The 461,373-nt window shown below is 51.9% G+C and carries 440 protein-coding genes, 9 tRNA genes, 3 other RNA genes, 22 pseudogenes, 3 riboswitches and 1 other annotated feature (2 of these 478 only partly in view); of the genes and pseudogenes, 203 read left to right on the forward strand and 271 right to left on the reverse strand.

Annotation, left to right across the window (positions count from 1 at the left end):
• From J4614_RS03965 to J4614_RS03985, 5 genes are all read left to right on the forward strand, one after another.
• Window positions 1-71, forward strand: a non-coding RNA gene (locus J4614_RS03965) — RtT sRNA; it begins 161 nt to the left of the window's first position.
• A 34-nt stretch (window positions 72-105) separates the two neighbouring features.
• Window positions 106-190 (forward strand) — tRNA-Tyr (locus J4614_RS03970).
• Window positions 191-233: 43 nt separating this feature from the next.
• Window positions 234-365, forward strand: a non-coding RNA gene (locus J4614_RS03975) — RtT sRNA.
• 44 nt (window positions 366-409) lie between these two features.
• A non-coding RNA gene (locus J4614_RS03980) (RtT sRNA) lies at window positions 410-540 on the forward strand.
• Between the two features lie 116 nt (window positions 541-656).
• Window positions 657-1,211, forward strand: coding sequence for an AAA family ATPase (locus J4614_RS03985; RefSeq protein WP_001088482.1), 555 nt, complete (start codon window positions 657-659; stop codon window positions 1,209-1,211).
• A gap of 166 nt (window positions 1,212-1,377) precedes the next feature.
• Here the strand turns inward: J4614_RS03985 and narI are convergent, their stop codons facing one another.
• The 5 genes from narI to narK all read right to left on the reverse strand — a co-directional run bounded on the left by narI (window position 1,378) and on the right by narK (window position 9,825).
• Window positions 1,378-2,055, reverse strand: coding sequence for a respiratory nitrate reductase subunit gamma (gene narI / locus J4614_RS03990; RefSeq protein WP_000545592.1), 678 nt, complete (start codon window positions 2,053-2,055; stop codon window positions 1,378-1,380).
• Window positions 2,055-2,765 carry a nitrate reductase molybdenum cofactor assembly chaperone gene (narJ, locus tag J4614_RS03995; RefSeq protein WP_031568297.1) on the reverse strand — a complete coding sequence of 237 codons (711 nt, stop codon included), beginning with the start codon at window positions 2,763-2,765 and terminating at the stop codon, window positions 2,055-2,057. The genes narI and narJ overlap by 1 nt, the downstream gene beginning before the upstream one ends.
• Window positions 2,762-4,300 (reverse strand): nitrate reductase subunit beta, encoded by a 1,539-nt coding sequence (narH, locus tag J4614_RS04000; protein ID WP_000702614.1) that lies wholly within the window; start codon window positions 4,298-4,300, stop codon window positions 2,762-2,764. The genes narJ and narH overlap by 4 nt, the downstream gene beginning before the upstream one ends.
• Window positions 4,297-8,040 (reverse strand): nitrate reductase subunit alpha, encoded by a 3,744-nt coding sequence (locus J4614_RS04005; protein ID WP_024155190.1) that lies wholly within the window; start codon window positions 8,038-8,040, stop codon window positions 4,297-4,299. Before J4614_RS04005 ends, narH begins: the two co-directional genes overlap by 4 nt.
• 387 nt (window positions 8,041-8,427) lie before the next feature.
• Window positions 8,428-9,825: a nitrate transporter NarK gene (narK, locus tag J4614_RS04010; RefSeq protein WP_000019848.1), complete on the reverse strand. Its 1,398-nt coding sequence runs from the start codon at window positions 9,823-9,825 to the stop codon at window positions 8,428-8,430.
• Between the two features lie 339 nt (window positions 9,826-10,164).
• Between narK and narX the strand changes: the two genes are divergently transcribed.
• Window positions 10,165-11,961 (forward strand): nitrate/nitrite two-component system sensor histidine kinase NarX, encoded by a 1,797-nt coding sequence (gene narX / locus J4614_RS04015; protein WP_023212654.1) that lies wholly within the window; start codon window positions 10,165-10,167, stop codon window positions 11,959-11,961.
• Window positions 11,954-12,604, forward strand: coding sequence for a two-component system response regulator NarL (gene narL, locus J4614_RS04020; RefSeq protein ID WP_001064598.1), 651 nt, complete (start codon window positions 11,954-11,956; stop codon window positions 12,602-12,604). Before narX ends, narL begins: the two co-directional genes overlap by 8 nt.
• Here the strand turns inward: narL and J4614_RS04025 are convergent, their stop codons facing one another.
• Complete coding sequence (locus tag J4614_RS04025; RefSeq protein ID WP_208293072.1) at window positions 12,605-14,029, reverse strand: YchO/YchP family invasin; 1,425 nt, start codon at window positions 14,027-14,029, stop codon at window positions 12,605-12,607.
• A 176-nt stretch (window positions 14,030-14,205) separates the two neighbouring features.
• Here J4614_RS04025 and J4614_RS04030 point away from each other — a divergent pair, with 176 nt between their 5' ends.
• Window positions 14,206-14,559, forward strand: coding sequence for a DsrE/DsrF/TusD sulfur relay family protein (locus J4614_RS04030; RefSeq protein ID WP_001179795.1), 354 nt, complete (start codon window positions 14,206-14,208; stop codon window positions 14,557-14,559).
• A gap of 79 nt (window positions 14,560-14,638) precedes the next feature.
• Here the strand turns inward: J4614_RS04030 and chaB are convergent, their stop codons facing one another.
• Window positions 14,639-14,869, reverse strand: a complete 231-nt coding sequence (gene chaB, locus J4614_RS04035) for a putative cation transport regulator ChaB (RefSeq protein ID WP_001146392.1) — start codon at window positions 14,867-14,869, stop codon at window positions 14,639-14,641.
• Window positions 14,870-15,135: 266 nt separating this feature from the next.
• Between chaB and chaA the strand changes: the two genes are divergently transcribed.
• The gene (gene chaA / locus J4614_RS04040; RefSeq protein ID WP_000148418.1) at window positions 15,136-16,236 is read left to right on the forward strand and encodes a sodium-potassium/proton antiporter ChaA; all 1,101 of its coding nucleotides are present in this window, start codon (window positions 15,136-15,138) and stop codon (window positions 16,234-16,236) included.
• 53 nt (window positions 16,237-16,289) lie between these two features.
• On the opposite strand, the gene kdsA is transcribed toward chaA, so the two are convergent.
• From kdsA to hemA, 6 genes are read right to left on the reverse strand one after another with little or no spacing between them, the layout of a single operon-like run.
• Entirely contained in the window at window positions 16,290-17,144 is an 855-nt protein-coding gene (gene kdsA / locus J4614_RS04045; protein ID WP_000811046.1) for a 3-deoxy-8-phosphooctulonate synthase, read from the reverse strand.
• Window positions 17,145-17,181: 37 nt separating this feature from the next.
• Window positions 17,182-17,991, reverse strand: a complete 810-nt coding sequence (gene sirB1 / locus J4614_RS04050; RefSeq protein ID WP_001257065.1) for an invasion regulator SirB1 — start codon at window positions 17,989-17,991, stop codon at window positions 17,182-17,184.
• Window positions 17,992-17,994: 3 nt separating this feature from the next.
• Window positions 17,995-18,384: an invasion regulator SirB2 gene (sirB2, locus tag J4614_RS04055; RefSeq protein WP_000158022.1), complete on the reverse strand. Its 390-nt coding sequence runs from the start codon at window positions 18,382-18,384 to the stop codon at window positions 17,995-17,997.
• Entirely contained in the window at window positions 18,381-19,214 is an 834-nt protein-coding gene (prmC, locus tag J4614_RS04060) for a peptide chain release factor N(5)-glutamine methyltransferase (protein WP_000347310.1), read from the reverse strand. The genes sirB2 and prmC overlap by 4 nt, the downstream gene beginning before the upstream one ends.
• Window positions 19,214-20,296, reverse strand: coding sequence for a peptide chain release factor 1 (prfA, locus tag J4614_RS04065; RefSeq protein WP_000804703.1), 1,083 nt, complete (start codon window positions 20,294-20,296; stop codon window positions 19,214-19,216). Before prfA ends, prmC begins: the two co-directional genes overlap by 1 nt.
• Window positions 20,297-20,336: 40 nt before the next feature.
• The gene (gene hemA, locus J4614_RS04070; protein ID WP_000173208.1) at window positions 20,337-21,593 is read right to left on the reverse strand and encodes a glutamyl-tRNA reductase; all 1,257 of its coding nucleotides are present in this window, start codon (window positions 21,591-21,593) and stop codon (window positions 20,337-20,339) included.
• Window positions 21,594-21,906: 313 nt separating this feature from the next.
• Here hemA and lolB point away from each other — a divergent pair, with 313 nt between their 5' ends.
• The 4 genes from lolB (at window position 21,907) to dauA (ending at window position 26,401) form a co-directional block, all read left to right on the forward strand.
• Entirely contained in the window at window positions 21,907-22,530 is a 624-nt protein-coding gene (lolB, locus tag J4614_RS04075; RefSeq protein ID WP_138020000.1) for a lipoprotein insertase outer membrane protein LolB, read from the forward strand.
• Window positions 22,527-23,378, forward strand: a complete 852-nt coding sequence (gene ispE, locus J4614_RS04080) for a 4-(cytidine 5'-diphospho)-2-C-methyl-D-erythritol kinase (protein ID WP_138020001.1) — start codon at window positions 22,527-22,529, stop codon at window positions 23,376-23,378. The genes lolB and ispE overlap by 4 nt, the downstream gene beginning before the upstream one ends.
• Window positions 23,379-23,643: 265 nt before the next feature.
• On the forward strand, window positions 23,644-24,591 hold the full coding sequence (gene prs / locus J4614_RS04085) for a ribose-phosphate diphosphokinase (RefSeq protein WP_001518537.1): 948 nt from the start codon (window positions 23,644-23,646) through the stop codon (window positions 24,589-24,591).
• Window positions 24,592-24,715: 124 nt separating this feature from the next.
• Window positions 24,716-26,401: a C4-dicarboxylic acid transporter DauA gene (gene dauA / locus J4614_RS04090; protein ID WP_001037181.1), complete on the forward strand. Its 1,686-nt coding sequence runs from the start codon at window positions 24,716-24,718 to the stop codon at window positions 26,399-26,401.
• Between the two features lie 44 nt (window positions 26,402-26,445).
• Here dauA and ychH read toward each other — a convergent pair whose 3' ends face one another.
• Window positions 26,446-26,724: a stress-induced protein YchH gene (gene ychH, locus J4614_RS04095; protein WP_000823878.1), complete on the reverse strand. Its 279-nt coding sequence runs from the start codon at window positions 26,722-26,724 to the stop codon at window positions 26,446-26,448.
• A 275-nt stretch (window positions 26,725-26,999) separates the two neighbouring features.
• Here ychH and pth point away from each other — a divergent pair, with 275 nt between their 5' ends.
• Window positions 27,000-27,584, forward strand: a complete 585-nt coding sequence (gene pth, locus J4614_RS04100) for an aminoacyl-tRNA hydrolase (RefSeq protein ID WP_001538256.1) — start codon at window positions 27,000-27,002, stop codon at window positions 27,582-27,584.
• Window positions 27,585-27,700: 116 nt separating this feature from the next.
• Window positions 27,701-28,792, forward strand: coding sequence for a redox-regulated ATPase YchF (gene ychF / locus J4614_RS04105; protein ID WP_000505850.1), 1,092 nt, complete (start codon window positions 27,701-27,703; stop codon window positions 28,790-28,792).
• A 158-nt stretch (window positions 28,793-28,950) separates the two neighbouring features.
• On the opposite strand, the gene J4614_RS04110 is transcribed toward ychF, so the two are convergent.
• A complete protein-coding gene (locus J4614_RS04110) occupies window positions 28,951-30,216 on the reverse strand; it encodes a DUF4427 domain-containing protein (RefSeq protein ID WP_138020002.1) in 1,266 nt (421 codons plus the stop codon).
• 493 nt (window positions 30,217-30,709) lie between these two features.
• On the opposite strand from J4614_RS04110, the gene hyaA reads away from it, so the two are divergent.
• From hyaA to J4614_RS04165, 11 genes are all read left to right on the forward strand, one after another.
• On the forward strand, window positions 30,710-31,828 hold the full coding sequence (gene hyaA / locus J4614_RS04115) for a hydrogenase 1 small subunit (protein WP_001058316.1): 1,119 nt from the start codon (window positions 30,710-30,712) through the stop codon (window positions 31,826-31,828).
• Window positions 31,825-33,618: a Ni/Fe-hydrogenase large subunit gene (gene hyaB, locus J4614_RS04120; protein WP_000070982.1), complete on the forward strand. Its 1,794-nt coding sequence runs from the start codon at window positions 31,825-31,827 to the stop codon at window positions 33,616-33,618. Before hyaA ends, hyaB begins: the two co-directional genes overlap by 4 nt.
• Window positions 33,619-33,636: 18 nt before the next feature.
• The gene (gene hyaC, locus J4614_RS04125) at window positions 33,637-34,368 is read left to right on the forward strand and encodes a Ni/Fe-hydrogenase b-type cytochrome subunit (protein WP_000147031.1); all 732 of its coding nucleotides are present in this window, start codon (window positions 33,637-33,639) and stop codon (window positions 34,366-34,368) included.
• Window positions 34,365-34,961, forward strand: coding sequence for a hydrogenase 1 maturation protease (gene hyaD, locus J4614_RS04130; protein WP_000993804.1), 597 nt, complete (start codon window positions 34,365-34,367; stop codon window positions 34,959-34,961). The genes hyaC and hyaD overlap by 4 nt, the downstream gene beginning before the upstream one ends.
• A complete protein-coding gene (gene hyaE, locus J4614_RS04135; protein ID WP_001262570.1) occupies window positions 34,951-35,355 on the forward strand; it encodes a hydrogenase-1 operon protein HyaE in 405 nt (134 codons plus the stop codon). The genes hyaD and hyaE overlap by 11 nt, the downstream gene beginning before the upstream one ends.
• Window positions 35,352-36,200, forward strand: coding sequence for a hydrogenase expression/formation protein (locus J4614_RS04140; RefSeq protein ID WP_000063367.1), 849 nt, complete (start codon window positions 35,352-35,354; stop codon window positions 36,198-36,200). Before hyaE ends, J4614_RS04140 begins: the two co-directional genes overlap by 4 nt.
• Before the next feature lie 74 nt (window positions 36,201-36,274).
• Window positions 36,275-37,819, forward strand: a complete 1,545-nt coding sequence (appC, locus tag J4614_RS04145) for a cytochrome bd-II oxidase subunit 1 (protein WP_000263615.1) — start codon at window positions 36,275-36,277, stop codon at window positions 37,817-37,819.
• 11 nt (window positions 37,820-37,830) lie between these two features.
• Window positions 37,831-38,967 carry a cytochrome d ubiquinol oxidase subunit II gene (gene appB, locus J4614_RS04150; RefSeq protein ID WP_000888110.1) on the forward strand — a complete coding sequence of 379 codons (1,137 nt, stop codon included), beginning with the start codon at window positions 37,831-37,833 and terminating at the stop codon, window positions 38,965-38,967.
• A gap of 12 nt (window positions 38,968-38,979) precedes the next feature.
• Entirely contained in the window at window positions 38,980-39,069 is a 90-nt protein-coding gene (gene cbdX / locus J4614_RS04155) for a cytochrome bd-II oxidase subunit CbdX (protein ID WP_000270306.1), read from the forward strand.
• Between the two features lie 394 nt (window positions 39,070-39,463).
• On the forward strand, window positions 39,464-40,738 hold the full coding sequence (locus J4614_RS04160; RefSeq protein WP_001519734.1) for a Glu/Leu/Phe/Val dehydrogenase: 1,275 nt from the start codon (window positions 39,464-39,466) through the stop codon (window positions 40,736-40,738).
• A 213-nt stretch (window positions 40,739-40,951) separates the two neighbouring features.
• The gene (locus J4614_RS04165) at window positions 40,952-42,664 is read left to right on the forward strand and encodes an alpha,alpha-trehalase (protein ID WP_000612835.1); all 1,713 of its coding nucleotides are present in this window, start codon (window positions 40,952-40,954) and stop codon (window positions 42,662-42,664) included.
• A 62-nt stretch (window positions 42,665-42,726) separates the two neighbouring features.
• Here J4614_RS04165 and J4614_RS04170 read toward each other — a convergent pair whose 3' ends face one another.
• Window positions 42,727-42,981 carry a GlsB/YeaQ/YmgE family stress response membrane protein gene (locus J4614_RS04170; RefSeq protein ID WP_000511320.1) on the reverse strand — a complete coding sequence of 85 codons (255 nt, stop codon included), beginning with the start codon at window positions 42,979-42,981 and terminating at the stop codon, window positions 42,727-42,729.
• A gap of 168 nt (window positions 42,982-43,149) precedes the next feature.
• Here J4614_RS04170 and ycgR point away from each other — a divergent pair, with 168 nt between their 5' ends.
• Window positions 43,150-43,884, forward strand: coding sequence for a flagellar brake protein YcgR (gene ycgR / locus J4614_RS04175; protein ID WP_000017423.1), 735 nt, complete (start codon window positions 43,150-43,152; stop codon window positions 43,882-43,884).
• Window positions 43,885-43,897: 13 nt separating this feature from the next.
• Here the strand turns inward: ycgR and emtA are convergent, their stop codons facing one another.
• Window positions 43,898-44,509 carry a membrane-bound lytic murein transglycosylase EmtA gene (gene emtA / locus J4614_RS04180; protein ID WP_000776972.1) on the reverse strand — a complete coding sequence of 204 codons (612 nt, stop codon included), beginning with the start codon at window positions 44,507-44,509 and terminating at the stop codon, window positions 43,898-43,900.
• A 170-nt stretch (window positions 44,510-44,679) separates the two neighbouring features.
• Here emtA and ldcA point away from each other — a divergent pair, with 170 nt between their 5' ends.
• A complete protein-coding gene (gene ldcA, locus J4614_RS04185) occupies window positions 44,680-45,594 on the forward strand; it encodes a muramoyltetrapeptide carboxypeptidase (protein WP_023213676.1) in 915 nt (304 codons plus the stop codon).
• A gap of 96 nt (window positions 45,595-45,690) precedes the next feature.
• Complete coding sequence (locus tag J4614_RS04190) at window positions 45,691-47,424, forward strand: potassium/proton antiporter (RefSeq protein WP_000338376.1); 1,734 nt, start codon at window positions 45,691-45,693, stop codon at window positions 47,422-47,424.
• A 62-nt stretch (window positions 47,425-47,486) separates the two neighbouring features.
• Here the strand turns inward: J4614_RS04190 and dadX are convergent, their stop codons facing one another.
• Together dadX and J4614_RS04200 are read right to left on the reverse strand one after the other, a co-directional pair.
• On the reverse strand, window positions 47,487-48,557 hold the full coding sequence (gene dadX / locus J4614_RS04195; RefSeq protein ID WP_023212661.1) for a catabolic alanine racemase DadX: 1,071 nt from the start codon (window positions 48,555-48,557) through the stop codon (window positions 47,487-47,489).
• A gap of 13 nt (window positions 48,558-48,570) precedes the next feature.
• Window positions 48,571-49,869, reverse strand: coding sequence for a D-amino acid dehydrogenase (locus tag J4614_RS04200; protein ID WP_208293073.1), 1,299 nt, complete (start codon window positions 49,867-49,869; stop codon window positions 48,571-48,573).
• Between the two features lie 322 nt (window positions 49,870-50,191).
• On the opposite strand from J4614_RS04200, the gene J4614_RS04205 reads away from it, so the two are divergent.
• A complete protein-coding gene (locus J4614_RS04205) occupies window positions 50,192-51,724 on the forward strand; it encodes a SpoVR family protein (RefSeq protein WP_000190831.1) in 1,533 nt (510 codons plus the stop codon).
• A 46-nt stretch (window positions 51,725-51,770) separates the two neighbouring features.
• Here the strand turns inward: J4614_RS04205 and fadR are convergent, their stop codons facing one another.
• Window positions 51,771-52,490, reverse strand: a complete 720-nt coding sequence (gene fadR / locus J4614_RS04210; protein ID WP_000234826.1) for a fatty acid metabolism transcriptional regulator FadR — start codon at window positions 52,488-52,490, stop codon at window positions 51,771-51,773.
• 219 nt (window positions 52,491-52,709) lie between these two features.
• On the opposite strand from fadR, the gene nhaB reads away from it, so the two are divergent.
• The 3 genes from nhaB to J4614_RS04225 all read left to right on the forward strand — a co-directional run bounded on the left by nhaB (window position 52,710) and on the right by J4614_RS04225 (window position 55,377).
• On the forward strand, window positions 52,710-54,254 hold the full coding sequence (gene nhaB, locus J4614_RS04215; RefSeq protein WP_000406443.1) for a Na(+)/H(+) antiporter NhaB: 1,545 nt from the start codon (window positions 52,710-52,712) through the stop codon (window positions 54,252-54,254).
• A gap of 141 nt (window positions 54,255-54,395) precedes the next feature.
• Window positions 54,396-54,926 (forward strand): disulfide bond formation protein DsbB, encoded by a 531-nt coding sequence (gene dsbB / locus J4614_RS04220; protein WP_000943475.1) that lies wholly within the window; start codon window positions 54,396-54,398, stop codon window positions 54,924-54,926.
• A 109-nt stretch (window positions 54,927-55,035) separates the two neighbouring features.
• Window positions 55,036-55,377, forward strand: coding sequence for a DUF1971 domain-containing protein (locus J4614_RS04225; protein WP_000018967.1), 342 nt, complete (start codon window positions 55,036-55,038; stop codon window positions 55,375-55,377).
• A gap of 71 nt (window positions 55,378-55,448) precedes the next feature.
• On the opposite strand, the gene J4614_RS04230 is transcribed toward J4614_RS04225, so the two are convergent.
• From J4614_RS04230 to J4614_RS04250, 5 genes are all read right to left on the reverse strand, one after another.
• Window positions 55,449-55,622 carry an addiction module toxin, GnsA/GnsB family gene (locus J4614_RS04230; protein ID WP_001083582.1) on the reverse strand — a complete coding sequence of 58 codons (174 nt, stop codon included), beginning with the start codon at window positions 55,620-55,622 and terminating at the stop codon, window positions 55,449-55,451.
• Between the two features lie 192 nt (window positions 55,623-55,814).
• A complete protein-coding gene (locus tag J4614_RS04235; RefSeq protein WP_001519337.1) occupies window positions 55,815-55,952 on the reverse strand; it encodes a hypothetical protein in 138 nt (45 codons plus the stop codon).
• Window positions 55,953-56,303: 351 nt separating this feature from the next.
• Complete coding sequence (locus J4614_RS04240) at window positions 56,304-56,750, reverse strand: YcgN family cysteine cluster protein (RefSeq protein WP_001285703.1); 447 nt, start codon at window positions 56,748-56,750, stop codon at window positions 56,304-56,306.
• A gap of 92 nt (window positions 56,751-56,842) precedes the next feature.
• Complete coding sequence (locus J4614_RS04245) at window positions 56,843-57,502, reverse strand: fumarylacetoacetate hydrolase family protein (protein ID WP_187791501.1); 660 nt, start codon at window positions 57,500-57,502, stop codon at window positions 56,843-56,845.
• A gap of 49 nt (window positions 57,503-57,551) precedes the next feature.
• Window positions 57,552-57,845: a YcgL domain-containing protein gene (locus J4614_RS04250; RefSeq protein ID WP_001537109.1), complete on the reverse strand. Its 294-nt coding sequence runs from the start codon at window positions 57,843-57,845 to the stop codon at window positions 57,552-57,554.
• 125 nt (window positions 57,846-57,970) lie between these two features.
• Between J4614_RS04250 and minC the strand changes: the two genes are divergently transcribed.
• From minC to minE, 3 genes are read left to right on the forward strand one after another with little or no spacing between them, the layout of a single operon-like run.
• On the forward strand, window positions 57,971-58,678 hold the full coding sequence (gene minC, locus J4614_RS04255; RefSeq protein ID WP_000072527.1) for a septum site-determining protein MinC: 708 nt from the start codon (window positions 57,971-57,973) through the stop codon (window positions 58,676-58,678).
• A 23-nt stretch (window positions 58,679-58,701) separates the two neighbouring features.
• Window positions 58,702-59,514: a septum site-determining protein MinD gene (gene minD / locus J4614_RS04260; protein ID WP_000101047.1), complete on the forward strand. Its 813-nt coding sequence runs from the start codon at window positions 58,702-58,704 to the stop codon at window positions 59,512-59,514.
• Window positions 59,515-59,517: 3 nt separating this feature from the next.
• On the forward strand, window positions 59,518-59,784 hold the full coding sequence (gene minE / locus J4614_RS04265) for a cell division topological specificity factor MinE (RefSeq protein ID WP_001185666.1): 267 nt from the start codon (window positions 59,518-59,520) through the stop codon (window positions 59,782-59,784).
• 121 nt (window positions 59,785-59,905) lie between these two features.
• Here the strand turns inward: minE and rnd are convergent, their stop codons facing one another.
• The 5 genes from rnd to J4614_RS04290 all read right to left on the reverse strand — a co-directional run bounded on the left by rnd (window position 59,906) and on the right by J4614_RS04290 (window position 66,312).
• Entirely contained in the window at window positions 59,906-61,033 is a 1,128-nt protein-coding gene (gene rnd, locus J4614_RS04270) for a ribonuclease D (protein ID WP_001109124.1), read from the reverse strand.
• Between the two features lie 72 nt (window positions 61,034-61,105).
• Window positions 61,106-62,791, reverse strand: a complete 1,686-nt coding sequence (gene fadD, locus J4614_RS04275) for a long-chain-fatty-acid--CoA ligase FadD (protein ID WP_079974812.1) — start codon at window positions 62,789-62,791, stop codon at window positions 61,106-61,108.
• A 204-nt stretch (window positions 62,792-62,995) separates the two neighbouring features.
• On the reverse strand, window positions 62,996-63,577 hold the full coding sequence (locus tag J4614_RS04280) for a Slp family lipoprotein (RefSeq protein WP_000290594.1): 582 nt from the start codon (window positions 63,575-63,577) through the stop codon (window positions 62,996-62,998).
• Between the two features lie 71 nt (window positions 63,578-63,648).
• Window positions 63,649-64,344, reverse strand: coding sequence for a tRNA (adenosine(37)-N6)-threonylcarbamoyltransferase complex dimerization subunit type 1 TsaB (tsaB, locus tag J4614_RS04285; protein ID WP_001221017.1), 696 nt, complete (start codon window positions 64,342-64,344; stop codon window positions 63,649-63,651).
• A gap of 57 nt (window positions 64,345-64,401) precedes the next feature.
• Window positions 64,402-66,312, reverse strand: coding sequence for an ATP-dependent DNA helicase (locus tag J4614_RS04290; RefSeq protein ID WP_000128807.1), 1,911 nt, complete (start codon window positions 66,310-66,312; stop codon window positions 64,402-64,404).
• Between the two features lie 130 nt (window positions 66,313-66,442).
• Here J4614_RS04290 and J4614_RS04295 point away from each other — a divergent pair, with 130 nt between their 5' ends.
• Window positions 66,443-66,787 carry a RidA family protein gene (locus J4614_RS04295; protein WP_000029550.1) on the forward strand — a complete coding sequence of 115 codons (345 nt, stop codon included), beginning with the start codon at window positions 66,443-66,445 and terminating at the stop codon, window positions 66,785-66,787.
• A gap of 5 nt (window positions 66,788-66,792) precedes the next feature.
• On the opposite strand, the gene J4614_RS04300 is transcribed toward J4614_RS04295, so the two are convergent.
• Window positions 66,793-66,972, reverse strand: a complete 180-nt coding sequence (locus J4614_RS04300; RefSeq protein WP_000457328.1) for a YoaH family protein — start codon at window positions 66,970-66,972, stop codon at window positions 66,793-66,795.
• Window positions 66,973-67,052: 80 nt separating this feature from the next.
• On the opposite strand from J4614_RS04300, the gene pabB reads away from it, so the two are divergent.
• The 4 genes from pabB (at window position 67,053) to J4614_RS04320 (ending at window position 72,366) form a co-directional block, all read left to right on the forward strand.
• Window positions 67,053-68,417, forward strand: coding sequence for an aminodeoxychorismate synthase component 1 (pabB, locus tag J4614_RS04305; RefSeq protein ID WP_023207861.1), 1,365 nt, complete (start codon window positions 67,053-67,055; stop codon window positions 68,415-68,417).
• Between the two features lie 3 nt (window positions 68,418-68,420).
• On the forward strand, window positions 68,421-68,999 hold the full coding sequence (locus J4614_RS04310) for a CoA pyrophosphatase (protein ID WP_000381543.1): 579 nt from the start codon (window positions 68,421-68,423) through the stop codon (window positions 68,997-68,999).
• A gap of 263 nt (window positions 69,000-69,262) precedes the next feature.
• Entirely contained in the window at window positions 69,263-70,627 is a 1,365-nt protein-coding gene (sdaA, locus tag J4614_RS04315) for an L-serine ammonia-lyase (protein WP_000624280.1), read from the forward strand.
• Between the two features lie 137 nt (window positions 70,628-70,764).
• The gene (locus J4614_RS04320; RefSeq protein ID WP_023262751.1) at window positions 70,765-72,366 is read left to right on the forward strand and encodes a cyclic diguanylate phosphodiesterase; all 1,602 of its coding nucleotides are present in this window, start codon (window positions 70,765-70,767) and stop codon (window positions 72,364-72,366) included.
• Between the two features lie 21 nt (window positions 72,367-72,387).
• Here J4614_RS04320 and yoaE read toward each other — a convergent pair whose 3' ends face one another.
• Window positions 72,388-73,947, reverse strand: a complete 1,560-nt coding sequence (gene yoaE, locus J4614_RS04325) for a CNNM family cation transport protein YoaE (RefSeq protein WP_000421815.1) — start codon at window positions 73,945-73,947, stop codon at window positions 72,388-72,390.
• Between the two features lie 472 nt (window positions 73,948-74,419).
• Between yoaE and manX the strand changes: the two genes are divergently transcribed.
• The 5 genes from manX to mntP all read left to right on the forward strand — a co-directional run bounded on the left by manX (window position 74,420) and on the right by mntP (window position 78,598).
• Window positions 74,420-75,388 (forward strand): PTS mannose transporter subunit IIAB, encoded by a 969-nt coding sequence (gene manX / locus J4614_RS04330; RefSeq protein WP_000150523.1) that lies wholly within the window; start codon window positions 74,420-74,422, stop codon window positions 75,386-75,388.
• 52 nt (window positions 75,389-75,440) lie between these two features.
• Entirely contained in the window at window positions 75,441-76,241 is an 801-nt protein-coding gene (gene manY, locus J4614_RS04335; protein WP_000406918.1) for a PTS mannose transporter subunit IIC, read from the forward strand.
• A 12-nt stretch (window positions 76,242-76,253) separates the two neighbouring features.
• Window positions 76,254-77,105, forward strand: a complete 852-nt coding sequence (locus J4614_RS04340; protein ID WP_001518647.1) for a PTS mannose transporter subunit IID — start codon at window positions 76,254-76,256, stop codon at window positions 77,103-77,105.
• Window positions 77,106-77,163: 58 nt separating this feature from the next.
• Window positions 77,164-77,622: a DUF986 family protein gene (locus tag J4614_RS04345; RefSeq protein WP_000156280.1), complete on the forward strand. Its 459-nt coding sequence runs from the start codon at window positions 77,164-77,166 to the stop codon at window positions 77,620-77,622.
• 196 nt (window positions 77,623-77,818) lie between these two features.
• Window positions 77,819-77,920, forward strand: a riboswitch (yybP-ykoY riboswitch).
• Between the two features lie 111 nt (window positions 77,921-78,031).
• On the forward strand, window positions 78,032-78,598 hold the full coding sequence (mntP, locus tag J4614_RS04350; RefSeq protein WP_138020006.1) for a manganese efflux pump MntP: 567 nt from the start codon (window positions 78,032-78,034) through the stop codon (window positions 78,596-78,598).
• Here mntP and rlmA read toward each other — a convergent pair.
• From rlmA to mgrB, 6 genes are all read right to left on the reverse strand, one after another.
• Window positions 78,595-79,404, reverse strand: coding sequence for a 23S rRNA (guanine(745)-N(1))-methyltransferase (gene rlmA / locus J4614_RS04355; RefSeq protein ID WP_061377497.1), 810 nt, complete (start codon window positions 79,402-79,404; stop codon window positions 78,595-78,597). The genes mntP and rlmA overlap by 4 nt on opposite strands.
• 65 nt (window positions 79,405-79,469) lie before the next feature.
• Window positions 79,470-81,215 carry a peptidoglycan glycosyltransferase FtsI gene (ftsI, locus tag J4614_RS04360; RefSeq protein ID WP_000730322.1) on the reverse strand — a complete coding sequence of 582 codons (1,746 nt, stop codon included), beginning with the start codon at window positions 81,213-81,215 and terminating at the stop codon, window positions 79,470-79,472.
• Window positions 81,216-81,434: 219 nt separating this feature from the next.
• Window positions 81,435-81,644: a transcription antiterminator/RNA stability regulator CspE gene (gene cspE, locus J4614_RS04365; protein ID WP_001062678.1), complete on the reverse strand. Its 210-nt coding sequence runs from the start codon at window positions 81,642-81,644 to the stop codon at window positions 81,435-81,437.
• A gap of 12 nt (window positions 81,645-81,656) precedes the next feature.
• Window positions 81,657-81,800, reverse strand: a complete 144-nt coding sequence (locus J4614_RS04370; protein ID WP_001537930.1) for a DUF2627 domain-containing protein — start codon at window positions 81,798-81,800, stop codon at window positions 81,657-81,659.
• 648 nt (window positions 81,801-82,448) lie between these two features.
• Window positions 82,449-82,736 (reverse strand): YebO family protein, encoded by a 288-nt coding sequence (locus tag J4614_RS04375; RefSeq protein ID WP_001000660.1) that lies wholly within the window; start codon window positions 82,734-82,736, stop codon window positions 82,449-82,451.
• A gap of 70 nt (window positions 82,737-82,806) precedes the next feature.
• Window positions 82,807-82,950, reverse strand: coding sequence for a PhoP/PhoQ regulator MgrB (mgrB, locus tag J4614_RS04380; protein ID WP_000714547.1), 144 nt, complete (start codon window positions 82,948-82,950; stop codon window positions 82,807-82,809).
• A 157-nt stretch (window positions 82,951-83,107) separates the two neighbouring features.
• On the opposite strand from mgrB, the gene yobH reads away from it, so the two are divergent.
• Window positions 83,108-83,347 carry an invasion protein YobH gene (yobH, locus tag J4614_RS04385; protein ID WP_001236777.1) on the forward strand — a complete coding sequence of 80 codons (240 nt, stop codon included), beginning with the start codon at window positions 83,108-83,110 and terminating at the stop codon, window positions 83,345-83,347.
• 211 nt (window positions 83,348-83,558) lie between these two features.
• On the opposite strand, the gene kdgR is transcribed toward yobH, so the two are convergent.
• The gene (gene kdgR, locus J4614_RS04390) at window positions 83,559-84,350 is read right to left on the reverse strand and encodes a DNA-binding transcriptional regulator KdgR (protein WP_208293074.1); all 792 of its coding nucleotides are present in this window, start codon (window positions 84,348-84,350) and stop codon (window positions 83,559-83,561) included.
• Between the two features lie 175 nt (window positions 84,351-84,525).
• Between kdgR and J4614_RS04395 the strand changes: the two genes are divergently transcribed.
• The gene (locus J4614_RS04395; RefSeq protein WP_000416139.1) at window positions 84,526-85,899 is read left to right on the forward strand and encodes an MFS transporter; all 1,374 of its coding nucleotides are present in this window, start codon (window positions 84,526-84,528) and stop codon (window positions 85,897-85,899) included.
• Between the two features lie 47 nt (window positions 85,900-85,946).
• Here J4614_RS04395 and htpX read toward each other — a convergent pair whose 3' ends face one another.
• The 4 genes from htpX to J4614_RS04415 form a co-directional block, all read right to left on the reverse strand.
• Entirely contained in the window at window positions 85,947-86,828 is an 882-nt protein-coding gene (gene htpX / locus J4614_RS04400; RefSeq protein WP_000984498.1) for a protease HtpX, read from the reverse strand.
• A 191-nt stretch (window positions 86,829-87,019) separates the two neighbouring features.
• Window positions 87,020-89,068: a carboxy terminal-processing peptidase gene (gene prc, locus J4614_RS04405; protein ID WP_001091241.1), complete on the reverse strand. Its 2,049-nt coding sequence runs from the start codon at window positions 89,066-89,068 to the stop codon at window positions 87,020-87,022.
• A gap of 19 nt (window positions 89,069-89,087) precedes the next feature.
• Entirely contained in the window at window positions 89,088-89,774 is a 687-nt protein-coding gene (gene proQ, locus J4614_RS04410; protein WP_000431401.1) for an RNA chaperone ProQ, read from the reverse strand.
• A 97-nt stretch (window positions 89,775-89,871) separates the two neighbouring features.
• Window positions 89,872-90,369 (reverse strand): GAF domain-containing protein, encoded by a 498-nt coding sequence (locus J4614_RS04415; RefSeq protein WP_001518229.1) that lies wholly within the window; start codon window positions 90,367-90,369, stop codon window positions 89,872-89,874.
• A gap of 128 nt (window positions 90,370-90,497) precedes the next feature.
• Here J4614_RS04415 and yebS point away from each other — a divergent pair, with 128 nt between their 5' ends.
• The 5 genes from yebS to J4614_RS04440 all read left to right on the forward strand — a co-directional run bounded on the left by yebS (window position 90,498) and on the right by J4614_RS04440 (window position 96,555).
• The gene (gene yebS / locus J4614_RS04420; protein WP_001207293.1) at window positions 90,498-91,781 is read left to right on the forward strand and encodes a membrane integrity lipid transport subunit YebS; all 1,284 of its coding nucleotides are present in this window, start codon (window positions 90,498-90,500) and stop codon (window positions 91,779-91,781) included.
• Window positions 91,750-94,383, forward strand: a complete 2,634-nt coding sequence (locus J4614_RS04425; protein WP_001552668.1) for a PqiB family protein — start codon at window positions 91,750-91,752, stop codon at window positions 94,381-94,383. Before yebS ends, J4614_RS04425 begins: the two co-directional genes overlap by 32 nt.
• Before the next feature lie 77 nt (window positions 94,384-94,460).
• Window positions 94,461-95,900, forward strand: coding sequence for a 16S rRNA (cytosine(1407)-C(5))-methyltransferase RsmF (gene rsmF / locus J4614_RS04430; RefSeq protein ID WP_001530936.1), 1,440 nt, complete (start codon window positions 94,461-94,463; stop codon window positions 95,898-95,900).
• A gap of 116 nt (window positions 95,901-96,016) precedes the next feature.
• A complete protein-coding gene (locus J4614_RS04435; protein ID WP_024131167.1) occupies window positions 96,017-96,253 on the forward strand; it encodes a YebV family protein in 237 nt (78 codons plus the stop codon).
• Between the two features lie 110 nt (window positions 96,254-96,363).
• Complete coding sequence (locus J4614_RS04440) at window positions 96,364-96,555, forward strand: DUF1482 family protein (protein WP_000457838.1); 192 nt, start codon at window positions 96,364-96,366, stop codon at window positions 96,553-96,555.
• 18 nt (window positions 96,556-96,573) lie between these two features.
• On the opposite strand, the gene pphA is transcribed toward J4614_RS04440, so the two are convergent.
• The 4 genes from pphA to sopE2 form a co-directional block, all read right to left on the reverse strand.
• Window positions 96,574-97,224: a protein-serine/threonine phosphatase gene (pphA, locus tag J4614_RS04445; RefSeq protein ID WP_023214463.1), complete on the reverse strand. Its 651-nt coding sequence runs from the start codon at window positions 97,222-97,224 to the stop codon at window positions 96,574-96,576.
• Between the two features lie 17 nt (window positions 97,225-97,241).
• Window positions 97,242-97,457 (reverse strand): hypothetical protein, encoded by a 216-nt coding sequence (locus J4614_RS22295; RefSeq protein WP_024143539.1) that lies wholly within the window; start codon window positions 97,455-97,457, stop codon window positions 97,242-97,244.
• Window positions 97,448-97,612 carry a hypothetical protein gene (locus tag J4614_RS04450; protein WP_001134857.1) on the reverse strand — a complete coding sequence of 55 codons (165 nt, stop codon included), beginning with the start codon at window positions 97,610-97,612 and terminating at the stop codon, window positions 97,448-97,450. The genes J4614_RS22295 and J4614_RS04450 overlap by 10 nt, the downstream gene beginning before the upstream one ends.
• Before the next feature lie 284 nt (window positions 97,613-97,896).
• Window positions 97,897-98,619, reverse strand: a complete 723-nt coding sequence (sopE2, locus tag J4614_RS04455; protein WP_023258028.1) for an SPI-1 type III secretion system guanine nucleotide exchange factor SopE2 — start codon at window positions 98,617-98,619, stop codon at window positions 97,897-97,899.
• A gap of 683 nt (window positions 98,620-99,302) precedes the next feature.
• On the opposite strand from sopE2, the gene J4614_RS04460 reads away from it, so the two are divergent.
• The gene (locus tag J4614_RS04460) at window positions 99,303-99,698 is read left to right on the forward strand and encodes a DUF1398 domain-containing protein (protein WP_000422881.1); all 396 of its coding nucleotides are present in this window, start codon (window positions 99,303-99,305) and stop codon (window positions 99,696-99,698) included.
• Between the two features lie 329 nt (window positions 99,699-100,027).
• The gene (locus J4614_RS04465; protein ID WP_000102091.1) at window positions 100,028-100,504 is read left to right on the forward strand and encodes a hypothetical protein; all 477 of its coding nucleotides are present in this window, start codon (window positions 100,028-100,030) and stop codon (window positions 100,502-100,504) included.
• Between the two features lie 387 nt (window positions 100,505-100,891).
• Here J4614_RS04465 and J4614_RS04470 read toward each other — a convergent pair whose 3' ends face one another.
• Window positions 100,892-101,311 (reverse strand): GNAT family N-acetyltransferase, encoded by a 420-nt coding sequence (locus J4614_RS04470; RefSeq protein ID WP_000354406.1) that lies wholly within the window; start codon window positions 101,309-101,311, stop codon window positions 100,892-100,894.
• A 368-nt stretch (window positions 101,312-101,679) separates the two neighbouring features.
• Between J4614_RS04470 and J4614_RS04475 the strand changes: the two genes are divergently transcribed.
• Both J4614_RS04475 and J4614_RS04480 read left to right on the forward strand, forming a co-directional pair.
• Entirely contained in the window at window positions 101,680-101,949 is a 270-nt protein-coding gene (locus tag J4614_RS04475; protein ID WP_077909932.1) for a hypothetical protein, read from the forward strand.
• Window positions 101,950-102,114: 165 nt separating this feature from the next.
• Window positions 102,115-102,255, forward strand: coding sequence for a hypothetical protein (locus tag J4614_RS04480; protein WP_001576018.1), 141 nt, complete (start codon window positions 102,115-102,117; stop codon window positions 102,253-102,255).
• Between the two features lie 145 nt (window positions 102,256-102,400).
• Here the strand turns inward: J4614_RS04480 and J4614_RS04485 are convergent.
• Both J4614_RS04485 and J4614_RS04490 read right to left on the reverse strand, forming a co-directional pair.
• A pseudogene (locus tag J4614_RS04485) lies at window positions 102,401-102,929 on the reverse strand (transposase); the annotation flags it as partial.
• Window positions 102,930-102,938: 9 nt separating this feature from the next.
• Window positions 102,939-103,106, reverse strand: a pseudogene (locus J4614_RS04490) (DUF4113 domain-containing protein); the annotation flags it as partial.
• Here J4614_RS04490 and J4614_RS04495 point away from each other — a divergent pair.
• From J4614_RS04495 to J4614_RS04510, 4 genes and pseudogenes are all read left to right on the forward strand, one after another.
• Window positions 103,039-103,658, forward strand: a pseudogene (locus tag J4614_RS04495) (fimbrial protein); the annotation flags it as partial. The pseudogenes J4614_RS04490 and J4614_RS04495 sit on opposite strands and share 68 nt — an antisense overlap.
• Before the next feature lie 791 nt (window positions 103,659-104,449).
• Window positions 104,450-105,364 (forward strand): DMT family transporter, encoded by a 915-nt coding sequence (locus tag J4614_RS04500; protein WP_001233453.1) that lies wholly within the window; start codon window positions 104,450-104,452, stop codon window positions 105,362-105,364.
• A 132-nt stretch (window positions 105,365-105,496) separates the two neighbouring features.
• Window positions 105,497-105,655 (forward strand): DUF5993 family protein, encoded by a 159-nt coding sequence (locus J4614_RS04505; RefSeq protein WP_000480735.1) that lies wholly within the window; start codon window positions 105,497-105,499, stop codon window positions 105,653-105,655.
• Between the two features lie 9 nt (window positions 105,656-105,664).
• Complete coding sequence (locus J4614_RS04510) at window positions 105,665-106,279, forward strand: disulfide bond formation protein B (protein WP_000848066.1); 615 nt, start codon at window positions 105,665-105,667, stop codon at window positions 106,277-106,279.
• Window positions 106,280-106,605: 326 nt separating this feature from the next.
• On the opposite strand, the pseudogene J4614_RS22300 reads toward J4614_RS04510, so the two are convergent.
• Window positions 106,606-106,838 (reverse strand): annotated as a pseudogene (locus J4614_RS22300) (helix-turn-helix domain-containing protein); the annotation flags it as partial.
• A gap of 588 nt (window positions 106,839-107,426) precedes the next feature.
• The gene (locus tag J4614_RS04525) at window positions 107,427-107,552 is read right to left on the reverse strand and encodes a hypothetical protein (RefSeq protein ID WP_000457876.1); all 126 of its coding nucleotides are present in this window, start codon (window positions 107,550-107,552) and stop codon (window positions 107,427-107,429) included.
• On the opposite strand from J4614_RS04525, the pseudogene J4614_RS21995 reads away from it, so the two are divergent.
• Window positions 107,552-107,732: pseudogene (locus J4614_RS21995) on the forward strand (IS3 family transposase); the annotation flags it as partial. The gene J4614_RS04525 and the pseudogene J4614_RS21995 sit on opposite strands and share 1 nt — an antisense overlap.
• Before the next feature lie 389 nt (window positions 107,733-108,121).
• Window positions 108,122-108,322: a PagK family vesicle-borne virulence factor gene (locus J4614_RS04530; protein WP_031603924.1), complete on the forward strand. Its 201-nt coding sequence runs from the start codon at window positions 108,122-108,124 to the stop codon at window positions 108,320-108,322.
• Window positions 108,323-108,418: 96 nt separating this feature from the next.
• Here J4614_RS04530 and J4614_RS22000 read toward each other — a convergent pair.
• The 5 pseudogenes from J4614_RS22000 to J4614_RS04550 form a co-directional block, all read right to left on the reverse strand.
• Window positions 108,419-108,930: pseudogene (locus J4614_RS22000) on the reverse strand (tail fiber assembly protein); the annotation flags it as partial.
• Between the two features lie 12 nt (window positions 108,931-108,942).
• A pseudogene (locus J4614_RS22005) lies at window positions 108,943-109,230 on the reverse strand (macro domain-containing protein); the annotation flags it as partial.
• Window positions 109,231-109,239: 9 nt separating this feature from the next.
• Window positions 109,240-110,472, reverse strand: a pseudogene (locus J4614_RS04540) (tail fiber protein); the annotation flags it as partial.
• Window positions 110,471-111,038: pseudogene (locus J4614_RS04545) on the reverse strand (phage terminase large subunit family protein); the annotation flags it as partial. The pseudogenes J4614_RS04540 and J4614_RS04545, both read right to left, overlap by 2 nt.
• Window positions 111,025-111,515, reverse strand: a pseudogene (locus J4614_RS04550) (DUF1441 family protein). The pseudogenes J4614_RS04550 and J4614_RS04545, both read right to left, overlap by 14 nt.
• 302 nt (window positions 111,516-111,817) lie before the next feature.
• Here J4614_RS04550 and J4614_RS04555 point away from each other — a divergent pair.
• On the forward strand, window positions 111,818-111,985 hold the full coding sequence (locus tag J4614_RS04555) for a lytic enzyme (RefSeq protein WP_000789530.1): 168 nt from the start codon (window positions 111,818-111,820) through the stop codon (window positions 111,983-111,985).
• Window positions 111,986-112,241: 256 nt separating this feature from the next.
• Here J4614_RS04555 and J4614_RS04560 read toward each other — a convergent pair whose 3' ends face one another.
• Both J4614_RS04560 and J4614_RS04565 read right to left on the reverse strand, forming a co-directional pair.
• On the reverse strand, window positions 112,242-112,775 hold the full coding sequence (locus J4614_RS04560; RefSeq protein WP_208293075.1) for a DUF2514 domain-containing protein: 534 nt from the start codon (window positions 112,773-112,775) through the stop codon (window positions 112,242-112,244).
• Window positions 112,772-113,020: pseudogene (locus J4614_RS04565) on the reverse strand (glycoside hydrolase family 19 protein); the annotation flags it as partial. The gene J4614_RS04560 and the pseudogene J4614_RS04565, both read right to left, overlap by 4 nt.
• On the opposite strand from J4614_RS04565, the pseudogene J4614_RS04570 reads away from it, so the two are divergent.
• Both J4614_RS04570 and J4614_RS04575 read left to right on the forward strand, forming a co-directional pair.
• Window positions 113,012-114,160: pseudogene (locus J4614_RS04570) on the forward strand (exonuclease VIII); the annotation flags it as partial. The pseudogenes J4614_RS04565 and J4614_RS04570 sit on opposite strands and share 9 nt — an antisense overlap.
• Window positions 114,161-114,192: 32 nt before the next feature.
• Complete coding sequence (locus tag J4614_RS04575; protein ID WP_208293076.1) at window positions 114,193-115,272, forward strand: tyrosine-type recombinase/integrase; 1,080 nt, start codon at window positions 114,193-114,195, stop codon at window positions 115,270-115,272.
• A 382-nt stretch (window positions 115,273-115,654) separates the two neighbouring features.
• Here J4614_RS04575 and J4614_RS04580 read toward each other — a convergent pair whose 3' ends face one another.
• The 3 genes from J4614_RS04580 to yobA are packed head-to-tail and all read right to left on the reverse strand — an operon-like array spanning window position 115,655 to window position 117,275.
• The gene (locus J4614_RS04580) at window positions 115,655-116,008 is read right to left on the reverse strand and encodes a YebY family protein (RefSeq protein WP_000722368.1); all 354 of its coding nucleotides are present in this window, start codon (window positions 116,006-116,008) and stop codon (window positions 115,655-115,657) included.
• Between the two features lie 16 nt (window positions 116,009-116,024).
• Window positions 116,025-116,900: a copper homeostasis membrane protein CopD gene (gene copD / locus J4614_RS04585; RefSeq protein WP_017441953.1), complete on the reverse strand. Its 876-nt coding sequence runs from the start codon at window positions 116,898-116,900 to the stop codon at window positions 116,025-116,027.
• Complete coding sequence (yobA, locus tag J4614_RS04590; protein WP_000168395.1) at window positions 116,901-117,275, reverse strand: CopC domain-containing protein YobA; 375 nt, start codon at window positions 117,273-117,275, stop codon at window positions 116,901-116,903.
• Window positions 117,276-117,412: 137 nt separating this feature from the next.
• On the opposite strand from yobA, the gene J4614_RS04595 reads away from it, so the two are divergent.
• From J4614_RS04595 to exoX, 3 genes are all read left to right on the forward strand, one after another.
• Window positions 117,413-117,643: a DNA polymerase III subunit theta gene (locus J4614_RS04595; protein ID WP_058214989.1), complete on the forward strand. Its 231-nt coding sequence runs from the start codon at window positions 117,413-117,415 to the stop codon at window positions 117,641-117,643.
• A 107-nt stretch (window positions 117,644-117,750) separates the two neighbouring features.
• Window positions 117,751-118,407, forward strand: a complete 657-nt coding sequence (locus J4614_RS04600; protein WP_000100257.1) for a carbon-nitrogen hydrolase family protein — start codon at window positions 117,751-117,753, stop codon at window positions 118,405-118,407.
• Between the two features lie 23 nt (window positions 118,408-118,430).
• Window positions 118,431-119,129: an exodeoxyribonuclease X gene (gene exoX, locus J4614_RS04605; RefSeq protein WP_000944280.1), complete on the forward strand. Its 699-nt coding sequence runs from the start codon at window positions 118,431-118,433 to the stop codon at window positions 119,127-119,129.
• A 36-nt stretch (window positions 119,130-119,165) separates the two neighbouring features.
• Here the strand turns inward: exoX and ptrB are convergent, their stop codons facing one another.
• From ptrB to yebG, 4 genes are all read right to left on the reverse strand, one after another.
• Window positions 119,166-121,217, reverse strand: coding sequence for an oligopeptidase B (gene ptrB, locus J4614_RS04610; protein ID WP_000936990.1), 2,052 nt, complete (start codon window positions 121,215-121,217; stop codon window positions 119,166-119,168).
• 212 nt (window positions 121,218-121,429) lie between these two features.
• Window positions 121,430-122,089, reverse strand: coding sequence for a tellurite resistance TerB family protein (locus J4614_RS04615; RefSeq protein WP_000024706.1), 660 nt, complete (start codon window positions 122,087-122,089; stop codon window positions 121,430-121,432).
• Between the two features lie 93 nt (window positions 122,090-122,182).
• Window positions 122,183-122,536, reverse strand: a complete 354-nt coding sequence (gene yebF / locus J4614_RS04620) for a protein YebF (protein WP_001042123.1) — start codon at window positions 122,534-122,536, stop codon at window positions 122,183-122,185.
• Between the two features lie 67 nt (window positions 122,537-122,603).
• Window positions 122,604-122,894: a DNA damage-inducible protein YebG gene (yebG, locus tag J4614_RS04625; RefSeq protein ID WP_000257723.1), complete on the reverse strand. Its 291-nt coding sequence runs from the start codon at window positions 122,892-122,894 to the stop codon at window positions 122,604-122,606.
• 130 nt (window positions 122,895-123,024) lie between these two features.
• On the opposite strand from yebG, the gene purT reads away from it, so the two are divergent.
• Window positions 123,025-124,203: a formate-dependent phosphoribosylglycinamide formyltransferase gene (gene purT / locus J4614_RS04630; protein WP_001629184.1), complete on the forward strand. Its 1,179-nt coding sequence runs from the start codon at window positions 123,025-123,027 to the stop codon at window positions 124,201-124,203.
• 99 nt (window positions 124,204-124,302) lie between these two features.
• Here purT and kdgA read toward each other — a convergent pair whose 3' ends face one another.
• The 3 genes from kdgA to zwf form a co-directional block, all read right to left on the reverse strand.
• A complete protein-coding gene (kdgA, locus tag J4614_RS04635) occupies window positions 124,303-124,944 on the reverse strand; it encodes a bifunctional 4-hydroxy-2-oxoglutarate aldolase/2-dehydro-3-deoxy-phosphogluconate aldolase (protein WP_000800494.1) in 642 nt (213 codons plus the stop codon).
• 37 nt (window positions 124,945-124,981) lie between these two features.
• Complete coding sequence (edd, locus tag J4614_RS04640) at window positions 124,982-126,793, reverse strand: phosphogluconate dehydratase (protein ID WP_001069118.1); 1,812 nt, start codon at window positions 126,791-126,793, stop codon at window positions 124,982-124,984.
• A gap of 234 nt (window positions 126,794-127,027) precedes the next feature.
• Window positions 127,028-128,503: a glucose-6-phosphate dehydrogenase gene (gene zwf, locus J4614_RS04645; RefSeq protein ID WP_000301711.1), complete on the reverse strand. Its 1,476-nt coding sequence runs from the start codon at window positions 128,501-128,503 to the stop codon at window positions 127,028-127,030.
• 341 nt (window positions 128,504-128,844) lie between these two features.
• On the opposite strand from zwf, the gene J4614_RS04650 reads away from it, so the two are divergent.
• Window positions 128,845-129,714, forward strand: coding sequence for a MurR/RpiR family transcriptional regulator (locus J4614_RS04650; RefSeq protein WP_001056719.1), 870 nt, complete (start codon window positions 128,845-128,847; stop codon window positions 129,712-129,714).
• Window positions 129,715-129,837: 123 nt separating this feature from the next.
• The gene (gene pyk / locus J4614_RS04655; RefSeq protein WP_000091156.1) at window positions 129,838-131,280 is read left to right on the forward strand and encodes a pyruvate kinase; all 1,443 of its coding nucleotides are present in this window, start codon (window positions 129,838-129,840) and stop codon (window positions 131,278-131,280) included.
• A 72-nt stretch (window positions 131,281-131,352) separates the two neighbouring features.
• Here pyk and lpxM read toward each other — a convergent pair whose 3' ends face one another.
• From lpxM to znuA, 3 genes are all read right to left on the reverse strand, one after another.
• Window positions 131,353-132,324 carry a lauroyl-Kdo(2)-lipid IV(A) myristoyltransferase gene (gene lpxM, locus J4614_RS04660; RefSeq protein ID WP_000448401.1) on the reverse strand — a complete coding sequence of 324 codons (972 nt, stop codon included), beginning with the start codon at window positions 132,322-132,324 and terminating at the stop codon, window positions 131,353-131,355.
• Between the two features lie 116 nt (window positions 132,325-132,440).
• Entirely contained in the window at window positions 132,441-133,760 is a 1,320-nt protein-coding gene (gene mepM / locus J4614_RS04665) for a murein DD-endopeptidase MepM (RefSeq protein ID WP_001184030.1), read from the reverse strand.
• 15 nt (window positions 133,761-133,775) lie between these two features.
• Window positions 133,776-134,720, reverse strand: coding sequence for a zinc ABC transporter substrate-binding protein ZnuA (znuA, locus tag J4614_RS04670; RefSeq protein WP_000939593.1), 945 nt, complete (start codon window positions 134,718-134,720; stop codon window positions 133,776-133,778).
• Window positions 134,721-134,798: 78 nt separating this feature from the next.
• Here znuA and znuC point away from each other — a divergent pair, with 78 nt between their 5' ends.
• Entirely contained in the window at window positions 134,799-135,554 is a 756-nt protein-coding gene (gene znuC, locus J4614_RS04675; RefSeq protein WP_000203023.1) for a zinc ABC transporter ATP-binding protein ZnuC, read from the forward strand.
• Window positions 135,551-136,336: a zinc ABC transporter permease subunit ZnuB gene (gene znuB, locus J4614_RS04680; protein WP_000571508.1), complete on the forward strand. Its 786-nt coding sequence runs from the start codon at window positions 135,551-135,553 to the stop codon at window positions 136,334-136,336. Before znuC ends, znuB begins: the two co-directional genes overlap by 4 nt.
• Before the next feature lie 78 nt (window positions 136,337-136,414).
• Here the strand turns inward: znuB and ruvB are convergent, their stop codons facing one another.
• The 3 genes and pseudogenes from ruvB to J4614_RS04695 form a co-directional block, all read right to left on the reverse strand.
• Window positions 136,415-137,425 (reverse strand): Holliday junction branch migration DNA helicase RuvB, encoded by a 1,011-nt coding sequence (ruvB, locus tag J4614_RS04685; protein WP_000568504.1) that lies wholly within the window; start codon window positions 137,423-137,425, stop codon window positions 136,415-136,417.
• An 8-nt stretch (window positions 137,426-137,433) separates the two neighbouring features.
• Entirely contained in the window at window positions 137,434-138,045 is a 612-nt protein-coding gene (gene ruvA / locus J4614_RS04690) for a Holliday junction branch migration protein RuvA (RefSeq protein ID WP_000580335.1), read from the reverse strand.
• A gap of 513 nt (window positions 138,046-138,558) precedes the next feature.
• Window positions 138,559-139,250: pseudogene (locus J4614_RS04695) on the reverse strand (hypothetical protein).
• A gap of 210 nt (window positions 139,251-139,460) precedes the next feature.
• Here J4614_RS04695 and J4614_RS04700 point away from each other — a divergent pair.
• A complete protein-coding gene (locus J4614_RS04700; protein WP_151340361.1) occupies window positions 139,461-140,060 on the forward strand; it encodes a YebB family permuted papain-like enzyme in 600 nt (199 codons plus the stop codon).
• Between the two features lies 1 nt (window position 140,061).
• Here J4614_RS04700 and ruvC read toward each other — a convergent pair whose 3' ends face one another.
• The 4 genes from ruvC to aspS all read right to left on the reverse strand — a co-directional run bounded on the left by ruvC (window position 140,062) and on the right by aspS (window position 143,717).
• Window positions 140,062-140,583 carry a crossover junction endodeoxyribonuclease RuvC gene (gene ruvC, locus J4614_RS04705; protein ID WP_000022509.1) on the reverse strand — a complete coding sequence of 174 codons (522 nt, stop codon included), beginning with the start codon at window positions 140,581-140,583 and terminating at the stop codon, window positions 140,062-140,064.
• A gap of 36 nt (window positions 140,584-140,619) precedes the next feature.
• The gene (locus J4614_RS04710; RefSeq protein ID WP_000907242.1) at window positions 140,620-141,360 is read right to left on the reverse strand and encodes a YebC/PmpR family DNA-binding transcriptional regulator; all 741 of its coding nucleotides are present in this window, start codon (window positions 141,358-141,360) and stop codon (window positions 140,620-140,622) included.
• 29 nt (window positions 141,361-141,389) lie between these two features.
• Window positions 141,390-141,842, reverse strand: coding sequence for a dihydroneopterin triphosphate diphosphatase (gene nudB, locus J4614_RS04715; RefSeq protein WP_023213138.1), 453 nt, complete (start codon window positions 141,840-141,842; stop codon window positions 141,390-141,392).
• Window positions 141,843-141,944: 102 nt separating this feature from the next.
• On the reverse strand, window positions 141,945-143,717 hold the full coding sequence (gene aspS, locus J4614_RS04720; RefSeq protein ID WP_208293077.1) for an aspartate--tRNA ligase: 1,773 nt from the start codon (window positions 143,715-143,717) through the stop codon (window positions 141,945-141,947).
• Between the two features lie 324 nt (window positions 143,718-144,041).
• On the opposite strand from aspS, the gene J4614_RS04725 reads away from it, so the two are divergent.
• Genes J4614_RS04725 through cmoB form a run of 5 tightly spaced genes read left to right on the forward strand, consistent with a single transcriptional unit; the run spans window position 144,042 to window position 147,623 of the window.
• Window positions 144,042-144,608, forward strand: a complete 567-nt coding sequence (locus J4614_RS04725) for a hydrolase (RefSeq protein ID WP_000916144.1) — start codon at window positions 144,042-144,044, stop codon at window positions 144,606-144,608.
• Complete coding sequence (locus tag J4614_RS04730; protein ID WP_208293078.1) at window positions 144,605-145,423, forward strand: DUF72 domain-containing protein; 819 nt, start codon at window positions 144,605-144,607, stop codon at window positions 145,421-145,423. The genes J4614_RS04725 and J4614_RS04730 overlap by 4 nt, the downstream gene beginning before the upstream one ends.
• Before the next feature lie 52 nt (window positions 145,424-145,475).
• Window positions 145,476-145,871: an MAPEG family protein gene (locus J4614_RS04735; protein ID WP_000252975.1), complete on the forward strand. Its 396-nt coding sequence runs from the start codon at window positions 145,476-145,478 to the stop codon at window positions 145,869-145,871.
• A gap of 40 nt (window positions 145,872-145,911) precedes the next feature.
• Entirely contained in the window at window positions 145,912-146,655 is a 744-nt protein-coding gene (cmoA, locus tag J4614_RS04740) for a carboxy-S-adenosyl-L-methionine synthase CmoA (RefSeq protein ID WP_000019607.1), read from the forward strand.
• Entirely contained in the window at window positions 146,652-147,623 is a 972-nt protein-coding gene (gene cmoB / locus J4614_RS04745) for a tRNA 5-methoxyuridine(34)/uridine 5-oxyacetic acid(34) synthase CmoB (RefSeq protein WP_208293079.1), read from the forward strand. Before cmoA ends, cmoB begins: the two co-directional genes overlap by 4 nt.
• Window positions 147,624-147,858: 235 nt before the next feature.
• On the opposite strand, the gene cutC is transcribed toward cmoB, so the two are convergent.
• The gene (cutC, locus tag J4614_RS04750; RefSeq protein ID WP_001185780.1) at window positions 147,859-148,605 is read right to left on the reverse strand and encodes a copper homeostasis protein CutC; all 747 of its coding nucleotides are present in this window, start codon (window positions 148,603-148,605) and stop codon (window positions 147,859-147,861) included.
• 19 nt (window positions 148,606-148,624) lie between these two features.
• Entirely contained in the window at window positions 148,625-149,194 is a 570-nt protein-coding gene (locus J4614_RS04755) for a VOC family protein (RefSeq protein ID WP_000024794.1), read from the reverse strand.
• A gap of 236 nt (window positions 149,195-149,430) precedes the next feature.
• On the opposite strand from J4614_RS04755, the gene argS reads away from it, so the two are divergent.
• Both argS and mrdA read left to right on the forward strand, forming a co-directional pair.
• Window positions 149,431-151,164, forward strand: a complete 1,734-nt coding sequence (argS, locus tag J4614_RS04760) for an arginine--tRNA ligase (RefSeq protein WP_001025358.1) — start codon at window positions 149,431-149,433, stop codon at window positions 151,162-151,164.
• Window positions 151,165-151,352: 188 nt separating this feature from the next.
• Window positions 151,353-153,224 carry a penicillin-binding protein 2 gene (mrdA, locus tag J4614_RS04765; protein ID WP_052944134.1) on the forward strand — a complete coding sequence of 624 codons (1,872 nt, stop codon included), beginning with the start codon at window positions 151,353-151,355 and terminating at the stop codon, window positions 153,222-153,224.
• A 53-nt stretch (window positions 153,225-153,277) separates the two neighbouring features.
• On the opposite strand, the gene J4614_RS04770 is transcribed toward mrdA, so the two are convergent.
• The 15 genes from J4614_RS04770 to flhD form a co-directional block, all read right to left on the reverse strand.
• A complete protein-coding gene (locus tag J4614_RS04770) occupies window positions 153,278-154,417 on the reverse strand; it encodes a glycoside hydrolase family 105 protein (RefSeq protein WP_208293080.1) in 1,140 nt (379 codons plus the stop codon).
• 236 nt (window positions 154,418-154,653) lie between these two features.
• Entirely contained in the window at window positions 154,654-155,046 is a 393-nt protein-coding gene (gene flhe / locus J4614_RS04775; RefSeq protein ID WP_001233619.1) for a flagellar protein FlhE, read from the reverse strand.
• The gene (flhA, locus tag J4614_RS04780; RefSeq protein ID WP_000002386.1) at window positions 155,046-157,124 is read right to left on the reverse strand and encodes a flagellar biosynthesis protein FlhA; all 2,079 of its coding nucleotides are present in this window, start codon (window positions 157,122-157,124) and stop codon (window positions 155,046-155,048) included. The genes flhe and flhA overlap by 1 nt, the downstream gene beginning before the upstream one ends.
• Complete coding sequence (gene flhB / locus J4614_RS04785) at window positions 157,117-158,268, reverse strand: flagellar biosynthesis protein FlhB (protein ID WP_208293081.1); 1,152 nt, start codon at window positions 158,266-158,268, stop codon at window positions 157,117-157,119. The genes flhA and flhB overlap by 8 nt, the downstream gene beginning before the upstream one ends.
• Window positions 158,269-158,461: 193 nt before the next feature.
• The gene (gene cheZ, locus J4614_RS04790) at window positions 158,462-159,106 is read right to left on the reverse strand and encodes a protein phosphatase CheZ (protein ID WP_000983586.1); all 645 of its coding nucleotides are present in this window, start codon (window positions 159,104-159,106) and stop codon (window positions 158,462-158,464) included.
• Between the two features lie 10 nt (window positions 159,107-159,116).
• Window positions 159,117-159,506 (reverse strand): chemotaxis response regulator CheY, encoded by a 390-nt coding sequence (gene cheY, locus J4614_RS04795; protein WP_000763861.1) that lies wholly within the window; start codon window positions 159,504-159,506, stop codon window positions 159,117-159,119.
• Between the two features lie 17 nt (window positions 159,507-159,523).
• Window positions 159,524-160,573 (reverse strand): protein-glutamate methylesterase/protein glutamine deamidase, encoded by a 1,050-nt coding sequence (gene cheB, locus J4614_RS04800; RefSeq protein ID WP_000036404.1) that lies wholly within the window; start codon window positions 160,571-160,573, stop codon window positions 159,524-159,526.
• Entirely contained in the window at window positions 160,570-161,436 is an 867-nt protein-coding gene (gene cheR, locus J4614_RS04805; RefSeq protein ID WP_079980528.1) for a protein-glutamate O-methyltransferase CheR, read from the reverse strand. The genes cheB and cheR overlap by 4 nt, the downstream gene beginning before the upstream one ends.
• A 153-nt stretch (window positions 161,437-161,589) precedes the next feature.
• Window positions 161,590-163,251: a methyl-accepting chemotaxis protein II gene (gene tar, locus J4614_RS04810; RefSeq protein ID WP_076166152.1), complete on the reverse strand. Its 1,662-nt coding sequence runs from the start codon at window positions 163,249-163,251 to the stop codon at window positions 161,590-161,592.
• A gap of 236 nt (window positions 163,252-163,487) precedes the next feature.
• A complete protein-coding gene (cheW, locus tag J4614_RS04815; RefSeq protein WP_000147295.1) occupies window positions 163,488-163,991 on the reverse strand; it encodes a chemotaxis protein CheW in 504 nt (167 codons plus the stop codon).
• Window positions 163,992-164,011: 20 nt separating this feature from the next.
• Window positions 164,012-166,027 (reverse strand): chemotaxis protein CheA, encoded by a 2,016-nt coding sequence (gene cheA / locus J4614_RS04820; protein WP_000061302.1) that lies wholly within the window; start codon window positions 166,025-166,027, stop codon window positions 164,012-164,014.
• A gap of 4 nt (window positions 166,028-166,031) precedes the next feature.
• Window positions 166,032-166,961: a flagellar motor protein MotB gene (gene motB / locus J4614_RS04825; protein ID WP_000795653.1), complete on the reverse strand. Its 930-nt coding sequence runs from the start codon at window positions 166,959-166,961 to the stop codon at window positions 166,032-166,034.
• Window positions 166,958-167,845: a flagellar motor stator protein MotA gene (motA, locus tag J4614_RS04830; protein WP_000906312.1), complete on the reverse strand. Its 888-nt coding sequence runs from the start codon at window positions 167,843-167,845 to the stop codon at window positions 166,958-166,960. Before motA ends, motB begins: the two co-directional genes overlap by 4 nt.
• Before the next feature lie 124 nt (window positions 167,846-167,969).
• Entirely contained in the window at window positions 167,970-168,554 is a 585-nt protein-coding gene (gene flhC, locus J4614_RS04835) for a flagellar transcriptional regulator FlhC (protein ID WP_000605987.1), read from the reverse strand.
• Window positions 168,551-168,892: a flagellar transcriptional regulator FlhD gene (gene flhD / locus J4614_RS04840; protein ID WP_001518146.1), complete on the reverse strand. Its 342-nt coding sequence runs from the start codon at window positions 168,890-168,892 to the stop codon at window positions 168,551-168,553. Before flhD ends, flhC begins: the two co-directional genes overlap by 4 nt.
• A gap of 682 nt (window positions 168,893-169,574) precedes the next feature.
• Here flhD and J4614_RS04845 point away from each other — a divergent pair.
• Together J4614_RS04845 and uspC are read left to right on the forward strand one after the other, a co-directional pair.
• The gene (locus J4614_RS04845; RefSeq protein ID WP_001604673.1) at window positions 169,575-169,691 is read left to right on the forward strand and encodes a hypothetical protein; all 117 of its coding nucleotides are present in this window, start codon (window positions 169,575-169,577) and stop codon (window positions 169,689-169,691) included.
• Window positions 169,688-170,116 (forward strand): universal stress protein UspC, encoded by a 429-nt coding sequence (gene uspC / locus J4614_RS04850; RefSeq protein WP_000122606.1) that lies wholly within the window; start codon window positions 169,688-169,690, stop codon window positions 170,114-170,116. The genes J4614_RS04845 and uspC overlap by 4 nt, the downstream gene beginning before the upstream one ends.
• A 17-nt stretch (window positions 170,117-170,133) precedes the next feature.
• On the opposite strand, the gene otsA is transcribed toward uspC, so the two are convergent.
• The 4 genes and pseudogenes from otsA to J4614_RS04870 all read right to left on the reverse strand — a co-directional run bounded on the left by otsA (window position 170,134) and on the right by J4614_RS04870 (window position 173,522).
• On the reverse strand, window positions 170,134-171,555 hold the full coding sequence (otsA, locus tag J4614_RS04855; protein ID WP_000089042.1) for an alpha,alpha-trehalose-phosphate synthase: 1,422 nt from the start codon (window positions 171,553-171,555) through the stop codon (window positions 170,134-170,136).
• Complete coding sequence (otsB, locus tag J4614_RS04860; protein ID WP_000840114.1) at window positions 171,530-172,333, reverse strand: trehalose-phosphatase; 804 nt, start codon at window positions 172,331-172,333, stop codon at window positions 171,530-171,532. The genes otsA and otsB overlap by 26 nt, the downstream gene beginning before the upstream one ends.
• 222 nt (window positions 172,334-172,555) lie before the next feature.
• Window positions 172,556-172,736, reverse strand: a pseudogene (gene araH / locus J4614_RS04865) (L-arabinose ABC transporter permease AraH); the annotation flags it as partial.
• A 228-nt stretch (window positions 172,737-172,964) separates the two neighbouring features.
• Entirely contained in the window at window positions 172,965-173,522 is a 558-nt protein-coding gene (locus J4614_RS04870) for a DJ-1/PfpI family protein (RefSeq protein WP_000754801.1), read from the reverse strand.
• 557 nt (window positions 173,523-174,079) lie between these two features.
• Here J4614_RS04870 and J4614_RS04875 point away from each other — a divergent pair.
• Window positions 174,080-174,583: a non-heme ferritin-like protein gene (locus tag J4614_RS04875; RefSeq protein ID WP_000741707.1), complete on the forward strand. Its 504-nt coding sequence runs from the start codon at window positions 174,080-174,082 to the stop codon at window positions 174,581-174,583.
• Window positions 174,584-174,761: 178 nt separating this feature from the next.
• On the opposite strand, the gene J4614_RS04880 is transcribed toward J4614_RS04875, so the two are convergent.
• The gene (locus J4614_RS04880; RefSeq protein WP_000684804.1) at window positions 174,762-175,400 is read right to left on the reverse strand and encodes an RpiB/LacA/LacB family sugar-phosphate isomerase; all 639 of its coding nucleotides are present in this window, start codon (window positions 175,398-175,400) and stop codon (window positions 174,762-174,764) included.
• A gap of 255 nt (window positions 175,401-175,655) precedes the next feature.
• Between J4614_RS04880 and J4614_RS04885 the strand changes: the two genes are divergently transcribed.
• A complete protein-coding gene (locus J4614_RS04885) occupies window positions 175,656-175,991 on the forward strand; it encodes a YecR-like lipofamily protein (protein ID WP_000803229.1) in 336 nt (111 codons plus the stop codon).
• 239 nt (window positions 175,992-176,230) lie between these two features.
• Window positions 176,231-176,728, forward strand: coding sequence for a non-heme ferritin (ftnA, locus tag J4614_RS04890; RefSeq protein WP_208293082.1), 498 nt, complete (start codon window positions 176,231-176,233; stop codon window positions 176,726-176,728).
• A gap of 45 nt (window positions 176,729-176,773) precedes the next feature.
• On the opposite strand, the gene J4614_RS04895 is transcribed toward ftnA, so the two are convergent.
• Window positions 176,774-177,013: a YecH family metal-binding protein gene (locus J4614_RS04895; RefSeq protein WP_000377238.1), complete on the reverse strand. Its 240-nt coding sequence runs from the start codon at window positions 177,011-177,013 to the stop codon at window positions 176,774-176,776.
• Between the two features lie 226 nt (window positions 177,014-177,239).
• On the opposite strand from J4614_RS04895, the gene tyrP reads away from it, so the two are divergent.
• Entirely contained in the window at window positions 177,240-178,451 is a 1,212-nt protein-coding gene (gene tyrP / locus J4614_RS04900; protein WP_001562965.1) for a tyrosine transporter TyrP, read from the forward strand.
• Window positions 178,452-178,525: 74 nt separating this feature from the next.
• Here tyrP and J4614_RS04905 read toward each other — a convergent pair whose 3' ends face one another.
• The 10 genes and pseudogenes from J4614_RS04905 to uvrY form a co-directional block, all read right to left on the reverse strand.
• Window positions 178,526-179,191: a YecA family protein gene (locus J4614_RS04905; RefSeq protein ID WP_000781521.1), complete on the reverse strand. Its 666-nt coding sequence runs from the start codon at window positions 179,189-179,191 to the stop codon at window positions 178,526-178,528.
• A gap of 238 nt (window positions 179,192-179,429) precedes the next feature.
• Window positions 179,430-179,756 (reverse strand): glucose-6-phosphate dehydrogenase, encoded by a 327-nt coding sequence (locus J4614_RS04910; protein ID WP_208293083.1) that lies wholly within the window; start codon window positions 179,754-179,756, stop codon window positions 179,430-179,432.
• A gap of 212 nt (window positions 179,757-179,968) precedes the next feature.
• Entirely contained in the window at window positions 179,969-181,408 is a 1,440-nt protein-coding gene (locus J4614_RS04915; protein ID WP_208293084.1) for an SH3 domain-containing C40 family peptidase, read from the reverse strand.
• Window positions 181,409-181,621: 213 nt separating this feature from the next.
• Window positions 181,622-181,953, reverse strand: a pseudogene (locus J4614_RS04920) (hypothetical protein).
• 250 nt (window positions 181,954-182,203) lie between these two features.
• A tRNA-Leu gene (locus tag J4614_RS04925) sits at window positions 182,204-182,290 on the reverse strand.
• An 11-nt stretch (window positions 182,291-182,301) separates the two neighbouring features.
• Window positions 182,302-182,375, reverse strand: a tRNA-Cys gene (locus J4614_RS04930).
• A 51-nt stretch (window positions 182,376-182,426) separates the two neighbouring features.
• Window positions 182,427-182,502 (reverse strand) — tRNA-Gly (locus J4614_RS04935).
• Between the two features lie 151 nt (window positions 182,503-182,653).
• A complete protein-coding gene (pgsA, locus tag J4614_RS04940) occupies window positions 182,654-183,202 on the reverse strand; it encodes a CDP-diacylglycerol--glycerol-3-phosphate 3-phosphatidyltransferase (RefSeq protein WP_001160192.1) in 549 nt (182 codons plus the stop codon).
• 56 nt (window positions 183,203-183,258) lie between these two features.
• Entirely contained in the window at window positions 183,259-185,091 is a 1,833-nt protein-coding gene (uvrC, locus tag J4614_RS04945) for an excinuclease ABC subunit UvrC (RefSeq protein ID WP_001289472.1), read from the reverse strand.
• Complete coding sequence (gene uvrY, locus J4614_RS04950) at window positions 185,088-185,744, reverse strand: UvrY/SirA/GacA family response regulator transcription factor (protein ID WP_000611323.1); 657 nt, start codon at window positions 185,742-185,744, stop codon at window positions 185,088-185,090. The genes uvrC and uvrY overlap by 4 nt, the downstream gene beginning before the upstream one ends.
• Window positions 185,745-186,055: 311 nt before the next feature.
• Here uvrY and J4614_RS04955 point away from each other — a divergent pair, with 311 nt between their 5' ends.
• Together J4614_RS04955 and J4614_RS04960 are read left to right on the forward strand one after the other, a co-directional pair.
• Window positions 186,056-186,211, forward strand: a complete 156-nt coding sequence (locus J4614_RS04955; protein WP_000546183.1) for a hypothetical protein — start codon at window positions 186,056-186,058, stop codon at window positions 186,209-186,211.
• Complete coding sequence (locus tag J4614_RS04960) at window positions 186,208-186,432, forward strand: DUF2594 family protein (protein ID WP_000106483.1); 225 nt, start codon at window positions 186,208-186,210, stop codon at window positions 186,430-186,432. Before J4614_RS04955 ends, J4614_RS04960 begins: the two co-directional genes overlap by 4 nt.
• A 66-nt stretch (window positions 186,433-186,498) precedes the next feature.
• Here J4614_RS04960 and sdiA read toward each other — a convergent pair whose 3' ends face one another.
• The 9 genes from sdiA to J4614_RS05005 form a co-directional block, all read right to left on the reverse strand.
• Window positions 186,499-187,221 carry a transcriptional regulator SdiA gene (gene sdiA / locus J4614_RS04965; protein WP_024155212.1) on the reverse strand — a complete coding sequence of 241 codons (723 nt, stop codon included), beginning with the start codon at window positions 187,219-187,221 and terminating at the stop codon, window positions 186,499-186,501.
• Between the two features lie 232 nt (window positions 187,222-187,453).
• The gene (gene tcyN / locus J4614_RS04970; protein WP_208293085.1) at window positions 187,454-188,206 is read right to left on the reverse strand and encodes an L-cystine ABC transporter ATP-binding protein TcyN; all 753 of its coding nucleotides are present in this window, start codon (window positions 188,204-188,206) and stop codon (window positions 187,454-187,456) included.
• Window positions 188,203-188,871 carry a cystine ABC transporter permease gene (gene tcyL / locus J4614_RS04975; RefSeq protein WP_001158238.1) on the reverse strand — a complete coding sequence of 223 codons (669 nt, stop codon included), beginning with the start codon at window positions 188,869-188,871 and terminating at the stop codon, window positions 188,203-188,205. The genes tcyN and tcyL overlap by 4 nt, the downstream gene beginning before the upstream one ends.
• 20 nt (window positions 188,872-188,891) lie before the next feature.
• On the reverse strand, window positions 188,892-189,878 hold the full coding sequence (gene dcyD / locus J4614_RS04980; protein WP_001128188.1) for a D-cysteine desulfhydrase: 987 nt from the start codon (window positions 189,876-189,878) through the stop codon (window positions 188,892-188,894).
• Window positions 189,879-190,031: 153 nt separating this feature from the next.
• On the reverse strand, window positions 190,032-190,832 hold the full coding sequence (gene tcyJ / locus J4614_RS04985) for a cystine ABC transporter substrate-binding protein (RefSeq protein WP_000761631.1): 801 nt from the start codon (window positions 190,830-190,832) through the stop codon (window positions 190,032-190,034).
• 146 nt (window positions 190,833-190,978) lie between these two features.
• On the reverse strand, window positions 190,979-191,530 hold the full coding sequence (gene fliZ / locus J4614_RS04990) for a flagella biosynthesis regulatory protein FliZ (protein WP_000218080.1): 552 nt from the start codon (window positions 191,528-191,530) through the stop codon (window positions 190,979-190,981).
• A gap of 58 nt (window positions 191,531-191,588) precedes the next feature.
• Window positions 191,589-192,308 carry an RNA polymerase sigma factor FliA gene (locus tag J4614_RS04995; protein WP_001087453.1) on the reverse strand — a complete coding sequence of 240 codons (720 nt, stop codon included), beginning with the start codon at window positions 192,306-192,308 and terminating at the stop codon, window positions 191,589-191,591.
• Window positions 192,309-192,504: 196 nt separating this feature from the next.
• Window positions 192,505-193,710 carry a flagellin lysine-N-methylase gene (fliB, locus tag J4614_RS05000; protein WP_069721396.1) on the reverse strand — a complete coding sequence of 402 codons (1,206 nt, stop codon included), beginning with the start codon at window positions 193,708-193,710 and terminating at the stop codon, window positions 192,505-192,507.
• Window positions 193,711-193,788: 78 nt separating this feature from the next.
• On the reverse strand, window positions 193,789-195,309 hold the full coding sequence (locus J4614_RS05005; protein ID WP_000079800.1) for a FliC/FljB family flagellin: 1,521 nt from the start codon (window positions 195,307-195,309) through the stop codon (window positions 193,789-193,791).
• A gap of 256 nt (window positions 195,310-195,565) precedes the next feature.
• On the opposite strand from J4614_RS05005, the gene fliD reads away from it, so the two are divergent.
• The 4 genes from fliD to amyA all read left to right on the forward strand — a co-directional run bounded on the left by fliD (window position 195,566) and on the right by amyA (window position 199,315).
• Window positions 195,566-196,969, forward strand: a complete 1,404-nt coding sequence (gene fliD, locus J4614_RS05010; protein WP_000146802.1) for a flagellar filament capping protein FliD — start codon at window positions 195,566-195,568, stop codon at window positions 196,967-196,969.
• 14 nt (window positions 196,970-196,983) lie between these two features.
• Entirely contained in the window at window positions 196,984-197,391 is a 408-nt protein-coding gene (fliS, locus tag J4614_RS05015) for a flagellar export chaperone FliS (protein WP_000287764.1), read from the forward strand.
• Window positions 197,391-197,759 (forward strand): flagella biosynthesis regulatory protein FliT, encoded by a 369-nt coding sequence (gene fliT / locus J4614_RS05020; RefSeq protein ID WP_000204899.1) that lies wholly within the window; start codon window positions 197,391-197,393, stop codon window positions 197,757-197,759. The genes fliS and fliT overlap by 1 nt, the downstream gene beginning before the upstream one ends.
• Before the next feature lie 71 nt (window positions 197,760-197,830).
• A complete protein-coding gene (amyA, locus tag J4614_RS05025) occupies window positions 197,831-199,315 on the forward strand; it encodes an alpha-amylase (protein ID WP_023376956.1) in 1,485 nt (494 codons plus the stop codon).
• Window positions 199,316-199,354: 39 nt separating this feature from the next.
• Here amyA and yedD read toward each other — a convergent pair whose 3' ends face one another.
• On the reverse strand, window positions 199,355-199,768 hold the full coding sequence (gene yedD, locus J4614_RS05030; RefSeq protein WP_000754694.1) for a lipoprotein YedD: 414 nt from the start codon (window positions 199,766-199,768) through the stop codon (window positions 199,355-199,357).
• Between the two features lie 128 nt (window positions 199,769-199,896).
• Between yedD and yedE the strand changes: the two genes are divergently transcribed.
• The 3 genes from yedE to J4614_RS05045 all read left to right on the forward strand — a co-directional run bounded on the left by yedE (window position 199,897) and on the right by J4614_RS05045 (window position 202,040).
• Window positions 199,897-201,159, forward strand: a complete 1,263-nt coding sequence (yedE, locus tag J4614_RS05035) for a selenium metabolism membrane protein YedE/FdhT (RefSeq protein ID WP_327301421.1) — start codon at window positions 199,897-199,899, stop codon at window positions 201,157-201,159.
• On the forward strand, window positions 201,156-201,389 hold the full coding sequence (yedF, locus tag J4614_RS05040; protein ID WP_000790504.1) for a sulfurtransferase-like selenium metabolism protein YedF: 234 nt from the start codon (window positions 201,156-201,158) through the stop codon (window positions 201,387-201,389). The genes yedE and yedF overlap by 4 nt, the downstream gene beginning before the upstream one ends.
• A 264-nt stretch (window positions 201,390-201,653) precedes the next feature.
• On the forward strand, window positions 201,654-202,040 hold the full coding sequence (locus J4614_RS05045) for a hypothetical protein (RefSeq protein WP_077908838.1): 387 nt from the start codon (window positions 201,654-201,656) through the stop codon (window positions 202,038-202,040).
• Window positions 202,041-202,160: 120 nt separating this feature from the next.
• Here the strand turns inward: J4614_RS05045 and fliE are convergent, their stop codons facing one another.
• Window positions 202,161-202,475, reverse strand: a complete 315-nt coding sequence (gene fliE, locus J4614_RS05050; protein WP_001529222.1) for a flagellar hook-basal body complex protein FliE — start codon at window positions 202,473-202,475, stop codon at window positions 202,161-202,163.
• Window positions 202,476-202,691: 216 nt separating this feature from the next.
• Between fliE and fliF the strand changes: the two genes are divergently transcribed.
• The 14 genes from fliF to rcsA all read left to right on the forward strand — a co-directional run bounded on the left by fliF (window position 202,692) and on the right by rcsA (window position 214,209).
• Window positions 202,692-204,374: a flagellar basal-body MS-ring/collar protein FliF gene (gene fliF / locus J4614_RS05055; protein WP_001276832.1), complete on the forward strand. Its 1,683-nt coding sequence runs from the start codon at window positions 202,692-202,694 to the stop codon at window positions 204,372-204,374.
• Entirely contained in the window at window positions 204,367-205,362 is a 996-nt protein-coding gene (fliG, locus tag J4614_RS05060) for a flagellar motor switch protein FliG (protein WP_000067735.1), read from the forward strand. The genes fliF and fliG overlap by 8 nt, the downstream gene beginning before the upstream one ends.
• Entirely contained in the window at window positions 205,355-206,062 is a 708-nt protein-coding gene (fliH, locus tag J4614_RS05065) for a flagellar assembly protein FliH (RefSeq protein WP_000064158.1), read from the forward strand. The genes fliG and fliH overlap by 8 nt, the downstream gene beginning before the upstream one ends.
• A complete protein-coding gene (fliI, locus tag J4614_RS05070) occupies window positions 206,062-207,432 on the forward strand; it encodes a flagellar protein export ATPase FliI (protein WP_000213257.1) in 1,371 nt (456 codons plus the stop codon). The genes fliH and fliI overlap by 1 nt, the downstream gene beginning before the upstream one ends.
• Window positions 207,433-207,453: 21 nt before the next feature.
• The gene (gene fliJ, locus J4614_RS05075) at window positions 207,454-207,897 is read left to right on the forward strand and encodes a flagellar export protein FliJ (RefSeq protein ID WP_000046981.1); all 444 of its coding nucleotides are present in this window, start codon (window positions 207,454-207,456) and stop codon (window positions 207,895-207,897) included.
• A complete protein-coding gene (fliK, locus tag J4614_RS05080; protein WP_000631670.1) occupies window positions 207,894-209,117 on the forward strand; it encodes a flagellar hook length control protein FliK in 1,224 nt (407 codons plus the stop codon). Before fliJ ends, fliK begins: the two co-directional genes overlap by 4 nt.
• A 104-nt stretch (window positions 209,118-209,221) precedes the next feature.
• Complete coding sequence (gene fliL / locus J4614_RS05085) at window positions 209,222-209,689, forward strand: flagellar basal body-associated protein FliL (protein ID WP_000132169.1); 468 nt, start codon at window positions 209,222-209,224, stop codon at window positions 209,687-209,689.
• 4 nt (window positions 209,690-209,693) lie between these two features.
• Window positions 209,694-210,698: a flagellar motor switch protein FliM gene (gene fliM / locus J4614_RS05090; RefSeq protein WP_000502811.1), complete on the forward strand. Its 1,005-nt coding sequence runs from the start codon at window positions 209,694-209,696 to the stop codon at window positions 210,696-210,698.
• Window positions 210,695-211,108, forward strand: a complete 414-nt coding sequence (fliN, locus tag J4614_RS05095) for a flagellar motor switch protein FliN (protein ID WP_001282111.1) — start codon at window positions 210,695-210,697, stop codon at window positions 211,106-211,108. Before fliM ends, fliN begins: the two co-directional genes overlap by 4 nt.
• Window positions 211,108-211,485 (forward strand): flagellar biosynthetic protein FliO, encoded by a 378-nt coding sequence (gene fliO / locus J4614_RS05100; RefSeq protein WP_000978280.1) that lies wholly within the window; start codon window positions 211,108-211,110, stop codon window positions 211,483-211,485. Before fliN ends, fliO begins: the two co-directional genes overlap by 1 nt.
• Window positions 211,485-212,222: a flagellar type III secretion system pore protein FliP gene (gene fliP, locus J4614_RS05105; protein ID WP_001253411.1), complete on the forward strand. Its 738-nt coding sequence runs from the start codon at window positions 211,485-211,487 to the stop codon at window positions 212,220-212,222. Before fliO ends, fliP begins: the two co-directional genes overlap by 1 nt.
• Before the next feature lie 9 nt (window positions 212,223-212,231).
• Window positions 212,232-212,501, forward strand: coding sequence for a flagellar biosynthesis protein FliQ (gene fliQ, locus J4614_RS05110; protein WP_000187355.1), 270 nt, complete (start codon window positions 212,232-212,234; stop codon window positions 212,499-212,501).
• A gap of 8 nt (window positions 212,502-212,509) precedes the next feature.
• Window positions 212,510-213,304, forward strand: coding sequence for a flagellar biosynthetic protein FliR (gene fliR / locus J4614_RS05115; protein ID WP_000616953.1), 795 nt, complete (start codon window positions 212,510-212,512; stop codon window positions 213,302-213,304).
• A 281-nt stretch (window positions 213,305-213,585) separates the two neighbouring features.
• Window positions 213,586-214,209, forward strand: a complete 624-nt coding sequence (gene rcsA / locus J4614_RS05120; protein ID WP_000103971.1) for a transcriptional regulator RcsA — start codon at window positions 213,586-213,588, stop codon at window positions 214,207-214,209.
• A gap of 38 nt (window positions 214,210-214,247) precedes the next feature.
• Here rcsA and dsrB read toward each other — a convergent pair whose 3' ends face one another.
• On the reverse strand, window positions 214,248-214,442 hold the full coding sequence (gene dsrB, locus J4614_RS05125) for a protein DsrB (RefSeq protein ID WP_000867218.1): 195 nt from the start codon (window positions 214,440-214,442) through the stop codon (window positions 214,248-214,250).
• A 128-nt stretch (window positions 214,443-214,570) separates the two neighbouring features.
• On the opposite strand from dsrB, the gene yodD reads away from it, so the two are divergent.
• A complete protein-coding gene (gene yodD, locus J4614_RS05130; RefSeq protein WP_000844798.1) occupies window positions 214,571-214,798 on the forward strand; it encodes a YodD family peroxide/acid resistance protein in 228 nt (75 codons plus the stop codon).
• A gap of 309 nt (window positions 214,799-215,107) precedes the next feature.
• Window positions 215,108-215,923, forward strand: a complete 816-nt coding sequence (locus tag J4614_RS05135) for a mannosyl-3-phosphoglycerate phosphatase-related protein (protein ID WP_000948788.1) — start codon at window positions 215,108-215,110, stop codon at window positions 215,921-215,923.
• Here the strand turns inward: J4614_RS05135 and dgcQ are convergent.
• The 3 genes from dgcQ to J4614_RS05150 all read right to left on the reverse strand — a co-directional run bounded on the left by dgcQ (window position 215,902) and on the right by J4614_RS05150 (window position 218,958).
• Window positions 215,902-217,614 carry a cellulose biosynthesis regulator diguanylate cyclase DgcQ gene (gene dgcQ / locus J4614_RS05140; protein ID WP_001119818.1) on the reverse strand — a complete coding sequence of 571 codons (1,713 nt, stop codon included), beginning with the start codon at window positions 217,612-217,614 and terminating at the stop codon, window positions 215,902-215,904. The two genes, J4614_RS05135 and dgcQ, sit on opposite strands and share 22 nt — an antisense overlap.
• 164 nt (window positions 217,615-217,778) lie before the next feature.
• Window positions 217,779-217,964, reverse strand: a complete 186-nt coding sequence (locus J4614_RS05145; protein WP_000232161.1) for a YodC family protein — start codon at window positions 217,962-217,964, stop codon at window positions 217,779-217,781.
• Between the two features lie 76 nt (window positions 217,965-218,040).
• Window positions 218,041-218,958, reverse strand: coding sequence for a DUF808 domain-containing protein (locus tag J4614_RS05150; RefSeq protein WP_085920526.1), 918 nt, complete (start codon window positions 218,956-218,958; stop codon window positions 218,041-218,043).
• A 169-nt stretch (window positions 218,959-219,127) separates the two neighbouring features.
• On the opposite strand from J4614_RS05150, the gene yedA reads away from it, so the two are divergent.
• On the forward strand, window positions 219,128-220,048 hold the full coding sequence (gene yedA / locus J4614_RS05155) for a drug/metabolite exporter YedA (protein WP_001212264.1): 921 nt from the start codon (window positions 219,128-219,130) through the stop codon (window positions 220,046-220,048).
• Here the strand turns inward: yedA and J4614_RS05160 are convergent.
• The 4 genes from J4614_RS05160 to drpB form a co-directional block, all read right to left on the reverse strand.
• Window positions 220,037-220,507: a very short patch repair endonuclease gene (locus tag J4614_RS05160; RefSeq protein WP_000785978.1), complete on the reverse strand. Its 471-nt coding sequence runs from the start codon at window positions 220,505-220,507 to the stop codon at window positions 220,037-220,039. The two genes, yedA and J4614_RS05160, sit on opposite strands and share 12 nt — an antisense overlap.
• Window positions 220,488-221,918 carry a DNA cytosine methyltransferase gene (locus J4614_RS05165; protein ID WP_001642793.1) on the reverse strand — a complete coding sequence of 477 codons (1,431 nt, stop codon included), beginning with the start codon at window positions 221,916-221,918 and terminating at the stop codon, window positions 220,488-220,490. The genes J4614_RS05160 and J4614_RS05165 overlap by 20 nt, the downstream gene beginning before the upstream one ends.
• A gap of 73 nt (window positions 221,919-221,991) precedes the next feature.
• Window positions 221,992-222,687, reverse strand: a complete 696-nt coding sequence (locus tag J4614_RS05170) for a phosphohydrolase (protein ID WP_023207910.1) — start codon at window positions 222,685-222,687, stop codon at window positions 221,992-221,994.
• Between the two features lie 91 nt (window positions 222,688-222,778).
• Window positions 222,779-223,078, reverse strand: a complete 300-nt coding sequence (drpB, locus tag J4614_RS05175) for a cell division protein DrpB (protein ID WP_000107430.1) — start codon at window positions 223,076-223,078, stop codon at window positions 222,779-222,781.
• A 649-nt stretch (window positions 223,079-223,727) separates the two neighbouring features.
• Between drpB and ompC the strand changes: the two genes are divergently transcribed.
• Window positions 223,728-224,939 carry a porin OmpC gene (gene ompC, locus J4614_RS05180; RefSeq protein ID WP_023207908.1) on the forward strand — a complete coding sequence of 404 codons (1,212 nt, stop codon included), beginning with the start codon at window positions 223,728-223,730 and terminating at the stop codon, window positions 224,937-224,939.
• Window positions 224,940-225,199: 260 nt separating this feature from the next.
• Here the strand turns inward: ompC and J4614_RS05185 are convergent, their stop codons facing one another.
• The 5 genes from J4614_RS05185 to J4614_RS05210 form a co-directional block, all read right to left on the reverse strand.
• Window positions 225,200-225,388 (reverse strand): hypothetical protein, encoded by a 189-nt coding sequence (locus tag J4614_RS05185; protein ID WP_024131109.1) that lies wholly within the window; start codon window positions 225,386-225,388, stop codon window positions 225,200-225,202.
• A gap of 10 nt (window positions 225,389-225,398) precedes the next feature.
• Window positions 225,399-225,611 carry a cold-shock protein gene (locus J4614_RS05190; protein ID WP_000208509.1) on the reverse strand — a complete coding sequence of 71 codons (213 nt, stop codon included), beginning with the start codon at window positions 225,609-225,611 and terminating at the stop codon, window positions 225,399-225,401.
• A gap of 454 nt (window positions 225,612-226,065) precedes the next feature.
• On the reverse strand, window positions 226,066-227,334 hold the full coding sequence (locus tag J4614_RS05195) for a Y-family DNA polymerase (RefSeq protein ID WP_208293086.1): 1,269 nt from the start codon (window positions 227,332-227,334) through the stop codon (window positions 226,066-226,068).
• Window positions 227,335-227,336: 2 nt separating this feature from the next.
• Window positions 227,337-227,756, reverse strand: coding sequence for a translesion error-prone DNA polymerase V autoproteolytic subunit (locus J4614_RS05200; protein WP_000394197.1), 420 nt, complete (start codon window positions 227,754-227,756; stop codon window positions 227,337-227,339).
• Between the two features lie 590 nt (window positions 227,757-228,346).
• A tRNA-Ser gene (locus J4614_RS05210) sits at window positions 228,347-228,436 on the reverse strand.
• Window positions 228,437-228,524: 88 nt separating this feature from the next.
• Between J4614_RS05210 and mtfA the strand changes: the two genes are divergently transcribed.
• From mtfA to J4614_RS05225, 4 genes and pseudogenes are all read left to right on the forward strand, one after another.
• The gene (mtfA, locus tag J4614_RS05215; protein WP_000598920.1) at window positions 228,525-229,322 is read left to right on the forward strand and encodes a DgsA anti-repressor MtfA; all 798 of its coding nucleotides are present in this window, start codon (window positions 228,525-228,527) and stop codon (window positions 229,320-229,322) included.
• Window positions 229,323-229,422: 100 nt separating this feature from the next.
• A tRNA-Asn gene (locus J4614_RS05220) sits at window positions 229,423-229,498 on the forward strand.
• Between the two features lie 167 nt (window positions 229,499-229,665).
• Window positions 229,666-229,930, forward strand: a pseudogene (locus J4614_RS22010) (Arm DNA-binding domain-containing protein); the annotation flags it as partial.
• Window positions 229,931-230,098: 168 nt separating this feature from the next.
• Window positions 230,099-230,174 (forward strand) — tRNA-Asn (locus J4614_RS05225).
• 501 nt (window positions 230,175-230,675) lie between these two features.
• Here the strand turns inward: J4614_RS05225 and J4614_RS05230 are convergent.
• A complete protein-coding gene (locus J4614_RS05230) occupies window positions 230,676-232,130 on the reverse strand; it encodes an AMP nucleosidase (RefSeq protein WP_015405876.1) in 1,455 nt (484 codons plus the stop codon).
• Between the two features lie 45 nt (window positions 232,131-232,175).
• Here J4614_RS05230 and J4614_RS05235 point away from each other — a divergent pair, with 45 nt between their 5' ends.
• Window positions 232,176-232,337 carry a hypothetical protein gene (locus J4614_RS05235; RefSeq protein WP_001531298.1) on the forward strand — a complete coding sequence of 54 codons (162 nt, stop codon included), beginning with the start codon at window positions 232,176-232,178 and terminating at the stop codon, window positions 232,335-232,337.
• Here the strand turns inward: J4614_RS05235 and J4614_RS05240 are convergent.
• From J4614_RS05240 to J4614_RS05255, 4 genes and pseudogenes are all read right to left on the reverse strand, one after another.
• On the reverse strand, window positions 232,326-232,652 hold the full coding sequence (locus J4614_RS05240; RefSeq protein WP_208293087.1) for a DUF1493 family protein: 327 nt from the start codon (window positions 232,650-232,652) through the stop codon (window positions 232,326-232,328). The two genes, J4614_RS05235 and J4614_RS05240, sit on opposite strands and share 12 nt — an antisense overlap.
• Window positions 232,646-233,110, reverse strand: a pseudogene (locus J4614_RS05245) (STM2901 family protein). Before J4614_RS05245 ends, J4614_RS05240 begins: the two are co-directional and overlap by 7 nt.
• A 420-nt stretch (window positions 233,111-233,530) precedes the next feature.
• Window positions 233,531-233,606, reverse strand: a tRNA-Asn gene (locus J4614_RS05250).
• Window positions 233,607-233,746: 140 nt separating this feature from the next.
• On the reverse strand, window positions 233,747-235,204 hold the full coding sequence (locus tag J4614_RS05255) for an EmmdR/YeeO family multidrug/toxin efflux MATE transporter (protein WP_208293097.1): 1,458 nt from the start codon (window positions 235,202-235,204) through the stop codon (window positions 233,747-233,749).
• Between the two features lie 159 nt (window positions 235,205-235,363).
• Between J4614_RS05255 and J4614_RS05260 the strand changes: the two genes are divergently transcribed.
• From J4614_RS05260 to J4614_RS05270, 3 genes and pseudogenes are all read left to right on the forward strand, one after another.
• Window positions 235,364-235,439, forward strand: a tRNA-Asn gene (locus tag J4614_RS05260).
• A 161-nt stretch (window positions 235,440-235,600) separates the two neighbouring features.
• Window positions 235,601-236,856: pseudogene (locus tag J4614_RS05265) on the forward strand (integrase arm-type DNA-binding domain-containing protein).
• A gap of 700 nt (window positions 236,857-237,556) precedes the next feature.
• Entirely contained in the window at window positions 237,557-238,435 is an 879-nt protein-coding gene (locus J4614_RS05270; protein ID WP_000365361.1) for a LysR family transcriptional regulator, read from the forward strand.
• Window positions 238,436-238,584: 149 nt separating this feature from the next.
• Here the strand turns inward: J4614_RS05270 and gapA are convergent, their stop codons facing one another.
• The 28 genes and pseudogenes from gapA to pduF form a co-directional block, all read right to left on the reverse strand.
• Window positions 238,585-239,580 (reverse strand): glyceraldehyde-3-phosphate dehydrogenase, encoded by a 996-nt coding sequence (gene gapA, locus J4614_RS05275; protein WP_208293088.1) that lies wholly within the window; start codon window positions 239,578-239,580, stop codon window positions 238,585-238,587.
• 87 nt (window positions 239,581-239,667) lie between these two features.
• Window positions 239,668-240,630, reverse strand: coding sequence for a DMT family transporter (locus tag J4614_RS05280; protein ID WP_001530996.1), 963 nt, complete (start codon window positions 240,628-240,630; stop codon window positions 239,668-239,670).
• Between the two features lie 122 nt (window positions 240,631-240,752).
• Window positions 240,753-242,249 (reverse strand): class I adenylate-forming enzyme family protein, encoded by a 1,497-nt coding sequence (locus J4614_RS05285; protein WP_023207904.1) that lies wholly within the window; start codon window positions 242,247-242,249, stop codon window positions 240,753-240,755.
• Window positions 242,250-242,283: 34 nt separating this feature from the next.
• Window positions 242,284-243,666 carry an aminotransferase class I/II-fold pyridoxal phosphate-dependent enzyme gene (locus J4614_RS05290; RefSeq protein ID WP_000992186.1) on the reverse strand — a complete coding sequence of 461 codons (1,383 nt, stop codon included), beginning with the start codon at window positions 243,664-243,666 and terminating at the stop codon, window positions 242,284-242,286.
• A gap of 456 nt (window positions 243,667-244,122) precedes the next feature.
• Window positions 244,123-244,386, reverse strand: a pseudogene (locus tag J4614_RS05295) (integrase domain-containing protein); the annotation flags it as partial.
• Between the two features lie 436 nt (window positions 244,387-244,822).
• Window positions 244,823-245,752 carry a L,D-transpeptidase gene (ldtA, locus tag J4614_RS05300; protein WP_001252827.1) on the reverse strand — a complete coding sequence of 310 codons (930 nt, stop codon included), beginning with the start codon at window positions 245,750-245,752 and terminating at the stop codon, window positions 244,823-244,825.
• Between the two features lie 77 nt (window positions 245,753-245,829).
• Window positions 245,830-246,900 carry a nicotinate-nucleotide--dimethylbenzimidazole phosphoribosyltransferase gene (cobT, locus tag J4614_RS05305; RefSeq protein WP_001193968.1) on the reverse strand — a complete coding sequence of 357 codons (1,071 nt, stop codon included), beginning with the start codon at window positions 246,898-246,900 and terminating at the stop codon, window positions 245,830-245,832.
• 26 nt (window positions 246,901-246,926) lie between these two features.
• The gene (cobS, locus tag J4614_RS05310; protein ID WP_000040002.1) at window positions 246,927-247,670 is read right to left on the reverse strand and encodes an adenosylcobinamide-GDP ribazoletransferase; all 744 of its coding nucleotides are present in this window, start codon (window positions 247,668-247,670) and stop codon (window positions 246,927-246,929) included.
• Window positions 247,667-248,212 carry a bifunctional adenosylcobinamide kinase/adenosylcobinamide-phosphate guanylyltransferase gene (gene cobU, locus J4614_RS05315; protein WP_000973188.1) on the reverse strand — a complete coding sequence of 182 codons (546 nt, stop codon included), beginning with the start codon at window positions 248,210-248,212 and terminating at the stop codon, window positions 247,667-247,669. The genes cobS and cobU overlap by 4 nt, the downstream gene beginning before the upstream one ends.
• A complete protein-coding gene (locus J4614_RS05320) occupies window positions 248,209-249,729 on the reverse strand; it encodes a cobyric acid synthase (RefSeq protein ID WP_000189660.1) in 1,521 nt (506 codons plus the stop codon). The genes cobU and J4614_RS05320 overlap by 4 nt, the downstream gene beginning before the upstream one ends.
• Window positions 249,726-250,541 carry an energy-coupling factor ABC transporter ATP-binding protein gene (locus J4614_RS05325; RefSeq protein ID WP_000881544.1) on the reverse strand — a complete coding sequence of 272 codons (816 nt, stop codon included), beginning with the start codon at window positions 250,539-250,541 and terminating at the stop codon, window positions 249,726-249,728. The genes J4614_RS05320 and J4614_RS05325 overlap by 4 nt, the downstream gene beginning before the upstream one ends.
• A gap of 8 nt (window positions 250,542-250,549) precedes the next feature.
• On the reverse strand, window positions 250,550-251,227 hold the full coding sequence (locus J4614_RS05330; RefSeq protein WP_000147126.1) for an energy-coupling factor ABC transporter transmembrane protein: 678 nt from the start codon (window positions 251,225-251,227) through the stop codon (window positions 250,550-250,552).
• Entirely contained in the window at window positions 251,214-251,495 is a 282-nt protein-coding gene (locus tag J4614_RS05335) for an energy-coupling factor ABC transporter substrate-binding protein (protein ID WP_000753212.1), read from the reverse strand. Before J4614_RS05335 ends, J4614_RS05330 begins: the two co-directional genes overlap by 14 nt.
• A gap of 1 nt (window position 251,496) precedes the next feature.
• Window positions 251,497-252,234, reverse strand: coding sequence for a cobalt ECF transporter S component CbiM (cbiM, locus tag J4614_RS05340; protein ID WP_000764336.1), 738 nt, complete (start codon window positions 252,232-252,234; stop codon window positions 251,497-251,499).
• Window positions 252,231-252,944, reverse strand: coding sequence for a cobalt-factor II C(20)-methyltransferase (locus J4614_RS05345; RefSeq protein WP_001013552.1), 714 nt, complete (start codon window positions 252,942-252,944; stop codon window positions 252,231-252,233). Before J4614_RS05345 ends, cbiM begins: the two co-directional genes overlap by 4 nt.
• Entirely contained in the window at window positions 252,941-253,735 is a 795-nt protein-coding gene (locus tag J4614_RS05350; protein WP_031567897.1) for a sirohydrochlorin cobaltochelatase, read from the reverse strand. Before J4614_RS05350 ends, J4614_RS05345 begins: the two co-directional genes overlap by 4 nt.
• Window positions 253,736-253,737: 2 nt before the next feature.
• Window positions 253,738-254,529: a cobalt-precorrin-6A reductase gene (locus J4614_RS05355; RefSeq protein WP_001001974.1), complete on the reverse strand. Its 792-nt coding sequence runs from the start codon at window positions 254,527-254,529 to the stop codon at window positions 253,738-253,740.
• Complete coding sequence (locus J4614_RS05360; RefSeq protein ID WP_000953642.1) at window positions 254,526-255,251, reverse strand: precorrin-3B C(17)-methyltransferase; 726 nt, start codon at window positions 255,249-255,251, stop codon at window positions 254,526-254,528. Before J4614_RS05360 ends, J4614_RS05355 begins: the two co-directional genes overlap by 4 nt.
• A complete protein-coding gene (gene cbiG / locus J4614_RS05365; protein WP_031567894.1) occupies window positions 255,251-256,306 on the reverse strand; it encodes a cobalt-precorrin 5A hydrolase in 1,056 nt (351 codons plus the stop codon). Before cbiG ends, J4614_RS05360 begins: the two co-directional genes overlap by 1 nt.
• Complete coding sequence (locus J4614_RS05370; protein WP_031567892.1) at window positions 256,287-257,060, reverse strand: cobalt-precorrin-4 methyltransferase; 774 nt, start codon at window positions 257,058-257,060, stop codon at window positions 256,287-256,289. The genes cbiG and J4614_RS05370 overlap by 20 nt, the downstream gene beginning before the upstream one ends.
• On the reverse strand, window positions 257,044-257,622 hold the full coding sequence (locus tag J4614_RS05375) for a decarboxylating cobalt-precorrin-6B (C(15))-methyltransferase (RefSeq protein ID WP_000650985.1): 579 nt from the start codon (window positions 257,620-257,622) through the stop codon (window positions 257,044-257,046). The genes J4614_RS05370 and J4614_RS05375 overlap by 17 nt, the downstream gene beginning before the upstream one ends.
• Window positions 257,612-258,217: a cobalt-precorrin-7 (C(5))-methyltransferase gene (locus J4614_RS05380; RefSeq protein WP_000958838.1), complete on the reverse strand. Its 606-nt coding sequence runs from the start codon at window positions 258,215-258,217 to the stop codon at window positions 257,612-257,614. The genes J4614_RS05375 and J4614_RS05380 overlap by 11 nt, the downstream gene beginning before the upstream one ends.
• Complete coding sequence (gene cbiD, locus J4614_RS05385) at window positions 258,211-259,350, reverse strand: cobalt-precorrin-5B (C(1))-methyltransferase CbiD (RefSeq protein ID WP_094888488.1); 1,140 nt, start codon at window positions 259,348-259,350, stop codon at window positions 258,211-258,213. The genes J4614_RS05380 and cbiD overlap by 7 nt, the downstream gene beginning before the upstream one ends.
• Complete coding sequence (locus J4614_RS05390; RefSeq protein ID WP_023226673.1) at window positions 259,350-259,982, reverse strand: cobalt-precorrin-8 methylmutase; 633 nt, start codon at window positions 259,980-259,982, stop codon at window positions 259,350-259,352. Before J4614_RS05390 ends, cbiD begins: the two co-directional genes overlap by 1 nt.
• A gap of 10 nt (window positions 259,983-259,992) precedes the next feature.
• Window positions 259,993-260,952, reverse strand: coding sequence for an adenosylcobinamide-phosphate synthase CbiB (gene cbiB / locus J4614_RS05395; RefSeq protein WP_023214780.1), 960 nt, complete (start codon window positions 260,950-260,952; stop codon window positions 259,993-259,995).
• The gene (locus J4614_RS05400; RefSeq protein ID WP_000741260.1) at window positions 260,949-262,328 is read right to left on the reverse strand and encodes a cobyrinate a,c-diamide synthase; all 1,380 of its coding nucleotides are present in this window, start codon (window positions 262,326-262,328) and stop codon (window positions 260,949-260,951) included. Before J4614_RS05400 ends, cbiB begins: the two co-directional genes overlap by 4 nt.
• A 96-nt stretch (window positions 262,329-262,424) precedes the next feature.
• Window positions 262,425-262,600: riboswitch (cobalamin riboswitch) on the reverse strand.
• A 325-nt stretch (window positions 262,601-262,925) separates the two neighbouring features.
• Window positions 262,926-263,837 carry a regulatory protein PocR gene (gene pocR / locus J4614_RS05405; protein ID WP_000622323.1) on the reverse strand — a complete coding sequence of 304 codons (912 nt, stop codon included), beginning with the start codon at window positions 263,835-263,837 and terminating at the stop codon, window positions 262,926-262,928.
• A 216-nt stretch (window positions 263,838-264,053) separates the two neighbouring features.
• Window positions 264,054-264,848, reverse strand: coding sequence for a propanediol diffusion facilitator PduF (gene pduF, locus J4614_RS05410; protein ID WP_001000023.1), 795 nt, complete (start codon window positions 264,846-264,848; stop codon window positions 264,054-264,056).
• A gap of 524 nt (window positions 264,849-265,372) precedes the next feature.
• Between pduF and pduA the strand changes: the two genes are divergently transcribed.
• The 21 genes from pduA to pduX all read left to right on the forward strand — a co-directional run bounded on the left by pduA (window position 265,373) and on the right by pduX (window position 282,148).
• The gene (gene pduA / locus J4614_RS05415) at window positions 265,373-265,657 is read left to right on the forward strand and encodes a propanediol utilization microcompartment protein PduA (protein WP_001183618.1); all 285 of its coding nucleotides are present in this window, start codon (window positions 265,373-265,375) and stop codon (window positions 265,655-265,657) included.
• Entirely contained in the window at window positions 265,654-266,466 is an 813-nt protein-coding gene (pduB, locus tag J4614_RS05420; protein ID WP_000097500.1) for a propanediol utilization microcompartment protein PduB, read from the forward strand. Before pduA ends, pduB begins: the two co-directional genes overlap by 4 nt.
• An 18-nt stretch (window positions 266,467-266,484) precedes the next feature.
• On the forward strand, window positions 266,485-268,149 hold the full coding sequence (gene pduC / locus J4614_RS05425; RefSeq protein WP_001256896.1) for a propanediol dehydratase large subunit PduC: 1,665 nt from the start codon (window positions 266,485-266,487) through the stop codon (window positions 268,147-268,149).
• Window positions 268,150-268,159: 10 nt separating this feature from the next.
• Complete coding sequence (gene pduD / locus J4614_RS05430; RefSeq protein ID WP_000405048.1) at window positions 268,160-268,834, forward strand: propanediol dehydratase medium subunit PduD; 675 nt, start codon at window positions 268,160-268,162, stop codon at window positions 268,832-268,834.
• Between the two features lie 14 nt (window positions 268,835-268,848).
• Window positions 268,849-269,370, forward strand: coding sequence for a propanediol dehydratase small subunit PduE (gene pduE / locus J4614_RS05435; protein WP_094888487.1), 522 nt, complete (start codon window positions 268,849-268,851; stop codon window positions 269,368-269,370).
• 15 nt (window positions 269,371-269,385) lie between these two features.
• Window positions 269,386-271,218: a propanediol dehydratase reactivase alpha subunit PduG gene (gene pduG / locus J4614_RS05440; protein ID WP_094888486.1), complete on the forward strand. Its 1,833-nt coding sequence runs from the start codon at window positions 269,386-269,388 to the stop codon at window positions 271,216-271,218.
• Window positions 271,208-271,558, forward strand: coding sequence for a propanediol dehydratase reactivase beta subunit PduH (pduH, locus tag J4614_RS05445; protein ID WP_069721378.1), 351 nt, complete (start codon window positions 271,208-271,210; stop codon window positions 271,556-271,558). The genes pduG and pduH overlap by 11 nt, the downstream gene beginning before the upstream one ends.
• Window positions 271,559-271,577: 19 nt before the next feature.
• A complete protein-coding gene (gene pduJ / locus J4614_RS05450) occupies window positions 271,578-271,853 on the forward strand; it encodes a propanediol utilization microcompartment protein PduJ (RefSeq protein WP_001057755.1) in 276 nt (91 codons plus the stop codon).
• Window positions 271,854-271,856: 3 nt separating this feature from the next.
• Complete coding sequence (pduK, locus tag J4614_RS05455; RefSeq protein ID WP_001284384.1) at window positions 271,857-272,339, forward strand: propanediol utilization microcompartment protein PduK; 483 nt, start codon at window positions 271,857-271,859, stop codon at window positions 272,337-272,339.
• Entirely contained in the window at window positions 272,339-272,971 is a 633-nt protein-coding gene (locus J4614_RS05460) for a phosphate propanoyltransferase (protein WP_000356725.1), read from the forward strand. Before pduK ends, J4614_RS05460 begins: the two co-directional genes overlap by 1 nt.
• Entirely contained in the window at window positions 272,968-273,459 is a 492-nt protein-coding gene (gene pduM / locus J4614_RS05465; RefSeq protein ID WP_001012960.1) for a propanediol utilization microcompartment protein PduM, read from the forward strand. Before J4614_RS05460 ends, pduM begins: the two co-directional genes overlap by 4 nt.
• Window positions 273,460-273,462: 3 nt before the next feature.
• On the forward strand, window positions 273,463-273,738 hold the full coding sequence (pduN, locus tag J4614_RS05470; RefSeq protein WP_000549825.1) for a propanediol utilization microcompartment protein PduN: 276 nt from the start codon (window positions 273,463-273,465) through the stop codon (window positions 273,736-273,738).
• A 9-nt stretch (window positions 273,739-273,747) separates the two neighbouring features.
• The gene (pduO, locus tag J4614_RS05475; RefSeq protein WP_001029484.1) at window positions 273,748-274,758 is read left to right on the forward strand and encodes a two-domain cob(I)yrinic acid a,c-diamide adenosyltransferase PduO; all 1,011 of its coding nucleotides are present in this window, start codon (window positions 273,748-273,750) and stop codon (window positions 274,756-274,758) included.
• Window positions 274,755-276,149 (forward strand): CoA-acylating propionaldehyde dehydrogenase PduP, encoded by a 1,395-nt coding sequence (gene pduP / locus J4614_RS05480; protein WP_094888485.1) that lies wholly within the window; start codon window positions 274,755-274,757, stop codon window positions 276,147-276,149. Before pduO ends, pduP begins: the two co-directional genes overlap by 4 nt.
• Window positions 276,150-276,160: 11 nt before the next feature.
• The gene (pduQ, locus tag J4614_RS05485) at window positions 276,161-277,273 is read left to right on the forward strand and encodes a 1-propanol dehydrogenase PduQ (protein ID WP_001091452.1); all 1,113 of its coding nucleotides are present in this window, start codon (window positions 276,161-276,163) and stop codon (window positions 277,271-277,273) included.
• Complete coding sequence (gene pduS / locus J4614_RS05490; RefSeq protein ID WP_094888484.1) at window positions 277,270-278,625, forward strand: cobalamin reductase PduS; 1,356 nt, start codon at window positions 277,270-277,272, stop codon at window positions 278,623-278,625. Before pduQ ends, pduS begins: the two co-directional genes overlap by 4 nt.
• A gap of 2 nt (window positions 278,626-278,627) precedes the next feature.
• Window positions 278,628-279,182, forward strand: a complete 555-nt coding sequence (pduT, locus tag J4614_RS05495) for a propanediol utilization microcompartment protein PduT (RefSeq protein WP_000075777.1) — start codon at window positions 278,628-278,630, stop codon at window positions 279,180-279,182.
• On the forward strand, window positions 279,182-279,532 hold the full coding sequence (gene pduU, locus J4614_RS05500) for a propanediol utilization microcompartment protein PduU (protein WP_000441100.1): 351 nt from the start codon (window positions 279,182-279,184) through the stop codon (window positions 279,530-279,532). The genes pduT and pduU overlap by 1 nt, the downstream gene beginning before the upstream one ends.
• A 4-nt stretch (window positions 279,533-279,536) precedes the next feature.
• The gene (gene pduV, locus J4614_RS05505; protein WP_000826270.1) at window positions 279,537-279,989 is read left to right on the forward strand and encodes a propanediol utilization protein PduV; all 453 of its coding nucleotides are present in this window, start codon (window positions 279,537-279,539) and stop codon (window positions 279,987-279,989) included.
• Window positions 279,974-281,188: a propanediol utilization propionate kinase PduW gene (pduW, locus tag J4614_RS05510; protein ID WP_000120646.1), complete on the forward strand. Its 1,215-nt coding sequence runs from the start codon at window positions 279,974-279,976 to the stop codon at window positions 281,186-281,188. Before pduV ends, pduW begins: the two co-directional genes overlap by 16 nt.
• A 93-nt stretch (window positions 281,189-281,281) precedes the next feature.
• On the forward strand, window positions 281,282-282,148 hold the full coding sequence (gene pduX / locus J4614_RS05515) for an L-threonine kinase PduX (RefSeq protein ID WP_001518728.1): 867 nt from the start codon (window positions 281,282-281,284) through the stop codon (window positions 282,146-282,148).
• A gap of 33 nt (window positions 282,149-282,181) precedes the next feature.
• Here pduX and J4614_RS05520 read toward each other — a convergent pair whose 3' ends face one another.
• The 8 genes and pseudogenes from J4614_RS05520 to J4614_RS05555 all read right to left on the reverse strand — a co-directional run.
• The gene (locus J4614_RS05520) at window positions 282,182-282,517 is read right to left on the reverse strand and encodes a DUF496 family protein (RefSeq protein ID WP_000450405.1); all 336 of its coding nucleotides are present in this window, start codon (window positions 282,515-282,517) and stop codon (window positions 282,182-282,184) included.
• 244 nt (window positions 282,518-282,761) lie between these two features.
• Window positions 282,762-283,820 (reverse strand): FUSC family protein, encoded by a 1,059-nt coding sequence (locus tag J4614_RS05525; protein ID WP_001200862.1) that lies wholly within the window; start codon window positions 283,818-283,820, stop codon window positions 282,762-282,764.
• A 118-nt stretch (window positions 283,821-283,938) separates the two neighbouring features.
• Entirely contained in the window at window positions 283,939-284,406 is a 468-nt protein-coding gene (gene sbmC, locus J4614_RS05530) for a DNA gyrase inhibitor SbmC (protein WP_000384326.1), read from the reverse strand.
• A 150-nt stretch (window positions 284,407-284,556) separates the two neighbouring features.
• Window positions 284,557-285,729: a serine-type D-Ala-D-Ala carboxypeptidase DacD gene (gene dacD, locus J4614_RS05535; protein WP_000925038.1), complete on the reverse strand. Its 1,173-nt coding sequence runs from the start codon at window positions 285,727-285,729 to the stop codon at window positions 284,557-284,559.
• 123 nt (window positions 285,730-285,852) lie between these two features.
• Entirely contained in the window at window positions 285,853-286,617 is a 765-nt protein-coding gene (gene phsC, locus J4614_RS05540; protein WP_001092549.1) for a thiosulfate reductase cytochrome B subunit, read from the reverse strand.
• Window positions 286,614-287,192, reverse strand: a complete 579-nt coding sequence (gene phsB / locus J4614_RS05545) for a thiosulfate reductase electron transport protein PhsB (RefSeq protein ID WP_023251554.1) — start codon at window positions 287,190-287,192, stop codon at window positions 286,614-286,616. Before phsB ends, phsC begins: the two co-directional genes overlap by 4 nt.
• 14 nt (window positions 287,193-287,206) lie before the next feature.
• Entirely contained in the window at window positions 287,207-289,483 is a 2,277-nt protein-coding gene (gene phsA, locus J4614_RS05550; protein WP_000028232.1) for a thiosulfate reductase PhsA, read from the reverse strand.
• A gap of 258 nt (window positions 289,484-289,741) precedes the next feature.
• Window positions 289,742-289,841 (reverse strand): annotated as a pseudogene (locus tag J4614_RS05555) (heavy metal-binding domain-containing protein); the annotation flags it as partial.
• A 261-nt stretch (window positions 289,842-290,102) separates the two neighbouring features.
• Between J4614_RS05555 and sopA the strand changes: the two are divergent.
• Complete coding sequence (gene sopA, locus J4614_RS05560) at window positions 290,103-292,451, forward strand: SPI-1 type III secretion system effector HECT-type E3 ubiquitin transferase SopA (RefSeq protein WP_000704007.1); 2,349 nt, start codon at window positions 290,103-290,105, stop codon at window positions 292,449-292,451.
• A 129-nt stretch (window positions 292,452-292,580) separates the two neighbouring features.
• Here the strand turns inward: sopA and J4614_RS22015 are convergent.
• A pseudogene (locus tag J4614_RS22015) lies at window positions 292,581-292,658 on the reverse strand (hypothetical protein); the annotation flags it as partial.
• A 135-nt stretch (window positions 292,659-292,793) separates the two neighbouring features.
• On the opposite strand from J4614_RS22015, the gene sbcB reads away from it, so the two are divergent.
• The gene (sbcB, locus tag J4614_RS05565) at window positions 292,794-294,224 is read left to right on the forward strand and encodes an exodeoxyribonuclease I (protein WP_088523976.1); all 1,431 of its coding nucleotides are present in this window, start codon (window positions 292,794-292,796) and stop codon (window positions 294,222-294,224) included.
• Window positions 294,225-294,359: 135 nt separating this feature from the next.
• On the opposite strand, the gene plaP is transcribed toward sbcB, so the two are convergent.
• The 4 genes from plaP to J4614_RS05585 all read right to left on the reverse strand — a co-directional run bounded on the left by plaP (window position 294,360) and on the right by J4614_RS05585 (window position 297,788).
• Window positions 294,360-295,718, reverse strand: a complete 1,359-nt coding sequence (plaP, locus tag J4614_RS05570; RefSeq protein WP_001519005.1) for a putrescine/proton symporter PlaP — start codon at window positions 295,716-295,718, stop codon at window positions 294,360-294,362.
• Window positions 295,708-295,770 carry a membrane protein YoeI gene (gene yoeI / locus J4614_RS05575; RefSeq protein WP_096335044.1) on the reverse strand — a complete coding sequence of 21 codons (63 nt, stop codon included), beginning with the start codon at window positions 295,768-295,770 and terminating at the stop codon, window positions 295,708-295,710. The genes plaP and yoeI overlap by 11 nt, the downstream gene beginning before the upstream one ends.
• A gap of 233 nt (window positions 295,771-296,003) precedes the next feature.
• Window positions 296,004-296,918: a LysR family transcriptional regulator gene (locus tag J4614_RS05580; RefSeq protein WP_000803384.1), complete on the reverse strand. Its 915-nt coding sequence runs from the start codon at window positions 296,916-296,918 to the stop codon at window positions 296,004-296,006.
• A 45-nt stretch (window positions 296,919-296,963) separates the two neighbouring features.
• Window positions 296,964-297,788 (reverse strand): SDR family oxidoreductase, encoded by an 825-nt coding sequence (locus tag J4614_RS05585; RefSeq protein ID WP_000754712.1) that lies wholly within the window; start codon window positions 297,786-297,788, stop codon window positions 296,964-296,966.
• Between the two features lie 162 nt (window positions 297,789-297,950).
• Here J4614_RS05585 and hisL point away from each other — a divergent pair, with 162 nt between their 5' ends.
• The 9 genes from hisL to hisIE all read left to right on the forward strand — a co-directional run bounded on the left by hisL (window position 297,951) and on the right by hisIE (window position 305,283).
• Entirely contained in the window at window positions 297,951-298,001 is a 51-nt protein-coding gene (gene hisL, locus J4614_RS05590; protein ID WP_001364200.1) for a his operon leader peptide, read from the forward strand.
• Window positions 297,977-298,100 (forward strand) — a sequence feature (His leader region). (Overlaps the previous gene by 25 nt.)
• Before the next feature lie 46 nt (window positions 298,101-298,146).
• Window positions 298,147-299,046 carry an ATP phosphoribosyltransferase gene (gene hisG, locus J4614_RS05595; protein WP_000886599.1) on the forward strand — a complete coding sequence of 300 codons (900 nt, stop codon included), beginning with the start codon at window positions 298,147-298,149 and terminating at the stop codon, window positions 299,044-299,046.
• Between the two features lie 102 nt (window positions 299,047-299,148).
• Complete coding sequence (gene hisD, locus J4614_RS05600) at window positions 299,149-300,453, forward strand: histidinol dehydrogenase (RefSeq protein WP_094888483.1); 1,305 nt, start codon at window positions 299,149-299,151, stop codon at window positions 300,451-300,453.
• Window positions 300,450-301,529, forward strand: a complete 1,080-nt coding sequence (gene hisC, locus J4614_RS05605; protein WP_000102715.1) for a histidinol-phosphate transaminase — start codon at window positions 300,450-300,452, stop codon at window positions 301,527-301,529. Before hisD ends, hisC begins: the two co-directional genes overlap by 4 nt.
• The gene (hisB, locus tag J4614_RS05610) at window positions 301,526-302,593 is read left to right on the forward strand and encodes a bifunctional histidinol-phosphatase/imidazoleglycerol-phosphate dehydratase HisB (RefSeq protein WP_079962332.1); all 1,068 of its coding nucleotides are present in this window, start codon (window positions 301,526-301,528) and stop codon (window positions 302,591-302,593) included. The genes hisC and hisB overlap by 4 nt, the downstream gene beginning before the upstream one ends.
• Window positions 302,593-303,183, forward strand: a complete 591-nt coding sequence (gene hisH / locus J4614_RS05615) for an imidazole glycerol phosphate synthase subunit HisH (RefSeq protein ID WP_001103591.1) — start codon at window positions 302,593-302,595, stop codon at window positions 303,181-303,183. The genes hisB and hisH (J4614_RS05615) overlap by 1 nt, the downstream gene beginning before the upstream one ends.
• Window positions 303,183-303,920 (forward strand): 1-(5-phosphoribosyl)-5-[(5-phosphoribosylamino)methylideneamino]imidazole-4-carboxamide isomerase, encoded by a 738-nt coding sequence (hisA, locus tag J4614_RS05620; RefSeq protein ID WP_000586406.1) that lies wholly within the window; start codon window positions 303,183-303,185, stop codon window positions 303,918-303,920. Before hisH (J4614_RS05615) ends, hisA begins: the two co-directional genes overlap by 1 nt.
• Entirely contained in the window at window positions 303,902-304,678 is a 777-nt protein-coding gene (gene hisF / locus J4614_RS05625; RefSeq protein ID WP_000880123.1) for an imidazole glycerol phosphate synthase subunit HisF, read from the forward strand. The genes hisA and hisF overlap by 19 nt, the downstream gene beginning before the upstream one ends.
• On the forward strand, window positions 304,672-305,283 hold the full coding sequence (hisIE, locus tag J4614_RS05630; RefSeq protein ID WP_000954845.1) for a bifunctional phosphoribosyl-AMP cyclohydrolase/phosphoribosyl-ATP diphosphatase HisIE: 612 nt from the start codon (window positions 304,672-304,674) through the stop codon (window positions 305,281-305,283). The genes hisF and hisIE overlap by 7 nt, the downstream gene beginning before the upstream one ends.
• Window positions 305,284-305,364: 81 nt before the next feature.
• On the opposite strand, the gene wzzB is transcribed toward hisIE, so the two are convergent.
• The 37 genes from wzzB to J4614_RS05815 form a co-directional block, all read right to left on the reverse strand.
• Complete coding sequence (gene wzzB / locus J4614_RS05635; protein ID WP_079962335.1) at window positions 305,365-306,348, reverse strand: LPS O-antigen chain length determinant protein WzzB; 984 nt, start codon at window positions 306,346-306,348, stop codon at window positions 305,365-305,367.
• Between the two features lie 142 nt (window positions 306,349-306,490).
• Window positions 306,491-307,657 (reverse strand): UDP-glucose 6-dehydrogenase, encoded by a 1,167-nt coding sequence (ugd, locus tag J4614_RS05640; RefSeq protein ID WP_000704825.1) that lies wholly within the window; start codon window positions 307,655-307,657, stop codon window positions 306,491-306,493.
• Window positions 307,658-307,892: 235 nt separating this feature from the next.
• Window positions 307,893-309,299, reverse strand: coding sequence for an NADP-dependent phosphogluconate dehydrogenase (gene gndA / locus J4614_RS05645; protein ID WP_000043533.1), 1,407 nt, complete (start codon window positions 309,297-309,299; stop codon window positions 307,893-307,895).
• A gap of 117 nt (window positions 309,300-309,416) precedes the next feature.
• A complete protein-coding gene (locus tag J4614_RS05650; protein WP_076937129.1) occupies window positions 309,417-309,815 on the reverse strand; it encodes a WbuC family cupin fold metalloprotein in 399 nt (132 codons plus the stop codon).
• Window positions 309,802-311,013 (reverse strand): glycosyltransferase family 4 protein, encoded by a 1,212-nt coding sequence (locus J4614_RS05655; protein WP_076937128.1) that lies wholly within the window; start codon window positions 311,011-311,013, stop codon window positions 309,802-309,804. Before J4614_RS05655 ends, J4614_RS05650 begins: the two co-directional genes overlap by 14 nt.
• On the reverse strand, window positions 311,013-312,143 hold the full coding sequence (gene wecB, locus J4614_RS05660; RefSeq protein WP_053510346.1) for a UDP-N-acetylglucosamine 2-epimerase (non-hydrolyzing): 1,131 nt from the start codon (window positions 312,141-312,143) through the stop codon (window positions 311,013-311,015). The genes J4614_RS05655 and wecB overlap by 1 nt, the downstream gene beginning before the upstream one ends.
• Window positions 312,143-313,246, reverse strand: a complete 1,104-nt coding sequence (locus J4614_RS05665) for a capsular polysaccharide biosynthesis protein CapF (protein WP_094888482.1) — start codon at window positions 313,244-313,246, stop codon at window positions 312,143-312,145. Before J4614_RS05665 ends, wecB begins: the two co-directional genes overlap by 1 nt.
• A gap of 1 nt (window position 313,247) precedes the next feature.
• A complete protein-coding gene (gene fnlA, locus J4614_RS05670; protein ID WP_094888481.1) occupies window positions 313,248-314,282 on the reverse strand; it encodes a UDP-N-acetylglucosamine 4,6-dehydratase/5-epimerase in 1,035 nt (344 codons plus the stop codon).
• A 12-nt stretch (window positions 314,283-314,294) separates the two neighbouring features.
• Window positions 314,295-315,083, reverse strand: coding sequence for an AglZ/HisF2 family acetamidino modification protein (locus J4614_RS05675; protein WP_094888480.1), 789 nt, complete (start codon window positions 315,081-315,083; stop codon window positions 314,295-314,297).
• Window positions 315,084-315,087: 4 nt separating this feature from the next.
• Window positions 315,088-315,702: an imidazole glycerol phosphate synthase subunit HisH gene (hisH, locus tag J4614_RS05680; protein ID WP_053528881.1), complete on the reverse strand. Its 615-nt coding sequence runs from the start codon at window positions 315,700-315,702 to the stop codon at window positions 315,088-315,090.
• Window positions 315,699-316,835, reverse strand: a complete 1,137-nt coding sequence (locus tag J4614_RS05685; protein WP_094888497.1) for an N-acetyl sugar amidotransferase — start codon at window positions 316,833-316,835, stop codon at window positions 315,699-315,701. Before J4614_RS05685 ends, hisH (J4614_RS05680) begins: the two co-directional genes overlap by 4 nt.
• A 13-nt stretch (window positions 316,836-316,848) precedes the next feature.
• The gene (locus tag J4614_RS05690) at window positions 316,849-317,940 is read right to left on the reverse strand and encodes a glycosyltransferase family 4 protein (protein WP_094888479.1); all 1,092 of its coding nucleotides are present in this window, start codon (window positions 317,938-317,940) and stop codon (window positions 316,849-316,851) included.
• A gap of 6 nt (window positions 317,941-317,946) precedes the next feature.
• A complete protein-coding gene (locus J4614_RS05695) occupies window positions 317,947-319,041 on the reverse strand; it encodes an EpsG family protein (protein ID WP_094888478.1) in 1,095 nt (364 codons plus the stop codon).
• A gap of 7 nt (window positions 319,042-319,048) precedes the next feature.
• Window positions 319,049-319,867: a LicD family protein gene (locus J4614_RS05700; protein WP_076937123.1), complete on the reverse strand. Its 819-nt coding sequence runs from the start codon at window positions 319,865-319,867 to the stop codon at window positions 319,049-319,051.
• Window positions 319,860-321,080 (reverse strand): oligosaccharide flippase family protein, encoded by a 1,221-nt coding sequence (locus tag J4614_RS05705; protein ID WP_094888477.1) that lies wholly within the window; start codon window positions 321,078-321,080, stop codon window positions 319,860-319,862. Before J4614_RS05705 ends, J4614_RS05700 begins: the two co-directional genes overlap by 8 nt.
• A gap of 4 nt (window positions 321,081-321,084) precedes the next feature.
• Window positions 321,085-322,443, reverse strand: coding sequence for a bifunctional cytidylyltransferase/SDR family oxidoreductase (locus J4614_RS05710; RefSeq protein ID WP_076937843.1), 1,359 nt, complete (start codon window positions 322,441-322,443; stop codon window positions 321,085-321,087).
• A gap of 443 nt (window positions 322,444-322,886) precedes the next feature.
• Window positions 322,887-323,780, reverse strand: coding sequence for a GalU regulator GalF (gene galF, locus J4614_RS05715; protein WP_000981469.1), 894 nt, complete (start codon window positions 323,778-323,780; stop codon window positions 322,887-322,889).
• A 177-nt stretch (window positions 323,781-323,957) separates the two neighbouring features.
• Complete coding sequence (wcaM, locus tag J4614_RS05720; RefSeq protein ID WP_001656553.1) at window positions 323,958-325,361, reverse strand: colanic acid biosynthesis protein WcaM; 1,404 nt, start codon at window positions 325,359-325,361, stop codon at window positions 323,958-323,960.
• 10 nt (window positions 325,362-325,371) lie between these two features.
• Window positions 325,372-326,592, reverse strand: a complete 1,221-nt coding sequence (gene wcaL / locus J4614_RS05725; RefSeq protein ID WP_094888476.1) for a colanic acid biosynthesis glycosyltransferase WcaL — start codon at window positions 326,590-326,592, stop codon at window positions 325,372-325,374.
• Window positions 326,589-327,869 (reverse strand): colanic acid biosynthesis pyruvyl transferase WcaK, encoded by a 1,281-nt coding sequence (gene wcaK / locus J4614_RS05730; protein WP_000770902.1) that lies wholly within the window; start codon window positions 327,867-327,869, stop codon window positions 326,589-326,591. The genes wcaL and wcaK overlap by 4 nt, the downstream gene beginning before the upstream one ends.
• A gap of 21 nt (window positions 327,870-327,890) precedes the next feature.
• Window positions 327,891-329,369 carry a colanic acid undecaprenyl disphosphate flippase WzxC gene (wzxC, locus tag J4614_RS05735; protein ID WP_000058682.1) on the reverse strand — a complete coding sequence of 493 codons (1,479 nt, stop codon included), beginning with the start codon at window positions 329,367-329,369 and terminating at the stop codon, window positions 327,891-327,893.
• 131 nt (window positions 329,370-329,500) lie between these two features.
• On the reverse strand, window positions 329,501-330,895 hold the full coding sequence (gene wcaJ, locus J4614_RS05740) for an undecaprenyl-phosphate glucose phosphotransferase (RefSeq protein ID WP_000183163.1): 1,395 nt from the start codon (window positions 330,893-330,895) through the stop codon (window positions 329,501-329,503).
• Window positions 330,896-330,948: 53 nt separating this feature from the next.
• Entirely contained in the window at window positions 330,949-332,319 is a 1,371-nt protein-coding gene (gene cpsG, locus J4614_RS05745; protein WP_094888475.1) for a colanic acid biosynthesis phosphomannomutase CpsG, read from the reverse strand.
• 110 nt (window positions 332,320-332,429) lie between these two features.
• A complete protein-coding gene (gene cpsB, locus J4614_RS05750) occupies window positions 332,430-333,872 on the reverse strand; it encodes a mannose-1-phosphate guanyltransferase (protein ID WP_000605943.1) in 1,443 nt (480 codons plus the stop codon).
• Complete coding sequence (gene wcaI / locus J4614_RS05755) at window positions 333,869-335,092, reverse strand: colanic acid biosynthesis fucosyltransferase WcaI (protein ID WP_023252071.1); 1,224 nt, start codon at window positions 335,090-335,092, stop codon at window positions 333,869-333,871. The genes cpsB and wcaI overlap by 4 nt, the downstream gene beginning before the upstream one ends.
• Complete coding sequence (locus J4614_RS05760; RefSeq protein ID WP_012218634.1) at window positions 335,089-335,562, reverse strand: GDP-mannose mannosyl hydrolase; 474 nt, start codon at window positions 335,560-335,562, stop codon at window positions 335,089-335,091. Before J4614_RS05760 ends, wcaI begins: the two co-directional genes overlap by 4 nt.
• 2 nt (window positions 335,563-335,564) lie before the next feature.
• Complete coding sequence (locus J4614_RS05765; protein ID WP_001041702.1) at window positions 335,565-336,530, reverse strand: GDP-L-fucose synthase; 966 nt, start codon at window positions 336,528-336,530, stop codon at window positions 335,565-335,567.
• A gap of 2 nt (window positions 336,531-336,532) precedes the next feature.
• Window positions 336,533-337,654, reverse strand: a complete 1,122-nt coding sequence (gmd, locus tag J4614_RS05770) for a GDP-mannose 4,6-dehydratase (protein ID WP_000048160.1) — start codon at window positions 337,652-337,654, stop codon at window positions 336,533-336,535.
• A gap of 23 nt (window positions 337,655-337,677) precedes the next feature.
• A complete protein-coding gene (wcaF, locus tag J4614_RS05775) occupies window positions 337,678-338,232 on the reverse strand; it encodes a colanic acid biosynthesis acetyltransferase WcaF (RefSeq protein ID WP_001153603.1) in 555 nt (184 codons plus the stop codon).
• A gap of 15 nt (window positions 338,233-338,247) precedes the next feature.
• On the reverse strand, window positions 338,248-338,994 hold the full coding sequence (gene wcaE / locus J4614_RS05780; protein WP_023136765.1) for a colanic acid biosynthesis glycosyltransferase WcaE: 747 nt from the start codon (window positions 338,992-338,994) through the stop codon (window positions 338,248-338,250).
• A gap of 12 nt (window positions 338,995-339,006) precedes the next feature.
• A complete protein-coding gene (gene wcaD, locus J4614_RS05785) occupies window positions 339,007-340,221 on the reverse strand; it encodes a colanic acid polymerase WcaD (RefSeq protein WP_000091392.1) in 1,215 nt (404 codons plus the stop codon).
• Window positions 340,196-341,413: a colanic acid biosynthesis glycosyltransferase WcaC gene (gene wcaC / locus J4614_RS05790; RefSeq protein WP_001023832.1), complete on the reverse strand. Its 1,218-nt coding sequence runs from the start codon at window positions 341,411-341,413 to the stop codon at window positions 340,196-340,198. Before wcaC ends, wcaD begins: the two co-directional genes overlap by 26 nt.
• Complete coding sequence (gene wcaB / locus J4614_RS05795) at window positions 341,410-341,898, reverse strand: colanic acid biosynthesis acetyltransferase WcaB (RefSeq protein WP_000888724.1); 489 nt, start codon at window positions 341,896-341,898, stop codon at window positions 341,410-341,412. The genes wcaC and wcaB overlap by 4 nt, the downstream gene beginning before the upstream one ends.
• Window positions 341,899-341,900: 2 nt before the next feature.
• Window positions 341,901-342,743 (reverse strand): colanic acid biosynthesis glycosyltransferase WcaA, encoded by an 843-nt coding sequence (gene wcaA, locus J4614_RS05800; RefSeq protein ID WP_000205695.1) that lies wholly within the window; start codon window positions 342,741-342,743, stop codon window positions 341,901-341,903.
• Between the two features lie 86 nt (window positions 342,744-342,829).
• Entirely contained in the window at window positions 342,830-344,989 is a 2,160-nt protein-coding gene (wzc, locus tag J4614_RS05805; protein WP_000137233.1) for a tyrosine-protein kinase Wzc, read from the reverse strand.
• Complete coding sequence (wzb, locus tag J4614_RS05810; protein ID WP_000482224.1) at window positions 344,986-345,435, reverse strand: low molecular weight protein-tyrosine-phosphatase Wzb; 450 nt, start codon at window positions 345,433-345,435, stop codon at window positions 344,986-344,988. Before wzb ends, wzc begins: the two co-directional genes overlap by 4 nt.
• A 5-nt stretch (window positions 345,436-345,440) precedes the next feature.
• Complete coding sequence (locus tag J4614_RS05815) at window positions 345,441-346,580, reverse strand: polysaccharide export protein (RefSeq protein WP_000978077.1); 1,140 nt, start codon at window positions 346,578-346,580, stop codon at window positions 345,441-345,443.
• A gap of 674 nt (window positions 346,581-347,254) precedes the next feature.
• Between J4614_RS05815 and J4614_RS05820 the strand changes: the two genes are divergently transcribed.
• Window positions 347,255-348,835 (forward strand): TerC family protein, encoded by a 1,581-nt coding sequence (locus J4614_RS05820; RefSeq protein ID WP_079964604.1) that lies wholly within the window; start codon window positions 347,255-347,257, stop codon window positions 348,833-348,835.
• Between the two features lie 85 nt (window positions 348,836-348,920).
• Here the strand turns inward: J4614_RS05820 and asmA are convergent, their stop codons facing one another.
• From asmA to udk, 3 genes are all read right to left on the reverse strand, one after another.
• The gene (asmA, locus tag J4614_RS05825) at window positions 348,921-350,777 is read right to left on the reverse strand and encodes an outer membrane assembly protein AsmA (RefSeq protein WP_208293089.1); all 1,857 of its coding nucleotides are present in this window, start codon (window positions 350,775-350,777) and stop codon (window positions 348,921-348,923) included.
• Window positions 350,778-350,815: 38 nt separating this feature from the next.
• Window positions 350,816-351,397: a dCTP deaminase gene (gene dcd, locus J4614_RS05830; protein WP_001234783.1), complete on the reverse strand. Its 582-nt coding sequence runs from the start codon at window positions 351,395-351,397 to the stop codon at window positions 350,816-350,818.
• Window positions 351,398-351,487: 90 nt separating this feature from the next.
• The gene (gene udk / locus J4614_RS05835; RefSeq protein ID WP_000132082.1) at window positions 351,488-352,129 is read right to left on the reverse strand and encodes a uridine kinase; all 642 of its coding nucleotides are present in this window, start codon (window positions 352,127-352,129) and stop codon (window positions 351,488-351,490) included.
• Window positions 352,130-352,459: 330 nt separating this feature from the next.
• Here udk and J4614_RS05840 point away from each other — a divergent pair, with 330 nt between their 5' ends.
• Window positions 352,460-355,450 carry an MASE1 domain-containing protein gene (locus tag J4614_RS05840; RefSeq protein WP_079964603.1) on the forward strand — a complete coding sequence of 997 codons (2,991 nt, stop codon included), beginning with the start codon at window positions 352,460-352,462 and terminating at the stop codon, window positions 355,448-355,450.
• Here J4614_RS05840 and alkA read toward each other — a convergent pair.
• Complete coding sequence (gene alkA, locus J4614_RS05845) at window positions 355,418-356,287, reverse strand: DNA-3-methyladenine glycosylase 2 (RefSeq protein ID WP_000494715.1); 870 nt, start codon at window positions 356,285-356,287, stop codon at window positions 355,418-355,420. The genes J4614_RS05840 and alkA overlap by 33 nt on opposite strands.
• A 133-nt stretch (window positions 356,288-356,420) precedes the next feature.
• Between alkA and yegD the strand changes: the two genes are divergently transcribed.
• Entirely contained in the window at window positions 356,421-357,773 is a 1,353-nt protein-coding gene (gene yegD / locus J4614_RS05850; protein WP_000469623.1) for a molecular chaperone, read from the forward strand.
• Window positions 357,774-357,871: 98 nt separating this feature from the next.
• On the opposite strand, the gene J4614_RS05855 is transcribed toward yegD, so the two are convergent.
• Window positions 357,872-357,931: a type I toxin-antitoxin system Ibs family toxin gene (locus J4614_RS05855; RefSeq protein WP_105887528.1), complete on the reverse strand. Its 60-nt coding sequence runs from the start codon at window positions 357,929-357,931 to the stop codon at window positions 357,872-357,874.
• Window positions 357,932-358,213: 282 nt separating this feature from the next.
• Here J4614_RS05855 and mdtA point away from each other — a divergent pair, with 282 nt between their 5' ends.
• The 11 genes and pseudogenes from mdtA to J4614_RS05910 all read left to right on the forward strand — a co-directional run.
• Window positions 358,214-359,455 carry a multidrug efflux RND transporter subunit MdtA gene (gene mdtA, locus J4614_RS05860; protein ID WP_000678813.1) on the forward strand — a complete coding sequence of 414 codons (1,242 nt, stop codon included), beginning with the start codon at window positions 358,214-358,216 and terminating at the stop codon, window positions 359,453-359,455.
• Complete coding sequence (gene mdtB / locus J4614_RS05865) at window positions 359,455-362,577, forward strand: multidrug efflux RND transporter permease subunit MdtB (protein WP_024154950.1); 3,123 nt, start codon at window positions 359,455-359,457, stop codon at window positions 362,575-362,577. The genes mdtA and mdtB overlap by 1 nt, the downstream gene beginning before the upstream one ends.
• Window positions 362,578-365,658 carry a multidrug efflux RND transporter permease subunit MdtC gene (gene mdtC, locus J4614_RS05870; RefSeq protein ID WP_197394445.1) on the forward strand — a complete coding sequence of 1,027 codons (3,081 nt, stop codon included), beginning with the start codon at window positions 362,578-362,580 and terminating at the stop codon, window positions 365,656-365,658.
• A complete protein-coding gene (locus J4614_RS05875) occupies window positions 365,655-367,067 on the forward strand; it encodes an MFS transporter (protein WP_061423774.1) in 1,413 nt (470 codons plus the stop codon). Before mdtC ends, J4614_RS05875 begins: the two co-directional genes overlap by 4 nt.
• On the forward strand, window positions 367,067-368,470 hold the full coding sequence (gene baeS, locus J4614_RS05880) for a two-component system sensor histidine kinase BaeS (protein WP_000870073.1): 1,404 nt from the start codon (window positions 367,067-367,069) through the stop codon (window positions 368,468-368,470). Before J4614_RS05875 ends, baeS begins: the two co-directional genes overlap by 1 nt.
• Window positions 368,467-369,189 carry a two-component system response regulator BaeR gene (gene baeR, locus J4614_RS05885; protein ID WP_000137854.1) on the forward strand — a complete coding sequence of 241 codons (723 nt, stop codon included), beginning with the start codon at window positions 368,467-368,469 and terminating at the stop codon, window positions 369,187-369,189. Before baeS ends, baeR begins: the two co-directional genes overlap by 4 nt.
• Before the next feature lie 268 nt (window positions 369,190-369,457).
• Window positions 369,458-370,660, forward strand: coding sequence for a hypothetical protein (locus J4614_RS05890; RefSeq protein WP_000141056.1), 1,203 nt, complete (start codon window positions 369,458-369,460; stop codon window positions 370,658-370,660).
• A complete protein-coding gene (locus J4614_RS05895) occupies window positions 370,660-371,376 on the forward strand; it encodes a DUF1266 domain-containing protein (RefSeq protein ID WP_001645168.1) in 717 nt (238 codons plus the stop codon). The genes J4614_RS05890 and J4614_RS05895 overlap by 1 nt, the downstream gene beginning before the upstream one ends.
• A 10-nt stretch (window positions 371,377-371,386) precedes the next feature.
• The gene (locus J4614_RS05900; RefSeq protein WP_023215234.1) at window positions 371,387-373,498 is read left to right on the forward strand and encodes a DUF4034 domain-containing protein; all 2,112 of its coding nucleotides are present in this window, start codon (window positions 371,387-371,389) and stop codon (window positions 373,496-373,498) included.
• A 115-nt stretch (window positions 373,499-373,613) separates the two neighbouring features.
• A complete protein-coding gene (gene yegQ, locus J4614_RS05905) occupies window positions 373,614-374,975 on the forward strand; it encodes a tRNA 5-hydroxyuridine modification protein YegQ (protein WP_001517981.1) in 1,362 nt (453 codons plus the stop codon).
• A 450-nt stretch (window positions 374,976-375,425) separates the two neighbouring features.
• Window positions 375,426-375,605: pseudogene (locus tag J4614_RS05910) on the forward strand (non-LEE encoded effector protein NleB); the annotation flags it as partial.
• A 9-nt stretch (window positions 375,606-375,614) separates the two neighbouring features.
• On the opposite strand, the gene J4614_RS05915 reads toward J4614_RS05910, so the two are convergent.
• Entirely contained in the window at window positions 375,615-376,031 is a 417-nt protein-coding gene (locus J4614_RS05915) for a CesT family type III secretion system chaperone (protein ID WP_001555792.1), read from the reverse strand.
• A gap of 121 nt (window positions 376,032-376,152) precedes the next feature.
• The gene (gene steD / locus J4614_RS05920) at window positions 376,153-376,488 is read right to left on the reverse strand and encodes a type III secretion system effector SteD (protein WP_001533113.1); all 336 of its coding nucleotides are present in this window, start codon (window positions 376,486-376,488) and stop codon (window positions 376,153-376,155) included.
• 561 nt (window positions 376,489-377,049) lie between these two features.
• Between steD and yegS the strand changes: the two genes are divergently transcribed.
• The gene (yegS, locus tag J4614_RS05925) at window positions 377,050-377,949 is read left to right on the forward strand and encodes a lipid kinase YegS (protein ID WP_208293090.1); all 900 of its coding nucleotides are present in this window, start codon (window positions 377,050-377,052) and stop codon (window positions 377,947-377,949) included.
• 52 nt (window positions 377,950-378,001) lie between these two features.
• Here yegS and fbaB read toward each other — a convergent pair whose 3' ends face one another.
• Complete coding sequence (gene fbaB / locus J4614_RS05930; protein ID WP_000129590.1) at window positions 378,002-379,054, reverse strand: class I fructose-bisphosphate aldolase; 1,053 nt, start codon at window positions 379,052-379,054, stop codon at window positions 378,002-378,004.
• Between the two features lie 253 nt (window positions 379,055-379,307).
• On the opposite strand from fbaB, the gene J4614_RS05935 reads away from it, so the two are divergent.
• Genes J4614_RS05935 through J4614_RS05945 form a run of 3 tightly spaced genes read left to right on the forward strand, consistent with a single transcriptional unit; the run spans window position 379,308 to window position 382,542 of the window.
• On the forward strand, window positions 379,308-380,579 hold the full coding sequence (locus J4614_RS05935; RefSeq protein WP_000858692.1) for a nucleoside permease: 1,272 nt from the start codon (window positions 379,308-379,310) through the stop codon (window positions 380,577-380,579).
• The gene (locus J4614_RS05940) at window positions 380,576-381,580 is read left to right on the forward strand and encodes an ADP-ribosylglycohydrolase family protein (RefSeq protein WP_208293091.1); all 1,005 of its coding nucleotides are present in this window, start codon (window positions 380,576-380,578) and stop codon (window positions 381,578-381,580) included. Before J4614_RS05935 ends, J4614_RS05940 begins: the two co-directional genes overlap by 4 nt.
• Entirely contained in the window at window positions 381,577-382,542 is a 966-nt protein-coding gene (locus J4614_RS05945; protein WP_023215236.1) for a PfkB family carbohydrate kinase, read from the forward strand. Before J4614_RS05940 ends, J4614_RS05945 begins: the two co-directional genes overlap by 4 nt.
• On the opposite strand, the gene J4614_RS05950 is transcribed toward J4614_RS05945, so the two are convergent.
• From J4614_RS05950 to thiM, 3 genes are read right to left on the reverse strand one after another with little or no spacing between them, the layout of a single operon-like run.
• Complete coding sequence (locus J4614_RS05950; protein WP_000434059.1) at window positions 382,516-383,262, reverse strand: GntR family transcriptional regulator; 747 nt, start codon at window positions 383,260-383,262, stop codon at window positions 382,516-382,518. The genes J4614_RS05945 and J4614_RS05950 overlap by 27 nt on opposite strands.
• A 36-nt stretch (window positions 383,263-383,298) precedes the next feature.
• A complete protein-coding gene (thiD, locus tag J4614_RS05955) occupies window positions 383,299-384,099 on the reverse strand; it encodes a bifunctional hydroxymethylpyrimidine kinase/phosphomethylpyrimidine kinase (protein WP_023262471.1) in 801 nt (266 codons plus the stop codon).
• Window positions 384,086-384,883: a hydroxyethylthiazole kinase gene (gene thiM / locus J4614_RS05960; protein ID WP_111769179.1), complete on the reverse strand. Its 798-nt coding sequence runs from the start codon at window positions 384,881-384,883 to the stop codon at window positions 384,086-384,088. The genes thiD and thiM overlap by 14 nt, the downstream gene beginning before the upstream one ends.
• Before the next feature lie 31 nt (window positions 384,884-384,914).
• Window positions 384,915-385,011: riboswitch (TPP riboswitch) on the reverse strand.
• 281 nt (window positions 385,012-385,292) lie between these two features.
• Here thiM and rcnB point away from each other — a divergent pair.
• The gene (gene rcnB / locus J4614_RS05965; RefSeq protein WP_000837534.1) at window positions 385,293-385,607 is read left to right on the forward strand and encodes a Ni(II)/Co(II) efflux transporter accessory subunit RcnB; all 315 of its coding nucleotides are present in this window, start codon (window positions 385,293-385,295) and stop codon (window positions 385,605-385,607) included.
• 43 nt (window positions 385,608-385,650) lie between these two features.
• Here rcnB and J4614_RS05970 read toward each other — a convergent pair whose 3' ends face one another.
• The 6 genes from J4614_RS05970 to apbC form a co-directional block, all read right to left on the reverse strand.
• On the reverse strand, window positions 385,651-386,673 hold the full coding sequence (locus J4614_RS05970; protein WP_000825909.1) for a fimbrial protein: 1,023 nt from the start codon (window positions 386,671-386,673) through the stop codon (window positions 385,651-385,653).
• A gap of 15 nt (window positions 386,674-386,688) precedes the next feature.
• The gene (locus J4614_RS05975) at window positions 386,689-389,175 is read right to left on the reverse strand and encodes a fimbrial biogenesis outer membrane usher protein (protein WP_001528511.1); all 2,487 of its coding nucleotides are present in this window, start codon (window positions 389,173-389,175) and stop codon (window positions 386,689-386,691) included.
• Window positions 389,176-389,203: 28 nt separating this feature from the next.
• Window positions 389,204-389,884 carry a fimbrial assembly chaperone gene (locus J4614_RS05980; RefSeq protein ID WP_000827110.1) on the reverse strand — a complete coding sequence of 227 codons (681 nt, stop codon included), beginning with the start codon at window positions 389,882-389,884 and terminating at the stop codon, window positions 389,204-389,206.
• A 61-nt stretch (window positions 389,885-389,945) separates the two neighbouring features.
• Window positions 389,946-390,479, reverse strand: a complete 534-nt coding sequence (yehD, locus tag J4614_RS05985; protein WP_000830680.1) for a fimbrial protein YehD — start codon at window positions 390,477-390,479, stop codon at window positions 389,946-389,948.
• A gap of 278 nt (window positions 390,480-390,757) precedes the next feature.
• Window positions 390,758-391,039, reverse strand: a complete 282-nt coding sequence (locus J4614_RS05990) for a YehE family protein (protein WP_000760404.1) — start codon at window positions 391,037-391,039, stop codon at window positions 390,758-390,760.
• Window positions 391,040-391,316: 277 nt separating this feature from the next.
• Entirely contained in the window at window positions 391,317-392,426 is a 1,110-nt protein-coding gene (gene apbC / locus J4614_RS05995) for an iron-sulfur cluster carrier protein ApbC (RefSeq protein WP_001005424.1), read from the reverse strand.
• Window positions 392,427-392,590: 164 nt separating this feature from the next.
• On the opposite strand from apbC, the gene metG reads away from it, so the two are divergent.
• The 3 genes from metG (at window position 392,591) to J4614_RS06010 (ending at window position 396,026) form a co-directional block, all read left to right on the forward strand.
• The gene (gene metG / locus J4614_RS06000) at window positions 392,591-394,624 is read left to right on the forward strand and encodes a methionine--tRNA ligase (protein ID WP_080177241.1); all 2,034 of its coding nucleotides are present in this window, start codon (window positions 392,591-392,593) and stop codon (window positions 394,622-394,624) included.
• A 241-nt stretch (window positions 394,625-394,865) separates the two neighbouring features.
• Complete coding sequence (locus J4614_RS06005) at window positions 394,866-395,324, forward strand: YehR family lipoprotein (RefSeq protein WP_000703136.1); 459 nt, start codon at window positions 394,866-394,868, stop codon at window positions 395,322-395,324.
• 171 nt (window positions 395,325-395,495) lie between these two features.
• Entirely contained in the window at window positions 395,496-396,026 is a 531-nt protein-coding gene (locus J4614_RS06010; RefSeq protein ID WP_001221797.1) for a YehR family lipoprotein, read from the forward strand.
• 56 nt (window positions 396,027-396,082) lie between these two features.
• Here the strand turns inward: J4614_RS06010 and J4614_RS06015 are convergent, their stop codons facing one another.
• From J4614_RS06015 to J4614_RS06025, 3 genes are read right to left on the reverse strand one after another with little or no spacing between them, the layout of a single operon-like run.
• Entirely contained in the window at window positions 396,083-396,550 is a 468-nt protein-coding gene (locus J4614_RS06015) for a DUF1456 family protein (protein WP_000950412.1), read from the reverse strand.
• Window positions 396,551-396,596: 46 nt separating this feature from the next.
• Complete coding sequence (gene btsR / locus J4614_RS06020) at window positions 396,597-397,316, reverse strand: two-component system response regulator BtsR (protein ID WP_000598637.1); 720 nt, start codon at window positions 397,314-397,316, stop codon at window positions 396,597-396,599.
• Window positions 397,313-398,998, reverse strand: a complete 1,686-nt coding sequence (locus tag J4614_RS06025) for a sensor histidine kinase (RefSeq protein WP_151340176.1) — start codon at window positions 398,996-398,998, stop codon at window positions 397,313-397,315. The genes btsR and J4614_RS06025 overlap by 4 nt, the downstream gene beginning before the upstream one ends.
• Window positions 398,999-399,220: 222 nt before the next feature.
• On the opposite strand from J4614_RS06025, the gene mlrA reads away from it, so the two are divergent.
• Window positions 399,221-399,952, forward strand: a complete 732-nt coding sequence (gene mlrA, locus J4614_RS06030; protein WP_001240418.1) for an HTH-type transcriptional regulator MlrA — start codon at window positions 399,221-399,223, stop codon at window positions 399,950-399,952.
• 59 nt (window positions 399,953-400,011) lie between these two features.
• Window positions 400,012-400,119, forward strand: a complete 108-nt coding sequence (locus J4614_RS06035; protein WP_001261696.1) for a protein YohO — start codon at window positions 400,012-400,014, stop codon at window positions 400,117-400,119.
• Here J4614_RS06035 and J4614_RS06040 read toward each other — a convergent pair.
• From J4614_RS06040 to bglX, 5 genes are all read right to left on the reverse strand, one after another.
• Complete coding sequence (locus J4614_RS06040) at window positions 400,100-400,831, reverse strand: ABC transporter permease (protein WP_000824854.1); 732 nt, start codon at window positions 400,829-400,831, stop codon at window positions 400,100-400,102. The two genes, J4614_RS06035 and J4614_RS06040, sit on opposite strands and share 20 nt — an antisense overlap.
• Entirely contained in the window at window positions 400,815-401,762 is a 948-nt protein-coding gene (locus J4614_RS06045) for an ABC transporter ATP-binding protein (protein WP_000569166.1), read from the reverse strand. The genes J4614_RS06040 and J4614_RS06045 overlap by 17 nt, the downstream gene beginning before the upstream one ends.
• Entirely contained in the window at window positions 401,755-402,924 is a 1,170-nt protein-coding gene (locus tag J4614_RS06050) for an ABC transporter permease (protein ID WP_023137004.1), read from the reverse strand. Before J4614_RS06050 ends, J4614_RS06045 begins: the two co-directional genes overlap by 8 nt.
• Window positions 402,925-402,927: 3 nt before the next feature.
• Window positions 402,928-403,845: an ABC transporter substrate-binding protein gene (locus J4614_RS06055; RefSeq protein WP_000155876.1), complete on the reverse strand. Its 918-nt coding sequence runs from the start codon at window positions 403,843-403,845 to the stop codon at window positions 402,928-402,930.
• A 180-nt stretch (window positions 403,846-404,025) separates the two neighbouring features.
• Window positions 404,026-406,323 carry a beta-glucosidase BglX gene (bglX, locus tag J4614_RS06060; RefSeq protein WP_208293092.1) on the reverse strand — a complete coding sequence of 766 codons (2,298 nt, stop codon included), beginning with the start codon at window positions 406,321-406,323 and terminating at the stop codon, window positions 404,026-404,028.
• A gap of 266 nt (window positions 406,324-406,589) precedes the next feature.
• Here bglX and dld point away from each other — a divergent pair, with 266 nt between their 5' ends.
• The gene (gene dld / locus J4614_RS06065) at window positions 406,590-408,320 is read left to right on the forward strand and encodes a D-lactate dehydrogenase (RefSeq protein ID WP_000095234.1); all 1,731 of its coding nucleotides are present in this window, start codon (window positions 406,590-406,592) and stop codon (window positions 408,318-408,320) included.
• 58 nt (window positions 408,321-408,378) lie between these two features.
• Here dld and pbpG read toward each other — a convergent pair whose 3' ends face one another.
• Window positions 408,379-409,326 carry a D-alanyl-D-alanine endopeptidase gene (gene pbpG / locus J4614_RS06070; RefSeq protein ID WP_000911555.1) on the reverse strand — a complete coding sequence of 316 codons (948 nt, stop codon included), beginning with the start codon at window positions 409,324-409,326 and terminating at the stop codon, window positions 408,379-408,381.
• 165 nt (window positions 409,327-409,491) lie between these two features.
• Window positions 409,492-410,079, reverse strand: a complete 588-nt coding sequence (locus J4614_RS06075; RefSeq protein ID WP_001017057.1) for a Yip1 family protein — start codon at window positions 410,077-410,079, stop codon at window positions 409,492-409,494.
• A gap of 158 nt (window positions 410,080-410,237) precedes the next feature.
• Here J4614_RS06075 and J4614_RS06080 point away from each other — a divergent pair, with 158 nt between their 5' ends.
• Window positions 410,238-410,807, forward strand: coding sequence for a DedA family protein (locus J4614_RS06080; protein WP_001523476.1), 570 nt, complete (start codon window positions 410,238-410,240; stop codon window positions 410,805-410,807).
• 47 nt (window positions 410,808-410,854) lie between these two features.
• Here J4614_RS06080 and J4614_RS06085 read toward each other — a convergent pair whose 3' ends face one another.
• Both J4614_RS06085 and mdtQ read right to left on the reverse strand, forming a co-directional pair.
• Complete coding sequence (locus J4614_RS06085) at window positions 410,855-411,616, reverse strand: SDR family oxidoreductase (protein WP_000169608.1); 762 nt, start codon at window positions 411,614-411,616, stop codon at window positions 410,855-410,857.
• A 65-nt stretch (window positions 411,617-411,681) separates the two neighbouring features.
• Window positions 411,682-413,118: a multidrug resistance outer membrane protein MdtQ gene (gene mdtQ / locus J4614_RS06090; protein WP_001081457.1), complete on the reverse strand. Its 1,437-nt coding sequence runs from the start codon at window positions 413,116-413,118 to the stop codon at window positions 411,682-411,684.
• Between the two features lie 317 nt (window positions 413,119-413,435).
• Here mdtQ and yohP point away from each other — a divergent pair, with 317 nt between their 5' ends.
• Window positions 413,436-413,519: a small membrane protein YohP gene (gene yohP / locus J4614_RS06095; RefSeq protein WP_000698460.1), complete on the forward strand. Its 84-nt coding sequence runs from the start codon at window positions 413,436-413,438 to the stop codon at window positions 413,517-413,519.
• A gap of 57 nt (window positions 413,520-413,576) precedes the next feature.
• Here the strand turns inward: yohP and dusC are convergent, their stop codons facing one another.
• The 6 genes from dusC to J4614_RS06125 form a co-directional block, all read right to left on the reverse strand.
• Complete coding sequence (gene dusC, locus J4614_RS06100) at window positions 413,577-414,515, reverse strand: tRNA dihydrouridine(16) synthase DusC (protein WP_001264834.1); 939 nt, start codon at window positions 414,513-414,515, stop codon at window positions 413,577-413,579.
• Between the two features lie 108 nt (window positions 414,516-414,623).
• Window positions 414,624-415,817, reverse strand: a complete 1,194-nt coding sequence (locus J4614_RS06105) for a 3-hydroxybenzoate 6-monooxygenase (protein ID WP_000150103.1) — start codon at window positions 415,815-415,817, stop codon at window positions 414,624-414,626.
• Between the two features lie 14 nt (window positions 415,818-415,831).
• Window positions 415,832-416,476 carry a maleylacetoacetate isomerase gene (maiA, locus tag J4614_RS06110; protein WP_000781183.1) on the reverse strand — a complete coding sequence of 215 codons (645 nt, stop codon included), beginning with the start codon at window positions 416,474-416,476 and terminating at the stop codon, window positions 415,832-415,834.
• An 8-nt stretch (window positions 416,477-416,484) separates the two neighbouring features.
• Window positions 416,485-417,186, reverse strand: coding sequence for a fumarylacetoacetate hydrolase family protein (locus tag J4614_RS06115; RefSeq protein ID WP_000170621.1), 702 nt, complete (start codon window positions 417,184-417,186; stop codon window positions 416,485-416,487).
• A gap of 15 nt (window positions 417,187-417,201) precedes the next feature.
• Entirely contained in the window at window positions 417,202-418,239 is a 1,038-nt protein-coding gene (gene gtdA, locus J4614_RS06120; protein WP_001289857.1) for a gentisate 1,2-dioxygenase, read from the reverse strand.
• Between the two features lie 11 nt (window positions 418,240-418,250).
• Window positions 418,251-419,609, reverse strand: a complete 1,359-nt coding sequence (locus J4614_RS06125) for an aromatic acid/H+ symport family MFS transporter (RefSeq protein WP_000194222.1) — start codon at window positions 419,607-419,609, stop codon at window positions 418,251-418,253.
• Between the two features lie 125 nt (window positions 419,610-419,734).
• Between J4614_RS06125 and J4614_RS06130 the strand changes: the two genes are divergently transcribed.
• The 8 genes from J4614_RS06130 to preA all read left to right on the forward strand — a co-directional run bounded on the left by J4614_RS06130 (window position 419,735) and on the right by preA (window position 426,716).
• The gene (locus J4614_RS06130) at window positions 419,735-420,643 is read left to right on the forward strand and encodes a LysR substrate-binding domain-containing protein (RefSeq protein WP_000024658.1); all 909 of its coding nucleotides are present in this window, start codon (window positions 419,735-419,737) and stop codon (window positions 420,641-420,643) included.
• 131 nt (window positions 420,644-420,774) lie between these two features.
• Window positions 420,775-421,173 (forward strand): CidA/LrgA family protein, encoded by a 399-nt coding sequence (locus J4614_RS06135; protein WP_000045719.1) that lies wholly within the window; start codon window positions 420,775-420,777, stop codon window positions 421,171-421,173.
• On the forward strand, window positions 421,170-421,865 hold the full coding sequence (locus tag J4614_RS06140; RefSeq protein ID WP_000989296.1) for a CidB/LrgB family autolysis modulator: 696 nt from the start codon (window positions 421,170-421,172) through the stop codon (window positions 421,863-421,865). The genes J4614_RS06135 and J4614_RS06140 overlap by 4 nt, the downstream gene beginning before the upstream one ends.
• 153 nt (window positions 421,866-422,018) lie before the next feature.
• Entirely contained in the window at window positions 422,019-422,903 is an 885-nt protein-coding gene (cdd, locus tag J4614_RS06145; RefSeq protein ID WP_000553526.1) for a cytidine deaminase, read from the forward strand.
• A 176-nt stretch (window positions 422,904-423,079) separates the two neighbouring features.
• The gene (gene sanA / locus J4614_RS06150; RefSeq protein WP_000920081.1) at window positions 423,080-423,799 is read left to right on the forward strand and encodes an outer membrane permeability protein SanA; all 720 of its coding nucleotides are present in this window, start codon (window positions 423,080-423,082) and stop codon (window positions 423,797-423,799) included.
• On the forward strand, window positions 423,796-424,041 hold the full coding sequence (locus tag J4614_RS06155; RefSeq protein ID WP_000605187.1) for a DUF2542 family protein: 246 nt from the start codon (window positions 423,796-423,798) through the stop codon (window positions 424,039-424,041). The genes sanA and J4614_RS06155 overlap by 4 nt, the downstream gene beginning before the upstream one ends.
• Window positions 424,042-424,245: 204 nt before the next feature.
• Entirely contained in the window at window positions 424,246-425,487 is a 1,242-nt protein-coding gene (locus J4614_RS06160) for an NAD(P)-dependent oxidoreductase (RefSeq protein WP_001136398.1), read from the forward strand.
• Window positions 425,481-426,716, forward strand: coding sequence for an NAD-dependent dihydropyrimidine dehydrogenase subunit PreA (gene preA / locus J4614_RS06165; protein WP_000956092.1), 1,236 nt, complete (start codon window positions 425,481-425,483; stop codon window positions 426,714-426,716). The genes J4614_RS06160 and preA overlap by 7 nt, the downstream gene beginning before the upstream one ends.
• A gap of 74 nt (window positions 426,717-426,790) precedes the next feature.
• Here preA and mglC read toward each other — a convergent pair whose 3' ends face one another.
• The 6 genes from mglC to folE form a co-directional block, all read right to left on the reverse strand.
• Complete coding sequence (gene mglC, locus J4614_RS06170; RefSeq protein ID WP_001275101.1) at window positions 426,791-427,801, reverse strand: galactose/methyl galactoside ABC transporter permease MglC; 1,011 nt, start codon at window positions 427,799-427,801, stop codon at window positions 426,791-426,793.
• A 15-nt stretch (window positions 427,802-427,816) separates the two neighbouring features.
• A complete protein-coding gene (gene mglA / locus J4614_RS06175) occupies window positions 427,817-429,337 on the reverse strand; it encodes a galactose/methyl galactoside ABC transporter ATP-binding protein MglA (protein WP_000535914.1) in 1,521 nt (506 codons plus the stop codon).
• A gap of 133 nt (window positions 429,338-429,470) precedes the next feature.
• The gene (mglB, locus tag J4614_RS06180; RefSeq protein ID WP_001036937.1) at window positions 429,471-430,469 is read right to left on the reverse strand and encodes a galactose/glucose ABC transporter substrate-binding protein MglB; all 999 of its coding nucleotides are present in this window, start codon (window positions 430,467-430,469) and stop codon (window positions 429,471-429,473) included.
• Between the two features lie 498 nt (window positions 430,470-430,967).
• Window positions 430,968-431,990, reverse strand: coding sequence for an HTH-type transcriptional regulator GalS (gene galS / locus J4614_RS06185; protein ID WP_000628634.1), 1,023 nt, complete (start codon window positions 431,988-431,990; stop codon window positions 430,968-430,970).
• A gap of 149 nt (window positions 431,991-432,139) precedes the next feature.
• Window positions 432,140-433,282: a DUF418 domain-containing protein YeiB gene (gene yeiB / locus J4614_RS06190; RefSeq protein WP_001612136.1), complete on the reverse strand. Its 1,143-nt coding sequence runs from the start codon at window positions 433,280-433,282 to the stop codon at window positions 432,140-432,142.
• A 14-nt stretch (window positions 433,283-433,296) separates the two neighbouring features.
• Window positions 433,297-433,965, reverse strand: coding sequence for a GTP cyclohydrolase I FolE (gene folE / locus J4614_RS06195; RefSeq protein ID WP_001139611.1), 669 nt, complete (start codon window positions 433,963-433,965; stop codon window positions 433,297-433,299).
• 329 nt (window positions 433,966-434,294) lie between these two features.
• Between folE and fghA the strand changes: the two genes are divergently transcribed.
• Window positions 434,295-435,152, forward strand: a complete 858-nt coding sequence (gene fghA, locus J4614_RS06200) for an S-formylglutathione hydrolase (RefSeq protein ID WP_000425490.1) — start codon at window positions 434,295-434,297, stop codon at window positions 435,150-435,152.
• Here fghA and J4614_RS06205 read toward each other — a convergent pair.
• The gene (locus J4614_RS06205) at window positions 435,141-435,530 is read right to left on the reverse strand and encodes a helix-turn-helix transcriptional regulator (RefSeq protein ID WP_000876817.1); all 390 of its coding nucleotides are present in this window, start codon (window positions 435,528-435,530) and stop codon (window positions 435,141-435,143) included. The genes fghA and J4614_RS06205 overlap by 12 nt on opposite strands.
• A gap of 4 nt (window positions 435,531-435,534) precedes the next feature.
• A complete protein-coding gene (locus J4614_RS06210; protein WP_021000519.1) occupies window positions 435,535-436,902 on the reverse strand; it encodes an L-serine ammonia-lyase in 1,368 nt (455 codons plus the stop codon).
• A gap of 216 nt (window positions 436,903-437,118) precedes the next feature.
• On the opposite strand from J4614_RS06210, the gene serB reads away from it, so the two are divergent.
• Entirely contained in the window at window positions 437,119-438,006 is an 888-nt protein-coding gene (gene serB, locus J4614_RS06215) for a phosphoserine phosphatase SerB (RefSeq protein WP_023262920.1), read from the forward strand.
• 32 nt (window positions 438,007-438,038) lie between these two features.
• Complete coding sequence (locus tag J4614_RS06220; protein ID WP_000023812.1) at window positions 438,039-439,361, forward strand: MFS transporter; 1,323 nt, start codon at window positions 438,039-438,041, stop codon at window positions 439,359-439,361.
• A gap of 43 nt (window positions 439,362-439,404) precedes the next feature.
• On the opposite strand, the gene cirA is transcribed toward J4614_RS06220, so the two are convergent.
• The 3 genes from cirA to yieE form a co-directional block, all read right to left on the reverse strand.
• Window positions 439,405-441,396 carry a catecholate siderophore receptor CirA gene (gene cirA, locus J4614_RS06225; protein ID WP_061377519.1) on the reverse strand — a complete coding sequence of 664 codons (1,992 nt, stop codon included), beginning with the start codon at window positions 441,394-441,396 and terminating at the stop codon, window positions 439,405-439,407.
• 343 nt (window positions 441,397-441,739) lie between these two features.
• Window positions 441,740-443,209, reverse strand: coding sequence for a lysine-specific permease (lysP, locus tag J4614_RS06230; RefSeq protein ID WP_000534999.1), 1,470 nt, complete (start codon window positions 443,207-443,209; stop codon window positions 441,740-441,742).
• Between the two features lie 189 nt (window positions 443,210-443,398).
• Window positions 443,399-444,262, reverse strand: coding sequence for a DNA-binding transcriptional regulator YeiE (yieE, locus tag J4614_RS06235; RefSeq protein ID WP_000548316.1), 864 nt, complete (start codon window positions 444,260-444,262; stop codon window positions 443,399-443,401).
• A 120-nt stretch (window positions 444,263-444,382) separates the two neighbouring features.
• Between yieE and J4614_RS06240 the strand changes: the two genes are divergently transcribed.
• Together J4614_RS06240 and nfo are read left to right on the forward strand one after the other, a co-directional pair.
• Window positions 444,383-445,432: a YeiH family protein gene (locus tag J4614_RS06240; RefSeq protein ID WP_000137966.1), complete on the forward strand. Its 1,050-nt coding sequence runs from the start codon at window positions 444,383-444,385 to the stop codon at window positions 445,430-445,432.
• Window positions 445,433-445,510: 78 nt separating this feature from the next.
• Window positions 445,511-446,368 (forward strand): deoxyribonuclease IV, encoded by an 858-nt coding sequence (nfo, locus tag J4614_RS06245; protein ID WP_208293093.1) that lies wholly within the window; start codon window positions 445,511-445,513, stop codon window positions 446,366-446,368.
• Window positions 446,369-446,432: 64 nt separating this feature from the next.
• Here nfo and fruA read toward each other — a convergent pair whose 3' ends face one another.
• From fruA to fruB, 3 genes are read right to left on the reverse strand one after another with little or no spacing between them, the layout of a single operon-like run.
• On the reverse strand, window positions 446,433-448,121 hold the full coding sequence (fruA, locus tag J4614_RS06250) for a PTS fructose transporter subunit IIBC (RefSeq protein WP_000854408.1): 1,689 nt from the start codon (window positions 448,119-448,121) through the stop codon (window positions 446,433-446,435).
• Between the two features lie 16 nt (window positions 448,122-448,137).
• Window positions 448,138-449,076, reverse strand: a complete 939-nt coding sequence (gene fruK / locus J4614_RS06255) for a 1-phosphofructokinase (protein WP_000091249.1) — start codon at window positions 449,074-449,076, stop codon at window positions 448,138-448,140.
• Window positions 449,076-450,206, reverse strand: coding sequence for a fused PTS fructose transporter subunit IIA/HPr protein (gene fruB, locus J4614_RS06260; protein ID WP_000487287.1), 1,131 nt, complete (start codon window positions 450,204-450,206; stop codon window positions 449,076-449,078). The genes fruK and fruB overlap by 1 nt, the downstream gene beginning before the upstream one ends.
• Window positions 450,207-450,575: 369 nt before the next feature.
• On the opposite strand from fruB, the gene setB reads away from it, so the two are divergent.
• The gene (gene setB, locus J4614_RS06265) at window positions 450,576-451,757 is read left to right on the forward strand and encodes a sugar efflux transporter SetB (RefSeq protein ID WP_000551934.1); all 1,182 of its coding nucleotides are present in this window, start codon (window positions 450,576-450,578) and stop codon (window positions 451,755-451,757) included.
• A 64-nt stretch (window positions 451,758-451,821) separates the two neighbouring features.
• Here the strand turns inward: setB and J4614_RS06270 are convergent, their stop codons facing one another.
• From J4614_RS06270 to J4614_RS06280, 3 genes are all read right to left on the reverse strand, one after another.
• Window positions 451,822-452,487 carry a GNVR domain-containing protein gene (locus J4614_RS06270; protein WP_001213881.1) on the reverse strand — a complete coding sequence of 222 codons (666 nt, stop codon included), beginning with the start codon at window positions 452,485-452,487 and terminating at the stop codon, window positions 451,822-451,824.
• Window position 452,488: 1 nt separating this feature from the next.
• The gene (locus J4614_RS06275; RefSeq protein ID WP_001519564.1) at window positions 452,489-452,611 is read right to left on the reverse strand and encodes a membrane protein; all 123 of its coding nucleotides are present in this window, start codon (window positions 452,609-452,611) and stop codon (window positions 452,489-452,491) included.
• 387 nt (window positions 452,612-452,998) lie between these two features.
• Window positions 452,999-453,253: a YkgJ family cysteine cluster protein gene (locus tag J4614_RS06280; RefSeq protein ID WP_001523448.1), complete on the reverse strand. Its 255-nt coding sequence runs from the start codon at window positions 453,251-453,253 to the stop codon at window positions 452,999-453,001.
• A 323-nt stretch (window positions 453,254-453,576) separates the two neighbouring features.
• Between J4614_RS06280 and yeiP the strand changes: the two genes are divergently transcribed.
• The 7 genes from yeiP to J4614_RS06315 form a co-directional block, all read left to right on the forward strand.
• Complete coding sequence (yeiP, locus tag J4614_RS06285; RefSeq protein ID WP_001136822.1) at window positions 453,577-454,149, forward strand: elongation factor P-like protein YeiP; 573 nt, start codon at window positions 453,577-453,579, stop codon at window positions 454,147-454,149.
• A 210-nt stretch (window positions 454,150-454,359) separates the two neighbouring features.
• Window positions 454,360-455,346: a GTP-binding protein gene (locus J4614_RS06290; protein ID WP_000169350.1), complete on the forward strand. Its 987-nt coding sequence runs from the start codon at window positions 454,360-454,362 to the stop codon at window positions 455,344-455,346.
• Between the two features lie 29 nt (window positions 455,347-455,375).
• The gene (locus J4614_RS06295; protein ID WP_000178091.1) at window positions 455,376-456,095 is read left to right on the forward strand and encodes a phosphatase PAP2 family protein; all 720 of its coding nucleotides are present in this window, start codon (window positions 455,376-455,378) and stop codon (window positions 456,093-456,095) included.
• Between the two features lie 413 nt (window positions 456,096-456,508).
• Window positions 456,509-457,081, forward strand: a complete 573-nt coding sequence (gene mepS, locus J4614_RS06300; RefSeq protein ID WP_000241015.1) for a bifunctional murein DD-endopeptidase/murein LD-carboxypeptidase — start codon at window positions 456,509-456,511, stop codon at window positions 457,079-457,081.
• A 325-nt stretch (window positions 457,082-457,406) separates the two neighbouring features.
• Entirely contained in the window at window positions 457,407-458,963 is a 1,557-nt protein-coding gene (locus tag J4614_RS06305; RefSeq protein ID WP_183052754.1) for a cyclic di-GMP phosphodiesterase, read from the forward strand.
• 106 nt (window positions 458,964-459,069) lie between these two features.
• Window positions 459,070-460,875 carry an extracellular solute-binding protein gene (locus J4614_RS06310; protein ID WP_023201575.1) on the forward strand — a complete coding sequence of 602 codons (1,806 nt, stop codon included), beginning with the start codon at window positions 459,070-459,072 and terminating at the stop codon, window positions 460,873-460,875.
• 9 nt (window positions 460,876-460,884) lie between these two features.
• A protein-coding gene (locus J4614_RS06315) for a microcin C ABC transporter permease YejB (protein ID WP_000501623.1) crosses the window boundary here: on the forward strand, window positions 460,885-461,373 show its start. 606 nt of this gene lie beyond the right edge of the window; 489 of the gene's 1,095 nt are visible here — the first part of the coding sequence; its start codon is at window positions 460,885-460,887; its stop codon lies off the right edge, out of view.

Consider the following 461,373-nt stretch of genomic DNA (forward strand, 5'->3'; position numbering starts at 1 on the left):
GAGAACGTTGCCAACGGCAACGGCCCGTAGGTTGAGGAGCGAAGCGACGAATAATCCTTCCCCCACCACCATCTTCAAGCTTTACCTACAATTTGAATTACCCCTGGTGGGGTTCCCGAGCGGCCAAAGGGAGCAGACTGTAAATCTGCCGTCATCGACTTCGAAGGTTCGAATCCTTCCCCCACCACCATCACTTCCGTCGCGTATCTTATCCCCGTTAAGCACAGTGCTCATATCTCTCCGTACGGGGAAGGATGAGAAGCTTCGACTAAGGTTCGATTCGAGCGAAAGCGAGAAAGCGTTGCCGCAGGCAACGACCCGAAGGGCGAAGCGCGCAGCGCTGAGTAATCCTTCCCCCACCACCATCACTCTCGTCGCGTATCTTATCCCCGTTAAGCACACTGTCTCATATCTCTCCGTACGGGGAAGGATGAGAAGCTTCGACTAAGGTTCGATTCGAGCGCAGCGAGAAAGCGTTGCCGTAGGCAACGACCCGAAGGGCGAAGCGCGCAGCGCTGAGTAATCCTTCCCCCGTCATCCGCTGCTGAACACATCTATTCCAAATCACGTCATTCACATCCGAAAACCGCTGCCTTCAGATCTTTTTCAACACCTACCCCCAATTTCCTCACTACAAATGCATAAAGGCTATTGCTATGAATTCACGCATTATCATTACTGGCGGGCCCAGCGCGGGTAAAACTACGCTGATTACGGCTCTGGAAAAAAGTGGTTTCCACTGTCAGCCCGAATCCGGGCGTGCTGTTATCAAACAACAAATGGACATAAACGGCGATGCGCTGCCGTGGCGTTCTCCGGCGCGATTTGCAGAAGCCATGCAGGCAATGGATATTAATGCCTGGTATCAGGCCGAACAGTCCGATCGTCCCCTCTTCTACGACCGTGCGCTGCCGGATATTGCAGGCTATCTCACGCTGGTGGGCGAACCAATACCCAACCGGTTACATCGTGCTATTAACCAATTTCGCTATGCCACTGACGTTATTATTCTCCCGCCATGGAAAGCGATATATAAGCAGGATAACGAACGAACACAATCGTGGGAGGAAGCGGTACGGACATATGAGGCAATGAGAGAAATATATCCACGTTATGGTTATCGGCTCCACTTGTTGATGCCTGCATCAATTCAGGAGCGCGTAAATCGGCTTCTGGGGCTTATTAATGTCATATTACCCAGCCGAAAATAAGGCACCGAGCGGTTCAACGTGTGCTTATCCCCGCTCACGCAGGGAAAAATGGGCAAGAAGTGCGAAAAAACGGGCAGGAAGTCAGCCTCCATGCCCGTGCTATTTTTTCTGCTATATTGCTGAATACATCTCAGTATTACAGTGACTTAAGCTTGTCAATGCACAATCAGTGACGCGCACGTACAATCTGATACTTGCGGGTCAGGTACTCGACCGGCACGCTCCAGATATGCACCAGGCGCGAGAATGGGAATAACAGGAACAGCGTCATCCCCAGTACCAGGTGCATACGGAAGATAAAGGCTACACCGTCCAGATGTGCGGATGCGCCACCGTGGAAGGTCACAACTGACTGCGCCCACCCGACCAGCTTCATCATTTCACTCCCGTCCATATGCTGGGCGGAGAACGGAATGGTCAGCAGACCCAGCGCGCACTGAATCACCAGCAATGAGAGAATCAAAATATCTGCGGCGGTAGTAGTGGCGCGGACACGTGGGCTAAACAGGCGACGCTTGAGCAGTAAAATACCGCCAACCAGCGTCAGCACGCCGCAGGCGCCGCCGGCAATCATCGCCATCTTCTGTTTCACGTCGACCGGCAGAAAAGCTTCATACATCCAGTGCGGCGTTAACATGCCCAGGAAGTGACCGGCGAAAATACCCAGAATCCCAATGTGGAACAGGTTTGACGCCAGGTTCATTCCTTTGCGATCCAGCATCTGACTGGAAGCCGCCCGCCAGGTGTACTGGCCGTAGTCGTAACGTAACCAGCTACCGATCAGAAATACCGATCCGGCAATGTACGGGTAGATATCAAAGAAGAACATATTCAGGAAGTGCATTAGTGCTGTCCTCCGGTGGTGATATTCAGATATTGCGGCGCCACGGCACCGGCAAAACGACGCTGGTGAGCGGAGATCTCCGACTCGCCACACCCCTGATCGGCGAAGAATTTCACCTGTTCTTCTTCCCAGACCGCATCCAGAGCCTGTGGGGTATCATCACGTGCTTCATTCGCAATTTTTTCAGCCACTTTATCGCTGTCGATAACGGTATTCGCCAGTTTTAACAGCAGATCGAACAGCACCGCATAACGGCTGTCACGCTGTTGCAAACGTGCGCTTAGCAGCGCCAGAATCGGCGCGATATCCTGTAATCCCCCTAACGCTTCGCTTTTCGGCAATTGCGCAAGGTATTCCAGATACAGCGGCAGATGATCGGGAAGTTCGCGGCTGTCGAGCTGCAAACCGTGCTGTTCATACTGTGCCATCAGGTCAACCATCGCCTGACCGCGATCGCGGGATTCCCCGTGTACATGTTCAAACAGCAGCAGCGATGTGGCGCGACCACGGTCAAACAGTTCACTGTAGGCGGCCTGTACATCCAGCATGTCCTGCGCGGTTAAATCGCGCAGGAAAACGCCCAGAGCCTGGGCATCCTCTTTATCCAGGTTCTCAGATGACGCGAGTGCATCGAAAAGTTCCTGCTGATGCTGCCACAGGGCTGCATCCGGGTACTCGAGCAGACGCGAAACAATGACGAGTTCAATCATGCGTGCGGCTCCGTTTTGCTGGTCACATCAACAGCGTCGATGCGGCGGCTGTTGAACAGATTGAATTTGGTATCAGACCCGTGGCAACCATCGCCGAAGGTAAAGCCACAACCGCTTTTCTCCGGGAATGCGTCACGCGCCAGTTCACGATGGCTGCTCGGCACCACGAAACGATCTTCATAGTTGGCAATCGCCAGATAACGATACATTTCCTGCGCCTGGGCTTCGCTTAAACCCACCTCTTCCAGCGCGCGGGTATCCACTTTACCGTCTACGGTTTCCGCACGTTTGTAGTGACGCATCGCCAGCATCCGTTTCAGTGCCAACAGTACCGGCTGGGTGTCGCCAGCGGTCAACAGATTCGCCAGGTACTGAACCGGGATACGCAGACTGTCTACATCCGGCAGAATACCGTTGCTGCCCAGTTCACCCGCGTCGGCGGCAGACTGAATCGGCGACAGCGGCGGCACGTACCAGACCATCGGCAGCGTGCGGTATTCCGGATGCAGCGGCAGCGCCAGCTTCCAGTCCATCGCCATTTTGTACACTGGCGATTGCTGCGCCGCATCGATCACGCTCTGCGGCACGCCGTCCTTCAGCGCCTGTTCAATGACAGCCGGATCGTTCGGATCGAGGAACACGTCCAGTTGACGCTGGTACAGATCTTTTTCGTTTTCCGTACTGGCGGCGCTTTCAATGGCATCTGCGTCATACAGCAGTACGCCAAGATAACGGATACGGCCCACGCAGGTTTCGGAGCAAACGGTCGGCTGACCAGCTTCGATACGCGGGTAGCAGAAGATGCACTTCTCGGACTTGCCGCTCTTCCAGTTGAAGTAAATTTTCTTGTACGGGCAACCGGTGATACACATCCGCCAGCCGCGGCACTTGTCCTGGTCGATCAGCACGATGCCATCTTCTTCACGCTTGTAGATAGCACCGCTCGGGCAGGTCGCCACGCACGCCGGGTTGAGACAGTGCTCGCACAAGCGCGGCAGGTACATCATGAAGGTGTTTTCGAACTGGCCGTACATCGCCTTCTGCATGTTTTCGAAGTTCTGGTCTTTGGCGCGTTTTTCGAACTCACCGCCCAGAATCTCTTCCCAGTTTGGCCCGCTGGTAATTTTGTCCATCCGCTGGCCGGTAATCAGCGAGCGCGGACGGGCAATCGGCTGCGCTTTGCTGCCTTCCGGCGCGGTGTGCAGATTCTGATAGTCGAAATCAAACGGCTCGTAGTAGTCGTCGATGCCTGGCAGATGCGGGTTAGCGAAGATTTTACCCAGCAGCAGCGCCCGGTTGCCCATGCGCGGCTGTAGTTTGCCGTTGATTTTGCGGATCCAGCCGCCTTTCCATTTTTCCTGATTTTCCCAGTCATTCGGAAAACCAACGCCAGGCTTACTTTCTACGTTGTTGAACCACGCGTATTCCATACCTTCGCGACTGGTCCAGACGTTTTTACAGGTGACTGAACAGGTATGACAGCCGATGCACTTATCGAGATTCAGCACCATGCCGACTTGTGAACGAATTTTCATTTTACGCTCTCCTGTACCTGGTCATTGCCTTCGCCATCCAACCAGTTAATGTTCTTCATCTTACGTACCACCACAAACTCATCGCGGTTGGAGCCGACGGTACCGTAGTAGTTAAAGCCGTAGGCTAACTGCGCATAGCCGCCGATCATATGGGTCGGTTTCGGCGTAATGCGCGTCACCGAGTTATGAATACCGCCGCGCTGCTGGGTAATTTCCGACCCCGGCAGGTTTACGATACGTTCCTGCGCGTGGTACATCATGGTCATGCCCGCCGGTACACGCTGGCTGACCACTGCGCGTGCGGTCAATGCGCCGTTGCTGTTGAAGACTTCGATCCAGTCGTTATCTTCAATGCCCAGATCTTTGGCGTCGGTTTCGCTCATCCATACAATCGGGCCGCCACGCGACAAGGTCAGCATCAACAGGTTATCGCTGTAGGTCGAGTGGATACCCCATTTCTGGTGCGGCGTCAGGAAGTTGAGCGCCTTCTCCGGATTACCGTTGGATTTACGCCCCATCACCTCTTTCACCGAGCGGGTGTCGATCGGTGGACGATACACCAGCAAACTTTCGCCGAAGTCGCGCATCCACTGGTGATCCTGATACAACTGTTGGCGGCCAGACAGCGTACGCCATGGAATCAACTCGTGAACGTTGGTATAACCGGCGTTATAAGAAACGTGCTCATCTTCCAGACCAGACCAGGTCGGGCTGGAGATAATTTTGCGCGGCTGGGCCTGAATATCGCGGAAGCGGATTTTCTCTTCTTCTTTATTGGTTGCCAGATGCGTATGGTCGCGACCGGTAAACTCGCTCAGCGCCGCCCAGGCTTTCACCGCCACCTGACCGTTGGTTTCCGGCGCTAACGTCAGGATCATCTCTGCCGCGTCAATCGCCGTGTTGAGCATCGGCTGGCCTTTCGCCGGACCGTCCGCTTTGGTGTAATTGAGCTTACGCAGCAAGTCCATTTCGCTCTGCGTGTTCCAGACAATCCCTTTCCCGCCGTTGCCGATTTTCTCCATCAGCGGGCCGATAGAGGTAAAGCGTTCGTAAGTCGCTGGGTAATCGCGCTCGACGGTCATGATGTGCGGCGCGGTTTTCCCTGGAATCAGGTCGCATTCACCTTTTTTCCAGTCTTTCACGTCCAGCGGCTGCGCCAGTTCAGCGGCAGAATCGTGCTGGATCGGCAGCGTCACGACGTCAGTCTCTTTACCCAGGTGACCTACACAGACTTCGGAGAATTTCTTCGCAATGCCTTTGTAGATTTCCCAGTCGCTTTTCGATTCCCAGGCCGGATCTACGGCGGCAGACAGCGGATGAATAAACGGATGCATATCCGAGGTATTCATATCGTCTTTTTCATACCAGGTGGCGGTCGGCAGTACGATATCGGAGTACAGGCAGGTGCTCGACAGGCGGAAGTCCAGCGTCACCACCAGATCCAGTTTGCCGTCCAGGCCATTGTCACGCCACTCCACTTCTTCCGGCTTCACACCGCCCTGTTTACCCAGATCCAGCCCCTGAATACCATGCTCAGTACCCAGCAGATATTTCAGCATGTACTCATGGCCCTTACCGGAAGACCCAAGCAGGTTAGAACGCCAGATGAACAGGTTACGCGGGTGGTTTTTACCGTTTTCCGGCTGCTCGGCGGCAAAGCGAATCGAACCCTCTTTCAGGGATTTGACGGTATAATCTACCGGTGTCATACCGGCTTTTTCCGCTTCACGCGCAATATACAGCGGGTTAGTGCCTAACTGCGGCGCCGACGGCAACCAGCCCATACGCTCGGCGCGCACATTGAAGTCAATCAGATGACCGCTATAGCGGGATTTGTCCGCCATCGGCGACAGTAACTCCTCGGCGGTCACCGTCTCGTAGCGCCACTGGCTGGAGTGGTTATAGAAGTAAGAGGTGCTATTCATGTGACGCGCCGGACGCTGCCAGTCAAGGGCAAACGCCAGCGGCTGCCAGCCGGTCTGCGGACGCAGTTTTTCCTGGCCGACGTAGTGCGCCCAACCGCCGCCGCTCTGACCAACGCAACCACAGAACACCAACATATTGATCAGCCCGCGATAGTTCATATCGAGGTGATACCAGTGGTTCAGACCGGCGCCAACGATAATCATTGAACGCCCGTGCGTTTTGTCCGCGTTATCGGCGAACTCCCGTGCGATACGGATGATCTGCGCCCGCGGCACGCCGGTGATCTGCTCGGCCCATGCTGGCGTATACGCTTTGGTATCATCATAACTGGCGGCACAATTTTCATCGTTGAGGCCGCGTTCCAGACCATAGTTCGCCATGGTCAGGTCATACACGGTAGTGACTAACGCTGAAGAACCATCGGCCAGTTGCAGACGTTTAACCGGCAATTTATGCAGCAGGACGTTATCCAGCGCCACATGATTAAAGTACTCTGAACCCTCGCCGCCGAAATACGGGAAGCCCACGTCAGCAATCTCATCCTGGCTGCCCAGCAAGCTGAGCTGCAATTCAGTTTCTGCACCGGTAGTCCCGTCGCGCTGTTCGAGGTTCCATTTGCCTTTTTCGCCCCAGCGGAAACCAATTGAACCGTTTGGCGCCACCATTTCACCGTTGCTGTTAATGGCGACGGTTTTCCATTCCGGGTTATTTTCCTGCCCCAGCGAATCAACGAGATCGGCAGCGCGCAGCATACGACCTGCGGCATAATAACCATCACGCTCTTCAAGCATCACCAGCATTGGCATGTCGGTATAGCGACGGACATAATCGGTGAAGTACTGGCGCGGGTTGTCGAGGTGGAATTCGCGCAGCATGACGTGGCCCATCGCCAGCGCCATCGCCGCATCGGTCCCCTGCTTCGGTGCCAGCCACAGATCGCACAGTTTGGCGATTTCGGCATAGTCCGGCGTCACCGCGACGGTTTTAGTGCCTTTGTAACGTACTTCGGTAAAGAAGTGGGCATCCGGCGTACGGGTTTGCGGCACGTTAGAGCCCCAGGCGATAATATAGCTGGAATTGTACCAGTCAGCGGATTCCGGCACGTCGGTCTGCTCGCCCCAGGTTTGCGGGGAGGCTGGCGGCAGGTCGCAGTACCAGTCGTAGAAGCTCAGGCAGGTACCGCCAATCAGCGAAAGATAACGTGCGCCGGAAGCGTAGGAGACCATCGACATCGCCGGGATGGGTGAGAAGCCCGCGACGCGGTCAGGGCCATAGGTTTTCACGGTGTACACGTTGGAAGCGGCGATCAGCTCGTTCACTTCCTGCCATGAGGAGCGAACAAAGCCGCCACGACCACGCGCCTGTTTGAAGCTTTTGGCTTTATCGGCATCTTCAATGATGGAGGCCCATGCCTCTACCGGATCGCGATGCAGTTTTTTCGCCTCGCGCCACATCTTCATCAGACGTTTGCGCATCAGCGGATATTTCAGTCGGTTAGCGCTGTAGAGATACCAGGAGTAACTTGCCCCGCGCGGGCAGCCGCGAGGTTCATGGTTTGGCATATCAGGACGGGTGCGCGGGTAATCGGTTTGCTGTGTTTCCCAGGTCACCAGACCATTTTTGACATAAATTTTCCAGCTACAAGAACCGGTGCAGTTCACCCCATGGGTTGAGCGCACAATTTTGTCATGCTGCCAACGTTGGCGGTATCCGTCCTCCCAGTCCCGGTTTGTTTCGAGAAGCTGGCCGTGCCCATCGGCAAAGGTTTCGCCCTTCTGCTTGAAGTAGCGAAACCGGTCCAGGAATTTACTCATCGGGTTTCTCCTGTGTGGAACCTTACGGCTCTCTGATAAATCGACATTGCTTAACTAAGGGCGAAGGTAACGCGCTGAATGGGCGTGAGAATTGATAACGATCAAGGCGGACAGGGATGCAAATGGCGCGCAAACCTCCTGCATACTCCTTTTGGAGGAGGAGTTTTATTTATATATATTACTGATTTAATTACATAAAATTAAATTTACGCACGACATGAATGTTAAATTTTCAACAAGTGGGTATTAAGGGGTATCCCCCTGGATGACCGATAAAAATGTGCGTGGTCAGCCCTGTCGCGCCTCTCTTCTTGACTATAAGTATGTTGTAACTAAATGCGGGTAAAAAAAAGCGCGGTCTAACGCCGCGCAAAGGATAATCAAAAGTTACTTTTTATTTTTAGAATGACGTCCATATACCGCCCAGGTAATAACGACGCAGGCGATATAGAAAATAAGAAAGACTTTCATCGCGCCGACTGGCGAACCGGTTAAGGCTAAAGATGAACCAAACGCTTTCGGAATAAAAAAGCCGCCAATCGCGCCAATCGCGGAAATAAAGCCCAGCGCCGCCGCCGTATCGGTCGCCGCTTCACGCATGGCTCTTTCGTCCGACCCGCCTTCCGCTTTTACCCGGTCCATCGTCAGTTTACGGAAGATAACGGAGATCATCTGGAAGGTAGAACCACTCCCCAACCCAGCCGTCAGGAACAGCGCCAGAAATACCCCGTAGAACGCGATAAAGCTACCGCCAACGCCGCCAGTAGGTAATGTCAGGAACAGCAGACCGCTGAAAATCGCCATCAGGACAAAGTTGATAAGCGTGACGCGAGTCCCCCCCAGACGGTCAGAAATTGCGCCGCCTGCCGAACGCGCCAGCGCGCCGATAAACGGACCGAAAAACGCATAATGCAGGATCTGCACATCCGGGAATTGCGTTTTAGACAGCATAGCGAACCCCGCGGAGAAACCGATAAACGATCCGAAGGTCGCCAGATACAGCAGACTCATGATCCACAGATGACCACGTTTGAGCACCGGCAGTTGCTCTTTTAGCGAGGCCTTAGACGTCGCCAGTTCGTTCATGCCGAACCACGCCGCCAGCGTAAAAATGGCCAGGAAAGGCACCCAAATCCAGGCTGCGTTCGCCAGATAGAGCTGAGAACCGTCCGGCTGCTCTACACCGTGGCTGCCAAAGGCGGCAAAGATAGAGAGCGAAACCACCAGCGGCGCAACCAGCTGCATCACGCTCACGCCCATATTGCCCAGACCGCCGTTCAGACCCAGCGCGCCGCCCTGCTTTTGTTTAGGAAAGAAAAAGCTGATGTTCGCCATACTGGAGGCAAAGTTCGCGCCGGCAAAACCACACAGCAAGGAAATAATAATGAAAGTGCTAAAGGGCGTACTGGTATCCTGAACGGCAAAGCCTAACCATACGCAAGGCACGATGAGGATACCGGTACTGAACGCTGTCCAGCGACGTCCGCCAAATAGCGGCACCATAAAGGAGTAAGGCACCCGTAGCAGCGCGCCGGAAACAGATGGCAGCGCAGTCAACATAAAGAGCTGATCGGTCGTAAAATTAAATCCCACTTTCGGCAGGTTCACCGCCACTGCGCTGAATAGCATCCAGACGCAAAACGCCAGCAGTAAACACGGGACAGAAATCCACAAATTACGGCTAGCGACACGATGGCCGCGCTGCTGCCAGAACGCCGGATCTTCCGGACGCCATTCCGTGATAACAGCGCCAGTTGCCCTTTCCGGGGCGGATGAGTGACTCATAGACACCTCTGATTCTTGATTTGATGTCTGCCACATTAGGGTTTACTGCCGAAGGTAAGTTGATATAAATCAAAGGAAAAGTCGTCATCACCGGCGACTAAAAAGCGTTATTACCCTTAATGAGTAGGCTATTTTGGTAAAAAGCTGTGGTTTTTCACCATGCTGTGTCTGTCTACTCCTTCCCGTCGCAGATACCTCTCTACGGCGGCAATTAAGGAGTAACTCGTTATAGGTATGGGTATACTCCGCTGTATCGTTGAGAATAGCGGCACAGCCGATTGACGCCCCTCTTTTTTGCTACGTTTTTTCGGCGACATTACCCCGAAGAAAGAAGGTAACATGTTTAAACGGTGTTTCTCTCCTCTTACGCTGGTTAACCAACTGGCGCTGATTGTCATGCTCTCTACCGCTATCGGCGTGGCGGGGATGGCGGTTTCCGGCTGGCTGGTTCAGGGCGTACAGGGTAGCGCTCATGCGATTAATAAAGCGGGCTCATTGCGTATGCAAAGCTATCGACTACTGGCCGCTGTCCCGCTGGATGCTAAAGATCAAAAGCTGCTGGATGAGATGGAGCAAACGGCATTCAGCCCTGAACTGACCCGCGCCGCTGAGCGAGACGGGCAGCAGAAGCAGCTTAAAGCGTTGCAGGATTACTGGCATAACGAACTCTCGCCAGGGCTACAGCACGCGCAAAACGCGCACGCGGTCGCAGAAGATGTCACGCGCTTTGTGGCGGGCCTGGATCGCCTGGTGACGTCGTTCGACCATACTACTGAATTGCGTATCGAACGCGTGGTATTAGTTCACCGGGTAATGGCGATCTTTATGGCGCTATTGCTGGTATTTACGATTATCTGGCTACGTGTTCGCCTTTTGCAGCCCTGGAAACAGTTATTATCAATGGCGCGCGCCGTCAGTCAGCGCGACTTTACCCAACGTGCCAATATCAGTGGACGCAATGAGATGGCCGCGTTGGGTTCTGCGCTCAATAATATGTCTGAAGAACTGGCCGAAAGTTATGCGGTACTGGAACAGCGCGTACAGGAAAAAACAGCCGGTCTGGAACATAAAAACCAGATTCTCTCGTTTTTGTGGCAAGCCAACCGCCGACTGCATTCACCGGCTCCGCTATGTGAACGTCTTTCACCGGTACTGAATGGCCTGCAAAATTTAACCCAGTTGCATGATATTGAGCTGCGAGTCTATGACCTGGAAGATGAAGATAATCACCAGGAATTTACCTGTCAGTCGGACATCAGTTGCGATGATAAAGGCTGCCACCTTTGCCCACGTAGCGCCCTGCCGATGATTAACGGCGGCACCACCTTAAAATGGCGGCTCACCGACTCTCACACCCAATACGGTATTTTGCTGGCGACGCTGCCCTATGGACGCCATCTCAGCCACGATCAGCAACAGTTGGTGGACACGCTGGTTGAACAGCTTACCGCGACTCTGGCGCTCGACAGGCATCAGGAGCGCCAGCAGCAGTTGATTGTCATGGAAGAGCGTGCCACCATTGCCCGCGAACTGCATGATTCTATTGCCCAGTCGCTCTCTTGTATGAAGATGCAGGTGAGCTGCCTGCAAATGCAGGGCGACGTGTTACCGGAAAGCAGCCGTGAGTTACTCAGCCAAATTCGCAATGAGCTAAACTGCTCATGGGCGCAACTGCGCGAACTGTTAACCACTTTCCGGTTACAGTTGACGGAACCCGGGCTACGTCCGGCGCTGGAGGCAAGCTGCCAGGAGTTCAGCGCCCGGTTTGGCTTTACGGTAAAACTGGATTATCAGCTTCCCCCCCGCCTGGTGCCTTCACACCAGGCGATACACCTGTTGCAAATTGCCAGGGAAGCCCTCAGCAACGCCCTTAAACACTCTCATGCCGACGATGTGGTGGTGACAGTGACGCAATGTGGCAAACAGGTCAAACTAAAAGTGCAGGATAATGGCTGCGGCGTCCCGGAAAACGCCGAACGCAGTAATCACTACGGCATGATCATCATGCGCGATCGGGCGCAAAGTTTGCGCGGCGATTGCCAGGTACGCCGACGCGAGACTGGCGGAACAGAGGTCACTGTTACTTTTATTCCAGAAACAAACTTCACAGAAACCCAGGGAGATACCCATGAATAATCAGGAACCGGCAACCATCCTGTTAATCGACGACCATCCGATGCTACGCACGGGTGTAAAGCAGCTTGTGAGTATGGCGCCCGATATCAGCGTGGTCGGAGAAGCCAGCAACGGTGAGCAGGGTATTGACCTGGCGGAATCGCTCGATCCCGATTTGATCCTCCTTGATTTGAATATGCCGGGAATGAATGGTCTCGAAACGCTGGATAAATTACGCGAAAAAGCGCTGTCAGGACGTATTGTCGTTTTCAGCGTATCCAACCATGAAGAAGATGTCGTCACGGCGCTAAAGCGCGGCGCGGACGGTTATCTGTTAAAAGACATGGAGCCGGAGGACTTGCTCAAAGCGTTACAACAGGCCGCCGCCGGCGAAATGGTATTAAGTGAAGCGTTAACGCCGGTACTGGCGGCCAGCCTGCGGGCCAACCGCGCCACCACCGATCGCGATGTAACGCAACTCACCCCGCGTGAGCGCGATATTCTGAAGCTCATCGCGCAGGGGTTACCGAATAAGATGATTGCCCGGCGTCTGGATATCACCGAAAGTACGGTCAAAGTGCACGTGAAACATATGCTCAAGAAAATGAAGCTGAAATCGCGCGTGGAGGCCGCCGTCTGGGTACATCAGGAACGCATCTTTTAATTATTGCTCCTGGAACGGTTGCCAATGCGGATTATCGTCCGGCATCGTGATAAACGGTTCAGTCAGCGCGAGCGTGATCTCATTGGAAGAGACACGCTGACCTTTTTCATCTTCAACCACCACCGATAAACGCCAGCGATTTGCCGCGCCTTCGCGGTGATCCCAGGCCGGCATAATGATTGTCCAGCCCTCGGTACTGCGGGTGTCCGTTCCTGCCGTCAAACTTAATGCCTGTGTATCGCCCTGCCAGCTCAAATGACGAATACCGTGCACGCTGCGCACCTGCAATTTTAACGCAACCGTCTCACCAGGCGTAAGATCCCAGGGCGGCGTCGCCAGAAAAACCGTTAGCGTTTTACGCCGCCGATACTCCATTGTCGGCAGCGAGTTACGTTGCGGCGTATCATAGCGGCTACCGCGTAATGACTGGCTTTGCGCCACTTCACTGGCGGCAAGCTGCTTTTTGAGCGACATGCCGAAGCGGTAGTTAAGCGTCAGTCCCAGGTTATTCTGACTGACCCCGCTCTCGCCCTGTTTGTGCTGGGCGGTCACGGTAAGCAAAGGTACTGGCGTATAGTTGAGACCCAGTTTTAACGCGACAGGATTGTGATACCCCGTTCCGGAGTCAAACAGATCCACGCTATCGCCAAAGTACTGCTCCAGACTAACGCTGGTATTGATATGCTGGTAAAACGGCAGCCGCATTTGCGCGTTGATATCATATCCGCGCGCCATTCGCTGTTCTAAGGTCGCCGTATGCGTCTGCCAGTCGGCAAAAGGCTGATAATAGTTGGCGGATAAACGCAAATATTCTCCCCACGCCTCCGCGCCAAAGCCGGCGCGCTGCAGATTTTCATCCAGCAGATTATCGTAAAAGGTATTATAGCCAAGAAGCCAGCCATCCTGCGCCCAGCGCTGTCCTACGCCAATGTTGCTTACCAGTCCGTCAGTCTGTTGCGTAAGACCAAGCTGGCTCCAGGTCAGATAGCGCTGTTTATCCTGTAAAGGGATAAACCAGCTTCCGCGACTGCCGTTAAAATGACCTTCGTTATCGACGTTAATATCCACGCTGGCGCTGCCCCAGGCTGATAGCCAGCTTTCAAGCTGCTGGTTAACCTGCTCGCTGACCACATCGCGTACCTGTCCGAAAGCGAATTGCCGCGCCTGTTCACCGGTATCCAGATCGTTATTTTTCATGCTGGCTTCGCCAAACGCTTTGGCCATCTCGGCAAAATGCTTTTCCCCTTCGTGGGATTCCGGCATCATGCCTAAATCCGGCAGACGGTTTTGCGTGAAAGGGTCTTGCGCCTGCGCACAGATCGTACCGCTGGCAGTCAGCAAGAGAAGCGAGAGTGAGAATGAACGAAAAACAATACGGCTCAACGTGTCGGCAACTTCTACAACAAAAGATAAGAGGAATGGCATCAGAGTAAACCATAACGTGTCCGGACAGGTTTTGCAGCCTTTTCTCGTGCTTCCAGGAATATCCTTATTTTTTCTGCAGAGCGTCCCGGGATTTTATCCACGCATTTGGCGGCACCCGGTTCCCGAGGTAACATAACGCCATTGCCGACAAAATTTCTCAAGGAGAAGGGTTATCCATGCAAAATATCGTCATTATCGCTAACGGCGCCGCCTACGGCAGCGAATCATTATTTAATAGCCTGCGTCTGGCCATTGCGCTGCGCGAGCAGGAAAGCCATCTCAATTTACGCCTGTTTTTGATGTCAGATGCCGTAACCGCAGGGTTACGCGGTCAAAAACCAGCCGAGGGCTACAATATTCAGCAAATGCTGGAAATTCTGACCGCGCAAAACGTACCGGTAAAATTATGCAAAACCTGTGCGGACGGACGTGGTATCACTCCCCTGCCGCTGATTGACGGTGTGGAAATCGGAACGCTGGTCGAGCTGGCGCAATGGACGCTGGCGGCGGACAAAGTGCTGACATTTTAAATCTGTACGCGGGAAAAGCTCCCGCGTCAGGATAGACTTCCGGCAAGAAAATCAGGCTAACACGCGAGTAATACCGCGTTCATTTTTTCTTATGCCATTTATCATCCTCGCCTTTTTCATAATCGTTTTTAACCGCCGCCCAGGCGACTTTGTGTGCGGTTTCCTCGCGACTGGCGTCATCACGACGATCGGCTTTATCTTTATATTGCTCCCAGGCGCTATTAAACGCTTCTTTGTAAATGTCCTGGGCATGGGCTGGAAGAACATTCCGCACATTATCGGGTAAATCACTTTTGGCTTTATACGGCATCCGCACCTCCGTCTTCAGGGAAAACATTAAGTGTGGTAAACAATGCGTTATTACGCCAGTCGAGGAGGATTTTTGCTTTTTACGGAAATTAACTTTTTGTTATTTAAACACTGTTAAAACAAGATGCTTGTTTTACTGACCTTGAAAGAAAAAAATCGTCTACGCCGTAAAACTACGTAAAAAACCACTAAAAAAATACAAATTTCTGCTATTTTTACCTTCTTTACTCTTTCCAAAATATTAACACCTGCACAAGGGAGACCCTCATGACACATGCCTGTGAGGCGGTGAAAACCCGCCATAAGGAGACTTCGCTTATTTTCCCGGTTCTTGCGCTGGTAGTGCTGTTCCTTTGGGGAAGCAGCCAGTCACTACCAGTGGTTATTGGCATCAATATCCTTGCACTTATTGGTATTTTAAGCAGCGCATTTAGCGTGGTCCGTCATGCCGATGTATTAGCGCACCGACTCGGCGAACCCTACGGATCGCTTATTTTAAGCCTGTCCGTCGTTATTCTTGAGGTGAGTTTAATTTCAGCGCTGATGGCCACCGGCGATGCTGCGCCAACGCTTATGCGTGATACGCTCTACTCTATTATTATGATTGTCACCGGGGGACTGGTCGGTTTCTCGTTGTTGTTGGGCGGGCGTAAATTCGCAACGCAATATATGAATTTATTCGGGATTAAGCAGTACCTTATCGCGCTGTTTCCGCTGGCGATTATTGTGCTGGTTTTTCCAATGGCATTGCCACAAGCCAATTTCTCTACCGGTCAGGCATTATTGGTCGCGTTAATTTCTGCCGCGATGTACGGCGTATTTTTGTTGATTCAAACCAAAACGCACCAGAGCTTATTTATCTATGAACATGAAGATGAAGGCGATGATGACAATCCACACCACGGTAAACCCTCCGCGCACAGTAGCGGCTGGCATACGGTCTGGTTACTCATTCATTTAATTGCGGTCATTGCCGTTACCAAAATGAATGCCAGCCCGCTGGAGGCGTTGCTGACCAGCATGAACGCCCCGGTCGCCTTTACCGGTTTCCTGGTCGCGCTGTTAATTCTCTCGCCGGAAGGACTGGGCGCGCTGAAGGCGGTACTGAATAATCAGGTTCAACGGGCAATGAATCTGTTCTTCGGATCGGTGTTGGCGACGATTTCATTAACCGTGCCGGTCGTCACGCTCATCGCCTGGGCGACAGGTAATGATCTGGTGTTTGGTTTAGGCGCGCCGGAAATGGTAGTGATGGTAGCCTCGTTAGTGCTGTGCCATATTTCGTTCTCTACCGGACGCACCAACGTGCTAAACGGCGCGGCGCATCTGGCTTTATTTGCCGCCTATCTGATGACGATTTTTGCCTGATATAAAAAAGCCGGATAGTATCTTATCCGGCCTACACAAGCTAAAAACCGCAATCAGTTCTCGGTATCCAGCTCGTCGAAGCTTTTCACCAAATCATCAATCGCTTTTATCTGGGTCAGGAACTGCTCCAGTTTCGCCAGCGGCAGCGCGGAAGGACCGTCGCACTTCGCGTTAGCCGGGTCCGGATGCGACTCCAGGAACAGGCCCGCCAGACCGACAGCCATACCGGCGCGCGCCAGCTCGGTCACCTGACCACGACGACCGCCCGAGGCGGCGCCAAATGGGTCGCGGCATTGCAGCGCATGGGTAACGTCGAAAATCACCGGCGAGTTGCCGGAGACCTTTTTCATCACGCTAAAGCCCAGCATATCCACCACCAGGTTGTCATAACCGAAGTTCGCGCCGCGGTCGCACAGAATCACCTTATCGTTACCGCCCTCATGGAACTTATCCACGATATTGCCCATCTGACCCGGGCTTACGAACTGCGGCTTTTTCACGTTAATCACAGCGCCGGTTTTCGCCATCGCTTCCACCAGGTCGGTCTGGCGCGCCAGAAACGCCGGGAGCTGAATCACGTCAACCACATCAGCCACAGGCTGCGCCTGGCTGGCTTCATGGACGTCAGTGATCACTTTTACGCCAAATGTCTGCTTGAGTTCCTGGAAGATTTTCATCCCTTCTTCCAGACCCGGCCCACGGTAAGAGTGAATAGAGGAACGGTTGGCTTTATCAAAAGAGGCCTTGAACACGTAAGGAATACCCAGCTTCTGGGTAACGGTTACGTAGTGCTCACAAATGCGCATTGCCAGATCGCGTGACTCCAACACGTTCATACCGCCAAACAGCACAAACGGCAGGTCATTTGCCACCTTAATGTCGCCAATGTTAACCACTTTTTGTTTCATAGGATCGCCTTACACTTATAGGTAAAATGTCGGTTAATTAATGTAGAACAATTTGCTTGTGCGCAATGGTGTTGATCTGCGCACGAATCATTTCGCTGATCGGGTCTTCCGGACACTGTTCAACGAAGTAGCTTAAATCAGTCAGCGCAACGTGTTCACACTCAAGCTGCGCGTAGATCAACCCGCGGTCACGGATTTCGTAAGGATCTTCCGGGTTAAATTGCAACAATGCTTCGCTAACGCGCAGCGCCAGCTCCATTTGCCGTTCCTCCATCAGCGAGGATTTCAGCGTATCCAGTAGCTTACGAATCACTTCGGCGTTATCCGCTTCGTCCAAATCTTCATTAAACAACTCGGCGACCGGACTAATATTGCCTTTTAACCAGACTTCCAGAGTATGTTCATCAAGCGTTTCACCGTTGAACGGGTTAATCAGCCACATTTCCCCTTCCAGCGATTCAATACGCAAAATCAACTGCGTTGGGAAGATAACGGGCACCAACGGCAAATCAAGACGGTTTGCTATCCATAATAAAATAGCGCCCAACGATACCGCGCTACCCTGGCGTTTTTTCAGGACTTTATCGAGCCATAAAGCATCAGAAAGACGGTAGACGCCACGGGAATCCGTGAACCCCCACTCGCCGTAAAAAAGTGCCAGCAATTTTTCCAGTTGCTCATCCTGAGACAGGAGCTGGCTAATTTCTTCCTGCGCCAGACTGACCAGACGTTCCAGTTCGTCGTAGACAAACTGCGTGGGAAAATCCAGGCGAATCATCTCTGATGCCAGGATCATGCCATCACACAGCGGCGCATTGTTAAATTCGAAATCAGCTAACGACCTCATGACTTACCCCAGTAACGGTATTTTTGTGGTGGCGAGTTTAATGATGATGTACAGCACCACCAGCGCCAGCGGAAAAGCGATAAAACGCGCCTGCTGGCTGCGCGCCTGACGATAATCAAGCGCAATAAAACCCAAAACGATGTAGATGATAACGCCAAACAGTTTTTCAGTCAGCCATGAGCCCGACTCCGTGAATGGCAGGATGTGCGTTTTAACGATTAACCCAATACCGCTAAGCAGTAACAGGGTATCTATGACGGGAGGCACGATTCGTGTCCAGCGCGCGGCGGCCAACGCATGGCCGCAATAGCGCCACCAGTAACGAGCGACAAACAAACTGACGGAAAGCGCAACACAGATAAGATGAAGCGTGAGCAACATTACAATTGTCATGGCGTAAAACGTCCGCAGGTCACGCGTTCATTACCACCATAATCACGACACGTTTCTACATCCGAGTAACCAGACCGCCTGAAAACCGCTCTTACCGCTTCGCCTTGCTGCCAACCGTGTTCCAGCAGCAGGAAGCCGCCGGGCGTTAACATCTGGCGAGCGTTATCGATAATATGCGTAAGATCCGCCATACCGTTTTCGTCCGCTACCAACGCCGAGCGCGGTTCAAAGCGTACATCGCCTTCGCTAAGGTGCGGGTCCTGCGCATCAATGTAGGGCGGATTGCTGACAATCATGTCGAACTGCTGCCCCGATAGCGCGCTGAACCAACAACTTTGCAGTATACGCACATTCCGGATAGCCAAATGTTCCGCGTTGCGTATCGCCAGCGCAACCGCATCAGGCATACGATCGACCGCAGTCACCTCGCAATCCGGTCGCTCGCAGGCCAGCGCCAGCGCAATCGCGCCGGTTCCGGTGCCTAAATCCAGAATACGACAGGTTTTGACCGGCAATCGCGCCAACGCCTGTTCCACCAGACATTCGGTATCCGGGCGCGGGATTAGCGTGGCGGGAGAAACGAAGAGCGGCAGCGACCAGAATTCGCGTAAGCCCGTCAGGTACGCAATGGGTTCGCCCTGTTTACGCCGCTGCAGCAGATCCGCGAGCTGTTGTTGCTGGACGTCGGTAAGCGGCGTTTCGCCAAAGGCCATGATATACGTCCGCCCCTTGCCCGTAACGTACTCAAGCAGGATCTCGGCGTCGCGCCGGGGGCTGTCGCTGTCCCGGAGCTGGTTTACCGCCTCATGCAGCCAGTGCTGAAAATCCATTATTCCTGCTCGGACAAGGCGGCTAACAGGTCAGCCTGATGTTCCTGAACAATCGGCTCAATCAGCATATCCAACTTACCTTCCATCGTTTCATCAAGGCGATATAACGTCAGATTAATACGATGATCGGTCACGCGCCCCTGCGGGAAATTATAGGTCCGGTTACGATCGCTGCGATCGCCGCTGCCAAGCAGGTTGCGGCGCGTTGACGCCTCGGCCTGCTGGCGTTTTGCCGTTTCGGCGGCGTGAATGCGCGCCCCAAGCACCGAGAGCGCTTTCGCTTTGTTTTTATGCTGCGAACGCTCGTCCTGGCATTCCACCACGATGCCGGTCGGCAAGTGGGTAATACGGATAGCGGAGTCGGTGGTGTTAACGTGCTGACCGCCCGCGCCGGAAGAACGAAACGTATCAATGCGCAGATCCGCTGGGTTAATATCCGGCAGCTCGGCTTCCGGCAGCTCCGGCATCACGGCGACGGTACAGGCGGAGGTATGGATACGCCCCTGCGACTCGGTCGCCGGAACACGCTGTACGCGGTGTCCGCCGGACTCAAATTTCAGTCGGCCATACACGCCGTCGCCGCTGATTTTGGCGATGATCTCTTTATAACCGCCATGCTCGCCTTCGCTCATGCTCATGATCTCCACGCGCCAGCGGCGCGCTTCGGCATAACGGCTGTACATGCGGAACAGATCGCCGGCAAACAGCGCGGCTTCGTCGCCGCCGGTGCCGGCACGAACCTCAAGGAACGCGTTTCGTTCATCGTCCGGATCTTTCGGCAGCAGCAGTACCTGTAACTGTTGCTCCAGTTGTTCGCTTTTTTCTTTCGCTTCGCGCAGTTCTTCCTGCGCCATTTCTCGCATTTCAGGATCGTCGAGCATCATCTGAGCCGTCTCGATATCGTCCTGAACCTGTTGCCAGTCCGTAAAACAGCGAGAAACGTCGCTTAATTGCGCATATTCGCGCGACAATGCGCGAAAGCGGTCCTGGTCGGCGATAATTCCCGCATCGCCCAGCAACGCCTGAACTTCCTCATGGCGTTCGTGCAGGGCTTCCAGTTTGGCAACGATAGAAGGCTTCATAGGCGTAAATTCACCCTGTAAAAAAGTGTGGTGTGTGCTGCTACTCCAGCCCGAGGCTGTCGCGCAGAATATTCAGGCGTTCGTCATCCCCGTCACGGGCAGCCTGTTGAAGTGATTTCGTTGGCGCATGAATCAGGCGGTTGGTCAGTTTCCATGCCAGATCCTGCAAGATGGCTTGCGCATCACCGCCCTGTTGAAGGGCCGACAGCGCTTTGGTAGTCAGTTCGTCACGAATCTGCTCCGACTGACTACGGTATTCCCGAATGGTCTCGCTGGCCCCCTGGGCGCGTAGCCAGGCCATAAACTCGCTGGCTTCCTGCTCAACAATCGTTTCCGCTTCCACCGCCGCAGCCTGACGCTGCGCCAGATTATGCGAAATGATGCTCTGTAAATCATCGACGCTATAAAGATAAGCGTTCGCCAGTTTGCCGACTTCCGGCTCAACGTCGCGCGGTACGGCGATATCCACCAGCAGCATCGGCTGGTTGCGACGGCTTTTTAATGCGCGCTCCACCATGCCTTTACCGATAATCGGCAGCGGGCTGGCGGTCGAACTGATGATAATATCGGCATCCTGCAAACGGGCGTCGATATCGCTGAGCGAGATAACCTCAGCGCCTACTTCATCCGCCAGGGCTTGCGCGCGCTCGCGGGTTCGGTTGGCGATAATCATCTTTTGTACTTTATGCTCGCGCAGGTGACGCGCCACCAGTTCAATGGTTTCGCCCGCGCCAACTAACAGTACAGTGACCGTCGAGAGCGATTCGAAGATTTGGCGGGCGAGCGTACAGGCGGCAAACGCGACGGAGACGGCGCTGGCGCCGATATCGGTTTCAGTCCGCACTCGCTTGGCGACGGAAAAAGACTTCTGAAACATTCGCTCCAGCGCGCTGGCGTTAAGGTGGCCTTTTTGCGAATCCGCAAACGCTTTTTTCACCTGACCGAGGATTTGCGGTTCGCCCAGCACCAGTGAATCCAGACCGCTGGCGACGCGCATCAGGTGGCTGACGGCGTCATTGTCCTGATGCCAGTACAGACTGTTGCGCAGATCGTCCTCGTTCAGGTTATGGTAATCGCATAACCAGCGGATCAGCGCTTCCTGCAGGTTATCCTGCTCTTCCACGCTCAAATACAGTTCTGTACGGTTACAGGTTGACAGCACGACCCCGCCCTGCACCATTGGCTGCGCAAGCAGGCTGTCCAGCGCCTGATCAAGCGTGTCCGGCGAAAACGTTACGCGTTCTCGCAGCGATACAGGTGCCGTTTTATGGTTAATACCGAGCGCTAAAAGGGTCATGTCTGCGGGAGTAGTACCAGCGTTGATATGGTTAGTCTGCTTGCATCATACAGGATGCGCGTGGTCAATAAAAGAGAGAGCCCCCTTTTGGAGTAATTGGCAGCGCTCGCTAATTTGATGATTTAAGACAACTTGAAAGTAGACGATGTCACCAGGCGGCGCTAGCATTAAAGGCTATAACTGTAACCGATAGCAAAAATTTGCCGAATCGCGGCGCGAACGTTTTTACAGCCTGCAGGTTCAGTTTTCAGGCCTGATAAGCGTAACGCCATCAGGCAATTATTGCACCGTATCACAAGGATTCGTCATCACTATGACCCTGCCCGATTTTCGCCTGATTCGTCTACTGCCGTTAGCAAGCCTGGTTCTCACCGCCTGTACGCTTCCTGGGCATAAAGGCCCGGGCAAGAGCCCGGATTCCCCTCAGTGGCTCCAGCATCAGCAAGAGGTGCGTCATCTGAATCAATACCAGACGCGCGGCGCCTTTGCTTACATCTCAGATGATCAGAAAGTCTATGCGCGCTTCTTCTGGCAACAGACCGGACAGGATCGCTACCGCCTGCTGCTTACCAACCCGCTGGGCAGCACCGAGCTGGAGCTTAACGCCCAGCCGGGCAACGTCCAGTTGGTGGATAACAAAGGCCAGCGTTATACCGCCGATGACGCCGAAGAGATGATCGGCAAACTCACCGGGATGCCGATTCCGTTAAACAGCCTGCGGCAGTGGATCCTCGGTCTGCCTGGCGATGCCACCGACTACAAACTGGACGACCAGTACCGCCTGAGCGAAGTGAACTATCGCCAGGATGGTAAAAACTGGAAAGTGGTTTACGGTGGCTATGACAACAAAACGCAGCCTGCCATGCCTGCCAATATGGAGCTTTCAGACGGCAGTCAGCGCATTAAGCTGAAAATGGATAACTGGATTGTGAAATGATGACCCATTGGCCTTCTCCGGCAAAATTAAACCTGTTTTTATATATCACCGGACAGCGTGCAGACGGCTACCACACGCTGCAGACGCTGTTTCAGTTTCTGGATTATGGCGACACACTCCACATCGAACCGCGTCACGATGGCGAAATCCATTTATTAACGTCGGTTAACGGCGTTGAAAATGAAGACAATCTGATCGTCCGCGCCGCGCGGCTGTTGATGAAAGTCGCCTCGGAGAGTGGACGCCTGCCCACCGGAAGCGGTGCGGATATCAGCATTGAGAAGCGCCTTCCCATGGGCGGCGGTCTGGGCGGCGGCTCGTCTAACGCCGCGACCGTTCTGGTGGCGCTCAATCATCTTTGGCAATGCGGGCTTTCCATTGATGAACTGGCGACGCTCGGCCTGACGCTCGGCGCGGATGTTCCAGTGTTTGTCCGCGGCCATGCCGCGTTTGCCGAAGGCGTAGGCGAAATATTAACGCCGGTGAATCCGCCGGAAAAATGGTATCTGGTCGCGCACCCTGGCGTAAGCATTCCGACGCCGGTTATCTTTAAAGATCCTCAATTGCCGCGCAATACGCCAAAAAGGTCAATAGATACGTTACTAAAATGTGAATTCAGCAATGATTGCGAGGTTATCGCAAGAAAACGTTTTCGCGAGGTTGATGCGGCGCTTTCCTGGCTGTTAGAATACGCGCCGTCGCGCCTGACTGGGACAGGGGCCTGTGTCTTTGCTGAATTCGATACAGAGTCTTGTGCTCGCCAGGTGCTTGAGCAAGCCCCGGAATGGCTCAATGCTTTTGTGGCGAAGGGTGTCAACCTCTCCCCATTGCATCGAGAGTTACTCTAACGCATTCGGGTTTCAGGAAGATGGCGAAATGACGAGTCGCCGGTCATATATGCCGTATTTGACCGGTGTGAGGCATCGATACCAGCGCACATGAAACGTGAATGAAGACGAGTAAGCCGGGCAAGCTGAGCTTCGGTGACAACGTCACCTTGTTCCAGACGTTGCATCGCGCTCTTTAATACACCGCCTGGATAGGATTTTGCCTGGCCCGCACAGTTTTCGGCAGATTCTTTCCACCAATGGACGCATGCCTGAGGTTCTTCTCGTGCCTGATATGAAGCTTTTTGCTGGTAACGCCACCCCGGAACTAGCACAACGTATTGCCAACCGCCTGTACACTTCTCTCGGCGACGCCGCCGTAGGTCGCTTTAGCGACGGCGAAGTCAGCGTACAAATCAACGAAAATGTACGCGGTGGTGATATTTTCATCATCCAGTCCACTTGTGCCCCAACCAACGACAACCTGATGGAATTGGTCGTTATGGTTGATGCCCTGCGTCGTGCTTCCGCAGGTCGTATCACCGCCGTTATCCCCTACTTTGGCTATGCACGTCAGGACCGTCGCGTACGTTCCGCCCGTGTGCCGATTACCGCAAAAGTTGTCGCTGACTTCCTGTCCAGCGTCGGCGTTGACCGCGTTCTCACCGTAGATCTGCATGCTGAACAGATCCAGGGCTTCTTTGACGTTCCGGTTGATAACGTGTTCGGTAGCCCAATCCTGCTCGAAGATATGCTGCAACTGAATCTGGATAACCCGATCGTGGTTTCTCCGGATATTGGCGGCGTGGTTCGTGCCCGCGCTATCGCTAAGCTGCTGAACGATACCGATATGGCTATCATTGATAAACGTCGTCCGCGCGCGAACGTTTCTCAGGTGATGCACATCATCGGCGACGTCGCTGGCCGTGACTGCGTGCTGGTTGATGATATGATCGATACCGGCGGTACTCTGTGCAAAGCAGCAGAAGCATTGAAAGAACGTGGCGCTAAACGCGTGTTTGCCTACGCGACGCACCCGATCTTCTCAGGCAATGCGGCAAACAACCTGCGCAACTCCGTCATTGATGAAGTCGTTGTCTGCGACACCATTCCGCTGACCGACGAAATCAAAGCGCTGCCGAACGTGCGTACCTTGACCCTGTCAGGTATGCTGGCCGAAGCGATTCGCCGCATCAGCAACGAAGAATCGATTTCCGCCATGTTCGAGCATTGATCGAACCCGGATCTGAAACCCGCTGCGGCGGGTTTTTTTGTCTGTAACACCCTTTTGTATGACTTATGCCTCCTTCACCTGCCATTTAGTTGACAGATGATGCGCTCATGGATGAAACATTATTGTGAACAAATTATTTTCCTCACATGTGATGCCTTTCCGCGCTCTCATCGATGCTTGCTGGAAAGAAAAATATACCGCCTCCCGGTTCACCCGTGATGTGATAGCCGGGATCACCGTCGGGATTATTGCTATCCCGCTGGCGATGGCGCTGGCAATTGGCAGTGGCGTTGCGCCGCAATATGGCCTCTATACCTCCGCTGTCGCCGGGATCGTGATCGCGCTAACCGGCGGCTCGCGCTTTAGCGTTTCCGGCCCTACCGCCGCGTTTGTGGTGATTTTGTATCCGGTATCGCAACAGTTTGGTCTGGCGGGCCTACTGGTCGCCACGCTGATGTCGGGCTTCTTCCTGATCCTTTTCGGCCTGGCGAGACTGGGGCGATTGATTGAATATATCCCGGTGTCGGTCACGTTGGGTTTTACCTCAGGGATTGGTATTACCATCGGTACCATGCAGATTAAAGATTTTCTTGGTCTGCAGATGGCCCATGTGCCAGAGCACTATTTGCAGAAAGTCGGCGCGCTGTTTATGGCGTTGCCCACCGTCAATATTGGCGATGCCGCCATTGGCGTGGTAACGCTGGGAACGTTGATTTTCTGGCCGCGTCTCGGTATTCGTCTGCCAGGACATCTTCCCGCGCTGCTGGCCGGTTGCGCCGTGATGGGGATTGTTAATCTGCTGGGCGGCAATGTGGCGACTATCGGCTCACAGTTCCATTACGTTCTGGCTGACGGCACTCAGGGCAACGGCATCCCGCAGCTCCTGCCGCAACTGATGCTGCCGTGGAGTCTTCCTGGCTCCGATTTCACGCTAAGCTGGGATTCACTGCGCGCGCTGCTGCCAGCGGCCTTCTCGATGGCAATGCTGGGGGCAATCGAATCATTGCTCTGCGCCGTCGTGCTGGACGGCATGACCGGCACCAAACATAAAGCTAACAGCGAACTTATCGGCCAGGGGCTGGGGAATATGGTCGCGCCGTTCTTTGGCGGCATCACCGCCACCGCCGCGATTGCCCGCTCTGCCGCCAACGTCCGCGCTGGCGCGACCTCTCCCATCTCGGCGGTAATTCACGCTATCCTGGTCATTCTGGCGCTACTGGTCTTGGCCCCGCTACTCTCCTGGCTGCCGCTTTCCGCGATGGCGGCGCTACTGCTGATGGTGGCATGGAATATGAGTGAAGCCCATAAAGTGGTGGATCTGTTACGCCATGCGCCGAAAGACGACATTATCGTTATGCTGCTGTGCATGTCATTAACGGTTCTGTTTGATATGGTCATCGCCATCAGCGTGGGGATTGTCCTTGCTTCCCTGCTGTTTATGCGCCGTATTGCGCGAATGACTCGACTTGCGCCGGTCAATGTCGATGTGCCTGATGATGTGCTGGTGCTGCGTGTTATCGGGCCGCTCTTTTTCGCTGCGGCGGAAGGGCTGTTTACCGACCTTGAGTCACGTATTAAGGGCAAACGTATCGTCGTTCTGAAATGGGACGCAGTGCCAGTACTGGATGCAGGCGGGCTTGATGCTTTTCAGCGTTTTGTGAAGCGTCTGCCGGAGGGTTGCGAATTGCGTATCAGTAACCTGGAGTTCCAACCGCTGCGCACAATGGCGCGTGCCGGTATCAAACCTATTCCTGGGCGTCTGACCTTCTTCCCGAACAGGACGGAGGCGTTAGCGGATTTACTCAGTTAATGGACAATGCCCGGTGGCGATAACGCTTACCGGGCCTGAACCGGTTAGCTATGACGACGATTGTCGTTACGGCGGCAACGTTTGTCATAGTGACGTACCCACCAATATTTGTCGCTCACCTGCTCATGCCCCCCTACACGAGCCCCCGCCAGCCAAAGAACTGCACCGACAAAAATGCTCAGTATTGCGCCATGCGCAAAAAATTGCGGCAAATTAAACTGCGGCAGTTGGTTTAAAATAGAGTAACCCACGCCGACAACCATCACGACCAGCCCCAACCCCATCAGCACGTTACCGAATAACGAAGCGTTTTTGCGTTTCATATGTCACCTCCGGAACTTTTGGGTTGTTTTTAGGAAATCCCCCTAAACTTTATGTGTAAAGTATAGACAACACTTTCGTTTGTAAGTGCGGCTGTGATCACAAATGTAAATTTTCATTTAACAAAACTTTACAAATAACACACTGAACAGTTTACATTTTTAATAATCAATGCTGGCAATTATTTAATTTACTTCAGAGTGTCGCTGTGTTTTGTCAAGCGGGCAGACAGACAGTAAACTACGCGCCAGTTATGGATCTACTCAGGACAAAAAACGTGGCAATTAAATTGATTGTTGGTCTGGCGAATCCCGGCGCGGAATATGCCGCGACGCGACACAATGCAGGCGCATGGTACGTCGATTTACTGGCGGAGCGCCTGCGTGCGCCATTGCGTGAAGAGCCTAAATTCTTTGGCTATACCTCACGCATCACGCTGGAAGGGGAAGATGTTCGCCTGCTGGTACCCACCACGTTCATGAACCTCAGTGGTAAAGCAGTTGGCGCAATGGCCAGTTTTTACCGTATTCAGCCGGACGAAATTCTGGTCGCTCACGACGAGCTGGATCTCCCTCCGGGCGTCGCGAAATTTAAACTTGGCGGCGGCCACGGCGGCCACAATGGTCTGAAAGACATCATCAGCAAGCTGGGCAATAATCCCAACTTTCACCGCTTACGCGTTGGAATTGGTCATCCAGGCGATAAAAATAAAGTTGTTGGTTTCGTGCTGGGTAACCCCCCTGTTTCTGAACAAAAATTAATTGATGAGGCCATTGACGAAGCGGCACGCTGTACGGAATTGTGGTTCAAAGAGGGTCTGGCCAAAGCAACAAGCCGTTTGCATACCTTTAAGGCGCAATAACCAGTGATGTGCGGCATTTTTGCCGCACGCCGTGTATAATAGGCGAAGTTATTTCCATTTCTGCAATCTGTTTTCTATAACAGGTTGATTATTAAGATATTAAGGTGAGTTAAATCATGGGATTCAAATGCGGTATCGTCGGTCTGCCCAACGTCGGGAAATCCACCCTGTTCAACGCGCTGACAAAAGCCGGTATTGAAGCGGCAAACTTTCCGTTCTGCACTATCGAACCGAATACCGGTGTCGTGCCGATGCCCGATCCGCGTCTGGACCAGTTGGCTGAGATTGTTAAACCGCAACGCATTCTACCAACCACGATGGAGTTCGTGGATATCGCCGGTCTGGTGAAAGGCGCGTCCAAAGGCGAAGGGTTGGGTAACCAGTTCCTGACCAATATCCGTGAAACCGAAGCTATCGGTCACGTGGTTCGCTGCTTTGAGAACGACAATATCATCCACGTGGCGGGTAAAGTAAATCCGGCAGAAGATATTGATGTTATCAATACCGAACTGGCGCTGGCTGACCTCGATACCTGCGAGCGCGCTATCCATCGCGTACAGAAGAAAGCCAAAGGCGGCGATAAAGACGCCAAAGCGGAACTGGCCGCGCTGGAAAAATGCCTGCCGCACCTGGCCGAAGCGGGGATGCTGCGTTCGCTGGACCTGACGGACGAAGATAAAGCGGCTATCCGTTATTTAAGCTTCCTGACGCTGAAGCCGACGATGTATATCGCTAACGTCAATGAAGACGGTTTTGAAAATAACCCGTATCTCGACCAGGTTCGCGAAATCGCCGCCAAAGAAGGTTCGGTCGTGGTTCCGGTGTGTGCCGCCGTCGAAGCTGATATTGCTGAGCTGGATGATGACGAGCGCGACGAATTTATGGCTGAACTGGGTCTGGAAGAACCGGGGCTGAACCGCGTTATTCGCGCAGGTTATCGCCTGCTGAACCTCCAGACCTACTTTACCGCCGGGGTGAAAGAAGTTCGCGCATGGACCATTCCGGTTGGCGCAACCGCGCCGCAGGCGGCAGGTAAAATCCATACCGACTTCGAAAAAGGCTTTATCCGCGCCCAAACTATCGCCTTTGACGACTTTATTACCTATAAAGGTGAACAAGGCGCGAAAGAAGCCGGTAAGATGCGAGCGGAAGGCAAAGATTACATCGTTAAAGATGGCGATATAATGAACTTCCTGTTCAACGTCTAAATAACATTTGTTGTCTCATGAGGTTTCATTGAACCTCATGAGAGGCAAAGAAAGTCATAAAATCCACGCAGCCGCGTGGATTTTTTATTTCATAATATCTCAACTCATGCTGACAGGCTCAATTAACGCAGAGCTAACAGGGTAAGTTCTTTTCTTAATTACCAGTCGACATTCACTGTATGATTATAAAAAGGGTGCTGGTCCTTTAGCGGCGTCTCATAACTTGGGATCGCATCATAATGATCTTTTCCCTGAACGGAGTACCCTCCCGCCTCGATATTAAAACGATGTTTCAGCCATCCCGCAACATGACTTGCGAAAGCTTGTTTCCTTCCTAATGGCCAATCGACAAAAGCCAAATTAACATCTAATAAGTACCGCCCTTCTTTATTAACCTCGATCATTCCAGCCTGCAGTAACGCCCGTACCACCTGGGATTGGTTATCATGAATCCAGACCCAGGCATTTCCAAATTCCATTGCATAACTATCATTTAAAAAATCTTTTTTTGAATATAATTCATTTACATAATCATTGATAGAACCAGCATAATTTTTTACTTTAGATGCAGATAAATCAAAAAAAGATTCAAATCCGAAAGTATTATCATTAATACAAGACAGTAACGCGCCCGGTTCCGAGAGCTGGGTCCATGATTGTAAACTCTCTACAGCTATAATGAATTTGAAAGTATTTCTTCCAATGATACCCCGGTCAATTAAAGTTAAAATATCGTGAGCTACGGTAGGGATATCTTCTGCAAACGGGACGATTATTCCCGCACCATTTATTTCGCTTGATTTAAAATCAAACCCTGGGGTATTTTCAATGTCTTCCGGAATACCATACTCTTTAATATGATTAAGGAAATTTTTAATATCGCCACGATATGGCCATCGCCATTCGCGTTCATGTGTCCAGTCAACCTTACCTGGAACATAAGTAACATATCTATATTGTTCAATCAAAGGAAGAACCGTTTCATCAAGAATACGTTCCCCGTTTCTGCCTTGCGAGTATCGAGCATTGTTATGCTGATCTAACCCATATATGACTGGCCTTGCCCCATAATTAAACATTTGCTCTTTAGGTAAAACGATTGCATATAAACCGATTTTTTCATTTCGTTCTAATCGGCGAACACCAGTTTCTAAATAAGCTGCAATCGGCATATCTGTAAAGCATACCACCGGGGAGTCGCCATATACGGTTCGTTGCCCATTTCGGTATGACCAGGAAGAGAAAATTTTATGACTGCGTAAAGATAATCTAAGTAAATATTTAGCATCAATGAAACATGCGTGATGCTGATTATTAAAACCACAGTGCTCAGGCAAATAAATATGGCTACCGGTCTCTAAATCAACGTCCCGAAAAAAATGAATCAAATAATCGGACAAGTCAAATCTGATGTTATTTTTCATGGGACGCCCTCTTTCAAACAGTCTCTTTTTTGCATTCCTTTAAAACCAGCACCACCATTTTATATAAAAATCATCACGAAGTATGCTTCTTTTAACGATGACATCAAATCCTCCCTCCTTTTGCATCAACTTACGTATCCCTGAAATGGCGAGACCAGGCTAAATCTACCCGAGGTCACTCGCTGAAACCTCATCCTGGAACAAGCTCAACCGTCCTTCCCCGCCACGGCCCTTTCGCCGAAAAACCGATAATGGGTATAAATATACCGCTATAAGCTATACCCACACACTTCACATTGTTTCTTATCGTTAATCCGATACGCTTTTTTCACATTATTTCTGGCGATATACGCCGGTGCAAAGTGAATCGGGCTCGTTTCCGCGCTCGCGCGTAACACAATGATTTGCCTTGCTGGCGGAACGTCAACGGACCCGCAAAAGCGCCTTATGCCCCTGGCGGAGCGTGGTGCAAAAAGGAGAAAAAATACGCGTTATGAATAACGAGGAGACCTTTTATCAAGCCATGCGTCGTAAGGGAGTGACCCGACGCAGCTTTCTCAAATTCTGTAGCCTTGCCGCCACATCGCTGGGACTGAGCGCCGGAATGACGCCAAAGATCGCCTGGGCGCTGGAGAATAAACCGCGGATTCCGGTGGTCTGGATTCATGGACTGGAATGCACCTGCTGTACCGAATCCTTTATCCGTTCCTCGCACCCGCTAGCCAAAGATGTGATCCTCTCGCTGATTTCCCTCGATTATGACGACACCCTGATGGCCGCCGCCGGCGCACAGGCCGAAGAAGTCTTTGACGATATTACCACTCGCTACGCCGGGAAATACATTCTGGCGGTGGAAGGCAATCCACCGTTAGGAGAACAAGGGATGTTCTGTATCAGCGGCGGTCGCCCGTTTATTGAAAAACTGAAGAAAGCCGCCGCGGGCGCCAGCGCTATTATTGCCTGGGGAAACTGCGCTTCCTGGGGTTGCGTCCAGGCCGCCCGCCCCAATCCGACCCAGGCAACGCCTATCGATAAAGTGATCACCGACAAGCCGATCGTGAAGGTCCCTGGATGTCCGCCAATCCCGGATGTCATGAGCGCCATTATCACCTATATGGTGACGTTTGATCGTCTGCCGGAACTCGATCGCATGGGCCGTCCACTAATGTTCTACGGTCAGCGTATCCACGATAAATGCTACCGCCGCGCCCATTTTGACGCCGGTGAATTTGTCGAGAGCTGGGATGATGACGCCGCCCGCAAGGGATACTGCCTGTACAAGATGGGCTGTAAAGGACCAACCACCTATAACGCCTGCTCCTCCACACGCTGGAATGACGGCGTCTCCTTTCCTATCCAGTCCGGTCACGGATGTCTGGGATGTTCAGAAAATGGTTTCTGGGATCGCGGCTCGTTTTATAGCCGCGTGGTGGATATTCCCCAGATGGGTACCCATTCAACCGCCGATACGGTGGGGCTGACCGCGCTGGGCGTGGTCGCGGCGGGCGTTGGCGGTCACGCTGTCGCCAGCGCGCTCAACCAACGTAAACGCCACAAACAACAGTTAGCGCAAGCCGAACAACAGCCGGACAATGAGGATAAACAGGCATGAGTAACCAGTATCAAACCCAGGGTTATACCGTTAACGACGCCGGCCGTCGTCTGATCGTGGACCCGATTACCCGCATCGAAGGGCATATGCGCTGCGAAGTGAACATTGATGAGCAAAACGTCATTACCAATGCCGTTTCCTGCGGCACGATGTTCCGCGGGCTGGAGATCATTCTGCAAGGCCGTGACCCGCGTGACGCCTGGGCGTTTGTTGAACGTATTTGTGGTGTCTGTACCGGGGTACATGCTCTGGCATCGGTGTACGCTATCGAAGATGCGATTGGTATCCAGGTGCCGGATAACGCCAATATTATACGTAACATCATGCTGGCTACGTTGTGGTGTCACGATCATCTGGTCCATTTTTATCAGTTAGCCGGCATGGACTGGATTGATGTTCTGAATGCGCTGAAAGCCGATCCGCGCGCCACCTCGCAGTTGGCGCAAAGCCTTTCCGCCTGGCCGATGTCATCGCCGGGCTACTTCTTTGACGTACAAAATCGATTGAAGAAATTTGTCGATGGCGGCCAGCTTGGGATATTCCGTAACGGCTATTGGGGACATCCACAGTACAAACTGTCGCCAGAGGCTAATCTGATGGGTTTTGCCCACTATCTTGAAGCCCTCGACTTCCAACGCGAGATCGTCAAAATCCATACCATATTTGGCGGTAAGAACCCCCATCCTAACTGGATCGTCGGCGGGATGCCGTGCGCGATCAATCTCGATCAAAGCGGCGCGGTCGGGGCTATCAATATGGAGCGCCTCAACCTGGTGCAGTCGATCATCACCCGCACCGCCGACTTCATTAACAACGTGATGGTTCCGGACGCGCTGGCTATCGGCCAGTTCAATAAAGCATGGAGTCAAATTGGCACCGGTCTGTCGGATAAATGCGTGCTGAGTTACGGCGCATTTCCGGACATTGCCAACGACTTCAGCCAGCAAAGCCTGTTAATGCCGGGCGGCGCGGTGGTCAATGGCGATTTTAAAAATGTCATGCCGGTAGATTTGGCCGATCCGCAGCAGATACAGGAGTTTGTGGATCACGCCTGGTACCGCTATCCGGACGATCGGCTGGGTCGTCATCCTTTTGACGGCATTACCGATCCCTGGTACAACCCGGGTGATGTCAAAGGCAGCGATACGCATATCCAGCAGCTCAACGAGCAGGAACGTTACTCCTGGATTAAAGCGCCGCGCTGGCGGGGTCATGCCATGGAAGTCGGCCCGCTTGCCCGAACGCTTATCGCGTACCACAAAGGGGATGCCGCCACCATAGAGTCGGTAGATCGCATGATGTCCGCCCTTAAACTGCCGCTCTCCGGTATCCAGTCTACGCTTGGTCGTATTTTATGCCGCGCGCACGAAGCGCAATGGGCCGTCGGTAAGCTGCAGTATTTTTTCGACAGGCTTATGACCAACCTGAAAAACGGCGACCTGGCCACCGCCAATACCGAGAAATGGGAACCGGCCAGTTGGCCGCAGCACTGCCGCGGCATCGGTTTTACCGAAGCGCCTCGCGGAGCGTTGGGACACTGGGCGTCAATACGCGATCAGAAGATTGAACTCTATCAGTGCGTGGTTCCCACCACCTGGAACGCCAGCCCGCGCGATCCTAAAAAACAGATCGGCGCCTATGAAGCGGCATTGATGGGAACGCAAATGGCGATTCCCGACCAACCGTTAGAAATCCTGAGGACGCTGCACAGCTTCGACCCCTGCCTCGCCTGTTCAACCCACGTGCTCGGCGACGACGGCAGCGAACTGATTGCCGTCCAGGTACGCTAAGCGTTAAGGAAAAGAACGATGACTGGAAAGCTATCTCCACGCGTCGGGGAGGCGCGTGATACTGCCGTCAGCCACTATGTGTTTGAAGCGCCGGTACGCCTGTGGCACTGGCTAACGGTGGCCTGCATGTTGGTACTGATGGTAACAGGCTACTTCATTGGCCGACCGCTGCCGTCGGTGAGTGGCGAGGCGACCTATCTGTTTTACATGGGCTATATCCGGCTGATCCACTTTGCCGCCGCGATGATCTTTACCGTGTTACTGCTGGGGCGAATTTATTGGGCCTGTGTCGGCAACCGCTATTCGCGAGAGCTGTTTATCGTCCCGGTCTGGCGTCGCAGTTGGTGGCAAGGCGCTTTCTCCGTGGTCCGCTGGTATCTGTTTCTGGAGAAAAAACCGGGGAGCGACATCGGGCATAACCCTGTCGCGCAGGCCGCGATGTTCGGCTATTTCCTGTTATCGGTATTTATGATCCTCACCGGTTTCGCTCTGTTTGGCGAGCATAGCCAGTACGCCATCTTTGCGCCGTTCCGCTATGTAGTTGAATTTTTCTACTGGACCGGCGGCAACTCCATCGATATTCACAGTTGGCACCGACTGGGCATGTGGCTGATCGCCGCCTTCATCGTCGGGCACGTTTACCTCGCTATCCGGGAAGACATTATGTCCGACGATACGGTGATCTCCACCATGATCAATGGCTATCGCAGCCACAAATTCCCCAAACCGCACGACAAGGAGCCCTCATGAATGCGCAACGCGTAGTGGTGATGGGGTTAGGAAACCTGCTGTGGGCCGATGAAGGATTCGGTATCCGGGTCGCGGAGCGTTTGTATGCCCGATATCACTGGCCTGAAGAGGTAGAAATTGTGGACGGCGGTACGCAAGGGCTAAACCTGTTAGGTTATGTAGAGCAAGCCAGCCATCTCCTGCTCCTTGACGCGATCGATTATGGCCTGGCGCCGGGCAGCCTGCGAACCTATGCCGGCGAGAAAATCCCCGCGTATCTCAGCGCCAAAAAAATGAGCCTGCATCAAAACAGTTTTTCCGAAGTTCTGGCGCTGGCCGACATCCGCGGGCATCTGCCCTGTCACATTGCGCTGGTCGGCCTGCAACCGGCGCTACTGGACGACTACGGCGGTAGCCTGAGCGAAATAGCTCGCAGCCAGCTACCGGCGGCGGAACAGGCCGCCCTGGAGCAACTGGCCGCCTGGGGGATCGTACCGCAGGCAAACGAGGTCGCACGCTGCCTGAACTATAAATGCCTGTCGATGGAAAATTATGAGGGAGTGCGCATACGTCAGTATCAGACACGTCTGGAGGGCAAAAGAAGTGGCGAATGACACCCCGTTCTCTGCGCTATGGCAACGCCTGTTAACCCGGGGATGGCAACCGGTAGAGGCTTCCACGGTAGACGACTGGATCAAACTGGTTGGAGATGGCGTCATCCTGTTAAGTAGCGATCCGCGGCGTACGCCGGAAGTCAGCGATAACCCGGTGATGATTGCCGAACTCCTGCGTGAGTTCCCGCAGTTTGACTGGCAGGTGGCGGTGGCCGACCTTGAACAAAGCGAAGCTATCGGCGATCGCTTTAATGTTCGTCGGTTTCCGGCGACGTTGGTTTTTACAGACGGCGAGTTACGCGGCGCGCTCAGCGGCATTCATCCCTGGGCTGAACTGCTCACGCTGATGCGTTCGATGGTTGACACTCCCGCAGCGCAGGAGACAGCACAATGAGCAACGCCTTTTTTCATCTGCTGGGGCCAGGTACGCAGCCTGATGACGCCAGTTTCTCGATGAATCCCTTACCGCTCACCTGTCAGGTCAATGGCGACCCAAGTATGGCGGCGCTGGAGCGCTGCGCTCACAGCCCGGCGGTGATGGCATTGTTGACCGATCTGCGAGGTCAGCTTGCCCGGTGCATTCCGGAAGTCGGCGACGTGCTGGGATGGGAGTTATCTCCCCTGAATGCCGATGATCTCTCATTCCTCAATACGTTATTGGGCGAAGGCGAAGTCTCGGTACGCATTCAGCATCCGGACGGGAGTGAAAGCGAGATCCAGGAGACCATCTTCTGCGGCCTGTGGCGGGTACGCCATCTGCATAACCGACGCCTGCTGACGGATCGTCTGGAAGCGGGTAGCGCGCCCCTGACATTGTGGCAAGCGGCGACTGCCGATACGCTGCCTGACGACTCTCTGCTGCCTCCGCCTGTCGCTGGCCTGATGAATGGACTGCCGCTGGCCCATGAGTTATTGGCGCACGTACGCGATCCGGCGTTGCAACCTCACAGCATCAATTTGACCCAACTGCCACTCAGCGAGGCCGATCGTCTTTTTCTGGCGCGTTTATGCGGACACGGGAACATCCAAATTCGCATCTCCGGGTATGGCGAAAGCCAAATCAACGCCACAGCATTGCGCCATCTCTGGCATGTGCGCTGTCTGGACGCCCTTAAAGGGCCGTTGCTCGATAGCTATGAGATTTGTCCTTTGCCGGAGCTGGTACTGGCGGCCCCGGAAGATCTGGCCGATTCGCGCCAGCGCCTGGATGAAGTCTGCCGATGGCTGGAGACGCGCTAACGCTCTCAACAGGAACGTCACCGGTGTCCGGTACTGATTAGCTTTTTACTCTCTTTCTGCCTACAGGAGTTAGCATGTGGGATGTCATTGACTTATCGCGCTGGCAGTTTGCGCTGACCGCGCTGTATCACTTTTTATTTGTTCCTCTTACGCTTGGGCTGATTTTTTTGCTGGCCGTCATGGAGACGATCTATGTGGTGACGGGGAAAACCGTCTACCGCGATATGACGCGTTTCTGGGGCAAGCTCTTCGGGATCAATTTTGCTCTCGGTGTGGCTACCGGCCTGACCATGGAGTTTCAGTTCGGGACTAACTGGTCGCTCTATTCCAACTATGTGGGCGATATTTTCGGCGCGCCGCTGGCGATGGAAGCGTTACTGGCCTTCTTTCTCGAATCCACTTTTGTCGGCCTGTTCTTTTTCGGCTGGCAGCGGCTGAATAAATACCAACACCTGCTGGTCACCTGGCTGGTGGCCTTCGGCTCCAATATTTCAGCATTATGGATTCTGAATGCCAATGGCTGGATGCAGTATCCTACCGGCGCTCATTTCAACATCGATACGTTACGGATGGAAATGAGCAGCTTCAGCGATCTGGTCTTTAACCCGGTGAGCCAGGTGAAATTCGTCCATACCGTCATGTCCGGTTATGTCACCGGCGCCATGTTTATTATGTCCATCAGCGCCTGGTATCTGCTACGTGGCCGCGAGCGTGAAGTGGCCTTGCGCTCGTTTGCTATCGGCTCAGTATTCGGCACCCTGGCCATTCTGGGAACCCTGCAACTGGGGGACAGTTCGGCCTACGAGGTCGCCCAAATTCAGCCGGTGAAACTGGCGGCGATGGAAGGCGAATGGCAAACCGAACCCGCGCCCGCGCCGTTTCATCTGATTGCCTGGCCGCAGCAGGAACAGGAGCGTAATGCGTTTGCCGTGAAGATCCCCGCTCTGCTGGGTATTCTGGCCACCCATTCGCTGGATACGCCGGTTCCGGGGTTAAAAAACCTGATGGACGACACTCTGCCGCGCCTGAAGCGTGGCCGGGAGGCCTGGCTACTCATGCAGGAGATAGCGCAAGGCAATCGCTCGCCGCAGGTACTGAATGCGTTTCACGCCGTTGAGGGCGATCTGGGGTACGGCATTCTGCTGGCGAAATATGCCCCGGATATGAACCATGTGACGCCGGAGCAGTATCGTGCGGCCCAGCGTGGCGCTATTCCTCAGGTGGCGCCGGTGTTCTGGAGTTTCCGTATTATGGTCGGCTGCGGTTCGCTGCTGTTAGTGGTGATGTTGATTGCGTTGATACAGACGCTACGAATGCGTATCGACCAGCATCGCTGGGTATTGCGTATGACGCTCTGGAGCCTGCCGTTACCGTGGATTGCCATTGAAGCCGGTTGGTTTATGACGGAGTTTGGCCGTCAGCCCTGGGCGATTCAGGACATTCTGCCGACCTGGTACGCTCACTCCGCGCTGACGCCGGGCCAGTTGGCCTTCTCAATGGGACTTATCCTCGGACTTTACACCCTGTTTTTAATCGCGGAAGTCTATCTGATGCAGAAGTACGCGCGTCTTGGGCCAAGCGCCATGCAACATCAACAACAAGCGCAACAACAGGGATAAAGGAGACAATCATGTTGGATTATGAAACGTTGCGGTTCATTTGGTGGCTGCTGATCGGCGTCATCCTGGTAGCATTTATGGTAACTGACGGGTTTGATATGGGTGTCGGTTGCCTGCTCCCGCTGATAGCGCGCAACGATGACGAACGCCGGGTGTTGATCAATAGCGTCGGCGCCCACTGGGAAGGAAACCAGGTATGGTTGATTCTCGCGGGCGGGGCATTATTCGCCGCCTGGCCACGGGTCTATGCCGCCGCGTTTTCCGGTTTTTATGTGGCGATGATCCTGGTGCTGTGTGCCCTCTTCTTTCGCCCGCTGGCCTTTGATTATCGGGGAAAAATCGCCAATGCCCGCTGGCGCGCGCTGTGGGATACCGGTCTGGTTATCGGCAGCCTGGTTCCCCCAGTCGTATTCGGTATCGCGTTCGGCAACCTGTTTTTAGGCGTGCCGTTTGCCTTCACGCCGCAGCTTCATGTTGACTATTTTGGCACCTTCTGGCAGTTACTCTCGCCCTTTGCCCTACTGTGTGGATTATTGAGTCTGTCGTTGGTGATTATGCAAGGAGGCGTCTGGTTACAGTTGAAAACGGAGGGCGTTATTCGTCAACGGGCTCTGTCGGCCACCCGCCACAGCGCGCTGCTGATCGTGATCTGCTTCCTGCTGGCCGGTTACTGGCTGTGGGCCGGCGTTGATGGCTTTGTCTTACTCACGCAAGATGCCAACGGCCCTTCCAATCCGCTCTTAAAAGGCGTGGCGATACTCCCTGGCGCATGGATGAACCACTTTATACGCTCGCCGCTACTGCTCATCATCCCGTTGCTCGGTATGATCCTGCCGATTCTGGCTTTCTATGCCTGCCTTCGCGGTCAGACTATTCGTGGATTTCTGTTCGCTTCCCTGACCCAGGCCTGCGTCATCTTTACCGCCGGCATAACGCTATTTCCTTTTGTGATGCCGTCGAGTGTTAGTCCTCTCTCCAGCCTGACGGTGTGGGACAGCACCTCCAGCCAGATGACGCTCGAAATCATGCTGGTGATTGTGCTGATTTTTCTGCCGATCGTACTGCTCTATACGCTGTGGAGCTATTACAAAATGTTGGGGCGTATCAACCTGGAGACCCTCCGCCGCAACGATCATGAACTTTATTAGGGAGCGGAAGCGATGTGGTATTTACTGTGGTTTGTCGGCATTCTGCTGATGTGCTCACTGTCGACACTGGTGTTGGTATGGCTTGAGTCGCGTCAACAATAAAGAGGTAAACCGGGGTCAGCGCCGTCTGACTCCGGTTATTTTTATCTTTTTACGCGCCTGGTGAAGACGTTTCCCCGCCGACAGGACGACATAACATTGATACATGTCGTTATCATAATGTTTACTTTTAGAGGTGCGTCATAATTATGACAAATAGCCGCCTTGCACACATTACGCATATTTAAGCAATTAATTGCATAATTAGCGATATATCACCTCTTATATAGGATAGTTAACCACTTCCCATCCAAAATCATAACGAAAATCCAACTGCCTGCCATTTTTGATCTGAGTTAATTGTTTAAAAAAGTGTTAAATTTATCGCTACATGGTGTGATCTACTATGTACCACGGTCAATTAAAGAACATATTACTTTTATCACTAAGGTTTATCATGGATAAGTTATCTTACGCTTCAGATAGCAGCACATCTGCCTGGAATACCTACCTGCAACAAATCGAGCGTGTGGCCCCTTATCTGGGCGAGTTATCCCCCTGGGTGGATACTCTGCGCCACCCAAAACGCGCTCTGATCGTCGATATTCCGGTACAAATGGATGATGGCACTATTCGTCATTTCGAAGGATATCGCGTGCAGCACAACCTCTCCCGAGGTCCGGGTAAAGGCGGTGTTCGCTACCATCCTGACGTTGATCTCAATGAAGTGATGGCCCTGTCAGCATGGATGACCATCAAATGTGCCGCGCTGAATCTGCCGTACGGCGGCGCCAAAGGCGGCATCCGCGTCGATCCGTTCTCGCTGTCGGAAGGTGAACTGGAGCGTTTGACCCGCCGCTATACCAGCGAGATCGGCATTATCATCGGGCCGCAGAAAGATATTCCTGCGCCGGATGTCGGCACCAACGGTAAAGTGATGGCCTGGATGATGGATACGTATTCCATGAATCATGGCACGACGGTCACTGGCGTCGTCACCGGTAAGCCTATCCATCTTGGCGGTTCGCTGGGCCGTGAAAAAGCGACGGGGCGCGGCGTTTTCGTCAGCGGGCTGGAAGCCGCGCGTCGGGCGAATATCGCCGTTGAAGGCGCTCGCGTTGCGGTTCAGGGTTTTGGTAACGTCGGCAGCGAAGCCGCGCGTCTGTTTGCAGGCGCTGGCGCCCGTGTCGTGGCGATTCAGGATCATACCGCAACGCTGTTTAACGCCACCGGTATTGACATGAAGGCGCTCACGGCATGGCAGACAGAACACAAACAGATAGCCGGTTTCCCGGGCGCGGAAACTATCGCCAGCGATGCGTTCTGGCGTCTGGAGATGGATATTCTGATCCCGGCGGCGCTTGAAGGCCAGATAACTCGTCAGCGCGCGGAAGCCCTGACGTGTAAGCTGGTGCTGGAAGGGGCTAACGGCCCGACCTATCCGGATGCTGATGATGTTCTGGCCAGCCGTGGTATCCTTGTGGTGCCTGACGTGGTCTGTAACGCAGGCGGCGTAACCGTCAGCTACTTCGAATGGGTACAAGATATGGCCAGCTTCTTCTGGAGCGAAGAAGAGATCAACGCGCGCATGGACAAAATCATGACCGACGCTATCGTCCATGTCTGGGAGAAAGCGACTGAGAAATCCTGTTCTCTGCGCACCGCAGCCTATATTGTCGCCTGTGAGCGCATTCTGCTGGCCCGTAAAGATCGCGGTATCTATCCAGGTTAAGGCGACAAATCATTGCGCTAAAATCCACGTCCCGGCGTGGATTTTTTGTCTGTATACCCCGTTTTCCACGCGCGCGCCGATAAATTCTGTCTCAATAAAATGTCTGTTTGTTCGCAAAATAGCGGTTCAATCACGCGTATCTGGTCATCGTAGACTAAGGTTTTGTCATGGTAAATGCCGTTGGCTTTGGCTCACCGCTAAGGAGATAACTTGATGATACCCCCAGAGATTCGCCGTTCTGTTCTACTGCAGAAAGCCATAAAACTGGCGCTGGCAGGGACGCTGCTGACGTTTGCATCGTTTTCGGCGACTGCCGCAGACCCGTCTTCCGACACTGAAACTCCGCAGCCGCCGGATATTTTGCTTGGCCCGCTCTTTAATGATGTCCAGAATGCAAAACTCTTCCCCGATCAGAAAACCTTTGCTGACGCCATACCTAATAGCGATCCGCTCATGATTCTTGCGGATTATCGTATGCAGCGGAACCAGTCCGGCTTCGATTTGCGTCATTTTGTTGATGTTAACTTCACCCTGCCGAAAGCGGGTGAAAAATATGTCCCGCCTGCCGGACAATCATTGCGTGAACATATTGATGGCCTGTGGCCGGTGCTGACCCGTTCAACTAAAAACGTCGAAAAGTGGGACTCGCTCTTGCCGTTGCCTGAATCCTATGTCGTCCCGGGTGGGCGATTCAGAGAGATTTACTACTGGGACAGCTACTTTACGATGCTGGGGCTGGCGGAAAGCGGGCACTGGGATAAGGTGGCGGATATGGTGGCGAACTTTGGTTACGAAATTGACGCCTGGGGGCATATTCCCAACGGCAACCGTACCTACTACCTGAGTCGTTCGCAGCCGCCTTTCTTTGCGTTTATGGTTGAGTTACTGGCGCAACATGAAGGTGACGATGCGCTGAAAGAATACCTGCCGCAACTGCAAAAAGAGTACGCCTACTGGATGGAGGGCGTTGAGACATTGCAGCCAGGGCAACAAAACCAACGCGTCGTCAAACTGGAGGACGGCAGCGTTCTCAACCGCTACTGGGACGATCGGGATACGCCCCGCCCTGAATCCTGGGTTGAAGATATCGCTACCGCCAAAAGCAACCCCAACCGCCCGGCAACGGAGATCTATCGAGACCTCCGCTCTGCCGCCGCCTCTGGCTGGGATTTCAGCTCCCGCTGGATGGATAATCCGCAGCAGCTCAGTACCATTCGCACCACCACGATTGTCCCTGTCGATCTTAACGCTCTGCTGTATCAGCTGGAGAAGACCCTCGCCCGCGCCAGCGCTGCGGCGGGCGATCGGGCCAAAGCCTCGCAATATGACGCGCTGGCCAACGCGCGGCAAAAAGCCATTGAAATGCATCTGTGGAATAACAAAGAGGGTTGGTATGCCGACTACGATCTGCAGAACAATAAAATCCGCAACCAACTCACCGCTGCCGCGCTGTTCCCGCTCTATGTAAACGCCGCCGCGAAAGATCGCGCCGCGAAAGTGGCGGCGGCGGCCCAGGCGCATCTGCTACAGCCTGGCGGGCTGGCTACCACCTCGGTTAAAAGCGGACAGCAGTGGGATGCGCCAAACGGCTGGGCGCCGTTACAATGGGTCGCTGCCGAAGGATTGCAAAATTATGGGCAGGATGACGTGGCAATGGAAGTCACCTGGCGCTTTTTAACCAATGTGCAGCACACCTACGATCGCGAGAAAAAACTGGTCGAAAAATATGATGTCAGCAGTACCGGAACCGGCGGTGGCGGCGGCGAATATCCCCTTCAGGACGGCTTTGGCTGGACCAACGGCGTGACGCTGAAAATGCTCGATCTGATTTGTCCGCAGGAAAAACCGTGTGATAGCGTACCGTCTACTCGTCCGGCATCGTTAAGCGCAACGCCGACAAAAACGCCGTCTGCAGCGACGCAGTAACGCGTGTTTATAGTAGGTTGACCCGGTGCTGACCGGGTCAACGCTTAAACGTTTTGCAGCGGTTAGCCGCGTCGCAGAAGGCGGAAAATCACCAGCACCACGATCGCGCCCACCACGGCGACCAGGAAACTGTGCAGATTAAAGCCGCTGATACTGCCGCCAATACCAAACATCGTCGCCAGCCATCCGCCAACGACCGCCCCGACGATACCGAGAATACAGGTCAGGATAAATCCCCCGCCATCGCGCCCCGGCATAAGCAATTTGGCGATAACGCCGGCAATCAAACCAAAAATAATCCAGGCGATAATTCCCATTTGCAAACCCTCTTTCCAGTAAAAACGTTTTAAGTATAGGCAAAGTCGAGCGTCGCATTTCTGAACACTGATTTATCTCGCGGACATAAAAATTTATTTATCGCTATTAAGTTCTTTCTACCGATGCCGATAACCCAACGATAGTCTGCGTATCAGGGGTTATTTCGTGTGAGTGGTTACAATGAGCAGTTCCTGAAAAAAAATCCATTAGCGATATTAGGCGTGCTACGGGATTTAAATAAAAATCAGGTTCCACTGCGTATTTCATGGGCGCATGGTCAATTCATCAGTAAAATTTTGGCGGTAGACCCGGAAAAACTCATCGTAGATTACGGCAGCCAGGAATATGAAAATAGCGCCGTATTACGTGCCGGGCAGGTAGCCATTATCGCAGAAACGCAGGGCGCAAAAGTCGAGTTCACGTTGCCGCAACTCGTTACAGGTGAATATCAGCGGCTGCCGGCCTTTATCACGCCCCTGCCGTCGTCACTGTGGTTTGTCCAGCGCCGGGAGTATTTTCGCATTGGCGCGCCGCTGTATCCGCCTTATTACGGCGTCACCACGCTACCGGACACCCGTACGTTACGTTTTCGCCTGTTTGATCTTTCCCTGGGCGGCATGGGCGCGCTACTGGAATCCGCCATCCCCGACGGGCTAACAGAAGGCGCGCGCTTTTCGCAGGTTGAACTGAACATGGGGCAATGGGGGATTTTTCACGTTGACGCCCAGCTTATCGCCATCAGCGAGCGTAAGGTGATTGATGGGAAAAATGAAACGATCACCACTCCCCGCCTGAGCTTTCGTTTCCTTAACGTCAGCCCGGCGGTGGAGCGGGAGTTACAGCGGATTATTTTTTCGCTTGAGCGCGAGGCCCGAGAAAGAGCGAATAAAGTGCGAGAATAATCTTCACGCTAAACTACATGGCGTCCAGCGCCTGCTGAAGCTTCCAGATATAGCGCGGCGCCTGCGGCGCGGGATGATTATCAACGACATGCTCAAAAAACTCGTCCGCATCCAGATCGTTAATTTTATCTATCGCCTTCTTCCTGTCGGATGAAAAAGTACGCAATAACGCGCCTGCGCCGTTAGCATAAGAGACGACCAGCGCATATTGCATCACCTGCGGATCTTTGATGCCGGCCAGCGGCCCATTTTCCAGAATGCTCAGATACGCCGCGCCCATTGAGATGTTACGCTCAGGGTTTTTCAGCTCGCTGGTGGTCGGTTCGCCACGCCAGCCCATACGACGGTAAACGTCGCGCCCGGAGGTCGACGCCTTTAACTGCATCAGGCCAATCGCATTGGACTTACTGACCGCGTTAGGGTTGCCGCCGGATTCAATGGCGATAATCGCGGTGATTAAATGCGGATCAACCCCCCATGCCGCCCCGGCTTTTTCACTGATGGGCATCCACTGCATCGCACGCTTTACAGGCACTTCGGCATTCCACGGCGGATTCCTGTAATCCTGTTTTGAGCTACAGCCAGCGAGTATTACTACCAAAAAAGCAAACCATCTTAATTTCACGTCATCTATCCTTATAGCCGTAACTTATCTGCCGAAGAGGTCATACCGCCCCGGCCAGGTACTTAGGTTGCCTCCCTGGTGCGCATCCAGAAACGTCGCACAACGAGGGACATCGCCTAATATATGCGGCATGATATACATTTGCATTCTATTGTCAGCAAGGAATTACCATGTCTCTGTTTCATTTAATCGCCCCCTCGGGCTACTGTATTAACCAACAGGCCGCGTTACGCGGCGTTCAGCGCCTGACTGACGCGGGCCATCAGGTGGAGAATGACGAGGTGATTCGTCGCCGCTATCAGCGTTTTGCCGGTACGGACGCGGAACGGCTGGCCGATGTTAATTCGCTGGCCTCGCTAACTTCGCCGGATACGATTGTCATGCCGGTTCGCGGCGGCTATGGCGCCAGCCGCTTGCTGGATCGTATCGACTGGCAGTCGCTCGCCTCCAGGCAACAGTGCAATCCCTTACTGATTTGCGGTCATAGCGATTTTACGGCGATTCAGGCTGGACTCCTGGCGCAGGCCAATGTCATCACCTTTAGCGGTCCTATGCTGGCGGCAAATTTTGGCGCCGAAACGCTGAATACGTTCACCGAGCAACATTTCTGGCTGGCGCTACGCAAGGCGCAATTTACCGTAGAGTGGCAAGGCGATGGCCCTCAGTGCGACGCACAGGGCACCTTATGGGGCGGAAATCTGGCGATGTTGATTTCCCTTATCGGTACGCCCTGGATGCCGACTATCGATAAAGGAATTTTAGTGCTGGAAGATGTCAATGAGCATCCTTTCCGGGTGGAGCGTATGCTTTTGCAACTGGAGTACGCCGGAATTTTAAACCGCCAGAGCGCCATCGTTCTCGGCAGCTTTAGCGGCGCGGCGCCCAACGAGTATGACGCTGGCTATTCTCTGGAGAGCGTCTACGCGTTTTTACGTTCCCGTCTGTCCGTTCCGCTGATTACCGGTCTCGACTTCGGGCATGAACAGCGTACGGTGACGCTCCCTATCGGGGCAAACGCGACGCTTAAAAATACGCGCCAGGGGACTCAACTCACTTTATCTGGTCATCCTACGCTGCAATTGTAAAAAAAGTCCCCGACAGGCTAAGTAAAACGCTGCCCTGGCCGTTATTATGTTAATGTTAAATAATACGAAGTCGTGTGAGTCAGGAGATATAAAACGTTGGATGCTGCAACAATTATTAGTCTATTTATTTTAGGTTCCATCCTTGTAACCAGCAGTATCCTGTTAAGTTCATTCTCATCGCGACTGGGTATCCCGATTCTGGTCATTTTCCTCGCCATTGGGATGTTAGCGGGTGTGGATGGCATTGGCGGTATTCCTTTCGATAATTATCCTTTCGCTTATATGGTCAGTAACCTGGCGCTGGCGATTATTTTACTCGATGGCGGCATGCGCACCCAGGCCAGCTCTTTCCGGGTAGCGCTGGGCCCCGCGCTGTCGCTGGCGACGCTCGGCGTGCTGATCACGTCGGGGTTAACAGGTATGATGGCCGCCTGGCTGTTTCATCTGGATCTTATCGAAGGTCTGCTTATCGGCGCGATAGTCGGTTCCACTGACGCCGCGGCGGTCTTTTCTCTGCTTGGCGGCAAAGGGCTAAACGAACGTGTAGGCTCCACGCTGGAGATCGAATCGGGAAGTAACGACCCGATGGCCGTTTTTCTGACCATTACATTAATTGAGATGATCCAGAAACATGAAACCGGTCTGGACTGGATGTTTGCCGTCCATATTATCCAGCAGTTCGGTCTCGGTATTGTTTTTGGCCTGGGCGGCGGTTACCTGCTACAGCAGATGATCAACCGCATTTCTCTGCCCAGCGGCCTGTATCCGATGCTGGCGCTCAGCGGCGGTATTCTGATTTTTGCTTTGACGACCGCGCTTGAAGGCAGCGGTATTCTCGCGGTCTATCTGTGCGGATTCCTGTTAGGAAACCGTCCGATTCGCAACCGTTACGGCATCCTGCAAAACTTTGACGGACTGGCCTGGCTGGCGCAGATCGCGATGTTCCTGGTCCTGGGGCTGTTGGTGACGCCTTCCGATCTGTGGCCGATTGCCGTCCCTGCGCTTATTCTCTCTATCTGGATGATTTTCTTCGCCCGCCCACTGTCGGTGTTTACCGGCCTGCTGCCATTTCGCGGCTTCAATCTTCGGGAGCGCATTTTCATCAGTTGGGTCGGACTGCGCGGCGCGGTGCCGATTATTCTCGCCGTTTTCCCGATGATGGCCGGGCTTGAAAACGCTCGCCTGTTCTTTAATGTCGCTTTCTTTGTGGTACTGGTGTCACTGCTCCTGCAGGGAACATCGCTGTCATGGGCGGCGAAAAGAGCCAAAGTGGTCGTGCCTCCGGTTGGCTGGCCAGTATCGCGCGTGGGGCTTGACATCCATCCTGATAATCCGTGGGAGCAATTCATCTATCAGTTGAGCGCCGACAAATGGTGCGTCGGCGCGGCGTTGCGCGACCTGCATATGCCGAACGAAACCCGCATTGCCGCGCTATTTCGCAATAATGAACTGTTTCACCCCACGGGTAGTACTCGTCTGCAGGAAGGCGACGTACTCTGCGTGATTGGCCGGGAGCGCGATCTGCCAGCGCTGGGCAAATTGTTTAGCCAGTCGCCGCCGGTTTCGTTAGATCAGCGTTTCTTTGGCGATTTTATCCTCGAAGCGAATGCGAAATTCGCCGACGTGGCGCTTATCTACGGGCTGGAAGAAGGAACGGAATACCGGGATAAACAACAAACCCTGGGTGAAATCATACAGCAACTGCTGGGCGCTGCGCCGGTCGTCGGCGATCAGGTGGAGTTTGGCGGCATGATTTGGACGGTAGCTGAAAAAGAAGATAACGTGGTACGCAAGATTGGGGTGCGCGTCGCCGAAGACGAAGCAGAATAAGGTCGCCTGGCAACGTCGACCCGCCCCCAAGTGGACCGGTCGACGCCTTAGCCTGAATTAGGTTACGTTGTCACAAACGGCACACGCGGCGCTACGGCGCACAGTAGCTCATAGCCCAGCGTGCCTGCCGCAGAGGCGACATCATCGACCTTAATTTCTTTGCCCCATAATTCAACCGGCGTGCCGATTCCCGCCTGCGGACACGGCGTCAAATCCACCGCCAGCATATCCATTGAAACGGTGCCTACTGTTCTGGTACGGATACCGTCCACCAGCACGGGCGTCCCGGTCGGCGCATGGCGTGGATAGCCATCGGCATAACCCGCCGCGACGATGCCAATGCGTTGTTCCTGAGTCACAGAATACCCTCCGCCATAGCCTACCCTTTCACCCGCGCTCAGCGTCTGCACGCCAATAATTTCGCTACTCAGCGTCATCACGGGTTTTAGCCCGGTATCGGCAATATCCCGCCACTGTCCTGACGGCGACGCGCCGTACAAAATAATGCCTGGCCTGACCCAGTCATAATGCGCCTGGGGATGCCACAGCGTCGCTGCCGAATTTGATAACGAGTATGCACACTGCAGGCCTTCTGTCGCCAGCGCAATACGTCTCATCGCCTCCCCGATACCTTCCGGATGATCGGCCTGAGCAAAATGTGACATCAGGGTCATTTCACCGACATTGCGCATTGTCCGCAATTGCTGCCAGACGGTCTGCACCCGCTCAGGCTGAAAACCGAGTCGGTTCATGCCGCTGTTGACTTTGACATAGATATCCAGCGGCGCGTTAAGCCGCGCATTTTGCAGCGCTTTCAACTGCCAGTTACTGTGGATGCAGGTGGTCAGCCGATAAGTGTCATACGCCTCCAGGTCTTGCGCATGGAAAAACCCCTCCAGCATCAATATCGGCCCCTTCCACCCGCGTTCACGCAGGGTAATCGCCTCTTCAAGGTTGAGCATAGCGAAACCATCTGTGGCGCCCAGCGCGCTCCAGACGCGTTCAATACCGTGGCCGTAGGCGTTGGCTTTCACTACCGACCAGACGCGCGCCTCTGGGGCCGCCCGGCGCACAATAGCCAAATTTTGTTTCATTACCTGTAAATCAAGGCTGGCCTGTATAGGGCGGGTCATTTCACTTCCTTTATCAGTTATGCGCGCTATGCAAACGTTGCGGGCGGGTGGGCGTAAAATCGGAACGGTATCGCGCCACGCTCAGATCGTCGTAGGGTATCGCTGGCGTACGACCCGACAAGATATCGCTTAACAACTGGCCTGAACCGCAGGCCATCGTCCAGCCTAAGGTGCCGTGTCCAGTATTAAGCCACAGATTTTTATAACGGGTGCGTCCTACTACCGGCGTGCCGTCCGGCGTCATGGGGCGCAGGCCGGTCCAGAATGTGGCCTGCTCAATATGACCGCCGCGCGGAAAGAGATCGCGCACAACCATCTCCAGCGTCTCGCGGCGCGGTTGCAGTAAGTCGGTATTAAAGCCCACGATTTCCGCCATTCCCCCCACGCGAATACGCTTATCAAAACGCGTAATAGCGATTTTGTAGGTTTCATCAAGAATCGTTGATACCGGCGCGCCGTCTGGCTCGACGATTGGGATGGTTAATGAATAGCCTTTCAGCGGATACACCGGGATATCAACAATGCCTTTAAGCATCGCCGTCGAATACGATCCAAACGCCATAACATACGCATCTGCTTTAATGATCTCATCGGCGCATTTCACGCCGTAAATCTGATCATTTTCGTACAGTAATTTTTTCACGGGAGTATTAAAGCGAAAGGTTACGCCCGCCTGCTCCGCCATGCGCGCCAGACGCTGGGTAAAGAGCTGACAGTCCCCGGTTTCATCATTCGGTAAGCGCAGTCCGCCGGTTAATTTATGCGCAACCTCAGCCAGAGCGGGTTCAACTTCCGCCAGTCGGCTGGCTTCCAGGAGCTGATACGGCACCCCGGCATCTTCCAGCACGGCGATATCACGGGTGGCGTTCTCATACTGTTGCGCGGTGCGAAAGAGTTGCAGCGTTCCCCCCTGGCGGCCTTCATATTCGATACCGGTCGCGGCGCGTAGCGTTTTCAGACAGTCGCGACTATATTCCGCCAGACGCACCATGCGGCCTTTATTTTCCATATAATGCCGGGTATCGCAGTTACGCAGCATTTGCCACATCCACTTCAGTTGAAACGGGGTGCCATCCAGACGCACCGCCAGCGGCGCATGGCGCTGGAACATCCATTTTATCGCCTTCAGCGGTACGCCAGGGGCCGCCCAGGGAGCCGCATATCCCGGTGAAATTTGTCCGGCATTCGCCGCGCTGGTTTCTTGCGCCGGGCCGGATTCGCGATCGATGACGGTGACATCATGCCCCGCCTGACTCAAATACCAGGCGCTGGTCACGCCAACTACGCCACTCCCCAGGATGACAACTCGCATAGCCACTCCGTTAATAGTAAAAGAACAATCTTCTGATTACATCTTGATAACCCAGATGAAAATATTATTCAACATATGACTTTTTTATGGTGACGTGCTTCACATATACCCTAAAGACAAGCGATCCCACTGGTTTGGGATCTCCTGCTACGCGGCATGGCTATACAGCATAAAATGATGCCAATACCCGATTTTTTGCCGTTCAATGTGGAGGAAATCGCAAAGAAAAGTTTTCACGATCAAGTCGTTTTTTAACATGGTGTTCTATGCTTGAAAGGAGGCGCTCCATACAGAGAGCGTCGCCAACAATGAGGGTGCGCGAATGGCAACGATTGATTCCATGAACAAGGACACCACACGTTTGAGCGATGGACCCGACTGGACATTTGATCTGCTGGATGTCTATCTGGCAGAGATAGACCGCGTGGCGAAACTCTACCAACTGGATACTTACCCGCACCAAATTGAAGTCATCACTTCCGAACAGATGATGGACGCCTACTCCAGCGTCGGGATGCCGATCAACTATCCGCACTGGTCGTTTGGCAAAAAGTTCATTGAGACGGAACGTCTGTATAAGCATGGTCAACAAGGACTGGCTTATGAAATTGTGATCAACTCTAATCCCTGCATTGCCTACCTGATGGAAGAGAACACCATCACCATGCAAGCGCTGGTCATGGCGCACGCCTGTTACGGCCACAACTCCTTTTTTAAAAATAATTATCTCTTCCGGAGCTGGACGGATGCCAGCTCTATCGTCGACTACCTGATTTTCGCCCGAAATTACATTACCCGCTGTGAAGAACGCTACGGAGTGGATGAAGTAGAAAAACTGCTCGACTCCTGCCACGCGCTGATGAATTACGGCGTCGATCGTTATAAGCGCCCGCAGAAAATCTCGTTGCAGGAAGAAAAAGCGCGACAAAAAAGCCGGGAAGAGTATCTACAAAGCCAGGTGAATATGCTGTGGCGCACGCTGCCAAAACGCGAGGAAGAAAAAACTGTCGCCGAAGCACGCCGCTTTCCCGCTGAACCGCAGGAAAACCTGCTCTATTTTATGGAGAAAAACGCCCCGTTGCTCGAGCCGTGGCAGCGCGAAATTCTGCGCATCGTGCGTAAAGTCAGCCAGTATTTTTATCCGCAGAAACAGACGCAGGTCATGAACGAGGGCTGGGCGACCTTCTGGCACTACACCATCTTGAACCATCTGTATGATGAAGGCAAAGTGACGGAACGCTTTATGCTGGAGTTTTTACACAGCCATACCAATGTCGTATTCCAGCCGCCCTATAATAGCCCCTGGTATAGCGGAATTAACCCCTATGCGCTCGGCTTTGCCATGTTCCAGGATATCAAACGTATTTGTCAGTCGCCCACGGATGAAGATAAATACTGGTTTCCGGATATTGCCGGTTCCGACTGGCTGGAAACGCTGCACTTCGCCATGCGCGATTTTAAAGATGAAAGCTTTATCAGTCAGTTCCTGTCGCCAAAAGTGATGCGTGATTTCCGTTTCTTCACGGTACTTGATGATGACAGGCATAATTATCTGGAGATCTCCGCCATTCATAACGAAGAAGGTTATCGGGAGATTCGATCAAAACTGTCGTCACAGTATAACCTGAGCAACCTGGAGCCGAATATTCAGGTCTGGAATGTGGATTTACGTGGCGACAGATCGCTAACGTTGCGTTATATCCCGCATAACCGCGCGCCGCTGGATAAAGGCCGCAAAGAGGTGCTGAAACATGTGCATCGGTTATGGGGCTTTGATGTGATGCTGGAGCAACAAAATGAGGATGGCAGCGTAGAACTGCTGGAGCGTTGTCCGCCGCGCATGAACATGCTGTAATCGAGATGCTGCCCGGTAGTGTTTGCGCTTACCGGGCATCGCGGGATTATCGTCCCTGAATCGCTAAATCGCCGGGCAGATTTTTCTGCATCCGATGCCAAATCTCGCCGCTGTCATGCCCGTAACGCCGCACCGTTTCATACACCTGGTCGTGCGCGCCCTGCTCGCATAACGACGATAATTTATGATAGAAACCCAGTGCCAGACTGCGCGCTTCCGGATTGGCGAAATAGTGGCGACCAATGCGGGTGTATAACCCTTTCATGCCGTTCAGGATCAAGCCGTAAATAGGATTGCCGGAGGCGAATGCCAGACCACGAAAGATGTTATAGTCCAGATCGGCGAATGCATCGGCATGGTCGGCCACTTCGTGGGCTGTGGCCAGCACTTCCTGCGCCTTATCCGGGTGTTGACGCAACGCGGTACGAATAAAGATAGTAGAAATATTGGTACGCACCGACAACAAATTGTCGATCAGTTGCGGAACGCTTTCATGATCAAGGCGGGCCAGCGTTTCAAGGATATTCAGCCCTGACGTTTCCCAAAAATTATTAACCTTTGTCGGTTTGCCATGCTGAATGGTCAGCCAGCCATCTCGCGCCAACCGCTGTAACACCTCGCGTAATGTCGTGCGCGTCACGCCGATCAGTTCGGAGAGTTCTCGTTCTGCCGGTAAGATAGTGCCAGGAGGAAAGCGGTTATTCCAGATACTTTCAATAATATACTCTTCCGCGAAACCCGCCGGGCTCTGCGCCTTAATGACCATAGTGAGATTTCCATTACACAGCAAAACATAGTTGCACTCATCATACCAGACGGGCGTAACACCTGATAGCGGACGCAATGAAGAAAAAGGGGATCAAGGCACCATTTCTGATATCACCTGCCAATATCGTTAAGGACTTGCTTGCATTCGTCGCGCTCGCTACTCTCTGTGTTTAAACATAAAAACGCTATTTCATTTTTCTAGGTAAGGAAAAATTTCATGGAGATCTCATGGGGTCGCGCCATGTGGCGCAACTTTTTAGGCCAGTCGCCCGACTGGTACAAACTGGCACTACTTGTCTTTTTAATTGTTAACCCATTCATTTTCTTAGCTAATCCCTTTGTTGCCGGTTGGCTGCTGGTGGCAGAGTTTATCTTCACCCTGGCGATGGCGTTAAAGTGTTACCCCCTGCTGCCCGGCGGGTTACTGGCCATTGAAGCCGTCATCATCGGCATGACCAGCGCCGCCCATGTACGTGAAGAGGTTGCCGCCAACCTGGAAGTCTTGCTGCTGCTGATGTTTATGGTGGCAGGCATCTACTTTATGAAGCAGTTATTGCTGTTTATTTTTACCCGTCTGTTACTCAGTATCCGCTCGAAGATGGTTCTGTCGCTGGCCTTTTGCGTCGCCGCCGCGTTCTTGTCGGCTTTTCTTGACGCGCTTACCGTCGTTGCGGTGGTGATCAGCGTCGCCGTCGGTTTTTACGGGATTTACCATCGTGTGGCCTCATCGCGCGGCGAAGAGAACGATATGCTGGACGATAGCCATATCGATCCGCATTACAAAACGGTGCTGGAGCAATTCCGCGGATTCTTGCGTAGCCTGATGATGCATGCGGGCGTGGGGACGGCGCTGGGCGGCGTCATGACCATGGTCGGGGAGCCGCAAAACCTGATCATCGCTAAAGCGGCTGGCTGGCATTTCGGCGACTTCTTTTTACGGATGTCGCCTGTCACCGTCCCGGTACTGATATGTGGACTGTTAACCTGTATGCTGGTCGAGAAAATGCGCTGGTTTGGCTATGGCGAAACGTTGCCCGAAAAAGTCCGCGACGTCTTGCAGCAATTCGACGATCAAAGCCGTAAGAAGCGCACCCGCCAGGATAAAATTAAACTAATAGTCCAGGCAATTATTGGCGTCTGGCTGGTTACCGCCCTCGCCCTCCATCTCGCGGAGGTGGGGCTGATTGGTCTGTCGGTCATTATTCTGGCCACCGCGTTAACGGGTGTCACCGATGAACACGCCATCGGCAAAGCGTTTACCGAGTCGCTGCCGTTTACTGCGCTGTTAACCGTTTTCTTTTCCATTGTGGCGGTTATTATCGATCAACACCTTTTCGCGCCGATTATTCAGTTCGTCTTGCAAGCCTCTGAACACGCGCAGCTAACGCTGTTCTATCTCTTTAACGGCCTGTTGTCTTCCATCTCAGATAACGTCTTTGTCGGCACCATTTATATCAACGAAGCGAAGGCGGCAATGGAAAACGGCGCAATCAGCTTAAAACAGTTTGAGCTGCTAGCTGTGGCCATCAATACCGGTACTAACCTGCCATCGGTAGCGACACCAAATGGTCAGGCGGCATTCTTATTCCTGCTGACCTCCGCGCTGGCGCCGTTAATCCGTCTCTCCTATGGCCGTATGGTCTGGATGGCGTTACCGTACACTATCGTACTGACCCTGATAGGGCTACTGTGCGTCGAATTCACTCTTGCGCCGGTCACCGAATGGATGACTCAGGCAGGATGGTTAGCAACGCTTTCGTAACGTTTGGCCGGGCAATACACCGCCCGGCTCCGATTTTTGCCTGATAATTATCCAATTACACATTATTTCATTTCCCGCTAGTGGCGCACGAATTGAATTGGTTTACACTGCGGTCTCTACGCATGTTGCAGGGAAATTATTATGTTGCGATTTTTAAACCAGTGCTCACGGGGTCGGGGCGCATGGTTACTGATGGCGTTTACCGCCCTGGCGCTGGAAATGGTGGCGCTGTGGTTCCAGCACGTCATGTTACTTAAACCTTGCGTGCTATGTATTTACGAACGTTGCGCCCTGTTTGGCGTGATGGGCGCGGGTCTGGTCGGCGCAATAGCGCCGAAAACGCCGCTGCGATACGTGGCAATGGTTATCTGGATTTACAGCGCCTGGCGGGGTCTACAACTGGCGTATGAACATACGATGATTCAGTTGCATCCCTCGCCGTTCATGACCTGTGACTTTATGGCGCGCTTTCCAGACTGGTTGCCGTTGGGTAAATGGCTGCCGCAGGTGTTTGTGGCATCCGGTGATTGCGCCGAACGCCAGTGGTCGTTTTTAACGCTGGAGATGCCGCAATGGCTGTTGGGGATCTTTGCCGCTTACCTTGTGGTGGCGATAGCCGTCGTCATAGCCCAGGCATTTAAGCCTAAAAAACGCGACCTGTTCGGTCGTTGATACACACGCTCCTTCGGGAGCGTTTTTTTTTGCCCGAAGCGTTGTTTGCCAGCGATTAAAAGGTGTATATTCAATGCATCTTTTAATCACCACATCAGGGAGATGTCTTATGTCCCACTTACGCATCCCGGCAAACTGGAAAGTTAAACGCTCTACCCCCTTTTTCACCAAAGAAAATGTTCCGGCGGCACTGCTCTCTCATCACAACACAGCGGCAGGCGTTTTCGGACAACTCTGCGTGATGGAAGGCACCGTGACCTACTATGGTTTTGCGAATGAAACCGCGACAGAACCAGAAGTGAAAGTGGTGATTAATGCCGGGCAATTCGCCACCAGTCCGCCGCAATACTGGCATCGGGTAGAACTGAGCGATGATGCGCGGTTCAACATTCATTTTTGGGTAGAGGAAGACCATCAGGGCGAGGAAATGTATCAACAGAAAAAAGCCTGACATCGGTAAACCAGTCACCACTGGGCGGCGTCCCGCCCAGTAGCCAGGTAATTGATGGCGCTAATTAAACGCTAGAGTAGTTTAATTTTAACGTGGTATCCCTCAAGCCCTTTCATCGTTTCTCGCGGCGCGAACTCTATTTCGGAAACCTCTTGCCCGGTTTTCTTCCGTAGTTCGGCAACCTTTTTGCTAATGAGTGCCGCGATTTCCTCTTCTGCTTTATGTGTCAACTCTTCGCTGTTCATTGATTTCCTCCTTTGAGCTCGCAAACGGCTAAGCGCAAATAAGACAGTGTCGTCATGGACGCGCTACTATTTTAACGTACAAAAAATTATAGGCTATCTTTCTGAGGATTATCAGGATGTTTCGCTTTAGAAGATGCAAAAAACCGCCTGGCACAGACGGTGCATCAGGCGGTTGGTTAATAGCACAAGACGCTATCTACGAGGATCTTCAACCTCATTCTGGGTATCCGGGTCGAGAGGATCGTCTCCCTCTGGTGTATCCGGAATATTTTCACCAGGAAGCGGCTCATCCTCTGGTAATGGATCGACTAAATCAGGACGTTCAGACATAAAGCCTCCAACGAACCATAGTTATTAAAGATACCCTACAGCACTACTTTTGGTTTTTCTTTGGATTTTTTCCTTCGTCTTCGGGTGTCTTATCAGGCTTCCTGGGCTGATCCTTTGAAACGCGCAACGGTTGGTTATTCATGGGGTAACTCCTCAGGATAGGCAGCGATATACTGCTTTGAAAGTATAGAGTCGCCGCCATACGTGCGCGAGCGCAGCGACAAGGCGCGTCAGGGAAGAATAGAAGGCAGTGATAACGCCAGGTGACGGAATTTGCACGCAATTCCTGATTTCAGGGGCCGCCCGGCGTAAATTAAAGAATTGTAAACAATCAGCCGTTTTGCCGAAGACTTATTCTGCCCACGACGGTTTATTTAAAATATGATCCTGCCAGTCCCGTACTTCGGATTCTTTAACCGCGATATGACGGACAGAAATTCGCTCGCCATGCATAGCGGCTTTCGATCCAGTCAGCAGCGGATGCCACGTCGGCAAGGGCTTACCTTCCGCCAACAAACGGTAGGCGCAGGTCATCGGCAACCATTCAAAGTCTGGCAAGTTTTCGCGAGTGAGTTTGATACAGTCGGGTTCAAATTCAAAACGGCGTTCATAATGACGGCACTGGCACGTTTTGATATTTAATTGCCTGCACGCCACGTTGGTGAAGTAGATTTCATCTGTATCTTCATCCATCAGCTTATGCAGGCAGCATTGACCGCAGCCATCGCACAGCGACTCCCACTCGGCATCGGTCATTTCATCCAGGGTTTTACGTTGCCAGAAAGGTGTATCGCTCATTAAAGTATCCGCCATTGCACTAAAGCTGCACCTTATAACCAGTCTGGCCTGCAGATGCAAGTTTTACCGCCGCTGAAGGCGGCAAGCAGATTTTACAGAACGCGGGTAGACAACGTTTCGCCATTAAAACGAATGTCCAGCTCATCGCCGCTTAATAATGGCCCCACGCCTGTCGGCGTGCCGGTTAGCACCACGTCCCCGGCTTTGAGCGTAAAATAGCGGCTCATATAGGCGATAAGGGGCACAATAGGATGAATCATATCCGCGGTCGACCCTTGCTGGCGAACCTCGCCATTAACGTTAAGTCCGATAACCGTATTTTGCGGATCGCCGCAGAAGGCCGCGACAGGGATGAAGCCTGAAATCGGACATGCGTTATCAAAACCTTTGGCTTTTTCCCAGGGCTGTCCGGCCTTTTTCATTTTCCCTTGAATATCGCGCAGGGTTAAATCAAGCGCCACGCCATAACCAGCTATCGCTTTACGTACATGATCTTCGGTCGCCTGGCGGAGCGTTGCGCCAATCAGCACAGCAAGCTCAACTTCATGATGAACAGCGCCCATATCCGCCGGAATCGCCAGCGGCTGGCGAATATCACACAATGCGGTTTCCGGCTTGATAAAAAGCACGGGTTCTTCCGGCGTCGCGCTGCCCATCTCCTTGATGTGATTTGCGTAATTACTGCCCACGCAGACCACTTTACTTACCGGGTAATCAAGCAAGGCACCTTGCCAGTTACGATGTTGATACATATTTTCCCCTAAGATCATGATGGAATTCAGGCGCGGCGCCGAATACCGTTTAACGGTCAGCGTGCGACGTATTTTGTCCCACCGAAGAAAGATGTTGTTTCAGCAAATCTTCCGGCGGCGGCGGCAATTGTAAATAATAGCCCTGCTCGCTTAACGCCTGTTTTACTTTTTCGAGCTCGGCATTGACTAATTTTTTACGTCCATCAAGCGGCAGCATCATCGCTAACTGCGGCTGACCGAATCCTTTCATCAACGCTTCAGGCACCCGCGAAAAATCGTCTTTTTTTTCGACATACAAATAGGTTTGATCGCGCTTGCTACTTCTATAGATCACACAAAACATACTTTTACTCTGAATTAACGGGATGGTGACTTGCCTCAATATAATACTGACTATAACATGCCTTCTGGACTTCGGAATATCACTCCGTATCGGAGATGATAAATAGCAAATTGAGTAAGGCCAGGATGTCAAACACGCCAATCGAGCTTAAAGGCAGTAGCTTCACCTTATCAGTGGTTCATTTGCATGAAGCGGAACCAGAGGTTATTCGTCAGGCGTTAGAAGACAAAATAGCGCAGGCTCCTGCGTTTTTAAAACACGCCCCTGTCGTTATTAACGTTAGCGGTCTTGAAAGCCCGGTAAACTGGCCGGAACTGCATAAGATCGTGACCTCAACCGGCTTACGCATTATCGGCGTGAGCGGCTGTAAAGACGCCAGCCTGAAAGTAGAAATCGATCGGATGGGTCTTCCTTTACTGACTGAAGGTAAAGAGAAAGCGGTTCGGCCTGCGCCCGTTGAGCCGGCAACGCCCAGCGAACCGCCGCAAAACGCTAATCCCATCACAAAAACGCGATTAATTGATGTTCCGGTTCGTTCCGGTCAGCGCATTTATGCTCCACAATGTGATCTGATTGTTACAAGTCACGTCAGCGCTGGCGCAGAGCTTATCGCTGACGGCAATATCCATGTCTATGGCATGATGAGAGGTCGCGCGCTGGCAGGAGCGAGCGGCGATCGGGAAGCGCAAATTTTTTGTACCCATCTGACGGCAGAACTGGTCTCTATCGCAGGTGTTTACTGGCTGAGTGATAAAATCCCGGCAGAATTTTATGGCAAAGCGGCGCGCCTGCGTTTAGCAGACAACGCTTTGACAGTTCAACCGTTGAATTGATCCCTTTTTAACAAGGAATTTTTATGGCACGCATTATTGTTGTTACTTCGGGTAAAGGGGGCGTTGGCAAGACCACCTCCAGCGCGGCCATCGCTACAGGTTTGGCCCAGAAGGGAAAGAAAACTGTCGTCATTGATTTTGATATCGGACTGCGTAACCTCGATCTGATTATGGGGTGCGAACGTCGTGTCGTTTACGATTTTGTAAACGTCATTCAGGGCGATGCGACACTGAATCAGGCGCTGATCAAAGATAAGCGTACTGAAAATCTCTTCATTCTTCCGGCGTCGCAGACCCGGGATAAAGACGCGCTAACGCGCGAAGGCGTCGCTAAGGTACTGGACTCACTGAAAGCAATGGACTTTGAGTTCATTGTTTGCGACTCGCCGGCGGGTATCGAAACCGGGGCGCTGATGGCGCTCTATTTTGCCGATGAAGCGATCATCACGACCAACCCGGAAGTCTCTTCTGTCCGTGACTCGGACCGTATTCTGGGTATTCTGGCATCGAAATCTCGTCGCGCAGAAAATGGCGAAGAACCGATTAAAGAACATCTCCTGTTGACGCGCTACAATCCAGGCCGCGTCAATAAAGGCGACATGCTCAGCATGGAAGATGTACTGGAGATTCTGCGTATTAAACTCGTCGGTGTGATCCCGGAAGATCAATCCGTACTGCGCGCATCGAACCAGGGCGAACCGGTGATTCTTGACGCCACTGCGGATGCGGGTAAAGCCTATGCAGATACCGTAGATCGTCTGTTGGGAGAAGAACGTCCTTTCCGCTTCATTGAAGAAGAGAAGAAAGGTTTCCTCAAACGCCTGTTCGGAGGATAAATTATGGCATTACTGGATTTTTTTCTCTCGCGGAAAAAGAGTACCGCTAATATTGCAAAAGAGCGGTTGCAAATCATTGTCGCGGAACGTCGCCGTAGCGATGCCGAACCGCATTATTTACCGCAGTTACGTAAAGATATTCTTGAGGTCATTTGTAAATACGTACAAATCGATCCGGAAATGGTTACCGTCCAGCTTGAGCAAAAAGATGGTGATATCTCCATCCTTGAACTTAACGTAACGCTGCCGGAAGCCGAAGAGTCAAAATAAGCTCTTTTATGGGAAAATTCCTGGATTAAAAAAGGCAGAAGAATCTGCCTTTTTTATTTTTTTACATTATTCCGAATACGGACATTTATTTCACTGGCCGTTTTCCCGGCAATTACCGTCGTTAACGCGGATACTCCTGCAACAGAAGAGTTAACTTCTCCGCCATCAGTTCGGCGCGCCAGCCGGAAATCAATTCCGGTTGCCCATTTTGCGGTTTTAATTTCCAGTGCCAGTTAAGCAACTGATTAATCTGCCGACGCGATGCCAGTAGCTCGCCGCTGACGTGATGCGACGCGCTCACCTCCGCCACCAGCGCTTTGATGGCCTTAAACGCTTTGCGATAGCCCGGCATGTCCATCAGATTCAACAGGGGTTCCGGCAATGCCTCTTCCGGTAACGCCTGTGCTTTCGCCACCAGCGATATCAACGTCTTGCCGTGAAAACGAATCTCGCTGCCGGAAAGCCCCAGGCTATCCAGCTCACCGAGACTGCCCGGCATATAACGCGCGACCGCCCACAGGTTTTCTTCACGCACAACAAAGTTCACCGCCATATCGCGCTCACGCGCCTTACGCAGCCGCCAGTCAGCTAAAAGTTGCAGACAGGCTAACTGGCGGGTACGCAGTTGCCAGGCATTAGTGATATCCCGCCATGCCTCTTCCGGCGCCTGAATCTCCTGACGACGCTGCTGCATCAATCGGCATTCATCAAGCGCGGCAGGCAGCCATCCTGCGGCTTCAGTTTCAATCATCAGCTTTTTGGCGATCGGTAACAGATACCAGACATCCGCCGCCGCGTATTCACACTGACGCTCGCTTAAAGGCCGGGCTAACCAGTCGGTACGAGATTCGCTTTTATCCAGCGCCACGCCCGTATACTCTTCTACCATCGCCGCAAACCCCCACGACAGCGGACGCCCGCAAAACGCCGCCAGAATTTGCGTATCAATCAGGGGTTCCGGCAGTTCGCCAAACGCATTCAGAAATACTTCCAGATCTTCGCTACCCGCGTGCAGAAATTTGGTGATTCCCGTATCGCGCAACACCGCTTTTAACGGCGACCAGTCGCTGATGCCGAGCGGATCGATCAGGGCGACATTTGCCCCGTCAAATAACTGGATCAATCCTAACTGCGGGTAATAGGTGCGGGTACGGACAAATTCCGTATCTAAAGCAATAGCCGGACATGCGCGGACAGCCTCACACAGGCTCGCCAGCGCATCGTCCGTTTCAATCATTTGGTAATTCAAATCGTGTTCTCTTTGGTTCGCGCCAAAAAAAACGCCGGCTTAACCGGCGTCTCTCGTTAGCTGACTTAACGCTCAGGCTTTATTGTCTACTTTGCCACGGGCTTCGTCACGCAGTTCTCGTCGTAAAATTTTCCCAACGTTAGATTTTGGTAATTCCTCGCGAAACTCGACCTGTTTGGGCACCTTATATCCGGTCAGATGGCGACGGCAGAAGGTGATCAACGCATCGTCAGTCAATGCCGGATCTTTCTTAACCACAAAAAGCTTCACCGCTTCGCCGCTACTACCGGAAGGCACGCCAACCGCCGCGACTTCCTGCACGCCAGAATGCTGCATCACCACATCTTCAATTTCGTTTGGATAAACGTTGAAACCAGAAACCAGAATCATATCTTTCTTACGATCGACAATCCGCAGAAAGCCGTCTTCATCCATAACCGCAATATCGCCCGTATGCAGCCAGCCATCTTTAATGATTTCATCCGTCGCGTCAGGACGCTGCCAGTATCCCAGCATAACCTGCGGGCCTTTCACGCAAAGCTCTCCGGCCTCACCCGGCGCGACTTCGTTGTCATCGTCATCCACCAGTTTGGCTTCTGTTGAAGGTACTGGCAGGCCGATACTGCCGCTGTGATAATCAATATCATGCGGGTTGACGCTCACCAGCGGGGCGCACTCGGTCAGCCCGTAGCCTTCCAGCAGGTATTGCCCGGTCAGCTTTACCCAACGTTCCGCAACGACATTTTGTACCGGCATCCCGCCGCCGGCTGACAGATGCAGCGAAGAAAAATCCAGCTGTTGAAACTCTTTATTATTGAGCAGAGCGTTGAATAGCGTATTAACGCCAGTCATCGCCGTAAATGGATATTTCGCCAGCTCCTTGACCAGGCCGGGGATATCACGCGGATTGGTAATCAGCAGGTTTTGCCCACCCAGCTCGATAAAAAGCAGACAGTTCATGGTTAAGGCAAAAATGTGATACAGCGGCAGCGCGGTCACTACCAGCTCTTTCCCCGGGTGCAGCAGCGGCCCATAGGTCGCTTTCACCTGCTCCAGATTCGCCAGCATATTGCGGTGGGTCAACATCGCGCCTTTCGCCACGCCCGTCGTACCGCCGGTATATTGCAGGAAAGCCAGATCTTCAGCGACAACCTCGGGTTTGACATACTGCATACGGTAGCCATGCTGTAGCACGCTGCGAAACGAGATCGCATCTGGCAAGTGGTATTTTGGCACCAGACGCTTGATGTATTTCACGACAAAGTTAACAACCGTACCTTTGGCGGTAGAAAGCTGGTCGCCCATCCGCGTCAGAATAACGTGCTGTACCGACGTTTTCTCGACCACTTTTTCCAGCGTATGGGCAAAGTTAGAAACAATAATGATTGCCGCCGCGCCGCTATCGTTAAGCTGATGCTCAAGTTCGCGCGGCGTGTACAGCGGGTTAACGTTCACCACAATCATGCCGGCGCGTAAAATACCAAATAGCGCGACAGGATACTGCAACAGGTTTGGCATCATCAGCGCCACACGGTCGCCTTTTTTGAGTCCCAGCCCTTGTTGTAAATAAGCCGCAAATGCCCGACTACGTTCTTCTAATTTGCGGAAGGTCATTACCTCCCCCATATTGACGAACGCAGGCTGATCGGCATAGCGCGTCGCCGCATGTTCAAACAGTTCAACCAGGGATTGATAACGGTCAGGGTTGATCTCCGCCGGAACATCAGCAGGATAACGGTTAAGCCAAACCTTCTTCAATGCATCACCTCTAAAATGAGTGTTCGTCGTCATCACAACCCCAGTTAATAAACAAGTCGTTAACATTATATTAACTCAGCGTACCAGTTTATTAATTACGCAACTGAAAGGTTGCGAAGCGCGTCACTATTTATTTTTATTATGTCTCTATGAATGCAGAAACAGCGGACCAGCCGCTGTTTCTTTTATTGATAAAACAAAGAGTTACTCTGTTACTATCGTCTGAACCTCTGCGGGTCCAGGGTTATACCATCCCCAACCGCCATAGCCATAAGGCCAGGCGCGTCCGCCGTAAAACCATGGATCGATCGGCTGTGGAGGCATGACGACCTGCTGAACAAGATGCCAGCGTTTATAGCCGGTAGCCTGCATCAGCATAAATTTATACGGCGTATTGCCGATTTTACCGTCAACCGTGCCGGTTATCGGGCCGACAACGGTAACTAACTGGCCACGGAAGTCCACCGGGTCCAGAAAACCGTTCACATCGGCAAAAATTCTGCCGCGCGAGGCTTCGCCCAGAACAGGACGCGCGCCGCTGTCGAGCGGTACGGTCGCGATTTCAAGCCGGGTTTTTCCCTGCTGATTTTGTACCGCCACAACTTTGCCGCCAAAACGCGCCTCTTGCCCGATATAGAGCTGCGGCGCATTCATCACCCGCACCAAATCCTGCTGCGGCGTCGGACTCGAACCTTTAATGGCATCCGGGATAGTCACGCAACCGCTCAGCATAAGTGCAAAAGCGCACGCCAGCGCCCCTTTTATTAACCGTTTTTGAACCGCCATGATGCGACTCCTTTTTCTCGACCTCTATTCCACCCCACAGCATAAAGTATGGGGGGTAATAGTAGTGAGAGTCATTCTTTGCCGGGAAGTTTCTTCCACGCCACTTCGTTACGCAAATAAACCGGCTCGGCATGTTCCACGGCAACGGTCTCTCCTGCCGCCAGCTTTTGACTGGCGATGGGCAACATATCTTCCGCTGCCGGGAGCGACACCTCCCCATCATGAAGCGTCAGGCCGCACTCCTTCGCCAGATCGGGCCAGGCGGACCAACCCGTTCCTACCGTCGCCCACTCGCCGGAAAGCTGTTTCAACCGCTCACCGACCCGTTCCGGTTTCAGCACCGCTTCCGTCTCTTCGCCCTGCCAGACGCCCTGCGCATCACGCTGGTATTCCGCCCAGTACACTTCGCCCATCCGCGCGTCAATCGCGGCGAGTACGCGGGTTGCGCCGGTTTTACGCCATGCGCCCTGAGCCATCGTGGCAAGCGTCGAAACACCGATCATCGGCAGATTTGCCCCTAACGCCAGCCCTTGCGCAATACCAATGCCGATACGCACGCCGGTAAAGCTGCCCGGACCGCGCCCAAACGCCAGCGCATCTATCTCATTGAGCGAGACGCCGCTGGCGGCCAGAATCTCCTGCACCATGGGCAGGATACGTTGAGTGTGTTCTCGTGGACAAAGCTCAAAGTGAGCATTGATAGTACCGTTGTTCCACAGGGCGACAGAACAGGCCTCTGTGGCGGTATCGATAGCCAGAATTCGCATGAGGTTTCGTGCTTAGATCAATAAAATAGCGCGCATCTTACCATACTCCGTAACAAATTACTCGGCGGATGGAATCGCAAGAAAGCGAACGGCACGGGCGATATCACGCGTGCGCGGCGCAGGAGGCAGGCTGGCGAGAAACGTGGCGCCATAGGGCCGCATCACCAGCCGGTTATCACAAATCACTAACACCCCGCGATCGTCCGCATCGCGAATCAGCCGCCCCACCCCCTGCTTCAGCGTAATCACCGCGTCGGGCAGTTGAACCTCATCAAACGGATCGCCGCCGCGCAAACGACAGTCTTCCATTCGCGCTTTTAACAGCGGGTCGTCCGGGGAGGTAAACGGCAATTTGTCGATAATCACCAACGATAACGTATCGCCGCGCACGTCCACCCCTTCCCAGAAGCTGCTGGTGGCGACGAGCAGCGCGTTGCCGGCGCTAACAAATTGCTGTAACAGTTGGCCTTTACTGGTTTCCCCTTGCAACAATACCGGCAGCGTCATGGTGGCGCGAAACTGCTCCGCCAGATCGCGCATCATGGCGTGTGAGGTGCACAGCATAAAACATCGCCCGTTATTGGCTTCTATAATCGGCCTGAGCATAGCCGCCAACTGTCGCGCCGCGCCGGGCTGGTTGGTTTGCGGTAGGTTACGCGGTACGCAGAGTAACGCCTGGCGCGTATAGTCGAATGGGCTGGGCAGTAGCATAGATTCTGCCTGTTCAATTCCCAGACGGGCGGTAAAGTGGTGAAGATCATCATTTACCGACAACGTGGCCGAGGTAAAAATCCAGCTACCGGGTTTCTGTTCCATCACCTCTTTGAATTTGTCCGCCACAGTGAGCGGCGTCAGCGCCAGGGTGAAATGGCGCGAGGTGCACTCATACCAGTAGCTGTATCCCGGCTGATTGATCTCTTTTAAGCGTTTCAGCCGTGAACGGTATAGCGTGGCGCGTTCAAAAGCCGCATCCAGCAACGCCGAACGGCCCAACGACAGTTTCGCCACGTCGTAACAAAGCTCCAGCGTATCATCCAGCAGTAAAAATGCCCGTTGGATACGTGAGTCGGCTAACAGTTCACGCAAATTTCCCCGGTAGCCGGGCTCCCCCAGTTGCAGACGAAAATCCTGGGCGCTCTGGGCAAGGCGATCGGCGCATTTTTGCAACTGTTGAGTGTCTTTCAGTTCCGTCCGGTAGGCGATGGTGATGTCTTTTGCTAAATCCAGCAACTGACGGCTGGAGAGCGATTGTCCGAAATACTGGCTGGCGATGTCAGGCAGTTGGTGGGCTTCATCGAAGATCATTACTTCAGCCTGAGGGATAAGTTCGCCAAACCCACTCTCTTTAACCACCATATCCGCAAGAAAAAGGTGGTGGTTTACAATCACCACATCCGCGTCCATCGCCTTTTTACGCGCTTTCACCACAAAGCACTCTTTGTAGAGCGGGCAATCGCTGCCAAGGCAGTTGTCGTTGGTACTGGTGACCAGCGGCCAGGCCTGGGAATCTTCTGCCACGCTGACGCAGGTGCTGATATCGCCATCCCGCGTCTGATTTGACCAGGAGCGCAGCAATATCACGTCGCTTAACGTTTGTACCGGTAAATCGCCGCCCGCCAGCGCTTGTTGTTCCAGACGCTCCAGGCAGAGGTAGTTTGAACGTCCTTTCAACAGGGCCGTCTTACCGGTAAACGCCAACGCTTTTGCTACCGTCGGCAGATCGCGGCTGTAGAGTTGATCCTGCAACGCTTTCGACCCGGTTGAAATAATGACTTTTTTCCCGGCGCGCAACGCCGGAGCGAGGTAAGCATAGGTCTTCCCGGTTCCGGTGCCGGCTTCAACAACCAGAGGCTGCGCATTTTCAATCGCTTGTGTCACGGCAACCGCCATTTGTCGCTGTGGTTCGCGCGGTTTAAAGCCGGTTATCGCTTTGGCCAGTTGGCCATCTGCTGCAAAATCGTCCGTCACACTGCCCCCTGTTAATTTGCACAGGGATTATGTCAGGGTAGAAAGGCTTACGCCAGTTACAGAGGTGACGGCGGCGCCACATTGTGGCAGTCTTGAACCATTCAAATGAAAAGCAAATGAGGAATAAGTAATGTCTATCGTGCGTATTGATGCCGAAGATCGTTGGTCTGATGTGGTGATCTACAATAATACGCTGTGGTATACCGGCGTGCCGGAAAACCTCGACGCCGATGCTTTTGAGCAAACGGCGAATACTCTGGCGCAAATTGATGCGGTGCTGGAAAAACAGGGCTCCAGTAAGTCACGTATTCTGGATGCCACTATTTTCCTGAGCGATAAAGCGGATTTTGCCGCCATGAATAAGGCGTGGGATGCGTGGGTCGTCGCAGGCCATGCGCCGGTACGCTGTACCGTACAGGCCGGGTTGATGAACCCGAAATATAAAGTTGAGATTAAGATTGTCGCGGCGGTATAAGCCGGTTATTCGTCTTCATCCTCAAAACGCGCCACTATCCGTTCGCCGGTATGGTTGGCGCGAAGTTCGCCCGCCACCTGGGCAATCGCTTCTCCGCTGCTCATACCTTGCGACATCAATTCCTGGATACGTTCTACGGCTTTTTGCTGTTGTTCATGACTGAGTGAAGGTAAACCTGCAAACATGATTAACTCCTGCTAAATTGTTAGCGCTAATTATTTCACGCTACCCGGCGGTAAGCCAGTAGTGTTGTAACGAGTCAGGAATGATGAAGACGTTATCTCCCACTGTTATCACCTTACCCTGGCGTCCGGACGCCGCTGAACACTATTTTGCGCCCGTAAACCATTTGCCATGGGCGATGCTGCTGCATTCAGGTGATGCTATTCATCCCTATAACCGTTTTGATATTCTGGTCGCCGATCCTGTCACCACGCTGACCACGCGCGCGCAGGAAACCACGGTATGTACTGCGCGCACAACTACCGTCACTCTCGACGATCCGTTACACGTTTTGCAGACTCAACTGGAGGCGCTGCCTTTTCATCCTCAGCCTGACCCTGACTTACCCTTTCAGGGCGGCGCGCTGGGTCTGTTTGGTTACGATTTAGGGCGGCGTTTCGAAATTCTGCCCGATACTGCCGCGCGCGATATCGCTTTACCCGATATGGCGATTGGCCTTTACGACTGGGCGCTGATTGTCGATCACCAAAAACAGGTGGTGTCGCTGATAAGCTATCACGATGCAGACGCCCGATATCGCTGGCTCACCAGCCAGCGCGCGCCGACCCGAACGCCCTTCAAGCTTACCTCGGCCTGGCAATCCAATATGACGCGTTGCGAGTATGGCGAAAAGTTTCGTCAGGTGCAGGCCTGGCTGCACAGCGGGGACTGCTATCAGGTCAATCTTTCCCAGCGTTTTCAGGCGAGCTACGAGGGTGATGAGTGGCAGGCTTTCGAACACCTTAACCGCGCCAATCGCGCCCCGTTCAGCGCCTTTCTTCGTTTACATGACGGCGCCATATTGAGCCTTTCTCCCGAGCGTTTTATCCAACTGGAGAATGGTCATATTCAGACGCGCCCGATCAAAGGTACGCTCCCACGGCTTAACGATCCGCAGGCGGATCGTCAGCAGGCGCAGAAACTGGCCAACTCAATGAAAGATCGCGCTGAAAATTTGATGATCGTCGATTTGATGCGTAACGACATTGGCCGGGTCGCCGTGCCGGGTTCGGTGAAAGTGCCGGAACTGTTCGTCGTCGAACCATTTCCTGCCGTTCACCATCTGGTTAGCACCATTACCGCCCGTTTACCGGACTCGCTTCATGCTACCGACCTGCTGCGCGCGGCTTTCCCCGGCGGCTCCATTACCGGCGCGCCTAAAGTGCGGGCAATGGAAATTATCGACGAACTGGAGCCGCAGCGACGCAACGCCTGGTGCGGTAGCATCGGTTATCTGAGTTTCTGCGGCAAGATGGATACCAGTATTACTATCCGCACCGTCACGGCAACGCAGGGCCAACTCTATTGCTCAGCCGGCGGCGGTATCGTGGCCGATAGCAACGAAGAAGCGGAATATCAGGAAACTTTTGATAAAGTTAATCGTATCCTGCACCCACTGGAGAACTAATACGTGGATACCAGCCGTCTGACGCTCGATCATTTCTTATCGCGCTTTCAGCTTTTGCGCCCGCAGATGACTCATGAAACGTTGAATCAACGTCAGGCCGCCGTACTGATCCCTGTGGTTCGCCGCCCCCAGCCGGGGCTGCTGTTGACCCAGCGGGCTATTCATTTGCGCAAACACGCCGGACAGGTCGCCTTTCCCGGCGGGGCCGTGGACAGTACCGATGCTTCGCTTATCGCCGCAGCGCTTCGCGAAGCGCAGGAGGAAGTCGCCATCCCGCCGCAAGCCGTGGAAGTGATTGGCGTTTTACCGCCGGTAGACAGCGTGACCGGTTTTCAGGTCACCCCGGTGGTCGGCATTATTCCGCCAAACCTCCCCTGGCGCGCCAGTGAAGACGAAGTGTCTGCGGTGTTTGAAATGCCGCTGGCGCAAGCGTTGCAACTGGGTCGATATCATCCGCTTGATATTTACCGTCGCGGCAATTCGCACCGCGTATGGCTCTCCTGGTATGAGCATTATTTCGTCTGGGGCATGACCGCAAACATTCTTCGTGAGCTGGCGCTGCAAATCGGCGTAAAGCCCTGACTGTACACAACGCCATTCACGTTGCCTCAAGGCGGTAACAATCGCCTCCCCCAAAGAGGCAGCCTGAAGGGCAACGTGTATATACTTAACTTTACGCGCGCAAGACACGACTTGAGATTACTGTCGCAATATTAGTAAAAACGCGGTTATTCATTAGTTTAATTCATGTGAATAGTTAAGCTGATGCCAGCGTTCCCTCTTACACTATGCGCAGTTATAACATCGTAACCGGAAGCCCCGGTTGCCCTGTCAGGAGTATTATCGTGATTAGCCTATTCGACATGTTTAAGGTAGGGATTGGTCCCTCCTCTTCCCACACTGTTGGCCCGATGAAGGCCGGTAAACAGTTCGTCGATGACCTGGTCGAAAAAGGATTACTGGATAACGTTACCCGCGTCGCTGTCGATGTCTACGGCTCGCTGTCGCTGACGGGGAAAGGTCACCATACCGATATCGCCATTATTATGGGTCTGGCGGGTAATGAACCCGCTACCGTGGATATTGATAGTATCCCCGGTTTTATTCGCGACGTCGAAACGCGCGGGCGTCTGTTACTGGCCCAGGGACGTCACGAAGTCGACTTCCCGAAAGATGACGGAATGCGTTTTCACAACGGCAATTTGCCGCTGCATGAAAACGGGATGCAGATCCACGCCTGGCATGACGACACGGTCATTTATAGCAAGACGTACTATTCCATCGGCGGCGGCTTTATCGTTGATGAAGCGCATTTCGGCCAGGAAGCGACGAATGAGGTTACTGTACCTTATCCGTTTAAATCGGCGAAAGAAATGCTGGAGTATTGCAACAGCACCGGCCTTTCACTCTCCGGCATGGTGATGCAAAACGAACTGGCGTTGCATAGCAAGAAAGAGATTGAAGAGTATTTCGGTCACGTCTGGCAGACCATGCAGGCCTGTATTGATCGCGGTATGAATACCGAAGGCGTGCTGCCGGGGCCGCTGCGCGTACCGCGTCGCGCCTCCGCGCTGCGTCGTATGCTGGTTTCCAGCGATAAGCTTTCCAGCGATCCGATGAACGTCATTGACTGGGTGAACATGTTTGCTCTGGCGGTGAACGAAGAGAACGCCGCAGGCGGTCGCGTCGTGACGGCGCCAACCAACGGCGCGTGCGGCATCGTTCCTGCGGTACTAGCTTACTACGACCATTTTATTGAGTCTGTCAGCCCGGATATTTACACCCGCTACTTCCTGGCGGCAGGCGCTATTGGCGCGCTGTATAAGATGAACGCGTCTATTTCCGGCGCGGAAGTCGGCTGTCAGGGTGAAGTCGGGGTCGCCTGTTCGATGGCGGCGGCAGGCCTTGCTGAACTGTTGGGCGCCAGCCCGGAACAGGTTTGCGTTGCCGCTGAAATCGGCATGGAGCATAACCTGGGGCTGACCTGCGACCCGGTTGCCGGTCAGGTGCAGGTGCCGTGTATCGAGCGTAACGCCATTGCTTCGGTTAAAGCGATCAACGCTGCGCGTATGGCCATGCGCCGAACCAGCGCGCCGCGCGTCTCGTTGGATAAAGTCATTGAAACGATGTACGAGACCGGAAAAGACATGAACGCAAAATACCGCGAAACGTCGCGCGGCGGGCTGGCCATTAAAGTCCAGTGTGATTAAACGCCGTTTCCTCTCCCTTCGCCCATCTGCTACGGATGGGCGAAATTTTTATCTCTTCCTCGTCGACTCCACGTTTCCCCACTACACTTGCTGTGTCGCGGTTGGCTTTTGTCGCCAACGCTTATTGGGCGGCCCGCATGCAAACAGCACAACGGATCATCAATCATTATCGCCGTAATCGTTTCATTGTTTGCACGATTTGTGCACTGGTCACGCTCATTCTTACGCTGAGCATCCGATTTATTTCGGAGCGGAACTTAAATCACCATCGCACGGTTGCATTCGCGAATCATGCCGTTGATGCGCTGGATAATGTGCTGCATCCTCTCCTGGTCGGACGAAACATATTGCTACCCTTACTTGAGCTTCCGTGCGCGACCGCGCATTTGCCGTTGCGTAAGCAAGCCGCCCGCCTGCAAACCATTCGTTCTATCGGGCTGGTAAAAGAGGGAATTCTCTACTGCTCAAGCATTTTTGGCGCCCGTAATACTCCCATACGCCAGCTTCAGCCCGATCTTCCCGCAGCTGGCGATCTGCTGCTACTTTCCACGGACCAATCGTTACTCAAGGGAAGCCCGATCCTCATTCAGTGGTATCCCGCCTCTGCCAATGGACAGGATGGCGTGATGGAAATTGTGAATATTGGCTTGCTGACGACCATGCTACTTGAGCCACAGCAGCCGCAAATTACCAGCGCCAGCCTGACGGTCGGCAAACGGCACCTGTTATATGGTCGGGGCGTGGTCGATACTCTTCCAGAATTAAAAAAAGATGAAGAGCGTTACCAGCTTTCATCGCGGCATTTCCCTTTTACTATCAGCGTCAGCGGGCCGTCGGCAGGCGTACTGGCGTTCAAACATCTCCCGACACAGTTACCCCTGGCCGTATTGCTTAGCCTGTTGATCGGTTATATCGCCTGGCTGGCGACGGCCAGCAGAATGAGCTTTTCCTGGGAGATTAATCTGGCCCTTGCCGAACGGGAGTTTGAGCTATTTTGTCAGCCGTTGCTTAATGCCCGCACGCAGCAGTGTACCGGCGTTGAGATCCTGTTACGCTGGAATAACCCGCGCCAGGGCTGGATCTCACCGGATGTTTTTATTCCTATCGCCGAGGAGCATAACCTGATAGCGCCGCTGACCCGCTATGTGATTGCGGAAACCATTCGGCAGCGGCACTACTTCCCCATCAACCATCAGTTTCATATCGGCATCAATGTGGCGGCAAGCCATTTCCGACACGGCGTGCTTCTCAAGGATCTTAATCAGTACTGGTTTAGTGCGGAACCTGTTCAGCAACTGGTGCTGGAGCTCACGGAACGCGACGCGTTGCTTGACGTTGATTACCGCCTGATGCGCGAGCTGCATCGTAAAGGTGTCAAGTTGGCCATCGATGATTTTGGCACAGGAAACAGCTCGCTCTCCTGGTTGGAAAAACTGCGGCCGGATATTTTGAAAATCGATAAATCCTTCACCGCCGCCATCGGTACCGATGCGGTCAATTCAACGGTGACCGATATTATTATCGCGCTGGGGCAAAGACTGAATATTGAACTGGTGGCGGAAGGGGTCGAAAACCAGACGCAGGCACAGCATTTGCGCCAGCATGGCGTGCAAATGTTACAGGGCTATCTCTATGCGAAGCCGATGCCCATTAGCGAATTTCCACAGTGGCTGGCGGGCAGCGCGCCGCCGCCCGCCCGGCATAACGGACAGATTATGTCCGCGATGCCGCATCTATAGACTTGATTCCTGCGTGTAACGTTATTCCTCTTCGTCGTGGGCAGGCTGTTCTTTAACAATCCGAACCAGATCGACACGATAGTCGTTGGCCTCGACAATGGTGATCCGCAGTGGCGGAACATCAATGACATCGCCTACACGAGGAATATGGCCATTAGCGGCGATCACTAACCCCGCGACCGTCGCAATATCGCCCTCTTCGTTCACCAGATGGTCAACTTCCAGCGCCTGCTGTAGCGCATGGAGATCGGTGCCGCCCTTCACTATCCAGCCCTCGGCATCGGCAACGATTTCCGGCGTTTCATCGGCATCCGGGAACTCACCGGCAATCGCTTCCAGCACATCCAGCGGCGTAACCAGCCCCTGCACCACGCCGAACTCGTTAGTGACGATAACGAAACTGCCACGCGCGCGACGCAAAACGCCTAACAGATTGATAGGATCAAGCGTTTCCGGCACCACTATCGCCGGGGAAGAGGCGGCGATAGCCGCTACGTCCGCGCCCTCTTCCAGCGCCACCAGCAACTCTTTCGCGCGAACGATACCGATAATTTCATCCAGCTCGCCCCGACATACCGGGAACAGGCTATGCGGAGAAGAGAGTAACTGCTGACGGATTTCAGCTACGCTGAGATTCGCATCCACCCAACTAATTTCGCCTCGCGGCGTCATAATGCCGCGCAGGGAGCGCGACGCCAGAGTCAGTACGCCGTTAATCATGTAGCGTTCTTCTTCGGCGAAGGCGCCTTCCGACACCGATATCGCGGCCGGGCTATCCGTCTCATGTTGCGTACTCGCCTGACGTTTGCCGCCCATCAGACGCAGGATAGCGTCCGCAGTACGCGCGCGCAGCGGCAACGTGGACTGATGACGAATAAAGTTGCGGCGCGCAATCTGGTTAAACACCTCGATAACGATCGAGAAACCAATTGCCGCGTACAGGTAGCCTTTCGGAATATGGAAACCAAACCCTTCCGCCACCAGGCTCAAGCCGATCATCAGCAGGAAACTCAGACAGAGCACCACTACCGTCGGATGCTGGTTGACAAAACGGGTCAGCGGTTTTGACGCCAGTAGCATCACCGCCATCGCAATCACCACCGCCGCCATCATAACCGGCAGATGGTTTACCATACCTACCGCCGTAATCACGGCGTCCAGCGAGAAGACCGCATCCAGGATGACAATCTGCGTGACTACCACCCAGAAGCTCGCATAGCCTTTACCGTGTCCGGTGTCATGCTCGCGGTTTTCCAGACGTTCATGCAGCTCGGTGGTCGCTTTAAACAGCAGGAATATACCGCCCAGCAGCATAATTAAATCGCGGCCGGAGAAGGTAAAATCCCAGACGGTAAAGAGCGGCTTTGTTAAGGTCACCAGCCACGAAATAATGGACAGCAGCGCCAGACGCATAATCAGCGCCAGCGAGAGCCCGATAAGACGCGCTTTGTCACGCTGCTTTGGCGGCAATTTATCGGCGAGGATCGCGATAAAGACCAGGTTATCGATACCCAGGACAATTTCCAGGACGACGAGCGTGAGTAAACCCACCCAAATTGAGGGATCCATTAATAATTCCATGACAAGCTCCTGCTTAAGGAATGACTAAACGGCGCCCACAACATCTCAAAGGATGCAGGCGGTAACGCAATAAACAAAGTAAGGCTATGGCAAGATATGCCAGATTGACAGGCGCAAAACGGCCAAAGAGTGAAATGACGTCGGTGACGATCCATACAACGGGCTGCTGCCCTATACCCCATTCTAATTAAACGGAAGCTAAACATAACAGAGACAACTGGTTTTTGGCAAAGATTTACCTTCCTTTGCAAAGAGATGTAACCGGGATATTTTACACTTCGAAATTTCTCATTATCGAAAACAAAATTACGGATCTCCATCACACAAAATATTTTTTTCGATATCTAAAATAATTCACGAAAATCATGCGTTTTTCGTTGTAACCCTCATCTGAATCGATTCGCTTGCGGACGGCGATTCAAAAAATACATCTGTCAAGTTGATGTGTTGACAATAATAAAGGAGGTAGCAAGTGACCATTGCTATTGTTATAGGCACACATGGTTGGGCTGCAGAGCAGTTACTTAAAACAGCCGAAATGCTGTTAGGCGAGCAGGAAAACGTCGGCTGGATCGATTTCGTTCCAGGCGAAAATGCCGAAACGCTGATCGAAAAGTACAACGCTCAGTTGGCTAAACTCGATACCAGTAAAGGCGTGCTATTTCTCGTTGATACATGGGGAGGCAGTCCGTTTAACGCTGCCAGCCGCATTGTCGTCGATAAAGAGCGCTATGAAGTTATTGCCGGCGTCAACATCCCGATGCTGGTCGAAACGTTTATGGCTCGTGACGACGATCCGAGCTTTGACGAACTGGTCGCACTGGCGGTAGAAACCGGTCGTGAAGGCGTAAAAGCGCTGAAAGCGAAACCGGTAGAAAAAGCCGCGCCAGCGCCAGTCGCCGCCGCGCCAAAAGCGGCCACGCCGGCAAAACCGATGGGCCCGAATGATTATATGGTTATCGGGCTTGCCCGTATTGATGACCGCCTCATTCACGGTCAGGTCGCTACCCGTTGGACCAAAGAGACCAATGTCAGCCGTATTATTGTTGTGAGCGATGAAGTCGCGGCGGATACCGTACGTAAAACGCTGCTGACGCAAGTTGCGCCGCCGGGCGTTACGGCGCATGTGGTTGACGTCGCGAAGATGATTCGCGTCTACAATAACCCGAAATACGCCGGCGAACGCGTGATGCTTCTGTTTACCAATCCTACCGACGTCGAGCGCATCGTTGAGGGCGGCGTGAAAGTCACTTCCGTGAACATTGGCGGTATGGCCTATCGTCAAGGTAAAACGCAGGTGAACAACGCCGTTTCCGTCGATGAAAAGGATATCGAAGCCTTTAAAAAGCTCAACGAGCGCGGCATCGAGCTTGAGGTGCGTAAAGTTTCCACCGATCCGAAACTGAAAATGATGGATTTAATTGCCAAAGTGGCGAAATAACCGCCGGCATTTAATTAGCTTTCACACTTAAGATAGCAATAGGAGAAGTACAATGGAGATTACCACTCTTCAGATTGTGCTGGTGTTCATCGTCGCATGTATCGCAGGTATGGAGTCGGTACTTGATGAATTTCAGTTCCACCGTCCGCTGATCGCCTGTACCTTAATCGGCGCCGTTCTGGGGGACATGAAAACCGGTATTATCATCGGCGGTACTCTGGAAATGATCGCTCTGGGCTGGATGAACATCGGTGCTGCCGTTGCGCCTGATGCCGCACTAGCGTCCATCATCTCTACCGTTCTGGTCATCGCCGGGCATCAAAGCATTGGCGCCGGTATCGCGCTGGCGATTCCGCTGGCGGCGGCAGGCCAGGTACTGACCATTATCGTTCGTACCATCACCGTGGCATTCCAGCACGCGGCGGACAAGGCGGCTGAAAACGGCAACCTGACGGCGCTCTCCTGGCTGCACGTTTCTTCTCTGTTCCTGCAGGCAATGCGTATCGCTATCCCGGCGGTTATCGTTGCCATCTCCGTAGGCACCAGCGAAGTACAGGGAATGCTGAATGCGATTCCTGAAGTCGTCACAGGCGGTCTGAACATCGCCGGCGGCATGATCGTCGTGGTTGGTTATGCGATGGTTATCAACATGATGCGCGCAGGCTACCTGATGCCGTTCTTCTACCTCGGTTTCGTCACCGCGGCTTTCACAAACTTCAACCTGGTCGCACTGGGTGTCATCGGCGCAGTGATGGCTATTCTTTACATCCAGCTGAGCCCGAAATACAACCGTGTAGCGGGCGCGCCTGCAGCGGCTGCTGGCAATAACGATCTCGACAACGAACTGGACTAACAGGTGAGCGAAATGGTTGATATGACTAAAACTACCACCGAGAAAAAACTCACTCCGAGCGATATTCGCGGCGTATTTCTTCGTTCTAACCTGTTCCAGGGGTCATGGAACTTCGAACGTATGCAAGCGCTGGGCTTCTGCTTCTCTATGGTGCCGGCGATTCGTCGCCTGTATCCGGAGAATAATGACGCGCGTAAACAGGCGATTAAACGTCACCTGGAGTTCTTTAACACTCATCCTTACGTTGCGGCGCCGGTACTGGGCGTGACCCTGGCAATGGAAGAAAAGCGTGCGAACGGCGCAGAGATTGACGATGGCGCTATCAACGGTATCAAAGTCGGTCTGATGGGACCGCTGGCAGGCGTCGGCGACCCTATCTTCTGGGGTACCGTCCGTCCGGTATTCGCGGCTCTGGGCGCAGGTATTGCGATGAGCGGCAGCCTGCTTGGTCCGCTGCTGTTTTTCATCCTGTTTAACCTGGTGCGTCTGGCGACCCGTTATTATGGCGTGGCTTATGGCTACCGCAAAGGCGTCGATATCGTTAAAGATATGGGCGGCGGCTTCCTGCAAAAACTGACTGAGGGGGCGTCAATCCTCGGCCTGTTTGTCATGGGGGCATTGGTTAACAAGTGGACGCATGTGAATATCCCGCTGGTGGTCTCCACCATCACCGGTCAGGATGGTCAGACACGCGTTACCACCGTGCAAACCATTCTCGACCAGCTGATGCCGGGTCTGGTTCCGCTACTGTTGACCTTTGCCTGTATGTGGCTGCTGCGTAAGAAAGTTAACCCGCTGTGGATTATCGTGGGCTTCTTCGTCATTGGTATCGCCGGCTACTCCGTAGGACTGCTGGGCCAGTAAGGCTGTTGTACACTACCGGGGCCAAACGGCCCCGTTTTTTTATTTCTCTGGAGGATAAATGACTATCACGGACCTGGTGCTGATTCTCTTTATTGCCGCATTATTGGCTTACGCTCTCTACGATCAGTTCATCATGCCCCGTCGCAATGGCCCCACTCTGCTTTCTATAGCCCTGCTTCGCCGTGGTCGCGTAGACAGCGTTATCTTCGTTGGGCTGGTCGCCATCCTTATTTATAACAACGTAACCAGCCACGGAGCGCAGATGACCACATGGTTATTAAGTGCGCTGGCGTTAATGGGGTTTTATATATTCTGGATCCGCACGCCACGGATCATCTTTAAACAACGTGGTTTTTTCTTCGCCAATGTCTGGATAGAATATAACCGTATTAAAGAGATGAATTTATCGGAGGACGGCGTACTGGTGATGCAATTAGAACAACGACGCTTGCTTATCCGTGTACGCAATATCGACGATCTGGAAAAAATATATAAGCTTCTTATTGAAAATCAATAACCTAAGATATAGCCTCAACTATGTTTTTCGAATTTTATTTCGAATCATAATATAGCTAAGGCTATATTTTCTATTGACCAATTGTTATTTAATTTAACGTTTTATTGATGAATAAATCTAAATGAAAATCGTTTTCAATTAGAAGACAAATAATATTTTATCGCTGTTGTTTTATATTCTAAAAATATGTTAATGTTGCGCCGTCAATTGGGGAGTAGCCGATTTCCAGACTCCGGAAATGTACGCGTCAACATACTCGTTGCAAAACGTGGCGCGTACGGACCAGCCGCCGCTGGTCAGGCGAGACCATAGGCGCATCAACTGCTGTGTATTTCGTCACAGAACGGCGACATGCATGTTTGCTGGGGGCAGTGATGTGTTTAATGGATACCCCGGTCAGGACGTTGTCATGCACTTTACTGCTACTGTTCTTCTCGCTTTCGGCATGTCGATGGATGCTTTCGCGGCATCAATTGGCAAAGGCGCCACCCTACATAAACCCAAATTCTCAGAAGCGTTGCGTACCGGCCTTATCTTTGGCGCGGTTGAAACGCTGACCCCGTTAATCGGCTGGGGGCTGGGGATATTGGCGAGTAAATTCGTTCTGGAGTGGAACCACTGGATAGCCTTTGTTCTGCTGATCTTTCTGGGCGGACGCATGATCATCGAAGGTATCCGCGGCGGTAGTGATGAAGACGAAACACCGTTACGCCGCCACAGCTTTTGGCTATTAGTCACGACGGCTATCGCGACCAGCCTCGATGCGATGGCGGTTGGCGTCGGTCTGGCGTTTTTGCAGGTAAACATCATCGCTACCGCATTAGCTATCGGTTGCGCCACGCTTATCATGTCCACCTTCGGAATGATGATCGGTCGCTTTATCGGCCCAATGCTGGGTAAGCGTGCTGAAATTCTCGGCGGGGTCGTACTGATAGGAATTGGCGTCCAGATCCTCTGGACGCATTTTCACGGTTAACGGTTACGCTGCCAGAGATGAAGGTTGAAATCCGTCTGGCAGCTAAGTCCGGTGCTGGCAGCCAGTTGTTCCCACACTTCTGGCCTGGCGCGCCAGGCAAATGGCGTCATTTGCAACAGTGCTACAGCCGCTTTGGCGGTGAGCTGCATGTGATAAGCAAGGCGGGTACTCTGCTGCAATGTGAATCCGTCGAGCTGCTCGGTATACGGCGCATGTAAACGCACCTCATCATAAATGAGCCCTTTTAGTTCCATCAGATGATGCGGCCCCGGCGTGGCGGTAACGACCCAACCACCAGGTTTCACCACACGCGCCAATTCCTGCGCCTTACACGGGGCATAGATTCTGATCACCGCATCCATTGACGCATCGGCAAAGGGCAGTCGATGGCTTGACGCCACACAAAACTTCACCTGCGAATAGCGTTTCGCCGCCGCTTTGATCGCCGTTTTAGCAACGTCCAGTCCAAACGTGGTGACTTCCGGCAACGCCTCGGCAAAAGCGTGAGTGTAATACCCCTCGCCGCAGCCAATATCCAGAATCGCCGTGGCCGACTGATCCAGCCGCTCGCGCAACAGGTTAATCACGGCATCGCGCAGCGGCTGATAATGGCCCGCATCAAGAAACGCTCTCCGCGCCTGCATCATTTCGGCACTGTCGCCCGGATCGCGCGAACGTTTATGCTGTACCGGCAGCAGATTGATGTAGCCCTCTTTCGCCACATCAAACTGATGGCGCTGTGGACATATAACGCTGTTATTAATCTGCGTAAGCGGCTGATGGCAAAGCGGACAGGTAAACGACATGACAACTCCGGACTGGGGCGCTAAAGGGCGCAAGTGTAACGCGAATTGCGCCCCGGGAAAATCCTTTACGAGCCCGGAACCGCAACGTGGCTGCCATGCATCACCAGAAGGTGATCTGAATCGGCTGGCATACCATCTGGCTCAACATTTTCCAGCCGCAGCACATCGCCCATGATCTGGCTGAATACGGGCGCAGATACCGCGCCGCCATAATAAGCCCCATTTTGCGGATTATTAATCACCACCACCAGCGCAAATCTGGGGTTACTTGCCGGCGCGACGCCTGCGGTATATGCCACATACTTATCGACGTATTTACCATCATCGCCAATTTTTTTCGCCGTCCCGGTTTTGACCGCAATACGGTAGTCTCTTACTGCGGCTTTTGTTCCGCCGCCGCCAGGCAACGCAACGCTCTCCATCATATGTTCCACCTCGTGCACCAGTTCTTCCGGCATTACCCGCGTGCCGATCACGGGCGGATCAACTTTGGTGATCGATAACGGACGGTAGATACCAAAGCTGCCAATCGTGGCATAAACATGCGCCAGTTGCAGCGGCGTCACCATTAATCCATAGCCAAAAGCGAAGGTAGCGCGATCTAAATCACTCCAGTAACGGCGTTTCGGTAATAACCCGCTGCTCTCTCCGGTGAGACCCAGTCCGGTAGGCACGCCGAAACCAAAGCTTTTATAAGTATCCATTAATTTCTGCACCGGCATCGCCAGAGAAAGGTGAGAAACGCCGGTATCGCTGGATTTTTGCAAAATGCCGGTTAATGTCAGTTCCGGATAGTAACCGACGTCGCGGATACGGTGTCCATCGAGAGTAAAAGGATGGGTATCGATAACGCTGTCCGGTTGCACGATACCCTGCTGTAACGCAGTCATAATGACCAATGGCTTCACAGTAGAACCGGGTTCGAAAGTGTCGCTAATCGCGCGGTTACGAAAATCGTCCAACTGCGCGCCTTCACGGTTGTTCGGGTTGAAATCCGGGTAGCTCGCCATCGAGAGAATTTCACCCGTTGGGATGTTAATCAATACGGCAGCGCCGGATTCCGCTTTGTTCCAGATGACGGCGTTATCCAGCGCATCTTCGGTAACCGTTTGCAGACGTTCATCAATGCTAAGCTGAAGTTCATGAGCAGGAACCGGATTCACTTCCGTAATGTTCTCAATAACGTGACCAAATTTATCTTTACGCACCAGTCGGGAGCCCGGTTTTCCCGTCAGTTGCGCGTTAAAGCTTTTTTCAATACCTTCTATTCCCTGCCCGTCGATATTGGTAAAGCCGATCAAATTGGCCGCTACGTGTCCGGCAGGGTAAAAACGGCGCGACTCTTCCCGCAGGTTAATACCCGGTAGATTCAGTTTATCTATCCATTCGGCTTGCTGGGGTGAAACCTGGCGCGCAAGGTAGATAAAACGGCCTGCCGGGTTACTGTTTACCCGTTCCGCAAGCGTACTGAGCGACAGATGTAAGGCGCTGGCCAGCGCCTGCCAGCGCTCATTGTAGCCAACGCCGCCTTTGCTTATGATAGTCTTCGGATCGGCCCAGACAGCATTAACCGGAACGCTCACCGCTAAGGGTCGCCCTTCTCTGTCGGTGATCATGCCGCGTGGAGAGGCTGTGGTCACTTCACGAAGCGAGCGCATATCTTCTTGTTTCACCAGTTTCGACGGCGTAACAATTTGCAGCCATGCCACCCGCCCTAACAACAATGCCATACTGAGCAGAATGGCAGTGCAAAGTAGTGCAAAACGTATGGGCGTAAAATTACGGGTATCGCCGTCGCTTTTCTTTTTCACCTGATCTCCAGCCGAATCATTTTTCAGGTGATTGATTTAACGGGAAACGGACGGAAAAACCAGAAAAAACAATGCTAATAATATCGCGCCTTTGCAACAAATCGCTAACGAGAGCGCGTCCAGACACATTTTGAAGGATATTGAATTAAAAAGCCCCGCTTTTAGCGAGGCTTTATATCTGAGGCTGACGCGATAAACGCATCAAATCAGTGGTGTCGATCAGATAGCTGTTACGTTAACAGCAGCCGGACCTTTCTGGCCGTCCTGAATTTCGAACTCAACGTTCTGGCCTTCAGCCAGAGTTTTGAAACCATTGCCCTGGATAGCGGAGAAGTGTACGAACACATCTTTGCTGCCGTCAGCCGGAGTAATGAAGCCAAAACCTTTGGATTCGTTGAACCACTTAACTTGACCTTTAATCTTTGCCATTTGCAAAATTCCTTAGAGTGTTTTCTTTGCCCGTAGGCATAACATAGATAAAACTGAGACATTACTGCTTGAGGCACTAATATAAGGTTCGGCAGAGAAGCGGTATTCAACGTCAACGTGTTTACTCAGGACTTCTTTACTGAAAATGCCACACATAAACAGAACTGTACCTCGTTTAACCCAAAGCCTGTTATCACATACAACGTTAATTATGGCAAGCCATTTTTAAACGTGTCTCGATCCGTCGCACAAATTACGAGAACCTTCACAAATTGACAGCACGTTTATGCAACAAAGTTGCGAAAGATATATCCTCACGCGCTGACGGACTCCTGACAACGTCACTGCTGAAAAGCCATTTTTCTACCATAGCTCAATAACTTCGCTTCTTCCAGTGCATCAAATCACATTTAAAAGCTGTATTTTTCATATCACTTTTTATGCTGAGTTATGCATAAATTGTCACAATGATAAAAAACACCTTTTAATCAAAATAATAGAAAAGAAAAGCGATTTTCGACACCGCTTTTTGTGATGTTCTGCGTCTTTACAGAATGCCTTAAAATAATGAACAAACAATGACAATCCATAAAGAGAGAGAAACGTTTCGCTTTTAATAGAGAATGAGCGGTATCACAAAAATGCCATATGTCCTTTTGTTATACATATAAAACTATGTTGCATATAAAGCCATATATTATGTAAGGCGTTGATGCCGTAGTATCAGTTGCAAACGGCAACGCGGAGTGATCCGACGGGGAAATGGGGCGTATGGCACTGGCGCCATTTGCGCCCCGGTAAGCATTATCGTTCAGCAACCAGACGAATGATGTCCTCATCCTCTTTTGGTTCGCTTGCCGCTGTTGCGGGTTCCGCTTCTTTTTCTGGTTCGTTTGCTTCGCAAAGGCGGCGTAACAACGCGTTTTGCCGCTTCTGTTGATCCAATAACGCTTCGAGCAATTCTATCTGCTCGTTGGCACGGGAACTTGCCCGGTTGACAAAGAACCAGAGCGCCAGCCCCACCACCAGAACCACCATTGATACTATTAAAGATGCAAGAGAAAACGCACCAGAGTTTAAAACGTCGTTCATTTCACCACCTCAATGTAGAGACGTCATTCTACCACTGCTACACGGGAAGGAAATCTCTGGTGTAAAACGTTTACCAAGGAATAAATTTATTGATGGCGCAAATACCGCTGAAAAATTGTACATCCTGATCGCACATGATATTAAACACCTGCGCCCACAGCAACAGGCATACTACCACCACGATGCCGAGAACGACCCATCGAAATTTTTTCACTCCACTCTCCGATCTTACATCTTATGTCGCTAAATTATCATGAGTTACTTAAACCAGGAGTAACTGTAGCGGCATTATATGTTTTTAGGAATGATTCACTTGTTTCAATCAATGTACACGCTACTCTTATTCTAACTAAAAAAGAAAAGAGGTAGTAATGCGTTTGATCATTCGCGCAATTGTATTGTTTGCCCTGGTGTGGATAGGCCTGCTGATGAGCGGCTATGGCATCCTGGTGGGAAGTAAAGTGAACGCTGCGGGGCTGGGTTTACAGTGCCATTACCTGACCGCACGCGGCACCAGCACGGCGCAATATCTCCATACCAACAGCGGCATTATTGGCTTTTCCGACTGTCCCATTTTCAGAAAAATCGCCACCGTGGTGGATAATGGCTAAGCGGCAATAAATAATTTCACAGTGAAACTATCACCAATAATTCCGCTATATTGGCTGTTGTTCATAAGTACTGTTAAATAATATTTTAATAACCGTTAAATAAGCCGACAGACATTATCTTCTTTTACGATTTCATCCCACCCGATGTTATAAAAAAAGCAGCTACATTTTTCGCAGCTGCTTTTTTTTAACGTCATGCTAATAACGTTGCTTAGAAAGGATAATCGTTGTAACCCATTTGTTCAGAAATTTTACGCGCGGCAGTGTGTAACATAGCCACATATTCCTGCAGGCGTTCTTCTGAAAAGCGCAGCGTCGGGAACGAAATGCTTAACCCTGCGATGACTACGCCAAAACGGTCAAATACCGGTACGCCGATACAACGTAACCCTTCTTCCTGTTCTTCGTTATCTTCACCGTAGCCTTGCGCACGCACCTCATCCAACAGCGGCAGCAACACCTCAGTGCTGGTAATCGTGCGTCCCGTGCTTTGCTTATACTCAACGCCGTCGAGAATCTGCTTAACCTCATCACGGTCGCGCCAGGCCAGAAGCACTTTACCGATGGCCGTACTGTACAGCGGATTACGACGCCCAATACGTGAGTACATCCGCAGATTGTACATAGAGTCAATTTTATGGATATAGACAATGCTGTCTTCATCCAGCGCGCCAAGATGGATAGTTTCTTTTGTCAGACGAGACAGTTCACGCATCTGAATGTCCGCACTGCGGATGAGATCAACATTTTGCAAAGCTCGTGCGCCCAGCTCAAACAGCTTTAGCGTCAGAGAGTATTTTTCAGACTCCCCTTCCTGAGCCACGTAGCCCAGCGTTTTCATGGTTTGCAAAAAGCGATAAACGGTGCTTTTCGACATCATGACGCGCTGCGATAGCTCGGTAATCCCTATTTCACGCTCTTCACCCAGCGCCTGCAGAATGCCGAAAACTTTCAGCACAGAAGATACAGAATCAGGCTGCTTATCCAGATCTGCGTTTGCCATTTATCACCTCATTACGAGCGTTTTATAAAATTCAGAACGAGTTTTTATTATAATTTCACGCCAGGTCGCCCGCAATCCATCTTTGCTTACTTCGTTACAAATCTGCGACATAACAACTCAGTATTAATGCTAACATTATTATTCAGCTCATAATTCCCCTTATTACAAAATACTTATGGAAAAAACACGGGCCGATGGCCTGCCCCTCCCGCAGAGATACGGCGCTATCCTGACGATTATTATCGGTATTTCGATGGCGGTTCTGGATGGCGCAATCGCTAATGTCGCGCTGCCAACCATTGCGACTGATTTACATGCCTCCCCTGCCAGCTCTATCTGGATTGTCAATGCGTACCAAATCGCCATTGTCGTCTCACTACTTTCCCTGTCTTTTTTAGGCGACATGTTTGGTTATCGCCGGATCTATAAATGTGGTTTAGTGGTATTTCTGCTTTCATCATTGTTTTGCGCGCTTTCAGACTCGCTGCAGATGCTGACGCTGGCGCGCATCGCGCAGGGATTTGGCGGCGCGGCGCTAATGAGCGTAAACACGGCGCTGATTCGTCTTATCTACCCCCAGCGTCATCTGGGACGAGGCATGGGAATTAACTCTTTTATCGTCGCAGTCTCTTCCGCCGCGGGTCCGACGATCGCCGCGGCGATCCTGTCCATCTCATCATGGAAATGGCTGTTTCTGATTAATGTCCCGTTAGGTATCATCGCGTTAATTCTGGCCATACGCTTTTTACCAGCAAACATCGCCCATGACACTAAGCCGCGCTTTGACTTACCGAGCGCGGTAATGAATGCGCTCACATTTGGCCTGCTGATTACCGCATTGAGCGGATTTGCCCAAGGACAGTCGCTAACGTTGATTGGCGCAGAGCTGCTCGTTCTGGTCGTGGTCGGTTTTTTCTTCGTGCGCCGCCAGCTTTCTTTGCCCGTCCCTTTGTTACCCATCGACTTGTTACGCATTCCGCTTTTTTCACTCTCGATCGGCACGTCAATTTGCTCGTTCTGCGCGCAAATGTTAGCCATGGTCTCGCTACCTTTTTATCTGCAAACCGTGCTGGGCCGTAGCGAAGTAGAAACCGGCCTGTTATTGACGCCCTGGCCACTGGCAACGATGGTGATGGCGCCGCTGGCGGGATACCTGATAGAACGTCTTCATGCCGGTTTGCTGGGGGCGCTGGGAATGGTGATAATGGCAGCCGGGTTGTTTGCGCTGGTCATGTTGCCAGCCTCCCCCTCCGATCTGAATATTATCTGGCCGATGATCCTTTGCGGCGCAGGGTTTGGCCTGTTCCAGTCGCCGAATAATCACACCATTATCACTTCCGCGCCGCGTGAGCGCAGCGGTGGCGCCAGCGGGATGCTGGGCACGGCGCGACTGTTAGGCCAAAGTACTGGCGCCGCGCTGGTAGCGCTGATGTTGAACCAGTTTGGCGATAGCGGTACGCATCTTTCGCTGCTCGCAGCGGCGATCCTGGCGACTCTCGCGGCGGTAGTGAGCGGTTTACGTATTACGCAACCACGCGTTCAGGCGTAAAAAAAGCGCGTCATTCGACGCGCTTTTCATACTTGCCAGTGGGCTTATTATTTCAGGTACTCGCCGCTACGCAGCGCTTCAATGCGTTTATCCAGCGGTGGGTGCGTCATAAACAGCTCGCTTAACGATTTCGATTTACCGTTAATACAAAACGCCATCATGCTGGTCGCTTCTTGCGGCTCGTAGCTGGTTTTCAGGCGCTGCAACGCGGCAATCATTTTTTCACGGCCAACCAGCTTCGCCGATCCCGCATCGGCATGAAACTCACGGTAACGGGAGAACCACATGGTGATAATGCTTGCCAGAATACCGAAGACCAGTTCCAGCACCGTCGCAACGGCGAAATAGATTAGCGGATTACCGTTACTTCCTTCGCCTTCATCACGGTTGCCGCCCAGAAAACCAGCAGCAATTTGCGCGATAATGCGCGAAATAAAGATAACGAAGGTGTTAACCACCCCTTGAATCAACGTCATCGTCACCATATCGCCATTGGCAATATGGCTGATTTCATGCGCAATGACGGCTTCCGCTTCGTCAGGACTCATGTTTTGCAACAAACCGGTGCTCACAGCGACCAATGAGGCGTCACGGCGTGCGCCCGTCGCAAACGCGTTAATGTCCGGCGCATGGTAGATAGCAACCTGCGGCATGGCGATACCGGCCTGGCGCGCTTGCGTTGCTACGGTGTTCATCAACCAGCGTTCTCTTTCATTGCGAGGCTGTTCAATAACTTCCCCTCCTACGGATTTTAACGCCATCCATTTGGACATCAGCAATGAAATAAAAGAACCGCCAAAACCAAACAGCAGCGCCATGATCAACAAGCCTTGCACGCTGCTCGACTGTATCCCTGTCAGGCTCAGAACCAGCCCGAAAACGACCATCACGGCCAGGTTCGTCAGCAGGAAGAGCGCGATTCGCATCATAATTTTCTTTTAACCTCAATTTAACAAAGCGCACTATGCGATTACCCACATCGTATGGGTCTTATGGCTATTTTCAAGCATCACCAGGCGGTAAGTCACGAGAAAAACACAACTTTACATTTTGTAGCATTATCCTGACGACTTCTGCGCTTGTTAAAAAAACAGGCACAATTTTTTGTGCCTGTTTAGCGTTACTTATTGGCTGCCGCCTGCTCCGCTGGTTTTTCTTTTTCAAGATGCGCCAGGTCCAGAGCAATCTTCACCGTTTCATCAAGGTACGGGTCCGGCTCCTGGTAATCCTTTGGCAGATCGTCCAGTTTCTTCAGCAACGGTTTACCCTCACGTTTAAACCGATCGTTAATACGCGCCAGACGCAGAGCGTCTTCTTCATTGTTCTCTTTCTCACGCTGCGCATAATTCAGAGAGACAATGTTGCGCTTATCCTTCATGGCATTGAAACGTGCGATATCCTTCATGATGTACTGGAACTCAGGATCTTTGGCGATACGCGCGTTGTGTTCTTTCAATAATTCCGGGCCAAACGGGGCCAAATCATCCGATTTCACGTACTTCGCCGCATCAATGCTATCCCACGGCAAGGCGTTATCTTCAAATTTTTCTCCGGTTTCCGTCTCTTCATTGCCAGTCGGCATGATGATATCCGGCGTGACCCCTTTACGCTGCGTACTACCGCCGTTGACACGGTAAAACTTCTGAATGGTGTACTGCACCGAACCCAGCGCAGGCCATTCCGGGCGAAGCATCTGATCGTAAATTCGGTTTAGCGAACGATATTGTTGTACCGTCCCTTTACCGAAGGTCGGCTCACCGACAATCAGCGCGCGGCCATAATCCTGCATCGCGGCAGCAAAGATTTCCGATGCCGAGGCACTGAAACGATCGACCAGCACCACCAGCGGGCCTTTGTAGTAGACCACGCCGTCGGTGTCGCTATCCTCACGCACTTTGCCGTTATTGTCGCGCACCTGAACTATCGGACCAGAAGGGATAAACAGACCGGAAAGCGAAACGGCTTCCGTCAGCGCCCCGCCGCCGTTTGAACGCAGATCGATAACGATGCTGCTAACGTTCTGTTTTTCCAGCTTCTGAAGCTGAACTTTGACATCATCGGTCAAGCCAACATAGAAGCCTGGAATATCCAGTACGCCAACTTTTTCCTTGCCGACGGTTTTCACCGACATTTTAACCGCGCGATCTTCAAGACGAATCCGTTCACGCGTCAGCGTGATAATACGCGTTTTCGTCCCTTTACCAGCCGGCAGTATTTCCAGTCGGACCTTGCTGCCTTTTGGCCCTTTGATCAGCGCCACCACATCGTCAAGACGCCAGCCAATGACGTCGACCATCGGTTTTCCGGCCTGCCCTACGCCAACGATACGATCGCCGACGCTAATTGACTTACTCTTCGCTGCCGGGCCGCCGGCGACCAATGAGTTAATGACAGTATAATCGTCATCCATTTGCAGCACCGCGCCGATACCTTCCAGAGACAGGCTCATTTCGGTATTAAACTGCTCGGTATTGCGGGGAGAAAGATAATTCGTATGCGGGTCGATTTCACGCGCAAAAGCGGTCATCGCCAGCGAGAACACATCTTCACTGTTGGTCTGCGCCAGGCGACGAATAGCGAATTTGTAGCGACGCGTCAGCGTTTCGCGAATTTCTTTGTCGCTCTTGCCGGTGAGTTTCAGACTGAGCTCATCGAATTTCACTTTACCATCCCACAGCGCATTTAGCTCAGCCTCATCTTTCGGCCAGGGCGCTTTACTGCGGTCCAGGTTAAACGTATCGTTTCCGGTGAAATCCATTGGCCGCTCCAGCACTTTTAGCGCGTACTGGTAACGTTCAAACCGGCGCTTTTGCGCCAGGTTATAAAGATCGTAAAAAACATCCAGCTTACCCGTGCGCAGCTCATCGCCCAACACGGTTTTCTTTTTCGCAAACTGCTCGACATCGCTCGCCAACAAAACGTTGTGGCTATAGTCGAGAAGATTCAGATAGCGATCAAAAATCTTTGCCGAAAATGCCTCATCCAGATCGAACTGGCGATAGTGGGAGCGGGTAAAACGCGACGTTACTCGCTCGCTCACCGTCGCATGTTGCGTCTCTTCCTTTAGTACGGGAATTTGATCGGCACGCGTAATATCTTCCACGGCGAAGGACTGGCCTGCTAATGCAAGCAGGCCAGCTAACGCGGTAAGCCTAAAAAAAGTGTTCATGCCAGGCCTGGCCTCCGTTTCAGAACACCAGGTGTTCTGCGCGTACAATCAAAGACATACCCGAATTCAGCTGTACACGGACACCATCTTTGGTGATTTCTAATACGGTGGCATCCATCGCATTATTACCCGCTTTCACCTTGAGGGACTGCCCTACGGTCAATACTGAAATATCAGAAACCGGCGTGTGCTTCTCTTCGCGAGGCGCACGCGGCGCTTTCGTCGTCGGTTTATCAGCGCGAGGTTTACGTTCAGCGCCTTCTTTACGACGCGCTACCGGGCGAGGTTTACGCTCGCGTCGCGGCGCGTCTTCTTTTTCGCCAGCCGCCGCGGCAGCTTCGCGTTTTTTCGCTTGCTGCTCTGCGCGCTGCGCCTGAACACGGGCTTTGGCTTCTTCAAGCTGCTTACGCGCATGTTCGACATGCTGTTCTTCCAGCTCGCCGCACGGATTGCCATCAAGGTCGACGCGCGTTGCGCCCGGCTTAACGCCGTACAGGTAACGCCAGCTTGAAGTATAAAGACGTAAAGCGGAACGAAGTTGCGTTTTGCTGAGGTTCATTTCGCCCCCAACTCGCTCTACCAGATCCTGAAAAATACCAATTTTCAGCGGGCGAGCTTCGCCTTCCGCACTAAAACAGTGAGGAAAACGCTCGGCCAGAAACGCGATAACTTCTTTACTGCTATTCAACTTAGGTTGATTTTCCATGAAATTTCCTGATTACAACGGACGTAGCCAACAAGCAGCAGGCATGAACAGGCGTCATTATAATGACGCCATCAGTAATTGCTACGTTATCCGTTGATTATCCTGCGACGCTCGCAAAGAATTTTTTGTAATCCGTCGTTGCAAGCACGGTTTCAAGCTGTGCGACCAGCGTACGCAGGCCGTGTTCATCTTCTTCGGTAAAACGGCCAAACGCCGTGCTATCTATATCCAGCACACCGATAATCCGTTCACCAACCGTGACAGGCAGCACAATTTCGGCGTTGCTGGCGGCATCACAGGCAATATGGCCGTCAAACGCATGAACATCATCAATACGTTGAACCTTATTCTGCGCTACCGCTGCGCCGCACACGCCGCGACCAACCGGAATCCGCACACAGGCGATTCGCCCCTGAAACGGCCCCAACACCAGCGTATCGCCTTCGAGGAGATAAAATCCTGCCCAGTTCACCTCGGTAAGACGTTCGAACAGTAACGCGCTGGTATTCGCCAGCGTGGCCAGAAAGCTGGTTTCACCTGCCATTAACGACTGAAAATCGCGGTTTAACGCCGCGTATAGTTCTGTTTTGCTCATTATATAATCACTTCGTGGTCTTACTCCTAAACACAGGCTATTAAAATAAGCATTAAATGCGTTCTTGCTCAAGATTATTCCTGTCATGAGTTAAGATTACATTATTCTAACACTTTGATTCACGATACATGGCTCTGAACACCTCACACGTCACGCCAACAAAAAAGCTAACGATCAGGTCAATTAGCGAAGCGCTGCCGCGCAGCCACTATCAGCGCTGCCCTGAATGCGACATGCTGTTCAGCTTGCCGGAGATGAGCGCTCATCAAAGCGCTTATTGTCCTCGTTGCCAGGCCAAAATTCGCGATGGGCGCGACTGGTCGCTGACGCGGCTGACCGCGATGGCGGTAACCATGCTGCTATTGATGCCGTTTGCCTGGAGCGAACCGTTACTCCATATCTACCTGTTGGGCGTACGCATTGATGCCAATGTGATGCACGGCATCTGGCAAATGACGCAGCAGGGCGATCCGTTAACCGCCGCAATGGTGCTCTTTTGCGTGGTGGGCGCGCCGCTTATTCTGGTTTTTTCAATTGCTTATCTGTGGTTTGGCAGCCTCCTCGGCATGAATCTGCGTCCAGTCCTGCTGATGCTGGAAAAACTGAAAGAGTGGGTGATGCTGGACATCTATCTGGTCGGTATTGGCGTTGCCTCTATCAAAGTGCAGGACTATGCCTTTCTGCAGCCGGGCATCGGGCTTTTAGCGTTCGTCTCGTTGGTGGTTCTTAGCATTCTGACTATGATTCATCTGAATGTGGAGCAACTATGGGAACGATTTTATCCGCAGCGCCCTGCTCAACGTGCGGACGAAAGATTGCGCGTCTGTCTTGGCTGCCACTTTAGCGGCTATCCGGATGCGAAAGGACGCTGCCCGCGTTGTCATATTCCGCTACGGTTACGCAGAAAACAGAGCATACAAAAGTGTTGGGCGGCCTTGCTGGCGTCTATTGTCTTTTTGCTGCCGGCAAACCTGCTGCCTATCTCGGTAATCTACATTAACGGCGGGCGTCAGGAAGATACTATCCTGTCGGGCATTATGTCGCTTGCCAGCAGCAATATCGCCGTCGCCGCCGTCGTTTTTATCGCCAGTATTTTGGTGCCGTTTACCAAAGTCATCGTGATGTTTACGCTACTGTTGAGTATCCATTTTAAATGCGAACAGGGACTGCGGACGCGAATTCTGTTGCTGCGTCTGGTGACATGGATAGGCCGCTGGTCGATGCTGGATCTTTTCGTTATCTCGTTAACCATGTCTCTGATTAATCGCGATCAGATTCTGGCTTTTACTATGGGACCGGCTGCGTTTTATTTCGGCGCAGCGGTAATTTTGACTATTCTTGCAGTGGAATGGCTGGATAGCCGCTTACTTTGGGATGCACATGAGTCAGGAAACGCCCGCTTCGAAGACTGAAGCGCAAATTAAAACCAAACGCCGTATTTCACCTTTCTGGCTGCTACCGCTTATCGCGCTAATGATCGCAGGGTGGCTAGTATGGGATAGCTACCAGGATCGCGGCAATAGCGTGACTATCGATTTTATGTCAGCGGATGGTATCGTACCAGGCCGGACTCCCGTTCGTTATCAGGGAGTAGAAGTCGGCACCGTGGAAGATGTCAGCCTGAGCAAAGATCTGCGCAAAATTGAAGTTCGCGTCAGTATCAAATCAGATATGGAAGATGCGTTGCGCGAAGAGACGCAATTCTGGCTGGTGACGCCCAAAGCCTCGCTGGCGGGCGTTTCCGGCCTGGATGCGTTGGTCGGCGGGAATTACATCGGTATGATGCCAGGTAAAGGCAAGCCCAGAGATCATTTCGTCGCCCTGGATACTCAGCCTAAATACCGGCTTAGCAACGGCGATCTGATGATTCATCTCAATGCGCCGGATCTCGGTTCGCTTAATAGCGGTTCACTGGTCTATTTCCGTAAAATCCCTGTCGGACGGGTGTATGACTATTCGATTAACCCTAACAAACAAGGCGTGACGATTGACGTTCTAATTGAGCGACGGTTTACCGATCTGGTGAAAAAAGGCAGCCGTTTCTGGAATGTCTCCGGCATTGACGCCGATCTAAGCCTGAGCGGCGCGAAGGTGAAACTGGAGAGCCTCGCGGCCCTGGTCAATGGCGCGATTGCGTTTGACTCGCCGGACAATTCCAAACCCGCCGCCCAGGATGACACGTTCGGCTTATATAAAGATTTAGCCCACAGCCAACGAGGGGTAATCGTTAAACTTGAGCTGCCCAGCGGAGACGGTCTGAAGGCGGAATCTACGCCGCTCATGTACCAGGGACTGGAGGTGGGTGAGCTTTCTAAACTGACGCTCAACCCTGGCGGTAAAGTCACTGGAGAGATGACCGTCGATCCCAGCGTTGTTCCGCTGATGCGGGAAAATACGCGCATTGAGTTACGCAATCCCAAACTGTCGCTAAGTGACGCGAATATCAGTTCGTTGTTAACCGGAAAAACCTTCGAGCTGGTGCCGGGCGACGGCGAACCGCGCAGTGAATTTGTGGTGGTGCCGGGTGAAAAAGCCCTGCTGCATGAGGCGAATGCCTTAACCCTGACGCTGACGGCCCAGGAGAGTTACGGCATCGAACCGGGCCAGCCGTTAATTTTACATGGCGTAAAAATTGGCCAGGTCATTGAGCGCAACTTATCCAGTAAAGGCGTGTCATTCATCGTCGCGATTGAACCGCAGCACCGGGATTTGGTACAGGGCGACAGTAAATTCGTGGTCAACAGCCGGGTGGATGTCAAAGTCGGCCTTGACGGCGTAGAGTTCCTCGGCGCCAGCGCCAGCGAGTGGATTGACGGCGGAATTCGTATTTTACCCGGTACGAGCGGGAAGATGAAATCCACCTACCCGCTCTATGCTAACCTGGAAAAAGCGCTGGAAAATAGCCTCAGTGACTTACCGACTACCACCTTAACGCTGACGGCCGAAACGTTGCCGGATGTCCAGGCAGGTTCCGTCGTGCTGTATCGAAAATTTGAGGTAGGCGAAGTCATCACCGTTCGCCCACGCGCCAATACCTTTGACATCGACTTGCATATTAAGCCGGAATATCGCCACCTGTTAACCAGCAATAGCGTGTTCTGGGCGGAAGGCGGCGCGAAGGTGCAACTTAACGGCAGCGGCCTAACGGTACAGGCCTCGCCACTCTCCCGCGCGCTGAAAGGGGCCATTAGTTTTGATAACCTGAGCGGCGCCAGCGCCAGCCGGCACAAAGGCGATAAACGCATTCTTTATGCTTCAGAAACCTCCGCTCGCGCGGTAGGCGGACAAATTACGCTGCACGCGTTCGACGCCGGAAAACTGGCGGAAGGGATGCCAATTCGTTACCTCGGTATTGATATCGGCCAGATCCAGACGCTGGAATTGATCACCGCACGTAATGAAGTGCAGGCAAAAGCCGTACTTTATCCGGAGTACGTACAGACATTTGCCCGCGCCGGGACACGTTTTTCCGTTATTACGCCACAAATTTCCGCGGCGGGCGTCGAGCATCTGGATACGATTCTCCAGCCCTATATTAACGTTGAGCCAGGACGCGGCGCGGCGCGGCGCGACTTTGAACTGCAGGAAGCCACGATTACCGACTCACGCTATCTGGATGGGTTAAGCATCGTCGTAGAGGCGCCAGAAGCAGGCTCGCTTAATATTGGCACCCCCGTCCTGTTCCGCGGTATCGAAGTGGGAACCGTCACCGGAATGTCCCTGGGGTCGCTCTCCGATCGCGTGATGATCACCTTGCGCATCAGTAAGCGTTACCAATATCTGGTGCGTAATAACTCCGTATTCTGGCTCGCCTCCGGCTATAGTCTCGACTTTGGTCTGACCGGCGGCGTGGTGAAAACGGGGACATTTAATCAGTTCATCCGTGGCGGTATCGCCTTCGCTACTCCACCAGGTACGCCGCTGGCGCCAAAAGCGCAAGCCGGTAAGCATTTCCTGTTACAAGAGAGCGAACCGAAAGAGTGGCGTGAATGGGGCACCGCTCTGCCACGTTAAACACCAGGCTCCGGCGTACTCGCGCCGGAGCGTTTTATGCTACACTGCGCGCCTGTTTTTTTGCCGGCGATACACCTGTGGCTCAACACGCTGTCTATTTTCCTGACGCTTTTCTGACGCAAATGCGTGAAGCAATGCCTTCCACGCTCTCTTTTGATGAATTTATTTCGGCCTGCCAACGCCCGTTGCGCCGTAGTATACGCATCAATACGCTTAAAATATCCGTGGCTGATTTCCTTGCCCTAATCGCGCCCTACGGCTGGTCGCTCACGCCAATTCCGTGGTGTCATGAAGGATTCTGGATCGAGCGCGATGATGAAGAGGCATTGCCGCTTGGCAGTACCGCTGAGCATTTAAGCGGCCTGTTTTACATTCAGGAGGCCAGTTCGATGCTGCCGGTCGCGGCCCTGTTCGCCGATGATAATCATCCGCAGCGGGTCATGGATATGGCAGCGGCGCCTGGCTCCAAAACCACGCAGATCGCTGCCCGCATGGGGAACCGCGGCGCCATTCTGGCCAACGAATTTTCGGCCAGCCGCGTCAAAGTTCTGCACGCTAATATCAGCCGATGTGGAATCGCCAATACCGCACTGACGCATTTCGATGGCCGCGTATTTGGCGCTGCGTTACCGGAGATGTTTGACGCTATCCTGCTGGATGCGCCCTGCTCTGGCGAAGGCGTAGTACGTAAAGATCCTGATGCGCTAAAAAACTGGTCGCCAGAAAGCAATCTGGATATCGCGGCGACACAGCGGGAACTGCTCGACAGCGCTTTTCATGCTTTACGACCCGGCGGCACGCTGGTCTACTCCACCTGCACGTTAAATCGCCAGGAAAACGAAGCGGTCTGCCTCTGGCTGAAAGAGACCTACGCCGACGCCGTTGAATTTTTGCCGCTGGGTGATCTGTTTCCTGACGCTGACCGCGCCCTCACCCCGGAAGGCTTCCTGCACGTCTTCCCGCAAATTTACGACTGCGAAGGATTCTTTGTCGCACGTCTGCGTAAAATGTCATCCCTTCCAGCCATGCCCGCGCCGGGGTATAAAGTGGGGGCATTTCCTTTTACCCCCCTCAAAGGCCGCGAAGCATTACACGTTACCCAGGCGGCCAACGCCGTCGGACTGCTGTGGGATGAAAATCTCCATCTTTGGCAGCGTGATAAAGAGGTCTGGCTGTTCCCGGCAGAGATTGAATCACTGATCGGAAAAGTCCGTTTTTCCCGGCTCGGTATTAAGCTGGCTGAAAGTCATAATAAAGGCTATCGCTGGCAGCATGAGGCGACGATAGCCCTTGCCTGCCCGACTCATGCTCACGCGTTCGAGCTTTCTGCGCAAGAGGCGGAGGAGTGGTATCGCGGTCGGGATATTTATCCGCAAACACCCCCTGCCGCTGATGATGTCCTGGTGACATTCCAGCATCAGCCGCTTGGTCTGGCAAAACGTATCGGCGCCAGAATAAAGAACAGTTACCCGCGTGAACTGGTACGTGATGGCAAACTCTTTACTGGTAATAGCTAAAAGCGCACAAAAAAACCGCACTTTTTGACTGGCGCTTTTGCGTACGTTGACTACGCTGAAAAATGGACGGCTAAACTGGTCGTACCACAATTAGCGTATTAACGGAGAGCACGATGATGAAAACCAGTGTGCGCATTGGCGCTTTTGAAATCGACGATGCCGAATTACATGGCGAATCGCCGGGGGAGCGAACGTTAACAATCCCCTGTAAATCCGATCCGGATTTATGTATGCAACTGGACGCCTGGGATGCCGAAACCAGCGTTCCCGCCATTCTCAACGGGGAACATTCCGTTTTGTTCCGTAATCATTACGATCCTAAATCTGATGCCTGGGTCATGCGTCTTGCCTGACTCAAAAAGAACCCGTCGCCAGGCGGGTTATTTATTCTTCCTTTTCTCATTTCCCCCCTGCGCTAACCTCTCCTACACTATCGTGTAAAGTAGTTAACATTGAGGATGTAATGTTCGCGCTGGTACTTTTTGTATGTTACCTGGATGGAGGATGCGAGGATATTGTCGTGGACATCTACGATACCGAGCAGCAATGTCTTTATTCGATGGACGATCAACGGATTCGCCATGGCGGCTGTTTTCCGGTAGAGGATTTTATCGACGGCTTCTGGCGACCTGCGCAGCAATATAGCGATTTTTAACCCTGGTCGCTGATGCCGCTATTGTATCCGCGCTAACGTCAATTGCCCGCCAAATACCGCGCCCGTATCAATATAGTGTACATTGGCAAAATCCATGCGCCGACGCAACGGCGTATGGCCAAACCAAAAATGATCGGCTCCGCTAATCCCACCGCGCTTATTTATGAGCCGTTCGCGGCTCCAGAGAACCTGATGTAAGTCGACCTTTTTTTGCCATTGATAGGTTGACGCTGGATAATCAGCATGAGCGATCACATGCGTGCTATGGCGGCAGCGAACTTCCAGTATCCAGGGCAGTCGCTGACAAAGGATAAAAAGCGCTTCAGCTTGCGCAGCGTGTTCAGCGGTCAGGCGGGTAAACCAGTCGCCACCATTCATCAACCACAGCGTCGACTGCGATGAGGCCCGCGCATCCAGCGCCATTTGTTCATGATTGCCGCGAACCGCCGTCATCCAGGACTCACGCAGTAAAGCCAGGCAGCCCAGGCTGTCCGGGCCTCTATCAATGAGATCGCCCACAGAAACTAACAAGTCTTGTTGCGGATCAAATCGACACTCACGTAACCTTTTCATTAACATTGAAAAACAGCCGTGAATATCGCCAACCACCCAGACATGCCGCCAATTCTTTGCCTCTATTTGCTGATAAATCTCTTCAGGCCGCATCATGTTTTTCCTGTCATTCATTACCCAGGACAGATATAAAAAGATAGCGTGTGCAGATTTTTTTGCTTAGTAAGCGTGCTCTGTTGTAAATAGCGAATTTCATCAGTAGTGAGTAAATGCTTTGTTATCACCGCACTAAAATATAACTGGCTGCGCCAGGGGAGTATTATCCCCTGGCGCAGCGAGCTACTCACTATCGCCTGTTCACGTTCAATATTCTTCCTCCTTAAAAGCATATCGGAAACATAAACCACATCACCTCAGCACACGATATAGCACACTCTTTAGCGGAGTGATCCTCAAGGCAAACCAGCGCCAATGCAGGTGTCGTTACCGTGGCGACCATCGCCCCCACAAACAGGCGCAGCACAATTTTTTTTAAAGGTGGCATAACCTCTCCTGACAGTTAACAGACCATTAATCCTTATCGAGACATCATCCGTGCGCGGGTATCATAGACTTAACAACACGCAGCGTTTCAAAAAAAGCTGTCTGGTTATACCGGCATTTAGAGTAATAACAATTATTTTAAGTTTTAAGTGTATCCATTTGATTTTTATATTAAAATAAATATGACGACGTTTTGTTAAAAACGTCGCCATAAAAATGAATATATAGTTTCAGAAAATCTGCTATTAATTCATACGGTTAATAGCGGTATTGTGTTTGCTATCTTCAGGAGGCATTCTGAAGATGCTTATTCGCAATATTTTCTATAGTTAACTGAAATTGTTGTGGCGTCGGCATCGTCCCCTTATTAAACAGCGGCGTAACCTCTTTCATAACGATTTTCTCAGCATACGCTTTAAAAGACACCTGCTGATTATGATTTATAAACATATGCGGATATTTAATGCTCGCTGCAGCAATGAGGGGGACGACAAAAGGATTCGCCCCTGCCCCACCTGGAGTAAATACACCATTTTTTATCTCCCCAGGTAGCCCCGCATTCTGCGCAGCCTCTCCTATCTCTTTCAGAAAGGGGGTAATACTGACCCCTTTACTGATGAGTAATTTACAACAGTGATCTTTATTATTACTGTACACGGCTGATAATATGGCTTCGCATGTCTGACGAGCATAGGCCGGATCTTTACTCGCATTACCTTTGATATCCAGGCTATTGAGCTTTTGCAGCATAAAATCTTTAACAGTTTTACTGGTTAATACTGCCCTCCCCTCAGAGGCGCTCCCACGATGAAAATGGGTAGTCGGTATGTCTGTTTGCAGATGCAGGCTAAAGCGATCTGACAAACTCGTCGACAGGCTGATAAAGCTATTTCTAACGGCAGTAATACTTTTTGCAAAAATGTCCTTCTCCGTTGTTTTTTCTTTTACTGGTTCAACGTCACTTCTATGGATTCTGTAGTGCTGGGTGGATAGTGTTATGTTAGTCACGGTAGTTCTCCTTTTAGATAACTATGCATAGCTACACTTTATTTATATTTCTTGCTTTCAAAAAATAGCCACCTTCTCCACAACCATTTTTACTCATTGATCTTTATAAATTTTATTTTCCTGATGGATTTTGTTCTTCTGTCACTTAGCCTGTTTTTTTTCGGCGCAAGGTGATCGACTTTTATCGAGGAACATTTTTATCGGGACAATCCTGAACAGGCAAAACATCACTTCAATTCAACTGCTGCGTCACACAAAACATTCATGAATATTATTATTTATGCTGATATTGTTACGATTTTGCCCCCATTCACAGGCTGGCGACCAATTATCCTGCCAGCGAGTTAGCCGCTTTTTCAAAACCTATAAAGTCGCCACGCCAAACCTCTCCGCCACTGTAATCCTTATCTAAACATCAATTAATTAACTGATTTTTATATATTATGACTTTTCATGGCGTTCAGAAAAACTACAAATGAAATGGATTGACGCATCTATTAGTGGTCAAAAAAACGCGCTACGAGAAATAATCAGTAACAATTGCAACACTATTCCAATCATAACGTAAACTATATGATACCGAGCGATTATTATTGCTTTTAGGTAACATCTTTGTATGGCTGCTTTTAAGCAACAATACTCTAACACAACATATAACATTATAACTTACAATAGGTTAACAAATGGAATTACAGCTTATGCTTAACCACTTTTTCGAGCGCGTCAGAAAGGATGCAAATTTCAACGCATTTCTAATCGATCTGGAATATAATAATATCGCTTATTACATCTATTTTGTTGCTACCGGTAATGTGAAAATTATCACTCATGCAGGCCACTTCATTTCTATTAAAAGCAATAGAAAGCTGATTAAAGTCAATTCAACACCAAATACGAAATTAATAAAATTGACTTCAGCCAAACACTTTTCGGGGGAACATTCCTATGAAAAATACTGTACCGATCTGGCAACAGCAGGCGTTTTTAAATGGATTGTTGAATTAAACCAAAAAACTCGACAATACTGGTCGAAAGACAACCAATTATTATATATAGAAAATGTGGTCATGCCGCTTTAACAAGCCAGGGTAATAATAGCGTCAGTCGTGACATTCGGCGTGTTACGACTGCGGATTATCCATTTAGAGACCATAATGAGAGTCTGACTACGAGAGTTACCCTGTGCAGTCCGACCGGCGCAGCAACGTTTGACACGATTCCCGACAACAGCATCTCCTGGTGCAGGAGAAATGATTTTCAAAGCGATATCGACTAAAAGCTCAAAATATTTGCCTGCTATTTATATTCTATCTAATTAATACCCTCCAGGAAGTGTGGCATAATTGCAGAATCTGTCAGGATTCCGGGAGCATACCGGAGCGTAATCGAAAAACCATCTGGATGATGTATGAGCACGGATGAAATCAGTTATCAAATTCTTTACCGGTACTATCTGGAAAAGCTATACAGTACCCTTACCAGAAGAGTAGATAACGTGCTGTCATTTGCCCTCGTTTTTCTCGGGGTCGGCGTCACCATAAACGTCGGGAGTCCCTTTATTCTGGGGCCAGGCATTGTGGGTATCACCATACTAAAAAGAGTACTCCGCTTCGGTACGCGATCAGCACAGGCCGACCGGCAGTCCCGCGCCTGGCTGAAACTTTTTAATACTCAGCACCGCTTTCCTTCAGATAAGACACTGTTCCTTGCCTTCACATCGCTTGAGCAAGACGCGAGCGAAGTATGGTCCATGCTTATTGGTCCTGCCATCGTCATGACTGAGACCGCTCTCGGAAAAACGCCCATTGAGCCATTGACGACGGGTGAAAAACTCTGCGCATTTTTGAGTGGCGCGACGAAATCCCTGCCAGCAGATCGCAATTGAACTGTCTTCTAAACGCCTGTGCCATACCCCAGAGATTTAGTATAAAATTAATTAATGGAGTACTAACGCTGTCAGCAGGTTTCTCTGAGTGAAAGATTCGTATTATACGCACAGCCCAGTTTACAGTTTATATAACAGCGCAATATGTTTTTGTATCCGGACCATGCCGCCTACAAGCGGCTGTCTGAGTACCTCTAGCCGTGCCAGGGGGTATTAGCTCAAATGTGAGCTGACATATCTATGGCACAGTGCCAAACCTAATCTGACTGTCCGCCCTGTGCCAGAAGCGGACGCTGATCATAGTGTGTACAGGCCACCAGTACGATATATTTTAAAGCCACCTGATTGCAGCTTTCATAAAACTATGGGTATTCAAATGCAGCAAAGCTATAAACCAGGCTTAATTAAATAATGCCTTTGCGAACCTACTTTAGGAAAGTCCGGTAGCGACATTTGAAGTATATAACCCTGTTTTTCATAAAAAGGGAGAGCCTGGAAGCTAAAGGTATCTACAAGTCCATGAACACAGCCTTTCCGCAAACCTTCTTTTTCGGCCATCTCCATAAGTTTGCTCCCCAGACCGTTGCTCCTTGCAGATTCACTTACCCAAAGATAGTCGATGCAGAGCCACGGACCTTTTCTGTCAGCAATTAATCCGCCTACCATTTCGCCGCTTTCGTTTCTGCAGTAGACCCCAAGCTGCCCATTTTTACTAAAATCGACGAACTGAGCATTGTAGCGTCTTAATCCGGTTAATAGTTCTTCTTTATCAAATTCAGTAACTTGATGTGTAATTTGAATGTCCATACATATCCAATTGAACAAGTTTGCATTTGGAATATAACGTTATAAGTAAGTTAATTAAATGTATCAATAGAAAGTTTATTTTTACTTCTGGGGGCAGGTCACGTCCGCTACTCGCTTCAAGCAGACTGTCAGTTGGAGTCTGAGCTGGTACAATTAATGTGCCACTGGTTAGAAATCAGTAATACGATTTTATCAGGCTGATGCTCTGGCCTGTCAGGATTTGAGGTATCCACCGGTTTACCAGCACCCTGTATTTGGCACCAGTGGAACCCACTTCCCGATCCAGGATATCCAGTACCCACCACCGAACCTCTTTCCCCAAAACATATGAGCAACCTCAAGCGCCTTGTCTGGATGATAACCACGGTATGAAGTTTGATAACACGTGGAATCAGGGCGTTTGGTACGCTCTCCGTTCAGCAACTGGACGCCCTTCTCCCCAGCCTTTCAGCGTTGAAAATTTGCCAGCGCTGGGTGAAGAGTGTAGGCGAATTATGAAAATCACTTCTGCCGTTTATACTTCGAAAAAGACGTTATCAAAAAGGTGGTTCGCAAGCGCGGAGTTATTAAACCTTTACTTAACGAAATACGGTTTAAGTTGCTTGAATTGCAGCAGAAAGAAAACGACGGCTTGCTGATGCTGGACAAATTAAGCGAGCATGGCATCAATGGACTGATACGCCGTCAATAAAAGGAAGGGTGCATGGACGATCTCGTCACATCACCAATCACAACAGAAGAGCACAAAACAACATTTCACAGCGTAAAGGATAAAACACGATGCCATTTTCAATCAAAAACATATGTTCAGGTCCACAAGGACACTACCCAGAAATCTCCAGACCTATACAGAACAAGCCAGTACCGAGGAATTGCACACTGATCTCAACAACATGCAAAATACAGGAGTATACAGTATTCAGCAGATGTTCCTGCAGTTTTGAAATGCGACCACCCGGTACAGAAGAAAGAACCCCACGACTAAAACTCTCAGCAACGGAGCTCTTATGGCTATCTAAAACAATAGAAACAGAGATGCGCAACACAAAAGAATGAGCCTGTCAGTAATTCTGTGTAACTGCCCAGTTATTAAAGGTGATCGCTCAGGCGGTCACCGAACTCGATAATAAAACGGCTCATCGCCAGCCACCAGTTCTGGATCGGCATACTCCATTTTTTTGACGCATCCTTGATTGCCAGATAAATAACTTTTCGTACTGAGTCATCCGTTGGGAACACCTTGCGTTTCTTAATCGCGGCACGGATCACGCAGTTCAGAGATTCGATTGCGTTTGTCGTATAGATGGCCTTGCGGATATCCGGCGGATAACTGAAGAGCGTATTGAGGTTTTCCCGGTGCGCACGCCAGCTTTTGCTGATTTGCGGATATTTATCGTCCCGGACTTTCGCGAACGCATCCATCGCCATCAGTGCCGCCTCTTCGGTCGGGCCTGAGGCCGCTGGTGGCGGCTTTGTAGTCTTTCCAGGACACGTATTTCAGGCAGTTACGCACCATATGGATAATGCATAGCTGGATATAAGTTTGCGGGAAGACGCTGTTTATCGCATCCGGGAAGCCCTTCAGACCATCCACACAGGCAATCAGGATGTCCTGAACATCAGGAAGAAGCAGGTCTTCATAGCGGGTGGTGTACCGGGGCGAAAGCATTTCTCGCTTCATAGCCCACTGTTGCGGCATCCCCTGCCCGGCGAAGTACAACGTCCCCTTCCCGTCTTTTGCGTTAAGATGGTCCAGTACTTCCATCAGCTTCGCACTACCGGCGCGCGGCGCGTTATGTAAAATCACAGATTATCCTGCGATCGTGAAAATTCCCCCTGTCGCCGTCGGCGTATTAGCCGCCGGGGGGAGTAGTCAGGTACCTTTCCACGTCAGCCTGGAATGTGAGTCCGGCGCCGTATCCAGCCCACGTCCAACCATTAGTGCCGCCAATGTCGCGATGGGGTTTGTCGTTAATCAACCCACCGCCGTGGCGGTGGCTCGTCGCTGGGGATACCCGCATCCGCAGGCGGTCTGTCGTGGCTACTGGACCCCCATTATGGCGAACCCGGCGTAGCTTCCGGAGTAGGAATTCGCATCTATAACGATGCCGGTACGCCGATTAATCTGTTGCCCGATCGTATCAGGACGGGCATCGGCAACGCCCGAGGCTGGTATGGCTATAAAGATTTAACCACACGGGTATCATCCGGTTCAGTAGAAACCTACAGCGGTGATTTTACTGCCTCACTTGAGGCGATCGGCGGACAAACAGTAACAGCAGGAAGCGTTAATGCGCAATTACAGGCATCGCGTCGTAGTGTGTCTGGCATCTATGTTACGTTATAAACTGTTTTGCTCTGGTAACCCATTATGTTCTGCGGCTACGTAATGGGTTTTACAAGCTCTCGTGATGAATCTGACTCAGAACAAATTCTTCCAGGTAGCCGTACGGCCAGGAGAAGTAATTTAGAAGCGGATCACAATTTTGTTAATTGATTAGATTTTATCCCAAATGGCGCCAGTATTAAGGTCGCCATATAAAAACATTCTATTACAACGAGTTATCTCCTCCTGCCTCCGCCCCGGCGCAAAGCTATAGTTTTTTCTATCTCCTTGTGAAACAAACAATTATTCTTGCTATGGCGCTGATTAACAATCGTTCGTGGGCAACGTACATTCAGCGAGTTTCAGAGCTTCCTGACGGAATTCCGCCGGTGCTGTTTCCGGGGCTTCTTACTGGTTGATACAGATCCTGCCTCTTACTTGAGAATTTACTCATTTAGCCGTATGTCCATTATGGGTGGATAAGATCATTTATCATCGTAAGGGTTGAAAGCGATAAGTTAAACTTGTCCTGGCTCAACAAGGGAACCCGACTAATGATGAGCTCTTCATCTTCAAGGCGTTTTATGCCTTCCAGCAAGAATAGACATTAAATCGACAACTGCTGCCAGGTCTTGCTGGCGCAGTGGACAATCGTGTGGTAACAGCCTGAGTCATTTCTTATTTTTCTCATTCAGCATAACTGCGTCTTCTGATAGAGAAATTTTTATCTAAACATATAAAAAACACAGTGAAGAAAACGCTACTTTTTTCTAGCTAAAAAGCTAAATTAATTTTTTTACGGAGAGGATCTTATGCGCAAGGTGTCGATATCTATATTATTCATGCTAGTTTCACTGACCTGGGGGACTACATGGTTGGCTATGCGAATTGCCGTTGAAACTATCCCTCCAGTGTTTGCAACCGGAATGAGGTTTATGTTTGCAGCACCTTTTTTAATCATCATTGCATGGTTAAGAAAAAAAACACTGTTGTTTCCTCCCGGACAACGATTATTCCAGTTTGTGATTTGCATCTTTTATTTTTCTATTCCTTTCTCACTAATGATTTATGGTGAAACCTATGTCAACTCTGGGCTTGCCGCCATTATCTTTGCGAATATGCCTGTGGCCGTTTTGATAGCATCGGTTTTGTTTCTAAATGAAAAAGCGAAACTAATGCAGATCGCGGGCTTAACTATCGCAATCACTGCATTGACGGGGATACTTCTTGAAGAAACGAATACAAGTACAGAGAGTCACTGGCAGGGTATCACTGCACTTATTTCTGCTGTGTTAATCCATGCCATAATATATACACAATGTAAGAAAAGAAGTTGTACTGTCTCTGTTATCACATTTAATGCACTCCCGTGCCTTTTAGCTGGGTTGATACTTTCTGCGACAGGATGGTTTTTTGAAAGACCACAAGTATCAACCTTCTCAGTACACTCAATATTAGCTACCCTGTATCTCGGGGCTTTTGCTGGAGTTTTTGGTATCCTGTGCTACTTTGCGCTTCAGCAAAAGGCTAATGCCTTCCAGGCTTCGCTTGTATTTCTTATCTTTCCGCTGATTGCGGTAAGTCTGGAAGACTATATTTATGGATATGCTATTTCAACACACTCAATGCTGCTTATTATACCATTAGCTATCGGGATATTTCTTACTCTTGTCGCCAGAAATATCCCTGTAACCAGCAGATGCCGGGATAATTCATCACAGAAATAATCGATTTATAATAACGCAAATAATTCCTGATGCCTTACTGAGCTCCAGCTAATGCGGGGTGGATAAGCTGGAATACAGACCCGGTAATACACAGCGATTATATTAACAAGCAATGTAATAAAGGAGTTTTTTATGTTCATGTTTCTGCCATTCTTGCTTGCACTGAGTGTGGCAATGGGAGCCATAAACAGAAAGGATAAAGTCAGCTACATTCTGTGGGCCGTTTTACTCATCGTCACTATTTTATCATTCATCCATCATATGACCAATTCGCTGACTTTGTCATTTTAAGGAGTGTGTATGAAAACGCATCATCATCCAACAACATTTGTTCATCTGATTAATCAGATGGGACTCCTTGGGATATGCGTTGCTCTGGTTGTAGCCTTTTATTATCAACTCGTTAGGCATGAGCTGCCTTGTCCAATTTGCTTATTACAGCGGGCTGGCCTCATCATCGCCGGTTTTGGCTTTTTATTTAACCTCTGCTTTGGTCTACGAGGTATACATTACGGGATGGTAATTATTGGCAGTATCCTGACCGGAGTTATGGCATCCCGGCAAATATGTTTGCATATCATGCCCGGTGACACAGGATATGGTTCTGCATTTTTTGGATTACACTTTTATACCTGGACTCTGATTACGTCAATTCTCATTATTATTGCTGTTGCGGTAGTTCTGGCAATCAGTAGCATGAATGTTGCATTTCGTTCATTGAATATTAATCCGGACCTGTTCAGTATTGTCGGTTGGGTATTTCTGTTACTGATTACTGCCAACCTTATTTCAACTGTACTGGAATGTGGCGGAGGGGAATGTGCTGCTAACCCGGTCACATATAAGCTACTGTCGAAACAGGATATTGCCTTTCTGAAAACAGGCCTCCTGACGAGGACAGTTCTCCGGTTATGACGCACTTTTAAAATGACTGATTGGTAAATATATAGCAAGCACCTGTCTTGTAGAAATTGGAATGGTTATGGGCTAACACGGAAGTTACAGTAACATTGAAATGTTGCAATAACAGGAATCAAACTTACAACCTTCGCATTACGAATTAGTAGAATCACATTTAACTAACTGTTTCAAATACACATTTCCGCATTCCCATTGCTCAACTCAATGGCACATGATGTTAGAAATAGAATGATGCTTCACCATGTTTGACACAAAAATGGCACACCCTATAAAGCATCCACAGCACATATTTGGGTGGCACGCACCGTGGAAATACTGCATTACCCTAACACAGGGAATTTTCTGTACAGCGTCGACAGCCCCGCATCATAAATAATCGCTACCTGCTGTCGCGGTACTCCTGCCCTAATAAGGCACCCTGCCTGCGCCCATTGCTCCGGCGTCAGTTTTGGCCTACGGCCACCAATGTAGTGGCACTGTAGTGGCACACTGGGTACTGAAGCAATGGCCACAACTGGCGCTTGATGCTATCAGCCAGATAACCTTCCAGATGGATAACAAACATAGCAGCTATCCTGCCTGTATCGGAATTGTAAAACCAGACGTTGACCATCTTCATCAAGGTTAAAGGAACAAAGAGCTCTTTAAAGTAACTCTTTGTTCCATTACGATAGTTTAAATATGATGTTCTGAATGGGCCTTCACTACATGAACAGGAAAGGCTCAGGATAACCACTTCTCAGACATTAAAAGCAAATGAGAAAACCAAGGGGGCCTACACCTGCCGCCAGGGAACAAACCTTTGCACAGTCTGCAGTGCTACCACCGTCCCCTATGCACCCCAGGGCGAACGCTGGCTGGGCAGCAGACGACAACAGCAGAAGAGTTGTTATGAATAAAACTTTACGTGATTTAATAAGAGAAAACATATTATTACCCTCATAGTAAGCAGTATTAAATAAGCCGGGATATATCTGATGTTCAATCAGTCCCTCATATAGGGTTAGCACCATAGCGAGTCGTTTTCACAAAAAACACAGACTGTTGAAACTTTATTTATCACTTTGACATTTGCAATACATGACACATGATTAGCTTCAGCCGCCATTATAGGGAAAGCTCCATTTCCATACTCATTTACTCACTTCTCCCTGCGGAAAAAGAAATGCAGTATAGCCAGCGTGGTGCTTTTGCTGAAACCAGGCGCGAGCAACACGGCAATGATGATCGGCGTCAGAATGAGTTCGGAATCAGCATTGGCAAACAAGGCGCACAGTCGTTAATACCCACCAGCAGTTCCGGCAGGACTGCGACAATGTCGTAAGAGAGGCCTTCAGCCAGGCAAAACAGCGCTACGGTGCGCCCCGGCTTGCTGAGGAAGTGAACCTGGGGCCTGAGGTACAATGTAAAAACGATAGCGTCCAGCCTGCGCCGTCAGGGTCTGCGGCGATCTCAGTCCGGAACAATTTGAAAACCAGAACCTCGCTTAAGGCTGTGTCCACAATACGCGGACAGGATCAAAACTGTTAGTGTGGCTGGCTTACAAGAATGAAGTGAAGTTGATTGATATAACAAACACTCCTGATAATGTTAACTGGCCTGTTCCTCCGGGGGGGCGAGCCAGCCATGATTTGAAAAGCACATGAAATCACTTTCACATGAATTAATTTACATTGAAAATAAAATATAATAGTGCTTATCATTTTTATTTAAGTTAAATATTTTATAAATGGTTTTTATTTACTCACCTGATGGTAATGAATAACGTTTAATATCTATAGTAAAGGATGCTGTAACCGTAAGGATAGTGTGCCACAATTTAACAGGTAACATATTATGAAACACGTTAAGAGCGTATTTTTAGCAATGGTTTTAATATTACCATCTTCACTATATCCTGCTCTTACAATAGCGGCAGACTCTCAAGATCATAAAAAAGAAGAAACAATTAAGCCAATGCCTAAAAAGTGGTGTAATCTTTGGCCTACTGACATACCCTTCCCTGAAGATTGGTTTAAAATGTGTAGAGGTTATTGAGTATAAATTTAATATACTAGCCAGTAACCATATCAGTTATGACAGACAGGCCTTCTTCATATTTGCTATAAATAAGGCCTGAGCTTTCCTGACAAATTATAAACTACTGGCTGGTTTCTCCGGCCAGACAGGCTTTAAAGTATCAACACGGTTTACCTGTACCCGGTACTTTCTCCATGCCAGAAGAGAAGCTTTTTCTTTATTGGTTGCTTCGTCCAGATCCACTGCATCCTGTAACGGCGCGATTTTTTCAGACGCTATTTGCAGGAGTCTGTTTTTCGTTCCTTCAGCTTCACGAAGTCTGGCTGCGGCCTCCGCAGCTTCATCATTCATCCAGACCTGAGCCTTACTATCCCATTTTTTGTATCCACCACCTGGTGAAACTGATGTGACGTTTTCAGGTAGCGGACCAAGATCGGAGATATAAACCTGATTGCCGGTTGTTGTGTCGTAAACCGTCTCGCCGCGGTGATCCTCCTGCAGACTCCACGTTTGGGTTTCAGCGTCAAAAACAGCAATATGACTGGAGGGAATATCAGGAGGGGCTATATCAGTACAATTTGCCGGGCGACGCTGTCCGGGGGGACCTGACCACATCCGGCCCCCATTGCAGGTAATGCAACAGATGTAATTTTCCGGTCTTCTCCGGCGCTTTTATTGTGCTGAAAAATTGCCAGTAACGCAGCCCGTGTTGCATTATAAACCGCGTCGGTGCCGTCAATAATCAGCGGAACGCGCATCGTCGGGGCGTGAACCAGCCACGGATGTTTACTGTTACCCGTTTCAATAACAAAGGCGGTGCCGACGGGCTGTTCCCCCAGGTATTCACGGATGATATTTTGCTGTACCCGTTCCTGTAATTGCGACCCGAAATATGCCGTAATAGCAGCATCCACACCGCCGTCCATAAGACCAAAGGTTTCCGCATTACCGTCTGCGTCCACAATAACGACGTGTCCGTGTGGACCGATATACATGGTGTGCTCGTGTCCTCCGATATAAACTGTATGCGCATGGTCGCCAGCGGCCTGTGTCCACGCACCACCTCCTAGCTGAAATGAAGTGTGATTGGAATCTCCCCAGTGTGAGTTGATATAACCGCCGAACTGGTTAGTATGATTGCCCGTGGTATTGGTCGATTTCGTGCCGTAATCAAAGGATGAGGTAGTTTTTGTCCCTAAGTCGATATCCTGCGCCCGCGCGGTGTACGAGTGCGATTTGTTGCCGTCCATCTCCTGAGAAAGTACAGCTCGCCCACTGGCGGGTTTACCTTTGATTGTCCAGCCTCACATGTCAGGGATAATGCCGGACGGATACGCTATAGCCAGTAACGGGTAAGCAGATTTATCAAACGATTGCCCCTGCATCAGAGCGTAACCTGCCGGAGTAGCATCAGACGGCCATGCTATCGGCGCCCCTACTGGATGCGAATCCGGAGGTGGGTTTAGTGTGGTATAGAGCATTGCCCATTCGGACCACTCAGCCTCGGCGGTATCTCGATGGCTGCGAATATATGCAGACGCAGGAGCACCATTAACCCCACGCCATCCGATTAATATTTCTCCATCACCGATTCCGGTCAGACACAAAATATTCCCGTATTGCGTTGGATAACCGTTATTGTAAACCTCGCCCATTATCAGGCCGCTATCACTGCCTCTTGTCGTACCAGTCAGTGCCGGAAGCGCGCCGCGTGATGCCAGTCTGTTCGCTGCAACAGCCGTACCTGATGCAGGGAGCGCTCCGATATTTTGTACAAACAGCGGCTTTTCCGGAATATCGCCACCATTCTGTGATTTTTGTAACGCATCGGCGGCGTGATTTATCGTTTCCCGTAAACCAACATATTCGATAAGACCATCAGCGCTTTTTCCTGACAGCGCCGTCAGGGTTTCGTCCAGCGGCTGCTTGCCCGCCAGTTTATTCAGTACCGTGGTGGCAAAGTTCGGATCGTTTCCCAACGCGTCAGCCAGTTCCTGCAGGGTGTCCAGCGCTTCCGGCGCAGAACCAACCAACTGCGCCACTTTCGCAGCCACAAACGCTGCCGTGGCAATTTCAATACCTGCAGCTGTGGTTTCCGGCGTTGGTGCCGTTGGCGTGCCGGTCAGTGCCGGACTGTCCAGCGAGGCTTTGGTCTGTACCTCACCCATACCCCACCATGTTTTCCATCGCGGGCTGGAACCAGTCGCCGCAGTGTGGACAGGGCCAGTACCACCGACGGCGATCGCCCCGGTTATAAAGAGAAAGAATGCCTGTCGTGGGCGGGGCTTCGTGCGGCGAAGAACGCCGCCATTTCACATCGGTGATTTCCCGACCAGGCGAACTCTCTGCCAGTGTCATCCCCGCAGACATAAAGGTGGTGGTACGTTTGGATGCCAGGGAAAAACCATCTCCCTCGCCATCGATATCTTCAGGGAAACGGTCATAGTCGGTCAGCGCCACCCGCTTGTAATCCGACGAAGAAAAAACGATTATGGACGGCCAGCCAATTTTCAGGAATGAACCATCACGAAACATTTTATCGTGGACGTTGTTGTCATTTCGGGAAGGACTGAGACGCTAACGTGTCATCCCAAGGAACCGCCGTATTGGCACCGCGGGGAACAAACATAAATTGTTTTATTCCTTCCGCTACCGGCATTCTGCGTGGAGGCCTGAGATATTCAGCAACCTCCCGGCGTACTGCCGCTGCAGAGCCATATTTATTCCCCGTCATCGTCTGCGGTCTCCTGTATTGCCTTAATAACAGTATTCTGACCTCATCCATCACATCCTGAGCCTCGTTTAGCTGATCCGCAGACCATCCCTTATCCTTTTCCAGTTTATCCGGCCAGACTTCAAGTACCTGCGTAATGGCCTTGACTATCGCCGCCATTTGTTGACGGACTTCCGGCAACGGGACGACCTGCTTCATCTCTTTTTCCAGCCAGAGACGCCCCTTTTCGGAGTCAAACCAGCCCTTACGCTCTTTTGCAGTCATTTTATTCGGGTCCTGATGTTCAGCAGGCTGGGAAACTGGCGTTTCCATCAGTACGCGGATCACATCCGTCAGGAGATACAGCTTATTTTTTTCATTGCTTCCCGGTGCCAAGGGAACGCCCGAGAGACGACTGACAACCGTCTGTCGATGTAACCCTGTAATAGCGGCAAGCTGACTGATATTGCATTTGAGGTTCTTCAGTTCGCCGTCCATTTTTACCTCTGGGGCTGTTTCTTAGCGCGCCCTCCCCCGGAAAAACAAAATATGATGAACAAAAAACATACAAACTATCACCTTTTAAAAAAATGACATTAAAACAGAGAGTTACAACATGATGATGCATGAAAAATCAAAAATGCGCCAAATCCCGCGCCGCTGCCGCCCCGTGGCAGGCCGCCCCGCCGGGAGTATCTTTTTAAAATGCGAACAATTATCAACAACTACCACTTAATGATTATTTATTTCATTTTGAGATATTGATTATCATTTTCAATAACAACACACAGAGAACATAAATGAAAAACATCATCACTATTATCGTAGCCATTATCATCGTTTTTTATGCAGGTATGTGGTCGCAGAAATTCCTGATGGAAGATGAGTGCCTTGATTCAGGTGGTTCATACAATGAAAATGGAATTTGCAATATTGCAGGCAGTCATCAGGATGTTCCCCCTAAGTAAGCAGAATGCTTTTTAAATTCGTCACCCACCTCTACAGATAAGGAGGCGAATGGTCACTAAAAGTAAAATCCATTGCAGAAGAATTTCCGGAAAGTTGTTATTCCAGCACCCCGACAGGTTATTCAGACAGATTTCAGCTATATCAAAACTGAGTGAGTACTTATCAGTTTCATCTGGTGAAAAACCTGTTCTTATTCATCTGGTTCCATCTGATGATATGTAGTAACTTTTTTGCAGTAATATTACAGGGGGAGTTTCAATACCTCCTGTAATTATTTGACTCTCTCACCGAATCATATACTCGTTCACACGTCATTCCTGCCCGGTAGCGCTCGTCAGCGATTCCAGCATAATGTTTAGCTTCTTCTGCAATATCTCCGAGCATGTTGGCAAGCATTCTGGCGTCGGCGTTGGTTGTTTTGCTTCTGACGGCAGCGGCAAGATTTGCGGTGTGCTTTGCGGCGTCCAGGCTGGTGGCAAGTTTTTTTGCTTCGGTACGCAGCTGGCTAACAGTGGCAGACAGGCCAGCAGCAGTGGCAGCAGATTTAGCGGCTTGCGCTTGTGCATCTTTCACAGCCTCATCACGGGCAATAACGCGGCCCTGTTCAATAATACGGGCGGCGGTCTGGGCGTTGACTTCCTGAGAGGATTCAGCGCTGTCGCGATCTGCCCATTTTTTTTGCCAGCCCCTGTCACTCCAGACATTACCGACGATAAACGCACCAGCCATCAGCAAAATAAACACCAGCTGCAACCAGTATCTTTTCAGAAGAGCAGATAACAGATTCATACCAGCACCGATTTTGCTTTCTCAAAGCGCTCCCGCTGATCACCGATGCCGTTCTGCCCTCCGTTGATGATCTGCGTAACACGTACCAGGTCGCCGGAATATTTCAGACACCCTTTAGTCACAAAAAACCACGCTGCGGATCGGGCGGCATGACGTTCCAGCTCAAGCTGTCCCGGATTCGCCACCAGATCCAGTTTCAGGGCAACGCCACATCTGGTGTAATTCTCCAGCCCAGTAATCCTGATCTTCGCCGGACGTGGTGCGAAAGCTTTGTTGCCGTTCATGGCGTTCGCGATCCGGACTGGTACGAATATGTGCCTGATAACCCCCCAACAACCCATGAAGAAAATGCAGCAAGGCTTCGTCAGGCGGGCAAATGTCTGCGGGATATTGAGGCAGGGAGATTTCAGTGTGATGAAGAAAAACCGCAACCGACAGGCGAACTGGCAGATGAACCAGCAACGCCTGAAGCAGTGGAACAGGACACAACTGAACATCATCCGGATCCACAGCCGCTGGAGAATGAGCCACCTGTAAGCCAGACAGAAGCAGGCTACCAGAAAATACGGGCAGAACTGCACGAAGCACGTAAAAACATTCCACCCAAAAACCCGGTTGATGTTGGTAAACAACTGGCAGCCGTGCGCGGTGAATATGCCGAAGACATCAGCGACCCGAACGATCCGAAGTGGGTTCCTAACAATTACAGCGCCTCAAATCAGGGTGAAAAAGAAGAAGTGGTGCCGGAGGAAAAACAACCAGCTGCAGAGCCGGAGGCTGTCACCAGAAACGCGGACGGGACTTTCGATGTATCAGCGCTATTTCCGCCCCCCTCAAACCAGACCGAAAAAACGGAAGCCAGAACAGAAAGAGATGGAGAAACGCCGAAAGAGAGTAACCAGCAGGAAACGGCTGGCGATACAGGGCAGGAAATTACAACGGACGGTGGATCAGGTACTGGCGGTGATGAAGCTGGCGAAGCGGCAGATCCCGTAGAAAACGGAAATTTCACTGTCCCTGATGATATACAGCCAGGTATTTACTATGACATCCCTAACGAGGCGTATCACGCTGGCCCCGGCGTCAGTAAATCACAGCTTGATGATATCGCAGATACACCAGCAATTTATCTTTGGCGCAAAAATGCCCCCGTGGACACGGAGAAAACAAAATCTCTCGATACAGGAACGGCTTTTCACTGCCGGGTACTGGAACCAGAGGAATTCAGTAAACGCTTCATCATCGCACCGGAGTTTAACCGCCGTACCAGTGCAGGAAAAGAAGAAGAGAAAACCTTTCTGGAAGAGTGCGCCCGGACAGGAAGAACCGTGCTTACGGCAGAAGAAGGCCGGAAAATCGAACTTATGTACCAGAGTGTGATGGCGTTAACCGAGTGCATTGCTGGAGAAGTTGATCAGTGAGTCGAAAAAAGTACGATGCTAACCTCCCGAGGAACCTCACCTACCGTAAGGCCAGTAAATCTTTTTTCTGGCGTAACCCGGTAACTGACAAGGAATTTCCGCTCGGTCAGATCGCCCGCAGGGACGCTATCACACAGACCATAGAGGCAAACAACTTCATAGCGCAAAACCACACGCCAGTGGCGCTTATTGAAAAACTAAAAGGAACGGACTCATTCACTGTGTCCGCATGGATTGATCGCTATGCGGTTTTATTACAGCGCCGGAGTCTGTCGGTTAATACCTACAAGATTCGCAGTAATCAATTAGCGACCGTACGCGAAAAAATGGGAGAAATAATACTGGCAGAAGTAACAACCCGGCACATTGCCAAGTTTCTTGAGTCGTGGATAACCGAGGGAAAAAACACTATGGCGGGAGCAATGAGATCAGTTCTATCTGACATGTTCAGAGAAGCTATTGTCGAAGGGCATATTGTGAAAAACCCGGTGGAAGCAACCCGGATACCAGAGATTAAGGTGGCCAGGGAACGCCTGCAACTGGAAACGTATAACGCCACACGAGCGGCAGCAGAGCATATGCCTGCATGGTTCCCTCTCGCGATGGATTTAGCGCTCGTTACTGGTCAACGTAGGGAGGATATCGTAAATATGAAATTTAGTGATGTTTTTGACAACCGCTTATACGTAACTCAGATTAAAACCGGAATGAAAATAGCCATTCCCCTCTCCCTGACACTTCGGGCGACGGGGTTACGTCTGGGAACGGTAATCGATCGCTGCCGACTGGTAAGCCGCACTGATTTCATGATCAGTGCCGGAATCAGGAAAAATAGCCCAACCGGGAATATTTATCCGGATGGATTGACAAAGACATTTGTAAAAGCAAGAAAAGCCTCCGGCGTTAACTTCAGCAATAATCCACCGACATTTCACGAGATCCGAAGTCTGGCCGGGCGGCTGTACAAAAACGAGCACGGCGAGGTGTTCGCCCAAAAACTCCTGGGCCACACCTCAGAGAACACCACGAAACTCTATCTCGATGAGCGTGATGATAAAGCTTATATGATGCTCTAATACTCCAATTTTCGTTGTGAAATAAATGTTAAATTTAATTTGATTGTGATATAACCAAAAAGACCGGAATACAGAAATTCGGAAAAATTTCGGAAAATCTCGGATCGTTAATTGTAAGCGGCTGATTTATAATAAAAATAAAAAGAGACCGAATACGATTCCTGTATTCGGTCCAGGGAAATGGCTCTTGGGAGAGAGCCGTGCGCTAAAAGTTGGCATTAATGCAGGCTAAATCGCCTTGCCCTTTAAGAATAGATGACGACGCCAGGTTTTCCAGTTTGTGACGAAGGTGATTGAAAAAACCTGGCGTTTTGTCTGTCATCAGAGATAAAAAAACCGTAAGCCTTTTCGTGAAGGTTTACGGTTTTTTATTAAAAATCAGTCAGCTATTGGATGGATCACAAAGCTTTTGCGCACGTTCGATAAACGGCGCCAGACTCATTTTCTCACCGGGCTTCGCCGGGTTATCGATTTGAATGACGGCGATAGGCTGAGCGCGCGTTTTACCCTCCGCTACTTGCTGTTCGGCAATGGCATTCAAGGGATACTGCACCAGCGTACTGGGGTTGATCACATAGAGCGCCTGGCCAGGCCGACAGGTCAACATGACCTCTTCCCGATTAAACGCCCACTTGTCTTTTCCTACTTCAAAACGACTTACGGTAATCACCTGCGGCGCCGCCAACGCTACGCCCGAAGTGGCCAGCAGAAGCGCCGGAAGGAGTATTTTTTTCATTCGTTATGCCAGTCCATCAGAAAGGTTCGAGGGTTGCAAACAGGCTGACGATCGCCAGAACTATGCCTCCAACTCCCCATTCAATTTGCGTCATCCTGACAAACCATAGGTCAGTCCGGGGATTTTCCTGTCGCATACGTGGTACGAGAACATACCGATTCGTCAGCGCAATTGCTACCATAAGCACCACCAGCGCACATTTTAACAAAAGCAACTGTCCATAGGTGGTCTGCCAGATAGCGGTAAATCCCGTGATAAATAGCGTGTTGCCAATGCCTGTGAGCAATACGCCCGCCACAAAAAAGTGACCATAACGAGAAAAACGCATCATGGCGCTAATAGCATGTTGACGCCAGCGTCCCTGAGCCATGCGCATACAATAAACCACTGGCAACAGCCCACCAAACCAGGCTGCGGCACAGAGTAAATGCAGAGCATGGTTAATCTGCTGTAATGTTCCCGCTACACCGTCGCGCATCGTCGCATGTCCAACGCCTGCCAGCAGGATAAACTGAGCAACGGTTAGAATAAGAAGCCGTCGTTGCATTTTTACCGGCGCAATGACTACCACCGCCAGCGTGACCAGCGCGAGGATAATTTGCCATATCCAGACCGCGCCAAAGCGGGTTTGCAGTACCGCGCCCCACACCGAGACGGAAAAAACATCGGGCCAGCCGCCGCCCATCAGTCCACCCTGAATCGCCAGCATAAAAGCCGCGCTGATAACGCTCCAGGCGGCGGCATGTCGTTGCAGATGTAAAAATCGACGCGTCATTAAACGACGAATTGATGCGGGTGCCAGCCAGGCGCCGTAAAGCGCGCAGCCGTAGACCAGCATCAAACTAGCAAAATGAATAAATCGGAGAGTTATCCAGACGAATGTCAGCATCATTTATTTCACGCTGAAGGTGTATTTCCCTTTTGTTTTATGTCCATCCACCGACACAACGTGCCAGTCTACCGTGTAAGCGCCAGATTTTAACGGCTGCTCAAGCGGGATAATCAACTGCGTTTTATCCTGTTCATTTCGCTTTGCCGGGCGCGTTTTGATGAGCTCTTGCTGAGGGCCAGTAATGGTTGCGCCGCTGAACCCTGGCTCAATCCCTTCAGAAAAATTCAAGGTCAGCGCCTGTGGCGAGGCCGTAACGGCAGCATTCGCCGCTGGATACTGATGCGTCAGGTGCGCATGTGCCCAGGCCGCTGGCGTCACAAATGTCGATGCCAGCAGCAGTAAAGCTAAACGTCGCGATGGTGCAGAAGAAGCCATATTCACTATTCCTTTTTGTTATACCTACGTTACAAAGAATAACCTTCAACAATCAATGAGTCGAGGATCATCATTTCCATCTTGCCATTACCGCGGACTCTTAGTACCTTCTGGCGGCAACAGAAAAGGAGACACGTATGAAAACGAATCTGGCTCAGCTTGAACAAGCGGAAATGGATAAAATCAATGTGGACCTGGCGGCAGCCGGGGTGGCATTTAAAGAGCGCTACAATATGCCAGTTGTCGCGGAGGTGGTCGAACGTGAGCAGCCAGAGCATCTACGCGCCTGGTTTCGCGAGCGGCTGATTGCCCATCGTCTGGCTTCCGTATCACTATCCCGACTCCCTTACGAACCCAAAGTTAAATAAAAATTATATAACGTTACACTTCCTTACATGCAGACGACTACATTATAAGGCGATTCTTAACCTATGCTTTTTAGAATGGCTGTAGAGACTATGAAAAGGAAGTCATTATGTCCTCCTGGAAAATTGCTGCTGCGCAGTATGCGCCCCTGAACGCCTCGCCGGCGGAGCATGTCGCCCATCATCTGGAATATATTGAGCTTGCGGCTCGTCAACAGTGCGAACTGCTGGTCTTTCCGTCGCTGTCGCTATTAGGCTGCGACGAAAGAAATAAATCGTTGCCCGCCCCGCCTGACGAGGCGCTTTTACAGCCGCTCACTCATGCGGCCGATACCCACCATATGACTATCATTGTGGGTATGCCTGTTGAGCATAACTGCCGCTTCGTAAAAGGCATCGCTATTTTTGCCCCATGGCTAACGTCGCCGCTCATGTTTCACAAAAGTCATGGCGCCTGTATTGCCAGGCAGCGAAGCGCTATCAACGTGGTGGATGAGCAGCCAGAAGGTGGTGATATAGATCCCTCATTTACGTTATTCACAACCAGTCAATGTCTTAACGAACCTGAACTCCATGCTTCTACCTCACGCTTACAACGTTTTTCACATAAATATGCGCTGGCCGTACTGATGGCCAATGCCTGTGGCAGTAGCGCGCTGTGGGATGAAAGCGGGCAACTTATTGTTCGTGCCGATTGCGGTTCGCTATTACTGACGGGTCTGCGCACAACCGAGGGTTGGCAAGGCGATATCATTCCATTACGCTAAGGTCTTTCGGTGAGGAATGAATCATGTTGCGGATTATAGACACGGAAACCTGCGGGCTGCAGGGCGGGATCGTAGAGATAGCCTCTGTTGATGTCATTGATGGCAACATTGTCAATCCCATGAGTCACCTGATACGCCCCGATCGCCCTATTACGCCGCAGGCGATGGCGATACACCGTATTACCGAAGCCATGGTCGCCGATAAGCCGTGGATTGAAGATGTCATACCGCTTTATTACGGTAGTGAGTGGTATGTCGCTCACAATGCCAGTTTCGACAGACGCGTATTACCTGAATTGCCGGGTGAGTGGATCTGTACCATGAAGTTGTCGCGACGCCTGTGGCCGGGAATAAAATACAGCAATATGGCGCTCTATAAATCGCGCAAACTAAGCGTACAAACGCCGCCGGGGCTGCATCATCACCGGGCGCTTTATGATTGCTATATCACCGCCGCCTTGCTGATTGATATTATGCGAACCACCGGCTGGACCGCGGAAGAAATGGTCAATATCACGGGCCGTCCTGCGCTGTTAACCACTTTCCCGTTCGGTAAATACCGCGGTAAGGCGGTATCTGAAGTCGCAAAACGCGATCCGGGCTATTTACGCTGGCTTTTTAATAACCTTGATAATATGAGCCCGGAACTTCGCCTGACGCTTAAACACTACCTGGAAGATGTTCAGGCTGACGAGCAACGCAGCAATGGAACACCACAATAACCCGAGACGCTCACAAGCCGTTGCGGGCGCGCGCGTCTATGCGCTATGTAAGGTTCCCTGCGCCAGGCCGATTAAAAAGGCGAACTCCAGCGCGACGCCTTCGTAGGATTTAAACCGCCCCGACTTACCACCGTGCCCGGAGTCCATATCCGTACATAACAGCAGCAGACGTTGGTCCGTTTTTAGCTCGCGTAATTTTGCCACCCACTTCGCCGGTTCCCAGTATTGCACCTGGGAATCGTGCAATCCTGTCGTCACCAGCAGGTGCGGATAGTCCTGCGCTTTGACATTGTCATAAGGACTATAGCTTTTCATATAGTCATAATACTCAATATCCTGCGGGTTCCCCCACTCTTCAAACTCTCCTGTCGTTAGTGGGATCGACTCATCCAGCATCGTGGTTAATACATCAACAAAGGGTACCTGGGCAATAACGCCGTGGAAAAGCTCGGGGCGTTCGTTGATAGCGACGCCCATTAACATTCCGCCCGCGCTCCCGCCCATCCCGTAACACAGCGACGGCGAACCGTAACCCAGTTTTAATAAGGCATCGCAGGCATCAAGATAATCATTAAAAGTATTCCGCTTTTTGAGGAACTTGCCATCTTCATACCACTGCTGCCCCAGCTCACCGCCGCCGCGAACGTGTACGATTGCGTAAACAAAGCCACGATCCAGCAAGCTCAGTCGGCTGCTGCTGAAGTCGGCGTCAATACTGGAACCGTAAGATCCGTAGCCGTAAACCAGAAGCGGATTTTGCCCTTTACGAAAATACTTCTGATGATAAACCAGCGATACCGGCACTTCGACGCCGTCGCGCGCGGTGATCCACAGGTGTTCGCTCTGATAACAGCCAGAATCAAACCCAGGCACTTCCGTCTGTTTAAGTACCCGTCGTTCTCCGGTATCCATATCCAGTTCAAACAAGGTATCTGGCGTCGTCATTGAAGAATAGCCGTAACGCAGCCGGGAGGTCTCAGGTTCGGGATTATAGGCAAGCCACGTCACGTAAGCCGGATCGTCAAAGGCAATGCCTATCACTTCACGGGTTTTACGGTTAATTTGCCGCAGGCTGGTAAGCCCCCGTTGACGCTCTTCGACCACTAACCAGTCGGTAAACAGGGTAAACCCTTCCAGCATAATATGCTCGCGCGGAGGGATCAGCTCTTCCCAGGCGTTTTCATTGCGCACGCGGGTACGGTACAACCCAAAGTTTTTACCGTTCCGGTTAGAACGCAGGTAAAACTTATGTTGATAGTGATCGAGACTATATTCGTGGTCTTTGCGGCGCGGTAAGAATGAAAACGGCTCGGCATCGGCCAGTTCCGCGTCAAGTAACAGCACTTCGCTAGTGGTGGCGCTGGCAAGATGAATCACCACATAATGCTGCGAAGTGGTTTTATGCAGGCTGACATAAAAGGTATCGTCTTTCTCCTCATATACCAGTTCATCTTGCGATGACGGAGTGCCAATCGTGTGCCGCCAAACCTGATAGGGCAGCAGCGTCTTCTTATGCTTACGCACATAGTAAAGGGTCAGGGAATCATTGGCCCAGACAAATTCAGGCGCAACGTTATCCAGCAGTTCCGGATACCAGTTACCGCTTTCGAGGTTACGAAAACGCAACCCATACTGACGACGGGATAAATAATCTTCTGCCAGCGCCATAATGGTATTATCCGGCGTAATGGCAAGTCCACCGAGCGTATAAAATTCGCTGTGCGCGGCCCGCTGGTTCGCATCGAGCAAGGTTTCCCACACATCCCACTCTTCGCTTAACGCCGATTGTCGTTGATAGATGGCATATTCGCAGCCGGGTTCATAGATATAACGGTAGCGATAGCCGTTTTTCACATACGGAGCGGAAACTTCTCTGGGCGGGATACGATCGATAATTTCTTTTAGAATGCGGTCCTGTAACGCCTGCTGAGAGGACATGACCTTCCGGCCATACTCATTTTCCTGATGCAGGTAATCAAGGACTTCCGGCTGCGAGCGAGTGTCATCTCGCAGCCAGTAATAATTATCAATGCGCGTATCGCCATGTACGGTCATGGCATAGGGAATTCGATTGGCTTTTGGCAACATGTCGTTTTTTCTTTTGCGTTAATATTTGTTATATATCACGCGGCAAACACAGCGGCGTAGCATGGTAGTCCCGGTCGCTCACCTCGGTAAGCGCCTGAGATGTCACTGCTTCGCCGCTATCCTGCAACATGAATGACGTAAACTATCCATCCTATAAGAGTGGCAAAAGACACGCATGATGCAAGCGAAACATGTTACTTAATGGCAGGTTATCAGCCTGGTAGCGCCTGTTTTTGCTGCTGCAAGTCCTGCTCGATACCGTCCCGAACCTCCTGAGGAATTTTTAGTGCGTCTCCTAACGCATTCAGATAGCTACGTTCCATAAAGTGGTCAATATCAATGGCGGCGCAGCTCAGGAAGTAGATTTCCAGAGCTTCTTCTTCATTGCGAATGCCCTGTGCCAGACGTTGTGGATCAAGCGGCTGCTCAATAGCTTTCTCGATAAACACACGCCCTTGCTCTTCCACGCCTGATTCTCGCAGTTGGTGCTCAATCGCCGCGCGTTCTTTGGCATCAATATGCCCGTCGCTTTTTGCAGCAAAAACCAGTGCCAGGATCAGTCGCTCAGTGCGAACATCCAGCGGCGTACTTTGGCTGCCGAATTGCGGCTCCCCCTGATGCGCAGCGCGTACTTTATCTTTGTACTTATTCCACAATACGGAACCCGCTACCGCGCCGCCGCCCACCAGCAAAGCGCCAGTACCGTATTTAGTTAATAATTTGCGCGAAGACTTATTGGCGACCAACAGTCCAGCCAGACCGCCCAGCGCGCCGGGAACCAGCAGTTTATTTAACCCCTGTTCACCGGAAGGCGATGCGGAAGCGCCTTTTTGCCCAAGAAGTGATTGTAATTGGTTCAACCAGTTAGCCATAGTACCCCTCAAATACAGACCAATAATGGTCAAGCGTACCTGAGGGGATGTCAGGAATTGTCTGTTCCAGCAAAAGAAGCGCAAATTACGCTGCTAGCGGGGCTTATATTCCGCCTTGCCGGCTTTGCAATCAACGATGACCTGATAATGAATATCGGCGCTTTTACCGCGAACGGTTAGCGGAACTGTCCATTTATCATTTTGACCCACAACGTCCTGCACATTAACCCACGCGACCGGGTCAGCCTGCCCGACCTTTTTTTGGTCGTCTGCCCACCGCACGATACGATTTTGCTGGTAGTCGCGCTTCACGCTTGCCGCAATCCCCGCGGCATCCAGCCCTTCGCACTGCGGAAACTTAACCGATTTACTCTCGGTGGATGCCGCAAATGCCGATACGCTGGCGGATAACAACAGCAGGCTCAACAACGCTCCTCTTTTATTCATACTTTTCTCCTTAGCACAATGATTCAGGAAAAGCATGGTACAAAACGCCGGGAGCGCAAGTACGGGTTCAGGCGGCTTGCTTTTTCGTTTTACTCGCGGCGTCCTTTTCAACCGCCTGCGGAGAAGGCAACTTACCGGTTTTGAGGATAGTGCTTAACACCTCTTTATGTTCCGCCAGCCACAGCGACAACGCCTCGCGCTGTCCATCTTCCAGCACGACTGGCGACTGCTCAAGCCAGGTATCAAGAAGATCGGCAGTATCGAGCATTTTGTCCCAGGCGTCGGCTTCCTTTTTACTGGTAAATGACATCTTCTCCTCACCCTCGCGAATGACTACGTATTTAACTTCAACCGCCATTTTGCAGCCCCTTATTTACCTGTGTTTATATACAGTATATTGCAAGGCAGCAAGAAAAGCAATCTATTCGAAAAGACATACGCAAACGTTTTCGTATATACTGCGCGCAGGTAAATAAGGGGACAGAAATATGACGCTATTAGGCACTGCGCTGCGTCCGGCAGCAACGCGGGTGATGTTATTAGGGGCAGGTGAATTGGGAAAAGAGGTGGCGATTGAATGCCAACGCCTGGGGATCGAGGTTATCGCCGTCGATCGCTATCCTGATGCGCCTGCCATGCATGTGGCTCACCGTTCACACGTCATTAATATGCTGGACAGCGAGGCGCTACGTCATGTGATAACAGAGGAAAAACCGCATTATATCGTGCCGGAAATAGAAGCGATCGCCACCGATACGTTGCGCGAGCTGGAGGGCGAAGGGCTGAATGTCGTGCCTTGCGCCCGTGCAACGCAGCTCACGATGAACCGCGAAGGGATCCGTCGCCTGGCCGCAGAAGAATTAGGTCTGCCGACATCGACGTATCGCTTTGCCGACAGTGAGGCCAGTTTTCATGATGCGGTAGCCGCAGTGGGTTTTCCTTGCATCGTCAAACCGGTCATGAGCTCTTCCGGCAAAGGCCAGAGCTTTATCCGCTCGGCCGAACAGCTCGCGCAGGCATGGGAGTATGCTCAACAGGGCGGACGCGCTGGCGCGGGTCGCGTGATTGTGGAAGGCGTGGTTAAATTTGATTTTGAAATTACGCTGCTCACCGTTAGCGCCGTCGATGGCGTGCATTTCTGCGCGCCGGTCGGTCATCGTCAGCAAGATGGCGACTATCGCGAATCCTGGCAGCCACAGCAGATGAGTGAACTGGCGCTGAAGCGGGCGCAAGAGATTGCCCGTCATGTGGTACTGGCGTTAGGCGGTCATGGTCTGTTCGGCGTTGAACTCTTCGTCTGTGGCGATGAAGTCATTTTCAGCGAAGTCTCCCCTCGCCCGCACGATACCGGAATGGTCACGTTGATTTCTCAGGATCTCTCTGAGTTTGCGCTGCATGTGCGCGCCTTTCTGGGAATGCCCGTAGGCGCTATTCGCCAGTATGGTCCTGCTGCCTCGGCCGTGATTCTGCCGCAGCTTACCAGTCGAAATGTGACGTTTGATAATGTACACGCGGCGGTAGGAGCCGGAGTACAGGTACGGCTGTTTGGTAAGCCTGAGATCGACGGCACCCGTCGTCTTGGTGTAGCGTTAGCGACAGGTGAAAACGTTGAAGAAGCGGTGATAAGAGCGAAAAAGGCCGCCAGCCGCGTGACGGTAAAAGGCTAATGCGCCATCGCCTGATGGCGACGTTAGCGCATTTTTATCAAACCTGCCTGATCGCCACTCGTAAGCCCGATAAGCAAGCGCCATCGGGCATTTAACGGCTTACTGCTTCGCGCCTTCTACCGCTTCGCGCGCCAGTTTGGTGATGCGATCGTAATCCCCCGCTTCCAGCGCGTCGGCCGGCACCAGCCAGGAACCGCCGATGCACAATACGCTTTTCAGCGCCAGATAGTCACGATAGTTTGCCGGAGAGATGCCGCCAGTTGGGCAGAAACGCACCTGAGAGAACGGACCGGCAATCGCCTGCAACGCTTTAGTGCCGCCATTCGCTTCCGCCGGGAAGAATTTGAACTCTTTCAGACCATAGTCCATGCCCAACATCAGTTCAGAAACGGTGCTAATACCGGGAATCAATGGGATAGTGCCTGCCGTCGCGGCTTTCAGCAGTGGCTCAGTCAGTCCCGGGCTAATCGCAAACTGCGCGCCCGCTTCCGTCACCTCCGCCAACTGCTGCGGATTGAGAACGGTTCCGGCGCCGACAATCGCTTCCGGCACGTCTTTAGCGATAGCGCGAATAGCATCCATCGCGCAGGCCGTACGTAAAGTCACTTCCAGAACGCGAACGCCCCCGGCCACCAGCGCTTTAGCCATCGGCACCGCGTGCTCCAGTTTATTGACTACAATGACCGGGACAACCGGGCCGGTGGTCAGGATTGCTTCTGCACTTGTTTTCCAGTTTTTCATCGGAATTCTTCTCTCGCCTGATTACTAGTGTGTCATCTTAAAAAGTGATACAGGTTGCGCCCTGCTCCGCACCCGACAGCTTTTCGCGCAGCGCGCCAAACAACTCACGCCCCGTTCCGACGCGCGACGCGCTCAGGTCCGGAATATGAGGCTGACGAGCGGCAAGTTCCGCCTCGTCGACCAGCAGAGTTAACTCACCTGTCTGCCCATTCACGCGAATGATGTCGCCATCGCGCACTTTTGCCAGTAAGCCGCCATCGTAGGCTTCCGGCGTTACGTGGATAGCTGAAGGCACTTTACCCGAAGCGCCTGAAAGTCGTCCATCAGTAACTAACGCGATTTTGAAACGGCGGTCCAATAATACACCAAGTGGCGGCATGAGTTTATGTAATTCTGGCATTCCATTCGCTTTTGGTCCCTGATGACGCACGACAACGACACAATCCCGGTCAAGCAGGCCCGCGTCAAACGCAGGCAGCACATCATGCTGACTTTCAAATACCATGGCAGGCGCTTCAATGATCTGGTTTTCAACCGGTACCGCAGACGTCTTCATTACTGCGCGCCCCAGATTACCGCTTAGCACCTTAGTACCGCCGTGAGGAGAGAACGGCTTATCAAAAGAGGCAATGACATCGTTATCCAGTGACCTTTCCGCGCCTTCACGCCAGTCCAGCTCGCCGTTGTTGAGCCAGGGCTCCAGCGTATAGCGTTTCAGGCCGAAGCCTGCGACAGTGTTAACGTCTTCGTGCAACAATCCGGCATTGAGCAGCTCACGCATCAATACCGGTACGCCGCCCGCCGCCTGGAAGTGGTTAATGTCCGCCGGACCGTTCGGGTACAGACGCGCCATCAACGGAACCACTTCCGACAAATCCGAGAAGTCATCCCAGTTGATCAGAATGCCCGCCGCGCGCGCCATTGCAACCAGATGCATGGTGTGGTTGGTGGAACCGCCGGTAGCCAGCAGCGCGACAATGCCGTTCACCACGACTTTTTCGTCGATCATTTTACCGAGCGGCATCCACGTATTGCCGTTGCCGGTAAGACGTGTTACCTGACGTGCGGCAGCGGCAGTCAATGCCTCGCGCAGCGGCGCATCCGGATGCACAAACGAGGAACCCGGCAACTGCATTCCCATAAACTCCACCACCATCTGGTTGGTGTTGGCGGTGCCGTAAAATGTACAGGTGCCCGGCGCATGGTAAGAGGCGGCTTCTGACTCCAGCAGCGCCATTCTGTCTACTTTTCCTTCCGCATATAGCTGACGAATACGGACTTTTTCTTTATTCGGCAGGCCGCTCGCCATCGGGCCTGACGGAACAAAAATCGCGGGTAAATGACCAAAAGAGAGCGCGGCCATCGCCAGCCCCGGAACGATTTTGTCGCATACGCCGAGGAATAACGCGCCGTCAAACATATTGTGAGAGAGGCCTACTGCTGCCGACATCGCTATCACTTCGCGGCTGAGTAATGACAACTCCATGCCATCCTGCCCTTGCGTAACGCCATCGCACATTGCCGGTACGCCGCCTGCGACCTGACCTACCGCATTCACGGAATGCAGGGCCTGACGAATAATTTCCGGATAATGTTCATACGGTTGATGCGCAGAGAGCATGTCATTGTAGGAGGTAATGATGGCGATATTATTGCGCAACATACTTTTCAGCGAGGCTTTGTCCTCTGGCTGACAGGCGGCGAAGCCATGCGCCAGGTTGCCACAGGCCAGTTGAGATCGGTGGACCGTGGCGGTTTTCGCCTGCTCAATGCGGGCAAGATAGGCTTTGCGGGTCTGCTGCGAGCGTTCGACAATGCGCTGTGTTACGCGTAACAAATTAGGATTCATAGAGGCTCCTGAAATTTATCTGTCCGGCTACCGGGTTTACCATGCGTTTTATCAATGTGGAAAGACAGTGAAATACATGATGTCCGGTGATAATGGGGCAAAATCGTTTCAGGCAGTGTAATAAAAAAAGCCTCGCAGGTGAATCCACACGAGGCTTAAAAGTGCAAAAATGATTCTACAATCTGTGTTAGATCATGTTACCGGTAAAATACCACCTAAGAGTGAGTGGCAAATTTACTCAAACTCATTCCACGAACGACCGTCACGGGTAATCATCGCCACGGACGCTACCGGTCCCCAGGTGCCCGCCTGATACGGCTTCGGCGCGTCGTTGTCCATCGCCCATGCTTCGGTAATGGAGTCCACCCACTTCCAGGCTTCTTCCACTTCGTCACGGCGGACAAATAGCGCCTGAATGCCACGCATCGTTTCCAGCAGCAGGCGCTCATATGCATCCGCCAGGTGCGTCTGATTAAAGGTCTCGGAGTAGCTCAGATCAAGCTTCGTGATCTGCAGATTATGCTTATGATCCAGCCCCGGTACTTTGTTAAGCACCTGAATATCTACGCCTTCATCTGGCTGCAGGCGAATCGTCAATTTGTTCTGCGGCAGGTCTTGCCAGGACTCTTTAAAGAGGTTCAGTTCAGGCGTCTTGAAATAAACCACGACTTCAGAGCACTTGGTTGGCAGACGCTTGCCGGTGCGCAGATAGAATGGCACGCCCGCCCAACGCCAGTTATCGATGTCGACGCGTATAGCGACGAAAGTTTCGGTGTTGCTGCTTTTATTCGCGCCCTCTTCTTCCAGATAGCCCGGCACCTTTTGCCCCTGCGCAAAGCCCGCGGTGTATTGACCACGAACCGTTTTTTCACGCACGTTGGAGCGATCAATCCGGCGCAGCGATTTCAACACTTTGACTTTTTCATCGCGAATACTGTCGGCGCTCAGGTCAGACGGCGGTGACATGGCAATCATGCAGAGAATTTGCAGCAAGTGGTTCTGGATCATATCGCGCATCTGACCGGCCTGGTCAAAGTATCCCCAGCGCCCTTCAATCCCCACCTCTTCCGCTACGGTAATCTCAACGTGATCGATAGTGCGGTTATCCCAGTTATTAACGAATAACGAGTTGGCAAAACGCAGCGCCAGCAGGTTGAGAACCGTTTCTTTGCCCAGATAGTGGTCGATACGATATACCTGGCACTCTTCAAAGTATTCGCCGACCCGATCGTTAATCTCACGCGAGGTCGCCAGCGAAGTACCCAACGGTTTCTCCATCACGACACGCGCCGGTTTGGCGTTGAGTTTAGCCTCCCCTAACCCTTTGCAAATAGCGCCAAACGTGCTGGGCGGCATCGCAAAATAGTTAATGGTGGTACGGTTTTTTTGATCCAGCATATCGCCCAGGCGACTGAACGCAGGCGTATCGTTCACGTCAAGATTACAAAAATCCAGACGGCCGCTCAGCGTATCCCACAAGCCTTCATCAATTTTTTCCTTCATGAAGGTTTCCAGCGCCTCACGCACGACGTGGGTATAAGCTTCTTTATCCCAGTCCGCGCGCCCCACCCCAATGATCCGGGTATCCGGATGGATCTGGCCGGCTTTCTCAAGCTGATACAGGGAAGGCAGCAGTTTCCGGCGCGCCAGGTCGCCTTTCGCGCCGAAAATGACCAGGTCACATGCCTGGGCTGTTTGCGTTACCGCCATGTCATTCTCCTCAGTTAATCTCCTGGTACTTTAGCCAGGATATCGTTGTAATTTTATTACACAGCACTGTACTGCTTTTACGAGATTACGGAAACCGTAAACGCCTTTTCATAGGTGAACCGGCGTTTGATTGGCAATATAATCGGCAAAACGCCTAATAAAATTGTCGCTTTTCCACACAAGCTGGAACTTAAAATCCGACGTCGGTCATGTAATGAAAAAAAACGACACCTTTTTTAGCCATTTTGCCCCCTTTGACAGCCGCCAGGAGTAATATCTAACAAAACGCGCTCGGTTTCGCGCATCATTGAAATCGCTAATACCCATGAGCCTTGCTAATCATGAATATGCTGGAAAAAGTCCAGTCTCAACTGGAACATTTAAGCAAATCTGAACGAAAAGTCGCCGATGTTATTCTGGCCGCCCCAGGCAGATCGATTCACTTAAGCATTGCCATGCTGGCCCAGGAAGCTAACGTTAGCGAGCCAACGGTGAACCGTTTCTGTCGCAGCATGAATACCCGCGGCTTTCCTGATTTTAAACTGCATCTGGCGCAAAGTCTGGCAAATGGCACCCCCTATGTTAATCGCAATGTGGATGAAGATGACAGCGTTGAGGCCTATACAGGAAAAATCTTCGAGTCCGCCATGGCCAGTCTCGACCATGTTCGTCAGTCGCTGGATAAATCGGCCGTCAACCGCGCCGTCGATTTACTGACCCAGGCAAAAAAAATCGCCTTTTTTGGTCTTGGTTCCTCCGCCGCGGTCGCGCATGACGCCATGAATAAGTTTTTTCGCTTCAATGTGCCGGTGATTTACTCCGACGATATCGTGCTGCAACGGATGAGCTGTATGAATTGTAACGATGATGACGTCGTGGTGCTCATTTCGCATACTGGCAGAACCAAGAGCCTGGTGGAACTGGCGCAGTTGGCGCGGGAAAACGATGCGATGGTGATCGCCCTGACCTCCGCTGGAACGCCGCTGGCGCGCGAAGCCACGCTGGCCATTACCCTCGACGTACCGGAAGATACAGACATTTATATGCCCATGGTCTCTCGACTTGCTCAGCTGACCGTGATAGATGTGCTGGCAACGGGATTTACTTTGCGTCGCGGGGCAAAATTCAGAGATAACTTGAAGCGTGTCAAGGAAGCGCTCAAGGAATCGCGTTTTGATAAAGAATTACTCATCAGGAGTGATGACCGCTAAAAGCAATAACAATGTTCTACCCTTTTCGTCATCCGGGGACGTTCATTTTATACCGTTAAGGTTTCAGAACGACCGGATCAATGTTCACGCAACACCAAGTTGTTTTAGTCAACGGAGTATTACATGTCCAGAAGGCTTCGCAGAACCAAAATCGTTACCACGTTAGGCCCGGCAACTGACCGCGATAACAACCTTGAGAAAGTTATCGCCGCGGGCGCAAACGTAGTACGTATGAACTTCTCTCACGGCTCGCCGGAAGATCATAAAATGCGTGCTGATAAAGTCCGTGAGATTGCCGCCAAACTGGGGCGTCATGTGGCTATTTTAGGCGACCTGCAAGGGCCAAAAATTCGCGTTTCCACTTTTAAAGAAGGCAAAGTGTTCCTCAATATCGGGGACAAATTTCTGTTAGACGCTAACCTGGGTAAAGGCGAAGGCGATAAAGAAAAAGTCGGCATTGATTACAAAGGGTTGCCGGCAGACGTCGTTCCTGGCGATATCCTGCTGCTTGACGATGGTCGAGTGCAGTTGAAAGTGCTTGAAGTCCAGGGCATGAAAGTCTTTACCGAGGTCACCGTCGGCGGTCCGCTGTCTAACAATAAAGGCATTAACAAGCTCGGCGGCGGGCTTTCTGCTGAAGCGCTGACCGAAAAAGACAAAGCCGATATTCAAACCGCTGCGCTGATAGGCGTTGACTATCTGGCTGTCTCCTTCCCGCGCTGCGGCGAAGATCTGAACTATGCACGCCGCCTGGCGCGCGACGCCGGCTGCGACGCGAAAATTGTGGCTAAGGTCGAACGCGCCGAAGCGGTATGCGATCAAAACGCCATGGACGATATCATTCTGGCCTCTGACGTTGTGATGGTCGCACGTGGCGACCTGGGCGTTGAAATCGGCGATCCGGAGCTGGTTGGTATCCAGAAGGCGCTGATTCGCCGTGCGCGTCAGCTAAACCGCGCAGTCATCACCGCAACGCAGATGATGGAGTCGATGATCACCAACCCGATGCCGACCCGTGCGGAAGTGATGGACGTGGCGAACGCCGTCCTGGATGGCACGGATGCGGTTATGCTGTCTGCCGAAACCGCAGCCGGTCAGTATCCTTCTGAAACCGTTGCCGCAATGGCGCGCGTCTGCCTGGGCGCAGAAAAAATCCCCAGCATCAATGTGTCTAAACACCGTCTCGACGTGCAGTTCGACAACGTTGAAGAAGCCATTGCCATGTCTGCGATGTATGCAGCAAACCATCTGAAAGGTGTTACCGCGATCATCACCATGACGGAATCCGGTCGTACCGCGCTAATGACTTCCCGTATCAGCTCCGGCCTGCCGATTTTCGCCATGTCGCGCCATGAACGCACGCTGAACCTGACCGCGCTCTACCGCGGAGTAACGCCGGTGCATTTTGATAGCGCGGCTGATGGCGTTGTCGCGGCGCATGAAGCTGTTAATCTGCTGCGCGATAAAGGGTATCTGGTTTCCGGCGACCTGGTGATCGTGACTCAGGGCGATGTCATGAGCACCGTCGGCTCAACTAATACCACGCGTATTTTGACCGTTGAGTAAAACTCCCCCACGCCTGTTCATCAGGTAGTACAGGGTTTGTCAGCATAAAGCCTCTCTTACGAGAGGCTTTATTTATTTGATGGGATAAAGATCTTTACGCTTATACGGCTGAATCTCGCCTGGCTTGCGGGTTTTGAGCAGCTTCAGGATCCAGGTGTACTGTTCCGGATGCGGGCCGACAAAAATTTCGACCTCTTCGTTCATCCGTCTGGCGATAGTGTGGTCGTCAGCCGTGAGCAGATCGTCCATCGGCGGGCGAATCTGGATAGTCAGGCGATGCGTTTTACCATTATACACCGGGAAAAGCGGTATCACGCGTGCGCGGCACACTTTCATCAGCCGACCAATCGCAGGCAGCGTCGCTTTGTATGTCGCAAAGAAATCAACGAATTCACTATGCTCCGGGCCGTGATCCTGGTCCGGCAGGTAGTAGCCCCAGTAGCCCTGACGAACAGACTGAATAAAGGGTTTAATCCCGTCATTACGCGCATGCAAACGTCCGCCGAAACGCCGACGCACTGTGTTCCAGATATAATCAAAAACCGGATTACCCTGATTATGAAACATCGCCGCCATTTTTTGCCCCTGAGAGGCCATCAGCATGGCTGGAATGTCGACGCCCCAGCCATGCGGTACGAGAAAAATGACTTTTTCGTCGTTACGACGCATCTCCTCAATGATTTCCAGACCTTCCCAGTCAACACGCTGTTGGATTTTTTTCGGACCGCGCATCGCCAACTCAGCCATCATCGCCATTGCCTGCGGCGCGGTGGCGAACATCTCATCGACAATCGCTTCGCGCTCAGCTTCGCTACGCTGCGGAAAGCACAACGACAGATTAATTAGCGCCCGGCGACGAGAACTCTTCCCCAGCCGTCCGGCAAAACGCCCCAGCGTCGCCAGCAAAGGGTCGCGGAATGATGCCGGTGTTAATGCGATCCCCGCCATTGCTGCCGCGCCCAACCAGGCGCCCCAATACTGCGGATAGCGAAAGGATTTTTCGAATTCAGGGATATACTCACTATTATTTTTTTTGGTTTCCATGCTTTTCCAGGGTCTGCTGACGCGAAAAGGAATTGTGAATAGTGTAGCGACGTCTGCGTCTCACACAAAACAAAAAAGCCGGCACACATCGCGTACCGGCTCTGTCAGCGCATTTGTTAATCGAAGCGCAGTTGTGGCAGAACCTCTTTCACCTGTGCCAGGTATTCACGACGATCTGACCCCGTCAGACCTTCCGTGCGCGGCAATTTTGCTGTCAGAGGGTTAACGGCTTGCTGGTTGATCCATACCTCATAATGCAGATGCGGCCCTGTGGAACGCCCGGTGTTACCAGAAAGCGCAATACGATCGCCACGTTTTACTTTTTGCCCCGGTTTCACCAGCAGCTTACGCAAGTGCATGTAACGTGTGGTGTAGGTACGTCCATGACGAATCGCAATGTAGTAACCGGCAGCGCCGCTACGTTTAGCGACCACGACCTCGCCATCCCCCACCGACAGCACCGGCGTACCCTGCGGCATCGCAAAGTCAACGCCACGATGCGGCGCAACGCGTCCGGTAACCGGGTTCAGACGTCGCGGATTGAAGTTGGAGGAGATGCGGAACTGTTTGGCGGTCGGGAAGCGTAAAAAGCCTTTCGCCAGGCCAACCCCGTTACGGTCATAGAATTTACCGTCAGCGGCGCGAATGGCGTAGTAATCTTTACCATCGGAACGCATCCGCACGCCCAACAACTGACTCTGTTCACGCTTGCCATCCAGCATCTCGCGCGACATCAGAACCGAAAATTCATCGCCCTTTTTCAGCTTGCGAAAATCCATCTGCCACTGCATGGCTTTTATCACTGCGCTGATTTCGCTGCTGGTTAAACCGGCCTCTTTCGCGCTGGCGACAAAGCTCCCCCCTACCGTACCTTTCAGCAGACTGTTAACCCAGTCCCCCTGCTGCATTTCACTGCTCATTTTAAAACCGTTGGCAGTACGATCGTAGGTACGCGTTTCACGGCGGGAGACTTCCCATGTCAGACGCTGTAAATCGCCATCGGCGGTCAGTGTCCAGGAAAGCTGTTGGCCAATTTTCAGATTGCGCAGCTCCTTATCAGAAGCGGCAAGTCGGCTAATATCGCTCATATCGATGCCGTACTGATTCAGAATGCTGCTTAACGTATCGCCTGTGGAGACGACGTATTCATGGACGCCGACTTCGCCTGCGGTTTTATCGTCCAGCTCATCCTGAGGAATAGCTTCATCTTCCTGCGCGGCCTGATCAATGGGTTCGCTGGCCTCCGGTAAGAGGGAACGAGTCTCGCTTTTCTCCAGTTCAATAGTTTTAACGATTGGCGCGGATTCTGGGTGGTAAACATAGGGCCGCCATACGGCGACGGCCAGTGTCAGAACGGTAAGTGACCCCAGCATAACGCGGTGGGGTCGGGGCAGATTATTAAATGCCAGGGCGACAGAGCGGGCTATCTGTTGCACGTATTCACTTCCTCGTTAATCTCCTTTCAGGCAGCTCGCATACTGGTTGGCTAATTGGCTTAAAAACGCTGAATAGCTTGTTTTACCCAGTTTAATGTTCGTCCCGAGGGGGTCCAGTGTTCCCATTCGAACGGATGTCCCTCTCGCCACGGCTTCCACGACCGCTGGCCTGAATTGTGGCTCAGCAAAAACGCAGGTTGCTTTTTGCTCAACCAACTGTGTTCTTATTTCATGTAAACGCTGCGCGCCAGGTTGTATCTCAGGGTTCACGGTAAAGTGACCGAGTGGGGTGAGTCCGTAGTGTTTTTCGTAGTAACCGTAGGCGTCATGAAAAACGAAATACCCTTTCCCCTTGAGCGGCGCGAGCTCGTTACCGACCTGTTTATCGGTTGCGGCTAATTGTGCCTCAAAATCCTTCAGGTTGGCGTCGAGTTTGGCTCGACTTTGCGGCATAAGTTCCACTAATTTTTCATGGATTGCAACCGCTGTAGCCCGCGCTATCTCTGGGGAGAGCCAAAGATGCATGTTATATTCGCCGTGATGGTGATGTACGTCACCTTTTTCCTCATCGGCGCCCGTATGCGCATGTTCATCCTCATCATCATCCGCGCCCTTCATGAGTAACGGTTTTACATCGGCAAGTTGTGCAATGGTAACCTGCTTATTATCAGGAATATTCCTGACCGACTTCTCCATAAAGGCTTCCATTTCCGGGCCAACCCAGACGACTAAGTCCGCGCCCTGTAAGCGTTTTACGTCTGATGGACGCAATGAATAATCATGCTCGGATGCCCCATCCGGAAGTAATACTTGCGTATCCGTAACGCCATCAGCAATGGCGGAAGCGATAAACCCAAGCGGTTTAAGCGAAGCGACAACGGCGGCGTCGGCAGCCTGGGTTGCACTCCCCAAAAGCGCGGCGGATAATGCTGCGAAAAGAAGCGTATTTTTCTGTAACATAATGCGACTAATCATCGTAATGAATGTGTGAAATGTGATATTATAACATTCTATCACTTCTGCAAGCCTAAAATTAACATGACAAGTTTAGTTTCACTGGAAAACGTCTCGGTCTCATTTGGTCAACGCCGCGTCCTCTCTGATGTGTCGCTTGAATTGAGCCCCGGAAAAATTTTAACGCTTCTCGGTCCTAACGGCGCGGGGAAGTCAACGCTTGTACGCGTGGTTTTAGGACTGGTAGCCCCTGATGAAGGGGTGATCAAGCGCAACGGGCAACTCCGTATCGGCTATGTCCCGCAAAAGCTCTATCTCGATACCACGCTTCCGCTGACGGTAAACCGATTTTTACGTTTACGTCCCGGCACGCAAAAAACGGATATTCTCCCGGCGCTTAAACGCGTTCAGGCCGGACATTTGATTGACGCGCCCATGCAAAAACTCTCCGGCGGTGAGACACAGCGCGTACTGCTGGCGCGTGCTCTGCTTAACAGGCCGCAGTTGCTGGTACTTGATGAGCCGACGCAAGGCGTGGATGTCAACGGCCAGGTCGCGTTATACGACCTTATCGATCAGCTGCGTCGAGAACTCGATTGCGCCGTGCTGATGGTGTCGCATGACCTACATCTGGTCATGGCAAAGACGGATGAAGTGTTATGCCTGAACCATCATATTTGCTGTTCCGGCGCGCCGGAAGTGGTGTCTATGCATCCGGAGTTTATCTCTATGTTTGGCCCGCGAGGCGCGGAGCAATTAGGGATTTATCGCCATCATCATAATCATCGCCATGATTTACAGGGTCGTATTGTACTGCGCCGGGGAAATGGTCACTCATGATTGAATTATTACTGCCCGGCTGGCTGGCCGGGATGATGCTGGCGTGCGCCGCTGGTCCTTTGGGCTCATTTGTGGTCTGGCGTCGGATGTCCTATTTTGGCGATACGCTGGCTCACGCGTCGCTTCTGGGCGTGGCGTTTGGCCTGTTGCTGGACGTTAACCCCTTTTATGCGGTAATCGCCGTTACGCTGCTGCTGGCCGCCGGTCTGGTATGGCTGGAGAAACGCCCTCACCTCGCGATTGATACCTTACTGGGCATTATGGCGCACAGCGCCTTGTCTTTAGGACTGGTCGTGGTCAGCCTGATGTCCAACGTCCGCGTTGATTTAATGGCTTATCTGTTTGGCGATTTGCTGGCCGTCACGCCGGAAGATCTTATCTCGATCGCTATTGGGGTCGTTATTGTGCTGGCCATTCTCTTCTGGCAGTGGCGCAACTTGCTGTCAATGACTATCAGTCCGGATCTTGCCTTTGTCGATGGCGTGAAGTTACAGCGCGTGAAGCTGCTATTGATGCTGGTAACGGCGTTAACTATCGGCGTAGCGATGAAGTTTGTCGGAGCGCTGATCATTACGTCGCTACTGATTATCCCCGCCGCAACCGCGCGTCGCTTTGCCCGTACGCCAGAGCAGATGGCGGGCGTCGCCGTTGGTGTAGGTATGATAGCGGTTACAGGTGGACTGACCTTCTCAGCCTTTTATGATACCCCGGCAGGGCCATCCGTAGTGCTGTGTGCCGCGCTGCTGTTTATCTTCAGTATGATGAAAAAGCAGGCAAGCTAAGCGTGTGTTGCCCGGTGGCGCTGCGCTTACCGGGCCTACAAAATCGCCCAGGTCTGATGAGCGCAGCGACTTCAGGCGCTAAGGCATCTCTGGCGGCGTGATCCCGAAATGGTTCCAGGCGCGCACCGTTGCCATACGCCCACGCGGCGTGCGCTGCAAAAAGCCTTGCTGAATCAGATACGGCTCCAGCACATCCTCAATGGTTTCACGCTCTTCGCCAATCGCCGCCGCCAGGTTATCCAGGCCGACCGGTCCACCGAAGAATTTATCAATAACCGCCAGCAGCAGCTTGCGATCCATATAGTCAAACCCTTCCGCATCGACGTTCAGCATATCCAGCGCCTGTGCGGCAATTTCCGCTGAAATAGCCCCGTCATGCTTCACCTCGGCGAAATCACGCACACGTCTGAGCAGGCGGTTGGCTATACGCGGCGTACCGCGCGCCCGACGCGCCACTTCCAGCGCGCCGTCATCGCTCATCTCAAGCCCCATGTGCCTTGCGCTGCGCCCGACGATGTGCTGCAGATCGGGCACCTGGTAGAACTCCAGGCGCTGCACAATGCCAAAACGGTCGCGTAGCGGCGAGGTCAGCGAACCTGCTCGCGTCGTCGCGCCAATGAGCGTAAACGGCGGCAGATCGATCTTAATGGAACGTGCAGCAGGCCCTTCGCCAATCATAATATCCAGCTGGTAATCTTCCATCGCCGGATAGAGTACTTCTTCCACCACCGGTGAAAGCCGGTGAATCTCATCAATAAACAGCACATCATGCGGTTCAAGATTGGTGAGCATAGCCGCCAGATCGCCTGCTTTTTCCAGCACCGGGCCGGACGTGGTTCGGAGATTGACGCCCATTTCATTGGCAACGATATTCGCCAGAGTCGTCTTACCTAACCCTGGCGGGCCGAAAATCAGCAAGTGATCTAGTGCGTCGCCACGCAGTTTTGCCGCCTGAATAAAGATCTCCATCTGGGAGCGCACCTGCGGTTGGCCGACATATTCCGCCAATAACTTTGGGCGAATGGCGCGATCGGCGACGTCTTCTGCGATCGTGGCGCCTGCTGAAATCAGGCGATCTGCTTCTATCATCCTTTACCTCATAACGCGGCGCGTAACGCGTCGCGAATCAGTGTTTCACTGCTTGCATCCGGACGGGCGATCTTGCTTACCATCCGACTGGCTTCTTGCGGTTTATAACCCAGCGCCACCAGCGCAGCAACTGCTTCTTGTTCTGCATCTTCCGAGGTTGGGCTGGCCGGCGACGTCAATACCAAGTCGACCGCTGGCGTAAAGAGATCGCCATGTAGCCCTTTAAAGCGGTCTTTCATTTCGACAATCAGCCTTTCGGCGGTTTTCTTGCCGATACCCGGCAGCTTCACCAGTGCGCCAAGCTCTTCGCGCTCAACCGCATTCACAAACTGCTGCGCCGACATGCCGGAGAGAATCGCCAGCGCCAGCTTAGGCCCGACGCCATTCGTTTTAATTAGCTCTTTAAACAGCGTGCGCTCTTGCTTATTGTTGAATCCGTACAACAACTGCGCATCTTCACGCACCACAAAGTGGGTGAAGACGATTGCCTCCTGCCCGGCCTCCGGCAGCTCGTAAAAGCAGGTCATAGGCATATGTACTTCATAGCCTACGCCCCCTGTCTCCAGCAGCACGATCGGGGGTTGTTTTTCGAGAATAATGCCTCTGAGTCTGCCTATCACATGACGCTCCTGCGTAAAGGGCTGAAAAGATAATGCACTATCATAAAAAAAGACTGGATGTTTATCCAGATGAAAAACACGTATCCCGATATTTCTCTACTCCGACATCCCGCGATGGTTAACGACGGGTACGCTCCCCGCTGCGTACAAAATAAGTCGTACACTCATTGACAACTTTTTGCGTCCTACGCGAATAACTTTTGCCAACATGCCGTGGCGCACGTTCGGTAGTCTTCAATAATGAGTATCCTGATAACACTAATACCGGAGCCAGACGCAACCCGATATGGCGAATACAATATCGCAGCCGGGCTTGCAAGCCCCCCGCAATGTAGCGCTTACCGCAACGCCGACTACGATAAAGAGACGATGGACGCCGTGACTATCAATATCAGCCAAACGAAATGTTGCCACTAATAATGTATCCAGTACGAATGCCAACAGCGGAACATCGGGGCCCCAAAAAAACAGACCCGAGAATAGATGTAATAATATTAACTACTAGCGCTGAATTTAATCGCATGTTGTTTTATCGTCGCGCACAACAGATTTTAATTCACCATGACACAATAAATATTGTGCAAAGTCATTTTTCATGCCATCGAAATTCACGGCTGGCATCCCTTCTGAATAATTATAATAAATATTCACATACTCTTCGCTACTAAAAAGTGCCTGTCGTTTTGCTGCTAACCCACGACCTTTTGCTGCAATATACTGGAAGCAGTGGCCGCTGGCGCCACAGCTCCGCCCATCATCAACAATATATATATCGGCAGCGTTAAACACTGTTCCAGCCAGCACTGGCGAATCGTTCCGGCCGCACAAACCAAAAATAATGATGCGCTAATCATCCACCCGGATTTTTTTACCGATGTCATAGCCAGGAAAGCCATAAAGCACGCTGCCTGCAGGCACAAAACCAGTTCTTTATTCCCGGCAACCAAATGCCACTGGTTAAATACTAAGGTAATGAAAACTGAACTCAATGTTGCCAACAGTCGGGTTCTGAACCGCCTGGCAGGGAGAAGTAAAAATAATAATGAAATCGTTCCTGGCTTTAATAAAAAAACAACGGTATTAGCCTCCGCCATATCAATACTCAAACAATAACAAAAACTAATAAACAGATGAAGGATAATAGCAACAAAAATATAAGGAAAATAAAACACCCAGCCTATTCTCATTGGTTTATCATCAACCACGTCATACTCCCTGTCAATATAAGAGATCAGATGATGAGAAATTTACCACCTTAACTCCTCCCCCAGATATATTTACGACATTAATTGCAATAAATGCAATATTCACCATACATATTTCGATGACACTAAGGCTTGTCATTTATCTGGTATAATGCTAACTACCCTGTAGAATAAATAAAAGGAATTTATTTCAAATAATGGAATGCAGAGATGAAAAAACATTATCCTGTCCAATATGAAACCGGGGATATCGTCTTTACCTGTATAGGTGCCGCGCTTTTCGGCCAGATATCCACCGCTTCACAGTGCTGGAGCAACCATGTTGGGATTATTATTGGTCATAATGGTGATGACTATCTGGTGGCGGAAAGCCGCGTCCCCCTCTCAACCGTCACCACGCTGTCACTGTTTATACAACGTTCAGCCGGACAACGTTACGCGGTTCGTCGCCTGTGCGGCGGCCTGACGGTCGAACAGAAACTCGCCATCATGGAACAGGTTCCTGCCCGGCTGAATAAGTTTTATCACACGGGGTTTAAATATGAGTCATCACGCCAGTTCTGCTCGAAGTTTGTGTTTGATATCTATAAAGAAGCATTGTGTATTCCGGTAGGCGATATTGAGACATTCGAAGAATTACTTCACAGCAATCCTGATGCGAAACTCGCCTTCTGGAAGTTCTGGTTTTTAGGTTCAATCCCGTGGGATCGTAAGACGGTGACGCCCGCCAGCCTGTGGCAACATCCCAATTTAGAATTAATTAGCGCCTGTGGAGTTGAAACCCCTCAACGCGAGGCTGAGGGAGAATGATTTAGCGCAACCTTCCCCGCGCCAGATTGAGTCGGCTCTCGCTCATTTGCATCGCGTTCTGGCTAACGTGGCAATGCGTAATGGCGATAGCCAGCGCATCTGCGGCGTCTGCCTGCGGGTTAGCGGGCAGTTTGAGCAACGTGCGCACCATATGCTGAACCTGACTTTTCTCCGCGCTACCAATACCGACGACGGTTTGCTTCACCTGACGCGCCGCGTATTCAAACACGGGCAGTTCCTGATTGACCGCGGCGACAATCGCGACGCCGCGCGCCTGTCCCAGCTTGAGGGCTGAGTCGGCATTTTTCGCCATAAACACCTGTTCGATAGCAAAATAGTCCGGCTGGAACTGCGTGATGATTTCCGTCACGCCTGCGTATATAAGCTTCAAACGAGACGGCAAATCATCGACTTTGGTGCGAATACATCCGCTGCCCAGATAGGTCAGTTGTCTGCCTACCTGGCGGATAACGCCATAACCGGTAATGCGCGAGCCGGGGTCAATACCGAGAATAATCGACACGCTATACCCCCTGCCCGCCGGCGTTTAACAGCACCATTACAGGGTCGCCGCCACCTCATCAGAGATCTCACCGTTATGGTAGACTTCCTGAACATCGTCACAGTCTTCCAGCATATCGATCAGACGTAGCAGTTTCGGCGCGGTTTCCGCATCCATATCCGCTTTGGTTGACGGGATCATGGACACTTCGGCGCTGTCCGCTTTCAGACCCGCCGCTTCCAGCGCGTCACGCACTTTACCCATCTCTTCCCAGGCAGTGTAAACATCAATCGCGCCATCATCATAGGTCACAACATCTTCCGCACCGGCTTCCAGAGCGGCTTCCATGATGGTGTCTTCATCGCCTTTCTCAAAGGAGATGACCCCTTTCTTACTGAACAGGTACGCCACTGAGCCATCGGTACCCAGATTACCGCCGCACTTGCTAAAAGCATGACGCACTTCCGCTACGGTACGGTTACGGTTGTCACTCAGACACTCAATCATAATGGCCGTGCCGCCAGGACCATAACCTTCATAGATGATGGTTTCCATGTTCGAGTCTTCATCACCACCCACACCGCGAGCGATGGCACGGTTCAGAGTGTCGCGGGTCATGTTGTTGGCCAGCGCTTTATCTACAGCCGCGCGCAGACGCGGGTTGGCATCCGGATCGCCGCCGCCCAATTTAGCTGCCGTTACCAGTTCACGAATAATTTTAGTGAAGATTTTACCGCGCTTGGCATCCTGCGCAGCTTTACGATGTCTGGTGTTGGCCCATTTACTATGACCTGCCATAAATATTTCCTCAAAAAAAGCGCGCCTTTTCAGGCGACGTTAATGACAAACTCTTCAATCGCTTGCCGGTTACTCCAGGACTTGGTAAGCGCCGCCGCGTCAGGCGCATCAAGCCACTGGTACGTCAGATGTTCAGTGAATATCACCTGCCGCTCATGCGGTAACGCAAGGCAGAACCAGAATTCTGTATTGTGCATAACACCCGGCGCATAGCGATGACGTAAATGTGAAAAAATTTCAAACTCCACCGTACGTTGGCAGTCGATTAAGGTCAGTTGCTCTGCCGAAACATCAATCGTGACCTCTTCTTTGACTTCACGTACGGCGGCCTGCAACGCGGTCTCCCCTTCTTCTATGCTGCCAGTCACTGACTGCCAAAAATCCGGGTCATCGCGTCGCTGCAACATTAGCACCCGTTTCGTATCCTGCGCGAAAATAACCACCAGGACCGAAACGGGGCGCTTGTACACTTTATCCTTCACGCGACCTCGTTGTTGGCTGTTGGGTGACGCCGCGCATTGATGAGACTCGCCCTTGCGGGCCGCCGCGATATCACGCGAATGATGTCGTGTACATTGTTCATATCAGTTATTCTCGGCTTTCTTCACAACCTGAATCCCTAACTCCGTCAACGCTGCCTGGTTGGCGAAACTCGGCGCTTCGGTCATCAGACACGCGGCGGCGGTCGTTTTCGGGAAGGCGATAACATCACGAATATTATCGGTGCCGGTCAACAGCATGGTCAGACGGTCCAGACCAAACGCCAGGCCCGCATGCGGCGGCGTACCGTATTTCAACGCATCCAACAGGAAGCCGAACTTCTCGCGCTGCTCCTGCTCATTGATACCGAGAATACCAAATACGGTTTGCTGCATTTCACCGTTGTGAATACGCACCGAACCGCCGCCAACTTCATAGCCGTTAATCACCATATCGTAAGCGTTAGCGACGGCTTCTTCCGGCGCAGTTTTCAGTTCAGACGCCGTCATGTCACGCGGAGCGGTAAACGGATGGTGCATCGCGGTCAGACCGCCTTCGCCGTCGTCTTCGAACATCGGGAAGTCAATCACCCACAGCGGCGCCCATTTGTCTTCGTCGGTCAGGTTCAGGTCTTTGCCCAGTTTCAGACGCAGCGCGCCCAGCGCATCGGCAACCACTTTTTTGTTATCTGCGCCGAAGAAGATCATGTCGCCGTCCTGCGCGCCGGTACGTTCAAGGATAGCGTCGACGATGTCGGCGGTCAGGAACTTGGCCACCGGACTGTTAATCCCGTCCAGACCTTTCGCGCGTTCGTTAACTTTGATATACGCCAGGCCCTTCGCGCCGTAGATCTTAACAAAGTTACCGTAATCGTCGATCTGCTTACGACTAAGCTGTGCGCCGCCAGGCACACGCAGTGCTGCCACGCGGCCTTTCGGATCGTTAGCCGGGCCCGCGAAGACCGCGAACTCTACCGATTGCAGTAGGTCAGCGACATCTACCAGCTCCATCGGGTTACGCAGGTCTGGCTTGTCGGAACCGTAACGACGTTCCGCTTCGGCAAACGTCATGACCGGGAAATCCCCCAGATCCACGCCTTTCACTTCCAGCCACAAATGGCGCACCAGCGCTTCCATCACTTCGCGCACCTGTGGCGCGGTCATGAAGGAGGTCTCGACGTCGATCTGAGTAAACTCCGGCTGACGGTCAGCACGTAAGTCTTCATCACGGAAGCATTTGACTATCTGATAGTAACGGTCGAAACCGGACATCATCAGGAGCTGTTTGAACAGCTGCGGCGACTGCGGCAGCGCGTAGAATTTACCTTTGTGCACGCGCGAAGGCACCAGATAGTCGCGCGCGCCTTCCGGCGTGGCTTTGGTCAGCATCGGCGTTTCAATATCAAGGAAACCGTGATCGTCCATAAAACGACGCACCAGGCTGGTAATTTTGGCGCGGGTTTTCAGGCGCTGCGCCATTTCCGGACGACGCAAATCCAGATAGCGGTACTTGAGACGCGCCTCTTCGGTATTAACGTGGTTAGCGTCAAGCGGCAGTGAGTCTGCGCGGTTGATGATAGTGAGAGAGGACGCCAGCACTTCAATTTCGCCGGTCGCCATATCCGCATTGACGTTTTTCGCGTCACGCGCACGCACGGTGCCCGTAACCTGAATGCAGAACTCATTACGCAGTTCAGAGGCCAGCTTTAACGCGTCCGCACGATCCGGATCGAAGAACACCTGCACAATACCTTCGCGGTCGCGCATATCGATAAAGATCAGGCTGCCAAGATCACGACGACGGTTGACCCAACCACACAGAGTCACCTGCTGCCCCACGTGGGACAGACGTAGCTGTCCGCAATATTCTGTACGCATGAGATATCCCTTAACTTAGCCGCAGGCGGATTGTTGCCTGCCATGCAGGCGACGAAGTCGCAGCTTTAGCTGTATGTCACAACTGGATGAAAAAAGGCGGCTATTATACTGGAAATTCTGCCGCACGATAAGAGTCAATCCAGCATGGGAGCGATAACTTGCCCGTTTCATGCGGTATCGACACTTGGTTCATACTGACTGTACCCGGGTTTTTCACGCGGGTATTGCGTATGCTCACAAAAATTAACAATATTTGTCGCCGCTTTCCTCTTTAATCGCGCTTAAGGTGTAGTGAAATCCGCTATTTTTAGGAGAGTGATTATCATGCTGAAACTCAACGCGACCACAACCGCCCTGGTGGTTATTGATTTACAGGAAGGAATTCTTCCGTTTGCCGGCGGCCCGTATACGGCAAATGAGGTGGTCGCCCGCGCCGCGCGGCTGGCGGAAAAGTGTCGCGCCAACGGCTCACCCGTGGTTATGGTACGCGTCGGATGGTCTGATGATTATGCCGAAGCGTTAAAACAGCCGGTGGATGCCGCAACGCCTGCGCACGCATTGCCGGAAAACTGGTGGACCTGGCCTACGGCATTGGGTAAAAAGGACAGCGATCTGGAAGTGACTAAACGCCAGTGGGGCGCGTTTTACGGCACCGACCTGGAATTACAGCTTCGCCGCCGGGGTATCGACACCATCATATTGTGCGGGATCTCAACCAATATCGGCGTCGAATCCACAGCGCGCAACGCCTGGGAGTTAGGATTTAACCTTATTATTGCCGAAGATGCCTGTAGCGCCGCCAGCAGTGAGCAGCATCAGAGCAGTATGACGCATATTTTCCCGCGCATTGGCCGGGTACGCAGCGTAGAGGATATTTTAAACGCCTTATGATCTACATTGGCTTGCCGCAATGGTCGCACCCGAAATGGGCGCGGCTCGGCATCACCAGTCTGGAAGAGTATGCCCGCCACTTTAATTGCGTGGAGGGCAACACCACGCTTTACGCGCTGCCGAAAGCGGAAATTGTCGATCGCTGGTATGCGCAAACTACGGACGATTTCCGTTTTTGCTTTAAATTTCCCGCCACCATTTCTCACCAGGCCGCGCTGCGTCATTGCGACGATCTGGTACAGGCGTTTTTTACCCGGCTGGCGCCGCTGGAAACGCGTATTGGCCAATACTGGCTGCAGTTGCCCGCCGCCTTTGGACCGCGCGATCTCCCCGCCTTATGGCAGTTTCTTGATGCGCTCCCCGCCACGTTTACCTATGGCGTAGAAGTTCGTCATCCGTGTTTTTTTGACAAAGGTGAGGATGAACAGCGGCTCAATCGCGGGTTACACGCGCGCGGCGTAAACCGCGTGATCCTGGATAGTCGTCCGGTACATGCCGCCCATCCCCACAGCGAGGCCGTCCGCGACGCGCAGCGAAACAAACCCAAAGTCCCGGTACATGCGGTCGTGACGGCCAGCCATCCGATGGTGCGTTTTATCGGTAGCGATAATATGGCGCAAAACCGTGAGTTTTTCGCCGCCTGGTTGCAGAAACTCCCGCAGTGGCGGCAGACCACCACGCCTTTTCTGTTTTTACATACTCCGGATATCGCGCAGGCGCCGGAACTGGTGAATACGCTTTGGCATGATTTACGCAGCGTCTTACCGGAAATCGGCACTGCTCCGTCCATTCCACAGCAATCTTCTCTTTTCTGAAAATGCCCCCTATCATAGACAGTGCCATCAGCCATTTTAAAAGGGAGTTTGTATGGTAAGCGCGCTGTATGCCGTTTTGGGTGCGTTATTATTAATGAAGTTCTCTTTTAATGTCGTTCGCTTGCGAATGCAGTACCGTGTCGCCTATGGCGACGGCGGTTTTAGCGAATTGCAAAGCGCCATCCGTATTCATGGCAACGCGGTGGAATATATTCCTGTCGCGCTGGTGCTGCTGCTGTTTATGGAAATGAACGGCGCCGAAACGTGGATGGTGCATATCTGCGGCATCATTTTAATCGCCGGTCGGCTGATGCATTATTACGGTTTTCACCACCGTCTGTTCCGCTGGCGGCGGGCGGGGATGAGCGCGACCTGGTGCGCATTGTTGCTGATGGTGCTGGCAAACCTGTGGTATATGCCCTGGGAGTTGGTTTTCTCCCTGTATTAGCGCACAATATGCGCCTTTATTTTTCCCGGATGTATACGTTATGTCTCACCGCGACACGCTTTTTTCTGCGCCTATCGCCCGTCTCGGCGACTGGACTTTTGATGAACGAGTAGCCGAAGTTTTCCCCGACATGATTCAGCGTTCGGTACCAGGCTACTCCAACATCATCTCCATGATTGGCATGTTGGCTGAACGCTTTGTGCAGCCGAACACGCAGGTCTACGATCTGGGCTGCTCGCTGGGCGCCGCGACGCTGTCTGTTCGGCGTAATATCCGCCATGAGCATTGTCGCATTATCGCCGTCGATAACTCCCCGGCCATGATTGAACGCTGCCGCCGCCATATTGATGCATATAAAGCGCCAACGCCGGTTGAAGTTGTTGAAGGCGATATCCGCGATATCACTATTGAAAACGCCTCGATGGTGGTGCTGAATTTTACCCTGCAATTCCTTGAACCTGCCGAACGCCAGGCATTGCTGGATAAGATTTACCTGGGGTTGAATCCCGGCGGCGCGCTGGTACTGTCGGAAAAATTTAGCTTTGAAGACGCGAAAGTGGGCGAGCTGTTATTCAACATGCACCACGATTTTAAACGCGCGAATGGGTACAGCGAACTGGAGATCAGCCAGAAGCGCAGTATGCTGGAAAACGTGATGCTCACCGACTCGGTGGAAACACATAAAGCGCGCCTGCGTAAGGCGGGTTTCGAACACAGCGAACTGTGGTTCCAGTGCTTTAATTTCGGGTCGCTTGTCGCGTTAAAAGCCGGAGTTGCCGCATGATCGAGTTTGGTAACTTTTATCAGCTCATTGCTAAAAATCACCTCTCCCACTGGCTGGAAACATTGCCCGCGCAGATTGCCGCCTGGCAACGCGAGCAGCAGCATGGCTTGTTTAAACAGTGGTCGAACGCGGTAGAATTTTTACCGGAAATTACGCCCTGGCGGCTGGATTTACTGCACAGCGTCACGGCGGAAAGCGAAACGCCGCTCAGCGAAGGTCAGCTAAAGCGTATTGATACATTGCTGCGTAATCTGATGCCGTGGCGTAAAGGCCCGTTCTCGCTTTATGGCGTAGATATTGATACCGAATGGCGCTCCGACTGGAAGTGGGATCGCGTACTGCCGCATCTGTCAGATTTAACTGGCCGGACGATCCTTGATGTCGGCTGCGGCAGCGGCTATCACCTGTGGCGGATGATTGGCGCGGGCGCACATCTGGCGGTCGGCATCGATCCTACGCAGCTTTTCCTCTGCCAGTTTGAGGCGGTGCGTAAACTGTTGGGTAACGATCAGCGCGCGCATCTGCTGCCGTTGGGCATTGAACAACTCCCGGCGCTGAAAACATTTGATACCGTCTTCTCGATGGGGGTGCTTTATCACCGTCGCTCGCCGCTGGAGCATCTGTGGCAGTTAAAAGATCAGTTGGTCAACGAGGGTGAACTGGTACTGGAAACGCTGGTCGTCGACGGCGACGAAAATACCGTTTTGGTGCCCGGGGATCGCTACGCGCAGATGCGTAACGTCTATTTTATTCCTTCCGCGCCGGCATTAAAAAAATGGCTGGAAAAATGCGGCTTTATTGACGTGCGTATCGCCGATGTCTGCGTCACTACCACCGAAGAGCAACGCCGTACCGAATGGATGGTTACCGAGTCGCTGGCCGATTTCCTTGACCCGAACGATCGCAGCAAGACGGTGGAAGGCTATCCCGCCCCGCAGCGCGCGGTGCTGATTGCGCGTAAACCGTGATGGATTGCCGAATGACCGTTACGTATAGCACCGTTTCTCCAAAATAGTTCAAGTTGCAGCAAGGCGGCAACGCAGCAAATCCCCGGGAACGTAGGTAGCTACGTGACCGGGGTGCGCGAGGCGGCCAACGCTGCTGCGGCTTGAAATATGAAGGAGAAAAAAAGGCCCCTGTTGAATTGGCAGGGGCCTGGTACGAGCAAGCATCATATTGGGCGACATGATGCAACGGTAAAAATCATTTGGCCTGATGGCGAACAATGATTCCTTTCATTTCAGCGACCGCCGCACCCTCTACCCTATAGCGAGAATACTCGTCCGCCTGTATATCGGCAGACATCGATAACCCCTGATTGCGATAGCGCATCGGCGAAGGCAGTAAGACTCCGGCGGAACTGTGTACTTCCCGTACTCCGGCATCGAGGAAATTCTGCAGGTTATTTGCACGAACCCCCGCACCAGCCATAATGGTTGGAGCATCCCCCTGGGCAATAAGTTCCATAATTATTGATAAACCTTGCGCCGCATCGGCTTTTTGTCCGGAAGTCAGTACTCTTGCTACGCCTGCGTCAGCCAGATTCTTTAGCGCATTGAAGGGATTAGCGCACATATCGAAGGCGCGGTGGAATGTCACCGCCAGCGGTCCGGCCGCCGCCATTATTTTTTCCATTCGCGACATATCGACATCCCCATCAACGGTCAACACGCCAGTAACCAGCCCGGGAAAACCCAACTCTCTGACGAGACGGATATCTTCCAGCATGGCGGCAAATTCGCCGTCAGTGTAGTAAAAATCTCCGCCGCGAGGACGAATAATCGGATGTACGGGAATCGTAATATGCTCGCGCACGCTGCGTAAGACACCCAGCGAAGGCGTAAGCCCCCCTTCTTTCGGCGCGGCACACAGTTCGATACGATCCGCGCCGTTTCGCTGCGCGGTGAGCGCGCATTCCATGCTGTAACAACAGATCTCAAGTAACGCCATATTCACTCCGCTCGGCAGGTTAATGGGCCGCCTGTTCGCTGGCGACAATCGCTTCAATCGACCATGGATGAAATTTTACCGTGATGCGGCCATCGGTCACGGCCAGCGTAGGGTTTGGCAAACGTTCATGCTCGCCCTGTGGCGAACTGGTTTTAACCACTATCCCCGGCTGACTAAGCCCCTCATCCGACAACAATGCGAGAGCCCGCGCGTTCAAGGTCTCCGGCTCGCCGGGCAGCACGATTTCAATATGCTCCCACCCTTCGTGTGGATAGCGTTTTTCTCCCGGCCACGGTAATTCAATAACAGAAAACCGCCAGTGTTCTACACATACCGGTTCATGCAGTTTAAACAGACAAATCGGCCTGCCGTTGATGATATTTTCCGACAGTAGCTCGCCGCATTGTTCAAAACCGCGACGCCAACGCTCCGCCGTCGTATTCTGGTGACAGCGCAATGAAATGTGATCGGCCTCAAGGGCGCTAATCTGCAGACCAAGGCGAGTGGAAAGTTCTCTGAACGCCAGAGTGAATCGCGGTAAATCTGCGGAAATATCATGCAGTTCATCAATGTGTTGCCAGTTCGCCATATCAGGACGCTCTTCTTGCTGTGAAAACCGCTAATTTACGCTGTTGCGCCCCGGCAACCAACCTTTGATTTGGTTGGGCGTTTATTGAATGCTTATGCAGATTATTGTTGCGTATATTTCAGGCGACGCGCCGCGCGCGCAATGCTGACGCCAACGGGCATTTGCAGTATACTCCCGCCCTAATTCTTAAACTGGCGCGGGCAATACAGTCCGCTTCATAAACGTAAGGTATTCCGGTGAATATTCAGGCTCTTCTCTCAGAAAAAGTTAGTCAGGCCATGATTGCTGCAGGCGCGCCTGCAGATTGCGAGCCCCAGGTTCGTCAGTCAGCCAAAGTTCAGTTCGGCGACTATCAGGCCAACGGCATGATGGCAGTTGCGAAAAAACTGGGTATGGCCCCCCGACAACTTGCAGAGCAGGTGCTGACTCATCTGGATCTCAGCGGCATCGCCAGCAAGGTTGAAATCGCCGGCCCTGGCTTTATCAATATTTTCCTCGAACCGGCTTTTCTCGCTGAACAGGTGCAACAGGCGCTGGCCTCCGATCGTCTGGGCGTTTCTCAGCCGACTCGTCAGACGATTGTCGTCGACTACTCCGCGCCCAACGTCGCGAAAGAGATGCACGTCGGTCATCTACGCTCCACGATTATCGGCGATGCGGCAGTGCGCACGCTGGAGTTTCTGGGCCATCATGTTATTCGCGCTAACCACGTCGGCGACTGGGGCACCCAGTTCGGTATGCTTATCGCCTGGCTGGAAAAACAGCAGCAGGAAAACGCGGGCGACATGGCGCTGGCGGATCTCGAAGGATTCTACCGCGATGCGAAAAAGCATTATGACGAAGATGAAGCGTTTGCCGAGCGCGCGCGTAACTACGTCGTCAAATTGCAGAGCGGTGATGCCTATTTCCGTGAGATGTGGCGTAAGCTGGTTGACATCACGATGACGCAAAACCAGATCACTTATGATCGTCTGAACGTCACTTTGACTCGTGACGATGTGATGGGCGAAAGTCTGTATAATCCGATGCTGCCGGGCATCGTCGCCGATCTGAAAGCCAAAGGCCTGGCGGTTGAAAGCGAAGGCGCAACGGTGGTTTTCCTTGATGAGTTTAAAAACAAGGAAGGCGACCCGATGGGCGTCATTATTCAGAAGAAAGATGGCGGTTATCTGTATACCACTACCGATATCGCCTGCGCCAAATACCGTTACGAAACGCTGCACGCCGACCGCGTGCTCTACTACATTGACTCCCGTCAGCACCAGCACCTGATGCAAGCCTGGACCATTGTGCGCAAAGCCGGTTATGTGCCGGATTCCGTTCCGCTGGAACACCACATGTTCGGCATGATGTTGGGTAAAGACGGTAAACCGTTTAAAACTCGCGCGGGCGGTACGGTGAAACTGGCGGATCTGTTGGATGAGGCGCTGGAGCGCGCGCGTCGTCTGGTGGCGGAGAAGAACCCGGATATGCCGGCTGACGAGCTGGAAAAACTGGCTAACGCCGTCGGTATTGGCGCGGTGAAATACGCCGATCTGTCAAAAAACCGCACCACTGACTATATCTTCGACTGGGATAATATGTTGGCTTTCGAAGGCAATACCGCTCCTTATATGCAGTATGCCTATACGCGTGTGCTGTCTGTTTTCCGTAAAGCGGACATCGACGAGCAGGCGCTGGCGAGCGCGCCGGTTATCATTAGCGAAGATCGCGAAGCGCAACTCGCTGCCCGTCTGCTGCAGTTTGAAGAAACCCTGACGGTGGTCGCGCGTGAAGGTACGCCGCACGTCATGTGCGCGTATCTGTATGACGTCGCCGGGCTGTTCTCCGGCTTCTACGAGCACTGCCCTATTCTCAGCGCCGAGAATGACGCGGTTCGCAATAGCCGCCTAAAACTGGCGCAACTGACGGCGAAGACGCTGAAACTGGGTCTGGATACGTTGGGTATCGAAACCGTAGAACGCATGTAAACGCGTCGTCGTTAACATCATCAGGCCTGATTCCGGGGAACGGACTCAGGCCTTTTTATTGCCACAGCGGTATATCTGTAACAAATCACAAGGAATGACACATTTCTATAGAGAGATGGAACATCTTTTACCTGTGCTGGCGCTGACCGCCCCGTATCATTAGGCGGCGGATTGTTCAGGTACAGGTAATGACTTTTAAAGACTTTGATGCGGAAGAGAAACTCTTCCTGAGACGTGTGATTGTGGCGTTTGGTGTAGTGGTTGTCTGCTTTGGTATCCTGATCTTCAACCTCTATAACTTGCAAATCCGCCAGCACCACTACTACACCACCCGTTCGAATGAGAACGATATCAAGATGCTACCCGTCGCGCCCACGCGCGGCATCATTTACGATCGCAACGGCATTCCGCTGGTGCGTAACGTAACCTGGTATGATATCGCGGTTACGCCCTATAAAATTGCCGATATGGATGCGCTGCTAAAACAGCTCACCCCTATTGTTGATCTCTCCCCCGACGATATCGCCGACTTTCGCCATGCGCTAAAATCCAGTAGCCGCTATCGTCCGGTGGTGCTCAAAAACGCGCTAACGGATGTTGAAATCGCACGCTTTGCGGTCAATCAGTTTCATTTCAACGGCGTCACGATCAATAGCTATCAGGATCGGCAGTATCCTTACGGCGCGGAGCTGGCGCATGTTCTCGGTTACGTGTCAAAGATAAACGATAACGACCTTAAAGCGCTGGATAAAAAAGGGCTGGCAGAGAATTACGCGGCGGACCATAACATCGGTAAACAGGGGATTGAGCGTTACTACGAAAACGATCTTCATGGCAAAACCGGTTATCAGGAGGTCGAGGTGGATAATCACGGGCGTATTGTCCGCCTGCTGAAAGACGTTCCTCCCATCGCGGGTAAGAATATTCACCTGACGCTGGATCTCCATTTACAAGAGTACATTGAAAGTTTGCTGGCCGGGCAGCGTGCTGCCGTACTGGTTGAAGATCCGCACGATGGTTCAGTGCTGGCGATGGTATCTATGCCCAGCTACGACCCGAACCCCTTTGTAAAAGGCATTAGCTATCAGGATTACGGCAAACTGCTGCACGATAAAAATCTGCCGCTGATCAACCGCGTGACGCAAGGGCTTTATCCCCCGGCGTCAACGGTTAAACCCTATATGGCGATGTCCGCGCTGTTATGCGGGATTATTACGCCGCAAACCACCTTCTTTGGCGCGCCAACCTGGACGCTTCCCGGCACGCAGCGGCATTACCGGGACTGGAAAAAAACCGGACACGGTATGCTGGATGTCACTAAAGCGATTGAGGAATCTGCGGATACCTTTTTCTATCAGGTTGCTTATATGATGGGTATTGACCGTATCGACACGATGTTGTCTCAGTTCGGCTATGGCAAACCGACGGGGATCGACCTTAATGAAGAGTATGACGGGCTGCTTCCCAGCCGCGCATGGAAACAGCGGGTCCATAAAAAAGCCTGGTATCAGGGCGATACCATCTCTGTCGGCATCGGCCAGGGCTACTGGATTGCCACCCCCATCCAGATGGTAAAAGCGATGGTGGCGCTCATCAACAACGGTAAGGTGATTGCCCCTCACCTGTTACTCAATGAAGAGAGCGGCAAAACGGTGGTTCCGTATCGCCCTTCAGGAACACCGGCACAGATAGCCGATCCGGCGTCGCCATACTGGGGACTGGTGCGTCAGGCGATGTACGGCATGGCGAATGCACCCAACGGAACGGGCTATAAGTTCTTTCACACCGCGCCCTACGGCATTGCGGCCAAAAGCGGCACGTCGCAGGTATTTAGCCTGAAAGAAAATCAGACCTACAACGCGAAAATGATCCCCATTCGCCTGCGCGATCATGTGTTTTATACCGCTTTTGCACCGTATAAAAACCCTAAGGTCGCTATTGCCTTGATTCTGGAAAACGGCGGAAGCGACGGCGTTACCGCCGCGCCCATCATGCGAAAAATCCTTGACCACCTGTTTGATCCACAGGCTGATACCACACAGCCGGATCAGGCGCCATAGTCAAATAAGCAAAGCGTCATCAGACAAGGATACGGCCGGAATATCCGCATACATCAGAAATAGTTACGCAGATATTCCGTCAAACACAGCATTGCCATCGCCTGCCCGTAAGGCATAGAGGTCAACGGAATATGACGGTAAAAATCGAGATCGTGGCCCATGCCAGTGCCAAATGACGTTTGCAGCAGTTCGCCTTCCGGCGAGATATGTTTCACTATCCCCCGAATAGCTTTTTCCGCCACCTGCGCATAGTGCCGTTCGACATAGCGTTTGCGCACCGCTTTAAGAATACCGTAGGCAAAACCCGCCGTCGCCGACGCCTCAAGATAAGAGTGCGGATCGTCAAGCAGCGTATGCCACAAACCACTTTCATCCTGACATTTCGCCAGCGCGGCGATCTGCGCATTCAGTACCTGGACCAGGTAACGGCGCACGGCATTGTTTTCCGGCAAGTCCAGCAGTTCAAGAAAATCCGGGATCACAATGGTCAGCCAACTGTTGCCGCGCGCCCAGCGAGCGTTAGCGAAGTTATGATGACCGTCATAGCTCCAGCCGTGGAACCACAGCCCCGTCTCTTTATCCATCAAATTCTGCACGTGTAGCAGGAACTGATAGGTTGCCTCTTCCACATATTCCGACCGGTTCAACAGCTTACCGATTTTCGCCAGCGGCAGCACCGTCATCATTAGCGTGTCGTCCCACATCTGCTGATGATTTTCCTCCGCCAGCGTGATGTGCTGCATTCCGCCGTGATCGGTACGGGGCATTTCATTCATCGCCCATTCGGCCCACGTTTCCAGCCACGGTAAATACGCTGGATTACGCGTCTCTTCATAGCGATACGCCAGCGTTAAAAACGGCGCCATCGTATTAACGTTTTTCGTCGTCGCGCCTTCCGCAAAGCGATCGGCAAACCAGTCATCAATGATCTTACGCATCGTCTGGTCACCGGTCTGTTGGTAATAGTGATACATTCCGTACAGGCCCACGCCGTGCGTCCACTCCCATCCGGCCCAGCCTTTAGTATCGATCACGCGTCCGTCGTCCAGTCGCAATAAAAATTCGCCTGTCTCATCTTTAATATTGACCAGGTTATGCGTCACCTTTTGCACCAGGGCTTTTAGTTCATCTCTGGCGATAAAATGCTCAGGCTGACGCAATAGCGGACTGTGTTTGACTGGATAAACCATCATTTGCTTAACCTCTGTGTAATGTCGAATTCAGTGCTGCGTGCAGTTTTACCGCCGACGCAGTCGATTCGCTACAGTAAAAGCTAAGCTGGGCGGAAACCTTTTTGTTTCTGCCATTGCCAGAGCGTAAATGGCAAAAACGCAAAGAGTCCGGCAACCTACCTCACCATTTTATAAAACGGCGTTTCTATTTATTCAAAAAGAGAGTCAGGTCTGCTACCTGGCAAAGAAAGGGGCGGTTAGCGGTAGTTCACAATCACCTGATTGCTCCGCACTTTTAACGCCGGGATAAGTCGGCCGCCGCCGGGGACTTCCCAGACAAAGCGGAGCGGCTCGACTGCGGGAACATGAGCAAAACCGTGGGTCGTGCCACTCTGACCATCAAGTTCTACGCAACGGGACTGGGAACATAAACGTACCCGTAAGCCCGCGGGGGTCGGGCCATTCAGTTCATAACGCCAGGCGACCAACGTCATCACACCGGAAACCGGCTGACGCGCCGACAATGGCGAAGACGATGCGGAAACGCCCCGGTAATTTAAGGTTACGCCCATACCGCTATCCTGCCACGCGCCTTCGCCTGCGGCCTGAACCGTCAGGGGAAAGAGCAACAACGCCAGCCATTTACGCATTATTTTCCTCCAATGGTCGCCGTCATGCGGATATGACGGTTATCGGAAAGCTCAAGGTTCGACAACACCACCAGCTGCGGTAAACTGCGCCGCAAAAAGCGGGACAATAATGGACGTAGCGCATGGTTAACCAGCAATACCGGCGGCGCGCCAAGCATCTCCTGGCGAGAAAGCGCCTCTTGCGTCTGCGCCAGCAGGCGATCCGCCAACCCCGGCTCAAGTCCACCGCCGCCCTGCAATGCCTGAAGCAGCAAACGCTCCAGCGCGGTATCCAGGCCAATCACCTGCACTTCTTCATTACCGGGGAACCACTGTTGCGTAATCGCTCGTCCTAATGCCACGCGTACCACGGCGGTTAATTCATGCGGATCGCTTTGTAACGGCGCATGTTCCGCCAGCGTTTCCAGAATGGTGCGCATATCGCGAATCGGGACTTTTTCCGCCAGTAAGTTTTGCAGGACTTTATGTAAAGTCGTGAGGGTCACGACGCCGGGGACCAGATCTTCCGTGAGTTTAGGCATCTCCTGAGAGACACGATCCAACAGTTGCTGCGCTTCCTGGCGGCCAAACAGTTCGGCGGAGAATTGGCCAATCAAGTGGTTAAGGTGCGTCGCCACAACGGTACTGGCTTCAACAACGGTAAAGCCCTGAATTTGCGCCTGCTCTTTCAGGGCGCTTTCAATCCAGATGGCATCAAGGCCAAAAGCTGGATCGACGGTTTTCTCACCCGGTAGCGTTCCCGCCGCCGTGCCGGGGTTAATAGCCAGCCAGCGTCCCGGATAGGCGTCCCCGCTGCCAATCTCTACCCCTTTCATCAAAATACGGTAGCGCGCAGGCTGTAAATCCATATTGTCGCGAATATGGACAACCGGCGGCAGGAACCCCATATCCTGCGCGAATTTTTTACGAATACTGCGAATACGTCCGAGCAATTCGCCATCCTGTTGAAAATCCACCATCGGGATCAGGCGGTAGCCCACTTCCATCCCCAGTGAATCCTCAAGCTGTACGTCATTCCAGGTGGCTTCGACCACCGAGTTATTTTCCGGCATTTTTACCGGCTGCGGCTCCTCCGGCGCTTTTTCTTCACGCCCGCGCAGCCACCATGCCAGGCCGAGCAAAGCGGCGGTAAAGAGTAAAAATACCAGGTTAGGCATTCCTGGCACCATGCCAAGCAGCCCCAGCACCGCCGCCGCCAGCAGCATCACCCTTGGATTACTGAACAGTTGGCCAACCATCTGCTCGCCTACATCCTGATCGGTACTGACGCGGGTCACAATGACGCCCGCCGCCGTGGAGATAACCAGCGCCGGGATCTGGGCGACCAGGCCGTCGCCAATGGTCAGCAGGGTGTAGCTTTCCGCCGCGCTGCCTATGCTCATTCCGTGCTGCAATACGCCGACCAGCAGCCCGCCTACCACGTTAATGACCATGATGAGAATACCGGCGATGGCGTCGCCGCGCACAAATTTACTTGCCCCGTCCATCGAGCCGTAGAAATCGGCTTCCTGAGTGACTTCCGAACGCCGTTTTTTGGCCTCGTCTTCACCAATCAGACCGGCATTAAGATCGGCGTCAATCGCCATTTGCTTGCCGGGCATACCGTCCAGCACAAAGCGCGCGCCGACTTCGGCAATACGTCCGGCGCCTTTGGTGATGACCATGAAGTTGATAATGACGAGGATGATAAAAACCACAATCCCGATCGCGAAGTTACCGCCGACCAGGAAATGACCAAACGCCTCCACCACCTTTCCCGCCGCCGCCGCGCCGGTATGCCCTTCCATCAAAATAATGCGCGTTGAGGCTACGTTAAGCGCCAGACGCAGTAGCGTGGTAAACAGCAGAATGGTCGGAAACGCGGCAAAATCCAGAGTACGCTGGGTAAACATCGCCACCAGCAGCACCATAATCGATAGCGCAATATTAAAGGTAAACAATAAGTCGAGGATAAAAGCAGGTAGCGGCAGCACCATCATCGACAAAATCAGCAGAATGAGGATCGGCCCGGCAAGAATTTGCCATTGCGTCGATTTCAGGTTGCTGGGCAGGCGCAGCATCGCGACCAGATTAGCCATCAGTATTCTTCTCGTTCATAAAATCCAGCGCTTCTGGCACCGGAAGGTTCTCAGGTTGTGGAGGACGTTGCCCGCCCGCAAGCCGCCAGCGTTTAAGCTGCCAGACCCAGGCCAACACTTCCGCAACGGCAGCATATAACTGCCCGGGAATTTGCTGACCGATTTCGGCGTGGCGATATAATGCCCGCGCCAGCGGCGGCGCTTCTAAAGTGGGAACCCGATGTTCAGCGCCGACCTCGCGAATGCGCAGCGCTATTAATCCAGCCCCCTTCGCGACCACTTTCGGCGCGCTCATTTTGTTTTCGTCATACTGCAGCGCCACGGAATAGTGTGTCGGGTTAGTGACAATGACGTCCGCTTTCGGCACATCTTCCATCATGCGGCGCTGCGCGGCGGCGCGTTGCATCTGGCGAATTTTGCCCTTAACATGCGGATCGCCTTCGCTCTCTTTAAATTCGTCGCGAATGTCCTGTCGCGACATGCGTAATTTTTTCAGGTGGCTAAAGATCTGGAAAAACACGTCAAATCCCACCATCGGAATCACGCCCAGTACCACCAGTAACGCGCAGAGTCCAACCAGATCCAGCGCATTCCCCATTGCGACGATCGGCGACTCCGCCATCAGACGCATCATTTGCGGCCAGTTATGCCAGAGATAAAAGCCGGTAACGCAGCCGACCAGCGTGGATTTCAACACCGCTTTTAGCAGTTCCGCGCCGGTCTGCGCCGAAAACATGCGCTTAATTCCCGGCAGCGGGTTTAATTTAGAAAATTTTGGCTGTAGCGACTTACCGCTAAAAATCAGGCCGCCAAGCATAACCGGCGAGATAAGCGCCACCAGCACCACGCCCGCGATGAGCGGTAGCAGTGCCATCATCGCCGCTTTAATCAGCAAAATTATCTGCCCCAGGATCAGGTTAGGATCGTTTACCATACGGTGATCGAAGTGCAGGCCTGCTGAGAGCATTCCCGCCAGCTGCCGCGCTAACGACTCGCCGCCGAACCAAATAATACAAACGCCCACCAGCAATATCAGCAGTGAGGTCAGTTCTCTGGAACGGGGGATCTGCCCTTCTTCCCGCGCTTTTTCAAGTCGGTGGGGTGTGGGGGCTTCTGTTTTGTCGTCGTCGCTCTCTTCTGCCACGCAGCAAACCCTGGATAGATTGATAAGCGAGAATGATGCCAGAACCGCTTTACGCCAATGGGCAGAGTAAGCGGTAAAAAAGGCGGGGTTTATGGCGTTAATAGAGATAGCCGGATACGATAAGAAAGTCTCGTATCCGGCCTGGTTGACGGATTCGGACCCGATAAGCGCAGCGCCATCAGGTCAAAAAAGCTTAAAAGCCAAGACTGTCCAGCAGGTCGTCCACCTGATCCTGACTGGCGACGACGCCAGCTTTCGAGGTATCCACCTGCGGGCCGTTGAGTAAGCTTTCGTTCTCGCGTTTTGGTCGCGCGCTCTGTTCCGGGATGTTTTCCAGCAGCACCATTAACAACTGGCGCTCAATCTCCTGAATCACGTCCATCATGCGTTTGATCACCTGACCCGTCAGATCCTGGAAATCCTGCGCCATCATGATGTCCAGCAGTTGCGCGTTAGTAAAGCTGGTATGGCCCGGGACATCCCTGAGAAACTGGCGCGTATCCGTCACCAGTTCACGGGCGTCGGAAAGCTCGATCGGATTGTCAAACCACTCGTCCCAACGTTGGGTTAGCGCTTTCGCCTCTTTTTCCATCGCATCCTGATGCGGCTGCGAAGCTTCGACACTGTTTAGCGCGCGTTCCGCCGCCTGCGCCGTCATCTGGACGACGTAATCCAGACGGTCGCGCGCATCAGGGATCGCCTCCGCCGCTTCGGCAATCGCCTGGTCCAGTCCCAGTTCACGCAGGCTGTCGCGCAGCATTCGGGTCAGACTACCGATGCGCGCAATGATGTCTCCTGCTGAGCCTTCATCAGCAGGCTTGATAGATGGTTGCATCATCATCGCATCCTCACATGCCCAGTTTCTCAAAGATTTTGTTGAGCTTCTCTTCCAAAGTCGCTGCGGTGAACGGTTTTACGACATAACCGCTGGCGCCAGCCTGTGCGGCGGCGATAATATTCTCTTTCTTGGCTTCCGCCGTGACCATCAACACGGGTAACGCCGACATGGCGCTATCGGCGCGAATGGTTTTCAGCAGCTCCAGGCCATCCATATTCGGCATGTTCCAGTCGGAGATAATAAAACCAAAGCCGCCCGCCTGGAGCTTGTTCAGCGCATCGACGCCGTCTTCGGCCTCTTCCACATTGTTAAATCCAAGCTCTTTTAAGAGGTTGCGCACGATACGACGCATGGTCGAAAAGTCATCCACAACCAAAAATTTAAGCTCTTTATCCGCCATAAAATACTACTCCTGGTTCAAATACGTATCGCCTGTCCGGCACTGATTTTCGCCAGCATCTGCTGGCTTACCTGGCTAAGATCGACCACTTCGCTTACGCCACCCATATTGATGGCCTCGCGCGGCATGCCGAACACCACACAACTTGCTTCGTTTTGCGCAATGGTCCAGGCGCCAGCCTGGTACATCGCTAACATTCCAGCGGCGCCATCGTTGCCCATCCCCGTAAGAATGACGCCTACGGCGTTGCGCCCCGCGTGTTTCGCCACCGAATGAAACAGCACATCCACGGAAGGCCGATGCCGGTTTACCGGCGGGCCATCATGAATTTTGATTTGATAATTCGCCCCGCTACGCGCCAGCTCCATATGCTTGTCGCCGGGCGCAATGTAGGCATGACCTGGCAATACGCGTTCGCCGTCCTCGGCCTCCTTCACGCTGATTTGACAGAGTTTATTCAGACGCTCGGCAAACGAGCGGGTAAAGCCAGGCGGCATATGCTGCGTAATAATCACTGCCGGACTGGAAAGCGGCAGCGGTTGCAGCACATGTCGGATAGCTTCAGTACCGCCCGTTGAAGCGCCGATAGCAATCAGTTTCTCCGAACTGAGGAGCGGACCGGCTTTTAAGGTTGCCGGGGCCGCCATCGGTTTATGTGCGGCGATGCGGGCCCGCGCGGCGGTACGCACTTTTTCGGCGATCATCTCGCTATACGACAGCATACCTTCACGAATGCCAAGCTGCGGTTTAGTGACAAAATCGATGGCCCCCAACTCCAGCGCCCGTAGCGTCACTTCGGAACCTTTACCGGTCAGCGAAGAGACCATCACCACCGGCATCGGTCGCAGGCGCATCAGTTTTTCCAGAAAATCGAGGCCGTCCATACGCGGCATCTCAACGTCCAGGGTCAATACGTCCGGATTAAATTTTTTGATGAGATCCCTGGCGACCAACGGGTCCGGCGCAGTCGCCACCATCTCCATATCGCTATGGCTATTAATAATTTCAGTCATGATTTGGCGCATTAACGCGGAATCATCAACTGACAATACCCTGATTTTACTCATGCTTTATCCTTACTTAGCGCATACACCGTCTGTCCGCGCAGGCTAAACTCGCGCACGAGGTTGCTAAAGTTTTCTGAGTGACCGGCAAACAACAGTCCGTCAGGTTTAAGGAGTGGAACAAAACGGCGCAGAATGTCCTCCTGAGTCGTTTTATCAAAATAGATCATGACATTACGGCAAAAAATCGCGTCAAAGGGACCGGGTACGTTGTACTGCTTTTCCAACAAATTAACGGAGGAAAATTCAACATAATTGACCAGTTCCTGACGCACGCGCACCAGTCCTTCATGCGGCCCCGTACCGCGCATGAAGTAACGTTGTAGCTGCTGCGGCGATAACGTTTTCAGTTCGCTGAGGCGATAAATACCGCTTCTCGCTTTTTCCAGCACTTCAGTATCAATATCGCTGGCGAATACTTTCCAGCGACCGGGGGCCATCCCCAACGCATCCGCCAGCGTAATGGCGATACTGTAAGGTTCTTCTCCTGTCGATGCCGCCGCACTCCAGACGCGGTACTCGCCGTGGCGGCGACGCGCATGTTCCGCAAGGATGGGAAAATGGTGCGCCTCGCGAAAAAAAGCGGTCAGGTTGGTAGTCAGAGCGTTGATAAAAGCCTGCCACTCAGCGCTGTTTTGATTAGCCTCCAGCATACTGAGATAACGGCCAAAATCATCCAGTCCCAGGGCACGCAGCCGACGGACCAGGCGGTTATAAACCATATCCCGCTTATGGTCGGCCAGCACGATCCCTGCGCGCTGGTAGATTAATTGACATATCCGACGAAAATGCGCGTCGGACAGCGCGAGGCGCTGTGTCATCTGTAACAATACTGACGTTTGCCCGGAGGGCAGAGATGATGTCATAGCGCCTTCTTAATCACATTCAAAGTACAACGGGCGCGCCCTGCGGCAGCGCCATGCTTCCCGTATTACACATTTTTTGCTTTTATCTATGCGAACCAGACGAAAGGGATCGGCGGGTTCGCAAATTAATCGAGAACCGACAGCACACGTCGATCAAAAGGTTTCCCAGTTCGCATCATCCCCGGCGGCTAAGGGCCGTGGCGTATTGCCGGACTGAGCGTCCGCTGACAAACGCATCTCAGGCTTATTTACCGCCAGCGGTCGCGATGCCAGGCGGAAAGCCGATACCGCCTGGGTCAGACGGCTGGCCTGCTCTTCCAGCGCGGCGGCGGCCGCTGCGGACTCCTGAACCAGCGAGGCGTTCTGTTGCGTTACGCGATCCATTTCGGAAACGGCCAAAGCGACCTGATCGATACCCCGGCTTTGCTCATCCGAAGCGGAGGCGATTTCGCCCATGATATCCGTGACGCGCGTAACGGCATTGACGATGTCAGTCATGGTTTCCCCGGCGCTTTCCACCAGCACTGAACCGGTATCGACACGCGAGACGGAATCTTCAATCAACGCTTTTATTTCTTTCGCCGCCTGGGCGCTGCGGCTGGCCAGATTACGCACCTCGCCTGCCACGACCGCAAAACCGCGCCCCTGCTCTCCCGCGCGCGCCGCTTCTACCGCCGCGTTCAGCGCCAGAATGTTTGTCTGGAAAGCAATACCGTCGATAACGCTGATAATGTCAGCGATTTTTTTCGAACTGTCGGCAATTTCGTGCATGGTGTTTACCACGCCGTCGACCACTTTGCCGCCATGACGCGCGGTCTCGGAGGCGCTTTGCGCCAGTTGCGAAGCCTGACGGGCGTTATCGGCGTTTTGCTTCACGGTGGCCGTCAGTTGTTCCATGCTGGCAGCCGTCTCCTCCAGAGCGGAGGCCTGCTGTTCGGTACGGGAAGAGAGGTCGGTATTACCGGCGGCAATTTCACTGGTGCCGGAATAAATCGCATCCGAACCTTCGCGAACCTGCGTCACGGTGTCAATCAGCGAGCGTTGCATATGTTCAACCGTTCCCGCCAGTTCGCCAATTTCATTACGCCCTGAGACGGTGAGCGTTTTCGTCAGGTCGCCGCTGGCAATTTCACGGATATGAGTAATCACTCGCGCTAATGGGTTAAGCAGGGCATGACGAATGCCGAACCAAACCACCATCAAAATCAGCACCAGCACGACCGCAAGAACCCCCAGTTGCCATTGCGCAAAACGGTAGTCATGAGCGCTTTGATCAAATGTCTGGCGGTACAGGTTTTCGCTCACCCGGGCGTAATTGCCCAGCGCCTCGCCCAACGCGTTTTGCATTCCCTGGGTTGGCTGGGCGAAGTAGGCATCCATATTGCCATTGTCCAGAAACTGAATAAGTTCGGCTAATGCGGCCTGATAGCGCTGATATTTTTCATCGACGTTCGCGCTGGCCTCCGCCATCGCTGGCAATGGCGTCATGTTTTTGAAATTGGCGTAGTGCGCCGCCGCCTGTGCGAGGGTCGTTTTTGCATTCTGGAGTAAATCCGTTTTGGCGCTGCTCTGCTGGTTAGAAGCGTCCATCATCATGCGTGCGGCGGAGCGGCTCAGGTTAATGCGCGTTTGCAGCATTAAGTCCCATGTCGACGTGAGTTCGCTTTGTTGCTGGCGTAATTCGTTAGAAATAACAAAACCTTGCTGGTTATGCTGTAATGAAGAAAACAGCAAACCACCGGAAACAAGCTGTAGCAGTGCGAAAACCCCCAGCACCATCATCAGCATTGTGACAACGCGGATACGGTTAAACATAAGGCACCTTCCTGATAACGAGTTACCAACGTTATCGGCACCTGCGGTGATAACTTTACTTTTGCAAAAAGGAAATACGCTGTTCCGGAAGACGATATTGACAATAACAGCGTCGCAGCGACGATGTCGGCGCAAAATGCAGGGGCTGGGCGCGGGCGGTGAAGAGGCACTCTCACCGTTGGTGGAAGCATAACGGTGAATATTGCCGGATGGCGCGACGCCATCCGGCAACGTTATTACGCGACGTGTGATGCTGCGATATCCAGCAGCGCCATCTCTTCGCTGTTAAGCAGTTTTTCGATATTCACCAGAATCAGCATACGCTCGCCGAGCGCACCCAATCCCGTCAAATATTCTGTTGACAAGGTCACGGCAAATTCTGGCGCCGGACGGATCTGTTCCGCCGTTAACGACAGTACGTCAGACACGCCGTCTACCACTATCCCGACGACGCGTTGCCCCAGATTCAGTACGATCACTACCGTATTGTCATCGTACTCTACGTCGCCTTCGCAGAATTTCACGCGCAGATCGACAATGGGGACAATCACGCCGCGCAGGTTAGTCACCCCTTTTATAAAGGCCGGAGTATTGGCGATGCGCGTCACCTGGTCATAGCCACGGATCTCCTGCACTTTCAGGATATCGATGCCGTACTCTTCATTTCCCAGTGTAAACACCAGGAATTCCTGACCTGACGGCTCGCCGGCCAGTTTGCTTACATTACTCATACCGGTCATATTATTCCCTTCTCACTCAATCAGGCGGCTGTGATCGCCATACGTTGTTCGCGGTTTAAACCCTGCAATGCGGAAACATCAACAATCAGCGCGACGCTGCCGTCGCCCAGGATCGTCGCGGCGGAAATCCCCGGTACCTTGCGATAATTGCTTTCCAGATTTTTGACCACCACCTGGTGCTGACCGATGAGCTGATCGACCAGCAGCGCGTAACGGCGTCCCGCGCTTTGCAGGATCACAACAATGCCCTGCGTGGCTTCGGTTTTCGCCCCGTCCACGTCAAACACTTTCCACAATTCGACCAGCGGCAAATACTCGCCGCGAACTTCCAGAACCCGTTCGCCGCCCGCCAGCGGATGAAGATCCTCTTCACGCGGTTGCAGCGACTCCATCACCGCATTTAACGGCAGGATAAAAACTTCCCCCGCCACGCGAACCGACATCCCATCGAGGATGGCCAGCGTCAACGGCAGCAGAATACGAATCGTGGTGCCGGAGCCTTGTTTTGACTGGATCTCAACGTGACCGCCCATCTCCTGAATGTTACGTTTCACCACATCCATGCCAACGCCGCGACCGGAGACATCCGTGACCTGTTCCGCAGTTGAGAATCCCGGCGCGAAGATCAACATGCCTACTTCATCGTCGGTCATGTTTTCATTCACCGCCATCCCCTGCGACATGGCCTTCGCCAGGATACGCTCACGGTTAAGCCCCGCGCCGTCATCGGTCACTTCAATACAAATATTCCCGCCCTGATGTTCTGCGGAAAGGATCAGATTGCCGACAACATTTTTCCCCGCCTCAAGGCGTTTTTCCGGCATTTCAATCCCGTGGTCGAGACTGTTGCGCACCAGGTGCGTCAGCGGGTCGATAATGCGTTCGATCAGGCTTTTATCAAGTTCAGTGGAGCTCCCCACCAGCGTCAACTCTACCTGCTTGCCCAGTTTGCCCGCTAAATCGCGTACCAGACGCGGGAAACGGCTGAAGACATACTCCATAGGCATCATGCGAATCGACATCACCGACTCTTGTAAGTCGCGGGCGTTACGTTGTAACTGCCCCATACTGGTAATGAGATCGCCGTGGTTTACCGGGTCCAGCTCGTTAGAACGCTGGGCCAACATTGACTGGGTAATCACTAACTCGCCGACCAGGTTTATGAGCTGATCCACTTTCTCTACCGCCACGCGAATGCTGGTGGACTCGCGTTCACGCGCAGGTTTTTCACGCCCCGCATGATGTTCATGGGCCGCGCTTTTGGCGGCTGGCGCAACGACTGCCGGAGGCGCTACCGGCGCTACCTCGGTTTTCTCTTGCGCTTTTTCCACGGGCGCGGCGACCACTTTTTCAAAAGCGATCTGATCGGCCTCGATGACAAAACAGAGCACCGCGACAATGTCATCTTCCGCGACGCTGCCATCCAGAGTTGCCGACAGTGAATCCGCTCCCTTAACGACATCCGTCAGAGTAGCCAGATTGCCCAACTCTTCTTCAAGCAGATCGACCTCATTGGCTTTCAACCGTGAAAGTACAATGCGCAGTTTACTCTCGTCACGAGGCGATTCAGTTTCGGCTACGCTCTCTTCCTGGATCGCCGCGCTTAGTGCCGCGGTTTCTACGACCGCCGGCGTGGTTTCGCCTTTCGCCTCCAGCGCCAACTGGCGTAGCGCATTGCAGATATATTCGAAGCTTGCGGCATCCGGCTCTTCGGAGTTTTTATAGGCGTCGAGCTGTTCCTGCATAATATCTTTCGTTTCCAAAAACAGGTTGATAATGTCGGTATTGAGCTGCATTTCACCGCGTCGGGCTTCATCCAGCAGGTTTTCCATTAAATGCGTGGTTTCCTGCAGAATAGTGAAGCCGAATGTGCCCGCGCCGCCTTTAATGGAGTGCGCCGCGCGAAAAATGGCGTTCAGTTGTTCAGCGTCCGGGGATTCCGGCACCAAATCCAGCAGATGCTGCTCCATATCAGCCAACAGCTCGTCAGCTTCATCAAAAAATGTCTGATAAAAATCGCTAATATCCATGCTCACGCTATCACCTCGGTTCCGCTTTTGGCGATGTGGGTACGCTTGCCGGCGGGGCTGCCGCAGGCTGTTGTAATACACTTACCGGCTCATTCTGGCTTTCAGCGTTTTCATGCAAAATGGCCTGTTCCGCCTGTTTGTTTAACACCAGCAGGCTTATACGGCGGTTGATGGCGTCATCAGGACCGCGATCGCTCAGCCGCATCGTGGCGGCCATGCCAACCACCCGTAATACTTTTCCGTTATCCAGCCCGCCAGCGACCAGTTCGCGACGCGAGGCATTGGCGCGATCGGCGGATAACTCCCAGTTGCTATAGCCTTTTTCGCCGTTCGCGTAGGGAAAGTCATCGGTATGGCCGGCCAGGCTAATGCGATTAGGTATACCGTTTAACACTGGCGCAATCGCACGCAGGATATCGCGCATATACGGCTCAACTTCGGCGCTGCCGGTTTTAAACATCGGGCGGTTCTGGCTGTCGATAATCTGGATGCGCAACCCCTCCTGAACTAAATCAATTTTCAGATGCGGACGTAACGCGCGCAGTTTGGGATCGGATTCGATCAGCTGATCCAGATCGCCGCGCAGTTTGTTTAACCGACTCTGCTCCATCCGTTTTTTCAGCTCGTCGATATTCGGCTGCTTTTCCACTTCACCCTGCTGTTGGGTGTAATCATCGCCGCCGCCTGGTATCGGGCTCTCGCTATTGGCAATCCGGTTCCCCCCCGTTACCGCGGTGGCCAACGGCGTACGAAAATATTCGGCAATCTGAATTAATTCTTTAGGGCTGGAGATGGAAATCAGCCACATCACCAGAAAAAAAGCCATCATCGCCGTCATAAAATCGGCGTAGGCAATTTTCCAGGAACCGTGCGCCCCGCCGCCGTGCGGTTTGTGCCTGCGGCGTTTTACGACGACAATGGGATGAGCCTGATTTTTCATGCTTCCTCAGTCGTCTGCTGCTGGTTTGGGTTTCTCACTGCGCGAACGTGTTCTTCCAACTCAATAAACGATGGACGCTCACTGGAATAAAGCGTTTTACGACCAAATTCCACGGCAATCGGCGGCGCATAGCCGTTCAGATTAGACAGCAGTGTAATTTTTACGCACTGCATCATCTTGGTGGTTTCGGCGCTCTTCTGGCGCAAAACGGTCGCTAACGGTGAAATGAATCCATAAGCCAGTAAAATACCGAGGAACGTACCTACCATGGCATGGGCAATCAGCGCCCCCAACTCCGCTGCCGGACGATCGGCTGAAGCCAGAGCGTGAACCACCCCCATTACCGCCGCGACGATACCAAAGGCAGGCAGCGAATCCCCCACCATCGCCAGACTGTTGGCCGGGACTTCCGCCTCGCTTTCATGGGTTTCAATCTCTTCATCCATCAACGCTTCAATTTCGAACGTATTCATGTTGCCGCTGATGATCAGGCGCAGATAATCGACAATAAAATCAAGCATTACCGCATCGGCCAGAATACGCGGATAACTGGCGAAGATTTCACTCTCTTTCGGATTTTCAATATCGCGTTCAAGGGAGAACATCCCCTGCTGGCGTGATTTGGCCATCAGGCGATAGAGCAACGCCAGCAAATCCATGTACATAGATTTCGTGTATTTCGAACGACGAAATAACAACGGGATCGCTTTCATCGTGCCTTTGATGGCCTTCCCGTTGTTGCCGACAATGAACGCCCCTATCCCCGCGCCGCCAATGATGACCAGTTCAGCAGGTTGATAGAGTGCCCCAAGGTGTCCGCCGGTCATGACATAACCGCCGAAAACTGTACCGATAACCACCAGGTAACCTAATAAGATAAGCACGACATCATCCTTCCGCTGTTGACTATGACAGGATGCGCAGTCGGGCGATTAACGCGAAGGCAAGGCAAAAAAAAGCAGCGGTAATGACTTACCGCTGCTGGAGTGTTTGTCCACACCGTTTCGGTTAAACAGCCTGTTCGATCTGTTCATCCAGCAGTTGTGGAATAATATCGGCAGCATCTCGGGAAAGTTTACGTCTTTTTACTGCGCGGGATGGCGGCTGGCATAAACTACACGCAAAGCTGCCCACGGGCTGATGCGCATGGGTAATAAAGTTCCCACCGCAGCAGTTACAACTCGACAATTCAAGCAACCCACTTTCAACAAAACGCACCAGCGTCCATGCGCGAGTCAGCGCCAACAACGGCCCTTCAGGCGGTTGCGGACACTGCTCAAGATAAAGCCGATAAGCTTTAATCACCGCATCCACACCGCTGCATAAGCCGGTCTTCAGTAAAAATTGCCAGGCGTTGCAGAACATGGAGGCATGAATATTTTGCTCCCAGGTCATAAACCAGTCTGTCGAAAATGGCAGCATCCCTTTAGGCGGCGGGCTACCGCGTAATTCTTTGTACAGCCTGATGAGGCGACCACGGCTGAGCTGTGTTTCGCTTTCCAGCATTTGTAGACGAGCGCCAAGATTAATCAACTCCATCGCCAACTGGATATCGCGAGCTTCCTGAACAATGCTTTTTTCACTCATTATCATGCCCTTTTCTTACGCGCCGTATCGTCCACTTCATTGAGCAGACGCGTTGAAAGCATGATACCTGTGTGAATCTGCTGTAAATCATCGACACGCGAATCCTGAGTCAAACGGGTGATCGTCTGATGATCGTCAAACCGGAAATGACAAACTAACTGGTTCGTCTCCGCCAGTTTAACCATCTGCGGCAAGGTCAACGCGCCCAGTGTGTTTGCCATCTCTTCGTTGATACCGAGGCGGAACATCGCAGATGCTTTGTCCTGGACGATCAAACGCTGTGCAAGGAGTAAATATGACAAATTGATGTCATAAATGTGTTTTAGCAACTCGGATGTATGCATTGTTCCCATCCAGAATAACCAACTTTATTTTTGTGCGACGTAGCCGCACCCCGTGATGTCGCCGGGAAGGCCCGGTAAAAGAAGCAAAAAGGTCAAATGCATAGCAGCGCTCAGACATTGTGGACATTGTGACGTATAACGCAGCTTCCCACTGAGATTCGCCTTACACGTTTACATCAATTTTTACAAATGCCTAAGATTTTTCCTAATTCGACGCAACTCTACTCGTCAGCTTCGTGACATACAACGGAGCGGGACGGCGATTTTAGAAAATATGTGATGTAGATCACATAATTTAACAGAATACTTACTATAAAACCATCAGCATGGCTTTTACTTTGTTTAATTAATAACCTAATGTTCACTTTTTCTATTCCACACTGCTGAATAGGGGTACGTCAACACCAAATTCTTTTTTGTTTCTCTCTGTTAAAATAACGCCAGGATAATAGATAACAGGCTATTATTTCTATTTTAGAAACGATTCTATTTTACCTTTAGTAAACAGTGGCTTAAATATTAAACGTTATTAATTAATCTCGTCACAGCATACGCCCTCCTCTGTTAAAAATAAGCTCATTTGATTTAACTTTTAGCTTTCCTTGTTCACCCGTTTAAATAAAGCATCCTGGTGGTGTGTAAAAAGTGTCTTATGCCACGATTCTTTACATAAGAATAATTAATGATTAATTATGATGTCCTTCACATTAATGTGGCATTAGCGCATTGCAGAAATGCGCTAAACAGAGTAAAGCTAAAGCACAATCTCATATTCTTGCAATCAAGGAGCGAGTTATGAGCTACACCCATATTCTTGTCGCCGTTGCCGTCACCCCGGAAAGTCACCAGCTACTGGCTAAAGCGGTCTCTATCGCCCGCCCTGTTCAGGCGAAAGTAAGCCTGATTACTCTCGCTTCCGATCCCGAACTGTATAACCAGTTCGCCGCGCCCATGATGGAGGATTTACGCGCGGTTATGCATGAGGAAACTGAGAATTTTCTTAAGATGCTGGGGGAAAAGGCGGATTATCCGATTGAACAAACTTTCATCGCATCAGGTGAGTTAAGCCAGCATATTTTGGCTGTGTGCCGCAAACACCATGTTGATCTGGTCATTTGCGGCAACCATAACCACAGTTTCTTTTCGCGCGCGTCCTGCTCGGCAAAAAGTGTCGTCAGCGCCAGCCAGGTAGATGTGTTGCTGGTGCCGTTAGCGGGCGACTAGTCGCCGCTCGCAATATTTCAGGCCAGCTTAGGGAACGTCGCCACGTTGTTCTGCTGCTGACGCTCAGGGCTACGCGGCGTGACCTCCTTTAGGTCATGAATAAAACGCTCCTGCCAGCGGTTAATGTCATTTTTAACGATCACGTCCAGCATTTCCGCATGGCGCGAAATACGCTCGGCAAGGGGCATCGTTAACGCACGATTGAGCGCCGCCGCCACGTCATCCCGATCGTAAGGATTGACGATTAACGCCGACGTCAGTTCATTCGCCGCGCCGGCAAACTGTGACAGTACCAGTACGCCAGGATTAGCGGGGTCCTGCGCGGCGACAAACTCTTTCGCCACCAGGTTCATCCCGTCACGCAACGGGGTGACGAGTCCGACGTCTGAATAACGGAATATCTTCATTAACAGTTTACGGTCAAAATGCTGATTCAGATAATAGAGCGGCGTCCAGCCCAATTGTCCATATTTCCCATTAATCCGGCCTGCTTCCGTCTCAAGCTGGTGGCGAATATCCTGATATGCCTGTACTTCGCCGCGTGACGTAGGCGCAATTTGGGTATAACGAATTTTTCCCCGATGCTGCGGGTAGTTTTCCAGTAGCGCTTCATACGCCAGAAAGCGTTCCGGCAGCCCTTTCGAATAATCCAGCCGCTCAACGGAAAAAATATTCTTCACATTTTTCAGTTCCGCCTTGAGCTGCGCCAGTTTAGGCGGCAACGGCCCGGCTGCCTGCAGAGCAATCTCATCGGGCTCAATACCGATAGGATACACTTCTGTCTGGAAGTCTTTACCCCACGCGATATGCTGCTTGCCGCTGCGAGTCGTGACTCGCGTTTGACTCGAAAGGCTATCCAGAAAAGCCAGGCGATCATTTTCTGTCTGGAACCCGAGCAGATCAAAGTCACACAACTGCTCCAGCAGTTCATCATGCGGCGGTAAAGCGTTAAAAATCTCCGGGGTCGGGAATGGAATATGCAGGAAAAAACCAATTCGGTTGTTCACGCCGCGTTTACGCAGCTCGCTGGCGAACGGTAACAGGTGGTAGTCATGCACCCAAATGATGTCGTTCTCTTTAATAAGGGGCAATAACTTATCCGCTAATAACGCATTCACCCGCATATAGCCTTCCCATGCAGGACGCTGAAACTGTACCAGGTCCAGACGATAATGGAACGCAGGCCAGAGAACCGCATTGGAAAATTGACAGTAATAATCTTCGTAATCTTGTTCACTCAGGTTAAACGATGCCCAGGTAATATTACCTTTTGTCACCTTTTTTAATGGCTCATCCTCGTTACCTGTCTCGCCACTCCAGCCGAACCACAACCCGCCAGCCGCTTTTAGCGCGCCAAGCACGCCAACGGCGAGGCCGCCGGCGCCGCCTTTATTATCCGGGGGGGCAATTCGATTAGATACTACGACTAAACGACTCATAGCCATCTCTCCTGTTATTCATTACTTGTTGTTCTTGTTGTGGATAATTGATTTGCTCCAGCCAGCGCCAGACATCGGGTACGCTTTCCAGCCGCCATGCCGCCTGGGTTGCCCCGACGCCCACTTTTACGGAAATTCCGCCAGCGTGATTCACCACGCCAAAGCCAGCCTCATCGGTCAAATCGTCGCCCACAAAAACGGGAATCCGTCCCGCAAAGGGCGCCTCCTGCATAAAGGCGGCAATGGCTTCGCCTTTATTGGTTCCCTTAGGTTTGATTTCCACAACACATTTACCAGGCTGCAACGCCAGTTGCGGCCAGTGCTGCGTAACGTGTTGCGCAAGCGCCAATAGCGCCGCTTCATGTTCCGGAGCCTGACGGTAGTGCAGCGCAAACGCCATCCCCTTCGTCTCCAGCTCCGTTCCGGGCAGCGCTACAAGCGTCGAACGTAATAACGCCTCCACCTCACGGACTACCGCTTCAGGAAGGCGCACGATATGGGTTTTACCATTGATGTCACGACGCTCTGCACCGTGAACGCCAGCGAGCGGAAAGCGAAAAGGCTTCGCCAAAGCATCCAGCTCAGTCATTGAACGCCCTGAAATCAATGCCAGTGCCCCTGCGTTGTGCGCCGCGAGACGGTCTAACAACTGAAGGATTTTATGCGGTACCACTACCTGATCGGGATGAGGCTTTATCTCTGCCAATGTGCCATCAAGGTCAAAAAAATACGCATAGTTCGCAGTGAGTTCGGGGGATACGGTTAACGGTTCTGCCACCCTGGTCTCCTCCTTATCATCATATTGAGACTCACAAACGGTCTCATTAGTCATGTAAGTATAGACAGTGTGACGCTGCTCGCCATTTAGAAAGACCATCGCCAGCCGAGGTAGCGGCTGGCGATGACGTGAAGCTATACTGTTTAGTTGAGTGTTAATTCATCAAATCGTACGCTTCGCTTTTTGCTTATAATGGTCGAAGATAACTGCTGCCAGAAGGATTCAGCCGCGAACCACGTATTGTGCAAAAGGTGAAATGTTGAACAGGTTCATCGCGTTCTCCACCGTTCCTGATATCAGTACGCTCGCCACCACATATGAGACTTTTCCGAGGCCGCCTTTCAGGAATCTCCCCTAAGACACACGCAGAAATAACGATTAACTCATAACCCAGGGAAGTCATTGACCAGCTTTAGCGTTTTTTATGTAGGGTAAAGTCAAACGATTCTTGTTAGAGAAGACGTAAAACGGTGCACTATCTTTCATTCATTAGATAAATGCTGATGGCAGGAATAGTTTTAGCGAAAAATGACATAACCCAGAGCGAATTCATCAGCCAAAAGGCAGGAAAGCCAGCACATTAATCCATAACATCAGCCAGCTAATCCTTACGGCCCTGGGTGAATAACGATTACCAGGAATAATAGATATGTTCAGCCTGTTCGCGAACCGGCACATCGTCTCCCAGCAGTCTGGCGGAAAGGGTTAGCGCGAAATCAAAGACATGCCCCAAGCCTTTGCCGCTAATTAAATTACCATCTTCAACAACGGGCGCATCCACATAGACACCTTCCGGAACCGCTTTCCACAGGTCGCCGGAACAGACATAACGACGCCCCTTCAGCAATCCGTGAGCACCCAGCACCCTTGCCGCCGCGGAACAGATAGGACAAATTAATTTGCCTGCCGCATCATGACGCGCAACGAAAGCGATCACCGCCGGATTAGCCGCCAGATTAGCGCTCCCCTGCGGACCGCCCGGCAGCACTACCGCATCGAAAAGCGCCTGCTGGCGTTCACTCAGCGTGCTGTCCGCAACCATAGGAATATCATGGTAACTCACCACCGCCCGTGATTCAGCACACGCCAGCGTTTCGACGTCGATATGCAAACGTCGCAGAATATCAAGAGTAACAATGGCCTCTGCTTCTTCAAATCCTGGTGCCAACAGCACTGCGACCTTTTTCATTGACTGCTCCTTGTTAACGAGTCACCCATCAAAACTGCGCTCAACCGAATAACGTGCTCGTATGATTAATGACATTAAAAATGATCTACCGCAAAATCGGCTAGTTTATAAAAACAGGCATATTTGCTCTCAACCGTTTATGCGTGTGATATCCAGACTGGCTAATGTTTATTTTATTGAAATTACCATACTTGAAAGGCTCACCTCATGATCTGAAACAATGTTTCATAAATTAGAAATCCATATAATATCATTTAACTTTCAAACAGTTGCAACCGCTCCACACCAAAAATCATTACACCTGAAAAAATCACACCGCTGAAAATGTAAAAAAAGATAAACAATTGCATTTAAGGATTTTCTTATTTTTATTGACGCGCTATTCTCATTACCGATCGATAAACAGGAAATGAGATCGCATAAGGGACTGGCGGAACGGAGTTCTTCTGCTAAGAGTATTTATTGTGCATAGATGATAGATGTAAGAAAGTGACAACGGCCCGTTGCATTCTCGTCTGTCATGCACATCAACACTTTCTGGAAATAAGGATATTGTTATGGCAGCTGTAGGAATGGTTCAAAAGCTCAACACGCCAATGAACCTTGAGTTTTACGCATCAAATCTTTACCTCCATCTAAGCGAATGGTGTTCTGAACACAGTTTAACAGGCACCGCCACCTTTCTTCGTACCCAGGCGCAAGGCAACGTGACGCAAATGATGCGCATGTTTAATTTTATGAAAAACGCCGGTGCCACCCCTATCGTTAAAGCCATTGACGTTCCGGGTGAAGAGCTCTGCTCTCTGGAAGAATTGTTCCAGAAAACCCTGGAGGATTATCAGCAACGCGCCAGCACGCTGTCGCGTCTGGCAGATGAAGCGAAAGCGCTGAATGATGCCTCAACGCTCGATTTTCTCCATACCCTGGAAAAAGAGCAGCAGCAGGATGGCGTACTTTTACAAACTATTCTCGAAGAAGTTCGCAGCGCTAAACGAGCAGGGTTATGCCTGGCGCAAACCGATCAGCATCTCCTTAACGTCGTGACCTATCAGCATCACTGATAGCGGCACCCCGAGCGACAATATTGAGACGTTATTAGCCGGATAGCAACGCGAATCAGCTTATCCGGCCTACACCGTTTCTGATCTGTTTGCCAGAGGTGGCGCCTGTCGCTACTGGCGTATTATCGGCACATCATGCCAGCCGACAGGCGCGAAACGTCTCTGGCTTGTCCGGGCATTACCCCAGCATCTCACGTACAAACGCTTCTATTTCTTTATTCTGGCCGTTTTCAAACAAACATTGCTGGAAACGCGGCCCTGAAACCGCCGTTTTAACCAGTTCAGGATCGATAGCCCGCAGTGTATCCAGATAATTCTCTTTGACGACCGCGGCCTTAACCTGGTTCAAAATGCCCGCATTGCGTACCTGCGGCGCTTTGCGCTCAGGCGGATACCCCTCGCCTTTACGCCCGGTAAACGCTTTTTCAAAGATGAAACGCACGTTCAGCTCAGCGCCCCAGCCAAAGCCTTTCGCAAATGGCAGGGACAACGCATTGCCGTTGTTGATCTGCGCAAACAGAAAAGCATCTGCCGGATCGATGCAATAGCCACAAATGACACCTGGATGAATATTTAACGACATCAGCGCGCCCTGACCGGTGCCACAGCCAGTAACCACAAAATCAACCGCGTTTGCATTAAGCAGAATACTTGCCATGATGCCTAAATGAATGTACGTCAGGTGATGGTCATTTTCGTCGCACATGCCGACGTTAAAAACGGGAAATCCCTTTTCATTGGCTACGGCGCTAAGTTCGTTATAAATGATGGCATTTTTGCTGGCCTGGCTATTTTCCATCATCAGTGCAATTTTCATCGTGTTCCTCCTGAATGCAGACGGCCGCGCCTGCGTAAATCATGACGTTTTGCCCACATTACACATTTGCGAACATGCATTCAAATTTAATGAAACGAAGTTTCATTAAATTAAAAGACGCTCACACATTTTCTGTTCCCGCTGTAAACCCCCTGCCGTTACCTTTAATCAAGGCGAATCCGTAAGTTATTCCAGCCATTGACGGTGCAAGACACGAGGTAGCATGGTCTGATACCGAATTGTCGGAGCGATTTTATGAAGCCTCTTATTTTTACTCTTTCACTGCTAGCCCTGACGGGATGCACCATTACTCGACAAGCGCAGGTCAGCGAAGCCAGCCCGATAAGCGGCATCGTGCGCCTGACGTATAACCAGCCGCTATTTTTTACTTCACGGACAGATGACTATGTATCTCACGGGACCGCAACACGCGAATGCCAGCAGATGGGCTATGCCGATGCCGTTTCGTTTGGTCAGCCGGTAGGAACCTGTAGCATTTATGCGGGCTCGTTGTGTCTGAACACCCGATTTACCCTCTCCTGGCAGTGCCGGGGCGTTGCCGTCCCGCAAATCATGCCGCTTTATTATTAAGGCGGCTGGCTTAACGCCGACACCATCTACAATGGAGGAGAGTGCAAGGTCGCTATTGCCAGCATGAAGGTGCTGGCTTTCCTTTATTTTTATACACTATACACTGGCGTTAATGCGTTTTATTCCCATTCGTATTTTTAATAATTAAATTTAATATTTTACCTTTTGCAAATAATAAAATAACAAATTATAGTGGCGCCACATTACTGTATATCTTTTGCTATTTGTGGAGCGGAACCATGCTGAAAACAGAAATGATCGACAAACTGAATGAGCAAATGAATCTGGAGTTGTACTCCTCCCTGCTCTATCAACAAATGAGCGCGTGGTGCAGCTATCACAGTTTTGAAGGCGCGGCCGCATTTCTTCGTCGCCATGCGCAAGAAGAGATGACGCATATGCAGCGCCTGTTTGACTACCTTACCGATACCGGAAGCCTGCCGCGCATTAATACCGTTTCTTCGCCCTTCGCTGAGTACACCTCACTGGATGAGCTGTTCCGCGCGACCTATGAGCATGAGCGGCTTATTACGCAAAAAATTAATGAACTGGCTCATGCCGCAATGACCAGCCAGGATTATCCGACATTTAATTTCTTGCAGTGGTATGTGGCAGAACAGCATGAAGAAGAAAAACTGTTCAAATCTATTATTGATAAATTAACGCTGGCGGGAAAAAGCGGCGAAGGGCTTTATTTCATTGATAAAGAACTCTCCACACTGGATACGCAAAATTAATCCAACACGTCCTTACACGGTGAGACGAGCTCTCACCGTGGCGTATTAGTGGCGGCAGATTTTACTCTCATGCGTTGAAAAACCGTCCTCCACGGCAATAAACTTTCCTTTCGCCGCCAGAAACGCGACCAGTTCCGCCGCCGTCATATCTGACGCTGAACAGGTGTGAAATCGTGCCCGCTCGCCAAAGCGCGCTTTTATTGCCGCCTCCAGCGAGGTATGCGTGTACTGCTCGCCAGACTCAATCATCATATTGAGTACTTCGTGACCGTGAATGGAATCCATAACCCCTCCTGAATAAAACTCGTAGCCTAATGTGTCCGTGTGCGAGCGACTTTGCGCTAGCGCAGGTTTGCGGCGGTTGTCCGCGTCTCTTCCCATATTCGCTTTTATGCCCGGAACTGTAAATTTTACAGTACACCAATTGTAACGACCATTTGACGAAAATAGCGTAATGCCTTACCCTGCGCCGCGGATATCACCGTTCTTTGTTACCGGGGTAGTAGAAAGCGTGAAAAACAGAACTCTGGGCAGTATTTTTATCGTGGCAGGCACCACTATCGGCGCCGGGATGCTGGCAATGCCGCTGGCAGCGGCTGGCGTTGGTTTCAGCGTCACGCTGGGATTGTTGATTGGCCTGTGGGCGCTGATGTGTTATACCGCGCTACTATTACTGGAGGTATATCAACACGTTCCGGCAGATACCGGGCTGGGCTCGTTGGCAAAACGCTATCTTGGACGTTACGGACAGTGGCTTACGGGATTCAGTATGATGTTCTTAATGTATGCGCTCACCGCCGCCTACATTTCCGGAGCCGGAGAATTACTGGCATCCAGTATTAATAACTGGCTTGGCGCCACGCTCTCGCCCGCTGCCGGGGTGCTGCTGTTCACCTTTGTTGCCGGTGGGGTGGTGTGTGTGGGCACCTCGCTGGTCGACCTTTTTAACCGCTTCCTGTTTAGCGCAAAGATCATTTTTCTGGTCATCATGCTTGCGTTGCTCACGCCACATATTCATAAAGTAAATCTTCTTACGCTTCCTTTACAGCAGGGGCTGGCGTTATCCGCCATACCGGTCATTTTCACCTCGTTTGGTTTTCACGGAAGCGTACCGAGTATTGTGAGTTATATGAACGGCAACATTCGCCGGCTGCGTTGGGTCTTTATGACGGGTAGTGCCATTCCGTTAGTGGCCTATATTTTTTGGCAGCTCGCCACGCTGGGAAGTATCGACTCGCCGACATTCAGAGGGCTACTGGCCAGCCATGCCGGGTTAAATGGCCTGCTGCAGGCACTCAGAGAAGTGGTCGCTTCGCCACATGTCGAACTGGCGGTCCACCTGTTCGCCGATCTGGCGCTGGCGACCTCTTTTCTGGGCGTAGCGCTAGGATTATTTGATTACCTGGCCGATCTATTCCAGCGCCGCAGTACGGTGTCCGGACGTCTGCAAACCGGGCTGATTACCTTTCTGCCGCCGCTGGCGTTTGCGCTTTTCTACCCACGTGGATTTGTGATGGCATTAGGCTATGCCGGCGTAGCGCTGGCAGTGCTGGCACTGCTCATCCCTGCCATGCTGGTCTGGCAATGCCGTAAACAGAGCCCTCAGGCGGGATATCGTGTGGCAGGCGGCACGCCAGCGCTGGCGCTGGTGTTTATCTGCGGCATTGTCGTGATTGGCGTCCAGTTTTCGATCGCACTGGGGTTCCTGCCCGATCCAGGTTAATGCCAGGCAAAGATTACCGGGCCCGGACGCCGTCCAGGCTCGATAATCATCACGCTATGGCCGTTTACGAGCCATTAATGCAGGCAGCACTGCTTAAATTTTTTGCCACTCCCGCATGGACAAGGATCGTTACGCCCCACTTTCACCTCTGCTTTTATCGGCATCTGTAGCGGCGTCGTGTGCGGATGCGCCATCCACCAGGCATGAAGCTCAAGCGCCGCGATACGGATAGCGTCAACGCTTTTATCGAACGCTTCCGGGCTCATTTTATCCAACAGCGCAAAGTTTTCTTCAGTGCCGTGTAAGGCAATCGCTTCCAGCGCCGGTTTTAGCGTATCCGGCAAGTCAGACCAGTCGGACAGCGACACTCCGCGCATGTAACCAAAGCACCATTCTTCAACAATCGTTAATTCATGGCCATCAACTTCTCGCAGGCCAAACAGCGGCTCGAACTGTTCTGGATAATCTTCAAGCCGGGCGGCTGTGTCCGCCATGTGCTGGAACACCAGATCCATAAATCGCGTCATTTCTTTTTCAGATGTCCAGCGCGGTACGTACGCGGGTCCCCCCCATATCGCGACCAGCCACTGTTCCGGCTCGATGGGACGCGGAGAACTTAGTACCGCAGTAATCAGACCGTCCAGCTCCGCGACATCCAAAATGGCCTGATCGGTATTGTATTTCGTCAGCACATCATCCAGCCATTCCAGCTCGTTCTCGTTTAATGGTTCCATTTTCATAACGCTTTTCCTCAGTGATGACTTCCGCCTGTAGGCCTCTTACATTGCAGCGGATAAAAATAATTTTTTTGCAGGCAGTTTGGATGGCAACCATCAGGGGCCAGATTAACACGAAATGAGGAGGATTCCGGAAGTTAACGCACAAAAGGAGGATCAGGGCGCAGATTTTCCGCCAGGAAACGCTCGCCCCACACAAAAGCGAGAGATGGGTTTCTCGCTATATTATACTCATGCTAACTTATACCACCGCCGCGGACAGATAAAACCGCCCTCTCAAATAGAGCTTATTTTCAGTAAAAAAGTGTTTAATGAGTTCGTCTACCGCTTTTCTGTCAGCAGAAAAGGTTATTTCCATAAACAGCGTATCGTACCCTATTTTGATATTTTTTTTCTTACAGTAAACACGGATCTCATCCTGCACACTCAGCAACGGCAGGCTAAATGTGTATAGCGGTTGCGGTTCTTTTTTCGCCGCTTTCTCAAAAACTTTAGTGACCAGATCCCCAAGATCGCGCTCTGACCGGGCACCGTTATTAAAATGCAATAAATTACGTCTTTTTACCACCCAGCCTCCAGCCAGATACCGCCAACAATAACTCTCACTTCAATGTGTGAGGCACATAATCACATCCAGAATCAGCTCCAGATAGTATTTCAAATAAACAGCCCGCACTATAGCACATACTTTTTTCAGACACAGTTTACAGGGATACTCTCTTTATATCCACGCGCACGGTTGCCTTAATCATGTCTTCCGCGATAACACAGTTTGTCAACCTATTCTATATAACCAAGCTTAAACAGAACCTTACCAGCCAGCGATATCAGCTCAGGATTTTCAGGATAAAAACGCAGTAACGGCAAAAATACCGCCTCACCGATAATGCTCCGGCTATTAGCATGGTTTGGGCGCAATCCCCAGATATTCTGATAAGTCATCGGCACGACCTGCCCATTCATGGTTGTGTTACCGATATACAGCATAATATGCCCTGGAATATAGACCAACGTAGTAAACGGTTTTCCGTATCTGGTGAGATAATCGATCCGCATTTGGGGATTTTTATGACTAAGATTGACCACCCGTCCAGCAGACTCTACCTGCGCGGATGAATGTCTGGGCAGGAATATGCCAAACGGCATTAACAGGCTGCGGACTTCGGCTGAACAATCATTATAAAAGTTAAAATTTCCCCAACCGTAGGGGGCGCCGTGCATTGCTTTCATTAGCACGGCGATATTTTCCGGCGTCATTTTCCACGGCATAGCCGTAAACTCGTTACCGCTTAGCCAGACCCAATGGATAAACGCACGACCATTGCTATCGCGAACTGGCGCCGCAATCAGGAACTGGCCCGCCCGTTGATGTCGGAACGGTAAAATAGTGCCCGGTCGCCCGGTGAAATAATAGACGCCTGCGGCATGGACAGAAACCGGCGCGTTGATAAATGCCCCCAGTTGCTTATGAGCAAGCAAAACCCACTGTGTTATAAATTTCTGATCCGCACTGGCAATATCTTCACTATGAACCCAGCCAGTTACCGCTGGTGAAACGACATATTGCCAGCGTTGGTCTTTGCTCTTCGTCAGCGTATAGACCGGCGTACCGGGACGCAGCGAAGACATTTGTAAATTATCAAACGGGTACCCCTCGCCCGCCTGACGGGGATCGTTAAAGAGCGGGTCGTCCGTTGGCAGCGCTCTGACTAAACTTTCCCTGACCATAATGCCTCGCCGGGAGGCATGATAGATATTGTCAATCTGCGTATCCGTATTCCCTCTAACCCCCTCTTTCCAGCGAGAGGTATAAAGTCTGAAGTTTTCCCCCCAATAAGCACTGCCGTCGCTAAGAAACTGCTTAATACTGGCATCCCGGGCCTGTGCTGCGTTTTTTTTCAGCAATGCGGTAATATAAAAACCATTCCACGGCGAGTGCGCTTCACTGTCCATTCCGAAATAATGAGATTTTAGTGCGTGAAAGTAGCGTTGTTGGGTAGCACTATCAATAACCGGAATAGTGTAATCAGCCGAGTCCGGAGGTATCCATTTATCAACCGACTGTGAATAATCCGCTAACGGAAAGCGTGTTTTTGTCGGGTCAATATAGCTCCCTGCGACAATTTCATCTTTGGCTGTTGATCGGTAGGTCGTCTGGTGGCAAGCGGTGAGGCACAATGGTATCAATAAAACGGCCCAGGTTTTCTTTTGCATCATCATCTCCGTAAAGCGGGGAAAGCATAATATAGAGACTGACCAAAACCGCCATTCACGAAAACCCGAAATTATCTGTAGTTGACCTGTTATTAAGACAATATTGCAAAACGTGATTAAAGCATGATGCGGATCACATTACCTTATGATCAATATTAGTTCGCTATCTACCTTTAGTTAAATTGTGCAGAAAATAACCCTGAACAGTTATATACTCGTTTAATTTGCATAAATACTCCACTGACCCGCCCCTGTTTTTTTCAGACAATACATACTGTAGCGCGTCAGCTCTACTTTTTTTATATACTCTGCAAAATCGTTTTCATCGACGTAGCCAATAAAATTACGCGCATCACATGTCGAAGAGGAAAACTCGCCTGGAAGAGAGTAGGTTGCGATTGCACTCTCAGGCTCATACAAAATAAAAAAAAGTAAAAAAGCGCAACCTACAATCCCAATATTAATGAAGCTAATAAACAATTTTGCATTATCGGTATATTTCACTGGCAGACCTACTCACTTTATAAAGCAGGCATAAAACATATCAGCATTTTTTATAGAGATTAATGGATTTTATCGGCTGATTTACCCGACGTTTAGTATTTACCAGGCATAAGTTCTTGCGGGTCGGTAGCACATAACTGTTGTACTGGCAGAAATGCCGCTACCGGTGTTTTTTTACCGTGTATCGCGCTGGAAAGTTCACGCTCGCGGTCGGCATACAAATTGAAGACACAAAAAAACCACCCGTAGGTGGTTTCACGACACTGCTTATTGCTTTGATTATTCTTGTCTTTCCCATGGTACCCGGAGCGGGACTTGAACCCGCACAGCGCGAACGCCGAGGGATTTTAAATCCCTTGTGTCTACCGATTCCACCATCCGGGCTCGGGAAAAATTGGAGGCGCGTTCCGGAGTCGAACCGGACTAGACGGATTTGCAATCCGCTACATAACCGCTTTGTTAACGCGCCAAATTTTTTTGCTTTTCAGCCAGCATCCGCTTTACGCCAATGCTTTTAAACTGGAGCGGGAAACGAGACTCGAACTCGCGACCCCGACCTTGGCAAGGTCGTGCTCTACCAACTGAGCTATTCCCGCAGTATCAAGCAACTTTGTTAATCACTTGATTTTGTTATCGTCTGGCAATCAGTGCTGCCGTTCGATGCGTTGCATTCTACTTACCTGACGCACTGAGTCAACGATATTTTTCGTCACTCACGATCGTTTGCTGAAATTTGCGGCGAAACGATCACTGATCAAGCAAATCTCCACGTGCAGCGCTCAAATATTGCAACATGGACCACAATGTTAGCACCGCTGCGACAAAGAAAAGCGCGATCCCGGCATACTCTACCCAGATATTCGGACGCCACAAGAGCCACGCCAGCGCCACCATCTGCGCGGTAGTTTTGACTTTACCGATCCAGGAGACCGCTACACTACTGCGTTTGCCCAGCTCCGCCATCCATTCACGCAGAGCAGAGATAATAATTTCGCGGGCTATCATCGTCGCCGCAGGTAACGTCACCCACCAGCTATGATAATGCTCAGTGACCAACACCATGGCGATCGCCACCAGCACCTTGTCGGCGACGGGGTCGAGGAAAGCGCCGAAACGCGTACTCTGGTTCCAGCGTCGCGCCAGAAAGCCGTCAAACCAGTCGGTAATAGCGGCAATACAGAAAATCAGCGCGCTGACCATCGGCGCCCAGGCGAACGGCAAATAAAACACCACGACAAAGAATGGAATCAGGATGACGCGAAACAGCGTGAGCAACGTAGGGATATTAAATTGCATAGTGACGGGTAACTATCTGTTGTCAGTGAAATTACCCCTATGTTGCTACAGTGGCCTCAATGTTTCAACGACCAGAAGATCTTTTCTGCCAGACCTTGCGAAATACCCGGCACTTTTGCAATTTCTTCTACGCTGGCGTTACGTAGTCCTTGCAAACCGCCCATATATTTCAGCAGCATCTGGCGACGTTTAGGCCCAACGCCTTCAATAGTTTCCAGCGTACTGGTATTTTTAACCTTTGCGCGTTTTTTACGGTGTCCGCCGATCGCGTGATCGTGCGACTCATCGCGAATATGCTGAATAACATGCAGCGCCGGCGAGTCCGGCGGCAGGCTAAACCCCTCTCCTTCCGGTTCAAAAAAGAGTGTTTCCAGACCGGCCTTTCTGTCTGCGCCTTTGGCGACGCCGAGCAACAAAGGGCGATGCTTATCCCAGGGGACATCCAGCTCAGCGAAAACGGCTTTCGCCTGGGCGAGCTGCCCTTTTCCGCCGTCGATCAGAATAACGTCCGGAATCTTACTTTCTTCTATGGCCTTGCCATAACGCCGACGTAGCACCTGATTCATCGCCGCGTAGTCATCACCCGGCGTGATGCCCGCGATATTATAACGACGATACTCGGCGCGTAACGGCCCGTTAGCGTCAAATACCACACAGGATGCGACCGTTTGCTCCCCCATAGTATGGCTGATGTCAAAACATTCCATCCGCTTGATCGCAGGAAGTTTTAATACCGCCGCCAGCGCAGTCAAACGCTGCGTGATGGTGGACTGCTGCGAGAGTTTAGTGATTAAGGCCGTTGCCGCGTTGGTCCGCGCCAGCTTGAGATAACGGGCGCGATCGCCACGCGGTTTTGTCTGGACATGAATACGCCGTCCGGCAAGTTCCGACAACGAATCGGCGAGCAGCGTTTTATCACTCAGATTAAAATCGAGCAGTATCTCGCCCGGTAGCGTGCGCATCTGGCTACCCTGCAGGTAAAACTGCCCGACAAAGGTTTCCACCACTTCGCCCAGTTCCGTACCACCAGGCACTTTTGGAAAATAGCTGCGGCTGCCCAGCACCTTACCCTGGCGAATAAACAGCACATGCACACAGGCCATACCCGCATCAAAAGCCACACCGATCACGTCGAGATCGTCGCCCGCATTGGAGACAAACTGTTTTTCCGTGACCCGGCGTACCGCCTGGATCTGATCGCGAATACGCGCCGCCTCTTCAAATGCCAGATCCTGGCTGGCCTTTTCCATCCGGGCAATCAGCTGTGTTAAGACCTGGTCGTCCTTGCCGGACAAAAACAACCGGACATACTCCACCTGTTGCGTGTACTCCTCCTCGCTGACCAGTCCTGCAACGCAGGGGCCTAAGCAGCGGCCAATCTGGTATTGCAGGCAAGGACGCGAGCGGTTGCGATACACGCTGTTTTCGCACTGGCGGATAGGGAAAATTTTCTGTAACAGCGCCAGCGTTTCCCGCACGGCATAGCCATTAGGAAATGGGCCGAAGTACTCGCCTTTCGCATGTTTGGCGCCACGGTGCATCGCCAGACGCGGATGGGTATCGCCGCTCAGAAAAATAAAAGGATAGGATTTATCATCACGCAACAACACGTTGTAACGCGGTTGATACAACTTGATGTAATTATGCTCAAGCAGCAGCGCTTCCGTTTCGGTATGTGTTACCGTGACATCAATGTGTTGAATTTGCGCAACTAGCGCTTCGGTTTTACGCGAAGCCAGGTTGCTGCGAAAGTAGCTGGAAAGACGCTTTTTCAGGTCTTTTGCTTTACCGACATAAATAACCGTACCGCCGGCGTCATACATACGATAGACACCGGGTTGGCTGGTAACGGTTTTCAAAAACGCCTTTGCGTCAAATATTTCACTCACTGGCTTGTTAACGTCTCCGCATTACACAGGCCATGGCGGATTGCCAGGTGAGTCAGCTCAACATCACCATGAATGTTTAATTTACTGAACATACGATAGCGATAGCTGTTCACCGTTTTAGGACTGAGATTCAGCTGTTCTGAAATCTCATTGACCTTCTGACCCTTGGTGATCATCAGCATAATCTGCAACTCGCGTTCAGACAAACTGGCGAACGGCGTTTCCGTTTTTGCAGGCTCGATCTGACTGAGCGCCATCTGCTGAGCGATATCGGAGGCGATATAACGTTGTCCGGAATACACCGAACGAATAGCGCTCACCACCTCCTGAGGCGCAGCGCCTTTGCTGAGATAGCCAGCTGCGCCAGCCTGCATCACTTTGGCGGGCAACGGGTTCTCCGTATGGACGGTCAGCATGATCACTTTGATATCCGCTGTCGATCGGGCAATTTTACGCGTCGCCTCAAGGCCGCCAATACCGGGCATGTTCATATCCATCAGCACGACGTCAACGGCGTTAGTACGGCACCATTTTACCGCATCCTCTCCGCAGCACGCTTCACCGACAACTTTAATGCCCTTTATATCTTCAAGAATGCGTCGTATCCCTGCGCGCACCAGTTCGTGGTCATCAACAAGAAGAACGTTGATCAAAGGAATATCTCCAGAATAGGGATAACGCTACTGATAGTTAATCGTCCTTATATTAGCTGGTTTTATCTCAACTTTGAAACGTAAAAAAACACCGGGTATTCGATTTTGCTCTCGTTTTTGGAAATTATGTTGTACGTCATGTGGCAACTGCCAACGTTGTAGCCCCTTCTGGCGGCGCTGTCCCGCGCTGCTATTTCATAATGGTGACAAAAATTTCACGTTCCGCTGTCTAAACACTAATTAGAGAATCAACTTTGTAACAATAATTAACGAGTGAAATACGCGTAATAAACAAAGAATGAAGAAAATATATGCATCACGCGGCAACGTTTATTTTGTGGGTAAACCTTCCTCTTTTTGATCAAAAAACAACCACTGCTATTTTTAGCGTAGCTTATGGTATACTCCGCCGCCTTAACATCTGCTATCGCACATTTTCACTGAAACATAACGAGGAAAATAAATGAGTACGCCTGATTTTTCCACCGCTGAGAATAATCAAGAACTGGCTACTGAAGTCAACTGCCTGAAAGCCATGTTAACGCTGATGCTGCAGGCGATGGGCCAGGCCGATGCAGGGCGCGTGATTCTTAAAATGGAAAAACAGATCGCGCAGATGGATGATGAAGCACAAGCGGCGGTATTTTCCAGTACGGTTAAGCAAATTAAACAAGCTTACCGCCAGTAGTAAAAAACCGGCTGTTAGCATCGCTTTCAGCCGGTTTCGCGTCTGGCGCGAAGCATCGTCAGCACGTCATATCAGACCTGTCGCCGCAGCGTAGCAGGCAATCTGTGTTTTATTTGGCGCATTGAATTTCTTCTGCATGTTTTTCTGATGGAAGTTAACGGTATTTTCAGAAATCGACAGAATAATGGCGATCTCTGATGAGGTCTTCCCTTCCGCCGTCCACTTCAGAATCTCTTTCTCACGTTTACTGAAACGCATCTCAGGCGCCATCACCATGTCGTCTTCAAATCTTGTCAGCGCCGAAAGACTCTCCCGCGCCAGCAGTTGCAACCTCAGCTCCACTTCATCGTAGGTAAACGAGGAGCAGCGTAAACTGCTACGGGAGACAGATAAAAAGCCCAGCGCCCGGTTCGGCAACATCACACACTGGGTTACGCCTCTGCGTAATCCGAAACGCTGGGCGGCATCCCACATCGCCTGCGCTTCATGAAATAGCATGTCATCCCAATGTAAATGACCCTGCCTGAAATTTTCCGGCTTTAATACCGGATCGATCGCAAAATAGTTTTCGGACTGATAATGCGTTACCCACGCCGGAGGATAAGTGGTACGAAGCGATATTTTAGGCCGGGTAAAGGGAACGGGATGACGAACACACAGGGCATAATAATCAAATTCCAGCCGCTGTGTCTGATATTGCAATTCAGTATAAACATCCTCTGCTGCCGCCATCTCCTGAAAGCGTAACAACATTGCGCGTCGCCAGGTGAAGAAATCATTTTCCTGCATATTTTATGGTCACGCCTTTGATATTGATAATCATTATTATGAATGACTTAAATTAACACATAAATAGTGTTTATATATAAGAAATATCGGACGAATCGTAGAATACTTGAGCGGCATTACAGTTTTTTGGCTTCCGCCTGAGAGCGAGGTTAATAATCTGGCAGAATGACTTCATAATTATTCATTGCGCTCGCCCGAGGCGCGGCTAATTCGGGCGAGCGTTGAAAAGGTATTATTTCACTAAAAATTTCTCAAGGAACTGGCGGGTACGCGGATGCTGAGGATCGGCGAACAAGGTTTTCGCCGGCCCCTGCTCGACGATTTGCCCCTGATCCATAAATATTGCCCGGTCAGCCACGTCACGCGCAAAGCCCATTTCGTGAGTGACGATCACCATCGTGCGCTTTTCCTGCGCCAGCTGGAGAATCGTATTAAGCACCTCGCCAACTAATTCAGGATCAAGCGCCGACGTCGGCTCATCAAACAGAATCACTTCCGGGCGCATCGCCAGCGCACGCGCAATCGCCACGCGCTGCTGTTGCCCGCCCGACAGGCGGCGCGGATAACGGGTCTCTTTACCAGCCAACCCGACTTTGGCTAACAGTTCCCGCGCCAGCGCCGTCGCCTCGGCTTTCGGCTCTCCCTTTACAATCACCGGACCTTCAATGATATTTTCCAGCACGGTACGATGCGGGAACAGGTTAAAACTCTGAAAGACAAAGCCGACATGCTGACGTAGCTGGCGAATCAACCCTTTTTGCTGGCTGAATGGGCGGGCGGTATCGATGATAATATCGCCTACTTTAATGGTGCCCGCTTCCGGTTGCTCCAGCAGGTTAATGCAGCGTAATAACGTTGTCTTCCCTGAGCCGCTCGGGCCGATAATGGCGACGACTTCTCCGGGCTTCACCTCAAGGTCAATACCGTGCAGCACCGTTTGACCATGAAATTTTTTGACCAGGTTGGTAACTTCGATCGCACTCATTTTGGCTCTCTCTCCTGGCGGTTAAGCTGGTTTTCAAAATAGTTTTGCAGTGCCGATAAGACGGTCGCCATTACCCAGTAGATTAACGACGCGGCCAGATACATGGTAAACACCTCCAGCGTTCGCGAGGTAATTAACTGCGCCTGGCGGAACAACTCCGGCACCTGAATCGTCGCGGCGAGCGACGTATCTTTCACCAGGCTGATAAAGCTGTTGCTCAACGGCGGAAGCGCGACGCGAGCCGCCTGCGGCAAAATAGCGCGACGTAGCGTTTGCCACGGCGTCATACCAATGCTCGCCGCCGCTTCCCATTGTCCCTTGTCGATAGCCGAGATCGCCGCGCGCAGCGTCTCGGACGTGTAAGCCGCGGTATTGAGCGATAAACCAATCATCGCCGCCGGGATAGGGTCCAGCTCAATCCCAAATTGCGGCAGGCCGTAATAGATCATAAATAACTGGGCGATAAGCGGCGTACCGCGAAAAATCGAGATATAAAAGCGTGCCAGCCAGCGAACCGGCCATAGCGGAGACATCCGCATCAGCGCCAGCACAAATCCCAGCAGCAGACCAAAAAACATACCGCCAATACTCAGTTGCAGGGTAAAGACGGCGCCTTTAAGCAAATACGGCAGCGATTCAATAACCAGTTGGATACTTTCTTGCATTCGCGTTGATTACCTGGAGGTTATACATGAGGATGGTAGGCAAACAGCGCAGGCGCCCCACCGGTGTGAATAAAGAGAATCGGCCCGTCATCGTTAAAGCGTTTCTGGCTGATGCCGTCTATCAGACCCGCCATCGCTTTACCGGTATATACCGGATCCAGCAGCACTCCCTCCAGGCTCGCCAGCAGTTTCACCGCCTCCATCCCCGCGTCATTTGGCACGCCGTAACCCGGGGCAAAATAGTCATCCCATAAATGGATATCCGCCGTCGCCGTCAGCGCCAGCTGACCGGCAATAGCCTGCTGCAAGGCAATCACTTTGGGTTTCTGCTCGGCGACAGAACGTGAAACGGTCACGCCAATCAGTTCGACATCCGGCATCAGATGTTCCAGCCCGACAGCTAACCCGGCGTGCGTTCCGGCGCTGCCGGAGGCCACCACCACCGAAGAGAGCCCGACGACCTCTTCACACTGCTGGGCGATTTCCAGAGCGCTCTCTACGTATCCCATTGCGCCCAGCGCGCTGGAGCCGCCGACCGGAATCACATAGGGCCTGAACCCTTGCGCTTCAATGCGCGTCGCCAGCGTTTGCAGCTGCGCATCCGGATCGGTTAGCGCATCGCACATCTCAATTTGCGTATTAAATAAATCCAGTAACAGGCGATTACCATTCGTCAGGTAATTTTCCGCGGTGGTACCGATTGGATTTTCCAGCAAGGCGACGCAATGCAGTCCCAATTTGGCCGCGACTGCCGCCGTCTGACGGACATGGTTTGACTGAATCGCCCCTGCGGTTATCAGCGTATCCGCCCCTTCTCGCAGCGCGTCGGCCACCAGAAACTCCAGCTTGCGCAGTTTATTGCCGCCCATTGCAATGGGCGTAACGTCATCGCGCTTAATGTAAATCTCACGGCCAAGATAATCAGACAATCGCGGCAGGTATTCGAGCGGGGTCGGCGCGCCGATAAGCTCCAGGCGAGGAAAGCGCGTTAAGTGATGTAGTGGCATTGAGCCTCCGGTAACGTTGTGGTGTGTTCTTTTTATTATGCACGTTGATCTAACGGAAATAAAAAAGGCGCCGATTCACGCGCCTCCGTTTGCTGACATAGTATGAGGTTGATATTGCCCGGCGGCGCACTGCCTGCCGGGCAACGTAGAACATTATTGGGTCACGTCAGCGCCAAACCATTTTTCAGAGAGGGCTTTTAAGGTGCCATCTTTTTGCATTTCCGCAATGGCGTTATCTACCGCCTTCAGCAAGTCTTCGTTGCCTTTACGTAACGCAACGCCGGACTCCTGACGCGAAAACGCATCACCGGTGACGGCCAGCGTACCTTTGGTTTTTTTCACCAGATCCAGCGCCGCCAGACGATCGACTAAAATCGCGTCAATACGGCCTACGCGCAGATCCTGGTATTTTGTAGGATCATCGTCATAAGTACGGATATCCACACCCTGAACATGTTGACGTAGCCACTCTTCATAGTTAGTCCCCAGCCCAACGCCAACTTTTTTGCCCTGCAGATCGGCCGCCGTTTTGATCGTGCCTTCATTGCCTTTTTTCACCAGCGCCTGAACGCCGGAGATAGTGTAAGGCGTAGAGAAATCATATTTTTTCTTGCGGACGTCTGAAATCGTGACCTGGTTTATCACTACATCAATGCGTTTAGCGTCCAGCGACGCCAGTATTCCGTCCCATTTGGTCGGCTTCAACGACGCTTTAACGCCCAGATGTTTTGCCAACGCCTCGGCGAAATCGACTTCAAAACCGGTTAATTTGCCGTCTTCGCCCTGAAAACTAAACGGCGGATAGGTACCTTCCAGCCCTACCAGCAGCGTGCCACGTTCTTTAACTTTGTTCAGCAAACCCTCATCGGCAAAGCTCTTCGCGCTCATTCCCGCCACCAGCGCTACAGCCATTACTCCCATCAGTGCCTGACGTCCCAGCAGTGCTAATTTCATAGTAACCCCGAATATTGCCGTTAATGACCATAGACTGTGTCCCGCCATGGCGCATCGTCACGTCTCGCGAACCTTTGGGGGACTCAGCCTAATGTAGAAGGTTTGCCACGTTTCACCAACACGACTCTGCTACATCTTATGCTTTTTTAATATATATCAGAACTGGCGGTAAAGGGGGATTTCTGTCTGGGCGCAATCTGCTGATGCGCTTTATATTGCTGGTATTTACGTAGTGCGATACGGTAATTATTGGTGCTGGTTTCCGGCAACCATGGCGCCAGGCTTTCATCGAGAAAACCGTCCTGCAGCAGATCGTGGGAAATGTTTTGCTCGCTGAGGTAATTGCCAAGACGTCGTAAACGCACGACATATTCCCGCACCGTGCCATGGCTCATCTCGGTTTGTTCAAACAAATACTGCTTGAAACCGATAATATCGAAAAAATCACTCTGCTTTTTGCAGTGCAAATCGCCGCAAAAGCGACACAGCGCCACCCACTCCTTCTGCTCCCGCTGCCAGGCAGCGTCGTCAAGTAGCATATCCAGCTGTGAAATAGCGATTTTATTAACGATCTTGCCACGGCGAACCAGCGTAATGCGGTCAAGCAATTTGTGACAATGCGCGCAATGCGTCTGGCTGTGTTTAAAGTCTTTAAGATAGCGGCTCAAGGGCCGCCTTTTAGGTTGCTGCACCGTCATGAGAACTCCTGGTAGTCTATACGTTGTGCGGCACTTTTCGGGTGCGACCATGCGCGACCTATAACTTACCCAGTTTGGTGCGTAATCGTTTGATGGCCTGACTATGCAACTGGCTGACCCGCGATTCGCCGACTTCCAGTACCGCGCCAATCTCTTTGAGATTGAGTTCTTCCTGGTAATACAGCGTTAACACCAGTTGCTCGCGTTCCGGCAGCGATTCAATCGCATCCATTACCCGCTGTCGCAGGTCGCCCTCCAGCAGTTGATGTAACGGGTTTTCCTGTTGATGTTCTTCAGTCACCAGTTCGATGCTATCGCCATGCTCCTCCCGCCACTCATCGTAAGAGAAAAGTTGGCTGTTGTTGGTATCGAGCAACATCTGACGATACTCCGCAACAGGGATGCCAAGACGTTCCGCCACTTCGGTTTCCGTCGCATTACGCCCCAGTTCCTGCTCCAGTTGTCCCATCGCCTGCGCCACTTCGCGGGCATTACGCCGGACGCTACGCGGCACCCAATCGCGGCTGCGTAATTCATCCAGCATCGCCCCACGAATACGCTGCACTGCGTAAGTGGTAAATGCCGTTCCTTGCAAAGCGTCATATCGGTCGACCGCATTTAATAACCCGATGCCGCCCGCTTGTAGCAGATCGTCCAGTTCCACGCTCGCCGGCAATCGCACCTGCAGGCGCAATGCTTCGTGACGCACCAGCGGTACATAACGCTGCCACAGCGAGTGTTTATCCATTACACCTTCAGCGGTATACAGTGAATTCACGATAAACAGCCCTGCGTTAAATGAGTTATCGGCATGATTATCCGTTTCTACAGAGGGTTCTATCGAAGGAATAAGGCTATAAAAGAAGGGTTATTTCACTTATGTAACCTGTAGCGCCTTTTTAGCGGTTCAAAGAGCAGAATAAAATCAGCCAGATAGGATAAACGGGATGCGCAAAAGCCCACCCCGAACAAAACTATGTCAGAAGATGAATCATCGACAGATCGTCGCCAGTACGCACCGTTTCTATATGGCGATGAAAATTCGCCGCCACCTCGCTGTTATGCTGGCTGCGGGAGTGAAAACTATACACAATATTGGTAACGTCATCCCACTCAAGCCGCCCGCGCTCATACACGCTGGCTGCCGTTAATAGCTTAATAAACGCATATTCCGCCACGATAATATACAGCGCGCGTAACGGGTCGACATTCGGCTGGTTGGGGAAATTATTTTCCCAAATTTTATAGAGAATTAAATTTCTGAAAGCCCAGTTCTTCTGCTGCTCATCCGCCTGTAAACAGCGCGCTAATGAGGACTCAATATCGCTAACCTTCTGCTCCATTGAGACGCCCTCTTCCGCCGTCAGCACCCGCAGAAGGCACTGGATATAGTGATCGAGGATAACACTGCCACGACTAAGCGGGAGCGAGCGGAAATAGTCCTGCATCTGCAATACCAGCGAGGTTTTTACCTTGCTGTCCGGCGCGATATTCATTAACTCCTGCGCCAGCACGCCGGTCTGCAACTGTTCAAGTAACGCGGCATACACCTGTTCCAGTTCGCCCAGCGCGGCATCATCTATTTTGGCAAATTTCTGCGTATACATGACAAATTTAATCAACGCATAGAGCGCGGCTTCCGTACTGCTGTTGGCATGGTTGATCAGACTCAGGCAAAACAGATTGAGTAACTTTTGCTGCGCTGGGAATAACGGCGCAGTATTGAATGTCTGCTGAATGATAGTTTTTTCGCCGAGCGCCATCGCGTCAGGATCGTTTAAAATGCGGGACGTCACCTCCGGGCAGGCAAGACTCAGGGAGTTACGTACCTCATTTTTATAGGTATGGTGCGCCCGCGGGAAAGAGGAACAGGTATGACTTAATGCCTTTGCGCCTAACGTTTTTTGTACCCGGCACAGACGGTCCTCATCCAGATAGGGACAATTCCCCAGCGCCGAAGGCAGCTTAATTTCGCCCCAGTGGCTGTTGTTCTTTTTCAGCAGAATAATATTATCTTGCGCGATGGTACGAATCGTCGCGTCTTTACTGGCGAGATACTTTTTAACCGTCGTCTTATCCAGCGTGATTTTCCAGCCCTTACAACAGTGGTCGCGGCAGGCCGAGCCAGAACAGGAAAAGCGGGTGACAAAGGCAGGTTCAGTGACGGTGATTTCTTTCATTACACAGGCTCCGGAATTAAAAAAGGCAGCTTTCGCTGCCTTGATTGTGTACCACGTGTCGGTGAATCAATCGCCGGATTAACGCAGTAAAGAGAGGACGTTTTGCGGAACCTGGTTCGCCTGCGCCAGAACGGAAGTACCAGCCTGCTGCAGAATCTGCGCGCGAGACATGTTGGAGACTTCGGTCGCGTAGTCGGAATCTTCGATACGGCTACGGGCAGAAGACAGGTTATTTACGGTATTGCCCAGGTTGGTGATAGCGGAGTTGAAACGGTTCTGTACCGCACCCAGGTCAGAACGCAGCGCATCAACCTGCGCCAGCGCGGCATCAATTTTAGCCAGCGGGTTTTCGGTGGTTTTAGCGGCTGCTTCCGCCAGTTCAGGCTGTGCTTTAAAGTTGTGACCTTCAGCTTTGCTGGCATTATAGGTTTTACCATCGATAGTAACAACTTCGGTTTTGCCGTCTACGCCACCCAGTTGGTTAGCCGCTGTTTTGGTAGTGCCGTCAGCAGCAGTATAACTTGTGGTTTTAGCTTTAATTGCTCCTGTCGCTTCATCGTAATCTGCGGCGTAATACTTATCGCCAGCTTTAAGCGCATAACCGCCTTCAATTGTTTTACCATTCTTATCAGTGTAAGACATTTTGACTAATTGCGCGGTATCTGCAACTGCATCATCTACCCCACCAGCTTTTAGAGCATCTTTAACGCTGGCATCAACAACAACTGGTTGATCTTTTTTCTGCACGTGAGTAATAACTTCAGCACCAGCAGGCATTGCGGTGCCAATTTTTTTGGTCCCAGTCTCCAAAGATATTGTGCCATCATCAGCAACTTTGGCTTCATAAATGCCGTTTTTAGCTGCATCAGGAGCTGAATATCCTTCAATTTCAACGTAATACTTCCCAGTGCTCTTATCAAATTGAACTTCATTACCTTTAACTGCCGGAGTTCCCGCACCAGTGCCAATAGCCGTTTTAATCTCAGCCGCAGTAGGCATCGTAGTGCTTAACGCTGCACCATCAACATAATTAGGGTTCGTGACAGCCGTGTTATCAACATCATATTTTTTCTGCACATTCAGCGTATCCAGACCCAGGGTCTGAGAGTTGATCTGCTTCAGATCGATATCGATAGTTTCACCGTCGTTGGCACCAACCTGGATGGTCAGGGTGTTGTCCTGCGCCAGGACTTTCACGCCGTTGAACTGAGTCTGGCCGGATACACGGTCGATTTCGTTCAGACGCTGGGTGATTTCAGCCTGGATGGAGTCGAGGTCAGACTGGGAGTTGGTGCTGTTAGCAGACTGAACCGCCAGTTCACGCACACGCTGCAGGTTGTTGTTGATTTCGTTCAGCGCGCCTTCAGTGGTCTGCGCAATAGAGATACCGTCGTTAGCGTTACGGGAAGCCTGAGTCAGACCTTTAATGTTCGCGGTAAAACGGTTAGCAATTGCCTGACCTGCCGCATCGTCTTTCGCGCTGTTGATACGCAGACCGGAAGACAGACGCTCGATAGCGGTACCCAGAGCAGACTGGGATTTGTTCAGGTTATTCTGGGTCAACAGCGACAGGCTGTTTGTATTAATGACTTGTGCCATGATCTTTTCCTTATCAATTACAACTTGATGTTATTGGGCTGTTGCCCACGGTTTCTCACCGTAACCCTTGTATCGGCACCTGAATTTCGAACTTTAGAAAATTTTTCACTTCCCCCGATCTTTTTCTTAGGCGGCGAAATAGCCGCTTTATGCATCATTATTCCGCGCATTATTTTTGCAAAATTATCATTAAACTTTGCCTCCAGATTGCCGATAACGCGCTTAACTACTGTTTGCAATCAAAAAGGAAGAAGGCATGGCTTCAATTTCATCATTAGGTGTGGGATCAAACTTACCGTTAGACCAGTTGTTGACAGACCTGACAAAGAACGAAAAAGGACGCTTAACGCCAATTACCAAACAGCAGAGCGCGAATTCGGCAAAGCTAACCGCCTATGGCACATTGAAAAGCGCATTAGAAAAATTCCAGACGGCAAATACCGCGTTAAATAAAGCGGATTTATTTAAGTCTACCGTGGCGTCCAGCACGACGGAGGACCTCAAAGTCAGTACTACCGCTGGCGCTGCTGCAGGGACTTATAAGATTAACGTAACCCAGCTTGCCGCCGCACAGTCGCTGGCGACAAAAACCACCTTCGCGACCACCAAAGAGCAGTTGGGCGATACGTCGGTCACGTCCCGGACAATTAAAATTGAACAGCCGGGACGTAAAGAGCCGCTGGAAATTAAGCTGGATAAAGGCGACACCTCCATGGAGGCGATCCGTGACGCCATCAATGACGCCGACAGCGGTATCGCCGCCAGTATCGTTAAGGTCAAAGAGAACGAATTCCAGTTGGTGCTTACCGCCAATAGCGGTACCGACAATACGATGAAGATCACGGTGGAAGGCGATACAAAACTTAACGATCTACTCGCTTATGACAGCACCACCAATACCGGCAATATGCAAGAGCTGGTGAAAGCAGAAAACGCGAAGCTGAACGTAAACGGCATCGACATTGAACGTCAGAGCAATACCGTAACCGACGCCCCTCAGGGAATTACGCTCACCCTGACGAAGAAAGTGACCGACGCGACCGTGACGGTAACGAAAGATGATACCAAGGCGAAAGAGGCGATTAAATCCTGGGTGGATGCCTATAACTCGCTGGTGGATACCTTTAGCTCGTTAACCAAATATACCGCCGTTGAGCCGGGCGAAGAAGCCAGCGATAAAAACGGCGCGCTGTTAGGCGATAGTGTGGTTCGTACTATCCAGACCGGGATTCGGGCACAATTTGCCAATAGCGGCAGTAATTCTGCGTTCAAAACAATGGCGGAAATTGGCATCACTCAGGATGGGACTTCCGGCAAACTGAAGATTGATGATGATAAGCTGACCAAAGTACTGAAAGATAACACAGCCGCAGCGCGTGAGCTGCTGGTGGGCGATGGTAAAGAAACGGGGATCACCACCAAAATTGCCACCGAAGTGAAAAGTTATCTGGCGGATGACGGCATTATTGATAATGCGCAGGACAACGTTAACGCCACGCTGAAAAGCCTGACGAAACAGTACCTGTCCGTTAGCAACAGCATCGATGAAACCGTTGCCCGTTACAAGGCCCAGTTTACCCAACTGGATACCATGATGAGTAAACTGAATAACACCAGTAGTTATTTGACCCAGCAATTTACAGCTATGAACAAGTCCTGATAACAGAGGTCACCATGTACACCGCGAGCGGTATCAAAGCTTATGCGCAAGTCAGCGTGGAAAGCGCCGTGATGAGCGCCAGCCCGCATCAGTTGATTGAAATGTTGTTTGATGGCGCGAATAGCGCTCTGGTGCGCGCTCGCCTGTTTTTAGAACAAGGCGATGTTGTCGCGAAAGGTGAAGCGTTAAGCAAAGCCATTAATATTATCGATAACGGGCTGAAAGCCGGCCTCGATCAGGAAAAAGGCGGTGAGATTGCGACGAATCTTTCCGAGCTATACGACTATATGATTCGCCGTTTACTGCAGGCTAATTTGCGTAACGACGCTCAGGCCATCGAAGAAGTGGAAGGGTTACTCAGCAATATTGCAGAAGCCTGGAAACAGATTTCACCGAAAGCATCTTTCCAGGAGTCTCGTTAATGACCTCAACCGTGGAGTTTATCAACCGTTGGCAGCGTATTGCGCTGCTCAGTCAATCGCTGCTTGAACTTGCGCAGCGAGGTGAATGGGATCTCTTACTGCAACAAGAGGTCTCCTATCTGCAAAGTATTGAAACGGTGATGGAAAAGCAAACTCCACCGGGCATTACGCGAAGTATTCAGGATATGGTCGCCGGATACATCAAACAAACGCTGGATAATGAGCAGCTCCTGAAAGGGCTGCTGCAACAGCGACTGGATGAACTGAGTAGTTTGATCGGACAATCCACCCGCCAAAAATCACTCAACAACGCTTATGGCCGTCTTTCCGGTATGTTACTCGTGCCAGACGCGCCTGGCGCCTCATAATATTTTCCCGTCTCGTATGAAAATTCTTCCATACTCCAGAGGTCGGCTAAACGACTTCTGGAGCACGGAAGATGAAAAACCCCACGTTATTGCAGTACTTCCACTGGTATTATCCCGACGGCGGTAAACTCTGGTCTGAGCTGGCGGAACGTGCTGATGGGCTGAATGATATCGGTATCAATATGGTCTGGCTACCGCCCGCCTGTAAAGGCGCCTCCGGCGGCTATTCCGTAGGCTATGATACCTACGACCTGTTTGACCTCGGCGAATTTGACCAAAAAGGAACTATCGCGACAAAGTACGGCGATAAACGCCAGTTACTGGCGGCGATAGACGCGCTCAAAAAAAATAATATTGCGGTGCTGCTCGACGTCGTCGTGAACCACAAAATGGGCGCAGACGAAAAAGAACGTATTCGCGTTCAGCGCGTGAATCAGGATGACCGCACGCAAATCGATGACAACATCATTGAATGCGAAGGCTGGACGCGCTACACCTTCCCTGCCCGCGCGGGCCAGTATTCCAACTTTATTTGGGACTATCACTGTTTCAGCGGCATTGATCACATCGAGAATCCCGACGAAGACGGCATTTTTAAGATCGTCAATGACTATACCGGCGATGGCTGGAACGATCAGGTTGATGATGAGATGGGTAATTTCGACTATCTGATGGGTGAAAATATCGATTTTCGCAATCACGCGGTTACGGAAGAGATTAAATATTGGGCTCGTTGGGTCATGGAACAAACCCACTGTGACGGCTTTCGCCTGGACGCGGTAAAACATATACCCGCCTGGTTTTATAAAGAATGGATTGAGCATGTACAGGCGGTTGCACCAAAACCGCTGTTTATTGTCGCAGAATACTGGTCGCATGAAGTGGATAAACTGCAAACGTACATCGATCAGGTCGACGGGAAAACCATGCTGTTCGACGCGCCGTTGCAGATGAAATTTCATGAAGCCTCGCGCCAGGGCGCGGAGTATGACATGCGCCACATATTCACCGGCACGCTGGTAGAAGCCGACCCTTTTCATGCGGTGACGCTGGTCGCTAACCACGATACACAACCGTTACAGGCGCTGGAAGCGCCGGTAGAACCCTGGTTCAAACCATTGGCCTATGCGCTGATCCTGCTTCGTGAAAACGGCGTACCGTCGGTGTTTTATCCCGATTTATACGGCGCCAGCTATGAGGATAACGGCGAAAATGGCGAGACCTGTCGGGTCGACATGCCGGTGATTAACCAACTGGATCGGCTGATCCTTGCTCGTCAGCGTTTTGCGCACGGTATACAAACTCTCTTTTTCGATCATCCTAACTGTATCGCCTTTAGTCGCAGCGGTACTGAAGAGAATCCAGGCTGTGTGGTTGTACTTTCCAATGGCGACGACGGTGAAAAAACCCTCCTGCTCGGCGACAATTACGCTAACAAGACCTGGCGTGATTTTCTGGGAAACCGCAGTGAGCATATTGTAACTAATGATCAAGGCGAAGCGACGTTCTTCTGCAACGCAGGCAGCGTCAGCGTGTGGATCATTGAGGACATGTGATGAGCGTTCCCGGCGGCAGAGCGCTGCCGGGAAGCGAAATTACGGCAGCGGCGTCGGCAGCGGCGTTTTTTCTAACGCGGCGGCGCACTCCGGCGTCGGACGAGCGACCCGTTGCAGCGTCATGCCATCATATTCCAGGGTATTCCCGTCGCGCTCAATCTCATAGAGCTCACGCTTAACCGTAACATTGGTTAAGTCATCGGAGAGCATGGTCAGCTTGCCCGGCAGAGCAATAACGCGCTGCCACTGGCGGCAGTCCAGCGTATCGCCTTCTTTAGTCACTACCAGGCTGGCGATAGCTTCAGGGCTCACCAGCTTACGTTGCGGGCCTTTTGACTGCCAGTACCCTTCCAGACCGGCCGGCGCGGGCGTTTTCACCACATCATTATAGTTTTCCACCTCGGCGCATCCGGCCAGAACCAGCAATGCGCCAACGATCGCTACTTTTTTCATCATTCATCCTGCATCAGAAGAAAGAAGAATTGTGGCATTAAAGCCCTGACGCCGCCAGCCTTTCCAGGCGCTGGCCGCAATTTGATCCAGTCGGTATTACCGCTTATTAGGTGTAGGCAAATTCTGTGATCGGTGTAGTATGCGCACTTCTTGTTTCACACCTTCTGAGTTCAGAGGCTAAACACATGTCATGGCAACACTTCAAGCAAACCTGGTTAATTAAATTCTGGGCGCCGGCCCCTGCGGTGATCGCAGCCGGTATTCTCTCTACCTACTATTTTGGCATCACCGGCACGTTTTGGGCCGTGACGGGCGAATTTACCCGCTGGGGCGGGCAAATTTTGCAGCTTTTTGGCGTTCATGCCGAACAGTGGGGCTACTACAAGCTGATTCATCTGGAAGGTACGCCGCTGACGCGTATCGACGGCATGATGATCCTCGGCATGTTCGGCGGCTGCTTCGCCGCGGCGCTGTGGGCCAACAACGTAAAACTGCGTATGCCGCGCAGCCGAATCCGTATCGTACAGGCGGTGGTCGGAGGCATGATCGCTGGCTTCGGCGCGCGTCTGGCGATGGGGTGTAACCTGGCCGCCTTTTTTACCGGGATCCCGCAGTTCTCCCTACACGCGTGGTTCTTTGCGCTGGCGACCGCTATCGGCTCCTGGTTCGGCGCCCGCTTTACGTTGCTGCCGATATTTCGCATACCGGTGAAAATGCAAAAGGTCTCCGCGGCTTCGCCACTGACGCAGAAACCGGATCAGGCAAGACGGCGTTTCAGGCTCGGTATGCTGGTCTTTATCGGCATGATTGGCTGGGCGTTATTAACGGCAATGCATCAGCCGAAACTAGGGCTGGCGATGCTGTTCGGCGTCGGGTTTGGGCTGCTGATCGAGCGCGCGCAAATCTGCTTTACCTCGGCCTTTCGCGATCTGTGGATCTCCGGACGCGCCCATATGGCGAAAGCGATTATTTTCGGCATGGCGGTCAGCGCCATTGGTATTTTCAGCTACGTGCAGTTGGGCGTTGCACCTAAAATTATGTGGGCTGGCCCGAATGCGATCATTGGCGGACTGCTGTTCGGTTTTGGCATCGTGCTGGCGGGCGGCTGCGAAACCGGCTGGATGTACCGCGCCGTAGAAGGCCAGGTGCATTACTGGTGGGTGGGCCTCGGCAATGTCATCGGTTCAACCATCCTGGCTTACTACTGGGATGATTTCGCGCCCGCGCTGGCGACCAGTTGGGATAAAGTTAACCTGCTGAATACCTTTGGTCCGCTGGGCGGTCTGCTGGTCACCTACCTGTTATTATTTGCCGCGCTGATGTTAATTATCGGCTGGGAAAAACGTTTTTTCCGCCGTGCGGGGCTGACGCCTGCTAAGGAATCTGTATGAAAAATATCGTCCCTGATTACCGTCTGGATATGGTTGGCGAACCTTGTCCGTACCCGGCGGTCGCCACTCTGGAAGCGATGCCGCAGCTAAAAAAAGGGGAGATCCTGGAGGTGGTGAGCGACTGTCCGCAGTCCATTAATAATATTCCACTGGATGCGCGCAATCACGGCTATACGGTGCTGGATATCCAGCAGGATGGCCCGACAATTCGTTATCTGATTCAAAAATAAACGCATGCTCCCGCTGTACGTTACGGCGGGAGACCTTTTACGGCGTAACCGGCAAAAATCTAAAACGCATAAAAGAAATCAGACAAGGTCGTCTTGTGCGCCGTGGCATAAATCTATTATATAACGTATACCGTTTTAATTTTGTCTGAGTCGATGAAAAACCCATGACTATTTTAAGCAAAACATAAAACAATTATTATTTTCCCTCTACGTCATAAAAGACTATCAGGTATTTATATTTTTACTCACTGACATTATCAGGTGATGATTTATTTATGCACAGCAGAAGCCAAAAAAATGATAAAAATTATTTTCATCTCCATTATTGGAGTCGTCTGTCTTGCCGCTGCCCGTTACTCACCCGTCACAGTGGTCAATGCACATCCGAGCGCCATTGCCCACTGTCTCGCTGATAATCTGTCCCCGTATGGGTATATACTGGATCTCCATGAAACAGATATTCCAGGCATTAGTAAAGAATTTACCGTGTATTATCGCAACGGCGCATATATTGCAGGAACATTCTGGATTGCAAACTCAATGACAATAGCCTCAGAACGAATAGTAGGAATGAATGGCGTCAGTAAACAGGCGTACCCTATTTTTAATAAGTCCCTGCAACAATGTGCAACCCGCTTATCAATAAAATGAGCGCGCCTCGCAAAAAACAAGCCCACATAATCACGCACTGGTTGCATGGGCGTCGCGTCCCCCGCCGCTGACCTAGGTAAGCGCCCGGGAGTTCGTTGCGGATGGGTTTTCAGCCCTGGCTTAAACCTGCATGGACATGACTTCCTGATACGCGGCGACCAGCTTATTGCGCACCTGAATCCCCATTTGCATGGAGACGGACGCTTTTTGCATATCAGCCATCACGTCATTAAGCGCAATGCCCGGCTCACCCAGAGTGAATTTTTCCGCCTGAACGCGCGCCGTCGTCTGTCTGTCGCTAATACGATCCAGCGCAGCATGTAGCTGGCCGGCAAAACTCACCGTCGACTGCGAGTGCGTGTCTTGCCCGCGCGCGGCCATCGCCGTCGCCTGTAACTGGCTAATAACCCCTTCAATCCCCTGTATTGCTGCCATGCTATTCCCCTGGATGATTTTTTACGCAGCAGAGATTACCAGTTTGTCAATAAGATAAAGGCGTTAAATAACGATAAAAAACCTCGGTTTTTAGCGCATAGAAAAATTCGAAACCACAAATAATGAGACCGTCAATTTTTCGAGTTTGCTGACCCGGGAGTGAGTCTTGTTCCACTTTGCAAAAAACGCCGTCCACGATCAGTCACGAGGTGCGAGATGAGTGCGACTGCATCGACTGCAACCCAACCTAAACCTCTCGAGTGGCTTAATCGCCTACGCGCGAATCCCCGAATTCCGTTAATTGTGGCGGGTTCCGCTGCCGTGGCGATCGTCGTTGCGATGGTGCTGTGGGCCAAAACGCCCGATTACCGCACGCTATTTAGCAACCTTTCCGATCAGGACGGCGGCGCGATCGTCGCGCAGTTGACCCAGATGAATATCCCCTATCGCTTTGCCAATGGCAGCGGCGCGATTGAAGTGCCCGCCGACAAAGTGCATGAACTGCGTCTGCGTCTGGCGCAGCAGGGGCTGCCTAAAGGCGGCGCGGTAGGCTTTGAACTGCTTGATCAGGAAAAATTCGGTATCAGTCAGTTCAGCGAGCAGGTGAATTACCAGCGCGCGCTGGAAGGTGAACTGGCCCGGACGATCGAGACGCTGGGTCCGGTAAAAAGCGCCCGTGTTCACCTGGCGATGCCAAAGCCGTCACTATTTGTGCGGGAACAAAAATCCCCTTCCGCCTCCGTCACCGTCACACTGGAACCGGGACGGGCGCTGGATGAAGGACAAATTAGCGCCGTGGTACATCTGGTTTCCAGCGCTGTCGCCGGTTTGCCGCCAGGAAACGTCACTCTGGTCGATCAATCCGGTCATCTGCTCACGCAATCCAATACCAGCGGTCGCGACCTTAATGACGCGCAATTAAAATTTGCTAATGATGTGGAAAGCCGCATCCAACGCCGTATCGAAGCCATTCTGTCGCCTATCGTCGGGAACGGTAATGTTCACGCTCAGGTAACCGCCCAGTTGGATTTTGCCAATAAAGAACAGACGGAAGAGCACTACAGCCCGAACGGCGATGCGTCGAAGGCCACCCTGCGTTCACGTCAGTTGAATATTAGCGAACAGGTAGGCGCGGGCTATCCCGGCGGCGTGCCTGGCGCGCTGTCGAACCAACCAGCGCCGCCTAACGAGGCGCCGATCGCCACGCCGCCGACCAATCAACAAAACGCGCAGAATACGCCACAAACCAGCACCAGTACCAACAGTAACAGTGCTGGCCCGCGCAATACACAGCGTAATGAAACCAGTAACTACGAAGTGGACCGCACCATTCGTCACACCAAAATGAATGTGGGCGATATTGAGCGTCTCTCCGTGGCCGTCGTGGTGAATTACAAAACGCTGGCAGATGGCAAACCGCTGCCATTGACCGCCGATCAGATGAAACAGATCGAGGATTTAACCCGTGAAGCGATGGGTTTTTCTGATAAACGCGGCGATACGCTAAACGTGGTGAATTCACCGTTTAGCGCAGTGGATAACACCGGCGGCGAACTGCCCTTCTGGCAACAGCAGTCCTTTATCGATCAGTTGCTCGCGGCAGGTCGCTGGTTGCTGGTACTGGTGGTGGCCTGGATTCTGTGGCGCAAAGCGGTACGTCCGCAGTTGACGCGCCGTGTTGAAGAAGCGAAAGCGGCGCAGGAACAGGCGCAGGTTCGCCAGGAAACCGAAGAAGCCGTGGAAGTACGCCTTAGCAAAGACGAGCAGCTCCAGCAACGCCGGGCTAACCAGCGTCTGGGCGCTGAGGTGATGAGCCAGCGTATTCGCGAAATGTCAGACAACGATCCGCGCGTGGTGGCGCTGGTCATTCGCCAGTGGATGAGTAACGATCATGAGTAATCTTAGCGGTACCGATAAAAGCGTCATTTTGTTGATGACCATTGGCGAAGACCGGGCGGCAGAGGTGTTTAAACACCTCTCCACCCGCGAAGTACAGGCGTTAAGTACGGCGATGGCTAACGTGCGTCAGATCTCCAACAAACAACTGACGGACGTACTATCAGAGTTTGAGCAAGAAGCGGAGCAGTTCGCCGCGCTGAATATTAACGCCAACGAATACCTGCGCTCCGTACTGGTTAAAGCGCTGGGCGAAGAACGCGCCTCCAGCCTGCTGGAAGATATTCTGGAAACGCGCGATACCACCAGCGGTATCGAAACGCTCAACTTTATGGAACCGCAGAGCGCCGCCGACCTGATTCGCGACGAGCACCCGCAGATTATCGCCACCATTCTGGTCCACCTCAAACGCAGTCAGGCCGCCGATATTCTGGCGCTGTTTGACGAACGACTGCGTCATGATGTGATGCTGCGTATCGCGACATTTGGCGGCGTACAGCCGGCGGCGCTGGCGGAGTTGACCGAAGTGCTGAATGGCCTGCTCGATGGTCAGAACCTGAAACGCAGCAAAATGGGCGGTGTAAGAACCGCGGCGGAAATTATCAACCTGATGAAAACGCAGCAGGAAGAAGCGGTTATTACCGCTGTGCGCGAATTCGACGGCGAACTGGCGCAGAAAATCATCGACGAGATGTTCCTGTTCGAAAATCTGGTGGATGTGGACGATCGCAGTATCCAGCGTCTGTTGCAGGAAGTGGATTCCGAATCGCTGCTGATCGCTCTGAAAGGCGCCGAACCGCCATTACGCGAGAAGTTCCTGCGCAATATGTCCCAGCGCGCCGCCGATATCCTGCGCGACGACCTTGCCAACCGTGGCCCGGTTCGTCTGTCTCAGGTGGAAAACGAGCAGAAAGCGATTCTGCTTATTGTGCGTCGTCTGGCGGAAACCGGCGAAATGGTGATTGGCAGCGGCGAGGATACCTATGTCTAATGAATTGCCGTGGCAAGTCTGGACCCCCGACGATCTCGCCCCGCCGCCAGAAACATTTGTGCCGGTTGAGGCTGATAACGTGACCTTGACAGACGATACGCCGGAGCCCGAACTCACTGCCGAACAGCAGCTGGAGCAGGAGCTGGCGCAGTTAAAAATACAGGCCCATGAACAAGGTTATAACGCCGGGCTGGCGGAGGGACGGCAAAAAGGACACGCGCAGGGATACCAGGAAGGGTTAGCGCAGGGGCTGGAGCAAGGACAAGCTCAGGCGCAGACGCAGCAGGCGCCGATTCATGCCCGCATGCAGCAGTTAGTGAGCGAGTTTCAGAACACGCTTGACGCGCTCGATAGCGTTATCGCCTCACGGCTGATGCAAATGGCCCTGGAGGCTGCGCGTCAGGTCATCGGCCAAACGCCGGCGGTGGACAACTCGGCGCTGATTAAACAGATCCAACAACTGTTGCAGCAAGAGCCGCTCTTTAGCGGCAAGCCGCAGTTGCGCGTGCATCCGGACGACTTACAGCGGGTGGAAGAGATGCTGGGCGCCACGCTCAGCCTTCACGGATGGCGGTTACGCGGCGATCCAACGTTGCATCACGGCGGATGTAAAGTCTCTGCCGATGAGGGCGATCTGGACGCCAGCGTCGCTACTCGCTGGCAAGAGTTGTGTCGCCTGGCGGCACCGGGAGTGCTCTGATGACCACGCGTCTGACCCGCTGGCTTACCGCGCTCGACAACTTTGAAGCAAAAATGGCGTTATTGCCGGCGGTGCGTCGTTATGGACGTTTAACCCGCGCCACGGGCCTGGTACTGGAGGCCACCGGTCTCCAGCTTCCGCTGGGCGCCACCTGCATTATTGAGCGCCAGGACGGCCCTGAAACCAAAGAGGTGGAATCGGAAGTCGTCGGTTTTAACGGCCAGCGTCTGTTTTTAATGCCGCTGGAAGAGGTCGAAGGCATTCTGCCCGGTGCCCGCGTTTACGCCCGTAACGGACATGGCGACGGTCTGCAAAGCGGCAAACAGCTACCGCTCGGCCCGGCCCTGCTTGGTCGGGTGCTGGATGGCGGCGGTAAACCGCTCGACGGACTGCCTGCGCCGGATACGCTGGAAACCGGCGCGTTAATCACGCCGCCGTTTAACCCGCTACAGCGAACGCCAATCGAACATGTGTTGGATACCGGCGTACGCGCTATCAACGCGTTGTTAACCGTAGGGCGCGGTCAGCGTATGGGACTCTTTGCCGGTTCCGGCGTCGGTAAGTCGGTTCTGCTTGGCATGATGGCGCGCTACACGCGGGCGGACGTGATTGTCGTGGGACTTATCGGCGAACGTGGCCGCGAAGTTAAAGATTTTATCGAAAATATTCTCGGCCCCGACGGTCGCGCGCGTTCGGTGGTGATTGCCGCCCCGGCGGATGTTTCGCCGCTGCTGCGAATGCAGGGCGCCGCCTATGCCACCCGCATCGCCGAAGACTTTCGCGATCGCGGACAGCATGTGTTGCTGATTATGGATTCGCTGACGCGCTATGCGATGGCGCAGCGTGAAATTGCGCTGGCAATCGGCGAACCGCCAGCCACCAAAGGTTATCCGCCCTCGGTGTTCGCAAAGCTACCGGCGCTGGTCGAGCGTGCCGGTAATGGTATCCATGGCGGCGGCTCTATCACCGCGTTTTATACCGTGTTGACCGAGGGGGACGACCAACAAGATCCCATTGCCGACTCGGCACGCGCAATCCTCGACGGGCACATTGTCTTGTCCCGCCGTCTGGCGGAGGCCGGGCACTATCCGGCCATTGATATCGAGGCGTCAATCAGCCGGGCGATGACCGCGCTCATTACCGAGCAGCACTATGCGCGGGTACGGCTATTTAAACAGTTGCTTTCCAGTTTCCAGCGTAACCGCGATCTGGTCAGCGTCGGCGCTTATGCCAAAGGCAGCGATCCGATGCTCGATAAAGCCATTACCTTATGGCCGCAACTGGAAGCGTTTTTACAGCAAGGTATTTTTGAACGGGCCGACTGGGAAGACTCTCTGCAGGCGCTCGATTTAATTTTCCCGACGGTGTGATAAAGCAGGAGGGCGACGATCATGGCACAACATGGCGCTCTGGAAACACTCAAAGATCTGGCCGAAAAAGAGGTAGATGACGCGGCGCGTTTACTGGGCGAAATGCGTCGCGGCTGCCAACAGGCGGAAGAACAGCTCAAAATGCTGATCGATTATCAGAATGAGTATCGCAGTAATTTGAACACCGATATGGGCAACGGCATCGCCAGTAATCGCTGGATCAACTATCAGCAGTTTATTCAGACACTGGAAAAGGCGATAGAGCAGCATCGCCTCCAGCTTACGCAGTGGACGCAAAAAGTCGACCTGGCGCTGAAGAGCTGGCGTGAGAAAAAGCAGCGACTTCAGGCCTGGCAAACCTTACAGGACCGACAAACCGCGGCAGCGCTGTTAGCTGAAAACCGCATGGATCAGAAAAAGATGGATGAATTTGCTCAGCGTGCAGCAATGAGGAAACCCGAATGATCACCCTGCCCCAACTGATCACCACCGATACCGACATGACCGCGGGTCTGACGTCAGGAAAAACCACCGGTTCAGCCGAGGACTTTCTGGCGCTCCTGGCGGGCGCGTTAGGCGCAGACGGCGCACAGGGCAAAGACGCCCGCATCACGCTGGCCGATTTACAGGCGGCAGGCGGCAAGTTATCGAAAGAGCTACTGACCCAACATGGCGAGCCGGGCCAGGCGGTGAAGCTTGCCGACCTGCTGGCGCAAAAAGCGAATGCGACGGATGAAACGCTTACCGATCTGACACAAGCGCAGCATCTACTGTCTACGCTAACGCCATCGTTGAAAACCAGCGCTCTGGCCGCATTGAGTAAAACGGCGCAGCATGATGAGAAAACGCCCGCGCTGAGCGATGAGGATCTTGCCAGTCTGAGCGCCTTATTCGCCATGCTGCCCGGACAACCTGTCGCGACGCCTGTCGCCGGAGAGACGCCGGCTGAAAATCACATCGCCTTGCCGTCACTGTTGCGCGGCGACATGCCATCGGCGCCGCAGGAAGAGACACATACGCTCTCTTTTAGCGAGCATGAAAAAGGGAAAACCGAGGCGTCGCTTGCGCGCGCCAGCGACGATCGCGCCACGGGTCCAGCACTGACGCCGCTGGTGGTCGCTGCCGCCGCGACCAGCGCGAAAGTGGAGGTGGATAGCCCGTCCGCGCCAGTAACGCATGGCGCGGCAATGCCGACGCTCAGCAGCGCCACGGCGCAACCGCAACCGCTACCTGTCGCCTCAGCCCCGGTACTCAGCGCGCCGTTAGGCAGCCATGAATGGCAGCAAACGTTCAGTCAGCAGGTCATGTTATTTACGCGTCAGGGACAGCAAAGCGCGCAGCTTCGATTGCATCCGGAAGAGTTAGGTCAGGTGCATATTTCGCTCAAGCTGGATGACAATCAGGCGCAGCTCCAGATGGTATCGCCGCACAGCCATGTCCGCGCCGCGCTGGAAGCCGCCCTGCCCATGTTGCGCACTCAGTTGGCGGAAAGCGGCATTCAGTTGGGACAAAGCAGTATCAGTAGCGAAAGCTTTGCCGGACAGCAGCAGTCTTCGTCGCAACAGCAGTCTGCCCGCGCCCAACACCCGGACGCGTTTGGCGCTGAAGATGACATAGCGTTAGCGGCGCCGGCCTCGCTTCAGGCCGCCGCGCGCGGCAATGGCGCAGTGGATATCTTCGCCTAACGCCAGAGGTAGCATGATTATCCGCGTCTTTTCCACGCTTTGTCGTGGACAGGACACGGGATAATCAGCCAATAAGCAGTACCGAAACAGGAAGCCCGTATCAGATGACTGACTCCGCGATTAACAAAAAGAGCAAACGCTCGATTTGGATACCTTTGCTGGTGTTGATTACCCTCGCCGCCTGCGCGACCGCCGGTTATAGCTACTGGCGTATGCAGCAGCAACCGACCACGAACGCTAAAGCGGAACCGGCTCCGCCGCCCGCGCCGGTATTTTTTGCGCTGGATACGTTTACCGTCAATCTGGGCGATGCGGATCGCGTGTTGTATATCGGCGTGACCCTGCGTCTGAAAGACGAAGCGACGCGCGCGCGATTAAATGAATATCTGCCGGAAGTGCGCAGCCGTCTGCTGTTGTTGTTTTCCCGTCAGAATGCCGCCGAGCTCTCAACAGAAGCTGGCAAACAAAAACTGATTGCCGCCATTAAAGAGACGCTGGCCGCGCCGCTCGTTGCCGGACAACCAAAACAGGTCGTCACTGACGTGCTTTATACAGCTTTTATTCTGCGGTAACGATATGGGCGATAGTATTCTTTCTCAGGCTGAAATCGATGCGCTGTTGAACGGCGACAGCGACACCAAAGACGAACCCACTCCCGGTATCGCAAGCGATAGCGATATTCGCCCTTACGATCCCAATACCCAGCGTCGCGTCGTGCGTGAACGCTTGCAGGCGCTGGAGATTATTAACGAGCGTTTCGCACGCCAGTTCCGGATGGGATTATTTAACCTGCTGCGCCGCAGCCCGGATATTACCGTGGGTGCCATACGTATTCAGCCGTATCACGAATTTGCGCGTAACCTGCCGGTACCGACCAACCTGAACCTGATCCACCTGAAGCCGCTACGCGGCACCGGACTGGTGGTGTTCTCGCCGAGTCTGGTGTTTATTGCCGTCGATAACCTGTTCGGCGGCGACGGCCGTTTTCCGACCAAAGTCGAGGGCCGCGAGTTTACCCATACGGAACAGCGTGTCATCAACCGTATGCTGAAACTGGCGCTGGAAGGCTATAGCGACGCATGGAAAGCCATTAATCCGCTGGAAGTGGAGTATGTACGTTCCGAAATGCAGGTGAAATTTACCAATATCACCACCTCGCCGAACGATATCGTCGTCAATACGCCGTTCCATGTGGAGATCGGCAATCTGACCGGTGAATTTAACATCTGTCTGCCATTTAGCATGATCGAGCCGCTGCGTGAGCTGCTGGTGAACCCGCCGCTGGAAAACTCGCGCCATGAAGATCAGAACTGGCGTGATAACCTGGTGCGTCAGGTTCAGCACTCTGAACTGGAGCTGGTGGCGAATTTTGCCGATATTCCGTTACGTCTTTCCCAGATTTTGAAGCTGAAACCCGGCGATGTACTGCCGATTGAAAAACCCGACCGCATTATTGCTCATGTGGACGGCGTTCCGGTACTCACCAGCCAATATGGCACCGTAAACGGACAGTATGCGCTACGCGTAGAACATTTGATCAACCCAATTTTGAATTCGCTGAATGAGGAACAGCCCAAATGAGTGACATGAATAATCCGTCCGATGAGAATACTGGCGCATTGGATGATCTGTGGGCTGACGCGTTAAACGAGCAAAAAGCGACCACCAATAAAAGCGCCGCCGACGCGGTTTTCCAACAGCTTGGCGGCGGCGATGTCAGCGGTGCTATGCAGGATATCGATCTGATTATGGATATCCCGGTCAAACTGACCGTAGAGCTGGGCCGCACGCGAATGACCATTAAAGAACTGTTGCGTCTGACGCAGGGGTCGGTCGTCGCGCTGGACGGGCTGGCGGGCGAGCCGCTGGATATCCTGATTAATGGCTACCTGATTGCCCAGGGTGAAGTGGTCGTCGTGGCGGATAAATACGGCGTACGTATCACCGATATTATTACGCCATCCGAGCGTATGCGTCGTTTGAGTCGTTAATGATGAAGACAGAAGCCACGGTTTCTCAGCCCACCGCGCCAGCCGGATCGCCGCTCATGCAGGTGAGCGGCGCATTAATTGGCATTATTGCGCTCATTCTGGCGGCGGCCTGGGTGATTAAGCGTATGGGATTCGTACCAAAAGGAAATAGCGTCCGGGGACTCAAGGTGTCAGCCAGCGCCTCGCTTGGCCCGCGCGAACGCGTGGTGATTGTCGAGGTCGAAAATGCGCGTCTGGTACTGGGCGTGACCGCCTCGCAGATCAACCTGCTGCACACCCTGCCGCCCGCGGAGAATGACACGGAAGCACCCGTTGCCCCACCGGCGGATTTCCAGAACATGATGAAGAACTTACTCAAGCGTTCCGGGAGATCCTGATGCGCCGTTTGTTATTCCTTTCTCTGGCGGGTCTGTGGCTTTTTAGTCCCGCCGCCGCTGCGCAACTGCCGGGGCTTATCAGCCAACCATTAGCGGGCGGAGGCCAAAGCTGGTCATTATCCGTCCAGACGCTGGTTTTCATCACCTCGCTGACGTTTCTGCCGGCGATTTTACTGATGATGACGAGCTTCACGCGTATCATCATTGTTTTTGGCTTGTTGCGTAACGCGCTGGGCACGCCCTCGGCACCGCCAAATCAGGTGTTACTCGGACTGGCGTTGTTTTTGACCTTTTTTATTATGTCGCCCGTCATTGACAAGATTTACGTGGACGCTTACCAGCCGTTTAGCGAGCAGAAAATTTCTATGCAGGAAGCGCTGGATAAAGGCGCGCAACCGTTACGCGCGTTCATGCTGCGCCAAACCCGCGAAGCCGATCTGGCGCTGTTTGCCCGTCTGGCCAATAGCGGTCCGTTACAGGGACCGGAAGCAGTACCGATGCGTATCCTCCTGCCCGCTTATGTCACCAGCGAATTAAAGACGGCATTTCAGATCGGTTTTACGATTTTTATCCCTTTTTTGATTATCGACCTGGTGATCGCCAGCGTATTGATGGCGTTAGGGATGATGATGGTGCCGCCAGCGACAATCGCCCTGCCGTTTAAGCTGATGCTGTTTGTGCTGGTCGATGGTTGGCAATTGCTTGTGGGGTCGCTGGCCCAAAGCTTTTACAGTTAGAGGCGCAAAATGACTCCTGAATCCGTCATGATGATGGGCACCGAGGCGATGAAAGTCGCTCTCGCCCTGGCTGCGCCGCTGTTACTCGTCGCGCTGATTACCGGCCTCATTATCAGCATCTTGCAGGCCGCGACTCAGATTAATGAAATGACGCTGTCGTTTATCCCTAAAATCGTCGCGGTATTCATCGCAATTATCGTTGCCGGCCCGTGGATGCTCAACCTGCTGCTGGACTACGTACGCACTCTGTTCAGCAATTTACCTTATATCATCGGATAAACAGAACGATGATACAGGTTACAAGCGAGCAATGGCTATACTGGCTGCATCTCTATTTCTGGCCTTTGCTGCGCGTACTGGCGCTGATTTCAACGGCGCCAATTCTCAGCGAGCGCGCTATTCCCAAGCGGGTAAAACTGGGGTTGGGAATAATGATTACCCTTGTTATCGCGCCGTCGCTACCGGCAAACGATACGCCGCTTTTTTCTATTGCCGCCTTATGGCTGGCGATGCAACAAATTCTGATCGGTATTGCGCTGGGATTTACCATGCAATTCGCCTTTGCGGCGGTGCGTACCGCAGGTGAGTTTATCGGTCTGCAAATGGGGCTTTCCTTTGCCACCTTCGTCGACCCGGGCAGCCACCTGAATATGCCGGTTCTGGCGCGTATTATGGATATGCTCGCCATGCTACTGTTTCTCACCTTTAATGGCCATTTGTGGCTTATTTCGCTGCTGGTCGATACCTTCCATACTCTGCCCATCGGTAGTAACCCGGTGAACAGTAATGCATTTATGGCGCTCGCCAGGGCCGGAGGGCTCATTTTCTTAAACGGACTGATGCTGGCATTGCCGGTCATTACCCTCCTGCTTACGCTCAACCTGGCGCTGGGGCTATTAAACCGCATGGCGCCGCAGCTCTCGATATTTGTTATCGGTTTCCCGCTTACCCTCACCGTCGGCATTATGCTGATGGCCGCGCTAATGCCATTAATTGCGCCGTTTTGCGAACATTTATTCAGCGAAATTTTCAATTTGCTTGCTGATATTGTTAGCGAGATGCCGATAAATAATAACCCATAATTTTTATCCTGTTTTACTAAGGTTTATCCGAAAATAAATTTTAAAAAACATTCACCAGGATATATCCGCTGCCCCTTATTTGTTTTTACTTCACTCACATAACGCAACATTCACTTTACTTTAAGATGATTCCTGGCAAATTATATGTAACTTTACGGGATAGTAAGTTCGCCTGAAAAACCGCGTAAGCGTTGTCTAAGGTGACTATTCGTGTTCCGTCTGATTATGGTGAGTTATTCAGGTAAGGGGAATTATCGTTACGCATTGAGTGAGGGTATGCCATGTCAACGATTATTATGGATTTATGCAGTTACACCCGGCTAGGGTTAAGCGGGTATCTGGTCAGCAGAGGGGTGAAAAAAAGGGAAATCAACGACATCGAAACCGTTGACGAACTCGCTATCGCTTGTGGCGCGCATCAGCCTTCGGTGGTGTTTATTAATGAGGACTGTTTCATTCATACGCCTTCAGACAGTCAACAAATAAAGCAAATCATTAATCAACATCCTGACACGTTATTTATTGTTTTTATGGCAATTGCTAATGTGCATTTTGATGAATATTTATTAGTAAGAAAAAACTTATTGATTAGCTCGAAATCGATTAAACCTGACTCGCTGGATACCATTCTTGGCGATATTCTGAAAAAAGAGTCGGGTATTTCAGGAACCATAAATTTACCAACATTATCGTTAAGTCGAACTGAATCCAGCATGTTGCGAATGTGGATGGAAGGTCAGGGAACCATTCAGATTTCTGACAGAATGAATATTAAAGCAAAAACAGTATCCTCCCATAAGGGGAATATAAAAAGAAAGATAAAAACGCATAATAAACAAGTGATCTATCATGTAGTACGGCTGACAGATAACGTCACTAACGGCATTTTTGTTAACATGCGCTGAGACATCCGGACTGGCAATGTACCTCCAGTCCGGCTCAATTAGTCCTGCTCCGCCTTCTCGACAAAAATACCATCCTGGTGACCTGACTCATTGAAGAACCAGATGCCGAGCGGGTAATCCTCCAGCGAAACCAGGTACATTGTGCCTTCACTAAATTCTTCCACTGCCAGTACCACGCCCGGTCGGCGGGGACCGCCGTCCGTTTTAACGGTTACCCGATCATTCACCTTCATCATTTTCCTCCTGTCGCTTTGTGCCAGTGTAGAACAATTTTCTGCGTCTGACAGCGCCTTGCCGGCGTGTTTGCTGGTTTTCTCAACGGTCTATACTTAGGCTGTCAGGAACCCGTGAGGTAGTGAAGATGAAAACGGCAAAAGAGTACAGTGATACGGCCAAGCGCGAAGTGAGCGTCGATGTAGATGCGCTACTGGCGGCCATCAATGAAATCAGCGAAAGCGAGGTTCACCGTAGCCAGGAAGATCCTGAGCGGGTGAGCGTAGACGGACGGGAATATCATACATGGCATGAATTAGCTGAAGCATTCGAGCTGGATATTCATGATTTTAGTGTAACAGAAGTAAACCGTTAAGAATGGCCGAAAAAAATCCCGGCCCTACGGGTCGGGATCAAACTTGCTTATGCAAGAAGCACTTGAAAATTCGTTACACCAGGAAATCTGATGTGAGATTTACCTTATCTGCAATTTTTTTGCATGACAAGTAAATATTTTTTACATGAATGATTAAGCACGCTAATAGTTCGGTAGCAAAAGTGTGACAACGCATGTGCTGCCTGGAAGCGACGGGATCGGTTCCAGTTAGCGTTCGACTTCTTTCGGGTGTGCTTTAGGACTTTTCCTGGAAATAAGCCCGCCGTTGCAACGGAAAATGAGGAAAAAATGCTCTCAATCCATGACCCCTTGCTGATTTTTACCGATCTGGACGGCACATTGCTGAACAGCCACACTTTTGAGTGGCAGCCCGCGGCTCCCTGGCTTACACGCCTGCATGAAAGCGGCGTGCCCGTGATCCTCTGTAGCAGTAAAACCGCGGCTGAAATGCTTCAGCTCCAGACGACGTTAAATCTACAGGGACTGCCGCTAATTGCGGAAAACGGCGCGGTGATCCAACTGGACGTTCATTGGGAAGACCATCCCAACTATCCCCGTCTGATTGCCGGTATTTCTCACAACGAAATCCGCCTCGTCCTGCATAAATTGCGTGAAAAGGAACAGTTTAAGTTCACCACGTTTGATGACGTTGACGATCAGGTGATAAGCGAATGGACGGGCCTAAACCGGGCACAGTCTGCCCTAACCCGTCTGCATGAAGCGTCGGTGTCGCTGATCTGGCGCGATAGCGATGAACGCATGGCGCAGTTTGTCGCCCATTTAAATGACCTGGGACTGCAATTTGTCCATGGCGCCCGTTTCTGGCATGTGCTGGACGCCTCCGCCGGTAAAGATCAGGCTGCCAACTGGCTGATAGAAGCATATCGTCGGCAGTGGCGCACGCGCCCTCTGACGTTGGGGCTAGGAGACGGCCCCAATGATGCGCCCTTACTGGATGTGATGGATTATGCGGTTGTCGTTAAAGGGCTAAACCGGGAGGGCGTACATTTGCGTAACGACGATCCTCAGCGCGTCTACCGTAGCCAGAACGAAGGGCCGGATGGCTGGCGCGAAGGAATGGACTATTTCTTTTCCCGCTCCTGAGTCGCGTCGCTGGCGCAAATACGGTTGCGTCCGGACTGTTTGGCGTAATAAAGCCGTTTGTCGGCCAGCGACTGCAACTGCTCAAAATCATAGTCGCCGTATTCCTCCGCGCTACTGATCCCCATTGACGCGCTGATACGAAGCGTCGTGCTTTTCGTCACCAGAATCTCTTTGTCATTAATGCGCTGGCGTATGCGTTCGGCAATCTGCAGCGCCTGCGCTTTCGTCGCGCCGGGCAGCACGATACAAAACTCTTCGCCCCCTACCCGTCCGGCGATGTCGTGCGCTCGAATGGTGCTGCCAATGAGCCCAGCGGCATGGGACAACACGCGATCGCCTGCCTGATGACCAAAGCGATCGTTAACGCTTTTAAAATAATCTAAATCCAGCTGTATCACAGAAAATGGCTGGCGGGCTTCCCGGTAGCGCTTTGCCAGCCTGGACGCTTTTTCAAACAGCGCGCCACGGTTATATAGCCGGGTCAGCGGATCGTGCCATGCCTGCCATTGCAGCGAATTTTGCAGAACAAACATGTTTTTGACCATATGTCGAATAACGCCCCAGGAGATCAACAGCATCGCCGTAAAAAGCACCCATAACAGCGTCAGCGCGATACTAATACTGCCAAAATTCCCTTGTATGCCTTCACGTAATGTATGCACGCGCAGCAGGACGCCATCAAAATGATCCAGCCGCTCCCAGCTTACATAATGCGTTCCTAAACGCAGCCCGCCCAGGGTATCTTTTTCTATTTCACGCGCCAGTAAGGCGCGCTCACGGTCATTTAACGTATTCGCGGTTTGTTGTTCCGGCGCGGAGTCCGTCAACAAACGGAGATGGTTATCGTATAGCTGATATTCCCCTTCAATATCCTTTTCGGCCGCATCGCGCAGGAACCGCTGTAATGACGCGACGGGAATATCCATTGCCAGTACGCCATACCAGTAATTATCGTGATCCAGCGGTAGACTGGCTGTCACTTTTTTCTGCTCGTCAGCAACATAGGGCTGTGCGGAGGTAAACCACCGCACGCCGCGCTGTGGGTTACGCCGTTGGCTTTGCTCGATAAACCAGGGCTGGGTCACGTACTGATAGTAACGGGAGACAATATCGCTACCGTACGCCGTAGGGAGAGTTGAGAGGTAAAACCCTGAGCGAGAAACATACATCGTCTCCAGCGTCAGCATGGCGGCTGAGCGCGCCAGACGCGCCAGATACCCTAACTCCAGCGTGGCGGTTAATTCATTTGCCAGGTCACGACTCTCCCGCGAAAGAAGCGTCGTCCGGGCGACAAATTGATCGGAAACGCCATATAACGGCAATGTCCGCCGCTTATCCAGCTCCAGTTGCCAGAAATGTCTGACGCGTCGTTGCTCAAACTGCGTCACCGCGCTTTGCAATGCGGAAAAAGCCAGCGGCGCCACCAGCGCTTCATGCATACCGTTGCGTAAAAAGATCAACCTGTCCATGTTGAATTGCAGTTGGCGGTCAAGGACATTCGCGACGCTCCCCAGATGATTGCGCTGACTGGCGACATACGCGTCTTTCAGTATCATCACTTCCCGCCAGGTAAGTAGCGTCGAGAACAGCATCACGATCAGAAAACAGGTGTTGACGACATGACCGGGACCAAAACGCCGCGCCAGCTTTTTAAACCAGCCTTGATTATCTAACAGTGTTTCGTGCGGCACCCTGGTAACTCCTGGTTATTGATACAACGCCCCCTGATGGCTTACGGTAGCCAGACCTCATCAAGGGATACCACTCAATCCTGGCATAACCAGGTAGCAGCATGTCGCAGCGCGACGACTCTTTTTCTCCACAGCAAAACGCCCGGCATTAACCGGGCGTTTTGTCATCGGGCTTCGTCCCGCACGCGCCTTTCCTTGCCTGGCACGAGCTCATTCTCATGGAATGCCTCCCGCTTTACGCCAAAACCATCATACCAGCGACACTCTACCATTCCGCTGGAATAACCGGTGACGATCATCCGGGGCCCACCCTCTTTCACGGTAACTTCCTCACTGACAGAAAAGACCATACCTGCCTCCTGTATCAGATGAAACGTTTTCACCTTAGACGAGGATGGGCAATTTTGCATAATTCATTGTAGAAAATCAGTGCGAAACACCGCGAATTTTCGCCACACCTTTCACCAGCGCCACCACAATGGCGCCGATAATAAAGCCGAGCACCAGATTCAGCCCCGCAGGGATCGTATGCGCCATGAAAGCCCCCTGCTGCTGCGCAAAATGTTCAATGGCATGGTGTAGCGGCGCAATACCGTGTACGACAATCCCGCCGCCGACCAGAAACATCGCCAGCGTACCGACAATGGATAATGCTTTCATTAACCAGGGCGCGATAATCAGTAATCCTTTACCGACGCCCTGCGCCAACACGCTACGCTTTTCCGCCAGCCAGTACCCCATATCATCCAGTTTGACAATAATACCCACCAGGCCATACACGCCAATAGTCACAACCAAAGCAATCCCCGCCAGCACCAACACCTGATTAAGCAGCGGCGCCTGCGCGACAATCCCCAGGGTAATGGCCACAATTTCAGCGGAAAGAATGAAATCGGTACGGACCGCCCCTTTTACTTTATCTTTTTCAAAGGCCAAAGGATCTTGCGCAGCCAGCGCCTCAAGACGTTTTTGCCGCTCCGCCGGGTCTTCTTTGTGTTTTCGCGCCTCAAAGGTATGCAGGACTTTTTCTACCCCTTCAAAGCAGAGAAACGCGCCGCCTAACATTAATAAAGGCGTGATGGCCCACGGGATAAATGCGCTTATCAGCAGCGCCAACGGCACCAGAATAACCTTGTTGATTAATGATCCTTTCGCCACGCTCCATACCACTGGCAGCTCGCGATTAGCGCGAACGCCGGTCACCTGCTGCGCATTGAGCGACAGGTCGTCCCCCAGTACGCCCGCGGTTTTTTTCGCGGCCAATTTGCCCATTACCGAAATATCGTCCAGCAGCGTGGCGATATCGTCGAGTAATGTCAGTAAGCTACTTCCTGCCAAAATGATTTCCTCGGTCTTTTCTTCTAAGACGTTAAGTATGTAGCAAAACGCGCAATGCCGAAACCGGCGGCGCGGGTCAACGCCTTTTTATTCCAAAAGGACAATTATAATGCTCGCCAGCATAATAATTTTGACGTTTACTATATCCACCCTTTTTATTTCACCGTGAGTGATTATGCGTTTCCGGCAGTTATTACCTCTTTTTGGCGCGCTTTTTGCCTTGTACATCATTTGGGGGTCTACCTATTTTGTTATCCGCATAGGCGTTGAAAGCTGGCCGCCGCTGATGATGGCAGGCGTACGTTTTCTCTCGGCGGGGATGTTGCTCATGGCGTTTTTGCTGCTGCGCGGCGAAAAACTTCCGCCGCTGCGCCAGACCATCAACGCCGCGCTGATTGGTCTACTGCTGCTGGCGGTGGGTAACGGTCTGGTGACGGTGGCGGAGCATCAAAACGTGCCATCAGGCATTGCTGCCGTCGTGGTCGCCACTGTCCCGCTATTTACGCTGTGCTTTAGCTACTTTTTTGGTATTAAAACGCGCAAATTAGAATGGGTGGGGATTGCCATTGGACTTGCCGGGATTATTCTGCTGAACAGCGGCGGCAATTTAAGCGGCAATCCGTGGGGCGCGATTTTGATCCTGATAGGTTCGATGAGCTGGGCATTTGGTTCCGTTTACGGCTCGCGCATCGCCCTCCCTGTGGGCATGATGGCGGGCGCGATTGAAATGTTGGCGGCGGGCGTGGTATTGCTTTGCGCGGCGTTTCTTTCCGGCGAAAAGCTCGCCACGCTGCCGGGCTTATCGGGGTTTATGGCCGTCGGCTACCTGGCGTTGTTCGGTTCTATTATCGCCATTAATGCCTATATGTACCTGATTCGCAACGTCAGTCCGGCGCTGGCGACCAGCTACGCCTACGTGAATCCGGTTGTCGCCGTGTTGCTTGGCACCGGCCTGGGTGGCGAGAGGTTATCGCCCGTTGAATGGGCCGCGCTGGGTGTGATTGTGTTTGCCGTAGTGCTGGTGACTCTGGGTAAGTACCTGTTTCCTGTCAAGGCGGTGGTCACGCCGTGTAAAACGGAAGATTCACGCCAGTAGATGAATCCCCTGGGTGTCGATCTGCGCGCTGGCGCCGCCGCCGCAGATCCACTCTTCCAGGCGCTCCGCCAACGCCGCGTCGCTCAATTTCGCTCGCCCGCGCAAGGCGCACTCCCAGACGATCAGTACCCGCCAGCCAAGCGCCTGTAAACGCTGAATATCGCGCTCATCGCGCTCAACGTTCTTACCGATTTTTTCCAGCCAGAAAGCCGTCCGCGTGGCCGGTACTTTGAACAGATAACAGTGGTGATGATGCCAAAAGCAGCCGTGAGTAAAAATCACACAATCATAGTCATTCACCACAAAGTCCGGCTTGCCTGGTAATGTCGCGTCCTGAGTATGAAACGTAATCCCCTGCGCGCTTAGCAGGCCGGCAAGACGTTTTTCAATAGCCGTATCGCGGGTCGCTATCGCGCGCATATTTTTACTGCGCGTGGCTTTATCGTGAACGTCCGCCATCTACCGTCTCTCTCTGACGCAGCGTCACCGCCTGGTGAATTTTGGGTTCCAGCAGCTTTGCTACCGCGGCAAATACCGGCACCACCACGGAATTGCCAAACTGGCGATAGGCCTGCGTATCCGAGACAGGTATCCTGAACTGGTACGTTTGCGGCGCCTCAAATCCCATTAAACGCGCGCACTCTCTCGGCGTGAGTCGGCGGGGACGATGTTGTTGGTTGCCAGCATCGTCGAAATCCACTTCGCCTTTCGCCATATCCCAACCACGATCGATCAGAATTTCGGCGCCATCTTTGTAGTAACGAGCAGATAACGTGCGCGCCACACTTTCCGGATTGTCAGGATAAACCATGCCATAGCCAAAACCGTTTCCCCGCGCCTGGTGCTTTTTCGCGTAGCGATATAAATACTTCCACAGCACCGGCGTCAGGATATATTTGGCTTCGACGACGGGCTCCAGCAGTTCTGCCAGCGTCGGACGGCGCAGTGGATAACAGCGGGCGATATTGCGTAACGTAAAATCGGTTTTCAGGTTTAAATCGCGGCGGAATCCCACCAACACAATACGTTCCCGATGCTGAGGAAGAAAGTGCTGCCCGTCGATAATTTTCGGATCGTCCGGGCCATTGTCAGCGGCATCCGCCACGTCATATCCCAGTTCATCGAGCGTTTGCATAATAATGCGGAAGGTGTTGCCCTGGTCGTGACTTTTAAGATTTTTCACGTTTTCCAGCACAAACAGCGCGGGGCGGCGAGCGTCGATAATTCTTACGACATCAAAAAATAACGTCCCCTGAGTCTCGCAGGCAAAGCCGTGGGCGCGGCCCAGCGCATTTTTCTTGGAAACGCCCGCCAGAGAAAATGGCTGACAGGGAAAGCCCGCCAGCAGGACATCATGTTGCGGAATATGCTGGCGAATGTGTTCCGCCGCCTCATCATCGCTGACCCCTTCCCGGTGGCTCAACGTGATATCGCGGATATCTTCATTAAAGCGATGTTGCAGCGGATCGCAAAAATAGTTCGCTTTATATGTCCGTACCGCGTGCTTATTCCATTCGCTGGTAAACACGCACTGCCCGCCTATCGCTTCAAATCCGCGGCGAATGCCGCCGATGCCCGCGAAGAGATCGATAAAACGAAAGGCGTAATGTGGATGATGCGCTGGCGGCGTCGGCAACTCTGTTTTAAGACAGGTGAGTTCATTGTCGCTCAAACGATGCCATGCCGCGTTCATCATTACGCGCTTTAAGATGGCCGGGCTCCAGTGCTGTTCGCCCAGGCCGTTAAGGTGCGCCACCAGCGTTTTAACATCGTAGATTTCCAGCAATTGACTCAGCATCGCCTGGATCTCGCTTCCGGCGTCGTCGGCGATGAGGTTCCGGGCGTGTGTTACTGAAATATTTTCCTGCATACATTTAACCGGCCAAAAATAATTGCCGACAGACTAACATAAAATGACGCGGTTTACGTTTCAGCGGCAGGGGTTACTGATGCGTAGCAAACATCTGGATGACCGCCTCATCCCGTGTTTCATAGTCGCCTTTCAGCTCAGCGCTCAGTTTCGCCATGTACGACACCAGAAAATCCGCATTACGCTGCGCCAGGTACTTGCCCCGTTCAGTCTGCATCGTCAGCGGCAGTTTCAGCAGCTTGGTTTGAAAATGGTCGAGCGCGAATTGCTTATCGTTAAGAGGCCGTCTGTCGGCAAAGGGATCGTCGGCATCAAACAGCGCGACGCCCAGCGCGCCGGAGACCGCGAAGACCCGCGCCAGACCAATGGCGCCCAACGCCTCCAGCCTGTCTGCATCCTGCACGATTTTTGCCTCTGGCGTGGCGGGCGCAATATTTGCGCTGAAACTATGCGCTTCGATAGCATGACAAATGCCCGCCAGTTTTTCTGCCGGAAAGTCAGGAAAATCCCGCAGAAAAATACGCCGGGTTTCTGCCGCCGCCAGAATGGAAGAACGATGCCGCTGCGGATGATTTTTCGCCAGGCTGACGATGTCATGGAAATAACATGCCGATAGCACCACCAGCCAGTCGACAGGACTGTTTTCCCCCAGCGTTTGCGCGGTTGCCCAAACACGACGAAAATGGAAGATGTCATGGGCGGCATCCTGTTCCTGATGGTGGTGACGTAGCCAGTCTTCAAACTGCGATTGCCAGTATCCTGAGTCCATACGCCCTCTCTTTATAGCAGACCATTTTTATTACATGCCTGAGCACAGGGTTCGCTATCCTGACATATCCGCCACCACTTTACATCCCTGCTTACTTGCGCGTTTCTGGCTTAGTGTCGGCGGGATAAGCCCTGTTTTTGCGAGGCCGGGTATACCAGGCAATACTCCCCAGAATAAGCCAGACGACGCCCAGCGAAAGCGCGTTAAGCCATTTTTCCGTTGCGCTGCCAGGAGTGCTGATTGGGCCGAGAACCGGCTCGGTTTGTATGGCGGACATCAGCCACACGCAACGCGCCATCGCCCAGATGAAGTAGCCGCAAAAGGTATAAAAAACCCATAACGCTAATTTGCCACCCATGCTACGGGTGGCGTTGTCCTCCCTGGTACTCAAACTTTACTCCGCTTTTGTGATGTAAGTCATATGACATTAATTACATTATAATGTGACATTAGTCACATTTCGACCATAGAATACCTTATCCACCTGTTTTGGTTATTCATTCCACAAATAGTTTATTCTCAGTTAATGTTACGCCTGGCGCTGAACCTGCTGTTAAATAAGGGAATGGTGATTGAATCGCACTCTGATGCAGAATAACCCATAACCAGAACAACTTATTTTTACGCACCGCGATAGCGTTTTATTTTATTAGCATTAAGTGTCAGAATGATTCGGTTATTAGCCTTTTATCATTTATTTTATCATTACCCACATTACCGGCATTTATGCCGGTTTTTTTTATGTTTTTTCATAATCAAAGCATCAAATACATATAAAAAACAAATTATATTCACACCAACAACCATCAAATCAAAACACATAACCCATTGATAAAAAATGATAATTATAGAATATATATTCTTAGTTACTTATATAGTCTGTATTATAAAAAACCAAATAGAAACAAATTGAAATATTTTAAATACCTTTGTTACATGTTATTTTTTAAATTCCATGAACTTCATAGAATAGTATCAATTTGTAGTTTTGTTGAAGTGGCTACATATTCATATAAATTATTATCATAAGGGAATACATAATGAACAGAAAAGTTCTGGCACTGCTTGTCCCGGCGTTATTAGTGGCAGGCGCAGCAAATGCGGCTGAAGTTTATAATAAAAATGGCAACAAACTCGACCTGTACGGCAAAGTTGATGGTCTGCGTTACTTCTCTGACGATGCAGGCAGCGACGGCGATAAGTCCTACGCCCGTATTGGCTTTAAGGGTGAGACGCAAATCAACGATATGCTGACCGGCTATGGTCAGTGGGAATACAACATGCAGGCGAGTGGCACTGAAGGTAACAGGGATACGTCCTGGACTCGTCTGGGCTTTGCCGGTCTGAAATTCGGCGAGTACGGCTCTTTCGATTATGGCCGTAACTATGGTGTTATCTACGACGTTGAAGCCTGGACCGATGTGCTGCCGGAATTCGGCGGCGACTCTTACACCCAGACAGATGTATATATGCTTCAGCGTGCTAACGGCCTGGCCACCTATCGTAACACCGACTTCTTCGGACTGGTGGAAGGCTGGAACTTCGCGCTGCAATACCAGGGTAATAACGAAAGTGGCAAAAACGGATTTGGCCAGGAAGGCTCCGGTAACGGAACTAACCGCGGTGCAGATAAAGAAAACGGTGACGGTTTCGGCATCTCTACCTCTTATGACTTTGACTTCGGGTTAAGCCTGGGGGCTGCTTATTCAAGCTCAGACCGTACCGATGCCCAAGTGGGTAATGGATATGGTGATGGTCATCATTACTATGGCAACAATGATGCCGGCGGTGAAACTGCCGAAGCCTGGACCGTAGGTGTCAAATATGACGCCTATAACGTATACCTGGCGGCGATGTACTCTGAAACCCGCAATATGACCTCTTATGGAGACGGCGACTCTCACTCTGCAGACTATAGATTAGGTGGCGGCGGTATCGCTAACAAAACCCAGAACTTTGAAGTGGTTGCGCAGTATCAATTCGATTTCGGTCTGCGTCCGTCCATCGCCTACTTGCAGTCTAAGGGCAAAGATTTAGGCGGCCAGGATATGGATAGCCGTGGTAACTATCGTTACACCGACAAAGATCTGGTTAAATATGTTGACGTCGGTATGACTTACTACTTCAACAAAAATATGTCCACCTACGTTGATTATAAAATCAACCTGCTGGACGAAGATGATGACTTCTACGCAAACAACGGTATTGCAACCGATGATATCGTAGGTGTTGGTCTGGTCTACCAGTTCTAAGACGCTTTATGTTATTCAAGCCCGTGCTTAGCGCGGGCTTGTTATTATAGGGCAAGAATTAAATAACGGATAACGGCGCAAAGACAGGTGACCTGGTTTCATCGGATAGATGAGGACAATTTCGCTCTTTTCAGGCGCTGTCTGCAAGAGAAATAACACTTTTGGGGAAAGGAAAATGCCACTATAGATGATGGATGCCAGCGTCTATAGATGATAATCATCCGGGCATAAAAAAAGCTCCTGTACGGAGCTGATATGAATTATTTTCTAAAATCTGGCGGAACCTGTCCTGAGCGAATGTATAATCCAACATTATCAAAAGTGATCATGGTTGACTTACAAAAAATACATTTCGCGCCAAATGGGTTTTGCTCAGTAACATCGAATGTCGATGTTCTGTATTGTGAACCATGGCAACATGGACACCGGAAGTGAATTTTATTAGTAATATCAGATACCTTAAAGCGCCACAACGTTGACCGCTGATGGACCTTTTGGTCCCTGCTCTACTGAAAACTCCACTTCCTGATTTTCATTCAGAGTGCGGAATTCATTACTTTGAATGGCGGAAAAATGCACAAACACATCTTTGCTGCCATCTTTAGGCGTAATGAAACCAAAGCCCTTTTCAGGGTTAAACCATTTTACTAAACCAGTGATTTTCGTCGTCATAATATTGTTACCTTTTGAATGAGCCCTTGGGCAAAATGGCCTGAAGAAAATTATCAGAGAGAAAAAAACCTAAAGGAGATCTCAAGAGGAACAAATGATGAGAAATATTACAATCACTACTTCAGATAAGTTTGTATCAAACCGCACAACCATTAACGCATGGTTAACTGCACATAGCAAGCTTTAGTTTTGTTAAAAAAATATTAATTGTTTTTTAGCATTATCACGCTGATTGCCATACTCTTTTTATCCATGCCCGTCGCTACGGCTGAAACCTGGCGTAAATAAGTTACGTCTCCCAACGCCTACCTGGCAATAAACGCGCCACATTTTCTGATGTCGTAAACCAGAATACATGCGCATCATCGTGAGAGGTTCCTGTGATCTCGTGTGACCAAAACCGGTTAGAGAACGGGGATGATTTGGCAACTATCTCATGCATTGATCGCACAAGTTACTTAACACGCAGTAGATCAGAGTATCTTGTGGTGTACCGAGGCGAAAGCATTTCTCGCTTCATAGCCCACTGTTGCGACATCCCCTGCCCGGCGAAGTACAGTGTCCCCTTCCCGTCTTTTGCGTTAAGATGGTCCAGTACTTCCATCAGCTTCTCACTACCGGCGCGCGGCGCGTTATCGTCGAAAAGGTTGAGTTGCGCTACGCCCTGACTGAAGAAGTCACCCAGCATCACCCCCGCTTTCTGGTAGCGATGGCCGTCGCGCCAGATTTTATCCAGGCATTTCACAGCCGCATTGATAATGTCGCGTGAATCCTGCGTGGGGGTGAGAAGCGTCACCGCGGCGCTGTTACCGTAGTAGGGCTCGTTCAGGGCAAAGGGGGATGTTTTGACGAATGTTGAGATGAAACGGCAGTACTGGGGCTCGCCGCGGAGTTTTTCTGCCGCGCGCGCAGCGTAGCTGTAAATAGCCTGGCGCATTTCCTCATAGTCTGTGACCCGCTCGCCGAAAGAGCGGCTACAAACGATTTCCTGCTTTGCCGGCGCAAACTCTTCAAGCTCCAGACATGGCTCTCCGCGAAGCTCTCTCACGGTACGCTCCAGCACGACATTGAAGTGTTTCCTGATGATCCAGGTACTTTGTTCAGAGAGATCGAGAGCAGTCTTGATGCCCAGGGCATTGAGCTTCTTACTGATGCGTCTGCCGACACCCCAGACATCCTCTACGGGTATCAGGGCCAGCAGCCGACGCTGGCGATCGATGTTCGACAGGTCAACCACCCCGCCGGTCTGGCGCTGCCACTTTTTCGCAGCATGGTTAGCCAGCTTGGCAAGGGTTTTCGTCTGGGCAATGCCTACACCGACAGTCAGGTGCGTGCGCTTCAGGACCGTCGCTCTTATCTCGCGCCCGAAATCTGTCAGATCCCGGCAGTTTCGTACTCCCGTCAGATCACAAAAAGCCTCATCAATGCTGTAAATTTCTACCCGCGGCGCCATCTCCTCGAGTGTGGTCATTACCCGGTTCGACATATCAGCGTAAAGCTCGTAATTACTGCTGAAGCAAACAACACCGGATCGCCGGAAGCGTTCTTTCTGTTTGAAGAATGGCTCACCTGGTGCGATACCAAGCTGTTTCGCCTCGGCGCTACACGCGATAACGCAGCCATCATTGTTTGATAACACCACCACCGGTCGGCCACATAAATCAGGACGAAAGACCGTTTCGCAGGAGGCGTAAAAGCTATTAACATCGCAGAGCGCGAACATAATCAACTGACCGCTTTAATGATAAAGGTCACCACCCCGAATATGTCGAGCGTGTCTTCACTGCCGACAGGTATAGGTCGATAGGCGCCGTTCATGGGGATTAGCTGCACTGTCGGGCGCAACTGCAACCGTTTTACGGTGAACTCTCCTTCAATTGCCGCAATTACAATGTCACCGTGGTCAGCGTTCCGTGAGCTATCCACCACCAGCAGGTCGCCGTCGCTGATGCCTGCTTCAATCATTGAATCACCCGTGGCTTTGACAAAATATGTTGAGCTGGGATGAGAAACGAGCAACTCATTAAGATCGATACGCTGCTCAATGTAGTCCGCTGCGGGGCTGGGGAATCCACACGGCACTAAGTAACTGAAAAATGGGAGAGGAATAATTTCGCGCAACTCTGTAGGTCTGAAAAATTCCATAATCCATACCTCGAACACTGTTTTTATATACAGTAGTATTATTTAAACATGCGCGCAAGATACCGGAGTCGCTACGGCTGTTTAAATCTTCGTCGCTTCGTTTGTAAGTTTCTCTCTCAGTTCAAATTATGGGTTTTGTAAATTTTCCGGTTGTATTGTCATGTGTGCATATTTAAGCCAGTCTGGAGGCCACATTTTCTGTACAGCGTCGACAGCCCCGCAGCGTAAATTATCGCCACGCGCCAGCGCGTTTCCCTGACAGCAATTAATCTTTCGCCCTGCGCCCATGTCTACAGGGGAACATTTCGGGCAACAGGCCGGGGGCGACGATTACCGAGGACGACGGCGTTAAATCGCCGCTAGTGACATCAATATTAATCCAGATGGGGTACGGCGAAAGAGCGGGGGCAGAAAACCAGGAGTTGACTTATGATCGAAAAGTAAAAATCACACTATCCCTGGCCCCTCTTCTGGCAGAAAAAGCATAAGATGGCGATACGTTTTTCACGTAATATTCTAACAGAATATTCTAAGTGTATTCTAAGTGTGAGACTGATCGCTGAAAGAAGATGAGCTAAGTGTTTGAATTGTGGCGGAGAGAGGGGGATTTGAACCCCCGGTAGAGTTGCCCCTACTCCGGTTTTCGAGACCGGTCCGTTCAGCCGCTCCGGCATCTCTCCGTATATTGCAATGATGCCAGGTAATTTGGCATTTTAACAGACCCTATTCGGGTAATTTTGTTCAAGTGACGAGTTTACGAGCAAAACGATGATTAAGTGGCCCTGGAAAGCACAAGAAATAACCCAGAACGAAGACTGGCCGTGGGATGATGCGCTGGCTATACCTCTTCTGGTAAACCTCACCGCGCAAGAACAGGCTCGGCTTATTGCGCTAGCCGAACGTTTTTTGCAGCAGAAAAGACTGGTAGCGCTACAGGGATTTGAGCTCGACTCGTTAAAAAGTGCACGTATTGCGTTAATTTTTTGCTTACCGATCCTGGAGCTCGGTATTGAGTGGCTTGATGGTTTTCATGAAGTGCTCATTTATCCCGCGCCCTTTGTGGTAGATGATGAATGGGAAGATGACATAGGTCTGGTGCACAGCCAGCGTGTCGTACAGTCGGGGCAAAGCTGGCAACAAGGGCCCATCATTCTGAACTGGCTGGATATCCAGGACTCGTTCGATGCTTCGGGTTTCAACCTCATTATTCATGAAGTCGCGCACAAACTGGATATGCGTAATGGCGATCGCGCCAGCGGCATCCCTTTCATCCCGTTGCGCGATGTGGCTGGCTGGGAACACGATCTCCACGCGGCAATGAATAATATTCAGGATGAAATCGATCTTGTTGGCGAAAGCGCTGCCAGTATAGATGCCTATGCCGCCACCGACCCTGCAGAATGTTTTGCCGTGTTGTCAGAGTATTTTTTCAGCGCGCCAGAACTGTTTGCTCCGCGTTTCCCGGCGCTATGGCAGCGTTTTTGCCAGTTCTATCGCCAGGATCCTTCTCAGCGCTTACGGGTAAGCGCTGCCGAAGGCGACTACGGCGAGGAATCCGAACATTAATTCCTCACTTTGTGGGTTAATTAACCAATTGAATTGGCGCGTTAATTTTACTGTTGACACGTTATAGCGGGCCCAGTATTATGCGCCTCGTTGAAACAATTCCTCTGTAGTTCAGTCGGTAGAACGGCGGACTGTTAATCCGTATGTCACTGGTTCGAGTCCAGTCAGAGGAGCCAAATTTAGGGAAGCAGACGTTCACTGACGTCTGCTTTCTGCATTTATATCAATCGATTATCCCTTTCTTCAGGTTCACCCTCGTTCACTAAAAATCATTCGAAGCCATACCCTTTTGCTGGTAAAGCTGGTTCGATTTGCGTTTTACCGGTACGCCGAGGGAACCGTCATGTCACTGACTGATACCAAAGTAAAAAATGCCAGACCAGCGGAAAAGGCTGTCAAGCTCACTGACGGGTTTGGCCTCTATCGGTTCGAAATACTGGCAGTTGGGCTACCGCTATTATGGCAATCAGGAGGTGTTTTCCATTGGGGTTTACCCTGCTGTATCGCTTGCCGATGCCAGATAATGCCGTGACGAGGCTAAAAGGTAGCTGGCTCAAGGGATTGACCCGAACGCAAAAAAACAGGCTGATGAAAAAATCCTTCAGGAAAATTTGACTTGTGTAATTACAGACAAAGTTGCGCCATGCCGGAGCAAAGCAGGGATTAGATCAAAACTTCAACGCTTTGTTGTTTTTGTCAGCAAACAAACGCGTAATCTTATTTCCCCCTTTGACAAGCCGATCGCACATCGTTACTATGCGCCCCGTTCACACGATTCCTCTGTAGTTCAGTCGGTAGAACGGCGGACTGTTAATCCGTATGTCACTGGTTCGAGTCCAGTCAGAGGAGCCAAATTCCTGTTTTCAGGCGTACTTATAAGTCACTATTCAGTTAGGTTTCAATAAGTTAGCGTGAAAATCTTTCCCGATGTGTGTCTGGTTTTCCCTGCGCATCCGGCGAAATTGGTGGTCTGATTTGGGGTCATTTCAGTTCGATAATGACGTGACCACCCTATATCCCTGTCCAACGCGAAAATCCTCAGTATCAAGCCTTCTGACACCTCTTTAAGCTGACCGCTTCTCACGGTCGGTATCTGCTTGTCAATCCGGGCTTGTGGGTCAGGCGCTCAAGGAGCGTGAAGTGCGGCGCAATGTTTTCGCCTTCCGGCGCGTTTCCTGACGTAGACGCGATTATCGGTGACAGGTCTCCGGCGATGGTGATGAAGCTCGCGGCACAATAAGGCCTTAGCGGGATGCGGAATCGCCTCCCGCTAAGGCTTCATTCAGCCACTTTCCATATCATATAAATACGCCTCTTCCGCTCCTGTCCAACAGCAGGCGACAGCTCATTTCGTTAGCGAAACGGTGGCTCATTAAACGTGCGTAATTTACGTGAGTGCAAACGATCACCTTCTGCGCGTAGCAAATCAATAGCACGAATACCAATTTGCAAATGTTCTGAAATAGCCCCCTCATAAAACCGGTTTGCCTGCCCGGGCAGTTTAATTTCACCGTGTAAAGGTTTGTCAGAAACACAAAGCAACGTGCCGTAAGGCACACGAAAGCGATAGCCCTGGGCTGCAATCGTCGCGCTCTCCATATCAATCGCAACCGCGCGGCTAAGGTTGAATCGCAGCGCCGATGCAGAATAACGAAGCTCCCAGTTACGGTCATCCGTGGTGACGACCGTTCCCGTGCGCAGTCGCTGTTTTACCTCTTCGCCGGGCATTCCGCTAACCGCTTTGGTAGCGTCGTACAGTGCACGCTGTACTTCCGCAATGCTTGGAATAGGAATATCAGGCGGCAGAACAGCATCCAGCACATGATCATCGCGTAAGTAGGCATGGGCCAGCACATAATCACCAATCGCCTGACTTTCTCGTAACCCTCCACAGTGCCCAATCATAAGCCAGACGTCAGGCCGCAACACGGCCAAATGGTCGCAAATCGTTTTAGCATTTGAAGGGCCGACACCGATGTTTACCAGCGTAATCCCCTGCCCATCTGCCGTTACCAGGTGCCAGGCGGGCATCTGATGCTTCTTCCAGGCCAAATCGGAAATAGCCTCTTCCGGCGCTTCCGTTTCTGCCGTGATCCAAACTCCGCCAGCACAGGAAAGCGCGACATAGGGACTGTCAGGATCAAGAATTTGGCTGCATCCCCAGCGCACAAACTCATCGACATAGCGGGTGTAGTTGGTAAACAAAACGAAGGGCTGAAAATGTTCAACCGGCGTACCGGTATAGTGCCGTAACCGGGCCAACGAGAAGTCAACACGACGCGCGTCGAAGTGCGATAACGGATAGAATTCGCCTGGGTGGAACAGACCGTCTGCCGTCTCATCGCCAATCTGCGCCAGTTCTGTGGTAGGAAAATGGCGCGTTAGCCCGGCGCTCATAGAACGATCCAGCGTCAGAGCTGAGCCGTCAATCACGTAAGGATACGGGATCTCATGGTGCGAGGCCTCCACCGCAATATGCGCGCCATAATCATGATAAACGAGGTTAAGCTGTTCCAGAAGATAAGCGCGAAATAGCGCAGGCCGCGTAACGGTAGTGGTATAACAGCCGGGATGAGTAAAGCGTCCAAAAGCGCGTGTTTTAGGCGGGTTCGGTGTCGCGCCATCCCAGCTTACAGACAGCGAAGGATAAACAAACAGTCCGTTAAGCCTGGCATGGGGATCGGGCAGCGTGCCGTTATCAACATAGTCAGCGATGGCTTCACGGAGCGCGTTAACCGACTGCTCGTACAGCTCCTCCAGGCGATCCAGCGCCTGCTCGGGCGTCAGGTTTGTGCCTTTATTTTCCATATTATTCTCCTTAGCGTTCACAGGTGAGGCACGTCATTCGATAGTATGACAGCAAAGGAAGAAACTAAAAGGGTTAGCGTAAGGGCGGCGGCAGTAAACATGAACCCTTTAAAAAGAAAAGAGAACTATCTTAGCGCCACCATCATCGCTCAAAAAGAAGGGTACTGGTACAGCCATTTGTTAAGTTCATTACAATTAGTCATATAACCATTTCCCGGCTTTTGCTGACTCGATCAGCATGCTGATAGTGAAATCTGGGACGGGTACAGGCTCCGTTTTCTTGAACGGATACCATGAAAAAGGGTGATTAGGAAAATAGGTTTCTATTCTGAAGTTACCTCGCTCGACATTGAGTTCCTCGAAGAATTTATTCATGAGATCTTCGGCTTCAAGTTCATCAATGCTCAGATCAGTATCAAGGTCAATCTCTGGTGTTAATTCCACTTGCTTAATGTTGAACAGATATGTGCCAACATAAGGCCGTACAAGCTCGTAAACTTGCTGTTCAATATTGTCTACCATAACTTATCATTGCCCCGAGCAATGGTATTGTAGTCGCGTATAGTGCGATATGTTATTTGTGACACATCTGCGGCAAGGATAATTTCCCCGATCAAAGGAATGGAACGTCCAACAAACGGCGCAATGTTACGAACCATAACACGTCTGGCTGTCCATGGGGTGTAACCGCCTAACCATGTCGGAAGGGATATTCCAAAGGGAAATTTTGACTTTTTAAACACTGCACGTGCAGTCCTGGACGCGTATGATGTGCCTTTAGTCGCTCCAGCGGGTTTCGCCCTTGTCCAGAGATTATTACGACCTGATACCAGAGCAACAACGGCCCCGAAATCTGCAACACCAATCCCAAACTGGCTTGCGGTATTCTCACAAAAAATCATAAACAGAAGTTCGGCAGCAGTCAGATTGGATTTTCCTGCATAGAAGTATGTTCCATTTAGTTCTTATACTGTATCCATTAGAAACTCTATAGCTGCTATTTTGGTTTACTTATTGTACAGCCTTGTTTCGAATGAAAGAAATCAATCTATTGGGAAGAACGGATCAAGATCACGGGAAATATCTGAAATCAGATGAAAGAGACAGTCACGATTCCCACCAGGGGCATCACCTGGCAAGCTTGTGTGATCGCTCCGTTTGAACCGAACACATCTATATGTCAGCATACTGATACGGGTTTGATCTTGCGGATAGCGGTATCGGTTAATGCCACACGTGGGGGCTCCATTTTTCCAACGAACCGTGAAGCCTCCGATTAAGCCCTCAAGAAACTATGGATGTCAAAAAACCCGGCAAACCTTCTCAGGTCAACCGGGTAAAGATAATTTCTTGTTTTTTAAACGTCTCCGGACTCACCAGGATGTCCCGAAACTAAAATCTGGCTCCTCTGACTGGACTCGAACCAGTGACATACGGATTAACAGTCCGCCGTTCTACCGACTGAACTACAGAGGAATCGTGTGAACGGGGCGAATATTAACGAGGTGCCCCTGGCTTGTCAAAGCCTGTTTTCACAAAAAAAGTTCGTTTGCTGTTTTATTCCACACTTCGGTTAAAATTCACCGTTTCCTGATGATTTTCACAGCAAAAAGCGCTTACTCCCTCTTTACGCGCGGGTATCTCCACAGCCAGCGCCCGCTTACCAGACGCCAGTAAAACAGCGCGCCGCGCACGGCCCAGTCAAGAAACATCCCCAGCCAAACCCCTACAACCTCCATACCCAGCACAATACCAAGCGTATACCCTGCCACAACGCGACAGCCCCACATCCCCAGCATCGATACCCACATCGCAAATCGCACATCGCGCGCGCCTTTAAAACCCGACGGCAACACCCACGCGGCCGCCCAAATTGGCATAAAGGCGGCATTAAGCCAGAGCAGAACTTTCACTACCTCTTTTACGTCCTGCTCCTGGGTATAAAATGAGGCAAACAGACCCGCGAACGGCGCTGTCCCCCAGGCGATTGCCGTAAGTACGATAGTCGACATCCAGAATACATGGCGCAGTTGACGCTCTGCCTGACCAATTTGTCCGGTACCAAGACGCTTACCGGTGATAATAGTCGACGCCGAACCAAGGGCGTTACCCGGCAGGTTGATAAGCGCCGCCACGGAAAAGGCAATAAAGTTACCCGCAATAACGTTAGTGCCCATTCCGGCGACAAACATTTGTGTCAGTAGCTTGCCACCGTTGAACAGCACTGACTCAATGCTCGCCGGAATACCGATACCCATCACTTCCCAGATAATGCCGAAATTCAGCGGCTTCAGATAGCTTTTCAGCGGAATGCGCAGCGCCGGATTAAAACCAATCATCAGCACCCAAATAATCGCTACCGCGCCGATGTAGCGCGAAATGGTTAATCCCAGCCCCGCGCCGGCAAAACCCAGCCCTTGCCAGGAGAAAGCCCCGTAAATCAGGATGCTGCTGATGATAATATTGAGAATGTTCATCCCGCCGTTAATCATCAACGGGATTTTCGTATTCCCTGCCCCACGCAGCGCGCCGCTACCGATTAGCGCAATTGCCGCAGCCGGATAACTCAGCACCGTCAGTTCAAGGTACGTTAACGCCAGCCCCTTTACTTCTGGCGTCGCCTCGCCTGCGACAATATAAATAATTTCACTGCCGAAATAATGAATGACCACTGCCAGCACAACGGCAAATAGCGTCATAATCACCAGCGACTGGCGCGCCGCCGCCCTTGCCCGTCGCCTATCGCGCTTGCCCAGGCTAAAGGCGACCACCACCGTAGTACCAAGATCGATAGCCGCAAAAAAAGCCATAATTACCATATTAAAACTGTCGGCAAGCCCCACGCCTGCCATTGCTTCCTTGCCCAGCCAACTGACGAGAAAAGTACTGAGCACGCCCATTAGCAAAACACAGGTATTTTCCAGAAAAATGGGGATAGCGAGTGGGGTGATTTCACGCCAGAACAACACTTTGTAGCTCTTGCGTTTGGCATACCAGGGCGTACGGACGACAGCCTGGCGTAAGGCAGTGGAGACGTTCAAAATGGACCTTAAAGAAGAGAGTTGAAACCACATTTCAATAATGAGCGAGAAATCGTAAGGCTGCAAAGCTTTTTGCAGAAAAAATGTCTGCAAATGCAACAAAGTGATGAGATAACCCGCAATCGAATCTGTAAGGGGTTAAATGGGGTTTGACAAAAATTTTTCCGCCGCTAATATACGACCCCACACGATTCCTCTGTAGTTCAGTCGGTAGAACGGCGGACTGTTAATCCGTATGTCACTGGTTCGAGTCCAGTCAGAGGAGCCAGATTCCTGTTTTCAGGCGTGCTTATAAATTCCTATTTAATTAGATTTCAATAAGTTAGCGTGAAAATCTTTCCCGATGCGTATCTGGTTTTCCCTGCGCATCCGGCGAAATTGGTGGTCTGATTTGGGGTCATTTCAGTTCGATAATGGAGTGACCACCATATGTCCCTGTCCGACGCGAAAATCCGTAGTATCAAGCCATCTGATAAACCCTTTAAACTGACTGATTCACACGGTCTGTATCTGCTTATCAATCCGGGCGGTTCCCGCCTCTGGTATCTCAAAATCGAAAAGAATCCCGCATTGCGTTAGGCCCGTACCCTCAGGCTTCCCTTTCCGATGCCCGACAACGGCGCGAAGGTATCCGTAAACTTCTGGCCCGGAAAATTAACCCCGCTCAGCAACGAACCGACGCACGGATTACCAGCTCCCCGGATAAATGTTTTAAAGCCGTGGCGTTGGCCTGGCATAAGAGCAATAAAAAATAGTCGGCGGATTATGCCGCCCGTCTGCTCGCCAGCATGAACAACCACATTTTTCTGGCTATCGGCCATCTGCCCACCACTCTACTGAAAACTCAGCATTTCACTGCGTTACTGAGAATTATCGATGATAAAGGCTTTCTGGAAGTCGCGTCCCGTACCCGGCAGCAACTTTGTAACATCATGCGTTACGCCGTGCAGCAGGGGCTGACTGAAAACAATCCAGCTCTGAATCTGGAAGGCGTCACCACTCCTCCGGTTAAAAATCACTATCCCGCTCTGCCGCTGGAGCCGTTATCTGAACTGCTCCTGTGCATTGATGGTTATCAGCAGGGCCGGGAATTAACCCAGCTGGCAGTGAAGCTGACTCTGCATCTGTTTATCCGCTCCAGCGAGCTGCGTTTTGCCCGCTGAGGTGAGCTTGATTTCAGAAACAAAATCTGGACCATCCCTGCCACCCGTGAGGCGATCGACAAAGTACGTTACGCCGGGCGTGGCGCAAAAATGCGTACTCCGCATATTATGCCGCTGTCCCGGCAGGCGCTTGCCATTCTGAAGCAGATAAAGGAAATCTCCGGCCATCTGGATCTGGTGTTTCCCGGCGACCATAACCCGCATAAACCAATGAGTGAAAACACCATCAACCAGGCATTGCGTCTGATGGGTTATGACACAAAAACTGATATCTGCGGGTATGGTTTGCGGGCTATGGCCTGTAGCGCACTGGTGGAATCTGAGCGATGGTCGCGCGACGCAGTGGAGAGGCAGATGAGCCACCAGGAGCGTAGCAGCGTCAGGGCGGCCTATATTCACAAAGCGGAACACCTCGATGCACGTAAGGCGATGATGCAATGGTGGTCGGATTACCTGGACGCTAATCGTGAAGGCTGTGTTGCACCCTATATCTATGCCCGACAACAAAAGCGGGAGTCATAATATAGTGGCGATTACGGTGTAATCGTTAACTTACTGAAAACAAAGTCACCTGTGCTCAACACTCAGGTGGCTTTTTTGCAGACTGCCTCCGGAAGTACACTTATTGACAGTCAAAACCTCAGATTATTACAGCGGTAATAATCTGAGGTTTTAACGATGAATCAACATCACTGAACTGCGCCAGTTCTGACCTTTTGGCTTTTAGCCTTTTAGATTCCTGGCCTTTTTCCTGACGTATGCCAGTCTGCATCCTACGGCAAAAATAGCCTTCGCCAATTATTCTCGTATAAATTAGTCAGTAGATGCCTAAAATTATTCTGGTAGAATATTTTCAGGTGTTTATCTATCAATACGGTTTTTTTGCACCAGATTACACCCAATATTAGAGAGGAATGAGATCTGCCTAAAATCTGGTCTTCTCTATAACTTTAAATAAATACATGTGATTTATTTAATCACAGAAAATATAAACTATATAAAATATAAATCATATAAATATATAAGCGACGATCTAAGGAAACGATCGAATTAAACGATTGCGTATTGCATCACCCAAGTCATTAGACACTATTTTTTAACAAATTCAAATGGTTATATAAATTTTAACGAAGATATAGGAAAGCCGATAAATAAAGATTACTATAAAATCCATATTAATAAGAAGCAGTAATTTTTCCTGCCGATTCGAACGGAGGATACAATGGATCTTAACCAGCTTAAAACATTTGTTACCGTTGCGGAAACCGCCAGCCTGACTCGCGCAGCAGGACTTCTCTACCTAAGTCAACCAGCGGTAAGCGCCCATATAAAGCAACTTGAAACCGAGTTCAATGTAAAGCTATTCAAACGCACCCCCAGAGGCATGGAGCTGACCTCTACAGGTCTCATCATGAGAGATGAAGCACGTCTTGCACTTGATGCCGCAAACAAATTTGTAAATAAAGCCCGTACACTTCATAATATAGAGAACTGTGCCTTAGGCACTATTTCAGTTCCAGTAATCCTTAATCTACCATTAGTACTATCACAACTACGGCTGCGGCACCAGAATGTCAGTTTGACGATCCAGCAGAATATTTCGGGGTATATTATTGAAGACATTAAGAACGGTAAGCTCGATGCTGGCTTTGTCATTGGGGAAGTTAATGACTCTCAGTTAGGGATTATTCCTGTTTCTTCTGTAACGCTCTGCCTTGTAGGTCCATGGGCCTGGAAATCCCAGCTTGAAAAAGCAGGTTGGGAGCAACTACAGGAGTTACCCTGGATTGCTACCCCAGAAAAATGCTCCTTTACTGCTATAACAAAGTCTTTCTTTGAACGACATGATGTCACTGTAAAGGCATCCATTATAGTTGATCAGGAAAAAACGCTAGCTGAATTGGTAGCAATGGGAGCAGGGATAACTCTGATGAGAGAAGATATCGCTCTAGCTCTTCAGGATAATGAGGAGATTTATATCTGGCCGGGAGAAAAGACAGTGAGCCAGCTTTGTTTCCTTTGGGATCGTGAAAAAGAGAAATCTTCTGTCTTATCTGCACTAATTGCAACGGTGAAAGATATCTGGCAAGTGCCAGCTTGATTATCATAACTTCAATTCATATTGAAGATAACATTGCAACATCAGGCCAGGGTAAGAGAAAGTAGTCTGACTCTCAGGAATATGAATTATATTATAAGAACTAAAAAGGCGGCCGAAGCTGCCTTTTTAGAACCGTTGGTTATCTTAGCTTATCTGGAAATATGGGTGATTAAGTCCAGAACCTTATTTGAGTAACCAGTTTCATTATCATACCAGGAAACCAGTTTTACGAAGTTGTCGTTCAAAGTAATACTTGCTTTTGCATCGAACACGGAAGTACAAACTTCACCATTGAAGTCTGTAGAAACAACGTCATCTTCAGTGTAACCCAGAATGCCTTTCATTGAGCCTTCAGAAGCAGCCTTGATTACTTTCTTAATATCTTCATAAGAAGCCGCTTTTTCCAGGCGAACAGTCAGATCAACAACAGAAACGTTAGGAGTCGGAATGCGGAACGCCATGCCCGTCAATTTTCCGTTCAGTTCCGGTAGAACTTTACCTACGGCTTTAGCTGCACCAGTAGAGGAAGGGATGATGTTCTGAGCCGCACCGCGACCACCACGCCAGTCTTTATGAGACGGGCCGTCAACGGTTTTCTGGGTCGCCGTGGTTGCGTGGACGGTGGTCATTAACCCCTCAATGATTCCAAAGTTGTCGTTGATGACTTTGGCCAGTGGAGCCAAACAGTTAGTTGTACATGATGTATTCGAAACAATATCCTGCCCTCTATACTTGTCAAAGTTTACTCCCTTCACAAACATTGGAGTATTGTCTTTTGACGGACCAGTCAGAACAACTTTCCTTGCACCAGAAGTGATATGCTTGCGAGCAGTTTCATCGGTCAGGAAAATACCGGTTGCTTCAGCAACAACATCAACACCGATCTCACCCCATTTCAGGTTATTCGGATCGCGTTCAGTGGTAACACGGATTATTTTACCGTTAACAATTAACTGACCATTATCTACTTCAATAGTGCCATCAAAGCGACCATGAGTGGAGTCATACTTCAGCATATACGCCATATAGTTAACATCTAACAGATCGTTAATTGCCACAATTTCTATATCAGAGCGTTTTTGCGCTTCACGAAAAACCGTGCGACCGATACGCCCAAAACCATTAATACCTACTTTAATAGCCATAATTCATCCATTACTTATCAGTAAATAAAATGTCATCTGTAGACTTATAATTGCACCAGCTCTTCAAAAAAAGGTGCAATATCTCTATTAGTGACTAGTCGATGCCTTCAGGGTATTAGCCTGGGTTGCCAACATCGCGAGTTTACGTTGGTTCAGGTTGTTGAGTACAAGAGCCATAGCTGTGATTACGGCCCCGATAATTTGCATGTTTGTTGGCACAACGCCATTTAGAGCTGAAACAATAAAAGCGGTAATGGGAACAACATCCATAAAGAGCACACCATTTGTTGGAGTAATTATGCGATTACCAACATTCCAGCACAGCACGGCCACCAGACCAGCCACCAGAGCCATATAAAATAGATGAGGAACAATAGTTATTATCGACGCTGCACTCGGTACAGAAATTGCACCCGATCCAACCAGAAACAAATCAATTAATACAACACTAATCATCCCCAACAGCGTGGTCATAGTTGTATAACGTAACGGGCTCCAGCCCGGAAAATAGCTTCCACCAATGGTATACAGTACCCAACACAATGCTCCAGCGATAAGTAGCAGATTTGCAGCAAGGCTAATAGGTGAATTAAGGACGGCAAAGACATCACCATTGGTAATAACCAGGACGACACCACTAAAAGACAGCAGGATAAAAGACATAGTACTGGCGTGAGGGCGTACTTTCTTCAGAGCCCAGATAGTCAGAAGCCCTAACATCGGCATAGTAGCCATCATAATGGATGCAGTAAGTGCCCCCCCGGGCCCCGCAAGCGACTGGCCCAGAAAGACCAGAAAACCAAAACCAGCAAAACCCAGCGTACCAAACAACCAAGCCAACCCCCAGCGCTCTCCTTTTAACCGGAATGAATTTTGGCCTTCACGAAATAGCAATAACAATGCAAAGGCAATACCCGCAATCCCATAGCGAAAAGTAGTAAAATTAAACGGATCAATATAAGTTAGAGCATGTGTCATTACCGGGAACATCCCCCCCCATGACACTGTAGCTAATAAGCAACAGAGTAACCCTTTCAGATATGAATTCATATTTTTCACCTTACATTAAAAAGATAGTTATCATGGATGTTGTATCTTACATTTTCACAACACTTCAAAAATAGCCATTCGTTAATATTGATATCTATATAAGAAATTATGATATCGGATACTTATGCTGCTGTCAGAGTTTGGACTATCTCGCTGAAACGGACTTTCCCACTCGGGCTATAAGGTATTTTATCAACCATATGTGCGGTGAAATCAGTCACCCCGATATGATTAATTTTATTTTTTATTTCATCCATAATAAAAGAAACATCATCTTCATTTATATGTTTAGCGCTAAATATGCACCTGATATGATCTTTATTTTGTTGTCTTATTGGTATGAGTGCCACATCTGTAATACAGGGGAGTGCACGTAAATGTTCCTCAATATGATAAATGTCTTGCTCACACTTTATTTCACTATTACGATTCATCAAGAATAGTCGTCCATTATCGTCAAGATATCCGTAGTCAGCCATCAAAAAATAGCGTTCACTGTCTATTTCAATGAAAGGCCTACTGCCATCACCGTATTCATCCATAAGCATATAACTGGCTACAGCTATTCTTCCCCTATTGCCTGCTTTCAGTGGTACATTATCCTCATCCAATATTCTGATTTTATTACCGTCAAAGGCTCTCCCCACGCTACCTGGACACTCAAACATATCTGAAGACTCAGAAAGAACGTTCACCCCAGTTTCGGTACACCCGTAATACTCGTTAAAAATATGTCCCAAGTGGGTATATGCAGCTATTTTGCTTTTTACTGGAAAATAGCTTCCACCAACCAAAACCCAACGCAAGTAATGATGTAAAACTGTTTCACTGGCGAGTTTAGTGAGACGGGAAACCAGATTAGGTGTCATCACTGTAGCCTTTACGGAGTTGAGAGAAAGTGCCTGAATAAGAGCAGATTCATCATCCTGATCCACCAAATGTAAAGAAGCCCCAAGCCCCATAAACATCCTTGCCCAGCCATTTCCTGCTGCATGATAAAGGGGTAAGATAAGCAGGAAACCATCGTGGTGCGTGAAGTTGAATCGCTGAGTAAACCAGTCGAAACGCCGGGCATCAAAAGAGTTGTAGCGTAATACGATTTTAGGTGCTGAACTGGTTCCTGAAGTTAGTGAAACTGAGCGAAATGGTGCAGGAATATGTGTCGCAAGTAGACTTTCCAATTCAGGGTGATGAAATTCACCTATACTGCCAATAACTGGATCAGTTGGAGCATCGACTGCCAGCATGGTTATAGTACGGACATGCAACTTATTGAGTTCATCCGGAGAGTAAAGGCTAAAAGAGACTAACATTAGTCCCGGATTAATTTTAATTAGCAACCCTCTCAAGGTCTCAATAGGTAATGAGTAGTCAAGACCGTTTGCAGGAATTCCTAAAGTAGCAAAAGCAGCCAACCAACAAATTAGATCGACACTATTTTTTGATAAATAGCAAACAGACCGTAACTGCTCAGGGTTAAATGCCCGACGGAGAAAGACAATGCGAGACTCAGTACGGTGAATAATATCATACCACGTATATTGTCGTTCTTTATCAATAATGCAAATATCATTACCTCGAGTAATGGCTATTTCATTCAGTCTGCGAAGAGTAATCATTTTAGATATTCCTTAGATAGTATAAATTATATAATCAGGCAGCAATAATTAGGCAGCCATTCCGTTTACATTCATTTATTTTATTTCTAACGTCTTTGCTAATAACATCCCCAGGAAAAACAAGAGGAACACCTGGTGGGTAAGATATAATGAATTTATTGGCAACTGCGTTCTCTTCTTTATTGTTCTTATTATCTTTGCTAATTTTTGTTAGCGAAGAAAGAAGACAGCGGATTGCTTCCCTATTAATACCAATATGAAAATTCAAAAGAATGAAATTATTGATGAATCTCTTTAGATATATATCATGTTCGCTGAGCAATGTTTTTATTTCTTGACCTGTCCCTAACGCGCTGACATCGATCATAATTTTGGTTGGGTCATACTGAATATGCCAATGTGTATTGAATACCTCCCTGCAAATCGATTTTTCACCCAGACCAGCAATATCAGATACCCCCATAATAAATTCATGAACTAACTCGCGAGTATGTGTAGCAAGTATTTCCCCCTTTACTGACATCATTGCTTGCGCAGCATCCAAAGAAGCCAGTATTGGGTAACTAGGAGAAGTTGTATGGATTCTATATTTAGCTGTTTCTATCTTCTCTGCCAGTTCTTTTTTTCCACGACAATGAATTATTGAGGCCTGACGAAGGCAAAAGAGAGATTTATGGGCTGAGTGTGTACAAATCACTTCGAGGTCAGGATATAACTCGAGCAATGAGTCTATATTCATTGCTGTTAGCTGTCTCGTATCTTCACTAAAATAATTCAGACTCCCCCATGCCTCATCAATAAAAAATTTTCGAGCCTGCACACCAGCTGACAAAAGATGGGCCAATACCTGTGGAATATCATAAATGATGCCCTCATAGGACTGTGCTGTCAGAATCACAATATCACACCCTTTACCTTCATTCTGTAATGATAAGAGTGTATTTTCTAAGTGTGCATATGACCATGCACTTATTTCCTGATCCATTGTCTGCAAATCAGGACAAAGGTAACGAACTTCAGCACCAATTGCTTGTGCATGAAAATGAATTGATTGGTGACAATTTTTATCAATCAAAATGCGTTGACCCTTTTCAAAAAGAGCAGTGATCGCTATTTGGTTAGATGTACTTGTTCCACTGGTGATGTAAAATGATGCGTCAGCATTATAAAGCTTTGCTGTCAATTTTTGTGATTCAGCAATAATCCCATGAGGGAAAAAGAAATTATCGAAGAGTTCACCAGTTGCTGACCCCTCCAGACATTCAGAAAGAAATTCTCTGGTATCGCCAACAATATCACTCTGACCATGACTCGAAATAGGCAAAGCGTGGAATGAATACATTTTCCTATGGCAAAGTCTTTTCAGCCCTGCCAGAACAGGTGTATTCTCTTTCATTTTAACAATTTTGGCATTCATTAAAGTTTCCTCATAGAATATTATATGCAACTTCAATATGCCATCAGCTTTCCCGGATGAATATTTGTATTTTTTGATTCAGCTATCAGCATAAATGATATCCATTGATACAACCCGCTAAGACCATATATATAGTCGGCAGGGTTTATCCCAAAAAGCTCTCATATATGTGCATTAATACCAGCATAACCGCACAAAGTCGCTACACTCGGGACCAGAGCAACATGCTGGTAGAGGCTCTCTTGTGGCAGCTTATGGACGATAAAGTATGCGATAGATATCTGGCGTTAACGCTGGAACTGTTACGCAGTAACAAGAATAGATGACAGATGCCATGTGCCCCTGCAAAGATTTGGATTGGTTAAATCGATGAATAGCTCTGAATCAACAGGAAATGGGGCAAAAAATTTCTACGTAGAAATTCTCTACGCCAGAAAAGGACGGATACCCGCATTATCAATAGTCATTCCCTTTCCATCCATAAACCTGTGCCACATAACGCCCGCGTCCGTCGTCATATTGCTGTCTGCGCCAACGCCTCTTTCTCGCTGAATCCCTGCGCCAGATAATGGTTTATTGCATCCTGTGCCCACGCATAGCGTAACGAATGGGGGAATACACGCCCCTTAAATCGATACATGACGCCTGCCTGTGCCAATATTTCATCGCACTTCTGAGATCCGGTTTATCGAGCAGCCTGTCATGATGGTTTTCTGTGACAGATGTTAGCGTGAAGATCTCTCCCGATGCGCATCTGGTTTTCCCTGCGCATCCGGCGAAACTTAGGGTCACTTCAGTTCGATAATGGAGTGACCATCCTGTGTCTTTAACCAACGCAACAAAGCCGCAGTATCAAGCCTGCTGATAACCCCTTTAAACTGACCGCTTCTCACGGTCTGTTTCTGCTTGTCAGTCCGGGCGGTTCCCGCCTCTGGTATCTCAAATATCATTTCGACCGAAAAGAATACTCGGCGCGGTGGATAAGAGGGCCTTGCAAACGCATATGAAAAACCTCCGGCGATGCCGGAGAAAAGATTTATGACTTTGAGCTTAATCGGGGGCCTCACGGTTCGCTGAGAAAATGAAGCCCCTGCCATGACACTCACTACTAATACAGATACTCCAGCCCATGAAAACCAGCAATGTGGCAGGATATTTAAAGGCCAGACCTGCCCGCGCTAATGTTGACCGGCATTCCGGAACGGCGCTCCAGCACCTCATTAACCCGCGAAGTATCAACGTCATCCCCTTTGATAAACGTGCGCAGCACTGGCGTAACGGGCAATGGAACTTTTTTGTCTGACTCAAATTCAGCACGGTTACGAGAAAGCGGTTCGTGTACCTCCAGCCAACGACTGCCATCCGGCTCTACCGAAAATTTAACGGGCCTGTCGATAATCTGAACGCGGGTTCCTACAGGAACATGGTCGAATAAATATTTAATATCGTCATTGCGTAAACGGATACAGCCCTGACTGACGCGAAGGCCAATGCCAAAGTTAGCATTAGTGCCATGGATGGCATATAACCTGCCGATATATATTGCGTATAGCCCCATAGGGTTATCCGGCCCCGCAGGCACCATCGCGGGCAGCGTTTTTCCCTCTTTAGCATATTCCCGACGCGTATTAGCCGTTGGCACCCAAACCGGGCCATCTTGTTTGCGTTCAACCGCAGTTACCCAGTTGCGCGGCGTTTCACGGCCAGCCTGACCAATACCAATAGGTAGCACCTCAACCGTATTCGTGCCTGCGGGATAATAATAAAGGCGCATCTCGGCGACGTTTACCACAATACCTTCACGAACGGTGTCAGGCAGAATCAACTGCTGCGGCACCACCAGTGTGGAACCAGACTGAGGTAAAAACACATCCACGCCGGGATTCGCTTCAAGCATATTACTCAGCCCCTGACCGTAGCGGGCGGCAAATGACTCTAAGGGCTGAGTATTGTTCTGCGGTACGGTGATTGTGACAGGCTGTCCTACCAGACGACTGCCTTCGGGCGGCAACGGATAGCTTATAGCCAGCGAGAAATGGCTTACCAACAAGACGAAAAACGGAAAAAAAGGTGTGATACGACGCATTATATCCCTTCCTTTGTCGCGGCAGGTGTGCGTTAAGTATAGCTTTTTTCTCACATGGCTGGTGTTGTGCGCCCGGGTTATGTTGCGTTTGCGTTCCCCTCCGGCAGGACAATATTACTGGCCGCCAACTCCCCCATGTTGTGGAACATGGCGCACGCGGCTTCCACGATCGGCATCGCCAGCGCCGCGCCGCTTCCTTCACCTAACCGCATCGCCATATGCAAATAGGGTTCCATAGACAAATGCGCGAGCGCGATGCGGGCACCCTTTTCCGCCGAAAAGTGCGACGGGATCAGATAAGGTCTCACCGCAGGCGCAATCTGACAGGCCGCCAGCGCTGCCGAGTAGGAAAGAAAGCCATCCAGCAATACGGGTAAGCCACACCTTGCCGCACCAAGCATCACGCCGGTCATCCCGACCAGATCGAAACCACCCACCTTCGACAACACATCAATGCCATCGCGCGGATTGGGCTGATTAATCGCAATCGCCCGCCGCACGACGTCCACTTTATTATCGATGCGGGAAGGCGGAAGATTCGCGCCAATCCCCACCACCTCTTTTGCATCACTTCCTGTAAAAACGCTGACCATCGCGGCGGCTGGCGTGGTGTTCGCCATTCCCAGCTCCCCTACGCCAAATAAGGTCACGCCGCGTTGCGCCAGGTCGCAGGTGTAGCGGGAAACCTCCAGCAAAAGCGCCTCAGCCTGCGAGCGACTCATCGCCGGGCCAACGGCAATATTTCCGCAGCCGCGCGCGACGCGCATATCAACTACGCCAGGAATAGGTTCAGCATCAATACCAACATCAATGACATGCACCTTCGCACCGGCCTGAGCGGCAAGCACGCATACGCCGGTTGTTCCCCGCGTCATATTCGCCGCCTGAATCGCCGTCACGATTTTGGGCGAAACCGCTACGCCTTCATCCCAGACGCCATGGTCGGCGCACATCACCAGCATCGCCTTTTCACCTACCTGCGGCGTACCGTTAAGCCCCGGCATTCCCGCGAGCTGAACGGCTAAGGCTTCCAGTCTGCCCAGGCTGCCCGGCGGTTTGAGCAGGCCGTCAATATGTTGCTGCGCACGCGCCATCGCCTCGGCGTCCGGCGCAGGAATGTCACGGAGTAAAGCGTGTAGTGTCTGCATAAGATGTCTCGTCCGTAATAATCGGCTCATAACAGAGCCAGCAGAAAGATCAGTTCGCCAAGTTCGATCGCCGCGCCCAGCGTATCGCCGGTTTGACCGCCAAGCGTACGTTTAAGCAACTGGCCAAGGATGAAAATCGCCGCGAGTGTGACCACCATTGCGGCCAGTCCTTGCATACCAGGCAGTAATACCGTGGCGACGATTACCGCCAATCCCAGAGTAATGCAGGTTTGCCGTCCGCTGACTTTACCGATAAATACATTGCCGAGCCCCTCGTCACGGGCGTAGCGATGACGGTACATCAATAAAACGGCGCTGCCACGCCCAGCCGCACAGGCCGCCGCCAGCGCCGCCAACATTGGCGTTCCACGTAACGCCAGTTCGCTGACCACCAGAATTTTTGCCAGTAGCACAAAAATAAGCGCCAGCCCGCCATGGGTTCCCAGACGACTATCGCGCATAATCTCCAGCATTCGCTCACGGCGGCGCGCGGAAAAAATGCCATCACAGGTATCGGCCAGCCCATCCAGGTGAAAACCACCGGTCAGCAGCGCCAGCGCCAGAATACAGAACAACGCCGCTAGCGGAATACCGCACCAGGATTGCAGGAGGATGAAAATCAGGCCGCTTACGCCCCCCAGAATCAACCCGATAAAGGGAAACATCACGATCCCACGCGAATACTGCTCGAAATCCAGTCCCTGCGACCAGCGTGATGGCACGGGCAAGCGGCTAATAAAAGCGAGCATGGCCCAAAACAGCTTACTCATTTAATTTTGACTCCAATACCTGAGACCACCAGCCAGACCTCATCCGCCGCTGCCGCCAGTCGTTGGTTGACCCGACCGGCAATATCACGAAAATGGCGCGCCAAACGATTTTCCGGGACGATCCCCATTCCCACCTCATTTGTCACCAGTACCACTTTCGCCGGGCAGCGCTGGCAGGCTGCAATTAAAATCTGAATTTCATCGTCAATGGCGCGCTCCATCGCCGCGTAATCCCACTGTTCGGGATCGTTTTCTCCTCCCAGCGCAAACAGCAGATTCGTCACCATGGTGGTAATACATTCCAGTAAAATCGCGTCGTCAGGGGCAAGATCCGCGGTAATCAACGTATCAAGATGCCGCCAGCATTCTGCGGTCCGCCAGTGTGCCGGCCTGTCATCTTTATGATGCTGAATTCTCGCCGCCATCTCGTCATCAAGAATGTGCGAGGTGGCGATATACAGTACCTGCGGCGCATCGCCAATTAAGGTTTCAGCATGACGGCTTTTACCACTACGCGCCCCGCCCGTCACCAGAATCATCATACCGGCTCCTGATGTTGTTGCATGATGGTATAAATTTTATCAATATCAATATGTTGCCGCATCGCTTCCGCCAGCAGATCAAATTGCCGCGCTTTATGCTCCGCATAACAAAAAGTCGTTTCCCACGGCGCAAGCCCTTTTCGTGCCCGTAACCCATTGACCACCGCACGGGTAAACGCATCGCTGTCAAACAGGCCGTGAAGGTAAGTGCCAAACGCCAGTCCGTCGGCGGTGACCGCACCATCCGCCACAGAGCATCCATTTTTCTGTAACGTCATGGCCGTACAGCATCCTTCCTGCAGCACCGTTTCCCCCATGTGAATTTCATAACCGCGTACCGGTAGCCCCGCTGCGGCAGCCAGCCAGCCGGGCAGCTCGTCTGACATTGTCGCGTTAACCTGCGTCGTGGTTTTATCCTGTGCAAAGCGAGTGATCGTATTAAGCAGCCCCAGGCCCGGCTGCGTACCCAGCCCCGACTCCACCTCATCCACAATGGTGTCGCCCAGCATCTGGTAGCCGCCGCAAATTCCCATCACCGGCACGCCCTGCCGATGTGTCTGCAATACCGCATCCGCCATCCCGCTTTCGCGCAGCCAGGCGAGGTCGCTCAGCGTATTCTTACTGCCCGGCAGGATCACCAGATCAACGTCAGTCAATGCTTCCGGGCGGCGAATATAGCGTATGCGCACATCCGGCTGCGCCGCCAGAGCGTTAAAATCCGTAAAGTTAGAAATATGTGGCAGTTGCACAATGGCAATAGTGATATCACGGGGGGCGTTACCGCGATATTTATCGTTTTGCAGCGCGACGCCATCCTCATCTTCCAGATCCACATCCAGCCACGGCATCACGCCCAGGACCGGGACGCCGGTAAGCGATTCGATTTGTTCGATACCGGAATAGAGTAGTGCCACGTCGCCGCGGAATTTGTTGATAATGACGCCCTTTACTCTGTCACGCTCCTGTTTATGCAACAGCGCCAGCGTGCCATAAATAGCGGCGAATACGCCGCCCCGGTCGATATCCGCCACCAGAATAACCGGACACTGGGCCATTTCCGCCATTCCCATATTGACGATATCACGATCGCGCAGATTGATTTCCGCCGGGCTTCCGGCGCCTTCCAGCACAATAACGTCATATTCCTGCGCCAGGCTGTTATAGACCGCAAGGATTTGCTCACGCAAACGCGGTTTATAGTCATGGTAACTAACCGCATCCATATTGGTCGCCACTTTCCCCATCAGCACGACCTGCGCCTGGCGATCGCTGGTCGGTTTGAGCAGCACCGGATTCATACGCACATCTGGCGTGATCCCCGCGGCTTCCGCCTGAAAAATCTGCGCCCGCCCCATCTCTTTGCCATCCGGCGTAATACCAGAATTAAGCGCCATATTTTGCGATTTAAACGGCGCGGTACGCAGACCATCCTGATAAAAAATGCGGCATAAACCCGCCGCCAGCACACTTTTGCCGACGTCGGATGCCGTCCCCTGCAACATAACTGCCTGTGTCATGACGCCTCCCTGAATGCGCACTTTTGCATTCGATGAAAAAACTCCGTTTCTGTTTTACACAGCGGCAGTCCCAGTTGAGTATGAAGTTTGACCAGCCAGGGCTGGGTTAGCCCCGCTTGTTCCATCGCTTCCGTACACGCGAAAACCTCGCCAGGCGCGCCATGCGTCAGGACCTGGCCCTGACGTAACACGTATACGGCATCGCTAATTTCATAAATAAGATCGATATCATGGCTGGAGATAATGACATGATTGCCCTGCGCCACAATCCGCCTGATGATAGCAAGCATCTGAGTGCGCCCTGCGGGATCGAGACCAGCAGTGGGTTCATCCAGCAATAGATAGCGCGCCTGTAGCACCAGCGCTCCGGCGATAGCCACACGTTTTTTTTGCCCATGACTCAAACACTGAATGGGCTGATGGCGAAAATGTTGGGCGTCAACCAGCGTTAGCGCCTCGTCGACGCGGCGCGTGATTTCCGCTTCCGGCACCCCCAAATTACGTAAACTAAACGCAATATCGCTATCGATATCAGTATAAAAAATCTGCTGTTCAGGGTCCTGAAAAACCGTCGCAACTTGCTGGCGCAGCGCCAGTAGTCCGCGCTTGCTGTAATCCAGCGGTTTTCCCTGCCACAACACGGCCCCTTTTTGCGGACGCAACAGGCCGCTCAGGTTCATAAAAAGCGTAGACTTCCCACAGCCGTTCGCACCCACCAAACCGGTAACAGGCGAAAGCGAAAAATCCAGATTTAACCCTTTAAGTACCGGCTCATCCTGATAACGAAACCACAGGTCTGAAGTGGCAAGCATAATAGTCCTTACAGGTGAAAATCACCCTGATACAGTTTGATATCCAGCGTGGTGGTCATTTGCTGATAACGCATTAACACCCGCGTAAACAGGAGTCCAGTCAGCATTGCCAGAGATCGATAGCCGTTCGGCAGGCTGCAATAACCAAAACGCAGCGTTTGCGCGCGACGAATTGCCGCCGCCTCATCCAGAAGAATAAAGAGAAAGCGCCACGTTAACAGGATTTGCTCAGTAAGCAGGCGTGGAATATGCGCGCGCTTAAGCAAGCTAATTAACTGCGGAAACGGTAGGTTCATCACCAGCCACAACGTCGCGGACAGCGCCGTCAGGCTACGCCAGAACGTTTCATTCGCCGTAACCACGCCCGCACGGGTAATCCCGATCCAGTACGGCCCGACAGAGATGCCAGCCAGCAGCATTTGCGGCTCGCGGCTGATGCTGAAGATAATCGTTATCACGCCGACCAACAAAAATCCAAAAGGTATCGCCATCCATCGACACCAGCGCCAGAGGGATATGCGCAATAGCCAACAGCTCAATCCGGCAATGATCAGCAGCTCAATGCCCTGCCCTACAGGCGGCAGAGCAAACGCCAGTATCATCATCGCCAGCCACAGCAAAAATTTGCGCTGCGGCGCAACGTGTGCCCAGCGGCTTTGATAGCTGAGTCGATCAAGCCCGGTCATCACGGCGTTGTTTACCTTTGCAATACCCCAGGATATAAAAAATCACTGCCGCGCCAAGAGAGCCCTGAAGGGTAAACAGCAGGCTTTCAATTTCACCGCTGGCGGGTTCATATAACGGCTGAAACCAGGGTTTATACTGCGGCGCAATAGCCTGAATCTGGCTTTCCGCTTCGCCGTCTGAACCGCCATATTCACCGCCATGGTTAATAAAAAACGGCAGAATCACCAGCGCCACCACCATCGCTAACAACATCAACGTTTTTTTCATTTTAATGTCCTTGTACGGTAATCACTTGCCGTTTGGTTAACTGATCATAAATCATGACGGTTAATAAACCTTCGGCAATGGCGACAGGAATCTGTGTGAGGCAGAAAATCCCCATAAACTTCACAACAGACCCTGTCGCTCCGGCATGGGGATCGGGAAACGCAACGCCAAGCTGGACTGAAGTCACAAAATAGGTCGCCAAATCCGCCAGCATCGCGCACAGAAAAACGGCGACATCGCGGCGCAGTCCGGCACGGCAGGCCATTTTCCACACCAGATAACCGACAACCGGGCCAATCACCGCCATCGACATTCCATTTGCGCCAAGCGTCGTCAGGCCGCCGTGCGCCAGCAATAGCGCCTGAAACAACAGCACAACCGCGCCGAGAATCGCCACCACCCCGGGCCCGAACAAAATAACCGCCAGACCAACGCCGGTCGGATGTGAACAACTCCCCGTTACCGACGGAATTTTGAGCGCGGACAGGACAAAAATAAACGCGCCGCACAGCGCCAGCAGTACCTTCTGATGATTATCCTCCTGCACAATACGCCGTAAGCGCACCAGCCCATACCACAAGCAGGGTAAAAACAGTAACCACCAGGCCAGCGCCCACACTGGCGGTAAAAAGCCCTCCATGATATGCATCGCAAACGCCTGTTGCGGGACAACCATCAGCAATAGCGCTGCAGCCAGTCCACTGAAAGACAACTGTCTAAGTTGCTGTTCAAGTTTCATTCTGCATACTCCCACTGTTTATTGACCAGAATGGTCGAAAAATAGGGCAACGGTCGATCATCGTTGACCTCGTGGAGATGGCGCCAGCACTGCTCGCCGGGCAGCGTGGCCTCGGACATCATTAAGGCGCATTCCAGCAGGCCAGCCTGCGCCAGCAACGCTTTAATACGGGCGAATCGGCCATACACTTTCATCAACACCAGGCTATCATGCTGTTGTAGCGCCTGGGCTATTTCCGCTTCCGGCGCGGTACAAGAAATAACCGCCAGCGATTGCCGTTCTATGGCGAGCGGCATTTTCGCGCGGGCGGCTATCGCGGCGAAGGACGTGACGCCGGGGACAATCTCCAGCCACTCCGGGCAGCCGATTCGCTGGAGTAAAAAAATCCAGGTACTGAATAGCATCGCATCGCCCAGGGTAATAAAACCGACCTGTTTACCCGCTTCCACCTCTGCGGTAAGCGCGGCGGCAACCTCGTTCCAGACCGCTTCTTTCTCGGCGCCGTCAGCGCTCATAGGGAAATGGCAACAACGTACTTCCGTCTGCTCGCCGAGATAGTCGCGCACAATCGACAGCGCCAGACTATCGCCCCCCTTACGACCGGCGGGCGCATACAGAATGTCCAGCGAGCCAAGAATCCGCGCTGCGCGGACGGTTATCAGGTCGGGCGCGCCTGGCCCGGTACTTAATGCGTATAATTTACCGTTCATGCCGCCTCCTCTACCGCCAGGTTCAGCGCCTGGTGCAAATGCGCGACAAACATCGCCCGGATAGCCGGGTTTTCTCCCAGCCCGCTCAGCCACGGCGTCGCCGGAATGCCCGCCGCGTTAAAGCGCATTTTCCATGAGTCGCCGTCGTCTGAAGCCATATCATTAATGGCGTGATCGCCCGCCACCAGCATTAATGGCATCAAATGTACGCCGGTGACGCCTTCGTCACGCAGGCTGTCGATCAGGATGTCGACCTCCGGGTAGCTTTCTACGGCGCCGACGCGCGCCGGAAAGCGCTGCACGGTCATCATATGATCGAGGCAGGCATAAGCTGCGAATGCGTGATGGCTGGCGCCGTGGCCCATAAAAACGACTTTCTCCGTTTTTCTGAGCGATGGCATCTGTTGTCGCAACGCCTGCATTAGCTGCACATAATCGTTATGGCTGCTCAGCAGCGGCACGCCCAGCGTCAGGCGAGTGAATAACGGACGCAAGAGTTGTACTTCACGGACAATTTTTTCATATTCGTCGCCGTTAATAATGTGCAACGACTGAATCGCCACGTCCTGATATCCCTGTGCGGCAAGCTTTTGCAAAGCCTGTAATGGCGTATCGATGTCGATACCGTCACGCTGGCGAAGCTTGCGAATGATCATTCCGGAAGTGAAGGCGCGAAACAGGTCGCGATCGGGACAGGACGCCGCCAGATCACGTTCGCACGCCACAATGTTTTTTTCACAGGTGTCGTGATAGCTGGTGCCAAAACTGACCACCAGAAGCGCTTTTTTCATTTTTACTCCTTAGCTGCGGCCAGCCAGCGCGATAAACGCTGCGCAAAGGCGGCCTGGCTTTCCAGTAACTCATCACCCGTCACAAGCGGCGTCGGGCGCGCAATAACGATGCAGGGAATGCCCGCATCCAGACAGGGCTGAACTTTTTCCTGATATCCCCCCTCCGCGCCGGACGCTTTGGTAATGACCACGTCGGCCCGGCACTGGTGGTAAAACGCGGCGTTAAAATCAGCGCTGAACGGCCCACACAATGCGAAAATTTCTCCAACGCCGAACCCCAGTTCGCTGCAGCGTTGAATCACCTCCGCCACGGGCAGTACGCGCGCCAGCAACGTTTTTTCCGCCAGCCCGGCACGCCAGACGGCCAGATCTTTACTGCCGGTCGTCAGTAACACGCGCGGACCAAAACGCTTCGCTATCTCGCAGGCATCGGCAATACTGCGCGCCGTATAGAGAAGCGGATGCGTCAGATTGCTAAGCTGCTCCGGACGCTGATAACGACTTAACAACACGCCTGCCGTTTCACAGGCGCGAAGGAGGTTATGGCTGACCATTTCTGCATAAGGATGCGATGCATCTATTACCCAGCGAGTACGGTTTTCTTTTAGCCAGGCGACCATCTGCCCGTACTCCAGACGACCACAGCGCACCTGTCCTTTAATGTCGCCAGCCAGCGCTTTTCCGGCTGGCGTCGCCACGGATAAGGTGTATGCGACGTTCGCTGCATCCAGTTGTCGGCATAACGCGCGCGCATCGCTGGTGCCGCCCACCACCAGCACATCCCCCTCATTCACAGCGTGTAACCTCGCGGCGTTATCATCAGCCCATCCTGAACATAGGTCGTTTTATTACCGACGATGACCAGACTGGTCATATCTACCGGTTCAAAATCCATATCGCCGAGCGTAGTCAGCCATTTTTCCTCTTTCTTACGTCCGGCGGATTTCACCACGCCAACCAGCGTTTGCGCGCTTTTACTGGCGGCAAGCAGGTCAAACGCGCGCGCCAGATGCCCTTCGCGCCCGCGGCTACGCGGGTTGTAAAAACAGATAACAAAGTCTGCCTCTCCGGCGGCAACGATGCGTTTTTCAATCACCGGCCACGGCGTCAGCAGGTCGCTGAGGCTGATATGACAGAAGTCGTGCATCAGCGGCGCACCCAGCAGCGAGGCGGCTGCGATACTGGCGGTCATCCCCGGAATAAGGCGAACCTCTACATCCAGCTTCTGCTTGCTCACCAGCTCCAGCACCAGTCCCGCCATGCCGTAAATACCGGCGTCGCCACTGCTGATGAGCGCTACGTTATGCCCGGCCTGCGCCAGTTCAATAGCCGCCTGGCAGCGTTCAATTTCCTTACACATGCCGGTCTTGATCACCTGTTTATCGCCGGTAAATGCTTTAACCAGATGGGTATAGGTTTTGTAGCCCACGACGATTTCCGCCGCTTGAAGCGCCTCAATCGCCTCCATCGTCATCATTGCCTGCGAACCGGGGCCAATACCAATTACGCTCAACATCAGTGTGCAACTCCTAAAGTAATAGTGACGCCCTGTTCTCGCAGGGTCTCGCCTAACAATTGTCCCTGGCTTAATAACCACGCAGCCGGGCCGGATACGCTGCCAACGCCCACCGTTTTTCTGACGAAGCCAGAACCGGGAAAATGGTGTTCGAATTCGCGCAACGCTTCGGCGGTAAAGGTTTTAAAAGGCACGCGGCAGCAGGAGGCGAGCTGAATAAGCCCCGGTTCCCCTTTTTTGAGCGTGACGCTGCCAATCGCTTTTAACGCCAGCGGATCGAGTTTCTGCGCTTCAAGCTGGCGCGCCAGTAATGTCGCTAACAGGGGAAATGGCGTATTGCGGCGACAGCCAATTCCCGCCACCACACGCTGGGGCACCAGTTTCCAGTGCCGTACTGGAAGCTCAGGGAGGTCATTACGCAAAGAGACGCAGATAAGCGCATCCAGCTCAGGCAACCGCTGCAAATCATCAACAGGGATAAAACCGCGAATATCGCACTGGCCGATCTCTTCCGTTAGTTCGGCATCCCACCATAACCCCACCCGTTGATGACTGACCAACATCTGGTTAACGGTTTTTACCGCCGTGTGAAGATCGGTCATACGGGCGTTAAGCTGGAAAGCTAAGGTGTCCAACGCGGACATCTCATTGACATCCGTTGCCGTGGTAATCACCGGATCGGCGCCTAACATTCCTGCCAGGTAGCGCGTCAAGGCATTGGCCCCTCCCGCATGACCGGAAAGCAGGCTAATGACATGCTGACCACGTTCATCAATGACGACCACCGCCGGATCGCTGAACTTGTCGTTCACTAACGGCGCCAGGACACGAACGGCAATGCCGGTCGCGCCAATAAAAATAAGCGCGGTATAAGTGGTAAAAGCCTGCCGGGCGGTATTAGCGAATCCGCCATCGAAGGGAATAAATCCCTCTTCCCGCAGTTTTTCACTGGTAAAGCAGGTTAACGGCAGCATCGCGGCGAGTCTCTTTGCCAGCGCCACGCCGCCGGGCGTCAGGCAAAACAACGCAATGGATTCAGGCTTTACGGTATTCATGGCTAAAGTCCGTTGCATAGAGTCTTGAGTAGTGATACTCCTTACCCAGAAAATTCCCGACCAGGATTAGCGCCGTCTTACGGATGCCAGCATCACGTACTTTGTCGCTAATATCCGCTAATGTGCCGCGAACGGTATGACTTTCCGGCCAGGTAGCCTTATAGATCACTGCGACAGGCGTAGTTGCCGGATAACCGCCGGCAATGAGACGTTCCGCCACCCGATGAATACGCTGAACGGAAAGATAAATCGCCATCGACGTCTGGTGACTGGCGAACGCCTCCAGTTGTTCGCGCGCCGGTACTGGCGTGCGCCCTTCCAGACGGGTAATAATGAGACTCTGCGATACCTCCGGTACGGTATATTCCACACCCAGCTCCGCCGCAGCGCCGAGAAACGCGCTGACGCCAGGCACTACCTGCCAGTCGATACCACGGCGGGTTAACTCTTCGCCTTGCTCACGCACGGAGCCGTACAGCGAGACATCGCCCGTTTGCAACCGCACCACCGTTTTTCCCGCTTTCACGCCCGCAGCCATCAGCTCGATAATCTGCTCAAGATGCAGTTCGGCGCTATCGTAGCGTTCTGCCTGCGCGGGGCAGTAATCCAGCAGTTCGGTATTGATCAGCGAACCGGCATAGATAACTACCTGCGCCTGTTGCAGCAGGCGGTAGCCTTTAAGCGTGATCAGCTCGCGATCGCCCGGCCCGGCGCCGACGAACCATACACAGCGTGGATCAAATGTCTCTGACATGGTTTTCTTCCTTCTGACAGGCGATAACAAAAACAGGATTGTTCGGTTTGAAATAGTGTCCCGCCCCCAGCGGCGTTAACGATGAAAGCTGAAGCTGTACACAGTCCATTCGACATGCGCCGATGTGCGCAAGATGCGCCAGCGCGCTATGAAGGTTTTCCTGCAAGATAAAGGTCATCACCAGACGGCCACCGGGATGCAGATGGCCCATCGCCCAGTCAATCAGCGCCGTCAGATGCCCGCCGCTGCCGCCCATAAACACCGCATCGGCTTTCCCGGTTATGGTCATTGGCGCTTCGCCGGGGAGAATATCGATATTGCCGCAGGCAAAGCGCTGACGATTTTCATCAAGCAGCCGTAGCGCGGCAGGATTACGCTCGATAGCCGTCACCTGCAACGAAGGAAATTGCAGCGCCGCTTCAATTGAGACGCTTCCCGTTCCCGCCCCGACGTCAATCAGGTGACTGGCGCGGTGGAGCTCAAGTTTCGACAGCGCCAGCGCCCGTACCGCCTCTTTGGTCATCGGTACGTTCTCGCCGCGCAGAAAAAGCTCATCTTTCATCCAGGATCACCACTGCATTCATTTCATAGTCGGCGTTGACCGCACTGACGGGTAGCCAGTGGATCCGCTCATTTTCCATCGCCAGATTTTCACCAATCACCATTAAGCGATGCCCTTTGCCGCGCGCGACCAGTTCCCGCGCGATTTCTCGCGGCCCGCAGCGGGCATCCGTGACCATCGCCACTTTGCGATGGTTCGCTAACTGATCGAAGCTGACGCAACGACCGTGGCTACTGGTCAACCACATGTCATTCATATCAATTCCAGCCTGTGCGCACAGATACTGTACGGCGCTGATGCCAGGGATAATGCGAACCTGTTCGATACCAAAATGCGCCACCAGGCGTGTACCGATGCCATAAAACAGCGGATCGCCGGAGGCCAGCACCACGATCCCTTTATCCCAACGGGCGGCAATCCAGGACAATAACGCGCCAATATCCGCGCCCAGCGTAAATCGTTCGCCGCCAAACGCCGGAAACTGCGCCAAATGGCGTTTACCGCCTGCCAGCGCATCGGCGTGGTCTATCGCTTCCAGCGCCGCAGGCGTCATCAAATGCCGTCCAGCGGGCCCCATACCCACGACCGTTAGCATTGCAGCTCCTTAGCAATCTCGTCGACGGGACGATTACTGCCGAGAATATGGTTATCAAAAGAAAACAGGATGGCGTCGCAGACAGGCGGCGTTTTGGTAAAACGCAGCATCTGCATGACTCGCAAACAAATACGCCTGGCAAGATGGTTATAGATATGCCCGAAGCCATATGCTTCAATGTGCTCCATTGCCGCTTCGGTGGTATCGCAATCGCTGACCAGGGTGAGTAACTCCAGCGGCGCACCCAGTAAAGCTAAATGCGCGACCAGCGTTTCCATGCGCGCATCGGCAATATGGCTATGGGTATGAAAGATCCCGGCGGCGATTTTGATCAATTTTCCAGGATGCCCCACCAGCACTATCTGGCAAAATCCCAGCCGTACCGCCTCTTCAATCATGTAGCCGACAAAATTGCTCATGGTGACGACCGTCTGTGTGTCGACGCCCATTTGTTCGCGAACAAACCGTTCGCCGTGGTTGCCCGGCACGAGTATCACCCGCGTTAATCCTGACGCCCGTTTGATCTCCAGTTCCAGCGATAGCGAGCGTTTCCAGCTTTCTTCCGACATCGGCGTCACAATGCCGGTAGTGCCAATAATGGAAATGCCGCCAAGAATGCCAAGCCGCGAGTTATACGTTTTTTGCGCCCGCGCTTCGCCTTCCGGGGCAAAAATCTCCACATCGGCCCCACGCGCCGGGCCTATCGCTTCGCGCACCGCTGACTCAATGGTATGGCGCGGCGTACGATTGATGGCGGCGCTCCCGAGCGGCAGTCCAATCCCTTTACGCGTTACCGTACCAATACCTTCGCCGCCAGTGAGCGTAATCTCACCGCTGTCGTTGAGCGTAACACGGGCAAAAATTAGCATTCCGTGCGTGGCGTCCACATCATCGCCGCCATCTTTACGAATTGCGGCTATCGCCTGCTGTCCTTCAATGTGCGGCGACTCCACGTTCAGGCATAGCGTGACGCCCGACGGCGTGACGATGGAGACCTGATGAATCAGATGTTGACGCAATACCATCAGCGCGGCGACTTTTGCCGCCGCCGTCGCGCAGGAACCGGTGGTATATCCTTTACGTAACGCTTTACCGTGGTGCCAGACCGGCGTGTCAAAAGAAAGCTCGCTCATCAGGCCTCCCTGAGGTGATAGAGCAGCGCATTGACGATAGCGGCAGCCACGTTACTGCCGCCTTTACGCCCTAACGCGGCAACTGCGGGGAAATGGCTATGGGTGAGCGCCTCTTTGGACTCCGCCGCGCCGACAAAGCCTACCGGTACGCCCACCACGCCGCTCACCGTCACGTTATGTTCAAGCAAACGGAACAGGGCCGTCGGCGCATTACCGAAAACAAAGAGCTTGTTTTTCTCCTCCTCGGCGATAGCGATATCGACGGCGGCCATTGAACGGGTAATCCCCTGCGTTTGTGCGGCGCGCACCACGCGCGGATCGCTGATATAACAGCGACACTCGCCGCCAAACGTCGCCAGTAATCTTTTATTAATGCCGGACAGCGCCATCGTGGTATCGGTATAAATAATGCACGGTTGGCGTAGCGCATCACAAAGCTGCTCCAGCGCATCGGCAGAGAACCACAAAATGTCCAGCCAGTCGAAATCGGCGGTGGTATGAATAACCCGCTTGATAATGGCCTCATGGAGCGGACTGGCGAAACGGTAATCAGGACGCGTTTCGCGAATAATGTCGCTAATAATGGTGAAACTGTTGGCCTCAATGGTTTGGGGCTGCTGGATATAATGCATACTGTCGTCCTCAGGCCACGCCAGATAACCCGCACCGCGCTACAATAAACAGCGCCAGCGCCAGGGTTGAAGCGACCCACATCAATCGAATCGTTCGGGAAATATCGTCCACGGAAATATCGCGCTGCGCGTCGCCGATCCAGGGCTTGTCCACACGCTCGCCAAAGTAGTTATTTGGGCCGCCGAGCTGGATACCTAAGGCGCCGGCCACACACGCTTCCGACCAGGCGCAATTTGGGCTACTGTGGTTATAACGGTCACGCCAGCCAATACGCAGCGCCCGCCAACCACTCAGGCGACACAGTCCTGCCGCAATGCCCAGCAACAGCCAGCTCAGGCGGGCGGGAAGATAGTTCGCTACGTCGTCCATACGGGCGCTGACCATACCAATCGCCCAGTATTTTTCATGTTTGTAGCCCACCATTGAATCCAGGGTATTGACGGCTTTGTAGGCCATCGCCAGCGGCGCGCCGCCGAGAAAGAGGAAAAAGAGCGGCGCGATAATGCCGTCAACGGTGTTTTCTGCAACCGTTTCCACCACGGCGCGATTGATCTGCGCTGGCTGAAGTTGCGACGTATCGCGCCCGACGATCCAGGAGAGTTTTATTCGGCTTTCCGCAAGGTCGTTCTCCCGCAACGGTCGCTCAACCTCCTGCGCGGCGCGGGCCAGAGAGCGTCCGGCCAGCGTGGTAAAGATCATCCAGACTTCGACGCTCCAGCCAAACCAGGGGTGAATCCGCTGCGCCAGCGCCAGTACGCCCCATGCCACGCCCCAGGTCGCCCCGACAACCACAACCCACATTACGCCGCCGCCAATCCGCAGCGCTTTATCGCCGGGACAATAGCGACGCACAATACGCTGCACAAACGTGATTAAACGGCCTATCCAGCGTACCGGATGGGGCCAGTGTTGAGGGTCGCCGATGATAAAATCCAGCACCCAGGCGATACACCAGGCAAGGATCGTCATAATATGCGCCTCGCCGCCGCCAGCCAGTGCTGCAACATTTCCGGACGCTGGGCGAAATGGACGTGCAGATAGCTGGCAAACGTGTTGCCTGTCTGCCAGCCGCCGGTCCATTCCTGTAACACGCGACCATCGCGAACCTTACGACAGGCCATAACGGCGGGTGTTTCGGGGATAAAATCTGAGTAGTGAAATTCATGGCCGCGCACTATCTCACCAGGCACCGCCAATAGCGTTGGCTGCATAGCCTGCGCCTCACAGTAACCAAAGCGGGTAAGTCGCTTACCCATTTTGCTGTGACCGGGGATAATATTCGCCATCTGATGAATTTCCCCGCCGCTATCCTCCAGAGTGCTCCCCAAATACATCAGACCGCCACACTCCGCGTAAATCGCCACGCCGCGCTGATGCGCCGCCCGCAAATGTTTTAACATCGCCGTATTTGCCGCCAGCTCTGCGGCGTATAATTCGGGATATCCACCGCCCAGCCAGATCATCTGACAATCAGGCAATACGCGGTCATGCAGTGGGCTAAAACGCACAATGTTAACGCCGGCACGCTCCAGCAAATCGATGTTATCGGGGTAATAAAAGTTAAAGGCTTCATCATCCGCCAGAGCAAGCGTCAGCCCTGCCCCCGCTGTGTTATCGGGGCGTTCAGGCCACATTCCCGCCGGAAGCGCTGATAACACGCTCAGCGAGAGTAACGCATCCACATCCACTGTTTGTTCCAGCGTGGCGGCAAAATCATGCCATGATTGCTGATTGACGAGGGATTCTCTGGCGGTAATCAACCCCAGGTGGCGTTCAGGTAATGCGACGCCGTCGCAAGGAGGGACATACCCCAGTACAGGCAGTGAGCAATAATGTTCAATGGCATTTTTGAGGAGCTGATAGTGGGCGTCGCTAGTGACGCGATTCACAATCACGCCCGCGAGGTTGAGGGTCGGGTCGAAGTGCTGAAATCCCATAACGGTAGCCGCAAGCGACGTTGAAACAGCCTTGCCGTCCACCAGTAGGATGACCGGGCAACCAAGCTGTTTCGCCATTGCGGCTGTGCTGCAATAATTGGGGTCGACGCCATAGCCGTCATACAGCCCCATGACCCCTTCAATGACGGCGATATCCGCCTGCCGCATTTGTTCGCAAAATAAGGCGTTGAGAACAGGAGGAGGAAGCATGAAACTGTCAAGATTACGGGACGCCACGCCACAGATAGCGGTATGCCAGCCGGTATCAAGGTAATCTGGCCCAACTTTAAACGGCTGTACGCGCAGCGCGCGTTTTTGCAGCAGCCTCAACAAACCAAGCGTCACCGTGGTTTTGCCGCAACCGCTTCCTGTGCCTGCAAGAATAAATGCGTGATGCCTTGCCGCCATTACCCTGATCCTGTTCAGGGTGGTAGGGGTATACAGGTACGCGCATGTTCAGTCTTTCGACTGTACGCGTCTTCGCAACCCACTTCCCACCGAAGTTGTTGGTTATCACCGACAGGCAGGTCTTCTGGCTTAGCGTCCTCCTCGCCCGTCCTTCCCAATCTTGCGATCAGTGGTCTTTACGGGGTCGTCAGCATCACAGCAGCGGGGGCTGCGGGGGATTTTCACCCCCTTCCCTACCACAAATGTGGCAAACCTGTTGGTTTACGTTATGGCTGTACGGCACACCCATAACGGCAATTAATAATGTGCTACGTTTTACATTTCTGTGAGCAATAACCTGAGCGGTTGCTCATCTGACGTTAATCTACTCATCCTTACCGGTATATTGACGATAAAACGTATCGACAAAGCGTAATAAAACTTATCTTTCCTGACACTGTACTTCATCACAAAAATAAAAACTGGTGCAGTTTATGCCCTAAATTTTATTATTTTGTTGCGCTATGACAATTTATTGTTACACCAGATAAATTTTCTTTCTGAAATGATTAAGATACAAAACACTATCAAAAATCGGCAATAGCAAAATATTGCTATTCATAACGATGGAGGATGAGAATTCTCATTTATCTGCTGGCGATAAGCCTGCGGCGTAACCTGATAGGTCTGGCGGAAGACTTTACAAAAATAGCTGGTTTGCGAAAAGCCTAAATTACGCGCAATACTGGCAATACTCCAGTCACTATGGCAAAGCAATTCTCTGGCGCTAACCATTCTCTGGCGGTTCACCCACGCATTAAATCCGATTCCCTGATATTTCTTGAATAGCTTACTGAAGTAATAGGGGCTGAGATAGACATGTGAGGCGACATCCTCAAGACGAAGATCGTCGGACAAATGCGCATCAATATAGCGAAGCGCTTTTTTCATTTTACTGTCATGCGGAGTGGGACCACGAGCGGCTTTATTTGCCTCCGATTGCTGCGGATTGTCTTTGATAACCACGAAATTGAGCTGTTTTTTCAGGCAATTCTCAACAATCAGTTTAAGGAGATCGGCGGAAGCGATAACGCGTGAATAGTCCATCTCTGGCACATTCCGAAATTCATTCAAGAGCTCAGGGTCAGCCTGCCAGCGATCGTCGACATTAAGAATGTTTACCAGCTCCACGTCATTACTTAAACGAACCTGCCCGCATAAAACAAAGCCAACTAAATGCCCTGCGATTACCAGCGGAATAGAAAAATCCGTTAGACCGGCATGACAACGATAAATACAGGGTTGATCGGACTTCGATGCCTCCAGTCCCCCGCAGCGATCGCTCATACGACAACGTGTACTATGCTGGGGATGCTGCCGCATCAACTGACAAAACGGCGTGAAATTGAATAGCTCAGATATTTCATCACCATGAATATTGACAACCACAACCGCCAGACCGGTGGCTTGTGCAAAATCCTGTGCGATTTTATTAATGAGTTCTGAGTTCAGAGCGCTCGCAGAAATCATGATAAAACCCCTCAGTTAATTTATTGTTATAAACAAAACACATTATTTACATTCACTTTTTATTAGCATTATCCTGGCCCTGATAAAAAGTACAATGACAATATCAAAAGTCTCCCATTGCTGGGAGACGTTTTGATCAGTTCGTGAAAGCAGATCACGAAATTATCTCACCTGTTTTTACGATACATCATTGCTGTGAATCTGGTTCGCATTTTCTTACAGTTCACAGCGGTTACAAGGTAAATTCTTACCAATAAAATAGCGATATATGGCTGCTCCGGCACAGGCGCCGATAACAGGCGCGACAATCGGCACGATAAAATAAGGGATCTCTCGCCCACCGCTCATCGCCATGTTCCCCCACCCCGCTAACCATGTGAACAGTTTGGGACCGAAATCACGCGCCGGGTTCATTGCAAAACCGGTAAGGGGTCCAGTAGACGCGCCGATAACGGCAACCAATATCCCAATAAGCAAAGGCGCAAGCGGCCCTTTAGGAATGCCATTGCCATCATCCGTCAATGCCATGATCATGCCCATCAGAATCGACGTAATGACCACTTCCACCAACGCAGCCTGCCATACATTTAGCGCTGCGGCCGGATAGGTACTGAAAATGCTGGCTAATTGCAAACTTTCGACGCTACCGCGCACCATATGATGCGCAGTCTCAAATTCAGTAAAAAGGCTACTATAAAGCACATACGCCAGCAGAGCGCCGCCAAAAGCGCCGGCAAACTGGGCAATAATATAAGGCAATACTTTCTGTTTGGGAAAGCAGGCAAACAGCCACAGCGCAATCGTCACCGCAGGGTTAAGATGTCCGCCGGAGATTCCGGCCGTAAGGTAAACGGCCAGTGAAATTCCAAGCCCCCAAATAATGCAAATCTCCCATAATCCGAGGCTGGCGCCTGCGACTTTGAGCGCACTCAAACAACCGATACCAAAAAACAAAAAGAGTCCGGTGCCTAAAAATTCCGCACCACATTGCGCCTTTAGAGAATCATTCATGTGACACCTTCTGAGCAAAGTTCGTGTCCTGGCCAGCGCAAGTTTCGGCTGGCAGTAGAGTACAGCTAACCTCACTATAAAAAGTGCCGCCTGTAAATTGTTGGCAACCTGCGGACCTGTCTCCCGGAAAAATCGTGTTGCGATAGCAAAATTTTGCTTTTCCGATATTTTTATCAGCCCATCACACGGGAAATTTGAGCTATAAAATACGCCTGTGGAAATAATAAAATATTGCACAAGCCAACTTATCAATTTCGAATAAGCATCACATTTTGCGTCTTTCGCCATATCAAATAAAAATACTCTCGTCACTAACAAAAATGTAAAAATGAAATAATAAAAACAAAATAATCATATAGACAATAATAAATTAAATGTAATTTATCAATAAGTTATAAAAATAAAAGGCAATTTAATCATATTGCTTTCCCATTATTTTCTGATGTTCAATAGCAAGTCAGCCATTCTTTTTCCTCGCATCTTCTTATAGTCCCCACTATCGGAACACTCCATGCGAGGTCTTTATGCAACAAGAAGCACTAGGAATGGTAGAAACCAAAGGCTTAACCGCAGCCATAGAGGCCGCTGATGCAATGGTTAAGTCAGCCAATGTGATGTTAGTGGGCTATGAAAAGATTGGCTCCGGGCTGGTAACCGTCATCGTGCGCGGCGATGTTGGCGCGGTCAAAGCGGCCACCGATGCAGGTGCCGCAGCCGCACGCAACGTGGGTGAAGTGAAAGCCGTACACGTCATCCCACGCCCTCACACCGATGTAGAAAAAATCTTACCGAAGGGAATTAGCCAATGAGCAGCAATGAGCTGGTGGAACAGATCATGGCGCAGGTGATTGCCCGTGTGGCAACGCCGGAACAACAGGCCATCCCTGGTCAACCCCAACCTATACGAGAGACGGCTATGGCAGAAAAAAGCTGCAGTTTAACGGAATTTGTCGGGACCGCCATTGGCGATACCCTGGGCCTGGTTATCGCCAACGTCGATACCGCCCTGCTGGACGCGATGAAGCTTGAGAAGCGCTATCGTTCCATCGGCATTCTCGGCGCCCGCACCGGCGCAGGCCCGCACATTATGGCGGCGGACGAAGCGGTGAAAGCCACCAACACCGAAGTGGTCAGCATTGAGCTGCCGCGCGATACCAAAGGCGGAGCGGGCCACGGTTCGCTGATTATTTTAGGCGGTAACGATGTATCCGACGTCAAGCGCGGTATCGAAGTCGCGCTGAAAGAGCTGGACCGCACCTTCGGTGATGTTTACGGCAACGAAGCCGGGCATATCGAGCTGCAGTACACCGCTCGCGCCAGCTACGCGCTGGAAAAAGCGTTCGGCGCGCCGATTGGCCGTGCCTGCGGCGTCATTGTCGGCGCTCCGGCTTCCGTCGGCGTACTGATGGCCGATACCGCCCTGAAGTCAGCCAACGTTGAAGTCGTGGCGTACAGCTCTCCGGCGCACGGCACCAGCTTTAGTAACGAAGCCATTCTGGTGATTTCCGGCGACTCCGGCGCGGTCCGTCAGGCGGTGACCTCCGCCCGCGAAATCGGCAAAACCGTCCTTGCGACCCTCGGTTCTGAACCGAAAAACGATCGCCCGTCCTACATCTGATACCCACGAGGCTGATTCATGAGATCGAAAAGATTTGAAGCACTGGCGAAACGCCCTGTGAATCAGGACGGCTTTGTTAAGGAGTGGATCGAAGAAGGCTTTATCGCAATGGAAAGCCCGAACGACCCGAAACCGTCGATTAAAATCGTTAACGGCGCGGTGACCGAGCTGGACGGAAAACCGGTTAGCGAATTCGACCTGATCGACCACTTTATCGCCCGCTACGGCATCAACCTGAACCGCGCCGAAGAAGTGATGGCGATGGATTCGGTCAAGCTGGCTAACATGCTGTGCGATCCGAATGTCAAGCGCAGCGAAATCGTTCCGCTGACCACCGCCATGACCCCAGCGAAAATTGTTGAAGTGGTTTCGCATATGAACGTGGTTGAGATGATGATGGCGATGCAGAAAATGCGCGCCCGCCGCACGCCATCTCAGCAGGCGCACGTCACCAACGTTAAAGACAACCCTGTGCAAATTGCCGCCGATGCCGCCGAAGGCGCATGGCGCGGGTTTGACGAACAAGAAACCACGGTTGCGGTAGCGCGCTATGCGCCGTTCAACGCCATCGCGCTGCTGGTTGGTTCTCAGGTTGGTCGTCCGGGTGTACTGACTCAGTGCTCGCTGGAAGAAGCCACCGAGCTGAAGCTCGGCATGCTGGGCCACACCTGCTACGCCGAAACCATCTCCGTTTACGGCACCGAGCCGGTCTTCACCGATGGTGACGATACCCCATGGTCGAAGGGCTTCTTAGCCTCTTCCTACGCCTCTCGCGGCCTGAAAATGCGCTTCACCTCCGGCTCCGGCTCAGAAGTGCAGATGGGCTACGCCGAAGGCAAATCCATGCTGTATCTGGAAGCGCGCTGCATCTATATCACCAAAGCCGCGGGCGTTCAGGGGCTGCAAAACGGCTCCGTAAGCTGCATCGGCGTACCGTCTGCCGTGCCGTCAGGCATTCGTGCCGTGCTGGCGGAAAACCTGATCTGCTCGTCACTGGATCTGGAATGCGCCTCCAGTAACGACCAGACCTTCACCCACTCCGATATGCGTCGTACCGCGCGCCTGCTGATGCAGTTCCTGCCGGGTACCGACTTTATCTCCTCCGGTTATTCCGCGGTGCCGAACTACGACAACATGTTCGCCGGTTCCAACGAAGATGCGGAAGACTTTGACGACTACAACGTTATCCAGCGTGACCTGAAAGTGGACGGCGGTCTGCGTCCGGTTCGCGAAGAGGACGTTATCGCCATCCGTAACAAAGCCGCCCGCGCGCTGCAGGCCGTGTTTGCCGGAATGGGACTACCGCCGATTACCGATGAAGAAGTTGAAGCCGCGACCTACGCCCACGGTTCGAAAGATATGCCGGAGCGTAACATCGTCGAAGACATCAAGTTCGCCCAGGAAATCATCAATAAAAACCGCAACGGTCTGGAAGTCGTTAAAGCGCTGGCGCAGGGCGGGTTTACCGACGTGGCCCAGGACATGCTCAACATCCAGAAAGCCAAGCTAACCGGCGACTATTTGCACACCTCCGCCATTATCGTCGGCGACGGACAAGTGCTCTCTGCGGTTAATGACGTCAATGACTATGCCGGTCCGGCAACAGGTTATCGCCTGCAGGGAGAACGCTGGGAAGAGATTAAAAACATCCCTGGCGCTCTTGATCCCAACGAGATTGATTAAGGGGTGAGAAATGGAAATTAATGAAAAATTGCTGCGCCAGATAATTGAAGACGTGCTCCGCGATATGAAGGGCAGCGATAAACCCGTCTCGTTTAATGCGCCTGCGGCATCCACAGCACCACAGACCGCTGCGCCTGCGGGCGACGGCTTTCTGACCGAAGTGGGCGAAGCGCGCCAGGGCACTCAGCAGGACGAAGTCATTATCGCCGTCGGCCCGGCATTTGGCCTGGCGCAAACCGTCAATATCGTGGGCTTACCGCATAAGAGCATTCTGCGCGAAGTCATTGCCGGTATTGAAGAAGAAGGCATCAAGGCGCGCGTGATTCGCTGCTTTAAATCTTCCGACGTGGCGTTCGTCGCCGTGGAAGGTAACCGCCTGAGCGGCTCCGGCATCTCCATCGGCATCCAGTCGAAAGGTACTACGGTTATCCACCAGCAGGGGCTACCGCCGCTCTCTAACCTGGAGCTGTTCCCGCAGGCGCCGCTGCTGACGCTGGAAACCTACCGTCAGATTGGTAAAAACGCCGCCCGTTATGCGAAACGCGAATCACCGCAGCCGGTCCCTACGCTCAATGACCAGATGGCACGCCCGAAGTACCAGGCAAAGTCGGCCATTTTGCACATTAAAGAGACCAAGTACGTCGTGACGGGCAAAAACCCGCAGGAACTGCGCGTGGCGCTTTGATAAAGGATAACTCCATGAATACCGACGCAATTGAATCGATGGTTCGGGACGTATTGAGCCGCATGAACAGCCTGCAGGGCGATGCGCCAGAAGCGGCTCCTGCGGCAGGCGGCACGTCCCGCAGCGCAAAGGTCAGCGACTACCCGCTGGCGAACAAACACCCGGAATGGGTGAAAACCGCCACCAATAAAACGCTGGACGACTTTACGCTGGAAAACGTGCTGAGCAATAAAGTCACCGCTCAGGATATGCGTATTACCCCGGAAACCCTGCGCTTACAGGCGTCTATCGCCAAAGATGCGGGCCGCGACCGGCTGGCGATGAACTTCGAACGCGCCGCCGAACTGACCGCGGTACCGGACGATCGCATTCTTGAAATCTACAACGCCCTTCGTCCGTATCGTTCAACGAAAGAAGAGCTGTTCGCTATCGCCGACGATCTCGAAAACCGTTATCAGGCAAAGATTTGCGCAGCTTTCGTTCGTGAAGCGGCAGGGCTGTACGTTGAGCGTAAAAAACTCAAAGGCGACGATTAATTACAGGGGTATGTGATGCGATATATAGCTGGCATTGATATCGGTAACTCATCAACGGAAGTCGCGCTGGCGCGGCAAGATGAGACTGGCGCGCTGACAATCACCCACAGCGCGCTGGCGGAAACGACCGGGATCAAAGGCACGTTGCGTAACGTGTTCGGCATTCAGGAAGCGCTCGCCCTCGTCGCAAAGCGCGCGGGGATCAATGTCAGCGATATTTCGCTCATCCGCATTAACGAAGCCACGCCGGTGATTGGCGATGTGGCGATGGAAACCATTACCGAAACCATCATCACCGAATCGACAATGATCGGCCATAACCCAAAAACGCCGGGGGGAGTAGGCCTTGGTGTGGGTATCACGATTACGCCGGAGGAGCTGTTAACCCGCCCTGCGGACTCGTCCTATATTCTGGTGGTATCGTCAGCCTTTGATTTTGCCGATATCGCCAATGTTATCAACGCCTCAATGCGCGCCGGATACCAGATTACCGGCGTCATTTTGCAGCGCGACGATGGCGTACTGGTCAGCAACCGGCTGGAAAAATCGCTGCCGATCGTTGACGAAGTTCTGTACATCGACCGCATTCCGCTGGGGATGCTGGCGGCGATTGAAGTCGCCGTGCCGGGGAAGGTTATCGAGACCCTCTCCAACCCTTACGGCATCGCCACCGTATTCAACCTCAACGCCGATGAGACGAAAAACATCGTCCCGATGGCGCGCGCGCTGATCGGCAACCGTTCCGCCGTGGTGGTTAAAACGCCATCCGGCGACGTCAAAGCTCGTGCGATACCCGCCGGTAACCTGGAGCTGCAGGCTCAGGGTCGTACCGTGCGCGTGGATGTCGCCGCCGGTGCCGAAGCTATCATGAAAGCGGTGGACGGCTGCGGCAAGCTCGACAACGTCACCGGCGAGGCCGGGACCAATATCGGCGGCATGCTGGAGCACGTGCGCCAGACCATGGCCGAGCTAACCAATAAACCCAGCAGCGAGATTTTCATTCAGGATCTTCTGGCCGTTGACACCTCGGTTCCGGTGAGCGTCACCGGCGGTCTGGCCGGGGAGTTCTCGCTGGAGCAGGCCGTCGGCATCGCCTCGATGGTGAAATCAGACCGTCTGCAAATGGCAATGATTGCCCGCCAAATCGAACAGAAGCTTAATATCGACGTGCAGATCGGCGGCGCTGAGGCTGAAGCCGCCATTCTGGGCGCGCTGACCACGCCGGGTACCACCCGACCGCTGGCGATCCTCGACCTCGGCGCGGGCTCCACCGATGCCTCCATCATCAACCCTAAAGGCGAAATCATCGCCACCCATCTCGCCGGGGCAGGCGACATGGTCACGATGATTATTGCCCGCGAACTGGGGCTGGAAGACCGCTATCTGGCGGAAGAGATCAAAAAATACCCGCTGGCTAAGGTCGAAAGCCTGTTCCACTTACGCCACGAGGACGGCAGCGTCCAGTTCTTCCCGACGCCGCTGCCTCCCGCCGTGTTCGCCCGCGTCTGCGTGGTGAAACCGGACGAACTGGTGCCGCTTCCCGGCGACTTAGCGCTGGAAAAAGTGCGCGCCATTCGCCGCAGCGCTAAAGAACGCGTCTTTGTCACCAACGCCCTGCGCGCGCTGCGTCAGGTCAGTCCAACCGGCAACATTCGCGATATTCCGTTCGTGGTGCTGGTCGGCGGCTCGTCGCTGGATTTCGAAGTACCTCAGCTGGTCACCGATGCGCTGGCGCACTACCGCCTGGTCGCCGGGCGAGGAAATATTCGCGGCAGCGAAGGCCCAAGAAACGCGGTGGCCACCGGCCTGATTCTCTCCTGGCACAAGGAATTTGCACATGGACAGTAATCACAGCGCCCCGGCTATCGTCATTACCGTTATCAGCGACTGCGCCAGCCTCTGGCACGAAGTGCTGCTGGGTATCGAAGAGGAAGGCATCCCTTTCCTGCTTCAGCGTCACCCGGCTGGAGATGTCGTTGACAGCGCCTGGCAGGCGGCGCGCAGCTCGCCGCTGCTGGTCGGCATTGCCTGCGATCGACACTCGCTGGTCGTGCATTACAAGAATTTACCCGCATCGGCGCCGCTTTTTACGCTGATGCATCATCAGGACAGTCAGGCCCATCGCAATACCGGTAATAACGCGGCACGGCTGGTCAAAGGGATCCCTTTCCGGGATCTGAATAGCTAAGCAACAGGAGAACTGCAGTATGAATAACGCACTGGGACTGGTTGAAACAAAAGGGCTGGTCGGCGCCATTGAAGCCGCCGATGCAATGGTTAAATCCGCCAACGTACAGCTGGTGGGCTACGAAAAAATTGGTTCTGGCCTGGTTACCGTCATGGTTCGCGGCGATGTCGGCGCGGTTAAAGCAGCCGTAGATGCCGGCAGCGCGGCGGCAAGCGTCGTGGGTGAAGTGAAATCCTGCCACGTTATCCCGCGTCCGCACAGTGATGTTGAGGCCATTTTACCGAAATCAGCCTAATCGATGGCGAATAAGGAGCACCGCGTGAAGCAATCACTGGGATTACTTGAAGTTTGTGGTCTGGCACTGGCTATCAGCTGCGCCGATATCATGGCGAAATCCGCTTCTATCACGCTGCTCGCCCTCGAAAAGACCAATGGTTCAGGCTGGATGGTGATTAAAATTACCGGTGATGTGGCCTCCGTGCAGGCGGCCATCACCACCGGTGCGCATTTCGCCGAACAGCGGAATGGCCTGGTGGCCCACAAGGTTATCGCCAGGCCCGGAGAAGGGATCCTGCTCGCAGAGACACCCCCCCCCTCCGTCATTGAACCTGAGCCTGAAGCGTCAGAGATGGCCGATGTCGTTTCTGAAGCGCCAGCAGAAGAGGCCCCGCAGGAATCAGAACTGGTCAGCTGCAATCTGTGTCTGGATCCAAAATGTCCGCGCCAGAAGGGCGAACCTCGTACGCTTTGCATCCATTCCGGCAAGCGAGGTGAAGCGTAATGGATAAAGAGCTTCTGCAATCAACGGTCAGTAAAGTTCTTGATGAGATGCGCCTGCGGCCTATCCCGCTGGGCGTCTCAAACCGTCATATCCACCTGTCCGCACAGGATTATGAGCGGCTGTTTCCCGGCCATCCCATCAGCGAGAAAAAAGCGCTGCTGCAGCCGGGACAATACGCCGCGGAGCAAACCATCACCCTGGTGGGACCGAAAGGGCAGCTCAAAAATGTGCGCCTGCTCGGTCCGCTGCGCTCGGTAAGCCAGGTGGAAATTTCGCGTACCGATGCGAGAACGCTGGGGATTGCCGCGCCGCTGAGAATGTCCGGCAACCTGAAGGGGACGCCGGGCATCCGCCTGGTCAGCCCCTTTGCCGAACTGGAGCTACCTTCCGGGGTTATCGTCGCGCAGCGGCATATCCATATGTCGCCGCTTGATGCGCTGATCCTGCGGGTTTCCCACGGCGATAGGGTTTCAGTGGCGATTGAAGGCGACGAGCGCGGGCTGATTTTCAACAACGTGGCGATTCGCGTTTCACCGGACATGCGCCTCGAAATGCACATTGATACCGATGAAGCCAACGCCGCTGGTGCCGATAACCCGCAGGCCTTTGCCCGGCTGGTAGGCCCGCGATGAACGGCGAAACCCTGCAGCGCATTGTCGAGGAGATTGTCTCCCGGCTGCATCGCCGTGCCCAGAGCACGGCGACGCTGAGCGTTACGCAACTTCGCGATGCCGACTGTCCAGCACTGTTCTGTCAGCACGCGTCGCTGCGCATCCTGCTCGTCGACCTGCCGCTGCTGAGTCAGCTTGCGGATGCAGAAACCGACGATGCCGCCGCCCGGAAAATTCACGACGCGCTGGCGTTCGGCATCCGCGTACAGCTCAGCCTGCACAGCCAGCTGCTGCCGGTTATCCCGGTAAAAAAACTGGCTCGTCTGCCGCTGGTATTCACCGACGAGCACGGACTGCCGCTGGTTCTGCATGCGGGTTCGGTGCTGAGCTATCGCGATGTCGCGCTGCTAAGCCGGGGGCGTGTGGTTGTCCACCGCAAATGCATCGTGACCGCCATGGCGCGTGACGCGGCCAATGCGCGGAATATTCAATTAATTAAGCAGGAGTAAATCATGCATCTGGCACGAGTCACGGGCGCGGTTGTCTCCACGCAAAAATCACCTTCTTTGATTGGGAAAAAGCTGCTGCTGGTGCGTCGGGTCAGCGCCGATGGCGAACTCCCCGCCTCGCCTACCTCCGGCGATGAAGTGGCCGTGGACTCCGTCGGCGCAGGCGTCGGCGAACTGGTTTTGCTCAGCGGCGGCTCCAGCGCCAGGCACGTTTTTTCCGGGCCAAATGAGGCCATCGACCTCGCCGTTGTCGGCATTGTAGATACGCTTTCGCGTTAAGGGGCGGTTATGGCGATTTATACCCGAACAGGTGACGCTGGCACCACATCACTGTTTACCGGCCAGCGGGTGAGCAAAACCCACCCGCGGGTTGAAGCCTACGGCACGCTGGATGAGCTGAACGCCGCGCTGAGCCTGTGCGCCTGCGCCGCTGCGGATGAAAATCACCGCACCTTACTCGAGGCCATCCAGCAGCAACTTTTTTGGTTTAGCGCAGAGCTGGCCAGCGACAGCGAGCAGCCGTCACCCAAACAGCGCTACATCAGCAGCGAAGAGATTTCGGCTCTGGAAGCCGCTATCGATCGGGCAATGGCCCGCGTCGAACCGCTGCACAGCTTTATTTTACCCGGACGCTGCGAAGCCGCGAGCCGCTTACATTTTGCCCGCACGCTGGCGCGCCGCGCCGAACGCCGTCTGGTTGAACTGGCAACTGAAGTCAACGTACGCCAGGTGCTGATGCGCTACATCAACCGCTTATCGGACTGCCTGTACGCCCTGGCCCGCGCGGAAGATAGCGATGCGCACCAGGCCAACATCATCCGTGAAGTTAGCAAGCGCTATCTGGCTGCCTGCCAGCCGCCCCACAGCAAGGAGACGACGCCAGTGGCCCTCTCATTCCACGATCTGCACCAGCTCACCCGCGCCGCCGTTGAACGCGCGCAGCAACTGCAGGTTCCGGTAGTCGTCAGCATCGTTGACGCGCACGGCACGGAAACTGTGACCTGGCGGATGCCGGACGCCCTGCTGGTCAGCAGCGAGCTGGCGCCGAAAAAGGCCTGGACCGCAGTGGCGATGAAAACGGCGACCCATGAGCTGAGCGATGTCGTTCAGCCGGGCGCCGCGCTTTACGGTCTGGAAAGTCATTTACAGGGAAAAGTGGTCACCTTTGGCGGCGGTTACGCCCTATGGCGCGACGGCATATTAATTGGAGGTCTTGGCATCAGCGGCGGCAGCGTTGAGCAGGACATGGACATAGCACAGACCGCCATCGCGGCTATTAACGTGGGAACACATCAATGAATACTTCTGAACTCGAAACCCTGATTCGCACCATTCTTAGCGAGCAATTAACCACGCCAGCGCAAACACCGGCCCAGCCTCAGGACAAAGGGATTTTCCAGTCCGTGAGCGAGGCCATCGATGCCGCGCATCAGGCGTTCTTACGTTATCAGCAGTGTCCGCTGAAAACCCGCAGCGCTATCATCAGCGCGATGCGTCAGGAACTGACGCCGCTGCTGGCTGCTCTGGCAGAGGAGAGCGCCAATGAAACGGGAATGGGCAACAAAGAAGATAAATTCCTCAAAAACAAGGCTGCGCTGGACAACACGCCGGGCGTAGAAGATCTCACCACCACCGCGCTGACCGGTGACGGCGGCATGGTACTCTTTGAATACTCGCCGTTTGGCGTCATCGGTTCAGTCGCCCCAAGCACCAACCCGACGGAAACCATCATCAATAACAGCATCAGCATGTTGGCGGCGGGCAACAGTATCTACTTTAGCCCGCATCCGGGCGCGAAAAAGGTCTCTCTGAAGCTGATTAGCCTGATTGAAGAGATTGCCTTCCGCTGCTGCGGCATCCGCAATCTGGTGGTGACTGTAGCTGAACCCACCTTCGAAGCGACCCAGCAGATGATGGCCCACCCGCGAATCGCGGTACTGGCTATTACCGGCGGCCCCGGCATTGTGGCAATGGGCATGAAGAGCGGTAAGAAGGTGATTGGCGCTGGCGCGGGTAACCCGCCCTGCATCGTCGATGAAACAGCGGACCTGGTGAAAGCGGCGGAAGATATCATCAACGGCGCTTCATTCGATTACAACCTGCCCTGCATTGCCGAGAAGAGCCTGATCGTAGTGGAGAGCGTCGCCGAACGTCTGGTGCAGCAAATGCAAACCTTCGGTGCGCTGCTGCTAAGCCCTGCCGATACCGACAAACTCCGCGCCGTCTGCCTGCCTGAAGGCCAGGCGAATAAAAAACTGGTCGGCAAGAGCCCATCGGCCATGCTGGAAGCCGCCGGGATCGCTGTCCCTGCAAAAGCGCCGCGTCTGCTGATTGCCGTTGTCAACGCCGACGATCCGTGGGTCACCAGCGAACAGCTGATGCCGATGCTGCCGGTGGTAAAAGTCAGCGATTTCGATAGCGCGCTGGCGCTGGCCCTGAAGGTTGAAGAGGGGCTGCATCATACCGCCATTATGCACTCGCAGAACGTGTCGCGCCTGAACCTCGCGGCCCGCACGCTGCAAACCTCGATATTCGTCAAAAACGGCCCCTCCTATGCCGGGATCGGCGTCGGCGGCGAAGGCTTTACCACCTTTACTATTGCCACACCAACCGGTGAAGGGACCACGTCAGCGCGTACTTTTGCCCGCTCCCGGCGCTGCGTACTGACCAACGGCTTTTCTATTCGCTAACCGAGGTCGCGATGAATACCTTCTCACTACAAACGCGGTTGTACAGCGGTCAGGGCAGCCTGGCGGTGCTCAAGCGCTTTACCAATAAGCACATCTGGATAATCTGCGATGGCTTTCTGGCGCGCTCGCCGCTACTGGATACCCTGCGTAACGCGCTGCCCGCAGATAACCGCATCAGCGTCTTTAGCGAGATAACGCCGGACCCCACCATCCATACCGTGGTGCAGGGCATTGCGCAAATGCAGGCTCTGCAACCGCAGGTGGTGATCGGTTTTGGCGGCGGCTCGGCAATGGACGCGGCGAAAGCGATTGTCTGGTTTAGCCAGCAAAGCGGCATCAATATCGAAACCTGCGTGGCGATCCCGACCACCAGCGGCACCGGCTCGGAAGTGACCAGCGCCTGCGTAATTAGCGACCCGGATAAAGGCATCAAGTACCCGCTGTTCAACAATGCGCTGTATCCGGATATGGCGATCCTCGACCCGGAGCTGGTGGTCAGCGTACCGCCGCAGATTACCGCCAACACCGGCATGGACGTGCTGACCCACGCCCTGGAGGCCTGGGTGTCACCACACGCCAGCGACTTTACCGACGCGCTAGCGGAAAAGGCTGCCAAACTGGTGTTCCAGTATCTGCCCACGGCGGTGGAAAAAGGCGACTGCGTGGCGACGCGCGGGAAAATGCACAATGCCTCAACGCTCGCCGGGATGGCCTTCAGCCAGGCGGGGCTGGGGCTTAACCACGCGATAGCCCACCAGCTTGGCGGACAGTTTCATCTGCCGCACGGGCTGGCCAATGCGCTGCTGCTCACGGCGGTGATCCGTTTTAACGCCGGAGTTCCACGCGCCGCCAAACGCTACGCGCGGATGGCCAAAGCCTGCGGTTTTTGCCCGGCAGAAGCCAATGATATCGCGGCAATCAATGCGCTGATTCAGCAAATCGAACTGCTTAAGCAACGCTGCGCCCTTCCCTCACTGGCCGTTGCGCTTAAAGAAGGAAGATCCGACTTTTCCGCACGCATTCCGGCGATGGTGCAGGCTGCGCTGGCTGACGTTACGCTGCGCACTAACCCGCGCCCGGCCAATGCCGAGGAAATTCGTGAACTGCTGGAGGAACTGCTATGAGTACCGCCGTCAACGTCGTTGAAATGTCTTATAGCGCTGATGAAATTCGCGAGCGCGTCCGCGCAGCGGGCGTTGTCGGCGCGGGCGGCGCAGGTTTTCCCGCTCACGTCAAACTACAGGCGCAGGTAGAGATTTTTCTGGTGAACGCCGCCGAGTGTGAACCGATGCTCAAAGTTGACCAGCAACTGATGTGGCAGCAGGCCGCGCGTCTTGTTCGCGGCGTGCAGTACGCGATGACGGCAACCGGCGCGCGCGAAGGGGTGATAGCCCTGAAAGAAAAATACCGCCGGGCCATCGACGCGCTCACCCCGCAGCTGCCAGCCGGTATCCGCCTGCATATCCTGCCGGATGTTTATCCTGCGGGCGATGAGGTGCTGACTATCTGGATGGCAACCGGCCGCCGGGTCGCCCCGGCTGCGCTACCGGCCAGCGTCGGCGTGGTCGTCAATAACGTGCAAACGGTGCTGAATATTGCCCGGGCGGTCGAGCAGCAGTTTCCGGTCACTCGTCGCACGTTGACCGTAAACGGCGCGGTCGCCAGACCGTTGACCGTTACCGTTCCTGTCGGCATGTCACTGCATGAAGTGCTGGCGCTGGCGGGCGGCGCAACGGTCGACGACCCTGGTTTTATTAACGGCGGCCCGATGATGGGTGGCCTGATTACCTCTCTTGATAACCCGGTGACGAAAACTACCGGCGGCCTGCTGGTGCTCCCCAAAAGCCATCCGCTTATCCAGCGGAGAATGCAGGACGAGCGCACGGTGCTTTCCGTCGCGCGCACCGTCTGCGAGCAGTGCCGACTGTGTACCGATCTCTGCCCACGGCATCTGATCGGCCACGAACTCTCCCCGCACCTGCTGGTGCGGGCGTTGAACTTTCACCAGGCCGCCACGCCGCAGCTGCTGCTGAGCGCCCTTACCTGCTCGGAATGCAACATTTGCGAAAGCGTGGCCTGCCCGGTGGGGATCTCGCCGATGCGCATCAACCGCATGTTAAAACGCGAGCTGCGGGCGCAAAACCAGCGCTACGTAGGGCCGCTGAACCCGGCCGACGAGATGGCGAAATATCGCCTGGTGCCGGTGAAGCGGCTGATCGCCAAACTGGGACTAAGTCCCTGGTACCAGGAGGCACCGCTGGTGGAAGAAGAGCCGTCAGTAGAAAAAGTCACTTTGCAGCTGCGCCAGCATATTGGTGCCAGCGCAGTACCGACTGTTGCCGTCGGCGAGCGCGTGACGCGCGGACAGTGCGTTGCCGATGTCCCGCCTGGCGCGCTCGGCACCCCCATTCACGCCAGCATCGACGGCATTGTTTCGGCCATCAGCGAACAGGCCATCACGGTTGTAAGAGGTTAACCATGTCTCAGGCTATAGGAATTTTAGAACTCACCAGCATCGCCAAAGGGATGGAACTCGGCGATGCGATGCTGAAAAGCGCCAACGTTAATCTGCTGGTCAGTAAAACCATCTGTCCGGGGAAGTTTTTGCTGATGCTCGGCGGCGATATCGGCGCTATCCAGCAGGCCATTGAAACCGGTACGTCCCAGGCCGGCGAAATGCTCGTCGACAGCCTGGTGCTGGCAAATATTCATCCCAGCGTACTTCCGGCCATCAGCGGCCTGAACAGCGTCGATAAGCGCCAGGCGGTAGGTATCGTCGAAACCTGGAGCGTAGCGGCCTGCATTAGCGCCGCAGACCGGGCGGTGAAAGGCTCAAACGTCACCCTGGTGCGGGTGCATATGGCCTTCGGCATCGGCGGTAAATGCTACATGGTGGTGGCGGGCGACGTTTCTGATGTCAACAACGCCGTGACGGTTGCCAGCGAAAGCGCGGGCGAAAAAGGGTTGCTGGTTTACCGCTCGGTGATCCCGCGCCCGCATGAAGCCATGTGGCGACAGATGGTGGAGGGATAATGGAAAGACAGCCAACAACGGATCGCATGATTCAGGAGTACGTTCCCGGGAAACAGGTCACCCTCGCGCACCTGATTGCCAATCCGGGGAAAGATCTCTTTAAGAAGCTGGGCCTGCCGGATGCGGTTTCCGCGATTGGCATCCTTACCATCACGCCGAGCGAAGCATCGATTATCGCCTGCGATATCGCCACTAAATCCGGCGCGGTGGAAATTGGTTTTCTCGATCGCTTTACCGGTGCCGTAGTGCTGACCGGCGACGTTTCCGCCGTCGAGTATGCCCTCAAGCAGGTAACGCGCACGCTGGGCGAAATGATGCAGTTCACCACCTGTTCGATCACCCGGACGTAACGTCATGAAGCGTTTGATGTTTATCGGCCCCAGCCAATGCGGGAAAACCTCGCTGACCCAAAGCCTGCGCGGCGAAGCGCTCCATTATAAGAAAACTCAGGCCATTGAATGGTCTCCGATGGCTATCGATACGCCGGGCGAATATCTGGAGAACCGCTGCCTGTATAGCGCCCTGCTAACCAGCGCCTGCGAGGCCGACGTCATCGCGCTGGTGCTGAATGCCGACGCCCAGTGGTCGCCCTTTTCTCCGGGTTTTACCGCCCCGATGAACCGCCCGACGATTGGCCTTGTCACCAAAGCCGATCTCGCTGACCCGCAGCGTATTTCGCTTATCGCACAATGGCTTACGCAGGCTGGCGCCCGGCAGATTTTTATTACCAGCGCGCTGAATAACTCGGGTCTCGACGCCGTGCTGGATTTTCTGAATTCGAAGGAACCTTTATGTCTTACAAAATAATGGCCATTAACGCCGGCAGCTCATCGTTAAAATTCCAGCTGCTGGAGATGCCGCAGGGCGACATGCTCTGCCAGGGGCTGATTGAGCGTATCGGTATGGCGGATGCGCAGGTGACAATTAAGACGCACAGCCAAAAATGGCAGGAAACCGTCCCCGTTGCCGATCATCGCGATGCGGTAACGCTGCTTCTGGAAAAGCTGCTGGGTTATCAAATCATTAACAGTCTGCGGGACATTGACGGGGTGGGCCATCGAGTGGCGCACGGCGGTGAGTTTTTTAAAGACTCGACGCTGGTCACGGATGAAACGTTAGCGCAAATCGAACGTCTTGCCGAACTGGCTCCGCTTCACAACCCGGTAAACGCGTTGGGTATTCACGTTTTTCGTCAACTGTTGCCTGATGCCCCTTCCGTAGCCGTGTTTGATACGGCATTTCACCAGACGCTGGATGAACCCGCCTATATTTACCCGCTTCCCTGGCATTATTACGCTGAACTGGGGATTCGCCGTTATGGCTTTCATGGCACCAGCCATAAGTATGTCAGCGGCGTTCTGGCTGAAAAGCTGGGCGTACCACTCAGCGCATTACGGGTGATTTGTTGTCATCTTGGAAACGGTAGCAGCATTTGCGCTATCAAGAACGGGCGTTCGGTCAATACGTCGATGGGCTTTACGCCGCAGTCAGGCGTGATGATGGGCACTCGTAGCGGAGATATTGATCCCTCTATTCTGCCGTGGATAGCCCAGCGCGAAAACAAAACGCCGCAACAGTTGAATCAGTTATTAAATAATGAGTCAGGCTTGCTGGGCGTTTCTGGCGTGTCGTCTGATTACCGCGATGTCGAACAGGCAGCCAATACCGGTAACCGGCAGGCTAAACTCGCTCTCACTCTGTTTGCCGAACGCATTCGCGCCACCATCGGCAGCTATATTATGCAAATGGGAGGACTGGATGCGCTGGTATTCACTGGGGGCATTGGCGAGAACTCAGCGCGCGCCAGATCGGCGGTGTGCCATAATTTGCAATTTTTGGGCTTAGCCGTTGATGAAGAGAAAAATCAGCGTAATGCGACATTTATCCAGACGGAGAACGCCCTGGTGAAAGTCGCCGTCATCAACACCAACGAAGAGTTAATGATCGCACAAGACGTTATGCGCGTTGCGCTACCTGCCACGGAAGGGCTTTGTGTACCAGCCTGAGAGGGTTATACGACGCATTGCGGCAAGTCATGGTAATAACGCTTTTACCATGACACTATGCGCGCACACTATTTGTACCTGAAAGGTGATAACGTGGCTGTTGCGCAATGCCCCGCCTCATGCGGGGAACTTATCCAGGGATGGATTCTGGGCAGTGAGAAACTGGTCTCCTGCCCTGTTGACTGGTACAGCACCGTAGCAGTCACGGCTGCGCCGCCGCTGGTAAACGAGCGTCCATTGTCGCGGGCGATGGTGGAGCGCGTTCTGGCGCACTGGCAGTATCCTGCGCACTGGAGTAACGAGATTCGCGTCGATGTGCGTTCGTCAATTCCCGTTGCCAAAGGCATGGCCAGCAGCACCGCAGATATCGCCGCTACGGCGGTGGCAACGGCGCATCATCTTGGCCATTCGCTGGATGAAACCACCCTTGCACAGCTTTGCGTCTCAATCGAACCCACTGATAGCACCGTTTTTCATCAGTTAACGCTGTTTGATCATAATAATGCGGCCACGCAAATCGCCTGCGAGCCACCGCCGCCAATCGATTTGCTGGTACTGGAAAGCCCGGTCACACTGCGCACGCAAGATTACCACCGTCTCCCTCGCCAGCAGAAATTAATAGCAAGTTCAGCAACCTTGCAGCAGGCCTGGAATCTGGTGCAGGAAGCCTGTATAACGCAAAATCCGCTCCGACTGGGTGAGGCGGCTACGCTTAGCGCTATCGCCAGCCAGACGCTGTTACCTAAGCCGGGCTTTACCGCCCTGCTGTCGCTGGTCGAAGAGTGTGATTTATACGGATTGAACGTGGCGCATAGCGGTAGCGTGGTGGGTCTGATGCTGGACCGGAAACGTCATGATATTGCGCGTCTGAAAGGTAAGCTGGCAGAGAAAAAACTTACCCGACACTGGCCAAAACAACATTTACTCAAGATGGTCACAGGCGGGGTCAAACTGCAGTGAGAGCCTGATATACGCTCCCACTGCCGTAGCGCATTATTCGGCTTTTACATCGGCGTGTTTCATTTCGCCCATCGCTTTCAGCTTTTTGGAAATGTCGCGACGCTCTTTGGAGATTTCGGCATTTTTAATGATGTAGTCATCAACACGATCTTCATAGTCGCTTTTCATACTGGCGATGATACCCTGAATCGCCTCAACGCTCATACCTGGCTTGATGTAGTCGCTCAGGTTGTCCAGCAGCAGCACACGCTTCTGGTTGTCACGGATCTTCTTCTCAATGTCCTGAATTTCACGTTGCAGTTTATTTTTGCGACGGAACAGACGAACAAACTCCAGCACGTCCTGGAAAGAAGGCTTGGTTGTTTCCATTTTTACACCCCTGATAATGTGAGATTCGGATTCGTTAAGCAACTGCTAGTGGATAAACATTACGTTTATCCCCGTCATACTTCAAGCCGCCAGAGGAAACACCGTTACGTCGCCGTCTGGGGAAACCTGAAGGTTCGGAGATAAAATCGTTGTCAGTAGCACTCATTTTATCCTTATATTAGTATCATACTCTTAATCTTTGCTGAATCGAAGCAGCAACAAATTCATTCACCCCATCTGCTTTTTATTTGCGCAAAGCCCGGCAGATCAAATGCGAAAGCAGTTCCAACTGTCGGGCCGTTTCCATACTTAGCCAAACATAGCCGTGGATGGGGGTTTCAGCCACCGCGTCGCCCTGCTGCTCGTTCATTAGCTGCCGCAACTCGGCAGCAATATCATTCAGTTTACCGGTGTTTGCCAGTACCGGCTGCGGGTTGCCTTCAAACAACGCGTGGGCGATCGTTAGCAAGGTTTGCTGCGTCATCTGCTGGGTTTCACGCAATGTGTGCGCGTTAAGCATCACAAAATGGCTGGCGCGCGTCGCCCAGTGGGCATTGATTTGTAATTCAAGCATACAAACCAGATTGCGGTTGATGGTCTGAATGGCCTCGAAAATAGATTTTTGTATCCGGGTTTCTTTACTGGCGGGCGTTATCAGCCCGCGCATTTTGACGACATCGTTCAGCAACCGTTGCAAATGTTTATCCAACCGGGGGCGCTCCAGCAAATTCGGCGACAGCGCTGCCTGATACACCCGATTATACGCCGTGACGCAATGCGCCAGTTGGATGCGCCAGTGCAAAAAGGCGCGCTGGGGCCAGACGCCGGTAAACAACATCGCCAGTAGCGACCCCAAAATCACATCCCCGCCACGCCATAATGCCGTATTCATATCACCAGCGGGAGCGCCGACAACAACGGCGAGCGTTATGCCTATCAGTAGCGCCTGATACGGTTTTTTCCCTAATGCCAGCCAGCCGCACAAAAACATCGCTATCGCACACCACACCAGCATCAGCGGTAAGGAAAAGAGCTCCAGGCGTAGCGCCACCAGCCCTAACGCCGCGCCCAGGATCGTACCGCCTATGCGCTCAAAAGCACGAGGCACTACATTTCCCCAGAATGAGATGGGCCCCATAATCACCACTAATGTGATTAGCGGCCATGTGCCCTCGGGAATAGAAAACAGACGAACCAGCAGAAAGGTAAGAATGAACGCCAGGGCGATACGTATGCCATGCACGATGCGATAATGACGGTACAACCGTATTTCAAAAGGGCTTAATGACTTATCGGCACGCACGCTTGCGCTCCTTACGGGAATGGCAAAAAATGCATTGTACCTGCTTTATAGCAAAAATAGCGCACTGGCGGACGGAACACATTATCCGTCCGCTCTTTTCAGCCAGGAAACCAGTCGATCACTTCCGCTGTACCGGAATATACATTTCAATATCCCAGTATCCATCTTCCATGCCGTTATTCAGATAGGTTTCAAAACAGGGCGCAGAGGCTATCTGATAAGCGCTATCCTGCTCCAGGACGTCAAAAAACCGTTCCCACGGCTTCGCAAAGTCACGGTCTTCCACACGCGCGACAGCAGTGGCATATTCGCCGCCTTCAATGGCGGTCACGATTACGCCTTCGCTATTGTCCGGCAGGATGAAATTCTCTGCCACGGACACCACGGTATCGCAGCGGAGTTTTTCCGCAGGTACGACATCTGGATTGTCGTAATAGACGGCAATCCATTCAACTGGCACGATCCGCTGTCGATCCACCCACGTCATCAGTTGTTCAAAACCCTGCTTCACGGTGTGTTCCCATGGACCGACCATGTGGAAACCAGCTATCTTGCGTTTTTGTTCCTGCCTGATTTCGTAATCCATGCTGCCTCCGTCACTTTACCATACTGTATGAATGTACAGTATAATTACAGCATTTTACGGTCACAAGGACAGCGTGATCATTTTGTGAGCAACCTCGCAATCCCGCCCTTTTGACACCTCAGATGACGGTGAACGGTATGTGACAACGGCTTACGCTTTATGCTGAAAATAGTCGCTCAGACGAGAGAACATACCGCCTTTACCCACCGATTCCAGAGTAACCAGCGGCCACTGAGCGATCAGTTTATCCCGATCGTAGAGCTCTATTTCACCTACCTGTTGATGAGCGGCGATTGGCGCCTCCAGCTCTTTTCTATCCAGCACATATTTTGCTTTGATATGCGGAATTTCCGCTTTAGGCAGCGCCATCCAGAAATCCTGTTCCGTACCCAGCGCAATCTTTTCTTTGTCTCCATACCAGATTCGCTCGCTGCCCACTTTTTTACCGCTGTGCAAAATCTGCACCGTCGCAAAGTTTTGCAGGCCCCACTGCAACAGTTTTCGCGCCTGTTCTTCACGGCCTTTCGAACTTTTCGCTCCCATCACAACAGCGATAAGTCGACGCTGCCCGTCCACCGCCGATGCGATAAGATTAAATCCCGCCCCCGATGTGTGTCCGGTTTTAAGCCCATCGATATGCATGGTCTTATCCCATAATAAGCCGTTGCGGTTCTGCTGCGTGATGCCGTTCCAGGTCAGGCTTTTCTCGCTGTACATGTGATAAAATTCAGGTTCGCCGTGAATAATCGCCCGGGAGAGTACGGCCAGATCATACGCGGAGCTATGTTGTCCCGGCGCATCCAGACCGTGGACGGTTTCAAAATGGGTATCCTGTAAATTGAGTTTTTTCACATAGCTGTTCATCATCGCCACAAACTGCGGCTGCCCGCCCGCGATATAATCCGCCAGCGCCACACAGGCATCGTTACCGGAATCCACGATTAAGCCACGGCTTAAATCACGCACCGACACGCGATCCCCTTCTTTTAAAAACATCAACGAGGAGCCGACAAACACCGGATTATCCTTCGCCCAGGCGTCGCGCCCAACGGTGACGATATCGTCAGGGCTGATACGATGACTATCGATGGCGCGATCGACGACGTAGCCCGTCATTAGCTTGGTAAGGCTGGCGGGATTGCGTTGCTGGTGTTCATTACCGGCGGTAAGAACCTGTCCCGTAGTGTAATCCATCAACACCCAGGCGCCTGCATCAATGGCTGGCGGTTGGGGAGCAAAACTTACGGCATCGGCCGCAAGCGCAGGAGAAAGGTGCATCGCGAATAAAGAAGCGGCAATAAACAAACGGCGTTTCAACAGCATGTCCTCAGGATGGTCTCTATTTGCCGTTCTTTTTACGGAAGTTCAGTTAAACAAACATGGATAAATTGCAAGAAAATGTGACACAAGGCACATTTTCTTGCTGACTTTATTTTATGGATACGCTCAGACGGCGGACTTATCCCCGCGCGGCGCGGTACGATGACGATGATAGCCGTCAACCATGCTACGGAAAATTTGTCCCGGCGTGTCGCCAAGAGTACACAGATAGAGATGCGCGCAAATAAACAGTAAGCCGATGATAGCAAGCGCCATATGCAGCACCAGCATCACAGGGCCCAGACCCGCAACCTGCGGATAGAGACACAGCAAACCGGTGATGATTAACAGCGGTACCAGCGCGTACATAATTGCCAGATATGCCAGTTGTTGCAGTGGATTGAACTTACTCTGCTCTGTTGCCGCGAACGGATGCGCTTCCCCCTTCATGATGCCAAAAAGGTAAAAACGCGTCTGGCGTATGCAGCGCGTCACCAGTCCGGAAAAATTTACCCGATAGTGACACCCGTTACCTGTGGTGAGGTTGATCAGCACAAACCCGACCCAGAAAGCCAGTAAGGCAAAACCACACCAGGTATGCACTTGTACCATTAGCGCTACAGGGCCGAGAGAAAAATGACCAAATAAACCGCTTAACAGTAATAAAACAAACAGTAACGCATTTCCCCAATGCCAACGGCGAATCGCCAGCGAGTAGAGATAGTCACGATGCTCTTCGCCGCCCGCCGTTTTTGGCGCCAGCATCCGGCGCAATAACGCATGGATAACCAGCCCAACAAGCATGAGCAGCACCACGACGCCTGCGTAAATTAACCACAGCGGCCAATAATCTGGCGCATAATGTAGTTCCGCTCCCCAGATAGTATTCATGCTTTACCCTCCTGATGGACTTCTTTACGACGGTACAGATTGACCGCGCCGCTACGCGCCTCCTGCTGGCGATAGACCTCTTTCTGACCGACCCAGCGCTGGATCTCGCTCTCATCCAGTCTGCCGAATTTCAGCGCGTCCGTTGGGCAAACGGATACGCACGCCGGAGACTGGCCAGCCGCCAACCGCGTGTCGGCGCAGAAGTTACACTTGTCGGCGACACCGGTTTGCGGATTCAAATAGCGCACATGGAAAGGACACGCGGCAACACAATAATCGCAGCCAATACAGCGCGATTTATCCACCTGCACGATCCCGTTTTCATCACGATATGACGCTCCGGTAGGACAAACGCTGACACATGGCGCATTTTCACAGTGCTGGCAGGAGACGCGGACAAATTGAAAATGGGTTAGTGCGTTGGATGTCTGTTCAGGGGCGCGAATTTGTACCTGTACGCGGCTAAATCCCTCCGGTACGTCATTAAGCACTTTGCAGGCAACGGTACACGCCTGGCAGCCGATACAACGTTTTTCATCATGCAGCATGACGTACTGATTCGTTAAATGATTCATGGTTCCCTCCTCCCTCATGCCCGGCTCAGCGTCACGCCTGCGGTATGCACTACCGTACCGGATACCGGACTCGTCACGTGCGGCAGTAAATTTCCGCAGTGGATACCGTGTGTCGTCGCCGCCGTTTTGGCCCCAGCTTTAGCGCCAAATCCCATATAGACAAAAAGCGTGTCCGGACGGATACCGGGCGTCACCAGCGCCTTACCTTTCTCTTTACCCGTAGCATTTTCCAGCCAGATCTCATCGCCGGTCTTAATGCCTTTTTCTTGCGCCGTTTGCGGATGGACCCAGACCGCGTTATCCCACATTAGCTCGCTGAGTAAAGGTACGTACTGCGTCGCGCCATTGGTGTGCACGGCCACCTTGCCCTGAATGAAGTAAAGCTCATTCTCTTTTTTAAGCGCAAAGTCACGAACGCGCGGAACGCCGTAGCCTGGGAGCAATTCCTCCAGGGTTGCGGAATAAAGTTCGATTTTGCCGGAGGGCGATTTGAAGCGAAGCTGTTCGCCATAGGTGTTGTCGCTGTCCGTCGCGATAGCGCCGGGGTAACGCGCCGTAAACTGGCGAACGGATTCTGGTTCGCGTAATAGCAGCGGAACGCCCCATTCGAGATACCCTTTCTGTCGCAGTTCCTTCGCTAAGGCATGGTCGCCGTTCAACTGATAGAGTTGGCGCGTCTGCATATCCTGCCACGGATAGTACTGCCCTAATCCCAACAGCTCGCCAAGCTCTTTCCAGATTTGCCAACTCGGACGCGCCTCGCCAATCGGCTCTACGACCTGTTGGCGCAGAGCGTAAGCCGGGTGCAGTCCCGACATATCCGATACCTCTTCGTCCCGTTCGAGATAGGTGCATTCCGGCAGCAGATAGTCGGCATATGCCGCGCTCTCACTCAAATAGACATCGCAACTGACCACCAGATCCAGTTGCTCAACGGTTTTTACCAGGTCCGAACGACAGGTGACGGTCTGGAAAGGATTATGCCGCGACATAATCCACGCCTTTATCGGGTAAGGCTTCTCGGTTAACACCGCGTCAATAATGCTTTGCACCACGCCACCGCCAGCGGCGATATATTTAAACTGCGGTGCGACCAAATCGATGCGTTGCGCCGTCGGTTTCGGCATATTTTTAATGTTGAGTTTCGCCAGCGTTGGCGCGACCTTTTCTCCGGCCAGTTTGTTGTAAACCGACGCGTTTTTTTTCTGATATAGCCCGCCTTCGCGCTCAATATTACCGAGCAGTACATTAAGCGTAAAAATCATACGCCGCATATCGATCTCTTCCTGCGAGAACGTCGCGCGATGACCAGGACTGACAATAGCGTGAGGCGCGCAGGCGGCCAGTTCGCGTGTCACCCGGACAATAACGTCGGCCGGGACATCGGCCTGCGCGGCGGCCCATTCCGGCGTCGTCTCTTTTACCGCCTGTGCTAACTGTTCAAATCCGCTGGTATAACGCTCAACAAAAGACGCATCGTAGAGTTGTTCATCAATCATGACGTGGCACATCGCCAGCAGAACCGCTAAATCCCCCCCGGGACGAATAGCGTGCCACTCATCCGCCTTGCTGGAAAATATCGACAAACGCGGATCGAAGCTCACCATTTTGGCCCCCTTCTCCTGCGCGGTCATTAACTCATGGGTATCGGCAACTTCAATCCCTTCATACAAATTGTGGCCAAACGAAACCAGATAGCGCGTGTTAGCGATATCCATCGCCAGATCGCCGCCCATCATCACTTTTGCCGCAATGGCTTTCCCGGCAGGGCATGTTGAGGCGTGAGTAAAGGTATTAGGCGAACCAAAGGCCGTAGCCAGATGGAAAAGATGGCTGGAGAGCGAGCCCGATTTGGAAGAGAAAGCCACGGTCTCGGGGCCATGCTGCGCTTTGATGGCATTCATTTTCGCCGCGATTTCCTGGTAAGCCTGTTGCCAGCTAATCACCTGCCATTCACCGTCGCCGCGTGGCCCGGTGCGTTTCATAGGTTTTACAATCCGTTGCGGGTCATTGACCAGGCTGACGCCGCTCCCGCCCCTGGCGCATATGCGCGTCCCCTGCTGCGGCGCAGAAGGATTGCCCTGGATAAAAACGGTCTTGTTATTGACTACCTGCGCCTGAATAGGGCAACGAAAGGAACACATTTCGCACAAGCTTGGCGTTAGCGTGGTTTTACCGTTAATGCCGGCAATCGGGTTGCGCGCCAGCGCCCCGGGCGGAAAAGCGCCCAGCGCGCAGGCAGAGCAGCCGATGCCTACCCCCTGCAAAAAAGAACGACGACTAATGCTCATATAACCTCCTGTTATTAGATATAGCTGAAGATTATATTTAATTTGTATTATGAAATGTCGGCTTCAATCACAATTTGAAATAGTTGTTAAAATGAAGATGCCGACACGATAAACCTTTTGTTTTATAAAAATTTTATATTTTCTGAACACGCACATGGACTGTCATTGAATAATCAGCAGAATTATCAAACAACCCACTGTTAATTATAAAAATGATACAACTCCAATAACACGTAATAATATTTTAAAAAAAACGATTAGTTCCTGAAAAGCGATTTCGCGCGGCTTTTCGCAGTTCTTTCTCATACGCGCCGGACCGTCCGCCGACGATATCCCGAATGCCGGCGAAAAAACGCTGATTGAGCATCAAAGCGGGTTTACTTTTGCGCACTTATAGGCTTCGTTACCCGACCCGCTCTCTTATGCATGGATTTTTCCGCAGATACGTCAGCATCCCACAATACGGTGACATGATGGCAGGATGGACACTTTCTGAAAGAAACCTGCCAGATAACATGGTGAATTGTGATCTCCATCGCCATACCGACATATGAAACTTACTTCTAAGGCGTTAAAAATCCAGACCGTTTTTCCATAATGATGTTGATAAGGAATTCTAATGAAAATATCATCAGGCACAATTAATTTTTCTACTATTCCTAACCAGGTTAAAAAATTAATTACCTCTATTCGTGAACATACGAAAAACGGGCTCGCCTCAAAAATAACCAGTGTTAAAAACACGCATACATCTTTAAATGAAAAATTTAAAACAGGAAAGGACTCACCGATTGAGTTCACGTTACCACAAAAAATAAAAGACTTCTTTCAGCCGAAAGATAAAAACACCTTAAACAAAACATTGATTACTGTTAAAAATATTAAAGATACAAATAATACAGGTAAGAAAAATATTTCAGAAGAAGATGCCTCAAAAATGACTGCAGCATTCATGCGTAAGCATATAGCAAATCAATCACGTGATTATAATTACAGAGTGACAGGTGCGGCCCCGCTCCCCGGTGGAGTCTCTGTATCAGCCAATAACAGGCCAACGGTTTCTGAAGGTAGAACACCACCAGTATCCCCCTCCCTCTCACTTCAGGCTACGTCTTCCCCGTCATCACCTGCCGACTGGGCTAAGAAACTCACGGATGCAGTTTTACGACAGCAAGCCGGAGAACCCCTTACGACCGCAGATCGCGATTTTTCAAACGCAGATTTCCGTAATATTAAATTCAGCAAAATATTGCCCCCCAACTTCATGAAGCGAGACGGCGATATTATCAAGGGGTTCAACTTTTCAAATTCAAAATTTACTTATTCTGATATATCTCATTTACATTTTGACGAATGCCGATTCACTTATTCGACACTGAATGATGTAGTCTGCAGTAATACGAAATTTAGTAATTCAGACATGAATGAAGTGTCTTTACTGTATTCAATTACTACACAACAACAGCCCTCTTTTATTAATACAACCTTAAAAAATACGCTTATACCTCACAAAGCCAACCTCTCCGACGTTATTTTAAATGAACCGGATAATTCATCACCTCCGTCAGTGTCAGGGGGCGGAAATTTTATTCGTCTAGGTGATATCTGGCTGCAAATGCCACTCCTTTGGACTGAGAACGCTGTGGATGGATTTTTAAATCATGAACATAATAATGGTAAAAGTATTCTGATGACCATTAACAACCTGCCCGATAAATACAGACAGGAAAAAGTCCGGGCAATGGAAGATCTGGTAAAGTCATTTCGGAGTGGCCGCTTAACAGAGGCACGTATCCGGCCAGTTGAAAGCTCGCTGGTGAGCGTACTGGCCCACCCCCCCTATACGCAAAGTGCGCTTATCAGCGAGTGGATCAGGCCTGTTCAGGAACGTTTTTTTGCCCACCAGTGCCAGACCTATAATGACGTTCCCCTGCCGGCTCCTGACACATATTATCAGCAGCGCATACTGCCTGTGTTGCTGGATTCGTTTGACAGGAACAGCGCCGCCATGACCACTCACAGCGGACTCTTTAATCAGGTGATTTTACACTGTATGACAGGCGTGGACTGCACTGATGGCATCCGCCAGAAAGCTGCAGCGCTTTATGAACAGTATCTTGCTCACCCGGCGGTGTCTCCCCACATCCATAATGGGCTCTTCGGCAATTATGACGGCAGCCCGGACTGGACAACCCGCGCTGCAGATAATTTCCTGCTGCTTTCCTCCCAAGATTCAGACACGGCGATGATGCTCTCCACTGACACGCTGTTAACAATGCTAAACCCTACTCCTGACACTGCATGGGACAACTTTTACCTGCTGCGAGCCGGAGAGAACGTTTCCACCGCGCAAATCTCTCCGGTAGAGTTATTCCGTCATGACTTTCCGGTGTTTCTCGCCGCATTTAATCAGCAGGCCGTGCAGCGACGCTTTGGGGAACTGATTGATATCATCCTCAGCACTGAAGAGCACGGGGAGCTGAACCAGCAGTTTATTGCCGCCACGAACCAGAAACATTCCACCGTGAAGTTGATTGATGATGCCTCAGTGTCGCGTCTGAACACCATTTTTGACCCCCTGCTTCCTGAAGGCAAACTCAGCCCGGCACACTACCAGCACATCCTCAGTGCTTATCACCTGACTGACGCCACCCCACAGAAGCAGGCGGAAACCCTGTTCTGTCTCAGTACCGCATTCGCACGCTATTCCTCCAGCGCCATTTTCGGCACTGAGCATGACTCTCCGCCGGCCCTGAGAGGCTATGCGGAGGCGCTGATGCAGAAAGCCTGGGAGCTGTCTCCGGCGATCTTCCCGTCCAGCGAACAGTTTACCGACTGGTCCGACCGTTTTCACGGCCTCCATGGCGCCTTTACCTGTACCAGCGTTGTAGCGGATAGTATGCAACGTCATGCCAGAAAATATTTCCCGAGTGTTCTGTCATCCATCCTGCCACTGGCCTGGGCGTAGTCCAGCCTTAACCCGTATGGAATTAAGGGACACAGCGTTGTGTCCCTCTGTAAATAGACCCGTTTTAGTCCATGCATTTTTTGAGATCCCGGCCAGATTGACCCTGGCCTAAATTCCATACAGTACTAAATCGGAATCAGTAATTTCAGATGAACCGGAATATGGTTTACCATAGAGGGAGCGTAGCTTAGTGTCGCTGATGGTCATTTTAGTATTTTGTACTCACCATCGCATGTACGAACATTAGCAACAATATCAATTGGTGTACAAATACAATCAATCAACGACAAAATAAAAGAATAAAATATTTCATATACATATAACATCAGGCGTGTACATCAAGTGACAGTTAAAAACGACAGCATACAGAGCACATTCCTCTTCCATGATTACGAAACCTTCGGTACGCATCCGGCCCTCGACAGACCTGCGCAATTCGCCGCGCTCCGTACGGATAACGACTTCAACGTTATTGGCGAGCCGGAGGTGTTTTATTGCAAACCCGCCGATGATTATCTACCGCAGTCCGGCGCAGTGCTGATTACCGGCATCACGCCGCAGGAAGCGCGTGAGAAAGGAGAAAACGAAGCCGCTTTCGCCAGACGCATTCATGCGCTGTTTACCGTTCCTAAAACCTGCGTTGTGGGCTACAACAATGTGCGCTTTGATGATGAAGTCACGCGCAATATTTTTTATCGCAACTTTTACGATCCCTATGCCTGGAGCTGGCAGCATGATAATTCACGTTGGGATCTATTGGATGTCATGCGCGCCTGTTATGCGCTGCGCCCGGAGGGAATTAACTGGCCGGAAAACGACGACGGCCTGCCCAGCTTTCGTCTGGAACATTTAACCCAGGCGAACGGGATCGAACACAGCAACGCGCATGATGCGATGGCGGATGTCTACGCCACTATTGCGATGGCGCAACTGGTGAAAACACGCCAGCCGCGGCTGTTTGATTATCTTTATAGCCACCGCAGTAAACATAAACTGGCGGCGCTGATTGACGTTCCGCAAATGAAGCCGCTGGTGCATGTCTCCGGCATGTTTGGCGCGTGGCGCGGTAATACAAGCTGGGTCGCGCCGCTGGCGTGGCATCCTGAAAACCGTAACGCGGTGATCATGGTCGATTTAGCAGGCGATATTTCTCCTCTTCTTGAACTGGACAGCGACACCCTTCGCGAGCGGCTTTATACGGCCAAAGCCGATCTTGGCGATCACGCCGCAGTGCCGGTAAAGCTGGTGCATATCAATAAATGTCCGGTACTGGCGCAGGCGAATACCTTGCGCCCGGAGGATGCCGACCGGCTGGGAATTAACCGCCAGCACTGCCTGGATAACCTGAAAGTGTTGCGTGAAAACCCGCAGGTCCGCGACAAAGTGGTGGCGATTTTCGCCGAAGCCGAACCTTTTGCCGCCTCGGATAACGTTGATGCCCAGCTCTATGATGGTTTTTTCAGCGATGCCGATCGCGCAGCCATGAAAATCGTACTCGAAACCGAGCCGCGTAACCTGCCCGCGCTAGATATTACCTTTGTCGATAAGCGCATTGAGAAGCTACTGTTTAATTACCGCGCGCGCAATTTTCCCGGTACGCTGGATGACGCAGAGCAGCAGCGCTGGCTGGAGCATCGCCGTCAGGTGCTGACGCCGGAGTTTTTACAACAGTATGCCAACGAATTGCAGATGCTTTCTCAGCAGTATGCGGAAGATAAAACGAAGCTGGGGCTGCTGAAATCACTGTGGCAGTACGCAACTGAGATTGTGTAATTGACCAATGCCTGACGGGCATTGTTAATCCAGAGCGGATAAATAGTGACGCCGCCATCCGGTAAACATGCTGGATGACAAACAAAAAACCGGAGGCACTGCCTCCGGTTTTACTATTACCAATAATACGCGCGATTACGCGACGTCTTCGTACTGTGGAACCGGGTTGCGGAAGCTTTTAGTTACGCACGCCAGATAAATCAGCCCGATACCCGCCCAGATCAGGCCCAGTACCATTGAGCTCTCTTCCAGGTTAACCCACAACGCACCAACCGTGAGCGCACCGCACATAGGCAGGAACAGATACTGGAAGTGATCTTTCAACGTTTTATTACGCTTCTCACGGATCCAGAACTGCGAAATCACCGACAGGTTAACGAAGGTAAACGCGACCAGCGCACCAAAGTTAATCAGCGCCGTCGCCATCACTAGGTCAAAATTAATCGCCAGCAGCGCGATCGCCCCGACCAGGATGATGTTCATCGCTGGCGTACGCCATTTCGGATGAACGTAACCGAAGAAGCTTTTCGGGAATACGCCGTCACGCCCCATTACGTACATCAGGCGCGCTACGCCTGCATGCGCCGCCATACCGGAAGCCAGCACGGTGATAGTAGAGAAGATCAGCGCGCCCACCTGGAAGGTTTTACCCGCCACGTACAGCATGATTTCCGGCTGAGACGCATCCGGATCTTTAAAGCGAGAGATATCCGGGAAGTACAATTGCAGGAAATAGGTCGCAAAGATGAAGATCAGGCCGCCAATCAGCGCGGTCAGGAAAATCGCACGCGGGATCACGCGCTCAGCATCTTTGGTCTCTTCCGACAGGTTACTGATGCCGTCAAAGCCGGTAAAGGAGAAGCACAGGATCGTCGCTCCCGTAATCATCGGGATAACGTGCGCATCGCCGGACCAGAACGGACGGGTGCTCGCCAGCGTACCGGCGCCTTCGCCTTCAAATACGCCATAAACCACCATGCCCAGAATGACCGCAATCAGCACCACCTGTAGCACTACAATCACGGTGTTGAAGTTAGCGACCGATTTGAGGCTGCGCAGGTTAAAGGCCGTCATAAAGGCCACCAGCGCCACGACAAACACCCATGACGGAATGGAGGGCACCAGCGCTTCAAAATAAATTTTCGCCAACAGAATGTTGATCATCGGCGCGAACAGATAATCGAGCAGAGAAGACCAACCCACCATAAAGCCAACAGTCGGGCTGATGGATTTCTGGGCGTAGGTGTACGCCGAACCCGCGGAAGGGTAGCGACGCACCAGTTTCCCGTAGCTCAACGCCGTAAACAGAATCGCGATTAACGCGAATGCATACGCCGTCGGTACGTGACCGTCAGTGAGGCCTGAAACGATACCAAATGTATCGAACAGCGTCATCGGCTGCATATAGGCAAGACCCATCATTACAACCGGAACTAACGTAAGCGTTTTACGTAATTCCACGCGAGAGGTGTTTGGAGTAACGTTATGCGACATGGTCATTCTCCTTTACGGCGAATGCCGTCGCGTAAGCAAAAAATTGCCCCATTTTCTGGATTCCTCAGCGACAACAACTGTCGATTTTTAAGTAAGTATCTATCCGGTACGAAGCCCGGCCTCTTGGTATTGAATGATGTGTTTGAAGCAAAAAAATAACCGACGCGTATTAAAACGTCGGTTAGTGTCATTTTTTGCAAGCGGCGTATTCTGCCCTAAATTGAAGTGAAATGACAAGAGAATGCGAGCGCGTTCAAAAAATTATTTTTCATAAGCGATTGATTTTTAAACCGGCGATTTTGCATACACCCCAGCAATAGCATTATTTGCTAAAATTTCATCCCGCCACCAGCCGCTGGCCAGCCCGGCGGTCTGTTCATTCCAGCCAACCCACACCGGTTCATAGACGATTTGCGCCACCACTTTCTTCTCTATAAGCGCGCCGCTTTCCAAAAATCGCTGCGCCAGATAACGCGGTAAATAGCCGCATCCCAGGCCGCTAATTTGCAGCTCCAGCTTGGTTTTAAAATCAAACACGGTAATCGCTTCCTGAGCGTCGAGCAGTTCAGACCCTATTGATCGCGAGGAATGGACGCTATCGCCAACCACAATCGCGCGAAAACGTTTGATCGTCTGGCGGCTAAGCGGTTCCTCTTCATGAACCAGCGGATGATGCGGGGCGACAGCAAACACCAGTTCAAGATCGCCCAGTCTTGCAAAGCCAAAGCCGGTGTCAGGCGGCGGCGCGCGCATGGCGCCAACAATGATATCCGCCCTTCCCTGCGTCAGCGTCTCCCATGAACCGCCGAGAACGCCATTAACAAATTTAAGGCGCGTCACGCTGTGGCGTTGATAAAAAGCGTCGATAAGCGGGGCCAGAAGAGAAAAGGGAAAGGTATCATCCACACCGATGACCAGTTCGTTCTCCCAGCCTTCATGCAGTTTAATCGCCTGCTTTTCCAGCTCGCGAACGGTGTGCAGCACTTCACGGCCTTTTTCCAGTAGCATCTTACCGGTTCGCGTAAATCGCGCGCGATGCCCGCTACGGTCGAGCAGTTGGATATTAAGATCGTTTTCCAGCTTATGAACGGTATAACTGAGGGCGGACGGCGTTTTAAATAATTTTGCCGACGCCGCCGCGAAGCTGCCTTCTTTTTCTAACGCATCAAGAATAACCAGAACGTCCAGCAGTGGTTTCATACTCGTCCCCTTGCGCTATATGGCGACCACCTGCTGGACAGCGACTCACTCCATCGGCATCACCAGCGGATCGGGATATTGATATTCAAATCCCAGCTCATTACAAATCCGGCTACCGTCGATAATCTTCCCTTTGCCGTTGTCCGGTGCGTCACGAAAATGCGGCGGCGCCATTCCCAGCAAACGCGTCATTTGCGGATAAAACACGTTGCGGGCTGGATGCGCCGGCGCACATATATTATAGATGTGCCCCCCTTTCGGCGCCTGTAGCAAGAGGGTAATTGCGCCAACCACGTCTTCAAGATGCACCAGATTGACCCCGTGTTGACCATCCGGCGCGGTTTTTCCAGCAAAGAAACGTCCGGGGTGGCGTCCAGGCCCGACCAACCCCGCCAGCCGCAGAATATCCACTGACGTGCCCGGCAGATTATGCAGCCAATCTTCCAGTTCCTTCAGGGTACGCCCGCTGGCCGTGACCGGATTACGCGGCGTATTCTCTTTCACCACGCCTTGCGCATCGCCGTAAACAGACGTCGAACTGGTAAAAATAATACGCGGGATACGATAAGCCAGCGCGCTGTCGACCAGTTCCTGCATCGCCTGCAGATAAAAATCCTCTCCCGGACCGCTACGGCGCGCGGGCAGTGTTATCACCAGCGCATCGACATCCAGCAGAGCGTCAAGATCGTCCGCCTCACAGACCAGCTCCGGCTCCAGACGCAGCGGATAGCTTTCAATTCCACTCATACGGGCCGCTTCCACCCCGTCAAGGGTGGTTTTGCTGCCGGTAACCTGCCAGCCTCTCGCTGCCAGCGACATTGCCAGCGGCATGCCTAACCAACCTAAACCGACAATTGCGACCTTTTTCATCCATTTTCTCCTGACTTTAACGCCTTATACATAAGGCTACGCCAGCCCGCCGTGACTGACAATTCATACTATAAATGCGAAATGAAAAAAGCGCTTGCTTTAAGGCGTAAAAGTGGTTTAGGTTAAAAGGTATCAAATGAATAAGCATTCATCGGAATTTTTATGACACGCGTTCAATTTAAACACCACCATCATCACCATCATCCTGACTAGTCTTTCAGGCGATGTGTGCTGGAAGACATTCAGATCTTCCAGTGGTGCATGAACGCATGAGAAAGCCCCCGGAAGATCATCTTCCGGGGGCTTTTTTTTGGCGCGCGATACAGACCGGTTCAGACAGGATAAAGAGGAACGCAGAATGTTAGACAACACCCGCTTACGCATAGCTATTCAGAAATCAGGCCGTTTAAGCGATGATTCACGAGAATTGCTGGCCCGCTGCGGCATAAAAATTAATTTACACACTCAGCGCCTGATTGCGATGGCGGAAAACATGCCGATTGATATCCTGCGCGTGCGTGATGATGACATTCCGGGTCTGGTGATGGATGGCGTGGTCGATCTCGGCATTATCGGCGAGAACGTGCTGGAAGAAGAGCTACTCAACCGCCGCGCGCAGGGCGAAGATCCGCGCTATTTTACCCTGCGCCGTCTTGACTTCGGCGGCTGCCGTTTATCGCTGGCAACGCCGGTTGACGAAGCCTGGGACGGCCCGGCCGCGCTGGACGGTAAACGTATCGCTACCTCTTATCCGCACCTCCTCAAACGCTACCTCGACCAGAAAGGCGTCTCTTTTAAATCGTGTCTGTTAAATGGTTCTGTCGAAGTCGCGCCGCGCGCGGGGCTGGCCGACGCTATCTGCGATTTGGTCTCTACTGGCGCGACGCTTGAAGCTAACGGCCTGCGTGAAGTCGAAGTTATCTACCGCTCTAAAGCCTGTCTGATTCAGCGCGACGGTGAGATGGCACAGAGCAAGCAAGAGCTGATCGATAAATTGCTGACCCGTATTCAGGGCGTGATTCAGGCGCGCGAATCGAAATACATCATGATGCACGCGCCAAGTGAACGCCTGGAAGAGGTTATCGCCCTGCTGCCAGGCGCTGAAAGGCCGACAATTCTGCCGCTGGCGGGCGAGCAACAGCGCGTGGCGATGCACATGGTCAGCAGCGAAACGTTGTTCTGGGAAACCATGGAGAAACTGAAAGCGCTTGGCGCCAGCTCGATTCTGGTACTGCCGATCGAGAAGATGATGGAGTGATCTGACGCCTGATGGCGCTGCGCTTATCAGGCCTACGTAATGCGTTGATATTTTGGGTTCTGTAGGCCGGATAAGGCGGAACCCTGTGATGGAGTAAAGACCATGAGCTTCAATACCCTGATTGACTGGAACAGCTGTAGCCCTGAACAGCAGCGTGCGCTACTGACGCGTCCGGCGATTTCCGCCTCTGACAGTATTACCCGGACGGTCAGCGATATTCTGGATAATGTAAAAACGCGCGGTGACGATGCCCTGCGTGAATACAGCGCTAAATTTGATAAAACAGAAGTGACAGCGCTACGCGTCACCCCTGAAGAGATCGCCGCCGCCGGCGCGCGTCTGAGCGACGAATTAAAACAGGCGATGGCCGCGGCCGTCAAAAATATTGAAACGTTCCATTCCGCGCAGACGCTACCGCCTGTAGATGTGGAAACCCAGCCAGGCGTGCGTTGCCAGCAGGTTACGCGTCCCGTCGCGTCTGTCGGTCTGTATATTCCCGGCGGCTCGGCTCCGCTCTTCTCAACGGTGCTGATGCTGGCGACGCCGGCGCGCATTGCGGGATGCCAGAACGTGGTTCTGTGCTCGCCGCCGCCCATCGCTGATGAAATTCTCTATGCGGCGCAACTGTGTGGCGTGCAGGAAATCTTTAACGTCGGCGGCGCGCAGGCGATTGCCGCTCTGGCCTTCGGCAGCGAGTCCGTACCGAAAGTGGATAAAATTTTTGGCCCCGGCAACGCCTTTGTAACCGAAGCCAAGCGTCAGGTCAGCCAACGCCTCGAGGGCGCGGCTATCGATATGCCAGCCGGGCCGTCTGAAGTACTGGTGATCGCCGACAGCGGCGCAACACCGGATTTCGTCGCTTCTGACCTGCTCTCCCAGGCTGAGCACGGTCCGGATTCGCAGGTGATCCTGCTGACGCCTGATGCTGACATTGCCCGCAAGGTGGCGGAGGCGGTAGAACGTCAACTTGCAGAACTGCCGCGCGCGGACACCGCCCGGCAGGCCCTGAGCGCCAGTCGTCTGATTGTGACCAAAGATTTAGCGCAGTGCGTCGCCATCTCTAATCAGTATGGGCCGGAACACTTAATCATCCAGACGCGCAATGCGCGCGATTTGGTGGATGCGATTACCAGCGCAGGCTCGGTATTTCTCGGCGACTGGTCGCCGGAATCCGCCGGTGATTACGCTTCCGGAACCAACCATGTCTTACCGACCTATGGCTATACTGCTACCTGTTCCAGCCTTGGGTTAGCGGATTTCCAGAAACGGATGACCGTTCAGGAACTGTCGAAAGCGGGCTTTTCCGCTCTGGCATCAACCATTGAAACATTGGCGGCGGCAGAACGTCTGACCGCCCATAAAAATGCCGTGACCCTGCGCGTAAACGCCCTCAAGGAGCAAGCATGAGCACTGAAAACACTCTCAGCGTCGCTGACTTAGCCCGTGAAAATGTCCGCAACCTGGTACCGTATCAGTCCGCCCGCCGTCTGGGCGGTAACGGCGATGTCTGGCTGAACGCGAATGAATTCCCGACAGCGGTGGAGTTTCAGCTCACCCAACAAACGCTTAACCGCTACCCGGAATGCCAGCCAAAGGCCGTGATTGAAAACTACGCGCAATATGCTGGCGTAAAGCCGGAGCAGGTGCTGGTCAGCCGCGGCGCGGATGAAGGGATCGAGCTGGTGATCCGCGCCTTCTGTGAACCGGGGAAAGACGCCATTCTCTACTGTCCGCCCACTTACGGTATGTACAGCGTCAGCGCCGAAACCATTGGTGTAGAGCGCCGGACGGTTCCCGCGCTTGAAAACTGGCAGCTGGATCTACAGGGGATTTCCGACAACCTTGACGGCACAAAAGTGGTGTTCGTTTGTAGCCCCAATAATCCTACCGGGCAACTTATCAACCCGCAGGATCTGCGCACGCTGCTGGAGTTGACACGCGGTAAAGCGATAGTCGTCGCCGACGAAGCTTATATTGAGTTTTGCCCGCAGGCCACGCTGACAGGCTGGCTGGTTGAATATCCTCATCTGGTTATCCTGCGCACATTGTCGAAAGCTTTTGCACTGGCGGGTCTGCGCTGCGGCTTTACGCTGGCTAATGAAGAGGTGATCAACCTGCTGTTAAAAGTGATCGCCCCTTATCCGCTTTCTACGCCAGTGGCGGATATCGCCGCCCAGGCGCTGAGTCCGCAGGGAATAAACGCAATGCGCGATCGCGTGGCGCAGACAGTGCAGGAACGTCAGTATCTGGTGAATGCCCTGCAACAGACCGCCTGCGTAGAACACGTCTTTGACTCTGAAACCAACTATATTCTGGCGCGGTTTACTGCCTCCAGCAGCGTGTTTAAATCCTTATGGGATCAGGGCATTATCTTACGCGATCAGAATAAACAACCTTCTTTAAGCGGCTGCCTGCGGATTACGGTCGGCACCCGCCAGGAAAACCAGCGCGTCATTGACGCCTTACGTGCGGAGCCAGTATGAGTCAGAAGTATCTTTTCATTGACCGGGACGGAACCTTAATTTCCGAACCGCCGAGCGATTTTCAGGTAGACCGCTTTGATAAACTGGCCTTTGAGCCAGAGGTGATTCCCGTATTGCTGAAGCTGCAAAAAGCCGGTTTTAAGCTGGTGATGATCACTAACCAGGATGGACTTGGCACGCAAAGCTTCCCGCAGGCGGACTTCGACGGACCGCACAACCTGATGATGCAGATTTTCACTTCTCAGGGCGTATGCTTTGATGAGGTGCTGATCTGCCCTCATCTGCCCGCAGACGATTGCGACTGCCGCAAGCCCAAAGTGAAGCTGGTGGAGCGTTATCTTGCGGAACAAGCGATGGATAGCGCCAACAGCTATGTGATTGGCGATCGTGCGACCGATATCCAGCTCGCTGATAATATGGGCATTACTGGTTTACGCTATCACCGTGAAACGCTGAACTGGACGATGATTGGCGAACAGCTAACGAAACGCGATCGTTATGCGCATGTGGTCCGCAACACCAAAGAGACACAGATTGATGTCAGCGTCTGGCTGGATCGCGAAGGCAACAGCAAGATTAATACCGGCGTCGGCTTCTTTGACCATATGCTCGATCAAATCGCCACCCACGGCGGCTTTCGCATGGAGATTACCGTTAAGGGCGATCTCTATATCGACGATCACCACACGGTAGAAGATACCGGACTGGCGCTCGGTGAGGCATTAAAACTGGCACTCGGCGACAAGCGCGGTATCTGCCGTTTTGGCTTTGTACTGCCGATGGATGAATGTCTGGCGCGCTGCGCGCTGGATATTTCCGGTCGTCCGCATCTGGAATATAAAGCTGAATTTACCTACCAGCGTGTGGGCGATTTGAGCACAGAGATGATTGAACACTTTTTCCGCTCACTCTCTTACACGATGGGCGTCACTCTGCATCTCAAGACTAAGGGTAAGAACGATCACCACCGTGTCGAAAGTTTGTTTAAAGTCTTTGGTCGGACGCTACGCCAGGCTATTCGCGTGGAGGGCGATACATTACCGTCCTCGAAAGGAGTGCTGTGATGAACGTCGTCATCCTTGACACCGGCTGCGCCAATTTAAGCTCGGTAAAATCCGCCGTGGCGCGCCACGGTTACACCCCGGTGGTTAGCCGCGAAGCGGAAATCGTATTACGCGCTGACAAACTCTTTCTGCCCGGCGTCGGCACGGCGCAGGCCGCTATGGATCAACTGCGCGAACGTGAACTGATCGACTTAATTAAAGCGTGTACTCAGCCGGTACTGGGTATCTGCTTAGGGATGCAACTGCTGGGTCGTCGCAGCGAAGAGACGCGCGGCGTGGATCTGCTGAACATTATCGAACAAGACGTGCCGAAAATGACCGACTTTGGTCTGCCGCTGCCGCACATGGGCTGGAATCGCGTGTATCCGCAGGCGGGCAATCGGCTGTTTCAGGGCATTGAAGATGGCGCCTATTTTTACTTTGTTCACAGCTACGCGATGCCGGTCAACCCGTGGACTATCGCCCAGTGCAATTACGGCGAGCCGTTTACCGCAGCGGTACAGAAAGATAATTTCTTCGGCGTACAGTTCCACCCGGAACGTTCGGGCGCGGCGGGTGCTCAGTTGCTGAAAAACTTCCTGGAGATGTAATGATTATTCCGGCATTAGATTTAATTGACGGCACCGTGGTGCGTCTCCATCAGGGCGACTACGCCCGCCAGCGGGATTACGGTAACGATCCCCTGCCCCGTTTGCAGGATTACGCCGCCCAGGGCGCCGGGGTGCTGCATCTGGTAGATCTGACCGGCGCTAAAGATCCGGCGAAGCGACAGATACCGCTGATTAAAACCCTGGTCGCGGGCGTGAACGTGCCTGTTCAGGTCGGCGGCGGCGTGCGTACCGAAGAAGACGTTGCGGCATTACTGAAAGCTGGCGTTGCCCGTGTGGTCATCGGTTCAACGGCGGTGAAATCCCCTGACGTGGTGAAAGGCTGGTTTGAACGTTTTGGCGCGCAGGCGCTGGTGCTGGCGCTGGACGTTCGCATAGACGAACACGGCAACAAGCAGGTGGCGGTTAGCGGCTGGCAGGAAAATTCCGGCGTCTCGCTGGAACAACTGGTGGAGACCTATCTCCCCGTCGGCCTGAAACATGTACTGTGTACCGATATTTCTCGCGACGGCACGCTGGCGGGCTCTAACGTTTCGCTGTACGAAGAGGTATGCGCCAGATATCCGCAGATCGCCTTTCAATCCTCCGGCGGTATTGGCGATATCGATGATATTGCCGCCCTGCGCGGCACCGGCGTGCGCGGCGTGATTGTCGGACGCGCTCTGCTGGAAGGGAAATTTACCGTTAAGGAGGCCATCCAATGCTGGCAAAACGTATAATTCCGTGTCTGGATGTTCGTGATGGTCAGGTGGTGAAAGGCGTACAGTTTCGCAACCATGAGATCATTGGCGATATCGTTCCGCTGGCCAAACGCTATGCCGACGAAGGCGCGGACGAACTGGTGTTCTATGACATTACCGCCTCCAGCGATGGTCGCGTAGTCGATAAAAGCTGGGTGGCGCGCGTTGCCGAGGTGATCGACATTCCGTTTTGTGTAGCGGGCGGTATCCGGTCAATTGACGACGCCGCCAAAATTCTTTCTTTCGGGGCGGATAAGATCTCTATCAACTCCCCGGCACTGGCTGACCCAATGCTGATTACCCGTCTGGCTGACCGTTTTGGCGTACAGTGCATTGTCGTCGGGATTGATACCTGGTTTGACGACGCCACGGGGAAATATCATGTTAACCAGTATACCGGCGATGAAAACCGTACCCGCGTGACGCAGTGGGAGACGCTGGATTGGGTGCAAGAGGTACAACAGCGCGGCGCGGGGGAAATCGTCCTGAATATGATGAACCAGGACGGCGTGCGTAACGGTTATGATCTGACGCAGTTGAAAAAAGTCCGTGACGTTTGCCGCGTGCCGCTGATCGCCTCCGGCGGCGCGGGCACGATGGAACACTTTCTTGAGGCATTCCGTGATGCCGATGTCGACGGCGCGCTTGCCGCCTCCGTTTTTCACAAGCAAATCATCAATATTGGCGAATTAAAAGCGTACCTGGCAGGCCAGGGCGTGGAGATCAGGATATGTTAACAGAGCAACAACGCCGCGAGCTGGACTGGGAAAAAACCGATGGCCTGATGCCAGCCATCGTGCAACATGCGGTATCCGGCGAAGTATTGATGCTGGGCTATATGAACCCACAAGCGCTGGACAAAACCATTGAATCCGGCCATGTTACGTTCTTCTCACGCACGAAACAGCGTTTATGGACCAAAGGCGAAACCTCAGGCCATGTGCTGAATGTCGTCAGCATTGCGCCAGATTGCGACAACGATACACTGCTGGTGCTGGCGAACCCTGTCGGGCCGACCTGTCACAAAGGTACCAGTAGCTGCTTTGGCGACGCCAGCCATCAATGGTTATTCCTGTATCAACTGGAGCAGCTACTGGCAGAGCGCAAAACCGCCGATCCGGCCAGCTCTTACACGGCGAAACTGTACGCCAGCGGTACCAAACGTATTGCGCAAAAAGTTGGCGAAGAAGGTGTAGAAACCGCGCTGGCGGCCACCGTCAATGATCGTTTTGAATTAACCAATGAAGCGTCTGACTTGATGTACCACCTGCTGGTGCTGTTGCAGGATCAGGATCTCAACCTCACCGCCGTGATCGACAATCTTCGTAAGCGTCATCAATAAGCATAAAAAAACCGGGCAATGCCCGGTTTTTTAGTGAGAAATTTTACCTTTCGAAGCCAACCCACCATCCGGCAAAGAAGCTTACAAGGCTTTTGGCTTATAGCTACGTAGCGCATTGCGCCCTAGCACAATCCCGGCGCCGATCATCCCACCCAGCAACACAGCCAGCACGAGGGTAATGGCTGTTTTCGGGCTATCGCGACGGACCGGCAGCGTCGGCTTCATCACATAACGATAGACGTGCACCGTATCGGCAGTCACTTTCAGATTTTTAATGTCCAGCAGTGTCTGCTTCGTCTGGTAATAGGCCGGAGAAAAGACCAGTGGACGCGTCGCTTCGTTCTGTATCATCGATTTCAGCGCATCGCTGCCCAGCAGGAACATCGTGTCCTGGGTAACATCCTGGGTTTGCTGAATCTGCGGCTGCGTGATTTTGGCCTCATCCGCATAGCGCAACGCTTCTTCGATTTGCTTAATACGCAGATCTTTTTGTTCCTGCGCCACAACTTCCTGCGTCTCAAGAGACTCCTGCAACGTTTTGGTTTGCAGCGTGATGTTATCTTTCAGGTCAACTTCCAGTTCCTTAGCGACCTCTTCATCCACCTGTTGGATATATTCCGCCAGCCGACGCTGCGCCCCTTCAGCGGTAGTACTCACATAAGAAACCGAGAGTGGCAGCGCCTGCCCCTTTACCGACTGTTCAATGGTGAGCTTTTCCCGCTCTTTCTGATTATCCAGCGCTTCCGATAATGCGGAAAACGCAGAGCTAAAGCGGCTTATAAAATTCGCCTGCACTTCAGAGATTCTGGGGGCATTCCCGCCATACAAGACGTTGAGCGCGTTGGTATAGGTGGCAACCTGCGCGGCATCAGGTTGGGTAATAATCGCCGTGGATGTCCATTTTTCTTTGGCTATCATCAGATAGCCTACGGCCAGCAAAATGGCGATAATAACGGCTACAATAATGGTCATCTTCCCACGCCATAACTGTAGCAATAACTCAATCAAATCAATCTGTTCCGGATCGTTCCCACGCCCGGAAGACGTATTACTATCCACTGTCATAGATACCCTAACTAAAAAAAGGATGAAGCTGGAGACAGTGTAGTCATAAAGCAAATATATGCCATAGGATTAATGATAAAAATCAGACATTATTTCCATTTGGTCAATAAATCATCGGGACTCATCAGCCCCGATTGCCTTATTAATCACTACCGAAAAGATCGCGGGTATACACTTTTTCAGCAACATCCAAAAGCTCTGCCGCCATCCTGTTGGAAATAATGACATCCGCCTGCTGTTTAAAGCAGTGCAAATCACGTTCAAGACGTGAGTTAAAGAAAGTATCTTCTTCCATTACCGGCTCATAGATGATGACCTCTACGCCTTTCGCTTTAATGCGCTTCATAATCCCCTGAATCGATGAGGCGCGGAAGTTATCGGAGCCACTCTTCATAATCAGGCGATAAATGCCCACCACTTTAGGCTTTCTGGCGAGGATAGCGTCGGCAATAAAATCTTTACGCGTACGGTTTGCTTCAACGATAGCGGAGATAATATTATTAGGCACCGACTGATAATTAGCCAGCAACTGTTTGGTATCTTTTGGCAAACAATATCCGCCATAACCAAAAGAGGGATTATTATAATGATTGCCAATACGCGGATCGAGGCACACCCCTTCAATAATTTGTCGGGTATTTAATCCTAACGTTTCAGCATAGCTGTCTAATTCATTAAAATAAGCGACTCGCATAGCGAGATAAGTATTGGCGAAAAGTTTAATGGCTTCCGCTTCAGTGGAGTCCGTAAACAGCGTCGGAATCTCCTGTTTAATAGCGCCTTCCTGGAGTAATGCGGCAAATTCTCTGGCGCGCTCAGACTGTTCCCCAATCACGATACGGGAGGGATAAAGGTTATCGTAAAGGGCTTTACCTTCACGTAAAAACTCCGGAGAGAAAATGATATTTTCTGTCGCAAACTTCTGACGCATTGCCGCCGTGAAGCCAACCGGCACCGTGGACTTAATAATCATCACGGCTGCGGGGTTGATGCTGATCACATCCTGAATGACCGATTCCACACTGGACGTATTAAAATAGTTGGTTTTGGGATCGTAATCCGTAGGCGTAGCAATGATGACGTAATCTGCATTCTGGTACGCATCAAACTTATCCAGCGTTGCCCTGAATCTGATGTTATCTTCCTTTAAAAATTGCTGAATTTCTTTATCAACAATCGGAGATATCCGATCATTTAACAGTTCAACACGGGAAGGAACAATGTCTAACGCCACCACATCATGATGTTGTGCAATAAGCAAACCATTAGACAAGCCAACATAACCCGTCCCGGATATCGTGATTTTCATTATTCGCTCTCAGAATTAACTTAATTATGAATCATGATGTATTTCGCATCCTGATAAGATATTAAAGTTTTAACGCCTGAGTATATAAAGTGCAACGCAGACGAAAACAATTCAGATTATCTTCATTACGATAAACACAGATTATTAAGTTAATATTAAGTAAAAGCGATAAATCAATAAGAATAGAGATAAAAAAAGCCCGGTATTAAACCGGGCTTAAACATTTTTGCAGAAATTACTCCAACCATTCGGTATGGAAAACACCTTCTTTATCAGTACGTTTATAGGTGTGCGCACCAAAGTAGTCACGCTGCGCCTGAATTAAGTTAGCTGGCAGTACTGCGGCGCGATAGCTGTCATAGTAGGCCACTGCCGCAGAGAATGTCGGCACTGGAATGCCGTTCTGCACCGCGTAAGCCACGACATCACGCAGCGCCTGCTGGTACTCATCAGCAATTTTCTTGAAGTAAGGCGCTAACAGCAAATTGGCAATACCAGCGTTTTCTGCGTAAGCATCGGTGATTTTCTGCAGGAACTGAGCGCGAATGATACAACCCGCACGGAAAATCTTAGCAATCTCGCCGTAGTTGAGATCCCAGTGATATTCATCAGACGCGGCGCGTAGCTGCGAGAAGCCCTGCGCATAGGAGACGATCTTGCCAAGATACAGCGCGCGACGCACTTTCTCGATAAATTCCGCTTTGTCGCCTGCCGGTTGCGCTTTCGGCCCGGAGAGCACTTTAGATGCGGCAACACGTTGCGCTTTCAACGAAGAGATGTAACGCGCAAAGACAGATTCGGTAATCAGCGACAGCGGTTCGCCCAGATCCAGCGCGCTCTGGCTGGTCCATTTACCGGTCCCTTTGTTGGCGGCTTCATCAAGAATGACATCCACCAGGTAATTACCGTCTTCATCTTTTTTAGTGAAGATGTCTTTAGTGATGTCGATCAGATAACTGCTCAGCTCGCCGTTATTCCACTCAGTAAAAGTGTTCGCCAACTCTTCATTGCTGAGGTTCAGGCCGCCTTTCAGCAGGGAGTAAGCTTCAGCGATAAGCTGCATATCGCCATATTCAATACCATTGTGGACCATCTTGACGTAGTGACCCGCACCATCGGCGCCGATATAGGTCACGCACGGTTCGCCATCTTCCGCCACAGCAGCAATCTTCGTCAGGATCGGCGCCACCAGTTCATAGGCATCTTTCTGACCGCCAGGCATGATAGATGGCCCTTTCAGCGCGCCCTCTTCACCACCGGAAACACCGGTACCGATAAAGTTAAAACCTTCCGCAGACAGCTCACGATTGCGACGGATTGTGTCCTGGAAGAAGGTGTTACCGCCATCAATAATGATATCGCCTTTTTCCAGATACGGTTTCAGCGAATCGATAGCAGCATCAGTACCTGCGCCCGCTTTCACCATTAACAGGATACGACGAGGCGTTTCGAGGGATTCAACAAACTCTTTCACCGTGTAATAAGGCACCAGCTTTTTGCCGGGATTCTCGGCAATCACTTCTTCGGTCTTTTCACGGGAGCGGTTGAAAACGGATACGGTATAACCACGGCTTTCGATGTTGAGCGCGAGATTGCGCCCCATCACTGCCATACCGACGACGCCGATCTGTTGCTTGGACATTACATACTCCTGTCAGGTGTGGTCACCGCGCGACGAGAGCGCGGCTTGAAATGTGGCTTAGATGTTAACTCAGGATTGGCCTCGGTAGATAGCGGAAGATTGCGTTTCAGACCGGCATTAAATAAACGCTTTAGAAAAAGATGGGTCAAAAGGTCCCTCTTTCACTTCCAACATAAGTGCCCGTGGAGACATGCATAAAACGCTATGTATGTCCCCTGGAGAAAACTCCACTACACTTATTCCGGTATCGTCTCCGACAACAAATTGCTTAATGACCTTTCCATCTTTGCCATGCAAGCAGACCTGAAGCTGCCCTGCCATGACGATAAACATTTCCCACTGATGAGGTAGTTCATGGTAATGAGGTTCTACATAGCTCCCCTTGACCAAAGCAATAAGCAGTCGTTGTACCTTCTCCTGATAAGAACGATGCAACAAAAGGTGAGCACGCAGGCGATCTGATTGCGCTGCCTGTTTATATAATGACTCGAGCTTGTCATTATCAATTAATCGCATTACATGCCTCCAGCCTCATTTCTATCGTCTGTGCAGCAGACTCAACAGAGAACTGTTCTTTCAATAATGTATTCGAGCCCATCCCAAGCTTACGTCGTACATTAATATCTTGAAGCAATAACAGTGCGGAATGATAAAGCTTATCATCTTCACCATTAATATGTATTAGCCCTGCATTATTTTGATTAACGATATCAAGCAAATCATTTCCGGCATTCACGCTACCTAATATAGGTAGCGACTGAACCATGTAGCCTAATAACTTACCAGGGAAATTGTGGGAAGAGTGTCTGGCGGAAAGTGAAAACAGGCCTATATCCATTTCCGACAGAATTAGCTTAAATTCATCTTGATCCACAGAGGCCAAATACGTAAAATTCGTTAGCCCCCACTCAGAAGCTAAAGAGTTGATTAATTCGACTTCGTCCCCCTGACCAATAAACAGAAAATGAGCTTGCGGATGTTCTGCCATACTTCGCGTAAGACGCATCAGATTCGCCATATCCTGGGCATGACCTATATTTCCGCCATAGAAGAAAATAACTTTATCTTCAAGGCCAAGACGCTTACGCAATGGCACATAATCCTGGGATAATATCGTCGGCGTAAGTGATGCCCAGTTACGTAGAACCTCGCAAGGAAAACCTCTGTGAGTTATCCGAAAAATATCAAGATTCTTTTCAGACATGAGCCCAATACGGTTTGCCTGACGATAGGATGATCTTTCGAAGAAACGAAAATAAAGCTCAATTGGGGAACCCGCTTTTAGCATTCCTGCATCAATCACCCATTGAGGGAACATGTCCCTCAAAATGAGATAAGCCGGGCATTGGCAACGGGTTTTAATTTTCTTAACCAGATGCCCCCAAAATATGGAAGGTGAATAATAAACCACGCCATCAAAAGTTTCTTCTTTTATCTGGTTTTTGATAGCATTCCATGCTCGATATGACAAAAGCGTCTCATTGATGGCTCTCTGAATTTTGCTCACATCCTTGAGGGGCCCGCTTTTGAAGCGCCACGTTTTAACTCCCTGAAACGAGTCAAACAAAACTTTTTTTTGCAGACTAGTATCAGGATAAATCACCGTAACATCATGCCCACGCTGAATAAATTCTTGGGCCAGTTCATGAAACATTTTTGCGCCAACACGGGTACTATCTGGTAGGTAATCATCTATGATTAGAGCAAGTTTCATCAATATTCTTTCCAGACAACTCTCTTGACGTAATCTATATAAGAGTGAACGATTCTAACAACTTTATCCGATACATTCGGCATACTGTAGTCACTGACTTGTCGTAAAAGACGGGTCGCTCCACGAGGCTGCGTTGCCAGAATCTCCAAAGCCTGAAGTACACGTTCGCATTCTAGCCCCACCATCATGACAGATGCTTCCTCAAAGCCCTCTGGGCGCTCATGAGCTTCACGAATGTTTACCGCAGGAAAATTCATGATGGATGATTCTTCTGTGATCGTACCGCTGTCTGACAATACAGCACGAGAATTCTTCTGCAAGTGGTTGTAATCGTGGAAACCCAACGGCTTCAGTAGATTAATATTTGGGTGGAATTCAATCCCTTGCTCATTAATACGATTACGCGTCCGCGGATGTGTAGAAACGATAACCGGAAGATTATATTTTTCAGCAATAGTGTTTAGAATCTTTGCAAGCTTGACGAGTTGCTTCGGAGAGTCGACATTTTCTTCTCGATGCGCACTCACAACAAAAAATTCACCGGCACGTAGATTCAAGCGAGAGAGAACATCTGAACCATCGATTTGGGGCATGTAGTAAGAAAGTACCTCAAACATAGGACTACCGGTTTTAATGATCCGGTCCGCTGCGATCCCTTCAGCCAATAGATATTCACGTGCAATATCGCTATAGGTCATATTGATGTCGGCAGTATGGTCGACAATGCGTCGGTTAGTTTCCTCAGGTACGCGCTGATCGAAGCAACGGTTCCCAGCTTCCATATGGAAAATAGGCACCTTACGACGCTTGGCAGGGATAGCTGAAATACAGGAATTTGTATCGCCCAGCACCAACATTGCTTCAGGCTTTTCAGATTCTAATACCTCATCAACTTTAATGATAACTTGGCCAATGGTCGCAGCTGCATTTTTCCCTGCGGCGTTTAAAAAATAATCAGGCTTGCGGACACCAAGGTCGTTAAAGAATACTTCATTTAATTCATAATCGTAGTTTTGACCAGTATGAACAAGTATATGCTCGCAATGCTCATCAAGTTTAGCCAAAACGCGTGATAACCGAATAATTTCCGGACGAGTCCCAACCACAGACATAATTTTTAATTTTTTCATTATAGAGCTCTCGCAATAGTATCAGGCTCATCACGATTGAAAATTTCGTTTGCCCAGAGCATAACTACCAATTCATCATTGCCAATATTCGTGATATCATGTGTCCAACCAGGAACTGTTTCAACAATTTTAAATTCATCGCATGAAACGTTTAGTTCATAACGCTCACCGGTAATAACGTGCTCAAATTTGAATCTGGCCTGCCCACGAATGACGAGAAACTTTTCATTTTTAGTGTGGTGATAATGCCCACCTCGCGTGATCCCTGGATGTGCTGTGAAAAAGGAAAACTGCCCCGATGACGGTGTTTTTAACATTTCACAAAAGATACCACGGCTATCACCATTGAATGGCACTGTATAAGTAAACTTGTCGGTAGGCAAATAGCTTAACCACGTCGAATACAATGCACGAATGAATCCAGTGCCAACAGCTTCAGTGATAAGAGTAGAACGACTTTCTTTGAAGCGATAAATTAACTCTGCTACCTCCCCAACTGTTGTTGAATAAATCGGAGCAACGTCTTTATATCCGCTATCAACCGTTCCTGTAAGAAGCTTTAACGCATGAGTACAAACGTCATCGATGTAAACCAGACTTACCGATGCTGCTGGGTCATTGATGGTAATGTCAACATCATTGGCAATGTTATGACAAAAAGTAGCTACGAACGAGTTATAGTTTGGTTTGCACCACTTTCCGAAAACATTTGGATATCGGTAGATAAAATATGCAGCTCCACTTTTTGCCGCATAACGTTCAATCTGTTTTTCAGCTGCTGCTTTACTCTGACCATACGCATTATCTAGCCCAGCCTGGATAGAGGAACTAATCATAATAGGAGTTTTTTTCTGATTCACTAACAGAAAATCAACAATCTGTTGAGTCAGATTTCTGTTGCCTTCAATAAACTCTTCAATATTTTTAGGTCGATTGATACCAGCGAGATGATAAATAAAATCGGCTTCTTGCAGGCCAATTTCAAGCTCAATAGTACTTGAATCACGATCAATCTTAATAAGGTCAACATCCCCCTTTTCCTGAAGACGCAAGCACAAGTTACGTCCAATAAAACCATCAGCACCAGTAATCAGGATTTTCATATCAGGCTTCCAGATCGTAATTTTCACCTGCACACAGTGCGCGAATAAACGGTAATTTAAGAAGCAGCTCTTTCATTCCTTCAACATCCAGCCGCTGTGTATTATGGGAGTTATAATCTTCAACAACCGAGATACGGCTATCACCCTGTTCTATATATTTCCCGTAATTAAGATCACGCAAATCTGGTGGAACACGGTAATAATCCCCCATATCAATAGCTGCAATCATCTCTTCGCGACTAAGTAAAGCTTCATATAACTTCTCGCCATGGCGAGTACCGATAACATTAACTGGATGGTGCTCAACGTTCAAGAGTTCTTTCAGTGCAATTGCTAATGTATCAATCGTAGCAGCAGGGGCCTTCTGTACGAAGATATCACCATTATTACCATGTTCAAATGCATAAAGTACAAGATCAACTGCATCTTCAAGAGTCATCATAAAGCGCGTCATGTTTGGATCGGTAATTGTCAGCGGCCTACCCGCTTTTATGAGATCAACAAATAAAGGAATCACCGAACCACGGGAAGCCATCACGTTGCCATAGCGTGTACCACAGATCACCGTTTTATTACTATTTACGTTACGTGATTTTGCGACCATCACTTTCTCCATCATTGCCTTTGAAATTCCCATGGCATTGATAGGATAAACTGCTTTGTCAGTACTTAAGCAAACAACACGTTTTACTTCATTAGCGATAGCAGCTTCGAGTACGTTCTCTGTGCCAAGCACATTAGTTTTAACAGCTTCCATTGGATGGAATTCACATGATGGCACCTGCTTAAGCGCCGCTGCATGGTATATAAAATCAACACCACGAGTTGCATTCAAAATGCTACGATAATCTCTGACATCACCGATATAAAACTTTAACTTCTGATTATTATATTTTTTCCGCATATCATCTTGTTTCTTTTCATCGCGAGAGAAAATGCGAATTTCTTTTATATCTGTAGAAAGAAAGCGATTCAATACAGCATTACCAAAAGACCCTGTTCCACCCGTAATCAGCAGTGTTTTATCTTTAAACATCATAAATCCTTATTAAAAATTCTTCATCGAGCCATTACAAATCATATCTTTTTGTTTAGGCGTAGGATAGCTTATCAAGACCGCTCTATACTTACCTTTAAATACAAAAAGACTCCCAGCTGCTGCTCCGACGATACCGCATTGGTCAATCAATTCGGTAAGGTGCTCATAACTACCTGCACCACCGAGAAACGTAACAGGAACGTTCACATGAGATTTTATAGTAGAAGAGTATCCAATATCATAACCCTTCATGACACCATCATTATCTATATAATTGATAACAATTTCCCCTGCCCCCAAGCTAGCCATTTCTTGAGCAAATGAGATAGGATCGATTTTATGCGTACGAGTGTTATTCCTCGTTGAAAGTTCATATCCCTTTGAAAAAAGACCTTTTCGTTTGATAATATCCAGAACTACAACTACGCTTTGTTTACCAACTGCTTCTGCCAACTCACGGACAAGGTTCGGATTTTCAACCGCCGCAGTACTTATTGATACCTTTTCAACGCCAAGAGAGATAATTTTAGCTGCCTGGGCAGCAGTGGTAACCCCTCCGCCATAACACAAAGGCATACGGCATTCAGCCGCAAGTTTTTTAATTAGATCATAATCAGGCTCACGCCCCTTGGATGTTGCATCTATATCAAGGACCATCAATTCGTCAGCTTCTTTTTCATTAAAAATTTTGACGGCATTAATTGGGTCGCCTACATACTTAGGGGACTTAAAATTAATTGTTTTGACTAAACCAGAATCGTGGATAAGCAAACAGGGTATAATTCTTGGCCTAAGCATATTATTAGATCTCTGCAAAATTTTTCAATAGTTGGTAACCTGAAGAATGACTTTTTTCTGGATGGCACTGGATGCCAAAAATATTATTCCTTCCTACGATGCAATGAAAATTATGACCATATTCAGCAGTTGCCAATACATCATCTACATCGTCACATTCGTAATAGAATGAATGTAAGAAATAAAAGGAAGGTGTTTCTTCAAAATCTTTCAGCAATAGTGTATTTGTTCTTTTATTTATACTATTCCATCCCATATGTGGCATTGGAAGATTTTTTGAAGCGATATTGCTGCTGAATGTGCGAACCTGACCAGGAATCCAGCCTAAACCGGACATGTTTCCCTCTTCACTTGAGGTGGCCAGCATCTGCATGCCTACACAAATACCAATAATGGGTATTCGCTCCTCAAAGACGCGTTTTTCAATGCCTTCACGCAAACCTGAGTCATTAAAAAGCGCCATGGCCTGATCAAAAGCCCCAACGCCAGGCAATACTAAATGAGTAGCACTTTCAATGTCATCAACGGAACGAGCAACATCCGCACTAATACCAAGTCGTTTATATACGTTCAAGAACGCTTGTATATTTCCTATGCCATAATCAATGATTTTAATCATCTAAAATACCTTTTTTCTAATCCAAGAGTACGCAGCACGTTTGCACCAAGACCTATTAGCCAACGTTTATTTTTGTAATCTCTGTACGTTTTTTTAGGCATATCAAAAAGTTGTTGCAATTCATCTACAGTAATACCGAGTTTATGCGCTACATACTCAAATTCCTGTTTAAGAAAATGTTCATCCATTTCAGGTTTTGAAATTCTCTCTAATGCTTCTTCCCTGGTCATTTGACCGGTCATAATTAAACTTGAAAAATGTGCTCTTCGTTTCTCGAAACCAAATCTACGTGGCAGCCAATAATCTTCATAGAAACGAGTAAAACGAGATTCATGATGTTTATGCTGAAAGGGTTGCCAACCAAATTTCTCTTTCAGTTCATTTTCTGCATTTTTTTTATTAAAAGGAACTAAGTTCAGTGGGTGATGCACTTTCATACCAAGAATTTTCTGGTAAAAGAGTTTGTATACTAATACATCAACTAATGGAAATGATTTTAAGTGTCGCGTACCAAATTTTTTATGAATATCATTAAATAATAAGGTATCGATACCTAAATACCCGCCCCATTCCTCTGGCTCACGACAACATTCTGTCGAATAATTAGAACCTGTGATAACATGCTTGATTCTATGTTGGCGAGCAAATTTATATAAGGCAGAAAAAAAGGATGCATCCTGAACTAAATCCTGATCAGGAATACCAGATTTTAAAAAGGAAAGCTGTAAATCTTTCATTTCCTCCCAATTAACAACTTCTGTATAGAGATCTAAACCTAGCCCTTCAATAAGTTTTTCAATATTGCCCACAGCTTGATCTGTATTCCATCCCGCATCAACATGGAATAAAAGAGGCCTTAATCCCATTTTTTCCTTCGCAATATATGCAGCATAAGAGCTGTCTAATCCTCCTGACAAACCAATAATACAATCAAAATCTGATTCGCCACGGTCCTTTTTTATTGCCTCTGAGATTTCGGATAACTTTGAAAAACCTGTATCATCAGTTTGCCAGTTTGGTGCTATATTTTTATCAAAATTTAAACAATAATCACATTGCTCATTCTCATCAAAGGAAATATTGGGATCGGATGTATCCATAATACATCTCTTACAAATTTTATAAACGTTCATCAGAATTACCACCTCACTTACTCATTAATACCGATATTATTTTATTTAAATGATGCCTAAGTCTATATTTTTTCCTTGCATCAACTATATTATTGATTGAAACTCTATGTATTTCTTTTCTATTTTTATTAAAATAAGTTATCGCTTCAACTAAATCAGAAACACTCTTTTTAGTAACTTCTAATCCGTTCCTGTTAGGTTCAAAAACATCGAAAATACCACTATGATTGGTTGTGATAACAACACATCCTGCTGCATAGGCCTCAAGGATACTAATAGGTTGACCCTCATATGGGTAATATGTAGGTAAACAAAAAATATCGGCTTCAACTAATAATTTCCGTTTTATATCTCCACTAACAATTCCATGGTAAAAAATATTATTTTGTAACTCAATAAATTTTAGAAATTTGTCTTTGTCGTATTCATTTTCAAAACCACCAGCAAAATGAAACTCCACCTGTGATTTATCAAGAAGTTTTGCAGACTCTAATAATTCAAGATAGCCTTTGCCGGGAAGTAGATTACTAAGAAAAAGTACTTTTAATTTCTTCTTATCAGAGTGCTTTATTTTAAACTCGCTATTTTTAATAAACAAATAATCTTGAGAAAAATTTTCGACTGCATGTATTTTATTATTTTCAATTAATCCAGAGTAAATATTTTTTAAAGCTTCGCCTAATACAATCACCCCTGCAAGTCTGGAAATGAAAAATTTATTTATCTTATATATTAACTTTTTATTATTACCCAGCAAATATCTCATCCCAGCTCCACCATGTAAATGGATATACATTTTATTTAAATTAGGAAATAAAAAAAGATATATTAACTGATCTTTGAAACTTCCCATTTTTGATTCAGCTGGTGTAAAGTATATTAGGTCATAATTCTTTTTTGCCCATAATATTCTAAAAAGAATTTTTGCTATTTCCAGAACTCTTCGCAGCGAGCCTTTCCCTGATATGAATGACTGTTTTGAAAGATTTATTACTTCTATATCATATTTTTGATTATTTAAATGGTTATACAGTTCAGCACAAGCTAATGATTGTCCTGTCACTGGAGGTGGTAATGGAGTTATAAATAATATTTTCTTTTTCATATATACCTAGTATTTTAGCATATGTGCGTTTATTATGTTGCTATACGGCATGATTCCAAGCCCGCTATTAGACATATCTCCAGCTGCAATTGTATTTGCTTTAAGATTTACTTCAAATAGCATAATGTGAAGAATAACAACTGATAACATACAGTTATAATATAGGCCTCTAGTATTTGATATTTTAAGAGCAGCAGGGATAAGTAATATCAGGACAAAGGATAGCGCATCAGTGAATCTGGCGAATATATATATTTTCAAAGATAAAACAAATGAAACAACATATACAAGGTTTATTAATAGCATCAGATTATAATTTTTATTATATTTATATATTTTTGATGCTTTCATAAAAATCAAGAATGGAAGAAATAATGCTATTGCCACTCCAATGCCTGAACCTATTTCAGTCGGTCTGTTAAAGGCTGATGTTACATAATATCCATACTTACTATTTAATAGTATAGGATTTGAAAATATAAAATCGATCCCATTGAATACAAAAACAAAAATAAGGCTAAGCCCAAACATAGCAAAACATTTAAACGTATCGATTTTAACATATCTGCTAATTATTGCCAATATAAATATTATTACAGCAGAATAATGAAACAAAGGTGCCAGCATAAGAAAAACAATTGCTTTAATCTTAATACCTTTATTCCATAACGAACAGCTATAAAGACATAAGGCTACGGCAAGCATTTGCCTAACAATACTAAACGCCTGTAAGTAAACCAAAACCCCAAATAATATAATTGATACTATTGTATATTCTCTATCAAAACTTTTAACACTTAAATAGACAGTAATAAAAGATGTCAATATAAATATAGATTGGTAATGGAAACCAAAATATGCCAACAGATAATTTAGATAATAAAAACCTACTTCAATACCATCTCTGGTAACTAACACATTTTTATAAATATCAACATAGCTAAAATAGTCACGACCAATGCCATAACGAGTGGCAAGTGGAACCCATAAAACAAGGAATAAGCATAATAAAAAATATTTCCGAAGACAGTAATTCTTCATAAAGCCAAATAGTAAGGCAAGAAGAAAAGTACTATTATATACTACATATCCTTCAATCATTTAAACCCTACTCACCAATATCAATGCTATAATAGTGCCATACTCTTTGGCTGACTGGAGGAATATTCATAAAATCTTTACCAAACATCATGTTTAGATAATTATCAACATCATTTGGACACTTATACATCCTTCCTTCAAACTCTATTTCTTTTAATGGAAATATTGCGTCTTCTTTGTAGTACGCCCTAAAGAATGGTGTTTCAATTCCGGCCCCCAAACAATAGTTTGATTTCCTTTTACTCATTTTCTTGCTTAGATAATAACCAGTGCTTAATAATAATTTTTTGCTAATGACGCGACTTAAAATTTTTGTCATTATATTCTTTAAGAATGGCAGCTTTGAATAACTGGAAATAACTTTGATTTTAAATAGCTGAGCCATAAAGCGTTCAATATATTTTCTGATATATACATTTGAAGAATACTTATCATATGGAAATATATCCACAAATAACCCATGATGAGATCTCATATCATAATAATTATATTGCATTTCATTTTTTTCTATTATTTTTGTTTTATTCATTCTTACTTTGCATGGTGTATTATAATCTACATAGTATTTATCAGAGTACGCTGTCTGTAGAAAAAAGTTATTTTTATCAAGATGAATATTGCACACAGAAATAAATTTATTATAATCCTCTCTTTTCATACAAATGTCTATATCATCATCCCATGGAATAAATCCGCCATGCCGTTTCGCTCCTAATAATGTCCCAGCATCCAGCCAATAATCTATATTATTTAGCCTGCATATACGATCAATCTCATCGAGTATAACTAACATTTTTAGCTGTGCTGCACGCAATGTTTTATCCATTAAATTTCCTGTATTTTACAAAAGCATAAAGCCTAATAAAAAACATAAACCAATCACAAATAAGGTAAGTAATGCATACACTAATTGCCGTTATTGGGAATATGCCAATATATAAAATGCTAAACATTAATATTTGTAATATACCAGCGACAATTACGCTATAGTTTGCTACTTTACCCAACCCCAGAGGTAATAGTGCTGGATAACCAAAGAGCATGCCAAAAACGCTTGCAACAATTATAATCATGAAAATATTAAGTACAGATTTTGACTCCTGATATCCATAACCATAAATTAATGTGATAATTTGATTACCTGCGAGAAATCCAGTACATATACCAACGACTGTAACCACCAAGCAACCTAATAATATTTTATTAAAAACTATGTAGTTTTTTGTTCTTACCATATAAGGTGTTAAGGCTGAAATAATAGGACTAAATACCTGGACGCCTGCTTTGTATAATTGTTCTGCAACACCATAAATTGCGACTTGATTCAAACTACCGCCAAAGGTTGCCAAGAAGACACTGCAACCAGACGAATATAATGAAACACAGGCTCTAGATAAGAAAAAATCAAAACTATACTTTAATTGCTGAATGATATTTTTTACTTTGATGCGTCTAATCTGAACCCCCCATTTTATCACGAAATAGTGACTAACCAGGGTTATGGCCCCTGCCTGAAATGCCAGTATCCAAGAGTAATAAATATAATCTTCAGGAATCTTAATAATAAGATATACTAGCATTAGCCCAAAGAATCTTGAAATGATAACTAAAGCACTATATATATATATTTTCTCTAACCCCTGGAATATCCAGTATGGATTATATGCGTTAAACATAACACATATAATTAATCCCAAAGTTAACTGGATTGGAAAAGCATGTCCTGATATCTTAAGCGCTCCAATTATCAGCATAAATGCGAATATTAGCAGAATAGTTTTTATTACAGCTACCTGACAATAAAAGACACTCAGCCACTTTTTATTTTTTCTTCCGCGAGCTATTTGTTCTCCAATTGATAAATCAAAACCATAGTCAGTCAATACCATTGCCATTTGAGATATTGACAACATGAAAATAATAGCACCTAAAAAAGAATCCCCTACGATTCGACTCAAATAGGGGAATTGCAACAGAGGCACTATGTAACTAAAGATTTGAGCTACTGCTAGCCCACTTATATTTTTCCGTAAAGACATTTGACTATTTCTTCACAGCTACAACTTGTCCTGTATAATCCGAAGACATAATTGACAATGTCATATCTGCAACCTGCTCCGAGGTTAATAATGACTCTGGTGGTTCAATACCAAAGTTAACTCTTCTCATTGGAGTATCTGTACGTTCCGGATTAATGCAGTTAACTTTAATACCTAAATTTAACCACTCTTCCGATAAAGCTTGAGTTAAATTCACAACAGCAGCTTTAGAAGATGAATAGAGGCTATATGTAGCCCTTCCACGAGTAAATGAACTGGAGGTAAAATTAATTAACATTCCTTTTGTTTGCTTTAAGTACTTATATCCTTCTCGTGCAATATTAATTGCACCTAAATAATTAGTATTACAACTTTCTTCTATTTCTTCTTCCGACATAAAATTGATTGGCTTTTTAATCAGTACTGCAGCTGTATTAATTATAAAATCAATTCTCCCTTCTTTCTCAAATACTTGCTGCAACGCATTTCTAACATCCAGAGAAACACTAATATCGATACCATTACTACGACTAAAAGAATAAACATTTCCGTCAAGCGACTTAGTTTTAACTAAAAGAGACTTCCCAATGCCGCTATTCCCACCAAATATTACAATTACTTTTTCAGATATAACCCGTTCTATTTTATCACTACTTTCAGAAGCCAACTCTAATAAACCATCTTTTATTAAATTATCCGCAAGATATATATCTTGTTGGTGAGTGATCTTGAAATTAGATTCATCTCCCTTAATAATTCCAATTGGTTCATTTGGCATATATTTTAAAAATATACCACAATCATCTGAAGCAATCCGGTGCTCTTCTTTCAAAAAATTGACATACGCTTTCTCTATTAACGTTTTTTTAAACCCTTGAGGTGTTTGCCCTCTAGCCAAGAACCGTCTATCAGGAATGGACATGATCTCTTTATTTTTAATTTTTACAATAGTATCAGTAGGATCTACTACAACATCGACTGCATTATAACTATTTAGCCCCTCAATGCAGTCATCTATAATTCTTTGTGAAACAAATGGTCTGACAGCGTCATGAAAAATAACATTACATTCTGCTAATTCAATACTCTGCAGAGCAGCCCATGAAGACTCATATCTCTCCTTTCCGCCATTAATAATTTTTTTAACTTTATTATAATTATTTTCTACAGTCAACTCAGTAACAAAATCAACATACTCTTCATTTGTAACAATGATAATTTCATCTATTCTCTTTGCAATTTGAAATGCTTGTAATGTATATTGAATTACAGGCTTTCCTGCAAGCTTAACAAACTGTTTAGGTATTCTTGCACCAAATCTACTTCCAGTACCGGATGCCAGAATTACTGCAATATTCTTCATATAGCCTCTCAAATTGTAGTATAAGTATTGATATAGTTTAAAAACCCATACGATATATATCGCCAAATAAAAATTCTCTTATGAAGCAAAATATATCAATACTACGCGTCCACATTTTATCTACTCCGTTAGAGTTTACACACGCTACCGCCCCTGGCTCATCAGCTACCAGTGCACTGCGTACATATCGACTTGTTACAAACCTCGCCCAGCAGGGCAAAGCTCACTAAAACTTAAACGCTAATTGTCTTATTAATTGCATCCGGAAACAAGGATTAATCTTATAAAATCAGCATTAAAATGCTCCAGATAACCCCTTGTTACTTAAGCCCTTTATACAAAACTAAAACGGCAGTCAACACTCGTTTCAGCCAACTTGCCGCTTCGAATGTTCACTGCCGTTATTATGTTTATCACCAACCATTTATCACGGTTGTTAATACTTATTCATGCAGAAGCTGCTCTATGCTCTTACGGAACTTCGCTCCTTCTTTCAGGTTGCGCAGCCCGTACTTCACAAATGCCTGCATGTAGCCCATTTTTTTACCGCAGTCATAGCTGTCACCCGTCATTAGCATCGCGTCAACCGACTGTTTTTTCGCCAGTTCTGCAATGGCATCGGTGAGCTGGATACGGCCCCAGGCGCCCGGTTCGGTTCTTTCCAGTTCCGCCCAGATGTCGGCTGAAAGCACATAACGGCCCACCGCCATCAGATCGGAATCCAGCGTCTGCGGCTGATCCGGTTTTTCGATAAACTCCACAATCCGGCTGACTTTGCCTTCATTATCCAGAGGTTCTTTCGTCTGGATAACGGAATACTCCGATAAATCACCTTTCATGCGCTTCGCCAGCACCTGACTGCGACCCGTTTCATTGAAACGCGCCACCATCGCCGCAAGGTTATAGCGCAGCGGATCGGCGGTAGCATCATCAATAATAATATCCGGGAGTACCACAATGAAAGGGTTATCGCCCACGACCGGACGCGCGCACAGAATAGAGTGCCCCAGCCCTAACGGCTGCGCCTGGCGAACGTTCATAATCGTTACGCCCGGTGGGCAGATAGATTGCACTTCCGCCAAAAGCTGACGCTTAACGCGCTGTTCAAGAAGTGATTCAAGTTCATAAGAGGTGTCGAAGTGGTTCTCAACGGCGTTTTTAGACGCGTGAGTCACCAGTACGATTTCTTTGATCCCTGCAGCCACAATCTCATCGACAATGTACTGAATCATTGGCTTGTCGACGATCGGTAGCATCTCTTTTGGGATTGCCTTGGTGGCAGGCAACATATGCATACCCAAACCCGCTACCGGTATAACTGCTTTCAAATTCATCATTGTTTCTTCCACCTGTAAAATGGTTGCTGAATTATAGCTCTTTAGCTTGTTTTCGCCAGCATGAATTACTCTGCTGCCAGGGATAATGATGGCACGCTCTACATTACGTCTTAGTCGGCACCATAACATTAAGTATGAACAACTTTTTCCCAGGAATTTTCGTAAAAATAGCGGTACTTACCCTCCCCGCTTCGGCAGCGGAAAATTCACTGCTTCGACATTCACGGTTTGGTGATTAATCCTGTCGATATCCACGGAACTCTGCCCGTTTTCATTGATGGCATGAACATTAGCGAGGGAAAGCAGCGTGTCCTGGCGGGCCATAAATTGACCACGGACATCTTTACGCAAATCGAAGCGCATTTTTAACGCCGGGCCAATCGCTGAAGTTTGCATCACGTTGATATTACGCAGAAAGAGGTGCTGCGGTTGATTATGCAGTTCCAGCGTAGCACGCGTCATCTGTACATTGGTGATGGCGACAAAAGAGGGGGCGTTACCGGAGGAAATTTGAATGCCGCGTAATTTATAAGCAACCTGGCGATTATCCAACCGAATAGCGTTTAATTTAAAGTTTTGCGGAATTGACAGGTATTTGCCTTTAACGACGCCATAGCCGATGAGCATCCCGGCACTATTTGTCATATCAATATTATCAATGACGAAATTATCACAGCCATAAATTGCGATCGTTGCGTTATCAATACCCGCCTTTTTACTGAAATCTGGCGTGATGTTTTTGGCTTTGACATTGCGAATGACGAAATGTTTGCCATTTTCTACGTGCACCAGCTGTCGGCAATCAGATCCGGTAATATTGGCCACCACAAAGTTTTTTACTGCCTGGTCTTCAGGATAACTATTGTCATAGGTGCTACCCGCCAGCCCGATGCCGATCCCCCAGTTGATTTTGCCATTGGTACAATCAATGCGTTCGATGACATGATCGGAAATCAGGATGTCGCGGTCGTGAATCGCGACATTCCACTCAATGGCGTCCCCCTGCAAATCGCTAAAGCGGCTATGCGTAATCCGCGCGCCGTCCATTTGGTTATGAAATCCCTGGCGGAGAATGGCGTAGTTGGCGTGGGTAACGGTGATGTCATCGATAATGAGATTACGCATCACCTGCGGTTCCTTACCACCAATGAAAATTTGCGCGACGGGGCCAAAGCCGCTCATCGTCACGCCTTTAATCACACAGTCCGACCCGCGAACATCCAGCGTCACATTGTGCAGACTGCCGCCCTGCTCCCCCACCACCTGACACCCGTCCTGCAAAATAAACCGTCCCCGGCCATTCCCACGCACCGCGCCCTGTACCCGCAGCGTTTTTCCCGCCGGAATCGTTATCGCCGCATTGATATTTTCACACACCCATCCTGGCGGTACGACCACGGTCTGCCCGTCGCCGAAGGCCTGTTTGAACGAGGCGATACCGTCATCCGCCGGATAATCCTTAATATTGACGGTCTGGCGAGGTTCACGCGCCTGTACCGGCAAGGCGCGTAGAAAAGGAAGAACAGCAAGCGCGGAACCTGCCGTCAGGAGGGTACGTCGGGAGAATTTAGTCGTGGGCATACCACCTCGTTTATATCGTTTGTAGCAGGCTGGCTAACTGGCGATTAATCGCCTGCTGATTAAAATCTTGCGCCACTTTTTCACGGGCGCGCGTGATCACCGACTCCAGCGTGTCGTGGTCAATCCGGCTGAAATCAGCGAGTCGGGCCGCCAGCGCCTGCGCATCGTTTTCCGGCACCAGCCAGCCGGATTTGCCGGCCTCCACCAGTTCCGGAATGCCGCTATGCACGGTAGACACCACGGGAATCCCCACCGCCATCGCCTCCATCAGCGCTACCGGAATACCTTCCATATCGCCATCCGTACCGGTAATCGACGGCAGCAAAAAAACATCGGCGTCATCCAGCATCGCCTTCACTTCATGGCTCGGTTTAAACCCCGGCATCTCAATGACATCCTCTAGCTGATACTGCTCGATGAGCGTACGCAGCCGACGTTCCCACGGGCCAATCCCCAGAATGCGGTAGCGAAACGCCACGCCCTGCGCTTTCAGTTGCCGACAGGCTTCAATCGCCACATGCAGGCCTTTTTTCTCGGTCAGGCGCGCGACGGAAATCATCTCCAGCGGCATCCCTGGCGCTTTCACCGGACGATGGGTAAAACGCGTCATGTCGACGCCCATGCGCGAAACGGCAATCTTTTCCGGCGGACAGCCCATACTTTTCAGGCGACCGGCCCACAGTTCGCTGATGGGCAGCATCAGATCGCCACGACGAAACAACTGCTGATACTCCGGCGTGTAATGACTGAGCACTTCGCGGCTGGAAATATCAATCCCGTGGAAAATAGTCGCGATTTTGCCGCGAAGCACGCCCAGTTCGCGTAGTTTGGCCGCCGTCACGCCCGCCGGACCAAAGTGTGCGATAAACACATCCGCCACAAAAGGGTGGCTCACCTGCGCGCAAATCGCGGAAAGGAGCAAATTGCGTGATTCATCGCCATAGCGGGTAAAATTGAGCGCTTTCCAGGTCGCCGCCCGATGCAGCCCCGGCAGCGTTTTACATGCCCGGTAGCGCAGTTTCGCCAGCCGTCCCTGGGGCTCATCCTGTAACCAGCGGGTTTTCGCCGCCAGGCCATACTTCTCCCAGGCGGCGTGAGTATGTTGGGTATCGCCTTTTTGTAACGCGACAATCTCCACCTCATGGCCCATATCAATAAACGCAGTAATCTGATTCAGCACAAAGGTTTCCGATGAGAGTGGAAATTTCAGCAGAAAAAAGCTGACTTTCATTGTTCCTCCCGAATTCTGTCGAGAACGGATTTGATCATCGTGAACCCTTTCGCCCGCTCCTCGGTGACGGCATTAGCCACTTTTGCCTTTAGCGCAGGCAATTGATTGAGCGTATCGGCCACCACGCTTTGTAATGAACCGTTCAGCAAGTGACGGATATCGATAGCCAATTCCGCCAGGCCTAGCTGCTGCATAATCCCGGCGGATTTATGTTCATAATTAATGGCGATAGCGGGCGTGCCAAAATTCATGGAGATAATGGCGGAATGCAGGCGCGTCCCGATGGTCAGTACACAGGAGGCGAGGATCTTTCCGATTTCCACGTCATTGAGTTCGTCCATCGCGATATGGAAATGCTCTGAGTCGTTTACATACTTCGCCATCCGTAACGCAACCATCCGGTCATCGCGGTTATAGCGATCGATACTGGTGCAGGTCGACAGCGCCAGTACCTGATAACCGTCCGCAATCAGGCGATTCACGACCTGGGCAAATGCCTGCTCATAGGCCTGCTGAGTGGTGCCCAGGCGTTTATCAAACGGCTCCAGATCGCGCAACGTAATCGCGACGGTTTTGCGGCGCGCGGTGACGTCCAGCCAGTGCTGCACAGCATAACTGGCGACAAACTCGTCGTGACGGCGTTCGACTAACCAGGCAGTATCCACCCCCTGCTCCACTTTCCGGGTATCGATCTGCGCGGCGGTCATTAGATCACGGCTGACGGTTTCACGCAGGATCAGCGCACTGGTGCGCCCAAAAACATAATTGGCGAGCTGGTTAAAGTCAGGGTTCTGGAAAGGGCCGACGCTATGTCCCACCATATAAATTGGTTTGTTCGCCATAAACGCGCACAGCGGATATTCAAAGTGAGTCAAACCGTATAAGTCGACATAGTTTGAACCGCCCACCTGAATGACGGCGTCATACTGCGCAATAAATTGCGCGAATTCGGCAAATTCCGGCGCGATAGCAAAATTACGCAGCGATCCTTCCTGGGCGACTTTAGACAATAAAATTTTATGCTGAAAACGACGGCGTAATACTTTTTTCACCCGACCGTTAAGCCCTGCCGCCGCCTGCTGTTTCTGACTTAACTGATACAGCGGGTCGGCAATAATCGGGCGCCCCTGCAACCAGGCGGAACTCACCGGGAAACGGCTCATCACATCCATCTCCGCCTCTGGCGCCTGTTGACGGATGGCATCAAGCAAACCGCGCATAATGGCGCTATCACCACGGTTGCCGCATGTGTGGTTGCCTAAAATTAATAATTTCATAAATAGCCTCTTATATCCCCGTCATCCGACACGTAATAACTTTTTCATTTTTGCACTACCAACAAGCTGATTTTTAATTTCCATCACCAGCGCATTGCGTGAAAAAATAATCATCAAAATAAAACTCAAAATACCGACCATAACCTGTAGCGCGAATACCCCTGACAACGGTAAATAGCCGTCGACCAGCTTTCCTGCGCCGTAGCTGGTAATAAATGTTGGCAATGAGAGATAAAACGGTAGCCACAGGCTGAGAATATACTGACGATAGCTGGAGCCGAGTACCGGCTTAATCATCACGAAATAGCTCAGAATGGTGTTGATGATTTGCACCACCAGGAACCCCAGCGTCACGCCAATCGCCCCCGCCAGATGGCCGCCAATGAGAATTGCCGGGATAAACAGAAACGTTTTAAAGACGTTGAATTTAAAGCTGATATCCACGCGCGCTTTCGCCATCAGCAGCGAACCAATCGGGTTGCCTACCGAGCGCAGCAGCCCCACCACGCACAGCAATTGCAGGATCGGGATAATGCTGTTCCACTTCTCACCAAACACTAACGGCACAAAATTGTTCGCCACTACCATCAGGCCCAGCAGCGCGGGAAAATTGATAATTCCCACCACGGAAAGCAACTTATAGAAGTTGACGCGCAGCTTCTCGGTATCGTCCTGAATTTTGGCGAATGCCGGAAATAGCACGCGAGTAATGATGGGGTTAAGCTTCGCCGGCGGCACAACCGCCACGTTGTACGCGAGGTTATATCCCCCGGCGACGCTTGCGCCGAGAATTCTCGCCAGTACCAGCGTCGATAAATTCGTGTTGATGTAATTGACGATACTGTCCGCCGTCAGCCACGCGCCAAAACGCAGGTTCGTGGACACCGATGCCAGCGAAAAATGCAGCCCCGGGCGGTAAATCTTGCGGCCAAAGTAACCAAACAGCAGCGTTCGCACCGCGCTGTTCACCAGATAGCCGAGAATCGCGGTTAACGCCAGCGGCCAGTAATGGGCGCTAATCACCGTAAAGGTGAACCCCGCCAGCACGGAGGTCGTTTCGATCATGCCGATCTTATTGAACTCCAGCTCTTTTTGCATCAGCGCACGGAACTGCTGCCCGTGAGGGATCACAATAAACGCCAGCGACAACGTTTTGATTAACGGCGCGAGATCCGGGTTATGCAAAACATGGGCAATCGCATCGCTCAGCCAAAAGACCACCGCAAATACCACAATCCCAAGCCCAACGTTTAGCCAGTAGAGCGTGGTCAGCTCCAGATGCCCAATCGTTTTACGTTGGATAATCGAGTTCGCGATGCCAAAGTCCGAGATCGTGTCGGCCAGCGCGATAATCACCAGCGAGACAGTCAACAGGCCAAACTGGTGGTTGTCGATGATCCGCGCCAGCACCGTCATCTGAATTAACCCCAGACCGATAATCACTATCGTGGCGATAGCCGACCATTTAGCGCCGCTGATCGTTTTTTGTCGTAAACTCATTCTTTTCTCCAGAACCTGTTCACAAGGCGTCATTGGCGCAGCCAGATTGAACGCGGACAGCGCGGAAAAACCGGAGCGTACACGCTGCCCTGGTTCGATATGGCAAGTAAATAGCCTTGTGGATCAGGTTCTTAATACGCCGCTTTATTAACAAACCCTTTAAAAATCGTCAGAAAAACGATTTTGATATCGAACCAAATACTCCATTCGCGGATGTATTCCAGGTCGAACTCCACGCGTTTTTCCATTTTCTCCAGCGTATCGGTTTCACCGCGCCAGCCATTAATTTGCGCCCAGCCGGTGATGCCCGGCTTCATCTTGTGGCGTAGCATGTAACCTTCAATCAACTGACGATACTGTTCGTTATGCGCCACCGCGTGCGGGCGAGGACCGACGATGGACATCCCGCCGGTTAACACGTTGATAAACTGCGGTAATTCATCCAGCGAGGTACGACGCAAAAAGTTACCTACCCGGGTGACGCGCGGATCGTTTTGTGTCGCCTGGGTAACGACCTTATCGTTCTCCATTACCTTCATTGAGCGGAACTTCCAGACCTTGATCGGCTTGCCGTCCATCCCGTAGCGCGTCTGACGGAAAATCACCGGCCCGGGCGAGCTCAATTTGACCGCCAGCGCAATGCAGCACAGTACCGGTGAGATGAGCAGCAGAATCAGCGACGCCAGCACGATATCCTCTGCCCGTTTAAGCAGACGGTTAATCCCTGACAGCGGCGTGTCATACAGCGGAACGACCGGAACGCCGCTCATCTCCTCCACGCGCGAGTGGAGAATATTAAAGGTGAACACATCGGGAATAAGGATCACCGAGCAGGTGGTGTCGGCCAGCTCGCGCACAAGTTTTTTCACCATGGCGCCGTCGCTCATTGACATAGCGATATAAACATTGTGAATTCGCGAGGCTTTCGCATCGTCAATTAACTGCTCGAAGTTCCCGGCCCAGTCAGCAGAGACGCCGCCCGGTTTGGGATCGTGATAGACGCCCACCACCTCAAAACCCAGCCACGGCTCATTACGGAAGCTATCCAGCAACGCCTGGCCCGCAGGCAAATCTCCGGCGACGGCGACCCGGCGAGTGTTATAACCACGATTGCGTAGCCAGCCCGCGCCGAAACGAATAAATGAACGGCATAACACTAAGCCCAGGCTGGACAGCGCATACCAGGCCAGCCAGGTGGCAAGGCGGTTGTCAAAGTCATCATTAAACGCCACCAGACCGGCGCTGAAGATCAGGCTCAGCGTCCAGTTTTGCAGTAACAGCGTTAACTCTGTCGACATTTTGACGCCGCGCCAGGAGCGATAAAAATCGGTCATCCCGCCCAGCATTTGAAAAACAACCAGCGTAATCAGCGCCACCAACAGGTGCATGTACAGGAATGGCAGTCCACTGACTTCACAGATGAACCACAGCCCGCCAAACATGATGGTGATATCTGAAAAGCGTTGCACCATAGAGATTAACGATGCATTGGTTTTGGCTCGTTCGCGCTTTTTTAGATTTGTCATCGTTGTTCCTGTGATTGGCCCCTTACCCGCAGGCGGTAAGGGGAGATCTGACGTTACTGATTCAGCAGCGCCAGCAGAGTGCGTGTTCGCGCTTCCATCAGCGGAATATCGCCGCGTGACTCCACATTCAGGCGCACCACCGGTTCGGTGTTCGACGAGCGCAGGTTGAAACGCCAGTCGGCGAACGACATGCTGAGACCGTCCGTGCGGTCCACTGCCTGCGCCTCTTCCGCAAAGTGCGCTTCCACCCGCGCGATGGCCGCCGCTGGCTCCGCCAGCCTGCTGTTGATTTCCCCGCTCGCCGGGAACGCCGCCATCCGGTCGCGGACCAGTTCACCCAGCGACTGTCCCTTCAGGCACACCAGCTCCGCCACCAGCAGCCACGGGATCATCCCGCTGTCGCAGTAGGCAAAATCACGAAAATAGTGATGCGCGCTCATTTCTCCGCCATAAATGGCATCCTCCGTACGCATCCGCTCCTTGATAAAGGCATGTCCGGTTTTTGACATCACCGGCGTCCCGCCCGCCGCCGTCACCACTGCCTCCGTGTTCCAGGTCAGGCGCGGGTCGTGGATAATCTTCGCCCCCGGGTGTTTTTCCAGAAACGCTTCCGCCAGCAGCCCGACGATGTAGTACCCCTCGATAAACTGCCCTTTCTCATCGAACAGGAAGCAGCGGTCGAAGTCGCCGTCAAAGGCGATGCCCATGTCCGCCCCGTGTTCAATAACGGCCTTGCGGGTGTCGTCGCGACACTCCGGCAGCAACGGGTTGGGAATGCCGTTCGGGAAGGTGCCGTCCGGGGTGTTGTGGATTTTGATGAACTCCACCGGCGCGCCCAGCGCCTTCAGACGCGCTTCGATGGCGTCAATGACCGGCCCCGCCGCCCCGTTGCCGGAATTCACCACCAGCTTCAGCGGGGTGAGATTGTTAACACTGATGTAGGCGAGCAGGTGGTCGATGTAGGCGTCGCGCAGGCTGATTTGTCTGTAGCTGCCGCGCGCGGTGTCGTTCACCGGCGGGAAATCGCCCGCTTCCGCCAGACGCTGAACGTCGCGCAGACCGGTGTCGCCGCTTATCGGGCGGGCGCCCTCGCGCACCAGCTTCATACCGTTGTAGTCCATCGGGTTATGGCTGGCGGTCACCTCAATACCGCCGTCCACGCCGAGGTGGAAGGTGGCGAAGTAAATCTCTTCGGTGCCGGACATACCGATATCCAGCACGTCGACGCCCGCGTCCTGTAACCCTTTCGCCAGCGCCAGCTTCAGCGCCTCGCTGGTCAGGCGCACGTCGCCGCCCAGCACGATGGTTTTCGGTTTTAAATATTCGCCGTAGGCGCGGCCAATCCGCCACGCGATATCTTCATTGAGCTCTTCGCCCAGCCTGCCGCGAATGTCGTAGGCCTTGAAACAGGTTAATTTTGTCATGTTCTTACCCTTCTTCAGGCAACAGTTAGCCCTGACCGTAAATGGCCAACATCGTTATTGTTGTTCATTGCCGGATGGCGCGTTGCGCTTACCGGGCACCATTGCAGGCGTCAGACCCGCCCGTAACGGTCCTCGAACCGCACCACGTCGTCCTCTTCGAGATACGAGCCGGAACGCACTTCAATTAAATCGAGCGGTATTTTTCCCGGATTTTCCAGGCAGTGAGTCGCCCCCAGCGGAATATAGATGGACTCGTTTTCACCGAGCAGCTTAACCTCGCCGTTGATGGTGACTCTGGCGGTCCCCGCCACCACCACCCAGTGCTCGGCGCGGTGATGGTGCATCTGCACCGACAGTCCTTCCCCCGGCTTGACGGTAATGCGCTTCACCTGATAGCGCTCGCCCGCGTCGATGGAGTCGTATTTGCCCCACGGGCGGTAAACCTCGCGGTGCATGTGGTGCTCATGGCGTCCGTCGGCCTTGATCTTCTCCACCACCTTTTTCACGTCCTGCACCGCGTGGCGATCGGCAATCAGCACGGCGTCTTTGGTCTGCACCACCACCAGATCCTTCACGCCGACGGTGGTCACCAGGCCGGATTCGGCGTAAACGTAGCTGTTTTCCGTTTTATGGCTGATGACGTCGCCGTGGTGGACGTTTCCCTCCGGGGTGTGGGCGCTGATTTCCCACAGCGAGGACCACGAGCCGACATCGCTCCAGCCCGCGTCCATTGGCATCACCACCGCGTCCGCCGTCCGCTCCATCACCGCGTAGTCAATGGACTCTTCCGGACAGGCGAGGAAGGCCTCTTCATCCACACGAATGAAGTCAAGATCCGGATCGACGCCGCGCATCGCCTGTTCACAGGCGGCCAGAATATCGGGGCGGAACTTTTTCAGCTCTTCCAGATAGCGTCCGGCGCGGAACAGAAACATGCCGCTGTTCCAGTAGTAATCGCCGCTGGCGACGTAGGCCTGAGCGGTTTCCAGCCCCGGCTTCTCAACGAACTGCGCCACCTCAAAAGCCACCGCATCCGTCGCGCCCGGCACGACATCACCGCGCCGGATATAGCCATAGCCGGTTTCCGGCAGATCCGGCACGATACCGAAGGTCACCAGTTTGCCCGCGTCGGCATAGGGCATGGCGTCGCGCACCGCGTCGCGGAAGGCCTCTTCATTGGCGATCGCATGATCCGCCGCCAGTACCAGCATCAGCGGATCGCAGTCCGTATGCTGGCGCGTCGCCGCCAGCGCCGCCAGCGCAATCGCCGGCGCGGTATTGCGCCCGGCGGGCTCAAGAATAATGTTCTCCGTCAGCTTATTGAGCTGGCGGAGCTGTTCGGCAACGATAAAACGGTGCTGTTCGTTGCAGATAACCACCGGGCTTTCGCACTCCACGCCGTTCAGACGGCAAATGGTGGTTTGCAGCATGGTGAGATCGCCTTTCAGGCACAGAAACTGTTTTGGATAAAGCACGCGAGAAAGCGGCCACAATCGGCTACCGGAGCCACCGGCCATCACAACCGGGTAAAGTTTTGTCTGACGCATTATCATCCCCGAATATCTGCAATAAATTGGCGTAGCACGTTCTCTTTATTGAGCGTGCGTTCGGCGTATTCACGTGCCGTCGTGTTGTTTTTCGGCATGGCGAGCGCCTGGCTAATCCCGTTAACCAGCGCGTCGGTCGACTCCGGTTCCACGCAAACGGCGATGCCCGGATAGCGCGCGCAAAGTTGTCCTAATTCGGTGTGCGGCTCAGCGGTAATCACCGCATTACCGCCGACCGCCAGAATGTTAGTCAGCTTGGAGGGCAGTACCGCATCCGCCGCGCCGCGCTTTTGCACCACCAGATGGCAGTCGCCCATTTTCAGCAGCGCGGGTAAGGCGTCGTAAGGCTGCAGCGGGAGGAATTTAATATTTGGCAGGCCGCGTTCGCGGGCCATGTTCTCCAGCCGCGCCTTGCCGCCCCCCTGGCCGACAATCGCGAAAATCAGCGGTCGATCGCGTAATCGTTCCGCGGCGTCTATCACCTTTTCCAGCCCTTGCTTTTCGCCGATATTGCCGGAATAGAGCACGATTTTTTTACCCTCTGGCAAGCCAAGCTGCTGACGCAAAGCCGTCACGTCAGCGTCATTAACGTCCTGAAAGCGCGCCACTTCCGACCAGTTCGGAAAAAAGAGGATTTTTTCCGCCGCGACGCCCTTTTCCCGCGCTTTATTCATCATGGAGCGAGAGATGGTCGAAACATTATCAACGCTACGCAGCGCGCTACGTTCAAAGGCCGTTGCTAACCGCGCTACGCTGCCGCGCTTACCTTTTCCCGCCATTCCTAAGCCGAGCATGGCATCCACTTCGTAATCCTGAATATGCAGTACGGTACGCGCGCCGGAGAGTGTCGCCAGCAGACGCATTCCCGGCGTACAAAAGAGCGTCGGTACAACGCCGATAATCCGATCCGGCTTCCAGCGACGCTGCGCCATCAGTGGGAAAAAACTGCTCAATGCAAAGCTCCCCAGATGAAGCAACCGTTTTAAGGTGGAGGGCTGTTTCGGCACATACAGCGGGCAGCGCCAGACGGTAGCCTCGCCCTCTTCCCGGCGATAGCGCCAGGCGGAATAGCGCTCGCCGACCTTCCACTGCGGGTAGTACGGCGGCGCGGTAATGACTCGCACCTCATGGCCTTCCCGCGCCATCCACGCCACCATTTCGCCGGTATATTTGCCGATACCGGTCAGTTCCGGCGAATAGTTAATGCCATAGACCAGGATCTTCATAGGCCCACCGCCGGCGCGTCAGGAAAGAAGTAGGCCCGACTGTTCTCATGAACATTATCGCTTGCCAGAAGCTGTTCCGGCGTCAGCCAGCGGTAACTGCCATGCTGGGCGTCAGGCAGGCGTAAATCGCTCTCCGCCACGCGCAGACGAAATCCGAGCACGATGTAGTGAGTTGAAAAATCCTCACCGGAAAAGTTGTCGTCATAGAAGTGCTGCCAGACGCCATAAAACGTCCCTGCCGCCAGCGGCAGACGCACGCCCAGTTCCGCCTGCGTCAGGCGTGCAAAGGCGGCCTCCAGCGTTTCGTCTTTGCACACCCGCCCCCCCGGCACAAACCAGTAGCCCTGCGCCGGACGGTTGAGACGCTGGCCCAGTAAAATTTCCCCCTGGCCGTTTTCCACAATGAAATCGAGGGAGATGAGGGGCGTCGCCCGCACCACGGCGGCGAAATCTTCCTGACGTAAAAACATTGTCACCCCCGGAACCGTTGCTGATTCTCAAGGAACCACTGGTAAGTACCGGCAAGCCCTGCCTCCAGTGAAATTTCGTGATACCAGCCAAGCTGATGCAGGCGCGTGACGTCGAGCAATTTACGCGGCGTGCCGTCCGGCTTCGTGGCGTCGAACACCACCCGGCCCTGGTAACCCACCACCTTTGCGATGGTCTGCGCCAGCTCGCGGATGGTGCAGTCCACGCCAGTGCCGACGTTAATGTGCGACAGCATCGGGGCGGTGTTCTCCTGCCACACTTCGCGCGCCAGCTCCATCACGTGAATACTGGCCGCCGCCATATCGTCAACGTGCAGAAATTCGCGCATCGGCGTGCCGCTGCCCCACACCACCACCTCCGGCGCGTGGCTCTGCGCAGCCTCATGAAAGCGACGCAGCAGCGCCGGGATCACATGTGAATTGTCCGGGTGGAAATTATCATGCGGGCCGTACAGGTTGGTTGGCATCACCGAACGGTAGTCGCGACCGTACTGCCGGTTGTAGGACTCGCACAGTTTAATCCCGGCGATCTTGGCGATGGCATACGGCTCGTTGGTCGGCTCCAGCGTTCCCTGCAGCAGCTCGCTTTCCGCCATCGGCTGCCTTGCCAGTTTCGGATAGATACAGGACGAACCGAGAAACAGCAGTTTGTTCACGTTGTGCAGGTGCGCGGCGTGAATAATGTTGCTCTCTATCATCATGTTTTCATAAATAAAATCCGCCGGATACGTGTTGTTGGCGACAATGCCGCCCACTTTCGCCGCCGCCAGATAAACCTGGTCGATACCCGCCCCGGCAAAGAACGCCTGTACCGCACGCCCGTCGAGCAGATCCAGCTCATCGCGGGTGCGCAGTACCAGTTCCACGTCGCCGCGCTGCGCAAGCTGCCGTACAATGGCGGATCCCACCATCCCACGATGGCCCGCCACAAAAATTCGTTGCTTATTCATTCTCAGGACTCCAGCGCGATGGCCACCTCGTAACCGTGAGATTTCAGCAGTGAGTGTTTTTTCGCGGCCTCCAGATCGTTCGCCACCATCTCGGAGACCATCTCCGACAGGGTGATTTCCGGTTTCCAGCCCAGTTTCTCATGCGCTTTGGACGGGTCGCCCAGCAGGGTTTCCACTTCCGCCGGACGGAAATAACGCGGATCAACGGCCACAATCACATCGCCCGGTTTCACGCCCGGCGCATCGTGTCCGGTAACGGATACCACGATCCCTTTCTCATTAATGCCTTCGCCTTCAAAGCGCAGTTTTATCCCCAGTTGCGCCGCCGCCAGCTCCACAAACTGGCGCACGGAATACTGCACGCCGGTGGCAATCACGAAATCTTCCGGCTGCTCCTGCTGTAACATCATCCACTGCATTCGCACGTAATCTTTCGCATGACCCCAGTCGCGCAGCGAGTCCATGTTGCCGAGATACAGGCAGGACTCCAGTCCCTGGGCGATATTGGCGATGGCGCGGGTGATCTTACGGGTGACGAAGGTTTCGCCGCGACGCGGGGACTCGTGGTTAAACAGAATGCCGTTACAGGCGTAAATACCGTAGGATTCACGGTAGTTGACGGTGATCCAGTAGGCGTACAGTTTCGCTACCGCATAGGGGGAACGCGGGTAGAACGGCGTGGTCTCTTTCTGCGGAATTTCCTGCACCAGACCGTACAGTTCAGAGGTGGAGGCCTGGTAGAACCGCGTTTTCTTTTCAAGACCGAGGAAGCGGATCGCCTCCAGCAGGCGCAGCGTGCCCATCGCATCCACATCGGCGGTATATTCCGGCGACTCAAACGACACCGCCACGTGGCTCATCGCGCCCAGGTTGTAGACCTCGTCCGGCTGCACTTCCTGTAAAATGCGGGTCAGGTTGGAGGCGTCGGTCAGGTCGCCATAATGCAGATGAAATTTCGGGTTGCAGCTGTGCGGGTCCTGATAAATATGGTCCACGCGCTCGGTATTAAACGATGACGCGCGGCGCTTGATACCATGCACCTCATACCCTTTTTCCAGCAGAAATTCTGCCAGGTAAGACCCATCCTGTCCGGTTACGCCAGTAATGAGAGCGACTTTTGACATTTTCATTTCCTCAAATAGTCCCGTTAGGGAGTAACTTTCTGAACGCGCTGGCGCGTTACCACTGCGGGATTGCCCCGACAAATCGCATTTGCCGGTAATGATTTAAATACGCTGCTGCGCGCGCCGACGACGGTGCCATGACCTATCGTCACGCCGGGCGCGACAAAAACATCGGTTGCCAGCCAACATTTTTCGCCAATAACAATCGGCGCGGCGTTAATATCGAAATGGGCGCTGGTATAATCATGGCTACCGGTACACAAATAGCCTTTTTGTGAAATGACCGCATGTGCGCCAATATTAATTTCACCCAACGTATATAACACAGCGTCGTCGCCTACCCAGGCATAATCGCCGACGGTTAATTTCCACGGATAGGTAATTTTTACTGACGGTCGGATAACCACATTCTTTCCAATTTTGGCGCCAAACAGACGCAGCAAAAAGGCTCGCCAGCGATACAATATTTGCGGCGACCCAGCGAATAATGTCGCCTGTACCGCCCACCATAATTGTACTTTTAGCGCATTAGCGCCGCGGAACCCCTTCGGCACCGTAAAGCCGCTAAGATCCTGCATAATAACTCCCGGTGATTAGACTTTGTTATACCGCGCTTTTGTTTTACCCGTCGTTTTCAGACGTAATAAATAGGATAATTGCGCCCAAAACCCTGGCACACGTAATATTTTTCGCTGTACGTTTTTTGCATCCTGACATAATTCCAGATTATTCGAGGTTGACACGCCGCCCATCGAAAATTCAGATACCAGTCCGTTAATTCGCCGAAAAGGATAGCCTGCTTTATAGAGACGGGCCGCCAGCGCATAATCTGAAGAGACATGATATTGCAGATCATAAGGATACTTTTTTAACGCTGCCGTCGGGAAAAATATCGCCTGATGGCTGGCTGGCAAACTATGGTAGATATAATACCCGGGTTTAGCCTTCCGGCGTATTTTATGCCCGCCGCCGAAATCCAGCAGCGCGTCGCCAATATACATCGCCTCGCCCTTTTGTCGCGCCAGTTGCCGGACAAACAGCGCGGCATCATCATGGAACGCATCACCGGAATTAAGAAACAGGGTATAGCGCCCCTGCGCCAGCGCAATGCCTTTGTTCATGGCATCATAAATACCGAGATCCTTTTCACTGATAAAACGCAGGTTAAACTCACCGTGACGTTTTTGCAGAAATTCGCGCGTGCCGTCCTCCGAACCGCCATCCACTACGATCCATTCAAATGACAGACCCGGATCGCGCGCCAGATTGCGCAGCGAGCGCCAGGTTTTTACCACCCCTTCGTAATTGCGAAAGGCGACGGTAACGACGCTTAAAAACATGCCACCACCCCGTTATGAAATTTTTAACGCCTTGCGCAAAATGAACGGACAGACGATTAAAAAAGCATATTCCGGGCTAAATATTGAACCGGTAAAAAACAGCGACACCGGCGTAAAAAGATAGAGCTGCACCCGAAAATTGCGATTATCGCCAAACGCATTTAGCGCCATTTTTAAAACTTTCCCCATATACCACAGCGTCATTAGCACTGCGAACCAGGAAAAATAAATAATCAGCAGATACAATCCATTGTCTATGGTTTTCCCGACATCCGCACCGTTAAAGATTCCGAATGATGCGACATATTCATAAAGTGAGCCAAATCTGACTACACCATCAATATGGGTCAAGGAATATCCGACCATGACTAAGGGTCCCACAATACGATAATAAGAAGATGAGCCTTCCGTCCCTAAATCGCCAAGTCGTGTCGCGATATAAGGAAATGCAATAATTACCCCAACCAAAAACAGGGTTAATGAGACCAGCGCCAGTGGAAGTTTTTTCTTTATCGCATCCTTATTCAAATATTGGAACGCCCACTCCAGAAGATAAAACAGGATAAAGGTCATTACCCCTGAAAATGATCCTGATAATATTATCCCTGCCAGAATCATAGCATCGCTTTTCGGTGTTTTGATACCAAACTGTTTGATGCTCAGCCAAATTGAGATTAGTGCCAAAGCGAAAAATGCCGGTTCAAAATAAAGCGCAGTGGTACGCTTACCGCCAAATTTTATGAAGTTCAGTACGTAGCTATTACTGTAAATGAGATATTTCGAAATTCCTTCCATAATACTGCTGCCGCCGGTAAGGATAATTTGCGCCATCTCAACCGCGGCGAGCGCGACCACTATACCCACCACCAGATAAAAAAAACGCAAAATCTTTCGGTGGTTATGCGCGGAAATGGTTTTGAATCGGATACTCCAGACCATCCCGATAATGACCACAATATAGACAAACAGCATCGTGGACGTGACATATTTACCAGCATTCAGCGACTGGCCGAACAGGAAGTTAAATGCCGTAAGCCCCGCGCCGATGCCTAAGGCGATCATCAATTTTTTTACGCTAATGCGTTCCACAAATAACAGCAGCAACAGCGGTAAAAAAGTGACGATGGTAATGGGAAAGCTTTCCCCCAGTTGGGCAATCTTGACATTGACCAGTAGGTAGATCAGCGGCAGCAGCAGGTAGCTACAGATTCTGATAGAACGAGACATACTCCTCCAGCATCTGTTGACCGCTGTACGCGACGCGGCTACGCATACGAAAGGCGTCCAGCGTTGCGCCAAATACCGCCTGAGCAATCTCTGGCTTACGCCGCTGCGCCAGGCGCAGTACATCTGTAGCGGCAAAAGTCTGGCCGCCGGATTTCGCCAGCACCTCCTGCGCCGCCTCGCTGTGGGTAGCGAGCACCGGTACGCCGATCGAGAGCGCTTCACACAAGATCAGCGGATAGTTATCGACCCGCGAGCTAAAGACCAGCGCGTCCATCTCATTGAGCGCGCTCATTAATTTGCGCTTATCGGTTTCAAAACCGTGATTAACGACGTTTTGGCCGGTAAAAGGCGAAAATTTACCAAAGGTATGCAGTTCAATTTTTTCGCCCAGCGCCATCATGTCGTGTACCAGACGCTGGTCAGTTTTGCCGTCGTAACGCAAGTCATGCGCCACAATGGCAATTCGCGGTTTTCCCGGATTCAGCGGCACAGGTGATAGCTGCGCGAGAATCGCCTCAGTCGCCAGATCGATACCGTTGTTAATAATCTGGCAGCGCCCCGCGCCATAAACGCTGTTAAAGGCCTCGGCCACGTGCTGGCTCGGCGAAATAAACTGGCAGCCCAGCCGCAGCATGTCACGAAAGCGCTGACGTTTGCCGTCAATAAGCTGGTGCGCCCGATCCACCCTGACCGGCGGATAATTGCTTAGGGTCGGACATTTTTGGCAGCCGCTTTTCCAGCCCTCACAACCGTCGGTAAAGGCGCAACGCCCGGTGACGCTCCAGTGATCGTGCAGCGTCCAGACCAGCGTGACGTCCGCTTTTTGCGCTTTGACTTTTTCGCAAAACGTCACGATGTCCGCCAGGTTTAGCCAGTAACTGTGGAGAACATGAAAATGCAGCACCAGCGGGCCGGATGTCTGGATAACCGTGCGGTAAAGATTGTCGAGATTGCCAAACAGATCGCGATTCAGGAAACGAAATAGCGCGATATTGGCGATTGCCGTGCCGCGCGGCGTCTGTTTTATCACCTGCGGATAGCGGTGGTGACTGACGCTTTTTTTTCCGCCTTTGCCATAACCATAGATAAAACGCGACGTCAGCCCTTTTTGCAGCGCCCGCAGATGGAGATCCAACGCCACTCCCGCCGCGCCGCCTTCCGCCAGCCGTACATTAAATTGCAGAATATTCATGTGCTGACCTTCACCCGTGCTTTTTCTCCCACCACCAGCGCATGGTCCGGAATACTGTCAAGCACCACGCTACCCGCGCCAATCGTGACGTGATTACCGATAGTAATATCGCCAAGCAGGATGACATTCGCCCCCAGCTCAACGCCGTGACCAATCACCGGACAAGCCAGGCTGTCCGCGCCGCGATTGCCAATGGTGACGCCGTGGCGAATGGTAAAATCGTCACCGGCGACGACATGTTTGTTGATCACTACCGCGTAACCATGATGGATAGTGAACCGCCGACCAATGGTCGCGGCGGCCTGGATTTCATACCCGAACAGGCATTCCGTGATCACGCGATACAGCACCAGCACCGGCGCGGCCCACAGATTATTCAGCACATTCTTTTTGCGCCAGACGGAACAAAAATGAGCGATACGGTAGGCCAGCACCATGCAACAAGGGCGTAAGCTCCAGCTATTCGCGCGTAAGTCTTCCAGCATCGTTATCGCCCCCGCAGCCCGGCCGCCAGGCGTTTGCTATTACGCACGGAGAGCAACGTCAGCAACGTGCGCCAGGTCATTCGCTTATTGCGAATTTGGTACAGGGTAAAAAGCTGGTATTTTTTACTGGCGCGATCAAATTTATCTTTGTGCTTACGATAAAAATGGAAATAGCCGGAGAACTTTTTCGGCGAAGAGGTAATCTGCATCTCGCCGTGGTTGATATGTAAAATTTGCGTCGCCTCTTCGACTTTCCACGGTTCGCCATACTCCACCACCATGCGCAGAAAAATGTCGTAGTCCTGCGCCGCCTTGAGTTCGGTATCGAACAAACACGCTTTAAAACGCCAGGCCCAGGTAAAAACCTGATTGCCAATAATATTGCGCTTGTAGAACAAGCGGCGCGAATAAGGGGATTTCGGATACAGCGGCAGGCTGGCAGGCTGAGAGTAGACCTCGCCCTCGCACACATAGTCGTTGGCATACAAAAAGGCGTGCGTAGTCAACTGGTGTTTATGGGCCAGAAACACGCTCAGACGGTTTGGCGTCCATTCATCGTCATCATCAATACCGGTAATGTAATGCCCTTGCGCCTGCATAATGGCCTGGTTGCGAACCGCGCAGGCGCCAGTATTCCTGGCGTTATGGGTATAACGGACGCGCGGGTCGTTCAGCTCCTCAACAAATTGTTGTAGCTGCTGATAAGACGAGGAGCAATCATCCACGATGATCATCTCCCAGTGGCGGTAGTCCTGACGTAGTACTGATTTAATCGCCCGGATAGCCAACTGCTGCCTGTTCCAGGTTGGCATATAAATTGAGATCAGCGGATTGTCTGTTGTCATGCTTATTCCCCAGATAGTTTTGCCGCATGGCGCTATGCTTGCCCGGCCTACAGTCACAGGCCGCGCCATCCGGCACGCCTTATTTTTTATTTGGAATCTGACTGGTATTCATACTCGTAATAGCCATAATCCTGGTAGCCCGTCGCCCGGCGGAAAATGGAGTTGAGAATGACGCCTTTGACCTGAATGCCATTCTGGTCAAAACGGCTCAGACTGGTTTCCACCTCTTTTAAAGTGTTGACGGCATAACGCGCCACCATCAGCGTTGTCCCGACGTGACGACCCACAATCGCGGCGTCCGTCACGGCCAGAATCGGCGGCGTGTCGATTAATACCAGGTCGTAGCGGCTGCTTGCCCAGGCGATCAGCTCGCCGAAGCGCTCGCTCATCAGCAGTTCCGATGGATTAGGAGGTACCTGACCGCGCGGAATAAGATCAAAATTAGCGATCGCCGTAGGTTTCGCGCAGGAGGCTATCTCGCCTTTGCCCGCCAGAATGTCAGATAAGCCGTCCACGTTATTGGTGCCGAGCAGTTCATGGGTGTAGCCCTTGCGCATATCGCAGTCGATCAGTAATACCCGTTTATGCGTCTGGCTGATGACGGCCGCCAGGTTGGCGCAAACAAAGGTTTTGCCGATAGAGGGGCTGACGCCTGTGAGCATGAGTACATTATTTTGCGCCTGCATCATGGCGAAATGCAGGCTGGTGCGCAGGCTGCGAATCGCCTCAATCGCCAGATCGGTCGGATTGCCCACCGCCAGCAGTTGGCTCTGCTTGTAACGCTTAATCCCTTTAATGGTTTTGACGCTATCGCGCGCTTTTTGCCATTCCGACAGCGGAATACTGGCATAGACGCTGATCCCGTGCTCCTCCAGCGCCTGCGGGCTTTCAATACCGCGATTAAACAGTGAGCGCAGCAGCACGCCGACAATCGATAACATTAATCCCAGAATAATGCTGCCGAGAATAATCAACGCCTTTTTCGGCTTCAGCACGCCCGGCTGGGTAATCGCCGGGTCAACGATGCGCACGTCGCCAACGGTGCTGGCTTCGGTGATTTTCAGCTCCTGCTGTTTATTAAGCAGTTGCATATAGACCTGCTGGCCGGACTCCACATCGCGGGTCAAACGCACAATCTCCTGCTGGGTTTTCGGCATCGCCGTCACCCGCCCGTTCAGTTTGGCTTTTTCATCTTCCAGCGCTTTACGTTTTTCCAGCAGGGTGCGGTAAGCCGGATGCGCTTTGGTAAAGAGCTTGGAAATTTCCGCCTCTTTAAACGTCAACTCATTCAACTGGGCGTCGATATTAACCATCGAATCGAGCACCGCCTTCGCCTCCAGCGGTAAATCCACCGAGTCTTTATCCTGGCGGAAAGCGTTTAGCTTGTTTTCCGCCACATCCAGACGGCTGCGGACTTCCGGCAGTTGTTTTGCCAGAAACGCCAGGCTCTTCCCCGCCTCTTCAGATTTCCGCGCAATATCCTGTTGCAGATAGTTACGGGTAATACTGTTGAGAATTTCGCGGATCTGGTCGCGATCCTCTCCCGTGAACGTCAGGCTCAGAACGCCGGTATCTTTGCCGGTTTCCGTTACGGTGAGGTTATTTTGCAGGTTATTAATCATGCCAAGCGTTGAGAATTTACTCACCGTAAATTCCGTATCAGGACGGGCGTCAATTGCCTCTACCCACATCGTCACGCCGTCTTTATTGAGTGGCTGGCCCACAACGCCCTGCGCGCTAAATCCGCCGTCGCTGACCAACTGATAACGTTTGTCGCCCAGCACTTTGAGGGTGAAGATCTGTCCGCTCATCGTCTCTGGTCGGGTGAATGTCGTGACTTTCACCCTTTCATTGTGACGTCCCATCAGCCGCTCCCACCCGGCGCCGAACAGCGGAAAGGTGTTTTTGGTGACGGCAATATCCAGATCCAGATCGTCAACGGTCTTCCCCAGCACCAGGCGCGATCGAATGAGCTGAATTTCCGCATCGGAAGCCGGCGGCTTATTCGCTAATGCGCTGTTGATATCCTGTACCAGCGAATTACCGGCGTTTTGTTCAATCTGTACCAGCGCATCGGCGCTATAGATGGGCGTGGCGAAGAACGTATAAATTACCGCGCACAGCGCAAATATGGCCGTCGTCCCCAACACCCACCAACGCGCTTCAATCACCGTTCCGACCAGACGCCCGATATCGATTTCATCGCTACCCGTAACCGCCGCAGATTGTTTTACTTTTTCTGTCATGGTTTTCCCTGCTCTGCATTCAGTGCCTGCGCCCACTGGCGGGCAGACCTTTCCAGTAATGTGTACACCGCCTCAAACGCATCGCGGCTTTTGCGATACGGGTCTGGTATTTCACGCTCGCTGTCCCAGTGACCAAACAGCATTACCTTGCCGCGCATTTCCGGTGCAATGTCGCACAGGGCGGCGATGTGACGTTTCTCCATCGTCAGAATCAGGTCATATTCCCGGCACAGACGCGCGGAAATTTGCCTTGCGCAGTGATTTTCCAAAGACAGATCGTGGGCGCTCGCCACGCTCGCCGCCGCAGGATCGGCGCCTTTGCCGACCAGCGCGCCTAATCCGGCGGACGCAACCGTCAGCGAGGGATGAAAGCGCTTTAGCAAACGTTCCGCCGTCGGGGAACGGCAAACATTCCCCACACAGACCACTAAGATTTTGTTAAACATAACGATTACCAGGAATGAATGTCGCTGGCCGTATCCGTCATATAACGGACACCGCTAATGGTTGGCAGCAACTGATTGATCAGACGGTTCCAGCGAGCAACCGGCGCAGTCGTGACGTACACCACATCGTAAGGCTGAAGTCGGAATTCCGTCGCCATCACCAATGACGTGGCGTCAGACATATCAAGCTGGTAGATATTGGCGATCTTGCCGCCGCGTCCCCCCTCGCCTTTCAACGGACGAATCACAAAAATGCCGCTGGCGTTGGAGGTGGTCAGATCGATGCCTTCCGCATTGCCCAATGCTTCGGTGAGCGTCATACCGCTGAAATCCATTTTGAGGGTGCTCTGTTTTTTCACTTCGCCCATGACAAAGACTTTCAGATCGTCATTGCGCGGCACATACAGAATGTCGCCAGGGTAGAGCAAGCGGTTCTGGCTAAGATCGCCATTTTGCATCAGCGCCTGTAGCGAAATGCGCTGTTCTTTGCCGTTGTGCGTCAGCACGACGTTGCGCCAGTCCGCCATATCGGTCAGGCCGCCCGCAGCGTTAATCGCATCCAGGACGGTTAGCGGTACGTTAGTAATGGCCTGCTGACCGGATTTATTCACCTGGCCGGAGATATACGCTTTTTGCGAGCGGAAAGCGGCGATATTGACATCCACCTGTGGGTCCGCGATGTACTTCGCTAAACGCCCGGTAATATCGCTGCGAATCTCTGACAAAGTTTTACCGACGACGCTAACCTTGCCAATGTAGGGATAAAACATGGTGCCGTCCGGCTGTACCCAGTTGCCGGTATCGCTTGAGCTACGGTACTGGCCTGCTGGCGTGGTCAATTCCGGGTGATCCCAGACGGTGACATTCAGCACATCGCCAGGCCCGACGCGATACTGATAGCTGGCGATCTCCTGGTCCAGCGACATATTCGGTTGCGCGACATTGGGCCGCGGGCGTAATTGCTCAACCAACCGTGGCGTCAGCGGATACACATTGACCATCCGGTCAAGATCAAAGTCAGCGTCTTGCTGTTTGATCACATCTTTCCCCATCGTAGACATATTGCTGCCCGGAAGTACTGTGCAACCACTTATCAAGCTGAGCGACGCCAATAATGGCATCAATTTCATTTTGGATTTCATCATTGATTATTTATCACTTTGGCAGAGTCATTATCCTGTGCAATTTAAATAGCGGCTTCGTCCGTGCACATTTACCTTGCAGTTAATGGCAGAGAAAATTAACTGGCATCATTCTGAAAAAAAATCAATTCATCCGCAGGCTATTGACAGAATAATAAAGGCTTATATTCAGGCTTTCAGGCACGCTACCGCCCCTGGCTTCTTAGCTACCAATACACTGATTGTTCTAAATTTTCGCATTCCCCTCCGATTTTATCCTCGTTCAGATAAAAATCTTCAGCGAAATAAAGGTTACGTATTAATAGTTTTCTCGATGTTGTGACAGGATATTTAAGAGCGCTATCTTAATCCTGCAAGAATTGTTGCAGCTAACCTAATGACAGGCAAGGTAACAAACCCGCCATTCTATATTTTTAAGATTAATATTAAATGAATTAACAGATGATTTTAGGATTTTATTGATGTTGACAATATTTATTTACTCCACTCCACCTGCGATATTTCCTAAATATATTCTTGACATTATTTAGTTTCCGACAGAAACATTACGGCTATTTTAAAGTTATTTTATAGCCGCGTAACAAAGATAAATTGCTCTGCGGCATTGCATTTTTCCGCCGTATTATCCATGATCGAATTGTGACAATTGTCATATTACAGAAGGTATTGCTCTTACTATGGAATGGATTGCCGATCCGTCAATTTGGGCCGGACTGGTAACGTTAATCGTTATCGAACTTGTTCTCGGCATTGATAACCTGGTCTTTATTGCCATCCTCGCTGAAAAACTACCGCCGGGGCAGCGCGACCGCGCGCGCATTACCGGCCTGATACTGGCGATGATCATGCGCCTACTGCTGCTGGCGTCAATCTCGTGGCTGGTCACCTTGACTAAGCCGCTCTTTAGCGTACAGGCATTAAGCTTCAGCGCCCGCGATCTGATTATGCTGTTCGGCGGCTTCTTCCTGCTCTTTAAAGCCACCATGGAGCTCAACGAACGGCTGGAAGGGAAAGATAGCGCCAACCCTACCCAGCGTAAGGGGGCGAAATTCTGGGCGGTGGTCGCGCAAATCGTGGTGCTGGACGCTATCTTTTCTCTCGACTCCGTGATTACCGCCGTGGGGATGGTCGATCACCTGGCGGTCATGATGGCGGCAGTGATAATCGCCATTAGCCTGATGCTGCTCGCCAGCAAGTCACTGACCCGATTTGTGAACAACCATCCCACCATTGTCATTTTGTGTCTTAGCTTCCTGCTAATGATCGGCTTTAGCCTGGTGGCGGAAGGGTTTGGTTTCCACATTCCGAAAGGGTATCTGTACGCGGCTATCGGCTTCTCGGTGATGATCGAGGCGCTCAACCAACTGGCTATTTTTAACCGCCGCCGTTTTCTTTCCGCTAACCATACGCTGCGCCAGCGCACAACGGAGGCCGTGATGCGGCTGATTAGCGGTAAAAAAGAGGATGCCGAACTGGATGCGGAAACCGCCGCGATGCTGGCAGACCATGACGACAGCCAGATTTTTAATCCGCAGGAGCGCAGGATGATTGAGCGGGTGCTGAATCTCAACCAGCGCACCGTAAGTAGCATCATGACGTCGCGTCATGATATCGAGCATATCGATCTCAACGCGCCGGAAGCGGAAATCCGCGCTCTGCTGGAAAAGAACCAGCATACGCGTCTGGTCGTGACGGGTGAAAATGAACAGGAAGATTTACTCGGCGTCGTCCACGTCATCGATCTGTTGCAACAATCGCTGCGCGGCGAACCGCTCAACCTGCGGGCGCTGATTCGCCAACCGCTGGTTTTCCCGGAAACATTGCCGCTGCTGCCTGCGCTGGAGCAGTTCCGTAACGCCAGAACCCATTTTGCCTTTGTCGTAGATGAGTTTGGCTCGGTTGAAGGCATTGTGACATTAAGCGATGTCATGGAGACTATCGCCGGTAATCTGCCGAATGAAGTCGAGGAAATTGACGCCCGCCACGATATTCAGAAGAACCCGGACGGTTCCTGGACAGCAAACGGCCATATGCCGCTGGAGGATTTGGTGCAGTACGTGCCGCTGCCGCTGGATGAAAAACGGGAATACCATACGATTGCCGGATTATTGATGGAATATTTGCAGCGCATACCGCAAACCGGTGAAGAGGTTCAGGTGGGTGATTATTTGCTGAAAACATTGCAGGTAGAAAGCCATCGAGTGCAGAAAGTGCAGTTAATTCCGCTCCATAACGGCGAGCCAGCCCCGGAGATGTAACGTCTGTTCGCCTGCCCCGGCCTGCTTACCAGGCAGGCCGGAGGCGCGTTAGCCTCGCCATCCGGCACTCCTCTTTGGCCAAAAACTACAGCTTATCCAGCAGTTTCTTCACATCTTTACCGTTACGGGTATCTTTATTGCGATCCGCCCAGTCGTTGAGCCGACGCTTCGCCTCATCCTGTAAATGCTTGCGCAATAACTGATCCACTTGCAGGGTATAGTTCAGCTCCTGCCACTTGCCATAGACGCGCAGCGGCACCGGCGTCTCTTTCAGGAAGGTGATCAGGTTGCTATTGCCGTTCCATCCGCCCAGCACACGCAGATTAAATTGCGTATCACAGCTCTGCTTAACCAGATCCAGCGTTCCGCTGCCGGTTAACGCCAGCATAGAAGATTGCCCGACCATGTCGTCGAGCGTCAGCGTGCCCTTATTTAGCGTCAGATCGGTCGTGAAGCGATCCAGTCGGGTCGCGTTGTCCATATTTTCCTGCGACTGCTGCGCGTCGCCGCCGCTTCGCTCTACGGCCTGCTGCACCAGTTGTTGGAAATTCATTCCTTCGAGGCGCGTATTGCTCATGTCAACATGCGCTTTTCCTTTCCAGCTATGGCGAAACGCCTCCGCGTCAATATCCGCCCCGGAGAAATCGCCAACCAGCGACATCTTACCGGTCAGGCTAATCGGATAATTGAAGGCTTTCAGGATAGTCCCAATCTCAACATGGTTGAGGCGAGGGTGGAATTCGATGCGCGGACTGGCGGTGCGGGCGTCAAGCGTGCCGGGCAGCGACATCTCTCCGTCGGCCAGTTTCCCCTGCAACTCGGTGATATCCAGCAATCCGGCCTGATTAGACATCTTCGTCGAAACCTGGGTAAAGTCCATTCCCCGCCAGCGAACTGAATCCGCCTGTAAAGCAATCTCCGCCGTAAAGCTTTGCAGCCCCTGATAAGGCGGCGCACCAACACGCGACGCGATAACTGGCCTGGTCAGGGGGAGCGTATTTTGCCCCTGCGACACCGCGCCGCCCGTCTGTGCCACGGTGCTATGATGCGGCAACAGGTTGTCCAGATTAAGCTTGCTGGACTGGAGGTCAATTTGCCATTCCGGCTGCTCCGCCAGCGTTACCTGAACATGCCCGGTCAGAGAACTGTCATTCGCCGTTAAATTTAAGTGGTTAAATGAAAGACGTTTTTGCGCCTCCTGCCACTGCGCCTGCAGTTGTCCCTGCCCCTCAATCCCCTGCGCCGGTAGATCCGCGCCCTGCAATTGCCAACGCAGTTGCTCAATACCCGCGGTTAAATTATGCGGATAATCGGAAACATCCACCGTTCCGCTGAATGATAAAGCAAGATCCCGCTGATCGCGGTTCACGCGTCCCGAAAAATCAAACGTGCCGCGATGCTCGGCATCTTGTTCCATATTCAGACGAATATCGCGCACCGTGACCTGATCATCATTTTCATGCTGGAAAACCAGCACGCTGTCGGCAACGCGCAGGCTACGAATATCAAACGACCAGCCGCGATCTTCCGCTACGTCCGGCAAGGTATTATCTTTCGGCGCGACCGGCGCATCATCGCTGCGTACCGCTTCCGTTTGCGGCGTCAGTTGAATCACCCCGCCTTTCAGCATCACCTGCTTAACATGAAGCTGATGACTCAATAGCGGCCATAAAGCGACGTCCAGGCGCATATTGTCAGCCCGCACCAGCGGTTCGCTGGCGCCTCGCGCCGTTAGCGTCATTCGCCCGGAAAGGATGCTGAGTTGCGGCCATACGTGCCAGCGCAGCGGCCCGTCCAGTTGCAACTGATATTCACTACGCGCGGCAACCTGCTGCACCATATAGGCGCGGAAATCATTCGGATTGACCAACAATACCAACGCAGAGAATCCGGCCACCAGCACGACCAGGAGAATCATCAGCGTCGTCAGAAATCGTCTCATGCTACCCTCAATGGACCGGCAGTATTGCGCCGAATGGCTCAGTCTTTATCAATCCGGCTGGCAACAGCGCCCTGCTGATCGCGATATTTGGCATCCTGACGGCGGTTATAAGGCCGCGCCGCCGGACCGGACAGCGGCTCAAAGCTCAGCGCGCCGATGAGCATACCCGGACGCAACGCCAGCGGCAGCTTCCCGGAGTTGTAAAACTCAAGCACAATGCAGCCCGACCAGCCGGGATCGATACGGTGCGCCGTCACATGCACCATCAGTCCCAGACGCGCCAGCGAGGAACGACCATCCAGCCAGCCCACTAAATCCGGCGGCAGGGTAACGGATTCAAAGGTGACAGCCAGCGCCAACTCGCCCGGATGCAGATAAAATGCCTCGCCGTCCGGCAAAACGATTTCATCGCTCATCACGCGATCCAGCGCCGCGCTGACCTCATCTTTCGGCCCGCTCAGATCGATAAACGCCGCCGTATGGCCACGGAAGGTTCGAAATTTATTGCCAAGACGTACATCGACCGTCGCGCCGTTAATGCGCTCTACGGGAGGTCGCGGGGTGATAGACAAACGGCCTTCATCCAGCCAGGCTTCAATATCTCGGTCGCATAAACGCATGGCACTTTCTCCTTTCGCGCATCAAGCCCTTAAATCAAGCACATCAAGGGCTAACCAGGTTATCACTGAACGGTACACAATTCGCCAGATTTATTCAAAGAACTGGCTGATTTTCGCTTTCAGAATATCAATAGCGATGCGGTTTTTACCGCCGCGCGGCACGATAATATCCGCATATTGTTTGGAAGGCTCAATAAATTGCAGGAACATCGGACGCACCGTTTTCTGATATTGCGCCATCACCGAATCCATTGAGCGACCACGCTCGTTCACATCGCGTTTGATACGGCGCATCAAACAGATATCCAGCGGCGTATCGACAAAAATAGAGAAGTTCATCTCTTCACGCAAACGCGCGTCGGTCAGTAACAGAATACCTTCAAGAATAATCACTTTCTTCGGTTCTACGCGAACCGTTTCCTGCATACGGGTATGCTCAACATAACTGTATACCGGTAATTCAATCGCCGAACCGCGCTTGAGCGCCTGAAGATGCTGAAATAGCAGGCTGTGATCCATCGCATTCGGATGGTCATAGTTGGTTTTTACGCGTTCTTCCATCGACAGATGGCTTTGATCTTTGTAATAACTGTCTTCGGGAATAACGCCAATATGTTCGTCACCCACTTGTTCACGCAATTCGCGGTAAAGGGTACTGGCAATAAGACTCTTGCCGGAAGCCGATGCGCCAGCGATACCGATAATGACGCACTGATGAGACTGATCAGTCATAAATTTAGCGACCTGATTAACCTGGATGTAAGGAAGGGGGGCGCCGAAACGCCAAACGCGGCAATTATAGGGATTTCAGCAGCGCGATACCAGTCCGGCGCTATGCCACGGTGAATTTGTTGGCGGCGCATTCGACGTCGCGACGTAAAAGCGTTCAGTTTTAACGCGGACAGCGGATTTATCGACCCGTCTGGAGGAGGAATACGCCGGAAGCCACAATTTATATTCAGCCAGCGTATAAATCATTACGCGTTTATACTAGCATAATCACAGAGTAAACTGACACGTCCGGTATTCCGCGACGTTACCGGCGATTCGGATAGAGTGGTAATGAGTAAACCATCCCAACATGTTTTCGTTACCGTCCCCCACCCGCTATTGCGTCTGGTCAGTTTAGGCCTGGTCGCGTTTGTCTTTACGCTCTTTTCGCTCGTATTATCGCGTGTCGGCACCCAACTCGCGCCGCTGTGGTTCCCCACCTCCATTATGATGGTCGCGTTTTACCGCCATGCGGGCCGTCTGTGGCCTGGGATCGCGGTCGCCTGCTCGCTCGGCAGCATCGGCGCCTCACTGACTTTATTTCCTGCCGCCTCGCTTAACTTTAGCTGGACGGCAATAAATATTATCGAGGCGGCCACTGGCGCGATACTGCTGCGAAAACTGCTCCCCAGCTACAACCCCTTACAAAATTTGAATGACTGGTTTCGTCTGGCTATCGGCAGCGCCGTGATTCCGCCGCTACTCGGCGGCCTGTTATTTTGGCTGATAGCGCCGGAAGCGGTCGCCTCGAAAGCGTTTCTGATTTGGGTATTATCGGAAGCCATCGGCGCGCTGACGCTGGTGCCGTTAGGTTTACTGTTTAAACCACACTATCTGTTGCGTCATCGCGACCCGCATCTGTTGCTGGAAACGCTATTGACGCTGGTCATTACGCTGGCGCTAAGCTGGCTCGCTATGCGCTATATTCCGTGGCCGTTTACGTGCGTTATCGTCCTGTTGATGTGGAGTGCGGTGCGCCTGCCGCGAATGGAGGCGTTTTTAATTTTTTTAGCTACCGTTATCGTGGTCTCGCTCATGCTGGCCAATGACCCCACGCTGCTCGCCACGCCGAAAACCGACGTGATGGTCAATATGCCGTGGCTGCCTTTTTTAATGATCCTGCTGCCTGCCAATATGATGACGATGGTGATGTACGCGTTTCGCACGGAACGCAAACATATCACCGAGAGCGAATCCCGCTTTCGCAACGCGATGGAGTATTCCGCCATTGGTATGGCGCTGGTCGGTACGGAGGGTCAGTGGCTACAGGTCAATAAATCTCTGAGCCATTTTCTTGGCTATAGCCAGGATGAATTACGCACGATGACATTTCAGCAATTGACCTGGCCGGAAGACCTGAATAACGACCTTGAACAGCTAAACATGCTGGTGCGCGGCGACATCAATAGCTATTCCATGGAAAAACGCTACTACACCCGCAACGGCGATGTCGTCTGGGCGCTGCTGGCCGTCTCGCTGGTTCGGCATAAAGACAATAAGCCTCTCTATTTTATTGCTCAGATTGAAGATATTAACGATCTCAAGCAAAGCGAGCAGGAAAACCAGCGGTTGATGGAGCGTATTACACAGGCGAACGACGCGCTGTTTCAGGAAAAAGAACGGTTGCACATCACGCTTGACTCTATCGGAGAAGCGGTGGTGTGTATTGATGTCGCGATGAATATCACCTTTATGAACCCGATCGCCGAGAAGATGAGCGGCTGGCGGCAAGAGGATGCTTTAGGCGCGCCATTATTAACGGTTCTGCGCATTACGTCAGGTGATAAGGGGCCGCTGCTGGAGGATATTTATCGCGCCGACAGGTCGCGATCGGACATGGAACAGGAGATAGTGCTCCATTGTCATAACGGCGGTAGCTACGATATTCATTACAGTATCACGCCGCTCAGTACGCTTGACGGCGATAAGATTGGTTCGGTTCTGGTTATCCAGGACGTTACCGAATCACGAAAAATGTTACGCCAGCTCAGCTACAGCGCAACGCATGACGCCCTCACCCATCTTGCCAACCGCGCCAGTTTTGAAAAACAGCTTCAACAGCGCCTGCAAACAATACAGGAATCGTCTCAACATCATGCGCTGGTGTTTATCGATCTGGATCGTTTTAAAGCGGTTAACGACAGCGCGGGACATGCCGCCGGCGACGCCTTATTGCGCGAGCTCGCGTCACTGATGCTCAGTATGCTTCGCTCCGGCGATCTCCTGGCCCGTCTGGGGGGCGATGAGTTTGGCCTGTTGCTGCCGGATTGTAATAGTGACAGCGCGCGCTTTATCGTGACGCGGCTTATCAACGCCGTTAATGAATATCACTTTATGTGGGAAGGACGCCTGCATCGGATCGGCGCCAGCGCCGGAATCACAATGATAAATAAACATAACTGCCAGCTCACAGAGGTCGTGTCTCAGGCCGATATTGCCTGCTACGCCGCGAAAAATAGCGGTCGCGGCCGTCTGACCGTGTACGAACCGCAGCACGCATTAACCTCCTCAAAGGGAATGATGCCGCTGGAAGAACAGTGGCATATGATTAAAAATAACCACCTGCTAATGCTTGCCAGAAACGTCGCGCCGCCGCGTACGCCGGAGGCCACCAGCTTTTGGCTGGTCTCACTCAGGCTGTGGACCAGCGAAGGGGAAGTGATGGAAGAGCGCGCGTTCCGGGCAGGATTAGCCGACTCCGCGCTGCATCACGCGCTTGACCGACGAGTATTCCATGAGTTTTTCCACCATGCGGCGACCGCCGTCGCCAGCAAGGGATTAAGCGTTGCGCTGCCGCTGTCCGCCGCAGGATTATACAGCGCGACCCTTATTGATGAGCTGCTGGAACAACTGGAGCATAGCCCACTGCCGCCACGGTTATTACATCTGATTATCCCGGCTGACGTTATCGTTAAGCAGGCGCAGACCGCCGCTGCGACTCTGCGAAAACTGCGACAACGCGGCTGTCAGGTGATTCTCAGCCATGTCGGGCGCGATTTACAGCTGTTTAATTTACTGACCCCGCATATCGCTGATTATTTACTGCTGGATAGCGACCTTATCGCCAACGTTCATGAGAGTTTAATGGATGAAATGCTGACCTCGATCATCCAGGGACACGCCCAGCATCTGGACATCAAAACGCTCGCCGGGCCGGTACAAAACCCACAGGTGCTGGATACGCTCTCCCGTATTGGCGTGGATCTGATTTATGGCGACACTATCGCCGAAGCGCAACCGTTGGATTTGTTACTGAATACCAGCTATTTCGCTATCCATTGACGGTTGCCAGCCGTGGGTATACCAGATATGCAGTAGCGCGTAGGAACGCCACGGTTTCCAGCGCTCCGCGTAGCGACGGATCTGCGCGGCCGTCATCCCGGCGAAGCGCTGCTTAATTAAGTAATCGTCGGGTAAAAAGATATCTTTTGCCTGCCAACCGCGCAGGGCGAAATAGTTCGCCGTCCAGCGGCCAATTCCCGGAAACGTTTGTAAATTTTTAACGCTCTGCTCAATATCCGACGGCGCGGCGAGCGCCAGTTTTCCCGCCAGCGTCGCCTGCGCCAGATGAATCAGCGCTTCGGCGCGCCGCAGCGGCATCCCCAGAGCTTTAAGCGCCAGCGGATCGGCCAACGCCAGCGTTTCCGGACCGGGAAAACAGACATAATCGGGCGCATCCGGCAACGCCTCGCCATAGCGGCGCGCCACTTTCGCCGTCAACCTTGCCGCCATCGCGACACTCACCAGTTGCCCCAGTATCGCCCGCACGCCTTGTTCAAACGTATCAACCGATCCCGGTAAACGCAGCCCCGGTCTGTCCTCGCCCAGTGGCCCCAGCACGGCGGCAACCTGCGCGGGCTGGCAGTCAAGATCAAACAGACGCGAAACCTTCGCCAGACACGCCGGCGCGACGGGAAGTAATCCGGCGCTCACGCTAACCTGCACAGTGTGGGTGGGCAGATGGGGCCTCACGCTGACCAGTCCGCGATGCTCGCCCACCACCAGGCTGCGCGCATAAAAGCCCTCGCCTACTGTTTCCACGCCGTCCACCGCACGCGCGGCAAGAAAGCCCAACATCCACGACCAGTCGTAAGGCGGCTGCCAGCTCAGGGTAAACATACTTTTCTCCTTTATTTGACCTTTCAGCATAAACGCTAATCGCACGTAACGCCTTGCTTTCATATTCCAGTTGTCGCCGCGACGACATTTCGCTAAAGTCACGCCCCTTCTTCACTGGCATGGGGATTTTAAGGTGTTTATAGGATTTGATTACGGTACGGCAAACTGCTCGGTCGCCATTATGCGCGACGGGCATCCACAGTTGCTGACAATGGAGAATAACAGCGCATTACTGCCGTCTATGCTGTGCGCGCCGACGCGCGAGGCGGTGAGCGAGTGGCTGTATCGCCATCATGATGTGCCGGCAACGGATGAAGAAACCCAGGCGCTGCTGCGCCGCGCGATACGCTACAACCGCGAGGAAGATATTGAGGTTGGCGCGCAAAGCGTACAGTTTGGTCTGGCGTCGCTGGCGCACTATATTGACGATCCCCAGGAGGTCTGGTTTGTCAAATCGCCGAAATCCTTTTTAGGCGCCAGCGGCCTGAAACCGCAGCAGGTCGCGCTGTTTGAAGATTTGGTCTGCGCCATGATGGTACATATTCGTCATACGGCGCACAGCCAATTGCCGGAGGCCATTACCCAGGCGGTAATCGGTCGCCCGATCAACTTTCAGGGACTCGGCGGCGATGACGCGAACCGCCAGGCGCAGGGTATTCTGGAGCGGGCGGCAAAACGCGCCGGTTTTCAGGAGGTGGTATTCCAGTATGAACCGGTTGCGGCGGGCCTGGACTACGAAGCTACGCTGCGGGAAGAGAAGCGTGTGCTGGTCGTGGATATTGGCGGCGGCACCACCGACTGCTCCATGCTGCTGATGGGGCCGCAGTGGCGTCAGCGCGCCGATCGTGAAAACAGCCTGTTGGGGCACAGCGGTTGCCGCGTGGGCGGAAACGATCTGGATATCGCGCTGGCCTTTAAAAATCTGATGCCTTTGCTGGGCATGGGCGGCGAAACCGAAAAAGGCATCGCCCTGCCGGTGCTGCCGTGGTGGAACGCCGTGGCGATTAACGACGTCCCGGCGCAAAGCGATTTTTACAGTAGCGCGAATGGTCGTCTGTTGAACGATTTGGTTCGCAACGCGCGTGAAGCAGACAAGGTCGCGTTGCTGCTCAAGGTCTGGCGCCAGCGGCTTAGTTACCGCCTGGTACGCTGCGCGGAAGAGAGCAAAATCGCCCTTTCCGGCCAGGCGGATATTACGGCGAGGCTGCCATTTATCAGCGACGACCTGGCGGTCGCTATCAGCCAGCAAGGACTGGAAGCGGCGCTGGATCAACCGCTGGCGCGTATTCTGGAACAGGTGCAACTAGCGCTGGACAGCGCGCAGGAAAAACCGGATGTCATCTATCTGACCGGCGGCAGCGCCCGTTCGCCATTGATTAAAAAAGCGCTTTCCGAACAGCTACCGGGCATACCCGTCGCTGGCGGCGATGATTTCGGCTCCGTCACCGCAGGACTGGCGCGCTGGGCGGAGGTTGTTTTCCGCTAAGCGCCTCGCAAGCTCAGTGCTGATGGATTGACATTATTCTTGATGTGGCTTAACGTCAGGAGTGAGGGTAAGGGAGGATTCCTCCTCCCCCTGGTGTCTTAGTAAGCTGGTAGGCTAATCACTAAGAGTATCACCAGTATGATGACTACCTTCATCATAACCCTTTCCTTATTTTGGCCCCTTCCTCGGGAGGGGCTTTCCCGTTTCAGCGTCCTGCTGAAATCGGTGGCTTACCTTCATTGCCGTGCCGCCACTTTACCGCACTCCGGCGCGTTAACGATTTTCACTGATGAGAGTTGCGTAGCGCCTCGCAAAGCGAGTCGCCATTCAGAATAATCCCGACCGTGTTCCATAATTCCTCCATTTTTCTCCCTTCCCTGCTGACTACAATAGAGGAAGCAACATTCCGCAAAACGTTTCAGGATGAGAAACTTATACCGATGAAAGGCAGTAATACTTTCCGCTGGGCAATAGCGATTGGGGTTGTAGTGGCCGCCGCCGCATTCTGGTTCTGGCATAGCCGTAGCGAAAGCCCGACCGCCGCGCCGGGCGTCGCCGCGCAAGCGCCGCATACCGCCGCCGCAGGTCGCCGCGGTATGCGCGACGGCCCTCTGGCGCCGGTACAGGCCGCGACCGCGACCACGCAGGCCGTACCGCGCTATCTGAGCGGGCTGGGTACCGTGACCGCCGCGAATACCGTTACGGTGCGTAGCCGCGTGGATGGTCAACTCATCGCCCTGCACTTTCAGGAAGGTCAGCAGGTCAACGCAGGCGATCTGCTGGCGCAAATCGATCCCAGCCAGTTTAAGGTCGCCCTGGCGCAGGCTCAGGGACAGTTGGCGAAAGATAACGCTACGCTGGCGAATGCGCGTCGTGATCTGGCGCGCTATCAGCAACTGGCAAAAACCAATCTGGTTTCCCGTCAGGAACTGGATGCGCAACAGGCGCTGGTCAACGAAACCCAGGGAACCATTAAAGCGGATGAAGCCAATGTCGCCAGCGCGCAGTTACAGCTCGACTGGAGTCGTATCACGGCCCCGGTCTCGGGACGCGTGGGTCTGAAACAGGTGGATGTCGGCAACCAGATTTCCAGCAGCGATACCGCCGGTATTGTCGTCATTACGCAAACGCACCCGATTGATCTCATTTTTACTCTGCCGGAAAGCGATATCGCGACCGTGGTTCAGGCACAGAAAGCGGGGAAAGCGCTGGTCGTAGAAGCCTGGGATCGGACTAACTCGCACAAATTGAGCGAAGGTGTGTTGCTCAGTCTGGACAACCAGATTGATCCCACGACGGGAACGATCAAAATTAAAGCGCGCTTTACCAATCAGGACGATACGCTGTTCCCCAATCAATTTGTGAACGCCCGGATGCTGGTCGATACCGAACAAAATGCCGTTGTGGTGCCTGCCGCGGCGGTGCAAATGGGCAATGAGGGCCACTTTGTGTGGGTGCTGAACGACGAAAATAACGTCAGCAAGAAGCGGGTAAAAATCGGTATTCAGGATAACCGAAACGTGGTGATCAGCGCTGGCTTGTCGGCAGGCGATCGCGTCGTTACCGATGGTATTGATCGGCTGACGGAAGGCGCAAAAGTCGAGGTCGTTGAGCCGCAGACCACCGTGGCGGATGAAAAATCCCCTTCCCGCCATGAAGGTCAAAAAGGAGCGCGCGCCTGATGCAGGTATTACCTCCGGGCAGCACGGGCGGCCCTTCGCGTCTGTTTATTCTGCGCCCCGTGGCCACCACTCTGCTGATGGCGGCGATTTTACTCGCCGGGATTATCGGCTATCGCTTCCTGCCCGTCGCCGCTTTGCCGGAGGTCGACTACCCCACTATTCAGGTTGTTACGCTCTACCCTGGCGCCAGCCCGGATGTCATGACCTCCGCCGTCACCGCGCCGCTTGAGCGCCAGTTCGGCCAGATGTCGGGACTTAAGCAGATGTCGTCGCAAAGCTCCGGCGGCGCATCGGTGGTAACGCTACAGTTTCAGTTGACGCTGCCGCTGGACGTTGCCGAGCAGGAAGTACAGGCGGCGATTAACGCAGCCACCAATTTACTGCCTTCCGACCTGCCGAATCCGCCGATTTACAGCAAAGTCAATCCGGCGGACCCGCCGATTATGACGCTTGCCGTCACCTCAAACGCAATGCCGATGACCCAGGTAGAGGACATGGTAGAAACCCGCGTGGCGCAGAAGATCTCGCAGGTCTCCGGCGTCGGGCTGGTGACGCTTGCCGGCGGGCAGCGCCCTGCGGTACGCGTAAAACTGAATGCTCAGGCTGTCGCCGCGCTCGGTCTGACCAGCGAAACGGTCCGTACCGCAATTACCGGCGCCAACGTCAACTCGGCGAAAGGCAGTCTGGATGGCCCCGAACGAGCGGTGACGCTTTCTGCTAACGATCAGATGCAGTCTGCCGACGAATACCGCAAGCTTATCATCGCGTATCAAAACGGCGCGCCGGTACGGCTGGGCGATGTCGCCACCGTCGAACAGGGGGCGGAAAATAGCTGGCTCGGCGCATGGGCGAATCAAGCGCCGGCTATCGTGATGAACGTTCAACGCCAGCCCGGCGCCAATATCATTGCGACAGCGGACAGCATTCGCCAGATGCTGCCCCAGCTTACCGAGAGCCTGCCGAAATCGGTGAAGGTCACGGTCCTGTCCGATCGCACCACCAATATTCGCGCTTCCGTGCGCGATACCCAGTTTGAACTGATGCTGGCGATCGCGCTGGTCGTCATGATTATCTATCTGTTTTTACGTAATATTCCCGCCACAATTATTCCCGGCGTCGCCGTACCGCTGTCGCTTATCGGCACCTTTGCGGTGATGGTGTTTTTAGATTTTTCCATTAATAACCTGACGCTGATGGCGCTCACTATCGCCACGGGTTTCGTGGTGGACGATGCGATTGTGGTGATCGAGAACATCTCGCGTTACATCGAAAAAGGAGAAAAACCGCTGGCGGCGGCGCTCAAAGGCGCGGGCGAAATCGGCTTTACCATTATTTCCCTCACCTTTTCACTGATTGCGGTGCTGATCCCGTTGCTCTTTATGGGCGATATTGTTGGTCGACTGTTCCGCGAATTTGCGGTGACGTTGGCGGTAGCGATTTTAATCTCCGCCGTCGTCTCTTTGACGCTCACGCCCATGATGTGCGCACGTATGCTCAGCCAGCAATCTCTGCGTAAACAAAACCGCTTTTCCCGCGCCTGCGAGCGGATGTTTGACCGCGTGATCGCCAGCTACGGACGCGGATTAGCGAAAGTGCTCAACCATCCGTGGCTTACATTGAGCGTGGCATTCGCCACGCTCCTGCTCAGCGTTATGCTGTGGATAGTCATCCCGAAAGGGTTCTTTCCGGTACAGGATAACGGCATTATCCAGGGGACGCTGCAGGCGCCGCAATCGTCATCGTATGCCAGTATGGCGCAACGTCAGCGCCAGGTGGCGGAGCGGATATTACAGGACCCGGCGGTGCAAAGTCTGACGACTTTTGTTGGCGTAGACGGCGCTAACCCCACGCTGAATAGCGCGCGCCTGCAAATTAACCTCAAGCCGCTGGATGCGCGTGATGACCGCGTGCAGCAGGTGATCTCCCGGCTGCAAACCGCCGTGGCGACGATTCCCGGCGTGGCGCTGTATCTCCAGCCGACGCAGGATTTAACCATCGACACGCAGGTCAGCCGCACGCAGTATCAGTTTACCCTGCAGGCCACGACGCTCGATGCGCTCAGTCACTGGGTGCCAAAACTGCAGAACGCGCTACAGTCGTTACCACAGCTCTCTGAGGTAAGCAGCGACTGGCAAGATCGGGGATTAGCGGCCTGGGTGAATGTCGACCGCGACAGCGCCAGCCGTCTGGGTATCAGCATGGCGGATGTGGATAACGCGCTCTACAACGCGTTCGGGCAACGCCTGATTTCAACGATTTATACCCAGGCGAACCAGTACCGCGTCGTACTGGAACATAATACCGCCAGCACGCCGGGACTGGCGGCGCTGCAGACGATTCGCCTGACGAGCCGCGACGGCGGCACCGTACCGCTCAGCGCGATTGCCCGCATTGAGCAGCGCTTCGCTCCGCTCTCTATCAATCATTTAGATCAGTTCCCGGTTACGACATTTTCGTTTAACGTGCCGGAGGGCTATTCGCTCGGCGATGCGGTGCAGGCGATTCTCGATACGGAAAAAACGCTCGCCCTACCAGCGGATATTACAACGCAGTTTCAGGGCAGTACGCTCGCCTTCCAGGCGGCGCTGGGCAGCACCGTCTGGCTTATTGTCGCCGCCGTGGTGGCGATGTATATCGTGCTCGGCGTGCTGTATGAGAGTTTTATCCATCCGATCACGATTCTCTCAACGCTGCCTACGGCGGGCGTCGGCGCGCTGCTGGCGCTGATCATCGCTGGTAGCGAGCTCGATATTATCGCCATTATCGGCATTATTTTGCTGATCGGCATCGTGAAGAAAAACGCCATCATGATGATTGACTTCGCCCTCGCCGCCGAACGCGAACAGGGGATGAGTCCGCGCGACGCTATCTTCCAGGCCTGTCTGCTGCGTTTTCGACCGATTCTGATGACCACGCTGGCGGCGTTGCTCGGGGCATTGCCATTAATGTTGAGTACCGGCGTTGGCGCGGAATTACGTCGCCCGTTGGGGATCGCGATGGTGGGCGGCCTACTGGTCAGCCAGGTATTAACTCTGTTTACCACACCGGTGATTTATCTCCTGTTTGACCGCCTGTCGCTGTACGTGAAAAGTCGCTTTCCGCGCCATAAAGAGGAGGCGTAGATGCGCTTTTTCGCCCTTTTCATCTACCGCCCGGTCGCCACCATTTTGATTGCCGCCGCCATTACGTTGTGCGGCATTCTGGGCTTTCGTCTGTTGCCGGTCGCCCCGCTGCCGCAGGTCGATTTCCCGGTGATTATGGTTAGCGCCTCGCTGCCGGGCGCCTCGCCGGAAACCATGGCTTCGTCGGTGGCGACGCCGTTGGAACGTTCTTTGGGACGCATTGCAGGCGTCAATGAAATGACTTCCAGCAGCTCGCTCGGCAGTACGCGCATTATTCTCGAATTTAATTTCGATCGTGATATTAACGGCGCGGCGCGCGACGTGCAGGCCGCCATCAACGCCGCGCAAAGTTTGTTGCCAGGCGGAATGCCCAGCCGCCCGACTTATCGCAAGGCCAACCCGTCCGACGCGCCGATTATGATTTTAACGCTCACCTCGGAGAGCTGGTCACAGGGCAAACTGTATGATTTCGCCTCTACCCAACTGGCGCAAACCATCGCGCAAATTGACGGCGTCGGCGATGTTGACGTCGGCGGCAGCTCCCTGCCCGCAGTACGTGTAGGCTTAAACCCGCAGGCGCTCTTTAACCAGGGCGTCTCGCTGGATGAGGTCCGCGAAGCGATCGACAGCGCCAACGTACGCCGACCGCAAGGCGCAATTGAAGATAGCGTCCACCGCTGGCAAATCCAGACCAACGACGAACTGAAAACCGCCGCCGAATACCAGCCGCTGATTATTCACTATAACAACGGCGCGGCGGTACGCCTGGGCGACGTCGCCAGCGTCACCGACTCGGTGCAGGATGTCCGTAACGCCGGGATGACGAACGCTAAACCCGCTATTTTGTTGATGATCCGCAAGCTGCCGGAGGCCAACATTATTCAGACGGTCGACGGCATCCGGGCAAAACTGCCGGAACTGCGGGCAATGATCCCCGCCGCTATCGATTTACAAATCGCCCAGGATCGTTCGCCGACGATTCGCGCATCGCTGCAAGAGGTAGAAGAGACGCTGGTTATCTCTGTCGCGCTGGTGATCCTGGTGGTGTTTTTATTCCTGCGTTCCGGGCGCGCCACGCTAATCCCCGCCGTCGCCGTTCCCGTTTCGCTCATCGGCACCTTCGCCGCCATGTATCTGTGCGGCTTCAGCCTCAACAATCTGTCGCTGATGGCGCTGACTATCGCGACCGGATTTGTCGTTGATGATGCCATTGTGGTGCTGGAAAATATCGCCCGCCATCTGGAGGCGGGAATGAAACCTTTGCAGGCGGCATTACAGGGTACGCGGGAAGTCGGGTTTACGGTCATCTCCATGAGTCTGTCGCTGGTGGCGGTATTTCTGCCGCTGCTGTTAATGGGCGGCCTGCCAGGGCGATTATTACGGGAATTCGCCGTTACCCTCTCGGTGGCGATTGGCATTTCGCTGGTGGTCTCGCTCACGCTGACGCCGATGATGTGCGGCTGGATGCTTAAATCAAGCAAACCGCGCACCCAACCGCGTAAACGGGGCGTTGGCCGTTTGCTGGTCGCCTTGCAACAGGGTTACGGCACGTCGTTAAAATGGGTGCTTAACCATACGCGTCTTGTCGGTGTGGTTTTTCTTGGCACCGTTGCGCTGAACATCTGGCTTTATATCGCCATCCCTAAAACATTCTTTCCGGAGCAGGACACCGGCGTGTTGATGGGCGGTATTCAGGCTGACCAGAGCATCTCTTTCCAGGCCATGCGCGGCAAGCTGCAGGATTTTATGAAAATTATTCGCGACGATCCGGCGGTGAATAATGTCACTGGTTTTACCGGCGGCTCGCGGGTGAATAGCGGCATGATGTTTATTACGCTGAAGCCGCGCGGCGAACGCAAAGAGACGGCGCAGCAAATCATTGATCGACTGCGGGTCAAACTGGCAAAAGAACCCGGCGCCAGGCTGTTTCTGATGGCGGTACAGGATATTCGCGTCGGCGGGCGGCAGGCTAACGCCAGTTACCAATATACGTTGCTGTCTGACTCTCTGGCGGCGCTGCGCGAGTGGGAGCCGAAAATACGCAAAGCGCTCTCGGCCCTGCCGCAACTGGCGGACGTAAACTCCGACCAGCAGGATAACGGCGCGGAGATGAACCTTATCTACGACCGCGACACCATGTCACGACTGGGCATTGATGTTCAGGCCGCAAACAGTCTGTTAAATAATGCTTTCGGCCAGCGGCAAATTTCCACCATTTATCAGCCGATGAACCAGTATAAAGTGGTGATGGAAGTCGATCCGCGCTATAGCCAGGATATCAGCGCGCTGGAGAAAATGTTTGTTATCAACCGCGACGGAAAAGCGATCCCCCTCTCTTATTTCGCCCAATGGCGGCCCGCCAATGCGCCGCTGTCGGTGAACCATCAGGGACTTTCCGCGGCGTCCACGATTGCCTTTAACCTGCCGACCGGCACATCGTTATCGCAGGCGACGGAGGCCATTAATCGCACAATGACGCAGCTTGGCGTCCCCCCGACGGTACGCGGCAGTTTTTCCGGAACGGCGCAAGTCTTCCAGCAGACCATGAATTCGCAGCTTATTTTGATAGTGGCGGCGATCGCTACCGTCTACATTGTGCTGGGGATACTGTACGAAAGCTACGTCCATCCACTGACCATTCTCTCTACTCTGCCATCGGCGGGCGTTGGGGCGCTTCTGGCGCTGGAACTCTTCAATGCCCCTTTCAGCCTAATCGCCCTGATAGGGATCATGCTATTAATTGGCATTGTGAAGAAAAACGCCATTATGATGGTCGATTTTGCGCTTGAAGCGCAACGAAGCGGCGGCCTGACGCCGGAACAAGCCATTTTCCAGGCCTGCTTGTTACGCTTCCGTCCAATAATGATGACCACGCTGGCGGCGCTGTTCGGCGCACTGCCATTGGTGTTATCTGGCGGAGACGGTTCGGAATTACGGCAGCCGTTGGGGATAACCATTGTCGGCGGTTTGGTCATGAGCCAGCTTCTGACGCTCTATACCACGCCAGTGGTGTACCTCTTTTTCGACCGTCTGCGGCTGCGTTTTTCGCGTAAAAATAGCAAACCGGTAGTAGAGATATGACAGAACTTCCTGACAACACCCGCTGGCAACTCTGGATTGTGGCATTCGGCTTTTTTATGCAGTCGCTGGATACCACCATCGTCAACACTGCGCTGCCCTCCATGGCGAAAAGCCTGGGGGAAAGCCCGCTGCATATGCACATGGTAGTGGTGTCATATGTTCTTACCGTCGCCGTGATGCTCCCCGCCAGCGGCTGGCTGGCAGATAAAATCGGCGTGCGTAATATCTTCTTTGCCGCCATTGTGCTGTTCACGCTGGGTTCGCTGTTTTGCGCCCTTTCCGGCACGCTTAATCAACTGGTATTAGCGCGGGTTTTACAAGGCGTAGGCGGCGCGATGATGGTGCCGGTCGGACGCCTGACGGTCATGAAAATCGTGCCGCGCGCGCAATATATGGCGGCGATGACCTTCGTCACCCTACCGGGACAGATCGGGCCGTTACTCGGCCCCGCGCTGGGCGGGGTGCTGGTGGAATATGCTTCATGGCACTGGATCTTTCTGATCAATATCCCGGTAGGAATTGTCGGCGCTATGGCGACCTTTATGCTGATGCCAAACTACACCATAGAGACCCGGCGCTTTGATCTGCCGGGGTTCCTGCTGTTAGCTATCGGCATGGCGGTACTCACGCTGGCGCTGGACGGTAGTAAAAGCATGGGGATTTCGCCCTGGACATTAGCCGGACTTGCTGCGGGCGGCGCGGCAGCCATTCTGCTCTATCTCTTCCATGCCAAAAAAAACTCAGGCGCGTTATTCAGCCTGCGATTGTTCCGCACGCCCACGTTTTCACTGGGGTTGCTGGGCAGTTTTGCCGGGCGTATCGGCAGCGGTATGCTGCCGTTTATGACGCCGGTCTTTTTGCAAATTGGTCTTGGTTTTTCACCGTTTCATGCCGGTTTGATGATGATCCCCATGGTGCTGGGCAGCATGGGAATGAAGCGGATTGTGGTGCAGATAGTTAACCGTTTTGGCTATCGTCGGGTTCTGGTAGCGACCACGCTCGGACTGGCATTGGTTAGCCTGTTGTTTATGTCGGTCGCGCTGCTCGGCTGGTATTATCTCCTGCCGCTGGTACTGCTTTTGCAGGGAATGGTGAACTCGGCGCGCTTTTCTTCCATGAACACCTTAACGCTAAAAGACCTTCCCGATACGCTGGCCAGCAGCGGCAATAGCTTATTATCGATGATTATGCAGCTCTCGATGAGTATTGGCGTCACTATTGCCGGAATACTGCTGGGTATGTTTGGCCAACAGCATATCGGGATAGACAGTAGCGCCACACATCACGTCTTTATGTACACCTGGTTATGTATGGCGGTTATTATCGCGCTACCGGCGATAATTTTTGCCCGCGTGCCGAACGATACACAGCAAAACATGGTCATTTCACGGCGTAAAAGGAGCCTGTAATGAAAGTCTGGCGGCCCGGAATCACCGGCAAGCTGTTTCTGGCGATTTTCGCCACCTGCATCGTGCTGCTGATCAGTATGCATTGGGCCGTGCGCGTCAGTTTTGAACGCGGATTTATTGACTATATCAAACACGGCAACGAGCAGCGGCTACAAATGCTGGGCGATGCGCTGGGCGACCAGTACCAGCAACACGGCAACTGGCGTTTTTTACGCAACAACGATCGCTTCGTTTTCCAGATTTTGCGTTCATTTGAGCATGACAACGACCGGGATAAACCCGGCCCCGGTATGCCGCCGCACGGTTGGCGCACCCAGTTCTGGGTCGTCGATCAAAATGGCCGGGTGCTGGTCGGCCCACGCGGTCCGGTGCCGCATGACGGTACTCGCCGCCCCATTCTGGTCAATGGCGCCGAAGTCGGCGCGATTATCGCCTCTCCTGTCGAGCGGCTGACGCGTAATACGGATATTAATTTTGATATGCAGCAGCGGCGCGCCAGTTGGATGATCGTGGCGTTATCAACGTTGCTGGCCGCGCTGGCGACGTTTTTGCTGGCGCGTGGCCTGCTCGCCCCGGTCAAACGGTTGGTCGAGGGTACGCACAGACTGGCGGCGGGGGATTTTACCACGCGCGTGACCCCAACCAGCGCCGATGAGCTGGGAAAACTGGCGCAGGACTTTAACCAGCTTGCCAGCACGCTGGAAAAAAATCAGCAGATGCGCCGCGACTTTATGGCGGATATTTCCCACGAACTGCGCACGCCGCTGGCGGTATTGCGCGGCGAACTGGAAGCCATTCAGGATGGCGTTCGCCAGTTCACGCCAGAATCGGTTACCTCCCTACAGGCGGAAGTCGGTACGCTTACCAAACTGGTTGACGACCTGCATCAGCTTTCGTTGTCTGACGAGGGCGCGCTGGCTTACCAAAAAACGACCGTCGATCTTGTTCCCCTGTTGGAAGTCGCTGGCGGCGCGTTCAGAGAACGCTTTACCAGCCGGGGGCTAACGCTACATTACGCGTTGCCGGATAGCATGACCGTCTTCGGCGACCCGGATCGCCTGATGCAACTGTTTAATAATCTACTGGAAAACAGTCTGCGCTACACCGACAGCGGCGGCGGCCTGCATATTTCCGCCGAACAACGCGACAAATCATTATTCCTGACCTTTGCCGATTCTGCACCGGGCGTCAGCGATGAACAGTTACAAAAGCTTTTTGACCGTTTTTACCGCACGGAAGTGTCCCGTAACCGCGCCAGCGGCGGTTCTGGACTGGGGCTGGCGATATGCGTCAATATTGTACACGCGCATAACGGTCATCTTCACGCCGCTCATTCGCCTTTTGGCGGGGTTAGCATTACAGTAGAGTTACCGCTGGATCGCGATTTACAGAGAGAAGTATGACTGAATTACCCATTGATGAAAACACGCCGCGCATTTTGATTGTTGAAGATGAACCCAAGCTGGGACAGCTGCTTATTGACTACTTACGCGCAGCGAGTTACGCCCCCACGCTCATCAATCATGGCGACAAGGTACTGCCGTATGTGCGTCAAACGCCGCCGGATCTGATCCTGCTGGATCTGATGCTGCCGGGTACCGATGGTCTGACGCTATGCCGGGAGATTCGCCGTTTTTCCGACATCCCCATTGTGATGGTCACGGCCAAAATCGAAGAGATCGATCGGCTGCTTGGGCTGGAAATCGGCGCCGATGATTATATCTGTAAGCCTTACAGCCCGCGCGAAGTCGTGGCCCGCGTGAAAACCATTTTGCGCCGCTGTAAACCGCAGCGCGAACTCCAGCAGCAGGATGCCGAAAGCCCGTTAATGATTGATGAAAGCCGCTTTCAGGCCTCCTGGTGTGGTAAAGCGCTGGATTTAACCCCCGCTGAATTCCGCCTGCTAAAAACCTTATCGCTTGAACCGGGTAAAGTTTTTTCCCGCGAGCAGTTGTTAAACCACCTCTACGACGACTACCGTGTGGTGACCGATCGTACTATCGACAGCCACATTAAAAACCTGCGCCGTAAACTGGAATCGCTGGATGCCGAACAGTCATTTATACGCGCGGTCTACGGGGTGGGATATCGCTGGGAAGCGGATGCGTGTCGCCTGGTATAATGATTATTGGCATAACAATAACAAGGTCGTAAGACGATATTTTCCGCCAACGCTATTCTGGCGGAATTAACACACTGCCCTCTTTCCTTTGGCCGAGCGGTATCCCGAAAACCACAACGAACGCGATCGGAGACAATAAATTATTTGGCCGCTCTTTTTAGTTTACCGATATACTGTGAGTAGTTTTTTAAACTTATTGCGCATTAATTCATTAAGTGAATCTAAAAATACATAAACATAATACCAGCTTAATTATACATGGATTTTTATGACAGAAACGTCATCTCACCGCTATAAACCACGCAATATAATAAATGCGCCAAATGTAAAATCATCTATTTTTTCCCGGAGCCAACAACGCGGCGACAGCGAAATTATCCAGCGCTGGTTAAGCAACCATTTTTATCGTTGGATCATTGGTGACTTTCCTCATGTTTATCCTGTGCGCTCCGTCGCCGATTATGCCGTTTATTTTAGCGCTGATACAGAAATCCCCGCCTGGCTGGCGCCAAAGCTGGGTGGCTATGAGCGCTTTTACTACCTTAACGTTCAGCACCCGCAACTTGTGGCAATGGAAAGAGATTTAGTGGAATTTCTTTCGCGTCAGGAAGGAACGCGGCTGGAAACTAAACTACAGCGCATCAACTGCTTTACCGTGCTGGCAATGCGCGAAGCGGAGCATCAAAAAATGCAGCGCCTGCGTGAACAAGGTTGGTATCCCTCCAACAGCGAGGCGCTAAAACCGGTGATGACGGTGAATAACGGCGTGCTGGTTGAGTTTGATGCAACAAACCCCGGCCTGCGCAGTGAGATGGCGTATGAATCCTGGCATATGCAACACTGCGTCGGAGATTTTGAAAATAAAGGCGCGCTTTCCGGCGGCTACGGCGATTACTACGCCCGACAAATTGAACAACAAAAACTTCGCCTGTTCAGCCTGCGCGACGGCAATAATATTCCCCACGTCACAATAAGCCTGGTGGTTGGTAATAACGGCCTGAGCATTGATCAGATTAAAGGTAAGCAAAATCGCCATCCTATTAAGAAATATGCTAACGATGTTTTATCTCTGTTACGCCATCTGCAACCACTTCCTGAGCGCCACGCCGATTGCGAAGAGATGGGAATAGTTTATGAAGCAACGCCGGAATATTCAGGTTGGAAATTTATTACTCATATTCATGACCTCAATTTTCTGCTCAATGTGCTGCATGACAATTTTCATTTAATGGAGCACTTCCCCACTCCCCCGGTAGCTTTACAGTGGCTGCTGTTGCACAGCGCCCCAGAGGCGCTGCGCTACCTTCAGGTTGTTGATCCTAACGTGGCGACGGCTGCGGAAATGCTGTTTCCACGGCATGAATGGCACCCTACGCTTGCCGGAAAAAACACCAGTAGCGAACCTTTCGAAATTGAAAGCCTGACGCTACAAACCACGCGTTACCTCCCTGTCATCAAGGAGGTGCAATAATGTTCTGGATTGTTCTTATTATTGCCGCCCTATTTTTTAGCTGGCGCAACTACAAAAAAAACAAACCGCTGATTGCGGCCCGTATCGCCGAGGAGAAAGAAAAAGATCGTCTGAAGGATCTGCGTCGCGATACCCGGCGGCGGCAATGGGCGCTGGCGCTAGCCGATATCCTCGCCCGACGCAACGGGCTACCGACCAAAGGCGTTGAGCTGGTCTTCAAACTTGACGATGACAAACGCCGCTATCTGGCACAGCAGGTAAAAAAAGAGCTGGGCTTGAGCGAGAACCTCGACGGCGCGGCGTTACGCCACAAGGTTGAGGATATCTTACGCCGCTGGCCTGCGGGCATCGGCAGCTCGCCGCGCACGTTTTATCATCATCTGGCGGCCCAGGGCCAGGTCCGCGACGCGCTGGCTTTCGACTGCATGCGCACCGCCTTTCTGACCCGCTGTATCGCCGGGCTCGGCTGGTGCGACGTACATCAGGCCTGGCTGGTGTTATTACTTAACGCCCAGCGCGCTCAGGACTGTTTTGATTCCTGGGAGGATTACGCCACCGCCTACGTTCGCGCCCGCCGGGTATGGCTCACGCTACGTGACACGCCAACAGCGCTTGCCGGACGGGATTTACAGGAAGCCACCCATTATCTGCAAGACCCTGTCAGCCGCTGGCGACAACTGCCGTGGAATGAATTCAAAATTTTCGAGCCGATTTAAAGGACTATTTATGGAACAGGATGACCGCCTGCTCAACGCTATGTTTGAGATGTGCAACCACAAAAATCCCCTCAATGACGGGCATCGCGAGTGGCATATCGCCGATATTTCCGGCCTGCTGCGTGAAGAACGCTATGACGAACTGGACGAACGCTACAACCAGGCGCTGACGGAGAGCTTTACCAGCCGCGAAGCGGAAAAGCGCTATTTCTTCGCCTGGAATCAAATGGACAACCCTTTTTACGATATGGACACGCTGGTTGAGGCTGGGCCGCAAGGATTAGCGCTGATCAAAAAGTGGCAGCGCGCTCGTCCCCGCTCCACTCACGCCTGGCTTGCCGAGGCGCAATACTGGAATCACCGTGCGTGGCTTTACCGCAGCTATGGCTGGGCGAGAGAAACCACCCGAGCGATGTGGATCTGCGCCGCCGCCTGCAACGAACGGATGGTCATCGCCGCGCTCAATGCTATCGACTGTGAACCGCGCCAGTGGATGGCGGCGGCCCTGACCAGCACCAACTCAAAAGTCTTCGGCCAGCCCGACTGGCTGGTTGAGTTCCTCGTGGGCGCGGATGTTGCCGGGCAGCCATTAATGGAGGATCTGGCTGAATATCATCGCCATTCACCGCAGGAGGTGGACGCGCTGATGGCCCATTCCGGGCTGTCGTTTGCCGACGCGGTTTGCCCAAATTTGCCGCGCCCGTCCGTATTGCCGGAGTGCGATGACGATGCCGGGCAAAAATACTGGCTCGCCGTCTGCCTGGCTATTTTCCCGACGGCATTTTACGTGCTGGATGAATATATCCCGTTTCGTATGCCACGCTGGAGAGGGTCTCACGAGGAGATCCGCGAATTTCTGGAATCAAGCGTATGCGATCACCTTTCTGCCGCAGAACGTGAACATCTGGAGCTATTAATCTGGTGGGACGATCACCGCGATCTGCGCATCAAAGAGGTTGACTCCCCGGCAGAACAGGAACGTATTATCGCCAAAGCCGAAGAGATTAGCCTGCGAGCGCATATCCAGGAATCTCGCCACAACGCGCTGGAGTGGCTGCGGGTCTGCTATAGCGATCTGGACGATAATGACGCGCTCTGGCGAACCCTTCAGCGTTCGATCGTGGAAAAAGTTAAGCTCAACAATTACTTCTCTGATGACACGATAAAGTTCGCCCTGCGCGATTTTCCTGACACCTGGTGGATGTATAATTTTCTCTGTCAGAATGCGCAGCAAACGGAATTCGCAGTGCCGAAAATCCGTCGTGGCTACTTTCAGTACGCCGGGCTATTGGGTTTCGAAAAGGATGAGGCGCAAGGCCTCGCCTGGCTCGATAGCGTCGCCGACATTCAATATAACCATAACTGGCGGGCGGCGATTAAAAATTTCAACTGGTTCGGGCTCCCGGAACATTTCGTGCCGCTGGCAGAGCTGGGCGCACAAAGAAATATACCCGCCGCGCTAAACCTGCTGGGCCTTGAACACAATAATAAAGAGAACAAAGGCCTACTACCTTACGATCCTGCCATCGCGTTAGGGTATTTTCAGCGCGCGGCGGAGATTTTGCACCGGCAGTTAGCGCTGCGCGAGAGCACCCCGTACAAATTAATAGATAACGGAGGCTATACCGACTATGAAAATGACCTGAAAAATATTCATTTCAGCATTGGCATCTGCAACCAGCGTCTGAGTAAACAAGAACTTGATACCGAAAAACGTTCCGCTTATGAAAAAGAACTGCTCGATAATCTCTGGCTGGCGCATCAGTTCGGGCATAAAGAAGCCTGGGGCTTGTTCCTGCTGAATATTTTTGAAGTGAAGGATATTACGCTGGCGCATAAGCATCTGGAACTGGTGCAACAAGAGGCCAACAAAGGCACGCTACATGCTATGGTGACCCTATCGCGCCTGCACGGTAATAAACACGATCGAACGCTGTTTAATATGAAGCTAAGCGCACGCTGGGCACATTTTGCCTTCACGCTTTACCCGGATAATGAAATCGTTATGGACTGCCTGGACCACCTGCATTTCGATTCTTTCTGGAAACGCTTTCGTTTCGCCTGGTATACCGTCCGCATCCCGAACTCAGAGCTGCCGGGACAGGTCAACTCAATGGTGTAAGGTGGTTTACTCCCCTCTCCCACGGCGCTACAATGCCCGCCCTTAAAGTGAGGACTCTCCTCCAGCCGCCTCATCAGGTGAGGCGGATCTGACCTGTCATCAGAACGAGAAAATGATGTTTAAACCAGAACTCCTTTCGCCGGCGGGAACGCTGAAAAATATGCGTTACGCTTTCGCTTACGGTGCCGATGCCGTCTATGCGGGCCAACCGCGCTACTCTTTACGCGTGCGTAATAACGAATTCAATCACGAAAATTTGCAGCTTGGCATCAACGAAGCCCACGCGCTCGGAAAAAAATTCTACGTGGTGGTGAACATCGCCCCGCATAACGCCAAGCTCAAAACCTTTATCCGTGACCTGAAACCCGTCGTCGAGATGGGCCCGGATGCGCTGATCATGTCCGATCCAGGGTTGATTATGCTGGTACGCGAGCACTTCCCGGCAATGCCGATTCACCTGTCGGTACAGGCTAATGCCGTAAACTGGGCGACGGTAAAATTCTGGCAGCAGATGGGGCTGACCCGTGTGATTCTCTCCCGCGAGCTGTCGCTGGAAGAGATTGAGGAAATTCGCCAGCAGGTGCCGGATATGGAAATAGAAATTTTCGTCCACGGCGCGCTATGCATGGCCTATTCCGGCCGCTGCCTGCTTTCCGGCTACATCAATAAACGCGATCCGAACCAGGGCACCTGCACCAATGCCTGCCGTTGGGAATATAACGTGCAGGAAGGAAAAGAAGACGTTGTCGGCAACATCGTGCATAAGCACGAACCGATTCCGGTACAGAACGTTGAGCCGACGCTCGGTATCGGCGCGCCGACGGATAAAGTGTTTATGATAGAAGAGGCCCAAAGACCGGGCGAATACATGACCGCGTTCGAAGACGAGCATGGCACCTATATCATGAACTCAAAAGATTTGCGCGCTATCGCCCACGTGGAGCGCCTGACGAAAATGGGCGTCCACTCGCTGAAAATCGAAGGCCGCACCAAATCCTTTTATTACTGCGCCCGTACCGCGCAGGTCTACCGTAAGGCCATCGACGACGCCGCCGCGGGTAAACCCTTCGACCCTACGCTGCTGGAAACGTTGGAAGGTCTGGCTCATCGCGGCTATACCGAAGGTTTCCTGCGTCGCCATACGCACGACGATTACCAGAATTACGAGTACGGGTACTCCGTTTCCGAACGCCAGCAATTTGTCGGCGAGTTCACCGGCGAGCGTAAAGGCCAACTGGCGGCCGTGGCGGTGAAAAATAAATTCTCCGTTGGCGATAGTCTGGAGCTGATGACACCGCAGGGAAATATCAATTTCACCCTGGAACAGATGGAGAACGCCAAAGGCGACGCTATGCCGGTGGCGCCTGGCGATGGCTATACCGTCTGGATGCCCGTCCCGCAGGACGTTACGCTGGATTACGCACTATTGATGCGTAATTTCTCAGGCGAATCAACGCGTAACCCCCATGCTAAGTAGTTAATTGCGGTTATTTTTTCATGGCGGGAAGATTCTTAGAAATTGATCACATACCGCTTCGCTCAATGCGGGTATTATTCAACGCGCTGAAAAACATAACCCATAAATGCTAGCTGTACCAGGAACCACCTCCTTGGCCTGCGTAATCTCCCTTACGCAGGCTTATTTTTTGCGTATAATCAATAAAAAAGTGGTACTTTCCGCCACATCCAAAAATTGACCACACTAACCAAAGCGCAAATGGGCGCTTAGGTTTACAGACCTCCACTATTCATGGCCAGCCAGCAAGTCACAATCCTCCCGCATCCGGTCAGACTCAGGACTTAGCATTCTGATATTTACGTTTAAAATCAGTGAATTAAATCAAGAACTGCTTTGTGCGAACTTATACAAAAAGTTTCCAGGTTATTAAATTAAGGTTAAAAACCGATAATTTAAGCGTGTAAAGTTATGGCACGTTTTAATGCCGCTTTTACAAGGATTAAAATAATGTTTTCCCGGATTAGAGGTTTGATTTCATGTCAAAGTAATACTCAAACCATCGCACCTACGCTCAGTCCACCTTCATCAGGCCATGTAAGTTTTGCCGGGGTTGATTATCCTCTATTACCACCAGATCACCAAACACCCTTCCCACCGTCACGTATAATCGGTATCCAGAGTTATTCCTTTATCCTGTAAAATGTGATACAGATTCTCCATTGATCTAATAACTACCTCAATTTCACATTCAAGTTTCTCTACAGAACTTTCATTGAGTGAGAAGTTGAGAGCCAGTAATAATGATTGTGAGTTATTATCATAACACAAATGTGGTCCATTATTCTCTGCAAACCATAAATTAGCATTGAGAAATTCAAAAGCAAGATTATTATTATCCGGAGGTCTTCCGCAAAAACCGTATATCATTATATACTCACTGTTAGTGCTTGTTAGTAAGATACGGTAACGGTTATCTATAATAAATGAGCATAATCTGTTTTCGTCAAAGGCAATTGAATCGGCATTTAATTTTAGTGAAAACTGTCTTAATAAGCGATCGGCTCTTGAATACATAACACCCCATACTCTATCTAAAGCGTTTCTATATAAGTCATAAGCCTCTGGTCTGGACGATTAACACCCCGTGTCATCGTCGGAATTCGTCTTTTCCCTATGACTTGCTGTGTTTGCTCATTTATGGCCAGGCTGGCCGGGTTCTGATGCCATTTGCGCTAAGGTATAGTCCGGCGCATATTCCCATCATACCAATTCCCCCCATGCCAAACGATGCGCCTAAAACCGTCAGGGCGGTAGTATATGCAGTACCACTACTGACACTGGCGACAGCCCCTGAGCATACCCCACTGAAAACACCTGTAAACAATGCCGTGGTTCCCAGGCACATTAAACATCTGGGTTTATTGCCGTAAGCGTTAAAATCAACGATTTCAGCTACCGGTTTTTCGTCATTACCCCGTTCAGAAGGAGGGAGCAATGGCGTTTGCGCATTCACGCCTGAAGTGACATTCATATAAACCTCTTCATGCACATGCCTGTTTATGTTTATGAGAAAAGCGATACATCAGGCAACGGTACGACTATAGGACACCGCGCTAAGCCATCATCTAAATAGGTTTTATTTGATATATAGTAGCGTGCTTCTAATAGTGCGCCGAGTTTCTGCTAAAGAGTCTAAAGAACATTTCGATTTTATGCTATTAAAAAGTATGTTTGGTAATAAATATCAGGTTTTTATCTGATATTATGGTGTTTGAAATTAATACTGATAACTGACGTATGTTCGTCTTGTTAATTCTCCGTTTCGTTATCAAAGGCGCTATATCGGAAAGCGTCTGACTACCCCTTGTGATTTCCCTGCACCCTCACAAGCGCTACTCAATGCGCATACCGGCATCTCTCTTGTCGCCATTTGCCTTAAACCATGCTTCGCTTACCGCTGCGTACAGCAGGAAGAAAAACGGTAAAGCAATAAGTGCGCAACATTTCAATTTTCATCCTGTTCTGACCTCGCTTTTTCATTTCTGCTATACACTTTCTGGAGATTGTTGTTCAACCTATTAAGGCATAACGGATGGCTAACTTTCCCGCCAGCTTACTGATCCTCAATGGCAAAAGCGCTGATAACCAGCCGCTACGTGAGGTCATTACTCTCCTTCGCGACGAAGGTATACAGATTCACGTTCGGGTAACCTGGGAAAAAGGCGACGCGCAGCGTTACGTTGATGAAGCCCGTAGACTGGGCGTTGAAACGGTGATTGCCGGCGGCGGAGACGGTACCATTAATGAAGTGTCGACCGCGCTCATCCAGATCCGCGACGGCGTAGCCCCTGCACTGGGCCTTTTGCCGCTCGGCACTGCCAACGATTTTGCCACCAGCGCCGGTATTCCTGAAGCGCTGGACAAAGCGCTGAAACTGGCGATTGCCGGAAACGCGATGGAAATTGATATGGCCAGGGTCAATGATAAAACCTGTTTTATCAATATGGCGACGGGCGGTTTTGGCACCCGCATTACCACCGAAACGCCGGAAAAACTCAAGGCCGCGTTGGGCGGCGTCTCCTATCTTATCCACGGTCTGATGAGAATGGATACGCTGACCCCTGACCGCTGCGAAATACGTGGCGAAAACTTTCACTGGCAGGGAGATGCGCTGGTGATCGGCATCGGCAACGGTCGTCAGGCCGGCGGCGGGCAGCAATTATGTCCCACCGCGCTGATTAACGACGGACTGTTACAGCTACGGATTTTTACCGGCGAAGAGCTGCTGCCGGCGCTGTTTTCCACACTCACGCAGTCAGATGACAATCCGAATATTATTGACGGCGCCTCGGCGTGGTTTAATATTCATGCGCCGCATGAAATCACGTTTAATCTGGATGGCGAACCACTCAGCGGACAAGAATTTCATATTGAGGTGCTACCTGGCGCATTACGCTGTCGGCTGCCGCCAGACTGCCCGTTGCTACGTTAATAACACCTGTCGCTGGCCGGATGCGCTCACATCCGGCTTTTCTTCGTTAAACTCAGGCGATGGTGACTTTGCTATCCAGATAGACATCCTGTACGGCGTTAATCAACTTCACGCCATCAGCCATCGATTTCTTAAAGGCTTTACGTCCCAGAATTAGCCCCATTCCACCGGCTCGTTTGTTGATCACCGCGGTACGAACCGCGTCGCCGAGATCAGTGTCGCCGCCGTCCGCGCCGCCGGAGTTGATAAGCCCGGCGCGTCCCATATAGCAGTTCGCCAACTGGTAACGTACCAAATCAATCGGGTTATCGCTGGTCAGTTTGCTGTACACGCGGTCGTCGGTATAGCCGAAGTTGACCGCTTTATAACCGCCATTATTCTCGGCCATTTTCTGTTTCACAATATCCGCGCCAATCGTAGCGGCCAGATGGTTGGCTTGCCCCGTCAGGTCAGCGGATACATGGTAATCGACGCCGTCTTTTTTAAAGGAAGAATTACGCAGGTAAGCCCACAATACGGTCACCATACCCAGCTCATGCGCACGCTCAAAAGCGGCGGAGATCTCTTCAATCTGGCGACGAGACTGTTCCGAACCGAAATAGATCGTCGCGCCTACCGCCACGGCGCCCATATTAAACGCCTGCTCAACGCTGGCGTACAGGGTCTGATCGTACTCTGTCGGATAGCTCAATGTTTCGTTGTGATTCAGTTTGACCAAAAACGGAATACGGTGCGCATAGCGCCGTGAAACCGAGGCCAGTACGCCGTAGGTAGAGGCCACGCAGTTACAGCCGGCCTCAATCGCCAATTCAACAATATTTTTTGGGTCAAAGTAGCGCGGGTTGGCCGCAAAAGAAGCGCCGGCGGAGTGCTCCACCCCCTGATCGACGGGCAGTATCGAAAGGTATCCTGTTCCCGCCAGGCGTCCAGTATTATAGAGCGTCTGCATATTACGCAGAACGGCTGGTGGACGATTATTGTCAATCATCACCCGGTCAACGTAATCCTTGCCGGGTAGATAAAGCTGATCGGAAGGAATGGTCATACAACGATGCTGTAAAAGGCTGTCGGCGTCTTTGCCAAGCAACTGCGCAATATCAGTCATAGCTATGCTCCCGTAAGTTCCGATAGGGTATCGGAAGGTGAATAGTCCTGCCCCGCAGATTGCGGGTCGCAATAAGCCTGGTACTGACCGACCATTTTTGCCAACTTTAGCGCATTTTTTCGGCGCTATCTGCTGACTCGATTCACGTCCGAAAAAGTGTTAGATCGGTCAAAATTAATGCTCAATGGTATTTAAAAGGTATTATTAAATGGTATTGTCGTGGCGTACCTTACCTGTCATGAAGGATTCAAAAATGAAAACGACCTTTAAACTGTCGTTCATGATGTTCGTGGAGTGGTTTATCTGGGGCGCCTGGTTCGTCCCCCTGTGGCTATGGCTAAATAAAAGCGGGTTTTCCGCCGGTGAAATAGGCTGGTCTTATGCCTGTACCGCCATTGCGGCGATCCTGTCGCCGATTCTGGTCGGCTCCGTTACCGACCGTTTTTTCTCGGCGCAAAAAGTCCTGGCGGTACTGATGTTTGCGGGTGCCGTACTGATGTATTTCGCGGCGCAGCAAACCACCTTCGCCGGATTCTTTCCGCTGCTTCTGGCCTATTCATTGACCTATATGCCGACCATCGCGCTGACAAACAGCATTGCCTTCGCTAACGTACCGGACGTTGAACGCGATTTTCCACGCATTCGCGTTATGGGAACCATTGGGTGGATTGCCTCCGGCCTCGCCTGTGGATTCCTGCCGCAAATGTTAGGCTATAACGATATTTCCCCCACCAACATTCCACTGCTCATAACCGCCGCAAGTTCAGCGTTGCTGGGCGTATTTGCGTTCTGTCTGCCAGACACGCCGCCAAAAAGCACCGGCAAGATGGATATTAAAGTGATGCTGGGGCTGGATGCGCTGGTCCTGCTGCGCGATAAAAACTTTCTCGTTTTCTTCTTCTGTTCCTTCCTGTTTGCAATGCCGCTGGCCTTCTACTACATCTTCGCTAACGGCTATCTGACAGAAGTGGGAATGAAAAACGCCACCGGCTGGATGACGCTCGGCCAGTTCTCTGAAATCTTCTTTATGCTGGCGCTGCCCTTTTTCACTAAGCGCTTTGGTATTAAAAAGGTATTATTGCTTGGTCTTATTACCGCCGCGATCCGCTACGGCTTTTTTGTCTATGGCGGCGCGGAGACGTACTTCACTTACGCCCTGCTGTTCCTCGGTATTTTGCTGCACGGCGTAAGTTACGATTTCTACTACGTCACCGCCTACATTTATGTCGATAAAAAAGCGCCGGTTCATATGCGTACCGCTGCGCAAGGGCTTATCACCCTCTGCTGTCAGGGATTCGGCAGCCTGCTGGGCTATCGCCTCGGCGGTGTGATGATGGAAAAAATGTTTGCTTATCCGCAACCGGTTAACGGTCTGACATTCAACTGGGCGGGCATGTGGACGTTTGGCGCGGTGATGATTGCCGTCATCGCGCTACTGTTTATGATTTTCTTTCGCGAATCGGACAAAGAGATCACTGCTATTGACGATCGCGATATTGCGTTGACACAAGGGGAAGTAAAATGAAAGCAGAACGTATTCTCGGTGCTCTTTACGGGCAAGCGTTAGGGGATGCGATGGGAATGCCCTCTGAGCTGTGGCCGAGAACGCGCGTCAAAGCGCATTTCGGCTGGATTGACCGCTTTCTGCCCGGGCCAAAAGAGAATAATGCCGCCTGCTATTTTAACCGCGCGGAGTTTACGGATGATACCGCAATGGCGCTCTGCCTGGCCGACGCGCTACTCGAATGCGAAGGCAGTATTGATCCCGAGATTATTGGACGTAACATCCTCGCCTGGGCGGAACGCTTTGATGCGTTCAATAAAAATGTACTCGGCCCGACGTCAAAAATTGCGCTGAATGCGATTCGCGACGGCATCCCCATCGCGGCGCTGGAAAATAACGGCGTGACTAACGGCGCGGCCATGCGCGTTTCGCCGTTGGGCTGCCTGTTGCCACCAACTAACCTGACAGCCTTTATAGCAGAAGTAGCGTTAGCCTCCAGCCCGACGCATAAATCCGATCTGGCGGTGGCTGGCGCCGTGGTTGTCGCCTGGGCCGTCTCGCGAGCGGTTAACGGCGACACGTGGCAAAGTATTGCCGACTCGCTCCCCGCCGTCGCCCATCAGGCGCAGACAGCGCGTATTACCACGTTTAGCGCCTCGCTATCGTCACGTCTGGAACTGGCGCTAAACATTGTCCGCCGCGCCGACGGCGTCGAATCTGCCAGCGAACAGCTCTATCAGATTATCGGCGCGGGAACCAGCACCATTGAATCGGTTCCCTGCGCTATCGCCATGGTGGAACTGGCGAATACCGATCCTAACCGCTGTGCCGTGCTGTGCGCTAACCTCGGCGGCGATACCGACACTATCGGCGCGATGGCTACCGCCATTTGCGGCGCGTTGCACGGGGTAAGCGCCATTAACCCCCAGTTAAAGCAAACGCTGGACGAGGTTAATCAGCTGGATTTTGCGCGCTATGCCGTTGCGCTGGCGAGTTATCGTCAACGGCGGGAGGCACTATGAACGGCGCACGGTTGCTGACATTATTACCGACCCTGCATACCCGGCGTCCGCTCACCGTTATCGGCGCGGCAGTGATCGATATCATTGCCGACGCCTGGACGTTGCCGCGTCGCGGAGGCGATATTGAACTGCAACAACAGAGCGTCAATGTCGGCGGCTGTGCGCTGAATATTGCCGTGGCGTTGAAACGACTGGGGATTGACGCCAGCAATGCGCTGCCGCTGGGCCAGGGCGTGTGGGCGGAGAGGATTCGCCGCCGTCTGGCAAAAGAGGGATTATCCAGCGTGATTGACGCGGTTGAAGGGGATAACGGCTGGTGTCTGGCGTTAGTCGAACCGGATGGCGAACGCACGTTTATGTCTTTTAGCGGCGTGGAAAACCAGTGGAATGCGGACTGGCTGTCGCAGCTCAGGACACCGCGGGGCAGTCTTGTCTACCTGTCCGGCTATCAACTGGCCTCGTCCTGTGGCGAACCACTGATCCAGTGGCTGGAAACCGTCGACGATGTAACGCCTTTTATCGATTTTGGCCCACGAATCGGTGATATTACAGACGATACAATGGCGCGCATTATGGCCTGCCGGCCCATCGTCTCCCTCAACCGCCAGGAAGCCATCATCGCTGCGGAACGCACCGGGCTTGCGACCGATACGCGCACTTTCGGCGAAGCATGGGTAAAACGCTTTTCCGCGCCGCTGGTGGTGCGCCACGATAAAGACGGAGCGTGGTATTTTAGCGCGCAATCTTCCGGCGTTGTGCCAGCGTTTCCGACAACCGTGGTGGATACCATCGGCGCAGGCGACAGCCATGCTGGCGGCGTGCTGGCAGGACTGGCGTCAGGCTGGTCGCTCGCGGATGCCGTACTGCTGGGAAATGCGGTGGCGAGCTGGGTGGTCGGGCATCGCGGCGGCGACTGCGCGCCCACACGCGAGGCGCTACTCCTCGCACACAAAAACGTATAGGTCGCTACGACAATAACTGATGCTGTATTCAATAGGCCGCTGCTGCTGATCGAGCGCCACCTGCTTAATCACCAGCACCGGCACTTTACCATCCATTTGAATATGCGACTGAAACTCATCATCCGGCATCCGGGCGCTGACGCGAGATCGGGTACGCTGAGGGTAAATGTGCTGGCGACGAAAATAGTCATACAGCGAAATGCCAATCGCGTCGACATCATGAATCAGATGCGCGGGCACCCAGGACTCTTCAATCGATACCGCGTCCTCATCAACATAACGAATGCGTTTGAGTAAAAAGACGTCACTGCCTGCGGGGATCGCCAGGTGCTGCGCGATCTCATCCGGACAACTTACCACGCGTTTGTTAACCCATAGCGTATCCGGTTTTTTGCCGCGCAAGACAACCTGCTGAGAAAATCCCCGCGCCTCTTTCAGAGAATATTCAAAGATATTATTGATTTGCGTACCGTAGCCACGGGCGCGCGTGACGACACCCTCTTCTTCCAGCGCCTGCATCGCTTTCCGTACCGTGATGCGCGAGACGCCGGTAAGCTGGCTGAGATCGCGTTCGCCAGGCAAAATATTACCGTGCTCAAGAATACCGCTGCGCACGGCATCCTTTACCGTCTGGGCGAATTTCATGTATAGCGGCGTATTATCCGCCGCTGAAATTCGTTCATTCAGTTGCGCGATGAGCCGGGTATGCGCTTGTTCCATTTATCATTTCCTGACGACGGGTCTGTAGGCAGTATACTACCACCACGCGTGGAAATGATGTACCGGACCAATGCCCTTCCCCACTTCCAGCGTGTCCGCCTGCGCCAACGCCGCCGAAAGCCATGCCTTCGCCTCGTTTACCGTCTCTCCCCAACTGCGATGCCGGGGCCGTAACGCCGCCAGCGCCGCCGACAACGTACAGCCCGTCCCATGCGTATTTTTGGTGTTCACACGCGGCGCGCTAAAACGTTGCTCGCCCTCACGGGTAAAGAGCCAGTCCGGGCTTTGCGCATCCTCTAAATGCCCGCCTTTCATTAATACCGCTTCACACCCCATCGCCAGTAACGCCCGCCCCTGCGCCAGCATCTCCTGTTCCGTACGCGCATGGGGCGCATCCAGCAACGCTGCGGCTTCCGGCAAATTAGGCGTAATCAGCGATACCTGCGGCAACAGCCGGACGCGTAATGTTTCTATCGCAGAGGGCGAGAGCAACGGATCGCCGCTTTTCGCCAGCATCACCGTATCCAGCACCACATTACGTACATGATGGCGCTGTAGTCGTTCCGCCACGGCCTCGACAATATCGGTTTCCGCCAGCATCCCGATTTTCGTGGTATCAATGCGCACATCGCTGAGCACGGAATCAAGTTGAGCGGCGACAAAGTCCGGCTCTATCCGGTACACCGACTGTACGCCACAGGTATTTTGCGCCACCAGCGCGGTGATGACCGAACAGCCATATGCGCCCAGCGCGGAAAAGGTCTTGAGATCCGCCTGGATACCGGCCCCGCCGCTGGGATCGGTACCGGCAATCGTCAGCGCGTTAATTCTCTTCATTGGCCGCCTCCACATCCAGATGATAGAGCGCATCAAGAAAAGCCGGGATGAAGCTGCCCGGTCCTTCGCTACGCTCTGCCGCGGTCTGTCCAGCCAGTTTCATCCAGCAGCAGGCCGACGCGACATTGTCCAGCGCGGCGCCCGGTAACGCGCAACTGGCGGCGACGACCGCCGACAACGCGCAGCCGGTGCCTACAATGCGAGTCATTAACGGATCGCCGCCGGGAATGCTCAGCGTGCGCTGACCATTAGTGACATAATCTACCTCTCCGGTAACCACAACGATGCAGTCTATCTGACGCGCCAGCGCCTGCGCCGCAGGCAGTGCGGCCAACGCCGCCTCGGTGGTATCTACGCCGCGTCCGCCCAGCGCCATGCCGGCTAACGCCAGGATTTCCGAGGCGTTGCCGCGTATTGCCGCCGGGCGCAGGGACAAGAGATCCAGGCAAAATCGCCGACGAAATTCCAGCGCGCCTACTGCGACAGGATCAAGCGTCCACGGCGTTTTGGCATCATAAGCGCTTTCTACCGCCGCACGCATCGCTTCAGCGCGTGAGGCGGTTAATGTTCCGACATTAACCAGCAAGGCGTTGGCGATGGCGGCAAACGGTCTGGCCTCGACAGGATCAATCACCATGGCGGGTGAAGCGCCCAGCGCCAGCAACGTATTGGCGGTAAACGTTTGTACGACGTCATTCGTCATACAGTGCGTAAGCGGGGAGAGCGCGCGAAAGTGTTTTAACGTATGCGCCGCAAGCGTGCGGCAGTGCAGGTCAGGCTGCATGGTTCAGCTCCTGCCCGCGTGAAGAAGGGACACGAGCAGTGTCAGACTTCCCTACGCTGGCATTATCCAGATCAGGTGGTACGGGTATTTCTCAGCCTTCACAAAGAAGGGCACCCCGAGTCGTCAAGCCCCACCGTGTTAAGCGGGGTTTCGCTATTAAGCATACTGTCTGCGCCAGACAATGTAAATTTACAGCCAACGGCGGATGATAATTTCAGCGTTATCAGATAGTTCTCAAAACCTATTCGGTTCTGGCAAACTTGCTGGCGGATATGTTGCTGCACGACGCTTTCGTTTACACTTTTTACGAAAAGGGGCGTGAGATAACAAAATAGCGCTTGTCAGATACGCCACCAGCAGAAATGATACACACGATGTTAACTGACCCGCATATGTGGAGGGTAAAAGTATGAAAAGTAAGTTGCTGCCTTGCGCGCTGTTGCTTGCAACCAGTTTTGCATGGGCCGCCCCCGCGACAACGGGCATTGATCAATATGAGTTAAAAAGCTTTATCGCCGACTTCACCCACTTCAAGCCCGGCGATACCGTTCCGCAAATGTACCGCACCGATGAGTATAATATTAAACAGTGGAAATTACGTAATCTGCCCGCGCCAGATGCCGGTACTCACTGGACCTATATGGGCGGCGCGTATGTACTGATTAACGATACCGATGGAAAAATCATCAAAGCCTATGATGGCGAGATTTTTTATCATCGATAATGATATACGCACTCTTTGTATAAAGAGTGCGTACAGCATAAAATTAATTATAAGATACCACGATTAATGCTTTCGATTGTAATGGCCCCGCTTTAACTTTTGCAGGATCAAGAACATAATATGTGGCAAAGACAGGAATAGCTTCCACCGAATTCACTGCACTGCCTTTGGCATAGGTTTTGAAAATACTGTTTATCGCTGCTCCTTTGTTTATTTTAAGCAGGCTCCGATTTGAATCTCTTAAGATAAACCCAACGCCATTATCGTTATCCGGTTTCAGGACTGCTTCATTCTCATCCCAGACTAAATCACTACGTAGATTCACCGCTATTTGCCGTGATGTCAGCATCGCATTCCGTACCTGATTTTTGCAATCCAGAATAATATCACCCTGCTTAGAAAATTCACTAACCTCTCCTTTAGTGCGGAGTTTAGTCATAGGCACCGGGTCCAGCGTGATGGTGAGATTCTGGGGGGCGCAGGTAGTTTCTTTACGGTTGTAATTTATCGTTAAATTGGCTTTATAAACGCCTTTCCCATTCAGATCAGTGATAACGTTCGCAACACACTCTCTATTCCCCCAACAGCCAATATATTTTAAAATAAATACCACCCAATCGCTACCGCTCCATTGATTCTTTGCACCCGACATCACCGTTATATTATCTATCGTAACCGAGTATCCCCCCCTGGCAGACACAGTCACCGCCTCCAGTGAGTTTATTTCTGAAATCGTTATCTTATAGGGGGCTTCAATTACACCGTTTTGGTTGCGCATATTTATCGCACTACTGCTTTGCCATTCAACTTTTAATTTTAACTTAACACTATCATTCGGCCCCATACCAATAATATGATCGGATGTCTCTAATTTAGTCACAACATCACTATTAGAACAATTGGCGTCAGTGAAACCATTTGTAATAATGGCTGACTCCTCCCCCCCCAGCATTAAGCTGTCGGATTGAATCGTATAATCCTTCGTGTTGGTTAAGGTCGCATTACACGCCGCGTAACCCAACTGCGTAAACTGCATCATTATTAATAAAAATAGTAGTCTTTTCATGGCGTCACCTAAAGATTACCGACAAATATAAACGTTATTTTCATCAATCTGTTTATCAAAAGTGATCTTACAGAAAAGACCCTGTTGTTTATCTGTTGCGACTTTTACCGAAACGGGAACCTTTTCAGTACGAATAAATACCCGGCTCCCCTGACCTACCAGTCCTACATTATTTCCCTCGTCATCTTCCACTTCATAACCAAACGTTAAAGGCTCGCCATCTGCGCGCCGCGCCAGGAAATAAAAAGGTTTACTGGTCTCTGTTTCAAAATCAACCACCACTACGGCTCCGCGATAAGGCACTGTAACTTTACGGTTTCCCAGCAGAGCGACATCACTTTCACTCTCGGAGACATCAAGAGAGATAAAATTTTGCCGGTATGGCGTCAATGCTTCAAATACGGCATAACCTTTTGCATTGGTACGTAAATAGGGACGCCCCTGCACCGCCGCGCCTTCCAGGTACGGCGCGTTAATAATCGCGATAGTATCATTAAGGCGAGAGGCTAAATGCACGCCATCGGCCCATGCAACCAGCCCTCCCTGAATATTTCCGCCCACCTGATGATATTGATTGGATTGGCTGTAACTGCCGCCGACCGTCGCCAGCGGGGCGTTCCAGGTTACTGATCCCCCGAATGTCGTTTGGTGTTCCTGTCGCTGCTGGCTGAGGTTAGTCGTATAATTAAACTGATCGCGATTACCGAACGTGCCGCTAAGGCTGGTGTTATTCGCCTCATAACCTTGATCGTCAAAGGTGGTAGAATTCGATAAATGGATATCACGATTTCCCCCATTCTCCTTTACTCCCCATGTTAAGGGAATCGATAAATAGATATTAAAGCGCTTATCTTCACGGTTATCGCTGTCATAAGTCTGGGTTGCCGATAGCGTAAAACTGAGCCGCTGCCAGGTATTACTGTAGCTTAACTGATAATCCTTGCCTGTACCGCTACGCCCCCAATAGTCGCGCCACAGGGCGCTGGCAGTAAAATATCCCCACCCATCGGGTAGCGTCTGATTAATATTGAGAGTGAAAGTATTTTTACGCCCAAAGTCATTCTCATAATAATCTGCAATATCATAAATATCGTCATCATCGCGACGATAGTTGTCCCGGTTATTAGCCCAGACATGATCGTTAAAAGTGCGATAATCACGTGATGAGTAGCGATATGCTGCCAGAGAAAAATGGGTGGCTGATTGCGGGAGATATTTATTCCAGGCAATCTGGTAGCTTTCCCCATCAAAAACATCGCCATTATCCTGCTTGCTATGAGACAACGTACCGTCGACAGATACCGCGCCAATCAGCGTGTTCCACCCGGTGCCAAGGGTAAATGAGCGATAATCGCTGGCTAACATCGTTCCGCCATACAACGTTAGCAGGTTATTGACCCCGTACTGATAGGTTCCCTGGAGAAAATCAGTTTGCTGAGAGGCTCCTTCAATTCTGCTTCGTCCGGCGGCGAAATCATATTTTGCTACGCCGGGCTGCACCATATTGGGAACGGAAGAATACGGAACAATAAACCGTGAAACAGTACCGTCAGCCTCTTTAACGCTCACGTCCAGATCGGCTCCCCCCCCTGCCAGCTGAAGATCTTCAAATACAAAGGGGCCAGGCGGAACTTCTTTTTGATAAACAATGAAGCCATTCTGTTCAACCGTCACCAGGGCGTTACTTTGCGCCACGCCACGCACAACCGGAGCGAAATTTTGCTTAGAGTGCGGCAGCATTTGCATATCACGCCAGAAGCGCACCCCGCGAAAGCGCACCGTATCAAACATATCCCCGCTAGTGTACTGTTCCCCCAGACGCATTGTCCCCAGTACCGCCGGGAAATCACGTTCCAGATACAGAGTATTGCTCTGCCATTTGCCAGCTGAATTGTCACTTTTGGAAAAATTAGCGTTAGAATGTAATTGCCATCCAAGCAGATTCAATCCGCTGACAAAATTTGCGTAAGTATTTTTCTCACTACCGCCGCTTTTATAATGGCTGTAATATTCGCTGGCATAATACGATGTATAAAAAGCGTTAATTCCACGGTCCCATGTCTCTGGAGACGCATAGCCCGCTTCATATTCCAACACATAAGCCTGAGGGACGCTCAGATAAAGGTTAAAAGCGGCAGTGTCATAAGAAACACTACCTCCATGAACCACCGTTTTCAGCGCAATACATTCATTTTCTACTGTTGTACTCTGCGGGGTAAATTTAATTCCCAGGCTGGCGATCAGATCCGGAGAAATACAGGTACTATCGGGGTCATCCTGAATATTAACCTCATAAGTTCCACGCCATTCTTTATTGACATAAACGTCCATCTCATAAACGCCAGCCATGGGTTTGGTGCTATCAATCTGATAACGGGACACCTTTTCACCTTTCAACCCACCGAACATAAAGTTAGTATCGAATGTTTCTTCTTCAGCCCAGGCGGGTGAAGTAAGCAACGCTGCAAAAAGTGACAGCGTGATGGCGTTTAACTTTTCCATTATCTATCCTTAGGTTAATTCCCCGCTTTTAATTTTCTATTTTGATAGTCTCGTTTAAATAATTCCCAGAATCATCAATTAGCGTCACGGTATAACTATTTACAACTGCCGTTGTGGTGATACTCTGCGATGACCATGGAGCCAGCAATAAGGTTTCTTTATTTACTTTACTTTTTGCTTTAACTTCTGAAATAGTGATCCAGTTTGCGGAATTATTTTTCACGCTAATACTCCCTGGCGCACGAAGCAACTGCAAGCGGGAAAATGTTGCTTTATCGACTTTCTGTACCCCCGGTGGACGATAGATCAACTTTATCCGGTTTTGTAGCGCAAATTTAATGATGTTTTTATCTTTGTTCTCGTCTGAATTTGGTGGAATATCCAGTACATTGAGGTAGAAAAGACTTTCACGATCGCCAGGCAAGTTATTAGCGAGTTTTTTTATTTTTAATTGCTGACCTGAATTTGCCGCGACTCTAATTACAGGTGGGGTCATAATAAATGGAACCTGTAGTTTTTCTGGCGGCAGGCTGGTATCACCGTTATCAATCCACGCCTGGATGAGTGAGCTTCGTTTACCGTCATTCATTAATTGTACGGTAATATCTTTTTTCTGCGCCGGATAAATAATACGTGTACCATATATATAAATGCCGCTCCACGCAGGCATAGCGGCACAAGCCAGGCATAATGCAATCATCCGTTTCATGGCCGATAACCTTATAAAAGAGATACAAGCGGCTAAAAGCTTAGCCGCCAAAAAAAGATTGTTAATCAGTTAATACCGTCATTGTCAGTACAGATTCAACAGAACCTGGTGTTACAGTATTTTCAACGGCGGCATAGCGGGCAGAAAAGTTCAGGGTATATACACCATTTTCAAACTTACTTGAATTCAGAGTGTAATTCCCCGACTCATCAGGTTTCACCTGAATACCATCAAGATAAACAGCGAAGCCCGCGCCATTATTAGTAGCATTATTTTTGGTGATTTGCATATTATCCACAAATTGAGAACGGTTAAAACTAATTCGTGGATTAGCTGTATTCGAACATTTTACTTTTAAAATCGCTTCTGGACTAGTGTATCCTGTATATATATCGCCAGGGTTTAAGTCAGTCAATCTATCAACACCTACCTGGGATAATTCAATAGTCGCGCTATTTGCGCCTTCGAACGTACAGGATGTTCCTACCACTTCTCCGTTGATTTTTAATTCACCCATATCTTCATCAGCAGCAAAAGCCCCAGCGCTCATAAATACAGCAGACAATACAGAAGCAGCAATAAGTGAACGTTTCATAATCTCTTCCTTAATGAAGTAATTTCTATTTGTTAAGAGTTATTAACCCTTGCAAAGAAAATTCTCATAGACAGGAGGTTATCGCAATGTAAACACGATGTTTTGTTGATTTAAAACAATTTACAGATTGCAATATAATTGCAACAAATAATCATTGCTTATCATTATTTTGTAAACTTATTAATTTCCGAAATTTACTGCCCTTACATATAAACACAACGAATAAAAAAGCCCATATCATTGATGTCAATGATATGGGCCTGCGGAATTAATAAGAATTAGTCGTAATGATTAACAACAATCTGTCGGGTGCTATCACCAGGCACCGTGTATAGCTGCGTTGTCACACCTCTCATCGGCGTAGCGGCGGGTGTTTGCAGCGTTGAAACGTGGATAGTGTTGCCGCAACGCTGCTGCAACTGTGCGTTTACCACTTCTGTACTGCACGTTGGCGCGGTCACTTTTCCACTGATGGTTAATGTTGCGGTGTCGGAGGCAAAAACAGGTACGCTTATCCCATAAGCCGAAACTATAATTCCCATCAGCAAATATTTTTTCATAGTGAGCAATTGTTCCTCTGGTGAACGTCAAACAGTATGCAGGCCGTCCTGATGAGCAGGATGAACGTATCGATACCTTAAAACCAATTGAAAAAATAAATCAGTAGGATAGGTATAATCAATTCAAATAATGTTTTTGCCGATTATTTCAGATAAACACCTGTCTGTTTAAGCAGGAATTAACAATGCGGGGGCTATTATTTTATTAATACATTCACTGCATCAATATATATTAATGCAGTGAATGCCATATTCTCTTTAGAATACGTCAGGAGGATTACACCGCGCGGAAGGCGATTTCTCCCGGAATCACTTCACCCTGCCAGTAAAGCTGTGCCGCAACGCGATCGGCCAGTTCGCGATAGATCGCGGTAAATTCGCTCTCCGGACGGCTAACCACCGTCGGCGTACCGCGATCGAGATCTTCGCGCAGACTAATATGCAACGGCATCTGACCCAGAAGCTGAGTATGGTATTTTTCCGCCAGCTTCTGCGCGCCGCCCGTGCCGAAGATCGGTTCGTGATGGCCGCAGTTGCTACAAATATGCATACTCATATTTTCCACAATGCCGAGCACCGGCACTTCCACCTTCTCGAACATCACGATACCTTTTTTGGCGTCGATTAGCGCGATATCCTGCGGCGTAGTCACCACCACCGCGCCGGTAACAGGAATGTTCTGCGCCAGCGTTAGCTGAATATCCCCGGTTCCCGGCGGCATATCCAGTACCAGATAATCCAGATCCGGCCACAGCGTCTCCTGCAACATCTGCATCAGCGCCTTACTGGCCATTGGGCCGCGCCATACCATCGCGTTATCGTCAGTCACCAGATAACCGATCGAGTTGGTCGCCAGGCCGTGAGACATAATCGGCGCCATATGCGTACCGTCTGGCGATGTCGGGCGCTGATCTTCTGCGCCAAGCATGGTTGGGATCGACGGGCCGTAAATATCGGCATCGAGAACCCCGACCTTTGCGCCTTCAGCCGCTAACGCCAGCGCCAGGTTTACCGCCGTGGACGATTTACCCACCCCGCCTTTACCGGAGCTCACGGCAATGATGTTTTTCACGCCATTAATGCCAGGCTGATTTTTGACGCGTTTCAGCGTCGCAATGTTGTACGACAGTTTCCAGTCGATCGCTTTTGCGCCTGTAATACGTAACAGATCGGCGCTGCATTGCTCTTTTAAGACCTCAAACGCGCTGTTCCAGACGAACGGCATGACCAGCTCAACGTGCAGCGTATCATCCATCCAGGCGACGTGGTGCAACGCCTTAAGCGTGGTGAGGTTATGCTTCAGGGTTGGGTGCTGAAAATTCGCCAGCGTCCCGGCGACCATCGCTCGCAGGGTATCTGGTGATTTGGCCTGGGATTGTTCGTTCATCCCGACTCCTTTTGTAGTTCTGAAAAGTACGATTGTAACTTTGTAGTTTACTCCAGCGGTAACAATTATTCATTTACGGATAAATGCCCTTATCGATTGGCGCAGTAATTACCATTTTGGTACTATCAAAGCCCTTTTTTACAACAGAAGAAGTAATACCCACTATGACTCAAGTCGCGAAGAAAATTCTGGTAACGTGCGCGCTGCCGTACGCCAACGGCTCTATCCACCTCGGCCATATGCTGGAGCACATCCAGGCTGATGTCTGGGTCCGTTACCAGCGAATGCGCGGCCATGAGGTTAACTTCATCTGTGCCGATGACGCTCATGGCACGCCGATCATGCTGAAAGCGCAGCAGCTTGGTATTACGCCGGAGCAAATGATCGGTGAAATGAGCCAGGAGCACCAGACCGATTTCGCCGGTTTTAATATTAGCTACGACAACTACCACTCAACGCACAGCGACGAGAATCGCGAGCTGTCCGAGCTGATTTATACGCGCCTGAAAGAGAACGGTTTTATTAAGAACCGCACCATCTCTCAACTCTACGATCCGGAAAAAGGCATGTTCCTGCCGGACCGATTTGTGAAAGGCACCTGCCCGAAATGTAAATCCGCAGACCAGTATGGCGATAACTGCGAAGTCTGCGGCGCAACTTACAGCCCGACCGAACTTATTGAGCCGAAATCCGTGGTATCCGGCGCGACGCCGGTAATGCGTGACTCCGAGCACTTTTTCTTTGACCTGCCGTCATTCAGCGAAATGCTGCAGGCGTGGACCCGCAGCGGCGCGCTGCAGGAGCAGGTGGCGAACAAAATGCAGGAGTGGTTTGAATCCGGCCTGCAGCAGTGGGACATTTCCCGCGACGCGCCGTATTTTGGTTTCGAAATCCCGAACGCGCCGGGCAAATATTTCTACGTCTGGCTGGACGCGCCGATTGGCTATATGGGCTCCTTCAAAAATCTGTGCGATAAGCGCGGTGACACGACCAGTTTTGATGAGTACTGGAAAAAAGACTCCGACGCCGAGCTGTACCACTTTATCGGCAAAGACATCGTCTATTTCCACAGCCTGTTCTGGCCTGCCATGCTGGAAGGCAGCCACTTCCGTAAGCCGACCAACCTGTTCGTTCACGGTTACGTGACGGTGAACGGCGCGAAGATGTCTAAGTCTCGCGGCACCTTTATTAAGGCCAGCACCTGGCTGAAACACTTTGACGCCGACAGCCTGCGCTACTACTACACCGCGAAGCTTTCTTCACGCATTGATGATATAGACCTGAACCTGGAAGACTTTGTCCAGCGCGTCAATGCCGATATCGTCAATAAAGTAGTCAACCTGGCATCCCGTAACGCAGGCTTTATCAATAAGCGTTTCGACGGTGTGCTGGCGGCTGAACTGGCCGATCCGCAATTGTATAAAACCTTTACTGACGCCGCTGCGGTGATTGGCGAAGCATGGGAAAGCCGTGAATTCGGTAAAGCTATCCGTGAGATTATGGCGCTGGCCGACGTCGCTAACCGTTATGTTGACGAGCAAGCGCCGTGGGTGGTGGCTAAACAGGAAGGCCGCGACGCGGACCTGCAGGCCATTTGCTCAATGGGCATCAACCTGTTCCGCGTGCTGATGACGTATCTGAAACCGGTACTGCCGACGCTTTCTGAACGCGTTGAAGCCTTCCTGAACAGCGAACTGAACTGGGATGCTATTGAACAGCCGCTGCTCGGTCACAAGGTCAACACCTTTAAGGCGCTCTACAATCGCATCGACATGAAGCAAGTTGAAGCGCTGGTTGAAGCGTCTAAAGAAGAGGTGAAAGCCGCAACCGCGCCGGTTACCGGCCCGTTAGCCGACTTCCCGATTCAGGAAACCATCACCTTTGACGATTTTGCGAAAGTCGATCTGCGCGTGGCGCTGATTGAAAACGCCGAGTTTGTGGAAGGATCTGACAAATTGCTGCGCCTGACGCTGGATCTGGGCGGCGAGAAGCGTAACGTCTTCTCCGGCATTCGTTCCGCCTACCCGGACCCGCAGACGCTGGTTGGCCGCCAGACGGTAATGGTCGCCAACCTCGCGCCGCGCAAAATGCGCTTTGGCGTCTCCGAGGGAATGGTGATGGCCGCCGGCCCTGGCGGGAAAGATATCTTCCTGTTAAGCCCTGATGACGGCGCGAAGCCTGGCCAGCAGGTGAAATAAGCAACAAGCCGGAGCATGCTCCGGCTTTTTTAACCGCTTAATCCTGAGTGGCATATCGCCCCATCCGCGCGTTTTAACTTTTTCCTTAATAAGCAATAGCGCCAAGACTCCATATCCGGACTGCTAAATAACGGCTAAAAGTCATATTCTATCTCTCCCTGATACATTGCTATTACTGGGTTAAATTAATTCATTGAAATTATTTTAAATAACCCAATCATTATATAAAATGGAGTTTTAGATGAAAATTTCTGGCAAGTTATTGTCCGCGGCTTTGGCTTCCGTACTGGTGTTCTCTCTTGCTGGCTGTGGCGATAAAGAAGAATCAAAGACCTTTAACGCAAACCTGGCGGGGACAGAAATTTCAATTACCTACACCTATAAAGGTGACAAAATCATTAAGCAGACGTCTGAAAGTAAAATCAGCTATGCCACTGTAGGCGCTAAAACGAAAGAAGATGCCGCCAAAATTCTCGATCCGCTGAGCGCGAAATATAAAAATATCGCCGGAGTGGAAGAAAAATTAACCTATGAAGATACCTATGCCCAGGAAAACGTCTCTGTGGATATGGAAAAAGTGGACTTTAAAGCGTTACAGGGAATCTCTGGGACAATGGTGTCCGGCGATACCAGCAAAGGTATCAGCATGAAACAAACCCAGACGCTGCTGGAAGCCGCTGGTTTTAAAGAAGCGAAATAACTGGCAGGCATAATGTATTGCATCGACTGATAAAGTCGCTCAGGGCGCTGCTTCGGCAGCGTCTTTTCTTTATGAATTCCGAAAAAAGACAGCCTCGCTGTAAGTCCCCTCGCCAAAGCCTATAATCCCTGAATTCCTGGCTACACCAATACTTAACGACAAGGAATTGTTATGCGGATTCTACGCCTTATGGCGCTGCCACTATTCGCGCTCTCTCTATCGGTTAGCATAACTGGCTGCGATCAGAAAAACGATACTCTCCAGGGAAAGCAAAATAACATGACAGCGTTTATCAAAAAGATAGCCGCTAACAAAGAGTCAGAGGAAACACAACGCTATGTAGGTAATCTCAACGGTATTGAAATCAAGTTAACCTATTACTACAAAGGGGATATCGTTTTACGTCAAGCATCTGAAAATAAAATACTTTATAAGATCCTGAAAGCCAATAATAAAGAAGAAGCACAAAAAATGCTAAGTCAAGTCAGCGACTCTTATCAGGGTATACCGGGTTTGACTGAGCGAATCGACTATTATGATAGCTATGCTACGGAATATGTGAATATTGATTTTACCCAGGCAAAAATGAGCGACCTCTGTAAATTGCCAGGATCATCAATTGACAACTGTTCCGCGCACTATCTGTCAATGATTCGCTCGCAGAAGCTGTTGGAAGAGAGCGGGTATCATAGAATCAATTAGTATAATAATGCGTTTTCCCGGTCAGACAGGACGCTGCCGGGAACAATACCGCAGAATTACTTCGCCGCGTGTTCACGAGCCGCCAGACCGCGCAGAAAATAACGCATAAACTGATCGCCGCATTCGCGGAAGTTCTTATGATCCGGCGCGCGCATCATCGCGGTGATCTCTGGCATCGAGACACGAAACAACTGATCGGTAAGTATCGCCAGGATATCATCTGTTTTTAGCGAAAAGGCGATACGCAGCTTTTTCAGCACAATATTGTTGTTGATACGACGTTCCGCCGTCAATGCAGGCGCCGCCTCATCTTTGCCGCGTTTTTCATAAATGAGGCCATTGAGAAATGAGGACAACACGATATCCGGGCAACGCTGAAACCCCTCTTCCTCTTCTTTGCGCAACCAGATTGCAATCTGCTCCGGCGTAGCATCAACGTTACCCAGCGCCAGGATGCGCGCCAGATCGGTATTATTAGCTTTTAAAATGTAGCGCACGCTACGCAGAATATCGTTACTCAGCATGAGGCCTTCGGTCGTTTCTATGGCAAAACGATATTCTAACAGTCTTTTACAGGCCAATCGCCTCTTTTAAACTTTTCAGATAGCGACGGCTTACCGGCACCGTCAGGCCGTTGCGTAAAATCAGCTCTGCCTGCCCATTATCCTCCAGCCGAATTTCTTGCAAATGGGCCATATTCACCAGAAACTGACGATGACAACGCAGTAGCGGCGTCCGGCTTTCCAGCGTGCGCAGCGTCAGCTCGGTAAACCCCTCTTTACCTTCACTGCTGGTCACATAAACGCCGCTCATACGGCTACTGACAAAGGCGACATCATCCATTTGCAACAAATAGATCCGGCTGTGTCCGGTACAGGGAATGAATTTAAGCGCCTGCTGGTTTTCCGGCAGCAACGAAACATCCTGTTTACTGCGCTCCTGACGCAGACGATGTAACGTTTTTTCCAGCCGTTTCTCCTCTATCGGCTTGAGCAGATAATCAAAAGCGTGTTCTTCAAAGGCTTTGATGGCGTATTCGTCAAACGCGGTTAAAAAAACGATATACGGGCGGTGTTCCGGGTCAAGCATTCCTACCATCTCCAGTCCACTGATACGCGGCATCTGAATATCCAGAAACAGCACATCAGGTCGCAGCTTATGTACCGCGCCAATCGCTTCTACCGCATTCGCGCACTCTCCCACAATCTCAATGTCATCCTGCCCCTGGAGCAAAATCCGCAGATTTTCCCGCGCTAACGGCTCATCATCCACAATCAGCACTTTAATCATGCGTCCTCCTCCAGTGGAAGTCGTAATGTAATTCGGGTAAAATAGTCCGGCTCGCAGGCCACGCTAATACCATAATCATCGCCAAAGTGTTCGCGCAGACGTTTATCCACCAGACTCATCCCCAGCCCGCTACTGCCGGCGGAAGGCTGATACAGTCCCGCATTATCTTCAATATCTAACATCAAATGCTGCCCTTCGCGCCGGGCGCGAATAGCGACGTTACCGGTATCAAGCAGTTGCGACGTGCCATGTTTAATGGCGTTCTCAACAATCGGCTGTAATGTAAACGCAGGCAATTTCTGACGTGAAAGCGTCGATGGAACATCAAGCTGTACCTGCAGACGCGACTGAAAACGCGCTTTTTCAATTTGCAGATAAGCGTTCACGTGTTCAATTTCATCCGCCAGCGTGACAATTTCCGACGGGCGTTTTAAATTTTTGCGAAAAAAAGTCGACAAGTATTGCACCAGTTGGCTGGCCTGTTCGCTGTCGCGGCGAATCACCGCTTTAATGGTATTGAGCGCATTAAACAGAAAATGCGGATTCACCTGCGCGTGCAACAGCTTGATCTCTGACTGCGTCAGCAACGCCTTCTGCCGTTCATACTGTCCGGCCAGGATCTGCGCGGATAAAAGCTGTGCAATACCCTCTCCCAGGGTGCGGTTAATTGAGCTGAACAGTCGGTTTTTCGCTTCGTACAATTTAATGGTGCCCATGACTCGCTGATTTTCGCCACGCAGCGGGATCACCAGCGTCGAGCCGAGTTTACACTGCGGGTGTAGCGAACAGCGATACGGCACTTCGTTGCCATCGGCATAAACCACCTCTCCGGTTTCAATTGCTTTCAGCGTATAACCTGATGAAATGGGTTTGCCCGGTAGATGGTGATCGTCGCCAATACCAGTAAAAGCCAGCAGTTTTTCGCGATCGGTGATGGCGACGGCGCCGATATCCAGCTCCTGATATAATACCTGCGCCACCTTCATACTGTTCACTTCGTTAAATCCCTGACGCAGAATCCCCTCCGTTGACGCGGCGACCTTCAGCGCGGTAGCAGAAAATGCCGAGGTATATTTTTCAAACATGGCGCGCTTATCGAGCAAAATACGCATGAACAGCGCGGCGCCAACGGTATTCGTTACCATCATCGGCGCGGCAATATTACTGACCAGATGCAGGGCATCGTCAAACGGCCTGGCTATCAATAAAATAATCAGCATCTGCACCAGTTCGGCAACACACGTAATTGCTCCCGCCGTCAGCGGGCTAAACACTTTGTCCGGGCGTCCGCGACGTATGAGAACGCTGTGTACCAACCCGCCCAGCAGCCCTTCGACGATGGTGGAAATCATACAGCTCAGCGCCGTCATGCCGCCCATAGAATACCGATGTAACCCACCGGTCAGACCGACCAGCCCGCCGACGACCGGTCCGCCGAGTAGGCCGCCCATCACCGCGCCAATCGCACGGGTATTGGCAATCGAATCTTCGATATGCAGCCCAAAATAAGTGCCCATAATGCAGAAGATAGAAAACGTGACGTAACACAGAAGCTTGTGCGGCAGACGAACCGTGACCTGCATAAGCGGGATGAACAGGCGCGTTTTACTCATTAGCCACGCAATGACCAGAAACACGCACATCTGCTGAAGCAGCAGCAACACCAGATTAAACTCGTACATACCCGCAAACCACACTTCAATTAAAAGCGCGTAACATACATTGAGTACGATTAACTTTCTTTGAACTGTTGCATAAAAATATGAATTCGTGAATACGATCACTTAAACGCCGCGCCGCAACCCGCTACTTCGCGTTTTAATGCATAAAAAACAGGCAAAACTTCCTGGTTCCTAAAAGAGCGTCTAAAGTTAAACCGGGACCTCGCGAGCAAGGGTGAAACGATGGCGCTTTACACAATTGGTGAAGTGGCTTTGCTTTGTGATATCAATCCTGTCACGTTGCGCGCGTGGCAGAGACGTTATGGACTTTTAAAACCACAGCGAACGGATGGCGGTCATCGTCTGTTTAACGATGCCGATATCGACAGAATCCGCGAAATCAAGCGCTGGATAGATAACGGCGTCCAGGTCAGCAAAGTCAAAGTGCTGCTCAGTAGCGACAGTAGCGAACAACCTAACGGCTGGCGCGAACAGCAGGAGATCCTGCTGCACTACCTGCAAAGCAGTAATCTGCACAGTTTACGGCTATGGGTCAAAGAACGCGGTCAGGATTATCCAGCCCAAACATTGACCACTAACCTGTTCGTCCCCCTGCGGCGACGGTTACAGTGCCAACAACCCGCCCTTCAGGCGCTGCTCGGCATTCTTGACGGTATCCTGATCAACTATATTGCGCTCTGCCTGGCGTCTGCGCGTAAGAAACAGGGAAAAGATGCGTTGGTGATCGGCTGGAATATCCATGATACCACCCGCCTGTGGCTGGAAGGTTGGGTCGCCAGCCAACAGGGATGGCGAATCGACGTGCTGGCGCACTCGCTTAGCCAGTTCCGCCCGGAACTGTTTGACGGCAAGACGTTACTGGTATGGTGCGGAGAAAACCAGACGCTGGCGCAGCAGCAACAACTCCTGGCATGGCGCGCCCAGGGACGCGACATTCATCCCCTAGGCGTTTAAACAGCAGCCAACAAATTCGCTTTAATGTATACTCCTTTTATTAACATAAGGAGTACATAATGCGCGTAGCGAAAATCGGGGTGATCGCCCTTTTCCTGCTGATGGCTATTGGCGGTATCGGCGGCGTGATGCTGGCAGGTTACAGTTTTATTTTGCGTGCCGGGTAAGCGCGCGCGTCAGCCTTTCAAACAGGCGATCGATAATGATCGCCGCCAGCGCCACCAGCAGCGCCCCCTGGATAACATAGGCCGTATTAAAGCCGCTAAGCCCGATAATGATCGGCGTGCCTAACGTACTGGCCCCCACCGTTGAAGCGATGGTCGCCGTACCAATATTGATAATCACCGAGGTTCGAATGCCCGCCAGAATCACCGGCGCGGCCAGCGGCAGCTCAACCTGATACAACTGTTGGCGACGGCTCATTCCCATACCGCTGGCAACGCTCATCACGCTGGCAGGCACCGCGCCCAGCCCGGCCAGGGTCGCCTGCAGGATGGGCAACACCCCATACAGGATCAAGGCGATAATGGCCGGTTGCTGACCAAAACCCATGACGGGTACCGCGATCGCCAGTACCGCGACCGGCGGAAAGGTCTGCCCGACGGCAGCGATAGTCTCCACCAGGGGACGAAACTCCTTCCCACTTTCTCGCGTGACCGCAATCCCTGCGCCGACGCCCACCACGACGGCAAACAAACTTGAGATGCCCACCAACCAGAAATGGGCGAGCGCGAGGGCGGCAAAACTCTCCTGTTGGTAGACCGGGCGCGGTAAATCGGGAAACAGCGCGGCGAAGAACGGCTGGCTATAAGGCAATCCAAACAGCAGAAGCAAGAACAGAACAATAAGCCAGAGAAGCGGATCACACAGTCGTTTCACGGGGGGACGTCTCCGAAAGCAGATCGCGGAAATGGAGCGTACCGCAGGGCTCGCCCTGCTGATTCGCCACCGGCAGGACGTCGCACCGGCGGGCGACAAACATCGATAGCGCATCGCGTAACGTCATCTCTTCCACCAGCGCGTCGCCGCTGAGCTGTTCATGCCGACGTACATAATCGCCTACGCTACGTAACGAAAGCAGCCTTACGCCCAGCTCGCTGCGGCCAAAAAACGCCTGCACGAAATCATTTTCCGGCGAGGTCAGCATAGAAAGCGGCGATCCCTGTTGGATAACGTGGCCCCCGTCCATCAGCACCAGATGGTCGGCGAGGCGTAGCGCCTCGTCGATGTCGTGCGTCACCAGTACGATGGTGCGCCCCAGTAGCTGATGAATGCGGGTCATCTCCTGCTGCAATGCGCCGCGCGTTACCGGATCAAGCGCGCCGAAAGGCTCGTCCATCAGCAATACCTGCGGATCGGCAGCCAGCGCCCGCGCAACGCCGACCCGCTGCTGTTGCCCGCCGGAAAGCTGATGCGGATAACGATCGCGTAGCGCGCTTTCCAGACCCAATAATGCCATCAGTTCGTCAATACGATCGTTAATCCGCGCACGCGACCATTTTTGTAGTTGCGGTACGGTGGCGATATTTTGCGCCACCGTCCAGTGGGGAAAAAGACCGATAGACTGAATGGCATAGCCCATGCGACGGCGCAGTTCAAGCACCGGCAGGCTGCGGATCTCTTCCCCGGCAAAACGGATCGTTCCGCTATCATGCTCTACCAACCGGTTAATCATCTTCAGAGTGGTCGATTTTCCCGAGCCGGAGGTGCCAATTAACACCGAAAAGCTGCCTTCGCTAAAATGCAAATTGAGGTCGCTAACAGCCTGTTGATCGCCGAAGGTTTTACTGACATGGTTAAATTCAATCATCGGTTGCTCCCTTCAAAAACGCGATCCATAAATCAAACAGCGCGTCGATCACTACCGCCAGCGCAATCACCGGAATGACGCCCAACAGGACTAAATCAATGGCGCTGCTCAATAGCCCCTGAAACACCAGCGCGCCGAAACCTCCCGCGCCAATCAGCGCGGCGACGACGGCCATTCCTACTGTCTGGACCATTACTACCCGCAGGCTACGTAAAAAGACCGGCAGCGCCAGCGGCAGTTGCACATGCCTGAAGCGCTGGCCGCTACTCATTCCCATTGCTTTTGCGCTCTCCAGCACATCGCGCGGCACCTGATTGAGCCCGGCGACCACGCCGCGCACCAGCGGCAATAGCGCATAGAGCACCAGAGCTATCAGCGCAGGCGTCATGCCGGTTCCCGCGACGCCGAATGCGGCAAGCCACGGAAACTGTTTCACCAGCCCGGCCAACGGCGCAATCAGCAGGCCAAACAGCGCGACGGAAGGGATAGTCTGGATCACATTCAGTACGGTAAACACCGGCCCCTGGCGTGAGGCGGAAAAATAACACCAGACGCCCAACGGTAGTCCGATCGCCAGCGCCGGCAGCACCGTGCCCGCCAGTAACATCAAATGTTGCACCAGCGCGGCATCGAAAACATCCTGGCGATTGGTATACTCTTTCAGAAGCGAGAGGTTGTCGAACGTGCCTGAAAACAGCAGCGCCAGCGGGACAATGACAATTTGCGCGTGCAGCAACCAGCGCCACAGCGGCCCAGTGGTAATACGGCGGATCGCATCGCTACAGGCCAGCAGCATCAGACCGAGGCCCAGCCACAATCCACTTCCCAGACTGGTACGCGCCAGCGGACTGCCCTCCTGCGCCAACTGGGTCGCCGCCCTGCCGACTCCCCACAGCATGACAATAAAAAGCGTCTGCGCCATCATCAGCGTCAGTACGCTACCGCGTTTACCGGGTATAAAGCACAGCGTAAACAGCGCGCATCCCGCGCCAGTCAGCATCCAGATGGTCGCCGGCCAGATCTCCCATAACTGGCGCCCCTCGCCGCTCACCAGACGATTCGGGGCGTAATTAATGAAAGGCAGCGCGACAGCAAGCAGGGTCAGAACAACCAACAGCAACAGCACACGATTAACCGTAATTTTTTTGGCAGCGTCACTCACAGATTACTTCACCCACCCTTTTTGTCGGAGGTAATCTGCGGCGACTTTTTTCGCATCCAGCCCTTCTACGGCGATTCTGGCGTTCAACTGTTGCAGCGTTTTCTCATCAAGGCTGGCGAAAACGGGTTGCAGCCAGTCGGCTATCTGAGGATAGGCCTGTAACACCGATTCACGTACTACCGGCGCGGGGGCATAGATAGGCTGGACGCCTTTCGGATCGCTCAGGGTTTGCAGACCCAGCGCGGCGACCGGGCCGTCGGTACCATACGCCATCGCGGCGTTAACGCCGGATGTTTGTTGCGCGGCGGCTTTGATCGTGACCGCCGTATCGCCGCCCGCCAGCGACAAGAGCTGGTTCTGATTCAAGGTAAAATCATAGGCTTTTTCAAATGCCGGCAGCGCATCCGCCCGTTCGATAAATTCCGCAGACGCCGCCAGTTTAAAAGTGCCGCCCTCTTTCAGATAACGGCTGAGATCGGCAAGCGAGGAGAGTTTATTTTTTTCCGCGATGTCCTGGCGTACCGCGATGGTCCAGGTGTTATTTGCCGGCGCAGGCGTCAACCAGACCAGCTTATTCTGCTCCGCATCCAGTTTTTTGACTTTCTCAAAGCCTTGCTTTGCATTCTTCCATGCCGGATCGTTTTCATCTTTAAAAAAGAACGCCCCGTTACCGGTGTATTCCGGATAGATATCCAGCTCTCCGGCGGTAATCGCGCCACGAACGACTGGCGTGGTCCCGAGCTGAATTTTATTGACCGTTTTAACGCCGTGGCTTTCCAGTACCTGCAAAATCATGTTGCCGAGCAGCGCGCCTTCGGTATCAATCTTTGACCCGACCGTCACGGGCGATGCCGCCTGTAGAGGTAAACTCACCGTCGCCAGCAACGCCAGCGAACTTACCCATAGCTTTGAGATCGTCATGATGCTTTCCTCATCCTTTTACGGCCTTTTTCAGAGACTTGAGAAAAAAGCATAGTTGAAAAGTCTGCGTTTAACCTGGGATTTTCCGCCAGTGTAAGTGACGTGACTGGTAATAAAAGGGGGGACAGGAAAAGTCATTGCCAGACAGGGCGCAGCTATCGCGCCCTGTTGACGGCAGGCTTACAGTAGTTCGAACGATCCTTGTTTAACGCGAGCGGAATCCACGCCGATAAAGACGTTGAACTTGCCGGGTTCCGCGTCATATTTCATCTGCTGATTCCAGAACTTCAACGCCTCGATATCAATCGGGAAACTCACGATTTTACGTTCGCCGGGTTTGAGGGTGATTTTTTCAAAGCCTTTTAATTGCTTCACCGGGCGGCTCATTGACGCCGTGACATCCTGTAAGTACATCTGGATGACCGTTGCCCCTTCGCGTTTACCGGTGTTCGTGACCTCTACGCTGGCCGTGACTTTGCCGTCGCGTTGCATTGTCGGTGAGGAGAGCGTGACGTCAGACACCGTAAATGTGGTGTAGCTCAGACCGTAACCAAACGGATAGAGCGGGCCATTCGCTTCGTCAAAATAGCGTGAGGTATATTTGTTTGGCTTTTCAGGATTATACGGGCGTCCCGTATTGAGATGGCTGTAATAGACCGGAATTTGTCCCACCGAACGCGGGAAAGATATCGGCAGTTTCCCTGACGGGTTGTAATCGCCAAACAGCACATCGGCAATGGCGTTACCGCCTTCCGTCCCGGCAAACCAGGTCTCCAGAATCGCATCGGCCTGTTGATCTTCTTTTACCAGCGCCAGCGGTCTGCCGTTCATTAATACCAGTACCAGCGGCTTACCGGTGGCTTTCAGAGCGGTGATTAAGTCGCGCTGACTCTGCGGAATGGTGATATTGGTACGACTGGAGGCTTCATGCGCCATCCCCTGCGACTCGCCTACCACTGCGACCACCACATCGGCCTGTTTCGCCGCCTGCACCGCCTCATCAATCATCGCCTGCGGTGAACGCGGATCGATTTTCACCGCCTCTTCATACAGGTTTAAGAAATCGACGATGTCTTTATCGTTAGTGATATTCGCCCCTTTGGCATAGAGGATCTTCGCCCCGTCGCCGACGGCATTTTGAATACCCGCCAGCACCGTCACCGACTGATTCGCGACCCCAGCAGCAGACCAGCTCCCCATGACATCACGTTGACTGTCGGCCAGCGGCCCAACAACAGCAATGGTGCCCGATTTTTTCAACGGCAGCGTTTCCAGCCGGTTTTTCAGCAGTACCACACTTTCCCGCGCCACTTCCCGCGCCTCTTTACGATGCAGGCGGCTTTCGGCGTTGGTGTCCACCGGGTCGCTCTCTTTCGGCCCCAGATGGCTATAGGGGTCGTTAAACAATCCCATGTCATATTTTACGTTGAGCACATGGCGCGTCGCGTCGTCCAGTTCCGCCATCGTCACTTTGCCCGACTTAATCAGGCCCGGCAGATATTTGCTGTAATACTCATCCGCCATGCTCATATCCACCCCTGCCTTTAGCGCCACGCGCACCGCATCTTCCGGGTCGGCCGCGGTACCGTGTTTAATCAGTTCTTTAATAGCGCCGTGGTCGGAAACGGTAATTCCCTTAAAGCCCCACTCATCGCGCAGGACATCTTTCAATAGCCAGGAATCTGACGTCGCAGGCGTACCGTTCAGCGAGTTCAGCGCCACCATCACCGCACCGCTCCCCGCATCCAGCCCCGCTTTGTACGGCGGCATGTAGTCATTAAACAGACGCTGGGAACTCATATCCACGGTGTTGTATTCTTTACCGCCTTCAACGGCGCCATAGGCGGCAAAATGTTTCACGCTGGTCATCACCGAATAGCGATCCGCCGGACTTTTGCCCTGCATCGCTTTCACCATGGTTTCGCCCATGATGGAGGTTAAATATGTATCTTCGCCAAAGCCTTCGGAGGCGCGTCCCCAACGCGGATCGCGGGAGACATCCACCATCGGTGCCCAGGTCATATTCAGACCGTCGTCCGCCGCTTCATACGCCGATACGCGTCCTACGGTTCTTACCGCATCCAGATTAAAAGAAGAAGCCAGACCGAGGCTTATTGGGAAGACGGTTCGCTGGCCGTGTACCACGTCATAGGCAAAAAAGAGAGGAATTTTCAGGCGGCTCAATGCCATCACCTGATCCTGCATTTGACGGATATCCTGGCGGGTGACGGTATTGAAAATCGCCCCTACCTGCCCGTCTTTGATCATCTCGCGGATCGCTTCTTTCGGGTTATCAGGGCCGACGCTAATCAGACGTAACTGACCAATTTTTTCATCGACAGTCATTTTCTTGAGTAAATCCGTGACGAACGCGTCGCGCGCTTCAGGCGTCAGCGGGTGATTGCCAAACAGGTTTTCCGCCAATGCTGGCTGCATCGCCAGACTCACAGCAACACCTACTGAACATAACCATTTCATGTTGAGTCTCTCTTTATCTTTATCCCGACGAGGCGGTAAAAACAGAATAAAAACCGCAGTTTGCCATAAGCCTAAACGCGAGAGGAGAAGAAAGCGAAGGTTATTCTCCTAATTTTCCGCACAGTCGAATACGCAGCCGCCAGCAAATGGTATCAAGGCGGCAAATGAATACTACCAACACAGATACAATTTGAATGAGAAAGCGTATTGTCATACAAAGCGCTATGCTTAACGCTGATATTTTGTCCCACCACAAGGAGTGGAGAATGTCTTCCATAACAATGACTGATAATAAAACGTTCCTGAATGAGCTGGCCCGCCTGGTAGGCCATTCTCACCTGCTGACAGACCCCGCCAAAACCGCCCGCTATCGCAAGGGTTTCCGTTCCGGTCAGGGCGACGCGCTGGCCGTTGTTTTCCCGGGTTCATTACTGGAACTGTGGCGTGTGCTCAACGCCTGCGTTAACGCTGACAAAATTATTCTGATGCAGGCCGCCAACACCGGTCTGACGGAAGGCTCCACGCCGAACGGCAACGACTACGATCGCGATATTGTGATTATCAGCACTCAGCGGCTGGATAAGCTGCACTTACTGGATAACGGCCAACAGGTTCTGGCCTGGCCCGGTACGACGCTCTATGCGCTGGAAAAAGCGCTTAAACCGCTGGGCCGTGAACCGCACTCGGTGATTGGTTCGTCGTGTATCGGCGCGTCGGTCATCGGCGGCATCTGTAATAACTCCGGCGGCTCGCTGGTGCAGCGCGGCCCGGCCTATACCGAGATGTCGCTCTTTGCCCGTATTGACGAGCAAGGCAAACTGCAACTGGTCAATCATCTGGGTATCGATCTTGGGCATACGCCGGAGCAGATCCTGAGCAAGCTGGATGACGAACGGATTAAAGATGAGGATGTGCGTCACGATGGTCGTCATGCGCACGATCACGACTATGTGACGCGGGTACGAGATATCAACGCCGATACGCCCGCCCGCTATAACGCCGACCCGGACCGTTTGTTTGAATCTTCCGGCTGCGCCGGAAAACTGGCGGTTTTTGCCGTTCGCCTTGATACCTTTGCAGCGGAAAAAAATCAGCAGGTTTTTTATATCGGCACCAATCAGCCCGCGGTACTGACTGAAATCCGTCGGCATATTCTGGCGAACTTCGACAATCTGCCAGTGGCGGGAGAATATATGCATCGCGATATCTACGATATTGCGGAGCAGTACGGTAAAGATACCTTTCTGATGATCGATAAACTCGGCACCGACAAGATGCCATTCTTTTTCACGCTAAAAGGCCGAACCGATGCGATGCTGGAAAAAGTAAAATTTTTCCGTCCGCATTTCACCGACCGCGCGATGCAGAAATTCGGCCATCTGTTTCCCAGCCATCTGCCGCCGCGAATGAAAAACTGGCGCGATAAATATGAGCATCATCTGCTGTTAAAAATGGCGGGAGACGGCGTCGCAGAAGCGCAACGCTGGCTGAATGAATTTTTTAAATCCGCTGAGGGCGGTTTCTTCACCTGTACGCCGGAAGAAGGCAGCAAAGCCTTCCTGCACCGCTTCGCCGCTGCTGGCGCGGCGATTCGTTATCAGGCCGTACACGCTGATGAAGTGGAAGATATCCTGGCGCTGGATATCGCTCTGCGCCGCAACGATACCGACTGGTTCGAGCATCTGCCGCCGGAAATCGACAGCCAACTGGTACATAAACTCTATTACGGTCACTTTATGTGCCACGTTTTTCATCAGGACTATATCGTGAAGAAAGGCGTCGACGTCCATGCGCTGAAAGCGCAAATGCTGGAGCTGTTGCAGGCGCGCGGGGCACAATACCCGGCGGAGCACAACGTGGGACATCTGTATAAAGCGCCGGAAACGCTGACGCGTTTTTATCGGCAAAATGACCCAACCAACAGTATGAACCCCGGTATCGGCAAAACGAGTAAGCGGAAATTCTGGCAGGAAAATACGCCCGACGAAACGCATTAACACCGTGCGGTTTACCGTGAATGCCCGGCGGCGCGATGCCTGCCGGGCCTGCGGCGACTTAATCGTTCTGTGCGGTTTGCGCTCCGGCGCTGGCGCTGGCTGCCGCCATTTGCGCGGCTTTTTGCTTTTTATAGCTCAGCGCGGCAGCCGGAACGGGCATGACTTTACCGGTTTCAATCCATGTACGCAGGCGACTGGCGTCCGCAAAGTGGGTATATTTGCCGAACGCGTCCATGACCACCAGCGCGACCGGTTTGTTATTGATCACGGTACGCATCACCAGGCAATGCCCCGCCGCATTGGTAAAACCGGTTTTCGTTAACTGGATATTCCAGTTATCACGGTAGACCAAATGGTTGGTATTGCGAAACGGCAGCGTATACGCCGGATGCGAGAATGTCGCCATGTCTTCGCGCGTGGTGCTTAGCTGGCCAATCAGCGGGTATTGCTTCGTGGCAATCAGCAGTTTTGTTAAATCCCGCGCGGTCGAGACGTTATGAATCGACAGCCCCGTCGGCTCAACGAAGCGGGTATGCGTCATGCCCAGCGCTTTCGCCTTCGCATTCATCGCTTTAATAAACGCGTTATAACCGCCGGGATAATAGTGCGCCAGGCTTGCCGCCGCACGGTTTTCGGATGACATCAACGCCAGCAGCAACATATTTTTGCGGCTAATTTCGCTGTTCAGGCGCACGCGGGAGTAAACCCCTTTCATTTCCGGCGTCTGGCTGATATCGACCTTCAGTATTTCATCCAGCGGCAATCGCGCGTCGAGCACGACCATCGCCGTCATTAATTTGGTTATCGAGGCAATCGGACGCACCAGATCCGGGTGGTTCGAATAGATCACTTTATTGGTGTTGAGATCAACAATCATTGCGCTACCGGAGGCAATCTCAGGTTGAGACGCCGCGGTTGTCGCTGCCGTTTTCGCCACGGCCTGCGGGGCAAAAGGTACGGCCAACATCAGAGCAAGGCTCAGGAATGAAGCTCGGAATTTCAGCATGATGAGATTTCTGATAATGATTCACGCGCGTCGTAACGCACACCGCCTGAGCTAAGATTATACTCAAGCTAGCAGTGGCATCATAGCGGCACGCCAGCGTTGCCGCTACAGAAGAATCGTCAGCAAATGCTGCATTGCTGGCTTTTGCGCCAGCCCTTTTTCGCATCAGAACAGGCGGTAGCCGTATCCCCACAGGATCACGGTGATCGCCAGTAGCACCTCCAGGACCAGCACGCCGATAGCGAGCGTCGAACTGGAGAAGCTTAATCCTTCCTCTCTATTAATGTTAAGGAAAGTCGGAATACCCAAATACAGCAAATAGCCGGTGTAAAAGAGCGCGACAGCGCCGACCAAAGCGCATAGCCATACCAGGGGATAGAGCGCCACCAGACCACTTAAAAACAGCGGCGTCGCGACATAGCCGGCAAAAACCATACAGCGCGCAAGCGATGGCCGTTGCGGATAGTTTCGCGCCATCCACCAGATGACGCGTCCCATCACCGCGACGCCCGCCAGCATCACGCCGTAGAACAAGACCGCCAGCGCAAAAGCGGTAAACAGCGAGAGTTGTAACACGTTGCCGTCGCCAAAATTCCAGCCGATTTGCGTCGTGCCGATAAAGGCGCAGACGACGGGAATCGCCGCCATCAGCAAAACATGGTGCGTATAGTGATGCGAAACGGTTTCGTTTTCGCTTTTGATCACCTGCATTTCCCGATCGGGATGGGAAAAAAGCCCCCATACATGGTTCATACTGCCCCCTTCTGCTGCCTTAGATGCCAGTATGTTCAAGTATAATTCAGTTTGTGGTTATTTTATGAGCAATAGCAAAATAGTCTCCGGCAAAACGTCGGCTTTGCCACGCACGCCTCTTGCCAGGGTGTATGCTTAATGCCGGAGGTGGTTTACGCATGGATATCAACACGCTTATTACGCATTATGGCTATGCGGCGCTGGTTATCGGCAGTATGGCCGAAGGTGAAACCGTTACCCTGTTGGGGGGCGTCGCGGCGCATCAGGGATTGCTCAAGTTTCCGCTGGTGGCGGCGGCCGTCGCGCTGGGAGGGATGATGGGCGATCAGCTACTTTACCTGTTAGGACGATGCTATGGCGGGAAGATCCTGCGTCGTTTCCCGCGTTATCATACGAAGATTCGTCGCGCGCAGAAAATGATCCAACGCCATCCGTATCTGTTTGTGATCGGCACGCGTTTTATGTACGGCTTCCGGGTGGTTGGCCCGCTGCTGATTGGCGCCAGCCGCCTGCCGCCTAAAATTTTTCTGCCGCTGAATATTGTAGGCGCGCTGATCTGGGCGCTGCTGTTTACCACGCTGGGATATCTTGGCGGCGAGGTGATCGCGCCATGGCTGCACGACCTCGATCAGCATCTCAGGCACGGGGTCTGGCTGATTCTGGCCATCGTCCTGGTGGTGGGCGTGCGCTGGTGGCTGAAAAGACGCGGCAAAGCGGAGGCCCGTTAAACCCGATGGTATCCGGATGGCATAACGCCGCCATCCGGCCCCGGCGTTTATTTTGCGTTGAATTGCGGATTCGCCAGCATAAACCCGCCGTCGACAATCAGCGACTGACCGGTGGTATAGCTTGCTCCTTCCGAACACAGCCAGGCGACGAGGCTGGCTATTTCATGCGTAGAACCCGGTCGGGCGATAGGGATCGAGGGTTCCGATCCCGGCTCAATATCGCTGTCATCCATATCATTCATCGGCGTGGCGATAGCGCCTGGCGCGACGGCGTTGACCAAAATATGATGCTCAATCAGTTCCAGCGCCATGGATTTAGTCAATCCGCCCAGCGCATGTTTCGCCGCGGTATAGGCGCTGGCTTGCGGAAGCGGCGTATGCTCATGGACGGAGGTGATGTTGATAATGCGCCCTCCCTCTCCTTGTTTAATCATATGCCGGGCGGCGATCTGCGCGCAGAGAAACGCGCCGTCGACATCCACAGTAAAAATTTGCCGCCACTGCGTAAACGGCATATCAATAAACGCGGATTTGGTCATCGCCCCGGCATTATTGACCAGCACGTCAACGCGCCCCAGGCGCTGAATAAGATGTTCAATGGCCTGCGCGCCCTCGGGTAACTGGCTCAGGTCAAGATGAATGGTCTCTGCCCGCACACCAAACTGCGCCGCTTTTTTCGCCGTCTCCTGCGCGCCGCGTTCATCGGAATGCCAGGTGATACCAATATCAAAACCGTTTTGTGCTAATAACAACGCACACGCTTTGCCAATTCCCGAATCTGATGCCGTTACAATTGCAACTTTGGTCATATTCCTCTCCGGATGATTCATACACAGCCTAAGTATAGGAACCCTGTCTGAATCATCCGGAAAAATCAGGAATGATAACCGCCGCCCAGCGCGCTGGTAAGCTGAATGGAGGCATCCAGCCACTGGCCCTGCAACAGCAAGCCGTTACACTGCTCGCGCAGTGCCGGGATTTTGGCCTCGCTCACGCGGGAACCCGCAATAATGCCGGCATTAAAGCGCGCTTGCGCCAGACCGACCACACGCTGCGCGTCATGCTCAATCTGCTGCTGATGCTGGTTTTTCTGCGCCAGCGTCTCTACCTGACTGGCGGCGCGCGCCACATCATTAACCGCATCTACCACCGCTTTGTTGTAGTTGGCGATAGAAAGGTTGCTTTGCGCTTTGGCGATATCGAGGTTGGCATTCAGCCTGCCGCTGTCGAAAATCGGCAGCGTCAGCCCGCCGGTAATGCCATATTGCTGTGCGGAATGGCGGAACAGATCGCTCAGATGTAACGCATCCTGCTGTAAAAAAGCCATCAGATTGATATCGGGATAAAACGCGGCCTTCGCGGCGTCAATGCTGCTCAACGAGGATTCAATGTACCAGTGCGCGGCCTGTAGATCCGCCCGGCGCGCCAGCAACGAATACCCCAGTTGCGACGGTAACTGGCTTTCAACGGCGGGGAGACTCACCTGACGCAGCTTGAGCGCCGCCGATTGCGTATTGGTTAACGCGCTGAGCCGCGCTTCAATAACCTTCATTTTACCGTTAACGTCATTCAGCTGCTGCTGGGTTTTGCTGGCGTCGATATCGGTCTCGACCCCTTCAACAGAAGAAGTAATGCCGTGTTGATACAGCTCCCGGTTTACCGTCACCACGTTTTGCTGCTCATGCTCGATTTGCATCAGCACATTTTTCAGCGCCGCCTGCGTCTGCCACTCCCAGTAGAGTCGCGCCACGCCGCTTGCCAGCAATTGTCGGGTCTGCTCCTGCTCCGCTTCGCGCGCTTTGACCGCCCCGATCCGCGCGGTAACTTCAGCGCGGTTTTTCCCCCATAAATCCAGATCCCAGCCCGCCGTCAGGCCGAATGTACCGTTGGTATACCACGGCCCGGTCGTTCCCGCCGCGGGGTCGGTAATCGCGAATGGCCCCATCAGCCCTTCCGCGGACATTCGCTGGCGCTCAATGTCGGCAGAAAAGTCGAGCTGCGGGCCGTCCTGCGCCTCAACCGCTTTCGCCTGCGCTTCCGCCAGTTGAATACGCTGTTCAGCCACCTGCATATCCGGCGAATGCTGTATGGCATTATCAATCAGCGCGTCAAGCTGCGCATCGTGATACGCCTTCCACCACTGGCTATCCGGCCAACCGTTTTTCAATGCCGCCGGCAGGCTGGAATCAACATGAGAAGAGGGCGTCTGCTGGGTCAGCGACTGGCGGGTATCGTGCATAGGGGCGCAGCCCGCCAGCAAAATAAAAAGCGGTAAGCTCGCTGTCGCGGCAAGGAAAGAATTACGATTCATGGAGGTGTTCTGATAAAAAAAGGTGCGCAGAGAGTACGTCTTACGACGATCTATTTTTTAGTTACGCGTGGCAATACATCATCAGACAACAAAAGACATATTTTGAAATTTATATGATTAGCAAATAATTTCATCTGATACATTTTTTGATGTAATGATTCAATGTAAAGTCCCATTAACCCGTTAATAAATGAACGATTTTGCTGCAATACGCGCCAGCAGCCTTCATGAGTTAAACGTCGCCGTGCCCAACAAAGCAGCAGATGGCTTAATACTTTCCTATACTTTGTTTGTATTTACCAATAAAGGGACAAACAATGAAAATTCTTCTATGGGCAATCTTAATTATTTTTCTGATTGGGCTGTTGGTGGTAACGGGCGTGTTTAAGATGATTTTCTGATTCCTGCGCCGGGCAGCGATAGTATCTGTCCGGCACACGTTCTGGACGCTGTAGAGATTAGATTTTAATAGCCTGAATCGCCCGCGCAATCTCGGACGAACGGTTTAACGCCCGAATCGACTGAAAGAGTTCCGTCGCCTCAATATATTCCTTACGTAAATATCCCAACCACTGTTTAATACGCGCGACATGGTATAAACCGGTATCGCCCTGCTTTTCCAGTCGGGTATATTTTTGTAATAATGCAACCACTTCCGGCCACGGCATACGCGGCTCGTTATACTTCACCACCCGGCTCAGGTTAGGAATATTTAACGCCCCACGGCCAATCATCACCGCATCGCAGCCGCTGGCCGCCATACATGCCTGCGCGCTCTGCCAGTCCCAGATTTCGCCATTCGCGATAACCGGAATAGTCAGACGCTGGCGTATTTCACCGATCGCCTGCCAGTCGATATGCTCGGCGCGGTAGCCCTGCGCTTTGGTACGGCCATGCACCACCAGTTCACTGGCGCCGGCCTGCTGCACCGCATCGGCGATTTCAAATTTTCTATCGCCGCTATCCCAGCCGAGACGCACTTTTACCGTCACCGGAAGATGCGACGGTACCGCGGCCCGCATCGCTTTCGCGCCCTGATAGATGAGTTCGGGATCTTTGAGCAATGTCGCGCCGCCGCCGCTGCCGTTCACCACTTTTGACGGACAGCCGCAGTTCAGGTCCACGCCATACGATCCCAACGCCGTCGCCCGCGCGGCGTTTTCCGCCAGCCACTGCGGATGCTGGCCCAGAAGCTGAATACGCACCGGCGTGCCGGACGGCGTGCGGCTGGCATGATGCAACTCCGGGCAGATGCGATGAAACACTTTTACCGGCAGCAGCTGATCCACCACGCGCACAAATTCGGTGATGCAGAGATCGTAATCATTCACTTCGGTCAGCAGCTCGCGCACTAACGCGTCGAGCACGCCTTCCATCGGCGCCAGTAAAACACGCATATCGGTATCCACAGCAAAAAAAGAGGCGCTATCATAACGCCTCTCTGCGATGAGCAAAACTTTTTGCCGGGTGGCGGCGCAAACGCCACGCTACGTCACGTAAAGCGCTCAACGCGGCTCAAGACAGTTATCTTCTTTCCAGCCGTACAGCCATTCGATACCGCGATAAAACGCCTCCTGCGATTTTCCTTTCCACAACAGATTACGTACCTGACGCTCCACCCCGGCGGCGTGATAGAGACGCCCCATCTCGCGGGTAGACCAGACGATACGCGCCGTGCGGGGAATACGCACCGACTCATACAGCGCAAATGCCTGCTGCGCGTCGCCGTCGCAGCGTTCCAGCGCTTTGCCCAGCGTGACGGCGTCTTCCAGCGCCATACAGGCCCCCTGGGCCATATATTGCGCCACCGGATGCGCGGCGTCGCCCACCAGAGTGATACGCTCGGTTCCCCATTTCGCGACCGGCTCGCGATCGGCGGTCGACCAGCGGCGCCAGGAGGTCGGCTTATCCAGCATCTGGCGCGGGCGGGGATGAATACCGGCAAAATAAGAGAGCACCTCTTCTTTACTGCCGTCTTTCACGCCCCACTCTTCTTGCTGGCGGCTGTGGAATGTCACCACCAGATTGTACTGTTGGCCTCCGCGCAGCGGATAATGGACCAGGTGACAATGCGGGCCTGCCCACAGCACCGGTGCGTTAATACGTAAATCGTCCGGCATATCGTCGCAATCAATCACCGCCCGATAAACTACATGCCCCGTTACGCGCGGCGCATCGCCGAGTAAACTTTGCCGCACGACCGATTTAACGCCGTCGCAGCCCACGAGAATATCCGCCGTCCAGCTATTTCCCTGCTCATCAAACACCGTAACGTCATCCGGCGTCTGGCGGATATCGACAATATGGGTCGAGGTACGATACTCCACGCCAGGGTGCGTCAGCACCGCTTCCCATACCGTTGCATGAATATCTACCCGGTGAATTACCGCATACGGCCCGCCAAAATGGTCGCGGAACGCCTGTCCGGTTTCAATGCATACCACTTCTTCGGCATTCACGGCATCCATCATGGTAATGTGATCGGTAAACACCGCACGCTGGCGGGCAACATCGCCCACACCGAGACTATCCAGCGCCGAAAAAGCGTTCGGCCCAAGCTGAATACCCGCGCCAATCTCGCCAATTTCGTGCGCTTTTTCCAACAGCATGACTTTTATTCCCTGGCGCGCCAGCGACAGCGCGGTCGCCGCGCCGCCGATTCCGCCACCTACAATAATTGCGCTTGTCACGTGAGTCATGGTCATTCTCCTTTTCAGGCCGGGATTTTATCTTGTTGATTTTCCGGCGCGGCGGCAATAAACGCCGGTAGCTGTACGCAGGCGTCATAAACGGCTTTACAGCGCGGATAGCCTGATAAATCGCAGCCCATCCTGAGCGCATTCGCCCACTGCGGAATCAGGCAGCAGTCCGCAAGGCCTGGCGCGTCGCCCACGCAGAATCGTCCGGACTGACTTTTACGCAATAGCTGCTCTACCGCGCTTAACCCTTGCTGTATCCAGTGGGCGTACCAGCGTTTTTTATCCTCTTCGCTAACCTTCAGCTCATCGGTCAGGTAGCGCAACACGCGCATGTTATTGATTGGGTGTATATCGCAGGCGATAGCGTAGACAATTTCCAGCGCCTGGCTGCGCGCCGGGTCGCTCGTCGGCAGCAGCGGCGTTTGCGGAAAATGTCGGTCCAGCCAGTCGACGATGGCCAGTGATTGCCCCAACGATTCGCCATCATCAGTGACCAGCGTCGGCACCAGGCCTACCGGATTCATCCGTCGGTAGGCCAGCGCATTCTGCTGGCCGATACGAATATTGACGCCCACCGTCTGGTAATCAATCCCCTTTAACGCCAGCGCAATACGTACACGATAAGACGCCGAACTATTAAAGAAACTGTACAGCTTCATCGTTCACCTCAGACAATTTTCACAGCAATCGGCGTCAGACCTTCTACGTTCCCGGTGATGACATCCCCTTTCACCACTGCGCCCACCCCCTCTGGCGTACCGGTGAAAATCAAATCGCCTGGCTGCAATTCAAAGAAGCCGGACAAATAGCTGATGGTTTCATTCACCGACCAAATCAGATGACGAATATCGCTGCGCTGATGGTCTTCGCCGTTAACCTGTAGCCAAATAGGGGCGTTATCCACATTATGCGTTTCAGCGGCTTTGTGTAATGGCGCAATGGGCGCGGAGAGATCGAACGCTTTGCCAATTTCCCACGGGCGTCCCATCTGACGCATTTCCATCTGACGATCGCGACGCGTCATGTCCAGACCGGTGGCGTATCCCCAGACATATTCATGGGCTTTTTCCAGCGGGATATCGCTCCCCTTTTTACCAATCGCCACCACCAGCTCAATTTCATAATGGTAGTTATCGGTCTGCGCCGGATACGGCAGTTCCAGGGTATCCCCCGCCGCTACCGGGACGACAGCGTCCGCTGGTTTACAAAAGAAGAACGGCGGTTCGCGATCGGGATCAAAGCCCATTTCACGGGCATGGGCGGCATAGTTGCGACCCACGCAGTAAACGCGACGTACCGGAAACTGCTCATCACTACCCGCCACTGGTACTGTCACCGGGGCCTGCGGCTGGAATACATATTTGGTCATGTTCTCTCTCCCTAATTAATAACGTGCTTCGCGGAACAGCCCCAGGGCTTCCTGAACCGGCTTGTCCGAAAAGCTGAATAACACCGTGTCTTCACTGCTGCGAAACGACACCTCATGCCAGGTCGGCGCCACAAAAATGTCTTTTGCGGAAAAATGAAAAGTTTCGTTGCCTATAGTGACCTGCCCTGCCCCTTCAACGACGTGGTAGATAGTGCTGTCGGTGCTCCGCGCCACACGCGAGGCAAAGCCTTTTGGCAGCAGTTGCAGGAACGCGCCCATTGACGGCATCGGATAACCGCCGGTGACGGGATTAACGTAACGCAGCTTGTAACCTTCCCACTCATCCGGATCGCCCATACGGGTCAGATCGTGCAGCGCCTCGCGACTGCGGTCGTAACGGTAGTTGAAAATCGGCGACGAATTCCCGCGCTGGTGGCGCAGCGGCAGCATATTCGCTGCATAGCGCGGCAGATAATCGCCCTCTTTTCGCGTTACCGGCTGCTGATCTTCGGGATAGTCTTCCGCAAACCCACAGCCCAGGAGGTTGACTAACGGCAGATCCAGACCATCCAGCCATACCACCGGCTCTGACCCCGGATTACCATGATCGTGCCAGCGCCACTGCGGCGTCAGGATAAAATCGCCGGTATGCATTGGCGTGCGCTCGCCGTCCACCGCGGTAAATGCGCCTTTACCTTCGACGATAAAACGCAGCGCCGACTGGTTATGGCGATGACTCGGCGCGACTTCGCCGGGCAGGATCAGCTGTAAACCAGCGTATAAGGTCGCCGTGATCGACGACTGACCGCGCAATGCCGGATTTTCCAGCACCAGCACCCGGCGGATCGCCTCTTTCGCGCCAATGACATTGCCGCTTTCCATCAGTAGCGGACGAATTTCCTGATAATTCCAGTAGGCCGGCGCGCAGTTGGCGTTTGGCGTCTGCGGAACCAGGTGATGTAACGACTCCCACAGCGGCGTCAGATTCTGCCCGGAAATATGCTGGTAATACTGCTGACGGCTATCTTTTACGTTCTGATTTATTTCAGACATGGAGATTCTCCTTATTCGTTTACGACGCTGGCACGCGGCAGGTCGTCAGGTACAGAAATCGAAAGGCGGACAACCACCGTCAGCAGGGTAAGCATTACCGCGCTGATAGCCGCCGGAATAGCAATGACAAAAAACAACGTATCGAAAGAGAAATTGAGGGCCATCATCATGCCGCCGGAGAGCGAACCGACAATCGCCCCGCAGCGTCCAATGGCGTTCGACCAGCTCACGCCCGTCGCCCGGCTTTGGGTGGGGTACAGCGTCGCCGTCAGAGCATTCAGCCCTACCTGGGAACCGCTAATACCGATGCCAGTACCAAAAATCGCCAGCGCCATCAGCCAAAGGCCGTTTTCGCTCAGGCCTATCATGACAATGCAAACTGCGCCCAGCGCATAGCTCACCGCCAGTACCCGGAACGGGTTAAGCCGGTCCATCAACACACCGAGTAACAGCGCGCCAAGCGTGCCGCCAACCTGGAATGCGGCAGTCACCCACGACGCCTGTTGCAGATCAATACCGCGATGGTTAAGTAACGTCGGCATCCAGCTGGAAAGCAGATAGATAATGAGCAGGCTCATAAAGAACACCACCCATAACATCAGGGTAATGACAAGCTGTCGCCCGGCAAAAAGCTGGCGAATACTGCCTTTGGCGACGGCTGCCGTCTCATGCAGAAAGAATTGCGTATCGTGATAGCGCTCGCCGGTAATGGCGCTGACCGTCCGGGCGACAACGGCTTGCGGTAGTTGGCGACGTACCTGCCAGCGGGGAGATTCCGGCAGCGCGAACAGCAGGCCGAAAAACAGCATCAAAGGCAAGATGCCGCCTAGCGCCAGAATTCCGTGCCAGCCAATCAGCGGCACCAGTTGCGCGCTCACAATCCCACCCATCGCCGACCCCAGGGTAAAACCGCAGAACATCAGCGTGACCAGCGCTCCGCGTCGACGAGCGGGAAGGTATTCCGACGTCATGGTGATGGTATTCGGCATCGCTCCACCCAGTCCCAGACCGGTTAAGAAGCGCAGCAACACCAGGGTTTCTATATCCGGCGAGAAAGCGGAAAGCAGGCTCAATGCGCCGAATAGCGCCACGCAAAGCTCAATGACCCGCTTGCGGCCAAAGCGATCCGCCAGCGGCCCGCATAGCAGCGCGCCGGCCGTAAGCCCCAGCAGCCCTGCGCCAAACAGCGGCGCAAGTTCGCTGGCGCTTAGCTGCCAGTGAGTACGAATATCCGGGGCGATGAAGCCAATCGCGGCGGTGTCGAAACCGTCGAGCATAACCACCAGAAAACAGCAGATGATAACGCGCCACTGCATTTTGCCGACGGGCGCGGCATCAATAAGGGCTTGTAGATCACGTCGTTGAGTCATAGCTAATGCCTCAGTGCAGGGAGATAGATGTTGTTTTTATGTTTGCTATGTTACGAGTTTGTAGAGTGAGCGATAAAATGTACAATGGCTTTTCAGGCAGAGACATAACCTGGAGGTTATAGCGAATGGCGAACTGGGCGCAGAAATTGAAATTACATCACCTGCAAACGCTGGTTGCGCTGGGCGAACAGGGCAACCTGACGCACGTCGCCCGGATGATGAATATCTCCCAGCCGGCGCTATCGAAGTGGTTATCTCAACTCGAAGATGAGATAGGCATCACGCTTTTTGAGCGCCACAGTAAAGGGCTACGCCCCTCAGAAGGCGGTAAATTACTGCTCCAGCACGCCCAGCGCCTAATTAACGATCTGGAGCGTTCACAGTATGAAATCGCCCGTTTCAAGCAGGGCGGCCTGGTTGGCAGCCTGAAGATCGGCTGTTCGCCCGTGGCGACTGACTGCGTATCACAGGCGATTCTGAGCCTGCTTAACGAAATGCCGACGCTGCATCTGAATATTGAAGAGAAGGTAATGACGCCGCTGCTGCACGATTTGCTTGCCGGTCAGGTGGATGTGGTGGTAGGGCGTGTCGGCGGCCGCGCCCTGCAACTGCCGCTTAATTATCAGGTACTTTATACCGAACCGGTCTGCTTTGTGGCGCGTCCGCACCATCCGCTGGCCGCGCGAGCGCAGATCGCCTGGAGCGATCTGGCGCACTGGCGGTGGATAGTCTGGCCAACCGGCACCCCTATTCGCATCAGTATTGATAACGCCCTCGTCGATAACGGCGTCATGCTCCCGGAAAACACTATTGAATCGGCGTCAATGAACGTCAGCACCAATTTGCTGCAAAGCAGCGATATGATCTCTATTCTTTCTTTACGGCTGGCGCAACGCTATGCCAGCCAGGGGCAACTGGCGATTTTAAACTTGCCAAAAATTGAGCAAAAAGGCAGCGTAGGGATGTTCTGGCGTAAGAATGAGACGCCGTCTTTGGCCCTGAGTCGCTTTTTGTATTTTTTAGCCCAGGTTTAACGCCGCCGACCAGGGGCATTGCCCGATGTTCCTGCTGTCTATACCCACTATGCTAAGAATTCATGATGTGATCGGTAGCACGTTTTAACGTTTAATTGTATGATGAATCCATCTCATCAAGGGCTTTAAACATGAGTAAGTCACTGAATATTATCTGGCAATATATACGCGCTTTTGTATTGATTTATGCCTGTTTGTACGCAGGCATTTTTCTTGCATCACTGCTTCCTATCACTATTCCCGGCAGCATTATCGGGATGTTAATTCTGTTTGTGTTGCTGGCGCTGCAAATTCTGCCGGCAAAGTGGGTTAACCCCGGCTGTTATGTGCTGATTCGTTATATGGCGTTGCTGTTTGTGCCGATTGGCGTTGGGGTCATGCAATATTTTGACTTACTGCGCGCGCAATTCGGCCCGGTGGTGGTCTCTTGCGCTATCAGTACGCTGGTCGTTTTTGTGGTCGTAAGCTGGAGTTCACATCTGATACACGGTGAGCGTAAAGTGGTTGGGCAGAAGGGAACGAAAAAATGATGACATATATCTGGTGGTCGTTACCGCTGACGCTGGCGGTATTTTTCGCCGCCCGCAGACTGGCGGCGCATTTTAAAATGCCGTTGCTGAATCCGCTGCTGGTGGCAATGGTAGTCATTATTCCTTTTCTGTTGCTGACCGGTATTCCCTACGAGCACTACTTCAAAGGCAGCGAAGTACTTAACGATCTGCTGCAACCGGCGGTGGTGGCGCTGGCCTATCCCCTTTATGAACAGTTGCACCAGATTCGCGCGCGTTGGAAATCCATTATTAGCATCTGTTTTGTCGGCAGTCTGGTAGCGATGATTACCGGGACATCCGTTGCCTTGCTGATGGGCGCAACGCCTGAAATCGCGGCATCGGTACTGCCTAAATCCGTGACTACGCCTATCGCGATGGCGGTGGGCGGCAGCATCGGCGGCATCCCTGCGATCAGCGCGGTATGCGTAATTTTTGTCGGTATTCTGGGCGCGGTGTTTGGCCACACGCTGTTAAACGCGATGCACATCCGTACTAAGGCCGCACGCGGGCTGGCAATGGGGACCGCCTCACATGCGCTCGGTACTGCGCGCTGCGCCGAGCTGGATTACCAGGAAGGCGCGTTTAGCTCCCTGGCGCTGGTGATCTGCGGCATTATTACCTCGCTGGTAGCGCCCTTTTTGTTTCCGCTCATTCTGGCGGTAATGCGCTAACGACGGGACAAAAGACCGGGTTAAAATTTGCGATACGTCGCGCATTTTTCATTTAAGTTTCACAAGTTGCATAAGCAATGAGATTTAGATCACATATTAAGACATAGCAGGCCCGTAAACTACGGTTCCATTACATTGTTATGAGGCAACGCCATGCATCCACGTTTTCAAACTGCTTTTGCCCAGCTTGCGGATAATTTGCAATCAGCGCTGGCCCCTATCCTGGCGGACCACCATTTTCCCGCCATGCTAACCGCAGAGCAGGTCTCGACGCTTAAAAATACGGCGGGACTGGACGAAGACGCGCTGGCTTTCGCACTGTTACCTCTGGCGGCGGCCTGCGCCCGTACCGATTTGTCCCATTTTAACGTCGGCGCGATTGCGCGCGGCGTTAGCGGCAACTGGTATTTCGGCGCGAATATGGAGTTCCTGGGCGCCACCATGCAACAAACTGTGCATGCTGAACAAAGCGCGATTAGCCATGCCTGGCTACGCGGCGAAAAAGGGCTCGCCGCCGTCACCGTTAACTACACGCCTTGCGGCCACTGTCGCCAGTTTATGAACGAGCTGAACAGCGGTCTGGATCTGCGCATTCATCTGCCGGGCCGCGCGCCGCATACGTTACGCGATTATCTGCCTGACGCTTTCGGGCCAAAAGATCTGGAGATCAAAACGCTGCTGATGGACGAGCAGGATCATGGCTTTACGTTAACGGGCGATACGCTAACGCAAGCGGCGATTACGGCAGCCAATAAGAGCCATATGCCTTATAGCCACTCACCGAGCGGCGTGGCGCTGGAATGTAAAGATGGCCGTATTTTCACCGGCAGCTATGCGGAAAACGCCGCCTTTAACCCTACGCTTCCCCCACTGCAAGGCGCGCTAAACCTGCTGAGTCTCAATGGCTATGACTATGCGGATATTCAGCGCGCGATTCTGGCGGAAAAAGGCGATGCGGCATTAATTCAATGGGATGCCACCGCCGCAACGCTGAAAGCGTTAGGTTGCCATAATATTGACCGCGTGCTTCTCGGCTAAGCAAATGTGCCGGATAGCGACGCCCTGGCGTCTTATCCGGCCTGACTCTCCTCTCCCGCGACCCGATACAAGGGAAATCATGCTGAAAATCTCCGCAATCAGACGGCGGTTTCTTGCGCTACGTCTTCGGGTACAGTAGCCTGATCGTACTTTCATCCTGGTATCGAGTTTCCTGCATGTTAAAGCGCGTGTTTTACAGCCTGTTGGTCCTGGTAGGCTTGCTGCTGTTGACGGTGCTTGGCCTCGATCGGTGGATGAGCTGGAAAACAGCGCCCTATATCTATGACGAGCTACAGGATCTCCCCTACCGCCAGGTTGGCGTCGTGTTAGGGACAGCCAAATACTATCGCAAGGGTGTCATTAATCAGTACTATCGTTATCGTATCCAGGGCGCGTTAAACGCTTACAATAGCGGTAAAGTCAATTACCTGCTGCTCAGCGGCGACAATGCCCTGCAAAGCTATAACGAACCGATGACCATGCGCAAAGACCTTATCGCGGCGGGCGTCGATCCTGCGGACATTGTGCTTGATTACGCTGGCTTCCGTACGCTTGACTCCATTGTGCGTACCCGCAAAGTGTTTGATACCAACGACTTTATTATCATCACTCAGCGCTTCCACTGCGAACGCGCCTTGTTTATTGCGTTGCATATGGGCATTCAGGCGCAGTGTTACGCGGTACCTTCGCCCAAAAATATGCTGACAGTGCGCCTGCGCGAATTTGGCGCCCGCTTTAGCGCGCTGGCGGATCTCTATATTTTTAAACGCGAACCGCGTTTTTTAGGCCCGCTGGTACCTATTCCCACGCAGCATCAGGTGCCGAATGACGCCCAGGGGTATCCGGCCGTTACGCCGGAACAATTGCTTGAACTGGAAAAGAAAAAAGGGAAATGATCATGGATGTACAGACGATATTTGTCATATTAGCCTTTCTGCTACTCCCGCTTTTTTGCTTCCGTGAGGCCTGGAAAGGCTGGCGAACCGGCGCGGTAGATAAAGTTGTCAAAAATGCGCGAAAACCGGTTTATGTTTATCGCCATGCCGATCCCGTACAATATTGGTCTTATCTTTTTCTTTATACCGGTTGCGGTTTTTTATTTACTGGAATGATTATTTATCTTCTTTTTTATCGTTAATCTATTTATTACTCCTTTAAAATTGAGAATAGTTATTATTATGATATAAGGAACAAATGCTGTTTTGCATTCTGGTTTCATTTTTTTGTGAATTCTTTCACAGAATACCCTTCTTTCAATGCTTAGGCTGGCGGTAGATTTTGGATCATTAAAACGCGTTATTTGCGTTTCGCCTTAATTTATTCAAGCATTAAGGAAGATTATATGCCGCAACAAAATTATCTGGATGAACTCACGCCTGGTTTTACGCCATTACTGGCAATAAAAGAGGCTTCCCGTTGTTTATTATGTCACGATGCGCCCTGTAGTCAGGCTTGCCCGGCGCAAACCGATCCGGGGAAATTTATTCGTTCTATTTACTTTCGCAATTTTAAAGGCGCAGCGGAAACTATCCGGGAAAATAACGCGCTTGGCGCCGTCTGCGCCAGAGTCTGTCCGACGGAAAAATTGTGCCAGCGCGGATGTACACGTTCCGGAATAGATAAACCTATTGATATTGCACGCCTGCAACGTTTTATTACCGATTTTGAACAGCAGACTGCCATGCAGATTTATCAGCCCGGGAGTAAAACACGCGGGAAAGTCGCGATTATTGGCGCGGGTCCGGCAGGTTTGCAGGCAAGCGTGACGCTAACGCATTTAGGCTATGACGTCACCATTTACGAAAAACAGCCGCAGCCCGGCGGATGGCTGCGTCACGGCATCCCGGCATTTCGTCTGCCGCAAAGCGTACTCGATCAGGAAATTGCCCGCATTGTAGAAATGGGCGTCAATATTAAATGTAATTGTGACGTGGGCGGGTCGCTATCGCTTGCGCAACTCAAAGCCGAATATCGCGCCGTGCTGATGACCATCGGGATGTCCTATGGATCTGATTTACCGTTATTTGAGCAAGCCAGTCACGTAGAGATTGCCGTTGATTTTTTACAGCGCGCCCGTCAGGCCGACGGCGATATTAGCGTTCCGCGTAGCGCATTAATTATTGGCGGCGGCGACGTAGCGATGGATGTCGCCAGTACGTTAAAAATTCTCGGCTGTCCTTCCGTCACCTGCGTGGCGCGGGAAGAATTAGCCGAATTCCCCGCCAGCGAAAAAGAATTTACCAGCACGCAGGCATTAGGCGTATCGATTATTGATGGTTTTACGCCTGTCGCCGTCAGCGGAAATAAAGTGACCTTCCACCATGTACGCCACTCAGGAGAACTGACGCTGGAAGCGGAAAATATTATTTTGGCCGTGGGGCAGCACGCGCGACTGGATACCTTTGCGGAGATAAAAGCGCAGCATAATATTATCGACACGCACAATTATCAAACCGACGACCCGGCGATCTTTGCCGCTGGCGATATTGTTAAAGGCGATAAGACCGTCGTTTATGCGGTAAAAACCGGAAAAGAAGCCGCTCAGGCTATTCATCATTATTTAGAGGAGGCCTGCTCATGTTAACAAAAGATTTGTCTGTTACCTTTTGCGGCGTTAAGTTTCCCAATCCGTTTTGTCTTTCTTCTTCTCCGGTAGGCAACTGTTATGAGATGTGCGCCAAAGCTTATGATACCGGCTGGGGCGGGATCGTTTTTAAAACCATTGGTTTTTTTATTGCCAACGAAGTCTCTCCACGTTTTGATCACCTGACGAAAGAAGATACCGGTTTTATTGGTTTCAAAAACATGGAGCAAATTGCTGAACATCCGCTGGAAGAGAATCTGGCCGCCATTCGACGGCTAAAACAGGATTATCCGGATAAGGTGCTGATTGCTTCCATCATGGGGGAAAATGAGCAGCAGTGGCAGGAACTGGCGCGTCTGGTTGAAGAAGCCGGCGCAGATATGATTGAGTGTAACTTCTCTTGCCCGCAGATGACCTCGCACGCCATGGGAAGCGATGTAGGGCAAAGCCCGGAGCTGGTTGAAAAATACTGTCGCGCCGTAAAACACGGTTCATCTTTGCCAATGCTGGCGAAAATGACGCCGAATATTGGCGATATGTGCGAAGTCGCGCTGGCCGCCAAACGCGGCGGAGCCGACGGTATCGCCACCATCAACACCGTGAAATCCATTACTAACATCGACCTGAACCGCAAAATCGGGATGCCGGTGGTTAACGGTAAATCCAGCATCTCCGGTTATTCAGGAAAAGCGGTGAAACCCATTGCGCTGCGTTTTATCCAGCAGTTGCGAATGCACCCTGAACTGCGCGATTTCCCGATTAGCGGTATCGGCGGCATTGAAACCTGGGAAGACGCTGCCGAATTTCTGCTGCTGGGCGCGGCGACCCTACAGGTGACGACAGCCATTATGCAATACGGTTACCGCATTGTAGAAGATATGGCGAGCGGCCTCAGCCACTATCTGGCCGATCAGGGATTTGCCTCATTACAGGAGATGATCGGGCTGGCGAATGGCAATATTATCCCGGCGGAAGACCTGGATCGCAGCTATATCGTCTATCCGCGGATTAATCAGGAGAAATGCGTCGGCTGCGGACGTTGCTATATCTCCTGCTATGACGGCGGCCATCAGGCGATGGAGTGGGATGAACACAGCCGCACGCCGCATTGCAATACGGAAAAATGCGTCGGTTGTCTGCTGTGCGGTCATGTCTGCCCGGTCGCCTGTATTGATTTAGGCGAGGTCAAATTTAAAAAAGGCGAAAAAGAGCACGCGTTAACGCTGTAGCTCGCGGTATGAAGCCCGGCGCGCAGTTTCGCTGCGCCGGGTTATCTGATAAGCAAGGCAACAGGTCTGGAAAACTACTTCTTACGCGCGTATTTCAGCGAGTCCAGCGCCACGGCGAAAATGATAATGCCGCCTTTGATAATGTACTGCCAGTACGGGTTTACCCCGATATAGGTCAGGCCGTAGTTGATGACGGTAAAGATAATGACGCCGGTCACCACGCCGAAGACCGTACCCACTCCGCCGCTAAACGATACGCCCCCGACAACGCACGCGGCAATCGCATCCAGTTCATACATAAAGCCGAGGTTGTTGGTGGCAGAACCAATACGCCCTGCTTCCAGTAAGCCGCCGAAGGCATAAAACACGCCGGAGAGCGCATAAATCATCAGCAGGTTCAGCGCCACGTTTACTCCAGAAACTTTTGCCGCTTCCGGGTTGCCGCCAATAGCAAAAATGTTTTTACCAAAACGGGTCTTATTCCACAGCACCCAGACAAACGCTACCGCAATCAGGGCGTAAAAAGTGATGTAGGAGAGCCGGAAACTGCCCATCGCCACAAAGCCCTGCGCAAAGGTGGAAAAGCCGCTGTCAAAGCCGGAAATGGGCGAAGCGCCGACAAAGTCATAGTAAAGGGAGTTGATCCCATAAACGATAATCATCGTGCCAAGCGTGGTAATAAACGGTGTCACGTTCAGGTAAGCAATAATGATGCCGTTCACCAGGCCAATCACCGCGCCAATCGCGCAGACAATCAGGATGACCAGCGCAATCGGCATGGTCGCCATTTCCGGAAACACTTTATTGGCGTTTTCCATTGATTGCAGTAATGTGGCCGCCACGACCGCCGCCAGCCCTACCTGACGCCCCGCCGACAGGTCTGTCCCCTGGGTGACGATGAGTCCCGCCACGCCCAGCGCGATAATAATACGTACCGAAGATTGCGTCAGAATATTACTTAAATTCAGCAAACTTAAAAAAGTCGGGTCCTGGAAAATAATAATCGCCAGCAACACTAAAAGAACGACGTAAATTCCGCCCTCTTTCAGCCAGGTCAAAAAGCTTTTCTTGTTTAACGCACTCATAAGGAGCCCCTGATCTTAAAGGTGCAAAGAAGCAAGACGCAAAATTTCGTTTTGCGTTGTTGTTTTAGTATCGACAATGCCGGAAACGAGACCGTTACTCATCACCAGGATACGATCGGTAATCCCTAACAGCTCCGGCATTTCAGAAGAGATAATGATGATCCCCTTGCCTTTTTTCGCCAGTTCCGCAATAAGCTGATAAATTTCAAACTTTGCGCCGACATCAATGCCACGGGTCGGTTCATCCAGCATTAATATTTCCGGCTGCGTTAATAGCCAACGACCAATGATCACCTTTTGCTGATTGCCGCCGGAAAGCGAACCAATTTGCGTGCGATGCCCCGGCGTTTTTACCCGCATGGAGTCAATGACCCATTGGGTGTCGCTTTTCATCCGGGAATTATCCAATAACCCCACTTTATTTTTATAATTACGGATATTCGAAATTAATGAGTTAAATCCGATATCCAGATAGGCGTAAATTCCGGTGGAACGACGTTCTTCCGTCACCAGCGCAAAACCGTGGTTAATCGCTTCGTTCGCAGTGTGATTATTAATTTTCTTGCCATGTAAAGTGATTGTCCCGGACGACTTCTCACGAATGCCAAACAGCGTTTCGACGATATCGGTACGCTTTGCCCCAACCAGGCCGGCAATGCCCAGAATTTCGCCCTTGTGCAAATCAAAGGAGACATCGCGAATGGAAGGCTGGCGCAGCGAGGTCAGGTTACGTACCTCCAGAATCACGTCGCCCGGCTTATTTTCTTTATCCGGGAAGCGCTGGTTCAGGGATCGCCCGACCATCATCGCAATGATCTTATCCATATCCAGCCCTTCCAGCGGCTGGGTGGCAATCCACTGACCGTCGCGCAAAATAGTAATTTCATCGCACAATTGAAAAATTTCTTCCATTTTATGCGAGATATAAACAATACCGCAGCCGCGTTCTTTCAGCTTGCGAATAATGGTGAACAGATGATTAACCTCTTTCTCAGTTAACGATGAGGTCGGTTCATCCATAATAACGATCTTAGCGTTATAGGAAAACGCCTTCGCAATTTCGATCATCTGCATTTGCGAAACGGATAACGTTCCCACGCGCGCGCGCGGGTCAATATCGATATCCAGCTCATCAAATATCGCTTTGGTATCCTGGTACATTTTATCCTGGTCGACAAACATACCTTTGGTGGGATAACGCCCCAGCCACATGTTATCCATGACCGAACGTTGTAATACCAGGTTTAACTCCTGGTGTACCATCGAAATCCCATTCTCCAGCGCTTCTTTCGCCGAATGGAAGTCCACTTCTTTCCCCTGAAATACAATGCTGCCGGAATCTTTTTGATAAATACCGAAAAGACATTTTAATAATGTTGATTTGCCTGCGCCGTTTTCGCCCATTAATGCATGAATAGAGTGCGGACGAACGTTTAAGTTGACATTATCAAGCGCTTTCACGCCGGGAAATGATTTGTTAATGCCACGCATTTCCAACAAATATTCACCCGACGACGGAGAGATCGTGCTGCCCATAATGATACCCTGTCGGCCTTTTTAATTATGACTATCCGCGCCGGATGGCAAAAGAAATACGTTATCCGGTCCGCGGCGCGTCACCCTTCCACGGTTTCAGGGCGCAACAAAATTGCGCCCACAGACGGAAAAGTTATTTTTGGGTAAATTCGCTCAGATTGTCTTTGTCCACGCCGACATAAGGCACGCGCACGATTTTATTCTCAATCTTCCAGTTGGTGCCGTCAGCCGCGCCCTTGCCTTCGGCGAGGTTTTTCGCCAGATCGAATGTCGCTTTCGCCTGATTGTTGGCGTCATTCAGTACCGTACCGGCCATCGCGCCCGATTTCACCAGCGCCAAAGCTTCCGGTAACGCATCGACGCCAAAGACCGGAATCGACGATTTATTATGCGCTTTCAGCGCCTCTACCGCGCCCATCGCCATCGCATCGTTATTCGCGATAACCACTTCAATCTTGTTAGCGTTCGGGCCAGACAGCCAGGCATCCATCTTATCTTTTGCCTGCGCGGTATCCCACATGGCGGTGTCTAACGCCAGTTGCTCGGTCTGAATACCTTTAGCATTTAACTCTTTCACCACATACGTCGTACGGGCTTCCGCATCCGGGTGCCCCGGCTCGCCTTTCAGCAGAACATACTGAATTTTACCGTCTTTATTCAGATCCCAACCCTGATTCGCCTGCCAGTGTTTGGCAATCAAGTCGCCCTGAATCACACCGGATTCTTTAGAGTCAGTCCCGACATAATACGCCTTGTCATAGCTGTCCAGCGCTTTGCGGGAAGGCTCTTTGTTAAAGAACACCACCGGCACATTTTGCCCGCGCGCTTTCTCAATCACCGTACCGGCGGCTGCCGGGTCGACCAGGTTAATCGCCAGAGCTTTAACCCCTTTCGCCAATAAAACGTCAATTTGATCATTCTGTTTGGACTGATCGTTTTGCGAGTCATTCATCAGTAGCTGAACATCCGGCGCGGATTTGCCATCTTTTTCAATAGCCTTACGCACCACGGACATAAAGTTATCGTCATATTTATAAATCGTCACGCCAATACGAGTATCAGCCGCGTGCGCGTGCGCGCCGAATAACAGACTTGCCATCACGGCAGAAAGGGTCAGTACCTTCTTATTCATGGTAGCTCCGGTTTTATTATGTAGGGTATAGCGTAAAAAAATGCCCGGCTGTTCAGCACGTTAACGCGTGTTACTGAACGCCGAAGCGTATTTAGAGCCTATCCCACCAGGCGTTATTGGCGCAGCCAGTTTGGACACGGACAGCGCGCAAAAACCGGAGCGTACACGTAGTACGTGAGGTTTGACTCGCTACGCTCGCCCTTCGGGCCGCAGCTAGCGGCGTTCAAAACGCTAACGCGTTTTGGCGAGCACTGCCCAGGTCCAAAATGGCAAGTAAAATAGCCCTAATGGGATAGGCTCTTATTCAACTCTTTATTTTTGTCCGGTAGTCGCGGGATATTGTGTTAACGGTTTTTATAAGCGAAATACCCCAGCAAAACTGACAACTAACTGTTACACATTAGTTACAGTGCGACAAACGTTGTCATCATAGCTATCACAATGTTAATAAACTGTGAATTTACTCACAGATTGAAAACGGTTACATGCGGTGCGTAATCAGTTAGTGATCAGTACCGCATTCTGTCGCCACGCCACCGAATGGCGCCGCACCAGTGTCGGCATGAAGCAGTGCGTCGCCGTGATATCCAGGGTGCCTGCGGCCCCCTGTAACGCCAGCTCGGTCGCGATTTTCGCCATAGAAGCAATAGGATAGCGCACGGTAGTCAGCTGAGGATCGGTATAACGAGCAATAGGGATATCATCGAAACCGATGACAGACAGATGCAAGGGAATGGCGATGCCGTTATCTTTTAACGCCGTCAGCGCGCCCGCCGCCATGTTATCGTTATAGGCAAATACCGCCGTCAGTTGCAGATTGCGTCCCAGCAACTCAACCATTGCCGACTCGCCGCCCTGCATATCCGGCGTGCCGGTGCCAATCCAGCTCTCCGACGCAGCAACCCCCTGCTCTTGCAGCGCGTGTAACCACCCTTCTCTGCGCATCGCGTCATCTTCAATACGGTGGCTGGAGGCCAGGTAGCCGATGCGTTGATGTCCATTATTCAGCAACATTCGGGTCGCCATTCTGGCACCGCTCACATTGTCGAGACAGACACAACGGTGCGCATAACCCGGCACGATACGGTTAATCAGCACCATACCAGGGATCTGATCCATAAAGTCGCTCAGCTCGCGATCGGTTAAGGCTTTTGAGTGAACAATCAATGCGTTACAACGCTGACGGATCAAGACTTCAATCGCATGACGCTCTTTTTCCGCCTCATGATAACTGTTGCCAATGAGAACATATTTCTGGTGCTGCTGCGCGACCAGATCTACGGCTTTCACCAGAGCGCCGAAAAAGGCATCGGAAACATCCATGACCACGACACCGATGGTATCGCTCACCTGGGTGGCCAGCGCTTGCGCATTCGCATTTGGCCGATATCCCAGCAGGGTGACGGCCTGCATAACGGCGTCACGGGTGTCGGGACTGACCAACGCGCTGTTATTCAGTACGCGGGAAACGGTCGCTACAGACACGCCAGCCTGGCGCGCTACATCACGAATGGTGATCATATTCACTGCCCTGTTTGAGTTCAAAAATGCTCACAAATGCCCCGTTAGCAGGCGGCTATTTTGTCAGCACCCTGCCCAGGGCTGCGTGAGAAACATCACAGGGATGGAAACGGTTACAGCCATTTTGTTAATGAATGTGATCCAGATCGTTATCTGAGCGATCCTGACGCGCGCAACGTGAGTTGACGCCATAACCACTCGACCGGTCCCTGTCGCCAGAAACGTAGCCAGATGACGGAAAAGAGAAGGTTTATTGCCCATACCGGAACGACAAAGAACAAGAGTTCCAGTCGATTGAATTTCATAAATAAGCCAAACTGATAAAACAGTGTGGTACAGATGATCGTCTGCAGCAGATAATTGGTCAGCGCCATTCGCCCTACGCAGGCAATGGCAAGCGTCAGTCTGCATCGGCTAAGCTGCGGCCAGAAGCCAAACATCAGCGCGGCATAGCCCAGCGTTTGCAACGGCGCGCTCAGTTCGCGCGGCGCCTGCAATAAGAAGGCGCACCAGCGGTACGCCCAGTCCAGCCGCCATTGTAAGATGACCGCAGGCAGGTTGATCATTAGCCCTAACGCCACCAGCAGAATCCCGGTACGGCGATAGTGCCGCAGACTGTACTGACCTTTCAGCCAGCCGCTACGCATTAGCGCGGCGCCCAGCAGCATCATACCCGCCAGTTGCCAGCCATACTGCGCGCCGAGCGCCAGTAAACTATTCGACAGCATCTCTGCCCGGTTGCTGATAGCCTCCATGCCGCCGTTCAGCTTCCAGTATTTTTCATACAATATTGCCGACGCATCCGGCGTCCAGGCGCGGCTGGTTTCGCTACTCGATACCACGCCCAGCAGCAGTAGCACGCCAATCCCGACCAGATAAAGGAGTATGCCGGTATTGAACAGGCTTTTTACCGAAGGCGCGTCGCGTACCAGTCGCCAGCAAATTAACCCGACCAGACCGTAGGCCAGCAGAATGTCGCCGTCCCAAAAGAATAACGCATGGATAAAACCTAACAGTACCAATAGCGTTAAGCGCGACTGAATCCACTGTTTACCACGCGGAAGCAGCATTTGTAGCCCCGCGCCAAACAACAACGCGAACAGCGTAAGAAACTTAGCCTGCGCCACAATATCGAGAATCGCCCAGGACCAGGCGTCTTCGGGAACGATCGCGCCGTACCAGGCGGGATTGAGATAAGCCGCCTTCGGCAATCCAAAGGCGCTAATGTTAAGAAGCAGGATACCGAGGATGGCGACGCCACGTACAAAATCCAGCGTGACATTACGCTCCATCGTCTCCGCCTTAATCATGGATGATGGCGAACGGCACGCAGAAACTCCTGGCGCGTATTCTGGCTGGACTTAAACAATCCGCCCAGCGATGTCGTCGTCGTGGCGCTGGTTGCGTCACGAATACCGCGCGCTTTCACGCAGTAATGCACCGCATCAATCGATACCGCTACATTATTGGTGCCGAGCAAGGTTTGCAGCGCCGTCAGAATTTGTTGGGTCAAACGTTCCTGAACCTGCGGACGCTGGGCGAAGAATTGCACGATACGGTTAATTTTCGACAGGCCGATCACGGAATCTTTGGGGATATACGCGACGGTCGCTTTGCCATCAATGGTCACGAAGTGATGTTCACAGGTGCTGGTCAGCGTGATATCGCGGACGGTGACCATTTCATCCACCTTCATTTTATTTTCAATGAGGGTAATTTTCGGGAAATTGGCGTAGTCGAGGCCGGCGAAAATCTCGTCAACGTACATCTTAGCGATACGATGCGGCGTTTCCATCAGACTGTCATCGCTCAAATCGAGATTCAGCAACTGCATAATCTCAGTCATATGCCCTGCGATAAGGCTTTTTCGCGTTTCATTATCCAGTTCATCCATAGGCGGGCGCAGCGGCGTTTCCAGCCCCCGGGCAACCAGCGCGTCATGAACCAGGGCCGCTTCTTTACTGAGTGATGGCATTAATCGTGTTCTCCTGCAGGTGTGGCGCCTCTGCCCTGCATGGGGCAAAGTTTGTCAATATTGTGACAGTGTGATTATTGTGCGTGAGGTAGCGCACATAATCCAGTATTCACGCCCATAATTGTTGAAATTGTCGCTGCCTTTCATGACATCTTTTCCGGTGCGAGAATGCTGGCAGGACAAAGGGCATATTTGTTAACGCAACGTTATTTAAATGATGAAGCATGTTTATGTATTACGGAAGTGAAAGTTACTCACAACGCGGTGAATAATCTGTATTATGAAGAATCTGCATACCTTATCAGGTTCACTATAAAAGGAGCCCCCGCATGGAAATGCTCGAAGAGCACCGATGTTTTGGCGGCTGGCAGCAGCGCTGGCGTCATCATGCCGCCACGCTAAACTGCGCCATGACATTCAGCATTTTTCTTCCGCCGACTCAGGATAATGAACCGCCTCCGGTACTGTACTGGTTGTCCGGGTTGACCTGCAATGATGAGAACTTTACCACCAAAGCAGGCGCGCAGCGTATCGCAGCAGAACTGGGCATTGTATTGGTGATGCCGGATACCAGTCCACGCGGTGAACAGGTCGCCGACGATAGCGGATACGATTTAGGCCACGGTGCCGGGTTTTATCTCAATGCCACACAGCCGCCCTGGGCCAGCCATTATCGCATGTACGATTACCTGCGCGATGAGCTTCCGGCGCTCATCCAGACACAGTTTAACGTCAGCGACCGTTGCGCCATCAGCGGGCACTCGATGGGCGGCCACGGCGCGTTAATCATGGCGCTGAAAAATCCGGGCAAATATACCAGCGTCTCTGCTTTTGCGCCCATCGTCAACCCCAGCCGCGTGCCGTGGGGAATCAAAGCGCTTACCGCTTATCTCGGCGAAGATGAATCAGCCTGGACTGAGTGGGATAGCTGCGAATTAATGCTGGCCAGCCAGCCGCAGGACGCCATTCCTGTGCTCATCGATCAGGGCGACAGCGATCAGTTCCTCGCCGATCAGCTTCAGCCCGCCGTACTGGCGGAAGCCGCGCGGCAAACCGCCTGGCCGATGACGCTACGAATCCAGCCCGGTTACGATCATAGCTATTATTTTATTGCGTCCTTCATCGAGGACCATCTGCGCTTTCATGCCCGGTATTTACGGGGCGAGCGTGAGACGTCACCAACATAATGAATTTTCCAGCGCCGCGCTGTAATTCACCTCCTCCGACTGCGGCGCGGAAGATTTATTATTTAAATCCGCGGCCTGCTGGCGTACCTGAAGGCGGCCGCTGCCCTCTCCGCCTTCATAACTTTCGTGAAAATTACGCAGCTCGGATTCAAACAGCACCGCATCAAGATTATGCAACTTATCCAGCGCCCGCAGGAGAGAAATTAACGTATCAAGATTGAGCCCTCCCCCCTTCTCGATACGCTTGATGGTGGCGATGCCAACGTGCGCGCGATCGGCAAGCTGCTGCTGGGTCATCGAAAGAGACAGACGCGTCTCCTTTAAGCGAGCGCACAACGACAGGATAATCTCGTCGTTATTCATCGTATTGTATTTCACGCTGTTACCCTCTCTTGCGCGGCTGAATTTTCCCCAGCGAACCATGATACGTTTCACGGTATTTAGCGCTCATGTCTTTACCGGTCTCGTACATCGCAGCAATGATCTCATCGAGCGAAATACAGGGTTCGCTTACGCGACTCATCGCCATCGTCGCCGCGTTTATCGCTTTCACGGCAGAGATGGCGTTTCTCTCTATGCAGGGAATTTGTACCTGCCCGCCCAGCGGATCGCAGGTCAATCCCAGATGATGTTCCATGGCAATTTCAGCGGCGCTCAGCGTTTGCTCCACGGATGCGCCCATCAGTTCAGCCAGGCCCGCCGCCGCCATTGAGCACGCCACGCCGATTTCCCCCTGACAGCCAACTTCAGATCCCAGAATAGAGGCGTTTTGTTTAAACAACATCGCGATAGCGGCGGCGGTCAGGAAGAAACGGGTCAGAGCACCGGGCTCCAGCGGCGTGACAAATTTATCATACCAGCAGAGCGCTGCCGGAATGATGCCGCACGCGCCATTGGTTGGCGCGGTAACAATCTGTCCGCCGCTGGCATTTTCTTCGCTTACCGCAATCGCGAAGGCATTGACCCAGTTCAGCGCGGTTAAAAAATCGCTGGCGGAACGGTTAGCCTGTAACGTCTTATGTAACGCACAGGCGCGCCGCGGTACCTGATAGGGACCGGGTAATACCCCCTCAGTATGCAGGCCGCGATAAACCGCCTGCTGCATCACGTCCCATATTTGCGCCAGATAATTCTGCAACGTCTGTGGCGAGTGGCGGCACAGCTCATTTTTCATCATCAGCGCCGCCACGGACAGGCCGTTACGCCGACATAGCGCCAGCAACTGCGCGGCATGACTAAATTCAAAGGGCGACACTGTACGCAAAGGAAGCGATGGCGTCAGCGGCTCGCCATGTTTGCGGACCTGCCCGGCGCCGGTCGAAAACCAGGTCTCTTCATACACCGTGAAATAATCATCTCTGGCGCGAAACGTCATGGCATAAGGATGGCCTGGATGCGCCTGGTGATTGGCGATAATCTTGACTTTTATCGTGATTCCGCCCGCGTCGGAGAGCGGGAGTTCGATTTTGTTTTCATTTTCCGCACGCTTAATCACCGCCATATGCGAACGGAGATCGACATTCTCCGGCTGGCAACCCAGCAGCCCAAGATAAAGGGCGGTATCCACATTGTGGCACTTGCGGCTTAACGATAACGCGCCATACAGCTCGATTTCAATTTCCCGAATTAGCGGCAACGTCTCTTGTTCTCTGAGCAATGAAATAAAGTGACAGGCGGCGCGCATCGGCCCTACGGTACGTGAGCTGGATGGACCTATTACTATTTTGAATATATCAAGGCAACTCTCCATCGTTATATCAATCCTTTCAGTGTCATTCGCGTTCAGTAATAAATAACATCCTCGCACAGTTGGCATATCAAAAGTGATACCTTTTGTGTCTGAACTTTACCTGGTATCAAAAACAACGCTTTTTTAGCCCTTTTCTGGCTGTGATATCTGTGATAGCACAAGATTCCACGCCGCAAAAGAGCCATTATAATACCCGTAAATTAAGGGAGTTATCATATGAGCATTATTTATTTTATTACCACACAGGATATCGATACATTTCAGAAAAAATTACAGGAAACGTTATTTGATGCCGTCACCATGCCGTTTCCGCTATTATTTGATAAACGTTATGCCGCGCTTATCAATACCGCTTATTTAAAGCTTACGCTGCCAACGGAATGTCTGACGCCTGAATTTTATCGCTATTTACGCGAACTCTCATTACAATGGCAGTTTGATTTTTTTATTAAGCCGCAGCCACTGCCTGCTAACGGTATTATCGCGTTTGATATGGACTCGACATTTATTGCGGAAGAAGGCGTGGATGAAATTGCCCGCGCGCTTGGCATGTCGACGCAAATCACCGCCATTACCCAACAGGCGATGGAGGGCAAGCTTGATTTTAACGCCAGTTTTACCCGACGTATCGGAATGTTGAAAGGCACACCGAAAGCAGTGCTGAACGCCGTATGCGATCGCATGACCCTTTCGCCAGGCCTGTTAACTATTCTGCCAGTCATCAAGGCCAAAGGATTTAAAACCGCGATTATCTCCGGGGGACTGGATATATTCACCCAGCGTCTAAAAGAACGGTATCAACTGGATTATGCCTTTTCGAATACGGTTGAAATACGCGATAACGTTCTGACGGATAACATTACCTTACCGATTATGAATGCCGCAAACAAAAAACAGACTCTGGTTGACCTGGCTGCCCGGTTAAATATTGCCACGGAGAATATTATTGCCTGCGGCGATGGCGCCAACGATCTGCCGATGTTAGAACATGCTGGCACCGGTATTGCCTGGAAAGCGAAGCCGGTTGTTCGGGAAAAAATCCACCATCAGATTAATTATCACGGTTTCGAATTGCTTCTTTTTCTTATTGAAGATGAATTATAACGCGACTCACCTCGCCGGAAGGGAATTTTAAAATGAGTATAAAAACATTTATTTTCAGCCAGCCCGATAAGCCGATTGTAAAAGAGAAAAAAGAGATAGACCAGACCTATAAAAAATTTCGTTTTGAGATTATCGCCTCGGTCTTTATCTCTTATGCCGTCTTTTATCTTACCCGTAAAAACTTCTCCGCCGCGATGCCGGCCATGCTGACGCAAACGTCGCTGACCGCAGAAGACTTCGCCATTATGTCTTCTATTTTTTACATTCTTTATGGCGCGATGAAGTTTGTCGGCGGGATGCTGGTCGATAAAATTAACCCGAAAGCCATGACCGGCCCGGTGCTGATTGGCGTGGGGATTGTAAATATTCTGTTCGGCTTTTCCGATAGCGTGGCGGCATTCTACGTACTGTACAGCCTCAACGCGATATTACAGGGCACCAGCTTTCCGCCGATGGCGAAAATTATGGCCTCGTGGTTTTCGAAAAACGAACGGGGACGCTGGTGGGCTATCGTTGAAGCGGCGCACAATATCGGCGGCAGCCTCGCGCCGCTGCTGACCAGTTTTGCTATCGCCTTTAGCGGTAGCTGGAAAATGGGGTTTTATGTTCCCGGCGCCATTTCGCTGCTGATGGGGATAGTGGCGCTATTTACCATTAAAGATCGTCCCGGTACGTTAGGTTTGCCCAACGTGGGGCAGTGGCGTAACGACCCGACGGAACTGGCCCAGGTCAAGGCCAGCCCGGTCAACCTGAGCTTCTGGCAGATTTTTGTGAAATATATCCTGACCAATCCACTGGTATGGATCATTATTATCGGCGATATGTCGGTTTATATTGCGCGCACCATCCTTAACGACTGGCCGCAGATTTACTATTCGCAGGTTCACGGCTGGAGCCTGATAAAAGCGAACTCGATTATTTCCTGGTTTGAGGCGGGCGGACTGGCAGGTGGGTTGCTGGCAGGCTACTTGTCTGACTTTATGTTCAAAAGTAACCGCTGGATGACCGGATTAATCTTCGCGTTAGCGCTGTGCATATGCATCGTGCTGGTGCCGCTGGTTCAGGATACCTCTTACACCCTCACCGCGATTCTGTTCACCATCATGGGCTTCGCCTTATACGGACCGCATATGCTTTTTGCCGTCGGCTGTCTGGATGTGACCCATAAGGATGCGGCGGGATCGATTACCGGCTTTCGGGGATTGTTCAGCTATGTCGGCGCGGCAATGGCCGGTGTGCCGGTAATTATGGTGAAAAATAGCTGGGCGTGGTCGGGCGTTTATATCTATGCGTTAATCGCCATTCTGTTAACGACTCTGTCGCTGGCGCTGCTCTCCAGGCTGCATCGGTTATAACATTCTGGCGACAGCGGCAAAACGCGGCTGTCGCCAGTCTCTGTCAGAAACGGTAATCCACCGCCATAAAGTAACGACGTCCGTCTTCGGTGTAACCGTAGTCGTCGCGTTTGAGATCTTTATCGCCCACGTTCAGAACGCCCGCACGCAGTTTAACATTTTTCGTCGCCTGCCATGCCGCGCCGGTATCCCAGACCACGTACCCACCCGGCGTTTTCGCCGTTGCGCTGTCGGCCCGCTTACGCCCGGTATAATTCCCTGATATGTAGAATGACCAGTCTTCGAGCTGCGCCGGTTTCCAGTCCAGCGTACCGTTCGCGGTGTGGAACGGCAGATCGGAAAGCGGCTTGTTCCCGCCATTACTGACGTCGCGTCCGTCGTTATAGGTGTAATTCAACGACAGTTTCCACGCCTCGTTAAACGGAACTTTCAACTCGGTTTCCACACCCTGAATACGCGCTTTATTCACGTTGTAATAACGGAAGACCGGAACGCGCTGTCCCCGACTGTTGGTTTCGAAACCGACAAAGTTGGAATAGCCGGGCGCGGCGTTAACGTCAGCGGTACGGCTAATGCTGATGCGATTGTCCACATCGTTACGGAACGTAGTAACGCTCGCTTCCACACCCTCCAGTATGCCTTCTTCGCCACGGTAATAAAGGCCGAGCTCCCAGCTTTCACTGGTTTCAGGTTTCAGATCCGGGCTACCGATAATGCGGCATCCTCCACGGCAGGAGTTGGTCGCCCAGTCCGGACTTAATTGCAATAGCGACGGCGCTTTAAAGGCCGTGGCCCACCCACCTTTCACCGTCAGGGTATCCGTTGCGTTATAAACCAGATAAGCACGCGGGCTCCAGTGATCGCCATAGGTTTCATGGTCATCCATACGAATACCGGTGGTCAGCGCCAGCGGTTCGAAGATGCGCCACTCATCTTCAAGGAACAGAGCATACTGGCTGGCGGAGGTTTTAGTACTGGAACCGCCGGTCAGGTTGACCGCATCGCTCAGTTTATCGTGACGCCATTCGCCGCCGAAGGTGAGGAACTGGTTGACAGACGCTAACGGCAGAACGTATTTCCCGTCAATCGAATTGCTTTCTGACGTGATAGGGCTACTGTTGCCGGGGTTTTTGTTTTCCACTTTTTCGCCGTAGAATTTGAGCTCGCTATTGCCGAGATCCCAACGTCCGTTATGGCTCAACGCATAGTTTTGCCGTTCCAGACGGTTTTTATCCAGCGAGTCGGAGTCCCGGTCCTGGCGATCAAAACCGTAGCCTGCGGTAACGTCATGATTTTCGTTTGGTGTCCAGGCAAACTCGACGTTTCCATCCCGGCTGGTAAATCCTTCAATGCGCGGAGTTTCACCCGTAGCGGTGGTGGCGGAACTCTGCTGCTCGTCTTTTTCGCGTTTCGCCAGGCTACCGTAGGCTTTCATTCCCAGCACGCCGTCGATCAGCGGACCGCTGGTAAAGAACTGGCCGTTATAGGTATCGCCACGGTCGCGATGTTCCTGAATAGTGGAATCAACCGTGACGCTGCCGTGCCATTTCTGACCAATTTTTTTGGTGATAATGTTGACCACGCCGCCCAGCGCATCGGAGCCATACAGCGAGGACATGGGGCCACGCACCACTTCAATGCGTTCGATAGCGTCAACCGGTATCCAGTTCAGATCAAAATCATTATGGCGGAAGACCGCGTTACGGGAGTTAACGCGCTTACCGTCGATCAGGATCAGCGTATAACTGCTGTCCAGACCACGAATACTCACGCCTTTACGGTTATCCCCTTCGTTAGTGAGCTGTACGCCCGGCACCTCTTTCAGGACATCTTTCAGGTTTTGCACGGGCCTGCGCTGTAAATCTTGCTGGGTAATGACGCTGATACTTGCTGGCGCATCTTTCAGATTTTGTTCGATAGCGGACGCGGTAACGACCATGGTTTCACCATCATCCGTTGCCGCGGCAACCGGCCAGGCCAACGTAACTGCGGACATACAAAGCCCTACCCGAACGAAAGGGTTAAACCTAAACATTCCATTTCTCCATGAGGTAAATACGACAAAAAAATCGGTTATCGCTCACAACGCATTACGTTTCGCCTGCGATAACGGTTATCACGGCGAACTCTTTTTATGCAGGCGAGTCGGGCTCATTAGTGACGGTCGCGCCCGAATCTTCATCCTTTCTGATTTCGAGCGTAACGATAAAGCAAACGATAATAATTATCAATTTAATTGTTAATAATTATGTCATTTGAACCAATCATGAAGAAAAAACGAAAAACCCTCTCGAATGAGAGGGTTAGAAGGGACAAGTTCAGGCAGTCCGTGCCGGCTAGCGGCATAAAGCCTATCCGGCCATGACGAGAATACCGCGTTACTTTTTAACGCGTTCCGGGAAGTGCATTTCGCTATAGCGCACGAAATGCGTGCCTTTTATCAGCTTGTAGCCGAACCAGATAAGCAGGAACAGCGGAATACCGATATAGGTCGCCGCGACGCCGCCCCAGTCGATGGTATCTTTCAGGAACGCTTCATAGTTCTGCCCCAACGTAATAATCAGGCACAGTACAAAGGCGAAAATCGGCCCCAGCGGGAAGAACCCGGAACGGTACGGCAAATCATTCACATCATACCCTTGTATCACGTAACCGCGACGGAAGCGATAATGGCTAATGGCAATCCCCAGCCAGGCGATGAAGCCCGTCATACCGGAGGTGTTCAACAGCCACAGATAGACCGTCTGGTTGCCGAACATTGAGGTCAAAAAGCAAAGACCGGCAATCACGGTGGTGGCATAAAGCGCATTGCGCGGTACGCCGCCGCGGGACAATTTCGCAAAAATACGCGGGGCCTTACCGTCACAGGCCAGGGTGTAGAGCATACGGGTCGAGGCATACATCCCGGAGTTACCCGCAGACAGTACCGCCGTCAGGATAACCGCATTCATTATCGCCGCCGCAGACAACAAGCCCGCATGCTGGAACACTAAGGTAAACGGACTGACGCTAATGTCTTTGACGTCGTTACGCAGCAGGTTTGGATCGGTATAAGGAATGATTAGGCTGATAATCAAAATCGCGAAAACATAAAACAGCAGAATACGCCAGAATACCTGACGCACCGCGCGCGGAATATTCTTCTCCGGGTTTTCAGATTCCCCGGCGGCAATACCAATCAGCTCAGTTCCCTGGAAAGAGAAGCCCACGATCATCGCGACGCCAATCATTGCCGCAAAACCGCCAGCGAAAGGCGCATCACCCGTCGTCCAGTTGCTCCAGCCGACCGGCTCGACACCTTTAAAGATGCCGATAATCATCGCTACGCCAACGATGATGAAGATAATAACGGTCGCGACTTTAATTAACGAGAACCAGTACTCCGCCTCGCCAAAACCGCGTACGGAAATGTAGTTCAGCAAGAAAATGACGCAGAGGAATAGCGCGCTCCAGATCCAGCCCGGCGTATCCGGGAACCACCAGCCCATCACCAATTGTGCGGCAACCAGGTCAACAGCGATAGTCACCGCCCAGTTGTACCAGTAGTTCCAGCCCAGCGCGAAACCAAAGCCTTCTTCCACATAGTTCTGACCATATGTCGCAAACGAGCCAGATACCGGCATATAGGCCGCCAGCTCGCCAAGACTGGTCATCAGGAAGTAGACCATCAAACCAATCAGAATATAAGAAAACAGCGCGCCGCCTGGCCCCGCCTGAGAAATTGTCGCACCAGATGCAACGAAAAGACCTGTCCCGATGGAGCCGCCAATGGCAATCATCGTCAGGTGACGCGCCTTTAATTCGCGACGTAGCGCGGGCGCTTCTGTGGTTTTAGTTTTGGAACCCATGTGAAAATGCTATCCATCCAAAAAATGAGGCGCGATTGTAACAGACGAAATACTATCCTTCCGACACAAATGCGCGGTTATAAGAGACCTTCATGACCGGCCACGGATTATAAGTAAAGCAGAGAATAACGTATACGTAAGCGGATACTAAAAATGGCGATGCCGCCCGGGCAGCCCTCCTCTTCACCTTTATTCACAGTAACTCAAAAAACGCTGCAACGCGTTAGAAAGATGTTTCTGCCGATGATGAACACGCCACAACGTGCGCACCAGGCGCGGTAACGGCACCGCGACTTCGCCCAGGGTTCCCGCCTGGAGTTGTTCAGCAATCACCCGGCGCGATAAACAGCTTATCCCCAGTCCATGACGCACCGCATGTTTGATCGCTTCTGAATTCCCCAACTCCATCGCCATATGAAAGCGCGGCAAATGCGACAACAGCAAATAATCGACAATTTCCCGCGTACCGGAACCGCGCTCGCGTAAAATCCATGGGGATGCCGCAAGCTGTTCCAGCGTCACCGGCCCCTGCGTCAGCGGCGAGGACGGCGCGGCAAAGACCACCAGCTCATCTTCCAGCCACGGCTCAGAGATAATCTCTGTACTGTGACATGGTCCTTCAATCAGGCCGATATCAACCCGAAAATCCAGCACCGCGTTAATCACGTCCTGGCTGTTTCCCACGCTGAGTTCCAGCGGCAAGGCCGGATAATGCTGGCGATAGCGGGCAATCATGGCGGGTAAAATGTAATTGCCGATGGTGCTACTGGCATAAACCCGTATCGCGCCGTTATCTTCACGAAATAGCTGCTCAATTTCTACCGCTTGCTCCAGCAATGCCAGCGCGCGCGGATATAATAAGCGCCCATGTTCGTTGACCACCAACCGTTTCCCCACCCGATCAAACAACTGTACGCCGAGCTGACCTTCCAGATCGGTGAGCGCGGCGCTAACGGCGGACTGCGATAATGACAGCATGACCGACGCCTGGGTTGTTGAACCGCTTTTCAGTACTTCAGCAAACACTTCAAGTTGTCGTAGCGTAATATGCATAGTCGTATCCCACCGATAGCGTTTCACTTACCACTTATAAAGATTAATTATAAATATATAATCAATTTTATTTTTAAACCAGATCACCGTAACCTTATTGTCCATATACAGGAGAAGGTTATGACAGAACTCACCTTGCAGAATCATCGTCGTACAATGTGGCATTTTATACCGGGGCTCGCTCTGAGCGCCGTCATTACAGGAGTCGCCCTGTGGGGCGGCGCTATCCCTGCCGTTGCAGGCGCGGGGTTCAGCGCCCTGACCCTGGCTATCCTGCTGGGTATGGTTATCGGGAATACCGTCTATCCACAAATATGGAAACAATGCGACGGCGGCGTGCTGTTTGCAAAACAACATCTGCTGCGTTTAGGGATTATCCTTTACGGCTTCCGCCTTACCTTTTCACAAATCGCCGATGTGGGCATTAGCGGTATTGTGATTGACGTATTAACGCTTTCCAGCACGTTCATGCTGGCCTGCTTCTTAGGCCAAAAAGTCTTTGGTCTGGACAGGCACACCAGTTGGCTGATTGGCGCCGGTAGCAGTATCTGCGGCGCGGCGGCGGTACTGGCGACAGAACCGGTGGTAAAAGCGGAAGCCAGTAAGGTTACTGTAGCCGTCGCGACTGTCGTTATTTTCGGCACCATCGCTATTTTCCTTTACCCGGCAATGTATCCGCTGCTGGCGCACTGGTTCAGCCCGGAAACTTACGGCATCTATATCGGCTCAACCATGCATGAAGTCGCGCAAGTGGTCGCAGCGGGTCACGCCGTTAGCCCGGATGCAGAAAATGCGGCAGTTATCGCTAAGATGCTGCGTGTCATGATGCTGGCGCCGTTCCTGATCATTCTGGCAGCACGCGTTAAACAGCTTTCCCCGGCGACCGGCGCGGAAAAAAGCAAAATTACCATTCCGTGGTTTGCTATTTTCTTCATCGTAGTGGCGATCTTCAACTCTTTCCACCTGCTGCCGAAAGCCGTGGTGGATATGCTGGTGACGCTGGACACGGTACTGCTGGCGATGGCGATGGCGGCGTTGGGTCTGACCACTCACGTTAGCGCATTGAAAAAAGCGGGGGCGAAACCGCTGCTGATGGCGCTGGCATTATTCGCCTGGCTGATTATTGGCGGTGGCGCCATTAACGTCCTAATCCATAGCCTTATCGCATAAATTATTACGTTTCACGCCTGTTAACCCGTTATCATAGCGTTCGTAATGAACCGTTAGCGGGTTTAACAGGAGTCTTTTATGAAATACATCGGAGCGCACGTCAGCGCTGCTGGCGGTCTGGCTAACGCCCCTGCCCGCGCGGCTGAAATTGGCGCAACGGCCTTTGCGCTTTTCACAAAAAACCAGCGTCAGTGGCGTGCCGCCCCCCTTACTCCCCAGGTCATTGATGACTTTAAAATCGCCTGTGAAAAGTATCATTTCTCGGCGGCGCAAATTCTTCCCCACGATAGTTACCTGATTAATCTGGGCCATCCGGTCAGTGAAGCGCTGGAAAAATCACGCGATGCCTTTCTCGATGAAATGCAGCGCTGTGAACAACTCGGCTTAACCTTGCTTAATTTTCATCCCGGTAGCCATCTGATGCAGATTGCACAGGAGGATTGCCTGGCGCGGATCGCGGAATCCATCAATATCGCCCTCACGCAGACCGAGGGCGTTACGGCGGTTATCGAAAATACAGCCGGTCAGGGCAGTAATCTGGGGTTTGAGTTTGAACAGTTAGCCGCCATCATCGACGGCGTGGAAGATAAGTCGCGCGTTGGCGTCTGTATCGATACCTGCCATGCCTTTGCCGCCGGATACGATCTGCGTACGCCAGAGGCGTGCGAAAAAACGTTCGCCGAATTCGGGAAAATTGTCGGATTTCAGTATTTGCGCGGAATGCACCTGAACGACGCCAAAAGCACCTTCGGTAGCCGCGTTGACCGCCATCACAGTCTGGGTGAAGGCAATATCGGCCACGATGCGTTTCGTTGGATTATGCAGGATGCGCGTTTTGACGGTATTCCGCTGATACTGGAGACCATCAATCCTGATATCTGGGCGGAAGAGATTGCGTGGTTAAAAGCCCAGCAAATTGCCGAAGCGATGGCCTGACGCTCAATGTTCTTCAGGCAATAAAAAAGGCAGAGCGCGCTCTGCCTTTTTTAGCGTGTTTCTCTTACGCCGCTTTTGCCGCGACTTCCGTCTCCGGACGTTTCAGGACGGCATAAGCCAGCCCTGCCACCAGCGTACCGGCCACAATTGCCAGCAGGTATCCCAATACCGGCGTAATTGCGCCTGGGATAAGCAGAACAAACAGACCGCCATGCGGCGCCATCAATTTTGCGCCTACCGCCATAGAAATAGCCCCGGTCAACGCGCCGCCAACGATACAGCACGGCAGTACACGCATCGGGTCGCGCGCCGCAAACGGAATAGCGCCTTCAGTGATAAAGCACAGCCCCAGCACCAACGCCGCTTTACCGCCTTCCTGCTGCGCTTTGTCGAATTTACGACGCGCCACCATCGTCGCCAGACCCAGCGCTAACGGCGGTACCATACCTGCGGCCATGATAGCCGCCATCGGCGCGTAAGTTTGCGTACTCAGCAGACCAACGCCAAACGCATACGCCGCTTTGTTCACCGGGCCCCCCATGTCGGTACACATCATCCCGCCGAGAATCGCGCCCAGCAGCACCGCGTTTGCCGTCCCCATGGTTTGCAGCCAGTGGGTGAGCCCTTCCAGAATCCCGGCAACCGGTTTACCGATCAGGTAAATCATCGCCAGCCCCACCACCAGACTGGAAATTAACGGGATGATCAGGATTGGCTTCAGCGCTTCCATACTTTGCGGAAGTTTCAGTTTGGTACTGATAAGCTTCGCCATATACCCGGCAAGGAAGCCGGCAATGATCCCGCCGATAAAACCGGAACCGGTGCTAACCGCCAGCATACCGCCAATCAGACCTGGCGTAAGGCCTGGGCGATCCGCGATGGAGAAAGCGATATAACCCGCCAGTACCGGCACCATCAGCGCAAACGCCGAACCGCCGCCAATCTGCATCAGCGCCGCCGCCAGCGTGTCCGGCACCTTAAAGGCTTCAATACCAAAGGCGAAGGAAAGCGCAATACATAGTCCCCCGGCAACCACCATAGGCAGCATGTAAGAAACACCCGTCAACAGATGCCGGTATGCGCCAGCGCTCTCTTTCTTCCCTTCGGTCGCCGCTTGCGATGCCTTACCCGCCGGTTGATACGGCGTCGCTTCCGCTACGGCTTTATCCAGCTCCTGCGCCGTCTTTTTCAGCGCCAGGCCGGTCGACGTGCGGTACATTGGGAGACCGGCAAACTTCGCCAGATCCACTTCGATATCCGCCGCCACAATCACTAAATCCGCTTCCGCCACCTCTTCCGGGGTGATGGCATTGCCGGCCCCCACGGAGCCGCGCGTTTCGACTTTTACCCACCAGCCGCGTTTTTTCGCTTCTGTTTCAATGGCTTCAGCCGCCATAAAAGTATGAGCGACGCCGGTCGGGCAGGCCGTTACCGCGACCACGCGTTTCGGACCGCCGCTCGCCGCAGGAGCAGCCGCAGCAGGGGCGCTGTAAGGGGTCGCATGGCTTTTGGCTTCACTCAGAAACAGTTCCGGATGCGCGACGGCGCGACCAATATCCCCCAGCCAAACCTTTTTGCCGTTCAGAGCATTGTCGTTCGGCAGAGATTCGCCCAGTACGATCGCCAGCTCAGCATCATTCGGATTGTCGATAATTTCCAGATTTGCTTTATGTGCCGCCGCTCCAAGCAGGGTTTTCGCCATGTAAGCGCGAGCCTGGCCGAGATTAGCGTCAATTATCAGCAGCGTTTTCATTATGCCTCTCCTGCTGTCAGTTAAACGGTTGTAAGTCGACGCGCGCCATCATTGCGGCCAACTGAGGACGATCGGTAATACCCACATTGCTCTGGCTGACCGCCAGCGCGGCAACCGCCGTCGCCAGACGCAGCGTATGTTCGCTGGACTCACGCATCAGCAGGCCGTAAATCAATCCGCCAACCATGGAATCGCCTGCGCCGACGGTACTTACCACGTCAACTGCCGGTGGTTTAGCGATCCATTCTCCTGAGGCGTTAACCCACAGCGCGCCTTCCGCCCCCAGCGAAATCACCACATGGGCGATACCCTGTTCGCGTAACGCGTGCGCCGCATCAATCACATCTTTCATTTCCGGGAGCTTACGACCCGCCCAAATTTCCAGTTCGCGGCGATTCGGTTTCACCAGCCACGGCGCAGCTTTAAGACCGGCGACTAACGCTTCACGGCTACTATCAAAGATAATGCATGGACACTGGCTGCGCAGACGCGTCATCCAGTCGGTGAACGCTTCCGGACTCACGCCAGCCGGTAAGCTACCGCTGACGCAGACCATATCGAACTGGCCCAGCCAGCTCAGGGAGTCGTTAACAAAGCGTTCCCAGTCTGCGGGGGTCACGTCAAAGCCGGAAAAGTTGAAGTCGGTCACTTCGCCATCTTTTTCCGTCAGCTTCACGTTGATGCGGGTCCGGCCCTGAACCACCTGAAAGCGGTTAGCGATGCCCAGTTCGCTGAACAATTGCTGAAAACCGTCCTGGTTATCTTTACCGAGAAAACCGCCGACGGTGACGTCGATGCCTAAGTCTTTCAGCACCTTGGCAACGTTAATGCCTTTGCCCGCCGCGTGCAGACCCGTGGTTTTCACCAGGTTCACTTCGCCGCGTTCGATTTCAGGGCAAAACCCAACCAGATCGTAAGCCGGATTAAGGGTAATGGTGGCAACACGCCTGCTCATTATGCGCCCTCCCCGAGACCGGCGGCGATCGCATCGCCAATCGCTTTCAGCGCCTGTTCAGCATCTTCACCCTGCGCGGTAAAGCGCAGACGATGGCCTTTCTTCACGCCTAATGCCACCACTTTCATCAGACTACGTCCGTTTGCCGGTTTGCCGGTTCCATCAAGGTTTGTCACGGTAATTTCACTGTTAAATTGTTTAATCGTATTCACCAGCATGGTGCCCGGACGGGCATGGAGACCATGCTCATTACGCACTACAAATTCCGCGCTCAGTACGTCATCCGTCAGCGCATCATCACTGGTCAGCAACGCCAGCAGCGTCGCGGCGTCGGCGCTCAGCAGACGATCGGCTTTATTGTTCAGCAACAGGTCGCCGAGGCGTTTTAGCACGGCAATCGGCTGCTCGTCGTTCATCGCGACAGTGACTAATAAGGCTGCTTTTTCACCCTCTACGTCAAACGCCTGAGTCGCACGGCTTACCGCAACAGCGCTGCGCAAATTGCCTTCCGCGCTGTCGTTCAGCCAGATACCTTGTCCCAGATTCATCGGACTGTCGTTAATCGTTTTTGCGACGAATGCCGCATCAACCGCTCCCGCCTCTTTCAGACGCGCCGCATTTAGCGCCTGCAATGTGACCAGCGAGCTGGCGATGACATCCAGCGTCATCGTCTCGTTATCAAGTTTTAATTGTTCACTTTGCTTCTCGCCCATCAGCAATGCGCGCAGCTCTTCCGCCGTTGTCGCGGATTTCAGCTGTTCAGCCACGGAGTCATCGCTCAGCACATGCGTCAACTGACGCAGCAGGCCGAGGTGTTCGTCCGAACTGGCGGCAATACCAATCGCCACATAGGCGACCTGGCCTTCTCCCCAGGTAACGCCCTGCGGGAATTGAAAGACCTGGACGCCGGTTTTCAGCACCTGATCGCGCGTGTCTGTTGTGCCATGGGGAATCGCAATACCATTGCCAAGAAAGGTCGAGGTTTGCTGTTCGCGCGCCAGCATACCGTCAACATAGCCGCCCGCCACATTCCCCGCCTGCGCTAACGCGGCGGCGATTTGCCGAATGGCCTCTTCTTTATTTCCGGCCTGCTCGCCCGGATGAATGTCCTGAACCGATAACTGGAACATGTGTCTCCTCTCCTGCTGAATTGAAACGATTCAGCCACTATGAGAAAAAAAGCGCCAATCTGAGTTATCAAAAAAAACCAGATCGCGCTGAAACGTTTCAAGAAGTCTGGATCTTTCTGCTTCAGCACGCAAGAAAAGTTACCGGTTTTGTAGCAATTTTTTGAGGTGAAGCACATTTTTTCTCCAACAGCCCCTCAATAGCTGACGCATAAAAGGCTTCAGCTTTTTTCTTTCAGCTTGCGTCAGCACGCCCTGGTAACAAATTGGAATGCTATTTTGATTTTTCGTGTCGATTTTGATTCAGACGCCTGTTTATTTTCTGACGGGCAGCGTAAACTCCGCCTCTCTTCACACCACTGATATAGAAACATGCACAACAGTCCCGCCGCCGCTGCGCCTAAATCATTTGACCTGACGTCTACCGCCTTTTTGATCGTCGCTTTTCTCACCGGTATTGCCGGTGCGTTACAGACGCCGACGCTCAGTATTTTTCTGACGGATGAGGTTCACGCCCGTCCCGGCATGGTGGGATTCTTTTTTACCGGCAGCGCGGTTATCGGCATTATCGTGAGCCAGTTTCTGGCGGGTCGCTCAGATAAAAAAGGCGATCGCAAAAAACTGATCGTTTTCTGTTGCGTGCTGGGCATGTTGGCCTGCGTGTTGTTTGCCTGGAACCGCAACTACTTTATTTTGCTGTTCATCGGCGTCTTTCTCAGTAGCTTCGGCTCTACCGCCAACCCGCAGATGTTTGCGCTGGCCCGTGAACATGCCGATCGTACAGGTCGTGAAGCGGTGATGTTCAGCTCAATCCTCCGCGCCCAGGTCTCATTGGCCTGGGTCATTGGGCCGCCGCTGGCCTATGCGCTGGCGATGGGTTTTAGCTTTACGGTGATGTATTTGAGCGCGGCGGTAGCTTTTATCGTCTGCGGCGTCATGGTGTGGTTCTTTTTACCGTCAATGCGCAAAGATGCGCCGCTGGCAACCGGTACGCTGGAAGCACCGCGTCGTAATCGCCGCGATACGCTGTTGTTGTTTGTCATCTGTACGTTAATGTGGGGAACTAACAGCCTGTATATCATTAATATGCCGCTGTTTATCATCAATGAGCTGCATCTTCCGGAAAAACTTGCAGGCGTGATGATGGGCACCGCCGCCGGGCTGGAGATTCCCACAATGCTGATTGCAGGTTACTTCGCCAAACGGTTGGGAAAACGCCTGTTAATGTGCATCGCCGTTGTCGCCGGACTGTGCTTTTATGCGGGTATGTTGCTGGCGCACGCACCGGCGACGTTGCTCGGCTTGCAGTTGCTGAACGCGATTTACATCGGCATTCTTGGCGGGATTGGCATGCTCTATTTTCAGGATCTCATGCCAGGCCAGGCGGGTTCAGCCACCACGCTGTATACCAATACCATTCGCGTCGGCTGGATCATTGCCGGTTCGCTGGCGGGAATCGCCGCAGAAATCTGGAATTATCATGCGGTCTTCTGGTTTGCGTTAGTCATGATTGTCGCCACCATGTTCTGCCTGGCGCGTATTAAAGATGTTTAACTTGCAAGCCTGATACTTTTACTCTTCGACACATTTCAGCGCAGAGTTTATCTCTGCGCAATGTTCATGCGCGGTCATTCATTGTCTTTTTCTCAATACGATATTCTGTTAGCGCCCTCCTACATAAAAGACCGGTTATTGAGAAAATTACGCCCATCAGTCCGCAAAGGACTAACACCAGCCGCATCTTATATTTTGGTGTAACAGCAACATCTATCACTTCAATGTTAGCATTATTTTTAACCGCCTCCGACAACAATGATAGCTTTGCATATGTTTCCGTTTTTAACATATTTTTATGCACGCCATAACGTTTAATGTCACCATCATCGATATACCATGCTGCCATTTTATCGACACTATTTTTCAGGGTGGAAATAATATTATTGACGCTTTCTTCCCTCCCCTGCGCCTTAAAAAAGACAAGCTGATTTTTCGCGTCAAAACTTATTTTATTTTTATATTCCGCAGGCAAGAAACGGCTAAACTGGTTAAGGATAACCGTTGTTTTACATTGAATATCATTAGTATAGCCACATAACGCATAGGTAGCAGGCGTATCCAGATTAGGTTTGATTGTCATACTCACAACCTTTGTATCATGCTGCACGCTCACAAAAACATAGCCAATGGCAACAAAAATAAAGGTAGCGATCATGATACTTAGCCATTTTCTTATAAGGAATAAGGAAACGTCGACTAAATCAATTTCACTATTTTCTCCCCGCATTTCACATCCCTTTTAAAACGCTAATAGTCAACCCGAATACTGAAATAACAAAAAGCAACACCAGCGTAAAAATAAACGCCCTGGCTGCGAACGTATATTTCTTCATAAGATAAAACCCACACATAAGAATTCGAGTATTTTAAAGGAAAATAACAACACATTCACACTGGTTATATCGATCGGTAAATACATCAATGATAGATATAAACTATCAAATTCACGATATCGATCGTTATAAATAATTAAAATCGATCAAAATCCCTCTTTTTAATAGATAGAAACTATCATATAAATAAAATTGATCGTTTTTGTTTTGTGTGACGGTTTATTCGGTACACGCTCAGTCACCAACGGGGTTGAGCGGCGACATCTACCGCTTCAGAAGCCACGAAATAAGGGAAGCATGTATTACGCTATTTAATGGTAAAAGGAGGTAATTTGATGCGCAGCTTTTTCAGATTATTTCGGGATATAACATAAGCCCCTACGCATTTATCAAAAGCGGCTTAGCTCATGGTAAAGTTTTCTGTTCGAGTTCCAGCAAATAAATAATGGCCTCTTCCCGGGTCGTTAAACACATGTCCCCTGTCGGTTGCAAACCAGAGCACACTTTTGGGCGTAAAGGCGAGCCAAAGATAAGGCACAAGTTATCTTCCGAAAGCTGCACGCATCTGGTATTCATCGGCTTGCCATTCGGCATTCCGGGTATCGGCGACGAAATTGAAGGCGCAATACAGCAAGCGCCACAACCGCTACGACAGTCCATGCTCAGCCCCTCTATTTATAACCAAATGAAAGATAACAGAATTTGTCCAAAGAAAAATCCAGATTTAAAATGTGGACGTCATCATGATCAGGCCTGCCCTCAGACATTCCGAAGACAAGGCTGGAAACAGAAGGGACAACACAGCACACTTCCCCCTCCGGGCGACATGCCATCGCGTATTCTCGTTGAATGCGGGGCGGAAAGCGGGCGAACAGTATCACCTTTTTTGCACCAGCAAAAGTGACAATTCCACTTGCCTGGACGGCCCGGCGCGAGTAGTTTTACGCGATATTTTAGATAATCTCTACAACAGGATCTCCTCGATGCCAAGAGCGAACGAAATCAAAAAAGGTATGGTACTGAACTACAACGGCAAATTGCTGATTGTGAAAGATATCGACATTCAGTCGCCTACCGCCCGTGGCGCCGCCACACTGTATAAAATGCGTTTTTCCGATGTCCGCACCGGTCTGAAAGTGGAAGAACGTTTCAAAGGCGACGATATCGTTGATACCGTCACCCTGAGCCGTCGCGGCGTTGACTTTTCTTATGTCGATGGCAACGAATATGTGTTCATGGATAAAGAAGACTATACGCCGTATACCTTCACCAAAGATCAGATTGAAGAAGAGTTGCTGTTTATGCCTGAAGGCGGAATGCCGGATATGCAGGTTCTGACCTGGGATGGCCAACTGCTGGCGCTAGAGCTTCCGCAGACCGTGGATCTGGAAATCGTCGAAACCGCGCCGGGTATTAAAGGGGCGTCCGCCAGCGCACGTAACAAACCCGCGACATTAAGCACCGGTCTGGTGATTCAGGTTCCCGAATACCTGAGCGCAGGTGAGAAAATCCGCATTCATATCGAAGAGCGCCGTTATATGGGGCGCGCGGATTAAGTTTCGCATTTTTCGGCTGCGCCCCAGGGCGCAGTCTGACCTTTTATTTATTGACTGTTCTGCACCAGGAAAGAGAAACGTTAAAAATTTAACATTTTCTGCTATTAAGATGGCAGAAGCACGACTTCGTCAACTCAGCGCTTCTCTTTTTCACGTTTATTCGCCAGGATTATTAAAGTTGTTATGTTGTATCAATATTCTGGAGCTGACGTGACCAAAACCAATCTTATTACTGGATTTCTCGGTAGCGGAAAAACCACCTCTATCCTTCATTTATTAGCCCATAAAGATCCGGCTGAAAAGTGGGCCGTCCTGGTTAATGAATTTGGCGAAGTGGGTATTGACGGCGCGCTGCTTGCCGACAGCGGCGCACTGCTAAAAGAGATCCCCGGCGGCTGCATGTGCTGCGTCAACGGATTGCCTATGCAGGTGGGGCTCAACACGCTGCTACGCCAGGGCAAACCTGACCGGTTGCTGATTGAACCAACCGGACTGGGGCACCCAAAACAGATTCTGGATTTATTAACTGCGCCGGTTTATGAGCCGTGGATTGATTTACGCGCCACGCTCTGCATCCTTGACCCTCGCCTGCTACTGGACCAACAGAGCGTCGCCAATGAAAATTTCCGCGATCAGCTCGCCTCAGCCGATATTATCATCGCCAATAAAACCGATCGCGCCACGGCGCAGAGCGATGCCGCCCTGCAACAGTGGTGGCGACAGTACGGCGGCGATCGCCAACTGATTCATGCCGAACATGGACAGATAGACGGTAAGCTTCTGGATTTACCACGACAAAATCTGGCGGAACTGCCAGCCAGCGCCGCGCATTCTCACACTCATGCCAGTAAAAAAGGACTCGCCGCGCTAAATCTGCCCGCCCAGCAGCGCTGGCGACGCAGCCTCAATAGCGGACAAGGTCATCAGGCCTGCGGCTGGATTTTCGATGCCGATACCGTGTTTGACACCATTGGCCTCCTCGAATGGGCTCGTCTGGCGCCGGTGGGCCGGGTGAAAGGCGTTATGCGCATACAAGAGGGGCTGGTACGCATCAATCGCCAGGGCGATGACCTACACATCGAAACACAGAGTGTCGCGCCGCCGGATAGCCGGGTTGAACTTATCTCAAACACAGAAACCGACTGGAATACGTTACAGACGGCCTTGTTGAAGCTTCGTTTAGCGACGCACGCGTAAGGTTGCCACCGTTTAAAAACTATGGCGAAATGACGATGAAAACCCGCTATTCCTTGATAATTCTGCTTAATGCCGCCGGTCTGGCGCTGTTTTTGTCATGGTATCTCCCCGTCAATCACGGTTTCTGGTTCACCATTGATTCCGGCATATTCCACTTCTTTAACCAGAAACTGGTGGAAAGCCACGCGTTCCTCTGGTGGGTCGCTATTACCAATAATCGGGCGTTTGACGGCTGTTCGCTGCTGGCGATGGGCGGACTGATGCTCAGTTTCTGGCTAAAAGAAGACGCGTCGGGTCGGCGGCGCATTGTGATAATCGGATTGGTCATGCTGCTAACAGCGGTGGTGCTTAACCAACTCGGTCAGGCGCTGATCCCCGTCAAGCGCGCCAGCCCAACGCTCTCTTTTGAGCATATTTATCGTGTCAGCGAGTTGCTGCACATCCCGACAAAAGACGCGTCAAAAGACAGTTTCCCAGGCGATCACGGTATGATGCTGCTGATATTTTCCGCCTTTATGCTGCGTTATTTCGGCAAAACGGCGGGGATTATCGCCCTTATTATATTTGTGGTTTTCGCGTTTCCGCGCGTTATGATTGGCGCTCACTGGTTCACCGATATTGTGGTCGGGTCGCTCACGGTTATTTTGATTGGCCTCCCCTGGTGGCTGATGACCCCGCTCAGCGACCGGGCGATAGCGCTTTTTGAGAATTATCTCCCGGGCGGAAATAAACAAATTTTAAACAAATAACCCATGTAATTAACATTACCTTCAGCGATAGTTTTACATCGTTGAAGGTAATTTATGATGATATTCCCCCAGCCCATCATTTTTCGGTCATATTATTCCTCTGCAAAATGAACAGGTTGCACGATTTTTAAACGATCTGCGCTTAATTTGACCCGTGCTGATAGTTCACTTTTCGTATCATAAATTCTTATAAAAAATCACGCGAAATCGCTCGCAATGACAGCAACAATCGGGTAATCTCAAACTCGTTTTGCCTCGCCAGATAATTATTCTCATTGCGAATAAATTTGTGCGTTCCGCCACAGATTTGTGCACAAAGAATTGTCTCAAGCTGTGCAGGTAATTAGTCTCATCACGTTTGGCATTTTTATAACGATATTTATCGTTAAGGACTTCAAGGGAAAACAAACAACATGGTCAAATCTCAACCGATTTTGAGATATATTTTGCGCGGGATTCCTGCGATTGCAGTTGCGGTTCTGCTTTCTGCTTGTAGCACAACCACCAATACCGCAAAGAATATGCATTCTGAGACGCATGCTGTGGGCAATAGCGATAGCTCTTCACTGCAAGCCTCTCAGGATGAATTTGAAAATATGGTGCGTAACCTCGACGTTAAGTCGCGGATTATGGATCAGTATGCTGACTGGAAAGGCGTGCGTTACCGCCTGGGCGGCAGCACTAAGAAAGGCGTCGACTGTTCCAGCTTTGTACAGCGCACCTTCCGTGAACAGTTTGGTTTAGAGCTTCCGCGTTCAACCTATGAACAGCAGGAAATGGGCAAAGCAGTTTCACGCAATAACCTGCGTACGGGCGATCTGGTTCTGTTCCGCGCCGGTTCCACTGGTCGTCATGTCGGTATTTATATCGGCAATAACCAGTTTGTCCATGCGTCTACCAGTAGCGGCGTCATTATCTCCAGTATGAACGAACCGTACTGGAAAAAACGCTACAATGAAGCGCGTCGAGTTCTGAGCCGCAGTTAATCTTCATCAGGCAGCACCTCCCTTGGCTTACCTGATGAGACGACATAAAAAGCACTGCTTCGGCAGTGCTTTTGCTTATTATCCCTTCTGAACCCATTTTGCCGAATGGCGACGTGTCGCCTCTTATCCAGCCTACCACACACGAACGTAGGCCTGATAAACATAGTGCCATCAGGCATTCAGGTCGTTTCCCCCAACGGCTACTGCGACAATACGCTTTCCTGCGCATCACAGAAAAGCATGACTATCCGGGGTAATCCAGGCTATAGTCTTATAAATCAACCAGATTAACCGGCATCCGCCTTTTCAGGTCACACCAGGAATTATGCTTACACGCGACTCCTCTTCCGGTCGGAAAATCCTGCTTACCTGTATCATTACGGGGATGGCAGCAGCATTACTTATTGGTAGCCTGCAATTTTTCCTGTCGTGGCATAAACGGGATGTTAAATACAATACGCTCCTTTCTGATGTACAACATTACCTGGCCAGCTATTTCGCCGACCTGAAAGCCACCACCGATATTCTTCAGCCGTTGACGATCAACACCTGTCAGCAGGTTAGCGCAGAACTTACCTCAAGAGCCGCTTTTAGCCTTAATGTCCGCGCCTTCTTATTGATTAAAGATAAAAAAGTGTTTTGCTCTTCCGCCACTGGCGCCATGAATATGCCGCTTCAGCAACTGGTACCGGATATAGATATCCGCAAAGACGTTGCTATGGCGATTCTGCCCGGCACGCCAATGATGCCCAACAAACCGACAATGGTGATTTGGTATCGGAACCCATTATTAAATGACAGCGGCGTATTCACATCGCTGAATATTAACCTGACGCCCTACTTACTCTATACCACGCGCCAGGACGATTTTAACGGCATCGCGCTGATTGTCGGCAATACCGCGCTGTCGACTTTTTCTTCGCGTCTGCTGACCGTCGCGGAGCTGCCGGGCGCGCCATCACGACAGGCAACTATCAACGGCCTGCCGCTTAAAATACAGCTTTATGCCGATAGCTGGACCTACAATGACTTATGGTATGCGTTGATGCTGGGCTGCATTAGCGGCATCGTAGCAGGGTTTATCTGTTACTTTATCTATGCCCTCAGGACGCGACCGGGCAAAGAGATTTTAACGGCGATCAAACACGAGCAGTTTTATGTGGTTTATCAGCCCGTCGTCGATACTCGTACGCTGAACGTCACCGGGCTTGAAGTCTTACTGCGCTGGCGTCACCCTACGGCAGGAGAGATTCCGCCGGATGCCTTTATCCACTATGCCGAAGCGCAGCAACTTATCGTACCGTTAACGCAGCATCTGTTCGAGCTGATCGCCCGCGACGCGCCCACGCTACAGAAGGTGATGCCCGTCGGTGCCAAATTTGGCATTAACATCGCGCCGGAACATCTGCACAGCGACAGTTTTAAAGAGGATATGCACCGGCTCAGGGACGCCCTGCCCGCGCACCATTTTCATATCGTGCTGGAAATCACTGAACGCGATATGCTTCAGCAGTATGAAGCGGCCAAACTGTTCGAATGGCTGCATTCCGCCGGGTTTGAAATCGCTATAGATGATTTCGGTACAGGCCATAGCGCCCTGATTTATCTGGAGCGATTTACTTTAGATTATCTGAAAATCGATCGCGGCTTTATCCAGGCGATCGGCACGGAAACCGTCACGTCGCCGGTTCTGGATACCGTGCTGACGCTCTCCAGACGCCTGAATATGCTGACGGTGGCCGAGGGCGTTGAAACGCCGGAGCAGGCCCGTTGGCTACGCGATCACGGTGTTAATTACTTGCAGGGGTACTGGATTAGCCGTCCTTTACCCCTAAAAGATTTCGTGCTGTGGATGTCGGCGCCTTCCGTGCCTGAATGGTAGTCCCCTTACGGTTTTAACGGATTCACATCAGACGCAACGTCACTTATTATTCAGCGAAACGCCTGCCGGTTTGCAGCGGGCAATACGATAAGGAAACCGCCTTCAGATGATTGCGCGCGTAATGCTTCTGCTTGTCGCACTGGTTAGCGCTGGCGCCCAGGCCCAGGAAATCAAAGAAAGCTACGCTTTCGCCGTACTCGGCGAACCTAAGTATGCTTTTAACTTTGATCACTTTGATTATGTGAATCCTGCTGCGCCGAAAGGCGGTCAGATGACGCTTTCCGCCATTGGTACGTTCGATAATTTCAATCGCTATTCGCTGCGCGGCAATCCCGGCGTACGTACCGAAGCCCTTTACGATACGCTTTTTACCACTTCGGATGATGAACCCGGAAGCTATTACCCGCTGATTGCCGACCATGCCCGCTATGCCGCCGACTATTCCTGGGTGGAAATCTCGATTAACCCCCGCGCTCGTTTTCACGATGGCACGCCCATTACCGCCCGCGACGTAGCCTTTACCTTTCATAAGTTTATGACCGAAGGCGTACCGCAGTTCCGTCTGGTCTATAAAGGTACTACCGTGAAGGCGATTGCGCCTTTAACCGTGCGAATTGAGCTGGCGAAGCCTGGTAAAGAAGACATGCTTAGTCTGTTTTCACTACCGATCATGCCCGAAAAATTCTGGAAAAATCACAAACTCAGCGATCCGCTTTCAACGCCGCCCTTAGCCAGCGGGCCATACCGGATTACTCAGTGGAAAATGGGCCAATACATTGTCTATTCACGCGTCAAAAACTACTGGGCGGCTAATCTGCCGGTCAATCGTGGACGTTTTAACCTCGACACTATCCGCTACGATTACTACCTTGATGACAATGTCGCTTTCGAGGCGTTTAAAGCGGGCGCATTTGATCTACGGCTGGAAAACGACGCTAAAAACTGGGCAACGCGCTACATCGGTAAAAATTTCGATAATCATTACATCATTAAAGAAGAGCAGAAAAACGAGTCGGCGCAGGACACACGCTGGCTGGCCTTTAATATTCAGCGCCCGGTATTTAAAGACCGACGGGTACGTGAAGCCGTCACCCTGGCCTTCGATTTTGAGTGGATGAATAAAGCGCTGTTCTATAATGCCTGGAGCCGAACCAACAGTTACTTCCAGAATACCGAGTACGCCGCCAGAAATTATCCTGACGCCGATGAGCTGGTATTACTCGCGCCGATGAAAAAAGATCTTCCTCCTGAAGTCTTCACTCAGATCTATCAGCCGCCGGTCTCTAACGGCGACGGCTACGATCGCGAAAATCTTCTTAAAGCTGACGCCTTGTTGACGCAGGCCGGATGGGTGATCAACGGACAGCAACGGGTCAATAGCGTCACCGGTAAGCCTCTGACGTTTGAACTTCTCCTTCCTGCCAGCAGTAATAGCCAGTGGGTTCTGCCCTTCCAGCATAATCTTCAGCGTCTGGGCATTACGATGACTATCCGTCAGGTTGATAATTCTCAACTCACCAACCGGATGCGTAGCCGCGACTATGACATGATGCCGAGGCTATGGCGGGCGATGCCCTGGCCCAGCTCCGATCTACAAATCTCATGGGCGTCGGAATACATTAACTCCAGTTATAACGCTCCCGGCGTACAAAGCCCGGTGGTGGATAAACTGATCGCGCAAATTATCGCAGCGCAGGGTGATAAAGCGAAACTGGTGCCGCTGGGACGGGCGCTGGATCGCGTTCTGACCTGGAACTATTACATGCTGCCGATGTGGTATATGGCGCAAGACAGGCTCGCCTGGTGGGATAAATTCTCCCATCCGGCGATTCGCCCGGTATATACCATCGGGTTAGATACCTGGTGGTATGATGTCAACAAAGCCGCCAAACTACCGGCAGCCAGGAGGTAGTAAGAATCAATGGGCGCCTATCTTATCCGCCGTCTGTTACTGGTGATCCCCACGCTATGGGCCATTATTACCATTAACTTTTTTATCGTGCAGATCGCTCCCGGCGGCCCTGTCGATCAGGCGATTGCCGCGATTGAATTTGGCCAGGGCGGCGCGTTGCCCGGCGCCAGCGGCGAAGGCGTTCGCGCCAGTCATGCGCAAACCGGCGTCGGCAATATCAGCGACAGCCATTATCGCGGCGGCCGGGGACTCGATCCGGAGGTGATCGCGGAGATCACCCATCGCTACGGCTTCGACAAACCGCTGCATGAGCGTTATTTCAAGATGCTACGGGACTATCTCTCTTTTGACTTCGGCGACAGTCTGTTTCGCAGCGCATCCGTACTAACGCTGATCAAAGACAGCCTTCCCGTCTCCATTACCCTGGGATTATGGAGCACGCTGATTATTTATCTGGTGTCTATCCCGCTGGGGATTCGCAAAGCCGTCCATAACGGC

This window comes from Salmonella sp. 32031103-2018-00083-FB-01-SM-01 (assembly GCF_017571995.1).
Lineage (GTDB): Bacteria > Pseudomonadota > Gammaproteobacteria > Enterobacterales > Enterobacteriaceae > Salmonella > Salmonella enterica.

What these genes read in the sequence shown, in the direction of transcription:
- pduQ (WP_001091452.1), top strand. Translation starts at nt 276,161, where the DNA reads ATGAATACCTTCTCACTACAAACGCGGTTGTACAGCGGTCAGGGCAGC.
- J4614_RS06105 (WP_000150103.1), bottom strand. Translation starts at nt 415,817, where the DNA reads ATGACTCACGTGACAAGCGCAATTATTGTAGGTGGCGGAATCGGCGGC.
- sirB1 (WP_001257065.1), bottom strand. Translation starts at nt 17,991, where the DNA reads ATGAGGTCGTTAGCTGATTTCGAATTTAACAATGCGCCGCTGTGTGAT.
- prmC (WP_000347310.1), bottom strand. Translation starts at nt 19,214, where the DNA reads ATGGATTTTCAGCACTGGCTGCATGAGGCGGTAAACCAGCTCCGGGAC.
- J4614_RS05045 (WP_077908838.1), top strand. Translation starts at nt 201,654, where the DNA reads ATGATTTATTTATGCACAGCAGAAGCCAAAAAAATGATAAAAATTATT.
- pduA (WP_001183618.1), top strand. Translation starts at nt 265,373, where the DNA reads ATGCAACAAGAAGCACTAGGAATGGTAGAAACCAAAGGCTTAACCGCA.
- yebS (WP_001207293.1), top strand. Translation starts at nt 90,498, where the DNA reads ATGGCTCTGAACACCTCACACGTCACGCCAACAAAAAAGCTAACGATC.
- J4614_RS04870 (WP_000754801.1), bottom strand. Translation starts at nt 173,522, where the DNA reads ATGAAAAAGGTCGCAGTGCTGTTGGCACCAGGATTTGAAGAAGCAGAG.
- pduC (WP_001256896.1), top strand. Translation starts at nt 266,485, where the DNA reads ATGAGATCGAAAAGATTTGAAGCACTGGCGAAACGCCCTGTGAATCAG.
- yoaE (WP_000421815.1), bottom strand. Translation starts at nt 73,947, where the DNA reads ATGGAATTATTAATGGATCCCTCAATTTGGGTGGGTTTACTCACGCTC.
- hisH (WP_053528881.1), bottom strand. Translation starts at nt 315,702, where the DNA reads ATGATTAAAATCATTGATTATGGCATAGGAAATATACAAGCGTTCTTG.
- cmoA (WP_000019607.1), top strand. Translation starts at nt 145,912, where the DNA reads ATGTCTCACCGCGACACGCTTTTTTCTGCGCCTATCGCCCGTCTCGGC.
- narK (WP_000019848.1), bottom strand. Translation starts at nt 9,825, where the DNA reads ATGAGTCACTCATCCGCCCCGGAAAGGGCAACTGGCGCTGTTATCACG.
- J4614_RS04235 (WP_001519337.1), bottom strand. Translation starts at nt 55,952, where the DNA reads ATGTCTGAACGTCCTGATTTAGTCGATCCATTACCAGAGGATGAGCCG.
- dcd (WP_001234783.1), bottom strand. Translation starts at nt 351,397, where the DNA reads ATGCGTTTATGCGACCGAGATATTGAAGCCTGGCTGGATGAAGGCCGT.
- pbpG (WP_000911555.1), bottom strand. Translation starts at nt 409,326, where the DNA reads ATGCTGAAATTCCGAGCTTCATTCCTGAGCCTTGCTCTGATGTTGGCC.
- fliT (WP_000204899.1), top strand. Translation starts at nt 197,391, where the DNA reads ATGACCTCAACCGTGGAGTTTATCAACCGTTGGCAGCGTATTGCGCTG.
- J4614_RS05280 (WP_001530996.1), bottom strand. Translation starts at nt 240,630, where the DNA reads ATGAATTCATATCTGAAAGGGTTACTCTGTTGCTTATTAGCTACAGTG.
- cobT (WP_001193968.1), bottom strand. Translation starts at nt 246,900, where the DNA reads ATGCAGACACTACACGCTTTACTCCGTGACATTCCTGCGCCGGACGCC.
- motB (WP_000795653.1), bottom strand. Translation starts at nt 166,961, where the DNA reads ATGAAAAATCAGGCTCATCCCATTGTCGTCGTAAAACGCCGCAGGCAC.
- wcaM (WP_001656553.1), bottom strand. Translation starts at nt 325,361, where the DNA reads ATGCCCACGACTAAATTCTCCCGACGTACCCTCCTGACGGCAGGTTCC.
- J4614_RS05230 (WP_015405876.1), bottom strand. Translation starts at nt 232,130, where the DNA reads ATGGAAAATAAAGGCACAAACCTGACGCCCGAGCAGGCGCTGGATCGC.
- ychH (WP_000823878.1), bottom strand. Translation starts at nt 26,724, where the DNA reads ATGAAACGCAAAAACGCTTCGTTATTCGGTAACGTGCTGATGGGGTTG.
- J4614_RS04370 (WP_001537930.1), bottom strand. Translation starts at nt 81,800, where the DNA reads ATGTGTGGCATTTTCAGTAAAGAAGTCCTGAGTAAACACGTTGACGTT.
- yegS (WP_208293090.1), top strand. Translation starts at nt 377,050, where the DNA reads ATGGCTAACTTTCCCGCCAGCTTACTGATCCTCAATGGCAAAAGCGCT.
- pphA (WP_023214463.1), bottom strand. Translation starts at nt 97,224, where the DNA reads ATGATGCGGCCTGAAGAGATTTATCAGCAAATAGAGGCAAAGAATTGG.
- fliI (WP_000213257.1), top strand. Translation starts at nt 206,062, where the DNA reads ATGACCACGCGTCTGACCCGCTGGCTTACCGCGCTCGACAACTTTGAA.
- J4614_RS04730 (WP_208293078.1), top strand. Translation starts at nt 144,605, where the DNA reads ATGATCTACATTGGCTTGCCGCAATGGTCGCACCCGAAATGGGCGCGG.
- J4614_RS05940 (WP_208293091.1), top strand. Translation starts at nt 380,576, where the DNA reads ATGAAAGCAGAACGTATTCTCGGTGCTCTTTACGGGCAAGCGTTAGGG.
- J4614_RS04700 (WP_151340361.1), top strand. Translation starts at nt 139,461, where the DNA reads ATGAAAAAACATTATCCTGTCCAATATGAAACCGGGGATATCGTCTTT.
- J4614_RS04280 (WP_000290594.1), bottom strand. Translation starts at nt 63,577, where the DNA reads ATGGCGGTTCAAAAACGGTTAATAAAAGGGGCGCTGGCGTGCGCTTTT.
- copD (WP_017441953.1), bottom strand. Translation starts at nt 116,900, where the DNA reads ATGATGCTGACATTCGTCTGGATAACTCTCCGATTTATTCATTTTGCT.
- yeiP (WP_001136822.1), top strand. Translation starts at nt 453,577, where the DNA reads ATGCCAAGAGCGAACGAAATCAAAAAAGGTATGGTACTGAACTACAAC.
- yehD (WP_000830680.1), bottom strand. Translation starts at nt 390,479, where the DNA reads ATGAAACGTTCACTTATTGCTGCTTCTGTATTGTCTGCTGTATTTATG.
- hisD (WP_094888483.1), top strand. Translation starts at nt 299,149, where the DNA reads ATGAGCTTCAATACCCTGATTGACTGGAACAGCTGTAGCCCTGAACAG.
- J4614_RS06075 (WP_001017057.1), bottom strand. Translation starts at nt 410,079, where the DNA reads ATGAACCATGTATGGGGGCTTTTTTCCCATCCCGATCGGGAAATGCAG.
- mlrA (WP_001240418.1), top strand. Translation starts at nt 399,221, where the DNA reads ATGGCGCTTTACACAATTGGTGAAGTGGCTTTGCTTTGTGATATCAAT.
- sbmC (WP_000384326.1), bottom strand. Translation starts at nt 284,406, where the DNA reads ATGGATTACGAAATCAGGCAGGAACAAAAACGCAAGATAGCTGGTTTC.
- J4614_RS04425 (WP_001552668.1), top strand. Translation starts at nt 91,750, where the DNA reads ATGAGTCAGGAAACGCCCGCTTCGAAGACTGAAGCGCAAATTAAAACC.
- J4614_RS04710 (WP_000907242.1), bottom strand. Translation starts at nt 141,360, where the DNA reads ATGGCAGGTCATAGTAAATGGGCCAACACCAGACATCGTAAAGCTGCG.
- dld (WP_000095234.1), top strand. Translation starts at nt 406,590, where the DNA reads ATGTCTTCCATAACAATGACTGATAATAAAACGTTCCTGAATGAGCTG.
- tar (WP_076166152.1), bottom strand. Translation starts at nt 163,251, where the DNA reads ATGTTTAACCGTATCCGCGTTGTCACAATGCTGATGATGGTGCTGGGG.
- J4614_RS04845 (WP_001604673.1), top strand. Translation starts at nt 169,575, where the DNA reads ATGATTAATTATGATGTCCTTCACATTAATGTGGCATTAGCGCATTGC.
- J4614_RS05390 (WP_023226673.1), bottom strand. Translation starts at nt 259,982, where the DNA reads ATGCATTATATCCAGCAGCCCCAAACCATTGAGGCCAACAGTTTCACC.
- fliQ (WP_000187355.1), top strand. Translation starts at nt 212,232, where the DNA reads ATGACTCCTGAATCCGTCATGATGATGGGCACCGAGGCGATGAAAGTC.
- tsaB (WP_001221017.1), bottom strand. Translation starts at nt 64,344, where the DNA reads ATGCGAATTCTGGCTATCGATACCGCCACAGAGGCCTGTTCTGTCGCC.
- J4614_RS04875 (WP_000741707.1), top strand. Translation starts at nt 174,080, where the DNA reads ATGGCAGCTGTAGGAATGGTTCAAAAGCTCAACACGCCAATGAACCTT.
- J4614_RS05290 (WP_000992186.1), bottom strand. Translation starts at nt 243,666, where the DNA reads ATGAATGCCAAAATTGTTAAAATGAAAGAGAATACACCTGTTCTGGCA.
- btsR (WP_000598637.1), bottom strand. Translation starts at nt 397,316, where the DNA reads ATGATTAAAGTGCTGATTGTGGATGATGAGCCGTTAGCGCGGGAAAAT.
- mdtA (WP_000678813.1), top strand. Translation starts at nt 358,214, where the DNA reads ATGAAAGGCAGTAATACTTTCCGCTGGGCAATAGCGATTGGGGTTGTA.
- J4614_RS04295 (WP_000029550.1), top strand. Translation starts at nt 66,443, where the DNA reads ATGTCTATCGTGCGTATTGATGCCGAAGATCGTTGGTCTGATGTGGTG.
- pduW (WP_000120646.1), top strand. Translation starts at nt 279,974, where the DNA reads ATGTCTTACAAAATAATGGCCATTAACGCCGGCAGCTCATCGTTAAAA.
- fghA (WP_000425490.1), top strand. Translation starts at nt 434,295, where the DNA reads ATGGAAATGCTCGAAGAGCACCGATGTTTTGGCGGCTGGCAGCAGCGC.
- ldcA (WP_023213676.1), top strand. Translation starts at nt 44,680, where the DNA reads ATGTCTCTGTTTCATTTAATCGCCCCCTCGGGCTACTGTATTAACCAA.
- J4614_RS04895 (WP_000377238.1), bottom strand. Translation starts at nt 177,013, where the DNA reads ATGGATTCCATTCACGGTCACGAAGTACTCAATATGATGATTGAGTCT.
- J4614_RS06085 (WP_000169608.1), bottom strand. Translation starts at nt 411,616, where the DNA reads ATGACCAAAGTTGCAATTGTAACGGCATCAGATTCGGGAATTGGCAAA.
- galF (WP_000981469.1), bottom strand. Translation starts at nt 323,780, where the DNA reads ATGATGAATTTGAAAGCAGTTATACCGGTAGCGGGTTTGGGTATGCAT.
- cheR (WP_079980528.1), bottom strand. Translation starts at nt 161,436, where the DNA reads ATGACATCATCTCTGCCCTCCGGGCAAACGTCAGTATTGTTACAGATG.
- J4614_RS04465 (WP_000102091.1), top strand. Translation starts at nt 100,028, where the DNA reads ATGAGCACGGATGAAATCAGTTATCAAATTCTTTACCGGTACTATCTG.
- hisA (WP_000586406.1), top strand. Translation starts at nt 303,183, where the DNA reads ATGATTATTCCGGCATTAGATTTAATTGACGGCACCGTGGTGCGTCTC.
- J4614_RS04030 (WP_001179795.1), top strand. Translation starts at nt 14,206, where the DNA reads ATGCAAAATATCGTCATTATCGCTAACGGCGCCGCCTACGGCAGCGAA.
- J4614_RS06160 (WP_001136398.1), top strand. Translation starts at nt 424,246, where the DNA reads ATGCCGCAACAAAATTATCTGGATGAACTCACGCCTGGTTTTACGCCA.
- J4614_RS05335 (WP_000753212.1), bottom strand. Translation starts at nt 251,495, where the DNA reads ATGAAAAAAACGTTGATGTTGTTAGCGATGGTGGTGGCGCTGGTGATT.
- mepS (WP_000241015.1), top strand. Translation starts at nt 456,509, where the DNA reads ATGGTCAAATCTCAACCGATTTTGAGATATATTTTGCGCGGGATTCCT.
- J4614_RS06210 (WP_021000519.1), bottom strand. Translation starts at nt 436,902, where the DNA reads ATGGAGAGTTGCCTTGATATATTCAAAATAGTAATAGGTCCATCCAGC.
- dsbB (WP_000943475.1), top strand. Translation starts at nt 54,396, where the DNA reads ATGTTGCGATTTTTAAACCAGTGCTCACGGGGTCGGGGCGCATGGTTA.
- cbdX (WP_000270306.1), top strand. Translation starts at nt 38,980, where the DNA reads ATGTGGTATTTACTGTGGTTTGTCGGCATTCTGCTGATGTGCTCACTG.
- gapA (WP_208293088.1), bottom strand. Translation starts at nt 239,580, where the DNA reads ATGGCTATTAAAGTAGGTATTAATGGTTTTGGGCGTATCGGTCGCACG.
- J4614_RS05945 (WP_023215236.1), top strand. Translation starts at nt 381,577, where the DNA reads ATGAACGGCGCACGGTTGCTGACATTATTACCGACCCTGCATACCCGG.
- zwf (WP_000301711.1), bottom strand. Translation starts at nt 128,503, where the DNA reads ATGGCGGTAACGCAAACAGCCCAGGCATGTGACCTGGTCATTTTCGGC.
- hyaD (WP_000993804.1), top strand. Translation starts at nt 34,365, where the DNA reads ATGAATGCGCAACGCGTAGTGGTGATGGGGTTAGGAAACCTGCTGTGG.
- plaP (WP_001519005.1), bottom strand. Translation starts at nt 295,718, where the DNA reads ATGTCGCATAACGTTACTCCAAACACCTCTCGCGTGGAATTACGTAAA.
- baeR (WP_000137854.1), top strand. Translation starts at nt 368,467, where the DNA reads ATGACTGAATTACCCATTGATGAAAACACGCCGCGCATTTTGATTGTT.
- J4614_RS06130 (WP_000024658.1), top strand. Translation starts at nt 419,735, where the DNA reads ATGGCGAACTGGGCGCAGAAATTGAAATTACATCACCTGCAAACGCTG.
- J4614_RS04340 (WP_001518647.1), top strand. Translation starts at nt 76,254, where the DNA reads ATGGTTGATATGACTAAAACTACCACCGAGAAAAAACTCACTCCGAGC.
- dsrB (WP_000867218.1), bottom strand. Translation starts at nt 214,442, where the DNA reads ATGAAGGTGAATGATCGGGTAACCGTTAAAACGGACGGCGGTCCCCGC.
- pyk (WP_000091156.1), top strand. Translation starts at nt 129,838, where the DNA reads ATGTCCAGAAGGCTTCGCAGAACCAAAATCGTTACCACGTTAGGCCCG.
- J4614_RS05370 (WP_031567892.1), bottom strand. Translation starts at nt 257,060, where the DNA reads ATGTCAGAGACATTTGATCCACGCTGTGTATGGTTCGTCGGCGCCGGG.
- fliG (WP_000067735.1), top strand. Translation starts at nt 204,367, where the DNA reads ATGAGTAATCTTAGCGGTACCGATAAAAGCGTCATTTTGTTGATGACC.
- cutC (WP_001185780.1), bottom strand. Translation starts at nt 148,605, where the DNA reads ATGGCGTTACTTGAGATCTGTTGTTACAGCATGGAATGCGCGCTCACC.
- pduE (WP_094888487.1), top strand. Translation starts at nt 268,849, where the DNA reads ATGAATACCGACGCAATTGAATCGATGGTTCGGGACGTATTGAGCCGC.
- proQ (WP_000431401.1), bottom strand. Translation starts at nt 89,774, where the DNA reads ATGGAAAATCAACCTAAGTTGAATAGCAGTAAAGAAGTTATCGCGTTT.
- wcaB (WP_000888724.1), bottom strand. Translation starts at nt 341,898, where the DNA reads ATGCTGGAAGACTTACGCGCGAATAGCTGGAGCTTACGCCCTTGTTGC.
- J4614_RS04320 (WP_023262751.1), top strand. Translation starts at nt 70,765, where the DNA reads ATGCAAACAGCACAACGGATCATCAATCATTATCGCCGTAATCGTTTC.
- kdgA (WP_000800494.1), bottom strand. Translation starts at nt 124,944, where the DNA reads ATGAAAAACTGGAAAACAAGTGCAGAAGCAATCCTGACCACCGGCCCG.
- J4614_RS05255 (WP_208293097.1), bottom strand. Translation starts at nt 235,204, where the DNA reads ATGTGGTTTCAACTCTCTTCTTTAAGGTCCATTTTGAACGTCTCCACT.
- fruK (WP_000091249.1), bottom strand. Translation starts at nt 449,076, where the DNA reads ATGAGCAGGCGTGTTGCCACCATTACCCTTAATCCGGCTTACGATCTG.
- wcaJ (WP_000183163.1), bottom strand. Translation starts at nt 330,895, where the DNA reads ATGACAAATCTAAAAAAGCGCGAACGAGCCAAAACCAATGCATCGTTA.
- J4614_RS05935 (WP_000858692.1), top strand. Translation starts at nt 379,308, where the DNA reads ATGAAAACGACCTTTAAACTGTCGTTCATGATGTTCGTGGAGTGGTTT.
- J4614_RS05900 (WP_023215234.1), top strand. Translation starts at nt 371,387, where the DNA reads ATGGAACAGGATGACCGCCTGCTCAACGCTATGTTTGAGATGTGCAAC.
- sdiA (WP_024155212.1), bottom strand. Translation starts at nt 187,221, where the DNA reads ATGCAGGAAAATGATTTCTTCACCTGGCGACGCGCAATGTTGTTACGC.
- J4614_RS04240 (WP_001285703.1), bottom strand. Translation starts at nt 56,750, where the DNA reads ATGAGCGATACACCTTTCTGGCAACGTAAAACCCTGGATGAAATGACC.
- ptrB (WP_000936990.1), bottom strand. Translation starts at nt 121,217, where the DNA reads ATGTTGCCAAAAGCCAATCGAATTCCCTATGCCATGACCGTACATGGC.
- cheZ (WP_000983586.1), bottom strand. Translation starts at nt 159,106, where the DNA reads ATGATGCAACCATCTATCAAGCCTGCTGATGAAGGCTCAGCAGGAGAC.
- J4614_RS05380 (WP_000958838.1), bottom strand. Translation starts at nt 258,217, where the DNA reads ATGCTAACGGTCGTGGGTATGGGGCCCGCTGGACGGCATTTGATGACG.
- serB (WP_023262920.1), top strand. Translation starts at nt 437,119, where the DNA reads ATGAGCATTATTTATTTTATTACCACACAGGATATCGATACATTTCAG.
- galS (WP_000628634.1), bottom strand. Translation starts at nt 431,990, where the DNA reads ATGATCACCATTCGTGATGTAGCGCGCCAGGCTGGCGTGTCTGTAGCG.
- fliE (WP_001529222.1), bottom strand. Translation starts at nt 202,475, where the DNA reads ATGGCAGCAATACAGGGGATTGAAGGGGTTATTAGCCAGTTACAGGCG.
- J4614_RS05345 (WP_001013552.1), bottom strand. Translation starts at nt 252,944, where the DNA reads ATGAACGGTAAATTATACGCATTAAGTACCGGGCCAGGCGCGCCCGAC.
- J4614_RS04600 (WP_000100257.1), top strand. Translation starts at nt 117,751, where the DNA reads ATGTCCTCCTGGAAAATTGCTGCTGCGCAGTATGCGCCCCTGAACGCC.
- J4614_RS06270 (WP_001213881.1), bottom strand. Translation starts at nt 452,487, where the DNA reads ATGCGGGGAGAAAATAGTGAAATTGATTTAGTCGACGTTTCCTTATTC.
- hisF (WP_000880123.1), top strand. Translation starts at nt 303,902, where the DNA reads ATGCTGGCAAAACGTATAATTCCGTGTCTGGATGTTCGTGATGGTCAG.
- J4614_RS04880 (WP_000684804.1), bottom strand. Translation starts at nt 175,400, where the DNA reads ATGAAAATTGCACTGATGATGGAAAATAGCCAGGCCAGCAAAAATGCC.
- cbiD (WP_094888488.1), bottom strand. Translation starts at nt 259,350, where the DNA reads ATGAGCGAGCTTTCTTTTGACACGCCGGTCTGGCACCACGGTAAAGCG.
- J4614_RS05135 (WP_000948788.1), top strand. Translation starts at nt 215,108, where the DNA reads ATGCTCTCAATCCATGACCCCTTGCTGATTTTTACCGATCTGGACGGC.
- mdtB (WP_024154950.1), top strand. Translation starts at nt 359,455, where the DNA reads ATGCAGGTATTACCTCCGGGCAGCACGGGCGGCCCTTCGCGTCTGTTT.
- J4614_RS05520 (WP_000450405.1), bottom strand. Translation starts at nt 282,517, where the DNA reads ATGGAAACAACCAAGCCTTCTTTCCAGGACGTGCTGGAGTTTGTTCGT.
- J4614_RS06125 (WP_000194222.1), bottom strand. Translation starts at nt 419,609, where the DNA reads ATGACTCAACGACGTGATCTACAAGCCCTTATTGATGCCGCGCCCGTC.
- J4614_RS05675 (WP_094888480.1), bottom strand. Translation starts at nt 315,083, where the DNA reads ATGCTTAGGCCAAGAATTATACCCTGTTTGCTTATCCACGATTCTGGT.
- wecB (WP_053510346.1), bottom strand. Translation starts at nt 312,143, where the DNA reads ATGAAAAAATTAAAAATTATGTCTGTGGTTGGGACTCGTCCGGAAATT.
- J4614_RS06010 (WP_001221797.1), top strand. Translation starts at nt 395,496, where the DNA reads ATGCGGATTCTACGCCTTATGGCGCTGCCACTATTCGCGCTCTCTCTA.
- J4614_RS05695 (WP_094888478.1), bottom strand. Translation starts at nt 319,041, where the DNA reads ATGATTGAAGGATATGTAGTATATAATAGTACTTTTCTTCTTGCCTTA.
- J4614_RS06310 (WP_023201575.1), top strand. Translation starts at nt 459,070, where the DNA reads ATGATTGCGCGCGTAATGCTTCTGCTTGTCGCACTGGTTAGCGCTGGC.
- J4614_RS05765 (WP_001041702.1), bottom strand. Translation starts at nt 336,530, where the DNA reads ATGAATAAGCAACGAATTTTTGTGGCGGGCCATCGTGGGATGGTGGGA.
- kdsA (WP_000811046.1), bottom strand. Translation starts at nt 17,144, where the DNA reads ATGAAACAAAAAGTGGTTAACATTGGCGACATTAAGGTGGCAAATGAC.
- J4614_RS04300 (WP_000457328.1), bottom strand. Translation starts at nt 66,972, where the DNA reads ATGTTTGCAGGTTTACCTTCACTCAGTCATGAACAACAGCAAAAAGCC.
- wzb (WP_000482224.1), bottom strand. Translation starts at nt 345,435, where the DNA reads ATGTTTAACAAAATCTTAGTGGTCTGTGTGGGGAATGTTTGCCGTTCC.
- J4614_RS04580 (WP_000722368.1), bottom strand. Translation starts at nt 116,008, where the DNA reads ATGAAAAAAATACTCCTTCCGGCGCTTCTGCTGGCCACTTCGGGCGTA.
- phsC (WP_001092549.1), bottom strand. Translation starts at nt 286,617, where the DNA reads ATGAATACTATCTGGGGAGCGGAACTACATTATGCGCCAGATTATTGG.
- J4614_RS05285 (WP_023207904.1), bottom strand. Translation starts at nt 242,249, where the DNA reads ATGATTACTCTTCGCAGACTGAATGAAATAGCCATTACTCGAGGTAAT.
- mrdA (WP_052944134.1), top strand. Translation starts at nt 151,353, where the DNA reads ATGACTTTTAAAGACTTTGATGCGGAAGAGAAACTCTTCCTGAGACGT.
- J4614_RS04755 (WP_000024794.1), bottom strand. Translation starts at nt 149,194, where the DNA reads ATGGCGAACTGGCAACACATTGATGAACTGCATGATATTTCCGCAGAT.
- J4614_RS05650 (WP_076937129.1), bottom strand. Translation starts at nt 309,815, where the DNA reads ATGCGATTAATTGATAATGACAAGCTCGAGTCATTATATAAACAGGCA.
- J4614_RS05190 (WP_000208509.1), bottom strand. Translation starts at nt 225,611, where the DNA reads ATGACGACGAAAATCACTGGTTTAGTAAAATGGTTTAACCCTGAAAAG.
- uspC (WP_000122606.1), top strand. Translation starts at nt 169,688, where the DNA reads ATGAGCTACACCCATATTCTTGTCGCCGTTGCCGTCACCCCGGAAAGT.
- nfo (WP_208293093.1), top strand. Translation starts at nt 445,511, where the DNA reads ATGAAATACATCGGAGCGCACGTCAGCGCTGCTGGCGGTCTGGCTAAC.
- J4614_RS05270 (WP_000365361.1), top strand. Translation starts at nt 237,557, where the DNA reads ATGGATCTTAACCAGCTTAAAACATTTGTTACCGTTGCGGAAACCGCC.
- J4614_RS06135 (WP_000045719.1), top strand. Translation starts at nt 420,775, where the DNA reads ATGAGTAAGTCACTGAATATTATCTGGCAATATATACGCGCTTTTGTA.
- fnlA (WP_094888481.1), bottom strand. Translation starts at nt 314,282, where the DNA reads ATGTTTAAAGATAAAACACTGCTGATTACGGGTGGAACAGGGTCTTTT.
- sirB2 (WP_000158022.1), bottom strand. Translation starts at nt 18,384, where the DNA reads ATGACAATTGTAATGTTGCTCACGCTTCATCTTATCTGTGTTGCGCTT.
- J4614_RS04480 (WP_001576018.1), top strand. Translation starts at nt 102,115, where the DNA reads ATGTTCAGGTCCACAAGGACACTACCCAGAAATCTCCAGACCTATACA.
- hyaA (WP_001058316.1), top strand. Translation starts at nt 30,710, where the DNA reads ATGAATAACGAGGAGACCTTTTATCAAGCCATGCGTCGTAAGGGAGTG.
- yedA (WP_001212264.1), top strand. Translation starts at nt 219,128, where the DNA reads ATGCGTTTCCGGCAGTTATTACCTCTTTTTGGCGCGCTTTTTGCCTTG.
- J4614_RS05580 (WP_000803384.1), bottom strand. Translation starts at nt 296,918, where the DNA reads ATGAAACCACTGCTGGACGTTCTGGTTATTCTTGATGCGTTAGAAAAA.
- J4614_RS05360 (WP_000953642.1), bottom strand. Translation starts at nt 255,251, where the DNA reads ATGTTGAGCGTAATTGGTATTGGCCCCGGTTCGCAGGCAATGATGACG.
- J4614_RS04230 (WP_001083582.1), bottom strand. Translation starts at nt 55,622, where the DNA reads ATGAACAGCGAAGAGTTGACACATAAAGCAGAAGAGGAAATCGCGGCA.
- yedD (WP_000754694.1), bottom strand. Translation starts at nt 199,768, where the DNA reads ATGAAAAAAGTAGCGATCGTTGGCGCATTGCTGGTTCTGGCCGGATGC.
- ruvB (WP_000568504.1), bottom strand. Translation starts at nt 137,425, where the DNA reads ATGATAGAAGCAGATCGCCTGATTTCAGCAGGCGCCACGATCGCAGAA.
- J4614_RS04885 (WP_000803229.1), top strand. Translation starts at nt 175,656, where the DNA reads ATGAAGCCTCTTATTTTTACTCTTTCACTGCTAGCCCTGACGGGATGC.
- pduT (WP_000075777.1), top strand. Translation starts at nt 278,628, where the DNA reads ATGTCTCAGGCTATAGGAATTTTAGAACTCACCAGCATCGCCAAAGGG.
- dcyD (WP_001128188.1), bottom strand. Translation starts at nt 189,878, where the DNA reads ATGCCACTACATCACTTAACGCGCTTTCCTCGCCTGGAGCTTATCGGC.
- fliB (WP_069721396.1), bottom strand. Translation starts at nt 193,710, where the DNA reads ATGAAAGAAATCACCGTCACTGAACCTGCCTTTGTCACCCGCTTTTCC.
- J4614_RS05990 (WP_000760404.1), bottom strand. Translation starts at nt 391,039, where the DNA reads ATGAAAAAATATTTGCTGATGGGAATTATAGTTTCGGCTTATGGGATA.
- wcaK (WP_000770902.1), bottom strand. Translation starts at nt 327,869, where the DNA reads ATGAAATTATTAATTTTAGGCAACCACACATGCGGCAACCGTGGTGAT.
- fadR (WP_000234826.1), bottom strand. Translation starts at nt 52,490, where the DNA reads ATGGTCATTAAGGCGCAGAGCCCGGCGGGTTTCGCGGAAGAGTATATT.
- exoX (WP_000944280.1), top strand. Translation starts at nt 118,431, where the DNA reads ATGTTGCGGATTATAGACACGGAAACCTGCGGGCTGCAGGGCGGGATC.
- fliN (WP_001282111.1), top strand. Translation starts at nt 210,695, where the DNA reads ATGAGTGACATGAATAATCCGTCCGATGAGAATACTGGCGCATTGGAT.
- cpsB (WP_000605943.1), bottom strand. Translation starts at nt 333,872, where the DNA reads ATGATAATGCGTCAGACAAAACTTTACCCGGTTGTGATGGCCGGTGGC.
- fliF (WP_001276832.1), top strand. Translation starts at nt 202,692, where the DNA reads ATGAGTGCGACTGCATCGACTGCAACCCAACCTAAACCTCTCGAGTGG.
- J4614_RS05400 (WP_000741260.1), bottom strand. Translation starts at nt 262,328, where the DNA reads ATGGCGGCAAGGCATCACGCATTTATTCTTGCAGGCACAGGAAGCGGT.
- aspS (WP_208293077.1), bottom strand. Translation starts at nt 143,717, where the DNA reads ATGCGTACAGAATATTGCGGACAGCTACGTCTGTCCCACGTGGGGCAG.
- J4614_RS04160 (WP_001519734.1), top strand. Translation starts at nt 39,464, where the DNA reads ATGGATAAGTTATCTTACGCTTCAGATAGCAGCACATCTGCCTGGAAT.
- hyaB (WP_000070982.1), top strand. Translation starts at nt 31,825, where the DNA reads ATGAGTAACCAGTATCAAACCCAGGGTTATACCGTTAACGACGCCGGC.
- pduN (WP_000549825.1), top strand. Translation starts at nt 273,463, where the DNA reads ATGCATCTGGCACGAGTCACGGGCGCGGTTGTCTCCACGCAAAAATCA.
- wzzB (WP_079962335.1), bottom strand. Translation starts at nt 306,348, where the DNA reads ATGACAGTGGATAGTAATACGTCTTCCGGGCGTGGGAACGATCCGGAA.
- steD (WP_001533113.1), bottom strand. Translation starts at nt 376,488, where the DNA reads ATGAATGTCACTTCAGGCGTGAATGCGCAAACGCCATTGCTCCCTCCT.
- J4614_RS05690 (WP_094888479.1), bottom strand. Translation starts at nt 317,940, where the DNA reads ATGAAAAAGAAAATATTATTTATAACTCCATTACCACCTCCAGTGACA.
- fruA (WP_000854408.1), bottom strand. Translation starts at nt 448,121, where the DNA reads ATGAAAACGCTGCTGATAATTGACGCTAATCTCGGCCAGGCTCGCGCT.
- J4614_RS05320 (WP_000189660.1), bottom strand. Translation starts at nt 249,729, where the DNA reads ATGACACAGGCAGTTATGTTGCAGGGGACGGCATCCGACGTCGGCAAA.
- J4614_RS05895 (WP_001645168.1), top strand. Translation starts at nt 370,660, where the DNA reads ATGTTCTGGATTGTTCTTATTATTGCCGCCCTATTTTTTAGCTGGCGC.
- pduH (WP_069721378.1), top strand. Translation starts at nt 271,208, where the DNA reads ATGGACAGTAATCACAGCGCCCCGGCTATCGTCATTACCGTTATCAGC.
- J4614_RS05980 (WP_000827110.1), bottom strand. Translation starts at nt 389,884, where the DNA reads ATGAAACGGATGATTGCATTATGCCTGGCTTGTGCCGCTATGCCTGCG.
- baeS (WP_000870073.1), top strand. Translation starts at nt 367,067, where the DNA reads ATGAAAGTCTGGCGGCCCGGAATCACCGGCAAGCTGTTTCTGGCGATT.
- cobS (WP_000040002.1), bottom strand. Translation starts at nt 247,670, where the DNA reads ATGAGTAAGCTGTTTTGGGCCATGCTCGCTTTTATTAGCCGCTTGCCC.
- cheB (WP_000036404.1), bottom strand. Translation starts at nt 160,573, where the DNA reads ATGAGTAAAATCAGGGTATTGTCAGTTGATGATTCCGCGTTAATGCGC.
- fliJ (WP_000046981.1), top strand. Translation starts at nt 207,454, where the DNA reads ATGGCACAACATGGCGCTCTGGAAACACTCAAAGATCTGGCCGAAAAA.
- ispE (WP_138020001.1), top strand. Translation starts at nt 22,527, where the DNA reads ATGATGACCCATTGGCCTTCTCCGGCAAAATTAAACCTGTTTTTATAT.
- fliS (WP_000287764.1), top strand. Translation starts at nt 196,984, where the DNA reads ATGTACACCGCGAGCGGTATCAAAGCTTATGCGCAAGTCAGCGTGGAA.
- hisG (WP_000886599.1), top strand. Translation starts at nt 298,147, where the DNA reads ATGTTAGACAACACCCGCTTACGCATAGCTATTCAGAAATCAGGCCGT.
- cheY (WP_000763861.1), bottom strand. Translation starts at nt 159,506, where the DNA reads ATGGCGGATAAAGAGCTTAAATTTTTGGTTGTGGATGACTTTTCGACC.
- otsA (WP_000089042.1), bottom strand. Translation starts at nt 171,555, where the DNA reads ATGAGTCGTTTAGTCGTAGTATCTAATCGAATTGCCCCCCCGGATAAT.
- J4614_RS04595 (WP_058214989.1), top strand. Translation starts at nt 117,413, where the DNA reads ATGAAAACGAATCTGGCTCAGCTTGAACAAGCGGAAATGGATAAAATC.
- wcaE (WP_023136765.1), bottom strand. Translation starts at nt 338,994, where the DNA reads ATGTTTTTAAGCGTCGTTACCGTCGCCTTTCGCAATTACGAAGGGGTG.
- J4614_RS04140 (WP_000063367.1), top strand. Translation starts at nt 35,352, where the DNA reads ATGAGCAACGCCTTTTTTCATCTGCTGGGGCCAGGTACGCAGCCTGAT.
- pduB (WP_000097500.1), top strand. Translation starts at nt 265,654, where the DNA reads ATGAGCAGCAATGAGCTGGTGGAACAGATCATGGCGCAGGTGATTGCC.
- J4614_RS05240 (WP_208293087.1), bottom strand. Translation starts at nt 232,652, where the DNA reads ATGGTAGACAATATTGAACAGCAAGTTTACGAGCTTGTACGGCCTTAT.
- J4614_RS06115 (WP_000170621.1), bottom strand. Translation starts at nt 417,186, where the DNA reads ATGACCAAATATGTATTCCAGCCGCAGGCCCCGGTGACAGTACCAGTG.
- J4614_RS06140 (WP_000989296.1), top strand. Translation starts at nt 421,170, where the DNA reads ATGATGACATATATCTGGTGGTCGTTACCGCTGACGCTGGCGGTATTT.
- hisIE (WP_000954845.1), top strand. Translation starts at nt 304,672, where the DNA reads ATGTTAACAGAGCAACAACGCCGCGAGCTGGACTGGGAAAAAACCGAT.
- flhD (WP_001518146.1), bottom strand. Translation starts at nt 168,892, where the DNA reads ATGCATACATCCGAGTTGCTAAAACACATTTATGACATCAATTTGTCA.
- fliM (WP_000502811.1), top strand. Translation starts at nt 209,694, where the DNA reads ATGGGCGATAGTATTCTTTCTCAGGCTGAAATCGATGCGCTGTTGAAC.
- yebF (WP_001042123.1), bottom strand. Translation starts at nt 122,536, where the DNA reads ATGAATAAAAGAGGAGCGTTGTTGAGCCTGCTGTTGTTATCCGCCAGC.
- J4614_RS05820 (WP_079964604.1), top strand. Translation starts at nt 347,255, where the DNA reads ATGGAATGGATTGCCGATCCGTCAATTTGGGCCGGACTGGTAACGTTA.
- flhC (WP_000605987.1), bottom strand. Translation starts at nt 168,554, where the DNA reads ATGATAATGAGTGAAAAAAGCATTGTTCAGGAAGCTCGCGATATCCAG.
- J4614_RS04555 (WP_000789530.1), top strand. Translation starts at nt 111,818, where the DNA reads ATGAAAAACATCATCACTATTATCGTAGCCATTATCATCGTTTTTTAT.
- wcaL (WP_094888476.1), bottom strand. Translation starts at nt 326,592, where the DNA reads ATGAAAGTCAGCTTTTTTCTGCTGAAATTTCCACTCTCATCGGAAACC.
- znuB (WP_000571508.1), top strand. Translation starts at nt 135,551, where the DNA reads ATGATTGAATTATTACTGCCCGGCTGGCTGGCCGGGATGATGCTGGCG.
- J4614_RS04475 (WP_077909932.1), top strand. Translation starts at nt 101,680, where the DNA reads ATGAAGTTTGATAACACGTGGAATCAGGGCGTTTGGTACGCTCTCCGT.
- mntP (WP_138020006.1), top strand. Translation starts at nt 78,032, where the DNA reads ATGCACTTTACTGCTACTGTTCTTCTCGCTTTCGGCATGTCGATGGAT.
- lpxM (WP_000448401.1), bottom strand. Translation starts at nt 132,324, where the DNA reads ATGGAAACCAAAAAAAATAATAGTGAGTATATCCCTGAATTCGAAAAA.
- cmoB (WP_208293079.1), top strand. Translation starts at nt 146,652, where the DNA reads ATGATCGAGTTTGGTAACTTTTATCAGCTCATTGCTAAAAATCACCTC.
- J4614_RS05160 (WP_000785978.1), bottom strand. Translation starts at nt 220,507, where the DNA reads ATGGCGGACGTTCACGATAAAGCCACGCGCAGTAAAAATATGCGCGCG.
- J4614_RS04905 (WP_000781521.1), bottom strand. Translation starts at nt 179,191, where the DNA reads ATGAAAATGGAACCATTAAACGAGAACGAGCTGGAATGGCTGGATGAT.
- mglC (WP_001275101.1), bottom strand. Translation starts at nt 427,801, where the DNA reads ATGAGTGCGTTAAACAAGAAAAGCTTTTTGACCTGGCTGAAAGAGGGC.
- J4614_RS04440 (WP_000457838.1), top strand. Translation starts at nt 96,364, where the DNA reads ATGTTCGCGCTGGTACTTTTTGTATGTTACCTGGATGGAGGATGCGAG.
- pduJ (WP_001057755.1), top strand. Translation starts at nt 271,578, where the DNA reads ATGAATAACGCACTGGGACTGGTTGAAACAAAAGGGCTGGTCGGCGCC.
- J4614_RS06275 (WP_001519564.1), bottom strand. Translation starts at nt 452,611, where the DNA reads ATGTGTGGGTTTTATCTTATGAAGAAATATACGTTCGCAGCCAGGGCG.
- J4614_RS04450 (WP_001134857.1), bottom strand. Translation starts at nt 97,612, where the DNA reads ATGCCACCTTTAAAAAAAATTGTGCTGCGCCTGTTTGTGGGGGCGATG.
- J4614_RS05195 (WP_208293086.1), bottom strand. Translation starts at nt 227,334, where the DNA reads ATGTTCGCGCTCTGCGATGTTAATAGCTTTTACGCCTCCTGCGAAACG.
- fliR (WP_000616953.1), top strand. Translation starts at nt 212,510, where the DNA reads ATGATACAGGTTACAAGCGAGCAATGGCTATACTGGCTGCATCTCTAT.
- narI (WP_000545592.1), bottom strand. Translation starts at nt 2,055, where the DNA reads ATGCACTTCCTGAATATGTTCTTCTTTGATATCTACCCGTACATTGCC.
- cpsG (WP_094888475.1), bottom strand. Translation starts at nt 332,319, where the DNA reads ATGACAAAATTAACCTGTTTCAAGGCCTACGACATTCGCGGCAGGCTG.
- ychF (WP_000505850.1), top strand. Translation starts at nt 27,701, where the DNA reads ATGGGATTCAAATGCGGTATCGTCGGTCTGCCCAACGTCGGGAAATCC.
- J4614_RS05330 (WP_000147126.1), bottom strand. Translation starts at nt 251,227, where the DNA reads ATGACCGGGCTTGATCGACTCAGCTATCAAAGCCGCTGGGCACACGTT.
- J4614_RS04770 (WP_208293080.1), bottom strand. Translation starts at nt 154,417, where the DNA reads ATGATGGTTTATCCAGTCAAACACAGTCCGCTATTGCGTCAGCCTGAG.
- flhA (WP_000002386.1), bottom strand. Translation starts at nt 157,124, where the DNA reads ATGGCTAATCTGGTCGCGATGCTGCGCCTGCCCAGCAACCTGAAATCG.
- mdtC (WP_197394445.1), top strand. Translation starts at nt 362,578, where the DNA reads ATGCGCTTTTTCGCCCTTTTCATCTACCGCCCGGTCGCCACCATTTTG.
- J4614_RS06005 (WP_000703136.1), top strand. Translation starts at nt 394,866, where the DNA reads ATGAAAATTTCTGGCAAGTTATTGTCCGCGGCTTTGGCTTCCGTACTG.
- wzxC (WP_000058682.1), bottom strand. Translation starts at nt 329,369, where the DNA reads ATGAGTTTACGACAAAAAACGATCAGCGGCGCTAAATGGTCGGCTATC.
- J4614_RS05875 (WP_061423774.1), top strand. Translation starts at nt 365,655, where the DNA reads ATGACAGAACTTCCTGACAACACCCGCTGGCAACTCTGGATTGTGGCA.
- pgsA (WP_001160192.1), bottom strand. Translation starts at nt 183,202, where the DNA reads ATGCAATTTAATATCCCTACGTTGCTCACGCTGTTTCGCGTCATCCTG.
- gtdA (WP_001289857.1), bottom strand. Translation starts at nt 418,239, where the DNA reads ATGTCTGAAATAAATCAGAACGTAAAAGATAGCCGTCAGCAGTATTAC.
- rlmA (WP_061377497.1), bottom strand. Translation starts at nt 79,404, where the DNA reads ATGTCGTTTACCTGTCCGCTTTGCCATCAGCCGCTTACGCAGATTAAT.
- pduD (WP_000405048.1), top strand. Translation starts at nt 268,160, where the DNA reads ATGGAAATTAATGAAAAATTGCTGCGCCAGATAATTGAAGACGTGCTC.
- J4614_RS05170 (WP_023207910.1), bottom strand. Translation starts at nt 222,687, where the DNA reads ATGGACTCAGGATACTGGCAATCGCAGTTTGAAGACTGGCTACGTCAC.
- J4614_RS05235 (WP_001531298.1), top strand. Translation starts at nt 232,176, where the DNA reads ATGACAGCAAAGGAAGAAACTAAAAGGGTTAGCGTAAGGGCGGCGGCA.
- thiD (WP_023262471.1), bottom strand. Translation starts at nt 384,099, where the DNA reads ATGAAGAGAATTAACGCGCTGACGATTGCCGGTACCGATCCCAGCGGC.
- J4614_RS06080 (WP_001523476.1), top strand. Translation starts at nt 410,238, where the DNA reads ATGGATATCAACACGCTTATTACGCATTATGGCTATGCGGCGCTGGTT.
- J4614_RS05975 (WP_001528511.1), bottom strand. Translation starts at nt 389,175, where the DNA reads ATGGAAAAGTTAAACGCCATCACGCTGTCACTTTTTGCAGCGTTGCTT.
- J4614_RS06155 (WP_000605187.1), top strand. Translation starts at nt 423,796, where the DNA reads ATGATCATGGATGTACAGACGATATTTGTCATATTAGCCTTTCTGCTA.
- hemA (WP_000173208.1), bottom strand. Translation starts at nt 21,593, where the DNA reads ATGACCCTTTTAGCGCTCGGTATTAACCATAAAACGGCACCTGTATCG.
- cspE (WP_001062678.1), bottom strand. Translation starts at nt 81,644, where the DNA reads ATGGCAAAGATTAAAGGTCAAGTTAAGTGGTTCAACGAATCCAAAGGT.
- J4614_RS06015 (WP_000950412.1), bottom strand. Translation starts at nt 396,550, where the DNA reads ATGCTGAGTAACGATATTCTGCGTAGCGTGCGCTACATTTTAAAAGCT.
- thiM (WP_111769179.1), bottom strand. Translation starts at nt 384,883, where the DNA reads ATGCAGCCTGACCTGCACTGCCGCACGCTTGCGGCGCATACGTTAAAA.
- J4614_RS05950 (WP_000434059.1), bottom strand. Translation starts at nt 383,262, where the DNA reads ATGGAACAAGCGCATACCCGGCTCATCGCGCAACTGAATGAACGAATT.
- sanA (WP_000920081.1), top strand. Translation starts at nt 423,080, where the DNA reads ATGTTAAAGCGCGTGTTTTACAGCCTGTTGGTCCTGGTAGGCTTGCTG.
- rcsA (WP_000103971.1), top strand. Translation starts at nt 213,586, where the DNA reads ATGTCAACGATTATTATGGATTTATGCAGTTACACCCGGCTAGGGTTA.
- bglX (WP_208293092.1), bottom strand. Translation starts at nt 406,323, where the DNA reads ATGAAATGGTTATGTTCAGTAGGTGTTGCTGTGAGTCTGGCGATGCAG.
- J4614_RS04955 (WP_000546183.1), top strand. Translation starts at nt 186,056, where the DNA reads ATGCATCACGCGGCAACGTTTATTTTGTGGGTAAACCTTCCTCTTTTT.
- J4614_RS05700 (WP_076937123.1), bottom strand. Translation starts at nt 319,867, where the DNA reads ATGGATAAAACATTGCGTGCAGCACAGCTAAAAATGTTAGTTATACTC.
- J4614_RS05890 (WP_000141056.1), top strand. Translation starts at nt 369,458, where the DNA reads ATGACAGAAACGTCATCTCACCGCTATAAACCACGCAATATAATAAAT.
- J4614_RS04165 (WP_000612835.1), top strand. Translation starts at nt 40,952, where the DNA reads ATGATACCCCCAGAGATTCGCCGTTCTGTTCTACTGCAGAAAGCCATA.
- preA (WP_000956092.1), top strand. Translation starts at nt 425,481, where the DNA reads ATGTTAACAAAAGATTTGTCTGTTACCTTTTGCGGCGTTAAGTTTCCC.
- J4614_RS04170 (WP_000511320.1), bottom strand. Translation starts at nt 42,981, where the DNA reads ATGGGAATTATCGCCTGGATTATTTTTGGTTTGATTGCCGGCGTTATC.
- apbC (WP_001005424.1), bottom strand. Translation starts at nt 392,426, where the DNA reads ATGAACGAACAATCCCAGGCCAAATCACCAGATACCCTGCGAGCGATG.
- lolB (WP_138020000.1), top strand. Translation starts at nt 21,907, where the DNA reads ATGACCCTGCCCGATTTTCGCCTGATTCGTCTACTGCCGTTAGCAAGC.
- cbiG (WP_031567894.1), bottom strand. Translation starts at nt 256,306, where the DNA reads ATGAATACCGTAAAGCCTGAATCCATTGCGTTGTTTTGCCTGACGCCC.
- J4614_RS04530 (WP_031603924.1), top strand. Translation starts at nt 108,122, where the DNA reads ATGAAACACGTTAAGAGCGTATTTTTAGCAATGGTTTTAATATTACCA.
- J4614_RS04505 (WP_000480735.1), top strand. Translation starts at nt 105,497, where the DNA reads ATGTTCATGTTTCTGCCATTCTTGCTTGCACTGAGTGTGGCAATGGGA.
- gndA (WP_000043533.1), bottom strand. Translation starts at nt 309,299, where the DNA reads ATGTCCAAGCAACAGATCGGCGTCGTCGGTATGGCAGTGATGGGGCGC.
- J4614_RS04025 (WP_208293072.1), bottom strand. Translation starts at nt 14,029, where the DNA reads ATGCCATTCCTCTTATCTTTTGTTGTAGAAGTTGCCGACACGTTGAGC.
- J4614_RS06045 (WP_000569166.1), bottom strand. Translation starts at nt 401,762, where the DNA reads ATGATTGAATTTAACCATGTCAGTAAAACCTTCGGCGATCAACAGGCT.
- hyaC (WP_000147031.1), top strand. Translation starts at nt 33,637, where the DNA reads ATGACTGGAAAGCTATCTCCACGCGTCGGGGAGGCGCGTGATACTGCC.
- chaB (WP_001146392.1), bottom strand. Translation starts at nt 14,869, where the DNA reads ATGCCGTATAAAGCCAAAAGTGATTTACCCGATAATGTGCGGAATGTT.
- ftnA (WP_208293082.1), top strand. Translation starts at nt 176,231, where the DNA reads ATGCTGAAAACAGAAATGATCGACAAACTGAATGAGCAAATGAATCTG.
- metG (WP_080177241.1), top strand. Translation starts at nt 392,591, where the DNA reads ATGACTCAAGTCGCGAAGAAAATTCTGGTAACGTGCGCGCTGCCGTAC.
- cbiM (WP_000764336.1), bottom strand. Translation starts at nt 252,234, where the DNA reads ATGAAACTTGAACAGCAACTTAGACAGTTGTCTTTCAGTGGACTGGCT.
- fliO (WP_000978280.1), top strand. Translation starts at nt 211,108, where the DNA reads ATGATGAAGACAGAAGCCACGGTTTCTCAGCCCACCGCGCCAGCCGGA.
- wcaA (WP_000205695.1), bottom strand. Translation starts at nt 342,743, where the DNA reads ATGACAACAGACAATCCGCTGATCTCAATTTATATGCCAACCTGGAAC.
- yobA (WP_000168395.1), bottom strand. Translation starts at nt 117,275, where the DNA reads ATGGCTTCTTCTGCACCATCGCGACGTTTAGCTTTACTGCTGCTGGCA.
- yieE (WP_000548316.1), bottom strand. Translation starts at nt 444,262, where the DNA reads ATGCATATTACGCTACGACAACTTGAAGTGTTTGCTGAAGTACTGAAA.
- maiA (WP_000781183.1), bottom strand. Translation starts at nt 416,476, where the DNA reads ATGAAGCTGTACAGTTTCTTTAATAGTTCGGCGTCTTATCGTGTACGT.
- amyA (WP_023376956.1), top strand. Translation starts at nt 197,831, where the DNA reads ATGAAAAACCCCACGTTATTGCAGTACTTCCACTGGTATTATCCCGAC.
- tcyN (WP_208293085.1), bottom strand. Translation starts at nt 188,206, where the DNA reads ATGAGTGCGATCGAAGTTACCAACCTGGTCAAAAAATTTCATGGTCAA.
- cirA (WP_061377519.1), bottom strand. Translation starts at nt 441,396, where the DNA reads ATGTTTAGGTTTAACCCTTTCGTTCGGGTAGGGCTTTGTATGTCCGCA.
- yegQ (WP_001517981.1), top strand. Translation starts at nt 373,614, where the DNA reads ATGTTTAAACCAGAACTCCTTTCGCCGGCGGGAACGCTGAAAAATATG.
- J4614_RS04250 (WP_001537109.1), bottom strand. Translation starts at nt 57,845, where the DNA reads ATGTTTTGTGTGATCTATAGAAGTAGCAAGCGCGATCAAACCTATTTG.
- phsB (WP_023251554.1), bottom strand. Translation starts at nt 287,192, where the DNA reads ATGAATCATTTAACGAATCAGTACGTCATGCTGCATGATGAAAAACGT.
- ompC (WP_023207908.1), top strand. Translation starts at nt 223,728, where the DNA reads ATGAACAGAAAAGTTCTGGCACTGCTTGTCCCGGCGTTATTAGTGGCA.
- yobH (WP_001236777.1), top strand. Translation starts at nt 83,108, where the DNA reads ATGCGTTTGATCATTCGCGCAATTGTATTGTTTGCCCTGGTGTGGATA.
- alkA (WP_000494715.1), bottom strand. Translation starts at nt 356,287, where the DNA reads ATGTTTACCCTGAGCTGGCAGCCGCCTTACGACTGGTCGTGGATGTTG.
- pabB (WP_023207861.1), top strand. Translation starts at nt 67,053, where the DNA reads ATGATGAAGACGTTATCTCCCACTGTTATCACCTTACCCTGGCGTCCG.
- wcaD (WP_000091392.1), bottom strand. Translation starts at nt 340,221, where the DNA reads ATGTCTCGTTCTATCAGAATCTGTAGCTACCTGCTGCTGCCGCTGATC.
- hisC (WP_000102715.1), top strand. Translation starts at nt 300,450, where the DNA reads ATGAGCACTGAAAACACTCTCAGCGTCGCTGACTTAGCCCGTGAAAAT.
- fliP (WP_001253411.1), top strand. Translation starts at nt 211,485, where the DNA reads ATGCGCCGTTTGTTATTCCTTTCTCTGGCGGGTCTGTGGCTTTTTAGT.
- cdd (WP_000553526.1), top strand. Translation starts at nt 422,019, where the DNA reads ATGCATCCACGTTTTCAAACTGCTTTTGCCCAGCTTGCGGATAATTTG.
- pduK (WP_001284384.1), top strand. Translation starts at nt 271,857, where the DNA reads ATGGCGAATAAGGAGCACCGCGTGAAGCAATCACTGGGATTACTTGAA.
- dadX (WP_023212661.1), bottom strand. Translation starts at nt 48,557, where the DNA reads ATGACCCGCCCTATACAGGCCAGCCTTGATTTACAGGTAATGAAACAA.
- flhe (WP_001233619.1), bottom strand. Translation starts at nt 155,046, where the DNA reads ATGCGTAAATGGCTGGCGTTGTTGCTCTTTCCCCTGACGGTTCAGGCC.
- J4614_RS04735 (WP_000252975.1), top strand. Translation starts at nt 145,476, where the DNA reads ATGGTAAGCGCGCTGTATGCCGTTTTGGGTGCGTTATTATTAATGAAG.
- pduP (WP_094888485.1), top strand. Translation starts at nt 274,755, where the DNA reads ATGAATACTTCTGAACTCGAAACCCTGATTCGCACCATTCTTAGCGAG.
- J4614_RS04375 (WP_001000660.1), bottom strand. Translation starts at nt 82,736, where the DNA reads ATGAACGACGTTTTAAACTCTGGTGCGTTTTCTCTTGCATCTTTAATA.
- J4614_RS05165 (WP_001642793.1), bottom strand. Translation starts at nt 221,918, where the DNA reads ATGCAGGAAAATATTTCAGTAACACACGCCCGGAACCTCATCGCCGAC.
- J4614_RS04915 (WP_208293084.1), bottom strand. Translation starts at nt 181,408, where the DNA reads ATGATGATGCAAAAGAAAACCTGGGCCGTTTTATTGATACCATTGTGC.
- mtfA (WP_000598920.1), top strand. Translation starts at nt 228,525, where the DNA reads ATGATTAAGTGGCCCTGGAAAGCACAAGAAATAACCCAGAACGAAGAC.
- manY (WP_000406918.1), top strand. Translation starts at nt 75,441, where the DNA reads ATGGAGATTACCACTCTTCAGATTGTGCTGGTGTTCATCGTCGCATGT.
- J4614_RS04345 (WP_000156280.1), top strand. Translation starts at nt 77,164, where the DNA reads ATGACTATCACGGACCTGGTGCTGATTCTCTTTATTGCCGCATTATTG.
- mdtQ (WP_001081457.1), bottom strand. Translation starts at nt 413,118, where the DNA reads ATGAATCGTAATTCTTTCCTTGCCGCGACAGCGAGCTTACCGCTTTTT.
- J4614_RS06295 (WP_000178091.1), top strand. Translation starts at nt 455,376, where the DNA reads ATGACGATGAAAACCCGCTATTCCTTGATAATTCTGCTTAATGCCGCC.
- J4614_RS04460 (WP_000422881.1), top strand. Translation starts at nt 99,303, where the DNA reads ATGGAATTACAGCTTATGCTTAACCACTTTTTCGAGCGCGTCAGAAAG.
- J4614_RS04470 (WP_000354406.1), bottom strand. Translation starts at nt 101,311, where the DNA reads ATGGACATTCAAATTACACATCAAGTTACTGAATTTGATAAAGAAGAA.
- pduO (WP_001029484.1), top strand. Translation starts at nt 273,748, where the DNA reads ATGGCGATTTATACCCGAACAGGTGACGCTGGCACCACATCACTGTTT.
- wcaF (WP_001153603.1), bottom strand. Translation starts at nt 338,232, where the DNA reads ATGCAGGATCTTAGCGGCTTTACGGTGCCGAAGGGGTTCCGCGGCGCT.
- minD (WP_000101047.1), top strand. Translation starts at nt 58,702, where the DNA reads ATGGCACGCATTATTGTTGTTACTTCGGGTAAAGGGGGCGTTGGCAAG.
- J4614_RS06025 (WP_151340176.1), bottom strand. Translation starts at nt 398,998, where the DNA reads ATGTACGAGTTTAATCTGGTGTTGCTGCTGCTTCAGCAGATGTGCGTG.
- J4614_RS22295 (WP_024143539.1), bottom strand. Translation starts at nt 97,457, where the DNA reads ATGCTTTTAAGGAGGAAGAATATTGAACGTGAACAGGCGATAGTGAGT.
- J4614_RS04435 (WP_024131167.1), top strand. Translation starts at nt 96,017, where the DNA reads ATGAAAACCAGTGTGCGCATTGGCGCTTTTGAAATCGACGATGCCGAA.
- narX (WP_023212654.1), top strand. Translation starts at nt 10,165, where the DNA reads ATGTTTAAACGGTGTTTCTCTCCTCTTACGCTGGTTAACCAACTGGCG.
- appB (WP_000888110.1), top strand. Translation starts at nt 37,831, where the DNA reads ATGTTGGATTATGAAACGTTGCGGTTCATTTGGTGGCTGCTGATCGGC.
- yebG (WP_000257723.1), bottom strand. Translation starts at nt 122,894, where the DNA reads ATGGCGGTTGAAGTTAAATACGTAGTCATTCGCGAGGGTGAGGAGAAG.
- J4614_RS04510 (WP_000848066.1), top strand. Translation starts at nt 105,665, where the DNA reads ATGAAAACGCATCATCATCCAACAACATTTGTTCATCTGATTAATCAG.
- setB (WP_000551934.1), top strand. Translation starts at nt 450,576, where the DNA reads ATGCACAACAGTCCCGCCGCCGCTGCGCCTAAATCATTTGACCTGACG.
- J4614_RS05815 (WP_000978077.1), bottom strand. Translation starts at nt 346,580, where the DNA reads ATGATGAAATCCAAAATGAAATTGATGCCATTATTGGCGTCGCTCAGC.
- minC (WP_000072527.1), top strand. Translation starts at nt 57,971, where the DNA reads ATGTCAAACACGCCAATCGAGCTTAAAGGCAGTAGCTTCACCTTATCA.
- tcyJ (WP_000761631.1), bottom strand. Translation starts at nt 190,832, where the DNA reads ATGAAATTAGCACTGCTGGGACGTCAGGCACTGATGGGAGTAATGGCT.
- J4614_RS05655 (WP_076937128.1), bottom strand. Translation starts at nt 311,013, where the DNA reads ATGAAACTTGCTCTAATCATAGATGATTACCTACCAGATAGTACCCGT.
- prfA (WP_000804703.1), bottom strand. Translation starts at nt 20,296, where the DNA reads ATGAAGCCTTCTATCGTTGCCAAACTGGAAGCCCTGCACGAACGCCAT.
- J4614_RS05710 (WP_076937843.1), bottom strand. Translation starts at nt 322,443, where the DNA reads ATGAAGAATATTGCAGTAATTCTGGCATCCGGTACTGGAAGTAGATTT.
- J4614_RS04245 (WP_187791501.1), bottom strand. Translation starts at nt 57,502, where the DNA reads ATGTATCAACATCGTAACTGGCAAGGTGCCTTGCTTGATTACCCGGTA.
- pduF (WP_001000023.1), bottom strand. Translation starts at nt 264,848, where the DNA reads ATGAATGATTCTCTAAAGGCGCAATGTGGTGCGGAATTTTTAGGCACC.
- mglA (WP_000535914.1), bottom strand. Translation starts at nt 429,337, where the DNA reads ATGGGCAGCACGATCTCTCCGTCGTCGGGTGAATATTTGTTGGAAATG.
- fbaB (WP_000129590.1), bottom strand. Translation starts at nt 379,054, where the DNA reads ATGACTGATATTGCGCAGTTGCTTGGCAAAGACGCCGACAGCCTTTTA.
- gmd (WP_000048160.1), bottom strand. Translation starts at nt 337,654, where the DNA reads ATGTCAAAAGTCGCTCTCATTACTGGCGTAACCGGACAGGATGGGTCT.
- J4614_RS06280 (WP_001523448.1), bottom strand. Translation starts at nt 453,253, where the DNA reads ATGGACTGTCGTAGCGGTTGTGGCGCTTGCTGTATTGCGCCTTCAATT.
- wzc (WP_000137233.1), bottom strand. Translation starts at nt 344,989, where the DNA reads ATGACAGAAAAAGTAAAACAATCTGCGGCGGTTACGGGTAGCGATGAA.
- fliK (WP_000631670.1), top strand. Translation starts at nt 207,894, where the DNA reads ATGATCACCCTGCCCCAACTGATCACCACCGATACCGACATGACCGCG.
- fruB (WP_000487287.1), bottom strand. Translation starts at nt 450,206, where the DNA reads ATGTTCCAGTTATCGGTTCAGGACATTCATCCGGGCGAGCAGGCCGGA.
- htpX (WP_000984498.1), bottom strand. Translation starts at nt 86,828, where the DNA reads ATGATGCGAATCGCGCTCTTCCTGCTGACGAACCTGGCCGTGATGGTC.
- tcyL (WP_001158238.1), bottom strand. Translation starts at nt 188,871, where the DNA reads ATGCAAGAAAGTATCCAACTGGTTATTGAATCGCTGCCGTATTTGCTT.
- prc (WP_001091241.1), bottom strand. Translation starts at nt 89,068, where the DNA reads ATGAACACTTTTTTTAGGCTTACCGCGTTAGCTGGCCTGCTTGCATTA.
- narL (WP_001064598.1), top strand. Translation starts at nt 11,954, where the DNA reads ATGAATAATCAGGAACCGGCAACCATCCTGTTAATCGACGACCATCCG.
- narJ (WP_031568297.1), bottom strand. Translation starts at nt 2,765, where the DNA reads ATGATTGAACTCGTCATTGTTTCGCGTCTGCTCGAGTACCCGGATGCA.
- yodD (WP_000844798.1), top strand. Translation starts at nt 214,571, where the DNA reads ATGAAAACGGCAAAAGAGTACAGTGATACGGCCAAGCGCGAAGTGAGC.
- znuC (WP_000203023.1), top strand. Translation starts at nt 134,799, where the DNA reads ATGACAAGTTTAGTTTCACTGGAAAACGTCTCGGTCTCATTTGGTCAA.
- wcaC (WP_001023832.1), bottom strand. Translation starts at nt 341,413, where the DNA reads ATGAATATTCTGCAATTTAATGTACGGCTGGCGGAAGGCGGCGCGGCG.
- J4614_RS05585 (WP_000754712.1), bottom strand. Translation starts at nt 297,788, where the DNA reads ATGAAAAAGGTCGCAATTGTCGGTTTAGGTTGGTTAGGCATGCCGCTG.
- J4614_RS05460 (WP_000356725.1), top strand. Translation starts at nt 272,339, where the DNA reads ATGGATAAAGAGCTTCTGCAATCAACGGTCAGTAAAGTTCTTGATGAG.
- J4614_RS05685 (WP_094888497.1), bottom strand. Translation starts at nt 316,835, where the DNA reads ATGAACGTTTATAAAATTTGTAAGAGATGTATTATGGATACATCCGAT.
- pduU (WP_000441100.1), top strand. Translation starts at nt 279,182, where the DNA reads ATGGAAAGACAGCCAACAACGGATCGCATGATTCAGGAGTACGTTCCC.
- J4614_RS03985 (WP_001088482.1), top strand. Translation starts at nt 657, where the DNA reads ATGAATTCACGCATTATCATTACTGGCGGGCCCAGCGCGGGTAAAACT.
- cobU (WP_000973188.1), bottom strand. Translation starts at nt 248,212, where the DNA reads ATGATGATTCTGGTGACGGGCGGGGCGCGTAGTGGTAAAAGCCGTCAT.
- J4614_RS06220 (WP_000023812.1), top strand. Translation starts at nt 438,039, where the DNA reads ATGAGTATAAAAACATTTATTTTCAGCCAGCCCGATAAGCCGATTGTA.
- kdgR (WP_208293074.1), bottom strand. Translation starts at nt 84,350, where the DNA reads ATGGCAAACGCAGATCTGGATAAGCAGCCTGATTCTGTATCTTCTGTG.
- fliD (WP_000146802.1), top strand. Translation starts at nt 195,566, where the DNA reads ATGGCTTCAATTTCATCATTAGGTGTGGGATCAAACTTACCGTTAGAC.
- J4614_RS04650 (WP_001056719.1), top strand. Translation starts at nt 128,845, where the DNA reads ATGAATATGCTGGAAAAAGTCCAGTCTCAACTGGAACATTTAAGCAAA.
- J4614_RS05325 (WP_000881544.1), bottom strand. Translation starts at nt 250,541, where the DNA reads ATGCTTGCCACTTCAGACCTGTGGTTTCGTTATCAGGATGAGCCGGTA.
- narH (WP_000702614.1), bottom strand. Translation starts at nt 4,300, where the DNA reads ATGAAAATTCGTTCACAAGTCGGCATGGTGCTGAATCTCGATAAGTGC.
- pocR (WP_000622323.1), bottom strand. Translation starts at nt 263,837, where the DNA reads ATGATTTCTGCGAGCGCTCTGAACTCAGAACTCATTAATAAAATCGCA.
- rcnB (WP_000837534.1), top strand. Translation starts at nt 385,293, where the DNA reads ATGAAAAGTAAGTTGCTGCCTTGCGCGCTGTTGCTTGCAACCAGTTTT.
- J4614_RS04960 (WP_000106483.1), top strand. Translation starts at nt 186,208, where the DNA reads ATGAGTACGCCTGATTTTTCCACCGCTGAGAATAATCAAGAACTGGCT.
- pduS (WP_094888484.1), top strand. Translation starts at nt 277,270, where the DNA reads ATGAGTACCGCCGTCAACGTCGTTGAAATGTCTTATAGCGCTGATGAA.
- wcaI (WP_023252071.1), bottom strand. Translation starts at nt 335,092, where the DNA reads ATGAAGATCCTGGTCTATGGCATTAACTATTCGCCGGAACTGACCGGT.
- ldtA (WP_001252827.1), bottom strand. Translation starts at nt 245,752, where the DNA reads ATGCGTCGTATCACACCTTTTTTTCCGTTTTTCGTCTTGTTGGTAAGC.
- J4614_RS05970 (WP_000825909.1), bottom strand. Translation starts at nt 386,673, where the DNA reads ATGAAAAGACTACTATTTTTATTAATAATGATGCAGTTTACGCAGTTG.
- J4614_RS04500 (WP_001233453.1), top strand. Translation starts at nt 104,450, where the DNA reads ATGCGCAAGGTGTCGATATCTATATTATTCATGCTAGTTTCACTGACC.
- yedF (WP_000790504.1), top strand. Translation starts at nt 201,156, where the DNA reads ATGAAAAATATCGTCCCTGATTACCGTCTGGATATGGTTGGCGAACCT.
- pduG (WP_094888486.1), top strand. Translation starts at nt 269,386, where the DNA reads ATGCGATATATAGCTGGCATTGATATCGGTAACTCATCAACGGAAGTC.
- J4614_RS04200 (WP_208293073.1), bottom strand. Translation starts at nt 49,869, where the DNA reads ATGCGAGTTGTCATCCTGGGGAGTGGCGTAGTTGGCGTGACCAGCGCC.
- J4614_RS04005 (WP_024155190.1), bottom strand. Translation starts at nt 8,040, where the DNA reads ATGAGTAAATTCCTGGACCGGTTTCGCTACTTCAAGCAGAAGGGCGAA.
- lysP (WP_000534999.1), bottom strand. Translation starts at nt 443,209, where the DNA reads ATGGGTTCCAAAACTAAAACCACAGAAGCGCCCGCGCTACGTCGCGAA.
- J4614_RS05760 (WP_012218634.1), bottom strand. Translation starts at nt 335,562, where the DNA reads ATGTTTTTACGTCAGGAAGATTTCGCCGCCGTGGTGCGGGCGACGCCC.
- appC (WP_000263615.1), top strand. Translation starts at nt 36,275, where the DNA reads ATGTGGGATGTCATTGACTTATCGCGCTGGCAGTTTGCGCTGACCGCG.
- dusC (WP_001264834.1), bottom strand. Translation starts at nt 414,515, where the DNA reads ATGCGTGTTTTACTGGCGCCGATGGAAGGCGTGCTCGACGCGTTAGTG.
- znuA (WP_000939593.1), bottom strand. Translation starts at nt 134,720, where the DNA reads ATGTTACAGAAAAATACGCTTCTTTTCGCAGCATTATCCGCCGCGCTT.
- pduM (WP_001012960.1), top strand. Translation starts at nt 272,968, where the DNA reads ATGAACGGCGAAACCCTGCAGCGCATTGTCGAGGAGATTGTCTCCCGG.
- J4614_RS04725 (WP_000916144.1), top strand. Translation starts at nt 144,042, where the DNA reads ATGCTGAAACTCAACGCGACCACAACCGCCCTGGTGGTTATTGATTTA.
- J4614_RS04615 (WP_000024706.1), bottom strand. Translation starts at nt 122,089, where the DNA reads ATGGCTAACTGGTTGAACCAATTACAATCACTTCTTGGGCAAAAAGGC.
- asmA (WP_208293089.1), bottom strand. Translation starts at nt 350,777, where the DNA reads ATGAGACGATTTCTGACGACGCTGATGATTCTCCTGGTCGTGCTGGTG.
- J4614_RS04560 (WP_208293075.1), bottom strand. Translation starts at nt 112,775, where the DNA reads ATGAATCTGTTATCTGCTCTTCTGAAAAGATACTGGTTGCAGCTGGTG.
- J4614_RS04395 (WP_000416139.1), top strand. Translation starts at nt 84,526, where the DNA reads ATGGAAAAAACACGGGCCGATGGCCTGCCCCTCCCGCAGAGATACGGC.
- J4614_RS06240 (WP_000137966.1), top strand. Translation starts at nt 444,383, where the DNA reads ATGACAGAACTCACCTTGCAGAATCATCGTCGTACAATGTGGCATTTT.
- J4614_RS05665 (WP_094888482.1), bottom strand. Translation starts at nt 313,246, where the DNA reads ATGAAAATCCTGATTACTGGTGCTGATGGTTTTATTGGACGTAACTTG.
- minE (WP_001185666.1), top strand. Translation starts at nt 59,518, where the DNA reads ATGGCATTACTGGATTTTTTTCTCTCGCGGAAAAAGAGTACCGCTAAT.
- folE (WP_001139611.1), bottom strand. Translation starts at nt 433,965, where the DNA reads ATGCCATCACTCAGTAAAGAAGCGGCCCTGGTTCATGACGCGCTGGTT.
- edd (WP_001069118.1), bottom strand. Translation starts at nt 126,793, where the DNA reads ATGAATCCTAATTTGTTACGCGTAACACAGCGCATTGTCGAACGCTCG.
- fliH (WP_000064158.1), top strand. Translation starts at nt 205,355, where the DNA reads ATGTCTAATGAATTGCCGTGGCAAGTCTGGACCCCCGACGATCTCGCC.
- J4614_RS04205 (WP_000190831.1), top strand. Translation starts at nt 50,192, where the DNA reads ATGGCAACGATTGATTCCATGAACAAGGACACCACACGTTTGAGCGAT.
- J4614_RS04110 (WP_138020002.1), bottom strand. Translation starts at nt 30,216, where the DNA reads ATGAAAAATAACATCAGATTTGACTTGTCCGATTATTTGATTCATTTT.
- J4614_RS04225 (WP_000018967.1), top strand. Translation starts at nt 55,036, where the DNA reads ATGTCCCACTTACGCATCCCGGCAAACTGGAAAGTTAAACGCTCTACC.
- J4614_RS04415 (WP_001518229.1), bottom strand. Translation starts at nt 90,369, where the DNA reads ATGAGCAAAACAGAACTATACGCGGCGTTAAACCGCGATTTTCAGTCG.
- J4614_RS05350 (WP_031567897.1), bottom strand. Translation starts at nt 253,735, where the DNA reads ATGAAAAAAGCGCTTCTGGTGGTCAGTTTTGGCACCAGCTATCACGAC.
- nhaB (WP_000406443.1), top strand. Translation starts at nt 52,710, where the DNA reads ATGGAGATCTCATGGGGTCGCGCCATGTGGCGCAACTTTTTAGGCCAG.
- yohP (WP_000698460.1), top strand. Translation starts at nt 413,436, where the DNA reads ATGAAAATTCTTCTATGGGCAATCTTAATTATTTTTCTGATTGGGCTG.
- sopA (WP_000704007.1), top strand. Translation starts at nt 290,103, where the DNA reads ATGAAAATATCATCAGGCACAATTAATTTTTCTACTATTCCTAACCAG.
- J4614_RS05840 (WP_079964603.1), top strand. Translation starts at nt 352,460, where the DNA reads ATGAGTAAACCATCCCAACATGTTTTCGTTACCGTCCCCCACCCGCTA.
- cbiB (WP_023214780.1), bottom strand. Translation starts at nt 260,952, where the DNA reads ATGACGATCCTTGCCTGGTGTATCGCCTGGGTGCTGGATTTTATCATC.
- udk (WP_000132082.1), bottom strand. Translation starts at nt 352,129, where the DNA reads ATGACTGATCAGTCTCATCAGTGCGTCATTATCGGTATCGCTGGCGCA.
- ugd (WP_000704825.1), bottom strand. Translation starts at nt 307,657, where the DNA reads ATGAAAATCACGATATCCGGGACGGGTTATGTTGGCTTGTCTAATGGT.
- dacD (WP_000925038.1), bottom strand. Translation starts at nt 285,729, where the DNA reads ATGCTGTTGAAACGCCGTTTGTTTATTGCCGCTTCTTTATTCGCGATG.
- pduV (WP_000826270.1), top strand. Translation starts at nt 279,537, where the DNA reads ATGAAGCGTTTGATGTTTATCGGCCCCAGCCAATGCGGGAAAACCTCG.
- hisB (WP_079962332.1), top strand. Translation starts at nt 301,526, where the DNA reads ATGAGTCAGAAGTATCTTTTCATTGACCGGGACGGAACCTTAATTTCC.
- fliZ (WP_000218080.1), bottom strand. Translation starts at nt 191,530, where the DNA reads ATGACGGTGCAGCAACCTAAAAGGCGGCCCTTGAGCCGCTATCTTAAA.
- J4614_RS06055 (WP_000155876.1), bottom strand. Translation starts at nt 403,845, where the DNA reads ATGACGATCTCAAAGCTATGGGTAAGTTCGCTGGCGTTGCTGGCGACG.
- J4614_RS05145 (WP_000232161.1), bottom strand. Translation starts at nt 217,964, where the DNA reads ATGGTCTTTTCTGTCAGTGAGGAAGTTACCGTGAAAGAGGGTGGGCCC.
- purT (WP_001629184.1), top strand. Translation starts at nt 123,025, where the DNA reads ATGACGCTATTAGGCACTGCGCTGCGTCCGGCAGCAACGCGGGTGATG.
- yeiB (WP_001612136.1), bottom strand. Translation starts at nt 433,282, where the DNA reads ATGGAGCGTAATGTCACGCTGGATTTTGTACGTGGCGTCGCCATCCTC.
- J4614_RS05200 (WP_000394197.1), bottom strand. Translation starts at nt 227,756, where the DNA reads ATGGAATTTTTCAGACCTACAGAGTTGCGCGAAATTATTCCTCTCCCA.
- J4614_RS05375 (WP_000650985.1), bottom strand. Translation starts at nt 257,622, where the DNA reads ATGAAAGATGAGCTTTTTCTGCGCGGCGAGAACGTACCGATGACCAAA.
- fliL (WP_000132169.1), top strand. Translation starts at nt 209,222, where the DNA reads ATGACTGACTCCGCGATTAACAAAAAGAGCAAACGCTCGATTTGGATA.
- J4614_RS05005 (WP_000079800.1), bottom strand. Translation starts at nt 195,309, where the DNA reads ATGGCACAAGTCATTAATACAAACAGCCTGTCGCTGTTGACCCAGAAT.
- chaA (WP_000148418.1), top strand. Translation starts at nt 15,136, where the DNA reads ATGACACATGCCTGTGAGGCGGTGAAAACCCGCCATAAGGAGACTTCG.
- cheW (WP_000147295.1), bottom strand. Translation starts at nt 163,991, where the DNA reads ATGACCGGTATGAGTAATGTAAGCAAACTGGCCGGCGAGCCGTCAGGT.
- phsA (WP_000028232.1), bottom strand. Translation starts at nt 289,483, where the DNA reads ATGAGCATTAGTCGTCGTTCTTTTTTGCAGGGGGTAGGCATCGGCTGC.
- mglB (WP_001036937.1), bottom strand. Translation starts at nt 430,469, where the DNA reads ATGAATAAGAAGGTACTGACCCTTTCTGCCGTGATGGCAAGTCTGTTA.
- J4614_RS05705 (WP_094888477.1), bottom strand. Translation starts at nt 321,080, where the DNA reads ATGTCTTTACGGAAAAATATAAGTGGGCTAGCAGTAGCTCAAATCTTT.
- hisH (WP_001103591.1), top strand. Translation starts at nt 302,593, where the DNA reads ATGAACGTCGTCATCCTTGACACCGGCTGCGCCAATTTAAGCTCGGTA.
- J4614_RS06035 (WP_001261696.1), top strand. Translation starts at nt 400,012, where the DNA reads ATGCGCGTAGCGAAAATCGGGGTGATCGCCCTTTTCCTGCTGATGGCT.
- J4614_RS05915 (WP_001555792.1), bottom strand. Translation starts at nt 376,031, where the DNA reads ATGTATTCAAGAGCCGATCGCTTATTAAGACAGTTTTCACTAAAATTA.
- J4614_RS06305 (WP_183052754.1), top strand. Translation starts at nt 457,407, where the DNA reads ATGCTTACACGCGACTCCTCTTCCGGTCGGAAAATCCTGCTTACCTGT.